The organism is Sphingomonas sp. PvP018, from assembly GCF_017876865.1.
GTDB classification, from domain to species: domain Bacteria; phylum Pseudomonadota; class Alphaproteobacteria; order Sphingomonadales; family Sphingomonadaceae; genus Sphingomonas; species Sphingomonas aerolata.
The window spans coordinates 1,157,844-1,612,192 of record NZ_JAGIOU010000001.1; the positions used below are offsets into that span (position 1 = coordinate 1,157,844).

Here is a 454,349-nt window from a genome sequence, read left to right on the forward strand (position 1 = left end):
CCTGGTGCTGACGCCCCGTTTCCTACCGCGGTTCAGCTTCTCGGTCGACCGGTACAAGATCCGCGTCGACAACGTGATCAGCTATCTGGGTGCGAGCTTTGCAGTCGATGGCTGCGTGATCACCGGCGACCCCTATTATTGCAGCCGGCTGGTGCGCGATCCGACGACCTATCAGCTGAACGGCACGGGCACGACGGCGGGCTATATCCAGGGCGGCAATCTGAATGCGTACCGGCTCTATGCGAGCGGCTATGACTTCCAGGCGCAATATTCGGCGCGGCTCGGCGGGACGGCGGGCAAGCTCGACTTCCTGATGAACGGCACGCTGACCACCGACCAGGGCGGCCAGGCCGCACCCGATCAGCCGCGGACCAATTGCGTCGGCTATTTCGGCGGATCCTGCCCGCAGCCGACACCGCGCTGGATTCACAATGTCCGCACCACCTATTCGAGCGACGACGGAATCTTCAGCGCGTCGGTCGCGTGGCGCTATATCGGTGGCACGACCGCGGGTCAGAATGGCGGCCCGAATTCGACGCCGGCGACCGAGGTCTCCGACTTCACGCGGATCCCCGCCTATCATTATTTCGATCTGTCGCTGGGCGTGAACATCGCCAAGCGCATGACGCTGACCGCGGCGGTCAACAATATCTTCGACCGCCAGCAGCCGATCCTGACGAACACCTATGATTACGCGCTGTCGCGCGGGAACACGATCCCCCAGCGTTACGACACGCTGGGACGCCAGATCTCGATTTCGGCAACGACGCGCTTTTGATGCGCGTGGTTCCAGGGGCGATCCGCCGGCGTCGGATGAGCCTCGTCATCGCACCGTGCGTTACGGCGGCGCTGGTTACTGTTTGCCAGCCCGCGGTCGCCGGCCCCTCCCCGCTGCTGCCGCTGCCCGCGCATGCGACAGCCGGTACGGGTAGCGTCCGCATCGACGATGGTGCGCGGATCGTCGTCCCTGCCGGCGACACGGGCGCTGCCAGTGCGGCGCGGCGCGCGGTCGAGATCGTCGCCCGGACGCGCGGCATCACGCTGAGCGTGGCCGACCGCGGACCGGGGGCGATCAGTTTCATGCGGCTGCCCGCCGCAAATGGGGGGAGCAGCGAGCGATACCGGCTCGACGTGACGCCCGCGGGGATCCGCATCGCCGCGGCCACCGATGCCGGGCTGTTCTATGGCGCGATGACGCTGGCGCAGATGCTGTCCCCCGATGCGCGGTTCGGGACGGGCGTCGCGGTCCCCGTCGTGGCGATCGACGATGCCCCGCGCTTTGCGTGGCGCGGGGTGATGCTGGACGTCGCGCGCCACATGCAGCCGATCGCATCGATCGAGCGCGTCATCGACATGATGGCGCAGCACAAGCTGAATCGCCTGCAACTTCATCTGACCGATGACCAGGGCTGGCGGATCGAGATCAAGCGTCATCCCGAGCTGACGCGGATCGGCGCCTGGCGCGCCTCGTCCACGCCCAATGCGGGCGCGCCGGCGGGCCGCTATGGCGGCTTCTACACGCAGGACCAGCTGCGCGCGCTGGTCGCCTATGCCGCGGCCCGCGCGGTGACGATCGTGCCGGAGATCGACCTGCCCGGCCACGCACAGGCAGCGGTCGCCGCCTATCCGCAGATCGGCGTGACGGGAGACCGGCCGCCGGTGTCGGGCGACTGGGGCATCAACCCCTATCTGTTCAACGTCGACGATCGCAGCATCACGTTCGTCAAGCAGGTGCTCGACGAGGTCATGGCGATCTTCCCGTCGACCTATATCCATATCGGTGGTGACGAGGCGCTGAAGGAGCAGTGGCAGGCATCGGCCGCGGTCCAGGCAAAGATGCGCACGCTCGGCATCGCCGATGAAAGGGGCCTGCAGAGCTGGTTCGTCGGTCAGCTCGGCGCGCACCTCGCCAAGCGCGGGCGCCGCCTGATCGGCTGGGACGAGATCCTCGAGGGTGGGCTGCCACCGACCGCGTCGGTGATGTCATGGCGCGGCGAGGCGGGCGCGATCGAGGCGGCGAACATGGGGCACGACGTCGTGCTGTCGCCGGGCCCGGTCCTGTATCTCGACAATCTGCAAAGCGGGCGCGACGACGAGCCGCCGGGACGCATGGCGGTACAGACGCTCGCTGACGTCTATGCCTATGACCCCCTGCCCGCCGGGATTGCCGCGGCAAAGGCGCATCACGTGCTGGGGCCGCAGGCCAATCTGTGGGCCGAATATATGGTCACCCCCGCGCAGCGCGAACATGCGCTGTTTCCGCGCATCGCGGCGCTGGCGGAGATGGCCTGGTCGCCCCGCGCCGCGCGCGACTGGCCGGGCTTCCTCGTGCGGCTCGATCCCCAGCTCAACCGCTATCAGCGGCAGGGGATCGCCGCCGCGGACGGCGCCTTCGCGGTCGATTACACCGTGGTCGGCGGGGTCGGTCCGGCGGTGCGCGGCAAGACGGTCGCGATCGGCATGGCGAACCAGGCCGGCTATGGCACGATCCGCTACACGACCGATGGCGCGGCGCCGTCATCGACCTCGCGCGCCTATGCCCGACCGCTGAGCGTGGCGCCGGACACGGTGGTCCGCGCGGTGACGTTCGCACCCGACGGCCGTCCGCTCGCCGCCGTGCGCCGCTTCGATACCGCACCCGCCGCGCTGTTGACGCGCGCGAGTGCGAGCCTCGACACCTGTGCCGGCGCAGGGATCCGGCTGCGCCTGCCGCTGACGCCGGATGCGACGGGCGGCGGGCCGGCGTACAGCATGAACATCTATGACGGCTGCTGGCTGTACCGCGCCGCGCCGCTCGGACAGGTCCGGGGCATCACGGTCTCGCTCGGTCGGCTGCCGCGCAACTTCGCGCTGCGCCAGCCGCAGCGACAGATGGTCGCGTGGCGCTACAACCCGACATATTTCGGGACGCTGATGGTGCATGCGCGGACCTGCGACGGGCCCGCGCTGGCGATGGTGCCGCTGCCCGATCCGGCGACCACGCCGAACCGGTTTATACTGACCGCGCCGCTGGCGGGTGGGACGACCGACACGGACCTGTGCCTGATCGTCGCGCCGCCGGTCGGTGGACCGCTCTACGGCGTCGACACGGTACGCTTTACGCTGAAGGACATTCGATGACCGATCCCGTGCGCCCATCGCGGCGCGACGCAATCGCCTTCACGGCCGGAACGCTTGGCGCAGCGATGGCCTTTCCCGGCGGCACGTTCGCGGCCACCATTGGCGCGGCGCCCACCGGTGCGGCGCTCGTGCCCTTCGGTGCCACGCCGTCGAATCGGCAACTGGCGTGGCACCGGCTGGAACAGACCGCGTTCGTCCACTTCACGATCAATACCTTCACCGACCGCGAATGGGGCTATGGCGACGAGGATCCCGCGATCTTCGACCCCAAGCAGTTCGATGCCGACCAGATAGTGGCCGCGGCAAAGGCGGCGAACCTGCGCGGCCTGATCGTCACCGCCAAGCACCACGACGGCTTCTGCCTGTGGCCGAGCAAGTTCACGAAACACAGCATCGCGAGCAGCCCCTACAAGAACGGCAAGGGCGATATCGTCGGCGAACTGGCCGCCGCATGCCGGCGGCAGGGGCTGAAGTTCGGGATCTACCTGTCGCCCTGGGATCGCAACCATCCGGACTATGGCCGGCCCGAATACATCACCTTCTTCCGCAACCAGCTGCGCGAGCTGCTGACGCAATACGGACCGATCTACGAGGTGTTCTTCGACGGCGCGAACGGCGGCGACGGCTATTATGGTGGTGCGCGCGAAGTGCGGAAGATCGACGCGGTCCCCTATTATGACTGGCCGTCGATCATCGCCTTCGTCCACGCGCTGCAACCGATGGCCTGCACCTTCGATCCGGTCGGCGCGGACCTGCGCTGGGTCGGCAACGAGGAGGGCGAGGCCGGCGATCCGTGCTGGGCGACGATGGACGACAAGGGCTTCACCGAGGAAAAGGGCAATGCCGGCGTTCGCGGCGGCGCGATCTGGTGGCCGGCCGAGGCGGATGTCTCGACCCGCTATGGCTGGTTCTGGCACGCCTATGAGGACGGGCAGAGCCGCAGCCCCGCCAATCTGATGAAGATCTATTTCGAGACGGTCGGGCGCAGTGCCGGGCTGTTGCTCAACCTGGCCCCGGATACGCGCGGGCTGGTGACCGACGAGGATGTCGCGAATCTGACCGCGTTCGGCACGGCGATGCGCGCGATGTACGCCACCGACCTGAGCAAGGGTGCGATCGCGTCCGCGAGCAGCGTGCGCGCCGGGCATGACGCGGCGCTGGTGCTCGACGGCAATCCCGAAAGCTTCTGGGTCAGCGCCGATCGGGCGCCGGTCCCGACGCTGACGCTCGACCTGAAACAGCCAAGGCTGTTCGATGTCGTCAGGCTGGCCGAGCATCTGCCGCTCGGGCTGCGCGTCGACCGGTTCGCGATTGACGCGCAGGGCGCGACCGGCTGGACCGAAATCGCCAGCAAGCAGGGCATCGGATCGCAGCGGCTGATCCGGCTCGACGCGCCGATCACCGCGCGGCGGGTCAGGCTGCGGATCACCGCAGCCGCCGCGGCGCCGGCGATCACCGAATTCGGCGTGTATCTCGCGCCCGTGCTGCTCGATCCGCCGCACATCGTCCGCGACCGCGAGGGCGTGGTCACGCTGACCAGCGATTCCCCCGGGCTGGCGATCGCCTACACCACCGACGGCAGCGCGCCGACGATCGCATCGCCGCGCTACACGGCGCCGTTCGCGATGCGCGATGCGGGGATCGTCCAGGCGATCAGCATCCACGCGGCCAAGGGTGCGGTCAGCAGCGTGGGGCGTCGCAACTTCGACATCCGCAAGAGCGACTGGAAGATCCTGCGGGCGAGCGCGCCGCTGGCCGAGCTGCTGATCGACGAGAAGAACCGCACCGACTGGGTCGCGCCGCTGACCGGTGCGGACGGCAAGCCCTGTTCGGTGACGATCGATCTCGGACGCAGCGTCGAGCTGCGCGGGTTCGTGCTGAAGCCCGGCTGGCACGCGCCGCAGGGGGCCGGCGACCCCGCCGCCTGGCGCGTACGCATCGGTGACGACCCGGGGCTGGCCGACGCGCCGCAGGAGCAGGGCGAGTTCTCGAACATCGCCGCCAACCAGGCGCCGCAACGCCTCGCCTTCGCGCGGCCGCACCGTGGCCGCTACATCGAGATCGCCTTCAGCCGGACCGCCAAGGGCGAGACGCGGCTGGCCATCGCGGAGCTCGGGGTGCTGACGCAGTAGACCGGTCGCGGCGCGGCGTGTGATGGCGAGTAACCAAAAGCTAAGTCTTTGTTGTTTAACATAGCGCAATGTTCATATCGCTTACTGCGCGGATCGTCGCGATCGGCCTCATCGTGGTCCTGGCACTGGGGTCGCTGGCCGGGCTGCTCGCCGACGCCTCGTACCAGGCCAGCCAGAGCTTCCAATGGGCCGCCCATTCCGCGCAGGTCATCGAGACGACCGAGGCGGCGCTGAACGATCTGCGCGAGGCCGAATCGGGCCAGCGCGGGTTCGTCATCACGCGGGATCCGGCCTATGCCCGGTCCTTCGCCAAACGCCTGGACAGCGCCGCCCGGACCATCGCGCGGGTTGCGGGCCAGACCCGCGACAACCCGCGCCAGCATGCCCGTGCGCGCGAAATGGCATTGCTGATGAAGGAGCGGTCCGCCTTTCTGCGCCAGCCGCTCGACCTTGCCCGCCGGGGCAATTTTGCGGGAGCGGTCACGATCATCGCCAGCGGCCGTGGTCGCGACCTGATGGATGCGATCAGCGTGCGCGGGGAGGCCTTTCTCGAAGAGGAACGCGCGTTGCAGACCACGCGGCAGGATGCGGCGGCGCAGCGCCTGCGCCGCGGCAAGCGGCTTGCCATCTTCGGCGCGATCGCCGTCGCACTGATCGTCATCGGCGGCTTTACCTTGCTGGTGCAAGGTATCCGCCGCCCGCTGGAAACCATGTTGCGCGCGATGACCGCGCTCGGCAGCGGGGACGAGCAGACACGGATCGATACCGCGATGGGATCGCGCGAATTCAACCGCCTCGCGATCGGCTATAATGCGATGGCCGACCGGCTGGAGGGCGCGGTTTCCGATCGGGGCACGAGCGAGCGCCAGCTGCAGGTCGTCAACGCCGAGCTCGAGCGCAATACCAAGACGCTGCGCGAACGCGGCGACGTGATCGAGCTGCTCGGCGGCATGGCGCATCGCATGCAGGCCGCGCGCACCGACGACGAGCTGGCCCAGATCATCCGGGTGTTCGTACCGCAGGTCCTGCCCGACATTCCCGGCGCGCTGTACGCGCACAACAACTCGCGCAATTGCCTGGTCCCGGTCGCCAGCTGGGGAGACATCGTCGTGCCGGACGACGGCTTCGCGCCGGAGCGGTGCTGGGCACTGCGCCGCGGCCAGAGCCATTCGGTCGTGGATCCGCGCCGCGACATCGTCTGCGCGCATGTCGCCGAGGGCGAGGTCTATCACTGCGAACCGCTGCTCGCGGGCGGCGAGGTCATCGGCGTGCTCTATCTGCGCGGCCGGATCGAGGCCGAGAACCGCTTTCGGATGAACGTGCTGACCGAGAACATTGCCTCGGCGCTGGTCAACCATCGCCTGCAGCGGTCGCTGCGCGAACAGACGATCCGCGATCCGCTGACCAGCCTGTTCAATCGCCGCTACATGGAGGAGGCGCTCAAGCTGGAGATCGCCCGCGCCTCGCGGTCGGGCAATCCGCTCAGCCTGGTCATGTGCGACGTCGATCATTTCAAGCGGTTCAACGACGAGTTCGGTCACGACGCGGGGGACGCGGTGCTCCAGCAGGTCGCCGCCGAGATGCGCAGCCGGTTCCGCGACGGCGATGTCGTCTGTCGCTTCGGCGGCGAGGAGTTCACCATCATCGCGCCGGGCACGACCGCCGAGGCGCTGGCCAAGCGCGTCGATATCGTCCGGCAGGCGATCGCCGAGATCGCCGTCCGCCACGGCAACCGCGCGCTGGGATCGACCAGCATGTCGTTCGGCATCGCGACCTGGACGGACATCATGGACCGGGAGGGCGCGACACTGATCCAGGCGGCGGACATGGCGCTGTATCAATCCAAACGCGACGGCCGCAACCGCGCGACGATCAGCGCGCTCGCGGCCTGATCGGGGCGCTCCGGGGATCGATATCCTCCGCCGTACCGGGCGGTGTCAGAAGAGCTTGCGCAGGCCCAGCCTGACGGACCGGCCGACCGGATCGATATACGCCGCCTGGAACCGGTTCGGCGTCCGCCCGAGCCGATCGCGAACCGCGATACGGTCGTTGAGCAGGTTTTCGACCGTCAGCTGCAGCGTCATGTTGCTCGCCCAGGGACGTTTGACGATCTGGTCGACCTTGAGCGAGCTATAGGGCACCAGCCAGGTACGGCCTGAAAAGCGCAGATCCGACGCCGCCAGGTCGCTGCGGATCCGGGTCGGCCCCTGAAGACGGCCGTACACGCCGATGCTCGCAGCCCCGAGCGATCCGCTGAGGTTCAGCTCGGTTTCCCAGCGCGGTCGTCCGCCGGTGCCGGTCAGCGTGTCGCCATCGAGGAGATCGAGTGCCGGCCCCCCGCTCCGCAACGACAGGCGATCGTCGAGCCGCCACGTCGTAGTCATCGACATGTTGAGGTGCGGCCGGGGCCGGGGTGGCGCCGGCGGTGGCACATCCTTCGCGGCGATGCCGACGGGCGGCGTCAGCGGCGCAGGCGCACGCCCGATCGGCGTCGACAGGCTGATCGTCGCCTGCATCTTCGTTTCGCGTTCGCGGGCGATGTTGACCGGCCGCAGATCGGCGCTGACGAGCTGTCCTGCCGCATCACGCTGGAACGCCCCGGCAAATGCGGTCTGGAAGGCCGGGGTGGCACTTCCCAGCGTCGCGGTCTGATTGTCGATGCGCGTCTGGAGATAATTGAGCGTGAGCCGCAGATCGCGGGCCTTGATCGGCGACACGGCGACACCCAGCGTGACGAGCCGCCGGCGTTCCGGGTCGAGCGCGGGATTCCCGCCGGCGATCGTCGTGACGAGCACGCTGGTGCCGGTGGTGAAATCGAAAAACGGCGTGTTCGGGGTGGTCACCGTCGGGTTGGTCAGCAGCGCGATCGCCGGCGGGGTCTGCGCGGCATTGACCGAGGCGATCAGCTGGACCGGCCGCACTGGCGACCATGTCAGGCCGTAGTTGGAACTGAGCAGCCGGCCGTAATCGGACACGTCCGAGACGCCAATCATGCCGTTGACCGACAGCTGTCCGAGAAACGCGAGAACGTCCTGATTGGCAGAGGCGATCGGCAGATCCGCGTTGACGCTGGCCCCACCCGTGGTGCGCGTCAGATCGAGCGTCGTGTCGCGCAAGCCCGGCAGGCTGCCCGAACTGCTCGACCGGGCATAATCCCCCGAGAGCGTGATCTGCGCGTCGCCGGCCGGCAAGCGGACGAGCGGGCCGTTCGCGACCGCCTTTGTCAGCAATGTGCCGGTAACGGTCCGGCTGCGATCGGCCAGCCGAAGCGCCGCCGCCTCGGGACTCACGCGCGCCAACGGATCGCCCCCCGCATCGATCGCAGCCTGCAGATCGTCGATCGGCACGCCGCGTTCGGACCGCGCCACCCCTTGCACCCGGTCATAGCTGGTCGTGACGTTCCACCCCCAGCGCCGGATACTGCCCTGGACCATGCCCGATCCATGCAGTGTCAGGCTGGTGCTCCGCTGCCGGAGCACCGCATCGGGCAGGTAGCGATAGAGCAGGACATCGTCCGCAAAGGGCAGCGCGCCGCGTCCTCCCGGCACACTCAACAGCGCGGGCGCCAGGCCGTTCACGCCGATGTTACGCTGCGCCTCCATCGACAGGTTGAGCGATCCGCTCATCGTCCGCCCGATCGGCGCCGCGAGCGTTCCGTCGACCGAAATCCTGTCGCTGCGCTGCTGGAGCGAGCGATAACGCCCGATATCGGTGACCGCGGGTGCGCCGGCGCCGGCGGCATAGCCCGCCAGAGTGTCGCGCCCCACCGGGTCGTCCGGCACGGCGGCGATCGTGACCGGGGCCCCGACGAGCGCATCGAGCGCGGGATCGATACTGGCCCCGCCTATTCCCGTGACGGTGCCGCCAAGCGCATAGAGCGTGTCCGGATCGGGCAGGATCGCGCGTTCGCTCTGCAGGATCGGGTTGAGCCGAAGATGCGACAGCGTCAGCGTCGCGCGGCGCGGCCCGTCGATCCGCGCGGCGGTCACCTCGGCATAGCTTGTCTCGCCCCCGCCTTCGGTCGTGACCCCCGTGGCCTGCTGGTAGGTGACCGCGCGAAACCGCTTTTTGGTGATGAAGTTCATCACCCGGACGGTGGCCGGAAACCCGAAGCGTGCGGCCTCGGACTCGGGCAGGACCTCGATCTTCTCCATCGCCTCCTGCGGCAGGCTGTAGAGTTCGTTCATGCTCGACATGCGTCGACCGTTGAGCAGATAGACCGGATCGCCGCCGCTCGCCGACGTTGTCAGTGGTTTCAGGCGTTCGAGCAGCGTCTTGAGATCGGTCGCACCCAGCGACTGGATCCCGGCCTGATCGAGGGTCGCGGTCGGATCGATCGCCCCGACCGCGCTGCCCGCGCTCCGCTGGCCGGTGATGACGATGTCGTCGCCCGACGCCGATGCCGGCACGGGGATCGCCTGAGTCGATCCGGCCGCGGGAGAGACCACGCCGCCCCCGAGGCAGACGAGGATCGACGGGTACAGGCGGACCGGCGCGTGAACCCTCACGAACGGCGGATCGGGATGGCGGGGGGATCGATCATCGTCACACTCTCACGCAGCGGGCGAGATCGAGTGGAGCGGTATTATATGTCGGGAATAGGGCGGCTTGTGAAAGCAGGCAGGGCAGTATGCCTGAAGGCAGCGCGGTCACGCCACGGAGCGGGTCGGCAGGACGCGATCCGGCGCATCGCCGGCATGGGATGCCGCAAGACTATTGCCTATCGTCCGGGCCGGATTACGCTTCGTAACCGTAGCGCGAGATTGCGAGTCGGAGATCGATGGTCGCGCGCTGCTGCAGGTCTATCCGAGGTGATCCGCTATGGCCGTCAGGGACAAGGCTTCGATCGATACCCAGCATGCCGTTATCGTCGTGATCCGGGGCGATCCGGTCCCCGACGCCGCGATCCCGACGATCGAACTGGATCTCGCGAAATTTCAGAGCGGTCGCTGGGCGTTGCAGCTCGATGCGGCATTTGCCCGGCGCGAGGAGCCGGCGGTGATCCTGGCGCAGGGGGTCGCCTGTCTGGCGGTCGCGTGGTGGGCGCAATTGTCGCCGCGCAGCTATCTGCAGGCGATCGAGGGCGCGGTGCTGCTGTCGCCGCTGTCGGTCGGTTTCGGTCAGGAGGCGATCGCGGCGGCGGCGCGGCCAGGGCCGACAACGCGCCTGCCCTTCCCGTCGGTCGTCGCCTGTGCCCCGGGCCCGTTCATCGACCGGGTGCTGGCGCTGGCCGATCGCTGGGGCAGTCATTTCGTCGAGCGCGGATCGATCGCCGCTCCGGCGCCGACGACGCGCACCGCCACCCCGACCGAGGACGAGGCCCGGCTGATCGCGCTGCTCCCGCTGCTCGAGCACCGGGTGCCGGGCGATGCCTTCGCGCCCGGACCCCGCCCCACACGGCGCCTCCGCCGACCCGCCGCGATCGACTGAGTACGCCTGCCGTCAGCGCTGCGCCGCGAGGCCCGCCCCTCCCTACCCCCCGGTCGGCATCGTCGCCACGCTGACGAGCGCGCCGCAAGCGTGCCTCGTCGAGATCGCGCAGGTCGATCCCGCGGATTGATTGGAGCGACCGCTGGCGCCGGCGCCGTCCGCTAAACCCAGGCTTGATCGGGCAAAAGCCGCTATCGATGGCGGTCCGCGCGTCGGCGTGGCAGAGGGCGCGCTCAATTCATCCGAGGCTTCATGACCGATCTCGCTGTCCTTTACGAACATCCCGCCTGGTTCGTGCCGCTGTTCGCAGCGCTCGACGCGCGCGGCGTCGAGTTCTCGCGCGCCACGCCGGACGGGTTCTGGAACCCCGCGGACCAGACTGCGCCGGCGCGCGTCGTGTTCAACCGGATCGCGATGTCGAGCTTCCTGCGCAGTGACGAGCATCCGATCTTCGACACGATGGCGATGCTCGATCACTGGCGCCGCACCGGCGCGCGCGTGATCAACGGCGCCGACGTGCTCGCGATCGACGCCTCCAAGGCGCGGCAATTGTCGCTGATCGCGTCGCTCGGCCTCGCGATTCCCGAGACGCGCGTCGTCCACCGCGCCGCCGACGCGGTCGCCGCGGCGCAGGCGCTCCGCTTCCCGCTGGTCGTGAAGGCCAATATTGGTGGATCGGGCGCGGGGATCATCCGCTTCGACAGCCTCGACGAACTCCGCACTGCGGTTACCGACAATGGCCTGCCGAGCAGCGTCGACGGCGTGTTGCTGGTGCAGGAATATGTCCCCGTCCGGGGTGGCGCGATCACCCGGATCGAGACGCTCGACCGCAAGTTCCTCTATGCGATCGACGTCGCGGGCGGCGGCGCGTTCGATCTCTGCCCCGCGGACGCGTGCGTCGTCCCCGGCTCGGGCATCAAGATGGCCGCGGTCGAGCCGTCGCAGGTGCTGAAAGATGCCGCCGAGGCGATCGCGCGCGCGGTCGATCTCGATGTCGGCGGTGTCGAGGTGATGATCGACGACCGCGACGGCGTCGCGCGCTTCTACGACATCAACGCGCTGTCCAATTTCGTCGCCAAGCCGCTCGACGTCCTCGGCTGGGATCCGCATGACCGGCTCGTCGATTACCTGATCGAACAGATTGGGAAGACTCGTTGATGCGCTATGGCTATTGGACTCCGGTTTTCGGCGGCTGGCTTCGTAACGTCCCTGACGAGGGGATGGAGGCGAGCTGGGCCTATACCAAGGCGCTGACGCAAAATGCGGAGCGCTGGGGCTATGACCTGACGCTGATCGCCGAGCTCAACCTCAACGACATCAAGGGCGTAGAACAGCCCGCGCTCGATGCGTGGTCGACCGCGGCGGCGCTCGCGGCGGTGACCGACAGCATCGAGCTGATGGTCGCGGTGCGCCCCAATTTTCACCACCCGGCGCTGTTCGCCAAGGCGGCGGCCAATATCGACCGGATCTCAGGCGGGCGGCTCGCGCTCAACGTCGTATCGTCCTGGTGGGCGGACGAGGCGAAGCAATATGGCCTGCAGTTCGACCAGCATGACGATCGCTACGCGCGCACCGACGAATGGCTGTCGGTCGTCGACGGGCTGTGGACCGAGGAGCGGTTCAGCTTTGCCGGGCAATTCTACACCACCGAGCAGGCGATCTGTTCGCCCAAGCCCGCCAAGCGCCCGACCGTCTATGCCGGCGGCGAGAGCGAGAAGGCGAAGGCGATGATCGCGGCCAAGTGCGACGCCTATGTCATGCACGGCGACCCGGCCGACGCGATCGCGCCGAAGATCGCCGACATGGCAGCACGACGCGAAGCCGCGGGCGGTGCGCCGATGCAGTATGGTATGGCCGCCTATGCGATCGTCCGTGACAGCGAGGCCGAGGCAAAGCGCGAACTCGAGCGCATCACCAGCGTCACCGAACTGCCCGCGGGCTATGCCAATTTCGACCAGTGGCTGTCGGGCACGCAGCTCGAACGCGAGTTGAAGATCCAGGAATATTCGGTCTCCAACCGCGGGCTGCGCCCCAATCTGGTCGGCACGCCCGAACAGCTGAAGGAGCGGATCGCGGAGTATGAAGCCGCCGGGCTCGACCTGCTGCTGCTCCAGATGAGCCCGCAGGCCGAGGAAATGGAGCGGTTCGCGGTGCAGGTGATGGGGTCCGCATGATCCGCCTGCGCGACGTTTCCAAAACCTATCCGGCGAGCGATGCGGCCGCGCTCGACGGCGTGTCGCTGGAGATCCCGGCGCGCGGTGTGTTCGGGGTGATCGGTCAATCCGGCGCGGGCAAGTCGACGCTGATCCGGCTGATCAATGCGCTCGAACGGCCGACGTCCGGGCGCGTCGAGGTCGACGGCATCGACGTCGCAGGCCTGTCGGCCGCGGATCTGCGCGCGCTCCGGCGGCGGATCGGCATGATCTTCCAGAATTTCGGGCTGCTCTCCTCGCGGACGGTCGCGGCGAACGTCGCCTTCCCGCTGGTGCTCGCCGGCGTCGCAAAGGCGACGCGCGAGAGCAAGGTCGCCGCGTTGCTGGACCGGGTCGGCCTGTCCGATCACGCCGCCAAATACCCCGCCCAGCTGTCGGGCGGGCAGAAGCAGCGCGTCGGTATCGCGCGCGCGCTCGCCACCGACCCCGACATCCTGCTGTGCGACGAGGCGACCAGCGCGCTCGACCCCGAAACCACGCGCTCGGTGCTGACGCTGCTGCGCGACCTCAACCGCGACCTCGGGCTGACGATCGTCCTGATCACGCACGAGATGGACGTCGTCCGCTACGTCTGCGACCGCGTCGCGGTGCTCGAACGCGGCCAGGTCGTCGAGACCGGCACCGTCACCGACATCTTCGCCAACGCCGAGCATCCGGCGACCCGGCGCATGCTCCAATCCCTCTCTCATCGGGAACGGGACGGCGCCGCGTCTTTTGCGGACGAAGAGCGGGTGCGATGATCATAACCAGCCCCGCCCTGAAGGTCCTGAGATCCACTCCAAGCCCGTCATCCCCGCGCAGGCGGGGATCCAGACCCGCAACCTCGGCGATCCGATCGAAGCGTCTTCCAGTCTGGGTTCCCGCCTCCGCGGGAATGACGGCCGGGATGCGTCGTGTCGCGCGCCTGCCGCTTACTGGCCTGCCGATCTCCCCGACAGGTAACGGCTGATGACCTTCTTCGAAAATGTCGACTGGTCCGATATCGGCCAGGCGTGCCTCGACACGCTCATCATGCTCGGCGGGTCGCTGGTGCTGACGATCCTGCTCGGCCTGCCGCTCGGCGTGCTGCTGTATCTGACCGGCAAGGGGCGGCTGATCGAGAACCGGCTCGCCAACGGCGCGCTCGGGATCGCCGTCAACATCCTGCGCTCGGTGCCGTTCATCATCCTGCTGATCGTGATGATCCCGCTGACCGTGCTGCTGGTCGGCACGTCGCTGGGCGTCGCGGGCGCGATCCCGCCGCTGGTGGTGGGGGCCGCGCCCTTCTACGCACGCCTCGTCGAGGGATCGCTGAAGGAGATCGACCGGACGACGATCGAGGCGGTGCAGGCGATGGGCGCGACGACCCGCCAGATCGTCACCCGCGCGCTGATTCCCGAGGCGATGCCGGGGCTGATCTCCGGCGCCACCGTCACCGCGGTCGCGCTCGTCTCGTTCACCGCGATGGCAGGCGTGGTTGGTGCCGGCGGGCTCGGCGATCTCGCGATCCGCTTCGGCTATCAGCGCTTCCAGACCGACGTGATGGTCGTCACCGTCGTCCTGCTGGTCGTCCTCGTCCAGATCATCCAATATGCCGGCGACGCGCTCGCCCGCCACTTTACCCGCCGCTGATCCAACGATTCTAGGAAATGCCATGAACCGCCGCACGCTTCTCGCCTCGCTCTCGCTGCTCGCGCTCGCCGCATGCGGTGGCGCCAAGACGGATGACGGCACGGCGCTGACCGTCGCCGCGACCGCGGTGCCGCATGCCGAGATCCTCGAATCGATCAAGCCCGCGCTCGCCAAGCAGGGCGTCGACCTCAAGATCCGCGTCTTCAACGATTACGTGCAGCCCAACCTCCAGGTCGAGCAGAAGCAGATCGACGTCAGCTATTTCGAGACCAAGCCCTATCTCGACGAGTTCAACGCCTCGCGCGGCACGCATCTGGTTCCCTATGCGGGTGTCCATGTCGAGCCGCTGGGCGCCTATTCGCGCAAGTGGAAGACGATCGCGCAGGTGCCGAACGGCGCGACCGTCGCGATCCCGAACGAGCCGAGCAATGGCGGCCGCGCGCTGTTGCTGTTGCAGAAGGCCGGGCTGATCACGCTGAAAAACCCGACCAACCCGCTGTCGAGCCTCAACGACATTGCGACCAACCCCAAGACCCTCAAGTTCAAGGAGCTGGAGGGCGCCACCCTGCCCCGCACGCTCGGCGAGGTCGATCTGGCGCTGATCAACACCAATTATGCGCTCGACGCGAAGCTCAACCCGGTGCGCGACGCGCTCGCGATCGAGGACAAGAACAGCCCCTATGTCAATTTCGTCGTCGGCCTGCCCGGTGGCGACAAGGATCCGCGCGTCGTCAAGCTGATCGCCGCGCTGCGAAGCCCCGAGACGCGGCGCTTCATCGCGGATCGTTATGCGGGCGCGGTGCTGCCCGCGTTCTGAGCCGCGGTGACGAACGGATCGCTGCACGTCATCCGTCCGGGCGCGTCGACCCGCCCCGAGACGCGGCGCCGATAGGTCGGCGCCGACGCCGCCGTGATCGCGACGTCGTACCAGCCATGGCTGTTGCGGAGCGGCCAGCGGTAGCGCGCGTCGACCAGCCTGGTCGTCAGCGGCGCCGCCCCGATGCGTTCGACCTGCGCGACCAGTCCGTGCGCGCGGTGTCCGGCGGGTAGCACTAACGCCAGCTCGGTCGGTGTCGTGCGCCAGACGAGCTGCGACATCAACGCCGGGTCATTGCGATGCCCCGTGAAATGCCGGTGGAAACCGTTGGGGCCGAGCACCCAGAGGTCATAGCGCCCCTCCGCGTCGTATCCCCATTGCCCGTCGAGCGTGTGCCCGGGCTCGACCGTGAAGCGGCGGGGCGGCTGGTTCAGGCCCCGGCGGTCATAGACATGGAACACCGCGGCCTGCGTGCCGTCGGCCGCGAAGTGCAGCCGGATCGCGTCACCCGTGATCGTCTCGCCGACGCGCAGCGCATAGGGTAGCGGGCGGGACCGGCGGATGCCAGGCTCCTGCCACGGGAGCGACGCGTCGATTGGTGCCTGCGGGCTGACCTGCCGCGGGATCGCCGCGGCGCGCGCGGCATCGGTGCGCGGATCGGGCATCGCGGCGAAGGGCGCGACGTCGGCGGCGGTGAAGTCGAACGCCGAGGTCAGGTCGCCGCAGACCGCGCGGCGCCACGGCGCGATATTGGGCTCGTGGACATCGAACCGTCGTTCGAGGAAGCGGATCACCGAACTGTGGTCGAACACCTGCGAATTGACCCACCCGCCCCGGCTCCACGGCGAGACGACGTACATCGGCACGCGCGGCCCCAGGCCATAGGCGCGGCCGCGATAGGCGGGGAGGTCGAGCGCTGCGTCGCCCTTGCTCGGGTTGAGGTGATAGCTGCCGGTCGGATCGACCGTCGATCCGCCCAGCAGCGTGCCGTCGGCAGCGCGCGACGGCGGCGCGGGCGGCGGCACATGATCGAAAAAGCCGTCATTCTCGTCGAACATGACGAACAAGGCGGTCCGCGCCCAGATTTTCGGGTCCGCGGTGAGCGCGTCGAGCAGCTCGGCGGTATAGGCCGCACCCTGTGCCGGGCTCGACGGACCGGGATGCTCGGATCCCTTCGCGGTGGCGATGACATACGACACCTGTGGCAGTCGCCCGGCCAGCACGTCGGCGCGCAGCGCGTCGAGCCCGCGCGTCGTCAGCGCCCGGTCGCGCAGGTCCGCGTCGCCAGCCGCATGATGCGCCGCGCGGAAGGCGGCGAACCCGACCAGCGGGTTGTCGGTGAAATTGTCCGCCATGTCCTGATAGATGCGCCAGTCGACCCCCTTGGCCTGCAACCGCTCGACCACCGTGGTCCAGCGATAGGGGTCGGGATCGCCGCCATCCGCCGGGAAACTGTCATGCGAATTGCCGATCGCCGGACCGCCCTGCGTGCCGCCGGGATCGTTGGTGCCGCTCCACAGGAACAGCCGGTTCGTGTTGGTCCCCGTCTGCACCGAGCAATGATAGGCGTCGCACAGCGTGAACGCCTCGGCGAGCGCGAACTGGAACGGCAGATCCTCGCGCCGGTAATGGCCCATCGCGCGCTGGCTCTTCGCCTCGGGCCAGTGCGCCATCCGCCCCTCGTCCCAGCCGCGCTGCGCATCGGGCCAGCTGTGCGGCGTCCCCTCCATCCGCATCAGGTCGAAATTGGTGCGGGTGGCGAGATGGAAGGGCAGCACGGTCCGCGCGCCGCCCGGTGCGGTCCGGTCGCGCTGATACCAGACCGGCGCCGCCGCCCCGCCCGCAGACGGTGCGGGCACGGGGATCGGCAACCGGTCGGCAAAGCCGCGGACGCCGCGCAACGTGCCGAAATAATGATCGAACCCGCGATTTTCCTGCATCAGGATGACGACATGCTCGACATCCATGATCGAGCCCGTCTTCACATCGGGCGCAATCGCCGCCGCACGCGCGATCGCCGCAGGAAACGCGGACAGCGCGGCCCCGGTGACGCCTGCACCGAGCAGTGTACGACGCGAAACATCGGTCATCGGGGCAACCCACAGGAGAAGCGCATGGTCCGCAAACGCCCGCGGACCATGCCCGGTTCAGATCGGCAGTCGAGCGATAGCGGCGACGGCGTGTTCATCCAGGATCGCTAAAGCCGACAGGTTGCACGAGCGTGACATGCGATCGTCGACGATGTCCGTAACAGGTTCTCTGCTGGTCAGCGGCCAAAGCCATCGCTGCCCTGTCCGCGCCGACGTCTGCGCGCGGCATGGACGGCGTCGGCCGTGCGGCTGTGCCCGCGGCGTTCCGCCCGGACCATCTGCCCGACGCGTTTGCCGTGGATCATCAGCGGCAACCCGAGCAGCGCGAGCGGGAAGAAGAGGAGCATGAGCGGCGATCCGTCGACCGCCATGCACAGCGCACAGGAGACGGCCATCAGCGCGAAGCCGCCCGCCTTCCATTGCAGGTCGCGCCGCGTCATGCCGCCTGCCTCCGCACGCGCGTCGCGACGGGATCGCCGATCACGAGGGTGCCGGCGGCCGCCAGCAGCCGCGCGATGCCGCCGTCCTGGTCGTGGCACAGCACGATGTCGGCGGGGAAATCGGCTTCGCGGGCGAGCGCCTGCGCCAGACCGCCAACCTCGAAGTCGAGCCCGATCGCGGGATCGTGCAGCCGCGCTGCAGCGGCGCGGGCGCGGCCGATCAGCGCCGGCGCATCGGCGACGCCCTGCCCCTCGATCGCGGTGAAGCCGAGCGCGCGGGCGTAACGCACAGTTTCGATCAGCAGCGTCCCGCATGCACAGTCGGCATCGACGATCCGGACCGCGTGGCGATGCCGTTCGCGCAGATCGGCGAGCGCCGCCGCGATATGCGGCCAGCGCGGATCGCGCGTCGCGCGGCGTGCGCAGGCTCGGGTCATGGTGGCGGGCATGTCCGCCTTCGCTTCAGCCGTGGCGCCGAGTGCCGGGGTCACACGCCCGTGGCCCGCCTTGTTCTGGCCGAGAGGAATGACGCGCCCGCGTGCGCGGGGCTCCGGCGTGGGTTCAGACGACATGTTCGCGCTTTTGCCTGTGTGATCGGGCGTCCAGGCGCCCGCAAACCCGAATTACGAACCGCGGCATAGGGATTCGAGAGCGATTCCCCGAAACCCCATAGTGGCGCCATAGTGGGCGCAACGGCTCGTCGCATTTCAGTGCGTGGTCGCTGGAGTGGCGCGGACGCGGGGCCGCCAGCGCTCGCTGACCGCGATACCGTCGAACAGGTGATGCCCGAGTAGCACCATGACACTGCCCGCGCTCGCCCCCAGAAAGCCGATCGCGGCGAGCGCGAAGGCCAACGCACCCGCGGCGTGAGGGGAAAGCGCGAGGGCGGACAGCCGCCACACGGCGATGTACGCCATTGCGCAGAGGAGAAGTCCCACCGCGCGCAGACCAAGATCCGCGCGCCGCGAACGATGCCACGCTGCCATGCCACTCTCCTTGTCGTGGCCCTCCAGCTATCGGCCGCGGCATAGCAATTCGAGAGCGATCCCGGCCTTTTGCGTAGCGGGGGCATAGGGTTGGGCAGTTTTCTCGCATGCGGCGGCCGCCGCGGGGGCCCCGGAAGGGGGTGTCTGCCCGCGCGGTTTGTGCGTAAACCCCCGGCATGAACCGACCCGAAATCCTGATCCCCGCCCCCATGCTGCCGAGCGTCCTCGACGCGCTGGGCGAGCGGTTCGTCGTGCACCGGCTATGGGAGCAGGAAGACCCCGACGCGTTCCTCGCGACGGTGGCGCCGCGCGTCCGCGGGCTTGCGGCGAGTTCGCTCGCGGGGCGGATCGACGCGTCGTGGTACGACCGGCTGCCCGCGCTCGAAATCGTCGCCAATTTCGGCGTGGGCTATGACGGGATCGACGCGGATGCCGCGGCGGCGCGCGGCATCGTCGTGACCAATACGCCCGGTGTGCTGGACGAGGAGGTCGCCGATCTGACCATCGGGCTGCTGCTGGCGACGCTGCGCGGGATCCCGCAGGCCGATCGCCATGTCCGCGACGGTGCCTGGGCGGAACAGTCGTTTCCGCTGTCGCCGAGCCTGCGCGGACGGCGGATCGGGATTCTGGGGCTCGGCGCGATCGGCAAGGCGGTGGCGCGGCGGCTCGAGGCGTTCGACGTGCCGATCGCCTATCATGGCCGGTCGCGGCAGGCGGATATCGGCTATGACTATCACGACACGCCGGTCGCGCTGGCCGCGGCGTGCGACGTGCTGATCACGATCGTGCCCGGCGGTCAGGGGACGCAGCATCTGGTCGACGCCGCGGTGCTCGAGGCGCTGGGCGCGCAGGGCGTGTTCATCAACGTCGCTCGCGGCAGCGTCGTCGATCAGGACGCGCTGATCGCAGCGTTGCAGCAGGGCACGATCCTCGCCGCCGGGCTCGACGTCTATGAAGACGAGCCCAATGTCCCCGCCAGCCTGCGAGCGCTGCCGAACACGGTGCTGCTGCCGCATATCGGCTCGGCGTCGAAGCGGACGCGCGCGGCGATGGGCGGGCTGGTCGTCGACAATCTGCGCGCGTGGTTCGAGACCGGCCGCGCGCTCACCCCCGTCGCGGAGACGCCCAACCCCGGCTGAGCCCGGTCACCGCCGCACGTCGGCGGGTGCCCCGGTGAAGTCGGCGAGATCGGTGAGCGTCGTCCGGCTGTGATCGCCCGCGGTGCCGTGCTTGAGCGCGGCGAGCGCGAGGCCGCGTCGCGCCGCCGCCTCGCACCCGTCGTCGAGGCAGGAGAGCACGCCCGCGGCGAACGCGTCGCCGGTGCCGATCCGGTCGACGATCTGCGTGACGAGGATCGTCTCGGTCTCGAACGAGTCGTCGCGGCGATCGACGCGCGCGGACAGGGCGTGCGTATCGGCATCGATCACGCGGCGTGCAGTCGAGGCGATGCAGGCGAGCGTCGGAAACCGCGCGAACGCGGCCTCGCACGCGCGACGCCGCGCGTCCGGCGTGTCGCCGGCATGGTCCTCGCCGAGCAGCAGCGAGATGTCGCGGTGACTGCCGAACAGCAGGTCCGCACCGTCGACGTGATCGACCAGCACGCCTTGCGGATCGGCGCACCAGCGCGCCCACATGCTCGCGCGGAAATTGCCGTCGAACGAGACCCTGACCCCCGCCGGCCGCGCCGCCGCGATCGCATCGAGCGACAGTTGCGCGGCACCCGGACCGATTGCGGGAATGATCCCCGACAGATGCAGCCAGTCGACGCCGTCCAGCATCGCGGGCCAGTCATAGGCGCTCGACGGGGTCGCGGCGAAACTGCTGTCGAGGCGGTCGTAGACGATCTGCGCGCCGCGCGACCCGCTCGGCGGCGACAGGAAATACAGGCCCAGCCGACCGTCCGCGCGCACCACTCGCGAGACGTCGACGCCGGCGGCACGGACCGAATCGAGCGCCGCATTGCCGATCAGGCCGTGCGGCAGCGTCGTGACGACCGCGGCGGGCACGTCGATCCGTGCGAGCGCGACCGCGACGTTCGCCTCCGCGCCGCCGAAATGCGCGTCGAGCCGGGCGTCCTGGAACAGATGCCCGCGGTCGGGCGCGGCGAGCCGCAACAGCATCTCGCCGAAACACACTATCGTACCGGTCATGCGACGGGCTCTCCGATGGCGCCGCGCAGCGCGGCCTCTGGCCCCTGCGCCTGCCACGACTGCACCGCATCGCCCAGCGCCGCGCGGTCGAAATCGGCGGGGAATATGCCGAGTTCGCCGACGAACCGCGCGACGACCTGCCGCGCGTCGCCCGCCGTGTCCGCCCAGATCGCGGCGTAGCGATCGCGCAGCGGATCGTCGGCGATCGCCGGCGCGTCGGCGGTATAGGCGATCCACGCGGCGAGGCTGAGCCGATGCTTCGGGCTGTCGAGCCCCTGCGCCTGCCGCTCCGCGACGGTCGCGATCCAGCGTTGCGGAAGCTTCTGCGATCCGTCCATCGCGATCTGATCGAGCCGGTGGTGCAGATCGGCATTGGCGAAGCGGTCGAGGATCGCGTCGATATACGCCGCGGGATCGAGCCCCGCTGCCGCGGTCAGGCTGGGCACCGCCTCCTCCTGCATCTGCGCGATCACGAACGCGCGCAGCGCCGGGTCGGCGATCGCCTCATGGACGAAGGCGTGGCCCCGTTGCAGCCCGACATAGGCGAGCGTCGAATGGCTCGCGTTCAACAGCCGCAGCTTGGCGAGTTCGAACGGCGCGACGTCGTCGACGATCTGCACCCCCGCCGCCTCCCAGCGCGGGCGCGGGCCGGCAAAGCGGTCCTCGATCACCCATTGCCGGAACGGTTCGGTGACCAGCGCGGCGGCGTCGTCGACCCCGATCGCGGTCGCAACGCCCGCGCGGTCGGCCTCGGTCGAGGCGGGCACGATCCGGTCGACCATCGTGTCGGGCGCGGTCACGTGCGCGCGCACCCAGCCGGCCAGATCCGCATCGCGGCGTTCGACGAACGCGAGCAGCAGGCGCATCAGCAGCGCGCCATTGCCCGACAGGTTGTCGCACGACACGAGCGTCAGTCCCCCTGCCCCCGCGCCGCGCCGCCGATCGAGCGCGGCCGCGAGAAAGCCGAAGATCGTCAGCGGCACGCCGCCGCTCAGATCGTGCGCGATCGCCGGATCGTCGACGAGCAGCGCACCGGTCGCCGGATGCCGGTAATAGCCCTTTTCGGTGACGGTCAGCGTCACGACCTGGGTCGCGGGGTCGGCGAGCGCGGCGATCACCGCGTCGGGATCCTCCGCGGCGACCAGCAGCGTGTCGATGACGTCGATCAGCCGGGTCGCGCTGACGCCGTTCGACCGTTCGGTCACGGTGTAGAGCCCGTCCTGCGGCGCGAGCGTATCGCGCACCTGCGCCGAGCGCAGCGACACGCCGGTGATCCGCCAGCCCGCGTCCAGCGTCGACGCATCCTGCGTATAGACCGCCTGATGCGCGCGGTGGAACGCGCCGATCCCGAGATGGACGATCCGCCCGATGGTCGCGGCCGAGGACGCGGGCTGCGTCACGTCGGCGGCGAGCGCGGAGCGCGTGGCCCTGGACAGCCTCACAGCCGGTATGCCTTGCGGACCAGATCGCTCGTCAGTTCGCGCGCGAGCTCTGCTGCCTCCCAATCCTCCAGCCGGTGCTCGGCGACGAGCCGCGCGAGATAGCCGCAGTCGATGCGACGCGCGACGTCGTGCCGCGCCGGGATCGACAGGAAGGCGCGCGTGTCGTCGTTGAAGCCGACGGTGTTGTAGAAGCCCGCGGTCTCGGTGGTCATCTCGCGGAACCGCCACATCCCCTCCGGACTGTCGTGGAACCACCAGGCGGGGCCGAGCTTCAGGCACGGATAATGCCCCGCCAGCGGCGCCAGCTCGCGTGCATAGACCGTCTCGTCGAGCGTGAAGAGGATGATCGACAGCGCGGTCGAGGTCCCGAACCGGTCGAGCAGCGGCTTGAGGGCGTGGACATAGTCGGTGCGCCCGGGAATGTCCGCGCCCTTGTCGCGGCCGTGGCTGGCGAACAGCCCGGCATTGTGGTTGCGCACCGAGCCCGGATGGATCTGCATGACCATGCCGTCCTCGATGCTCATCGCGGCCATCTCGGTCAGCATCTGCGCGCGAAAGAGCTCGGCGTCGGCGGCGGTCCAGTCATCGCCGGTGATGCGCGCGAACAGCGCCTCGCATTCGGGGGTCGACAGGTTCGCGGTCGCGGCGGTCGGATGGCCGTGGTCGGTCGCGGTGGCGCCCGCCGCGCGGAAATCGGCGCGGCGCTTGCGGTGCGCGGCGAGATAGCCCTGCCAGCCATAGACGTCCTCGCCGGTCAGTTCGCCGAAGCGGCGCAGAGCGCCGGCGAATTGCTCGTGCTCGACATCGATCACGCCGTCGGGGCGATAGGTGGTGACGACGCGGCCGTTCCAGCCGCTCTCGCGGATCCGGTGATGCGCGTCGAGGCTGTCGTGCGCGCCTTCGGTGGTGGCGAGGAAATCGATCCGGAACCGGTCGAACAGCGCGCGCGGGCGGAACGCCGCGGTCGCGAGCTTTTCGCCGATCGTGTCGAAATACAGGTCCGCGGTCGCCGGCTCGAACGCGACGTCGAACCCGAACACCTCGGCGAACACATGATCGAGCCACATCCGCGACGGCGTGCCGCGGAACAGCTCATAATGGTCGGCGAGCAGCCGCCACGCCGCGCGCGGATCGGCGCTCCGCGTGCCGTCGCGGCGCGCGATCGTCAGCGCGTCCAGATCGACGCCCTGGCTGTAGAGCATGCGGAACAAATAATGATCGGGCGCGAGCAGCAGCGACGTCGCGTCGGTCCAGTTGGCGTTGTCGGCGAACCAGGTCGGATCAGTATGGCCGTGCGGGCTGACGATCGGCAGGTCGGCGATCTCGGCATAGAGCGTGCGGGCGATCGCGCGGGTCGTCGGATCGGCGGGAAACAGCCGGTCGGGATGAAGCTCGAGAGGACGGGTCATGCAAGCGCTCCTGCCGCAAAGGCGATACCGCGTTCAAGTCCGCGCAGTTCGGCGAGCCCGCGCATCCGGCCGAGCAGCGAATAGCCCGGATTGGTCGTGCGCGTCAGGTCGTCGAGCATCTGATGACCATGGTCGGGGCGCATCGGGATGCTGCGGCCTTCGCGGACCGACAGCCGGTGGACCGCCGCCATGACCGCGGCCATGCCCGCATCGCCCTCGAGATGTTCGGCCTCGTGGAATGCGCCATCGGCCTCGCGCTGGACCGAACGCAGGTGCAGGAAGCCGATCCGCGAGCCGAGCCGGTCGACCATGCCGGGCAGATCGTTGTCGGCGCGCACGCCGAACGACCCGGTACACAGGCACAGACCGTTCGAGACGTTGGGCACGCGGGTGAACAGGTCGGTCACGTCGGCCTCCGTGCTGACGACGCGCGGCAGGCCGAAGATCGGAAAGGGCGGATCGTCGGGATGCACGACCAGCGCGATGCCGAGCTCGTCGGCCAGCGGGCACACCGCCTCGAGAAACGCGACATGGTTGTCGCGCAGCCGCGCCGCGTCGATGGCGTCGTAGCGGCCGATCGCCTCGAGGAACGCGGCCGAGGTGAAGCCCTCCTCGCTGCCCGGCAGGCCCGCGAGGATCGTCCGTTCGAGATCCGTGCGCGCCGCCGTGTCCATGCCGGCAAAGCGCGCCGCCGCCGCGTCGCGGACCGCCGGTGCATAGCTCTGCTCGGCACCCGGCCGCTGCAGCATGAACAGGTCATAGGCGGCGACCACGATCGCCTCGTACCGCAGCGCGCGCGATCCGTCGGGCAGTTCCCAGGCGAGATCGGTCCGCGTCCAGTCGAGCAGAGGCATGAAGTTATAGGTGACGACGCGGATGCCGCACGCCGCGAGATTGCGCAGGCTCTCGCGGTAAGCGTCGATCAGCCGATCCCATTCGCCCGAGCGGGTCTTGATGCCCTCGTCGACCGGCAGGCTTTCGACCACCGTCCAGTCGAGCCCGGCGTCGCGCACCATCTGCTTGCGCGCGGCGATCGCCTCGCGCGTCCAGACCTCGCCGTTCGGGACCTCGTGCAGCGCGGTCACCACCTCGGTCGCGCCGGATTGCCGGATGCTGTCCAGCCGCACCGGATCGTTCGGCCCGAACCAGCGCATCGTCTGCGTCATCAACACACTCGTCATCCTCTTAAACCCTCAACCCCGTGCGCGGCGTTGCGCGCAGCAAACTCCACAAGACGACCGCCGCGAGCAGATCGAGCGCCGCCAACGCCGCGAACAGCGGGTCATATCCCCACGCATCCGCGCTCTGCCCGATCAGCAGCGTGAACAGCATCCCGCCGACCCAGGCCGACGTCCCCGCCATCCCGGTCGCGGTGCCGACCGTCCGGCTGTCGAACATGTCGGAACACAGCGTCACCAGCGCGCCGCTCAGCATCTGGTGCGCGAAGCCGCCGATGCAGAACAGGATGATCGCGACACCGGGCGAGTGCGCAAGACCGATGCACGCCGGCCCGATCATGCACAGCGCGCCGATCGTCATCGTGATCTTGCGCGACGCGACCAGCGGCACGCCGCGCTTCATCAGCCAGCTCGGCAACACGCCCGCGGCCAGGCTGCCGAAATCGGCGGCGAGGAACGGCATCCACGCCCACAAGGCGATACTCTTCAGATCGAGCTTCCATACCGACACCAGATAGAGCGGGATGAAGAAGTTGAACGTCTGCCACGCCGGTTCGGCCAGGAATTTCGGGACCGCGATCCCCCAGAAGCTGCGGCTGCGCAACAGGTCGCCGCGCGTCGCGGGCTTGGCGGTGACGTCCTCGCCGCGGGTCTCGATGATCGCGGCGCGCTCGTCCTCGCTCAGCGCGGGATGGTCGGCGGGGCTGCGATAACCCCAATACCACAGGAACGCCCAGACGAGGCTGAGCCCGCCGGTGACGATGAACGCCGCCTGCCAGTTCCAGGCGAGGATACAGAAGGCAACGAGCGGCGGCGCGATCATGTTGCCGACGCTGGTGCCCATCTGGAACACGCTGGTCGCCAGCGACCGCTCGCGCGGGGGGAACCATTCGGACACCGTCTTGGCGCCTGCGGGGATCGCCGCCGCCTCGCTCGCGCCGAGCAGCGCGCGGAACAGCGCGAGGCTCGGCCAGCCGGTCGCCAGCGCATGCGCCATGTTGGCGAGCGCCCAGCCGACCGCGAACAGGAAGAAGCCGAGCCGTGTGCCGAGCAGGTCGAGCACGCTGCCGGCGACGGTCTGCATCACCGTGTAGCTCGCCTGGAACGCCAGCACGACCCAGCTGTAATCCTCGGTCGACATGCCGAATTCAGTCTTCAGCTGCGGTGCGGCCACCGACAGCGTCGAGCGCGCGAGATAGTTGAGGATCGTCCCCAGCGTCACCAGCGCGATCAGCCGCCAGCGCAGCGGCACGCTGCGCCAGCCGCGCCGCGGGGTGCCCGGCGCGCTCATCGCGTGATCTCGATGCCGGACACGATCGCGTCGCCCTTGATCGGCACGAATTTCAGGTCGAGCATGCCGTCGGTGACGCCCACGACGATCCGCCGCGTGACGCGCGTGAGCGGCGCGCCCGCGACCGCGGCGATGTCCAGCGCGGCGATCGCGCGCTTGCCGTTGGCGACGACGTCGAACTGTCGGGCGCCCGCCGCGAGCGCGGGTTCGACGAAGCTCAGCTCAACCGTGTAGCGCCCGTTGGCGAGCGGTACGCGGTAGCCGAACCGGCCTTCGCGGTAGGTTTCGGCGACCGCGCCTTCGGGCGTCCCTGCAACGACCTTCTTCTCGGGGCGCGGACCATAGCCCGAATAGGCGTTGATATCGCCGAAACTGCCGCCGTCGAAGAACGCGTCCGAGCCATAACGCTTGCCCGCGATCTCCGGTGCGACCAGCGCGCCGCTGTCGATCCGGACCGACCGCGCAGCCTCCGGCGCCACCCGCCATTCGATCCCGTCGTCGACCGCCCCGGTCGGGAAGACGCCGCGCGCGACGACGCGGTTCGCCCCCGCCGCCAGCGCGACGTTCGACCAGGCGCAGATCATCTGCGGACAGGCGCTCAGCGTGCCGACGACGCGGTCGTTGACGAGCAGGTCGGTGCGCGGCGCGTTGCTGTACACGCGGACGTCGGCGACCGGATAGGCGCGGTCGACATAGCGCCGCCCGGCGACGTGCACGGTCGGCGTCGCGGTCCAGTTCGCCTTGTAGAAATAATAGGCGTCCTTGCGGATCTTCCGGTCGTAGGTGACCAGCCCCTTGGTATTGATGTCGATCGCATCGCCCTCGCGCCGGACGGTCGTCGCGAAGTCGAACGAATTCCACAGCCACGTCCCCCACAGATAGGATTTTGCGGACAGCGTCGCCCAGGCGGTTTCGTGGATGTAGCTCTCATACTCCTCGGGCTGGTTGCGCCCGCGCTGGTCGACCTTGCCGCCGAGCGGATTGTCGGTGTGGATCGTCGTCGCGCCGCCCGCGCCATATTCGGTCACCGACACGGGCTGGTTCGGGCGCAGCGCGCGGAGCGAGTCGAGATGCTTGCCGAGATCGCCGGGCTGTCCGTAATACCAGCCGAAATAGCGGTTGGCCCCGCCGAGATCGGCGGCCTCCGCGGTGATCGGAATGTCCGCGGAGCCGAGCAGCCGGCCTTCGCAACAGGTCGCCAGCGCGGTCGCGCGAGACGGATCCTCGCTTTTCGCCAGCGCGTTCAGTTCGCGCAGCAGCGGCAGCGGATCGGGCGCGGGCGTATCCTTGCTGGTGGTGATGAACGCCGGCAGCGACTTGCCGAAATCGACCTCGTTCGCGATGCCCCAGTTGAACACCGACGCGTGGTTGCCATTCTGCCGGATCAGCTCGCGCAGCTGCTGGCGCGCATCGTCGCGCAGCCCGGCAGTCGCGACCGCATCGTCGCCCCAGGTCCAGCGCGACACGAGCGGGATCTCGTCCCACAGCACCATGCCGTACCGGTCCGCGAGGTCGTGGATCACCTGGCCATGCTGATAATGCGTCAGCCGGATGCTGTTCACGCCCATTTCGCGCATGATCGCGAAGTCCTGCTCGATATCCGCAGGCGCGGTCGCCCAGCCCTTGCCCTCGCGATCCTGGTGATAGCCGACGCCCTGGAGCCGCAGCGGCTTGCCGTTGAGCATGAAGCCGCGGGCCGGGTCGGCGCGCATCTCGCGGATGCCGAACGCCTGCTCGACCCGGTCGAGCACCGCGCCCGACGGCGTCGCGATCTCGACCACCAGACGGTGCAGATACGGATCGGCGACCCCGTTCCACAGATGCGGCGTCGCGACCGACAGCGTCTCCACGCTCTCCGACGTGGTGTCGGCGCGCAGGGGGATGCGGCGGGTTCCGGTCGCGACCGTCTTGCCGCCCGCGTCGATCAGCCTGACCACTGCGTTGACCGCCTGAGCCTTGGTGCCGTCGTTCCGGATCCGCACGCGGACGTCGACCTTCGCCATCGCCGCGTCGATCGACCTGGTCGTCGCAAAGATCCCGCTGCCGCCGGCATCAAGCATGTCGACATGGACCGCGTTGGTGACGATCAGGCTGACGGGACGATACAGCCCGCCATGGACGAAGAAATCGCCCGCGAGCGGCAGGATGTCGGCAGTCGAGGAGCCCTGCGCCGGTTGCGTATTGTCGACCTTGACCAGCAGCGTGTTCGCCTGCCCGGCGCGGAGCGCACGCGTGGCATCCAGCCGGAACCGCGAAAACCCGCCCTTGTGCCCGCCGATCCGCTGGCCGTTGAGCCAGACCTCGGCGGTGCGGCTCGCCGCGTCGAACTGGAGCCAGGCGCGCTGGCCCGCGACCATGGCGGGCGGGGTGAAGGTCATGCGGTACCAGCCGACGCCCTGATATTTGTCGACCGACTCGGCATTGTTCAGATGGGTCTGAGGGTCGGGCATGTAATAGCCGACACGGTTCCAGGTATGCGGCACGCTGACCCGCTCCCAGGAGCCGGCGGCCTGCGCGGCCTGCGCCGGATCGACGTCGCCGCCGCGCTGGAACTCCCAGCCCTGCGCCAGGGGGACGACCGATCGCTCGCTCTGTGCGGCAGCGGGCGCGGCCATGACGGCGATGACGGCCGCCGCGACATATCTGGTCTGCATAACCCTCTCCCTGATCTTTTTCTGGCAGCTTAATTCCTGACAATTGGCCTGACCAGTTAATTTTTGAGTTTGGCTTGGATTTTGGACGGTTTTTGGAAGGTCGGGTTGCACGGTGCCACCTCTCCAACGCGCCCGGCCCTCTGCGTGTCAGGACAATAAGGCTGTCGCGGCTTGGCATGTGATCGGGTTTTCGGCCGTCCGGTAAGGCAGGTCGGGTGCCCAACATCAGCCCGCGCGCGGACCTCTTTTTTGATTCAAATCAAGAACAGAGATCAACGTTAAGAGAAAGGTAACAGAATCGGGGTATATTTTAGTTGTATTCGAAGGACTAAGCCACCGCGGCCGTTCGTTTTATACAACGATCGACCTTCTTCTCATCAAGACCTTCGCCACCGACATTGCCGCATTCAGCGGCTCTTCCGACGCCTTGCTACTACGACTCCCGCTGCTGCGGATGGGAGGTTCGTAGCGTCCATCCGCGGTGACTTTCGAGGTATATCCAATGACGTCGATCCTTCGGGCAGCCGCGTGTGCGGCGGTGAGTATGGCTGCGCTCGTGGCAGGCGGCGGGGCCGCGCAGGCACAGGTGCCGGTCGGCGCCGGCGGCCAGCTGCAGCAGATCCCGCCCGTGCCGCTGAGCGATACGCCCGATCCCGAGCTCGGCCTGACGCGCAAGACGCCGGTCGCGATCCCGGCCGCGGGCGGACCCTCGGCCCGCGTGGATGCGATCCGCGTCACCGGCGCGACGTTGTTCCCCGAAGCGACGCTGGTCGCCGCAACGGGGTTCGCGCCGGGTGCGACGCTCGATCTCGCGGGCCTGAAGACGCTCGCGGCGCGGATCACCGACTATTATACAAGCCGCGGCTATTTCGTCGCGCAGGCCTATCTGCCCGCGCAGGACGTGCAGAGCGGGACGGTGACGATCGCGGTCGTCGAGGGTCGCCTCGGCGCGGTCGGGCTGCGCAACGAATCCCGCCTGGCCGACAGCGTCGCGAACGGCATGCTCGACGGGCTCGAGGTCGGTGATCCGGTCGCGGTCGCGCCGATCGAACGCCGGCTGCTGATGCTGTCCGACCTGCCCGGCGTGCGCGTCCGCTCGACGCTGAGCCCCGGCGCCGCAGTCGGCACGTCGGACCTGCTGGTCGACATCACCCCGGGCCGCAGCATCACGGGCAGCGTCGAGGCCGACAATGCGGGCAACCGCTACACCGGCGCCTACCGCGTCGGCGGGTCGGTCAACTGGAACAACCCGACCGGCTCGGGCGACGTGCTCGGCTTTCGCGCGCTGACGTCCTTCTCGGGGCTCGCTTACGGCCGCGCCTCCTATCAGGCGCCGATCGGCAAGGTCACACTCGGCGTCGCCTATGCCCATCTCGACTATGAGCTCGGCAAGGAATTCGACAGCCTCGACGGCAGCGGCAATGCCGAGATCGCCAGCGTCTATGCCAGCTACCCGCTGATCCGGTCGCGCGGCAGCAACCTGTACGTGACAGTGGCGGGCGATGCGAAATGGTTCGACGACCGGTTCGGGATCGTCGACACGGTCACCTATCGCCGTGCGCAGGTCGTCACGGGCGGGCTGAGCGGCGATTCGCACGACACGCTGCTCGGCGGCGGCTGGAACGCCTATTCGCTGAGCGTCTCGGTCGGCACGCTCGATATTCGCGGCGCCTATGAGCGGTCGGTCGACGCGCTGACCGCGCGCACCGATGGTCGCTACGGCAAGATGCAGTTCAGCCTGGCGCGGCTGCAGACGATCAGCGGGCCCGTCTCGGTGTTCGGCTCGGTCCGCGGGCAGGTCGCGTTCAACAATCTCGACATCTCCGAGAAGATGGAGCTGGGCGGCGCCTATGCGGTGCGCGCCTATCCCGAGGGCGAGGCCTATGGCGACCAGGGCTATGTCGCGACCGCCGAGGCGCGGCTCGCGCTGCCGCGGGTCATCCCGGGCGCGCTGCAGCTGTTCGCCTTCGTCGATGTCGGCGAGGTCGATTATGTGAAGCGACGCTATTTCGACGGATCGAACCATGCGGTGCGCAGCGCCTATGGCGCGGGCGCAACCTGGACCGCGCCGTACGACATCGTGCTGCGCGCGACCTATGCGCGCAAGCTGGGCAGCGCCGATGCGACCGCCGCCCCCGACCGGTCCGGCCGCGCCTGGTTCCAGATCGCCAAGAGCTTCTAGGTCCGCGCGCGTCAGCGACCAGCACCGACATTTCGCGGCCATCCGCCGCAACCCGAGGATACCGCCCATGACCCCGATCCCCGCATCGATCCGCCATCGCCCTACTGCCCCCTCCACCGCCCCGACGCGTCAGCGCCGCGGCGGGCTGTTCGGCACGACCGGACTCGCGCGGTTCGCGTGGCTGATCGGCATCAGCCTTGCCGGCACGGTCGCCGCGCGCCCCGCCACGGCGCAGACGCTGCCGACCGGGGGCGAGGTGGCCGCGGGCCAGGCGAGCATCGCGACGCGCGGGCCGTCGATGACGGTCACCCAGACCAGCGACCGCGCGGTGCTGAACTGGCAGTCCTTCTCGATCGGCAAGGACGCGAGCGTGACCTTCGACCAGCCGGGCACAAGCTCGGTCGCGCTCAACCGCGTGGTCGGGTCGGATCCGTCGTCAATCCTCGGCAACCTGTCGTCCAACGGCAAGGTCTTCCTGGTCAACGGCAACGGCATCGTGTTCGGCAAGACCGCCAGCGTGAACGTCGGCGGGCTGGTCGCATCGACGCTGAACATCAGCGATGCGGATTTCATGGCCGGCCAGTCGCGCTTTGCCGGGACCAGCACCGCGGGTGTCCAGAATGACGGCACGATCACCGCCAAGGGCGGCTATGTCGCGCTGCTCGGCGCGCAGGTCGGCAACAGCGGCGTAATCCGCGCCAATTTCGGCACGGTCGTGCTGGCGGCGGGCGAGGCGATCACGCTCGACGTCGCGGGCGACGGGCTGCTCAACGTCGCGGTCGACAAGGGCGCGGTGGGCGCGCTGGTGCGCAATGGCGGGCTGATCCGCGCGGATGGCGGCAAGGTCGTGATGACCGCGCAGGGTGCGGGCGACCTGCTCCACACCGCGGTCAACAATAGCGGCATCATCGAGGCGCGGACGCTGCAGAACCGCAGCGGCACGATCCTGCTGCTCGGCGACATGCAGACCGGCACCACCAATCTCAGCGGCACGCTCGACGCGAGCGCGCCGGTCGGCGGCAATGGCGGCTTCGTCGAGACGTCGGCGGCGACCGTCAACATCGCCGACGGTTCCAGAGCCTCGACGCTGGCGCGGTCGGGCATGACCGGCACCTGGCTGATCGATCCGCAGGATTATGTGATCGGCGCAGGCGGCAACATCTCGGGCTCGACGCTGTCGGCGCAGCTCGTGACGACCAGCATCACGATCAGCACGCTGCCCGCGGCGGGCGACACGACGACGGGCAATGGCGACATCTTCGTCAACGACGCGGTCGCCTGGACCGCGTCGGGCGTGCCGACGACGCTGACGTTGAACGCGTTTCGCGACGTCGTGATCAACGCGCCGATCAGCGCGACCAACGGCAACATCGTCGCGTGCTGCGGCCGCGACGTGAACGTCAACGCCGACCTGACGACGGTCAATGGCAGCATCCTGCTCAACGCCGGGCGCAACGTGAACGTCTATCATGCGATCACGACGACCGACGGCAACATCGCGTTGTGCGCGGGGCATGACGTGATGATCGACGCCGCGGTCACGCTGACGCGCGGCACGACGATCCCGGCGCAGAGCCTGGGCCTGCCGGTCGGCCTGACGCTGATCGCAGGTGCGGACGGCACCGGGCCGGGCGTCAATGGCGGCACGATCGTGTTTTCCGCGCTGTCGCCGCCGACGACGGTGACCGCGGCGCCGGTGTCGATCATCTACAACCCGGTTTCGTATACGACGCCGACAGACTTCTCGAGCGAGTTCGTGCTGACCGAGGGTGCGGCGATTTCGCAGCGGATGCTGGTCTTCCCGTCCGCGCAGAAGGTCGCGGACGGCACCAATGCGGCGGTGCTGAACGGCTTCAACGCGTCGGACACGTCGGGGCTGCCGAGCGGCGTCGCCCTGGTCGCGGGGACGGACGCGACGGCGACGTTCGACAGCGCGGACGCCGGGGCGGGGATCGGCGTCAGCTATAGCGGCTATACGCTGACCGGCGCGAATGCCGACCAATATGCGCTGGCGGGATCGTGCTGCACCGCGGGCTTCCGGACTACGGGGACGATCACGGCGGCGCCTGCGCCGGCGCCTGCGCCAGCGCCAGCACCAGCTCCGGCTCCGGCTCCTGCTCCTTCGCCAGCACCTGCTCCTGCACCCGCTCCCGCGCCTTCGCCAGCACCGGCACCGGCACCGGCTCCTTCCCCAGCTCCAGCTCCAGCTCCAGCCCCAGCCCCGGCCCCAGCGCCGGCGCCGGCGCCTGCACCGGCCCCTGCTCCCGCACCCGCTCCGGCTCCGGCTCCCGCACCAGCACCAGCACCAGCACCGGCTCCAGCGCCAGCACCAGCACCGGCGCCAGCACCAGCACCCGCACCCGCACCCGCGCCGTCGCCTGCACCCTCGCCTTCGCCAACGCCGATATTGACGCCGGCACCGACGCCGACGCCGGTGATCGTCACCGTCCTGCCGACCGCGACGCGGCCGTTCCTCGAGGTGCCACCGGCCCAGGTCCGGCGGCCGAACGTGCCGGTCGGGACGGTGGTCGATGGCGGCGTGAGCGTGCCGCCGGAGGGTCCGGGACCGTTCCCGATCCCCCCGGTCCCCGCGACGCCGGTGCCCGTGACGCCGCCGACGCAATCGTCGCTGGGGGAGCTGACGCAACCCGTGCCGCGGACGCCCGTCGTCCCGGTCTATCCGCGCAAGCAGGCGCGCCACTGATATGGCAGGCTTCGGGTCGCGAGCAGCGCGGCACGGCGTGCTGGTCGCGGTCGCCCTGGCGGCTGGGGTCGCGTCCGCCGCCAGCGCGCGGCCGGTCGCGGCCAGCACACCGGCGACGGCGCGCTTCGGAACTGCCGCGGTCTCCAGCGATGCCCGCGACACGGTCGACTGGGTGATGCAATCGCGCGACAACCAGGCCCTGCCGTTCGTCGTGATCGACAAGGTGAACGCGGTGGTCTTCGCGTTCGATGGCGCGGGTGTGCTGCGCGGCACGGCGCCCGCGCTGCTCGGGCTCGCCCGCGGCGACGACAGCGTGCCGGGTATCGGCCAGCGCAGGCTCGCGACGATCACGCCGGCCGAGCGGACCACGCCCGCCGGACGGTTCCAGGCGTCGATCGGCGCCGATTTCGAACAGGATATCCTGTGGATCGACTATGCCGCCGCGCTGTCGCTCCACCGCGTCATCGCCGGTCGGCGGGTCGACGACCGCGCCGGACGACTGGCCTCGGCGACGCCGGGCGACAACCGGATCTCCTATGGCTGCGTCAACGTGCCCGCGCGCTTCTATGACGGGGTGATCAAGCCGCTGTTCACGGGCACGGTCGGGATCGTCTATATCCTGCCCGAGACACGGCCGCTGCGCAGCGTGTTTGCGATGACGGCGGCATCCTCAGCGCCGGACGCCGTGCCTCACTGACCCCAGGGGCGCTCGCGATACCATTTGGTCAGCACATATTTGACCCCCTGCTCGACCGGCATGCCCTGATGCACCGACCCCGGATTGGGCGCGCCATAGTCGTCCATGTTGTTCCAGATCACCAGATTGCCCGCCTTGGGCGCGATGATCACGTCCGCTGTCGGAAAATTGGTCCGGCCTCCCGCCTCCGGTTCGTTCAGGAACGTCATCGCCGACCAGGTCCGCTGGCCGCCGACCGCGACCTGATCCTGCCAGTAGAGCTGGCTGGTATCGAAGAAGTCGTGATGCGGCTTGAACTCCTGCCCGACCGCATAACGCTGGCCCTGCAACGCCTCGCCGTAGCGCGGTTCCAGCCCACTCAGCGCGTCGAGCCGTGTCTCAACCGCCGCGACCGCGTCGGGCCCCGCATAAAGGTAACAGGTCTCGCTGGTCCGGTAGGCGGGACGCGGATCGTCGGCGACGACCGGCGACGGCACGCGATCGGCGTCGATCAGCGCGATCAGCGCCGCGCATATGTCGAGCGGCAGGAAATCGCGAACGATGTACAGCTCGATCCCGGGTGCCGGGATGCGAACCGCGCCGGGATAGCACAGGATCTGCTCACGGACCTGCGCCGCGGACTCCGCGCGCGCGAGCGCTTCGACCGGGCCGTCGCGTCGGTCGGCGGCGGATAAGGGCGATGCGGCGGACGGAACGGCGACCATGGGCACTCCAGACTGTCGGGCGCGTCGGTGGCGGACCGGCGGTCCGGCCTCGTGGCCAGACCATCACATAGATCAAGCCGTACACGCGCAAAAGCCGTTTCACCGGCAAATTCGGCCGCGATGCTCGATACTTGTCCGCGGGGAAGGCGAAATCCGGGTGCGACTTAATCGCGTGACGATCGTTGAGCCGCCATTCCCAAAGGAGACGAATGATGAGCAACGACACCGACGTGTCCGTCCTGAACGGCCTGATCAAGACGACCCTCGACAGCATGAAGGGCTATGAGGACGCGGCCAAGGACGCCGAGAGCACGCAGTATGCGACGATGTTCGCCGACTTCGCCCGCGATCGCGCCCAGGTCGCGACGAACCTGCAGGCGCAGGTCCGCGCACTCGGCAGCGAGCCCGAGATGGATTCGAGCATGCTCGCCGCAGCGCACCGCACCTTCATGGACCTGAAGCAGGCGCTGACCGGCAAGGACGACAAGGCGATCATCCTCGAGGTCGAGCGTGGCGAGGACCACATCAAGGCCAAGTATGAGGACGCGATGAAGGACGGCCAGCTGTCGCCCGCATCGCTCGACGCGGTCACCAAGGGCTATGCCTCGGTCCGCGAAGGCCATGACAAGATGAGCGCGCTCAAGCACAGCCTCACCTGATCCGAAGGGGCGACCGGTTTCGGCCGGTCGCCCTTTTTCCTGCGCGCTATCCTGCCGCCTTGCGCAGGATCCGCGACAGGTCCTCGACCGAATAGGGTTTGTGCAGCAGCTCGAACCCGTCGGTACCATCCTGCGCCAGCACGTTGCTGTAACCCGACGTCAGCACCACCGGCAGGCCGGGATGCGACGCACGGATCGCCTTGGCCAGATCGATGCCGTTCATGCCCGGCATCACGACATCCGAAAACACGATGTCGAAGCGCGTCGCGTCCTCGCCCAGCACCGCCAGCGCCTCCTGCGCATCCGCCGCCCAGACCGTCACATAGCCGAGCTCGGCAAGCGACTGGGTCGTAAACGTCCCGACGTCCTTGTTGTCCTCGACCACCAGCACACAGGTGCCATGGCCGTCCGCCAGCCCCTCCGGGACCGCCCCCGGCAGGTTCGCGGTGCGCTCCTCCGCGCGCGGCAGATAGAGCGTGAAGACCGTGCCGCAGCCGACTTCGCTCTCGACGATGATGTCGCCATCGGACTGTTTGGCAAAGCCGAACACCTGGCTGAGCCCGAGGCCGGTGCCCTGCCCGACCCCCTTGGTGGTGAAGAACGGCTCGAAGATCCGCTCGAGCTTTTCGGGCGGGATGCCCGACCCGGTGTCGCGCATCGAGATCGCGACGAACTGCCCCTCGACCGCCGGATGCGAGCGCACCGCGGGGATCATCGTGGCGGTCCGCAGCGCGATGTCGATCCGCCCGGCGCCGTCCATCGCATCGCGTGCGTTGACCGCCATGTTGACCAAAGCGGTGTCGAGCTGGCTCGGGTCGACATTGGTGAAGCAGGGCGTGTCGGGCACGTCGATCGCGATCGTGATGCGCGATCCGGTCAGCGTGCCGAGCATGTCGGCGATGCTGCCGAGACTCTGGCCGACATCGATCACCTCGGGCTGGAGCGCCTGCCGCCGCGCGAAGGCGAGCAACTGCCCGGTCAGCTTGGCGGCGCGATCGGCGGTGTCCGAGATCGCGTCGATATAACGCTCGCGCCGTTCGGGCGGGAGGTCGGGGCGCTTGAGCAGGTCGGTCGCGGACCGGATCACGGTGAGCAGATTGTTGAAGTCGTGCGCGACACCACCGGTCAGCTGGCCCACCGCCTCCATCTTCTGCGACTGGCGCAGCGCGTCCTCGGCGGTCTGCAACTCGCTCGTCCGCGCGATGACCTGCTGTTCGAGCGATGCGGCGAGCGCGGCGAGCGCCTGTTCGGTGCGACGGCGCTCGGTGGCGATGCGGGTCCGATCCGCGACCTCGCGCGCGAACGCGACCTCGTCCGCGCGCCAGTGCCGCGCCCAGCCGCTGGCGAGATACAGCATCGCCACGATCCGGCCGTTTTCGGTGATCGGCATGTTGATGATCGCGCGGGCCTGCAACGCCTCGAGCGCGGCGCTCGTCGCGTAGGTCCGCGGATCGGTGCGCGCATCGGTTACGCAGACTTCCTCGCCGCGCTTGAGGTCGTCGATATAGGTGCCGAAGTCGCGGAGCCTGAACGTGCCCGAAAGCTGGTCGACCCCCGGCGCGGTCCAGTCGCTGTGCACCGTCACGGTCTCGGCGTCCGGATCGATCTCGCCATAGCCGGTCCGGCTGAGGTCGATCGTCCGGCCGATGATCTGGACGGCCTGGTAGGAGATGTCGTCGGGACAGTCGGTGTCGCGGAACATGTCACCCAGCTCGACCAGCGCCGCGCGCATCATCTCGCCGCGGCGCTGGTCGGTGATGTCGGTCGACACGCCAGCGATCCGCAGCGCCTCGCCGGTGGCGGAATAGAAAGGCTGTCCGCGCGATCCGATCCACCGCAATTCCCCGTCCTGGCGGTAGATGCGGTAGACGACCTCGTAATCCGTCCCCTCCTCGACGCAGCGCCGGACCTCGGCGACGCTCAGCGCGCGATCGTCGGGATGGATCGCGGCCAGCCGGTCGTCATAGGAAAACGGCGCGTCCGTCGGACGACCGAAAATCTCCTTGCAGGTATCCGATGCGGTCAGCCGCTTCGTCGCGATCTCGAGGCTCCAGGTCCCGAACCGCGCCGCCTTGAGCGTGAAGGCGAGCTCGCGCTCATGCTCCTGCTGCTGTCGCAACCGGTCGGTCAGTTCCGCCATCAGCGAGGCGTTGCTGCTCTCGAGTCCCTTCAGCCGCTCACGCTCGAGCGTCACGTCGACCTGGCTGGCGAAGAAATAGGCGAGCACGCCGTGCGTGTCGAAGACCGGCGCCATCAGCAGCCGGTTCCAGAACGTCTCACCGTCCCTGCGGTGGTTCTGGATCTCGATCTCGATCGATTCGACCCGGCGAACCGCGTCGCGGATCCGGTCGATCGTCGCGGGATCGGTTTCCGGCCCCTGGAGGAACCGGCAGTTGCGCCCGAGTATGTCCTCGCGCGGATAGCCGGTGAGCCGGCAGAACGCGTCGTTGGTGAACACGATCGGATTGTCCGGCAGGCGCGGATCGGTGATGATCATCGGCATCCGCGTCGCCCGCACCGCCGCGACGAACGGGTCGGTGCCGAGGTCCTGCCCGATCAGCTCGGCGGCGATTCGCTCGGCGTCGGCCGTCAACGGACGAGCGCCGGGGTCGGCGCGGTCGGGTGTATCGTTCAAGACCGTCTACTCGCCCTTTGCACTAAGTCGCTGATATCTAGGCTACGCGCAAAGACACCGCAACGCCGGGCTGGCGTGACGAATAATCGAGATCAATATGCGACGAAGGGCGGCCGCGTGGTGCGGCCGCCCCTCCCCTCATCAGCGCACCGAACCGCGGCGCACCATGTTGACGATCGCGAGCAGGATCACCGCACCGACCAGCGAGATCAGGATCGACTGGATGTTCAGCGCGCCGTCCATGATCGAGGCGCCACCGATGAGCGGCGTGATCAGGAAGCCTGCGAGCAACGCGCCGACGATGCCGACGACGATGTTGAGGAAAACGCCCTGCTGTGCGTCGGTCCGCATGATCATGCTGGCGACCCAGCCGATGAGTCCGCCGACGACGAGAAGGATGATGAGGTTCATGATGAGGCTCCTGTTGATACTGGTACAGGCTGCTCAACGGACCGGGTGCGGCTTACGTTCAGTTCGGCCGCGCATAGTGCTTTGCGACATTGGTGCAGGGGCACCAGTCCGGTTGGTAGGTCGGGGTTGGCCGTGACGGAACCGGTCGTGCGCTCCAGCGCTGAGGAGGCATGACCAGCACCCCCGGCAAGCCGCTGCACGCGCCCACCTTGCATCATCTCGAACAGCTCATGGCCGGATTGCTCGAAGGGGTGATCCTGATCGACCCGACCGGCGTGATCCTGAGCGCCAACCCCGCCGCGCTCAAGATGCACGGCGTCCGCGGCGTCGGCGAGCTGGGTGCGACCGCGGACGATTATGCCGCGCGGTTCGCCCTGCGCTACCGCGACGGGCGCAAGGTACCGCGGCGCGAATATCCGCTGCTCCGGCTGCTCGCGGGCGAGAGCTTCCCCGACCTGATCGTCGAAGTCACGCCGCGCGACGCGGACGAACCATGCTGGGTCCATCAGGTCCGTGACATCGTCATGGACGAGGATGGCGGCGAGCCCGACTGCCTCGCGCTGGTGATCAGCGACGTGTCCGAGCGGTTCGACGCGGAGGACCGGTTCGAGGCGATGTTCCATGCCAATCCCGCCCCCGCGCTGATCATCCGCATCGCCGACCAGCGTTTCGTCCTGGTCAATCAGGGGTTTCTCGACCTGTCGGGTTATGACCGCGACGCGATCATCGGCAAGACGCTGTTCGATTTCGACTTTCTCGCCGATGTCGAGCGCAAGGCGTTCGTCAAGGCGTGCGTCGCGCGCGGCGAGGTCGTGCCACAGCTCGAGGCCGAGCTGCCGCTCGCCGGCGGCGACACCACGCTGGTCATCCTGGCGGGGCAGCCGATCGAGGTCGGCAACCGCGACTGCCTGTTGTTCACCTTCGCCGACCTCGAACCGCGTCGGCGCGCGGAACATGCGCTGAAGGCGAGCGAGCGGCATTTCGCCGCGGTCTTCGAGATGGCGCCGGTGGCGATGGTCGTGACCCAGACCGACGACAATCGCATCCTGCAGGTGAACGCGGCGTTCAAGACGCTGACCGGCTATGACGATCGTGCGGTGATCGGCCGGGTCGCCGACGACCTGCAATTGTGGAACGATGCGGGCCAGCGCGAACAGCTGGAAACCGAGATCCGCGCGCAGGGCGGGTTCCGCGGACAGGACGTCCGCCTGCTCCACAAGAATGGCGAGGCGCTCGACTGTCTCGCCTCCGCCGAAAACATGCGGATCGACGGCGATGCCTGCGTACTCTGGCTCTATCAGGATATTACCGCGCGGCGGCGCGGCGAGCTCGAGCTGGTCGAGGCGATCGAGGCGGTGATGAAGGACGCCAACTGGCTCGGCCGGTCGATCATGGACAAGCTGGCGACGCTGCGGAACCCGCGCCCCGGCGCCGCCTCGGACGCGCCGCTGCTCGATCTCAGCAAGCGCGAGCGCGAGGTGCTCGAGCTGATCTGCCAGGATCTCGACGATGCCGCGATCGCCGAGCGGCTCGAACTGTCACGCAACACCGTGCGCAACCATGTCGCGCGGCTTTATGCCAAGATCGGCGTCAACCGGCGCAGTGCCGCAGTGGTCTGGGCGCATGAACGCGGGGTCGGCGCCTGAGACGGCGCGCGCCGCCCCGAAGGGCGGCGCGGCCGGTGGTCAGGCGGACTGCGGAATGATGCTGATCATCGCGTCTTCGCTCAGCTCCTTGGCGGGCTTGAGCTTGAGCGCCTGATCCGCGGTCACGTGCCGCGTGCGCGTCGCGGGCTCGAGCGTCACGGTCTCCCCCGTCTCGAGCGAACGCTCGACCGCCGCCAGCACGCGCATGTCGAACAGGCCCTCCTGCCCGTCGGCTTCGGGATGACGGTCGTTCAGGATGCAGTCGGAGAAATACTGCGTCTCGTTGCCGAACTGCTCGACCGGATCGAAGGCGTGCGTCTTCTCCTTGCCGTCCGCGGTGCGCTCGACATAGGTGATGCTCGTCGTCGGGCCGAACATGAAGGCGGGCGCGGCGTGGATGCTCGCCTTGGTGCCGACCAGCTCGAACCCCTCGGACGAGGCGGTCGCATAGCTGACGGTGAACTGCGCGATGCGGTCGTCGGCGAACTTCAGCGTCACCGCGACGGTGTCGTGGAAGTTGAAGCCGCGACCCGGCGTCTTCGTCCCGACCGCATGGACCGCGATCGGCTCCTGCCCGAACAGGTTGCGCACCGCGTTCAGAGGATAGGTGCCCATGTCGGGGACGGGCCCGCCCCAATAGCCGTTATGCCCGCGCGAATTCTCCTCGCGGACATTCTGCATGAAGGTCGACGAGAAGGCGCGCAGGTCGCCAAATTCGCCCGCCCGCGCACGCGTGATCATCTCGACCGTGCCGGGTTCGTTATGCAGCCGATAGGCGATCATCAGCTTGGCGCCGCCCTTCTTCTCGGCGGCGATGATCTGCTCGGCCTCGGCGACGCTCGACGCCATCGGCTTTTCGAGCAGGACATGGATGCCCGCCTCGAGCGCGGGGACGGCATATTGCATGTGCAGGAAATTGGGCGTCGCGATATAGACCGCGTCGATCTCGCCCGAGGCCAGCAGTTCGCCATATTGCGCATAGGAATAGGCCTTAAGCTTGTAGAGCTTGGCCAGCTTGTCCGCCTTGACCGGGTCGCCGGTGACCAGTGCGGTCATTTCCGAATTATTGGTCCGCGCGATCCCCGGCATGAACGCCTGCTGCGAAATCTGCCCGCCGCCGACGACGGCGTAGCGCACCTTCTTGGTAAGTCCGAACATGACAGTCTCCGTGGTTCAGGAAGGATAGAATGAGGCTGGCAACTCCGCGCGACGGGGTTTTGTTGCACTGCACCCTGCGCGACGGAGCCGGCGCGGAAGGTCGTTACGGACACGCACGGATTATCTGCCGACGGTCTTGGGCGAACCGCCAGCGCGCGCGTTATCCTGTCGGCCATTTGCGGTCAGAGGACTGATAGTGCTGAAGTTTCTAGTGGCCGAAAGCGAAACACCCGAACAGCGCGACGCCCGCCGCGAGCATGCGGGAAAGAGCTCGGGCGAGACCTATGCGGCGACGCTCGAACAGCTCAGGCCCGATGCGCAGATCACGATCGTCGCACCCGCGGACGACGACGCGCGCGTGCTCGCGGTGGCCGAGATCGGCGATTTCGACGCGGTGTTCGTCACCGGCTCGCCGCTCCACGTCTATGACGACTCGCCCGAGGTGCAGCGCCAGCTCGCCTTCATGCGTGCGGTGTTCGCCTCGGGGACGCCGTCGTTCGGCTCGTGCGCGGGGCTGCAGCTCGCGGTTGCCGCAGCAGGGGGCACCGTCCGCAAGATGCCACGGACGATGGAGGCCGGGATCGCGCGCCGGATCACGCGCACGCAGGCGGGTCGCGATCACCCGCTGCTCGCCGGCCGCACCGACAGCTGGGATGCGCCCGCAATCCACGGCGACGAGGTCGAGCGACTGCCCGACGATGCGACATTGCTCGCGAGCAACGCGGTCACCGCGATCCAGGCGGCCGAGATCCGGCATGACGGCGGGATTTTCTGGGGCGTGCAATATCACCCCGAACTGGCCCCGCGCGAGATCGCGATCGCGCTCCGCCGCCAGGCCGGCAGCCTGATCGAGGCGGGGCTCGCCGAGCGCGAGGACGATGTCGAACAGCGCGCGGCGCAGCTCGATGCGCTGCACGACGATCCCGACCGCCGGTCGCTGCTCTGGCTGCTCGGCGTCGGCGAGGATTTCGCGCAGGAGGCGGGTCGGCGGCTCGAACTCACCAATTTCCTGACGCATCTGGTCGAGCGGGGCGACTGACCCCTGCCCTTGCATTCTCACGCCGCGCCCACATCTGCCGTAGCGTAAGCAGCGCGATCTCCGGGGGGATCGTGCGCCGAACGGGGAATGGGGCGGATGTACGATCAACTGGCCGAGAGCGTCATGCTCGAAAGCGACAATGGCGACGTGCGGGCGATCCTCGAAAAGGTCGCGGCGCTGACCGGCATGGGGTTCGTCGCGGTCGCGCGCGTCACCGACACGCGCTGGATCGCCTGCCAGGTGCTCGACCAGATCGATTTCGGCATGTCGCCGGGCGACGAGCTGCGGATCTCGACGACGATCTGCGACGACATCCGCCAGTCGGGCAAGGCCGTCGTCATCGACGACGTCTCGACCAACGACCGCTGGCTGACGCATCCCGCGCCGTCGCTCTATGGGTTCAAAAGCTATGTCTCCTTCCCGATCACGCTCGCCGACGGATCGTTCTACGGCACGCTGTGCGCGATCGATCCGCGCCCGCGCCAGTTGAGCGGGCGCGAGACCGCCGCGGCGCTAGCGGGGTTCGCGGCGGAAGTCGGCGCGGTGCTGTCGCGGAACGTGCCCGCGGGCTGAGCTTGCCGGATCACCGAAGACCGAGCCAGCGTCGCGCCGACGTCCAGTCGCGCAGCACCAGCCGCTCGACGAGCAGCACCAGCAGCATCGACACGCCGAACAGCGGCAGTGCGAGACCCAGCAGGATCAGCAGCGCCACGAACCCCGCCGCGACGCGCGGTCGCGGCCGCGCGGGCGGTGCGCCCAGCGTGTCGGCGGGCCGACGCCGCCACCACAGCACGACGCTGCTGACCGACACCAGCGCCAGCCCGATCGCGGTCAGCAGCCCGAGCAGCTGGTTCGCCCAGCCGAACAGCTGCCCCTCATGCGCGGCGACGCCGTAACCGACGATCCGGTCGATCAGCCGGCGCTGCGCGAAATCCTTGCGCGTCAGGATCGCGCCCGTAGCGCCGTCGAGCGTCAGGTCGGTGCGCAGCGGCCGGTTCGCGGCATCGGACTTGGCGGTCCAGGGCTGGCCCGCGCCCGCCGGCGGCGCGATCAGGACCGGCGGCGCGAGCGCGAGCGGGCGCAGCGTCGCGATCAGCCGGTCGAGCGGCACGTCCGAAACCGCGGGATGCGCCATCGTCATCCCGCCATGTTCGGCATGCGCGCCCACCATCGCGCGGGTGCCGGCATCGGCGGCACCGCGCGCGCGAAGCTCCGCGGCCTGCCCTGCGGACCAGTCCTGCCTGACCACCCGCCCTTCGGTGACCGTCCGGATCGCCTTCAGGTAACTCCCCCAGCTCGCGGCCCAGGGCAGGCCCGAGATGAGCAGCGCGAGCGCGAAGACCGATACCCAGAGCCCGGTGACCCCGTGCAGGTCGCGCCAGAACCGCCGCCCGCCCGCACGCAGCCGCGGATAGACCACCCCCGCCAGCCCGCTGCCGCGCGGCCACCACAGGACCAGCCCCGACAGGATCATGACGATCGCCCAGGAGGCGGCGAGCTCGACCAGATAGGAGCCGGGCGTGCCGATCAGCAATTCGCCGTGAAGCCGGAAGATGATCCGCATCAGCCGGCTGTCCTCGTCGACGCTGTGGAGGATCGCGAGCGTGTTCGGATGGACATAGACGCGCGTCTCGGTGGTGCCGGCGCCGACGATCACCTGCACCGCCTCGTCGGGACGCTCGGGCAGTTGATAGCGGTGGAGCACCGATCCCGGCACCGCGCGCACCGCAGCCTCGGCCTGACGTGCCGCCGAGGCGCGTGCGCCGTCCAGCTGGAGATGCGTATAGGGGCGATCGATCAGCGCCTCGATCTGCGGGCGGAACAGGTAGATCGACCCGGTGACCGACAGCCACAGCACGAACGGAAGGCAGAACAGCCCGGCGTAGAAATGCCAGCGCCAGATCGTCGGATAGCCCGGCCAGCCGCGGCCGGGACCGGGTCCGCCTGAGCGTGCGGCGGCGGCGGCGGGAGCGGTCGCGCGCATCAGAACCGCGCCTTCACGCCGGCATAGACGGTGCGCGGGACACCGGCATAGATCGACCCGGTCGCGCTCCTCAGCACCACTTCCGGATTCTGCTGACCGGTGGCCGCGTTCAGGCTGTTCGCGATCACCGAGGCCGAGCCGACATAGGTCGTGTCGAACAAATTCTGCACCGAGGCGAACAGCCGCAATCGCGACCACACCCCCTCCCCCCTTGGTGGATCATAATGGAGGTTGAGATTGGCGAGCGTATAGCCCGCCACGCTCAGCAGATTGCCGTTGTCGATCGCATAGCGGTCGCGGTGGGTCAGCTCGACGAACCCGCCCAGCCCCGCCACCGCGCCACCCGGCTGGTCATAGCCGAACCGCACGTTGACGAAGGTCGGGATGACGCCGGGGATACGGTTGCCCGCGCGGTCGAACGTCGCCGACACCGCGCCCGAGGTCAGCCGCTCGACGAACTCGGTATAGTGATGGTCGTTATAGCTGTAGCTCGCATCGATCTGCGCGCCCGGCAGAACCGCGGGCAGCGGCGTCCAGCTGAGCCCGAGCTCGACGCCGCGGTGGACCGAGCGCGGCGCGTTGGTCGTATAGGCGAGCAGGTTGACGCCCGCCGACTGGCTGACCTGTTCGTTGCGGAACCATTCGTAATAGCCCGTTACCTCCGCCTTCAGATTGGTCCCGAGCGCGACTTCGGCGCCGAGGTCGATCCCGGTGTTGCGCTGGGTCTTCAGCGTGACGTTGTTGCCCGGCACCCCCGCCGCGGTCACGAACAGCGCGCCGGCCTGCGGGATGCCATAGCCGGTGCCGACCCGCGCGTGCAGGCGGACCGCGTCGATCGCCTGCCAGACGAGCGAGGCCTCGGGCGCGACGTTCCAGAAATGGCGCTCGGCGGGGATCACGCTCAGCACCGGGTTCGCGCCGAGCGGATAGGCATAGCCGGTCTGCGTCACGCCGATGATCGATCGTTCCGCGCCGATGCCCGCGATGAACTGGAGCCGCGACGTCAGGCTCAGCTCCTCGCGGGCGCGGGCGCCCAGGTTGCGGACGTCACCGAACACCGTCTGGGTCGGCGCGCCGATCCCATCGCGGCCTGCGGGCGTCTTGTTGAAGCTGTAGCTCTGGTTATCGAGGTAATTGTAGAACACGCCGACAAAGCTCGTCGCCGCCATTCCGAACAGCGTGCCGCGATGCGTGACGTCGCTGGTGATGTTGTAGCTGTCGAGCGTCCCCTTGAACGGCGTCGCGCTGGTCGGCTGGTTGACGACGCGGCTGTCGAACGTCGCCTGCGTCCGCCACGTCGCGGTCGTGCTCAGATCATGCTCGTAGCGGGTGCCGATGATCGTCCGGCGATCGTTGCGTGCGAGGTCGGCCTCGGCCGCCGTCTGCGCGATCCGCGCGCCGTTGACGCCGTTGGCGAGCACCGAGATCGTCCCGCAGCCCGGCGCCGCGCCGACCCGTGTCGCGCAGCCGCGCTGATAGGGATTGGCGCGATACTGGTCGAGCGAGAGCCGTGTCGAGAGCGCGAATTCGCCCTCATTGTAGATGATCTTCGCGGTCAGCCGGTCGCGGTCCGAAATGGCGTACGTCGCGAGCGCGTTGATCGTCCCGGTCTCATACCCCGTATGCCCGGTCGACCCGTTCGCGCGGACGAAGCTGCCGAACAGCGCATAGTCGAAATCCGCGCCGGCATCGCCGATCGTCGCATAGACATTGGCATAGCCGTCGCTGCCCGTGTCGATGCCGATCTCGGCGCCGTCGATGTCGCGGCCGCGTCGGGTGCGGAAATTGACCGCGCCACCGATCGCGTAATTGCCATAAAGTGCGGACGACGGCCCGCGCACCACGTCGACCGCGCCGTAAGCATGCGGATCGGTCAGATCGAACCGCGCCAGCCCGTCGGGCTGGGTGACGGGGAAGTCATCCTCGAACACCTGGATGTTGCGCGCGCCGAAGCTGTTGCGCGCGTTCGAGCCGCGGATCGACACGCCGACGTCGCGCGGGCCGTTGCCCTGGATGACGACGACGCCGGGCGACAGCTTGACGATGTCGGCGATCGTCGTCGCGGGGGTGTTGCGAAACGCCGCGTCGTCAATCGTCGTGACGGTCTGTCCGGTCACGCGCGTCGTCAGCGACAATGCGTTTCCGGTGACGATGATGTCGTCGCCGTCGATCGCCACGGCGGCGGTACGACGCGGCGCCTCCGCCGGGCGGCTCGGTTCGTCGAGGCGGCGCAGTTCGGCATCGATCGCGGCACGATCGCGGAGCAGCGCCGCGCGCCGGGCTGCCACGTCGGTATCCTGGGCGGAAGGGAGAGGCGCTGCCGCAATCGGCGCGGCACAGGCGATCGCGGAGATCGCCGCCATGAGATGGCATCGGGACATGAAGAGTTCCTGGTCGGACGCAGCCGGATCCCGTCGGGACCGGGTCGTATAGGGGTCGCGGGCAGCCGCCACCGGCCCGCGCTTTGGCGGACAGGGTCGGCATCGCATGGGGTCACCGCGCGGCCCGTTCGGGGCGTCGCGCCGGCAACCGCTCAACCGCGGACCGGGGGACCTCGCAAGGGGGGACGCAGAAACTCGGGGGCGCGCGCGACGACGGGGGTCGCGACCCGGAAGACGGTGGCGATGACGAACGCGACCGCCAGTGCGAGCAGCACCGGATCGGCCGCTGCCAGCCCCGCCGTCGTCAGGCCGGAAAAGGCGCAGGGCATCTCGCGGCCCGCATGCTGAGTCTTCTCCGGGTCATGCGTCATCCCCGGCATCGCCGCGTGCGTCGTCTGCGACGTCGCCGTAGCGAGGGGGGAAGGCCCCGCCCCGGCACATAACTGGATAGTGAGTACGCCGTTCGCCACGACCGGCATGAACCCGCCGGGGACGAGGATCTTCATCGCCAGCGCGACCACGACCAGCCATGCGGCAAGCGCAGGATGATCGCGAAGCAGGCGGCGAAGCGGTGTCACGCACCTGTCCTAGCGAGTCGGCGGGGATCTGTCGCCGGTCGTCGCGGCGGTTAGGCCATCCGCCTGTCCCGCCGCTGGACGTCCTGATCCGCGCAGGCCGGCGATCCGCGCGCAGACGCCTGCGGGCGGCGCATCGCCGGTCCAGCTGAGCCGGTAGCGGACGAGCAGCCCGTCGTGATCGGACAGCTTCGGGCTGCCCGGCGCGCCGTCGAACATCGCGCGGACTTCGATCGGCACGATCCGCACGCGCGTGCCCTGCGCGAAGAACTGCAAATCCTGTGTGTCGAGCCACGGCGCGTCGCCGTCCCAGGACAGCGATACCGCACAGGCCGCGCGCGCCTGGCAATATTCGTGCACCAGACCGAACGGATGATGCAGCCGGAAATCGTCGAACCGCGCGGGCGAGCGGCGCATGTCGAAGTCGCCGCCCAGGATCATCGGCCGCGACGGCGTGCGGCGCGCGGCGAGAAACGCCTCGAGCTCGCGGGTCTGCGCACGGTGCGCGGCGCGGTGCCGCGCGGGCGCGACCTTCGACGCCTTGCGCGCATTCATGTGCGTGTTGGCGAGGTCTATTCCTTCGGGAACGCCGGGCACCGCGAGCGTCGCCAGCACGACGCCCTTGTTCGACAGACAGTCGAACCCCGCACAGGCCCGCCGCGAATAGGGATCGCGCGCGACGCCGGTGATCGCGAAGCGGCTGGCGATGACCAGTCCCGAGCTCATCAGCCGCACGCCGAGCTCCCCCTTGGCCAGCTTAGCACGCCCGGGCAGCCGGTCGTCCTGCGAATAGACGCTGCGCCGCGTCCGCGACGGTCCGCTCGCGAGCGATGGATAGCCCGTGGCGACCACCCCGCGCACCGCCGCGCGCGAGAAGACCTCCTGGAACAGCACCACGTCGGGGGCGGTCCCGGCCGCACGCAGATCGCGCAGGATCCGCCCGATCGCCGCGAGATCGCGCCCGCGCCCCGACCGCGCGGGCCATTGCAGCCCCTCGATATTATAGGTCAGTACGTCGATCGTGGTGCTGCGTTCGCCCGACGCCGAGACCTGGATCGCAGGCGGCCCGTCGCCATCGTCGGCGTCGACGCCGCCACAGGGCAGCGTCCGGAACCGCGGCAAGCTGCCGCACCCTGCGAGGCCGAGCGTGAGCGCGACCCCCAGCAGGATACGGCCTGGAATCACCTACCAGCTCAGCCCGGCGCGGGCGTAGAGATAGCGGCCGTTGAAGCCGAACGGCGAGTAATAGGGGAAGCCGATCACGCCGGTGGAGTTGTTCGCCGTGACGGTCGCATCGGGATAGACGTCGAACAGGTTGCTGACGCCCAGCCCGAGCTGCGCGCCCTTGGTCGCCTGATAGCGCAGTTCGACATCGGTGATGACGTGCTTGCCGCTGTGCACGTCCGCGGCGGGCGTCGTCCCGGGCTGGTTGACGTCGCCATAATAGGTGACGCGGGCGAGCGCGCCGAGCTGGTCGAGCGACCAGTCGATCGAGCCGGTGACCTTCTCGCCCGGCGTGCCGTCCTCCAGCGTCAGGATCCGGCTGCGCGCGAACAGCGTCGGCGCGGGATCGAGCGTCGAGGTCGAGGTCGGGACGCGCGTCACCTTGCCGTCGTTGATGTTGCCCGCCACCGTCAGGTCGAAATTGCCCGCCGCGACCGTCCGCACGCGGTAATGCGCGACCGCGTCGATGCCCTTGGTGGTCGAGGCGAGACCGTTGATGAAGAACCGCGCCGCGGTCGCGCCCGATCCGGCGAGCAGCGTGGCGATCTGCGCGTTGACCGCGGGGGACTGGCTCGCCGCGGTGGTGATGTTCTCCGACAGCCCGATCTGGTTGCGGATGTGGATGCGATAGGCGTCGACGGTCAGGTCGAACCCGCCGAACCGCAGCACCGTGCCGAGCGACAGGTTGGTCGATTTCTCGGGCTCGAGCGGCAACCCGCCGAGCCGCGCCGCGACCGGGCTGACCGAGGGGAAGGTGCCGGTCTGGATCGGCGCGCCGTTCTGGATCACGGTCGAGATCGACGTGAAATATTGCTGCTGCAACGCCGGCGCACGGAAGCCGGTCGAGGCCGTTCCGCGCACCGCGATCCACGGTGCGACGTCATAGCGTGCGGAGATCTTGCCCGTCCCGGTCGAGCCGAAGTCCGAATAATCCTCGCCGCGCCCCGCCAGCCCGATCAGCAGCGCATCGGTCACCTGCGCCTCGAGATCAAGATAGGCGCTGAAGTTGCGGCGATTGCGGTCGACGACATTGTCGGTCGAGAAGCCGCCAAACCCCTGCGCCCCCACCGCCGCGCCCGCGACGGCGCCCGTCACGGGCGTGGTGTAGGAGGCGCGTTCGCCCGCCTGGATCTCGAAGCTCTCGCGCCGCGCCTCGAGCCCGAAGGCGACGTTGAGGCCCTGCAGCACGTCGAGCTTGCGGTTGACGTCGAGCCCGGCGACCAGCTGGCCATAGATCAGCGCGCCGTCGGAAAAGTCCTGCGGCGTCGCGGCGCCATAGGCATAGTTGGCGGAGTTGAGCGTGCGGAAACCGATCTTGTTGCGGCCATAGCTGACGTTCAGGTCGACGCTCCAGTCCGCGACCTCGCCCTTGATCCCGACCGCCGAATTGATGTCGCGCGACTTGGTGTTGATGAGCGGCAGGAAGCCGTCGGGATAGCCGGCCAGCGCGGTCGTCGCGCTCGCCAGCCGCGGGAAGGCCGCGCTGCGCGTGTCGCGGTCCTGATAGCCGAACCAGCCATAGAGGCCCCAGCTGCCCGTCAGCGTCGTGCCGGCATTGGCGAAGACGCTATATTGCTCGACCTGCGGATCGCCGAAGCGTCCGGTGACGCGGGTCGGGGTGACGCGCGGATCGAAATCGGCGCGGTTGGTCGCCTGGCGGTTCAGATATTCGCCCGACAGCGTCAGGAACCCGTCCTCGCCAAAGCCCAGCCCCTGCCAGCCCGAGACGGTCACGGCATGCTCGCCGGTCGTGCTGCGGCTGCCGCGCGCGGTATCGATGTCGGTGTTGTAGAAGCCGTAATTGACCGTCGCGCCGCCGCCCGAACGGGCTTCGCGCAGCCGCAGGTTGACGACGCCCGCGATCGCATCGGACCCATATTGCGCCGATGCACCGTCGCGCAGCACCTCGATCCGGTCGAGCGCGACGGTCGGGATGGTGTTCAGATCAACCGCCGCCGAGCCGCGGCCGACCGAACCGCCGATGTTGAGCAGCGCCGCGGTATGCCCGCGCACACCGTTGATCAGCACCAGCGTCTGATCAGGCGACAGGCCGCGCAGCGTCGCGGGGCGGATCGCATCGGTGCCGTCGACCGCGGAGGCGCGCGGGAAGTCGATCGACGGGGCGATCGCCGACAGCGCGGCGCCGAGCTCGGTCGTGCCCTGGCGCTGGAGCGACGCGCCGCTCAGCACGTCGACCGGCGACACGCTGTCGAGCCGCGACCGGCCGACCGCGCGCGTCCCCGTGACGATGATCTCGTCCTGCGCGACCGGCACTGCGCCGTCAGGCTCCGCGGCGGCGGGTGCATCCTGCACGGTCTCTGCAGGCGCGGGCGCGACCTGCGCGTCGGCCTGCGCCGCGGCGAAGGCGAGGGTAGAGGCGGCCAGCGCCAGCGCGGTACGATAGGCAGTCATGTCGAAGTCCCTGTTGGCGATCGTTCTGTGACGATCTTTCGCGTGCACGAAGATGCACAACGCATTCACCCGGCCCGATAGGTCCCAAGCGACTGTGCGATAAGTGAAAAGAATGCGCGACCGGATGCGCGGGCTGCAACGGGGCATCGCGGCGGCGACATCGAACCGTCACCGTAACGACGCGGCCACGTCACGGATCTGGTTAATGGATCCCCCCGAGGCTGCGCGGTCGCGGCCAAGGGGACGCTTCATGACCTATCTCTCCACCTTGCTCACGGGCGTCGCCACGGTCGCGATCGCAGTCACGGCACCCGCCGCCGCGCAGACCGCAGGCGACCCTGCGACGCTGCCGGTCGCGACGCCCGCCGCCGACGCGCCGCCGGGTGACGAGATCGTCGTGCTCGGCTTTGGCGAGAGCCGCCAGGTGCAGAGCGTGACCGCCGCCGATCTCTCGCGGCTGACGCCGGGGTCGAGCCCCTTGAAGGCAATCGAGAAGCTGCCGGGCGTCAATTTTCAGGCGGCCGATCCGTTCGGCGCCTATGAATGGGCGGTGCGGATCTCGCTGCGCGGGTTCAACCAGAACCAGCTCGGCTTCACGCTCGACGGCGTCCCGCTCGGCGACATGAGCTATGGCAACGTCAACGGCCTGCACATCAGCCGCGCGATCATTTCCGAAAACGTCGCGCGGACCGACGTGGCGCAGGGCGCGGGCGCGCTCGGCACCGCTTCGACCAGCAATCTCGGCGGTACGATCGAGTTCTTCAGCGACAAACCGCGCGACACGCTGAACGTCACCGGCGGCGGCACCTATGGGTCGAACGACACCTATCGCGGCTTCGCACGGATCGACAGCGGCGATCTCGGCGGCGGGCTGAAGGGCTATCTGAGCTACGGGTTCCTCACCACCGACAAGTGGAAGGGCGCGGGCGTCCAGCGCCAGCACCAGGCGAACGGCAAGATCGTCAAGGATCTGGGCAGCCTCGGCAGCCTGTCGGCGTTCCTCAACTTCTCCGACCGGCGCGAGCAGGATTACCAGGATCTGAGCTACGACATCATCCGCCGCCGCGGGCTGGGCAACGACAACATCGCCGACAATTATCCGCTCGCGCTGCAGATCGCGAAGGTCGCGCAGAACCAGGCGGCAGCAGCGGCCGGCGCGGCACAGCCCTGGGCGGGCGTCGGCACCGCGTTTCCGGCCGGGATCGGCACGGTCGACGACGTCTATTTCGACGCTGCGGGCGTCCGTCGCGATTATCTGGGCGGGGTGACGTTCGACGCCAACCTCACCCCCGGCCTGACGCTCAGGACCACCGGCTATTATCACGACAACAAGGGCCAGGGATCGTGGATCACGCCCTATTCGCCGACCCCGGCCGGCGCCGCCAATGCCGATGGCACGCCGATCGCCGCCGCCAGCCCGCTCGGCTTCCGCACCACCGAATATGCGATCAAGCGCGGCGGAGCGCTCAGCAACCTGGCCTATGAAACGGGTGCGAACACGCTCGAACTCGGCGGCTGGTATGAAAGCAACAGCTTCACCCAGGCACGCCGCTTCTACAGCATGACCGATACCGCGACGCCGAACCGCGACGTGCTGAAATTCCAGGACAATCCCTATGCGACGCAGTGGGACGGCAAATACACCACCGACACGATCCAGTATCATGTCGGCGACACGCTCCGCCTCGCCGACGACCGGCTGACGCTCAATGCCGGGTGGAAGGGCTTCACCGTCACCAACCGTGCGATCATGCTGCCCGCGACGACCTCGCCGCTCGCGGTCGGGCGGATCTCCGCCAAGGACTGGTTCCAGCCGCAGGCCGGGCTGCTGTTCAAGCTGGCGCCGGGCACCGAGCTGTTCGCGGACTATAAGGAAAACGTCCGCGCCTATGTCTCGTCGGCGACGACCGGGCCGTTCTCGACCACGCAGGCCGGGTTCAACGCGATCCGCGACCGGCTGAAGCCCGAACGGTCGAAGACCGCGGAAGGCGGGCTGCGCTTCCGCAATGGCCCGGTCCAGGCCTCGGCGGTCGGCTATTATATCGACTTCTCGAACCGGCTGCTCGGCTTTGCCAATGGCGCGGGGATCATCGGCAACCCGGCGACGCTTAACAATGTCGGCAGCGTCCGGACCTATGGCGCGGAGGTCGCGCTGACCTACCGCGTGCTCACGCCGCTGTCGCTGTTCGCGAGCTACTCGTACAACAACTCGCAATATGCCGATGACGTGCTCGACGCGCGCGGCGCCGTGCTGGTCGCGACCGACGGCAAGACCGCGGTCGACAGTCCCGAGCACATGGTCAAGGGCGAGATCGTGTTCGAACAGTCGGGCGTCACCGCACGCGTCGGCGCGGACTATATGAGCAAGCGCTACTTCACCTATCTGAACGACCAGTCGGTGCCGGGCCGCGTGCTCGTCGACGCCAGCATCGGCTACCGCTTCGAGGGGGACGGCCCGCTCCACGGCGTGTCGATCGAGGGCAGCGTCACCAACCTGACCGACAAGAGCTATATCTCGACGATCGGCTCGAACGGCTTCACCGCGAGCGGCGACAACCAGACGCTGCTGGCCGGTGCACCGCGCCAGGTGTTCGTGTCACTGAAGAAAGGGTTCTGACGCACGGGCCGGATCGGGACTCGGGCGCCCCGATCCGGCCTTTGATATCAGAACGCCGCGGACAGCCCCGCGAACGCGGTCACGCTGTCGCGGTCGCCGCGCAGCGCATAGCCCGCGACGCCCGCTCGGAGCGACAGCGCGCCGGCGACCTGTCCGTCGACCCCCATCGCATAGCTCATGTAATTGCGATCGGCGCGTTCGACGCTGCTGGTGAAGCGGATCGGCGCGCCGGTCGGGGTCATCGTCAGGGTGCGAGGATCGTCGTCGAACTCGCGCTCATAGCCTGCCCGCACGAACACGCGGACCGGCTCCCCCGGCAGCGACCGCACGACCGCGCCGAACCGACCGGTCAGGCTCTCGATCTGCTGGCGACCGAACGCCGCCGCGGTCGACAGCCCGCCCGTCTCGGCATAGCCCGCCAGCCGGACGCGGTCATATTGCACCGCCAGATCGGGTCCGAAGGCAAGGCCGCCGGTGCGGACCAGGTCGAGCGCGCCCGTGATCCGGCCCGCGACGTAATTGCCGTCGGTCTCGCCGTCATGTGTGCGGATCGTCGGCCCGAGCTGCACGCTGCGCCGGATCTGACGATAGTCGATCTCGCCATAGCTGCCGTCCGCCAGCAGCCGGACCGGCCCCAGTTCGCCGCGCGCATAGCCGCTCGCGGACCAGGCGCGCGGCTTGTAGCGTCCCGCACCGTTCTGAAAATCGCCCGTCCCGTCCGAATAGGCGCCGGCGATCCCGACGCCCGAGGCTTCGCCGATCGCGAGGTCCGCGCCCAGCGTCCCGCTGAAGCCCCGCTCGGTGATGCCGACGCGCTGCGCCGAGTTGCCGCTGGCGTAATAATGATAGGCCGCACCGCCGAACACCGACAGCGCGCGACCGTCGCGCTGCGACCCGCCGCGTTCGGGCCCCTCGAGCAGGTCGCGTTGCGCGCGGAACATCGCCTGCGCCGCATAGCCGAGCCCGGCGATCTGCTCGGGCGCCTGGACGAGGCTGGCGATCGCCTGCCCCTGGATCCGCTGCGTGATGCCCGCGGGGTGGACGCTGTCGGCGAGGATATAGGTCTCGTTCGCATTGGGCGTGACGAGCGTCGCGCGCGTGCAGGCGAGCGACGAGGGCACGGTGCAGGCGACCCCGGTGATGTTGGTGTAGCCATAGGTCGCCGGGCTCGTCACCAGTTCGTTGAACAGCCGGTCGGTATCGAAATACAGCGCGTTGACGTTCGCCGCCGCGAGCGCCGCGGCATAGGTCCGGTTGAAGAGCGCGAGCCCGGCCGCGCCGCCGGTCTGTACCGCGAGCGTCACGATCCGCTGTGCGCCTGCGCCCTGCAGCCGGCTGACCTGCGTGGCGAGCTGAGTCGCGGCGGTGGTCAGGATCTCCGGGTTCGCGCCGCCCCCGGCCAGGAACGCGAAATAGTCGTTGCCGCCGCCCTGCACATAGACGAGGTCGCGCGGCCCGAACGTGCCGCCCGCGCCGAGGAAGTTGGTGATCTGAGTCGTGATCGGGATCGACAGCGCGTTCGCTGCGGTCACGCGCGCGCCGCCGACCGCATAATTGGTCCCGCCCTGGCCATAGACCGGGGTCAGCGGCAGCCCGAGCCGCGCCGCGACCACTTCGGGTGCCACCGGATCGGGATTTGTCGTGAAGCTGCCCGCGTCGCGCGGCAACCGCGGGTCGAGCGTCAGATAATAGCCCCCATCGGCCAGGCTGTCGCCGAACACGACCATGCGGTTGACCGGCGCGGCGGCGGCGGTCGCGCCACTCGCGGTCTGGGCCACTGCGGGGGATGCGATCGCCAGGGTCGTGCCCAGCAGCGCCGCGACGGCGGACGTCGTTTTCATAGATCCTCTCCTGTGCGGCAAGGGGTCGTTGCCCCCTGCTCTGGCACCGTCGTGGATCTGTCACATTGTGACGTCAAGCGGTCTCGCGCGGGGTATCAGCCGTCGAGCTGCGCGCGGGTCGTCGCACCGACGCGCATCCCGGTGACGCTGACGACCAGCGTCTCCATCTGCGCCTCGACGAAGCCCGCGGCAAGAAACGCGCGGATCTCGGTCATCGGAAGCGCGAAGCCGCGCCGCCACGCATAGACCGCCATCCGCCGCAGCGCCTCGAGCCGCGGATCGGCAAGCTGCGACCGGCTGCCCAGCCCGAACAGGCCGCCCATTGCGCGCGACACCGCGCCGGGGCTGGCGAGACTGCGCAGCGTGTCGCGCTTGGCGAGCGCGATGACGCTCCATTCGAGCGCGGAAAAGCCCGCCGTTTCATCGGCTGCATGACCAGAAAGATCGACCACCAGATCGGCGGCCAGATCCGCAGCGAGGTTCGCCGCCGGATTTACTGGTGCGGCGGCTGCGACCCGCGCGGCTTTGCGCGTGCCACAGGGTGCGGCGAAATGCGTGTCGAGGTCGAGATAGGCCATGAATATCCCCTTTCGGATCGGGCAGCACCGGACCTGCGTCGATGGAGGGTCCATCGGCACGGCATGGGGCAGCGCGGGTGCGGTTGTGGTGACAGTGTCGTTCCGACGTCGGAGCAACCTTCGATACCGAGCGGTATACAAACCGATCGACCCGAACGTCAACAGCCTTCTGTACCGGTCGGTAGTTTTTTATGCGTCGGGGTTCCCCGCCGCCCCGCCGAGAGAAATCTACTGAGCGACATCAATTTCCCGGGTGGCTGACGACGAGCCGTCGCTGTGTTGCGACGAATTGCCCGGCGCCCGCCGGCTCCCCGCCAGACTGACGCGTTGGGACAGCATCTTTGGACAGGAGAACGGACATGTCGCAGTCCCCTACCGACCATACCGACGACGCGCCCCCGACGACCTGGAAGAAGGGCGATCCGATCGCCGCCGAGGGCCTGCCGACCACGACCGGGGACAGCATCGTCGGCCGCACGGTGACGATCAATCGCCCGGCGGCCGAGCTGTTCGCCTATTTCCGCGACTTCACCAACCTGCCGCGGTTCATGGAAAACGTCGTGTCAGTCACCCCGATCGACGCCACGCGGTCACACTGGGTGGTCAAGGCGCCCGCGGGCCGCACGGTCGAATGGGATTCGGTCGTGACCGACGAGACGCCCGACCGGGTGATCGCCTGGACCTCCGAACCCGGCGCCGATGTCGCGAACAGCGGCCGGGTCGAGTTCCGCGACGCCGGCGCGCGCGGCACCGTCGTCACCGCGACGATCGTCTATGATCCGCCCGCCGGCATCGTCGGCAAGATCGTCGCCAAGATGTTCCAGCGCGAACCCGCGATCCAGGCGCGCCGCGACCTGCGCCGGTTCAAGCAACTGATGGAGACCGGCGAGATCGCGACCGGCTCCTTCACCCGCAAACAGCATGACGAGGAGTTCGCCTGATGCGCGCATTGGCATGGCATGGCCGCCACGACGTCCGCGTCGACACGGTCGACGACCCCGAGATCCTCAACCCGCGCGACTGCATCATCAAGGTGACGTCGACCGCGATCTGCGGCTCCGACCTGCATCTCTATGACGGCTATATCCCGACGATGCAGGCGGGCGACATTCTCGGCCACGAATTCATGGGCGAGGTCGTCGAGACCGGCCCCAAATCGACGCTGAAGAAGGGCCAGCGCGTCGTCGTGCCGTTCACGATCGCGTGCGGCAGCTGCTATCACTGCGGCAAGCATCAATATTCCGCCTGCGACAACGGCCTGCCCGCGGACAATCAGGACATCGCGCAGGAGCTGTACGGCCAGCCGATGAGCGGGCTGTTCGGCTATAGCCACATGACCGGCGGCTATGCGGGCGGCCAGGCGGAATATGTCCGCGTGCCGTTCAGCGATGTCGGCCCGATCGTGATCCCCGACGGGATCGAGGACGACAAGGTGCTGTTCCTCTCCGACATCCTGCCGACCGGCTGGCAGGCGGCGGAGAATGCGCAGATCGAGCCCGGCGATACCGTCGCAGTCTGGGGCTGCGGCCCGGTCGGGCTGTTCGCGGTGCAGTCGGCGTTCCTGATGGGCGCCGAGCGCGTCATCGCGATCGACCATTTCCCCAAGCGGCTGGCACTCGCCAAGCGGTTCGGTGCGGAGACGATCAACTTCGAGGAAAGCGCGGTCTATGAGGCGCTGATGGCTATGACCGGCGGGATCGGTCCCGATGCGGTGATCGACAGCGTCGGACTGGAGGCGCACGGCTTCTTCGTCGACAACGTCATCGACCAGATCAAGAAGTCGACCTTCCTCGGCACCGACCGCGCACACGCGATCCGCCAGGCCATCATCGCCTGTCGCAAGGGCGGCCGCGTCTCGATGCCCGCGGTCTATGGCGGGCTCGTCGACAAATTCCCGCTCGGCGCGTTCATGGAGAAGGGGCTGACGCTCAAGACCGGCCAGACGCACGTCCAGCATTACATGCCCGCGCTGCTCAACGCGATCCTCGAAGAGAAGATCGACACGACCTTCCTCATCTCGCACCGCATGGATCTCGAGGAGGCGCCGCAGGGCTACAAGATGTTCCACGACGATCAGAACGAAGTGACCAAGGTCGTGCTCAAGCCCGGCTTCAACTGAGAGGATATCGACCCATGGCTACAGCATCACCACACGGCAAATTCGCCGTCATCACCGGCGCCTCGACGGGCATCGGCTTCGAACTCGCGACGATCGCGGCGCAGGACGGCTACGACATCCTCGTCGTCGCGGACGAGGCGCTGATCGAGGCGGCGGCGGCCGACTTTCGCCAGTTCGGGACCACGGTAACGGCGCTCGAGGCCGACCTGTCGACCACCGACGGCGTCGACGCGCTGCTCGCCGCGACCAACGGGCGCCAGATCGACATATTGTGCGCCAATGCCGGCCGCGGTCTGGGCCACGGTTTCCTCGACCAGAGCGTCGCCGACTGGCGCGCGGTGATCGACACCAACATCATGGGTACGCTGTATCTGGTACAGAAGGTGCTGCCCGCGATGGTCGCGCGCAACGACGGCAAGCTGCTTGTGACCGGGTCGGTCGCGGGCTATATCCCCGGCGCGTTTCAGGCGGTCTATAACGGGTCGAAGGCGTTCATCGACAGCTTCACCGAAGCGCTCCGCAACGAGATCAAGGATGCGGACGGCGTCACGCTGACCACGCTGATGCCGGGGCCGGTCGACACCGAATTCTTCGACCGCGCCGACATGAACGACACCGATGTCGGCACCGATCCCAACAAGCGCTCGCCCGCCGATGTCGCGCGCGATGGCTGGGACGCATTGATGGCGGGCAAGGGCTCGGTGTTCTCGGGCTGGATGACCAAGCTGCAGGGCGTCATCGCCAATGTCGTCCCCGGCTCGGTCCTCGCCGAGCAGCATCGCAAGATGGCCGAACCCGGCAGCGCGAAGGACTGATCGCGGCATGAAGCGACGCGGCGGGCTTCGGTCCGCCGCGTCGTTTGCCACGATAAACATCGGCATGGTAGGTCGGCGGCTCAGCCAGGAGCCCCTATCGTGCCCGATCAGCCGCCATCGTCCGATACCGTCCCCCCGCCGCTACCGCTCGACGGGCAGCTCTGCTTCTCGCTCTACGCCGCGACGATCGCGATCAACCGCGCGTACAAGCCCATGCTCGACCAGCTCGGCATCACCTATCCGCAGTTCCTCGTGCTCCAGACGCTGCACGAGGCGGAGGATGGCCGGACGATCGGCGCGATCGCCGAACGGCTCGCGCTCGAGCCCAGCACGATCACCCCGCTCGCCAAACGGCTGGAGGCGGCGGGGCTGGTCACGCGGCTGCGCAACCCGGCGGACGAGCGGCAGATGCATGTCCGACTCACCCCGGCGGGCCGGACCTGCTGGGCGGGTACGGGGTGCCTCGGGCCGATGATCGTCGACCGCAGCGGGATGACGCCCGACCGGCTGCGCGCACTCAACGCCGAGGTCACCGCGCTGCGCCGCGCGCTCGGCGATCCGGATAGCGCAGGACGCTAGCCCCCCGCCGCCAGACCCGCCGACGTGCAATGCCGACGATGCTTTCCCATATAGGTCAGGCACCTGACACGATCGGGGCACGAACGGAGACGAAGCATGGCAGGCGGCTGGACGCGCGATGGCGCGGTGCAGGATCAGATCGACGATACCGTGATGGATGCGGTGATGGCGGCGCGCGCGCGGATGCCGGTCGGCGAGAGCGAGGAGCAGTGCATCGCCTGCGGCGACGACATTCCGGAAGGCCGGCGCCAGGCCGTGCCGGGCGTACGGACATGCATCGCCTGCCAGAGCGGTCGCGATCGGCCCGCGGCCTCGCTGTTCAACCGCCGTGGCAGCAAGGACAGCCAGCTTCGCTGATGCGGAGGGTGTTGGGGGATCGCGTGCCGCCTGGGTCGGCGCTAGGGGTGACGCCATGCTGACGACGACCGCGCTGCAACCGCTGGCCCATGACCTTGACGAAACCGCGCCCGATTTCGTCGTGATCGACGTCGAGACCGCCTGCGCGCGCGTCAGCAGCATCTGCCAGGTCGGGATCGTCGGCTTCCGGAACGGTGCCGAGGTCTTCGCCTATGAGACGCTGGTCGATCCGCGCGACGAATTCCATGCGTTCAACACCCGGATCCACGGCATCGCCGCGCATCATGTCGTCGGCCAGCCGAGCTTTGCCGACATCCATGCGACGGTGACCGCGCATCTGTCGGGGCGAACGACGGTCGCGCATTCCTATTTCGACAAGGGCGCACTCGCCGCCGCGTGCCGCGTGCACGATCGCCCGGCGATCGAGACGACCTGGCTCGACAGCGTGCGCGTCGCCAAGCGCGCCTGGCCCGATCTGGCGAACCACAAGCTCGGGCAGCTCGCGCGCTATCTCGGGATCGAGCATCGCCACCACGACGCGCTGAGCGATGCGCGCGCCGCGGGCTGGGTGATCGTCAAGGCGATCGACCATACCGGCCTGACTCTCGCCGACTGGCTCGCCCCGCCGCGCGCCGCCGGCCCCGCCCCCGCCGCGGCGCTCGACGGGCCCCTGCGCGGCGAACGGATCGCGCTGCTCGGCCAGCCGCGCGACGGGCCGCTCGCGCACCGCGTCGCCGCGCTCGGCGCGCGGGTGATGACCTCGGTCGGCGCGACCACGACGATCCTGCTCGTCGCCGGCCCCGACCCGCAGGCGCGCGCGCTGCGCACGCATCCCGCCCGGTTGAAGGCGGAGGCCTATCGTCGCGACGGTGGCGCGATCCGCATCCTGGGCGAAGCCGATCTGGACGCGCTGCTCCACCGGGTCTGACGTCGGGACGTGCCGGGGATCGGGTAAAGCTTCCGACATCGCATGCGGCTGTTTGCCCGGCTCGGCCGTTGGGGGCGCGAACATCAGGAGTTTGACGATGAAGGCCATGACGCTGCGATCGCCCGCGGGGCTCGACACGCTGCAGAGCGAAGACCGTGCGGATCCGGGCGTGCCGGGCGCGGGGATGATCCGTGTCGCGCTGCACGGCAGTTCGCTCAACTACCATGATCTGGGCGTCGTCACCGGCCGGATGCCGACCGAGGACGGCCGCATCCCGCTGTCCGACGGCGCAGGCGTGGTCGAGAGCATCGGCGACGGCGTGACCGAATTCGCGGTCGGCGATCAGGTCGTCTCGTGCTTCTTCCCCGACTGGCAGACCGGCACGCCGACGATCGGCGATTTCTCGCGGACGCCCGGCGACGGCATCGACGGCTTTGCTCAGCACCATGTCGTCCTCCCTGCGACCGCGTTCACGCACACGCCCAAGGGCTATGACGCGGTCGAGGCGGCGACGATCACCACCGCCGGGCTGACCGCATGGCGTGCGCTCGTCGTCGACGGCAAGTTGAAGGCGGGCGACACCGTGCTGCTGCTCGGCACCGGCGGCGTCTCGATCTGGGCGTTGCAGATCGCCAAGGCGATGGGCGCGCGGGTCGCGATCACCTCGTCATCGGATGAGAAGCTCGACCGTGCGCGCGCGCTCGGCGCCGACTTCACGCTCAACTACCGCAACGAGGCCGATTGGGGACGCAAGGTCGTCGACTGGACCGGCGGGCGCGGCGTCGACCATGTCGTCGAGGTCGGCGGCCCGGGCACGCTGGCGCAGTCGATCACCGCGGTCCGTGTCGGCGGGCACATCTCGCTGATCGGCGTGCTGACGGGCAACAGCGGCGAGGTCCCGACCGCCGCGCTGATGGGCAAGCAGGCGCGGCTCCAGGGCCTGATCGTCGGCAGTCGTCAGGAACAGCAGGACTTCGTCCGCGCGATCGAGGCGACCGGGATCAAGCCGGTGGTCGACCGCCGCTTCCCGCTCCACCAGCTCGCCGAGGCGTTCGCGCTGCAGCAGAGCGGCGCGCATTTCGGCAAGATCGGCATCGAATGGTAAGCGCAACGATTGGGTAATTACCCCCGGCGCGGCGGGATCGCTGCCGCGCCGGTCAGCCGCGGCGGGCGGTAGTCGAGCGCGGCATGACCCGCGCTCGGATACCGGACCTTGGACGGCCGCCCCTCCCCGCGCATCCGCCGATCCGCCTCGTCCCAGCCGGGCAGGTCGGCGGTCTCGCTGGTCCAGTGGGTGATGCTCGCCTCATCGCACCAGTGCATCAGCTTCGGCATCGCCTTCAGATGCGACCCGTCGACGATATAGCGCTTCATGTCCGCGGCATCGCGCCAGACCGTCATCGTCCAGAAGGTCAGCGCACGGTCGCGCAGGATGGCCCCGGTGAGATACCCGTCGGCACGCCGCACCTGCGCGGTGGTCCTGAGCGCATCGAGCGCGAACAGCGGCACGAACCGCAGCGCGCGCAACCGAAGCCGGGTGATGCTGACAAAGGCCATGCGCGACACCTACGCCTGCCCGCATTGCCCAGCAACTGCGCGATCGGCCTCCCGCGGCGGAGCGATGCGCGTTCTGGTTCGTTCGACCCGCATATCCCCCCTAAACTGTACCCAGGACACGAGATTATGAGCGATCCCCGCAGCAGCGCCCCCACGTCCTTTCCGAACGAACCGCAGCAGCCGAGCCCCGGTCTCGAGGTCGAGATGCGCAACAATCCCGATCATGGCGAGGACAGCTATGTCGGCAAGGGGCTGCTGAAAGACCGCGTTGCGCTGATCACCGGCGGCGATTCGGGGATCGGTCGCGCGGTCGCGATCGCCTATGCGCGCGAAGGCGCCGACGTCGCGATCTCCTATCTCGCCGACGAACAGGCCGATGCGGACGAGACCAAGGCCTGGGTCGAGAAGGCCGGACGCCGCTGCATCCTGCTGCCCGGCGACATTCGCGACCGCGATCACTGCGCGGCTTTGGTCGAGCGCACCGTCGCGGATCTCGGCAAGCTCGACATCCTCGTCAACAACGCCGCCGCGCAGACGATGAACGAAACGCTCGACGATATCGACGACGACGAGATGCAGGATGCGTTCTCCGCCAATGTCTTCGCGATGATCCGCCTCGCCAAGGCCGCGGTGCCGCACATGAAGCCGGGCGCCGCGATCGTGAATTCGACCAGCGTGCAGGCGAAGATCGCGACCGAGAACATGATCGTCTATTCGACCACCAAGGGCGCGATCGCGAGCCTGACGATCGGGCTGTCCAACCTGCTCGCCCCCAAGGGCATCCGCGTGAACTGCGTCGCGCCCGGCCCCGTCTGGACGCCGATCCAGCCGATCGCCAAGGGCGGCGACGAGCTCGAGACGCTCGGCCAGAACACGCCGCTTGGCCGCGCGGGCCAGCCGGGCGAGCTCGCCCCGGCCTATGTCCTGCTCGCCTCCGACGAGGGTAGCTACATGTCGGGCGCGCTGCTGCCGGTGACGGGCGGCATGCCGATGCTGTGAGCGCCCGCCCTGCGCTGCACTTTGTCGGGTTTCGCGGCGACGAATACAGCGCCGCGCTGCGCATCTTCGGCCCGCCGGATTTCATCCATATCGGATGGGACCGGTGGGCCCGGCAGGAAGTGATGCCGGGCGACGTCGCCGTCTTCGCGCGCGGCACCGCCGACGACGAGCCCTCTGTCTACAGCGTCCCCGATCTCCGCGAGCGCTGACGCTGCGCCCTCCGATTTCTCCAGAACAAAGATCCTTCCATGTCAGACCCCAGCGTCACGACCGACTATGCCGCACGCGATTCGCGGATCGCGATCAACACCTTCACGACGGTGCTGCGCCGACCGCAGGTCCCGCATGAGGTCTTCGCAACCTATTGGCGCGACGTTCACGGACCGCTCTGCTCGCGCATTCCCGGGCTCGGCTGGTACGTCCAGATGCATCTCGATCGCGCGCAGGACGCGCATCTCTGGCCGGCGATCGACGGGATCGCGCCGTTCGACGACTATGTGCTCGATGGCGGGGTCGAGATCGGCTTTGCCAGCGCCGCGGATCAGGAGATTTTCAACGCCGCCTGCCCGATCCTGTTCGCCGACGAACAGAACATGTTCGCCGCGACCGTCGCCTATGCGCTGCCGCAGGGGTCGCGGACGCTGGTCGACCGGATCGCCAATCCGGTGCCCAATGGCGGGGAGAGCATCGACCGGCTCCACGTCCATTTCGGGATCGGCGACACCGATGCCGCCGGGTTTGCGGGCTTCATGACGCAGTTCGCCGAGACGCTCGCCGCCGACCCCGCGGTGCTGAAGCTGCGGCTGCATCTGCCCGAGCGCTACGACAATGCGGACCCCGCGCCGCCCGCGCCCGACGTCGCGCACACCGTGCCGCCCGAGCGTGAACAGGTCGCGATCCTCGAATTCGCCTTCGAGACGCCGATGACGCGCCGCCGCTTCTTTGCCTCGGACCGCTTCACGGCCACGATCGACGGGCAGAAGGCCCATATCGGCCATGTCGCGGCGTTCGCGGTCAGCGGGGTCTACACCTATGTCCGCGACGGCGAACTGACCGTCGCGGGCCTGCGCGGCAGCCGTCCCGCGCAGCTGATCGAGCGGCTGGGCGCCGCCAACCAGATGCAGGACGACGTCCGCAAGCTGCTGCTGACCGGGGCGCTCTGACCCCGTTCAATCAATGCGCCAGGAAGACGGGGATCGGGCTGCTGGTCAGCATGGTCCGCGTCACCCCGCCGAACAGCGCCTCGGTAAAGCGCAGATGCCCGAACCCGCCCATCACGACATAGCCGTATTGCCCGCTTGCGGCGGCGGCGAGCAGCTGTTTGGGCGCGCCGCCGGGCTGGACCTCGATCCGACGGATGACGGGGTGGATGTCGTAGCGCGACAGATAGGTGGCGGCGTCCTCGATCGGCGACGCCATCGCCCCGTCGTCGACCGAGAACAGCGTGACCTGGTCGGCGAGCCTGAGCATCGGCACCGCCGCGCGCAGCGCCGCCGCTGCGCAGGGCGACCCGTCCCACGCGACCAGTACGGTCGCCAGGTCGATCCCACGGGACTCGCCCGGCACCGCGAGCACCGGCTTGCCCGACTTGACGATCAGCTCGCTCGCGGTGCGGCGCATGTCGATCACCGACGGGTTGTCGAGCCGGCGGTTGAGGACGATGACGTCGGCGAGTGCCGCGGCACGGACGATGCACGCCGCCGCCTCCCCGGTCGCGTCGACCCAGTTCCACGCGACATCCTCGCGCGCGAACCGTGCCTCGAGCGTCACCTTGTTGGCGCGCTCGCGCGTCGTTTCGTCGGCCAGCACCGCCGCCATCGCATAGCCGGCCTCGCTATAGTCGTTCCCCAGGATCGGCGGGATATAGGTCACGTCGAGACAGGTGATATGCCCCGTGAGCGCACGCCCAAGATCGAGCGCCGCCTGGAGCCGGGCCTCCTGGCCCTCGTCGTCATGCGCCAGCACCAGAATGTTTTTCATCGGACGCCTTTCGGGTTGGATACAATGCCATTGCTAGGCCGTCCGGCGTGCACGCGTTATTGCGGTTTATACGGATCCGCCGCGGGTCGCGGCGTCGCTGGCCGCTCGGTGAATTCGCGCTCGACGATCGTGATGCGCGCGACCATCGCGACGAAGAACGCGGTCGACCAGCCGAGCAGGATCACGCCATTGGCGCCCTCGATCGCGCCGACGATCCGCCACGATTCCCCGAGCAGCACGTCGCCATACCCGATCGTCGTATAGGTCGCGGTCGAGAAATACAGCGCGGTGCCGAAATCGGCGAGCGCGCCGGTCCCGCTGTACAGCAGCGCATAGGCCCAGATCTCGATCCCGTGGACCACGAACAGCGCGGTCGCGGCGCCGACGATCCCGATCACGTCATGCCAGCGCCGCCGCACCCCGGTCCTGCGCCCCTGCCGCCGGATCACCAGCAACAGCCCGGCCAGCCCGGCAAGATGGACCAGGATGGTGGCCAGCACCATGCCCGTCGCAACCGCGAGCTGGACGAAGAGGTTCATCGCTCCAGCCTAGGGCGGCCGCCTGCGCTTTCCCATGCGGGTATCTACCTAGACCGGCCCCGGTGCAGGCGGGATGACCACTGTACGCCGATGGCCGCGCGGCGTAGAACCGGGCGACCGGGGAGACAGCAGATGACGGCACGACGCGATGGCGCACGGCGCTACAATTTGGGCGCGATCGCGTTCCACTGGATCATCGCAGCGCTGGTCTTCATCCAGCTCTATGTCGGCTGGACCTTTGCCGACATGCCGCGCGGCGACCTGCGCACCGGCTGGTTCGACTGGCACAAGACGCTCGGCTTCACGATCCTGCTGCTCAGCATCGCCCGGCTGATCTGGCGGATCGCCAATCCGCCGCCGCCCTTTCCTGCTGCACTCCAGACCTGGGAACGCGTGCTCGCCCGCGCCAACCACGCGCTGTTCTACATCATCCTGATCGGCCTGCCCGCGACCGGGTGGATGTATCTGTCGACGGGCAAGCCCGCGCTGACCAGCAGCACCACCTCGCTCATCGGCGGCTTGAGCTGGCCGTTCATCCCCGGCCTGCCGCGCGGCGCGCATGAGGGGTTCGAAGAGGCGCACGGCCTGCTCGTCTGGCTGACCTGCGCGCTGCTCGTCCTCCATGTCGGCGCCGCGCTGAAGCACCAGTTCGTCGACCGTATCGGCAACCGGATGCTGCCGTCGGGCGCGCGGGGCGACGGCTGACCGCCGCCCCGCCGCCTCAGCGACGCGGCATCCGCGCCGCGGTCGCCTCGATCTCGACGAGGTAATTGGGGCCCGCGAGCGCTGCGACCTGCACCGTCGACCGCGCCACCGTATTGGGGTTGTCCGCGCTTCCGAAGAACTGCTTGAAGCCGTCGTTCATGCCGGCAAAGTCCATCTTGCCGTCGCCGCGCTTCGGGTCGGCGGTGACGAACACCGTCAGCTTGTAGACATCGGCCATCGTATAGCCATGCTCGGCCAGGATCGCCTTGATCTTCGTGAAGATGCTGACCGTCTGCGTCCTGGTGTCGCCGAACGACTCGACGCCGGTGACCGGTTTCGACGGATCGATCGGCGCGGCGAGCTGTCCCGACAGCACCAGCGTTTCCGCACCGGCGGGGATCGTCACGCTCTGCAGGATCAGCGACGGCCCCGGCCCCGGATTGGCGTGGCGGACGATCTGCGCGGTTGCCGGCGTCGCAAGCATCGCCGCCAAGGCGATGCTCGCCCCCAGACCCGCAAGGGTCAGTCTGCGCGAGACGCGGTTCACGATCGGTCGCACTGGCATGGTCGTCTCTCCCAAATATTCGGTGATTGCGCGCGTCAGAACGCGTCGGGCGTGTGAAGCGCCTTGGTCATCGGCACGAACGGAACCGCGATCCCGTCCGCGTCGACGGTGATCCCGGGCTCCGCGACGAAGCCGTGGCTTTCGTAGAAGGGGACCCCCGACAGCGTCGCCATCAGCGCAAGCTTGTCGAACCCCGCCTTCCGCGCGGCCGCCTCGCTCGCCGCCATGATCGCCGATCCCACCCCGCGCCGCGCAAAGCCGGGGGCGGTGAACATCGCGCGGATCCGCGCCGCATCCTGCCCCGGTACCAGCAGCGCGGCGGACCGGTCGGCATAGCGATCGCCGCCGAACAGCGTGGCGAAGCGGCTCCACCCCCCGCACCCCGCCAGCGCGCCGTCGATCTCCGCGACCAGATAGCTGCCGTCGTCGACCAGATCGGTATCGACCCCGAAGATCGTCCGGATCGCACTCGCCAGCGCGTCGGGGGCGTAGAAGCCCTGCCCCAAAGTCGCCGCCGACGTCGCGATCAGCTGCTCCAGCGCGGGGACATCCTCGCGCCGTGCCGCCCGGATCGTCACCCCGCCCGTCGTCGCCGTGCTCATCACCATGCCGATCACGCCGCCACCCGGTCCGGCCGCGCACCCAGATCGGCGCGCTGCAGCCCCGCGATCGCGGCGATCGCGTGATGCGCGGACTGGACCGCGCCTTCCTGCCATCCCGGCGTCTGGCTCAGCGCGGCGCTGGCAAAGACGGTGCGGCCCGCGGGCTGGCACAACAGACGATAGCCTTCGGTATCGATATCACCCTCCTGATGTCCCGCCATCCCGACGAACCAGTTCGGCCATGGCCCCAGGCTGTACGGGATCTTGTTCCAGTTGACCGCGACGCCGTTGATCAGGTCCTTGCCATGCCCCGGGTGCAGCCGCTCGACCGCCGCGCGCGCCCGCTCGACCTGGTCGGCGATCGGCAGCTTCGCAAAGCCTTCCGCCCGCTCGCCCGAGGTATAGCAGGCCAGCAGCATCCCGCGCGGACTGAACAGCCCCGCGCTCGGATACCAGATCAGCGACGTCTCGCCGCCGACGAACGAGATGCCGCCATAGATCTGGTCCTGTTCCCAGAAGCGCGGCGAATCGAACGCGACCTTGTTCGAATGGTCATACACCACGCCCGCAATCGCCTGCGCGACGGGCTTGGCGAAGTCGCAGTCGACCTTGGCGAGCACCGGAAAGGGGATGGTGCAGACCGCGAAATCGGCGCGCGCGATCCGGCCCGCGCCCGTCTTCGTATCGCGCCAGGCGATCTCGACGCCATCGGGACGGTTGCGGATCCGCGTCACGTCTGCGCCGCGCACCACCTTGCGCCTCAGCGCGCGCTCGAACCCCGCCGGGATCCGGTCCATCCCGCCGACCGGCTGGAACATCGTCGCCTGCATGTAGACATTGTCCTCGAACAGCATCGCCGGCAGCTGTTCGTTGGCGAGCAGCCGGTCGAGCGGCATCGGCGCGGGCGGTCGCGCGAAGACGCCGACGCCTGCATCGGGAAACGCCTGGAACCCCGATCGCAACGTCCCTGCGAAATGCCCCGTCGCGTCGAGATCGCCGTACGTCTTGAGGAAGGGCAGCAGCGCCTGCTTGTCCGCCGCGCTCAGGCTCTGGTCGAGCGCGCCCTGATTGACCGCCTTCATCAGCAGTTCGGCGACGTGCCCACGCGTGTCGTTGATCGCAGTGCGCATCCGCACCTTGTCGCCCTTCTGCCCCATCAGGAAGGCGCTGCGGCTCGAATTGATCTCGACCTCGAGCGGGACGCCGAGCTTGCCGCAATAGCCGAGGATACGGTGGTGGAAGCTCGGCAACCGCGCCGGCCCGGCATTGAAATAGGCGCCGTCCGAGAAGCGCGCGACCTGGTCCGCCTCGCCGTCCATCACGATCCGGTCGCCGTCGCGCACCGTCCAGTTGCGCCCGCCGACCCGGTCGCGCGCCTCGAGCACGGTGACGTCGAACCCCGCCTGCTGCAGTTCATAGGCGGCGACCAGCCCGGCGATGCCCGCCCCCAGTACGATCACCGACCGCCCCTTGCCAAAGCCGGCGGGCAGATCGGGCATCGGCGCCGCCGCCGCGACATTGCCCGCGATCCCCAGCGCCTCCATCGCCCCGAAGGTCGCGGCCGCGCCGCCCGCCATGCCGATATGCTGTAGGATCGATCGCCGCGTGATCATCTGTGAGTCCGCCCCGTTTGCGCGGCCTCGGCCGCGCGTCCCCTGGAAAGTCGCTCACCTTCGCGTCGTCCGTCCTGTTGGCTCGGATCCGCGGCACACTCCCCCGGCGACCGGCGCGTTGCCCGCACCAGCTCGTTATCGTTCGTCCCTGCGTTTTGTTATGGCCGCATGACACCCCAATTGAATCGATCGCGCAAGCAGTTTTTGTCCTGTTTCGCGCGCGTCCCGGTGCTATTGTTACGCGTAAGGAGATTGCGGTATTCCAATCCATCGCTCCGCCGCCGCGCGGTGCCGGTCCGTCCATCATGCACGGCGCAGGCCGGGGCAATCGGCAGAGCCCGCGGCAACCCGCACCCGCCATCCCGCGTTAAGCCCGCGCACATGATCAAGGTCGCCAGCTATAATATCCACAAGGGCATCGGTCTCGACCGCCGCCGGAACCCCGAACGCGTGGTCGAGGTGCTGCGCGAGATCGACGCCGACGTCATCGCGCTGCAGGAGGCGGATCGGCGGTTCGGCACGCGCGCCTGCGTGCTGCCCTATCACCTGCTCGAGGAGCATAGCGACTGGAAGCCGATCCCCGTCAGCCTCAACGCGCTCAGCATGGGGTGGCACGGCAATGTCGTGCTGGTGCGCAAGTCCGCGGTGATCGTCGACAGCGAGGCGATCCACCTCCCCTCGCTCGAGCCGCGCGGCGCGGTGATGGCGGACGTGCGGACCGCGGGCGGGATGATCCGTGTCGTCGGCATGCATCTCGACCTGTCGGGGCTGTGGCGACGGCGTCAGGCGGCGGCGGTGCTCGCGCATGTCGACGCCTGTGCGACCCGACACCCTACCGTGCTGATGGGCGACCTCAACGAATGGAGCGCGGGCTCGGGCTGTCTGCGCGACTTCGGACGCGATTTCGCCTTTGCCGACACCGGCGCGAGCTTCCATTCGCGCCGTGCGATTGCCAGGCTCGACCGGATCATGGCGTCGCGCGACCTGCGCATCGCCAGCTGCGGCGTGCACAGCAGCGCCGCCGCGCGCAAGGCGTCGGATCATCTGCCGATCTGGGCGACGCTGGAACCCGCATGATCCGGACCGGCGCCGTCAGCTATCATCATTGCCCTGTCGGGGGCTGAGCGGGTGCGCGAGAAGGAACTCCGCCTCGCTCTGGTCTGCTATGGCGGGATCAGCCTGGCCGTCTACATGCACGGCATCACCAAGGAGATCTGGCATCTCGTCCGCGCCAGCCACGGCCATCATGCCGGTGGCGACCGCGGGACCGGCAGCCCGGCGGTCTACCGCGACCTGCTCGACGAGATCGAGGCGCAGGGCGCGCTCAAGGTCCGCGTGCTCGCCGACATCATCGCCGGCGCCAGCGCGGGCGGGATCAACGGCATCTTCCTTGCCCAGGCGATCGCGACCGGGCAGAGCCTCGATCCGCTCACCGATCTCTGGCTGAGCTCGGCCGATGTCGAGGCGCTGATCGATCCCCATGCCGCGCCGCATTCGCGCTTCTCGAAGGCCTGGGCCCTGCCGCTCGCCTGGATGGCGGCGGGGCGCAGCGCGGACAAGGTCCAGACGCTCGACGACACGACGCGCGAGGAGGTGAAGGCCAAGCTGTCGCATTTCGTTCGCTCGCGCTGGTTCGAGCCCCCGTTCGGCGGTGCGACCTTCACCGGGCTGCTGCTCGACGCGTTCGACGCGATGGCCGCCAGCGAGCGCGGGCCGCGGCTGTTGCCGCCGGGCCAGCCGCTCGACCTGTTCGTGACGGTGACCGATTTCACCGGCCATCCCGAACGGCTCAAACTCAATTCGCCCCCCGAGGTGGTCGAGACCGAGCACCGCGTCGTCGTCGACTTTTCCGATCACGGCACGCCGACCGACAGCCTGGCGGGCATCCCCGAACTCGCCTTTGCCGCACGCGCGACCTCGAGCTTTCCGGGTGCGTTCCCACCGTTCATGGTCGCCGAGCTCGACGGCGTGCTCGCCGATCGCAAGACGTCCTGGGCGTCGCGCGATGCTTTCCTCAAGCGCATCCTGCCCCGCCAGTCGGCGACCAACGGCGCGGATCAGGTCGTGCTGATCGACGGGTCGGTGCTCGCCAATGCGCCGTTCCGCCCCGCGATCGACGCGCTGAAGGAACGCCCGGCGCGCCGCCAGATCGACCGCCGCTTCGTCTATATCGATCCGTCGCCGGGGATGAAGTTCCGCCTCCCGCCACAGAACGGCACGCCGGGCTTCTTCCAGACGATCATCGGCGCGATCAGCGAATTGCCGCGCCAGCAGCCGATCCGCGACAATCTCGACGCGATCGCCGCGCGCTCGGCGCAGATCGACCGGATGCGCGCGATCATCGATGCGATCCGCCCCGATGTCGAGGCGGAGGTCGAGCAGCTGTTCGGGCACACGCTGTTCCTCAACAGCCCGACCGCGGCGCGGCTCGCCAACTGGCGTGCGCGTGCGCAAAAGGCCGCGGCGAGCAGCGCGGGTTATGGCTATGCCGCCTATGGCCATCTGAAGGTCGCAGGCGTGGTCGAGACGCTGACCTCGCTGCTGTTCCACGCCGGCGGCGAACCCGGGCCGCAGCGCTGGGACCGGATCCGCGCGGCGATCGCGACCGCGGTGACGCAGAGCGGCGCCGAGGAGATCGGCGCGGCGCATGGCGGCGGCGCGAGCCCCGCGACGATCGCGTTCCTGCGACGCTTCGATCTCGGCTTCCGGATCCGCCGGCTGCGCCTGATGGCACGCCGTCTGACGGTGCTCGAGGCCGAGGTCGAGGAGGTCGCACTCGCGCCGATCCGCGATGCGATCTACGCGTCGCTGTCGGACTATCTCGAATGCCAGCGGACCGATGCGCATGCCGCGCTGCGCCGCGAGGTCCGCACGCTGCGCGACGACGCGATGCCGCTGCTCGACGCGCTCGCCGCCTCGCTCGACCTCAACCGCCGCGACGCCGAGACCGATGTACGGCTCGCGGAGGCGTTCGTCGCGCTCGACCGGCCGGTGCGCCGCTCGATGCTGCTCGCCTATCTCGGATTCCCCTATTTCGACACCGCGACGCTGCCGCTGCTGCAGGGTGAAGGACTCGACGAATTCGATCCCATCAAGGTCGACCGGATCGCCCCCGACGACGCGGTCGCGATTCGCTCGGGCGGCGCGGAGGCGACGCTTAAAGGGATCCAGTTCAACAGCTTCGGCGCGTTCTTCAGCCGTGCCTACCGTGAGAACGACTATCTCTGGGGCCGGCTGCACGGTGCGGAACGGATGATCGACATCACCGTCTCGACGCTGCCCCCGTCGGTGCGGATGAAGCCCGGCCGTGTCGCCGCGATCAAGCGCGCCGCGTTCCTCGCCATCCTCGACGAGGAGGAGGAACGGCTGACCGCAGTGCCTGGCTTGTTCGCGGATCTGCGCCGCGAGATCGGTTGAAACGCACCGTCCGTGACCACCGGCCCGGTCCGGAACAGGGTTAAGTTGGCGCAAGGCTGGCCAAAAGCGGACGGCGGCTTTACCCCCGGGCGGATGCAAGGGGATAAGTCATGCAGTTCCTGAAGATCCTGTTCTGGTGCCTGCTGGCGTTCATCGCCGCAGTCTTCACCATCGCCAACTGGGCGACCGTGCCGATCCGGCTCTGGGGCGGCCTGATCGCCGACGTGAATCTGCCGATGCTGTTGCTGGTCACGTTCCTGATCGGGTTCCTGCCGACCTTGCTCTACAATCTCGCGATGCGCTGGCGCCTGCGTCAGCGGCTCGCGACTGCGGAGCGGACGATCCTCGACCTCCGCGCCGCGCATGCCGTGCCGCCGGTGGGCTACCCTACCCCGTCCTATCCGACTCCGTCCTACCCTGAGGAACCGGCCGTCGCGTCCGCCATCCCGCCCGCCGCCGCGCCGACCGCGGTCCCGCCGGGAGTCGCATGATGAGCAGCCCGATCTATGTCGCGATCGACACCCCCGATCTGGCCCGCGCCAAGGCGATCGCCGGGCGCGTCCGCCACCATGTCGGCGGGATCAAGCTCGGCCTCGAATTCTTCTGCGCGCACGGCCAGCCCGGCGTGCATGCGATGGCCGAGTTCGACCTGCCGATCTTCCTCGATCTCAAGCTGCACGACATTCCCAATACCGTCGCCAAGGCGGTGCAGGCGCTCGGCGGGCTCGCCCCCGCGATCCTGACCGTTCATGCCAGCGGCGGTCGCGCGATGCTCGAGGATGCAAAGGCCGCCGCGCCGGTCGGGACCAAGGTCGTCGCGGTGACGATGCTCACCAGCCTCGATGCCGCCGATCTTTCCGCCACCGGGATCACCGGCAGCGCGCATGACCATGTTGCACGGCTGACCGAACTCGCGCGCGACTCCGGGGTGGACGGCATCGTCTGCTCGGGCGCCGAAGTCGCCGCGGCCAAAGCGATCTGGCCCAAGGGGTTCTTCGTCGTGCCCGGTGTCCGCCTGCCCGACGGCCATGTCGGCGATCAGAAGCGCGTCGTCACCCCGCGCGCGGCCCTCGACGCCGGCGCCTCGATCCTCGTGGTCGGTCGCCCGATTACCCAGGCCGAAGACCCCGACACCGCCGCCCGCGCGATCGCCGCGACGCTCTGACCCCCACCGTCCACCGTCATCCCGACGTGCTACCCCCGTCATCCTGACGGAGAATGTGGGAATGCACAGGCCGCCGGGATCTAAGGAACACCATGACTACCGCCAAGATCTGCGGCCTTTCGACCCCCGCCACGCTCGACGCCGCGATCCGGCACGGGGCGAGCCATGTCGGCTTCGTCTTCTTCCCCGCCTCGCCGCGCCACGTGACCTTCGACAAGGCCGCCGAACTCGCCGCGCGCGTGCCGGGCCATGTCGCCAAGGTCGGCGTGTTCGTCGATCCCGAGGACGAGATGCTCGAACAGGCGATCGCATCCGCGGCGCTCGACGTGCTGCAGCTCCACAAGGTCACCCCCGCACGCGCCGCCGCGATCCGCGCGCGGTTCGGGATCGAGTTGTGGGTCGCCGTGGCGGTGCGCACGCGCGGCGATCTCGACGGTGCGCATGCGTTCGTCGGTGTCGCCGACCGTATCCTCTACGACGCGAAAACCCCCGATTCGGCCGCGCTGCCCGGCGGGATGGGGCTGCGCTTCGACTGGGACCTGCTAGACGGGTTCCGGCATCCGCTGCGCTGGGCGCTGTCGGGCGGGCTCGACCCGGCGAATGTCGCCGAGGCGATCCGGCGGACCGGCGCCGAGCTGGTCGACGTGTCGTCGGGGGTGGAGAGCGAACCCGGCACGAAGGACGAAGCCAGGATCGCGGCGTTTCTGAAGGCGGTCGCTGCGCTCTAGCACCACCCCGGCGAAGGCCGGGGCCCAGCTGGGGACGGTCCATTGCCAGGTCCTGCCCGTCGCCACGACCTTCCCGACTGGACCCCGGCCTTCGCCGGGGTGGTGCGTATCGGAAACGCTAGGGGTGACAGCGTTTTCCGAAATGCTAAAGCGCTCCGCATGAACGCTCCCAATTCCTACCGCGCCCAGCCCGACGAACGCGGCCATTTCGGCGATTTCGGCGGCCGTTACGTCGCCGAGACGCTGATGCCGCTCGTCCTCGAACTCGACGAGGCGTATCGCGCCGCCAAGGCCGACCCTGCGTTCAAGGCGCAGTTCGACGACCTGCTCGAACATTATGTCGGCCGCCCGAGTCCGCTCTACTACGCCGAGCGCCTGACCGAGGCGCTGCGCGAATCCGCAGAACCCGGCATGGGTGCGCAGATCTGGTTCAAGCGCGACGAGCTGAACCACACCGGCGCGCACAAGATCAACAACTGCATCGGCCAGATCCTGCTCGCGATCCGGATGGGCAAGACGCGGATCATCGCCGAGACCGGCGCGGGCCAGCACGGCGTCGCGACCGCGACCGTCTGCGCGCGCTTCGGCCTCCCTTGCGTGATCTACATGGGCGCTAAGGACGTCGAGCGTCAGGCGCCCAACGTGTTCCGCATGAAGCTGCTCGGCGCCGAGGTCCGCCCCGTCACCAGCGGCGCGCACACGCTGAAGGACGCGATGAACGAGGGGATGCGCGACTGGGTCGCGAACGTCCACGACACCTTCTACATCATCGGCACCGCGGCTGGCCCGCACCCCTATCCCGAGATGGTCCGCGATTTTCAGAGCGTGATCGGCACCGAGGCGCGCGCGCAGATGCTCGACCGCGTCGGCCGCCTGCCCGACCTGCTCGTCGCCGCGATCGGTGGCGGATCGAACGCGATCGGGCTGTTCCACCCGTTCCTCGACGATGCCGATGTCGCGATGCTCGGCGTCGAGGCGGCGGGCCACGGGCTCGACAAGCAGCATGCGGCAAGCCTCGCGGGCGGCTTCCCCGGCGTGCTCCACGGCAACAAGACCTATCTGCTGCAGGACGAGGACGGCCAGATCACCGAGGCGCATTCGATCTCGGCGGGGCTCGACTATCCGGGCATCGGCCCCGAGCATGCCTGGCTGCGCGACATCGGCCGCGTCGACTATGACAGCGCGACCGATCAGGAAGCGCTCGACGCGTTCCAGCTGCTCTGCCGGACCGAGGGCATCATCCCCGCGCTCGAACCATCGCATGCCATCGCCACAGTGACCAAGAAGGCGCGCACGATGCGGCAGGACCAGATCATCCTGGCGAACCTGTGCGGCCGCGGCGACAAGGACATCTTCACCGTGGCCGAAGCACTCGGGGTGGCGATTTGAGCCGCCTCGCCGCCACCTTCGCGCGCACCGCAGCCGAGAACCGCGCCGCGCTCGTCGCGTTCGTCACCGCGGGCGATCCCTCGACCGCCGCGACGCCGGCGATCCTCGACGCGCTCGTCGCGGGCGGCGCGGATGCGGTCGAGCTCGGCATGCCGTTCACCGATCCGATGGCCGACGGTCCCGCGATTCAGGCCGCCAACATCCGCAGCCTCGCACAGGGGACGCGCACCGCGGACATCCTCGCGATCGCCACCGCCTTCCGCGCGCGCCATCCCGAGACGCCGCTGGTGCTGATGGGCTACGGCAACCCGATGCTGCGGCGCGGCGCGGACTGGTTCGCGCAGGCCGCCGCGGCTGCGGGCGTCGACGGCGTGATCTGCGTCGATGTGCCACCCGAGGAGGATGATGCGCTCGGGCCCCAGCTGCGCGCCGCCGGTATCGACCTGATCCGCCTCGCCACCCCGACCACCGACGCGGCCCGGCTGCCGACCGTGCTCGATGGCGCGAGCGGGTTCCTCTATTACGTCTCGGTCGCGGGCATCACCGGGCTGCAACAGGCACAGCAATCCTCGATCGAGGACGCGGTCGCGCGGCTGAAATCGCAGACCGACATCCCGGTCGCGGTCGGCTTCGGCATCCGCACCCCCGAACAGGCGGCGAACGTCGCGCGCGTCGCCGACGGCGTCGTGGTCGGCTCGGCGATCGTCGAGCTGGTCGCGCAGCACGGCACCGCTGCGGCCGAGCCCGTCCGCGCCTATATCAAGTCCCTTGCCGACGCCGTCGCTTCGGCCCGAAAGGAAATTCGCATGGAGATCGGCGCATGAGCTGGCTCAACAGCGTCCGCAACGTCCTGCCGTTCGTCGCCAAGCGCGAGACGCCCGAAAATCTCTGGCACAAGTGCAAGGGCTGCGGGCAGATGGTCTTCACCAAGGAGCTGGAGGAAAATCTCCACGTCTGCCCGAAATGCGACCATCACGACCGCATCGGGCCGAAGATTCGGTTCGCACAGCTATTCGACGAAGGCAGCTGCAGCGAGCTGCCCGCGCCGCCGGTGCCCGAGGATCCGCTCAAGTTCCGCGACCAGAAGCGCTATACCGATCGCCTCAAGGCGGCACGGACCGACAACAGCGAGCGTGACGCGCTCGTCAATGCCCGCGGCGCGATCGACGGCCACCGCGTCGTCGTCGGCGTGCAGGATTTCGGCTTCATGGGCGGATCGATGGGGCTCGCGGTCGGCGAAGCCTTCGTCCGCGGCGTCGAGGCCGCGATCGAGGATCGCGTCCCCTATGTGATCTTCACCGCCAGCGGCGGCGCACGCATGCAGGAGGGTATCCTCAGCCTGATGCAGATGCCGCGCAGCACCGTTGCGATCCAGATGCTCCACGATGCCGGGCTGCCCTATATCGTCGTGCTGACCGATCCGACGTCGGGCGGCGTGATGGCGGCTTATGCGATGCTCGGCGACGTCCAGATCGCCGAGCCCAAGGCGACGCTGGCCTTCACCGGCCGTCGCGTGATCGAGAGCACGATCCGCGAGAAGCTGCCCGAGGATTTCCAGACGTCGGAATATTATCTCGAACACGGGATGATCGACATGGTCGTCCACCGGAAAGACCTGCGCGAACAGCTCGGCACCGTCATCGGCTATCTGAGCGCCCGCGAAGCGGCGTAACCTACCCCCCTCTCCCCTCGGGGGAGAGGGTCGGGGTGAGGGGCAGCCCAGCACTGCTGCGCCCGGAACCGCCCCTCACCCCAAGCCCTCTCCCCGAGGGGAGAGGGAGTTAGAAGAATGCCCGACCACGCCACCTCCTCCTCCCCCGCCGTCCAGGCGCAACTCGACCGGCTGACGGCGCTGTCGCCCGGCGCCGACATCCTCGGCCTCGAGCGCATCACCGCGTTGCTGGCGCGGCTCGGCGATCCGCATCTGGCGCTGCCGCCGGTCTTCCATGTCGCCGGGACCAACGGCAAGGGATCGACCTGCGCGTTCCTGCGCGCCGCGATCGAGGCGGCGGGGCTCGACGTCCATGTCTATTCGAGCCCGCACCTCGTCCGCTTCAACGAACGCATCCGTCTCGCCGGCCGGCTGATCGACGACGATGCGCTCGCCGCGCTGCTGTCCGAGGTGCTCGACCACGCCTCGGACCTGCAGGCGAGCTTCTTCGAGGTCACTACCGCCGCCGCCTTCCTCGCCTTCGCGCGGACGCCCGCCGCGGCGACGATCGTCGAGGTCGGGCTGGGCGGCCGGCTCGATGCGACCAACGTCATCCCGAACCCCGTCGCTACCGGCATCGCCGCGCTCGGGATCGACCATCAGGCGTTTCTCGGCGACACGCTGCTGGCGATCGCGGGCGAGAAGGCGGGCATCGCCAAGCGCGGCGTGCCGCTGGTGACGATGGACTATGCCCGCCCGCTGCGCGCGCGGATCGCCGGAATCGCCGGGGCGGCGGGCGCCCCCGTCCTCGCGCGCGGCACCGCCTGGACGAGCGGGACGACGCGCACGGCGATGCGCTACACCGATGCGGACGGCACGCTCGTCACCAACCGCCCGCGGCTGGTCGGCCTGCACCAGTCGCGCAACCTCGCGCTGGCGATCGCGATGCTGCGGCACCAGTCGGCGCTCGCCATCCCCGACGCGGCGATGCGCGCCGCCGCGGACGCCGCGCACTGGCCCGCGCGGATGCAGCGCCTGTCCGACGGCCCGCTCCACGCACGGTTGCCCGCGGGCAGCGACCTGTGGCTCGACGGCGCGCACAATCCCAATGCCGCACAGCCGGTCGCGCGCGTGCTGCGGACGCTGGCGGCAGGGCGTCCCGCGACGCTCGTGCTCGGCATGCTCGCGAACAAGGATGCCGACGCGGTGCTCGACATTCTCGGCCCGCAGGTCGGCCACGTCGTTGCGCTTCCCGTCCCGGGTCATGCGCACCACGCGCCGGACGCGCTGGCGGCGATCGCTCGCCGCGCCGGGTGCAGCGCAGAGACCGCCGCGACCCCCGCCGAGGCGCTCGACCGCATCGCCGCGCAGGGTGACGCACCGCAGTTCGTGCTGATCGCCGGTTCGCTCTATCTCGCGGGCGAAGTGCTCGCCGGGAACGACGAGCTGCCGCACTGATCCCTTATTGCTATTGACTATCAATAACGAACAGGCGACCTTGGTCTTGTAACCACGGAGTCGCGTATATGACCGATGCCAATCGCTTTGCCGGCACGACGCTTGCCAGCATGACGACGGTGCTGCCGCATCCGCTGCCGCCCTGCGAGAATGCGCGGATCGCGCTGTTCGCGATGCGGCGGATGGGCGCGAACGGGCTTGGCGACGCACGTGCCGCGCACACGCTGTTCACCGCCTTCGGGCAGGGATTTCGCCGGCCGCTGATCCTGATGCGCGCGCTGATGGCCGATCTCGCGGGCAGCGCCGCGGGGACGATCGCGATCGCGCCGTGCTGCTGCGCGCGGATGACGCCCGCGGAGGCGGCGTTGCTGTCGATCCTCGCGCGGGTCGAAACCGCGCCCGACACCGCGCGGCTGCTGATGACCGACCTGCTCGGCGTCCGCCGTGTCGACGGCGTCCTCACCAGCGCCGCCGCAGTCGCCGCCGCCTTCGCGGACGAGGGGCGCCCGGTTACGGGCTGAGCCGGGTCACGCGCCGGGGTCAGTCCGCCCCGGCCGCGATCGCCGGGTCGCGCCGCACGCTTTCGACGACGAACCCCTGACGCCACAGGATCCACAGCAGCACGAGCCCTGGCACCGCGACGACCATCGTCAGCATCCAGAAGCCGGGCCAGCCCAGCGCGTTGGCGGCATAGCCCGCGGGTGCCGCCAGCCACGTCCGCCCGACCGCCGCGAACGACGACAGCAGCGCGAACTGAGTCGCGGTATAGGCAAGGTTGGATAGGCCCGAGAGATAGGTGACGAACACCGTCAGCCCGATCCCGCTCGTCACCTGCTCGGTCGCGACCGCGATCGTCAGCCAGGTGTTCGAATGCCCGTGCCAGGCGAGGATGACGAACATGAAGTTGCTGAGCATCATCAGCATGCCCGACACGAACAGCGCGCGGCCGAGGCCCAGCCACGCCATGAACGGCGCGCCCAGCGCGGTCCCGACGATCAGCCCCCAGAACCCGACCAGCTTGTTGATCGCGATGAATTCGGTGTCGCTGAACCCCAGTTCGACGATCATCGGGTTCAGCATGCCCTGCCCCATCGCATCGCCCAGCTTGTAGATCAGCACGAACAGCAGGATCAGCACCGCGCCGCGACGCTGGAAGAACTCGCGGAACGGCCCGATGATCGTATCCTCGAGCCAGCGCCCGCGCGACGCCTCATCCTGTGATGCCAGCACCCGGTCATGCAGTCCGCGCCCCGCCCAGAGCGCCGCGAGCGCGCCGGGAATGACGCAGAACGCGGTCAGCCCATAGCCCATCGCCCAGCCCAGCCCGAGCCCTTCGGACGAGGCGATCGCGATCGTGCCGACCCCTGCCGCCAGATTGCCGAGCCGGTAGCCGAACTGGTTGTTCGCGGTCCCGTGCGGCAATTCGTCTTCGGGCAGGATCTCGATCCGGTAGGCGTCGATCACGATATCCTGAGTCGCGCCGAGGAACGCGGTCACGATCGCCCAGAAGGCGAACACCCCGAGATGATCCTGCGGCGCGCTGAACCCCAGCATCCAGACCGAGCCGAACAGCAGCGCCTGGACGAAGAACAGCCACGCGCGACGCTGTCCGACCCAGGCCGTCAGCACCGGGATCTGGAACCGGTCGATGAACGGCGCCCAGAGAAATTTCAGCGTGTACGGGGTCGTCAGGCCGATCGCGAAGCCGATCGTCTTCTTGTCGATCCCGACCTTCGACAGCCAATAGCCCATCGTCCCCAGCAACAGCGCGAGCGGAAAGCCGCTCGATATCCCGAGCAGCAGCGCCGCGATCGGCCGGGGCCGCAGATAGGGGGCCATGGTGGCGAGCAGGGATCGACGCGGAACGGCTGTGCTGGACATGGCGCGACCATAGCGGGCTGCCGACGCGAGGGAAGGCGGAAGACGTCGCCGCTTCGCCTTGGTCGCGACGAAGCTAAACGGGCGCCGTCAGACGGGCGCGCTGAACAGTCGCAGGCCCGAGGGCAGCTTCTTCGGTTCGCTCCCCGCCATCCGCGCCTCGATCGCCGCGATCGCGGCGAGCAGGTCGCGCTGCGAATAGGGTTTGGACAGGCAGCCCGCGGCCAGCGTCGTCGCCTCGACCGGGCAATTGCCCGTGACGAACAGCACCGGCACACCGCGCTCCAGCGCAGCCCGCGCCACGTCGAGCCCCGATCCGTCGCTCAAACTGACATCGGCCAGGATGAGGTCAATCGCAGACTCGCTTTCGATCACCGCCAGTGCATCGCTGACCCGGTCGACCGTCGCGACCACGGTGAATTTCGATTCGGTCAGGAAATATTCGGTGTCGAACGCGACCAGCGGTTCGTCCTCAACAACCAGCAAGCGGATGATCAGCCGCTTCTTCTTTGCGAACAGCATCGACATCACGCCCCTTCGCGCAACGAATGGTCGTTACGCCCATGCGACATAACGCACCGCACCACGAAGGGTCGCAAATATTTTCGCGCTGCACCCCGATCCATAGTATCAGCCGCGCCATGACGACTTCAAAAGACGATAACCCGACTGCCAGCCCGTCGAACGACGCGCCTGCAACAGCCCCCGCAGCCCCCATCAAGGGCGACCGCATCGCCAAACTGCTCGCCCGCGCGGGCGTCGCGTCGCGCCGCGACATCGAGCGCATGATCGCCGAGGGGCGCGTCGCGCTTAACGGCACCTCGCTCGACACGCCCGCGACGATCCTGCGCAACCTTTCCGGCGTCACCGTCGACGGCGATCCGGTCGAGGCGCCCAGCGCGGCACGGCTGTTCCTCTACCACAAGCCGACCGGGCTGCTCGTCACCGAGCGTGACCCTGCTGGCCGGACGACGATCTACGACCGCCTGCCGCGCGAACTGCCGCGACTCGTTCCCGTCGGCCGGCTCGATCTCAACACCGAGGGGCTGTTGCTGATGACCACCGACGGTGGTCTCAAGCGCCAGCTCGAACTCCCCGCGACCGGCGTCGAGCGCGCCTATCGCGCGCGCGCCTATGGCAACATCACCCAGCCGCAGCTCGAGGAGCTGATCGAGGGGATCGAGATCGAGGGCGTCCGCTACGGCTCGATCAACGCCAATATCGAACGCCGCACCGGCGCGAACGTCTGGATCGAGATGATCCTGACCGAGGGCAAGAACCGCGAAGTCCGCCGCGTGCTCGAACATCTGGGTCTCCAGGTCTCGCGCCTGATCCGCACCCGCTACGGCCCGTTCGTGCTCGGCGACCTCGCCCCCGGCCAGATCGGCGAAGTGCTCCAGCACGACGTCGTCGCCTTCCAGAAGGAGCTCGCGCGCGGCAAGCCCGAGGGCCCCGGGGCGCGTCCGAACATCGGCATCAGCGCCAGTGCCGGCGCGGGTGCGGGGATCGGCGCCAAGTCGCCCCAGCGCGGCGCCAATGCGCCCCGCCCCGCCCCCTCGGCCCGGCCCGCGACCGCGGCACCGCGCCAGCCCGCGCGCAGCCCCTATGCGGCGCCGGCCAGCTCGGGCTTCTCAAGCGGCGCAGCACCGGTCGATCGTGCCGCCCGGCCCGCCCGCCCGGCCCGGCCCGAGCGCATCCGCCCGACCGCGGCGATGGTCCGCGGCGACGTCACCGACCCCTGGGCCAAGCCCGATGCACGCGGCGGCAATCGTGCGGCCGCGACGCATCACGCCCAGCCGACCGGCGCCGGCACCGGTCGCCCGACCTATCGCCAGGAGCGCGCGGACCGCGGCGAGGAGCTGAGCACCAGCCCCAAGATCAAGCATTTCCGCGCCGCCAAGCCGCCCCGCGACCGCGCCGCGCCGACCCGCGTCGGCGGCGGGGGCAGCGCCGGCACGACAGCCCCGCGCCGTCCCGACTCGCCCCAGCGCCAGGACCAGCAACGCGGCTTCCGCCCCCAGACGGACGACTCCCGCGCGCGGACCGGTCTCGACAAGCGTGCCGCGCGCAGTGCCGCCGGTCGCCCCGGCGCGGATCCCCGCCCGCCACGCGACGCGGCACCGCGCCCCGAACGCGGCAGCCGTCCGCCCGCGCCCGGCAAGGGACCATCAGGGGGGCGCGGTCACCCGCCCCGCGCACCACGCGGAGGTAAACGCTGATGCGGATCATCGCAGGCCAGTATCGCGGTCGCCAGATTGTCGCGCCCAAGGGTGACGCGACCCGCCCGACCGCCGATCGCATGCGCGAGGCGCTGTTCTCGATGCTGACCAGCCGGGTCGGCAGTTTCGAAGGGCTCGCGGTTGCCGATCTCTTCGCGGGCTCGGGTGCGCTCGGGATCGAGGCCTTGTCGCGCGGTGCGGGATCGTGCCTGTTCGTCGAACAGGACAAGCCCGCGCTCGATGCGCTGAAGGCCAATCTCGCCAAGCTCGGCATTCGCGGCGACGTCCGCGCGACCTCGGTGATGGCGATGGGCCCCGCGCCCGCGCCGCTCGACATCATCCTGATGGATCCGCCCTATGACACCGGGGCAGGCCTCGTCGCGCTCGACAAGCTCGCCCGGCTCGGCTGGACCAGCCCGGCGACGTGGATCAGCCTCGAGACCGCGAAGGCGGAGGTCGTCCAACTGCCGGGCTTCGAGGTCGACGCCACGCGCGTCCACGGCAAGGCGCGGCTGACGCTGCTGCGCCCCGCCTGACGTTCCCCGCCTGACGTGACGGTCTCCCGCGCAAGCGGGAGACCCCGTCCTAGGCGGCGGCGCGGCGCCCGACGATCAGCAGCCCGCCAAGGCTCAGCACCCCCGCGGCCATCAGATACACCCCGACCAGCCCCAGCCCGCGCGGCGCCAGCGCCTCCGCCACGATCGGCGCGAGCGCCCCGCCGAGCACGCCGCCAAGGTTGAACGTCATCGACACGCCGGTATAGCGCACGCCCGCCGGAAACAGGCTCGGCAGCCACCCGCCGAGCGGGCCATAGGCGAACCCCATCACGAACAGCGCGCCCGACAGCCAGAGCGACACCGTGACCAGCGATCCCGACCCCAGCATCGGCCCCATCAGCGCCCCGACGACGATGCAGCCCGCAAACCCGATGCCGAGCATCCGCGCCGCCGAATAGCGATCCGCCAGCACGCTCGCGAGGATCACCCCCGCCGCGAGGAACCAGATCGCGACCAGCTCGACGCCGAGGAACGCCTCGCGCGAATAGCCGAGCGTCTTGGTGCCGTAGCCGAGCGCGAACGCGGTCGCGAGATAGAAGAGCGCGAAACACGCGATCACCCCGAACGTCCCCGCCAGCGTCGCGCGCAAATGCCGCGTCAGCAACTCGGCGATCGGCACGCGCGGGATCGCCTCGGTCTTCTCCGCTTCCAGAAACGCGGGCGTCTCGGTCAGCTTCAGCCGCACCCACAGCCCCAGCCCGACCAGCACCGCGCTGACCAGGAACGGGATCCGCCAGCCCCAGGCGAGGAACTGCGCCTCGTCGAGGACCAGACCGATGATCAGGAACAGCCCGTTGGCGGCGAGAAACCCGACCGGCGCGCCGAGCGGCGGGAACATCCCGAACGTGTTGCGGCGGTGCGGCGGCGCATTCTCGACCGCGAGCAGCGCGGCGCCACCCCATTCGCCGCCCAGCCCCAGCCCCTGCCCCAGCCGCATCAGGCAGAGCAGCGCTGGCGCCCACCAGCCGACCTGCGCATAGGTCGGCAGGAACGCGATCGCGACGGTCGATCCGCCCATCAGCAGCAGCGACGCGACCAGGGTCGACTTGCGCCCGACCCGGTCGCCGAAATGCCCGAACAGCACCGCGCCCACCGGTCGTGCGACGAACGCCAGCCCGAACGTCGCATAGCTCAGCAGCAGCTGCGCCGACGCCGACTGGCCCGCGAAGAACAGCGGCCCGAACACGAGCGCCGCCGCGGTCGCGTAGATGTAGAAGTCGTAGAATTCGACCGCGGTGCCGACCAGGCTGGCGGCGAGGATGCGGCGGCTGGACCTAAGCGTGCTCATGCCGCGTGCATCGCCGCCCGCCGCCGCCCCGTCAATCGTGCGCTCGGCTTTAGCGCCCCAAGGCGTGCGCCACCCCGAGCAGCATCCAGTACAGCCCGCCCGACAACAGCATCGCGACCGGCAGCGTCATGATCCACGCCAGCCCCATGTTCACCAGCGTCCGCCGCTGCAGCCCGCCGCCATTGGCGACGCTCGCGCCCGCAACGCCCGACGACAGGATATGCGTCGTCGACACGGGCAGGCCGAACCGGTCCGCCATCAGGATCGTCGCCGCCGCGACCAGCTCCGCCGACGCACCCATGCCATAGGTCAGATGCGACTTGCCGATCCGTTCGCCGACGGTGACGACGATCCGCTTCCACCCGACCATCGTGCCGAGCCCGAGCGCGAGCGCGACCGTGACCTTCACCCAGATCGGGATGTAGCGCGTCCCCTGCTCCAGCCCGCCGCCATAGGTTTTAAGCTCCGTGATCTCCTGCGCGGTAAAGCGCGCCTGCGCGGTCTTGTCCGCCGCGACCAGCTTGGTGGTGTCGAGCACGAGGTACATGTCGTTGCGCAGGTTCGATGTCGCCGCAGCGGGCACCTTGCCGAGCGAGCCATAGCCCTCGATCCGGCGGGTGACGTCGTTCGACAGCGTGGCGAGCGCGCCATAGACGACGGGCTCGGCGACCTGCTTGGATTTCAGCGCGGTGGTGACGCGCGCGCGGGCGGCCTCGACCGTCGAAGGCGTGCCGTCGGCATGTGCGGCATAGGCCGACGACGCCGCGCGGGCGCTCTGGACGAATGCCGGCGTCGCGCTTTCGGGCATCGTCCGGTTCAGCGCATAGGCGGTCGGCGCGCAGCCGATCAGGATGAGCATGATCAGCCCCATCCCCTTCTGGCCGTCATTGCTGCCATGCGCGAAGCTGACCGCGGTGCAGGTGCCGATCAGCAGCGCACGGATCCCGCGCGGCGGCGGCGTATCGCTCTCGGGCGCCTCGTACAGCTTGCGATCGCGCAGGAAGCGCTTCATCACCAGCAGCATCAGCAGCGCACCGACAAAGCCGACCACCGGGCTGAACGCGAGCGCGGAGAGCACCTTGGTCACCTGCGCCATGTCGACGCCCGACGTACCGTCCGCGCCGCCGTTGATCAGCTGGTTGGCGAGCCCGACGCCGAGGATCGAGCCGATCAGCGCATGGCTCGACGAATTGGGCAGCCCGACCGCCCAAGTTGCGAGGTTCCACAGGATCGCCGCGAGCAGCAGTGCGAAGATCATCGCGAAACCGCCCGCGCTGCCGACGTTGAGGATCAGGTCGACCGGCAGCAGCGTGATGATCGAATAGGCCACCGCGCCCGACGACGTCATCACACCGACGAAATTGAAGAATCCCGACCAGACGACCGCGAGCGGCGCGGGCATCGAATGCGTGTAGATGACCGTCGCGACCGCATTGGCGGTGTCGTGGAAGCCGTTGACGAATTCGAACCCGAGCGCGATCAGCAGCGCGAGCCCGAGGAACGCGAACGCACCGACCGCGAGCGTCTCGCCGACCTGCGCGGTATCGGTGGCGATGCTGAACCCCGCATAGGCCAGCCCCCCCAGCAATATTGCCAGAAAGATCCAGCGCCCGGCCGGATGCAGATCATGATCGAGCCGCGGTCCGCTGCGCGGTGCGCGGTCGATCGCGTCGACCGTTAATGGGGAAGTAGCCATGATCGCGCAGTCGGCCCTAACGATTACAACTTTATGACAACGCGATGCATCGCCGCGCGGCGATACCAGAATGACACAGTGACGAACCCCGCGCAGCGCGCGACCGCCCATGATCCTCCCCCGCCGGGGGGCAGGCACAGCCTGACGGCGGGGGAGGACCGCCGCGCCTTTGACAGAGCGGTCCTCCTTCAATCGCGCATCGGATCGAGCGCGAAGACGCTACCCCGTCACCGCCCCGCGAGGCTTGCCAGCTGAGTCCCGTTGCGCGTCAGCAACGCGGCGGTCTGGACCGTGGCGTCCTGCATCATTTCCGCGCGGCACCGGCGCGACTCGGCAAAGGCATTCAGCCCGGCGGTCCGCGGGGCGCAGGTCCGGTTGACCGCCGACTGCACGCGACGCGCAAGCACGCGCCGGCCGGCGTCGCTGGCCAGGTCGAGCCCGGCATGCGAGACACGGATCGTGACGGGGTCGCGCACCGGATCGGCGGCAGCGCCGGTCGCAAAAAGGCACGCGGAAGCGATCGCCGCCGAAGCGACGCTGTGGAGGATCTTCATGATGACGTCCTTTGCTGGTCCTGCGTTCCGCAGGCACGCCGGCCTGCGCGCGACTATGGCTGACCGTCGGGAGGACCGTCTCTGCGCGGCCTCTCCGACGAAGACCCTCGTCGCTGCGCACGCCCTACGCCCCGATCGTTACGCGCCCGCGACGGTTTGGCGACGGTTCGTCGGACGCCCCGCGATTTCGATCACCCCGCACCTGGTTGCAACCGAACGCGCGCTCACATCCCCGGATAGCGCGCGAATTCGGGCAGGCTCGCCAGGTCCGCCATCCACGCCAGCCGCTCCGCGACCTGGATATGCGCGCCCGGTGCGACCGACTCGGGATCGTCGAGCGTGCACGACTGGATGTCGATGATCCCCGGCAGCGCGACCGGGTTGGTGTAGAACAGGCCCGTCCCGCACGTTCCGCAGAACAGCCGCCGCCCGTGCTCGGACGACGCATAGGTCACCGGATCGCCCGAAATCGTCACCTGCTCGGTCCTGAACGCGATCCAGCCGACCATCGGCGCGCCTGCGCTGCGGCGGCAATCCTCACAGTGGCACAGCGCGTGATGCGCCGCCTCGCCCGTCGCGACATAGTGGATCGCTCCGCAGTGGCATCGTCCCGACAACATGCACGCCTCCTGTTGATATTCTCGGTTTGTTCCACACATCGCTGCGTCGTGCAAGCCTTAGCCGCTTGCCCGATCGCGCCCCGTTCCCTACCTGTTCACCGGTGAACCAGATCGCCCATCCGTCCGACGCAAACCGCCAGCCGCCCTATCTCCGCGGCCTCAACGATCCCCAGCGCGAGGCGGTGCTGACCACCGACGGCCCGGTGCTGATCATCGCCGGCGCGGGCACCGGCAAGACCGCGGCGCTGACCGCGCGACTCGCCCACCTGATCTTCACCAAGAAGGCGTGGCCGTCGGAGATCCTCTCGGTCACCTTCACCAACAAGGCCGCGCGCGAGATGCGCGAGCGGGTCGGCCGCCTCGTCGGCGACGCGGTCGAGGGGATGCCGTGGCTCGGCACCTTCCACGCGATCGCCGCCAAGATGCTGCGCCGCCATGCCGAACTCGTCGGGCTGCAGTCCAACTTCACGATTCTCGATACCGACGACCAGCTGCGGTTGCTCAAACAGCTCATCCTCGCCGCCGATATCGACGAGAAGCGTTTCCCGACGCGCAGCCTCGCCGGGCTGATCGACCAGTGGAAGAACAAGGGCCTCGTCCCCGCCGATATCGATGCGGGCGAGAGCGAGCGTTACGCCAATGGCCGCGGCGGCGAACTCTACGAGCAATATCAGACCCGGCTGCGCGCGCTCAACGCCTGCGATTTTGGCGACCTGCTGCTTCACATGCTCGTCATCCTGAAGACGCACCGCGACGTGCTGGCGCAGTATCAGCAGCGCTTCAAATACATCATGGTCGACGAGTATCAGGACACCAACTCGTCGCAATATCTCTGGCTCCGGCTGCTCGCGCAGGAGCGCAAGAACATCGCCTGTGTCGGCGACGACGACCAGTCGATCTATTCGTGGCGCGGCGCGCAGGTCGAGAACATCCTGAAGTTCGAACGCGATTTTCCCGGCGCGAAGGTCATCCGCCTCGAACAGAATTACCGCAGCACGCCGCACATCCTCGGCGCCGCCTCGGGCGTGATCGCCAACAATGGCGGCCGCCTAGGCAAGCAGCTCTGGACCGAGCTCGACGTCGGCGAGAAGGTGAAGGTCATCGGCGTCTGGGACGGCCCCGAGGAAGCGCGCCGCGTCGGCGAGGAAATCGAGAGCGTCCGTCGCACGGGCAAGAGCCTCGACGAAGTCGCGATCCTCGTCCGCGCGCAGCACCAGACGCGCGAGTTCGAGGACCGCTTCATCGCGATCGGCATGCCGTACAAGATCGTCGGCGGCTTCCGCTTCTACGAACGCGCCGAGATCCGCGACGCGCTCGCCTATCTCCGCGTCGTCAACCAGCCCGCGGACGACCTCGCCTTCGAACGCATCGTCAACGTCCCCAAGCGCGGCCTCGGCGACAAGGCGGTCGCGCGCATTCACCAGCTCGCGCGCGCCACCGGCACCCCGCTCACGACGGCCGCCGCCCGCATCCTCGACACCGACGAGCTGACCGGGGCCGCGAAGAAGTCGCTCGGCCGCCTCGTCGGCGACATCGCGCGCTGGCGCGACATGGCGACCAGCCTGCCCCACGCCGAACTCGCACGGCAGCTGCTCGACGAGAGCGGCTACACCGCGATGTACCAGGCCGAGAAATCGGTCGAGGCCACGGGCCGGCTCGAGAATCTGAGCGAACTCGTCCGCGCGATGGAGGAGTATGATTCGCTCGGCGCATTCCTCGAACATGTCTCGCTCGTCATGGACAATGAGGGCGGCGCGCAGGATCCGCAGGTCACGATCATGACGATCCACGCCGCCAAGGGCCTCGAATACGACACCGTCTTCTGCGTCGGCTGGGAGGAAGGGCTGTTCCCCTCGCAGCGCTCGCTCGACGAGGGCGGCGTCAAGAGTCTCGAGGAGGAACGTCGCCTCGCCTATGTCGCGATCACCCGCGCGCGTCGCCTCGCCGTCATTCTCCACGCCGCCAATCGCCGCATCTACGGCCAGTGGAATTCGTCGATCCCCTCCCGCTTCGTCGCCGAACTGCCCGACGAGCATACCGACACCGAGACGACGATGTCGGGCGGCGCGAGCCTGTGGCAGGCGAACTGGTCCGACCGCGCCGATCCGTTCGCCGACGTCGCACGCGGCACCGGCCGCGGCCCCGGCTGGCAGCGCGCCGCTACCCCCGGCGGCGGCTTCTCGACCAAACCCGCCCGCGTCGTCGAAAGCCGGTCCAGCGCGATCAGCCTCGGCAACAAGGGCCGCGACGACCTGTCGCTCGGCCAGCGGGTGTTCCACCAGAAGTTCGGCTATGGCGCGATCGCCGAGATCGAGGGCAACAAGCTGGAGATCGACTTCGAACAGGCCGGCCGCAAGCGCGTCATGGACAGCTTCGTCACGATCGCGCCGTAGGACGACCGGTCGGCGCCAACCTGTACGGGAGCCGACAACCCCGTTCAGGAACGATGCCGAACCAGGATCGTATCGTCCGTCCAGCCCGATCTCGGGCAAGAGGACACGTCATGAAGTTTACGAATCTCATCGCCGCCGGGCTCGCCTTCGCCACGCTCGGCCTCGGCGTGGCCGCGCCCGCCGAAGCCCAGCGCGATCGGGGCCATAGCCAGCAGTATCGCGACAACGACCACCGCGGTGATCACCGCGCCGATCGTCGCGACTATCGCCGCAACGACCATCGCGGCCGCCACGACGGCCGCCGCTTCCGTGGCCGCGACAATGATCGTCGCAACTGGAACAACAATCGCCGCTGCCGCACCGAATGGCGCAACCATCGTCGCGTCCAGATCTGTCGTTGACGAAAGCCGGGTGGCGGCGCGATGTCGCCACCCGTTACCGGACACCCCCCCGGACACCCAACCGTGAAAGGATTTCGATCATGAAGCGTTCTCTCGGCCTCGCGACGATGATCGCCGCGACCTGCCTGTCGGCCGCCGCCCCCGCCGTCGCGCAGACCAGTGCCGACAACGCCCGTTTCGCCGCCGCCCAGGCGCGCCTCGACAGCGAGTTGCAGATCTTCCGCGAGGAATTCGATCGCTACCAGTCGCTGCGCGGCAATCGTGGCGGCAGCTATGTTCCGCCGGCACCGCAGGGCGTCTATCGCCAGGCGCCCGACCGGTATGAGGGCGGCTATCCCGACGAGCGCGACGAGGGCAATTACGACCCGGCCCGCGACTATCGCGTCGGCCCGAATTATCAGGAGCGCACCCTGTCCGCCAACGACCGCGTCTATGCGGGGCAGGACGGCCGCTATTACTGCAAGCGCAACGACGGCACGACCGGGCTGATCATCGGCGCGGCGGGTGGCGGCATCCTCGGCAACGTGATCGACGGCGGCCGCTCGCGGATCGTCGGTTCGCTGCTCGGCGCGGCCGCGGGTGGCCTCGCCGGCCGCGCGGTCGAGCAGAACAACAGCCAGATCCGCTGCCGCTGAGCGCGTGCGGCGAACGGGCGTCCATTACGCCCGCCGCCGTTCACGCCCCCTCCCCCAAACCCCCGTCATCCTGACGAAAGTCAGGATCCAGAGCCACGAGCGCTACCGCCTCCGGCTCTGGATCCTGGATCAAGTCCAGGATGACGGGCTGCTACTTCGCCGGCCCCATCAGCTTCTGCGCGAAATAGGTCATCTGCAGCGCCTGCATCCGCGCCCCCTGCTCGATGTCCGCATCCCCCGAATGCCCGCCCGCGGTATCCTCGTAGAACAGATACGGCAGGCCATATTCCTTCAGCCGCGCGGCGAACTTGCGCGCATGCTGCGGCCCGACGCGGTCGTCCTTGGTCGTCGTCCAGATATAGGGCTCAGGGTACGCCCCGCCGCGCTTGATGTTCTGATAGGGCGAGATCGTCTCGAGAAACGCCTTCTCGGCGGGGATCTTCACCGACCCATATTCGTCGACCCATGACGCGCCCGCGGCGATCTGTTCGTAGCGGATCATGTCGAGCAGCGGCACCTGGATCGTCACCGCCTTCCACAGATCGGGATGCTGGTTGAACTCGACCCCCATCAGCAGCCCGCCATTCGACCCGCCATAGATGCCGAGCGTCGCCGGGCTGGTCAGCTTGCGCGCGATCAGGTCCTGCCCGACCGCGGCGAAATCGTCATAGATGATCTGCCGCTTGGTCTTGCGTCCCGCATCATGCCATTTCGGCCCGAATTCGCCGCCGCCACGGATATTGGCGAGCACGAAGCTGCCCCCGCGCTCGAGCCACAGCTTGCCCATCACCCCCGAATAATAAGGCGTCATCGACGATTCGAACCCGCCATAGGCGGTCATGATCGTCGGCGTCGTGCCGTCGAGCGGCACGTCCTTCCGGTGGACGATGAAATAGGGGATCTTCGTCCCGTCGGTCGACACCGCCTCGAACTGCTCGACGACGTCGCGCGACGCATCGAACTTTGCCGGCAGCGCCTTGATCTGCTTGGGCACGCCGCCAGGCCCCGCATCGAGCGTCCACAAGGTCGTCGGCGCGAGGAACCCCGTCACCTGCACGAACAGCGCGTTGCTGCGATCGGTCGTGCTGGCGACATCGACCGAGGCATTGTCGGGCAGCGCGACCGCGCGCGACGTCCAGCCTCCCTTGCCGTGCGTGAACACCATCGCCCGCCCGCGGACATTGTCATAGACGCTGGCGACCACGTGATCGCGCGTCACCGACACGCCGTCGACCGACTGGCGATCGGTCGGCGCGAAGACCAGAGTCGGCGTGAACCGGCCCTTGCGCACCTCGGCGAGCGGCGCCGAGGCGATCGCGCCGGCGGGGATCTGCCCCCACGCCTCGCTGGTCGAGAAGATCACCTGCCCGTCGACCATGCCTGAGGGAAAGACGCGGTCGGGAACGTCGAGCTTCACCAGCCCGGTCGGCGTGATGACATGCTTCTCGCCGCCGAAAAAGGTCGGGCGCCGCTGGATCATCGTGATCCGGTTGCCCTGCCCGTCGGTCATCACGCTGGCATAGGTGCCGAGCTGGTCCGACGCCTCGCCGCGGAAGATCTCGCGCGCGGCGCTCAGCGGCTGGCCGCGCTTCACCTCCTTGACGACGAACGGATAGCCCGACGCGGTCATCGACCCCGCACCCCAGTCGCGCGCGACCAGCAGCGTGTCCTTGTCGACCCAGCTCGCGCCCTGCTTCGACGTCGACAGCGCAAAGCCGTTCGCGACGAACTGCCCGGTCTGCAGATCGAATTCGCGGTACGACACCGCATCCTCGCCGCCCTCGGACAGCGAGACGAGACACATCCGCTCGTCGGGCTGGAGGCAGGTCGCGCCCTTCCACACCCATTTCTTGCCCTCGGCCTTGCTCAGCGCGTCGAGATCGAGCGCGGTTGTCCAGACTGGGTTGGCCTGCGCGTAGCCCGCCTCGCTCGTCCAGCGCCAGATGCCCTGCGGATGCTCGGCATCGCGCCAGAAATTGTAGATCCGGCCGAAGCGCTGGTCGGGCATCGGGATCCGGTCCTTCGCCGCCGCGATCGCCAGCGCCTCGGCATAGAAGCTCTTGTAGCGCGGATCGTTCTGCAACCGGGGAAGCGTCTTGGCATTCTCTGCCTCGACCCAGGCGAGCGGCTTGGCGCCATCCTTGTCCTCAAGCCAGATATAGGGGTCGGCGGCGGTGTCCGCGGCCGGGGTCGGGGCAGGCTTTGTGTTCGTCATCGGTGCGACTTGGGCGAGCGCACCGCCCGCCGCAAGGCCGGCGCCGCCCGTCAATATTGTCGCCGCAAGCGCAGCTGTAAGAACCCGCATCGTCCATTTCCCCGAATAGCTTGGCGTCATTCATGACGGTGTCTATCGCGGTCCGCAATGCAGTCCGACCAGACAACGGCCCTGGATGGCCTTCCCAAGCCTCGCCGGTTCCTCGCGATCGCCGCCATCTCGGCGGGTACCGCGCTGACCATCATCGACGGCGGCGTCGCCAATGTCGCGCTGCCGACGATCGCACGCGATCTGGGCGTCGACAGCAGTGCGGTGGTGACCGTCGTCACCGTCTATCAGCTGATCCTGGCGATGGCGCTGCTCCCCTTTTCGGGGCTCGGCGACCGGATCGGGCTGAAGCGCATGTATCAATATGGCCAGCTCGTCTTCACCGTCGCGACCCTGCTCTGCTTCTTCGCCAAGAGCCTGCCCTTCCTGCTCGTCGTCCGCGCCGCCCAGGCGCTCGGCGCGGCGGCCGCGCTCAGCGTGTCGTCCGCGCTGATCCGCTCTATCTATCCCGCCAGGCAGCTGGGCCGCGGCCTCGGCATCAATTCGGTCGTGGTATCGAGTTCGGCGGCACTCGCGCCGACGCTGGGCGGGCTGGTCCTTGCGGTTGCGCCCTGGCCCTGGGTCTTTGCCAGCGCAGTGCCGTTCGCGATCCTCAGCCTGATCCTCGGGCGTGCCCTGCCCGATCCCAGCCCGCGGAGCGAACCGTTCGACGTGCTCGGCGCGGTGATGTGCGCGGCGATGATCGGGCTCGTCATCGGCGGGTCGGAGACCGCGGTGCACGGCGACAGCCCCGTCGTCTCGGCGGCGATCGTGCTGACCGGGGTGGCGATCGGCTGGATCTTCGTCCGGCGCGAGCGCGGCGAGACCAAACCGATCCTGCCGATCGACCTGCTCGCGCGCCCCGTCCTCGCGCTGTCCGCGATCGGCGCCTATACCGCCTTCATCGCGCAGATGACGCTGCTCCTGTCGACGCCGTTCCGGCTGACCCAGGCTTACGGCTTTTCCGCGGCCGAGGTCGGTGCCGCGATCGCGCCATGGCCGCTTGCCAACATGGTCGTGGCGCCGCTGTCGGGATGGCTGTCCGATCGCTATCCCGCCGGGCTGCTCGGCGGCATCGGCATGGCCGTCTCGATCGCCGCGCTGTTGCTGCTCGCGTTCATGCCCGCCGATCCGAGCTATTTCGCCATCGCCTGGCGGATGGCGCTGTGCGGCTCGGGGTTCGGGATGTTCATGGCGCCGAATGCGCGGCTGATCATCGGCTCGGCCCCGCGCGAGCGCGCCGCCGCCGCCGGGGGGCTGATCTCGACGGTCCGGCTGGTCGGCCAGACCACCGGCGCGACCGTCGTCGCCGCGCTGCTCGCCATCGGGGTCGGCGCGGGCACGACGCCGCCGCTGGTCGCCGCGGGCATGGCGCTCGTCGCGGGCCTGTGCAGCGTATCGCGCCTGCGACCCTCGATCCGCAACCCGCCGATCGACGAGACCCGCGACGTCCAGCCGGCCGCGCAGGCGCGCTAGCCGCGGGCTCGCTCAGAACGCCGCGATCGGCCTCGGCTCGCCGAGCATCGCCTGCCGGACCAGCGGGATCGGCGGCCCGCCATAGCGCAGCATCCGGTCGTGGAACGCCTTCCACGCACGCCGCCCGCCCCGCCCCGCGGTCCAGTCCTGCCGCAGCCGGCGGATCATCAGCTTGCCCATCGTGTAGTTGAGATAGGCCGGATCATAGGTCCCGCGCAGCGCCTGCTGCCGCGCATTGCCCTCGTCCTGGTAACATTGGTCGACGAACAGCGTGAACGCCTCGGCTTGGCTCATGCCGCGCGCATGCATTCCGATCGCGGCGAGGAACCGGCAGTCGCGCAGCAGCGCGTTCGACAGCTGGCCGATATGGATGTCCGCGCGGCCGCCGCCCAGCCCCGCCTCCCACATCATCTCCTCGGCATAATGCGCCCAGCCCTCGGCATAGCCATAGCCGACGAACACCCGCCCGATCAGCGACGGCACGCGATTGGCGTGGAGGAAATGGACGAAATGCCCGGGCATCGCCTCGTGGATCGAGGTGAAGAGCAGGTCCGCCTTGCCCGGCACGAACGCATCCCGCACCGCTGGCGTCCAGCGCGGATCGGGCGGCGATATGTAATAGACCGACGGCACGCCGCGGTCGAACGGGCCCGGCGGATCGATATAGGCGAGATTCTGCCGGCTATAGGGCGGGCTCTCCTCGACCAGCGCCTGTTCGTTGCCGGCCAGCGTCAGCAGGTCGCGCCGGACGATGAACGCGCGCAGCATCGGGATCTGGCGGCGCGCCTCGGCGACCGGTCCGTCGACCGGCTTGTCCGCATTCACCTGCGCCAGACAGTCGCGGACCGTCAGCCCGAACGCGAACCGGGCACAGGCCGCGGCGAGCGCGCGCTGGTTGCGCGCCAGATCGGCCCGCCCCGCCGCCTCGAGCGTCGCGATCGGCGTGTCGACCCCCTCGGTCTCGCGCAGCATCTGCGAGAACAGCGCGGGTCCCAGCGCGAACGACCGCGTCGCGCCCGGCCGCTGCGCCTCGACCCAGAGCGCCAGGTCGCGCATCGCCTCCGACGCGGTCATCGCCGCATCGGCGAGTTCGCGCTGCAGCCCCTCGTCCGCGACCCCGGCGAACGCCTTGACCGAATCGTCCATGTAATAGGACGCAAAACCGCGGAACGCGTTGGCGGCATAGTCGACATGGCTGATCGGCATCGGCGTCGCGAGGTTCGCGCGGATCTGCAGCGTCGCCGCCGGGATCCGGCGCAGCAGCGCGATCAGCGCGCGCATCCGCCGGACCGGGTCGGCATAGGCACGCACGACATAGACATTGGGGTCGAGCCCGCCCGCGACATACCAGGCCGGGTTGCGATGCGGCGCGTCCGCCGCCTCGAGCCAGAACAGCTTGTCGCGCGCGACCATCACCAGATAATCACGCTCGAACCGCTGCTCGGGGCTGAGCGCCGCCGCCTCGAACCGCGTCGCCGCCGCGATCGACTGGTGCAGGAACGCCGCCTGCCGACCCAGCCCTTCCGCGCTCCAGTCGGGCAGCCCGCCATCATGCTCATGCCGCCCCTGATAGACCGCAAAGGCCGGGTCGAGCGCGAACCACGTCGCGACGAACCGGTCGCGGAACGCGGTCCACGCATCGGGCGCGATCGCAGCGACGGGGGCGGTGACGGGCGTGGCGGCGACGCGGTCCCGCGTCTGCGGATCGTCCGGCGTACAGCTGCCCAGCGCCAGCAGCAGCGCCGCCGTCCTCGCCGGGAACCTCGTCCGCATCAATCTCCCCCCTCACGCCGTAGCGTGCCCGCAATGCTGCCAGCGGAATCGCGCGGACGCCAGAGTTGGAACGGCCAATAGCCCGGACCGTTGACGTGAGGACTTTGGCGACAACCCCGGAGATTGACATGCCCTTCATTAAAACCCGAGACGGCACAGACATTTACGTCAAGGACTGGGGCAGCGGGCGGCCCGTCATCCTCACGCATGGCTGGCCATTAAATGCCGACAGCTGGGATGCGCAGGCGATGGCGCTCGCCGAGGCGGGCTTCCGCGCGATCGCCTATGACCGCCGCGGCTTCGGCCGGTCGGGCCAGCCCTGGTCGGGCTATGACTATGACACGCTGACCGACGATCTCGCCGATGTCATGGCCGCGACCGGCGCGACCGAGGACGCGACGCTGGTCGGCTTCTCGATGGGCGGCGGCGAGGTCGCGCGCTACATGAGCCGCCACGACGGCAAGGGCGTGATCGCCGCCGGACTGATCGCCTCGGTCGTGCCCTATATGCTCAAGACCGACGACAATCCCCACGGCGTCCCCGAAGCGACGCTCGCCAGCATCGGCGCCGGGATCAAGGAGGATCGCCCCGCCTTCTTCCGCACCTTCCTGCAGCAGTTCCTGGGCGTCGGGTTCATCACCTCGCCGGTCAGCGACGAGATGGTCGACTGGGTCTGGGGTCTGGCAATGCAGGCGGGGCTGCGCCCGACGCTCGCCTGCGCCGAGTCGTTCGGCCATACCGACTTCCGCGCCGATCTCGCCGCCTTCCGCGTGCCGACGCTGATCGTCCATGGCACCGCCGACAAGACCGTCCCGATCGACGCCACCGGCCGCGCCGCGGCCAAGGGCATCGCGGGTTCGCAGCTGGTCGAATATGACGGCGCCCCGCACGGGCTGACGCTCACCGAAAGCGACCGCTTCACGCAGGACCTGCTGCGCTTCCTCGGCCGGTAACCCCGCCTGCCAATCCTCCCCCGCAAGGGGAGGATCGTAGGTCAGTTCCCCAGCGGCACGATCACTTCGTCCGGGTGCGCGACGTTCAGCTCCTTGCGGACCATCTCGTCGACCATGTCCGGATTGGCATGATCCGGGTTGAGCAGCGCCACCCGGTTCTTGAGCACCTCGCGCTTGCGGTCGAGCACGGCATAGTCGCGCTCCCGCTTCGCCAGCTGCCGCTTGTAGTCGCCATACGCGAACATCCCGTTCGGCCCGAGCACGGCATAGGCGCCGAAGAACGCCATCAGCGTCAGCCCCAGCGCAGGCCAGGCGGCCTTGCGCATCGTCCGCCGCAGCTTGCTGCTCTTCGTCGTGCTCGTCGTGCGCGCCATGCCGTCCTCCGGTTTCGAGCCTATCAGCCGCCGATCAGGATGTCGCGACCCGCATAGCGCGCCGCGTCGCCCAGCTCTTCCTCGATCCGGATCAGCTGGTTGTACTTGGCGAGCCGGTCCGACCGCGCAAGGCTGCCCGTCTTGATCTGCCCGCAATTGGTCGCGACGGCGAGGTCGGCGATCGTCGAATCTTCGGTCTCCCCCGAGCGATGCGACATGACCGCGGTGTACTTGGCGCGCTGTGCCATCGACACGGCTTCCAGCGTCTCGGTCAGCGTGCCGATCTGGTTGACCTTCACCAGCAGCGAATTGGCATAACCGCCCTCGATCCCGCGCTTCAGCCGCTTCGGGTTGGTGACGAACAGATCGTCGCCGACCAGCTGGACCTTGTCGCCGATCAGGTCGGTCAGCGTCTTCCAGCCCTCCCAGTCGTCCTCACCCATGCCGTCCTCGATCGAGAAGATCGGATAGCGGCGCGTCAGGTCGGCAAGATACTCGGCCATCTCGGCGCTCTCGAGGATCTTCCCCTCGCCCGAAATGTCGTACTTGCCGTTCTTGTAGAACTCGGTCGCGGCGCAATCGAGCGCGAGCATCACGTCCTCGCCGGGCTTGTAGCCGGCCTTCTCGATGCTCGACATGATGAAGTCGAGCGCCTCGGTCGTGCTGCCGATGTTCGGCGCGAAACCGCCCTCGTCGCCGACGCTGGTCGACAGGCCCTTCGCGCTCAAGCCCTTCTTCAGCGTATGGAAGATCTCCGAGCCGCAGCGCACCGCCTCGAGGATGTTCGACGCGCCGACCGGCACGATCATGAATTCCTGGAAATCGATCGGGTTGTCGGCATGCTCGCCGCCGTTGATGATGTTCATCATCGGCACCGGCAACAGATGCGCCTGGACGCCGCCGACATAGCGGTACAGCGGCAGGCCGCGCGCTTCGGCGGCCGCCTTGGCCGCGGCCAGGCTGACGCCCAGGATCGCGTTCGCGCCCAGCCGTGCCTTGTTCTCGGTACCGTCGAGCTCGATCATCGCGCGGTCGAGGTCCGACTGGTCCTCCGCGTCCATGCCCAGCACCGTGTCGGTGATCTCGTCGTTGACCGCATCGACCGCGCTGTCGACGCCCTTGCCGCCCCAGCGCGTGGCGTCGCCGTCGCGCTTCTCGACCGCCTCGTGCGCACCGGTCGAGGCGCCCGACGGCACCGCGGCGCGGCCGAAGCTGCCATCCTCGAGCAGGACGTCGACCTCGATCGTCGGATTGCCCCGGCTATCGAGGATCTGGCGGGCGTGAATGTCGATGATTGCGGTCACGTAACGATGCTCCTACAAATCCCCAAGCTGGTCGATCGCCCGGGACGTTCGCGCTGCCTCTACCGCCTCGCGTCATATCGGGCAATCGGGCCGACTAGGGGAACCGTGCCTGCGCACCGGTGTTGAGGGCGTAGCATTTCGAAAGGGACGACCATGGCCGATACCGACGCACAGCCGATGACCACAGGCGATGTCGCCGCCGCCGGCACTGCCACCACCGCAGAGCCGCTGAAGGGCGGCGTCACGCGGCTCGACGACGCCGCTGACACCACCGGCACCAAGGCGACCGAGGCCAAGCAGGTGATCAAGGACAATGCCAGCAAATATGGCCAGCAGGCCGCCGACAAGGCGCGCCTGTTCGCCGAGGACGGCAAGGCCCGCGCCGGCACCGCGCTCGAGCAGGTCGCACAGCTGCTGACCGACGCCGCCGCGCAGGTCGACGACAAGCTCGGCACGCAATATGGCGGCTATGTCCGCAGCGCCGCCGACAGCGTCTCGGGCTTCGCCGAGCAGGTCCGCACCAAGGACATCGACGCGCTGGTCGACGACGTCACCGCACTGGTCCGCAAGTCGCCCGCCGTCGCGGTCGGTGCGGCCGCAGCCCTCGGCTTCGTCGTGGCCCGACTGGTCCAGTCGGGCATCGATGCAAACCCGAAGGACTGACGTCTTGGCGGATCCCATCCCCTTGGCGCTCGATGGTGACGAAAGCCTGACCGCGGTCGTCGGCCGTCTGGCCGGCGAGACGCGCGCGCTCGCGACCGCGGAAATCGCGGTGTACAAGGCAAAGTTCGGCGAGACGGCGACGGCGTACAAATCGGCGGCGATGTTCTTCGCCATTGCCGGGGTATTGGCGCTGGCCGCGTTGATCGCACTTCTGGTCGGTGCGATCTTGACGCTGGCGACGCTGGTGGGGCCAGGATGGGCGACGGCCATCGTCGTCCTAGTCGTGTTGGCGATTGCCGGCGCGCTTGCGATGGTCGGCAAGTCGAAGCTCAAGCCCGAAAGCGAGCCCGCCACATGACATCCGCCAAAGTCGCCGCCGCAGAGATCGAAGCGGCCCTTGCCCGCCAGCGCGTCATGATGACGATCGGGCAGTTGCAGGACCGTCTCAATCCGCGTCGGCTGGCGCTCAACGCCAGCCGCGACGTTGCCGATGTCGGCACCGCCGCGCTCAATGCTAGTGTCGAGACGGTACGCCGCAACCCCGGTCCCGCCGCGGGTGCCGCGGCAGTGGCGGGACTGTTTCTCGCCCGTCACCGTATCGTCGGACTGTTTCGCCGCGGGCGCTGATCGCGCCCCAACCATATTGTCCCGGCCGCGTCCCGATGGCGCCGCCGGAAATCAGAAGGACCGTCCCATGACCGACGCCCACACCAAGATCGAAAACGCCGAACATCGCCTGCGCGAGGGTCTCGACACCGTCCGCGACACCGCCGCCAAGGTCTATCACGACGCCGGCGACAAGGCCGCCGAGGCGCTCGACGCCTCGAAGGAGACCGCGCGTCGCACCGTCAACAGCCTCGAATCCAACCCGCTCGGCATTCTCGTTGGCGGTCTGGTCGTCGGTGCGCTTGCGGGTGTGCTGATCCCGCGCTCCGCGCGTGAGAAGTCGTTGCTCGCGCCGCTCGGCAAGCGTCTCGGCGAGACCGCGATCGCCGCCACCGCCGCCGCCAAGGCGGCCGGCCAGTCTGAGCTCGGCGAGCTCGGCCTTACCAAGGACAATGCCCGTGGCCAGGCCAAGGGTCTCGTCGAGGGGATCGTCAAGGCGCTGACCACCGCGGGTACCGCAGGTGCGAAGGCCGTTTCGCAAAAGACCCCCGGCTAAAGGACCGGTCCGCAAAGGGTTCAAAGCGCGGGTCGAACACGCTAGGGCGTCTGCAACCCCCATTCCAAGGACAGCAGCGCATGAGCAAGCTTCATCTCGTATTCGGCGGCCGCGTCAGCGACCCGCGCACCCTGGATTTCAACGACCTCAGCAAGATCGAATTCGTCGGTGTGTTCCCCGACTATGCCAGCGCCGAAAAGGCCTGGCGTGCTGCAGCGCAGCGCACGGTCGACGATGCCGAGATGAAGTTCGTCGTCGTGCATCTCCACCGCATGCTCGAACCGAACCTGACCACCACCCCAACGGCGTAACACGCCGCACGGCGACGAGGCGGCCCGGACAGCGGTCGGCACCCGGTGCCCGACCGCCTCTACGCCCTATGGCTGGCTAAGGACGGCAATCCCCAATCCGTCATCCCGACGAAAGTCGGGACCCAGAGCCGCAAACGCCATCCGGCGTCACCTGCCTACCGGCCCGTCCCCACCCCCGTCATCCTGACGAAAGTCAGGATCCAGGGTTACGGGGCGTGTCGCTTGTGGCTCTGGATCCTGACTTTCGTCAGGATGACTGAAGCATTGATCGCACTTAAAACCCGGCAATCAGGCCGTGCGGTACCGCCACAGCAATAACGGCCGCGCGAGCATCAGCCCCGCCAGAAACCCGCCGATATGCGCGCCGACCGCGATCGAGCCATTGGCTCCGACCGACGCGCCGAACCCCGCGACCCCCATCATCAGCTGGATGCCGATCCACGCCGCGGCCAGCCACAGCACGTGTACGACCCCCGCCGGCACCGGCCCGATCGCGCGCGCGCGTCGCTCACCATAAAGCAGCGCATAGGCGCCCACGACCGCCGAGATCGCGCCGCTGGCGCCGACCATCGGTGCGATCGATCGCGGATCGAGCACCCATTGCCCGGCGGCCGCGAAATACGCGCCGACGATGTAGAGGACGACGATCTGTGCGGTACCGATCGCGCGCTCGACGAACTGTCCGCAATAGACCAGCATGACGAGGTTGAGCGCGAGATGCGCCCAGCCGCCATGGAGCAGCGCCGCGGTCAGCGGCGTCGCCCAGGCGGGGATCGCAAAGTCGTGACCGCCCGCCATGCCCAGCTCAGTCAGCCGGAGCGGGATGAAGCCCGCATTCACCACCCAATAGGGCAGCGCGCCGGTCACCAGCAAAAGCCCCGAGATCACGACCGTCACGATCGTGATGATCGCCGTCGCCCGCGTCTCGAAAAATGTCATGATGCCTAGATGAACTCGATCTTGGAGACGACGTAATAGCGCTCGCCCGCGGGCACCGTGACCTCGACCTCTTCGTCGAGCTTGCGGCCGATCAGCCCGCGGCCGAGCGGCGAGTTGTACGAGATCCGGCCGGTCTTGGCGTTCGCCTCGGTCTGGCCGACGATCTGGTACTTCACCGGCTTGTCGTTCTCGTCGAGCAACGTGACGGTCGCGCCGAACACGACCTTGTCGCCCGAAAGCTCCTTGGGGTCGATGATCTGCGCACGGCTCAGCTTGTCCTCGATGTCCGAGATCGAGGCCTCGACCTGACCCTGACGCTCCTTGGCGGCGTGATATTCGGCGTTCTCCGACAGGTCGCCATGCGCCCGCGCTTCCTCGATCGCATCGACGATCGTCGGGCGTTCGGCCTTGAGGCGCTTCAGATCCGCCGACAGCGTCTCATAGCCCTCTTGCAGCATTGGCATCTTTTCGACGGTCGCCATATCTCGTCCCCAATTCATTACCCAACGCAAGCCGTTACGCGGCCCGCTCACACATCACGCTCTCATGTCGGGATCAGTTGTGCGACTGCGAATAATAGGATTGCAAGGGCCGTACTTCAAGGCTGTGCGTCGAAAGCTTCGCGATCGCCTTGGCCGCCTCGAGCGAGGCGGGGGCGGTCGTGAAGTAGGGAATCCGCTGGCCGAGCGCGGACGCACGGATCGGCTGCGAGTCCTTCAGGCTCTGCCACCCCTCGGTCGTGTTGAAGATCAGCGCGATGTCGCCGTCCTTGATCCGGTCGACGATATGCGGCCGTCCCTGCGCGACCTTGTTGACCGTCTCCACCGGCAGGCCGGCGCGGGCGAGATGCTCCGCGGTGCCCCCGGTCGCGACGATCGAGAAGCCGGTGTCGACCAGCGCCTTGACCGCCTCGACGATCATCGCCTTGTCGCTGTCCTTCACGCTGACGAAGACGCTGCCCTTGGTCGGCAGGATCGTCCCCGCCCCCAGCTGTGCCTTGGCGAAGGCAATCGTGAAATCGGGATCGATTCCCATGACTTCGCCGGTCGACTTCATTTCGGGTGACAGCACGGGATCGACGCCCGGGAACTTGTTGAAGGGGAACACTGCCTCCTTCACCGCATAATAGTCGATATGCCGGTCGATCTTGGGCAGGTCCTTCAGCTGCTCGCCCGCCATTACGCGCGCGGCGATCTTGGCGATCGGCGCACCGATCGCCTTGGCGACGAACGGCACGGTCCGCGACGCGCGCGGATTGACCTCGATGAGGTAGACCAGCCCGTCCTTGACCGCGAACTGGATGTTCATGAGGCCCACGACCGACAGCGCATGCGCGAGCGCGACCGTCTGCCGCTCGATCTCGGCGACGATCTCCGCCGACAGCGAATAAGGCGGGATCGAGCAGGCGCTGTCGCCCGAATGGACGCCCGCTTCCTCGATATGCTGCAGCACGCCAGCGACGACGACATCGGTCCCGTCGCAGATCGCGTCGACATCGACCTCGATCGCATCGCGCAGATACTGGTCGATCAGCACCGGCGAGTCGCCCGACACCTGCACCGCGGTCGCGATATAGTGTTCGAGCTGCCCGAGCGTGTCGACGATCTCCATCGCCCGCCCGCCGAGCACATAGCTCGGTCGCATCAGCACCGGATAGCCGATCCGCTCGGCCGCCGCGACCGCCTCGTCGCGGCTGCGCGCCAGCCCATTGGCGGGCTGGCGAAGCCCCAGCTTGGTGATCAGCGCCGCGAACCGCTCACGGTCCTCCGCCAGATCGATCGCGTCGGGCGTCGTCCCCAGGATCGGGATCCCGGCGGCTTCCAGCGCACGCGCGAGGTTCAGCGGGGTCTGCCCGCCAAACTGCACGATCACGCCGACCAGCTCGCCCTTCGACGCCTCGACATGCAGGATCTCGAGCACGTCCTCGGCGGTCAGCGGCTCGAAATACAACCGGTCGCTGGTGTCGTAATCGGTCGACACGGTCTCCGGATTGCAGTTGACCATGATCGTCTCATAGCCCGCATCCGCCAGCGCGAAGCACGCATGGCAGCAGCAATAATCGAACTCGATCCCCTGCCCGATCCGGTTCGGCCCGCCGCCGAGGATGACGATCTTTTTCCGGTCGGTCGGCGCGGACTCGTTCTCGGGCTCGCCGAAGCTCGGCGCCTCATAGGTCGAGTACATATACGGCGTCTTGGCGTCGAATTCCGCCGCGCAGGTGTCGATCCGCTTGAACACCGGCCGCACGCCGAGCTTCAGGCGATGCTGGCGCACCTCCTCCTCGGTCACGCCGCCGGTCATCGCCTTGACGACCTCGTGGATCAGCCCCGACCCGCGCGCGATCCCGCGGTTCATGCCGCGCAGATTGGCGGATTGCAGCGCGAGCCAGGCGAGCCTTTTGTCGCTGAAGCCCATGCTCTTGAGGCGCCGCATGCCCGCTGCGTCGATCGGCAGCCCGTCCTTCATCACCTCGGCCTCGGCCGCGATGATCTCGGCGATCCGCTCGAGGAACCACGGATCATACTTCGCGATCGCGTGCACCTCGGCGACGGTGACGCCCTCGCGCAACGCCTGCGCCGCGACCAGCAGCCGGTCGGGGGTCGCGACGGCCAGCGCCGCCTCGATCTCCGCGCGCGGCGCGCCGACCAGATGGTCGACCTGGTTGAAGCCCGACAGCCCGGTCTCGAGCCCGCGCAACGCCTTCTGCATCGATTCATGGATGTTGCGGCCGATCGCCATCACTTCGCCGACCGACTTCATCGCGGTGCCGAGCGTGCTCGACGCGCCCTTGAACTTCTCGAATGCGAAGCGCGGGATCTTGGTGACGACGTAATCGATCGTCGGCTCGAAGCTCGCGGGCGTCGCGCCGGTGATGTCGTTCTCGATCTCGTCGAGCGTGTAGCCGACCGCGAGCTTGGCCGCGACCTTGGCGATCGGGAAGCCCGTCGCCTTCGACGCGAGCGCCGACGAGCGCGACACGCGCGGGTTCATCTCGATGACGACCAGCCGGCCGTCCTTCGGATTGACCGCGAACTGGACGTTCGAACCGCCTGTTTCGACACCGATTTCCCGCAGCACCGCGATCGATGCGTTGCGCATGATCTGGTATTCCTTGTCGGTCAGCGTCAGCGCCGGCGCGACCGTGATCGAGTCGCCGGTATGGACGCCCATCGGGTCGACATTCTCGATCGAGCAGATGATGATCGCGTTGTCCTTGCGGTCGCGCACCACCTCCATCTCATACTCTTTCCAGCCGAGCAGCGATTCCTCGATCAGCACCTCGGTGGTCGGCGACAGGTCGAGCCCGTTGCGGACGATCGCGATGAACTCCTCGCGATTATACGCGATGCCGCCGCCCGATCCGCCCATCGTGAAGCTCGGCCGGATGATCGACGGAAGCCCCGTCTTTTCAAGCCCTTCCAGCGCTTCTTCGACAGTATGTGCGATCGCCGAGCGCGCGCTCTCCAGCCCGATCCGGTCCATCGCATCGCGGAACTTCAGCCGGTCCTCCGCCATGTCGATCGCATCGGCATCCGCGCCGATCATCGTCACGCCGAATTTCTCGAGCGTACCGTCATGGAACAGCGCGAGCGCGGTGTTCAGCGCGGTCTGCCCGCCCATCGTCGGCAGGATCGCGTCGGGCCGCTCTTTTTCGATGATCTTGGCGACGATCGCGGGCGTGATCGGCTCGACATAGGTCGCGTCGGCCAGCTCGGGATCGGTCATGATCGTCGCGGGGTTCGAATTGACGAGGACGATCCGGTAACCCTCCTCCTTTAACGCCTTGATCGCCTGCGTGCCCGAATAATCGAACTCGCATGCCTGGCCGATAACGATGGGTCCTGCGCCGATGACGAGGATCGAGGTGATGTCGGTGCGTTTTGGCATTACATGTTCGCCGTAGTTAGAATTATTCCGACGATGGCGAGCACGAGACTTGCCACCCCATTTAGATTTGAAAGCACCGGCGACCGAAGGAGCCTCATAATTTCAGGCCACAGTGGATCTGGTGTTTCAACGAGCTTGTCAGCAGCCTCAATCACCGCAACAGCATTTGCGCGCTGCGAATTGGAAAGCCGGGATTTTTGTATAATCGCTGATATCTCTGAAAGCTTTGCGCGGATCTCAGCCTTGCGGGCTTCAGATATATCTAATCGTCCAGTCCAAGCCGCACTTTGAACCGAGACCGTTTTCTGACCATGTTCGACAAAGTCTATACCGGCCGCCGTAATTTGAAACAGTCGCCCTCCAGCAAGCTGATAGGCTTGTCGAGTTATGATATAGCCGCCGGTTTCAAGATCATCAGTCAGAGCTAAAACATATTGATTGGACCCACCAACGCCAGCATGCTTTTTTATAGTAGGAATAGTGCAATATCGAGCATCACCGCCAGCCACACGATCATGAAGATACTTCAAGATTTTCTGCTGATCAGTTAGCGCCGGCATACTCACCGTAGCAAACCCACAAAGCGTTCGAACAGATACAGGCTATCCTGCGGCCCCGGGCTCGCTTCCGGATGATACTGCACCGAAAACGCCGGCTTGTCGGTCAGCTCGAGCCCCGCATTCGACCCGTCGAACAGCGACACATGCGTCTCGCGGACGTTCGCCGGCAGGCTGTCGCGCTCGACGGAGAAGCCATGGTTCATGCTGGTGATCTCGACCGCGCCGTCGGACAGGCGCTTGACCGGATGGTTGGCGCCGCGGTGGCCCTGGAACATCTTGGTCGTGGTCGCGCCGACCGCGAGACCGAGCAGCTGATGGCCGAGGCAAATGCCGAAAAGCGGCTTGCCCGTCTCGAGCAGCTCGCGGATCACCGGCACGGCGTATTCGGCCGTAGCGGCGGGATCGCCGGGGCCGTTCGACAGGAAGATGCCGTCGGGCGCGAGCGCCATCACTTCGTCATAGCTCGCGGTGGCAGGCACGACGGACACCTTCGCGCCGGCGGCGACGAGGTTGCGGAAGATGTTGCGCTTCGACCCGTAATCGATCGCGACGACATGCGGGCGGGCCGCACTCGCGACGGGGGCATCGCCTTCGCCCGGCGCGAACGATTGGGGCGACGCATCCCCTTCCCCGTTCGTGCTGAGCGCAGTCGAAGCACCGCTCTCCCCATAGCCAAACCCAAGCCGCCACGTGCCGCCCGGCGCCTGATCGCCCCAGCCATAATGCATCTCGGTCGACACACCCTTGGCGAGGTCCATACCCTCGAGCCCCGGCCAGCCCCGCGCCATCGCCAGCAGCGCGGCCACGTCGAACTCGCCGCTCGCCGAATGCGCGATCACGCCGTTGGGCGCGCCGCCGACGCGGATCCGCCGCGTCAGCGCGCGCGTGTCGATCCCCGACAGGCCGATCCGCGCATGCCGCTTCATCCAGCCGTCGAGTCCCTCGACCGCGCGAAAACTCGACGGCTGGGTCACATCCTCGCGGACGATGATGCCCAGCGCGTGTGGGTCGTCCGCCTCGATATCGTCGGGGTTCGCGCCGACGTTGCCGATATGCGGGAAGGTGAAGCAGATCATCTGCCCGGCAAAGGACGGATCGGTCAGCACCTCCTGGTACCCGGTCATCGCGGTGTGGAAGCACACCTCGCCGACCGCCTCGCCCTCGGCGCCGAACCCGCGCCCCCAGATCACGTCGCCATTGGCAAGCACGAGCACGCCGGTCGCGCCGGCGGGCTTTGCCGAAGACATGGGTGTAGGCTGGGCGTCGGCCATCAGGCTGGGCACTCTCTTTACGTTGACGATGTCGCTAAGTGGTGTCCGCTAAGGCCGGCGTGCCGCAGCGTCAATCTGTTAAACCTTGGCTCGACGCGCTATCGCGTCCGGCTATCCCGAACCGCCTGAAAGACCCGTATATGATTCGCGACGACATCAAGGCCGCGCAGCTCACCGCGATGAAGGCCGGCGACAAGGAGAGCCGCAACGCCATCTCGTTGATCCAGGCCGCAATCAAGAACCGCGACATCGAGGCGCGGACCGGCAAGGCGCCCGAAAGCGACGACGCGCTGGTGATCGAAGTGCTGCAGAAGATGGTCAAGCAGCGCCGCGAGTCGATCGAAATGTTTTCGAACGGCGGCCGCCAGGAACTCGCCGACGCCGAGGCCGCGGAGGTCGCGGTGATCGAACGCTTCCTGCCCGCGCAGATGGACGAGGCGGAGACGACGGCTGCGATCCTCAAGATCAAGGACGAACTCGGCGCGACCGGCATGAAGGACATGGGCCGCGTCATGGCCGAACTGAAGGCGCGCCACGCGAGCGAGCTGGACATGAGCAAGGCGAGCGGCCTGGTGAAGGCGGCGCTGTCTTAAGAAGATTTTGTTCGCGCGGAGGCGCGGAGGCGCGGAGGGGGTTGCGCCCGGGGCTTCTGCTGCGCGTCAGCGCAAATATTGCTCTTATCTGCCGCTGCGCGGCGATAGTGGTGTGCACCCGCTCCCGGCGGACGCACCCCCTCCGCGCCTCCGCGCCTCCGCGCGAACAAACCCTGCTTCTTCTCCTCTTCGGATTGCAGGTATCACTCCAATAGTGATACCGAGCTATACTCGCGCGCATGGCCCTGACCCCGCAATTTCTGGACGAGCTGCGCGGCCGTACGTCGCTGTCCGCGCTGATCGGCAAGACCACCAAGCTCACCAAGGCTGGGCGCGAGCACAAGGGCTGCTGCCCGTTCCATAACGAGAAGACGCCCAGCTTCTACGTCAACGACGACAAGGGCTTCTACCACTGCTTCGGCTGTTCCGCGCATGGCGACGCGATCAAGTGGATGACCGACCAGCGCGGGCTGCCCTTCATGGACGCGGTCAAGGAGCTCGCCCAGGCCGCCGGGCTCGACATGCCCGCAATGGACCGCCAGTCCGCCGCCAAGGCCGAACGCGCCAAGGGTCTGCACGAGGTCATGTCCGACGCCGCCGACTGGTTCGTCGAGCAGCTGAACGGCCTCGCGGGCAACGACGCCCGCGCGCTGCTCGACCGCCGCGGCATCACGCCGGAGACCGCCCGCGCGTTCGGCATGGGGTTCGCGCCCGACAGCCGCGGCAAGCTCAAGACCGCGCTGAAGACCTACGGCGATCCGATGCTCATCGAATCGGGCATGCTGATCAACGTCGAGGGCAAGGATCCCTATGACCGGTTCCGCGGCCGGCTGATGATCCCGATCCGCGATCCGCGCGGCCGGACGATCGCGTTCGGCGGGCGCGTGCTCGACGGCGGCGAGCCCAAATATCTCAACTCCCCCGACACCCCGCTCTTCGACAAGGGCCGCACGCTCTACAATCTCGACCGCGCCGCCCCCGCGTCGCGCAAGTCGGGCCGCGTCCTCGTCGTCGAGGGCTATATGGACGTCATCGCGCTCGCCCAGGCCGGGTTTGGCGAGGCGGTCGCCCCGCTCGGCACCGCGCTGACCGAGGCACAGCTCGAACGGCTGTGGCGGATGGTCGACGTGCCCCTCCTCTGCTTCGACGGCGACTCTGCCGGCCAGAAGGCAGCCCTGCGCGCCGCACACCGCGCGCTCCCCCTGCTCGCCCCCGGCCGCAGCCTCGCCTTCGTCACGCTCCCGCAGGGCCAGGACCCCGACGATCTCGTGCGCTCGGGCGGCCCCGGCGCGTTCGAGGCGCTGCTGAAGGCCCCCGAACCGCTCGTCGACCGCCTCTGGGCGTCCGAAGTCGCCGCCGAGGCGCTCGACACCCCCGAACAGCGCGCCGGCCTCAAGCGCCGCCTCCACGAGCTTGCGGAGGGCATCGGCGATCCGTCGGTAAAGCAGGAATATCAGTCCGAGTTCAAGGACCGCTTCTACAAGCATTTCAAACCCGTCCGCGCGCCCTTCGTCCCCCGCGGCGAACGCCCCAAGGGCGGGTGGAAGCCGCCTTCCGCGCCCGTCACCGAGGACGCAAAGGCCTTCCTCGCCACCGGAATCGACCGCGTGCTCGCAAAAGCCGTGCTCGCCGGGCTGATCCGCCATCCGGTCGAGATCGCCCGCCACATGGAGGTGCTTGGCCCGCTCCAGCTCATCGACGGCGCGCTCGGCCGGCTGTTCGAGGCGGTCGTCGATGTTGCACTTGAGGACCAGAAGCTTGATAGCGGCCGCTTGCTCACCATATTGGCGAGGTCCGGTTTCAATTCAGTCGCGAGTGACCTGTTGCGAGCCGATACGATGCCCTACTCGTTCACGCAGACCACGGCCGATCCCGCCCGCGTCCGCGCCGACCTAGACGAGGCGATCGCGATCATGGTCGCGCGTCCCGAGGTCGATGCGGCGCTCAAACAGGCGACCGCGGCGATGCAGACGCACTTCACCGAAGATGCGTTCGAACGACAAGTGGCAATGGTAAGAGAGAAACAGGCGTTGGAAGTCCGACTTGCAAATCTTGTACAGTCGAACGAAGACGCCCGAGCGTTGGGTACCGAGGGCGATTGATGGCTAAGGCGAACATGGCGGAACCCGCCGAGACGAACGACACCGGCGATGCGCCACTGATCGACATGAACGATGCGTCGATCAAGAAGGTCATCGCGCGCGCCAAGAAGCGTGGCTACATCACCTATGATCAGCTCAACGAGGCCTTGCCGCAGGGCGAGATGTCGTCCGACCAGATCGAGGACATCAGCGCCGCGCTGAGCGAGATGGGCATCAACATCGTCGACAACGACGAAGCCGGCGAGGAAGGCGAGGCCGAGCCCGCCAAGGACGACGACGACGAGCCCGAGGCCGCCGACGCCGAAGCCGACACAGGCCCCGCGATCGAGAAGAAGAAGGAGACCGTCGATCGCACCGACGATCCGGTCCGCATGTATCTTCGCGAGATGGGCGCGGTCGAGCTGCTCAGCCGCGAGGGCGAGATCGCGATCGCCAAGCGGATCGAGGCGGGTCGCGACACGATGATCCTCGGTCTGTGCGAATCGCCGATCACCTTCAACGCGATCATCGACTGGTCGACCGCGCTCAACGAGGGCACGATGCAGCTGCGCGAGATCATGGATCTCGACGCGATGCTCTCGAAGGACCCCGCGCCGGAGGCGATGGCCGAGGACGGCGAGGCCGACGACGGCGAGATCAGCGAGAAGAATGCCGGCCCCTCGTTCAAGGAAGAGGCCGAGCCCGAAGAGCCGTCCGCCGACGAGGACGAGGACGGCGAGCGTCGCGCCCCGCGCGCGTCGGACGACGAGGAAGAGGACAACACCCTCAGCCTCGCGCAGATGGAGGAACAGCTCAAGCCGATCGCGCTCGAGCGCTTCGCCAACATCACCGCGCTCTACAAGAAGTTCAGCAAGATCCAGCAGAGCCGCGTCGACGCGATGGGCATCGGCGGCGATTTCTCCGCGGCCGACGAGCGCAAGTATCAGAAGCTGCGCGAGGAGCTGACGGCCGAGGTCGAGAGCGTCCAGTTCCACAACGCCAAGATCGAATATCTCGTCGATCAGCTCTATGCCTATAACCGTCGCCTGACCGCGCTGGGCGGCCAGATGCTGCGCCTCGCCGAGCGCCACAAGGTGCCGCGCAAGGACTTCCTCGATCGCTATATCGGTCACGAGATCGACGAGAACTGGCTGGCGACGGTCAACAAGGTCGACAAGAAGTGGACCGCGTTCGTCGCCAACGAGAGCGAGGCGGTCGAGCGCATCCGCGCCGAGATCGCCGACATCACGCAGCAGACCGGCATGGCGCTCACCGAGTTCCGCCGGATCGTCAACATGGTCCAGAAGGGCGAGCGCGAGGCGCGTATCGCCAAGAAGGAAATGGTCGAGGCGAACCTGCGTCTCGTGATCTCGATCGCCAAGAAATACACGAACCGCGGTCTTCAGTTCCTGGATCTCATCCAGGAGGGCAATATCGGCCTGATGAAGGCGGTCGACAAGTTCGAGTATCGCCGCGGCTACAAGTTCAGCACCTATGCGACCTGGTGGATCCGCCAGGCGATCACCCGCAGCATTGCCGATCAGGCAAGAACGATCCGCATCCCGGTCCACATGATCGAGACGATCAACAAGCTGGTCCGCACCAGCCGCCAGTTCCTCCACGAGCAGGGCCGCGAGCCCACGCCCGAGGAAATGGCCGAGCGCCTCTCCATGCCGCTCGAGAAGGTCCGCAAGGTGATGAAGATCGCCAAGGAGCCGATCAGCCTCGAAACGCCGATCGGCGACGAAGAGGATTCGCACCTCGGCGACTTCATCGAGGACAAGAACGCGATCATCCCCGTCGATGCCGCGATCCAGGCGAACCTCAAGGAAACCGTCACGCGCGTGCTGGCGAGCCTCACCCCGCGTGAAGAACGCGTGCTGCGCATGCGCTTCGGCATCGGCATGAACACCGATCACACGCTCGAGGAAGTCGGCCAGCAGTTCAGCGTGACCCGCGAGCGCATCCGCCAGATCGAGGCGAAGGCACTGCGCAAGCTGAAGCATCCAAGCCGCAGCCGGAAAATGCGGAGCTTCCTCGACCAGTAAGGGTTGCGGAATTCTGATCGAACGAACGGGCCGCGGTGGAAACACCGCGGCCTTTTTTTTTCGATGCTGATCGAGGCGACGCGACCTCAAAGTTTGATAATTCAGTTCGCACGTAGATAGCGCCGATCGCCCGACTACTCTAGATTTTGAGCTAAGAGTGTCGCTAGTGCCGAGCGTTTACTTAGCATATTTGACCGGCCTTACCTTAACCCTTCCGTAAACGAACTAAATCGTTCAATGGTGCTGTCTAGTGACGGGGGGGGGTACACGATGGCTGATAATGACCTGGTAACGGGCCCAAATACGAATGCTGCGGTTTCCTTAGACGACTTACCAATGACAGCACTACAGGCGATCTATCACGCCGTAACAGGTAAAACGGAGAACCTAGCAAAACTTCTAAATGGTAGCGTTCTAATCGATCAAGCCGACATAGATCGGCTCTACACTATGCTAATGCAGCAGATTGACGTTATCGATACGGTAACCGCTCCGACCGTGACTATTGTTATCAAAACTGCTGACGCACGTACTATGCGACACAGCTCTTGGGCGCACTTCAAGCGATTCCAAACAAACGAATTCATAATTACGTCTGAGGTTGTTTTACGCATAGAGATGCTGATGAAACTGCCAAATTTGGTAGCACCCCAGAGAATGGTAATTAATATATCATTAGACTCTTCTCTCCCGGTTATCGCCCCCGATGAGAGGATGACACCAGACACCGGCCTTTTAGACTTTCTGATAGCTTTTGGCGGAAATTGGCGAACTTGTCGCGTAAGCGTCGACTTTGTTGACTTCATAACGGCTCAGCGGTTTATATCCTCGGCCGAAGAGTGGTTTAACCAACTCCGCAAGATGCCACAGACTAAGATAAATAGCTGGCTTGTGAGAAATTGGCGCCTATTGAAAGATACAATTGATAATACGCCTACCATAGGCCTTGCAGCATTTGTTGCGTTTTACGGGGCAAGGCACCCTGATTATCCTGACACCCTCTCTGCCCCGCTATCATCTGCGGCGTTAGCGATCGCGATAATGGCTATATTGTCTTCAACCAAGGGTCAAATGGCAGTCTTTTTTATGAGACGACTTACGCATAATATTTTACCGACCATAATTTTGCTAACGACTGGGGATGAAAGGCGCTTTGATGATTACCAAAAGGCAAGAGCCTCTGCATCTACAACTATAGCCGCTTGGCTAATGCTACCTGTAATCAGTATATTGTTAAATATCGCTTCAAATTATATTTATGATTATTTCAGATGAAATGAAGCCATAGAATTATGAATTGACAGCCTCCCCATGAGAAACGGGAGGAATAGCAGTCGAACCGCGTCGACATTCCTTCTAAAGCCCCGCCATGCCCCGCCTGATCCTCTTCAACAAACCCTACGACGTCCTCAGCCAGTTCACCGACGCGAAGTCGCCGACGCCGCGCGCGACGCTGTCGCAGTTCGTTGACGTGCCCGGCGTCTATCCGGCGGGGCGGCTCGATCGCGACAGCGAGGGGCTGTTGCTGCTGACCGACGACGGCCGCCTCCAGGCGCGGATCGCGGATCCGAAGTTCAAGCTGGCCAAGACCTATCTCGTGCAGGTCGAGGGCGAGGCGGGCGAGGCCGCGCTCGATGCCTTGCGCGACGGCGTCGTGTTGAAGGACGGCCCCACCCGCCCCGCCGAGGTCGAACGGATCGACGCGCCCGACCTCTGGCCGCGCGTGCCGCCGATCCGCGTGCGTGCGAGCATCCCCGATTGCTGGCTGAGGATCACGATCCGCGAAGGCCGCAACCGGCAGGTCCGCCGGATGACCGCCGCGATCGGCCACCCGACGCTCCGCCTCGTCCGCTGGAGCATCGGCGACTGGACCCTGGCGGATCTCGCCCCCGGCCGCTGGCGCGACGCCTGACCCGGCCCTGCGCCGCCCGCCTCAACACCACGGCCGACGATCCACACGGGCCACCACCCCACCCACACCGTCATCCTGACGAACGTCAGGACCCAGGGCCACAAGCGCCGCCGCCCCTCCCACGCCGTCATCCTGACGAAAGTCAGGATCCAGGGTCACACGGGCGGCCCTCCATGGCGCTCGTCACCGCCCGGCCCGCTGTAAGGAACGCTGCTGGCGTTATCGCTGCAAAAGGCGCAGCCTGCCCGCATGGCCTGGTCTGATCCAGCCTCGACTCGCACCCCCGCCTCCGCGGCCGTCGGGTCATGCCCGACAGGGGGTCGTCACCCCCGCGCGAAAAAACGCGCTATCGTCTCAACATTCGCAACATTCGCGGTCCCCGCCCCCGCCCCTGCTCTCGCCAGACGCCGGACGACGGGCACGAAAAAGGGCGCGGGGACCATCGCCCCCGCGCCCTCGATCGCGTCTCGCAGGATCCGATTACTCGGCGGCTGCGGTGCCCTTGGCGGGGCGCATGTCGCGACGCTCGGCGATACGCGCTGCCTTGCCGGTGCGGCCACGCAGGTAATACAGCTTGGCGCGACGCACGGCGCCCTTGCGGACGACTTCGATCGAATCGACGTTCGGCGAGTAGAGCGGGAAGACGCGCTCGACGCCCTCGCCGAAGCTCATCTTGCGCACGGTGAAGTTGCTGCCCATACCCTTGTTCGAGCGCGCGATGCACACGCCCTCATAGTTCTGAATACGGGTGCGCTCGCCTTCGACGACCTTCACGCCGACCTTCAGCGTATCGCCGGGGCGGAAATCGGGGATCGTCTTGTTGGCCAGGAACTTCGCGATGTTCTCGGCTTCGATCGTCTGCAACAGGTTCATAGTCAGTCCTCGTGTCGCCGCGCGCCAGAGGGCGACTGGACCCGAGCGCCCTCATGGCGCTCCCAAAGGTCCGGTCGCCGTGACCGTGTATCGATCTCCGCGCGGCGTTTGCGCCATGCGTCGATCTTCGCATGATCCCCCGATCGCAGCACCTGCGGGATCGTGCGCCCTTCCCATATCTGAGGTCGGGTATAATGCGGATATTCGAGAAGCCCCGTTTCGAAGCTCTCGTCATCCCCACTAGAAGCCGCGCCCATTACGCCGGGCAGCAGCCGAATGCAAGCATCGAGCAGCACCAGCGCGCCCATCTCGCCGCCCGACAGGATATAGTCGCCGATCGACACCTCCTCGATGTCGCGCGCCTCGAACAGCCGCTCGTCGAACCCCTCGAACCGCCCGCACAGCACGGTGACGCCGGGGCCTTTGGCCAGCGCCCGGACGCGCTCCTGCGTCAGCGGCCTGCCGCGTGGCGTCATCGCCAGCACCGGCCGCCCGTCCGCGACACTGTCGATCGCCGCGGCGACCACGTCCGCGCGCAACACCATCCCCGCGCCGCCACCCGCCGGCGTGTCGTCGACCGAGCGATGCTTGTCGGTCGCGAAGTCGCGCAGCTGGACGGGCTCGCATGACCACCGCCCCTCCCCCAGCGCCCGCCCGGCCAGCGACGTGCCGAGCGGCCCGGGGAACATCTCGGGGTACAGCGTCACGATCGTCGCCGCCCAGGGCAGCTCGCCCGCCGCCAGCCGCGCCAGCCGCGCCTCCTCCTGCGCCGCGGCGAGGATTTGGGGCACGACGTCGGCGGGGAATTCACACCCCCGCGCCTTCAGCCATTTCAGGCGTGCAAGGAACGCGTCGGCGCTGTCCTCGACATACTCCGCCTCCACCCCGCACCGCTCTATGGCAGGCTCGGCGACCTGCGCGACATACCGGCGCACCCCGTCCGCGGTGTGCGACGCATAGGCGTGGAGATCGCCTTCCAACCAACGACAATAGCTCATGCCGCACGCCGCTATCACTCCCGCGCCCGGCTTGCGATAGCGATCGAGCGTTTCGCCACCGGAACGGATTCGCCGCGCCGCGCTTATAGCGGGATGGACGATTGCATCATCATCGGCGCCGGCCCCGCGGGCCTCACCGCCGCGATCTATCTCGCGCGGTTCCACCTCTCGATCCGGCTGTTCGACTGCGGCAGCAGCCGCGCCGCGCTGATCCCCTGCACGCACAACCACGCCGGCTACCCCGAAGGCATCCGCGGCACCGACCTCCTTGCCCGGATGTTGGCCCAGGCAGAGACCTATGGAGCGGTACGCGAGGCCGCGCGGGTCGATGCAATCGAGGTGGACGACGACGGCTTCACCGTCCGCCTCGGCGACCGCCGCGCCCGCGCGCGGAGCGTCCTGCTGGCAACAGGCGTCGTCAACAACCGCCCCGCCATGCCCGACGCGCTTCATGACGAGGCCCTGGAGGCCGGGCTTCTCCGCTATTGCCCGATCTGCGACGGCTATGAGGTTACCGACAAGCGCGTCGGCGTCATCGGCACTGGCGACCACGGCATGCGCGAAGCGCTGTTCCTGCGCGGCTACACCGCCGACGTCACCCTGATCGCCCCGGACGGCGGCCATGATCTCGACGCGACGTGCGAGGCCGCGCTGGACGACGCCGGCATCGTCCGCGTCGGCGGCCCTTGCGGCAACTACGCGATCGAAGACAACCGGTTCGCGCTCGACACGGTCGACGGGCGATTGTTCTTCGACAGCGTCTACCCGGCGTTAGGCTCGGTGATCCGCTCCGAGCTCGCCGTCGCGGCCGGCGCGCGTGCGACGGACGAAGGCTGCCTAGAGGTCGACGACCACCAGCGCACCTCGATCCCGGGACTGTTCGCAGCGGGCGATGTCGTGAAGGGGCTCGACCAGATCAGCCACGCGATGGGCGAAGCCGGCGTGGCCGCCACGACCATCCGCAACATGCTGTCGGAACAGCGCCCTATCCGGCGCTGACTTCGGATGCCTCACCGCGAAGGCGGGTATCCCGCCTGCGTGAGCGAGCAATAAGTTCGAAGGAACTATTCGGTAGCGAAAGACGCCTCGACTACGAGTCGTTCCGCATCCCACTCTGGAACCGCCTCGACGCGCATCGGCACCATAAACCGCTTTGCAGTCGGCCGTTCGATCTCGATCACGTCGCCCGCACCGAAATTATCGATCGCGACAACGCGCCCGATCGCCTCGCCATCTGTCGAGACGACGGAGAGCCCGATCAGGTCTGTATGATAATATTCGCCATCCTCGAGCGGCGGCAACGACGATCGCGGCACCGTCAATTCGGTCCCGCGCATCGCTTCTGCAGCGTTCCGATCGGCGACCTCGGCAAAGCGGGCGATCGTGCCGTTGTTGCCAGGACGCGCGGACTTAAGCGTCAGCGCGCCGTCGTTGAAACTCTTGTAGCCCGACATGGTCTCGGCAAAGACTTTCAGCCGCACCTCGCCGCCGATGCCGTGCGCGCCGATCACGACGGCGAGCGTGACCTTATCCCTGCGCGGAGCCGGTATCGGGTCCAGGGGTGTCGTCGGCGCCTTCTGCGGGGTCGTCGGCGGAGACGCCTTCATTGCTGGCATCTTCGATGTCCTCGGGTGCGGGGGCTGTTCTGGGATCTGGATCGGGGGTCATCATGCGCTCCTTGTGGGTGATGGACCGACAAAGAACGCTCGAACCGCCATTCGGGTGCGGGCGTGGCCTACACTCGAAACGGCATCCCCGTCAGACCAGGGATGACGCGAACAAGAGCGGCCGGGTATCACACCCGGCCGCTCCCGGTCTTATGCCTCGGTGGTTGCGGGCTCTTCAGCTGCGTCGGCAGCAGGTGCCGCCTTTGCAGCTGCTTCGGCCTCGGCAGCTTCAGCCGCCTTGGTCGCACGCTCTTCAGCGCGCTCGGTGGCCTTCTCGCCGGGCTTGCCCTTGTTCGGGTTGTTGCGTGCCGAACGCTCGAGAACGCCTGCTGCGTCGAGGAAGCGTGCGACGCGGTCGGTCGGCTGCGCGCCGACGCTCAGCCAATGCTTCGCGCGATCGGCGTCGAGCTGCACGCGCTGCTCGTTGTCCTTGGCGAGGAGCGGGTTGTAGTTGCCGATCTTCTCGATGAAGCGGCCATCACGCGGGCTGCGCGCATCGGCAACGACGATCTTATAATAAGGGCGCTTCTTGGAGCCGCCACGTGCGAGACGAATGTTGATTGCCATGATATTTTCCTTCGTTTTCTAATATTTCGCCCGGCAAACGCCGGGGTAATGGGGTTGAGTAAGAGGTTATTTCTTCTTCAGAAAATCGTCGAAGCCCGCAGGCAGCTGCGGCATCTTCCCGCCCAGGCCCGGCAGGCCACCCCCGGAATTGCCCCCAGGGAGCCCACCTGCGCCGGCCTTGTTGAGCATGTCGCCCATCTGCGGCCCGCCGATCGCGTTGCCGATGCCGCCAAGACCACCGCCCATGCCGCCCTTGCCGAGCATCGCCATCATGCCCTTCATGCCGCCCATCTTCTTGATCTTCTTCATGGCGGTCGACATTTCGAGGTGCATCTTGAGCAGCTTGTTGACCTCCTGCACCGTGGTGCCGGAGCCCTTGGCGATGCGGATCTTGCGCTTGGCGTTGATCAGCTCGGGCTTGGCGCGCTCCTTGATGGTCATCGAACCGATCATCGCATCCATGTGGACGAGAACTTTCTCACCGCCGACCGAAGCGACCGCGCCCTGCGCCTTCTTCATGCCGGGGATCATACCCGCCAGCGCACCGAGCCCGCCCATCCGCTGCATCTGCGCCAGCTGAGCACGCAGGTCGTTCATGTCGAACTGACCCTTGGCCATCTTGGCCGCCATCCGCTCGGCGTCTTCGGCCTGGATCGACTCCGCGGCGCGCTCGACGAGGCTGACGACGTCGCCCATGCCAAGGATACGCCCGGCGACCCGCTCGGGATGGAACGCCTCGAGCGCATCGAGCTTCTCGCCGGTACCCGCAAACTTGATCGGCTTGCCGGTGACCGCACGCATCGACAGCGCAGCGCCGCCGCGCGCATCGCCGTCCATCCGGGTCAGCACGATACCCGTCAACGGCACCTGGTCGGAGAAGTTCTGCGCGACGTTGACCGCATCCTGGCCGGTCAGCGAATCGACGACGAGAAGGATCTCGGCCGGGTTCGCGACGTCGGCGACCGCCTTCATCTCGTCCATCAGCGCCTGATCGACATGGAGGCGACCCGCGGTATCGAGCATCAGGACGTCGAAGCCCTGCAGCTTGGCCGCCTGCATCGCGCGCCGTGCGATATCGACCGGCTGCTGGCCGGCGACGATCGGCAAGGTCGCGACCGAAATCTGCGTGCCGAGCGTCGCGAGCTGTTCCTGCGCGTTCGGGCGATTGACGTCGAGCGACGCCATCAGCACCTTCTTGCGATCGCGCCCACCGGGCCCTGCCGACAGCCGCTTGGCGATCTTGGCGGTGGTGGTCGTCTTGCCCGAGCCCTGAAGCCCGACCATCATGATGATCGCAGGCGGCGTGACGCCCAGATCGAGCTCGGACGCGTCCGCGCCCAGCATCTCGACCAGCGCATCGCTGACGATCTTGACGACCTGCTGCCCCGGCGTGACCGAGCGCAGGACGTTCTGGCCGATCGCCTTCTCGGTCGCCTTCTCGACGAAGTCGCGCGCGACGGGCAGCGCGACGTCGGCTTCGAGCAGCGCAACGCGAACCTCGCGCATTGCCGCGCGCACGTCCGCTTCGGTCAGCGCACCCCGGCCGCGCAGGCGGTCGAAGACGCCGCCAAGACGATCGCTCAGGCTTTCGAACATCGAGACACTCCCAATCACCATTACCGGACACATAACGACGCCCAACGCAAAAGCGCCGGCGGGCGAAACCTCGCCGGCCAGCGTGCATCCTTGGATGCTCGTCACATGTGCCCCGTAACGGAACGTGGCGTGCTGCTTACGCGACCCGGGCCGCCGACGCAAGCGACCCGTCCGTCGATGCGCTGCGACGGCGTCCAACGTCAAAGCCCCTCCCCGCCATATTGGACGGATCGACGCTCTTAACCGGTCCTACACTTATGCTATGTCATATGTGTGTCCGCCCCGACCTCACAGGCGATCCAGCCCATGACCGCACCGCCGGCGGCGACCCGTTCGCCCCGCACCATCAACCGGGAATTCGTCACCGGCGCCGTGACCGGGGCTGCAGCGTTGATGCTCGTCGGTACCGGCGGCGCCGTTCTGGTCGGCATCTTTGCCCGTCTGACGGGACGCAGTTCCGGTATCGACCAGGGTCTGGTTGTCGCCGTGCTGCTCAATGTCGCGCTGTTGCTATTTGGCTGCCTGCGCTATCGCGCGCTCACTGCCGAGCTCAACGAGGCGACCGATGCGGGTCATCGCGCCCGCGTTCTGGCACAGCGGGATTCGCTGACCGGATTCCTCAATCGCCGCAGTCTGTCCGAAGACGGCGCGACCCTGTTCGGCAGCGCGAGACGCCGGGGCAAGGTGGTGGCGATGCTCACGATCGACGTCGACTTCTTCAAGAGCGTCAACGACATGCACGGCTATGCCGTCGGCGACCAGGTGCTCGTCCATGTCGCGGAGACGATCGCGGCCATCGCCCCCACATCAAGCCTTCTGGCACGCCTGGGCGCGGACGAGTTCGCCTGCGCCTTCGTCTTCGATCCGGCGCATCAAGGGGTGGCAGATCGGATCGCGGAGCGTCTCGTCACCGGCTTCGCGCGGCCCTTCCGTGCGAACGGCGTCGACATTCACGCCACCGTGTCGATCGGCGTCGCCCGCTCGGACGCGGACTGTGCCTCGATCGACGCGCTGTTGCGGAACGCGGACATCGCCCTCCATGCGGCCAAGACGGCGGGCCGCAATCGCCACGTCTGGTTCAACACCGCGATGGAGCAATCGCTGCAGGTGCGCGGTGAACTCGAATCCGGACTTCGCCTCGCGGTCGCCGCGCAGGACATCATCCCCTATTTCGAGCAGCAGGTGGACCTCGCCACGGGGCTTACCACCGGGTTCGAGGTTCTGGCGCGCTGGGACCATCCAACACGCGGGATGATCCCCCCGGACGTCTTCATCCCGATCGCCGAGGAGATCGGCGTCATCGGCGACCTGTCGCTGTCGCTCATGCGCCAAGCCTGTACTGCGGCACGCGACTGGGATTCGGCGCTGACGCTGTCGATCAACATTTCCCCGGTCCAGCTGCGCGACGCATGGCTGGCGCAAAAGATCATCAAGACGCTGGTCGAGACGGGCTTTCCCGCCAGCCGGCTCGAGATCGAGGTCACCGAAAGCGCGCTGTTCGACAATCTGGCGCTTGCCCAGTCGATCGTCGGCAGCTTGAAGAATCAGGGCATCCGCCTGGCGCTCGACGATTTCGGCACCGGCTTTTCCAGCCTTGCGCATCTGCGCGCGCTGCCGTTCGACCGTATCAAGATCGACCACAGCTTCGTCGCGTCGATCCTCGACAATGCGGAGAGCATGGCGATCGTCAACACGATCGTCCGGCTTGGCGACAGCCTGAACCTGCCGGTCACCGCCGAGGGCATCGAGGACGCCGCGGTCGAGGAGCGGCTGCGCGCGCTCGGCTGCGCCAAGGGACAGGGCTATCTCTACGGCCGCCCCATGAACGCCGCGCAGCTGCGCCGGCTGCTCGCCGAACAGCGCCTGCTCGCACACCAGCCCGATGGCGATTTCCCCCCGGTCCGCGGCATAGCGCCACGACTCGCTGGTTGACGGCGGCCTCGCCGCAGCCTGACCACGGGCGTGCCGACTGCCGAGCCGCCATCCTTACTCCAGCCCGCCGCTGCAAGCCGTGGACTTTGCCCCCCGCCCCTCCTAGATCGCGCATCATGCCGTCTGCCCCGCTGCCAGAGGTCGTCAGCCTCGGCTGCCGTCTCAACATCGCCGAAAGCGAGACCATCCGTGCGCTCGTCGCCGGGCGGGACATGGTCGTGGTCAACAGCTGCGCCGTCACCAACGCGGCAGTGAAGGCGACGCGGGTTGCGATCCGCCGGGCCCGGCGCGATCGCCCGGATGCGCAGATTGTCGTCACCGGATGCGCGGCGCAGATCGACCCGGGTGCCTTCGCGGCGATGCCCGAGGTCGATCGCGTGATCGGCAATGCCGACAAGCTCTCCGCCGCAGCCTGGGACATGCCCGCCCCGGTGGTCGTCAGCGACATCATGCAGGTTCGCGAAACCGCGCCGCATCTGGCCGCGAGCTTTTCGACGCATGCCCGCGCCTTTGTCGAGGTCCAGAATGGCTGCGACCATCGCTGCACCTTCTGCGCGATTCCCTTCGGACGCGGACCAAGCCGCTCCGTCCCCGCGGGCGCGGTCGTCGACCGCGTCGCCGGGCTGGTCGATGCGGGACACCGCGAGATTGTGCTGACGGGCGTTGACCTGACCAGCTATGGCCCCGATCTTCTCGGCGCCCCCACGCTCGGCCAGCTTGTCGAGCGCATTCTGCACGCGGTGCCGCGGCTCGAGCGGCTCCGTCTGTCGTCGCTCGACGGCATCGAGATCGACGACCGGCTCTTCGCGCTTCTGACGACCGAGCCCCGGATCATGCCGCACGTCCACCTCTCGCTCCAGGCGGGCGACGACATGGTGTTGAAGCGGATGAAGCGACGTCATTCGCGCGCCGAGAGCGTGGCGCTCGTCCAGCGGCTCAAGACCGCCCGTCCCGACATCGCGATCGGCGCGGACCTGATCGCCGGGTTCCCGACCGAAGACGAGGCGATGTTCCAGAACACGCATGCGCTGATCGCTGACTGCGACATCGTCCATTCGCACATCTTTCCCTATTCGCCACGCGCCGGTACGCCCGCTGCCCGGATGCCGCAGGTCGAACCCGAGATCCGCCGCCGACGCGCTGCGATCCTCCGCGAAACGGGCCAGGCTGTTCGCGCGGCATGGTTGCAGACGCTGGTCGGGACGACGCAGCACCTGCTGGTCGAACGTCCGGGCGACTCCGGCCATGTCGGAAATTTCGCGGAAGTCCTGCTGGACGCGCCTGCGGCACCGGGCGACATCCTCCGAATCACGATCACCGGCGTTCTGGGCGAGCGCCTGAGCGCAACACGGGAATCCCTATGAGCACCACCCCAAGCTGGCACGACAAACTCATCGGCGGCTTCAAGCGTACCTCTGACCGGCTCGTCGGCAATCTCGCGGGCCTCAGCGGCGCGCGGCTCGACGATGCGACGCTCGACGAGATCGAGGAGGCGCTGATCGCATCGGACCTCGGTCCCGAAACCGCCGGCCGCATCCGCCATCGGCTCGCCGAGGGTAGCTTCGAGCGCAACATGGAAGAGCTCGGCATCCGCGTCATCGTCGCGGAAGAGGTCGAAAAGGTCCTCGCCAAGGTCGCCAAGCCGCTTGAGATCGACGCCTTCCCACGCCCGCAGGTTATCCTGGTGATTGGCGTCAACGGGTCGGGCAAGACCACCACCATCGCCAAGCTCGCGCATCTGCTGATGGAACAGGATTACGGCGTCATGCTGGCGGCGGGCGACACGTTCCGCGCTGCCGCGATCGGCCAGTTGCGCACCTGGGCTGAGCGCGTCGGCGTGCCGATCGTCACCGGACCGGAAGGCGGCGACGCAGCGGGCGTCGTATGGGATGCGGTAAAGAAGGCGACCGAGACGGGGATCGACGTGCTGATCGTCGACACCGCCGGCCGTCTGCAGAACAAGCGCGAACTGATGGACGAGCTCGCCAAAATCCGTCGCGTGCTCGGCCGTATCAATCCCGAGAGCCCGCACGACATCGTCCTCGTCCTCGATGCGACGACGGGGCAGAATGCGCTCCAGCAGATTGAAGTCTTCAAGGAGGTGGCGGGCGTGACCGGCGTCGTGATGACCAAGCTTGACGGCACCGCGCGCGGCGGCGTGCTGGTCGCAGCGGCGGAGAAATACGGCCTGCCGATCCACGCGATCGGTATCGGCGAAGGCATGACGGACCTGCGCCCGTTCGACGCAAACGAGGTCAGCCGGATCATCGCGGGCGTCGAGAGCGTCCGAAAATAACCCACAGCCCCGCTCTCCGGTCTTACCGCAATTCCTGGATACAATAGTGACCAAGCCCCCCCTGTCCCCCGGCCTGCGCATGGCGATCGATTATGGTCCGCTCGCGATCTTCTTCGCGGTGAACTTCCTCACCCCCGGCGCACCGATCGCGCGCGTCGTCACCGCGACGACCGCGTTCATCGTCGCAACGATCGTCGCGATGATCGTCTCGAAGGTAAAGGCGGGACAAATCTCGCCGATGCTGTGGATGTCGGGTGCGCTGATCGTCGTGTTTGGCGGCCTGACGATCTATTTCCATGACCAGCGCTTTATCCAGATGAAGCCCACGATCATCTACGCGATGTTCGCTGCCATCCTGACCTTCGGGCTGGTGACCGAGCGCCCGCTGCTTCAGTCGCTGCTCGGCACCGCCTATCCAGGACTGACGGCCGAGGGATGGCGCAAGCTCACGCGCAACTGGATGGTTTTCTTCGTGTTCATGGCGGTGTTGAACGAAGTCGTCTGGCGGAACACCACGTGGGATTTCTGGGTCGGCTTCAAGCTCTGGGGCGCGATCCCGATGACGTTGATCTTCGCCTTTGCCAACATTCCGATGCTGCTGAAGCATGGATTGCAAACGGGCGACAAGGCCGTCACCGACCTGCCGCCCGAAGGGTAATTATAAACCGTCATCCCGGTAAAGCCGGGATGACGGTAACGGGATCGGCTCAGCCAGCGACCTTCGCGTAACGCTCGCCGACGACGTCCCAGTTCACGATATCCCACCACGCCTTCAGATAGCCCGGACGATCATTCTTGTACGTCAGGTAATAGGCGTGCTCCCAGACGTCGTTGCCGAGCAACGGCGTACCGGGCTCCTTGGCATCGTCCATCAACGGATTGTCCTGATTCGGCGTGCTCGTGACCTTCAGCTTGCCGCTGTCATCGGCGATCAGCCATGCCCAGCCCGATCCGAACTGCCCCGCACCCTTGGTGTTGAACTCGTCCTTGAGCTTGTCGAGGCTGCCGAAATCGCGATCGATCGCCTCGGCGAGCTTGCCCGACGGCGCCTGGCCAGTCTTGGCTGCCATGGTCTTCCAGAAGAAGTCGTGGTTCCAGAAACCGCCGCCATTGTTGCGCACGAGGGGCGGCTGCGACGAGATCATACCGAGAATGTCCTCGATCGACTTGCCCGCAAGCGCGGAGTCCTTCTCGACGCCCTCGTTCAGCTTGGCCGTGTAGGCCGCATGATGCTTGTCGTGATGAAACTTCATCGTTTCCTGATCGATCACGGGCTCGAGCGCGTCATAGGCGTAAGGCAGCGGGGGAAGTTCGAAAGCCATCAGGAGTCTCCTCAAAGACAATGGGTGAATGGGGTCGGACGTCAAACGCCCGCGGCACCCAAATGGTCCCCGGACGGTCGTTACACAAGCGGATCGGACGTCGATCAGCCGCCGGCGTGCAACAGTTCGTGCCGCTTCAGGGCATGTCGCAACTGATCATAGCTGAGCCCCAGCGCCTCGGCGGTGGCGCGCTGGTTGAAGCGATGCTCGGCCAGCGCACGCGACAGCAGGTCGCGCTCGAACCGGGACACGCGCGACTTGAAATCCGACGGCCCGTCCTCGCACGCGACGACCGGATCGTCGGCGTCATCCTCTTCCGCGTTACCAGTTCCGCCGGCAGACGCGGCCACCGCTGCCGGCGGCTGGACCAGCTTGCGGTCCGCAGCGCCCGGCCTGTGCGGCGACTGGAATGGATCGATCTCGATCGCATCGATCGGCCCCTCATGCTCCCAGCGATAGACCGCGCGTTCGACGACGTTGCGCAGCTCACGGACATTGCCCGGCCAGTCATAGTCCGCCAGCGCAGCGCGTGCTGAGGGTCCGAACCCCTCCCACCGCTCGCGCCCGAGCTCGGACGCCATCCGTCGACCGAAATGGTCCGCCAGCACCATCACGTCGCCGGCCCGCGCGCGCAGCGGCGGCAGCGTGACGACCTCGAATGACAACCGATCGAGAAGATCGGCGCGAAATTCATGCCGCATCACCTTGTCGGGCAGATGCTCGTTGGTCGCAGCCACGATCCGGACGTCAACGCGCAGCGGCCGCGATGAGCCGATCCGGGTGATCTCGCCATATTCGACGGCGCGCAGCAATCGGTCCTGCGCCGCCATCGACAGCGTGCCCAGCTCGTCAAGGAACAGGGTTCCACCATCTGCCTCCTCGAACCGCCCGACCCGTGCCTTGGTCGCACCGGTGAACGCGCCTGCCTCATGTCCAAACAATTCTGCCTCGATCAGCGTCTCGGGCAGCGCGGCGCAGTTCATGATCACGAGCGGCTGGTCCCAACGCGGGCTCAGCCGGTGGAGTCGCTCGGCGACCAGTTCCTTGCCCGTGCCGCGTTCCCCAATCACGAGCACCGGTCGGTCGAGCGCCGCCGCGCGCGACGCACGTTCGAGCGCTCCCATGAACGCGCCGGACTGGCCGATGACCTGCGTTGTTCTCTCCATTGCCAAAGTGTGGCGGAAATTCCCAACGCATAGCAAGGAACAATCTGCCCGCTCGACGCTCTGCCGGCACAACCGCATGATTTCCGGGCTTTTCTAAAACTGGCACGACTGATGCAAAGCTTTGGACAACCCGCCCAAAGGCGGAACCAACCATCGCCTCAAAGGGGACACATCATGATCAAGACCGACATCGTCCGCACCGTCGCCACGCTCGCCTGCACCTTCGTCGTCAGCGCCACCTTCATCCTCGCGGCGGTGGCGCCCGCACATCAGGCGCCCGCTACGCGACACACCGCAATCGTGGCATAAGGTTCGTCCGCCGCACGAAGACCCTGGAGTAGAATTTACATGGGCATTTTTTCCCGCACCCGCGACATCGTTGCCGCCAACTTCGCCGACCTCATCGAGAAGGCGGAGGATCCGGCCAAGATGATCCGGATGATCATCCTGGAGATGGAGGAAACGCTGGTCGAGGTTCGCGCTTCCGCCGCGCGCACCATCGCGGACCAGAAGGAGATGCGCCGCCATATCGCCAAGCTGGAACAGCTCCAGGAAAACTGGACCGAGAAGGCCGAGCTCGCGCTGAGCAAGGACCGCGAGGATCTTGCCAAGGCTGCACTGGTCGAACGCCAGAAGGCGTCCGACATGGCCGAGCAGCTCAAGGCGGAAGTCGGCGTCCTCGACGATGCACTCAGTGCGTCCGAGGCGGACATCGCCAAGCTGCAGACCAAGCTGCGCGAGGCGCGGACCAAGCAGAATGCGGTGCAGACGCGGCTGGAAAGCGCGAACAACCGCACCCGGCTTCGCGAGATGTATAACGGTCCAAAGACGCACGAGGCTTTCAGCCGCTTCGACATTCTCGACCGCCGCGTCGACGAGGCCGAGGGTCGCGCCGACGCGATGGGGCTCGGTGTCGTCAAGACGCTCGAGGAAGAGATTGCCGAGCTGCGCAGCAACGACAAGGTCGATGCCCAGCTCGCCGCGCTCAAGGCCCGCCTGAAGAAGGACGACTGAAATGGATTTCGAAGGACTCGTTGCCATTCTCGGCGCGCTCGTCGGGCTGCCCTGGTTGATCCTGCATTATGTCACCAAGTGGAAGACCGCACCCAAGATCACCGATGAGGACGAACGACTGCTCGACGAGATGCAGCTCCTCGCCCGCCGGCTCGAGGACCGGGTGCTGACGGTCGAGCGGATCATCGCCGCCGACAATCCCGACTGGAAGCCGGGGCTTGGCACCAGCCAGTCGTCCTATCTGTCCGATCGTCAGGCTGACCGCCCGATCGACACCCGCTTTGAACGCAACATGGATCGGAGGAACTGAAATGTCCGCCAGCCGCACCCAATTCTACCTCGACAAGCAGAACGCCAAATGGAAGGGCGTCTGCGCGGGGATCGCCGACTATACCGGGATCGATGTACTCATCGTCCGCGTCTCGGTCGTCCTGCTGACGCTCGCGGGGGGCTTTCCCTGGACGGTGATCGCCTATTGGCTAGTCGCGTGGATGGGACAGCCCAAGCCGTTCGGGCTGTACGAAACGCCCGACGACGCGAAGTTCTGGCAGGGCGTCCGCTCGAACCCGAAGCGCTCGACCGCAGAGGTCCGCAGCAAGTTCCGCGACATCGACCGTCGTCTCGCCGACATCGAGACGCACTATACCAGCCGGAGCAGCAGCAGCCTCGCGGCAGAGATCGACAGCCTGCGCTGAGACGCGGCGTAGACGGGGAGAATGACGATGAATTGGGGTGGACCGGGTTTCGTCGTCGCGATCATCGCGATCACGACGATGGGATGGGTAATCAACAACTGGATCCGCGCAAAGCATGGCTATGCGCTGGAGGATGAGTGGAGCGGGAAGACGCACCGGGTCGACCCGAAGGACGCCCGCAAGCTGGAGCTACTGTCCGGCGAAAACGAGCGCCTGACCGGCCAGGTCTCCCGTCTCGAAGAGCGAATCGCTGTTCTTGAGCGCATCGCCACCGATCCCGCGGAGCGGACCGCCCGCGAGATCGAGGCTCTCCGCCTCCAGCCAAGATAGAGGACGCCGCCATGATCAGCCCCCTGCTCATTCCCATTCTCGGCATATCCTGCGGCCTGCTCGCGATCTTCGGCGGCGTCTTCGTCAAGCCCTGGTTCGCCTATCGGCAGCGCCGGATGGAAATCGATGCCCAGCTCGTCGCCGAAAAGTTGGCGCAATATGCGGCACAGAATGAACGTCTCGAACAGCGCGTGAGGGTGCTGGAACGGATCGTCACCGACCGCGGGATCGGCCTGGCGGACGAGATCGACCTGCTCCGCGACGAGCGCCCCCTCAACTAGACCCGTATTCAGGAGCTGACCGATGAATCCCTTCACGATGGTCGTCTGTATCGTTTTGATCGTGGCGGTCTCCCGCGTGCTCCGGGCGCGATACCAGGCGCAAGGATCGCTTTCCGCCCCGGCGGATACCGCCGACACGCTGCGACTGCGCGACGAGGTGCGCCAGATGAAGGAGCGCATCCAGGTGCTCGAACGCGTCATCACCGACAACCACAAGAGCGTCGATCTCGACCGAGAGATCGAGCGGCTCCGCGACCGCTAGGAGGAGGCGGACATGACCGAACCGAACGTCTATATCACGCTCGCGCTGACCGGCCTGGTGGCGCTCGCGATGATCGTCACCGCGGGACTCGCCGGCTGGCGCGGCTGGCTGTCGCTCAGGCGCCTGGAGCTCGACCAGGCGCACGACACCGGCCTGCCCGTGGCGGTGTCGACCGGTGCGCGCATCGAGATCGCAGACCTGAAGGAACGCATCAAGAAGCTGGAGGCGATCGCCGCCGGGGTTGACCTGTAGCGCGGCAATCGTGTCCCGCGACACGCGCAGCGGTTGCGGGCGAGATGACGCGGGAGTACCGCGACGCCATGCCCAAGCTAGCCGATATCCATGAGGAATATGACTTCCTCGAACCCGACGACCGCTACCGCCTGCTGATCGACCTCGGACGCGATCTCGAACCCATGCCCGATGCCCTGAAGACGGATGCGACACTGGTTCGCGGCTGCTCGGCATCAGTATGGGTCTATCCGATGAAGACCGACGACGGCCGGCTTCATTTCCTTGCGGATTCGAACGCCGCGATCACCAAGGGTATCATCGCGCTCGTCCTGCAAGCGGTGCAGGACCAACCGCCGGCGGCGATCGTCGCGACCGACATCGGTGCGGAACTGGCGCCGTTCGATCTCGGCAAGCAACTCAGTTCGAACCGGACGCAGGGAATCCCGAACATGATCGCGTTGATCCGCGAGACCGCCGAACGCTACGCCAGCTAGGCGGCCTTGAGGCCGTCTTCCACCCGGGAAGGGGACGGCGGAGCGGCATCACCCCCGCGCAGCGTCGTTACGATCTCGCCAACGTCGGCGCCGGCGGGGACCAGCATCCACCGATCCGGCCTGGCCGCATCGATCATCACGACCGCATTCTTGGGGCATACCCCGAGACATTTGACTTCGACCACGCCGCGGTCGGCCTTGCGTCCCTTCTTCAGCCCGAACGCGGCGCGCAACAACTTGGCGAGCGGCGTGCGGCGCTTGTCGCCGAACCCGCCTGCAAGCTTCTTCGAACATTTGCCGCAGACCAGCACGCTGCCCTGCCAGCGGCTCGCCAGCACGCGGATCACGCCGGCTTCCACGTCCGTGCATCCTCTGCGGCGCGCAAGACCTCGTAAGCGGCCTGGACACCCTGAAACCGTGTTGCTGCATCCTTGTCGCCCGGACGCACATCGGGGTGATTGGCCTTGGCCATTCGCCGCCACGCGGCACGGACATCCTCGAACGTCGCATCGGGTTCGAGCTGCAGCACTTCAAGCGCACGCATCTCGTCGCGCGACCGACTGCCGTCGCCCGATCCCGCCCAGGCATAATGCTTAGGATCCGCATAGCCATCCGCGGTGCGCGTTTCCGCCGCCTCGCGCTCGGCGGCTTCCTCAGCGCTCAGACCTTCGAAATAATTCCAGCCGCGATTATACTCGCCCGCATGCGTCATGCAGAAATACCAGCGGTCCGGGCTGTTGGGCGATTTCGGCGCCGGGCAATTGCCGGGTTCGTTGCAGCCGTGCCGGTCGCACAATCGAACCGTCACCGCCTCGCTGCTCGAGCCATAGCCGCGCCACCGCGGAAATCCCCAATCGGGTGTACGTGTCGTGCTTCGCGCCATAGCCGTTCGAGATAGGCGTCCCCACCGACAACGCAACCGCGTACCGCACCGCCAAACGATCAAGCCACGCGGCCGTACCTGCGGCCGGGACCGACATTGCGCCTTGAGTCAGGAGGCGTTCATCGCCTAATGAACATGAATAAATTGTCATCTGGCATAGGGTAAAGCGTCTGCTCCGGGCGCATCCCGGCCGACGTCGCGGCGACAGGAGCCTTGGTGCAAACTCTCATTCCGAAGCTAAGCACGTGGCGGGCCGATCTTCCCGCGTCGATCGTGGTCGCCCTTGTTGCCCTGCCCCTGTGTCTGGGCGTTGCGCTAGCGTCAGGTGCGCCACTGTTCGCAGGCGTCATCGCCGGAATCGTCGGCGGCATCGCTGTTGGGCTATTCTCGAAATCGCCGCTGTCGGTCAGCGGACCGGCTGCGGGCCTGACGGTAATCGTCCTTGCGGCGATCGAAAGCATGCCGAGCTACCAGATGTTCCTGATGGCCGTCGTGCTGGCGGGCGTGCTTCAGATCGGGTTTTCGCTGACGCGCGCGGGTATCCTCAGCGAATTCGTGCCCTCCTCGGTGATCACCGGGATGCTGGCCGCGATCGGCCTGATTCTTATCCTCAAGCAAATTCCGCACGCCGTCGGCTTCGACCGCGAGGCCGAGGGGATCTTCGAATTCTCCACCGCCAACGGCGTCAACACCTTCTCGCGAATCATCGAAAGCCTGAGCGCGAGCGTGACCCCCGGTGCAATCCTGATTGCCGGGATCAGCCTGGCATTCCTGTTCTGGTGGGACGGCGCGAAACCAAAAAATGGCCCGCTCCGGTTCGTCCCCGGCCCGCTCGTCGTCGTCCTGATCGGCGTACTCGGCAATGCGTTGCTCGGCGCTGTGAAGCCTGATTGGCAGCTCCAGGCGACACATCTCGTCCAGGTACCCGTCACGCAGAAGCTTTCCGAATTTCCCACGCTGTTCACGCTCCCGGACTTTTCCGGCATCAGCATGGGCATCGTCTGGACAACTGCGGTCACGCTCGCAATCGTCGCGAGCTTGGAGTCGCTGCTCAGCGTGAAAGCGGTCGACGAGATCGATCCGCGCCGTCGCTCCACCGACAAGAACTGGGAGTTGCTCGCGCAGGGCGGGGGTAACATCCTGTCGGGCATGATCGGCGGGCTTCCCGTCACGTCGGTGATCGTCCGATCGTCGGCCAATGTCGACGCCAAGGCGGAGAGCAAGCTTTCGACCATGCTCCACGGCTTCTGGCTGCTGATCAGCGTTGCACTGATCCCGTCGCTGCTGAACCTGATCCCGCTCTCCGCGCTTGCCGCGGTGCTGATCGCGACCGGTTACAAGCTGACCAAGCCGAAGCTGTTTCTGGAACGCTACAAGCAGGGCTGGACGCAGTTCATCCCCTTCGTCGTCACGGTCGGCGCGATCCTGTTCACCGATTTGCTCGAGGGCATCGTGATTGGCATCGTAGTCGGCTTCGTGTTCGTCATTGCACGCAACTTCCGTACCGCGATCACCTTTGCCTGCGATGGCGACGACTGCCTCGTCCGTGCCCGCCGCAACCTGTATTTCATCCACAAATATGAATTGCAGAAGTCGCTGAACCGCGTGCCTGACAATACCCAGGTGCTGATCGATCTGTCGTCGACCAGCTATGTCGACCTCGACAATATCGACATCATCAACGCATTCATCAAAGGCGCGGAATATCGCGGTATCACCGTCAGCCTGCGCGGCGATATCGCCGGCAAGCGTGCTGCGTTGATCAACGCGCCATCGAGCGAGGTTCTGTACACATGAGACGCTACAAACAGCTGCTGCTCGCCAACAAGGCCTGGGTCGCAGAGCATACCGACGAGAATCCCGACTTCTTCAGCCGCCAGACGGTCGGCCAGAAGCCGGAATTCCTGTGGATCGGCTGCTCGGACAGTCGCGTCAGTCCCGAACAGATGACGATGACTCAGCCGGGCGGGATGTTCATCCACCGCAACATCGCCAACCTCGTCAACGATCACGACCTGAACCTCATGTCGGTGCTGCAATATGCGGTCGACGTGCTGAAGGTGAAGCATGTCATCGTATGCGGCCATCACGGTTGCGGCGGCATCATGGGTACGCTGCAAGGTGGCCTGGACGGTCCCGTCGACGAGTGGCTCGACACGGCGCGCGAAGTGCTGCGCGATCACCGCGACGAGATCGATGCGCAGCCTACCGAAGAGGCCAAGGTCAATCGCTTCGTCGAGGTCAACGTCCGCGACCAGCTCGTTCGCCTCGCGCGCACCAAGACGGTGCAGGATGCATTCGCCAAGGGCCAGGAACTGGCGCTCCACGGCTGGGTGTACGACATGCGCGACGGCCACATCAAACCGCTGATGGAGATCGCCGCCGATACTGTTCTCGACGAGATTGGCAGGCCGGACAAGGTGCTGGTCTAGGCTTGAAGCAAAGTCAGCGTCCACCCTGCCGCCTAACGGATTGGCAGCAGGGTGTACACGAACCCCGACGGACGTCACATTGCGGCCCGAACGCCGCAACGTTTAGCCCGGCAAGGTGAACCTGATACGATTCACCGTTGCGCCACAACCCAGCCCGCCGTCCGGACGATAGGTCTTCGCGAATTTCACCTTGGTGAGGAACTTCGTTCCAGCCTCGGAAAAGATGAACGGCGGATAGCTCAGCAACGCGCGCTGATTGATGACATGGCCATCGGCTGCGACGTCGAACTGGAGCTGGGTCCACCCCTCAAATCCCCAGCGCTGTGCCTCCATGGGAAATGCCTCCGAACCCGGCATGGCGATCATCTTGGGCGGGGCATCCATGATCGCGCACTGATTTGCCGTCAGCCCACTTGATGCGAATGTCGCGCGCGCCGCCTCGATCTGCCCATTGCTTTCCTCGATCGCGGCAATCCGGATCAAGGCACCCACCCGCAACGGATCGTTCGCCTGAAGTCCCTTGTCCTCCGCGACCTGCCGCAGGATCGCGAGCGACACGCCGTTCTTGTCCGACTTGCGGGATCGCGACACATTGCCGTCGACCATCATCAGCCGGATCGCGGCCCGAGCCTGCGGATCATTTGCGTAGACGGGGTCTGACAGCAGCGGCGATACCGTTCGATGATAGACGCCTGGCTTCCAGATGTCGGTGACCGCATTGATACGCGCGGGCAGATCGAAAGCCAGGCGTGCGCTTGGTGGCGCATCATTCGCCGTGGCAATAGCCAAACCACGCGCATGCAGAGCGGCGCGCTCTTCCTGTGCTACGGTCGGATTGCCGGTTACCCGGTAAAGCGCCGCCAACGTCTTCAATCCGTTCGGCGACTGGGTCATTGCCAAGGCCAACTCCGCGCGCTGCGCACCCAAGGCCGCCGCCGCCGGCCCTGTCGGCGCGGGCGGAACCGCCACGCCTTTATCCGCCAGCCACTGCTCGAGAGCCCCGCCCAGCCCGTCGCCGATGGACGGACGCTCGAACGCGGTCGAACACCGCATTTCGACCCGCACATTATAGCGGTAGAAGGCTGGGATCGCCTGCACGTCTGCCGCGGGCCATGACCAGCCCTTGACCGCGCGCGCAAATTCCAGCGCTACCTGGCCTCCGCCTGCTGCGTAGATTGGCCGCGCCCGCTCTATAGTGCCGTCGTCTGCAATGTTGAACTCGACCACGGCAACATCATTGGGCTTCAACCCCGCATCCCCGCCGCAATCGGGGGATCGCATCTCTGCTGCAGGGTCGAACGATCCCTTCTTCATCCGCCCGGCGCCGGTATAGGCCATATAGCGCCGCGCTTCGTCGGCATTGCCACCAAGCAGAAAAGCGATCGCGGCATCGGACCGCGCCGCCGCGTCCATCGGGTCGATCTTGGCCGTTTCCATACCACCAAGAAGCTTCACCGCTTGCAACGAACTGGCACGCGCACCGGCGATATCGCCTGTATTCAGCTTCTGGATAGTCCGTTCTCTGACGAACCGGGCGGCGGTTCTATTGTCGAGCTTCGAATTGGCGATCAACGTATCGCTCCGCGCCAGCGTTGCCGCCGCGGCCGCCGGATCGACAAACGTCTGTACCGCAACCAGTGACAGCATCGCCCCCAGCTTGTCGGCGCTACTGATCGCGGCAGCCTCCGCCTGCTGAAGCGCGGTGACCGCGCCGGCATAGTCGAGCGTGTCGGTGGCAACCTGGCCGAGGATGAGAAAGGCGCGCGTGCGATCTTCCGCAAGGCTCGCATCGCCTGCCGGAAGCAACGCCAGGCCAGCCCGCGCGGCCCTTACCGACTCATCGGGGCGTTTCAGTGAGAACAGTACGGGTGCCTTGCGCACCAGGACGACGCCGCGATTGCGCGATCCTGCCTTGGTTCGCGCTTCGAGTTTTTCCCAAGCCGCGAGCGCCGCCGCGCGATCGGGCGTCGCATCGAGCGCGGCCGCCGCTTCGAAATCCTGCTGAACCGTCGTCGATGCTGCCGTTTGTGCAACGCCCGGCACCGATCCGCAGATCATCGCCAGCACGCCCGCATGCAAAGCCGCGGCCCCATTGATACGCATTACGTCCCCCCTGAGAATTCGGGATAGTCTGCAATGCTTCAACAATGGATGCCAGAGGGTCTGTAAGCCGGGTTCTGTCCATTTCCGACCCTTCGGTCGAAAGTTGGGCGACCATTCCTCTAGGACGACGGTTGCCCGCCGCCTCAAGCAATCAACCCGGGTGACGAGCCGGAACGAAGCCCATGTGCCACCCCTATTCGATCTTGCTCCCGGTGGGGTTTGCCGTGCCGCCCCTGTTACCAGGCGCGCGGTGCGCTCTTACCGCACCCTTTCACTCTGACCGCCCCGGCTTGCGCCGAGGGTTGGCCGTCTGCTCTCTGTGGCACTGTCCCTGGGGTCACCCCCGCCGGGCGTTACCCGGCACCGTCGTTCCGCGGAGCCCGGACTTTCCTCGCGGATGCCATTACAACACCCCCGCGGCCGCCCGACCCTCTGGCGCGCCGATCCCTAGTCGTCACCCATCGGTTTGGGAAGCAGCAAAGCGAGCAGGATGCACCGGCATTCCGCATCGATCTCGCCGTCCACCAGCTCGGGGCGAAACCGGCGCTGGAACGCCATGATCGCCGCCATCCGGTTCTCCACGTCATAGCCGAACCGTTCGAGCGCGAGGCAGAACCCGCCCTCCGTCCAGCCGGGATCCATCAGATTCTTGGTCGGCCGCGGCAGCGCAAGCCGGCGTCGCGCCAGTTCGTGCCACGGGAACAACTCGCCGGGATCGCGCTTGCGCGTCGGCGCGATGTCGGAATGACCGACGATGTTACCCCGCGTGATCTCGTGGCGGTCCTTGATCTGCGCCACCAACGGCAGCAGCGCGGCGATCTGTTCGGGCGGGAACGGGCGATAGCCGAACTCATGCCCAGGATTGACGATCTCGATGCCGATGCTTGCCGAATTGACGTCCTCGATCCCGCGCCAGTGTGACCGTCCCGCGTGCCAAGCCCGCTTGTCCTCGGCGACCATCCGCAGGACGGTACCGTCCTCCTCGATCAAATAATGCGCCGACACCTTCGCGTCCGGATCGCGCAGGCGGGCAATCGCGGACGGGCCGTCCTGCATGCCGGTATAGTGCAATACGATCATGCTGACAGGCAGCGTTCGGTCATCGAAATTCGGTGACGGCGTCTCGATGATCGTCAAGCCAGCTTCCCCTCCAGCCGGTCCGCGCGTGCGGTCCGGATCGTGACGATCGCGACGCCAAGCATCGCAACGCCTCCGCCTGCAAGCATCAATAGCGTCAACGGGTTGCCGAAGTAATAGGCCGCGGCGAACACCGAGATAATTGGTGCGGCGAGCGTCATCGGCGTGACCACGCTAACCGAATGACGCTGCAACAGCCACGACATCGAGCCCTGGCCGATCACCGTCGATCCGATCGCGGAAAACGCCACCCAGCCGACCGTGCGAAGCGGCAGGTCGGGGATCGCGCGCATCGCTACGGGCTCGGTGATCATCGCCACAACCGCCATTACCAGGCTCCCCATCAGCCCGACCCAGGCATAGATCGTCAGGACCGGCACGCCGACGAGCCGCCGCTGGATCAGCGACGTGATCGCCCAGATCAGGCTTGCCAACGCCGTCAGCGCCAGACCCGCGCCCTCGCGCGCCGCCGACGGATCGAAGACCAGCAGCACCACTCCCAGGATCGAAAGGCCGATCCCCAGCATCCGGGGCCAGTGGATCCGTTCGCGAAAGACGACGATCGCGAGCAGCAGCGCGAACGGGACGCCAAGCTGGCCCGCGATCGCCAAAGCGCCGATATTCGTCGCGACCGACAGCGACAGATTGATCACCAGATAGAAGATGCCGCCCGACAACAGTCCGAGCAGTGCCAGCGTCGCGGTCCGTCCCGGCACCAGCCGGAACCAGCTCGCGCAGACCGCAAACACGATGACCTGGCGCAGGAACCCGGCCGTCATCGGCGCGATTTCTGTCACCGCCATCTTCACGGCGATGATGTTGAGCCCCCACAGAACGTTCATCACGACGACGATCGCAAAGTCGCGCAGGCCGAACCGATGCGTCGCTGGAGGTGCGGCTTGGATCGTCATTCCCCAACGCTTGCCGGGATCGTGCCGCGATGTAAACTGCCGCAGCACTCTATCGCGGGATCACGGCGCGGACGAGCGAAGCCCCGGATCGGCAGGGTTTGACGACGGCGTTTCGTAGAAGCCGCGATAGCGCTGGCTCGGCTCGAACAACGGGGTCTGCCCGCTCACCGTCTCCCCCGCGCCCATGACGAACAGGCCGCCGGGCCGCAGCGTCCGTGCGATCGTCGAGAACACCCGCAATTTCGTCTCCGCCGTCAGGTACAACAGGACATTGCGGCACAGGACCAGGTCGAAACGTCCTGCCGGCGCCGCATCGGACACCAGATTTACCCGCCGAAACGTGACCAGCTTCACCAGCTCGGGCTTGGCGACCCAGTCCGCGCCGACACCGTCGAACCACCGCATCATCCGACGGATCGGCAACCCGCGCTGAATCTCGAACTGCGTGAAACGGCCCGACCGTGCGCGCGCGATTGCGGCGCCCGAAACGTCGGTCGCGATGATGTCCGGAACCGGCGCACCCGTCATCTCGTGCCGCTCGGCGAACAACATCGCCAGCGACAGCGGCTCCTGCCCGGTCGAACATCCCGCGCACCAGATCCGGATGCGATGACCGGCGGTCTCGGCATCCGCGATCGCCGCGACGAGGTGCTCGAAGACCTGCGCGTCCCGGTAGAAGGACGTTTCCTGGTTCAGCAGCGCGTCGACGATATGCTCGCCGATCTCCCGATCCTTTCCGGCCAGCAACTGCGCAACCAGATCATCCAGGCTGCCGAGCTGGCGTTCACGCAACAGCGGCTTGAGCGCTGTATCGAGGCGCCAGGAGCGATAGGCCGCGATCTGTTGTCCCGTCCGCGCTTCCAGCAGCGCGGTCAGCACGTTGATCGTCGCCTGGGAGGCCGCCGGGGTCGGTGAGGACGACGGAGCCGCGGTTGGCATGCTCCGCCCGCGCAACGCTGACGCGCCCATCATGGACGGCGCTGCGACGCGATGAGCCGCCCGATCGCCTCGGGGGGCAGTATCGCCGCCGCGACACCCGACGACACGACTGCGCCCGGCATGCCCCAGACAACCGACGTCGTCTGATCCTGAGCGACCACGCTGCCGCCGGCGTCGTGGACCTGTCGGGCCCCCTCCGCACCGTCGCGGCCCATGCCGCTCAGCATGATAGCCAGCGCGCGCGCGCCAAAGACTTGGGCGACCGATTCCAGCATCGGATCGACCGAGGGCAGGCAACCGCTGCCGACGACGCCCTGCCTGAGGCGGATCGCGGCACCGCCATCGCTCAGCCGTACGCAGGTCATGTGGGCGTCGCCGGGGGCGATGAACAGGCGGCCGGGGCGGATCCGCAGGCGGTCGGTCGCGACGTCGCACGGCCGGCCGGACAGGACCGTGAGTTGTGCCGCGAAATACGGCATGAACGACGCGGGCAAATGTTGCGTGATCAGGATCGGCAGCTGGAACGTGGAGGGCAACTCACGCAGCAACTGGCTCAGCGCGTGGATCCCGCCGGTCGATGCACCGATCGCGACGATGTCATAGGCGTCGCCGGCCGCGACGGAACGGCCCTGATCCGCAGCACCCCGGCCGCACAGCGGCTCAACCGCGGCCGTGACGTTGCGCGCGCTTCTCAGTCCCGACGCGCGGGTAGGCACGATCGCGGCCGGGGCTTCGCACAGGCGTTCGAGCTTTTCGACAAGTGCGGTTGCAAAGCGGCCAGACATGCCGCTGGCGCCCGGCTTCACCAGCGTTTCCGCCGCCCCCAGCGCGAGCGCCTGGACCGCTGCCGCACCGCCCTCATCGGCGGAGGAGGAGACGATCAGGATCTTGGCACCCTGCCCCGCGGCGATGAGGTCCGGCAGCGCGGTCAGCCCATCGACCCCCGGCATTTCGATATCGAGCAGGATGAAATCGACCTCGGCGGAGCGCAGGAACTCAAGTGCGGCTCCCGCATTGGCGACCGCGCCGACGACGGTGAACTGCGCGCTCGCGTCGATCAGCCGCGCCATCACCGCGCGGGCGACCACCGAATCATCGACGATCAGGACACGCGCGACGGCGGACAATGGCGACCGGGGCAGCGGCGGAAGGGGCAGCGAGGCGGCCACGGCGTCGTAAGACCCGCTCAGGCCATGCCGACGATTTGCAACTTCGATGCGAGGGTTTCGCGATCGAACGGCTTCATGACATATTCGTCGGCGCCAGCCTCGATCGCCGCGCGGATATAGGCCATGCCGTTCTCGGTCGTGCAGAAGACGACCTTGGGACGCTGCGTGATATCGCTGTCGCGCAGCGCTCGCAGGAAATCCATGCCGCTCATGACGGGCATGTTCCAGTCGAGCAGGATCACGTCCGGAACCGACTCCAGACAGCATTGGAGCGCCTCCTGGCCGTCACATGCCTCGCGAACGGTAAAATCAAGCGTTTCGAGGATGTGACGCGCGACCTTGCGGATCACCTTCGAATCATCAACGACAAGACAGGTCTTCATGGAAAGCCTTCCGGGGTGATCATGGCGCCCGCCTTAGCCGGCAAAGCGTAAGCACCGGGTTAAGCGTGCGCGCGTTGGCCGCCGTTTAGGCGACGAGCGCGGGCAAGGACGACGGCACCACCGCGGCCAAGTCGAGCACCAACATCGGCTCGCCATCGCGATCGACCAGTCCCGACGCCGCCGCCGCCCAGCCGTGGTTGAGCGCCAGCCCCGACGACAGCGGCAGCCGCTCGAACGGTGCGACATCCTCGAGCGAGTCGACCAGGATCGCATAGTCATGCCCGTCGACCTGCGTGATGACCGCGCGCCTGGCGGTTTCGGGCGTCGGCGCGAGGCCCAGTGCAGTGCCGGTATCGATCACCGTCACGACCCGACTGCGAAGCGCGGTCAGCCCGCGGATCGCCGCCTCCGCCTGCGGCACAGCGACGACATCACCGATATCGACGACCGAACCGACCTGTTCTGCCGGAATCGCGACGCCGCGTCCGGCAATATGCGCGATCAGAAACAATTCCATCAGCGCGCTCCCCCACTCGTCACGGCGCGAATATATGGAGCTGAATCGTCCTGCGCCGCGCCGGCCTGCGCCGCGACCCGCCGCGCGAGTTCCTCGATCAGCGCCGGACGGTCATAGCGATAGATGCTGTGGTCCTGCGCACCCGCGCCCTCCCGATTGCGGCGCAGCGTGACGATCGGGGCGGCAACCGCCTCGACCGGTCCATCCTCCATCGCCAGCGCGACCGCAGGCGTCTCGCCCGCGGCAAGGCGTGTCACACACCGATAGCCCGACGCCTCGAGCGCGGGTTTGAGGAACGTCTCCATCCACCCGCTGCTGTCGCTCTGCAACAGGCAGACCGGGCGCGAGGCGCGCCGGACCGGCTCGCCCGCGAACAACGCGTGCGGATCGATCAGCTCGACCTGCTCACCGCCGATGATCACGACGCCCGCGATCGGCCCGCCGCCATTAGCCGGCGCCATTTCGGGCGGCAATTCGACGATCTCGATCGCCTCCGCGATCGCATAGGCCATCTCGCTGTCGCCATCGGTCAGACGGAGTACGGCGACCTCTTCCCGGTCGCCGATCGTGCCCACCGAATGCAACGGCACGATCGCCCCGCCGATCGCGAGACGCAGCGCGCCCGCCGTAAAGCTGATCGCCGACGTCGCCACCGGTTCGACCCGGTCGATCACCGCCAGCGCGATCACGCGGCGCTTGCCGTCCAGATCGTCGAACAGCAGCGCCTGTACGCCGGCAACGCTGTCCGCCGCCGCCTCGTCGTGCGCGACCGCGAGGGCGGAAAACCGCAGCCCTGCGACATGCGCGATCCCCGCTCCGTCGAGCAGCAGCATCGGCAGGCCACTGTCGGGCAGCGTCTGGCCGGCATAGACGCCGGTCGCCATCACGTGCGGCGAGGCAGGTTTGACGACCAGTTCCTCCGCGTCGAGCACATCGTCGACGCCGAGCGCATAATCGCCTTCGCGGGTCGACACGATCACGAGCGTGCCCGGGTCATGGTCGCCCAGCCCGAACAGCGCGGCCAGCGAGACCAGCGGCATCCGCCGTCCCCGGACCGCGACGGCAGATGCATCTCCGATCGTGTCGATCCGCACCTGCGTTCCACGTACCCTGACGATCTCCTCGATCGACTGCCGCGCCAGCGCGAAACGCTGCGTCCCCACGCTGACGATGATCGTCGACAGGATCGATAGCGTCAGCGGCACGTGAATGACGATCCGCAACCCGCGGCCGGGCATGTTGCACAGTGCGATGCGTCCGCCGATATGCTCGATATTGGCGCGCACGACATCCATGCCGACGCCGCGTCCCGAGACTGTCGTGACCGTGTCGCGGCTCGACAGTCCCGCTTCGAATACGAGATCGAGCTTTGCGTCCTCATCCATCGCGCCGATCTGCGCTTCGGTACGCACGGCCTGGTCCTTGGCCTTGCTGACGATCCGCGCAACGTCGATGCCACGTCCGTCGTCGCTGATCTCGACGAGGATCTGGTTGCCCGACTGGCGTGCGGACACGACGAGTCGCCCCGCCGCGGGCTTGCCCGCGGCCAGACGGTCGGCCGGCGACTCGATCCCGTGATCGACGGCGTTGCGGATGATATGTGCCAGCGGATCGCGGATCAGCTCGATCAGTTCGCGGTCGAGCTCGACGTCAGAGCCCTCGATCACCAGGTTGACCGCCTTGCCCAGTTCCGCGCTGGTATCGCGGACCATGCGCGGCAGCGCCGAGAACAGCGCATCGATCTTCTGCATCCGGGTCCGCGTCACCGTGTCGCGCATGTCGGCGACGGTCAGCGAGAGCCGTTCGAGCGCAGCATCGACATGCGGATCGCTGACGTTATCTCGCAATCGCCGCGCCAGTTCGTTGCGCGCGAGCACCATGTCGGACATGCCGCTCATCATCCGGTCGAGCAGATCGACGTTCAGACGGACACTGCGGCTGCTGGCCCGCACGGTTGCGACATGTACGGGCACGGCCGCCGGCGTGGCGTCCTCCGCCAGCGCCGTGATCAGCAGTTCCTCGCTTGCATCATCCAGCGCCGCGCCGGCATCGATCGCTTCGACGATCTCGCCGATCCGGTCGACGATTGCGAGCACGGCATTCACCAGCGCGGTGTCGGGCACGCGCTTGTTGTCCCGAACCGCCGCAAGCACGTCTTCAGCGGCGTGGCTCAGCCGGGCCAGCCGGGGGATGTCGAGAAACCCACAGCTGCCCTTCACCGTGTGAACGAAGCGGAAGATTGCGTCGAGCCGCGCGCGATCCGTCGGCGCCGCCTCCCAGGCGACAATCTCGCCCGACAGTGCCTCCAGCGTCTCGCGCGTCTCGGCTATGAATTCCTGTAGAAGATCGTCCATGCGGGCCCCGGAACGCGTGCGTCGGCCCGTCATGACGAACAGGGGTTAAGGCCGCGTTAGGATCGCTCCTCCCTCGCCGCACCACAGTATCCAGCCATGTTATCGCGCGTTGAACACCGCACCGAAGATCATGACGCCATCGGACGGTTCGAAGATCTGCATGCTGCCCCCGCTCTCGGCGACGAGCGTGTGCACCATATAGGCGGCGGCCGCGCGCGGCGTTACCGCCGTATCGCCAGGACCGTCGACCAGCGTCCGACGAATTTCGGGGTCCAGGACGAGCCGCGGCCCCTCGACCTTCACGACCACCTCAAGATGGCCGGCATTGTCCTCGCCGCCAATCTCCATCCGGCCGCCACGCACCAGCGATTCGCTGCCGATCAACACCAAATTGAGCAGGACCTTGATCGCCGCCTTGGGCATCGTTTCCTCGTCCACGAGCCAAGCGAGCTCGATCCGCTTGTTCTCGGCGATCAGCCCTTCGATCGCGGACTTGGCCTCGCGGGTTGCGACCTCCTCGCCAAATCCTCCCGCAGCACCGAAGGCCAAGCGAAAGAATTTCAGCTTGCTCGCCGATGCGCGTGCGCTGTCTGCCAGCAGCTCCATGCACCGCGCACGCATTGCCGGATCGGTTTCGTCTGCCAGCAGTTCGAGCCCGTTGTTGAGCGCGCCGACCGGCGACAGCAGGTCGTGACACAAACGCGAACACAACAGGCTGGCAAAATCGACCGGGCTGACAGTCATGAATATCCTCTCGAAAACATGTGCCGTTCTGACCTCGCCACGATTGGCTGGCAAGCGGCAAGGTGCATCGTTGGCGCTTCGCGCTTTATGCTCCGCGGATCACGTCAAATCAGCACAATGGCAACCTCGGCAAATGCACCGGGGGCGTGAGACCGCCAAGCGCGAGCTTGCCTGCCGCCGATGATCAGCCAGATCGCTCCGTCGCCCATCGCCTGCGCGGCGTCGCGCGGCGACGGCACGGGGTTGCCCGTGGGATGCGAGTGGTAATGACCGATGACCGCTGGGCCGCCGTGGCGCGCGCGACGATGCGCGGCCAGCAGCGCTGCAGGATCGATTTCGAAGCTGTGGGCGGGATGGTCCGCGACATTCTCGCAAGGCTCTGCCGTCGCGATGGCACCCGGCGTACCGAACAGCAGTCCGCAAACCTCCTTCGCCGGCGATGCCGCCGCCCGTGCAAGGATCCGATCGAGGACGCCGCTTGAAATCGTAACGCTCATCGCCACATCGCTACCGCATGGACCGGGGGGTTGCCACGATTGAAGCGAGAATCGCCGCGGCGGCCGATGGATGGCGTCTCGACCGGGCGCTCGCGGATGCCGTCCCGACGATGTCGCGCGAACGTCTGAAGACGTTGATCGCCGCTGGCGCGGTATCGCAGGCAGGTCAGCCCTGGCGTGATTCGTCGAAAAAAGCGTCAGCCGGTCAGACCTTCGCGATCGCCGTCCCCCCGCCGACGCCGCTGCATAACGAGGCGCAGGACATCCCGCTCGTCATCGCCTATGAAGACGAACATCTGATCGTCGTTGACAAGCAGGCGGGTCTGGTCGTGCATCCTGCAGCAGGCAATTTCGACGGCACGCTCGTCAACGCGCTGCTTCACCATTGCGCAGGCAATCTGTCGGGGATCGGTGGGGTCGCGCGTCCGGGCATCGTCCACCGGATCGACAAGGATACCTCCGGGTTGATGATCGCCGCGAAGAGCGACCGCGCGCATGAGGGACTGGCCAAGCAGTTCCACGATCACAGCATCGATCGCCGCTACCGCGCGATCGTCGGCGGGATCCCGCGCCCTTCCTCAGGAACCGTCGATGCCCCGCTGGCGCGCAGTCCGCAAAACCGGAAGAAGATCGCGATCGTTCAGGGCGGCAAACGCGCCGTCACGCACTTCACGACGCTGCAACCGCTTCGCGATGCCGCGCTGGTCGAGTGCCGGCTCGAAACGGGTCGCACGCATCAGGTGCGCGTCCACATGGCCTCGATCGGGCACGCCTTGCTCGGCGACCCGGTCTACGGTAGAAACCGGCCCGGTCAGAAGACGCTGCTCGAAACGCTTGGTTTCCGCCGTCAGGCCTTGCACGCCGCGTATCTCGGGTTCATCCATCCTATAAATAGTAACGCTTTGGCGTTCGAAAGCAGGATGCCTGCGGACATGCAGGAACTGTTCAGCGAGCTTCACGTATAGATATCGAACCCTGCCGCAGTGCGGTATGGTTTCGCAGAAAGGGAAGACTACCATGGCAGCCCGCTCCAACGTTCCAGCGACGATACCTGCGCTCGGCAGCGAGGCGGGTCTCAACCGCTATCTCGCTGAGATCAAGAAATTCCCTATCCTGCAACCTGAGCAGGAATATATGCTCGCCAAGCGGTTCCAGGAGCATGGCGACACCGATGCTGCGGCGCAGCTGGTGACGTCGCATCTCCGTCTCGTGGCCAAGATCGCCATGGGCTATCGTGGTTACGGCCTGCCCACCTCCGAGCTGATTTCGGAAGGCAATATCGGCCTGATGCAGGGCGTGAAGAAATTCGAGCCCGAGCGTGGCTTCCGCCTCGCGACTTATGCGATGTGGTGGATCCGCGCGTCGATCCAGGAATATATCCTGCGCAGCTGGTCGCTCGTGAAGATGGGCACCACTGCAGCGCAGAAAAAGCTGTTCTTCAATCTGCGCCGGATGAAGAGCCGCCTCGACGCGTTCGAGGACGGTGATCTGCGCCCCGAGCACGTGACGAAGATCGCCACCGATCTCGGTGTCGCCGAGACAGACGTCGTCAGCATGAACCGCCGCATGGCGATGGGCGGTGACACCTCGCTCAACGTGCCGATGCGCGAGGACGGCGAAGGCCAGTGGCAGGATTGGCTGCAGGACGACGCACCGCTCCAGGACAAGATCGTCGCCGACGCACAGGAGGCCGATGTCCGTCACTCGATGCTGGTTTCCGCGATGGACGACCTGAATGATCGCGAGCAGCATATCCTCACCGAACGCCGCCTGACCGACGATCCCAAGACGCTCGAGGAATTGTCGCAGGTCTACGGCGTATCGCGCGAGCGGGTCCGCCAGATCGAAGTTCGCGCGTTCGAGAAGCTGCAAAAGGCTATGATGCGCATCGCTGGCGAAAAGCGCCTGCTCGCCGCCTGACGCCGTGCGCACCGTCGTCATTGGCGGCGGTGCGGCCGGTATTGCGGCGGCGAGGACGCTCCGTGACGCCGCGCACGATGTGCTGCTGGTCGAGGCGAGCGACCGCCTTGGTGGTCGGGCGCATAGTCTTTCGATAGACGCGTTATTGAGCCGCGAGGGCGGTAAGGCAGAGGCGAATCCTTTTCCTGCGGGGTCTAATGTCGATGCCGGTTGCGGGTGGCTCCACTCTGCGCAGCGCAACCCATGGACCGCGATTGCGGAGCTTTCGGGTCTCAGCGTCGACCGGTCGGACGCGAACTGGCGCACGCAATGGCGTAACCTCAGTTTTTCACCCGAAGAGCAGGCGTCTTCGTCTACCGCCTTTCAGGAATGGAACGCCCGCGCATTGGCGGCAGTCGACGGTCCCGACCGCCCGCTGTCCGACTTTGTCGACGCTCACGATGAATGGCGGCCGAGGATCGAGGCAATCTCAGGCTATGCGAATGGCGCCAGCCTGTCGCAGGTGTCGCTCCATGACTGGGCCGCGTATGAAAATGCGGCGTCGGACGATAATTGGACCGTGAAGCAAGGCTATGGCACGCTGGTCGCCAGCCACGCTGTCGGTGTGCCGATCCGCCTCACTACGCCGGTCACCCGTATCGACCATGGCGGTCAGCGGATCAGGCTCGACACGCCGTCCGGGACTATCGACGCGGATCATGTCATCGTCTGCGTGCCCACCACCGTGCTTGCCCGATCGCAGATCAGGTTCGACCCGCCCTTGCCTGACAAGCATGCCGCCGCCGCCGACCTCCCGCTCGGATTGGCCGACAAGGTGTTCCTGCATGTCGATCGACCGGAATGGCCAGCGAATGCGCATCTCGTCGGTAACCCCTATGCCGCCTGCACCGCCAGCCACCGCCTGTCGCCGTTCGGCTGGCCGATCATCGAGAGTTTCTTCGGCGGCGACTGCGCGGAGATGCTGGAGGATGGCGACGCCGCGGCGTTCGCGATCGACGAACTCGTCGCCCTGCTCGGCAGCGACTGGCGCCGCCGCTTCACGCCGCTTGTCGCAACCCGCTGGCGCCAAGAACCTTGGATCGGTGGCAGCTATAGCCATGCGCGGATTGGGTGCGCGGGCCAGCGCGCGATACTCGCCGCGCCGGTCGACGGCCGGATCTTCTTCGCCGGCGAAGCCTGCCACCGCGAGGATTTCTCCACCGCCCACGGCGCATATGAAACCGGCGTCGCGGCGGCGCGGGCGATCATTGGCGGGGGCGCGGCGATCGCATAAGGAGCGGCGATGGGCCTTATCCGCATCCTCGCCAAATTCGCGTTCGTCTTCGTCGTCGTGACGGTCGCCTGGGTCGGCCTGTACCGGTTCGTCCCGCCGCCCTTCACGTTCACGATGATGGGCGACCTGCTGTCCGGGCATACGGTGACGAAGGACTGGATGCCGTTGTCGGAGATGGATCCCGACATGGCGCGCGCCGCGATTGCGGGCGAGGATTCGGGGTTCTGTTCGCACAGCGGCTTCGACTTCAAGGCGATCGCCGGGGCTGCGGCGCGCAATGCGCAGGGCGGACGGATCCGTGGCGGGTCGACGATCAGCCAGCAGACGGCGAAGAACGCGTTCCTGTTCCAGGGCGGCGGCTATGTCCGCAAGGCGTTCGAGGCGTATTTCACCGTGCTGATCGAGACGCTGTGGCCGAAGCGGCGGATCATGGAGGTGTATCTCAACATCGCCGAGACCGGGATCGGCACCTATGGCGCCAATGCCGGGGCGATCCGGTATTTCAACCATGATGCGTCGCGGCTGTCGGCGACCGAGGCGGGGCGGATCGCGGCGGTGTTGCCGCTGCCCAAGAAGCGGGCGGCGATCGCGCCGCGCGGTTTCGTCCGCCGCCACGGCAACACGCTGTCGCGCCGCGTCTCGACGGTCCGCACCCAGGGGCTCGACGGCTGCCTCCGCTAGGGGCCGGCAGCCGCCGCACCCGGCAGATCAGAACGGCAGCTTGAAGCCCGGCGGGAGCTGCAGGCCGCTGGTCATCTTGGACATTTCGGTACCCGAGACCGCATCGGCCTTGGCGCGGGCATCGTTGAAGGCGGCGGTCAGCAGATCCTCGAGCATCTGCTTCTCGCCGACCTGCATCAGCGAATCGTCGATCGCGATGCCGATGATCCGGCCCTTGGCGGACGCCTTGACCTTGACCAGCCCGCCGCCCGACGCGCCCTCGACCTCGATCGTGTCGAGATTGGCCTGCGCCTTTTCGAGCTCGGTCTGGACGTTCTGCGCCATGGCGAGGATTTCGTCGATATTCTTCATGCGTTGCTCCTTTGACCCGGCCACGATTCAAGCTTGGCGTCGGGAAACGCTGCCACCGCGGCCTTCATGATGGGGGATTCGAGAATGGCCTGCTTCACCGCCTCGTCGGCGGCGTCCTGCGCCTCGCGCAGCGTCGGTTCGCCCGGCGCGTCGACGATCGACACCTTCCAGGCAGTCCGCGTGACCGACTTCAGCAGCGTGCCGAGTTCGGCCAGGGTGTCGGCCGAGACCGGCCGGCTGCCGCTGAGCGAGAATTCGGGCGGCGCATAGGAGACGATCCGCGCACCGTGTCGCAGCCGCGCGGCGATCGCCAGCCCGCCCGAGTCGTCGAGCAGATCGACCAGAGCCGCGAAGGTCGGCGGCAGGATCGGTCCGGTGTCGACGGGTGCCGGCGCGGCGGGCGCCCCCGCCCCGGCCCAGGGCGGCGCCTCGCCGGAGGATGCGGGAGCAGGAGGAGGCGCCTGTGTCGACGCGGCGGCGGGCGCAGCGGGTGCCGGACTGCCGGCGAGCTGCCGCGCGAGTTCACCGGGATCGGGCAGCGTCGACGCGTAGATCGTCCGCAGCAGCGCCATTTCCGCCGCCTCGATCGGCAGGACTGCCTTGGCGACCTCGTCATGGCCCTTGAGGAACAGCTGCCAGAGGCGGTGCAGCGCGGGGTAGGACAGGTTGGCGGCCCACTCCTCGCGCGCGGCGCGCTCCTCCGCGGGCTGTGCGGCGTCGGCCGGCGTCCCGACCTTGGTCAGCGTGATGCCGTGAACGGTTTCGAGCAGCGACCGGAGCACCGACAGCGGATCGACGCCATAGTCATATTGCCGCCGCAACGAGGCGAGCGCCCCCGCCCCGTCGCCCGCCAGGATCAGGGCGAGCAGGTCGCGCACCGCGCCGCGATCGGACAGGCCGAGCATCTGCCGCACCGCGTCCGCGGTGACGCCGCCGCCTTCGAGCCCGGCATGCGCGATCGCCTGGTCGAGAATCGACAGGCCGTCGCGCGCGGACCCTTCGGCGGCGCGCGCGATCAGCATCAGCGCCTCGGGCTCGGCGACGACGCCTTCCTCGGTCGACACCCAGGCGAAGTGCCTGGCAAGCTGTTCGGCGGAGATGCGGCGCAGGTCGAAGCGCTGGCAGCGCGACAGGACCGTCACCGGCACCTTGTTCACTTCGGTCGTCGCGAACAGGAACTTTACATGCGCGGGCGGTTCCTCCAGCGTCTTCAGCAGCGCGTTGAACGCGTTCTTCGACAGCATGTGGACTTCGTCGATGATGTAGATCTTGAAGCGCGCGGTGACCGCCGAATAGCGCGAGGCGTCGATGATCTCGCGGACGTCGTCGACACCGGTATGGCTCGCGGCGTCCATCTCGATCACGTCGATATGGCGGCCCTCCGCGATCGCGCGGCAGGGTTCGCAGACGCCGCACGGGTCGATCGTCGGACCGCCCTGCCCGTCCGGACCGATGCAGTTGAGTGCCTTGGCGATCAGGCGCGCGGTCGACGTCTTGCCGACCCCGCGCACCCCGGTCATCAGGAACGCATGCGCCAGCCTGTCGCGCTTGATCGCGTTGCCGAGCGTCTGGACCATCGCGTCCTGCCCGATCAGCTCGGAAAAGGTCTGCGGACGATATTTGCGCGCGAGCACGCGGTACGCGACATCCGCCTTAGCAGCCGGCTGCGGCGGTTCGCCCAGGTCGAAGGAATCTGACATTGCGGTCGTCATAGCGGCTGTCGCGTCCGGTGTCGAAGGGCATGGCCGGGACCGCGAATGTTGCGAATGTTGAGACGATAGCGCGATTCAACATTGGGTGTCGGGTCGACACTGAGCCTCGCCGCGGTGCAGCCCGAGGTCGGGGTGCGGCCGTTCGGGACGGCGTGTCGGGGGCCGGAACTGGGAGCGATCTGGGCCATGGTGCGGCGTACCACAAACGCGGGCAGGTTTACAGCGAAATGGAACGTTTCGGGAACGTCTTTGTGGAAGCTGTTTGGAATCAGGGGCTTGGTAGGGAGGTAAGCGCGCCACGGCTGAGCCGTGTCGTCAGACGGCGCTTCGCGCCGCTGGCCGCGCGAACATTTGCCTGCAAATGTTTGCGGTGGGAGCCGGGACGACCCGGGGCGAAATCGTTGTGGCTGCTTCCTTCCGGATCTGACCAAGTTGGCGACGACCCCGTCCGCCCGACTCCCGCTGCGCATATGGCGGGGTCGGACGGGATGATCAAGCCGCTTTACGGCCTGACCCAGGGAAGGCCCGTTCTTAGCGGTTGACGCGGACCGTGCGGCAGACGCGCTGGCGATGATGGTTGCGGACCACGTTGCGGCAGACCTGACGCGTGCGCGTACGATGACGGACGCCGGGGCGGTTGTCGTTGTGACGGACGACGGTCCGCTCATGGACGACGGTGCGCTGCGCGGATGCCTCGGCGGCGAAGCCGACGGGCGCGAGGCCGGTGAGCGCAACGAGACCGGCGGCGGCGAGGGTAAACAACTTCATGGAAAGTCTCCCGAGCGGTCTGGATTCGCGTGAATCCCATAACCTATGTTAGCAAACTCGCGCCACCTCATTACGGTTCCGTATCAACGACGGAAACAGCGGCGAACCGGGCCGTAATAGCCGCGCTGGATGCGGCACACGACGCGCGAGCGGCCATAGCCACGCGGCCCGCCATAGCCGTAATGCGCGCGATAGCCGCCGTGGTGCCCGCGATAGCCGCCGCGATATCCATCCCGGTACCCGCCCCGGTAGCCGCCCCGGTAACCGCCATCCCGATAGCCGTCATAGCGATGGCGGGGGCCATGCCAGCCGCGGTCATGATGCCCGCCGCCGCGCGGCCCGTCCCAGCCGTAACGCTGTGCGTCCGCGGGGGCCGCTGCGACCAGGGTACCGGCGGCCAGGGCGCCGGCGGCGAAGAAAGCGATGATCCTCATGAGAGCTACTCCACTCGAGCCCCGGACAGCGGGGCTGTATCAATGCCCCGTATACTGGGGCGGTGGAGGCTTGATCGCCGAACCGCCGTGGCTCGACGCTGAACCGGCCGTTGTCATTCTGTAAGGTTCGTCCGGACGGTCAGCCGGGGATGCGCACCGTCAGTCCGTTGAGCGCCTCGGTCAGGCGGATCTGGCAGGCGAGCCGGCTCGTCCGGGTCGCGTCGGGGGCGAGATCGAGCATGTCCTCCTCGTCCGCGCTCGCCGGCGGCAACCGGGCGACGTCGGCGGCGTCGACGATGACATGGCAGGTCGCGCAGGCAAGCTGGCCCTCGCACGTGCCCTCGAGCGGCTGGCCGTCCGCCTGGGCGGCGTCGAGCAGCCGGTCGCCGGGGGTGGCGGCGACGCTGCGCATGCTGCCGTCGCGGGCGATGAAGTGGACGATCATGGGAAGCGGACGATCATGGCCATTGCCCTTCCGCCGCGGCCGCGATCGCGTCGATCGCGGCGGCGAGCTCTGTTTCGGTGGTGTAGCGGCCGAAGCCGAGGCGGATGCTCGACCGGGCCTGGGTCTCGCTCAGGCCGATCGCGCGCAGGACGTGGCTCGACCGCCCCGACCCGCTCGCACAGGCGGACCCTGCGGAAAAGGCGATGTCGCGCAGGTCGGACATCAGCCGGTTCACGTCGAGCCCCTCGCGGCGGATGTTGAGATTGCCGTGATAGCGCGGGTCGGTGGCGCCGTTGATCATCCAGCCGGGGCCGAGCCGGTCGCGGGCGAGCGACCAGAGGCGGTCGACATGCGCGGCGTCCTGGTCCTTGCGGTCGGCCATCAGCTGCGCGGCGACGCCGAAGCCGGCGCATAGTGCGGGCGACAGCGTGCCCGAACGGCCGGGTGCCTCCTGCCCGCCGCCGTGCAGCAGCGGGGCGAGCGTGACGCCGTCGCGGATCCACAGCGCACCGATGCCCTTGGGGCCGTGGATCTTGTGCGCGGAGATCGCGATCAGGTCGACGGTGTCGGGGATCGCTACGCGGCCATAGCCTTGCACCGCGTCGCACAGCAGCAGCGCGCCGGCGGCGTGCGCGGCCTCGGCAAGCGCGGCGATCGGCTGGATCACGCCGATCTCGTTGTTGACGAGCATCGTGGCGACGAGGCCGGGGTGAGTTGGGATGCCGTCGACGATGCCGTCCGCGCCGACCGGCAGGATCGTCACGTCGCGCCCCTGCGCTGTTTCCGCCGCCGCGGTGTCGAGCACGGCGGCGTGTTCGGTGGCGAGCGTCGTGATGGGCCCGGATGTGCCCTTGATCGCCCAGTTCAGCGCCTCGGTCGCGCCGCTGGTGAAGGCGACGCGACCGCCGGGGGGAAGCAGCGCCGCGACCTGATCGCGCGCGAATTCGACGGCGGCCTTCGCGCGGCGGCCTTCGCGGTGGGGCGAATGCGGGTTGGCGTGCTGCGATTCGAGCCAGGGGAGCATCGCGGCGAGCGCCTCGGGCGCGAGCGGGGTGGTCGCCTGATAGTCGAGATAGCTCATGCCGCCGCCCTGATGTCGCGGGCGATGCGCGTCCAGGCCTCGGCGAAGCGCGCGACGTCGTCGGCAGTGGTGGTCCAGCCGAAGCTGACGCGAACGACCTGTGCGGCGGCGTCGGCGGGATAGCCCATTGCGGCGAGGACGTGGCTCGGCCGCATGCTGCCCGACGAACAGGCGCTGCCCGCCGAGACCGCGAACCCGGCCATGTCGAGGCGGATCAGCTGCGCCGCCGCGCCGACGCCGGGCATCCGGTAGGAGGCGATGGTCGGGATGCGGGGGCTGGCCTGCGCGACGATCTCGCCGCCGTTTGCGAGGATCGCGGCGTCGAGTTCGGCGCGCAGCTCGGCCAGCGGCGCGAACCAGTCGCGCGGGGCCTCGAGTGCGGCGGCGAAGCCGAGCGCGCCGGGGAGATTCTCGGTCCCGCCGCGATAGCCGCGCTCCTGCCCGCCGGTCGGATCGAGCAGGCCGAGGTCGCGGACGAGCAGCGCGCCGATCCCGGGCGGACCGCCGAGCTTGTGCGCGGAGACGATGATGAGGTCGGCGTCGGGGAGCGGGAGCTTGCCGGCGGTCTGCGCGCAGTCGGCGATGCGCGGGCTGGCGGTTGCGGGCTGGAGGACGCCGGTTTCGCTGTTGGCGGACTGGAGGGCGGTCCAGTCCCGCCCCTCGGTCCTGACGAGACCGCCCGCATCGACATCGAGCATGACCGGGCGGTCCGCCGCGCGCAGGACCGCGTCATGCTCGACCGCGGCGACGCCGATGCCCGGCCGGCCGCGCAGCGCGAGGCTTGCGGATTCGCTCGCGCCGCTGGTCAGGATCACGTGGTGCGGCCAGTCGAGCGCCTGCGCGACCCGCCGCCGCGCATCCTCCAGCGCGGCCCGTGCCGCGCGTCCCTCGGCATGCGGCGAGGACGGGTTTGCCCAGCGCGCCATGCCCTCCATCACCGCCGCGACGGCCTCCGGACGCATCGGCGTGGTGGCGGCGTGATCGAGGTAGATGCGGGGTTCGTTACGGGACAGGGTCGGTTCCAATTGCGAAAAGGGGTGCATTACCTATATAGCGCGCATCGTCCGGCACTCCACCCGAGTGCGTATCCCAGCTCGCGAGTGCCCATGCCAGAAGTCATTTTTCCCGGTCCCGAAGGCCGTCTCGAAGGTCGTTTTGCGCCGGGTCCGCGCCCGCGCGCGCCCGTTGCGATGATCCTCCACCCGCACCCGTCGGCGGGCGGCACGATGAACAACGCGATCGTGCAGCAGCTCTACAAGACCTTCCAGCGGCGCGGCTTTGCGACGCTGCGGTTCAACTTCCGCGGGGTCGGCAAGAGCCAGGGCGTGTTCGACAACGGCGTCGGCGAGCTTTCCGATGCGGCGAGCGCGCTCGACTGGGTGCAGAGCTTCCATCCCGAGGCGCAGACGACGTGGATCGCGGGCGTCAGCTTCGGTGCGTGGATCGGCATGCAGCTGCTGATGCGCCGGCCGGAGATCCGCGGCTTCATCTCGATCGCGCCGCCGGCCAATCTGTACGACTTCACCTTCCTCGCCCCCTGCCCGTCGAGCGGGATCATCATCCAGGGCGAGGGCGACGAGGTCGCGACGCCGGGGGCGACGCAGAAGCTGGTCGACAAGCTGCGCACGCAGAAGCACATCACGATCCATCACGACACGATCCCGAAGGCGAACCACTTCTTCGAGCACGAGATGCCCGAGCTGATGGGGTCGGTGGACAAGTATCTCGACATGCGGCTGGATCCTAACAGCCCCATTCGGTGATCCTCTGCCCTTCTCCCCTCGGGGGAGAAGGTGGCGCGTTAGCGCCGGATGAGGGCACGTTGGGGGAGCGTTGCGCTTCACGACGTGCCCTCACCCTCCCGCCGCTGCGCGGCGGGCCCCTCCCTCTCCCCGGGGGGAGAGGGGTTAGAGGGTCCAGATTGCTACGTTGGCTAGCAGGACTGCGGCCATCACGAGCATGAGTATGCCTTTGCGGCGGTCGTGGTTCTTCACGATCAGCGTGATGCCGCCGATCAGGCAGGCGAACATGCCGAGCATGGCGATGGCGGGCGCGGCGGCGGCGATGCCGGTCAGTGCGGCGGTCATGCTGCGAGCACCGCGGCATAGGCGGCGCGGTCGACATTGCCGCCTGACAGGATGACGAGCAGCCCGGGTTCGGGATGCACCTTGCCCGCCAGCAGCGCCGCGAGCGCGACCGCGCCGCCGGGTTCGATCACCAGCCGCAGCCGCTCCGCCGCCCAGCGCTGCGCCGCCGCGGTCTCCGCTTCGCTGACCGCGACGCCGGTCGCATCGCGGCGCGACAGGACGTCGAAGGTCAGCGGCGACACGCGCTGCGTCTGGAGCGAATCGCACGCGGTCGGCGGCGGGTTCGGCCCGACCGGCTCGATCCACGACGCTTCGAGGGACCGCCGCATGTCGTCCCACCCCTCGGGCTCGACCACCGTGATCGCCGCGTCCTTGACCGCGAGCGCGACCCCCGCCGCAAGCCCGCCGCCGCCGCACGGGACGACGATGCGGCTGGGCGACCCCAGGCCGAGCGCCGCCATCTGGGCATGCGCCTCGATCCCCGCGCTGCCCTGCCCCTCGATGATCCACGGGTCGTCGAAGCTGGGCACCAAAGTCGCGCCGCGCGCCTTGGCCAGCCGTGCGGCGATCGCCTCGCGGCTTTCGGTCGCGCGGTCATAGGCGACGACCTCCGCGCCGAGTGCCAGCGTCGCATCGCGCTTCGTACGCGGGGCGTCCGACGGCATGACGATCGTCGCGGCGATGCCGAGTCGCCGCGCCGCCCACGCCACGCCCTGCGCGTGATTGCCCGACGAGAAGGCGACGACGCCGCGCGAGCGGGTGGCCTCGGGAATCGCGGTCAGCCGGTGCCAGGCGCCGCGAATCTTGAATGCGCCGACCGGCTGCAGCGATTCCGCCTTGAACGCGACCGCTATCCCCCGGATTTCGGCCACGAACAGCGGCGTCGGCGGCAGGATGCGCGCGATCTTCTCTGCCGCGTCACGGACCCCGGCCCGTGTCGGCTGTCGCAAAATCGTCACACGTCGTCTCCTGTGGTGCAGATGCTATTTACATGGGGGGCGTGCGCCCCTAAATCGCGCTTCCGCTGCCCCATGGGACTTCCAACCGCAAGGCAGTGTTTTCGTAATTTGTCTCAGGACATTGGAGGTCCCTTGAATTGGTCAAGCATCATATCGCGCTGGGGTTAGCGAAAGCCCATTCGACCGCCGACACTCCCCTCATCGGGGGCGGCATCGACATCGCTAAGGGGCGCCCGGTCAATCCGGTCACGCTCGTTCGTCCGCACGCTGCTGCGCGCGCCGCTCGGTTCTTCGTCGAGAAGTTCCCGGGTCGCTCGATGTATGCGGTGAAGGCGAATCCATCTCCCGAACTCCTGCAGATCCTGTGGGACAATGGCATCACGCATTACGACGTGGCGTCGATCGCCGAAGTGCGCCTGGTCGCGCGGACGCTGCCTGAGGCGACCCTGTGCTTCATGCACCCGGTCAAGGCCGAGGAAGCGATCGCCGAGGCGTATTTCACGCACGGTGTCCGCACCTTCAGCCTCGACAGCCTGGAAGAGCTGGACAAGGTCGTGCGCGCCACCCGCGAAGCCAGCGACCTGACGCTGTGTGTCCGGCTGCGCGTGTCGTCCGAGCATTCGAAGCTGAGCCTCGCGTCGAAGTTCGGTGCCGCACCGCATGAAGCCAAGGAACTGCTGTTCGCGGCCCGCCAGGCGGCGGACGCACTGGGCATCTGCTTCCATGTCGGCAGCCAGGCGATGACGCCCGAAGCCTATTCGAACGCGATGGAACGTGTCCGTGCGGCGATCGTCGAGGCGGCGGTCACGGTCGACGTGATCGACGTCGGCGGCGGCTTCCCGTCTTCCTATCCGGGGATGGAGCCTCCTCCGCTCGAGCGCTTCTTCGAGACGATCCACCGTGCGTTCGAATCGCTGCCCGTCAGCTATTCGTCCGAGCTGTGGTGCGAGCCCGGGCGGGCGCTGTGCGCGGAATATTCGTCGATCATCGTGCGCGTCGAAAAGCGCCGCGGGACCGAGCTGTACATCAATGACGGCGCGTACGGCGCGCTGTTCGATGCGGCGCATATCGGCTGGCGCTTCCCGGTCGAGCTGCTCCGCGAGCCGGACAGCCGTGCCAAGGACATGGAGTTCAGCTTCTACGGTCCGACGTGCGACGACATGGATCACATGGCCGGGCCGTTCCTGCTGCCCGCCGACGTCCAGGCCGGCGACTATATCGAGATCGGCATGCTCGGCGCATACGGCTCGGCGATGCGGACCGCGTTCAACGGGTTCGGATCGGACGAGACGGTGATCGTCACCGACGAGCCGATGGTCTCGCTGTACGACGAACGGTACCAGGACCTCGCGTCCAACGTCGTCACGCTGTAACCACTAGCTATTATTTCTACCGTCATTCCCGCGCAGGCGGGAATCCATAAACGCTATCGGCGCGGCTCCATCTGCCCCCGAGTTTATGGATCCCCGCCTGCGCGGGGATGACGACGTTTGAGGATGATGACCATGACCGAAGACACCCGCATCGACGCGCAGCGCAAGGCTGAGCTCCTGTCCACTACCGTCGAGCATATCGACATCACCAGCTTCGACGCGCGGCCGATCGTCGACGCGATGAAGAAGATGTCGTTCACCAGCCGCGACCTCGGCCGCGCGACCGACATCTACAACCAGATGCTCGCCGACAAGGACTGCACGATCTTCCTCGTGATCGCGGGCTCGACCTCGGCCGGCGGTTGCATGGACCTGTATGCCGAGCTGCTGCGCAACAACATGATCGACGGCATCGTCGCGACCGGCGCGACGATCGTCGACATGGATTTCTTCGAGGGCCTCGGCCACAAGCATTATCAGGCGCTCGAGGTGCCGCACGACGACGTGCTGCGCTCGCTGATGATCGACCGGATCTACGACACCTATATCGACGAGGAAGAGCTCCAGCACGTCGACCACACGATCTTCGAGATCGCCGAGACGCTGGAACCCCGCCCCTATTCGAGCCGTGAGTTCATCCGCGAGATGGGCAAGTATCTGGTCGAGCACGGCAAGAAGGAGAACAGCCTCGTCAAGCTCGCATACGAGCATGACGTGCCGATCTTCTGCCCGGCGTTCGTCGACAGCTCGGCCGGTTTCGGTCTGGTCAAGCACCAGGTCGATGCCGCGAAGGCGGGCAAGCCCTACATGGTCCTCGATGCGATCGCCGATTTCCGCGAGCTCACCGAGATCAAGATCAAGGCGGGCACCACCGGCCTGCTGATGATCGGCGGCGGCGTGCCGAAGAACTTCATCCAGGACACCGTCGTCTGCGCCGAGATCCTCGGCCATGACGACGTCCAGGTCCACAAGTACGCGGTGCAGATCACGGTCGCCGACGTGCGCGACGGTGCGTGCTCGTCGTCGACGCTGCAGGAGGCGGCGTCGTGGGGCAAGGTCAACACCGGCATCGAGCAGATGGTGTTCGCCGAAGCGGGTTCGGTCATGCCGCTGCTCGCGTCGGACGCGTATCACCGCGGCCTGTGGAAGGACCGTCCGGTCCGCAAGTGGGGCGCGAGCTTCGACAAGGCCTGAGGCGGGCGCGCTGATCCTCCCCTCTGCAAGGGGGAGGATTCTGCGATTGCTCCCGATGCGTGATTGATGCAGCCTCCTCCGGGGAACCGGGGGAGGCTTTTTCATGCATGACGACCTGATCCACAGCGAGATCCTGCGGCCGATGGTCGCGCTGATCGCCTGGACGCTGGTGATGCTGCTCTGGATGCTGGCGACCCGGCTGCCCGCGATGAAGGCGGCGGGGGTCGACCTCAGCCAGCTCGTCGGCACGCGCGCCGCCGACGCGGACCGTTCGCTGCCCGCGAGTGCGCAGTGGAAGGCGCATAACTACAACCATCTGATGGAACAGCCGACGCTGTTCTACGCGGTGTGTGCGGTGCTTGCGCTCAGCCATACCGGCGACGGGGTCAACGCGTGGATCGCCTGGGCCTATGTCGGCTTGCGGGTCGCGCACAGCATCGCGCAGGCGACGACCAACCGGGTGCAGACGCGGTTCATCCTGTTCCTGCTGTCGAGCCTCGCGCTGATCGCGCTCACGCTGCACGCGGCGATGGCGGTATTCTGACGGGACCATTGCCGGCGATGCGTGTCGATCGCCCCTTCCCCTGCGCGATCGGGATCGGCTAGCTACCGCGCCATGACCTTCGACCGCCGCACTTTGCTCGCCCTGCCGCTCGCCGCCGGGATCGCCCCCGCCGCCCTGCTCTCCGACGCCGCCGGCCAGTCCGCGACGAACGGGAGCGCCAGTCGAGGCGCGCGGCTCGCCGGCGATCCGGTCTGGCCGCCCGCCGAGCGGTTTGCGCTGTGGCCCGGCATTCCGGCGGGCGCGCCGACCCCGCTGCCGCGCCCGCGCCCGATGATCACCGGACGCCCGGGCGGCTACCGCGACGTGCAGATGCGCGGTGTCGTCCAGCCCGAGGTTGGCGTGTTCCGCGCCGCCCGCCCCGATGGCCGTGCGGTGCTGGTCTGCCCCGGCGGCGGCTATTCGATCACCTCGCTGCGCAACGAGGGGATCGACGTCGCGCGGGTGCTGAACGGCTTCGGCATCACGGTGTTCGTGCTCAGCTACCGGATGCCGGGCGAGGGCTGGGCGGACCGCGCCAATGTGCCGCTGTCCGATGTGCAGCGCGCGATGCGACTGATCCGCGCCAATGCGAAGCGCTATGCGATCAACCCCGAGACGCTCGGCGTGCTCGGCTTCTCGGCGGGCGGGCATCTCGCCGGGTCGCTCGAGATCCATCATGGCCTCGAAGTGTATCGCCCGGTCGATGCCGCGGACCGGCTGTCGGCGCGGCCGGCCTTTGCGGGGCTGATGTACGCGGTGTCGAACATGGATCCGGGGCGCAGCCATGGCGGGTCGCGCGCGCAGCTGCTCGGCCCCAATCCCGATCCGGCGATGCAGGCGCGCTATGCGATCGACCGCAATCTGCGCAGCGGCGACGCGCCGCTGTTCCTGGTCCATGCCGAGGACGACGACACGGTGCCGGTCGCCAACAGCCTCGACATGCTCGCCGCCGCGCGCCGCGTCGACATTCCGGTCGAGGCGCATATCCTGCGGCGTGGGCGCCACGGCTTCGGTACGCGGCTGCCCGCGAGTTCGCCGGGTTCGCTCTGGCCGCAGCTGTTCGACCGCTGGATGCGCGAGGCGATCGGGCCCGAAGCGCCGCTCTGACGACGGGTGTGCGTGCCCGGGGTTAGCCGAACACCCGCTTCAGCGACCGTTCGAGCATCATCAGCTGCCACAGCGTGCGGCCATGTTCGGCGCGCCCGCCGCGATGCGCCTCGGCGAGCGCGGTGATCGCGGCCATGTCGAACCAGCCCGTCTCGGCGAGCATCCGCGACGATCCGAGCGCGCTCGCCTCGCCCGCCAGCGCGCCGCGGAACCACGCGCTGATCGGCGTCACGAACCCCATTTTCGGGCGGTAGAGGATCTCTTTCGGCAGATAGGGCTCCATCGCCTTCTTCATCAGCCATTTGCCCTCGCCGTGGTGCAGCCGCATGCCGACGGGCAAGGTCGCGCAGAACTCGACCAGCCGGTGGTCGAGCAGCGGCTCGCGCGCCTCGAGCCCGACCGCCATGCTGGTGCGGTCGACCTTGGTCAGGATGTCGCCAGGCAGCCAGTGCTTGAGATCGGCATATTGCGCGCGGTCGATCGGATCGCGCGCGGGGGCGGCGGCCATCGTCGCGACATAGCGTTCCTCCGCGCGGTAGCAGCCCAACGCGGCATTCGCGGCGCCCGAGAACAGCCGCGCGCGGACCTCGGGCGTCGTGACGCCAACCGAGCGGGCATAGGCCTCGCCGCCCCCTGCCGCGAGTGCGAGCAGGGTCGATTTCGCGCGAAACGGTCGCGGTGCCCAGTCGGCCTTTGGGTAATGCCGGCCGAGCGCGCCGAATATCTGCGTCCTGAAATGCGCGGGGAGCATCCCGCGCACGCGTTCCTCCGCGGCCTGGAAGCGGTAGCGCCTGTAGCCCGCGAGCGCCTCGTCCGCGCCGTCGCCCGACAGCGCGACCGTCACCCGCTCGCGGGCCAGTGCGCAGACCTGATAGGTGGCGAGCGCGGATCCGTCGGCGAACGGCTCGTCGAACGCGGCGACCAGCGTGTCGATCAGCGCAAAATCGTCGGGATCGACGACCCGCTCGGCATGATCGGTCGCGAAGCGGCGTGCGATCGTCGTCGCATGACCGCGCTCGTCATGCCCCGCCTCGTCGAAGCCGATCGTGCAGGTGCGGACCGCGCGCGGGCTCGCCTCCGCCATCAGCGCGACCACCGCCGAGCTGTCGACGCCGCCCGACAGGAACGCGCCGAGCGGCACGTCCGCGACCATCCGCGACCGCACGCCCGCGCGCATCCGCTCGACCAGTTCCTCGCCCAGCGCCTTGGTGGAGCCGGTCGCGCGGTTGGAGAAGTCGACGTCCCACCAGCGGCGCGGCGCGGGCATGCCGCGCCCGCGCTCGATCAGCAGAAAATGCCCCGCGGCGAGCTTCTTTACCCCTGCGACCAGGCAGGCGTCGTCGGGGACGTAGCCGAGCGCCATGTAATCCTCGACCGCGGACAGATCGGGCGCGCGCCGCACCAGCGGGTTGGCGAGCAGGCCCTTCAGCTCGGAGGCGAAGGCGACCGACCCGTCCGCCAGCTCGACATAATGAAGCGGCTTCACCCCCAGCCGGTCGCGCGCGAGGAACAGCGCGCGTGCGCCCGCATCGTGGATCGCGAAGGCGAACATGCCGTTCAGCCGGTCGAGCATCGACGGCCCCCAGGCGCGCCAGCCGTGGAGCAGCACCTCGGTATCGCCTTTGGTCCGGAACCGGGCGCCGCCCGCGATCAGGTCGGCGCGCAGCTCGGCGAAATTGTAGATCTCGCCATTGTAGCTGATCGTCAGGTCGCCGTCGGACATCGGCTGCGGCGAGCCTTCGAGGTCGATGATCGACAGCCGGCGATGCCCCAGCCCGACGCCCGGCGCGGTCCAGATGCCGTCGCCATCGGGACCACGATGCGCGAGCGCGGCGATCATCGCCTGGATGCGGTTCGGATCGACCGGCTTTGGCGTGCCCGGGTGGAAGATCCCGGCAATTCCGCACATTCAGCGCAGGCCCGCGGCGTGATCGGCGACCGTGCCGACCGGTCCGAGCGCGGCAAGGAAGCGCGCCATCGGTCGCGGATCGCCGCCCTCGACCGACAGATGCACCGCAACCGCGCGCTGCGGTCCGCCGAGCAGCCGCGCCTTCATCGTCTCGATCTTCACGATCATCCCGTCATCGGTGGTAGCATCGCCGACCCGGTACCACGTCGCGACGATGCGCTCCACGGGTCCCGGCGCGGTAATCCGCATCGCCGAACCGCGCGCGCCCGCGGCGTCCGCGACCGGGGGAAGTTCGGCGACGCGGACCCAGCGATCCTCCTCGCGCAGCACCCCCGTGCCGAACGCGATCAGCTCGTGCCCGTCGCCCTGCCGCCCGAACACCGCGAGCGCCATGTCGACGGTCGCGCCCGAGGCGTCGGCATAGCGGCCGAACAGATAATGGTCGGCCCCCGGATACCAGGGCATCCACGGCGCGCGGACGCTGACATCGACGCGGTGCCAGCCGGGCACGTCGGGTAGCGCAATCTGCGCTGGCAGCATTTGCCGCCGCCCGGCGATGGCCGTGCTCCACGCGGGAAACGCCGATGCCACCGCCAGCACGAGCAGCGTGACGATGGCGAGATCGCCACGATAGCGCGGGACCGCCTGAAGCTCTGCGGGATCGAAGGCGGGATCGTCGGGCGCGCGGTCGAACCAGCGCCAGCCGATCGCGAGCACCGCCGCCATCACGAGCGCGAAGAACAGCCAGCCATAGACGATGTGGTCGATCCCCGTCGCCGCCTCGACCGAGGTCAGCTCGGCCGCCCAGATCGTCCCGAAGGCGCGAAACCCGTTGGCGACCACCGGCACGATGACCGACACGGCGAGGAACACCACGCGCCGCCGCCACGACACGAAACAGACATTGGCGACCAGCACCCCGAACGCGACCATCGCGATCACGAACTTGGCGCCCGAGCACGCCTCCGCCACCTCGAAATAATAGCGGCCGGCATGGATCAGCACGCCGTCGACGACCGCGGGCACGCCGACCAGATGCAGCAGCGGCATGACGATCGCGACGGTCACCGCCTGCAAGGGCGGCTCGATCCCCTCGCCAAAGGGCACGAGGAACAGCGCATAGCCGAGCGGAAACAGCAATCCGCGTGCGGCATTGGGGCCGAGGATCGCGACGACCGCGCCCTGCAGCATCAGCACCAGCCCGAGGTGCCGCGCGAGATTGACCGAGGCGGCATCGCCCGTCAGCCACCCTGCCCCGCCGACTGCGACCAGCGCCAGCCCCGGCCACCAGCCGACCGGCGTCAGCTGCGCGAGCTCGCTACGCCGCTGCCACGCTAGCCAGGCGATCACCGGAGCGATGAACAGGCAGTGCCCGAAGGTCGTGCTGGTCCACCAGATCGTCGTCAGATCGGCGACGTCGCGGCGGAACAGCGCGAGCAGCAGGGTCGCCGCGATGCCGAGCGCGAGCAGATGCCGGGGCCAGGACGTCGCGGGGCGATCGGTCACGATGGGGACCGGCGCCCTTCGACCCCGAACAGCGCATCGAGCGGTGCGAGCCGCGCGTCCCAGCCATAGCGTCGCAGCACCTGCGCGCGCGCCGCCCGCCCGAGGTCGGCCGCGTCGGCGGGTGCGTCGAGCAGCGCGAGGACCTGCGCGGCGAACTCGCTCGCGTCCGCCGCGACGCGGATCGTGCCGGCGTGGTCGATGCCTTCCGCCGCCGCCGCCGAGGCGACGACCGGCCGCGCCATCGCCATCGCCTCCAGCACCTTGTTCTGGATGCCGCGGGCGAGTTTCAGCGGGGCGACGCAGACATCGGCCGCGGCGAGCCAGCCGCGCACGTCGTCGACCGCGCCGGTGACGATCACCGCGTCGCTCGCCAGCGCCTGCACCGCGGGGGTCGGCGCGCGGCCGACGATCGCGAACCGGGCTGTCGGGTGGCGCGTCAGGATCGTGGGGAGGATGTCGCGGGCGAACCACGTCACGGCGTCGATATTCGGGCGGTAGTCCATCTGGCCGGTGAAGACGATCAGCGGCGCATCGCCAGCATCCCCCCGCCCCGCCCCGGCGGAGGCCGGGGTCCAGTTGGGAGACGTGGATGACGACGGACTGTCCGCTATTACTGCGACCTTTCCAACTGGGCCCCGGCCTTCGCCGGGGTGGTGGGATGGGGGTGCGGCGTGCCCGCCATGCGCAGCCGGGTCGGTCGCGCCGCCCTTCACCTCCCCGGCGGAGGCCGGGGTCCAGTTGGGGGACGTTGATGGCGACGGACTATCCGGCGTTACTGCGGCCTTTCCAACTGGGCCCCGGCCTTCGCCGGGGTGGTAGGATGGGGTTGCTGCCTGCCCAGCCTGCGCAGCCGGATCGAACGTCGCCGAGTCGATACCGTCCTCGACCGCCAGGAAGCGTCGCGTCGCGCCACCCGCGCCGCCCGGCACCTCCCCGGCGGAGGCCGGGGTCCAGTTGGGAGACGTGGATGACGACGGACTGTCCGGTGTTACTGCGACCTTTCCAACTGGGCCCCGGCCTTCGCCGGGGTGGTGGGATGGGGTTGCGGCCTGCCCGCCATGCGCAGCCGGGTCGGGCGCGCCGCCCTTCACCTCCCCGGCGAAGGCCGGGGTCCAGTTGGGGGACGTTGATGACGACGGACTGTCCGGTGTTACTGCGGCCTTTCCAACTGGGCCCCGGCCTTCGCCGGGGTGGTAGGGTGGGGTTGCGGCCTGCCCAGACTTGCCAGCCTGCCCAACCTTCCCCGCCGGGTCGAACGTCGTTGAGTCTATGCCGTTCTCGACCGCGAGGATGCGTCCGGTGGCGCCGCCGGTGCGGAACAGGGTGGCTTCGGCTTCGCTGACGAACAGGCTGGCGGAGACCCTCGCCGCAACCCCCCGCTCGAACGCCCCGAGCAGCCGTGCCTCGCGACGCATCATCCAGCGCATCGGGCTGCGAGAGTCGTCCGCGAAGCCTGCGAACTTGGCGGAGTCCATGTCGACGAAGTCCATGACCACGGGTGGCCCGTCATCGGGGAGGTACTGCGCCATCTGACCCGAGAAACAGTAGATGCCGTCGACGCGTGGCAGGATGCGGTCGACCGCGGCCTGCATGGCGGGAGAAGCGAACGCCGTCAGCGATACGGGCTTGCCGGTGGCCAGCGCCTCGAGTCCGGCGCGCGCCTGCGACTTGCCGCGTGGCAGGATCGTGCAGCTCGCCAGCATGTCCGTGAAGGCGGCTGGCGGATCGAGGTCTGCCGCGTCGTCGGCAAACGCGACGAGATGGACGCGCATGCGTGCGCTGAGATAACGGAGCACGTGGAAGCTGCGGATCTTGTCGCCGCGATCGGGCGGAAACGGCACCCGGTGCGCGAGGAACAGCAGATCGCTCACCCCAGACCCCGGGAGATCCACGGCCCGGCGAGATTGGCCGCCCAGAGCGGCATCTTCTTCCAGCTGCGCACCATCAGCGCATATCTGGGGTTGAGCGGATTGACCTCGCGCGCGGGCCCGTCGCTGCGCTTCGCGTAGAGCCGCGGCACGGGCGTAAATCCCCAGTTCTTCTTGAACGCCGCCGCGCCGGTGCCGGTCTTCGACCGTCCGAAATCAAACCGTGTGCAGCCGCGCGCGCGGGCATGCGCCATCAGCGCGAAATACATCCGGTCGTTGGCGCGAAGGCCGCGCGCCGCCTCGGTCCCGCCGCCCCAATAGGGATAGACCGTCCCGCGGTGATAGAGGCTGAGCACGCTCGCGACCGCGCGGCCGCGGTGGCGGACGGTCAGCACGTCGGCGTCCATCGTGTCGACGACCGAGCGGAACAGCCGCGCGGGAAAGACCGGCGTGCCCAGATTGCGCACCGATTCGGCATAAATGCGGTAATGCTCGGCGAGCATCGCCCGGTCGCGGCCGGTCGCGATGTCGAGATCGAACCCGAGCGCGCGCCGCACCTCGGCGCGCTGCTTGCGCGGGATGGCGAGGAGCTCCGCATCGTCATCCGCCGCCAGATCGCGTGCGAACCCCAGATAGCTGTCCGCATCGCTGTCCCACCCCGCGGGCACAGCGCCACCGCGAAGCTCGACCGACGGGCAGCCGAGCCGCTGCGCGAGGTCCCAGGCCGCCGCCGCGAGCGGCTCGACCGCGGCATCGCCGAGCACGCCGCCATCGACCGCGAACCCCGCCGAGACGAGCGCGCGCCCGAACAGCGGCGATCGCATCTCGGTCAGCGGCAGCACGCCGGTGATCGTCCCGCCCCGCTCCGCGACCAGATAGCGTGCGCGCTGGCCACAGCCGCGCGCGACCGCGATGCTCCACGCGGGCAGGTGGAACGGCGTCGCCGCCGCCGTCGCATCAACGAACGCCGCGATCCGCGCGCGCTCGTCCGCGTCGGCGAGATCCGCCTCGCGCACTGCCGCCGTCGTCACCGCAGCCGACCCGCCTCGACCGCGACCGCGGCATCGACGCGGCCCCAGTCATGCCGCCCGATCAGCCCGCGCAGCTTGCCCGCCATCGCCCCCAGCCGCGAATAATGCCGGATCTTCGACCGCAACGGTGCCGCCGCGACGCGCGGCTGGGCGGGATCGATCTCCCAGGGGTGGAAATAGAACATCGCCGGGTGGTCGGCGGCGTTCACCTGGCGGACCGCGAAATCCATCAGCGCGGCGGGCAGCAGCCTGAAGAAGCCGCCGCCCGTGGCGACGCGACGCGTGCCGAACTGCGCGACGGTGACGGGCACTTCGAGCAATGCGCTGTCGGGCAGCGGGCGGAAGGCGAAGCGCGGTGCGTCGCGCCAGCCATAATGGTCGTGCGCGAGCGGTGCGACGCTCGACGAATAGGCATAGTCCTCTTCCGCCAGCATGGCGTGCGCCCAGGGCGTCCGCTGGTCGATCGAGAAGCTCGGCGCGCGGTAGCCCGTGACACGCTGTCCCGCCGCATCCTCGATCGCCGCACGTGCGCGCGCGAGGTCGGCGCGGAACAGGCCTGCATCCATGGTGAAGACGCGCTGGTGATCCCAGCCATGGCTCGCGATCTCGTGCCCGGCATCGACGATCCGGCGGATCAGTGCGGGATAGCGGTGCGCGACCCAGCCGAGCGTGAAGAAGGTCGCGTGCACCCCGCTTTCGGCGAACAGCGCGAGCACCGCATCGGTATTCGCCTCGACGCGCGGCTGGAGGCCGTCCCAGTCCGCCTTGTCGATCACCGTCTCGAACGCGCCGACCTGGAACCAGTCCTCGACATCGACCGACATGCCGTTGCGGATCGGGCCGGCCTTTACCGCCGTCGTCACCGGATCACGCCGCGTCGTGCCAGTGCGACGCGCCGCGGATCGGCTTGTAATCGGGCCTGGGCTCGTCGCCCTCGACCCACTCGACGAGCAGCGTCAGGACGCGGCGCAGTGCCTGGTCCTGCTGCTCGACCCGCGCCTCGAGCATCGCGAGACGGTCGAGGACCGCAGGGTCGGTGGCGGGGTCGGACGTGGCGCGGGGCTTTGCCGTGAGTTCGGGGGCAGGCTCGGGCGTGGGCGTCGTCGCGAGTGTCGGCAGGTCCGCGGTGAGGTCGCTCTGAACGGCGCGGACGACGGCGCCGTCGATGACGCGCAGATCCTCGATCGCGGCATAGAGCATGACGCGGCCCGCCAGCATGTTGAGCCGGCGGGGGATGCCGTCCGACCCGTCGAACAGCGCGGCGACCGCATCGTCGGTGAACGCCGGATTGCCCTCCCACCCGACCACCGACAGGCGGTGCGCGATATAATCGGCGACCTCGTGCGGCTCCATCGGATCGAGATGGTGGATCGCGATCACCCGCTGGCGCAGCTGTTCGAGCCCGTCGGAGCCGTGGAGCCGGTCGCGGAATTCGGGCTGGCCGAGCAGCAGGATCTGCAGCAGCGCATGGCCGGCGGTCTGGAAGTTGGACAGCATCCGCAGTTCCTCAAGCGCGGACACGGGCAGCGCCTGCGCCTCGTCGACGATCAGCAGCGTGCGCTTGCCGGTCCGCGCGACGGCGTGCAGCCCGCGTTCGATCGCGGTGAGCAGCTGCGCCTTTTCGAGCCCCGCCGGGTCGACGCCGAGCGCGGTCGCGACGATCCGCAGCAGGTCGCTCGCCTCGATCGCGGTCGACACCAGCCGGATCGCGTTCAGGCTCTGATGGTCGATCGTGTCCATCAGATGCCCGACCAGCGTGGTCTTGCCCGCGCCGATATCGCCGGTCATGACGATGAAGCCCTCGCCCTGCGCCAGGCCATAGCCGAGATAGGCCATCGCCTTGCGATGCGTCCCCGATTCGAACCAGAATCGGGGGTCCGGGGTGAGCTGGAACGGGCGTCCCGTCAGTCCGTAATGTTCGTCGTACATCTGCCAAATATCCTAGAACTGATACCGTGCACCGAGCAACGCCTGTGCGGACCAGTCGCTGTCGAAGTCGCCGACCTTGAAGCTGTATAACCCGAGCGACGCGGTCGTGCCGAGCCGTCCGAAATTACGGTAATAGGTGCCGGTCGCGCCATAGGACCAGACCCCGCCATCGCCCGCGGTAACGAAACCGCCGCCGAGCTGGCTGTCGAAATAGTTCACGAACGCGGTCGCATTGATCCCCGATACCGAAGACAGCGAGCGCGCGAAATAGAGCTGGCCGTAATAGCTCTCGTCCTCAAGGCCCGTGACGACGAGGCCGGGCGCGCCGCGCGGTGCGAACAGCCGGCGATTGGCATAGCCGATCCCGCCGCCAAAGGTCGTCCGCCCGCGCGTCGCGACGAGCACCGCGTCGATCCCGCGCGCGCGGTAGCTCGAGGTGGAGATCGACTGGAACACGTCGTCGAGGCACCCGCCCGGCGCCGCACCGGTCGCGCCGAACACGCAGCCGTTGAACTGCTGCGCGAAACCCTGGTTGGGCGCGAGGAAGCTCGTCGGCAGGTTGGCGAGGCCGGTGCGCAGCTGGCGGCCGAAGGTCTGCACGCCGTCATAGACGTTGACCGCGACGCCGACGTCCTTCGACGCCTGGTAGGTCGCGGTGCCGGTAAAGCTGAGAGAGCCATAGCGTTCGCCGATCCGCGCCTCGACCGAGGTCCGCCGGTTCGGCCGCCAGATCACGCCCGCGTCGTAATAGAGGCCGTCAGTGCGATAGGCGATGCGGCGCGGCGATCCCGGCGCGGTCCGGAACCGGCCGTCGCGGTCGAGCACGGGGACGCCCGCGGCATCGACCAGCGCATCCTTCTGGCTCGTCTCGATCCGTTCATAGCCGAGGCCCGCGGTCAGCGCGACATAGGGCGAGACCGGCAGCACCGCGTCGCCGCGGCCAAAATAGCCCTGGTAGCGCTGGCTGAGCTGGCCGGCGGTCTCGCGGTCGAACCCCGCGCTTGCGGTCAGCCCGACCGGCAGCAGCGTGCCCGGCCGGAAGCCCGCGCTGGCGGTCGCGGTGTGGCCGATCGAATCGTCGTAATAATCGAGCCGCTGGCCACCGGTCGCGGCGGTGCCGAAGGTGGGGGTCTCGACCTTGGTATAGCCCATCCGGTAGTTGGCGTTGACCGCGACGTCGCCCGCCTGCGCGGCGAAATTCGGGCCGCCATAGACGGCATAGACCTGGGCGATGTTCGACACGTTGCCGACCAGCACGCCGGGTGCGGCGCCGCGGATGTCCGAGCGCGACCGCGTGGCGATCCCGCCCGCTTCCAGCGAGAGGTTGCGCGTCAGCTGCGCCTCGACCCGCGCGAGGCCCGAATGGATGTCGGTGTCGCCGATATCGTCGTCATAGGCGAAGCGGCGTTCGTAGCGATAGCTGACCTGCCCGTTGATCCGCGCGGTCGACACCGCCGCATCGACGCCGGCCGCGAGCGAGGTGTAGGTGAGCACGTCGCCGCCGCCGAGATCCGCGGTGAGGATCTGCGTCGCCTCGATATAGGGCCGGACGACGACGCGCCGTGCGCCCTGCCCGCTTCCGGACGCGGAGTCGGACTGGGCGAGCGCGGGCCCTGCGACGAACAGCGCCGCCGCGCCGCCGAGGATCAGGCGGACATCGCTCACCGCGCGCCGCCTTGCTCGTAATAGCTGCCGAACCGCGCGCCGCCGGGAACGAACGACACCGCGTTGAGCACCAGCTGGATATGCTCGCAGCTGTCGAGCCGGTTGACCGCGGCGCGGACCTCGCTCTCGGGCGTATGATCGGCGCGGACGACGAGCATGACCTGCCCGACCAGCATCGCGAGCACGCCCGCGGGGGACGCGGCAAGCGCGGGCGGCGAATCGAAGATCACGATCCGCCGCGGATCCGCCGCGAGCAGCCGCGCGAGCACCGCGCGGGTCCGCGCGCTCGCGAGCAGTTCGGTATCCATCGTGGTCCGGTCGCCTGCGGGCAGGATCGAGAGGTGCGGCACATCGGTGCGGATCACCAGCGTTTCGACGTCGATGCTCGTATCGGCCAGCGCATCGAGCAGGCCGGGGCCATCGTCCAACCCGAGCTGCCGCAGCACGTCGGGCTTGGCGACATCGGCATCGACCAGCAGCACCTCGGTATCGCGCTCCGCGGCGATCGAGAGCGCGAGGTTGATCGCGCAGAAGGTCTTGCCGTCGTTCGGCCGCGCCGAGCAGACGAGGATCGTACGCGCCTTGTCGGGCACCGCGCTGGCCTCGATCGCGGCGCGCGTGATCAGCAGCTGCCGCTTGATGAGGCGGAACTCCTCCGCCAGTGGGCCGACCGGCGCGCCGGGCACCATCATGCCGTTCGCCGCCAGCATGCCGCGATCGATCATCGCCGTGTCGCTGGCGACGAACGGCATATGAAACTCGTCAGGCAATTCCTGCCCGATCGGCGCGCGAAGTTCGGGCGGGATCGCGAGGAAGGTCGCATCGCCGGAGTCCGGCGCGTCGGCTTCGAACGCCGCAACCGGCTCGGCGGCAGGCTCGGGCGCGCGTGCCGGTTCGACCGGCGGCACCGGCGGCACCGGCGGTCGGGCCCGCACGTGCTGGTTGAAGTCATAGACCGTGGCGGCGCGTTCGAGCAGCGACGGCGCGCGTGGCGGCTCGCCGCTGGCATCGTGCGATTCGGGGATCTTGCTACGCATGGTCACGTCCTCAGGCCGCCAGGCCACGCTGCAGGATCTCGACGCCCAGCAGCAGCACATAGGCGGCGCCGAGTGCTGCCGTGCCGCCGAGGAACATCCGGAACTGCTTGGCGCGCAGCTCGGACTGGGTGCGCGTCACGACTTCGCCGATCGACCCGATCACCGGCATCCCCGCGACGCGTTCGAGCCGGGCGCTGGTCGCGAACGTGCCACGGAGCTGACCGAGCAGGAATGCGCCGCCGATCCCGGCACCGAGGCCGGCGATCAGCACGCCGGTCAGCAGCAGCATCCGGTTCGGTGCGCTCGGCTTTTGCGGCGTGGTCGGCGGGTCGATCACGCTGAACTTGACGCGATCGGTCTGCGACTGCGCCTGGCCGCGGAGCGCGATCTGTTCGCGCTGGGTCAGCAGCTGGTCATACTGGTCCTTCAGCACCTGATAATCGCGGTCGATCGCGCCCTGTTCGGCGGCGACGGTCGGATCCTCGGAGAGCTTCGCGTTGAGCTGGTCGAGATCGCCCTGCAGCTGCGCGCGGCGGATCCTGAGCGACGCGACCGCCGCCTGCTTGTCCGCCATCATGGCCTGCAGCGAGACATAGAGCGGATTTGGCGACGAGCCCGCGCCGCTGCCGCCCGACAGCGGTTCGCCGCGCGCCGCCGCGGTTGCCTGGGCGAGCTGCGCGCGCAGTGCGACGACGTCGGGATGGCTTTCGGTATAGCCGCGCGCACGGGCATCGGCGAGCTGCCCCTGGATCGCCGCCAGCCGGGCGCGTGCGGGTCCGGCCGCACCGGCGACGCCGCCGCTGCCCGCGACCGTCCGCGCCACGCCGGCCATCTGTCCCTGCACCGCGGCGAGCCCCGACTGCGCCGCGGCGAGATCGCCATCGACCTGCGCCATCTGCGACCGCGCGGCGCCGATCCGGTCGGCGACCGACCCGGTGCCGGGCAGCGCGCCGAGATAGCGGTTCTGGAAGTCGGCGCGCTTGGCCTCCGCGTCCTGCAGCTGCTTCTGCCGCTGCGCCAGTTGCTTGTCGAGAAAGCTGAGGCTCTGGCTGGTGCTCGTCCGGTCGCCTGCCAGATTGCCCTCGACGAAGATGTCGATCAGCTTCTGCGTGATCGTCCGCGCCAGCTTCGGACTCGCCGCGGACGTCGCGATCTCGAACAGATTGTCCTGCGCCGACGTCACCTTGATCGACTGGGCGAGGCTGGCGACGCGGTCGGCGACGTCGCGGTCGCTGGCCACCGTGTTGGCGAGGTCGGTGCCGCGCACGACCTTCTCCAGATTGACCGCGGAGGTCAGCGTCTGGCGGATCGTGTCGATGTCGGTGCGGCTCGAGGCCGACGGCTGGTCCATGCTCGCGGGCAGCAGGTTCTGCATCTGGACGAAGACGCGCGCGCGCGATTCGTAGCGGCTCGGGATCTGCGATACGAACAGCCAGCCGAGGACGCACACGCCCCACGCGATCGCGAGCGCGAGCCAGCGCCGCGTCCAGATCGCGTGCAGCGCGACCCGCGCCTCGTCATAGATGCCGTTCATACCGCCACGCCTCAGAACATCGATTCGGGGATGATGATGACGTCACCGGGCTCGAGCCTGACATTGGCGGACGAATCGCCCTTTTTCAACAGGTTCGAGATTTGTAGCGAGAACTCGCTCTGCTTGCCGCTCGCCCGGTCGTAGCGCACCAGCCGCGCCTTGTTGCCCGCCGCATACTGGCTGAGCCCGCCGACCGCGATCATCGCGTCGAGCAGCGTCATGTTGGCACGATAGGGGATCGAGGCGGGCTTTTCGGTCGCGCCGACGATGCGGACCTGCTGGCTGTAGGTGCCGCTGAAATTCTCGACGATGACCGAGACGATCGGGTTTTTGACGTATTCGCCGAGCGCCTTCTTCATGTCGTCGGCGAGCTGTGCGGGCGTCTTCCCCACCGCGGACATGTCGTTGACCAGCGGCGTCGTGATCCGGCCGTCGGGGCGGACCTGGACCTTCGACGACAGTTCGGGATTGCGCCAGACGAAGATGTTGAGCTGATCGAGCGGGCCGATCACATATTCCTCGCCCGGCAGTTCCTTGTTCGCGACATAGGCCGCGGGCGGCAGTTCGGGCGGACCGCCGGTGCTGCTGCAGGCGGCCAGCGACGACGCGGCGAGCCCCAGCGTGAGCAGGGAACGGGAAACGGGTCCGGAACGCATGGGCACTGATCTCCTGGCGCCATCCCGGCAACGGGTGTCCGATGGCCGGTTAAACTCGCACGGGCTATGCAGGGAAACAGGTGAAGATAGCGTTTAGGAGCGCCCCGCAACCCCGCCCGCCGCCACGCTCATGGCTGGGGTTGGACTGAAGTAACGATCTCGAGCGCTGGTGGATGCCCGAGAAACGCCGCCGGGCTCGCGCTGGCGCCGTATGCGCCCGCCATGAAGATCGCGATCAGGTCCCCGGGCACGACCGGCGGCAGCGCGACGCGGTCGCCGAGCCGGTCGAGCGGGGTGCACAGCGGTCCCACGACCGACACCGCTTCCGCGGCGGCCGCCTCCCCCATCCGCGCGGCGACCGCGATCGGATAGTTGCGCCGGACGACGGTGCCGAAATTGCCACTCGCCGCGAGCTGGTGGTTGAGCCCGCCATCGATCACGACGAAGACTTCGCCCTGGCTGCGCTTCACGTCGATGACGCGGGTCAGGTACACGCCGGCCTCGGCGACCAGCCACCGCCCGAGCTCGATGGCGAACCGGGTGTCGCGCAGCACCGCCGCGCGGGTCTCGAGTGCCGCGTGCAGCGCCGCGCCGACCCGCTCGACGTCGAGCGCGATGTCGTTGGCGAAATAGGGGACGCCGAACCCGCCGCCCAGATTGACCAGCGGCGGCGCCTGGCCCGCCGCGTCGGCAAGCCGCGCGGCGAGATCGAGCGTCGCGGCCTGCGTCTCGATGATCGCGCCCGCGTCGAGCGCCTGACTGCCCGCATAGATGTGGAACCCGCGCCAGTCCGCGCCCGCCGCGACGATGTCGCGCACCAGCGCCGCGGCACGCTCCGCATCGACCCCGAAGGGCGAGGCGCGGCCGCCCATCCGCATCCCCGATCCGCGCAGTTCGATATCGGGGTTCACGCGCACTGCCATCCGCGGCGCGATGCCGAGCCGCGCGCCGATCGCGAAGCCGCGCGCGGCCTCGCCTTCCGATTCGACGTTCAAGGTCGCGCCCGCGCGGATCGCCGCGGCGAGTTCGTCGTCGCGCTTGCCGGGACCGGCAAAGCTGATCGCATGCGCCGGCTTGACCGCCAGCGCCATGCCGAGCTCGCCCGCCGACGCGACGTCGAGCCCGTCGACCAGCGGTGCGACCGCCGCGAGCAGGTCCGAATGCGGGTTCGCCTTGATCGCATAATGCAGGTCGATCGCGGGCATCGCCGCGCGGAACCGCGCGATCCGGGCCGCGACGATGGCGCTGTCATAGACGAACAGCGGCGTGTCGCCGGCGTGTGCGACCCAGGCCTCCGCGGACCGCCCGCCGATCGTCAGCGCGTCCAACTGGTGCGCAAATTCGGGCGGCAACGCCCCCATCGGCTTCATCATGCCTGTCCCTGTTCCTGTGCCGACGACCATGCCCGGACCTCGGCTGCGATCGCGGACCGGTCGAGCTTGGCGTTGGCGTTGCGCGTCAGCGCGTCGCGCCACAGATAGCCGGCGGGCTGCATGAAGTTCGGCAGCGCGGTGCGCAACCGGGTCCTGAGCGCGGGCTCGTCCGCCGCGTCGCCCGCGAGCATCACGACGATCGCCTGCCCCAGCCGCGGATCGGCCACGCCGACCGCGACCGCCTCGCGGGCTTCGTTGCCGGCGAGTACCGCCTCCTCGACCTCGAGCGGGCTGATCCGGTTGCCCGCGCTCTTGATCATCTCGTCGTCGCGGCCGACGAAGCGGAGCAGCCCGTCCGCGCCCTCGACCACCGTGTCGCCCGACCAGACCGCCATGCCGTTGCCATCGGGCGCGGGGCGGAAGCGCTGCACGGTCCGCTCGGCATCGCGCCAATAGCCCTGCGCAACCAGCGGGCCGGCATGGACCAGCTCGCCCGGTTCGCCCGGCGCGGCGCGGGTGCCGTCGGGCCGGATCACCGACACCTGCGCGAACGGGATCGCGCGGCCCATCGCATCGGGGTGTGCGTCGATCAGCGACGGGTCGAGATAGGTCGAGCGGAACGCCTCGGTCAGCCCGTACATCGCGTAGATATCCGCGCCGGCGAACCGCGCACGCAGCCCCGCCACGAGCCGCGGGGTCAACGCGCCGCCCGAATTGGTCAGCCGCCGCAGCCGCGCCGCGGTCTCCGCCGGCCAGTCCGCCTCGAGCAGCTGCACCCAGAGCGGCGGCACGCCGGCGAGCGTCGTCGCGCCGACCCGCTCGACCGCCTTCACGACGTCGCGCGCGACCATATAGTCGATCGGCGCGACCGCCGCGCCCGCCGCCCAGGTCGAGAAGAGCTGGTTCTGGCCATAGTCGAACGACAGCGGCAGCACGCCCAGCACCCGGTCGTCGCGCGTGAGCTTCAGATAGTGCGCGACCGACACCGCACCGAGCGACAGATTTGCGTGGCTCAGCATCACCCCCTTGGGCCGCCCGGTCGATCCCGAGGTGTAGAGGATCGCGACGAGCGTCGCCGGATCGGCATCGGACGGGCCCGGGCCGCCCTCGCCTTGCAGATCGAGCGCGGTCTCGTCGACGATTGGGCAGTCCGCGGGCACGTCGCCCGGCTCGAGCGTCGCCGCGCGCGCGCCCTGCGTCACCAGCAGCACAGCACCGCTGTCGGCCAGGATATGCGCCACCTGCGCGCGCCGCAGCAGCGGGTTGACCGGCACATGGACCAGCCCCGCGCGCGCCGCCGCGAGCGGCATCACGCACGCCACCCGCGTCTTGGGCAGCCACGTCGCGACGCGCGCACCCTCTGCAAGACCCTGCCCCGCCAGCCAGCCCGCGAGCGCGGCGACCGCGGTTTCGAGATCGCGGAACGTCATCGTCCCCGCGCGGTCGATCAGCGCGATGTCGTCGGCTGCGCCGCGCAAGGTCAGGTGATCGATCGGAAACGGGACGGGGTCGGGCGAGGTCATGGGTCCTCCATAGCGCCAAGCCGTTGCCGAATTCACCCCCACAGGCTAGCGGGGCCCGGTTCGCAACGGTTCAGGCGATGCTCGTGATCTTCGAAGGTACTTCCCAGGTTGAAACGACGGTCCGCGCCGTCCTTGCCGACATCCTTGGCCTCAGCGCCGAGCGAGTCGCGGCATTCACCGACGACACGCCGTTGTTCGGCGCGCTCCCCGAACTCGATTCGATGGCGGTGGCAAGCGTGCTGACCGAGCTCGAGGACCGGCTCGGCATCCTGATCGAGGATGACGAGATCGACGGCGAGATGCTCGAGACGTTCGGCGCGCTCGTCCAGTTTGCGGCGCGCAAGGCGCTGGTCTAGCCTCGGCCGGGATGACCGGCCCCCGCTTCGATCGCTATGACTGGGCCGGCGGGCGCGAGGCGATGCTGCGCTTCGGCCCCGATGCCGGGCCGCTGGTCGTCGCGGTCCTGCCGCTGTTCGAGGAGGCGAACCGCACGCGCGCGTTCCTCGTCGCGATGCTGCGCGCGCTGGCCAGGCGCGGGATCGGCAGCATCCTGCCCGATCTGCCCGGTACCGGCGAGAGTGTGGTCGAGACGCGCGACCTGCGGTTGCCCGACCTGCGCCAGGCCTTTGCTGCGCTTGTCGGGACGCTCGACGTGCCGGTTTACGCGGTCACGATTCGGAGTAGTGCGCTCGTCGATTGCGACGCCAGTCTTGCCGGGCGATGGCGGCTCGCGCCGCAGGCGGGCGATGACCTGTTGCGCGACCTGAGCCGGATCCGCGCCGCGTCGACAATGCCCGATGCGGAGGGTTACGCGGGCAACAGCCTGTCCGAGGCGCTGCTCACCGACCTGCGCGATGCGGTGCCATATGCGGCGTCGCGAACGGTTCGACTCGAGAGCGATCCGCGTCCGGCGGAGGCGCGCTATGCCGGGGCGCCGCTGTGGCGGCGGTCGGAGCCGGGCAGCGATGCAACGCTCTCCGACACGCTGGCCGCGGACATCGCCGGGTGGATCGCCACATGCGGCGGCTGATCGCGGTCCCCTGCGAGGGCGAGACGCTGGTCGCGACGCTCGACGACGCGGCGGGCGCTACCGGCGTGCTGATCGTGTCGGGCGGCAACGAGATCCGCAGCGGCGCGCACCGCGGCATGGCGATGCTCGCGCGGCGGCTGGCGGCGGGGGGTACGCCGGTGTTCCGCTATGACCGCCGCGGCATCGGCGATTCGAGCGGCGAGAATGGCGGCTTTCTGTCGGCGCAGGCCGATCTGGTCGCCGCCGCCGCCGCGTTCCGCGCCGCCGCGCCGCACGTCACGCGGCTGGTCGGATTCGGCAATTGCGACGCGGCGAGCGCGCTCGCGCTGTTCGGCGCGGCGGCGGGGGTCGACCGGCTGCTCCTGGCCAACCCCTGGGTGATCGCGCCGACCGACGACCTGCCCCCTGCCGCCGCGATCCGTGCGCGCTATGCCGCGCGGTTGCGTGATCCGGCGGCGTGGCTCAGCCTGATCCGCGGCGGGATCGATCTGCGCAAGCTGGTGCGCGGTCTGGTGAGGGTGTCGCGGGCCTCGGGGGAGGTCGAGGGCGACCTTGCGAGCCGGGTCTGCGGCGCGATCGACGGCTGGGCGGATCGCGTCGTCATTCTGCTCGCGACCGGTGACGTGACGGCGCAGGTGTTTGCGGCGCGTTACCGCGGCGCGGCGCGGATCGTGCGGCTGGCTACCGGTTCGCACAGCTTTGCTGGTTCCGCCAATGCCGCCGCGCTGGAGGTGGCGCTCAGGGCCGTGATCGACGGCACGCACGACGCAGGCGCCACCGCCTCCCCCCACTCGTCATCCTGACGAAAGTCAGGACCCAGGGTTACGGGCGATGCCGTTCCTGGCTCTGGATCCTGACTTTCGTCAGGATGACGGAGGGTGTGGGGGGACGCTGGCACTCCCCCGTCCGTCATAATGGCGAAAGGTGTGAGGGGAACACCGGCACCTCTACTCTCGTCATCCTGACGAAAGTCAGGATCCAGGGTTACGGGCGACGCCGTCCTTTGCTCTGGGTCCTGACTTTCGTCAGGATGACGAGAGGGCGTGAGGGGGCGAGAGCACGCTCCCCCATCATGCGAACGAGGGGGCGTGGATCAAACGCACGCCCCCCGCGCTTACTCCGCGGCTTCGGCCAGTTCCGCGAATTCCGCCGCCGCCAGGAACCGCTCCGCGTCCAGCGCGGCCATGCAGCCCGTGCCGGCCGCGGTCACCGCCTGGCGGTAGACCTTGTCCGCCACGTCGCCGCACGCGAAGACGCCCTCGACGCTGGTGCGCGTGGAGCCGGTCTCGACCGAGATATAGCCGTCCGAATCGAGATCGATATGCCCGCGGAACAGCTCGGTCGCGGGGTGGTGGCCGATCGCGACGAAGCCGCCATCGACCGACAGGCGCGAGCGTTCGCCCGTCACCGTGTCCTCGAGCTCGAGCGCGACGAGCCCGGCATTGCCGCCGCCGTCGACGAATTCGCGGACTTCCTTGTTCCACAGCACGGTCACGCCCTTGTGTGCGAACAGCCGCTCCTGGAGGATCTTCTCCGAACGCAGCGAATCGCGGCGGTGGATCAGCGTCACGTCGGGCGAATGGTTGGTGAGGTACAGCGCCTCCTCGACCGCGGTGTTGCCGCCGCCGATCACCGCGACCTTCTTGCCGCGGTAGAAGAAGCCGTCGCAGGTCGCACAGGCGCTGACGCCCTTGCCCTTCATCGGCTCCTCGCTGTCGATGCCGAGCCACTTCGCCTGCGCGCCGGTCGCGATGACGAGCGTCTCGCCCTCATAGACGTCGCCGCTGTCGCCGGTCAGGCGGAACGGGCGGCTGCTGACGTCGACCTTGACGATCGTGTCCCACATCATCCGCGTGCCGACATGCTCGGCCTGCGCCTGCATCTGCTCCATCAGCCACGGGCCCTGGATGACGTCCTTGAAGCCGGGATAATTCTCGACATCGGTGGTGGTGGTCAGCTGGCCGCCGGGCTGGATCCCCTGGACGACGATCGGCGCCATCCCGGCGCGCGCGCCATAGATCGCGGCCGACAGCCCGGCAGGCCCGGAACCGAGAATGAGCATGCGGGTCGTGTGCGTCGTCATCGTGATATCCTTGGAGTTTCGGATCCCATCTAGGCGATGGCGCGTGCGATTTGAACCATCGCCACCGCAATCGGCGTGCATCGTTTGCCGCCCCGCTTCGTTGGAAGGCAAAAGCGGAGAGACGTATGAGCGACGACCGGACCATCGAGATCGAAGACTATACCGCACCCGCCGGCGGCTGGGGGTCGATGAAATCGCTCGTGGAGATATCCGCGCGCGAGAAGATCGGCCCCGAGGCGCTGCGCGAACTCACGCGGCAGAACAAGCCCGAGGGCTTTGCCTGCGTCAGCTGCGCCTGGGGCAAGCCCGCGCATCCGCATACCGCCGAATTCTGCGAGAATGGCGCGAAGGCGACCGCGTGGGAGCTGACCTCCTACCGCGTGACGCCGGCCTTCTTCCAGGAGCATACGGTCACCGAGCTGCTCGGCTGGAAGGATTTCGATCTCGAACAGGCCGGCCGCCTGACGCATCCGCTTAAATATGACGCGACCACCGACAAATATGCCGCGTGCAGCTGGGACGAGGCGTTCGCCGGGATCGGTGCGAAGCTCAAGACCTATGACCCGACCAAGGTCATCTTCTACGCCTCGGGTCGCGCGAGCCTCGAGACCTCGTACATGTACAGCCTCATGGCGCGGATGTACGGCAGCCAGAACCTGCCCGACAGTTCGAACATGTGCCACGAGACGACTTCGGTCGGGCTGAAGTCGGCGATCGGCTCGGCGGTCGGGACGATCCACCTCTCCGATTACGAGAAGTGCGACGCGATCTTCTATTTCGGCCAGAATCCGGGCGTGAACAGCCCGCGGTTCCTTCACCCGTTGCGCGACTGCGCCAAGCGCGGTGTCGAGATCGTCGTCTTCAATCCGCTGAAGGAGCGCGGGCTCGAGAAATTCCAGGATCCGCAAAACCCGCTGGAGATGGTCACCGGCAAGTCGACGCCGATCGCCTCGCAATATCATCAGGTGAAGACCGGCGGCGACGTCGGGGCGCTGATGGGGATGTGCAAATATCTGATCGAGGCGGATGATCGCGCGCGCGAACTCAACACGCTGCGGATCCTCGACCACGCCTTCCTCGCTGAGCATACCACCGGGTTCGAGAAGTTCGCGGACGTCGCGCGCGGCACCGACTGGGCGACGATCGAGCATGAGAGCGGGCTGTCGCGCGTCGAGATCGAATCGGCCGCCAAGGTCTATGCCAAGTCGAAGGCGGTGATCGCTGTCTACGGCATGGGTCTGACCCAGCATGTCGGCGGGATCGACAACGTCCACATGCTCGTCAACCTGATGCTGCTGCGCGGGAATATCGGCAAGCCGGGCGCGGGCATGGGCCCCGTCCGCGGCCATTCGAACGTCCAGGGGCAGCGCACCGTCGGGATCACCGAAAAGCCCGAGCTCGCCCCGCTCGACAAACTCGCCGAGCAATATGGCTTCGAGCCGCCGCGCGAGCTCGGCTGGGACACGGTCGCGTCGTGCGAGGCGGTGCTCGAGGGTGAAGCACAGGCGTTCATCGGGCTGGGCGGTAATTTCGTCCGCGCGATCCCCGACCATGCGCGGATGGAGCCGGCGTGGCGCGGGATCGACCTGACGGTGCACATCGCCACCAAGCTCAACCGTTCGCACCTGCTGCCCGGCAAGACCTGCTATCTGCTCCCCTGTCTCGGCCGGATCGAGACGGACATGCAGGGTACCGGGCCGCAGAGCGTCTCGGTCGAGGATTCGTTCAGCCAGATCTATGGCTCGAAGGGCAAGGCGACGCCGGCCGCGGAGACGTTGCTGTCCGAGCCGGCGATCCTCGCGGGTATCGCCAAGGCGACGCTGGCGCCCAATCCGAAGCTCGACTGGGATGCGTGGGTGCGCGACTATGCACGGATCCGCGATTCGATCGCCGAGACCTATCCGGACATGTTCTCCGACTTCAACGCCAAGATGTTCACCCCCGGCGGCTTCTGGAAGGGCGTGCCGGCGGCGCACCGCGAATGGTTGACCGAAAGCGGCAAGGCGGAGATCAACGTCCCCCACTCGCTCAACGTCACCGGCTTCGAGGAGAGCGAGGGGCGGTTCCGGCTGATGACGCTGCGGTCGAACGATCAGTTCAACACCACCGTCTATGGCTATCACGACCGGTTCCGCGGCGTGAAGGGCACGCGCGACATCGTCTTCATGAACCGCAGCGACATGCTGCGCATGGGGCTGACCGATGGTGACGACGTCGATCTGGTCGGCGATGCCGGCGACAATGCCGACCGCCGCTTCAACAAGCTGCGCGTCGTCGAATATTCGATTCCGGAAGGGTGCGTCGGGGCCTATTACCCCGAGTGCAATCTGCTCATGCCGGTCGCGCACCATGCGCGCGAAAGCCATGTGCCGGCGGCCAAGTCGGTGCCGGTGCGGATCGAGAAGACGCGCTGAGCCCGCCCAGGATCCTCGGCGTCGTCCTGGCGGGCGGGCGATCGTCGCGGTTCGGGTCGGACAAGGCGCAGGCGCTGCTCGCCGGTCGTCGCCTTGCGGATCACGCCCGTGCGCTGCTCCGGCCGCATGTCGATGACGCAGTGGTCGCCGGGCGGGATGGCCTGATCCGCGACCTGCCGGGCCCCGATCTGGGGCCGCTGGGGGGCATAGCGGGCGCGCTGCACCATGCGGCGGGGCTCGGCTACACCTCGGTCCTCACGATCGCCTGCGACGTGCCCGTGCTGCCCGACGGGCTGCTGGCGGCGCTCGCCCGCCGCGCGCCCGCCTTTTGCCCCGACGCGCCCGTGCTGGGGCATTGGGAGACCGCGTCTGCTGCCGCGCTGGTCGCGCATATCGAATCGTCGCCGCGCCGGTCGGTACGCGGCTGGGCGGAGGCGATCGGCGCCTTGCCGATCCCCGCGCATGGGGTCATCCCGAACATCAACACCCCCGAGGACATGGCCGCGCTGTGACGACTGCCCGTACCGAAGCGATTACCATCCTGCGCCCCGACGCCGTCGCAGCGGGTACGCGCGCGATCGCGATCGAGGTGCCCGTCGCGATCGAGATCGACGGGCTTGGCTATGCGGTGATGATGATGACGCCCGCCGACCTGCCCGCCTTCACCACCGGGTTCCTGCTGACCGAGCGGCTCGCCGACAGCGCCGACGACGTGCGCGACATCGACGTGTTCGAGGCGGAGGCGGGCTGGATCGTCCGGGTCGGCCTGTCGGAGCGGTGCAGGGGGCGGATCCACGACCGCGTCCGCCACCGCACCAGCGACACGAGCTGCGGGCTGTGCGGCATCTCCGGGCTCGAACAGCTGCGCAAGCCGGTGGCGGGCACCCCGCCCCGCCCCGACGTGCCCGTCACCGCGATCTTCGCCGCGCTGGCGGGGCTGCGCGCGCACCAGCCGCTCAACGCCGCGACGGGGGCGATCCATGCTGCCGCCGCCTGCGACCGGTCGGGAGCCGTGCTGGCCGCCTATGAGGATGTCGGCCGCCACAATGCGCTCGACAAGCTCGTCGGCGGGCTGGCGATGCGGTCGACCGAGCCCCCCGCCTTCATCCTCGTCACCTCGCGGATCAGCTTCGAGATGGTCGACAAGGCGCTGGTCGCGGGCGTGGCGATGCTGGTCGGGATTTCCGCGCCCACAAGTCTCGCGATCGATCACGCGCGCGCGCACGGCCTGACGCTGCTGGCGCTCGCCCGCAGCGACGCGATCCTGGTCGTCAACGACCCGTTCGGTGTGTTTGAAAATGGTAGCGAAGGAGGGACTTGAACCCCCGACCCCAGGATTATGATTCCCGTGCTCTAACCAACTGAGCTACTTCGCCGTACCGTCTGCGGGGAAGCATTCTTCCCTGCGAGGCGCGGCCTATAGGAAGCGGATTCGAGGCGGTCAAGCAAACATGTGACGCGAAATCGCTTCCCAGGGTCCGCCGCGATACCACCAGGCGCCGAGCCCGGCGATTTCGACGTCCCGCGCCGCGAAGTCGCGCTGCAGATTGCCGAGCAGCAGCTTTGCGACCGACGGGTTGACCTTGTTCTGGATCGTGACGTGCGGACGCCAGCCGCCCGCGTCCTGCGGCGTCAGCATCCCCGTGAACGCATCCGCCAGCCGCGCGCGGATTCCGACCAGCTCTGGCGATTCGATCCGGTAGGCGACCCCGCGCCCCAGCGACATCAGCCCGCCGATCCGCGCCCGCGGCGCCGGCAACCCACGCGTCTCCTGGTTCAGCCGATGCTTCAGCTCGTCGAGGCCCGAGGGCGGCAAATGGTGGAACAACGTCAGGTGCGAATCGAGCTGGTTGCGCTCGGGCGGGAAATGCTCGCGCCGCATCGCGTCGAAGAACGCGGTGTCCTGGCGGCCGAACAGCGCGGTGACGATGATCGGGGCGACTTCGGTCGTGCTTGCCATCATGCAGATACCTCCCCGGCGCAGGCCGGGGTCCAGTTGGAAAGGTTGATGTAACTTCGGGTGACGTCCGCCATCGACGTTTCCCAACTGGGCCCCGGCCTCCGCCGGGGAGGTGCGGGGTGCCGACCGACTGAGATCAAATCTCGATCTGGCTGCCGAGCTCGACGACGCGGTTGGTCGGCAGGCGGAAGAATTCCATCGCGCTTTCGGCGTTGCGCAGCATCCATGCGAACAGCTTTTCGCGCCACAGCATCATCCCGGGCTTGTCCGAGGCGAGCAACGTCTGGCGCGAGAGGAAGAAGCTGGTGTCCATCATCTTGAAGTCCGCGCCGCAGCTGTGCACCTGGCGCAGCGCGGCGGGGACGTCGGCATCCTCCATGAAGCCGTAGCGCAGGATCAGACGGTGGAAGCCGTCGCCGAGCTCGTCGCGCACCGCACGGTCGTGCGCGGGCCAATAGGGCTGGCCGACGATCTTGACGGTCAGCAGGATGACGCGCTCGTGCAGTACCTTGTTGTGCTTGAGGTTGTGGAGCAGCGCATGTGGCACGCCGTCGGAGGTCGAGGTCATGAACACCGCGGTCCCCGGCACGCGCGACGCGGAGTTCGCCGCCGAGCCGATGAACACCTTGATCGGCATCGCCGCCTCGCGCATCCGGTCGATCATCAGCTGCCGCCCCTTCGACCAGGTCGTCAGGAAGGTGAAGATGATGAGGCCGATCAGCAGCGGGAACCAGCCGCCATCGGGCACCTTGGTCAGGTTCGCGGCCAGATAGGCGCCGTCGACCAGGAAGAAGATCGCGAGCAGCGGGATCGCCGCGATCTTCGGCCAGTTCCACAGCCGGAACAGCACGACGCCGAGCAGGCAGGTGTCGATCAGCATCGCTCCCGTCACCGCGATGCCGTAAGCGCTGGTCAGGTTCGACGAGGTGCGGAAGAACAGCACCAGCAGGATCACCATCACCATCAGCGCGCCGTTGACCAGCGGGATGTAGATCTGGCCCGCGGTCGCGGCACTGGTATGTTCGATCCGCAGGCGCGGGATGAAGCCGAGCTGGATCGCCTGCTGCGTGACCGAGAACGCGCCCGAGATCACCGCCTGCGACGCGATCACCGCGGCCATCGTCGCGAGCAGGACGAGCGGCAGCTGGAGGCTTTCGGGGGCGAGATTGTAGAACGGGCTGACGAGCGCGGCCTGCCCGTCGCGGAACAGCAGCGCGCCCTGCCCCATGTAATTGAGGATCAGCGCGGGCAGCACGAAGAACAGCCAGGAGATGCCGATCGGCCGGCGGCCGAAATGCCCCATGTCCGCATAGAGCGCCTCCGCGCCGGTCACCGCGAGCACGACCGAGCCGAGCGCGAGGAACGCGCGGGTCGGATCGATCAGAAAGAACTCGACCGCATAATGCGGGGAAAAGGCCCAGAGCACACCCGGCGTCTGGATGATGCTGAGGATGCCGAGCACCGCGATGACGCTGAAATACACCAGCATGATCGGCCCGAACACCATGCCGATTCGCGCGGTGCCGCTCTTCTGGACCCAGAACAGCGCGATCAGGATCGCGATCACGATCGGCAGGACTAGCCCGGCAAAGCTCGGTGCGGCGACCGCGAGCCCCTCGACCGCGGACAGCACCGAGACCGCGGGGGTGATCATGCTGTCGCCGTAGAACAGCGCGGTCGCGAAGACGCCGAGCAGGATGATCCCCTTGCTCCAGCGCCGCGTCTTGGTCTTGCCCGAGACGAGCGCGAGCAGCGCGAGACTGCCGCCCTCGCCCTTGTTGTCCGCGCGCATGATGATGATGACGTATTTCACCGTCACGACGATCATCATCGACCAGAACATCAGGCTGATGACGCCCATGATGTGCGCCGAATCGAGCGCGAGCTTGTGGTGCCCGGCGAACGTCTCGCGGAATGCGTAGAGCGGGCTCGTGCCGATATCGCCGAAGACGATGCCGATCGCGCCAAAGGCGAGTTTCAGCATGCCGTCCGCATGATGGTGGCCGGTATCCGGATCGAGACCGGCGGGGGGCACGGTCGAGGCCGCGGCTGTGGGATCGACGCTCACTGGACGGTGAATCGACCCGGAAGTGCAGCAATCATCATCGAAATTCCGATTTCACCCTGTGCCCCAAGCTGGCGCATTTAGCATGGGGGTTGGAGAGCGGCAACGGGACCGCCGGCAACGTGGATTAACCGGCGCTGATCATGCCGCTTCGCCCGTTTGAGGCAGGACGCTATCGGTAACGGGTGTTGCCGTGCTTGGTCCTGGATTCCCGCGTGCGCGGGAAAACGTCAGCGCGTGACGACTTCGCGAATCACGAAATGCGAGGCCAGCCGCGTGACGCCGGGCAGTTGCGACAGCGTCTCGCGGTGGATGCGTTCGAACGTCTCGCCGCGGCGGAGCTCGACATGCAGCATGTAATCCGCCTCGCCGCTCATCAGGAAACATTGCACGACCTGCGGGCATCGCACGATCTCCGCCTCGAACGCCGCCATCGTCTCCTTGCGCTGGTCCCGCAGCGTGACGTTGACCAGGACGATGCTCGGATCGCCGCGCGCCGCGCGCGACAGGACCGCGCGATAGCCGGTGATCGCGCCGCTCTCGCGCAGCTGCGCGACGCGGCGATGCGCCGCGCTTGGCGACAGGCCTACCGCCTCGCCCAGCTCGGCGCTGGTCAGGTCGGAATTGGCGGCCAGCAGGTCCAGGATCCTGCGCTCGATCGTGATACTCACAAATTTCCCGCTTCGTCGTTCGTGGATGCAATATTCTCCCAAATCCGATAGGGCAGCGGGACGGCTTTGCGAACCCTTCCCGGTCGATGCGCGCTACACTGCAGTCAAAGATAATGGAGTGGAAATGATGCGCGTCGGTGTTCCCAAGGAAATCAAGAATCACGAATATCGTGTCGGCCTGACCCCGCCGTCGGTCGCCGAACTGGTCGCCGCGGGCCATGAGGTCGTCGTCGAGACCCAGGCGGGCTCGGGCATCGACTTCGAGGACCAGGATTATGTCGACGCGGGCGCGACGATCCTGCCGACCGCCGCCGCGGTGTTCGCCGCCGCCGACATGATCGTGAAGGTCAAGGAGCCGCAGCCGGTCGAGATCGCGATGCTCGAACCGCGCCACCTGCTCTTCACCTATCTCCACCTCGCCGCGGACAAGCCGCAGGCCGAAGGACTGATGAAGTCGGGCGCGACCTGCATCGCGTACGAGACCGTCACCGACCATCGCCGCGGCCTGCCGCTGCTGAAGCCGATGTCCGAGGTCGCGGGCCGCATGTCGGTGCAGGTCGGCGCGCATTATCTCGAAAAGGAACAGGGCGGCCGCGGCGTCCTGCTCGGCGGCGTCCCCGGTGTCGCGCCGGCCAAGGTCGCGATCCTCGGCGGCGGCGTGTCGGGCGTCAACGCCGCGCAGATGGCTGTCGGCATGCGCGCCGACGTGACGATCTACGACATTTCGAACGATCGCCTTGCCGAGCTCGACATGTTCTTCTCGAGCCAGATCAAGACCGCCTATGCGTCGAAGGCCGCGATCGCGGCGGCGGTGAAGAACGCGCATCTCGTGATCGGCGCGGTGCTCGTCCCCGGCGCGGCGGCACCCAAGCTCGTCACGCGCGAGATGCTCAAGACGATGAAGCGCGGCTCGGTGCTGGTCGACATCGCGATCGACCAGGGTGGCTGCTTCGAGACGAGCCATGCGACGACGCACGAGGACCCGGTGTTCGAGGTCGACGGCGTGATCCATTACTGCGTCGCCAACATGCCCGGCGCGGTCGCGCGCACCTCGGCCTTCGCGCTCAACAACGCGACGCTGCCGTTCGCGCTGAAGCTCGCCAATCTGGGTGCGGAGGCCGCGATGAAGGCCGACCCGCACCTCGCCAACGGGCTCAACGTCTACAAGGGCAAGATCGCGTACAAGGCGGTCGCGGATGATCTGGGTTTACCTTACGAAGCTTGGTCGAATTAAGCGGGAACGGATGCGGAACACGGGGGTTGGACAGGCGGAAGGAATTTCACGCATGTCCGACACCCCGAACCCAAAGTCCGAGCCCTTTTCGAACGCCGAGAAGGATCCGCACGACTGGACGACCGGCGACGAGAAGATGACCGGCGCACAGGCCAGCTATCTGAAGACGCTGTCCGAAGAGGCGCATGAGGAATTCGACGAATCGCTGACGAAGGCCGATGCCTCGCTGAAGATCGACGAGCTCCAGGGCAAGACCGGCCGCGGCCAGTAAGCCCTTTTGCGGCACGGAACGGGACCCAGGATCCCCGGCATCGCGCCGGACGATCCGGGTCCCGTTTTGCGTCGGTGATCAGCTCGCCGGTGGGGCGTCCTGTGCGGCCATGACCTGATCGAGCAGCGCGAGGCGGACCGCGATCTCGTCGTGATAGGACACGCTTTTCGGCGTCAGCGCGAGCGCGCGGGCCCAATAGGGTCGCCCCGCCGCGAAATTGCCCGACCGGACATAGGCGAGGCCGAGGAAGAAGGGCGGCGCCGGGTGGCGCGGTGCGATCCGCATCGCCTGCTGAAACGCGAACAGCGCCGGTGGCGAGACCTGATCGCCGTCATGCGCGGCCAGCGCATTGGCGAGCCCGGTCCACAGGACGAGGCTTTTCGGCGCGACGCGGATCCCGCCGAGCAGGACCTTCACCGCGGCGCGGCGCTCGCCGATCCGCGTCATCGCGTCCGCCGCGACCAGATAGGCGGCGGCACCGGTATAGCGTTCGAGCATCTTGTCGCGCAGCTCGATCATCGACCCGTCATCGGGCGTGATCGTCGTGCCCGTCACGACCGGATGCCCGGCGAGCCCGGGCTCGCCCTGCAGCGCATAGCCCGCCGCGCCGAGCATCAGCGCGGCGGCGACCATCGACCATAACAGCCGGTCGACCCTCAGCACCGCCAGCAGCGCGAACGCCCCAACCGCGATGATCCCGAGCCAGAGCCAGCCCATCAGCGCGTCCTCCGGCGGAAACTCGACCGTGCGATCCACGCGCCGATCGCCAGCAGCGCGATCGGCGCCAGCCACAGCGGCCAGGTCAGCCCCGACAGCGGCGGGTCATAAGTGACATAATCGCCATAGCGCGACACCAGCCAGTCGCGGACTGAGGCGGGCGTCTCGCCGCGCGCGATCCGTTCGCGGACCAGCGCGCGCATGTCGGCGGCCATGTCCGCATCGCTGTCGGCGATCGACTGGCCCTGGCAGACGAGACAGCGCAGCGTCTCCATCAGCGCCTTGGCGGAGGCTTCCTTGGCGGGATCGGCGAGCTGGACATTGGCGTAATGCGCGGGCGGCGTGACGGGCTGCGCAGCGGCGGGCGCGGCGGAGAACAGCAGCGCCGCGACCGTCGCGCCTGCCGCCAGCGCAAGGCTTGACCGCCCGCTCATCGGGCTTCCCTGACGGCCTGGACGATCTCGCCGATATTGTCCTCGCGTATGTCGCCGATGATCTGTTTCACGACGATCCCGCGGCCATCGACCACGAAGGTCTCGGGCACGCCCGACGAGCCGAGCGCGAGCTGGACCCGGCTCGCGGTGTCGCTGCCGATCCGTGCATAGGGGTCGCCGTTGCGGCGCAGGAAGCCGGCGATCGCGGGCGTCGTGTCGCGGATTGCGATCGCGTCGATCGGGATGCCCATCGTCTTCAGCCGCATCAGGTGCGGCGCCTCGGCGATGCAGGGCACGCACCAGCTGGCGAACACGTTGAGCAACCGCGGCTGACCGCCCTTGAACGAAGCGCTGGTCAGCCCCGGCTTGCCCGGCACCATCGCGGGCAGCGCGAAGTCGGGCAGCGGCTTGCCGACCATCGCCGAGCGCACGACCTTGTCCGCCGGCCGGAACAGCCCGCTCGCGACCACCGCGAACAGCAAGGCGAAGATCGCCAGCGGCGCCCAGAGCGCGAACCGCTTCATGCCCAGGCCGCCCGGACTGCGCTGCGCCGTTCGCGACGCAGCCGCCCGACCAGCGACAGCGCCCCGCCCAGCGCGATCAGCACGCCGCCGAACCAGATCAGCGTCACGAACGGCTTCCACCACAGCCGCAACTGCCACCGCCCCTGCCCGTCGGGCTGGCCGAGCACGGTATAGAGCTGGCCGTCGAGCGCGGTCAGGATCGCCGATTCATTGGTGCTGGTCGGCGGATTGGCGAAGAAGCGGAGCTGCGGATGGAGCCGCGTGCTGTCATCGCCGCGCGTCGCGGTCAGCTGCGCCTCGAGCGCGGACCAGTTCTCGCCGATCACCGGCGAGATCCCGTCGAGCGTGACGCTATAGGGCCCGACGCGCGCTGCTTCGCCTGCGCGCACCGCGACCAGCGTTTCCTTGGTGAATGCGCTGTCGGACGCCATGCCCGCCAGGCTGACCGCGATGCCGAGATGCGCGAGGACCATGCCATAGGTAAACATCGGCGTGCGCCGGAGATTGCGCTTCCACAGGGGCGCGACGCTCGCCACTGCGAGGCCCGCCGCGAGGCTGAGCCCTGCCCAGGGCAGCACGCCCGGCCAGACGAACAGCAGCGCGACCGCCGCCACCACGGTGGCCGCGATCGGCAGCGCGACCCGGCCGACGACCGCCCTCGCCTCGTCGCGACGCCAGCGCAGCAGCGGCCCGACCGCCATCACCGCGACCAAAGCCAGCGCGATCGGTCCTGCGGCCTTGTTGAAGAAGGGCGGGCCCACCGACAGCTGCACGCCGAAGCTCGCCGCGACGATCGGGTAGAGCGTGCCGATCAGGACGATGCCGAGGATCACCGACAGCAGCAGATTGTTCGCGACCAGCCCGCCCTCGCGGCTGACCGGATCGAAGGTCGTGCCCGCGCGCACGGTGCCGATCCGCGCGGCGAACAGCGCGAGCGCGCCGCCGATATAGATGGCGAGCAGCGCGAGGATGAACGCGCCGCGCTCCGGATCGACCGCAAAGGCGTGGACGCTGGTCAGGATGCCCGAGCGCACCAGGAACGTGCCGATCATCGACATCGAGAAGGCGACCACCGCAAGCATGATCGTCCACGCGCGCAGCCCGTCGCGCGTCGCCAGCACCGTCACCGAATGGAGCAAGGCGGTCGCCGCAAGCCACGGCATCAGCGACGCGTTCTCGACCGGATCCCAGAACCACCAGCCGCCCCAGCCGAGCTCGTAATAGGCCCAGTAGCTGCCCGCGGTGATGCCGAGCGTGAGGAAGATCCACGCGATCAGCACCCAGGGGCGCATCGCCCTGGCGAAGCCCGGCCCGACGTCGCGCGTGACCAGCGCACCGACCGCGAACGAGAAGGCGACCGAAAGCCCGACATAGCCGGTGTAGAGCGTCGGCGGGTGAAACGCCAAGCCGGGGTCCTGGAGCAGCGGGTTGAGCCCCAGCCCGTCGGGCGCCGCCGGGGTCAGCCGTGCGAACGGGTTGGAGGAGAAGAGCAGGAACGCATAGAAGCCGAGCGCGATCGTCGCCTGCGCGCCGAGAGTCGCGACCAGGGTGCGTTCGGGAAGCGCACGTTCAAAGATTGCGACCGCGCCGCCTGCCAGCCCCAGGATCGTCACCCAGAGGAGCATCGACCCCTCGTGATTACCCCATGCGCCCGCGAACTTGTACAGCCACGGCTTGGCCGAATGGCTGTTCTCGACGACCAGCTTCACCGACATGTCGGACTCGAGAAACAGCTTGATCAGCAGCGCCATCGCCAGCGCGGCGAGCACGCCCTGGACGATCGCCACCGGCCGCACCGCCGTGGCAATGTCGTCGCGGTTGCGCGCGATCCCGATCACCGCCATCGCGAGTTGCAGCGCCGCCAGCGCGCCGGCGAGCCAGAGCGCCGCGAGTCCGGCTTCGGCGATCATGAACCGCGGTCCGGTGCGAGCGTCTTGGTCTCGTGCATCTTGCCCGCCATTTCGGGCGGCATGTATTTCTCGTCATGCTTGGCGAGCAGGTTGGACGCGACGAAGCGGCCGTCGACCTGGAACTGCCCCTCGGCGACGACCCCCGATTTCTCGCGGAACAGGTTCGGGACGATCCCGGCGAAGACCACCGGGGTCGTCGCGGCGCCGTCGGTGACGGTGAAGTGGACGGTGACGCCGTCCGCGGCGCGCTTGACCGATCCGTCCGCGACCATGCCACCGAGCCGGACCGCGCGCCCGAGCGGCAGCCCGTCGCGCTTCACGTCGGAGGGCGCGTAGAAGAACGACGCCTGGTCCTTCAGCGCGGACAGAGCGAGCAGCCCCGCGACGACGACCGCGCCGAGCGCGAGCAGCGCGAGGGTGAGCCGCTGATGCTTGGCCTTCATCGCTCCGCCTTCCGCATGGCCAGATAGCTGAGCAGCGCGACGACGGCGCCGCCGCCCAGCGTCACGGCATAGGCGGCAATCACGAACGGCCAGGCGGTCATGCGCGCACCTTCACGCTCTGGCCATCCGACGCATCCGCGCCTCGGCCTTGGCGGTGGCGAGCAGGGTCCGCATCCGCATCAGCACGATGCCGGCAAAGACGAAGGTGAAGCCCGCGAGCATGATCGGCAGCGGCCAGAGGATCGCGCCGTCGATCGTCGACTTGGTCAGCCCGATGCTCGGCCCCTGATGCAGCGTGTTCCACCAGATCACCGAATAGCGGATGATCGGCAGCAGCACCGATCCGGCCAGGCCGTAGAGCGCGGGCACGCGCCCGTCGCCGCCGCGGTCCGCATCCGCCTTCGCCAGCGCCATATAACCGAGATAGACGAAGAACAGCAGCAGCATCGAGGTCAGCCGCCCGTCCCATTGCCACCACGTCCCCCAGGTCGGCCGTCCCCAGATCGAGCCGGTCATCAGGCACAAAGCCGCGAACACCGCGCCGGGCAGCGCGATTGCGCGTGCGGCGATGCCGGCCAGCGGGTGACGCCAGACGAGCAGCATGATGCTGGAGATCGCGATCCCGCTCCAGCCGCCCATGCCGAGCCAGGCGGCGGGAACATGGATGTAGAGAATCCGCACCGTCTCGCCCTGCAGATAGTCGGGCGGGGTCTGCGTCAGTCCCGCCCAGCAGCCCAGCGCGATCAGCGCGACGCCCGCCCAGAACAGCGCAGGCGTCAGCGGCCTGGCGATCTTCAGGAAGCGCGCGGGATTGGCAAGGGCGTGCAGGGTGGCCACTGGGTGTTACCACTATGGCAAGTCGTGACGGACTTAAAGCCCCTCTCCCCACGTGGGGAGAGGGAGCGGCCCGCCGTGTCACCGTCCCCGCGAAAGGGAGACGGACTTAACGGCCGATCAGGCGCTTTGCGATCGAATCGGCGACGTCGGACGACGGTTCGCCGCTGCGGTCGCTCTCGTCCCAGACCTGGATCAGCCGCTCGGGGATGCGTGCGATCCGCGCCTTCACTTCGGCCTCGTCGCCCTGGCCGAGATATTCGAGGCCGACATTGATGATGCCGCCCGCGTTGATCACGTAATCCGGCGCATAGAGGATGCCGCGTGCGTGGAGCCGCGCGCCGTCCTCGCGGACGCTGAGCTGGTTGTTCGCGCCGCCCGCGACGACTTTGGCCTTGAGCGCGGCGATCGACATTTCGGTCAGGATCGCACCCAGCGCGTTCGGGCTGAAGATGTCGGTGTCGGTCGTCAGGATCGCCTCGGCGGGGACTGCTGTCGCGCCGAGCTCACCCGCCAGCGCCTGCGCGCGGCCCTCGTCGACGTCTGCGAGCGTCAGCACCGCGCCGTCCTTGGCGAGCAGCCGGGCGAGCCCGCCGCCGACCGAGCCGACGCCCTGGATCGCAACGCGCACGCCCTTCATGTCGGTCGCGCCGAGCCCGCGCTGCGCCGCCGCCTTGACGCCCAGATAGATGCCGAGCGCCGTGTACGGCCCCGGATCGCCGCCCGCCGCACCGCTCGCGACCGGCAGGCCCGAGACGTAGCGCGTCTGGGTCGCGATCACCTTCATGCGCTCTTCGGACATGCCGACGTCTTCGGCGGTCACATAGCGGCCGCCGAGCGATTCGACCGCGCGGCCGAACGCCTCGAGCTGTTCGGTGGTGATCACGTCGCCGGGCTTGGCCGCGAGGACGACGCCCTTGCCGCCGCCGAGCTCGAGCCCGGCCATCGCGTTCTTGAAGCTCATGCCGCGCGACAGGCGCAGCGCGTCGGTCACCGCGCGGCCATTGTCCGCATAATGCCAGAAGCGCGTGCCGCCGGCCGCGGGCCCGAGCTTGGTCGAATGCAGCGCGATGACGGCGCGGAGACCCGAAACCGGATCGGTGAAGACGTGAACGCCCTCATGGTCGTCGAAATCGGGAAGGTCCCAAACCGCTGTCATCGCCGGCTCCATCAGGAAGAAGAAAATTGCTTAAACCTGAAATATTATTTTCCGGCCGGTTTTACCAGCACAAAGCGGCGCAAGGCCAAGCAGTTGGGAAAATAATGGGGCGACCGACGGGACTTGAACCCGCAACATCCGGCATCACAAGCCGACGCTCTAACCAATTGAACTACGATCGCCGCGAAGGCCCGTGCCCCTAAGCGGGCTGTTCGGGTCCGTCAAGCGCCGCGATCATGCGCCGCGTCGAATGTCGTCAAAAACTGCCTTCGATCGCCTGGCTATAGCCGCCCGCCCCGCGCACGAAGCCGATCGATTCGAGCCGCTGCTGGACGATCGGGTCGGTCGGTTGCAGCGTCAGCACCGCGCGGTAGCGGCCCGTGCCGTCGATCCGCAGCGTGATCCCCTCGGTCCCCGCCTGGCTGGCGAGCGGCACGATGAGCGCGTCGCCCTCGCATTTGGGCGTACCGCTGACCGACTGCGGCAGCGTGATCCCCGCCACCTCGCCGCCCAGCGTCGCACGCACCCGCCCCTCGGCACGCTCGCACTGGCCGTCGGCGAACCGCACGGTCACGCCGTCGAGATCGAGCGTGGTGACCGGCACCGGCGCGAACACCGCGCCGGTCGGGATCGTCGCGGTCAGATCATCGACGCCGAACCCGTGGCGGCTGACGCTCGCCGATCCGCGCAGCGGCCGCGGCTCCGTCTCGGGCCCGGCCAGCACGATCCGCGCGCGACCCGCCAGCAGCGGCAAGGGCGCGAGCCGGGCATGGAGGTCGCCGAGCGACAGCTCGCCGAACCGCGCATCGGTCAGCGTCGCGCCCCAGATCGTGCCCGTCACGCGGCGCGCGACGAGCCCCGCATCCTCGATCCCGACCCAGCCAAGCGCGGCGCGCATCGGCAGGAACACGATCAGTGCGAGCAGCAGCATGCCGCCGAACATGGCGGTCGGGCCGGTCCGCAACCGGATCCGCGTGACGCGGCGTGCGCCGACGCCCACGAAGCGTGCGCTGTCGCTCATGCGGCGCGCGCCTTCAACGTCATCGTCACGCTCACCGTACGGTCACCCTTGTCGGTCATGGTCAGTGCGTCGACCAGGATGCCCGCGCGCTCGAGCCGCGCCAGCCATGCGGTCAGCGCGCCCGGCCGCGCCGACGGCATCACGATCCGCACCCGGTCCGCGCCCTCCTGGTCGAGGCTGGTGATCGCGAACCCCGCGAGGTCCGCCTGGGTCCGCACGATCGCATCGAGCGATCCGGTCAGCGGCGTGGGCCGCGACCGCTGCGCGTCGCGGAGCAGCGCGACCATCGCCTGCGTCTCGCCGAGCCGGGTCACGGCATTGGCATGGCGTTCGCGCGCGCTCGACAGGCCGTCGCCGACCGGGCGGATCACCGCGCCCCAGAGCAGGGTCAGCACCGCGAGCGCCGCCATCACCAGCAACAGCCGCTTCTCGCGCAGCGATCGCCCCTCGAACCAGTGCCGCAACCCGGTCATGCGCCCTCGCTCCCGCCTGCACGGCCCGCCGTGATCGTGAATTCGCCCGACACGCGCCCCGCTGCCGCCTGGAAGACGCCCGCCTGAACCGCAAAGCCGGCACGCTCGAGCGCACTCCTGAGATCGGTCGCCAGCGCCTCGCGCTCGACGGCGACGCCCAGTCGGACGGTCCCGTTCGGCTGGAAGTCGAGCGCGGTGATCTCGCTGCCCGGCGTCGCCTGGACCACGGCGAAGATCGTGGCGGTGGTCGTGCTGAAGCCCAGCCCCGGCCCGCGCACGCGCGACAGCCGTTCGCCAAGCTGGCGCCCGGCATCGTTCACCGTCTCGCCGCGTGGCAGGCCCGAGCGGGCGACCTGTTCGGTCTGCGCCTCGATCATGTCCGCGCCGAAGCTGTATTTCGCGATCCGGACCAGCGTGATCGCCAGCGTCACCGCGAGGATCAGCCCCGACAGCACCGCCAGCCGCCGGATCAGCGCCCAGTCGAGCGCGAATCGCCGGCGCCGCGCGAACATCCCCTGCCGCAGGTCGAGCGGCCATGTCGCGACCGCCGCCGCCAGCGCCGCCTCGAGCGCGGCGGGCTCGACGGCCACGGGCGGCGTGTCGCCCGTCACCAGCGCGGTCAGCCCCGGCTCGTCGGCAAATCCGGTCGACGTTCCGCGCACGACCGTGTCGCCGGCAAGCTCGGCGCGGACATAGCCCTCGTCGGGGCGCGGCAGCAGCATCGGTGCGGGGAGCATCGCCACCGGGTCGACGCCGGCCGCCGCGAGCATCCGCAGCCAGCCCTGCATCGCCTCGATCCCGACCACGCCGATCGGCCGGTCGCCCTGCCCCTCGTCACCGACCGCGACATGGAGTTCGCCGAGCGGCGCCGCGCTCGCCTCTGCCGCGAGCAGCCGGGCGGCGGCGGTCGCCTGTGCGGCGCTGCGCGACGGCAGTTCGGCCCAGTGCAAGGTCACCGCCTCTGCCGGGGCGACCGCGATGACGCGGTGGTCCGCGTTCAGGTCGCCGCGATCTTCGGCGGTCGGGATCCCCTCGCCCTGCGCGACGATGCGCTGGTCGGCGATCCGCATCCAGCGAAAGCCGGTCGCGCCGGAGGGAAGGAACAGGAGCGTGGTCATGATGGCTCGCCCCATTGCCGCGATACGAGCCGCGCGGGAAGCGTCGTCGCGTCCATCAGTGCCTGTTCCTGCAAAACCGTCGTCCCCACCGTCACATCGATATCGAGCGTGAACCATTTCGACACCACTGCCGTCCCCCGTTCGCCATCCGCATTGGCATTGCCCTGCAACGCCGCGCTCTTGAAGAACACGTCGGTGGTCGCGACCCCTTGCGGCGGGCGTTGCAGGATCATCTGGCGCGCACCCGCGATCGACATCGTGTCGGGAAACAGCATCGCCAGGATCGGCGCCTGTTCGGGGAGCAGCGTGTTGACGTTGATCGGCGCGGCCTGCGCGACCGGCAGTGTACAGATCCACGGCCTGAGCGTCGCATAGATTTGCGGCGTCATGCCGACCACCGCGCGGAGTTCGCTCGGGTCGGTCATCAGCGTGCCCGCGGTGCGATAGGGCGTCTCGCGGTTTAGATAGGCGCCGTCCTCCGCGCCCATCGCCTGCTGGTCCTGATCGCTGTCGATCCAATCGGCGGCGCCCGCGGCGATCTGTTCACCGACCTGCGCGGGGATGTCGAGCAGCCGCATCAGCCGGACGAATTGCGGCCGCATCAGCGGGTCGGTGACATAGGCGCCGGCGCGTCCGCTCACCAGGCTGTTGAGATTGAAACAGTTTCCCCCGTCCCGCACGCGCGCGGTCGCAAAGCCGCCGCCGGGCAGCGGCATCCCGAACGGCTTGCCGCTCCAGTCGCCCTGCAACGTCACGCGTTTCACATTGGGCCCCAGCATCGCGTCGATCCGCGTCAGCGCGAGCGTCTCGGCGGCCAGCGCATAGGCGCGCGCCTGCTCCCCCGCCGCGGCATTGCCCGCGAGCCGCGTCGACAGCCGCAGCTTCTCGAGCGCCGCCCCCGCCATCACCGCGACGATCGCGACGAGCATGAGGACGGTCAGCAGCGCGGCGCCGCGTTCGTGCTCAGGGGGCTTCATTCTGGACCTCCCGCGCGGGCGGCGCATAGCCCGATCCGACGAGGAACAGCTGGCGATAGACCAGGCCGTCGGTGCGCTGGACGCTCAGCTCCATCGCCTCGGGCAAGGGCACGCCCTGCACGCCGTCCCAGCGGTCGCTCCACGCGCCACCCAATCGGTAGCGCAGCCGGACCTGGCGGACATTGGGCAGCAGCACGGCGGGCGGCAGCGGCGGCGCGCCGTCGACCATCGGATAGGCGATCCGCTGCAGCGCGCCGTCCGCGACCCGGTACGCAACCTTCTGCGTGCTCGACCGCGCTGCGCCGTCGATATTGGTCCAGCCACCGCGGACGAGGCGGAGCATCGGCGCGACGTCCGACCCGCTCTCGCCGACGAACGCGGGCAAGGGCGCGCCGGATTCGTCGCGCGTGCCCCGCAGCGCCGCCTGGCCGAGATCGGCGGACAGGATCGACATCGTCCGCGTCAGCGCGCCGAGATCGTCGAGCTTCGTCCCCGTCGCACTCTGCGCCTTCACGCTGAACGACAGGATCGCCACCCCCGCCGCCGCGATCATGCCGAAGATCAGCAGCGAGACCATCACCTCGACCAGCGTGAAGCCGTGTTCGGCGGAGCGCCTCACGGGGGTGAAGCCGTGTTCGGCGGAACGCCTCACGGGGGTGAAGCCGTGTTCGGCGGAGCGCACCGTGCACCGCCCGGTCATGACGTCGTCACCGTCGTCGCGCTCTGGCGCGGAGCGGGGCGGATCATCGTGAGGCGACCGAGCACGGCGCCGCCGCGATCCGCGACCGCCACGTCGATCCGCAAGACGGACGAGCCGCCCATCGCGCGCACCGACCGCGTCCAGGCCCAGCGGCGCCCGCCATTGGTCTCGGCGCCGGTGACGGTTCCGGCGGTCGGCGGCTGCGCCTGCGTCACTGCGTCGATCGCGACGTTGCGCGCGACCATCTGCGCGACCAGCGTGTCGTCGAGGATCGACGCGCCGCGGATCGTCGCGCTCTCCAGCCGGACGAGCGCCATCGCCGCCAGGCTGAACACCGCGAGCGCGACCATGATCTCGATGAGCGTGAACCCGCGATCGGTTTCAGCAGGCATCGATGCGCGGGGCAATTCAGCGCGCATCGGCGCGCACGGTGCCATCGGCGTCGATCGTCACGGTCGCGTTCGCCCCGCCGCGGCTGAGCGTCACGACCGCGGGCCGGTCGACCAGCCCGGTCGGGTCGAAGGTCACGCGGACGCGGCCGCTCATGTCGCCGATCACCGCGCGCGTGCCGTCGTTCCAGCGTTCGACGCGCATCGGTTTCTCGCTGATCGGTGTCCAGCCGCCCGCGAGCCGCTGGTCGAAGCCATAGCCGCCGCCGGTGATCCAGACGCTGACCGGGCGTGCCTCGACAATCGCCGAATCATGCGCCGCACGCGTCCGCGCCGCGAACCGCGTCGCCTCGTCGAACACGCGGCCGCGCGGGTCAGGCATCACGAAGACCGCCACCGCCGATGCGAGCCCGATGATCGTCACCACGACCATCAGCTCGACCAGCGTGAAGCCGCGGTCGGCGTGACGCCAGGACCTACTGCCAGCTGCCAATATCGGCATCGATCCCCTCGCCGCCTTCCTTGCCATCGGCGCCGAAGGTCCAGACGTCGGCCTCGCCATGCGTGCCGGGCGAGGCATAGAGATACGGGCGACCCCAGGGATCGTTCGGCAGCTTCTTGAGATAGCCGCCACGCTGGTAGCGCGACGGATCGGTCAGCCCGGCGGGTGCGGTGACCAGCGCGTTCAGCCCCTGCGACGTGTTGGGGAAGGTCATGTTCTGCAGCTTGTAGAGCTCCAGCCCGCCCTCGATCTGCGCGATGTCGGCCTTCGCCTTCTGGATCCGCGCGGTATCGCCCGAGGGCAGCACGTTGAGCGCGACGATCGTCGCCAGCAGGCCGATGATCACGATCACCACCATCAGCTCGACGAGCGTGAAACCCGCTTCACGACGCTTCTTCTTCTCTTCCGGACGCATACAAAACCTCATTGGCCTGCCAGCGTGTTGAGCTGGAGGATCGGGAGCAGGATGGATAGCACGATCGTCGCGACGATGCCGCCCATCACGACGATGATCAGCGGTTCGAGCAGCGACAGGGCGGTAGCGGTGAAGCGGTCGAATTCGCGTTCGAGATAGTCGGCGGCGCGTTCGAGCATCTCGTCGAGCCGCCCTGCCGCCTCGCCCGACGCGGCGAGATAGGTCAGCAGCGGCGGGAACACGCCCGCGCGCCGCATCGCCGCGGACAGGCTGCCGCCGCCGCGGATCGCGTCGACGATCTGGTCCGACGCGAGCCGCAGCCGACGGTTGTGGATCGTGCTCGCGGTCAGGTTGAGCCCGTCGAGCAGCGGCAGGCGGCTCGCGACCATCGTCCCCAGCGTCCGCGCCATCCGCGCCGCATGCAGGTCGCGCAGCAGTCGCCCGAGCATCGGGATCCTGAGCAGCCAGCTGTCGAAGGCGAGCCGGAAGCCCGGATCCTTCAGCGCGCGCCACAGGATCAGCCCCGACAGCAGCAGGACGAGCGCGATCACCCACCAGTATCCAACGAGGAACGCCGAGAACGCCATCACCATCCGCGTCAGCAGCGGCAACTCCTGCCCGACCGTGTCGAACTGTTCGACCACCTGCGGCACGACGAACATCATCAGCGCGGTAACCACCCCCATCGCGACGAGCGCGAGGATCGAGGGGTAGGCGAGCGCGGTGATCAGCTTGCCGCGGATCTCCGCCTGGCGTTCGAGCAAAGCCGCGAGCCGGTCGAGGATCGTCGGCAGCGACCCCGAACTCTCGCCCGCCGCGACCATCGCGCGGTAGAGCGGCGGGAAGCTCTTCGGCTCGCGCGCCATCGCATCCGCCAGCCGCCGGCCCTCGACGACGCCCGCATGAACGTGCTGGACGATCGCGCGGACGCTGTCCTGTTCGGTCTGGCGGGTGATCGTGCGCAGCGACTCCTCGAGCGGCGACACGCGGTTGAGCGTGGCGAGCTGGCGCGTGAACAGCGTCAGATTCTTGCCCGACATCTTGGGCTTGCCGAGCTGCAACCCGAACAGCGGCCGTCCCTTGGTCGCCTGCGGCGGCGTGCCCGGGCTGATCTTGACGACGTAGAATTTGCGCGCGTCGAGCGTCGCGCGCGCGAGGTCGATGTCCGCCGCGGCGATATGGCCGCGGCGCTCGGCGCCCTTGGTGTCGATCGCGACATAGTCGAAATCAGCCATGCGGGTGACCCGATTGCCGCATTATCCCGTTCGTTTCGAGCGAAGTCGAGAAACCACTGTCCGCGCGTGTGGCGCCGATTTCTCGACTGCGCTCGAAACGAACGGAAGGCCAGAGGGGCGTCATGCCGCCGCCACCTCGACGACTTCGGTCGTGTCGCGGCGCGAGACGCGGACCGCTTCCTCCGCCGTGGTCTGTCCCGACAGCACCAGCTCGCGCGCCGACTGCGCCAGGTTCTGCGATTTGGCAAAGGCATGCGCGGTGATGTCGGATTCGGCACCGTCGGTATTGATCAGGCGGCGGATCGTGTCGTCGATGCGGACCGCTTCGAACACGCCGATCCGACCCTTGTAACCCGTCTGGTTGCAGTCGTCGCACCCTTGCGCGACGTACACCACCGCGTCCGGCGCGATGCCGAGCAGCGGTGCGACCGTGTCCGATGCGGGTACCGCATTGCGACAGGTCGGACACAGCCGCCGCACCAGCCGCTGCGCGATCACCGCGCGGAGCGTCGAGGCGAGCAGGAAGCTCTCGACCTTCATGTCGCGCATTCGCGTGATCGCGCCGATCGCGTCGTTGGTGTGGACGGTCGACAGCACCAGATGCCCGGTCAACGACGCCTGCACCGCGATCTCGGCGGTTTCGCGGTCGCGGATTTCGCCGACCATCACCACGTCGGGATCCTGACGCAGGATCGCGCGCAGCCCCGCCGCAAACGTCAGCCCGACCTTCGGATTGACCTGGGTCTGGCCGACCCCGTCGACCGCGTACTCGACCGGATCCTCGACGGTGAGGATGTTGCGGCTGCCGTCGTTGAGCAGGCGCAGCGCGGCGTAGAGCGAGGTGGTCTTGCCCGAACCGGTCGGCCCGGTGACGAGGATGATCCCGTTCGGCTCGCTCAGCGCCTCGTTCAGCAGCGCGAACAAGGCGGGCGGCAGGCCCAGCGCCTCGAGGTCGATCCCCGCATTTTCCTTGTCGAGGATACGCAGCACCACGCGCTCGCCCGCGCGGCTCGGCAGCGTCGAGACGCGGACGTCGAGCAGCTTGCCACCCAAAGTCAGCCCCATGCGGCCGTCCTGCGGCACGCGGCGCTCGGCGATGTCGAGCCGCGCCATCACCTTGATCCGGCTGACAACGACCGGCGCGACGTTGGGCGGCATGCGCAACGTCTCGCGCAGTACGCCGTCGATGCGCATCCGGACGACGAGCCCGGTCTCGTACGGCTCGATATGGATGTCGGACACGCCGTTGCGTGCGGCGTCGGCGATGATCCCGTTGATCAGCCGGATCGCGGGCGCATCGTCGGCGGTGTCGAGCAGATCCTCCGCGGTCGGCATGTCGCCCGCGAGCAGATCGAGCTCGTCACCCATCCCGACCGCGGCGAGCGCATTGGCCTGGCCGTCCATCGCATAGACGTTGGACAGCAGCCGGTCGAACGCGGGCGCCTCGACCGTGCCGATCGCGAACGGCCGGCCGAGATAGCGGCGCAGTTCGAGCAGCACCTTCGGGTCCGCACCCGCACGCATCGCGATCGTGAGCTGTGAATCGGGGTCGGTGTGGTCGACGACGACGCCGAACTTGCGTGCGAAGGCGTAGGGGATGGTGATCTGGGGGAGTGCGACATCAAGCCCCTCCCCTTCAGGGGAGGGGTTGGGGTGGGGCGATGCCACAAGCGCCGCGATTGCTGGGACAGGCCCCACCCCCAACCCCTCCCCTGAAGGGGAGGGGCTTTGATCGCCCAGTTCATGCCCCTCGCGGATGATCATTTCTTCACCGGCCGGAAGACCGTGCTCGTGCTGCGCACCGGCACCGCGATCCGCGGATCCTCGATGCTCCCGGGGATCGGCCCCGACGGGATAGGCGGCGCCGCGCCCATGTAGTCGCGCACCAGCTGGTCGATCGACGGCTCGCGCTCGGGCTCGGCGAGCCCCTGCTGCAGCCGGAGATAGCCGTAACGCTGTTCGGTGATCCGCCGGCTGTCGCCCGCGGTGCGCAGGATCGTCGGCCGGATGAAGATCATCAGGTTGGTCTTCGACCGCTGCTTCGCCTTTGACGTGAACAGGTGCCCGAGCACCGGCAGGTCGCCGAGCAGCGGGATCTTCTCGATCGTCCGGCGCTCGTTATCGTCGAGCAGGCCGCTGATCACCGCGATCTGACCGTCGTCGACGGTCCGCACCGTCTCGACCTCGCGCTTGTTGAGGATCAGGTCGCTATTGTCGCTCGACACCGGCCCGGCGATCGAACTGACCTCGAGCCGCAGGTTGAGCTTGACCGTCCCGCTCGAGTTCACCTGCGGGCGGACGGTCAGCTCGATGCCGACATTCTGGCGTTGCGTGGTGCGGAACGCGTTGTCGAAGTTGTTCGACAGCGCCTGGCCGGTGGTGATCGGGATCTCCTGCCCGACCAGGCTGTGCGCCTCCTGATTGTCGAGCGTGACGAGGTGCGGGACCTGGAGCAGGTTGGACGTCGTGTCGCTCTTCACCGCGTTGATGATCGCGCCGAAAAAGGTGCTGCCGATCTTGCCGCCAAAGCCGCCGAACCCGCCGGTGGCGGCAAGGATCGAGCTGATCGCCGATTGCTGCAGCGTGTCGGCGGCGCTGCTGGTGTTCTTCGTCACCGTCGTGCTGCCGTCGGTGTTCGTCGTCGTCGTGGTCGAGGTGTTGAGCTGCGTCGCGCCGATCGCACCTGCGATCTGCAGGATGTTCGGCGCGGAGTTCGAAAAGGTCGACGCGCCGAACGCGCCGCCGCTGGGATCGCCGACGATGAACTGCGCACCCAGCGTCCGCGCCGTCGTGTCCGAGACCTCGGCGACGATCGCCTCGACGAGCACCTGTTCGCGGCGCGTGTCGAGCTGGCGGACCACCTCGGCGAGCTGACGCTGAATCTCGGCGGGCGCGGCGATGACGATCGCGTTGGCGCCGATGAAGCGCGTGACGACCGCGGCGGTGCGGCCCCCCGCGGCGGTGATCGCGGGCTGGCCAGAGCCCGATCCCGACGATCCGCCGCTCGACTGGACCGGCTGGCTCACCTGCGCCTGCTGGGTACCGCCAAAGCCCGATCCGCCGCCATTGCTGCCACTGCTGCTGTTCGCGCCGAAATTGGAGCGCGACAGCGGCTGGCTACTCGGCTGGGTCGGGGTCTGGCCGACCAGTTCCTGCAGCACCGGCAGCAATTGCTCGGCGTCGGCGTTTTCAAGGAACACGACCTTGATCTCGGTGCCGTTGCGCGCCTTCTGGTCGAGGTCGGCAGCGACCTGCGCCAGCCGCGCGACCGTGGTCGGATCGCCGCGCAGCGCGACCGCGTTCGATCCCTCGACCGCGACCACCGACGCGGTCGGCCCCGATCCCGCGCCGCCGCCCTGCGCGCCGCCCGGGGCCCCGCCGGTGCCGATCAGGCCCTGCAGCGCGGTCGCGATGTCGCGCGCGCTCGCATTCTTGAGCGCGACGACGCGCGTCGACGAGGTGTCGGTGTCGACCCGGCGGATGACTTCGCGGATGCGGCGGATATTGTCGGCGAAATCGACCACCACCAGGCTGTTGCCGCCGCGGTTCGCGGTGACCGACCCCTGCGCGCTGACCAGCGGCCGGACGGTGTCGACCGCACTCGCCGCGTCGGTCGCGCGCAGCCGGATGATCTCGGTGACATAGCTGTTGCGCGCCGCCCCCGCGACGCCGATCCGGCTCGGCTGCGACGCCGCATTGTCGAGCGGCTGCACGCGGAACGCCCCGTTCGAGGTCGGCACCGCGACCAGCCCGTTGGCGCGCAGCGTGGACAGGAACACCTCGAAATATTCGGACCGGCTGAGCGGCCGGTCGGTGACGACGGTCACCTTTCCCGACACCCGGTTGTCGATGATGAAGGTGCGCCCCGTGACCTTGGCGGCATCGGCGATGAACGCGCGGATATCGGCGTCGCGGACGTTGAGCGTCGTCTGCGCATGCACTTCGCCGACGAGCGCCAGCGCGAGGACGGGCGCGAGGACCGAGGCGAGAACTAGTTTCTTCATTGCGGCCTTGGTCTTGGGGTCAGGATGAAAAGCGGTGAACGGCATGATAGGAATCAGGGAGGAGATCATTGCGGGGGCGCGATCGTGATGGCGAGCGGCAGCGTGTCCTTGCCGCGTTCGACGGTGATCGGGACATTGCCGCCCTGCGCGAAGTCGGCAGCGATGCGGTCGAGATCGCCCGGCCCGGTGACGGGACGCCCGCCGATCGAGGTGACGATGTCGCCGTCGCGCAGCCCCGCCTGGCGGAAGGCGTTGCCCGAGCCCTGCGACCGGACCGTCAGCCCGCTGACGCGGCCGCCGTCGATCCGCGGGATGAAGCCGATCTCGCTGCGCAACTGGCCGATCGCGATGCCCGCGCCGCCCGGCGGAGGCGACGCACCCGGCGCTGCGCCGGTCGGGGATACCGGCGCGACCGCGTCGGACTGGTCGAGGAACAGGTCCTCGTCGACGCCGCCGCGATCGATCGTGACATGGTCGAACGCGACCGCCTTCAGCCGGACGCCGGGCTGGATCTCCTCGCCGACGACGATGCTGGTCTGGACATTGTCCGCGCCCGCGATGATCGCCGAGCTCCGACCCGTCGCATCGTCGATCCGCGTCCCGAACAGCGTCAGCTGCAGCGCGGTGACGGTCGCAGGTCCGGCGCCGGCGGGCGCGCCCAGTCGGAAGAACGGGTCGAAGCTGCGCAGGATGTCGCCATTCGCCCCCGCCGGCGCGATCGCCGCCGGGCGCCACGCGCCGAGCGGGGTCACCGGCGCCACCGCGACCCAGATCAGCCGCGCGCATTGCACCGCCAGCCCCGCCATCAGCGCGAGCTCGGCGGCAGAATATACCGTGATCACGGGCAGCCGCCGCAGGATACGGCGCGCACGTGCGTCGATCGTCAATCGCATGAGCGAACCCCCTCCCGACGCGGTGCCGCCGCCATTGGCGCCCCCAATGGCGCTAGGCATGCCATGTTACAGTTACGCGTCAATCTGGCGATAGATTTATGCCGCGCTGGCGCAAGCACGGATTGCCCGGCAAAACAGCATCATGGTCACCCCCTCCACCGACACGCCGCCCGCCCCCTCTCCGGTCTCGCTCGGCAGCGGCCTGCCCGCCGAGCCGGTCGTCGCGCGGCTGACCGCAGCCCCCGGCGTCCAGCGCGTGCCGAGCCCCAAGCTGACGCTGTTCCTCAACCGCGGCTTCCTGCCGCCCGCGCTGTGCGCCGCGCTGCTCGAGCGGATCGACGCCGTCCGCCGCCCGTCGACGATTTCCGATTCGAACGGCGATGCGAGCTACCGGACGAGCGAGACGGGCGACCTCGACCCCGCCGATCCGGTGGTCACCGACGTCGAGGCGCGGATCGCCGCGCTGACCGGGCTCGACGGCCTTTATGGCGAACCGCTCCAGGGGCAGCGTTATGCGGTCGGGCAGGAGTTCAAGGGCCATACCGATTACTTCGAGCCGACCGGTGTCGACTATGACCGCTATTGCAGCGTCGCGGGCAATCGCACCTGGACCGTGATGGTCTATCTCAACCAGCCCGAGGCGGGCGGCGCGACGCGGTTCAAGGCGATCGACAAGATCGTCCAGCCCGAGACCGGCAAGCTGCTCGCCTGGAACAACCGCCGGCCCGACGGAACGCCCAACCCCGCGACGCTCCACCACGGCATGAAGGTCCGCAGCGGCGTCAAATACGTCATCACGAAATGGTACCGCGAGCGCCCCTGGGGGTAGCTGCCCCCTACCGCGGCATGCGGGCGCGACCCGGGATGCAGAGCCACGCAGCGGTCCGCCCGTGACCCTGGGTCCCGGCGTCCGCCGGGATGACGGGCGGGTGGCAGGCGCCCCGTTCACCCCCACCCCGTCATCCTGGGCTCGACCCAGGATCCAGAGCCGAGCAGCGCCGTCCCCGGCAACACTGGATCCCAGCCTTCGCCGGGATGACGGGGCGGTGCTAGCCCCCCCGGGCAGCCCGCCACCGCCCGACCTCAGAACGTCGTGCTCAGCCCCAGCGTGAACACCCGGCCAAGATTGTAGCGGTTGATGAACACCTGCGCGCCATTGTCGAAGGTCTGGCCTTCCTGGAACCGCGTGCCGGTCAGGTTGCGCGCTTCGGCCTTCAGCTCCCATTTGCCGCCGACGAGCTCGAAGCCCTGCCGTGCGACCAGGTCGAGGCGGATGCCGGGCTTTTCGATGATGTCGGGCTGGAAGCCGACGCCGCTGAGGTTCGACGGGCCGCGGTTGGTCACGCGGTTGCTGGCATAGTTGAACAGCAACGTGATCGCCGACAGCGACGCCGTATCCTCGAGCCCGACCTGGACGTTGACCAGATGATCCGACTGGCCGGTCAGCGACGCGCCGTCGCGGAACTGGAGCGAGGCCGGACCGAAGCCCGCCTGGCACCCGCCGAGCGTCTGGTTGAGCACGTTCGGGACGCAGCTGTTGTCCGCGGTGATCGACGACTTCGAATAGGTGTAGTTGGCGATGAACAGCGCGCGGCGCGTCGCGAAGAAGTCCGAGTTGAGGAAATCGAGGTCGAAATATTTCTGGAGCTCGACCTCCGCGCCATACAGCGTCGCCTCGGGCAGGTTGGTGAAGCCGGTCTGCAGCCGGTCGTCCGCGCCGGTGTAGAAGCCGACCTGCTCGACCGGGTTCTTGATCTCCTTGTAGAAGCCGCCGAGCGTGAAGCGCTGGTCGCGCGCGAAGAACCACTCGTAGCGGCCCTCGAGATTGTAGAGCTCCGAGTCCTTCAGCAGCGGGTTACCGAAGAACAGCCGATCCGATTCGGGATCGCGGAACTGCTGCGGCGCGAGCTCGCGGAACTGCGGGCGCGAGATCGTCTTCGACGCGCTCGCACGCAGCTGCATGTTGTTCGCGAAATTATAGGTGAGCGTCGCGGCGGGCAGGAAATAATCGTTCTTCAACCGCGTCGTCGTCGTGCCGATCGGCGTCACCTGCTCCTCGGCGGTCTCGTAGCGGACGCCGATCGTCGCGCGGACGCCGTCGGTCGCCTCGGCCTCGGCCTGGACATAGCCCGCATGGATGCGCAGCGACGCATCATAGGCATAGGCGCCGAGCGGCGTGCTGAACTGCAGCTGGATCTGGTTCGCGTTGAGCGAATCGATCCCGAGCAGATAGTCGGGACGCAGCAGGTTGTAGGGATAGCCCGGCGCGGTGCCGCCGCCCGCGGCGGTCTGATAGTTGAACTGGAGGCGCGTCGAATTGCGCTTCGTGTCCGAGTAGAAATAGCCGGTCGACAGCGTCATCGGCCGCTCGGTGTCGAGCTTGTACGACAGGTCGCCCTGCCCGGTGTACAGATCCTCGTTCAGCTCGCTGAAGATGATCGATGCGAACGGCGTGAAGCGCTGGGTCACCTGATAGGCGCCGTTGCACTGCGCGCCGTCCGAGCCATTGGGTGCCTCGACGCTGATCGGCAGGCCGGTCGTGGTGGTCGCCGAGCACAGATAGTCGAACTGCCGCTCGTACGGCGCGTTGCGCTTCGAATTGGCATAGGCGCCGCGCGCGTCGAATTTCAGCGCGTCGGTCAGCTTGAACTCGCCGACCAGCTGGCTCTCGAACAGCTGGCGTTCGAACCAGTTGGTGTTCTGCTGGAAACGCAGCCCGCTCGAATTGTTGTAGACGGTCGCCGACGAGCCGCGCGCCTGCTTCAGCGTGTCGTGGATATAGACGGTGGTCGAGCGGATCGTGTTCGGGCCGAACTCGTAACCGAGCCCGATCAGCGCGTTGGTGACGATCCGGTTGTCGGTCAGCAGCGTCTGGAAATCGTTGCGCAGCGTGCCGTCGGTCGACACCGAATCCTGCTGCGTCGACGAGCGCGTGCGGAAGGTGTTGCTCGCGCTGAGCGATGCGATGATGCCCAGCCGGTCGGAGCCGAAGTCGAACACCGATCCGCCGCTCAGCTCGCCCGACCAGTTGGCCGGCAGCTGGTTGTTGCGCTGGAGCAGCGTCGTGTTCGCATTGGTGAGCTGCGCGACCTGGTCGGTCGGGATGATCCCGGTGCCGCCAGGCGCGTTCTTGATGAAGGCTGGCACCTTGCGCGCGCCGTCGTCGAAGCCGATCCAGTCCGCATCGCCGCCATAATAGGTATAGCCGAGCTCGCTGGTCGTCACGGTGTCGGCGGAGATCGACCCGCCGATGCTCAGGAAGTTCTTCTCCGGGATCGCCTTGGTCGTGAGGTTGATCACGCCGCCGCCGAATTCGCCGGGATAGTTCACCGAATAGGTCTTCTGGACCAGCGCCGAGCCGACGATCGCGGTCGGGAAGATGTCGAGCGGAACCGAACGGCGAAGCGGCTCGGGGCTCGGCAAGGGCGAACCGTTGAGCAGCGACGACGAATAGCGATCGCCGAGGCCGCGGACATAGACGAAGCCGCCGCCGACGACGCTGAGGCCGGTGACGCGCGTCAGTGCGCCGGCGATGTCGCCCTCGCCCGTCCGCGCGATGTCCGCGCTCGACAGCACCGAGACGATCTGTGCGGTCGCGCGCACGGTGTTCGGGATGTTGCGCCCGACGACGACGATGTCCTCGCCCGCCGCGGCGTCATAGCCCGGGCTCGAGACCTCGACGCCGGCTTCGGGTGCGGCCTGCGGTGTGGCCTGTTGTGTGGTCTGCTCTTGGGCCGTCGTGCCCGGCGTCGCGGCGTTGGCCTGGTCCGCCTCGGCCTGCGGCGTCGCGGCGGGCCGGGGCGGTGCGGCCGGCGCGGGCGCGGTCTGCGCGAGCGCGGCGGGCGCGACCAGCGTCGAGGTGAGGAGGAGCAGTGTTCCGTAGGCGCGGCGCTTGGACATGGCCTGTAATCCCGATTCGTAAAGTCATAGGCGAATGCCGGGACGGTCCCCCAAGGACCGCCCCGGCATCACGGCGCATTCAATTGGCGCCCGCCTCAGCGGCCCTGGCAGGCGAAGTAGACCGAGCTGAACGCGGGCGGTCCGACGTCCTGCAGCGCGGCATCCGCCGGCCGGACCGTCGTGCGGCCGCCCGTCGTCTGCTCGCCCGCGATCATGTTGACGCAGGCGACGTTCGCCGGAGTCTTCACCACGCCGTTGACGAAGGTCATGTCCGCACCACCACGCAAGCGGATCGCGGCCGGGGCCAGCGCCGTCTGAATGAAGGTGAAGTTGGCGTAGCGGCCGAATGTGCGCGGCAGCAGGTCCTCGGCATTGTTCGAATCGATCTCGGTCGAGAAGGAGTCGGCGGTCGCACCGAGTGTGCGCTGGGCGGCGATCATGAACTGGATGAAGCCGCGATAGCCATTGTCGATATCGAAGCCGTCATCGTCCGCGCCGGTGATCGCGATATACTTCAGGTTGCTCGTGCCGCCGAAGATCTCGATGCCGTCATCCGCCGAATTGTGGCTCTGGATGTGGTTGAGCGTGGTGCCCGAGCCGGTCCCGCCGAGCGTCAGGCCCTGCAGCTCGTTGCCGTCGCTGATCGCGATGCCGCTGTAGCGGATCTGGACGTACTGCATCGTGCCGCTGCTGTCGGCGGCCGTCGGGCCGCCATAGAAGCGCCCGGTGACACCCTCGATCGCCTGCTGGCAGGTCGTGCTGCTGCCGGCGGCATTGTTCGGGCCGGTGCCGGTGGCGCAGACCGCGACCGGTGCGCGGCCGAGCATGACGATTCCGCCCCACTGGCCCTGCGTCGCGTCGCTGACGCCGTTCGACGCCAGGTTCTGCTGCGAGGTGAAGACGATCGGGGCGGTGGCGGTGCCGACCGCGTTGATCTTCGACCCGCGGTTGACGATCAGCAGGTCGTTGGTCGTCTCGCTCGAATCCGCGGCGATCACGACGCCGGCCTCGATGTTGAGGATCGCGCCATTGTCCGCACCGGTCGTGCCGACATCGGTGCCGATCTCGGTCTGGCCGCGCAGGCGATAGAAGACGCCGGCGATCTTCGGCAGCGTCAGCGTGCCGCTGATCACGGTCGGCAGACGGCAGGCGCGGAACGTCGCGACCAGGCCGTCATCGGTCGTGCCGGTCGGGCAGACGCTCGTCGCGGTGACCGCGCCGACCGAAGGCACCGCGGTGCAGCGTGCGCCCGAGCCGCCGAATTCGGCCGAGGTCGAGTTGCAGGTCCAGCCCTGGAACGCGGTGTCGGTCGGGCCGTTGAGCGCGCCGACGAAGTTGGTGCTGGTGAAGAAGCTGTTGAGCGTCGACGGATCCATCGGCGTGGTGAGCGACGTCGCCGAGGTCGGATACAGGCCGTTCAGGCCGGTGCTGACGCCGCTGACATTGTTGTTCGTGCCGGCGTTGACGACCGCGAGCTGCTCGTCAGGCGTGATCGTGATGGTGTTGACCGTGGTCGGGGCAGCGAACTGTGCCGCGGTGATCGCGCTGGGCGTCGGCGTCGGCGTGGGGGTCGGCGTCGGGGTCGGCGTTGCCGGCGGGATCACGATGGTACCCGCACCCGGCGACGCGACGCTGTCCGCGCCTCCGCATGCCGACAGCGCCGCACAGGCGGTGCTGGTCAGCAGGATAAGGCCGATGCGCTTGAAGCTGGTCATTCACGGAACTCCCGGTCGATCATTGATTGCGTGGATCGACTCGGGTCCCCCTGCCGATCTCTCAACGGCGGTTAGGCGGCGTAGATGACAGCGAGATGCGGTTTCGATGACGGCTGAGTGACGGCGGTGTTTCAGCAATGTGACACCGGGGCCGCGAGGTACGCGCCGAGCCGAGGCGGGACGACGACGGACGGTATCGCGGGGACCCGGGGTGCATCACCCCGCTTTCGCTGCGCGGCACAATGATTTAAGGGGCACGGACGCTAGCAAGGCCCTTATCCGGGCAATCCCGCGGATTTCACCGCGATTACAGGAATTTTCGACGAGTATGGCCTCTTTCAAGGACCCCGGTTTTCAGGAACGTACCGCCTCTGCGAACGACGCGAAGCTGAAGGCGCTCGAGAAACTGCGCGCCAAGCCTGCGATCGATCCGGCGGTCGCCGCCGAACGCGCCGCCGCCCGCGCCGCCAAGGAGGAGGCCGAGCGCGCCAAGCGCCAGGCCAAGCGCGATGCCGAAGAGGAGGCCAAGGCCGCCAAGAAGGCCGCCGCTGCCGAAGCCGCAGCCCGTGCGCTCGAGGCCGAAGCCAAGTCGCAAATGTCCGACGCCGACAAGAAGGCGCTCCGCGACGCCAAATATGCGGCGCGCAAAGCCAAGAAGAAGTGAGGAAACGGCCGGGGATTTCCCCGGCCTTTTTCTTTTGTGCCGCCGGGATTTTTGGTCGGCGCCTCGCCTTACCGTCATCCGGACGAACGTCAGGACCCAGAGCCATAAGCGCCAACGCCTGCAACTCTGGGTCCCGGATCAAGTCCGGGATGACGAAAGAGGGAAGCGCATCCCACACTCACACCTGTCATCCTGACGAACGTCAGGACCCAGAGCCACGAACGCCAACGCGCGTGACCCTGGGTCCGGGATGACGGACGGGGGAGAAGCCCCCCGCCCTCAGGCTGCGAGTGCGTCCTGCTCTTCGGGTGCGAGCCGGATCATGTAGTCGAATGCCGCCAGCGCTGCCTTCGAGCCTTCGCCCATCGCGATCACGATCTGCTTGAACGGAACCGTCGTCACGTCGCCGCCCGCGAACACGCCGGGGATCGACGTCTCGCCGCGGTGATCGACCTCGATCTCGCCGCGCATCGTCAGCGCGACCGTGTCGGTCAGCCATTCGGTGTTAGGCACCAGGCCGATCTGGACGAAGATCCCCTCGAGCTCGACCTGATGCAGCGTGTCGTGGTTGCGGTCCTTGTAGCTGAGCCCCGTCACCTGCTTGCCGTCGCCGAGCACCTCGGTGGTCATCGCCGAGGTGACGACCTTGACGTTGGGCAGGCTGGCGAGCTTGCGCTGGAGCACCGCATCCGCGCGCAGGTCGCTGTCGAACTCGATCAGCGTGACATGCGCGACGAGGCCCGCCAGGTCGATCGCCGCCTCGACGCCGCTATTGCCGCCGCCGATCACCGCGACACGCTTGCCCTTGAACAGCGGGCCGTCGCAATGCGGGCAATAGGTCACGCCCTTGTTGCGATACGCCTCCTCGCCCGGCACGTTCATCTGGCGCCAGCGCGCACCGGTCGACAGGATCACGGTTCGAGCCTTCAGCGACGCGCCGCTCGCAAGCTGCACCTCGTGCAGGCCGCCGACCTGGGTCGCGGGGATCAGCTTGCTCGCGGTCTGCAGGTTCATCACGTCGACGCCATATTCGGCGACATGCTGCTCCATGTGCGCGACGAGCTTGGGCCCCTCGGTATGCGCGACCGAGATGAAGTTCTCGATCGACATGGTGTCGAGCACCTGACCGCCGAAGCGCTCGGCCGCGATGCCGGTGCGGATGCCCTTGCGCGCGGCATAGATCGCCGCCGCCGCGCCGGCGGGGCCGCCACCGACGACGAGCACGTCGAACGGATCCTTGCCCGCGATCTTCTCCGCCGCGCGCGCGGTGCTGCCCGTGTCGAGCTTAGCGACGACCTGCTCGACGCTCATCCGGCCTTGCGCGAACGGCTCGCCGTTGAGGAAGATCGCCGGCACCGACAGGATGTTACGGTTCGTGACCTCGTCCTGGAACACGCCGCCCTCGATCGCGACATGGCTGATCCGAGGGTTGATCACGCTCATCAGGTTCAGCGCCTGGACCACCTCGGGGCAGTTCTGGCAGCTGAGCGAGAAATAGGTCTCGAACGCGAAATCGCCGTCGAGCCCGCGGACCTGCTCGATCACTTCCTGCGTCAGCTTCGACGGATGCCCGCCGACCTGCAGCAGTGCGAGCACCAGCGAAGTGAACTCATGCCCCATCGGGATGCCCGCGAAGCGCACGCCGATATCGGTCCCGGCGCGGCGGATCATGAAAGACGGGCGGCGCTTGTCGTCGTCCTTGCGTACCATCGTCACCGAATCGGACAGCGCCGCGATCTCGGTCAGCAGGCCCTCAAGCTCTCGCGACTTGGCGCCGTCGTCGAGCGAGGCGACGAGTTCGATCGGCTGGACGATGTTCGCCAGATAGGTCTTTAGCTGCGCGGTAAGGTTCACATCGAGCACGGACGCTCTCCTGTCTGGTGAAAGGGACGCGCGGCGGGCTGCCGTCGCGAAAATCGTCACCCCGGACCGGGTCCGGGGTCCACCGTGCCGCACGACATCGGGGCGTCATGCGGCAGGGTGGCTGCCAGACCGAAGTCCGGCAGGCCGGGGAAGGAGCGAACCCCTCCCCCTTTGGTAACGAAGCCGGGCGACCGGCTCCGTCAGTGGCTCAGATCTTGCCGACGAGATCGAGCGACGGGGCAAGCGTGGTCTCACCCTCTTCCCACTTGGCGGGGCAGACCTCGCCGGGGTGCGCTGCGATATATTGTGCGGCCTTGACCTTGCGCAGCAGCTCCATCGCGTTGCGGCCGACGCCTTCCGAGGTGATCTCCATCAGCTGGATCACACCCTGCGGGTCGACGACGAAGGTGCCACGATCGGCCAGGCCCTGGCCTTCGCGCATCACGTCGAAGTTGCGCGTGATGGTGCCCGACGGATCGCCCAGCATCGTGTAATCGATCTTGCCGATCGCCGGCGACGTGTCGTGCCAGGCCTTGTGCGAGAAATGCGTGTCGGTCGACACGCTGTAGACCTCTACGCCCATCTTCTGGAACGCGGCATAATTGTCGGCCAGGTCCTCGAGTTCGGTCGGGCAGACGAACGTGAAATCGGCCGGGTAGAAGAAGAAGACCGCCCACTTGCCCGTGACGTCGGCGTCCGACACCTCGATGAACTTGCCCTGGCGATAGGCCTGGGTGGTGAACGGCTTCAGCTGGGTGCCGATGATCGACATGGGGTAGCTCCTCAAATTTGTGCGACGCATCATATATGGGATGCTGCGGCGCAGCGTGAAATGCAGAATGCCGATCTAGTACATTCACGCAGTCGATCACAGAGGCGCCAAAGATCGACTAAGACACTGAAAGACTTTCAGAAACAGAAACGCCGGCCCGCTCGCAATGGAGAGGACCGGCGTAAATCTGGTGGGCGCGACAGGGATTGAACCTGTGACCCCACCCGTGTGAAGGGTGTGCTCTACCGCTGAGCTACGCGCCCGAAACTGGTTCGGAAGCGGGCCTTTAAGCGCGGCGTGCCGCGCTGTCCAGCCCTGTCGGTCACGATCGGTCGATCAGTTGACCGAATCCTTCAGCCCCTTGCCCGCCTTGAACTTGGGCTGGGTCGACGCCTTGATCGTCATCGGCTCGCCCGTGCGCGGGTTGCGTCCCGTCGAGGCCTTGCGCTTCGAGACCGAGAAGGTGCCGAACCCGACCAGCCGGACTTCCTCGCCCTTTTTCAGCGCGGCCGAAATCGCGTCGAAAACGGCTTCGACGGCCTTGACCGCATCGCCCTTGACCAGCCCCGACGTGTCCGCGACCGTCGCGATCAGTTCCTGCTTGTTCATACAGTTAATCCCCCAAACAAATACCGAATCGGCAGCGATGGAATCGCGGCGCCAATCTCCAGGCAGTAACGCGGCGGTATCGTCTGCTGTCAAACGAAACCGCCGCGCGACGCTCTAACCGCGCGGTTCGGTAACGGCCATCGTGACGCGGCGAAATACCGCGCCGGATGCGCTCAGTGGTGAAGACCACCCCCGACCGGCGGGATCGGCGCGGGCGGCAATGCCGCCAGCTCGTCCGCGTCGGTCCACTCGATCGCCTCGAGCGGCTCGGTCAGCGCAAGCCGCAACACTTCGTCGACATGGCTGACGGGGATGATCTTCAGCCCCTCCTTGATGTTCGCCGGGATGTCCGCGAGGTCCTTTTCATTCTCCTGCGGGATGAGCACGGTGGTGATCCCGCCGCGCAGCGCCGCGAGCAGCTTCTCCTTCAGCCCGCCGATCGGCAGCACGCGGCCGCGCAGCGTCACCTCGCCGGTCATCGCCACCTCGCGCCGGACCGGCACGCCGGTCATCGTCGAGACGATCGACGTGACGATCCCGACGCCCGCCGACGGCCCGTCCTTGGGCGTCGCGCCTTCGGGCAGATGGATGTGGATGTCCTTGCGGTTGAACAGCGACGGCTTGATGCCATAGCTCGGCGCACGCGCCTTGACGTAGCTGAACGCGGTCTCGATCGACTCCTTCATCACGTCGCCGAGCGTCCCCGTCAGCTTCGCCGCGCCCTTGCCCGACACGGTGACGCTTTCGATCGTCAGCAACTCGCCGCCGACCTCGGTCCAGGCGAGTCCGGTGACCGCGCCGATCTGGTTCTCCGTCTCGGACAGGCCGTGGCGATATTTCTGCACGCCCGCGAACTCGGCGATGTTGTCGGGCGTGATCGTCACGCTCGTCGCCTTGCCCTCGAGTATCCGGCGCAGCGCCTTGCGCGCGAGCTTGGCGATCTCGCGTTCGAGCGTACGCACGCCCGCCTCGCGGGTATATTGCTGGATCAGCGTGCGCAGGCCCTCCTGTGTCAGGATGAACTCGCCGTCCTTCAGGCCATGCGCTTCGATCTGCTTCGCGATCAGATGCCGCTCGGCAATCTCGACCTTCTCGTCCTCGGTATAGCCCTCGAGGCGGATGATCTCCATCCGGTCGAGCAGCGCCTGCGGCAGGTTGAGCGTGTTCGCGGTCGTCACGAACATCACGTCGGACAGATCGAGGTCGATCTCGAGATAATGATCCTGGAACTTGCCGTTCTGCTCGGGGTCGAGCACCTCGAGCAGCGCCGACGCGGGATCACCGCGGAAATCCTGGCCGAGCTTGTCGATCTCGTCGAGCAGGAACAGCGGGTTCGACGCCCCCGCCTTTTTCAGGTTGGTGACGATCTTGCCCGGCAGCGAGCCGATATAGGTGCGGCGATGACCGCGAATCTCGGCCTCGTCGCGCACGCCGCCCAGCGACTGGCGGATGAACTCGCGACCCGTCGCCTTTGCGATCGACTTGCCGAGCGAGGTCTTGCCGACGCCCGGAGGCCCGACGAGACACAGGATCGGCCCCTTCAGCTTGTTGGTGCGCGCCTGGACCGCGAGATATTCGATGATCCGGTCCTTGACCTTCTCGAGCGCATAGTGATCCTCGTCGAGCACCGCCTGGGCCGCCGAGATGTCCTTCTTGATCTTCGACTTCTTGCCCCAGGGCAGCCCCAGCAGCACGTCGAGATAGTTGCGCACGACCGTCGCCTCGGCGCTCATCGGCGCCATCGTCTTCAGTTTCTTGAGCTCGGCGGTCGCCTTGGAGCGCGCTTCCTTGCTCATCTTGAGCGTCGCGATCTTCTGCGTCAGCTCGGCGATCTCGTCGCCTTCGCCCTCGTCACCCTCGTTGCCGAGCTCGCGCTGGATCGCCTTCAACTGCTCGTTGAGATAATATTCGCGCTGCGTCTTCTCCATCTGGCGCTTGACGCGGCTCTTGATCTTCTTCTCGACCTGCAGGACGCCGAGCTCGCCCTCCATCGCCGCAAACGCCATTTCGAGGCGCTTGGCGGGGTCGGTCTGCATCAGCATCGCCTGCTTGTCGGCGACCTTGATCTGGATGTTGGCAACTACGGCATCGGACAGCCGGGCGGCCTCGGTGATCTCGGACAGCTGGGTCGCGGTCTCGGCGGGCAGCTTGCGGTTGAGCTTGGCGTAATTCTCGAACTGGTCGACGACCGAACGCATCAGCGCCGCGATCTCGGGACCCTCGACCTCGGCATCGGCGACCGTCGCGACTTCGGCGGTGAGGAAGTCGCCGCTCTCGTCGAGCGTCTCGAGCGTCGCGCGGACCTTGCCCTCGACCAGCACGCGCACCGTACCATCGGGCAGCTTGAGCAGCTGGAGCACGGTCGCGGTCACGCCCATTGTGTAGAGATCGTCGCGCGCGGGATCGTCCTCCGCCGGGTCGAGCTGCGCGACCAGAAAGATCTCCTTTTCTGCCGCCATCGCCGCCTCGAGCGCCGCGACCGATTTCTCGCGGCCGACGAACAGCGGAACGATCATGTGCGGAAACACGACGATGTCGCGTAGCGGAAGAACGGGATAGTGGGTCATGCAAGCTCCGGTACCGGACCGAACAAGGTCGGCGTCAGCTCATTATATGGTGAGGATGGCGGATCCATCAATCGCCGGGCTACGTAATCGCCGAACCGCCCCCACACACGGTCCGGGACTCCGTCACACCATGCCGTCCTATCACGGGTGCGCCTATCGCTCTTGTATCGATCCGACCACCGCGCGAGAACGCGCCGCATGATCCTGCGCCTCCTCCTCGCCGCCAGCTGCACCGCGCTGCTCGCCATCCCCCCGGCCTCCGCGCAGCTGCCGCGCAAGGGCGAACCCGCGATCACCGCGCAGACGCAGCGTTCGGGGGGCGTGCTCACCCCCGAACAGACCGCGCTGCAGTTCGACCATGCCGATCTCGCCTTCGAGGTGCTGCCCGATGCGCAGCGGCTGAACGGCGTCGCGACGCTGCGCTTCACCGCGCGTGCGCCGATCGCGCGGCTGCCGATCGATCTCGACCGCAACCTGCCGGTGAGCGCCATCGCGATCGACGGCGTCGCGCTGCCCGCCTCCGCCTGGACCAATCCGGAGGGGCGGCTGACGATCACCCTGCCCCGGCCGGTGCCGGCGGGCGGGAAGGTGACCGCGACGATCACTTATGGCGGCACGCCGCATGTCGCGGTGAAGGCGCCGTGGGACGACGGCATGGTCTGGTCGAAGACCCCCGACGGGCGCACCTGGTTCGCGACGACGGCGGAGGGCTATGGCTGCGACCTGTTCTGGCCGTGCCTCGATTTCCCGACCGGCGAACCTGCGTTGGTCGATCTTCACATCACCGTGCCCAAGGGGCTGAAGGCGCCGTCGAACGGCGTGCTGGTCGGCGTCGACACGTTCGCCGACGGCCGCACCACCTGGAACTGGCGCGCCAAGCACCCCAACACCTACGGCATCGCGCTGAATGTCGGGCCGTATGAGGAGGTCCGCGGCACCTATAAGAGCCGCTTCGGCAACAGCATTCCGATGTTCTACTGGTATCTGCCCGGCGAGAAGCCGCAGGCGGAAAAGCTGTTCGCCGAATTCGCACCGACGCTCGACTTTTTCGAGAGCATGATCGGCCCCTACCCGTTCGGCGACGAGAAGCTGGGCGTCGTCGAGACCCCGCACAAGGGCATGGAGCACCAGACGATCAATGCGTACGGCAACGACTATGCCAAGGCGCCCGAGGGGTTCGACTGGCTGTTCCAGCACGAGTTCGCGCATGAATGGTTCGGCAATCAGCTGACCGCCGCCAACTGGGACGATTACTGGCTGCACGAGGGCTATGGCACCTATATGCAGCCGCTCTATGGCCAGTGGCGCGAGGGCCGCGCGCGCTATGCGACGATGCTGCAGGGTGAGCGCGGGGCGATCATGAACCGCATGCCGATGACCCAGCAGCGCATCACCACCGAGGAGGAGGTGTACGAGCTCGACAAGGGCGGTGCCGGGCAGGACATCTACAACAAGGGGTCGTGGATGCTGCACACGCTGCGCAACCTGATCGGCGACACCGCCTTTTTCGACGTGACGCGCCGCGCAGTCTATGGCCGCCCCGATCCGAAGCCCGGCAACTTCACCCCCCGCTTCGGCTCGACCAAGGAGTACGAGGCGATCGTCCGCCGCGTCACCGGCAAGGATTATGGCTGGTTCTTCGACGTGTACCTTCGCCAGGCGGCGCTGCCCGAGCTGATCGAGACACGTACCGGCACCACGCTGACGCTGGCGTGGAAGGTGCCGGGCAATGGCCGCTTCCCGCTGCCGGTCGAGGTGCAGGTCGACGGCAAGACGCGGACGCTGCCGATGACCACGGGTAACGCGACGCTCGCCGTGCCGAAGGGCGCGAATGTCGTGATCGACCCCGATGCGCTGGTCCTGCGCCGGAGCATCGCGCTCGAGGAGGTGGCCACGTGGAAATCCGCACAGGCAGCGAAGGCGAAACCGCAATGACCGATCCGTTCCCCCTTGAAGGCGGCGGCCCAGGAGCCACGAGCGTCGGCGCGCCTGACCCTGGGCTCCTGCGTGCGCAAAAGAACCTGTGGCCCGCCCGCGCCGCGGAGATGGCGGCGATCTTCATGGTCGGCGACGGGCTGCTCGGGCTGCTCCAGCCGCGGCGCCACGTCGATCTGTGGAAGGAGGACGCGCTCGGCACCGAGGCGCTGGTCCAGCCGTTCGTCGACCGCCCGGGCCGCCGCCGCCTCTATGCCGTCGTCCAGATCGCCGCGGGCCTCACACTCGCCGCCCGGCAACGCGCGCGCTGACGCGGCCGGCGACGAAGCCGGCGCGCGGTCTCAGGGGAGCGTGAAGCTGGTCGTCGTGATCCGGTGGAGCGTCGTCACGGGCCCGCGCGGCAGGCGGTGCTCTGTCATATCCTTGGCGGCGGCGGACAGCAGATAGCGGCCCTTCTCGACGAGCGGCGGTGTGATCGCACCCGCGCCATCGGTAACCAGCTCGGTCGAGACGCGCGTCGGCGAGATCAGCGTGACCTTCGCGCCCGCGACCGGCTTCCCCTCGCGCGTCAGGACGAAGCGCGTCCCGTTCGCGGTCGCGGGTGCGATCTCGAACGGCAATTTGGTGCGCGGATCGGCACGACCGGCGCGCGCATAATAGATGATGCCCTCGCGCTTGCCCGGATCACCCCAGGGCGCGAACACGTCGTCGTCCCAGACATGCACGTCACCCGCAGGCAGCTGCGCTTCGAGGAACCCGGCCTTGCGAACCAGCGCAGTCGCGGCGGGCGCGACGATTCGCGGGGCCTTCAGATTGGCAAATTCGGGATCGCCACCCGTGGGCATCGGTTCGGCGGGCTCGCCGAGATAGATCCGCGCGGGTCCTGCCCCGTCGCGCTCGACCCAGACCTCATGCGCATCCGCCGCGCCTGCTGCCATCAGCGCGAGCATCGCTGCGCCCATCCATGCCGTCTTCACATTCGCTCTCCCGCTTATTGGGTCGAAACCCGCTGAGGCGATGCTAATGCAAGTCACTCGCGGATACCACCCCAGCCGTCATCCTCGAAAGTCAGGATCCAGGGCCAACAGCGCTATTGCCTGCGACTCTGGGTCCCGGATCAAGTCCGGGATGACGAAGCCGGTGACGGATACGCCCCCTACGGCACGACCGTCGTGAACAGATAGGCGGCGAAGATCACGAGGTGGAGGACGCCCTGCAGCACGGTCGTGCGTCCGGTGCCGAGCGACAGCGTCGCCACGAACAGCGACAGTGCGAGCAGCGTCATCCCCTTGGCGTCGATCCCCAGCGCAAGCGGCAGGTCGAGCACGAGCGAGACGATCGCGACGCTCGGAATCGTCAGCCCGATCGTCGCCAGCGCGGAGCCCAATGCAAGATTGAGGCTGGTCTGCAACCGGTTGCGCCGCGCCGCCTTGTACGCGGCCAGGCTCTCGGGCGCGAGCACCAGCGCGGCGATCACGACCCCGACGACCGCGAGCGGCAGGCCCGCGCCGAGCACGGCGGCCTCGATCGTCGGTGACAGCGTCTTGGCAAGCAGGACGACCGACACCAGTGCGGCGAGCAGCATGCCGAACGCGATCCCCGTCGCGCGCTGCGATGGCGGGGCGGCGTGCGCGTGCGTCTCCATGTCGTCAGCCGAGGGCAGGAAATAGTCGCGATGCCGGACCGTCTGGACCAGCACGAACGTCCCGTAGAGCACCAGCGAGACGATCGCGACGAACACCAATTGCGACGGCGCATAGGTCGGCCCCGTCGTCGACGAGGTGTAGTTGGGCAGGATCAGCGACAGCACTGACATCGCCGCCAGCACGCCCAGCGCCGCGCTCATCCCCTTCAACGTGAAACGCTGTTCGTGATGCCGCACCGCGCCCGCGAGCAGGCAGAGCCCGATGATGAAGTTGAGGATGATCATGATCGCGGCGAACACCGTGTCGCGCGCGAGCGCCGCAGCGTCGCCGGCATCCGACAGCATCAGCGACACGATCAGCGACACCTCGATCACCGTCACCGCGATCGCCAGCACGAGCGTCCCGAACGGCTCGCCGACCTTGTGCGCGATGACCTCGGCATGGTGAACCGCGGCGAGCACGCTGGCGATCAGCACCACGATCGCCGCCGCCGTGCCGATCGACCCCATCTTGGCGAGGCCGAAGAGCACCGCGACGAGCCCCAGGCCGGGTGCGATCAGCGTCCAGACGGGCAATGCCAGCCGGTCCGGCATCGTCTCCACCACTGTTACCTTCGGTTGTCCGGCCACTTCGATCGTCATGCGGTCTCCCTCGTTGCACTAAGACAACGAATGCCCGACGCCCCGATAAGGGTCCGTCCCGCTGACGATCCACCGCCCGCGCGGCCGCGAACGCACGCCACGTCATCCTGACGAAAGTCAGGATCCAGAGCCCCAAACGTCGTGCCCCGCCACCCTGGATCCTGGGTCGAGCCCAAGATGACGGAGCGGGCCGTACAACCACCGCGCGCCCGAAACAAAAAAAGGGCGCCGATCGCTCGACGCCCCTCCCTCACCAGTGTCGCCGCGGATCAGGCCGCGTCGCCGGCCTTCTTCTTCTCGGCATAAACGCGGATCGGTTCCTTGCGGCCCTCGATCACATCCTTGTCGATCATCACCTCGTCGACGCCATCCATGCCGGGCAGGTCGAACATCGTGTCGAGCAGGATGCTCTCAAGGATCGAGCGAAGCCCGCGTGCACCGGTCTTGCGTTCGATGCCCTTCTTGGCGACCGAGACGAGTGCGTCGTCGGTGAAACCGAGCGCGACGTCCTCCATCTCGAACAGCTTCTGGTACTGCTTGACCAGCGCGTTCTTCGGCTCTTTCAGGATCTTCACCAGCGCGTCGACGTCGAGATCCTCGAGCGTCGCGATCACCGGCAGACGACCGACGAACTCGGGGATGAGCCCGAACTTCAACAGATCCTCAGGCTCGACCGACTTCAGCGTCTCGCCGGTCTTGCGCTCGTCCGGCCCGGCAACATACGCGCCGAAGCCGATCGACTTGCCCTGCAGACGATCGCCGATGATCTTCTCGAGACCCGAAAATGCACCGCCGCAGATGAACAGGATGTTCGTCGTGTCCACCTGCAGGAATTCCTGCTGCGGATGCTTGCGACCACCCTGGGGCGGAACGCTCGCGGTCGTGCCTTCCATCAACTTGAGCAGTGCCTGCTGCACGCCTTCACCCGACACGTCGCGCGTGATCGAGGGATTCTCGGCCTTACGGCTGATCTTGTCGATCTCATCGATATAGACGATCCCGCGCTGTGCCCGCTCGACATTATAGTCGGAAGCCTGGAGCAGCTTTAGGATGATGTTCTCGACATCCTCGCCGACATAGCCGGCTTCGGTCAGCGTCGTCGCATCGGCCATCGTGAACGGCACGTCGAGGATGCGGGCGAGCGTTTGTGCGAGCAGCGTCTTGCCGCAACCGGTCGGCCCGACGAGCAGGATGTTCGACTTGGACAGCTCGACATCGGCACCCTTGGCGCCGTGGTTAAGCCGCTTGTAGTGATTGTGCACCGCCACCGACAGGACGCGCTTGGCGCGCTTCTGACCGATCACATAATCGTCGAGGACGTCGCAAATCTCCTGCGGAGTCGGCACGCCGCCGTCCTTCTTGGACACCAGCGCCGACTTCGTTTCCTCACGGATGATGTCGTTGCATAGCTCGACGCACTCGTCGCAGATGAAGACCGTCGGCCCGGCGATCAGCTTGCGCACCTCGTGCTGCGACTTGCCGCAGAACGAGCAATAGAGGGTGCTCTTCGAGTCGCCACCGCTCAGCTTCGTCATTCAATCACCTCTCGCGCATGTCGGTGCGCGTGCCGTTTCCGGGGCGGTCATCGTAACGCACCCCGGATATCCTACAATCAAATAAACCCGCTAGGCTTACGATTCGCCTTATGCAGGCTTCGCCGCGTCGTCCGCGGGGGCGGGACGCTTGTCGAAAACCTCGTCGACCAGACCGAAATCCTTCGCCTCGTTCGCTTCGAGGAAGGTGTCGCGGTCCATCCGGCGTTCGATTTCCTCGATCGGCTGACCGGTGTATTGCGAATAGAGCTCGTTCATCCGCTTGCGAATGCGCAGGATCTCGCGCGCCTGGATTTCGATGTCGCTCGCCATGCCCTGTGCACCGCCCGATGGCTGATGGATCATGATCCGTGCGTTGGTCATCGCGACGCGCATGCCGGGCTCACCGCTCGCGAGCAGGAAGCTGCCCATCGAGGCGGCCTGGCCGATGCACACCGTGCCGACGCGCGGACGGATATACCGCATCGTGTCATGGATCGCCATGCCCGCCGTGACGACACCGCCCGGCGAGTTGATGTACATGAAGATGTCCTTCTTCGGGTTCTCGGACTCGAGGAAGAGGAGCTGCGCGGTGATCAGCGAGGCCATGCCGTCCTCGACGCCACCGGTCACGAAGATGATGCGCTCGCGGAGCAGGCGCGAGAAGATGTCGAACGAGCGCTCACCGCGGTTCGACTGCTCGATAACGATGGGAACAAGGCCTGCTTGCGTCTGCTGCAGGCCGAGCCCGGCGCTGGCCAACGGGCTCGCGAAATCGCCGGTCTCGAACGGATTGTGCATGGAAATCTCTCTTATGCCCCAGTGAACCGCCAACATCGGCGCTCGCACGGGGGAGTTCAAGCCCTGCTACCCGTCAGGAGAACCACCTACCCCCTGCCCCTTCCGAGAGCGGGAGTCAGACGCCAGGCGCGGGGTAGGCCAGATAGGCCAGCCGCCGTACCTCGCGGCGGCCGCGGACGACGGTGTCGAGGATCAGCCCGGTAAAGACGTTCAGCGCGGCGAAGATGCCGAGCCCGGTGATCAGGATCGCGGTCGGGAAGCGCGGCACCTGGTGGATTTCGAGATAGGTCAGCACCAGCGGAATGCCGAGCAACAGCGCGAGCAGCGCGAACGCTCCGCCGATCGCGCCGAAGAACCACAAGGGCCGCTCGATCCGGTACAGCGTCATGATCGTCCGCAGGATCCGCCAGCCGTCGCCGTACGTGCTCAGCTTCGATTCGGACCCCTCGGGGCGCGCGAAATAGGGCGTCTCGACCTCGCCGATCGGCATCTTGAGTTCGAGCGCGTGGACGCTGATCTCGGTCTCGATTTCGAACCCCGCCGACAGCGACGGAAAGCTCTTCACGAACCGCCGCGAGAAGACGCGGTAGCCCGACAGGATGTCGGTGAAGCTCCGCCCGAACAGCCGCGCGAGCATGCCCGTGAGCAGCGCGTTGCCGAACCGGTGCCCGCGACGATAGCTTTCCTGGACCTGGCTGATCCGCGATCCGACGACCATGTCGAGCTGCTCGTCGAGCACGCGCGCGACCAAAGCCGGCGCGGATGCCGCGTCATAGGTCGCGTCGCCGTCCGCCATGACGTAGATATCGGCATCGATGTCCGCAAACATCCGCCGGACGACCGCGCCCTTGCCCTGGATCCGTTCGGTCCGGACGACGGCACCGGCTGCACGGGCGACCGCGACCGTGCGGTCGGCGCTGTTGTTGTCGTAGACGTAGATCGCGGCGCCGGGCAGCGCGGCGCGGAACCCCGCCACCGTCTGCGCGATCGCGGCCTCTTCGTTGTAGCAGGGCAGCAGGACGGCGATTCTCGGTTCGGTCATGCCCTGCCCTGTACAGTCGAAGACGGCGTAACGATCAACGCGTCTTCCAATCAACGCAAATCCCCGGCGGCGGCAGGGGCCCAGTTGGGGAAGGTCCATAACGAAGCTTTGCGCGCCGTCACAGCAACCTTTCCAACTGGACCCCGGCCTCCGCCGGGGAAGTGGCCCGAAAACGGGGGAGTGCCTCAGCGACGAGGCACTCCGATCGGCTTACGCCTCGGTCTTGGTCGCAGTCTTCTTGGCGCGCGGCTTCTTGGCCGGCGCGTCGGCAGCTTCGGTGCCCTCGGCATTTTCAGCCGCGACCGGCGACGATTCCATTACCGCCGTCTCGGCCTCGACCGGAGCCGCCTTCTTCTTGGCGGGAGCCTTCTTGGCAGGCTTGGCCTCGTCCGCGGCGTCCGAAGCGGGCGCCTCGTCCGTCACCGCTGCGTCATCGGCAGGTGCTGCCTTCTTCTTGGCGGCAGCCTTCTTCTTCGGCTTGTGGTTGTCGTGGTCATGCACGTGCGTGCCGCTGGCGAAACCGTCCTCGCTCTCGATCGCAGCTTCCAGCTCCTCGCGGGTGGCTTCGCGGTCGGTGATCTCGGCCTTCTCGAACAGGAAGTCGACGACCTTGTCCTCGTACAGCGGGGCGCGCAGCTGGGCAGCGGCCATCGGCTCGGACTGGACATACTGCATGAACTGCTGACGCTGCTCGGCGGGATACTGCTGCGCAGCCTGGGCCAGCAGACGCTGCATTTCCTGGTTGGAAACCTCGACGCCGTTCGCCTGGCCGATCTCGGACAGGAGCAGGCCGAGGCGCACGCGACGCTCGGCGATCTTGCGGTAATCGTCGCGCTCGCCTTCCATCTCGGCCATCGCGGCCTCGGGATCGGCTTCGTGCGTGGCTTCGTGCTGGAGCTGCGACCAGATCTGGTTGAACTCGGCTTCCACCATCGACGGCGGAACCTCGAAGTCATGACCCTCGGCGAGCTGGTCGAGCAGCTTGCGCTTCATGTGCGTGCGCGTGAGCCCGTTATGCTCCTGCTCGATCTGACCCTTGAGCAGGCCCGAAAGCTGCTCGAGGCTCTCGAGACCCAGAGACTTGGCCAGATCCTCGTCGATCTTGCTCTCGCCCGCGGTCTTGACCGACTTGACGGTGATGTCGAACGTCGCTGGCTGACCCGCGAGCGACTTCTCCTGATACTCCTCGGGGAAGGTCACGTTCAGCACCTTCTCCTCGCCGGTCTTCACGCCGACGAGCTGATCCTCGAAACCGGGGATCAGACGCCCTGCACCGAGCTCGACGCCCATGTCGGTGCCGGTGCCGCCGTCGAACGCGACGCCATCGGCGGTCTTGCCGACGAAATCGACGGTGACGAGATCGCCCATCGCCGCGACGTAATCGTCAGCGGCGTCGTCCCACTTCTTCTGCTGGTCGGCGAACTTCTGGAGCTGCTCGGTGACCGCCTCGTCGGCGACGGGCACGGTCAGCCGCTCGAGCTTCAGGCCGTCGATCGCGGGTGCGGGGACCTGCGGCAGGACCTCCATCTCGACCTTGACGACCGCGTCCTTGCCGAGGTCATAGCCGTCTTCCAGCTCGACCGAAGGCTGCATCGCGGGACGCAGCTGCTTTTCAGCAACGAGGTTCTGCACGCCTTCCTGGATCGCGGCGTTCAGCGCGTCCTGCGTCAGCGCGGGGCCGTGCATCTTGCGGATGAGGTTTGCCGGCACCTTGCCCGGACGGAAGCCCGGCATCTTCATCTGCGGCGCGAGGCGCTTCAGCTCGACATCGACCTTCGAATCGATATCCTTCGCAGTGATGGTGAGGGTGTAGGCGCGCTTGAGGCCCTCGTTCAACGTCTCGACAGTCTGCATGTCCGGCCTTTGTCTAAAAGAGCATTCGGGAAAAATTCATCTGGCGGTCGCCCCGCCAGTGCGGCGGAGTGGTGCGGGCGAAGGGACTCGAACCCCCACATCTTGCGATGGCAGGACCTAAACCTGCTGCGTCTACCAGTTCCGCCACGCCCGCACAGGACATCGCCGTAGCGGGCGCGTCTATACCAACGTTGTATCCCGGGGCAAGCACGCAAGGTAAAGTCGGTGGGCAACTCGATACGATCGTGCGCGTTGATGCGGAAGAAGGAGAGAGCATCATGGCTACCCAACCCCCAGCAGAGTTCCCGACGCCCTCGTCGCCTGCCGAGCCGACGACGCCGCCGCCGGAGTTCAATCCACCCGCGCCGGACATCGACGTTCCCGATCCGGGCGCGCCCTCGACCGATCCTGCCCCCATCCAGCCAGAGTTCTGATCATGGCCGATCCCCATGCGGGCACCAATCCCGAAACCCGCCCCGAGGACCGTGACGCGGACACGCGCAGCGACATCGAGCAGGCGGTGCAGTCGCGCTCCGACGCGGTCGAACGCGGTGAAGGCGGCGACGAGCCCGAGACGTTCACCAGGACGGGCATGCCCGACGGCGTCGGCGGCACCGGCGGCGTGATCAAGAACCAGGATTCGGACGCGCAATAAGCCGCGCCGGTCAGCAACCATAAATACGGGGGTGGATAGCACAGGCTGTCCACCCCCTTCTTGCAGGAACCGCCCATTTCCACGCCCGCCAGCACCCCGCTTTTCGGGCTGCTCCCCGACTTGGCCCAGCATCAGACGCTGTACGTGGCACTCGGGGTCGCGGTGCTGGTCTTCGTCCTTGCGCAGCGGATCCCGATCCTGCGGACGGTCGTCAATCTCGTCATGACGCTGGCGCTGGTCGGCCTGCTCTTCGTCGCGATCGGCCAGCGCAGCCAGTTCGATCCCTATCTCGGCAAGATCGCCAAACTGCTGCGGATCGAGGACCAGACGGTCGTCGGTGGCGAGGTGCGGATCCGCATGTCGCCCGACGGCCATTTCTGGGCGCGGGCGCGGATCGACGGGGTCGAGCGCCGGTTGCTGATCGACAGCGGTGCGACGATCACCGCGATTTCGACCAAGACGGCCGATGCCGCCGGCATCGATGCGCGGACGAGCGTGGTGCCGATCGTCCTCCAGACCGCCAATGGTGCGATTCCCGCGCAGTCGGGCCGGATCGGCGAACTGAAGCTCGGCGCGATCGTCGCGCGCGACCTTCAGGTGGTGGTGTCGCCGGCGTTCGGCGACACCAATGTGCTGGGGATGAACTTCCTGTCGCGACTCGCATCGTGGCGGGTCGAGGAGAATGTGCTGATCCTGGTGCCGCACCATCCGCAGAAGGTGGCGGCTTAGCGCTTCCGACCTGAGAGCTTCCACCCCGGCGAAGGCCGGGGTCCAGTTGGGAGGCCGGGGTAACGGGACGCAGCGCCTGATCAGCAACGTCCCCTAACTGGACCCCGGCCTTCGCCGGGGTGGTGAGGTTCTGGGCACCAGCCCCCTGATCGTTCCCCCGCAAAGGCGGGGGCCCAGAATTCCAGCAGCGCTGCGCTCCGTCACTCTGGGCTCCCGCCTTCGCGGAGGAACAGGGCTTACGGCGCCACCGACTCCCCGAGCGCGCTCTTCAGCACCTCGTTCACCACCGCAGGGTTCGCCTTGCCCCCCATCGCCTTCATCGTCTGGCCGACGAAGAACCCGAACAGCTTGTCCTTGCCGCCGCGGTAATCCGCGACCTTGTCCGCGTTCGCTGCCATAACCTCGGCGATGACCTTCTCGATCGCGCCGGTGTCGCTGGTCTGCTTCAGCCCGCGATCCTCGACGACCTTGGCCGCGCCGTCGCCGGTCTCGAGCATCACCTCGAACACCTGCTTGGCAAGGCTGCCCGACAGCGTGCCGTCGGCGATCAGCCCGAGCAGTTCGGCTGCCTGCGCCGGCGACACCGGCGAGTTGGAAATATCCTTGCCCGTCCGGTTGAGCGCACCGAACAGCTCCGACGTCGTCCAGTTCGCGGCCGCCGCCGGCTTCACGCCCGCATCGAGCAGCGCATCGAACCAGCGCGCCGCCTCGACCTCGGCGGTAAGCACGGTCGCCTGATAGGCGGTGATGCCGAGCGCCTCATAGCGCGCGCGCTTCGCGTCGGGCAGTTCGGGCAGCGACGCACGGCATTCCTCGAGGAACGCATCGTCGAGCACGAGCGGCAACAGGTCGGGATCGGGGAAGTAGCGGTAATCATGCGCGTCTTCCTTCGACCGCATCGACCGCGTCTCGTTGCGATCGGGGTCGTAGAGCCGCGTTTCCTGGACGATCTTGCCACCGGCCTCGAGCACCTCGACCTGGCGCCTGGCCTCCTGCTCGACCACCGCCATCACGAAGCGCACCGAATTAACGTTCTTCGTCTCGGTCCGCGTGCCGAGCTCGTCGCCGGGCTTGCGCACGCTGACATTGACGTCGGCGCGCATCGAGCCCTCTTCCATGTTGCCGTCGCACGATCCGACATAGCGCAGGATCGACCGTAACTTGCGCAGATACGCGCCCGTCTCCGCCGGCGATGCGAGATCGGGCTTCGACACGATCTCCATCAGCGCGACGCCCGAGCGGTTGAGGTCGACATAGGACTGGGTCGGATGCTGGTCGTGCATCAGCTTGCCCGCATCCTGCTCGACATGGATGCGCTCGACGCCGATCCGCTTGCCCGCGGCATCGGGGTTCTTCTCGTCGAGGCTGATGTCGATCGCGCCTTCGCCGACGATCGGATGATAGAGCTGGCTGATCTGATAGCCCTGCGGCAGATCGGCGTAGAAATAGTTCTTCCGGTCGAACCGCGACCATTTGTTGATCTGCGCCTCGATCGCCATGCCGGTGCGGACCGCCTGGCGGATGCACTCGCGGTTCGGCACCGGCAGCATGCCGGGCATCGCCGCGTCGACGAGGCTGACCTGCGTGTTGGGCTCAGCCCCGAACGCAGTCGCCGCGCCCGAGAACAGCTTGGCGTTCGACGTCACCTGCGCATGGACTTCGAGGCCGATCACGACCTCCCACTCGCCCGTGTCGCCCTGAATGCGATAGTCGCTCATATCCGGTTCCGATGATGAATATAGTTGATCGCGGTCAGTGCCGCGTTGCTGCCAAGCAGGCCGACCACCCAGCACGCCGAAAGAATACGCAGGATCGCGCCCTCGAAACCGAGCACCAGCGCCTCGTGATGCGCGGCCGCGGCGGCACCGCCGGCCAGCACCAGGAACACCGCGCCCAGCCGGTAATCGCCGCGCAAAATCACGCTGTTGCCGACGCACAGGCACAGGATGAACACCGCGAGCCCGAGAAAGAAGCGTGCGAGTACGGCGTGATCGAACGGCCGGTTGTCGATCTCGGTCAGCGACACGCCGACATAGGCGCTGAGGATCGCCCCGAACGCAACGTTGAGCGCGTTCTGCGCCTCGCGCAGCACGGCGACGTTGCGCGTGACGAAGGCGCGATCGGTTACCACCACGCCTCGGGCCGGGCGGTGAACCCCGCCCGCTGTTCGATCGCGAGGCCTGCGTTCAGCACGCCCTGCTCGTCGAGCGGCTTGCCGATGATCTGCAAGCCCAGCGGCAGACCCTGCTTGTCGAGACCGCCCGGCACCGACATCGCGGGCAGACCCGCGAGCGATGACGGCACGGTGAAGACGTCGTTCAGATACATTGCGATCGGATCGGACGACTTTTCACCAAGCGCGAACGCCGCCGATGGGGCGGTCGGGGTGAGCAGGACGTCGCACGTCTCCCACGCCTTTTCGAAATCGCGCGCGATCAGCGTCCGGATCTTCTGCGCCTGCGTATAGTACGCGTCGTAGTAGCCGGCCGACAGCACATAGGTGCCGATCATGATGCGGCGCTTCACCTCGGGACCGAAGCCGTCGGCGCGGGTCGCGGCGTACATGTCCTGCAGCCCCGAGCCCGCGGGCAGGTCGCGGATGCCGTAGCGCACGCCGTCATAGCGCGCGAGGTTCGACGACGCCTCGGCTGGCGCGATGATGTAATAGGCGGGCAACGCATATTTGGTGTGCGGGAGCGAAACCTCGACGATCGTCGCGCCGGCGTCCTTCAGCCAGTCGATGCCCTTCTGCCAGAGCGCTTCGATCTCCTCGGGCATGCCGTCGACGCGGTATTCCTTGGGGATACCGACGCGCAGGCCGGCGAGGCTGGCCGACAGACCCGCTTCCCATTTCGGCACGTCGAGCTGGAGCGAGGTGCCGTCCTTCGCATCGAACCCGGCCATCGCCTCGAGCAGGATCGCGCAGTCGCGGACGTCACGCGCCATCGGCCCCGCCTGGTCAAGCGACGAGGCGAACGCGATCGTCCCCCAGCGCGAGCAGCGGCCATAGGTCGGCTTGATGCCGCTGATGCCGGTGAAGGCGGCGGGCTGGCGGATCGAGCCGCCGGTGTCGGTGCCGGTCGCGCCGGGGCACAGCCGCGCGGCGACCGCCGACGAGGAGCCACCCGACGACCCGCCGGGTGCGAGCGCGGCGTTGCCGCCGTCGTTGCGCTTCCAGGGTGAGATCACGTTACCGAACGCGGAGGTCTCGTTCGACGACCCCATCGCGAACTGGTCCATGTTCAGCTTGCCGAGCATCCCCGCGCCCGCATCCCACAGATTCTGCGAGACGGTCGACTCATAGGTCGGCGTGAAGCCTTCGAGGATATGGCTCGCCGCGGTCGTCGTGACGCCCTTGGTGCAGAACAGGTCCTTCATGCCGATCGGCACGCCGGCCAGCGGCTTGAGCGTCTCGCCGGCGGCGCGTGCGGTATCGGCGGCGGTGGCGGCGGCGATCGCATGGTCGGGCGTCTCGACCAGGAACGCGTTGAGCGCCTTTGCCTGGCTCACCTTGACGATGAACGCATCGGCGACGTCGCGCGCCGAAAAGCTGCCGTCGCGCACGCCGTCGCGGATGCCGGCGATGCCGAGATCGGTAAGGTCGGTCATTATTCGATCACCTTGGGCACGGCGAAGAAGCCGTGTTCAGCTACGGGCGCGTTTGCCAGCACCTGCTCGCGGATATTGCCGCCGGTCAGCGGATCGGCGTTGACGACGTCGTCGCGCAGCCGCAGCGTGTTGGGGATGACGGCGGTCATCGGCTCGACGCCGGTCGTATCGACCTCGCCCAGCATCTCGATCCAGCCAAGGATGTTTCCGAGTTCGGGCGCGATACGCGCGGCGTCCTCGTCGGTGATCGCGATGCGCGCAAGGCTCGCGATCCGCTTCACGGTTGCAGTATCTACGGACATGGCGCTCGGCTAGCACCGCGCGGCGCGAGCGCGCAACACCCTTCGTGTTCCCCCGCGGAAACGCACCCGTTGCAACCGCGCCGCGCATGCGGCACGGGGACGCCACCGCCTGCACGGAAGGTCCCGCTTGGCCCGCAAGTTTCTCTATTTCGTTACCGCGATGATCGTCCTCGCGATCGCCGCGCTGCTCGCCTATCGCCTGTACGGGACCGAGCTGATGCGGATCGCGATGGTCCCGAGCGAGACGTTCCAGGCGCAGCGCAAGGCGCCGGCGAACATCTATGCGCGCAAGATCCTGTGGCTCGCGCGTCCGGATCGTCCCGGTAACCCCGCGCTCTGGACACCGGAAGGCTATGCACCCGGCACCCCGGGAACGGGCGCGGCGATCTTCTTCATCCACCCGACCTCGTACATCAGCCGCGACCACTGGAACGCGCCGATCGACGACCCCGAGACCAATGCCCGTGCCGAACTGTTCCTGCGCGGCCAGGCGAGCGCGTTCAACGGCGCGGGCGACATCTGGGCGCCGCGCTATCGCCAGGCGACCTTCGGCGCGTTCCTGACCAGCGAGGCCGACAGCGAACGCGCGCTCGCGCTCGCCTATGGCGACGTCACGGCCGCGTTCGACCGGTTCCTCAAGGAAGCCGGCCCGACCCGCCCGATCATCCTCGCCGGACACAGCCAGGGCGCGCTCCACCTCACCCGGCTGCTGCGCGACCGGATCGCGACCGACCCGAAGCTGAAGGCGCGGATCGTCGCCGCCTATGTCGTCGGTTGGCCGGTCTCGCGCGTCACCGACCTGCCGCGGATGGGCCTGGCCGAATGCCGCACCGCCGACCAGACCGGCTGCATCCTGTCGTGGGAAAGCTTTTCCGAGCCCGCCGATCCGTCGCTGGTCGTCGAGACCTATGACCGGACCACCGGGTTCGACGGGCAACCGCGCAAGGCCACGCCGATGGTCTGCACCAACCCGCTGACCGGCACCGCCGATGCGAGCGCGCCCGCGACCGCCAATCTCGGCACGCTGGTCCCGTCCGCCGACCTGTCGAGCGCGACGCTGTCGGTCGGCAACGTGCCCGCGCGCTGCGGCGACCGGGGTATCCTGCTGATCGGTGAGGGCCCCGATCTCGGGCCCTACGTGCTCCCCGGGAACAACTACCACGTGTACGACTATCCGCTGTTCTGGGCGAATGTGCGCGCGGACGCCAACCGCCGTCTTGCGGCGTTCACGCGATGATCACGCTTTCCCCCGCGCAGTTTCGCGATGCGCTCCCGAATGGCGGGCGGCTGATCGGTCTCGACGTCGGCACCAAGACGATCGGCACCGCGCTGTGCGATGCCGGCTGGTCGTTCGCGAGCCCAGCTTTGCTGATCCGCCGCACCAAGTTCCAGAAGGACAAGGCCGCGCTCTCCGAGATCATCACCGCGCAGAAGGTCGTCGGGCTCGTCATCGGCCTGCCGATCAACCTCGACGGCAGCGAAAGCCCGCGCTCGCAATCGACGCGGGCGTTCGCGCAGAATCTGAAGGACATGGGGCTGCCGATCCTGCTCCAGGACGAACGCTGGTCGACCGTCGCGGTCACGCGCACGCTGATCGAACAGGACGCCAGCCGCGCCAAGCGCGCCGAGCTGGTCGACAAGATGGCGGCGGCGTACATCCTCCAGGGCGCGATCGACGCGCTGGTGACCGCGCAGATCTAACGGACGACGCGGTAGAGTGTCGACGTGCCGTTCGTCCACACGACGCGCAAGTCCGCGGCCTGCGCAGCCCCCGGTGGATACCCGATCGTCCAGACATGCGTTAACGCCGCGCGCGGGAAGCCGGCGATCGCTGCGCTGAAGTTGGACCCGATATCGGAACATTGGGCAGGAAAAACGCTCTGACTCGGATCGGCGAGATAGGGGGCGGCGGCCTGATGCCGGATGCTCAGCAGTTGCTGGCCCTCGATCACCCACTGAACGTTGGTGAAGACGTCGCGCCGGACGATCGCCAGCCCGGGCAGGTGATCGCGCCGCAGATCGGTCCATGCGCCAAAACAGGGCCGTGCGACCAGCGACAAAACCGCCGCGCCGCGCGGGATTGCAGCAATGGCGGAAAGCTCGCTCTGCTGCTCGGCAGAGCGCTCGACAAAGCTCAATGTCGTGCCGCCCAGTCGGACAACGACAAACAGCACCGCCAGCCACGCGGTCGTTCGTGTCGTCTTCCCGGTCACCGGCGGCGCGATCGCGATCAGCGCGAGCATCGCCATGGCGGGCGCGATCCGCATGTCGACATAGGCGCCCCCCATCAGCAACCTTGGCAACACGACGAACGCCGCCAGACACGCCAGCGCAGGCCAGCCGAGAATTTGCGAAAACCGCCAGTCATGGCTGCGCGCCGCGGCATAAAGGACGAGGACAGGCGGGATCAGCGACAGAAGGTCGAACGCCTGCCACCGGTCCCTGAAGATCGACAGGATCCACCCGACCTTGGCAGGCATGTTGAACCAGTCCGACGCACCGAGCCCGGCTTCCCCGTGCCCGGACCCAAGCCCCGCTTGGAAGGCCATGATACCCAGCGGCCCCGCGAGCGGCAGGCACTGGGTGATGGTCCCGCCGAGCGCTGCGCCCCAGCCCCTTCCCGCCGCCCGCAACCGCGCGAGTTCGGCGGCCGCCGCCATCAACCCGAACATCCCCCAGCCGAAGCTGTGCGCCACCCACAGCACGGGCGCGATCGCGGCGAATGCCACCGCGCGCACCGCAGACCGCCCCTCACGCCCCCAGCGGATCCACACGGCCAGCGCGCAAAAGGCCAGCGCCTGCGACAGCGCGAAATTGACGAACCCGAACTGGAACGGCCAGGCATAAACGAGCGGCACCACAAGGATCGCGGTCGGCGGCACGCGCCCGTGCGCCTCGCGCGCGGTCCATAACAGGCCGATGACCGTCACCACCGGAATCGCGATCACCGCCAGCTTCGTCGCGGGCTCGAATCCGATGATACGGGCGAGCGCGGGCACCAGCAGATCCATCCCCAGATTGGGGATCAGTGCCCAGTGAAACGTATAATAGCGCGTTAAATCGGGCGAATCCCTCAGCGCCATCGCGATGTGCCACCGCCCCATATGCCCCGGCAGATCGCCCAGCGGCGGCAGCGCGGGCCACAACAACGGCACCGCCGCCGCGACGACGAGCGCGACCAGAAACCAGCCCCGCTCCCACCACGGTGCACGCTGCGCGATCACGCTAGTCTTGTCATCCGTGCATACCATCCGCCCCTGATCGCAGGCCGCCCCTAAAACCCGGTTAACCACCCCGCGTCGAGCGACGAACCTTGCCCCCGCCGCCGCAGCCCACTACCCAGCGCGCTTGATGCAACGTTCAGATCACCGCCCCGCCACCCTCATCGAGGGCGGCGCCGTCTTCCCGCACCGGCACCTGACCGGCATCGACGGGCTCCAGCCGCACGAGATCGCGTTCCTGCTCGACGAGGCCGAAACCTGGGTCGAGGCGAACCGCACCCATGCGACGCCCGACAAGCGGCTCGCCGGGCTCACGCAGATCAACGCGTTCTTCGAGAACAGCACGCGCACGCTTCTGTCGTTCGAGATCGCGGGCAAGCGGCTCGGCGCCGACGTCGTCAACATGCACGCCGCGCAGTCGAGCGTGAAGAAGGGCGAGACGCTGATCGACACCGCGATGACGCTGAACGCGATGCGCGCCGACGTCATCGTCATCCGCCACATGGCGAGCGGTGCGGTGCGGCTGATCGCCGACAAGGTCGACTGCCCCGTCCTGAACGCAGGCGACGGCCGCCACGAACATCCGACCCAGGCGCTGCTCGACGCGCTGACGATCCGCCGCCGGCGCGGATCGATCGCGGGGCAGCGCGTCGTGATCTGCGGCGACGTGCTGCACAGCCGCGTCGCACGCTCGAACATCCTCGCACTCACCGCGCTCGCCGCCGAGGTCCGCGTCTGCGCGCCCTCGACGCTGATGCCCGCGGCAATCCACAAGATGGGGGTCACCCCGTTCACCGATTTCGATGCCGCGCTGGAGGGCGCCGACGTGGTCATGATGCTGCGCCTGCAGAACGAGCGGATGGACGGCGCATACGTGCCCTCCACGCGCGAATACCGGATGCGCTACGGCCTGACGCTCGAACGGCTCGCGCGTGCGGCGCCCGATGCGCTGGTGATGCACCCCGGGCCGATGAACCGCGGCGTCGAGATCGATTCGGCGGTCGCCGACCATGCCCGCTCGGCGATCACCGAACAGGTCGAGATGGGCGTGGCGGTCCGCATGGCGTGCCTCGACGTGCTGACCCGCCGCGCGCGCGGCGTGGAGGGCTGGGCATGACCCTCGCGCTCACCAATGCAACACTCGTCTGCCCGGTCGGCGGCGTTACCAAGGGCAATCTCCTGATCCGCGACGGCGTCGTCGTCGCGACCGGGCTGGTCGAGATACCCGCCGATGCGCAGACGATCGACTGCGCGGGCAAGACGCTCGCCCCCGGCATCGTCGATCTGGGCGTGGCGAAGATCGACCGGGCCGCGTTCCGCGCGGGCGGCATCGTCCGCGTCGGGCTGATGCCCGACCAGTCGCCCGTGCTCGACGATCCCGGCATCGTCCAGCGCGCCGCGCTGATCGGCAAGCCCGACCTGTGGATCCACCCGATCGCCGCCGCGACTCAGGCGCTGGCCGGTCATGACCTTGCCGAGATGGCAGTCTGCCTGTCGGCGGGCGCGCGCGCGGTCGGCACCGGCAAGGGCTGGATCGCCGACAGCGGCGTCATGCACCGCGTGCTCGCCTATGCGCGCGACCTCGACATCGCGGTCGTCACGCATGCCGAGGACGGCGGACTGACCGCGGGCGCCGTCGCGACCGCCGGCGAGACCGCGACCCGGCTCGGCCTGCCCGCCGCCCCCGCGATCGCCGAGGCGCTCGCGATCGCCCGCGACCTGATGCTGGCCGAGGACACCGGTGCGCGGCTTCACATCCGCCAGGTGACGACCGCCGCGGGCTTCGACCTGATCCGTGCCGCCAAGCGTCGTGGCGTGGCAGTGACCTGCGGCATCACGCCCGCGCATCTCCATCTGTCCGACATCGCGGTCAGTGATTTCCGCAGCTTCGCGCATCTCTCGCCGCCGCTCAGGAGTGAATCGGATCGCCAGGCGGCGCTGGCGGCGGTCGCCGACGGCACGATCGACGTGATCTGCTCCGCGCATGATCCGCGCGGGCCCGAGGAAAAGCGCCTGCCCTTCGCCGATTCGAGCGCGGGGATGGCGGGAGCCGAGACGCTGCTGCCGCTCGCGCTGATGCTGGTGCGCGACGAACGGGTCGCGCTGTCGCGGCTGTTCGCGCTGCTGAGCCGCAACCCGGCCGCGGTGCTCGGGCTCGACACCGGCACGCTCGAGGTCGGCAAGCCCGCCGATCTGCTGCTGTTCGACGATCAGGCGCCGTGGCAGATCACCGGCGACGCGTTCGCCGCCAGCGCGAACAACACGCCGTTCGACGGCCTGCCGGTGCAGGGCAAGGTACTGCGCGTCTGGAAAGGCGGCCGCGAGATCTGACGGGCATCGTGCGTCGGAGCCCGCCTGTCATTCAGCGGGTCGCGACCTCGACGCCGCCGCCGCGCAGCCACTGCGCCATCTGGTCGCCGGCCCCCTGGCGGACGAAGCATGCGCCGCCGGTCGCGCGGTAGCGCCGGCAGACCTGATTGGCCTCGTCGCGGCCGAACCCGCCAACCGAAAGGCGGTAATAGGCCTCGCCATTCGTCCTGAACGCCATGCCGTTGGGCTGGCGGCCGGAGAAGCCGTCGAAGCGACGCGTCGCCTGGCTCCAGGCGGCCTTGGCGATGCCGGCATTGTCATAGGCGCCGATCTGGACATACCAGTCGCCCGTCCCCGCCGGGATCGCGCGCACGCCGCGTTGCGCACGCGCGGCGAGCACAGCGCCCTCGCTGCGGCTGGCGAGCATCGTCGGCATGCCGCCGGGCAGCGCCTGAACGACCTCGCGCGGCGCGGCGAAGGTGATCCTCGACGGGGCCAGAGCCGATCCCGCTTCGGCCAGTGCGACGGGACGCGCGCTGCGTTCGACCGCGGCCAGCGCCTCGATCGGCGAGACCGTCGGCATGAGCGGTGCGCGGTTGAGCGCGAGTGCGGCGGGCTGGCCGGCATCGGCGATCGCGCGCACGCCGAGCAGGCCGGCGACCTGATCATACGACGTCGTCGGTTGTGCGAAACGGGCCCATTGTTCGAGCCTCGCATCGACCTCGGTCGGCGCGAGGTCGGCGGCGGCGACGACGCGCGCGGCCTGCCACTGGCCCGCCAGCGCGAGCGCGAGCGCCAGGTTCTGCCGGGCCTTCGCATTGCTTTCCGATGACCGCGCGACCTCGGTCAGGAGCCCGATCGCGCCGCCGGCATCGCCCGCCAGCGCCAGCGCGAGGCCACGATCGCTCGGCGGTATGATCGACGCGTTGCGTTCGAGCGTCTGCCGCGCGCCCTGCGTGTCGCCACCAGCAATCTGCGTCAGCGCCAGGTTGAGGGCCGCCTTCCCGTCCGCCGGCGACAGCGCCAGAACGTCGGCAAACCCCTGCCGCGCCGATGTGAACCGCCCCGCCTGGAGATAGCCCTGTGCGAGCAGCAGCCGATAGGCCGCCGATTGCGGCATCATCGCCACCGCCGACTCGGCGAAATAGACCGCGGCGCCGCCATCGTGCCGGGCCAGCGCGACCTCTGCACGGTGCGCGTTCACCGCGCCCGCCTTGGCCTCGAGATCGGCGTTGCGATCGCTCGCCGAGGCGAGGCCGCGGCCGGTCTCGCCCGCACTGCACCCGACCATCGTGCCGCCCAAAACAAGGGCCGACAGCCCCATCGAAAGAAGGATTCGCGTCGTCATCGGCTATGATCCCACCGGTTCATTTCGGGGCCCTGGTCACGGGAAGCTGCGCAACGAGCGCGTCGACCTCGGGCAGATTTTGAAGAAAGGCATCGAGCGCGAGCGTCACGAGGTGCTGCGACGAATGCCGCGTCATCGCGCTCGCGAGTCGCAGCCGGACATGACGATCGCTGTCGAGGCGGAGCGTGAAGGCGGCCTTGCCGGTGCGCGTTCTGGCTGCGCTCTCGCGCGCGATCCGGCGTGCGGTCGCAACCGTCACCGACGCCATAGGAGCGGCATCATCCTCGACGGGTTCGGCCGTGGCGGTACCCAGCGCGAGCGGCCGCATCGCCGGGCGGACGCTGCCCTTGCGCGCCAGCAGCGACGCCGACAGCGAGCCCAGCGGCTTCGGCACGTCGGCCGATTCGGGATGCGGCGGAACGGGCGGGCGGGCGGGTATCGCGCTCATCCGACCACCCGCCGGCCGAAGCCCGGCGCGGGCCCGCGCTGCCCGAACCCCGCGCCTGCGTTCGGCACGCTGAACACCGTGCGCCGGAAATTCTTTTCGAGGCGGTCGGTGACATAGGTCCAGAGCGCTTCGATCTCCGCCGCGGACTTGCCCTTGGGATCGACCTCCATGACCGTGCGGCCGTCGATCATCGAGGCGGCGAAATCGGTGCGCTGGTGGATCGTCATCGGCGCGACGGTGCCGTGCTGAGAGAGCGCGACGATCGCCTCGGCCGTGATCCGCGCCTTGGGGGTCGCGGCATTGACGACGAAGATCAGCGGCTTGCCCGCACGATCGCACAGATCGACGGTCGCGCCGACCGCGCGCAGGTCATGCGGGCTCGGCCGGGTCGGGACGACGATCAGCTCGGCGATCTGGATCACCGTCTGGATCGCGACCGTGATCGACGGCGGCGTGTCGATCACCGCGAGCTTGAACCCCTGCTGGCGAAGGATTTCGAGATCGGCGGCGAGCCGCGCGACCGTGGTCTGCGCCAGCGCCGGAGCCTCCGCCTCGCGCTCGTTCCACCAGTCGGTCAGCGACGCTTGCGGATCGATATCGATCAGCACGACCGGCCCCTGCCCGGCGCGCTCCGCCTGGACCGCGAGATGCCCGGACAGAGTCGTCTTTCCCGACCCGCCTTTCTGCGATGCCATCGCCAGAACGCGCATAAGCCCCCTTACGTCTCGTCAACCAAGGCCCGCGATGCCATGCCAGCGGATAAGAAGCGGTTAACGCGTGGTTCCCACGCCGTTACGTCGACGTGCCGCGCCCCCGCACCCGACCGGCGCACGGCTTAACCCGATCTTTGCCTTCGCCGGGCTATCGCGACATGACGATCATCATTTGGCTTTAACGAGGTATTCGATGCGCAACCTGATTCTGGGCGCGGCGGCGACGGTAGCGGCGCTGGGCGCGGTGCCGGCCGCGGCGGACGTGAAGGCCGGCGTCGATGCCTGGAGCCGCGGCGACTATGCGACCGCGATCGACCAGTGGCGTCCGCTCGCGATCGCGGGCGACGCCGATGCGCAGTTCAATCTCGCCCAGGCCTATAAGCTCGGCCGCGGCGTCACGCTCGACCCCGCGCTCGCCGAAAGCTGGTTCCGCAAGGCGGCGCTGCAGGGTCATGTCCAAGCGCAGGACAATTACGGCCTCGCGCTGTTCCAGGCCAACAAGAAGGCGGACGCGCTGCCCTGGCTCGAAAAGTCGGTGGCGCGCGGCGAACCGCGGACGCAGCTCGTGCTCGGGACGATGTTGTTCAACGGCGACGCGGTCCCCCGCGATTATCCGCGCGCCTATGCGCTGATGTCGCGCGCGAGCACGTCGGGATTGCAGTCGGCCTCGCAGACGCTGGCGCAGATGGACCAGTATATCTCCCCCGAAGACCGCCAGCGCGGCACGGCGCTCGCCGAGCGCTATGCCGCGCAGGAAAAAATTGCGCGGTCGGGCCTGTCGCCCGCGTCGCCGCCGCCGATCTCGGCCACTGGCCCTGCCAGGCCCGCTCCCCAGCCCGCTCCCCGGCCGGTGACGCCGGTCGCGCGCACCACGGTCCCCGCCTCATCCGTGTCCCCCGCGCCGGTGCCCCCGCGCGCTGCGCCGGAGCGTGCTGCCTCGCAAGCCGCGACCAGACCCGCACCGGTCACCCCGCCCCGGCTCGCGTCCGCGCCCAAGCCGGCGCCGAAGCCCGTGCCGAAGCCAGCAGCGAAGCCGGTGGCCGGGTCGGGGAAATGGCGGATCCAGCTTGGAGCGTTCCGCGATCGCGGCAATGCCGAGACGCTGTGGGGCAAGGTCAAGGGCAGGCTGGGCGGCGCGCAGCCCAGCTATGTCGCGGCGGGACCGGTGACGCGGCTGCAGGCGGGCGGATTCGCCAGCCGGGCGGACGCGACGCGCGCCTGCGCCGCGTCAGGCCAGCCCTGCGTCATCGTCGCCCCCTGACGCATCCCGACACGCCCGGCGTTCAGCCGCGCCGGCTCGGGATCCAGCTCGTGTCGCGTTCCGGACTTTGCGGCAGCGCGGCGAGGACCGCGAGCGCGTCGCGGTCGTCGATCGTGATGACCCCGCGGCGCCACGTCGCGATCCCCGAGGTCCGCAGCTGGCGCAGCGTCCGGTTGACATAGACCGGGGTCAGCCCGGTCATGTCGCCGATGTCCTCCTGCGTCAGCGGCACCGGCACGACATTCTCGATCGTCGGGTCGTTGCGCCGCAGCCGGGTGCGCAGTTCGAGGATCAGCGCGGCGATCCGACTCGCCGCGCTGGTCCGCCCGATCGACGCCAGCCGCTCCATCAACACGACACGCTCCTGCTGCGAGACGAGGAACAGCAACGCCGCGAGCCGCGGGTTGCTGCTGAAGACCTGCCCGATCGCTGCGGTCTCGATCACGCCGAGCTTCGCCGCCGAGACCGCTTCGATCGTGTCGCACGCGGTCGGGGCGGCAAGGCTCGGCATCCCGACCAGATCGCCGGGCAGATGAACCTTGACGATCTGCCGCGCGCTCTCGCCGACGATGATGCTGCACGCAACCCAGCCGCTCAGCAGCATATAGACCTGCGGGTCGGGCGAGCCCTGCATCCGCAGGGTATCACCACGCTTCAACCCGATCGTCGGCCCGGCGAGCCGCCGGAAGGTATCAATGTCGTCGTCGTCCGCACAGGTGAACGCCTTGAAGCGCTCATAATCCCAGCCAGCATCCATTCTTCTCAGCCAATCGATCGTAAGTCTTTGGCGCGACCCCTAAATTTTGCGCGTGACTTGGCAAGGTGAGATATGGTGCACGGCCTTAACCTGGATCACCAAAGTGGGACTCGGCGGCCTACGGACGCAATCGACGGGGGTTAATCGATTACCCACGCCGCCCGGGGCAGCCCTTGTGCGTAGAGCAGCGTGGTCAGATCGCCATGGTCGATCCTCGCCGCCGCCGCCGCCGCGACGATCGGCTTGGCGTGATACGCGACGCCCAGGCCGGCCGCTTCGATCATCGCCAGGTCGTTCGCGCCGTCGCCGACCGCCAGCGACTGTCCCTCGACCAGCTGCCCGTCAGCGATTGCCGCGCGCAGCGTCGTCAGCTTGGTCTGCGATCCGACGATCGGCTTTTCGACCGCCCCCGTCAGCACGCCGTGCTCGACCTTCAGGACATTGGCGATCGCGCGGTCGAAACCGATCTCGCGCGCGACCGGCTCAGCAAAACGCGTGAACCCGCCCGAGACGAGCACCGTCGCGGCCCCTTGGGCGCGCATCGTCCGCACCAGCGCCTTGGCGCCCGGCATGATCCGAACCCGTTCGGAAAGGCAGCGTTCGATGTCGCTCTCAGCCAGCCCCTCAAGCAGCGCGACGCGCGCATCGAGTGCCGCCTCGAAGTCCAGTTCGCCGCGCATCGCGCGCTCGGTGATCTCGGCGATCTGCGGCTTGATCCCCGCATAGTCGGCGAGCTCGTCGATGCACTCAACGGTGATCATCGTCGAGTCCATGTCGGCGATCAGCAGCGCCTTGGTACGGGTCAGGCTCGACTGCACGACCACATCGGTCTTGCCGAACGCCCCCTCGAGCGCGGTCCGCGCCGCATCGGGCGCCATGCCGAAGATCAGGTCGGCGGCGTCGCCCTCGTCGATCCAGCCGCTCGCACCCGGCGCGCAGCCCGCATCGCGGAGCCGGTCCATCGCGGTCGAAATATCGCCTGCGGTCAGCGTGCCCGAGGCTATAAGCGTTGCCGTGAACATCAATAATCTCCCGAAGGTCGCGCTCATCGCAGGGCCGACCGCGAGCGGCAAGTCCGCGCTCGCGCTTGCCATTGCCGCGCGCCACGACGGCGTCGTCATCAATGCCGATTCCGCGCAGGTCTATGCCGATCTCCGGATCCTCACCGCGCGTCCTTCGGCCGAAGAGGAAGCGAGCGCCCCGCACCGCCTGTTCGGCCATGTCGACGCCGCCGACGCGACCTACTCCGCCGCGCGCTGGGCCGCCGAGGCGACGCGGGCGATCGACGAGGTGGTGGCGGAGCGCAGACTGCCGATCCTGGTCGGCGGCACCGGGCTCTATATCCGCACGCTGCTCGACGGCATCGCCCCCGTCCCCGCGATCGACCCCGACCTTCGCGAGCAGGTCCGCGCACTTCCAGTCGCCGAGGCGCATGCCGCCCTCGCTTTGCTCGACCCGCCCGCCGCCGCACGGCTCAACGCCGCCGATACCACACGCGTCGCGCGCGCACTGGAGGTGGTCCGCGGGACCGGCCGCACGCTCGCCGACTGGCAGACCGAACGGGTGGGTGGGATCGGCGACCGGCTGGACGTCCGCGCGCTGATCCTGATCCCCGACCGCGACTGGCTGAACGCGCGCATCGACCAGCGCTTCGCCGAGATGGCCGAGACCAGCCAAGCGGAAGTCACCGCACTCCTCGCCCGCACCGACATCCCGCAGGACGCGCCGATCCGCCGCGCGATCGGCGTTCCCGAGATCGCCGCGCTCGTGCGCGGAGAGATGTCGAAAACCGACGCGATCGCGGCGGGATCGCTTGCCACGCGGCGCTATGCCAAGCGGCAATATACCTGGCTTCGCCACCAACCGCCGGCCGCCTGCACGCGCACGGACGCGCTCGATTTTTCGACGCGCTTGCAGCAATTTGAAACTATATTGCTAAAGTGATGTTTGACACGCATCTTTTATATCGGTAGCCGCCCCCTCCACGAGGCGCTAAAGGCGGCGCATTCGAAAGGATTTTGACGTGATGACCGAGAAGAGTGGAGCCGATATCCTGATCGAGGCGCTGTGCGATCTCGGCGTGGAGGTCGTGTTCGGCTATCCGGGTGGTGCCGTGCTGCCGATCTACGACGCGCTGTTTCGCAGCGGCCGGATCAAGCACATCCTGGTGCGCCACGAACAGGCGGCGACGCATGCGGCGGAGGGTTATGCCCGCTCGACCGGCAAGCCCGGCGTGGTGCTCGTCACCTCGGGGCCCGGCGCGACCAATGCGGTCACCGGGATCACCGATGCGCTGATGGATTCGATCCCGATGGTGGTGATCACCGGCCAGGTGCCGACCGCGCTGATCGGCACCGACGCGTTCCAGGAGGCCGATACCGTCGGCATCACGCGCCATTGTTCGAAGCATAATTATCTCGTGAAGGATCCGGCGAAGCTCGGCGGGGTGATCCACGAGGCGTTCCACATCGCCACCTCGGGTCGTCCGGGGCCGGTGGTCGTCGACATCCCCAAGGACGTGCAGGTCGCGACCGCGCGCTATGCGAAGCCCGGCCCGATCCAGCACAAGACCTATCGCCCGCAGGTGAAGGCCGACCAGAGCCAGATCGAGCAGCTGGTGGACATGCTCGCCGCGGCCGAACGTCCGATCCTGTACACCGGCGGCGGCATCATCAATTCGGGCCCGGCCGCGAGCCAGCTGCTGTGCGAGCTCGTTCGCATCACCGGCGCACCGGTAACGTCGACGCTGATGGGCCTCGGCGCCTATCCTGCGAGCGGCGAGCAGTGGCTCGGCATGCTCGGGATGCATGGCACCTACGAGGCCAACATGGCGATGAACCAGGCCGACCTCGTCGTCGCGCTCGGCAGCCGATTCGACGACCGCGTGACCGGACGGCTCGACGCGTTCAGCCCGAATTCGCGCAAGGTGCATATCGACATTGATCGCTCGTCGGTGAACAAGACGGTGCGCGTCGATCTCGGCATCATCGCGGACGTCGGCCATGCGCTCGAGGACATGGTGCGGATCTGGAAGAGCCGTCAGCATCCCAAGCCTGACACCACCGACTGGCAGCGGCGGATCGCCGGCTGGCGTGCGGTCAAGTGCCTCGACTTCCCCGAGAACGACCCGAACGAAATCATGCCGCAGCGCGCGATCCGGGCGCTGTTCGACGCGACCAAGGCACGCAACCCGATCATCACGACCGAGGTCGGCCAGCACCAGATGTGGGCCGCGCAGCATTTCGGCTTCGAAAAGCCGAACAAGTGGCTGACCAGCGGCGGTCTCGGCACGATGGGCTACGGCCTGCCCGCCGCGATCGGCGCGCAGCTCGGCAACCCGAACGCGCTGGTGATCGACATCGCCGGCGAGGCGTCGATCCAGATGAACATCCAGGAGCTGGCGACCGCTACCCAATACCGGCTGCCGGTGAAGATCTTCATCCTCAACAACCAGTATATGGGCATGGTCCGCCAGTGGCAGGAGCTCACCTATGAGAGCCGCTATGCCGAGAGCTATTCGGATTCGCTGCCCGATTTCGTCCGGCTTGGCGAGGCTTATGGCTGGAAGGGCATCCTGATCGAGACGCGCGACCAGCTCGACAGCGGGATCGCCGAGATGCTGGCCCATGACGGCCCGGTGATCGTCGATTGCCGCGTGTCGCAGCTGACCAACTGCTTCCCGATGATCCCGAGCGGTGCTGCGCATACCGACATGATCCTGCAGGCGAACGAAGTGTCGGGCACGATGGACGACGAAGCGAAGGCACTGGTTTGATGCATATTTCCCAGGAAAAGGCCGAGCGGCACACGCTCGCCGTGATCGTCGACAACGAACCGGGCATCCTCGCCCGGATCGCCGGCCTGTTCACCGCGCGCGGCTATAATATCGAGAGCCTGACCGTCTCGGAGATCACCGCCGACAAGGCGGTCAGCCGGATCACGATCGTCACCAGCGCATCGCCCGCGACGATGGAGCAGATCCTCGCGCAACTCGACCGGCTCGTCCCCGTCCACAAGGTCACCGACCTGACCGCGCAGGGCGCGCACGTCGAGCGCGAGCTGGCGCTGGTCAAGGTGCGCGGCACCGGCGACCACCGGATCGAGGCGCTCCGCCTCGCCGACGTCTACCGCGCGCGCGTGGTCGATGCGACGACGTCGAGCTTCGTGTTCGAGGTGACCGGCGGCATCGACAAGATCGACAAATTCGTCGAACTGATGGGCGAAGTCGGCCTGATCGAAGTCGCCCGCACCGGCATCGTCGCAATCGCACGCGGCAAAGAGCCGGCCTGAATTTACCCCGTCATCCCGACGCAAGTCGGGACACAGAACCACGAACGGCGCCGCCTGGAACCCTGGGTTCCGGCGTTCGCCGGAATGACGAAAGAAGGAAGAATATAATGCGTGTCTATTACGATCGCGACGCCGACCTGAACCTGATCACCGACAAGAAGATCGCGATCGTCGGTTACGGCTCGCAGGGCCATGCGCACGCGCAGAACCTGCGCGATTCGGGCGTCAAGGACGTCGCGATCGCGCTGCGCGAGGGCTCGCCAACCGCCAAGAAGGCGATCGAGGCCGGGTTCGCAGTCAAGTCGAACGCCGAGGCGGCCGCCTGGGCCGACATCGTCATGATCCTCGCGCCCGACGAGCATCAGGCCGCGATCTATGCGACCGACCTGCACGACAATCTGAAGCAGGGTGCGACGATCGCGTTCGCGCACGGCCTCAACGTCCATTTCGGCCTGATCGAGCCACGCGCCGATCTCGACGTCATCATGATCGCGCCCAAGGGCCCCGGCCACACCGTGCGCAGCGAATATGTCCGCGGCGGCGGCGTCCCCTGCCTGATCGCGATCGACCAGGACAAGTCGGGCAACGCGCACGACATCGCGCTCGCCTATGCATCGGGCGTCGGCGGCGGCCGCTCGGGCATCATCGAGACCAATTTCCGCGAGGAATGCGAGACCGATCTGTTCGGCGAGCAGGCCGTGCTCTGCGGCGGCATCACCCACCTGATCCAGGCCGGGTTCGAGACGCTGACCGAAGCCGGCTACGCCCCCGAAATGGCCTATTTCGAGTGCCTGCACGAGACCAAGCTGATCGTCGATCTGCTCTATGAGGGCGGCATCGCCAACATGCGCTATTCGATCTCGAACACCGCCGAATATGGCGACATCACCACGGGTCCGCGGATCATCACCGACGAGACGAAGAAGGAAATGAAGCGCGTGCTGGCCGACATCCAGTCGGGCCGGTTCGTGAAGAACTTTATCCTCGACAACCGTGCGGGCCAGCCCGAACTGAAAGCGGCGCGCAAGCAGGCGCTGGCGCATCCGATCGAAAAGATCGGCAGCGAACTGCGCGGCATGATGCCGTGGATCGGGAAGAACGCGCTGGTGGATAAGGCGAAGAACTAAGCGCGAGCGCGGCCGGCACGACGGAGCCCGCCCATAGGGCGCGGCTTCGCCGTGGCCGACGGGCGGGCGTGGGGAGTGCGCTTCGCTCGCCCAGCACTATGCGACGCCACCCCGGCGAAGGCCGGGGCCCAGTTGGGAAGGTCCGAGTAACGAAGCGCCGTCTTCCGTTATCACCGTCCCCCAACTGGGCCCCGGCCTTCGCCGGGGTGGTGGTGTTTTGGGGGAAGCTCTCATCTCCCCCGCCACTCCGGCTCTTACGCCACTCCCGGTCGCCGCTCCCCTCGTTTGCCGGGACCTTCCCGCCCCCCGCCCTCCCCGTTCCCCCGCGAAGGCGGGGGTCCAGGTCTCGGGCGGTGATCGTGGTTTAGCTGGGCCCCCGCGTCCGCGGGGGAACAGGCTCCCCCCCCACCGACCCAAATCCGAAACACAGCGTTGGCATAACGTCATTTGACGCGCTCCCTCCGCTCGGCCAGCATCGCGCGTTCAACAGGAGACCCCGCATGCGCCTAGCCCTAGCCACCATCCTCGCCCTCACCGCCGCCCCCGTCCTGGCCCAGACCGCCGCCGTCCCCGGCGCCCCCGTCAAGGCGCGCGTCGCCGCCGGCACCTATGCCGTCGACGCCAACCACACCCAGGTGACGTGGCAGCTCAACCACATGGGCTTCTCGATGCTCGAGGGGCAGCTCGGCGCATCGGGTGGCAGCATCACGATCGATCCGGCCAAGCCGAACGCGACCAAGGTCGAGGTCAATTTCGCGATCGACCAGCTGTCGGTCACGTCCGCGCCGTTCGCGGGCCATCTGAAGTCGAAGGACTTTTTCGACGCCGCGACCTATCCGACCGCCAAGTTCGTCTCGACCAAGGTCGTCGCGACCGGCGACAAGGCGACCATCACCGGTGATCTCACGCTCAAGGGCGTCACCAAGCCGGTCGTGCTGCAGGCGACGTTCGTCGGCGCGGGCGCGAATCCGATGAACAAGAAGCTGAACTTCGGCTTCCGCGCGACGACCTCGATCAAGCGCAGCGATTTCAACATCGGCGCCTATGCCCCCGTCGTGTCGGACAAGGTCGACCTGACGATCAACGCGGCATTCGCTGCGCAATAATACGTACGCCCACCCTATCGCGCTGGACATTTACCGTGTCCGCGCGATAGGGAAGACGCAATGTCTCACGGTCGCCTCCTGCTGCTTCGACTTACGCGCCCTTAGGCGCGCCGATCGTTTGCGTGGTGGCCAGCCCCCGCGCCTCGCGCCTAAGGGCTGACCCGAACGCTCCCGATCACGAGAGACACGAGCCATGCTGCGCGACCCATCGACCAAATACCGACCCTTCCCGCCAATCGACCTGCCCGACCGCCAATGGCCGTCCAAGACGATCGTCAAGCCGCCGCGCTGGCTGTCGACCGATCTGCGCGACGGCAACCAGGCGCTGATCGACCCGATGGATGCCGAGAAGAAGACGCGCTTCTTCGACCTGCTCTGCAAGGTCGGGCTGAAGGAAATCGAGGTCGGCTTCCCCAGCGCGGGCGCGACCGAATTCGATTTCATATCCGGCCTGGTCAAGACAGGCCGCATCCCCGACGACGTATCGATCCAGGTGCTGACCCAGTCGCGCCGCGACCTGATCGAGACGAGCTTCGCCAGCCTCGTCGGCGCGAAGACTGCGATCGTCCACCTCTACAACGCGGTGTCGCCGGCATGGCGCAAGATCGTGTTCGGGATGGACCGCGCGCAGGTGAAGCAGATCGCGATCGACGGCGCCAAGGTGCTGCGCGACGAGGCCGCGAAACAGCCGGATGTCCGCTGGCAGTTCGAATACAGCCCAGAGACCTTCTCGACCGCCGAACTCGAGTTCAGCCTCGAGGTCTGCGAGGCGGTGATGGACGTCCTGATGCCGACGCCCGACAATCCGATCATCTTCAACCTGCCCGCCACCGTCGAGTGCGCGACGCCGAACATCTATGCCGACCAGATCGAATGGTTCGGCCGCCACATCCGCAACCGCGATTCAGTCGCGATCAGCCTGCACACGCATAACGACCGCGGTACCGGCGTCGCCGCGGCCGAGCTCGGCATGATGGCGGGTGCGGACCGCGTCGAGGGCTGCCTGCTCGGCAATGGCGAGCGCACCGGCAATTGCGATCTCGTGACCGTCGCGCTCAACATGTACACGCAAGGCGTCGATCCGAAGCTCGACCTGTCGGACATCGACGCGGTGGTGAACACGGTCAACTACTGCACCAACATCCCCGTCCATCCGCGCACGCCCTACGCAGGCGACCTCGTCTTCACCGCGTTTTCGGGCAGCCATCAGGATGCGATCAAGAAGGGATTCGCTGCGCAGGAAGCGAAGAACGACACATTGTGGGAGGTCCCCTACCTGCCGATCGACCCCGCCGATCTCGGTCGCAGCTACGAGGCGGTGATCCGCGTCAACTCGCAGTCGGGCAAGGGCGGCGTCGCCTGGGTGATCGAGCAGGACAAGGGGCTGAAGCTGCCCAAGCGGTTGCAGGCCGATTTCAGCCGTCACGTCCAGGCCTATGCCGACGAGACGAGCCGCGAACTGAATGCGGCGGATATCTGGCAGCTGTTCGAGCGGACCTATTTGCCGCACGCCGACGACCGCGTGGAGCTCCGCGACTATGAGGAAAGCGGCACCGCGGGGCAGCGCGTCTTCATTGGCCGCGTCGCGATCGATGGCGAGGAACGGTCGATTTCGGGGCGCGGCAACGGGCTGATCTCGGGCGTGATCGCGGCGATCGCGGAGTCGACCGGGCCGACGCTCGATGTGGTGGATTATAACGAGCATGCGATCGGCCATGGTGCCGATGCGCAGGCGGCCGCCTATGTCGAATGCCGGGCCGCGGCGGGCAAGACGGTATTTGGCGTCGGCATGGACACCGACATCGCCACCGCTTCGGTTCGCGCCGTCCTCAGCGCCGCCAACCGCGCCTGACACCCGGAAGGGCGGCCACCGGTCAAGCCGGTGGCCGTTCTTTCAGGCGAGCTTCGCCATTAGCGTCTGGGCTGCCTTTTCCGACGATGCGGGGTTCTGCCCGGTGATCAGCAGGCCGTCCTCGACGACATGCACGCCCCAGTCGGCGGTCTTCGAATATTTGCCTCCCTGCTGGGCGAGCATGTCCTCGACGAGGAACGGCACGATATCGCTGAGCCCGACCGCGGCCTCTTCGCTGTTGGTGAAGCCGGTGACCGTCTTCCCCTTCACCAGCGGCGAGCCATCGGCCGCCTTCACGTCGCGCAGCACGCCGGGCGCATGACAGACCAGCGCGACGGGCTTGCCCGCGCCGATGGTCGTCTCGATCAGCGCGATAGACGCCGGGTCGTTGGCGAGATCCCAGAGCGGACCGTGACCGCCTGGATAGAACACCGCGTCGAAGTCGGCGATCTTCATTTCGGACAGTTTCCGCGTGTCGGCGAGCGCTGCGCTGGCCTCCGCGTCCCCCTCGAACCGGCGCGTCGCATCGGTCTGCGCGTCGGGCTTCGCGCTGCTCGGATCGAGCGGCGGCTGGCCACCGGCCGGCGAGGCGAGCGTGATGGACGCGCCGGCATCCTTGAACACATAATAGGGTGCGGCAAGCTCTTCGAGCCAGAAGCCGGTCTTGCGGCCGGTATCGCCGAGATCGGCATGCGAGGTAAGGACGACGAGAATGTTCACCATAAGTCTCCGAATGAGGGGGTTATGGGCAGGGAACGAGCCGGCGCCGGGATCGGCGCCGCTCATGGGCACCAAATGCGCCCGGTCGTGGGACTATTGCCTCCACTAGATCGCACGCTCCCGCACGATCCGGCACCCGATCGCGGCATCGGGGTAGATGTCGGTCTTCATCGTCTCGACCTCGACCCGCCTCACCCGCGCGTCACCCAGGCACAGCGCCGCAATCGCCTCGCACAGCGTCTCCTGCAACGCGAACGGACGCTCCGCCGCCATCGCCAGGATCCCGGCGCGGACGAAGTCGTAATCGAGCACCTCGCCGATCGCGTCCTCGCCAAGCGGCCCCGGATACACCACCGTCATCTCGACCGATACGACCACGCGTTGCGGCGCCACCTCATGCGGGTGGATCCCGAGCCGCATCATGACGTCGAGCCCATCGAGGATCGTCGTAAACTCAGCCATGTCGCCCCCCATGGTCCCGATCGAACATCACGTCGCCGTCGCGCGCCAGAAACCGTTGGCCACAATCGACGAACATATTCTGCCCGGTCACGCCCCTAGCCGTCAGCAGCCATGCGACCGCATCCGCGACCGCCTTCGCCCCGACCGGGCGCTGGAGCAGGTTGTCGCTCGCCACTGCCTCGAATTCCGCGGCGGTCTGGTCACCGCTCGGCAGCGTCAGCCCTGGCGAGACCGCGTTGACGCTGATCCGGGGGCCCAGCGCCTGCGCCAGCATCACCGTCGCCCCCTCCAGCGCGATCTTGCCGCAGCTATAGGAGAAGAAATCGGGGTTAAGGTTGACGACCTTCTGGTCGAGCAGATTGACGATCGCGCCGTCACGGACATCCTCCTGCGACGCCAGCGCCGAGGCGAGCAGCACCGGCGCGCCGCAGTTGATCGCAGCGAGCTCGGCGAACAGCGCAGGATCGACCGCGGGCGGTCGATCGAACGCGAACTTCGATGCGCAATTGACCAGCCCGTCGATCGGACCGCCGATCGCGCCCCGCGCCGCCGCGAACAGATCGCCGACCCCGTGCAGATCGCTCAGATCACCCTCGACCGCCGCCGCGCGGCCGCCGGTCGCGACGATCTCGTCGACCAGCGCCGCGGCCTCCTTGGGCGAGTGCCCCTGATGCACGACCACCGCATGCCCGTCCGCCGCCAGCCGCCGGACGATCGCAGCGCCCAAGCGCTTCGCCCCGCCGGTGACCAGGACGGTTCGGATCATGCGCGCGCGCCCATCAGCGACAGCACCTCCTTGCGGCTGCGCTCGTCCTCGCGGAACACGCCCATCATCCGGCTGGTGACCATCGTCACCCCCGGCGTCCGAACGCCGCGCGCCGCCATGCAGGCATGCGTCGCCTCGATCACGACCGCGACGCCCTGCGGCTTTAGCTGCTCCCAGATGCAGTCGGCCACCTCCGCGGTCAGCCGCTCCTGCACCTGCAACCGGCGGGCAAAGCCGTGCAGCACGCGCGCCAGCTTCGAGATGCCGACGACATGGTTGCGCGGCAGATAGGCGATGTGCGCCTTGCCGATGATCGGCGCCATGTGATGCTCGCAATGCGACTGGAACGGGATATCCTTCAGCAGGACGATCTCGTCATAGCCGCCGACCTCCTCGAACACGCGTTCGAGATGCCGCGCCGGATCGTCGCCATAGCCCGCGCAATATTCCTTCCACGCGCGCGCGACCCGGCGCGGGGTGTCGACCAGCCCTTCGCGCGTCGGATCGTCGCCGGTCCAGCGGATCAGCGTCCGGATCGCCGCCTCGACCTCCTGCGGAACGATCAGCTTGCCATCCGGGCCGACGGCCGGCTCGGCATCCGCAAAAGGCGTTTCGGCGATCATCACAGCGCTCCATCATTCCGCCGCAGGCCGGCGTGCAAGGTCCTCGGTACGAAAGCCCGACCGAGGTATCATAATATCGACAATATCGCAGCGGACTCCCGCCCGCCGCGCGCCATGCGGCCGTCCGCGGCCCGAACACAAGGGCCACATCATATCGCTTGCGTTACGGCGTGTCAGGCGCGCCGCAGCCGTTCCGCATGCCAGGCGACATGATCCGGCATGAAGGTCGATATGAAATTATAGCTATGGTCGTACCCCGGCTGCATCCGCAACGTCAGGTCGATCCCCGCCGCCGCGCACGCGTCCGCCAGCAGCGCCGGCTTCAGCTGTTCGTCGAGGAAGCCGTCGGCCTCCCCCTGATCGACGAGGATGTCGGCCACCCGCGCGCCATCGGCGATCAGCGCACACGCGTCGTAAGCACGCCAGTCGGCACGGTCCGGCCCCAGATAGCCCGTGAGCGCCTTTTCACCCCAGGGGCAGTGCAGCGGCGCGACGATCGGCGCGAAGGCCGACACGCTGCGGAACCGGTCGGGATTGCGCAGCGCGATCGTCAGCGCGCCATGCCCGCCCATCGAGTGCCCGGTGATCCCCTGCCGCGTCATGTCCGCCATCGGAAACTCCGCCGCGATCAGCGCGGGGAGTTCGTCCTCGACATAGCGCTTCATGTTGAAGTTCGCGGCCCAGGGCTGCTCGGTCGCATCGACGTAGAAGCCCGCGCCCTGGCCGAAATCATAGGCGTCGTCGTCGGGAACCCCCTCTCCGCGCGGACTCGTGTCGGGCGCGATCAGGATCACGCCGTGCTCTGCGCAGGCGCGGCGATACTCGCCCTTGTCCATGACATTGGCATGCGTGCAGGTCAGCCCCGACAGGAACCACAGAACCGGCAAGCGCGCATCCGGCGCGTGCGGCGGGATATAGACGGCAAAGGTCATGTCGGTGCCGGTCGCGGTCGACGCGTGGCGATAGACGCCCTGCGTGCCGCCGAACGCCGTGCTGGTCGATAGCGTCTCCATCACGCGACCCGGTGAGCGGCGCAGAGCTTGTTGCCCGACGGGTCGCGCAGATACGCCAGATACAGGGTGCGACCTGCGGTGCCGTGCCGGACGCCGGGCGGATCCTCGCAGGCGGTGCCGCCATGCGCGAGCCCCGCGGCATGCCAGGCGTCGGCCGCCTCGGGCGAGGCCGCGACGAACCCCATCGTGCTGCCATTGCCGTGGGTGGCCGGCTGCCCGTCGATCGGCTTGGTCAGCAGGAAGCGGCCGCCAGCGTGCGCATAGACGAGCCGGCCCCACTCATCGACGACGCCCTCGGGCACGCCAAGGGCACCCAGGCTCGCGTCGTAAAACGCTTTCGATGCCGCGATATCGTCGGCGCCGAGCATGACATGGCTAAACATGGCGTATTCCTCAGTAGATCACGACGGAGCGGATGCTCTCGCCGGCGTGCATCAGGTCGAACCCCTTGTTGATCTCGTCGAGCGTCAGGCGGTGCGTGATCATCGGGTCGATCTCGATCTTGCCGTCCATATACCAGTCGACGATCTTGGGCGTGTCAGTACGTCCCCGCGCGCCACCGAACGCGGTCCCGCGCCAGTTGCGTCCGGTGACGAGCTGGAACGGCCGCGTGCTGATCTCCTTGCCCGCCTCGGCCACGCCGATCACGATCGAGGTGCCCCAGCCGCGATGACACGCCTCGAGCGCCTGGCGCATGACGGTCGTGTTGCCCGTCGCGTCGAACGTGTAATCCGCGCCGCCGTCGGTCAAAGCGACGATATGCTGGACGATGTCGCCCACATCCTTCGGGTTGGCGAAATGCGTCATGCCGAAGCGGCGACCCCATTCCTCGCGGTCGGGATTGATGTCGACGCCGACGATCATCCCTGCGCCCGCCAGTCGCGCGCCCTGGATCACGTTCAGCCCGATCCCGCCGAGCCCGAACACCACGACCGTATCGCCGGGCTGGACCTTCGCGGTGTGGACGACCGCGCCGACACCCGTCGTCACGCCGCAACCGACATAGCAGGAGGTGTCGAACGGCGCGTCGGGGCGGATCTTGGCCAGTGCGATCTCGGGCAGCACGGTGAAGTTCGAAAAGGTCGAGCAGCCCATGTAATGGAAGATCGGCTGGCCCTTGTAGCTGAACCGCGTCGTGCCGTCGGGCATCAGCCCTTTCCCCTGCGTCGCGCGGATCGCGGTGCACAGATTGGTCTTCTGGCTCAGGCACGACTTACACTGGCGGCATTCGGGGGTGTAGAGCGGGATGACGTGATCGCCGACCGCGACGCTGGTCACGCCCGCGCCGATCTCGCGGACGATGCCCGCCCCTTCATGCCCCAGCACGCTCGGGAAAAGGCCTTCCGAATCAAGTCCGTCGAGCGTGTAGGCATCGGTGTGACAGATGCCCGTGGCCATGATTTCGACCAGAACTTCGCCGGATTTGGGTCCCTCGAGGTCGAGCTCGACGATCTCGAGCGGTTTTTTCGCCTCGAAGGCTACGGCGGCGCGGGTCTTCATGCATGGGTCTCCTTGGTGGCGCATCAGATGAACCGCAGCCCCTGGGTCTGCAACCGCGGATCATGCAACAAAACCCGCACCTCTGCGCTTGATCGTTGAATATCAAGGAGATGGTGTGATGAAGGATCCGAAAAAGGGCGACGAGGTCACCTGGAAATCCCCCGGCGGCACCGCGCACGGCACGGTCGAAAAGAAGCAGACCAGCGACACGACGATCAAGGGCCACACCGTCCGCGCGTCCAAGGACGAGCCGCAATTCATCGTAAAGAGTGACAATGGCGGCAAGGCAGCGCACAAGGCGGGCGCGCTCAACAAGGCGTGACCACGCGTGCAGTGCCTAACGCACGCATGCGAACAGGAAGGAATGCTTATGGCTACAGCTCCCAAGACCGGCGGCATCCACGCCCCCGTCCAGCCCTCTCCCGAGCTCGGCGAGATCGTCGGTAACGACAAGCTCCCGCGCAGCGAAGTGATCAGCAAGGTCTGGGTCTATATCAAGGCCCACAATCTGCAGAACCCTGAGAACAAGCGCGAGATCCTCGCCGACGAGAAGCTGAAGAAGGTCTTCGGCCGTGACAAGTGCACCATGTTCGAGATGAACAAGTACATCTCGCAGCACGTCAAGGCCTAAGCCTGACCGGGACGCCAGGCGACGTTGCCACCTCCGCGGAGGGGTCAACGTCGCCTGATTGCTCCTGACCCCTCGCGACCCGGCCGCGTCAGACGACAACCCCGGTCGCCGGCCAATCTACATCCCTGACGCGTGTCGCGATGCCCGCAGGCGGCGGATCGCTTGATAATGTCGGTGGTGGTGACCCCGAGTGGATTTGAACCACTGGCCCCCAGATTAGGAATCTGGTGCTCTATCCGGCTGAGCTACGGGGCCACGCACGTGACGTCCATACTAGCCCCATTCCCGTCGGTCCAGACTGCGCGCGTCCGCCGACGCAGGCGATTATGACAGCCAGACCCTAATCTGCGCGGCGGAAAGTCGGGCGAACGCTGGATCGCGAACCTGTGCCCTGCCCAAACAGGCTAGGCCGTCGAAAAGGCGCATCATTCAAACCACCTATGCAACTGTTAACAAACGCATTACAGTTTTGTGACAGGGTAATTGGGGGCCGTGATGAAAAAAATGATCGCCACGGCTGCAAAACCCATGCTGATCGGCCTGGGGGTCATTCTAGCGATCGACCTTGTCATACTCGGGATGTTCCTGCGCTGGGCCTATGTCGAGCACGCGAATGTGACGGAGAGCATGCTCTATGGTCAGCTGCTCTACTCGTCCGTCGACGGATCGTTGATGGAGATCTGGGGATATCTCAAGGAACTGACGATCATCGGCCTCGCGCTCTATGCGTTTCTCCACGCGAAGGAGCTTTTCTACGCGGCCTACGCGCTCCTGTTTCTGGTGGTACTCGCCGACGACTCGCTGCGGCTTCACGAGCATTTCGGCGCGGTACTGTCGCAGTATGCCGTGATCGGACCTCATGGCGAAATTCTCGCACAGGCAATCTTGAGCGGCATTCCCCTGGCGCTAACCCTGTTGGGCATGGTCAGGCTTGCCCGCGATCGCATCGCCCCCGCACTCATGCTGCTCTTCGGTTTCTGCGTCACCGCGTTCTTCGCCGTGGTCGTCGACAAGCTCCATGAGATGCTGATCGGCGCCGCGCATTTCCAGACGATCAGCACGCTCGTAGAAGATGGCGGCGAACTGATAAGTCTGACGCTCATCCTCGCCATATGGGGCATTTTCGGCCGTATGATCGTGCCGCACGTGACAAGGGGCATGATGCCGCACGATGCGCTTGAGGTTGCTTAGCGACAACTGAGCCGCTCCACGTCGCTGACACGGGAGCACGGCGACGTGTTGCCAATCGCGCGATCATCCACGACGCGGCATGGATTTGACCTGTCCCGTCTTGACCTTGGTTAGCTGCCCGCGGTGTCTTGCAATTCGAGCGGACGTCCGCTTAAGGCCCGTAAAGTACGCATTTGGCGGCTCAATCCAGGACTTCGAAGATGCCAAATAGCGTTTCGCCGACGAGCGCAGTTCCGATGAATACGCCCGAGATCTGCGTCGTGATCCCGGCTTATCGTGCGGCCCAGTTCATCGGCAAGGCGATCGACTCTGCCCTGTCCCAGACCGGCGTCGCGCTCGAAGTGATCGTCGTCGACGATCATTGTCCTGATGACACGCACGCAACCGTGACGGCGCGCTATGGTCATGTCGCAAACCTCTCCGTGGTCCGGCTCGACCGGAACGGCGGCCCATCGGCAGCGCGCAATGCGGGATTTGCGGCGGCTCGCGCGCCGTGGATCGCCGTGCTCGATGCTGATGACGCGTTCGAACCCGGCCGGTTGCGGCACCTCCTCGACGTGGCCGGTGCGTTTGCCGCCGATATGGTTGCGGACAATGTGCGATTTCTGGACGAGGCCCAGGCGGCGTTGAGCCCACCGCAAATCCAGGCGATCCGGTCCGCCACCGAGATTGACCGTTATGCCTTCGTTGCGGCGGCCCGGCCGTTCAACCAGGACATGGACTATGGCTTGCTCAAACCGATGTTCCGCCGTCAGTTTCTCGAAGACCACGCTATTCGCTATGATCCGGCCATCCGCCATGGTGAAGACTTCAAGATGTATTTCGATGCCATGCTGTGCGGGGCAAAGTTCGTCATTACCCCGCAACCCGGCTATGTCTGGACGCTGCGCACATCGGGCAAAAGCCAGACGACCGTCGATTATACGGCGCAGATCGCGATGAGCGAATCGCTGGCGAAACGCTCCGACGTCGTCGATGACGGTCGGCTGGTCTCGCTATTGCACGATCGCCAACAGGCGCTTGGCCGGCTCGAGACCTTGAACGGATTCCGCCACGCGGTGCAGTCAGGCAAGCGCGTCCAGGCCATCCGGCTGTTCCTTGGACATCCCTTCATCGTGCGGCAATATGCCGGGCGCGCGATCAGGAAGGTCGCACGACTGATCCGCTAGCGCCGCCGCGCATCGCGTGCGCGCATACCCCAAGCCGTATACTTCGCAACGACAGTGATAGAGTGAGCCCGAGACGATGCGTATGCGCAAGTCAATTGGATGGATGGCCGGTTCGCAGGCAATATATTTCATACTCCAGCTGGTCAGCTCGGTCGTATTGGCGCGCATCCTCACCCCGTACGAGGTCGGCATTTTCGCTGTCGCCTTTGCGGCCAGCGGACTGATCTCCATCATTCAGTCGCTCGGATTGAACAATTATCTCATCCGCGAGAAGAATCTTACGGCAGAATTGTCGTCGACCGTCTTCAGCATCAATCTCGGCGTCGCAATCGTCCTGGCCTTCATCATTGCCGGGTTCGGCCTGGTGAGCGGTGCGGTCTTCAACGAGCCTGCCGTCCGGCCCGTGTTGTTCTGTCTGGCGATAATCCCGATCATCACGGCCGCCGGCTTCATGCCCCTGACGTTGCTCGAGCGTGACGGCGATTTCAAAGCCGTGTCGATCATCAAGATGCTGGCGACGGCGTCGGGCACGATCGCCACCGTGGCCTTCGCGGTCGCGGGCCAGAGCTATATGAGCTTTGCCTATGGGCAGATCATCGCCGCCTTGATCAGCACCGTGATGGCGATCGGCCTCGCGCCGCATCATGCCAGGGTCAGGGTCGGGTTCGACAACTGGCGCGACGTGCATCGGTTCAGCATCAACGTGCTCGCCACGCTGGGCATTTCCCGGGTCTTCTCGCGGTTGCAGGATATGGCGCTCGGCCGCTTGCTGGGGTTGGCCGCGCTCGGCTTATATTCCAGGTCCGGCAACATTTTCAGCATGTTGTGGGACAGCGTGTTCCTGGTGATCTGCCGCATCATGTTCGTCGATTTTGCCGCGGGGATCCGCGCCGGCTTGCCGATCGGGCCGCGCTATCAGAACGCGCTGGCCCTGTTCACCGCGCTGATGTGGCCGACTTTCCTGGGGCTTGGCGTGCTGTCGGGGCCGTTCGTGCTGCTCATCTATGGCGCGAAATGGGTTTCGATCGCGATGTGCCTGTCGATCCTGTGCGTCGTCGGCGTGTTCAACACCGCCATCGCGATGGCGTGGGATCTGTTCATCATCGCCGACGAAACCGGCCGTCAGGCACGCTTCGAGTTCGTGCGCAGCATCGTCGGCTTCGTCGTATTCTCGGCAGCCTGCTTCATCAGCATCGAGGCCGCCGCGATGGCGAAGGTCATCGATGCGATTTTTGCCTGCGTGCTCTACATGCCGCATATTCGCCGGATCACGGACAGCCAGTACCGGGACATGTTCGCCATCTATCTGCGCAGCGGAATGGCCACCAGCGTCGCGATCGCGCCGGCGATCATCGTCATGGCCTGGCATGGCTGGGCCGCGACGACGCCGCTGGTCCCGATCGTCCTGGCCGTCGGCATCGGCATCGCCCTGTGGGGCATCGCGCTGCGGCTGCTGAAGCATCCGTTGTTCTTCGAGATCAAGTCCGCGCTGAAACCAGTGCTCGCGCGCGTTACGGGGTAAGGCCGGGCGACCCCATCTTTAGTTGATCGTATCGGGTGGCGTGACCGGGAGGGGCAGCGGCAGCACGGCGACGCCGTCCTCGACCAGCGCCCTGGCCTCGGCGAGGCTCGCCTGGCCGTGGATCGGTTCGGGGGCCTCGTCGCCCAGGTGCATCGCGCGCGCGCGATCCGCGAAGGCGCCGCCGACCCACCGCGATGACGCGAGCAGTTCGGCCTGTTTCGATGCCAGCATCGTCAACATCGCCTTCATCCGCGCAGGCGTCGGCCCCTCGGGCACGCGGTTGCCCTTGCCCGAGACGGCCGGCGCCATCACCGCCTTGCCCACCTCGGCATCGCCGCAGAGCGGGCATTCGACCTGACGGGCTGCGCGCTGCGCCTCATAGGCCGCGCTCGAGCCGAACCACGCCTCGAACACATGCCCGGTGCCGCATTTCAGGTCGAAGACGATCACCGGATCACAGCCACGGAGGGGATCGGCCGCCGATGTTCGAGCGCCGGGATCCTGGCGCGGACGTCCGTCACGCTGTCGGGGCTGATCTCGGCATAGCCGAGCCCTGCCGCCTCACCCATGTCGAGCACGACCGTGCCCCAGGGATCGATGACCAGCGAATGGCCATAGGTCGCGCGACCATCGGCGTGGACGCCGGTCTGCGCCGCGGCGACGACGTAGGAGGCCGATTCGATCGCCCGGGCGCGGAGCAGGACATGCCAATGCGCGGCCCCCGTCGGCCTGGTGAACGCCGCCGGGACCGAAAGGACCGTCGCGCCGGCATCGCTCATTGCGCGGTACAGGTCGGGAAAGCGCAGGTCATAACAGATCGATGCGCCCAGCATGCCGATCGGCGTCTGCGTGACGATCGCCGCGTCCCCCGCGGCATAGGCCGCGGATTCACGCCAGCTTTCTCCCGTCGGCAGATCGACATCGAAGAGGTGGAGCTTGTCGTAGCGCGCGCGGATACTGCCCGCCGGATCGATCACGAACCCGCGATTGGCAAACCGGCCGTCTGCCCGGCGGACGGCGAGCGAGCCAAGATGCACCCAGATCGCCGCCTCGGCCGCAGCGGCGCAGACGCGAGCGAGCACAGTATCGTCGGCCTCCGCCACGATCGACGCGGCGGCCCGCGCGCGATCGCGGTCGATCAGACCCGACATTTCCGGGGTGAACAGCATCACCGCGCCCTGCCCTGCCGCCGACCGGATCGCAGCGATCAGCGTTGCAGCATTGACCGCGGGATCGATCCCGCTGGTCATCTGCAAAAGCGCGATGCGGGGCATCAGGCCAGGAGCGGGTCGAGCCCACCCCGGGCATCGAGTGCGGCAAGGTCGTCAGACCCGCCGATATGCTTCCCGTCGATGAACACCTGCGGCATGGTCATGCGACCGCCCGAGCGCTCGACCATCTCCTTCTTCTTCGGCCCGCCCATCGTCACGTCGAACGTTTCAGGTTCGACGCCCTTGGCGGCAAGGAGCTTCATCGCCCGCGTGCAATAGGGGCAGAATTGCTTGATGTAGATTTCAACTTTAGCCATTATTTTCAGGTGTGGTCTGACCGCGCGCTTGTCAATAATCGGTGTCGTCCAGAACACGCGCCCAGCACAGGATCGTCACCGATTCAGCCCCCGCCGCGAGCAGCGCGCCCGTGCACGCCGCGCTCGTCGCCCCGCTCGCATAGATGTCGTCGATCAGCACGACCGCCCTGCCGCGCAGCCGGTCGCGCCCGCCCGCCGCGACGGCGAAGGCGCCCGCCACCGCCCTGCCGCGCTGACGCCTGCCGAGCCCGCGCAGCACGGTCGTTTGCCGCGTCCGGACGAGGACATTCAAGTCGGCGGGCACGGTCGACAGGTTCGCGAGCGTCGTCGCGATGAGCGCCGCCTGGTTGAACCCGCGCGACCAGAGCCGCCAGCGGTGCAGCGGCACGGGCACGATCAGCGCCGCCTGCTCGGGCATGAGCCGGTGCATGGCGCGCGCCATCGTCGCGGCGAACGCGGTTCGGCCACCATATTTCAACCGCAGCGCTAGGCCGCGTGCCACCGGTCCATAGGCGACCACGGCGCGGACGCCCGCGTGACGCGGCGGCTGGGTGAGGCACGCGGCGCACAATGCGCCGTCGCCGCGATCATGCGCGAAGGGCCGGTTGCACGCGGCACACCAGGGCGGACCGAGAAAGTGCAGGCCGTTCCAGCAGCTTGCGCAGAACCGATGGTCCGCCGCCACCGGACTGCCGCAGCCGGGGCAGCGCGGCGGCAGCGCCAGCCGGATCACCGCGCCAATCGGATCGAGCAACCGCATCCGCCCTTGTCGTCAAAGCATGCAGACGGCACAAGCGCGGCGTGCAGATCCCAGACCCCAGCCAAGGCAGCGCCCCGGAAATCTTCGACCGGGTCGCCCGCCGCCAGCGCCGCGACCGCGCGCGCGCTGCCTATGCCGACGCGGATTTCGTGCGCGCGACGATGCTCGACGGGATCGCCGAGCGGCTCGATGCGGTGACGCGGGACTTTGCCGACATTCTCGATCTCGGCTGTTTCGACGGCGCGTTCGTCGCGCCCTCGGGAGCACGGGTCGTACGCTGCGATGCGGGCCATGGCTTTGCCGCGCAAGCGGGCGGCGTCCAGGCCGACGAGGACCGGCTGCCCTTTGCTGACGCATCGTTCGACCTCGTCGTCAGCGCGGGCGTGCTCGACCAGGTCAACGACCTGCCCGGCGCGCTGTCGCTGATCCGCCGCGTGCTGCGCCCGGATGGACTGTTCCTCGGCGCGTTCGTCGGGGCCGGGAGCCTGCCGGCACTTCGCCAGGCGTTGCGGGTGGCGGAGGCGGAGCGACCCGCCGCGCGGCTGCATCCGCAGATCGACGTCCGTTCGGCGGGCGATCTGCTGATGCGCGCGGGGTTCGCGTTGCCGGTGGCGGACATCGAGACGCTGAACGTCGGCTACCGCGATGTCGGGCGACTGCTCGGCGATCTTCGCGGGATGGCGGCGACGAACGTGCTCGCGGGGCGCAGCGCACTCGGCCGGCAAGCGCTGGCGGGGCTCGCACAGGCCTTTGCCGATCTCGCCGACGCGGACGGGCGGACTGCCGAACGGTTCGAGATCATCTTCCTCACCGGCTGGTCCCCCGCCCCGTCACAGCCCAAGCCGGCGCGACGCGGCAGCGGTACCGCCTCGCTCAGCGATGCACTGCGGACCCGGCCCCGCGACCCGACCTGAGCCTAACGGGCGGGGTCGGCCGCTCGGCGACCCGGACCGAACGGGATGCGCAGCGTGACCACCGCCCCGGATCCGGTTGCCCCCGGCAGCGTGCTCTGGACTGCGTGGACGTTGCCCGTCCCGCCGCCCGGCAGCCGGAACGTCATCGGTGCATCGGGTGCGTTGACCGGCGGCGTGGGGAGCCGTGCAAGACGCTGGTCGGTCGGCCGGCCACAGACGACGATCTCGCCACCGGGCGGCGTCACGGGACAGGGGGTCGCCGCCCGGGCGACCGGGGGGCGAAGTTCGCGCGGCAGCGGAGGGCCAGCGACGGCCTGCAGTCCGATCAGCACCGCGATCATCTAGAACCTCCGCGCCACCCCCGCATAAAGCCGCGCGTCGGGGGTATCATGGGTCAAGCCCGCCGCCCCGAAAATGTCAAACTGAAGATCGTCGCGGACCATCCAGGCAAGCGAAAGCGCGGCCAGTGCCTGGGTGCTGCGGCCGGACGGGTCATCGTCGCGCAGAGCCTGCAGCTCGGCATTCAGCGTCACCGCCTTGTCGAGCGTGAAGGCGAGGCCGACCGCGCTGCTATAGGCCAGGTGCCGGCCATGGCCGTCATCGTCGACCGCGGCATCGACTTCGGGTGTCAGGTCGAGCGACACCGTGTCGGACATTTCGAATGTCACCGGCAGCAGCAACCCGCTGCCCCAGTCGCCATCACCGACCGGCGACCGGCCGACGGGCAGCGTCACGAACGGCAGGACGGCGATCGACAGGCCCTTGCCGTCGGGATGGCTCAGGCTTGCCTTCATGCTCAGTGAGACGTCGCCGATGCGGTCCGCGACGTCGATCCCCGTTTCGTCGCGCGTCCGGTCATGGCCGAACGGCGTCCATCCCACCCGTGCCTCGACCGTGTCGCTGACCCCGACCCGGACCAGCGTATCGGCGATCAGGACATTGTCCTCGCGCGAGCCCGCCCCGTCGTCGCGCGTCCAGTCGGCGAGCGCGGTTTCAACCGAGACGCGGCCTTTTTCCATGGTGCAGGCGGGCGTATCGATCCCCGGGCGTTCAGGGCAATAGTCCCGCTCCTGCGCACGAACCTGGGTCGAACAGGCCAATAGCAGAGTCGCCAGCACACCCGCAGCAAGCCGCCCCGCCGGTGCGTTCATCGCAGGCGGACCCAGGTCGGGGCATGATCGCTCGCCTTCTCGCGGCCGCGATAGGCCTTGTCGACACCGGCATCGATCATCCGGTCGGCCGCCTGCGGGCTGAGCAGCAGATGATCGATGCGGAAGCCCGCGTCGCGCTGCCACGCGCCCGCCTGATAATCCCAGAAGGTCCACACGCCCCCCTTGGGGAACTGCGTCCGAAGGGCATCGGTCCAGCCCTGCCCGAGCAGCGCGCGATAGGCGCTGCGGCTTTCGGGCTGCATCAGCGCATCGTCCTGCATCCGCGACACCGAAAACGTGTCGTCGTCATTCGCGATCACGTTGTAATCGCCCGCGAGGATGGCGGGTACCTCCTCGGCCAGCAGCACGCGCGCGCGCGCCGCGAGCCGCGTCATCCAGCGCAGTTTATAGTCGAATTTCGGGCCCGGCTGCGGATTGCCATTGGGCAGATACAGCGCGGCGATCGTCAGCCCGTCGACCTCGGCCTCGATATAGCGGCTGTGCTCGTCCTCGGGCTCGCCTTCGAGGCCGCGTTGCCGGAGCCTGGGGGTCTGGCCCTTGGCTAGGATCGCCACGCCGTTCCAGGCCTTTTGCCCATGCCAAACAACACCGTACCCCGCCGCCTCGATCTCCGCGGCCGGAAAGGTTTCGTCGCTGGTCTTGAGTTCCTGCAGACAGACGATTTCGGGCTGCTCTTCGGCAAGATATTCGAGCAGCCGCGGGAGACGGGCCTTGATCCCGTTGATGTTGTACGTGACGATCTTCACCGGGCGTCAGACCGAAAAGCTCGAGCCGCAACCGCAGCCCGAGGCTGCATTGGGATTTTCCACGCGGAACGCCGCGCCGGCGAGCGACTCGACATAGTCGACCGCGCAACCGCGGACGAGATCGATGCTGACGCTGTCGACGACCAGCCGGACGCCGTCGCGTTCGGCGACCACGTCATCCGCCTCGGCCGCATCGGCGAAACCGAACTTGTACTGGAACCCCGAACAGCCACCGCCATCGACCGAAAGGCGCAGGATCGCCGGCTTGCCCTGTCGGGCAGCAATAGCGGCGACGCGCGCCGCGGCGGAGGGGGTCAGGATGATGTCGGGAGCCAGAGTTGCCATGGTCCCGAGATAGGCGGTCCCGCTATCCGCGGCAACCTCGCCCTGCCGCGGAGAACCGCGGACAGGGCTTGATAGAAAACCGTGCGCCTCAGTCCTGCGCCGCCGGACCGTCCGTCGAGACCGGGATGGCACCGACCGAGCGATCCTGCGCGGCGAGAAGGTAGTCGGCGGTCGTGAGGAACGGGATCGGGTTCACGGCATGACCATCGATCCGGACTTCATAATGAAGATGCGGGCCGGTCGAGCGACCGGTCGAGCCCATCAGCGCGATCAGCTGGCCGCGCGTCACCCGGGCATTGTCGCCGACGAGGATCTTCGAGAGATGGCCGTACCGGGTCGCGATGCCCTTGCCATGATTGAGCTCGACGAGATTGCCATAGCCGCCCTGACGACCGGCATGCGAGACGATGCCGTCAGCCGTGGCGTAGATCGGCGTGCCGACCGGACCCGGAATGTCGACGCCGGCATGCATCGCGGCAGTCCCGCGGAACGGATCCGAGCGGATGCCGAAATTGCTGGTGAACGACAGCAGATGGACCGGCTGGACCGAAGGGATCGCGATCACCCCCTGCTGCAGCGTGTCGAGCTTCTTCCAGGTCTGGAACAGCGTGCGGAACTGGGCGTCGGCGCGGACATCGGCCAGCGCCTCGGGGCTGTCGGCGGCGACCAGCGGTCCGCCCATGGCGGCCTGCTTGCTCGCTTGAGTGCGCTTGGCGGCAGCAGCAACGCGTTCGGGACGCAGGCCGAGCTTGCGCACGGTGTCGGTGGTGTCGGCATAGCGCTGATCGAGAACCGACTGCGCCGCGTCGGCGAGAACGCGCTGGCGGCCTTCGACCTTGACCAGCGGCTTGACGACATCGGCTGCCAGCGCGTCGGGCGCGGGGTCGATCGCTAGCGTCGCCAGCGCCATCGCCTTGGTGTCGCCCTTGCCGGTCAGCGCGGCGGTGATCAGCTGCTGGCGCTGTTCGACGCGCGCGGCGTGCGCTGCGGCGGTCTGGCGAATGGTCGCGACGCGTGCCTGCATCTCACCGATGCGGCGCTCCATCTGCGCGACCTGGAGTTCGGAATCGGGTGCGGCAACGACGCCGGTCGCGGCTGCGGCGCCATAGGCTGCCTGCGCGGCACCATAGCCGGAAAAACCGAGCGTCACGGCGCTGAGTGCCGCCATCGCTGCCTGCTTGCGGCTGCCCAGGCGAACCCGGCGGACCGAGTGGCCGTCGTGAACCGTCAGGTCCCGCGCGGCGAAGAGCGTCTTGATACGAAAGGCTGCGCGGTTGGCTAAGGCTGCAGCGGAAACGGTGATATCGACCATTGGTCCCCGACAAAAAACAGGAGCCGGATCGCAAACGGGCCCGGCGCCAAGACTCTGTCCTGAACCGCAGCCCCTCCGCGTCCCAGACAAGTCAGGATGTGTGCCGATTTGACCCACTTCGGCAAGAGCCGCGCCGCTAACTTGGGGTGGACCGGGACGCGCGTGCGTTGAGCCGTTGAAACCAAATGGTACCGGTAAAAAGGAATCACCCCGCCAGGGGACGCCGCGCCCTGCCCCGTGGAACGGTCTTTATTGCGGGGTCAGCGCCTTGGCGGCAGCAAGAACGGCCTCGGCATGGCCGGGGACACGGACCTTGCGCCACGATGTCGCCAGTCGGCCGTCCGCGTCGAACAGGAAGGTCGCGCGCTCGATCCCCATATATTTGCGGCCGTACATCGCCTTCTCGACCCAGACCCCGAAACCCTCGCAGACCGTGCCATCGACGTCGGTCGCCAGCGAAACCGTCAGACCGTGCTTGGCGCTGAACTTGGCATGCGCGGCGGGCGTGTCCTTCGACACGCCGAGCACGCCGACCCCGATCTCTGCGAAGGCCGACTCGAGCGCGGAAAAGTCCTGTGCCTCGCGCGTGCAGCCGGCGGTATCGTCCTTGGGATAGAAATAGACGACCAGCGGCCGCGCCAGCGTCGTCAGCGCAACGGCCGTGCCATCGGGCATCGTCACCGAGACGTCCGGGATCATCGCACCGTCATCCATCCTGCTCTCCTGTCAGTTCGTGCCAGAACGCGGTCACCTGTTGCCGGACCTCGGCGAGGCCCGCAAGAACCGCAGGCCAGTCGTGCAGCCCGAGCGCGCGCGCGATCAACGCCTGGGTCGGCGGGCCGGGCGGCGCCGCGTCGGGCGCGACGAGCCGCAGCGTCACGAGCAGGCGCGTCAGTATATCATGCGCGGCGAGCATCGTCGCGGGCATCCGCCCTTCGGCGACGAGCTGCGCGATCGCACGCCCCAGATTGGCATCGAAGCCGCTGCGCTCAACGAGTTGTACGACATGCGTCGCGAATTCGAGATCGACCAGACCACCCGGCAGAAGCTTCGCGTCGAGCGGCCCCTTGGCGGGCTTGTGCGCGGCCATGTCGGCGCGCATCCGCGTCGCATCGCCGACCACGTCGCGCTCGGCCCGCGCGCCGGTCAGGACATCGGCGATCACCGCGGACAGCGCCGCTCTGGCGGGTGCGGATCCGAAGACCGGCCGCGCCCTGGTCAGCGCCATATGCTCCCACGTCCAGGCTTCCTCATGCTGATAGCGTGCGAAGCTGTCGAGCGTCACGACCAGCGGCCCCTGCGCGCCCGATGGCCGCAACCGCGTATCGATCTGATAGAGCGGCCCGGCCGCGGTCGCGACCGACAACGCCGCGGTCACCCGCTGCGCCAGCCGATTGTAGTAGAGCGTCGCGCCAAGCGGCTTGGCGCCATCCGACTCGGCAGTGAAATCGCCGGTGAAAAGGTAGACGAGGTCGAGATCGGACGCATGCGTCAGCATCGCGCCGCCCATCCGGCCGAGCGCGAGGATCACGAGCTCGCTGCCCGGTACCTGGCCATGGACCTCGGCAAAGCCGCGGATCGTCGCCTCAGCCAGCACCGCGATTGCCGCCTCCGCTACGCGCGCATAGCCGGCCGCGACATCGAGCGGATCCGACGTCCCCGCAACGATCTGCGCGCCCAGGGCAAAACGGAGCTCGCCGACCACGCGCCGGACGTGATCGAGCCGCCCCTGATAATCGAGCCCCGCCTCGCCCGCGCGCATCCGGTCGGTCAGCGCGTCGAGCGCCGCGACCGGGGCGAGCGCCGTTGCATCGATCAGCCCGTCGAGCAGCGCGGGGCGCCGCGCCAGATCCTCCGCCAGCGTCGGCGCATGGCTCAGGATCGCCGCGAGGAGCGTGGCGAGCGCCGGTCGTGCTTCGAGCAGTCGGAACACGTTGATCGCGCTCGGCAGGCGCTCGAGCATCGAATCCAGTCTCAGCATCGCGGCCTGCGGCTCGGGCGCGGCGGCGAGCGCCGGGACCAGCGTCGGCAGGACCGCCTCGAGCGCCGCCTGCGCGGCACTGCTGCGCAGCGCGGGATAGGCCCCTGCCCGCCACGCGGCGATCCGCTGGCGCGCGGGTTCGGGTTCGGCAAACCCCGCCTCTGTCAGTTCGGCGTCGAGCCGCGTCGGATCATGCGAAAGCCCGGATGCCGCGCCATCGTCGAGCGCGTCGTAGATCCGCCCGGTCGCCGCCACATGCGGGGCGAGCAGCGCCAACAACGCCGCGCTGCCGTCGAGCCCGTGCAGCCACGCCACCCGCTCGAGCGCTTCGCCGGTCGGCAAGGCATGCGTCTGCCGGTCGTCGATCATCTGCACCCGGTGCTCGATCGTCCGCAGCAGCGTATAGCTGTCGATCAGCGCGCGCGCCTCGTCACCGCCGATCCACCCCGCCTCCGCCAGCCGCGCAAGCGCGACGCGCGTGGCCGGCGCGCGGAGTACGGGATCGCGACCGCCATGGATCAACTGATGGATCTGCGCGAAGAATTCGGCTTCGCGAATCCCGCCGCGGCCGCGCTTCAGGTCGTAACCCGGCCCGAAGGCCTGACCCTGCGCATGATGATCGCGGATCCGTCGCGAGATGCCGCGAATCTCGCCGATCGCGCCGAAATCGAGCGCGCGCCGCCAGACGAACGGGCGGACCGTGTCGAGGAACTGCCTGCCGAGCGCGGTGTCGCCCGCCGCGGCGCGCGCGCGGATGAAGGCGGCACGCTCCCAGGGGAGCGCCTGCGCCTCGTAATAGCTGATCGCCGCATCGATCGGCAGCGCGATCGGCGTGATCTCGGGAGACGGCCGCAGGCGGAGGTCGACGCGCAGCACATAGCCGTCGCCGTCGCGTGCCTGAAGCAGTTCGACGACGCGCTTGCCGATCCGTACGGCGGCGGCTTCGGGTTCCTCGCGCGGGCGCAGCGGCAGCGTTGCCGGATCGTAGATCAGGATCGGATCGATATCCGACGAATAATTAAGTTCGCCACTGCCCTGTTTACCGAGCGCGATCGCGGCGAACCCGCGCGCCTCGGCGCCGGGCGTGCGTTCTTCGATCGCGGTGCGGATCGCCGTGTCGAGCGCGTGGTCGGCAAACCCGGTAAGCTGCTGCGTCACAGCGGTGAGATCGAACACCCCCGCGAGGTCACCTATCGCGACCCTCAGCGCGAGCGCACGCCGTTCGAGGCGGAGGCGTCGTGCGACCGGCATGTCGAGGTCGAGCGGCACGGGGTCCGGATCCAGTCGCCCCTCCGCCAGCGCAGCGGCAAGGACAGGCTCGCGGTCGAGGAGCATGGCGAGGAAGGGGGACCAGCGTCGCGCGCGCTGCGTTGCGGCGATGATGTCCGACGCCCGATGCGCGTTATCCATGCCACACCCCACAATTCTTTTATAAAGTCAAGCCAGGGTAGCAACAAAAGCTCTTGAGGCTCGTTGACCCGGCATGACCCATCTGCACCCGACCATCCGCCGTGACCAGACCGATCATCTGGTCGTTCGCGCGCCCCGCAAGACGGATGCGATCGGCCAGTCGCTGCGCGGTGCATTCGATCGCGATTCCGGAATGCCTGACGAGTTCATGTCGCTGCTGCGAGAACTCGACACTGTATCCTCGCGACCGCACTGATCCAAACGCAGCCGCGGCGGGCGTCTATTTCAACGCCCGCGGCTCAGTTCCTCGACATCGCCCATGATCGAGTCGAGTGCCGTCTTGGTCGTGTCGGTCTCATGATCGCGGCGCGAGGGCAGCGATCCATCCGTCAGAATGGTTTCGAGCGCAACACGGCCACGTGCGACGCGGCTCTTGATCGTCCCGACCGCCACGTTGCAGATTTCCGCCGCCTCTTCATACGCGAATCCGCCCGCGCCGACGAGGATCAACGCCTCGCGCTGCGGCTGGGGCAAGTGCATCAACGCGCGCTGCATATCGCCCAGCTCGACATGCCGGTCCTGGCTTGCAGGTGCCGCAAGGATGCGATCCGCCACCAGATCGTCCCACTCACCTTTGAAACGAGCACGGCGCATCTGAGACAGATAGAGGTTGCGCAGGATGATGAACGTCCAGGCGCGCATGTTCGTACCGGCCTGGAAGCGCAGCCGTGCGGCCCACGCCTTCAGCAGTGTCTCCTGCACCAAGTCGTCCGCAAGGTCGCGGCTGCCCGACAGCGAACGCCCGAACGCACGAAGGTGCGGAATCACCTGGGCAAGCTGGACCTTGAACTCGGCATCGGAAAGCGAGACGTGCTCAACGGGCGCGACCTGAGGCTCGGCGCCGTCGACTTCGTCGTCACGCTGGGCGGGCTGTACCATGAAATTCCGATCGTTCCCGAATGACGACCGCCGCCCAGAGGACGGCGATCTTGAGCATACGGATCGGCATCAACCGGTCCGCCACGCCACGCATATGCTATCGAATGACGAGAAATGCAAAAATGGCGATAACCAGGACCAGTGATATCACAAGGATATAGCGGGTCATATGCGGTGTTGCGCCGGCGCGGGCGTCTTCGCCGGCGACGTGGATCTGCTCTTTTGGGTCAACCATGAGACTGAAACCCGCGAACGCCGTTTTGGGTCCGTAACTATCAAAAACTTGATGCCGGGGTTGCTGACGATATCGTCGACGACAACCCCGGCCCAAGTCTAGCGGCGCATCAGGCGCCGGGAACGGTCGTCTGATCGAAGAACAGTGCCTGGCTGATTGCCGCCTTCACTGTCGAACGCTGGAACGGCTTGGTGATCAGGAAGGTGGGCTCGGGACGTTCACCGGTCAGCAGACGTTCGGGGAACGCGGTGATGAAGATCACGGGAACCTCGAATTCGGCAAGGATGTCCTTGACCGCGTCGATACCCGAACTGTCGTCTGCCAGCTGAATATCGGCGAGCACGAGACCCGGACGCTCTTCCATCGCAAGGGCCACGGCCTCGTCGCGAGTCACCGCGACACCGGTCACGTCGTGACCCAGGTCGCGCACGATCGTCTCGATATCCATCGCGATGATCGGCTCGTCCTCGATGATCAGGACGCGCGCGCGGGTCTGACCTTCGATTTCCGCGAGTGCTGCGGCGACGAGTTCCTCGACCTCGTTCGCATCGACGTCGATCAGATAGGCCGCGTCCTCGGGCGTGAAACCCTCCATCGCGGTCAGCAGCAGCGCCTGACGCGACAGCGGAGTCATCCGCGACATACGTGCGCGAGCAACTGCGGCGTGGCCGTCAGTGTCGCCGACGCCCTCGTCGCCCATCTCGTCATAATTCGCCGACGACCAGATCGCCTGGAACATCCGATAGAGACCGAGACGCGGATCGACATCCTTCGGGAATTCATCGGGCGCCGCGACGATCGCCTCGAGCGTCGCGCGAACATATTTGTCGCCATGACTCTGGCTGCCGGTCAGGGCCCGGCCGTAGCGCCGCAGAAAGGGAAGATGCGGTGCGAGTTGCTGTCCAAGCGACATGGGTATTGGTAACTCCCTGATCGTTACGCCGGCCCGGTGAGGACGACGATACTAGAATATGACGCGACCGACCGATTGCCAGACCCTCGGAACCTTTTGGCCCGACGCCCACGACAATATCGATTTTTCGCTCCAACAGGGAACTAACGAGAGGCTATTTGGTTTCACGGACAATCACCGCGAGTGTATGACGCAGGTCTAGCTGTGTCATGTGCCGCCCGCGGCCTATGGTAAACATCATCTTACGTGCGTCGTGCAGGGGGAAATTTTGAGTTTGGGCCACGACACGCAGAACGAAACTCCCGCCGGCACTCCCGCCGGCAAGGGCGCCGGCAAGCCGCGCGACACGGCCCGCGATCGGCAGATGGGAACGGCATTGCGGTCGGTCTATCAGCAAACCGTCGAGGAAGCCGTTCCTGACGAGTTTCTGGCGCTGCTCGGCAAGCTGGACTGAGGGCGGGCCGCATGGCCTCGCCAACCGGTTCCGTGAGCAAATCCGGCACCCCGTCACCTGCCGCCCCGGGCTCCACAGAGCCCCCGACCGACACCATTTCGGCTGACGCGAATGCAACGGCGGCTCGTCCACCGTCGCAGATCGCCACCGCAATCGGGCGGCTCCCCACCGGTGCCAAGCTTTTCCTTATCCTCAGTGCAGCGCTTCTGCCGCTCGCGTTGATCGCGATCTTCGCGACCCTGCAAACGACGCGTGTCGCCGATGCGGAAGCCCGTGCACGGTTACGGGTCGCTGCGGCAGAGAGCGCGCGATCGATCGCCATCGAACTGATCGGTGACATGACCGCGTTGCGCGTTGCGGTGAACGCCTTGGGCTTCGACCCGGCCGATGCGCCGAGCTGCGCCCGCGCGCAGGGCGTGTTCGCGCAGCAGGCCTCCTCGGGTACGCGCTTCGTCATCACCGACCGCGCCGGCCGCGTGTTGTGCGGGCGCGCGCTGCCCGAAGCCGTCGCACTGGATTCGACCAGCAACCCCGTTGCCGCCGCGATCGTCCCGAACCGCGGCCTGGTCCTCGCAATCACCGGCCCCGGCGGCGAGACGTCGGCACGCGCCTATTTCCCACAACCCTTCATCGAACGGATCGGCCGGCCGTCCAACCAGACCCTGGAATTCAACAGTGCGCTGATGCTCGGACAGGACGCGCTGCTCCTCGAATCGATCGACGACGAGGCACCGCTCGACCGGCTGGAGACGATGCGTACGGACCTTGGCGTCGCGGGCCTTGCGCTGCGCACCAGCATCCGCAGCGCACCGATTACCTCGTCGCTGATCATCGCGCTGCTGCTGCCGCTGCTGATGTGGGCGGCGGCGGCGGGGATCGGGTGGTTCGTCGTCGATCGCCTGCTGATCCGTCCCTTGCGGCAATTGCGCGCCGCGGTCGCCGCGTTCACGCCGGGTGAGGTCATTGATACCGGCACCGTCCGCACCATGCCCGCGCAGGAGATCCGCGAGCTCGGCGACACGTTCCAGGTCATCAGCCGGACCGTGGCGGCGCACGAAGCGGGCCTGGCGGCCGGACTCGTGCGACAGACCAAGCTGACGCGCGAAGTGCATCACCGGGTGAAGAACAACCTCCAGGTGATCTCCAGCCTGATCAACTTCCACGCCCGCAGTGCACGCAGCGCCGACGCGACCGAGGCCTATTCGTCGATCCAGCGCCGGGTCGATGCGCTGGCGGTCGTGCACCGCAATCACTTTGCCGAGCTCGAGGAAAATCGCGGGCTCAACATGCGCACGATGCTTGGCGAGCTGTCCGCCAACATCCGCGCCACCGCCCCCGATCGCTCGCATGGTCTCGGCATCACGCTCGACGTCGCTCCGTTCCTCGTCAATCAGGACGTCGCCGTCGCGGTCGCGTTCCTTGCGACCGAAACGATCGAGCTGGCGATGACCTGCGATCCATCGGCTCAGATCCGCGTATCGATCCAGCCCGGCGCCACGCCCGACCGCGCAGTGCTCCGTGTCGTCTCGCGGGCGCTGATCGAGAGCGACGCGCTGCGCGAGGCAGCAACACGCTATGGCCGTGTAATGGAAGGCCTTTCACGCCAGTTGCGCTCAGCGCTCCATCATGACCCGCTGGTTGGCGCCTATGAGATCGCATTTGCCGTCATCGGGCGCGATTGAACACGACGAAACACCTCGTCGAAAAAAACTTGTAAATGGCAGGAACTACCCTTCCCGAGCGCCGTTCTATAGTTCGGATAGCGACTTTATGCCCCCCCGCTCTCGCTATCCAAGTGACAGGCCCGGAAGCATCACCCTCCCCCCCCCCCCGGTGACGCTTCCGGGCCTTTATCATTCCAAATCAGATGCGTGCCTGGTTGCACCAACGGAACGAAACCCGCGCCCGTACATTTCTCCCCTCGGTGGCATTCAAGCCCTTCTAGGAGGAAGTATTATGCGTAAGTTGGTTGGATTGGCCGTTGTGGCCAGCGCGCTCATCGTGTCGGCATGCAACACCGTCGAAGGCGCCGGCAAGGACGTGAGCTCGGCCGGCCGCACCGTGGCGAAGACCGCGAGCGACGCCAAGTAAGCCTTTGCGCTTGAGATACGAAAACGGGGCCCGGTGCAGCTGCACCGGGCCCCGTTTTTACGCCTGCCGCCGATCGTTCAGTGCGTTTCGGCGATATCTGTAGAGTCCGACGTCTCATCCTGCGCCTTGGCCTTAGCCCGGCTGCGCTCGGTGAACCAGATGCCGATCAGCGCGAATTCATACAGGATGGTCAGCGGGATCGCGAGCAGCAGCTGCGACCCGATATCCGGGGGCGTCAGGACCGCGGCAATCGCGAACGCCGCAACGATGGCGTAGCGCCGCGCGCCGACGAGCTGCTTGCGCGTGACGATCCCGGCGCGCTCGAGCAGCATCAGCAGCACGGGCAGCAGGAAAGCGATCCCGAAGCCGAACAGGAACTGCATCGTGAACGACAGGTAATTGCCGATCGCCGGCAGCGCCTCACGCTTCACGCCGCCGACCACGCCGTCGAACCCCAGCAGGAAGTGGAGCGCCATCGGGATCGCGACATAATAGGCCATGGCCGCGCCCGTGAGGAACAGCACGGGGGTCGCGAGGATGAACGGCAGGAGCGCGTTCTTCTCCTTCTTGTACAGACCGGGGGCAACGAACTGCCAGAGCTGGTTCGCTATGACCGGGAAGGACAGCATCATCGCTGCGAAGAACGCGACCTTCACCTGGACGAAGAACGCCTCGAACACTTCGGTGTAGATCACTGTATCCTGCCCCGCCGCGAGCAGCGGGTGGACGAGGAAGCCGAAGATATCCTCGGCGAAATACATTGCCACGGCGAACGTCACGACCAGCGCGGCGATGCAATAGAGCAGCCGCCGCCGCAACTCGATCAGATGGTCGAGCAACGGGGCCCGGCTCTCGTCGATCTCACTCATGACGCTATGCTCTCGGCAGTCTGGAAGTCGGTCACGACGACGCTACGTCGGACTTGCCCGTCCGCGCGTCGGACGACGTGGCAGCCGGCACGGCGTGTTCGTGCCGATCCTGCCCGGGTATCGCGTCGACACTGTCCCGGTGATCCGGGGCCGGCGCTTCGATATCGAGGCCGGCCGGCGCCGGCTTATCCGCCGAGGGCCCGGATGCCGGGAGCACGACGGGCTTCTCGACCATCACGGGTTCGGACGACGGCAGATCGTGATGGATGTCGGGTTCGGGCGAATGGACGATCTGCGCGGTGTCGGTCGACGGGTGCTCACGCATGATCCGCTCATTCTCCGACGCCCAGCGCTTTTCCATTTCCTCGAGCTCCGCCTCGCGGACCATCGAGTCGAAGCCCGACCGGAATTGGCGCGCGACGCCGCGCGCCTTGCCGACCCAATAGCCGACGACGCGCATCGCCTTGGGCAGGTCCTTCGGACCGATCACGACAAGCGCGACGAACGCCACGAGCAGGAATTCGGACGGAGCGATATCGAACATTCAGGCGCGCCTATCTGGACCCGTCGAGTCTGGGAACGTCAAGCGCGGCTCAGCGGTCTTCGCGGACGCGATTGCCGTCGCGATCGAAGGCCGGATCTGCGGTCTTCTGAGCTTCGATGCGAGCGGACGGCTTGGCCGGCGTCTCGTCGTCGGGCTCGGCCATGCCCTTCTTGAAGTTCTTAACGCCCTTGGCAACGTCGCCCATCAGGCTGGAAAACCGACCGCCGCCCAGAAGGAGGATCGCGACGACCGCAAGAACGAGCAGATGGATCGGGCTGAATCCGCCCATGACAATTCTCCTGAAAACCTGCCTCTATCTAGGCGTCATCGTCACGCTTTGCCACAGTGCTTTCATGGCTGCCGCGATCTGTACGGTCCTCGACGTCGACATCGACCGGATCCAGCAGCCCCGCAGCGCGCAGATCGTCGATCCCCGGCAGGTCGCGCCGGGTCTTCAGCCCGAAATGCACCAGGAACGCGGCCGTCGTGGCATAGAGCAGCGGCCGCCCCGGAACCTCGCGCCGCCCTGCGGGCCGGACCCAGTCCGCCTCCATCAGCACGTCGAGCACACCCTTGGAGATCTGCACGCCGCGGATCGCCTCGATCTCGGCGCGCGTGACGGGCTCGTGATAGGCGATGATCGCCAGCGTCTCGATCCCCGCCCGGCTCAGTCGCCGCGGCTCTTTGGATTCGCGACGCAGCACATGGGCAAGGTCTGGCGCGGTCTGGAACTGCCAGCGATCCCCGCGCCGGACGATATTGAAGCCGCGCCCGGTATAGTCCTCGACCAGCACCTCGATCGCGGACCGGACGTCCCGCGCCGTCGCGATCGCCCCGACATGCGCGCGGATCGCATCGAGCGTCAGCGGCGTGTCGGCGGCGAACAGCACCGCTTCGACCGCGCGGACGAGCGTATCGGGCCGCGTCATGCCGTCGTCGCGCGCAGATAGAGCGGGGCAAAGGGCGCCGCCTGCCGCAGCTCGACACGCCCCTGCCGCGCCAGTTCGAGCGCCGCGACGAAACTTGACGCCAGGGCCGACCGACGAAACCGCTCCGCGCCGGGCGCGACCGCGGACGCAGGCAGGAACGCCTCAATCCTGCTCCAGTCGAGCCGCTCGCCGACCATTATCGACACGCGCTCGAGCGCCGCCTCCAGCGTCATGACCGCGCGGTCCACCACCACGTGCATCACCGGCCGGGTGCGCCCCGATACCCGCCCGTAGGCCGCAATCAGGTCGAAGATCTCCGCCGTCCAGACCGCCTTGCGGATCGTCCGCAGCCCCTCGGGTGCGCCGCGCACGAAGACGTCGCGCCCCGTCCGGTCGCACGCCATCAACCGCGCCCCCGCCTCGCGCATCGCGTCGAGCCGCTCGAGACGGTGCTGGAGACGCCGTGCGAGGTCGTCCGGATCGGGCTCGACCGACGGGTCTCGGGGCAACAGCAATGCCGACTTCAGATAGGCCAGCCACGCCGCCATCACGAGATAATCCGCGGCGAGTTCGAGTTTGAGCGTGTGCGCATCATCGACATAGGCCAGATATTGCTCGACCAGCGACAGGATCGAGATCGTCCGCAGATCGACCCGCTGCGCCCGCGCAAGCGACAGCAGCAGGTCGAGCGGTCCCTCCCATCCATCCAGATCCAGCGTCAGCTGTGCATCGTCCATCCGCGCTGCGTACAGCATCCGCGCATCGCTCGCAGCCCGCTCGTGAGCCGATTAGACTGCGGCAGGGTCCTGCATGGCCCGGTCCAGCAGCGCATCCCGGGTCGCGATCAGATCGTCGAACCGTCCCTGTGCCGGCCCCACCGACGCCATCGCACGGTCGAGACGGGCCCGCGCCACCGCGGAGATCGGACCCAGCCGGCCGGCAATCTCGACCATCTCGTCCATGCGCGCCCAGCAGTCGAGGACCAGGTCACATCCTGCCGCGATCGCGCCCGCTGCCTTGTCGCCCGCGGTACCCGACAGCGCCTTCATGTCGATGTCGTCGGTCATCAGCAGCCCGTCGAAGCCGATGCGGTCGCGGATGATCCGGTCGATGACGATTGGCGACAGCGTCGCCGGGCGATCCGCGTCCCACGCGTCGAAGACGATGTGCGACGTCATGCCCATCGGCGCCTGGTTGAGCGTGCGGAAGGGCTCGAGATCGACCTCGAGCTCGGCATCGGTGGCGGTGACGGTGGGCAGGTGATGGTGCGTGTCGACGCGCGCGCGGCCATGGCCGGGCATGTGCTTGACGACCCCGACGACACCGCCCGCGGCCAGCCCCTCCAGCGTGGCACGCCCGAGCGCTGCGACGCGCATCGGATCGGACCCGAACGCACGCGAGGCAACCGCCTCGGTCGTGTCGGGTTGCGCGACGTCGAGCAGCGGCAGGCAGTCGACCGTGATCCCCACCTCGCTCAGCATCACCCCGAGCGCCTGGGCGTTCGCGCGCGCCGCCTGGATCGCGGTCATCGGCGCGCGGTCATAGGCAGCGTCGAACACCGGTCCGGCCGGAAAGCTCGGCCATTCGGGCGGCCCCATCCGGGCGACGCGCCCGCCCTCCTGATCGATCAGGATCGCCAGGTCGTCGCGCCCCGCCAGCGCGCGCAGCGACTCCGTCAGCGCGCGCAACTGGGCACGATCGACGACGTTGCGTTTGAACAGGATATATCCGGCCGGTACGCACTCTGCAAAGAATGCGCGTTCCTGCGGGGTGAGCACGGGGCCGGACAGGCCGAAGATGACGGGCTTCATGCGCCTCGCCTAGCGAACCGCCCCTCCGTCGTCACGTTCAACCTGCCGCAGCGTGATGATCAGCTGGCGACGAAGCAGGTTTCGCCGGCGACACGCAACCGTCCACAGATATCGGCAGCCTGGTTCGCGCTGCCCGCATCGACGCGCAACCGGTACAGCGTGTTGCCACCGCGTGCGACCGGCTCGACGAACTTGTTCAGCGGCGCGAGATAGCTGAAGCGCTTGGCGAAGTTGGTCCATGCCGAATTGGCCACCGCAGCACTTGGAAAGGCACCGAGCTGGACGAGCGATCCGCTCGCGACAGGGCCCGCCGCTGCCGGCCGCGCCTGCAGCGGGGGTGCCGCGACCAGCCGGCCGCCCGATGCGGGCACCTGCGCCACCGCGTTGCGGCCGGCAGGATCGTCCGCCCCCGTCGACGTCGCTACTGCACGGCGACCGGCAACCGGCGCCTCGGGCACGCCCGTCAGGTCGATCGCACCATTGCCGGCACCCTTGCCCGCGCTGGTCGCGATCGCGCTGTCCCCCTCGCCATTGACCTTGAGGCCGCCGACCGCATCGGGCTTGACCTTGTACGGCGTCGCGGGTGCGGCGATCAGCTGGCCGTCGCCCGACGGCACGCGGTTCTGCAGCGTGTAAACCCCGAAGATGATAGCCGCGAGCAGGCCCAGCCCCAGCACGACCAGCGCAACAACACGCGCGATCGGCGGGCCGTCACGATCGTCCGACTCGATCGTCTCCAGCCAGGGCAGTCGATCTTCCTCGCGCAGGTTCATCTCGTCGGCCATCAGTTCAACTCCGAAACCGCCTCGACGCCCATGATGGCAAGGCCGTTGCGGATGATCTGCCCGATTGCGTCCGCCAAGAAAAGCCGCGCCGCAGTCGCGCCGGGATCCTCGACCACCAGGAAGCGCCGCTCGGGCCGATCGTTGCCGACATTCCACAGCGCATGGAACGCTGCGGCCAAGTCGTAGAGATAGAACGCGATCCGGTGCGGCTCGCGCGCCGTGGCGGCGGTTTCGACGATTCGCGGGAACTGGCTGGCGAGCTTCATCAGCGCAAGCTCGTCCGTATCAAGCCGGGACAGGTCCGCCTCGATCGCGGCGATTCCCGCCTCGTCCGCGCGCCGGTGCAGCGACGCGATCCGCGCATGCGCATATTGGACGTAGAAGACCGGATTGTCCTTCGACGCCTCGACCACCTTGGCGAAGTCGAAATCCATCTGCGCGTCCGACCGCCGCGTCAGCATCGTGAAGCGCACGACATCCTTGCCGACCTCGTTCACGACATCGGCGAGCGTGACGAAATTGCCCGACCGCTTCGACATCTTCACCGGCTCGCCATTGCGCAGCAGCCGGACCATCTGGACCAGCTTCACGTCGAACCGAGTCTTGCCGCCGGTCAGCGCGGCCACGCCCGCGACGATCCGCTTGACCGTGCCACCATGATCCGCACCCCAGATGTCGATCAGCTGGTCGGCGGTCTGGCTCTTCTGGAAATGATAGGCGAGGTCGGCACCGAAATAGGTCCACGACCCGTTCGACTTCTTGATCGGCCGATCCTGGTCGTCGCCGAACTGCGTCGAGCGGAACAGCGGCAGCTCGACCGGCTCCCAGTCGTCCGCCATCTCGCCCTTGGGCGCCTCGAGCACGCCGTCATAGACCAGATCGCGCGACCGCAGCTCGGCCTCCGCCGCCTCGGGCTTGCCGAGCGCCTGCAGCTCCGCCTCCGAGGAGAATACCTCATGCTCGATCCCGAGCAGCGCGAGATCGGCGCGGATCATCACCATCATCGCCGCGACCGCGCGCGTCCGGAACGTCGCCAGCCACTCGCTTTCGGGCGCATCCACGAACCGATCGCCATATTCGCTCGCCAGCGCCTGCCCGATCGGCACGAGGTAATCGCCGGGATACAGGCCCTCGGGGATCGTCACCGTCTCGCCCAGCGCCTCGCGGTACCGCAGGTGGACCGAGCGCGCGAGCACATCGACCTGCCCACCGGCATCATTGACATAATATTCGCGGATCACCCGGTGCCCGGCAAATTCGAGCAGGCTGGCCAGCGCGTCGCCGACCACTGCGCCCCGGCAATGCCCCATGTGCATCGGTCCGGTCGGGTTCGCCGACACATATTCGATGTTGACGGTGATCCCGTCGCCCAGCGTAGAGCGCCCGTAATCGGCGCCTGCGACCGGCACCGCGGCCAGCTCGCCGCGCCAGGCATCGTCGGTCAGCTTCATGTTGATGAAGCCCGGTCCCGCCACGCTCGCGCTGTCGACGGACTCGATCTTGCCGAGTTCGACGACCAGCGCATCCGCCAGCACGCGCGGGTTGGTCTTGGCGGGCTTGGCCAGCACCATCGCCGCGTTGGTCGCGAGATCGCCGTGGCTTGCATCGCGCGGCGGCTCGACCGTCACGTTCTTGCGGTCGAGCCCGGCCGGCAACAGTCCCGCCTCGGTCAGCGTGTCGAGCGCCGCATCGATATGCGCGGCGAAGCGGGTATAGAGCGTCATGACAATTCCGGTATCGTAAGGAAGCGGGGGCTCTAGCTCAAAGCAGGGCCGGGCTCAATTCATCCCGCACCGGCCCGGTCAGGTGCGGACCAGCCCCTCGATCGCCAGGGTCCGGGCGCTGGCCGGAAACAGCGTCGCCATCGCGCGGCCGGGCTCGACGCCGAAATGCGCCGCGACCGCGCCGCCGATGAACGCGTCGAGCGCCATGGTCGGTCTGAGGTCGCGCCCGTCGTAAAGCGCCCCTGCCCCCAGCCCCGGCCAGTCGGCGATCACGCGCCCGTCCGCGACCCCGCCGCCCAGCACCATCGCCGACGCGCCCGTCCCGTGATCGGTGCCGCCGGTCCCGTTGACCGCGACGGTCCGCCCGAACTCGGTCGCGACAAGGACCATCGTCTCCGCCCAAAGCGGCCCGAGCCCCGTCTGCAACGCGCCGATCATCGCATCAAGGCCCTTGAGCTGCGCGGCGAGGCGCCCGCGCTGGCCGGCATGCGTGTCCCAACCGCCGGTCTCGATCATCGCGATCCGTGCGCCGTTCTCGGGCGCGATCAAGCGCGCGGCGAGCGTGCCCGTCGCCGCCGCATTCTGGCCGTTCGCCGCGGCGAGGTCGCTGGTCAGGCTCCGCGTCGCCATCGCCTCGCTCCACAGGCCATGAAGCTGCGCGTCGCCCTGATACAGCATCGCGACACGCTGGAGCAGGTCGTCGGACGCATCGGGCAGGTTCGACGGCGCATAGGAGGCGACCTCCCGCCGGCCGCGCAGCGCCATCGGCACGGTCGCGGCGACCGCGATGCCGCGCGCCGAATCGGCGGGCAGCAGGTCGAGCAGGCGATTGAGCCAGCCGTCCTTGACCTGATAGGCGGTGGCGCCGCCCGTCTCGAGGACGTTCTGCCCATCGAAATGCGATCGGTCGCGATAGGGGGACGCGATCGCATGCGCGAACACCGCCTCCTTGCGCGCATAGAGGCTAGCGGTCGTCGCGAGCGCGGGATGCAAAGTGAACAAGCCGTCGAGCCTGGTGCCGGACGCGAAGTCCGCGGCGAGATCGCCGCGGGCGCCCGCGAAGGCCGGGTCGCCGACCGCACCGATCGTCCCCAGCCCGTCGGCCGCGCCGCGCTGGATGATGAAGACGAACCGCTTGGCGGTGGCGGCGCGGGCAAAGGCCATGCGCGGTGCAAAGGCGCTGGCGAGGCCGCCGAGCAGGGCGGAGGTGATGACGTGACGACGGTCGAGCATGGCTTATCTCCGCATCGATTCGGGCGCGACGAGCAGCAGCGCGAGCGCCTGCCCGGGGCTTTCGGCGCGCGCCAGCGCCGCGGTCGTGGCGGCGCTCACCGATCCGGGGAACAGCGTCGCCGCCAGTCTGCGGGCATCGATCGCCCCGCCCGCGCGCGAGGCGAACCGCTCCGCCGCCTCGACCCGGCGCATTATCGCATCGGGCCCCGCCCAGCTCGCGGCGATATCGTCATAGCCGGCCGGCTGCCCGGGCTTCCACACCGGCTGGCCAAGCTGCGTCAGCAGGCCGGCGATCGCCCCCGGCTGAACACTGGTCATGCCCAGCGCGCGCATCGCCGCGATCGACCATTCCCAGGGCGTCTTGAATTTCACCGGCGTCTCGATCCAGGCCTCGGGCGATGCGATCAGCGCGCGGTACACGCTCGGCAGGTCGCCGCCGGTTTCGAGGAAGACGGCCCGCAAGCGTGCGACCATCGCCGGCGGCGGCACGTCACCGGCGAAATGCCGGGCAAGCTTGGTCGCGACATGCGTCGCGGTCGCCGGGTTCACTGCGAGGTCGCGCAAGACAGCCCCCGCCTGGTCCTCGCCATCCTCTGCATAATGTTTTCCCAGCACGGTCCGCACGCCAGGTTCGTGGACCGCCGCCGCGAACCGGAACCGCCCCGCCGGGCCCTGGTCCCGCCCGCCGCCACGCCCGAGGCCCGCCACCGTCCACCCCGTCATCGCTCGCGCGAGTTCGGTGACGTCGTCCTGACCATAGCCAGTGCGCACCCCCAGCGTGTGCAGTTCGAGGATCTCACGCGCGAGGTTCTCGTTTAGCCCGACCTTGCGCCCGCCCCGCGCCGCGACCCGCATGCCGAGTGCGCTGTTCGGTCCGACCGACACCGCCTGGTCGAGATAGAGCAGCATCGCCGGGTGCCGTTCGACCGCCGCCAGCATGTCGCCGAAACGCCCCAGCACGTGCGGCCGGATCGCCTCGAACTCGAGCGTCCCCGCCAGCCCGACCACCGTCAGCCGGTCGGCCGACACCGCAAAGTGATTCGCCCAGAAATGCACCAGCCGCTCGACGAACGGAGTCTGCGTGGTGAGCGCGGCGATCGCGCGCGCGGCAACCGCAGCACCGTAATCGTCCCGCGCCTGCTTCCCAATCGCCTGCCGTGCGGCCCGCACCGCGTCGCTGCGCACCGGCGGTGTCGCCGGCGCGGTGCGCATGGCATCCGGCGGCGGTGCGGCCGCGCGAGCCGCACGTTGCGCTTGCTGATAGCTGGCGAGATCGGTTGCAACGCGCGCGCTGTCAGGGGCGGCGGCAATCGCCGGCGGGCGGATCGCAAACGCCGGCATCTGCGCCGATAGCCAGTCCCTGCCGTTACCGACCACGTCGTCGGGTCGCGCACCAATTCCGAACCGGTTCAATGCGATGCTCGCCTGCGTCATCCGTCATCTCCTGCGGTCTGGTCCTAGGCTGGGAGTGTCGCAGGATTATGCCAATCGCGGCGAATGGTTGCCGTGCACGCCGTGCAAGTGCGACGGACTCCTTTGCAATTGCTGCTTATGCTGCACCGCAATATCTTCAGGGCATCAAAGCTGGGTGACCACCCGATTGCGCCCGGTACGATCTTTCACTGCGGAGCACATATCATGCGCAAGACCGTATACGTCCTCGCCGCCGCGGCGGCCGCCCTCACCTCGACGATCGGCATGGCCAAGGAAGCCAAGCAGTCCTTCGAGTATGAAGGCAGCACCTATGTCTACACCAGCAGCGTCGAGAACGGCCGCCAGGTCATCAACGGCCGCCGATTCCCGTCGGGCCAGGCATTTCACCTGATCGTGCGCGGCGACCGCGTGTCGGGTACGGCAGGCGGCGTGCCGGTCGCCTTCGCGACGACCGAAGCATCGGGCGCGGCCGGCGGTATCGCCGCCGTCGCACGCTAAGACGCTGACGGCTCAGCCGATTTCGCGCGGACATTAATCCCGCGAAATCGGCCGGGCTTCAGAACCCCTCGGGCAGATCGATAGGCCCGACCAGCTCGCGGTAGCGCGAGATGGCATAGCGATCGGTCATGCCGGCGATGAAGTCGGCGATGTGCCGGCTGCGATCCGGGTCCGCCTCGGGCAGGCGGTCGCGCCATTCCTCGGGGATCGTGCCGGGGTCGTCGCGATAGATCGCGAACAGCCCGGTCACGATCCCGTGTGCGGCATCCGCCGCAGCGATCTGGCGCGGATGATGATACAGGTTCGCGTACATGAACCGCTTCAGATCGCGTTCTTCCTCGCGCATCGCATCGGAAAAGCCGACAAGGCATTCGCCCGCGTTGCGCACGTCCTCGACGCTGGTGACGCCGCTCGCAGCGATCCGGCGACGCGTTTCGGCGATCAGGTCGTTTGCCATCGTGCCGATCTGCGAGCGCACAAGTTCACCCATCAGTCGCTTCGGCTCGACATCGGGGAAGCGCGCGCAGGTATCGTCCCAGCCGCGCGCGATCAGCGGGACCGCCATAAGCTGATCGAGCGTCAGCAATCCTGCGCGCAAGCCGTCGTCAATGTCATGATTGTCATAGGCGATGTCGTCGGCGATCGCCGCGACCTGCGCCTCGAGCGACGAGAAGCTCGTCAGCGCAAGATCGAAGGCCGAATCCGCCACGCGCAGCGCCCAGCCGGGGTGGCGGACCGGGCCGTTATGCTTGGCCAGCCCTTCGAGCGTTTCCCAGGTTAGGTTTAGCCCGTTCCACCGCGGATAGGGGCGCTCTATCTCGGTCAGCGTGCGCAGGGTGTGGCCATTATGGTCGAACCCGCCCTGCCCGGTCAGCGCGATCTTCAGCGCATCCTCGCCGGCATGACCGAAGGGCGGATGGCCGATGTCATGCGCGAGGCACAGCGCCTCCGTCAGATCCTCGTTGAGCGCGAGCGTGCGGGCGACCGCACGGCCGATCTGCGCGACCTCGAGACTATGGGTCAGCCTGACGCGAAAATGATCGCCATCGGGCGCCATGAAGACCTGCGTCTTGTGGCGCAGCCGGCGGAAGCTGATCGAGTGAATAATCCGGTCGCGATCACGCTGGAACGCGTCGCGCGGGCCACGGACGGTCCCGTTCTGTTCCTCGTGAAGCCGACCTTTGCTCCGAGCCGGGTCCGAGGCCCAGGGCGCACGTGCGCTCACTTGGCGGGCAACTTCGTGACGACCTGACCGGCATCGCTGGTGAAGGAGAAGGTCGAGACGCCCTCCTTGGCGAGTGCATTGACGAAGGTCCGCGCCTCCGCGGCGGTCTTGAACGGCCCTGCCAGCACGCGGTTCGTCGCGCCCCACGGCGCCGTCCAGCCGCCACGCGTTCCGACAACGGTCGGCGCCTTCGCCTTCACGCCCTTCCACGCCTTGGGCAGGTCACCCTCGGTCGCGCCGGTCGACACCTGGACCCAGATGCGCTCGGGGTTGGCGCGCGCGATCCGCTTCTCCTCTGCCGCTGCCTTGTCGGCGATCGCCTTCTTCTCGGCGGCGGCCTTCTTCTCGGCGGCGAGCTTCTTGTCGGCAATCGCCTTGCGGTCGGCGATCTTCTTGTCCGCCGCCAGCTTCGCGCGTGCCGCCTTCGCATCCGCGAGCCGGGTCGCAGCCAGCGCCGCCTCCTGGGCGGCGGTATCGCGCTCCGCCTTGGCCTTGGCGTCTGCAAGCGCACGTGCGCCGGCGTCGTCGCCCGCGCCGGCCCCGGAGGCCGTTGCCGGCACCACGGGTGCAGCCCGAGCGATCGGCGCGACGCCGAGTTCGGATGCCGGGATCGACAGCCCGGCAATGATCCGTGCGAGGATCGAATCCTCGCTGACGGGGATGGTCCGCCCGGTCACAGCAGGCGTAGCGGCGACCACGACCTGCGTCGGGGTCGACCCGATGCCGGGCGCGACGGCAGCGGGCGTCGCCGGGAGCGTTGTAGCGGCGACACCCGCTGCCGCTGGCGTGGTCGGGACCGCCGTCGATACCGGGGCCGTCGTGGCGCGCGGGATTACCGGCGGCGTCGTTCCAGCCGTCGTCGCCGGAGCGGTCGGCAGCGCCGCCATCTGCGCGACGATCGCAGAGGGCAGCGCACCGGGCGTATCGGGCGCGCGCGTCGGCGTAGACGCCGCCACGCTTGCCTGCGACGCACGGTTCGCGTCCGCCGCCGCGACCGACGTCGTCCGGGCCGGCAGGGGCTGGACGAAGGTCGATGTCGGCGCGGATGGGGCGAGCGTCGTGGCCGCTGCAGGATCGGTCGGCCGCTGGACCGCCTGCGTCGATGCCAGCACCACCGGCGGCTTGGGCAGCGGCTGGACCATGACCATCGGTGCGGACGCCTGCACGGTTGCCGCCGGGCGGACGGGCGAAGGCGTTGGGGCCGGAGTCGGCGCAGGGGTCGGCGTCGGCGTCACAGCAGCGACTTCGACGCGACCCGACCGTGCGGTCTTGTCGCGGCGTGCGGCCGATCGATCAGCGGCGACCTTGGCACGGCCCGTCGGCTGGGGTGCGGGCTGCGGCTCGGCCGCCGCGAGCATCACCGGCGCGGTCGGATCTGCACCCAGTTGCGGCAGGACGGGCGTCATCCGCGCATCGGCGATCCGCTGCGGAGTCGCATGCACTTCGCCGAAATGCACTGCAAAGGCGCGGTCTGCGGGCGCAAGCAATGGCAGACGCTGAAAAAAGGGCTGCAGACCGCGCGCCGCAGCCCCGGGCATCATCGTCGTGACGATCGTCTCTGCGCCGCGCACGTCGTTGTTCATCGCCAGGATGAACGCACGCGCGCGCCACGCCCCGCGGTCCTTCTTGAGGACCAGCGGATCGAGCTGCTGCAGTGCCAGATCACGCTTGCCGGATATGCCGAGTGACAGGGCGTAACGCCGGACAGTCTCGTCATCGGGGGCATCGCGCAACGCGACACGATAGTCGCGCTGCGCCCGGTCCTGTTCGCCGATCAGGTCATAGGCCAGCGCGCGATCCGCGGCATAATAGCGCGGCTGGAGCCCGAACGCCTCGGCCTGCGCGAAATAGCGGAGCGCCTCGCCCGGTCGCTCGGAGCGGACCAGGATAGAGGCCATGCCGGCCTTCACCCGGCCGTTGCGCGGATCAACCTTCTCGGCGCGCGCGAACAGCGCCGCGGCACCGCTCAGATCACCGAGCCCGATGGACAGATCCCCCGCGCGTACCAGTGCATCGACATTGCGGGGGTTTGACGCAAGCTGCCGCATCGTGTCGCCGAGGCGATCCGCGTCGGTCGTTCCGGGCAGGGGCTGGACGACTTCCTGCGCGCGCGCGCCGCTCGGGGCGGTGACCAGGACCAGCGCGAGCGCGGCAGTCAGGAGATGATGGGTCGGGAAGATCATGGGTGCCCGTAGCTAGACCCGAGCGCGCGGGAACGGGCAACATGTCGCGGCGCGCTACGCGCCAGGACGGGGCGCGCCGGCGACGAACCGGCGCGCCCCTTTGTGCAGGCCGTTACTGGTTGTTCTGACGGTGCAGAAAGCGCGGAATGTCGAGCGGATCGGTCGGGGCCGCCTCGCCGTCTTCCTTGGCCGCGCCGCGCGCCGCATTCGACATGCGCTCGAACAGCGTACCACCGAGCTTGACGCGCGGCGTCGCCGGCGTGGCGGCCTCGGGCGCAGCTTCCGCGCCCGGGGCGAGCCAGCGACGGCGTGCACCACCCTCGTCCGCAGCCGGCATCGGCGCCGGGGCCGCGGGCGTGGGAGCGGCATAACGATCGTCCGCGTAGGAGCGCGGCGGAGCCTGATAGGCAGGCGCCTGGGGCGTGCGCGCGGTCGGCTGCGGCGCAGGCTGAGCCTGGACCGGCGGCTGCACCGGGGCGGGTGCAGGTGCCGCCTGTGTCGGCGCGGGGGCATAGGACTGCGGTGCGGCCGGTGCGGCGGGGACCATCTTGTCCTGACCCAGGACGAGTTCCTCGTCGGCGGTGCCGGACTGTACCGCGTCCGCGCTCGACAGGTCGAGCGGCTCGTCGCCCGTGCCAGTCGTGCCGGTCGGCGCTGCGGGCTCGCTCGGACGGAACGACGTCGATTCGTCGTTCTTGCGGCCCATGCCGAAGCTGAACGAGCGCGTCGGCTCGGGCGCGACGGCGGGCTTGGCGTCCGCATCGATCCCGGTCGCGACGACCGAGACGCGGATCTTGCCCTCGAGCTCCTGGTTGAACGCCGAACCCCAGATGATGTTGGCATCGGGATCGACCAGGTCGCGAATGTGATTCGCGGCTTCGTCGACTTCGAGCAGGCGCATGTCGTCGCCGCCGGTGATCGAGATGATCACGCCCTTGGCACCCTGCATGCTGACGCCGTCGAGCAGCGGGTTCGAGATCGCCTTCTGCGCAGCCTCGAGCGCGCGGTTGTCGCCGCTCGCCTCGCCGGTGCCCATCATCGCCTTGCCCATTTCCTGCATCACCGAACGGACGTCGGCAAAGTCGAGGTTGATGAGGCCGGGCATGACCATCAGGTCGGTGATGCTGCGGACGCCCTGCTGCAGCACCTCATCCGCCATCGAGAACGCTTCCTTGAAGGTCGTGTTCGCGTTGGCGATGAGGAACAGGTTCTGGTTCGGAATGACGATCAGCGTATCGACGTACTTCTGCAGTTCCTCGATGCCGCCATCGGCCGACTTGGCGCGACGATTGCCCTCGAACGCGAACGGCTTGGTGACCACGCCGACGGTCAGGATGCCCATGTCGCGCGCCGCCTTGGCGATGACCGGGGCGGCACCCGTGCCGGTGCCGCCGCCCATGCCGGCGGTGATGAAGCACATGTGCGCGCCTTCGAGCATCTTGGCGAGCTGGTCGATCGTCTCCTCGGCGGCCGCGCGGCCGATCTCGGGACGCGAGCCAGCACCGAGGCCCTGCGTGATCTTGGTGCCCAGCTGGATCCGCTGCGGCGCGGTCGACTGCTTGAGCGCCTGCGCGTCGGTATTGGCGACGAGGAAGTCGACGCCCTGGACGTCGGCCCTCATCATGTTCGCGATCGCGTTACCGCCCGCGCCACCGACCCCGATCACCGCGATGCGGGGGGCCAGCTCGTCCACTTCGGGACTCAGAAATTCGATGCTCATCGCCTGCTTCTCCGCCCATCCCGGTGATACGCTACGGCCGGGCCCCTGATTAACCTGTGTGCACCAACGCTACCGGCTGTTCCAGCCGAAATAGCGTCAGCCGTTTCGAAACTCTCAATAATTCGCGCGTGCCGCCTGAATCAACTTGCGGACCATGCCGATTCCCTTCGGCCGGTGAACGATCGTCCGCTGCGGTGCAATACCGCGCAGGTCGATCGGATCGGTCGCCGCATAGAAGGCCAACCCCGCTAGCGTCGCAAATGCCGGTCCGCCATGCGCCTCGGGCAGAGCGGTCAATCCGCGCGGTCGGCCGATCCGGACCGACCGCCCCAGCGCCTGTTGCGCATAATCGGCAATGCCCTTCAGCTCCGCGCCGCCGCCGGTCAGCACGACCTGGCGCCCCACCGGCCCCTCGAACTTGAGCGTGCTCAGCGCATTGCGCACCTCGCCCATCTGATGTTCGAGCCGCTGGCGGATCACGCTGATCAGCTGCGCCTTGGTGATCTGCGCGCCCTCGCCCGCGCCGTCCTCGGCCGAAATCGGCATGACCGGGATCATGTCGTGATTGTCGCGCGGGGAGGCATTGGCCGAACCATGGAAGCACTTCATCCGCTCGGCATTCTGCCGCCGCGTGCCGAACGCGCTGGCGATGTCGTCGGTGATGTCCTGCGCACCGATCGGGATCGAGGTCAGCCCGACGAGCATGCCGCCCGCGAACAGCGACACGTTGGTGATCCCCGCCCCCATCTCGACCAGCGCGACGCCCAGCTCGCGCTCCTCGTCGCTGAGGCACGCAAGCCCGGTCGCGACCGGCGAGGCGATGATCGACTTCACCTCGAGATGCGCCGAACGCACGCACAGATCGAGATTGCGCACCGGCGAACCGTCCGCGGCGACGACATGGATATGCACGCCAAGCCGGTCGGCATGCAGCCCGAGCGGCGTCTTCACGCCCGTCAGTCCGTCGAGCGTGTAGAGCGCGGGCTGCGCGTGCAGCACCATCCGCCCCTGCGGATCGATCGAGTTTCGCCCCGCCGCGAGCAACGCATCGATATCCTGCTGCTCGACGCGGTGGCCGCCCAGTTCGAACTCGACCTCGGCGACGTCGGACACGAGCCCGCCGGCCGAGAAACCGACCCAGACATTCTCGATGTTGATGCCCGCAATCCGCTCGGCCTGCTCGACCGCTTCGCGTACCGCGGCCTCGGTCGTCGCCATGTCGGCGATATAGCCGCGCTTCACGCCGCGGCTCTCGCGCTGGCCGGTGCCGAGTACGATCAGCTCGCCGCCATCCCCCTTTTGCGCGATCATCGCCGAAACCTTCGACGACCCGATATCGAGCGCCGTGATCAGCCCTTCCGGTGCCACCTTCGCCATGTCATCCCTCCCCGCCCGTTACGTTCGCGTCCGCCGTCTGCGACGGTATAGTCGTCTGTGGCTCGCTGGATACCGGCGCGGGCACGTCGACGCTGTGCGCCAGGCTCGCACCCGGCTTGCGCGCGACCAGCTTGGTCGGATCGCGCATGTCGAAGCGGATCCAGCCACGCCCGAGCAGCGGCCTTGCGCCGTCGAGCTCGGCAAACTTAACCAGCGCACGCGGCGCCCCGTCCTCGGGCAATGCCAGCGTCTCGCCGCTTTCGAAGGTCAGGTCCCAGCGCCGGTTGCCGACCCAGGTCGCCGCCTTCACGCGCGGCTTGAGCGCGGGGGCGGCGGCGAGCAGCGCCTGGTAGGACGCCTCCTGCCGGTCCGCGCCGGGTCCGATCACCAGCGGCAGGTTCGGGATCGCATCGGGCTGCACCGGTTCGAGCAGCACACCCGACGCATCGATCAGCGTCAGATTGCCATTGTCCTGCCACACCGCCGCGGGGGTCCGCTCGACGATGTCGACCAGCAAAGTATCGGGCAGCCGCCGCGAGACATGCGCGTCCGCGATCCAGCCATAGCGCAGCAATTTCTGGCGCACCGCCTCGAGATCGACGAGCGGCATCGCGCGGCTCTGCTGATCGAGCGCGACCGCATAGACCGACATCCGGTCCATCCGCTTCAGCCCGGTGACCTCGATCTGGTCGACCTTGAACCCGGCGCGCCCGGCGCCTTCGGCCATCGCGCCGCCGATCATGCCGGGAATGCCGATCCAGGTCGCCGCCGCGATCACGACCGCGCCGCCCGCGCCCAAGATCGACCAGGTCGCGATCTTTTTCAGCGTTTCCTCGCTGACCGGGAGCATCCCGACCAGCCGATCGAGCACCGACACCTTCTTGACCGCGACCTTGCGCCGCGGGGCGGGCCGCTTGGGTGGCGGGCCGCGCTTGATCGTCCGGCTCATGGCGCCCCGCCCGGCGCCAGCGGATGATCCGACAGCGCCTCGTCGACGATCGCCTGGACGAGCTCGGCATAGCTCATGCCGATGTGCCGCGCCTGTTCGGGAACGAGGCTGAGCGGGGTCATGCCCGGCTGCGTGTTGACCTCGAGCAGGAACAGCCCGTCGACCCCGCGCTCGTCGTCCCAGCGGAAGTCGGAGCGCGATGCGCCGTTGCAGCCGAGCAGCCGGTGCGCCTCGAGCGCGAGGCTCTTGCAGGCGTCGGCGATCTCGTCTGGAATGTCCGCCGGGCAGACATGCTCGGTCATCCCGTCGGTATATTTCGCGTCGTAATCATACCAGCCGCTCTTGGGCTTGAGTTCGGTGACGCCGAGCGCGCGACCGCCCAGCACCGCGGTCGTCAGCTCGCGCCCGCGGATATACGGCTCGGCGAGCAGTTCGTCGAAGTCGATCCACGGCCCGACCGCGTCGCGCGCGATCGGATTGCCGTAATTGCCGCTGTCGGTGACGATCGCCACGCCGACCGACGACCCCTCGTTGACGGGCTTGAGCACATAGGGGCGTGCCATCGGATCCCCCTCGAACAGGTCGACCGAGCGGACGATCCGTCCGCCCGGCATCGGTACACCGGCCGGGACGAGCAGCAGCTTGGTCAGCACCTTGTCGATCGCGATCACCGAGGTCGCAAGCCCCGAATGCGTATAGCGCAGCCCCATCAGGTCGAGCAGCCCCTGCACCGAGCCATCCTCGCCGGGCGTCCCGTGCAGCGCGTTGAACACGAGATCAGGCCTGGCTTCCGCGAGCCGGGCGGCGACGTCGCGTCCCATGTCGATCCGCGTGACGCGGTGACCGAGCGATTCGAGCGCATCGGCGCAGCCATTGCCCGACATCAGCGAAACCTCACGCTCCGCCGACCAGCCGCCCATGAGGACGGCGATGTGAAGCGGACCGCTCATTTCGCCACCCCGACCCGCTGGATTTCCCATTCCAACGTCACTCCAGAATGCGCCTTCACCTTGGTCCGTACCTCTTCACCCAGCGCCTCGATCTCCGCGCTCGACGCGGACCCGAGGTTCAGCAGGAAATTGCAATGCTTCTCGCTGACCTGTGCGTCGCCGCGAGTCAGCCCGCGGCACCCGGCGGCGTCGATCAGCGCCCAGGCCTTGTGCCCCTCGGGATTCTTGAAGGTCGATCCGCCGGTGCGCGACCGGAGCGGCTGCGACGCCTCGCGCTCCGCGGCGATCCGGTCCATCTCGGCCCCGATGACCGCCGGCTCGCCGGGCGTGCCCGAAAACACCGCCTCGACCACGACCGCCCCCGCCGGCAGGTCCGAATGCCGGTATACATAGCCGAACCGCGCCGCGGGCCATGTCTCGACCAACCCGTCACGCGTGACGACGGTCGCGTCGATCAGGATATCGCTGACGTCGCGTCCATAGGCGCCAGCGTTCATCCGCACCGCGCCGCCGACCGTCCCCGGGATCCCGCGCAGGAACTCCAGCCCGGCGATCCCCGCATCGCGCGCGGCGCTGGCGACGGTAATCCCCATAGCCCCCGCCCCTGCGCGAACGCGACCGTCCTCAACCGACACCTTCGCCATTGCCTTGGGCAGCCGCACCACGACCCCCGGCACACCCCCGTCGCGGACGATCAGGTTGGAGCCGACGCCGACCGGCAGGACCGGCGTCGAAGGATTGAGGGTCTTCAACAACCCGGCCAGATCCTCGACATCCGCCGGCCGCACAAGCCACTCGGCAGGCCCGCCGGTCCGAAACCAGATGAAGTCCGCAAGCGACCCACCGGCCTCGACGCTCCCCCTGATGGTCTCCCGCGAAGGCGGGAGCCCAGTCCGGGTCGCCGCATTCGCGGGGACGCAAGGTGTCGCAGCGTTCACGCCGGCACCTTCGAACGCTCGACCGCGATCGCATCGGCCAGCCCGGCCGCCCATTTCGTGATGTCGCCCGCGCCGAGGCAGACGACCATGTCATCCGCCTCGATCGTCGCCGCCAGCTCGGCCGCCAGTGCATCCGCATCCGCGACCACGCCCGCAAACCGGTGGCCGCGCCGCTTCAGCCCCTCGACCAGAGCCGCCGCATCGACGCCCTCGACCGGCGCCTCGCCCGCCGCATAAACTGGCGTCACCAGCACCCGGTCCGCGTCGTTGAACGCAGTCTGGAAATCCTCCATCAGATTGCCGAGCCGGGAATAGCGATGCGGCTGCACGACCGCGATCACGCGCCCCTTCGCGCCCTCGCGCGCGGCGGCCAGCACCGCACGGATCTCGACCGGGTGATGCCCGTAATCGTCGATGATCGCGACACCGCCACCCTCGACCGGAACCTCGCCCACCTTGGTGAAGCGCCGCTTCACGCCGCCGAACTTGGCAAAGCCCTGCTGGATCGTTGCATCCTCGATCCCCAGCTCGAGCGCGACGCCGATCGCGGCCAGCGCGTTCTGGACGTTGTGGCGGCCGGGCATCGGCATCTCGATCCCCGCAATAGTCCGCGTCGCGCCATCGCGCGTCCGCACCACGCAATCGAAGCGGTTGCCGCCCGGGATCGGCGTCACGTCGACGCCGCGCACGTCCGCCTGCGCCGAGAAACCGTAGGTCACGATCCGCCGATCGCGCACGCGCGGCAGGATCCCCTGCACCTCGGGATGATCGAGGCACAACAAGGCCGCGCCATAGAAGGGCACGTTCTCGACGAACTCGACGAACGCATCCTTCACCGCGTCGAACGATCCGTAATGATCGAGATGCTCGGGATCGATGTTGGTGACGACCGCGATCGTCCCGTCGAGCCGCAGGAAGCTGCCGTCGCTCTCGTCCGCCTCGACCACCATCCAGTCGCTCGCGCCCAGTCGCGCATTCGATCCGTAGCTGTTGATGATCCCGCCATTGATGACGGTCGGGTCGACCCCGCCCGCATCGAGCAGCGCGGCGACCATCGACGTCGTCGTGGTCTTCCCGTGCGTGCCTGCAACCGCGACGGTCGACTTCAGCCGCATCAGTTCGGCGAGCATCTCCGCGCGCCGCACCACGGGCACGCGCGCGTTGAGCGCCGCCTCGACCTCGGGGTTCGAGCGCACGATCGCAGTCGAGACGACCACGACCGCCGCGTCACCGATATTCTCCGCGGCATGGCCGATCGCGACCGGAATGCCCTTGTCGCGCAGGCCCTGCACGACATAGCCCTCGGCCACGTCGGACCCCTGCACGCGGTAACCGAGATTCTTCATCACCTCGGCGATGCCCGACATGCCGATCCCGCCGATCCCGACGAAATGGATCGTGCCGATATCGGTCGCTACACCCTTCATGCAAATTGTACCTTTGGCTTGGATGGGCGCCCGACCGGCAGTCGCGACACCGGCGCATCGAGGCTTTCGACCAGATCGGCCAGATCGCTTGCCGCATTGGGCCTGCCGCAGCTGCGCGCGCGTCCCGCCGCGTTCTGCAGCGCGGCGGGATCGAGCCCGAGCTTCTGCATCTGCTTGGCGAGTTCGACCGCGGTGAAATCGCCCTGCCGGATCGTCCGTGCGCCGCCGGCGCGGGTGATCTCGCGGGCGTTGACGGTCTGGTGATCGTCGGTCGCGCCCGGCAGCGGCACCAGGATCGCCGGCCGCCCCGCCGCGGTCAGCTCCGCGATCGTCGAGGCGCCCGCGCGCGCGATCACCAGATGCGCCCAGGCGAGCTGTTCGGGCATGTCAGGCAGATAGGTGGCGAGCTCGGCCGGGATGTGATGCTCGGCATATTGCGCGCGTACCGCATCGATATCCTCGATCCGCGCCTGATGCGTGACCTGCAGGCGGCGCCGGAACGTCACGGGCAGCATCGCCAGACCATCGGGGACGACCTGAGACAGGATGCTCGCGCCCTGGCTGCCACCGGTCACCAGCACGCGGAAGATGCCATCCTCCTCGAGCAGCGGATAGGGCCTGGCGCGTAGCGCGAGTACCGCCTCGCGCACCGGATTGCCGACGAGATGCGTCTTGGCGAGAAGCCCGGAGGCGAGCCGTTCGGTCGGTTCGGACGAGGTCGCGATCGCGTCGACGCGGCGCGCCACGAGCCGGTTCACCCGGCCCAGTACCGCATTCTGCTCGTGCACCGCGGTCGGGATCCGATTCGCGAACGCCGCCAGCAGCGCGGGCAGCGCGGGATAGCCGCCAAAGCCGATCACCGCCGCCGGCTTGAACGTGCGATAGAGTTCGCGTGCCATCATCCGCCCGCGCCACATCGATCGCGTCGCCTTGGCCCAACCCAGCGGTCCGCCGGTAAAGCGCCCGGCGGGAAGGACATGCGTCTGGATTCCCTCGAACAATCCGGGGAAGCGCACGCCGCGCTCGTCACTGACCAGCGCGACGCGGTGGCCACGCCTCGTCAGCTCAGCGGCCAGCGCCGCCGCCGGCACCATGTGACCGCCGGTCCCGCCTGCCGCGAGCACGAAATGCCGGGGACGTTGATTCACAGTCATTCACCACTCCAGCGGACGACATAGGGGCTCCGCGTGAGAAACGGATTGCGCCGGGTAAACGCCAGCAGCAACCCCATGCCGACCGACAAGGCGATCATCGACGAGCCGCCATAGCTGATGAACGGCAGCGTCATGCCCTTGGACGGTGCGAGCCCGGTGTTCACCGCCATGCTGACCAGCGCCTGTGCACCGAACTGCGTCGCCAGCCCGGCCGAGGCCAGAAGCTTGAATTCATCCTGTTCGTCCAGCAGCTTGACGAACACGCGCACGACGATCGCAAGGAAGATCACCGCGATCACCGAACAGGCGATCAGCCCGAATTCCTCGCCGATCACCGAGAAGATGTAATCGGTATGCGCCTCGGGCAGCCCGAACTTGGCGATGCCGCCGCCGGGCCCCGTACCGGTCCAGCCGCCTGCGGTCAGCGTGTTGTGCGCGGCGTTGGTCTGGAAATGATCAGACGCGCCCTCGCCCTCGATTCCCGGGAACAGGAACGCGTCGATCCGCGACCGCGCCGTGCCGTAGAACATATAGGCCGCCACCAGCCCGACCGGCACGCAGCCGACCAGTCCCGCCATCACGCGCATCGGCGTTCCCGCGATCATCAACAACGCCATCCACACGGTGCAGTAGATGATCGTCTGGCCGAAATCGGGCTGCAGCATCAGCATGACCGCGATCGTGCCGGTCAGCCCGCCCGTGATCAGCACGGTCGGCAGTTCGGGATCCTTCGCGCGCAGCGACAGGAGCCAGGCGACGGTGACGATGAAGACCGGCTTCAGGAACTCGGAGGGCTGGAACTGCGCGAAGCCATAGCCGATCCAGCGGCGCGCACCGTTGACCTCGGATCCGACGAACGGCGTCACCGCGAGGATCAGCAGCAGCACCGCCGCCGCGGTCAGCGCCATGCGCCGCGCCATTGCGACGGGCATCATCGACACCCCGAACAGCACCGGCATCGAGACGCCGACCCACATCAGCTGACGCCAGAAATAATAGAGCGGCGTCAGTTTGTGATGCTCGCCCGAATAGCGCACCGCGGTCGCTGGCGACGCCGCGGCCACCGCGATCAGCCCGATCGCGATCAGGAACAGCGTCAGCAGCAGCAGCATCCGGTCGATATCCCAGAACCACGTGCCGAGCGGCGACTGATCGCCACGCCCGCCGCGCCGCTTCATCTTCGCGACGATCCCGGTCTTCTGCCCTGCGCTCATCATCGGTGTCCGCATATCGCTCATGCCAACGACTCGACCGCCGCGCGGAAGGCCGCGCCGCGCGCTTCGTAATCGGCGAACTGGTCGAAGCTCGCACAGGCTGGGGACAACAGGATCGTGTCGCCGGGCCGGGCATTGGCCGCCGCGCTGCGGACGGCCGCGTCGAGCGTGCCGACATGGTCGACCGGCATTGACCCGGCCAGGATCTCGGCGAACCGCGGCCCGGCCTCGCCGATCGTATAGGCGTGAACGACATGGCCGAAGCCGGGCCTGCACGCATCGAGGTCATCCCCCTTGGCGCGCCCGCCGACGATCCAGTGGACCCGCTCGAACGCCGCCAGCGCGGGCGCCGCGCTCTCCGGATTGGTCGCCTTGCTGTCGTCGACATAGGCGACGCCGTCATAGGAGGCGATCTGCTGCATGCGGTGCGGCAGGCCGGTAAAGCTGACCAGCCCGCGATCGATATCGACCTCGCTCACGCCCAGCGCGCGCGCGATCCCCACGGCGGCACGCGCGTTCAGCGCATTGTGCGGCCCCTGGAGCGATGGCCAGCCGGCCTGGTCGCCGATGTCGATACGGTCGATGAACTGGATCGGAAGGTCAGCGGGCGCATCACCCAGAAGACGATGGTCGGCCTCTGCGCCGTGATCGACGATCGCGAGATGCGGCGTCGTCTGCATCGCGAACAGCCGCGCCTTCGACGCCGCATAGCCGGCAAATCCGTCATAGCGATCGAGATGGTCGGGGGTGATGTTGAGCAAGACCGCGACGTCGCAGTCGAGCGTCTGCGTCAGGTCGATCTGATAGCTCGACAGCTCGAGCACATAGACGCCGCCCTCGGGCAACGGATCCTGCCCCAGGATCGGCAGCCCGATATTGCCCCCCATCAGCGTCGGCACGCCCGCGGTCCGCAGGATATGATGCACGAGCGCCGTGGTGGTCGACTTGCCGTTCGTGCCCGTGATCCCGACGACCTTGTGGCGCGGCAGGTCGGCGCGGGCTTGCGCAAAGAGCTCGATGTCGCCGATGACGGGAACGCCCGCCGCACGCGCGTCCGCGGCGAGCGGATGCGTGTTGAGCGGCACCCCTGGCGACACGATCAGTGCGTCGAACCCCGCCAGATCGTCCAGCGGATCAAACCGAAGATCGACGTCATCGAGGGTGACCGACAGGTCTTGAATGCTGTCCGCCAGAGCCTCGCGCTTCGTTTCGTCGGAGTCCCACGCGACAACGCTCGCGCCGCCGGCCACCAGCGCTTGCACCGTCGCCGCACCCGACCGCGCCAGCCCCAGCACCGCAAAGCGTTTTCCGCGCCAGGCCTCAGCGACGATCACCGCAGCTTCAACGTCGACAGGCCGACCAGCGCCAGGACCAGTGCGATGATCCAGAAGCGGATCACGACGGTCGGCTCGCTCCAGCCGAGCTGTTCGAAATGATGGTGGATCGGCGCCATCCGGAACACCCGCTTGCCGGTCCGCTTGTAGAAGAACACCTGGATGATCACGCTCATCGCCTCGGCGACGAACAGCCCGCCGATGATCCCGAGCACGATCTCGTGATGCGCGACGACGGCGATGGTGCCGAGCGCGCCACCGAGCGCGAGGCTGCCGGTGTCGCCCATGAACACCGCGGCGGGCGGCGCATTGAACCACAGGAACGCCAGACCGCCGCCGACAACCGCGCCGCAGAAGATCGCGAGCTCGCCCGCGCCAGGAACGTGCGGGATGCCGAGATAGTCGGCGAACTTCACATTGCCCGCGAGATAGACGATCACCATGAACGCGACGCTCGCGATGATCACCGGCATCGTCGCCAGCCCGTCGAGCCCGTCGGTCAGGTTCACGGCATTGCCGAACGACACGATCGTGAAGGCGGCGAAGACGGGGAAGAACCAGCCGAGATCGATATACATGCGCGACGTGAACGGCAGGTACAGATGCGGGCCGTTCTGCGACATGATGATCGTCGCGGCGATCCCGGCGATCGCGAATTCGAGCAGCAGTCGCGTGCGACCCGAAATGCCCGCGGTGCTCGCCTTCCGCACCTTGTCGTAATCATCCATGAACCCGATCGTGCCAAAGCCCAGCGTCACGAACAGGCACGACCAGACATAGGGATTGCTCAGGTCCATCCAGAGCAGGATCGCCAGCGTCATGCTGGTGAGGATCATCAGCCCGCCCATCGTCGGCGTGCCGCGCTTGGCGAGATGCGTCTGCGGGCCGTCGGCGCGGATCGGCTGGCCCTTGCCCTGACGCACGCGCAGCCAGCCGATGAAGCGTGGCCCGATGATCAGGCCGATGATCAGCGCAGTCGCGACCGCCCCGCCCGTCCGCGTCGACTGATAGCGGAGCAGGTTCAATATTCCCGGGAAACCCAGATGTGCGGCGATCCAGTACAGCATTTACGTCTTCCCGCCCCCGAGACTCGTCACGACCCGCGCGAGCCCTACACCGTTCGATCCCTTGATGAGAACCGCATCGCCCGGCGCCAGGATCGTCCGTAACGACGTCAGCGCGGCCGCAGCGTCGCCCACATGGACGGTTTCGACTTTACCCTCAAGCGCTTGCGCAAGCGGCGCCATCGCTTCACCGACCAGCAGCGCCATTTCGACGTTTGCCGCGAGGATCGGCTCGGCAAGCCCGGCATGATAGTCGGCCGACGCCTCGCCCAGCTCGCGCATCTCGCCGAGCAGCGCGACATGCCGCCCCGGCTCCTTGGCCAGCACGGCCAGCGTCGCACGCATCGACGCAGGGTTCGCATTGTAGCTTTCGTCGATCACGAGCGCCTGCCCGTCCGCCAGCGTCGTCATGAACCGCGCACCGCGTCCCTGCAGCCCGCCGAGTTCGGCGAGCGCCAGTCCCGCCAGCCCGAGATCCGCGCCCGCTGCCTCGACGCACGCGATCACCGCCAGCGCGTTCGAAACCCAGTGCATCCCCGGCTGCGCCATCGTGAAGCTCAGTTCACGGCCGTCCTGCTGGACCGTCACGAACGTCGCGCCGGTCGCCAGCCGAACCGTCTCGATCGCGCGGACATCGGCACCCTTCGCGATGCCGAAGGTCACGATCCGCGACGCATGCGGCGCCGCCGCCGCGGTCAGCCTTTCGCGATGCGGGCTGTCGAAGGGGACAATTGCGACGCCGTCCGGCTCGAGCCCGGCAAAGATCTCGCCCTTGGCGTCGGCGATCGCGCTTTCGTCGCGGAAGAATTCGGTATGCGCCGGCGCGATCGCGGTGACGACCGCGATATGCGGACGGACGATCTGCGTCAGCTCGGCCAGCTCACCCGCATGGTTCATCCCCATCTCGAACACGCCGAAACGCGCGTCGCGCGGCATCCGCGCGAGGCTCAGCGGGACGCCGGTATGGTTGTTGTAGCTCTTGACCGAACGATGCACCGCCCCCGGCGCGCCGCGATCGAGCGCCGCGAACAGCGCCTCCTTCGCGCTCGTCTTGCCGACCGATCCGGTAACGCCGATGATCGTCGCGCCGCTGCGCGCCCGGCTCGCGCGCCCGAGCATCTGCAACGCGGTGAAGCTGTCGGCGACCAGCACATGCGGATGCGCGCAGGGTTCGGAGACGATCGCCCCCGCGGCGCCCTGCGCGAACGCCTGGTCGAGATACAGATGGCCGTCGCTCGCCTCGCCCTTCATCGCGACGAACAGGTCGCCCGGACCGACCTCGCGCGAATCGAATGCCACGCCCGTCACGGCAAACTCGGCCGATGCCACCCCGCCGGTCGCGGCGGCGATCTCGGCAGACGTCCACAGGGGCACCGCATTGTTCATGCCGCACACTCGCGTGCGACGCCGACATCGTCGAACGGCAACACCATGTCGCCGACGATCTGGCCCTGTTCGTGGCCCTTGCCCGCGATCAGCACGATGTCGTCGCTGCCCGCCTCGTCGATCGCCGCCTGGATCGCCGCGCGCCGGTCGCCGATCTCGATCGCGCCGGGCGCGCCCTTCAGCACGTCGCGGCGGATCGCGGCGGGATCCTCGGTACGCGGATTGTCGTCGGTGACGATCACGCGGTCGGCATAATGCATCGCGACCTGCCCCATCGTCTCGCGCTTGCCGGTATCGCGGTCGCCGCCCGCGCCGAACACGACGATCAGCCGGCCGCCCGCATGCGACTTGAGCGCGGCGATCGCCGCCTCCAGTGCGTCCGGGGTATGCGCATAATCGACATAGACCGGCGCACCCGAGCGCGCGATGACCGCACGCTCGAGCCGCCCGCGCACGGGCTGCAACCGCGCGAGATTGGCGATGGTCGTCGCGATATCGCCCCCGGTTGCGATCACCAGCCCCGCAGAGACCAGCGCATTGGCGGCCTGATATCCGCCGATCAGCGGCAGCGTCACGCGGTAGGTCTGGCCCGCCGCCTCGATCGTCAGCCCCTGCCCCAGCAATGTCGGATCGCGATCAACCAGCCGCAGCGTATCCCCGCGCGTACCGACGGTCACGAGCCGATTGCCCCGCTCCCGCGCGAGGTCGATGACGCGCGCCGCCTGCGGATCATCGGCCCACACCACCGCCGCCCCATCCGGGCGCAGTACTTCCGAAAAAAGCCGGATCTTGGCGGTGAAATAGGCCGCCATGTCGCCGTGATAATCGAGATGGTCGCGGCTGAGATTGGTGAAGGCGGCCGCCGATACGGGCAGTCCCTCGGTGCGATACTGGGTCAATCCGTGGCTCGACGCCTCGAAGGCGAGATGCGTCACGCCTTCGCGCTCGAGCCCGGCGACATTCGACAGGAAGGTGACGACGTCGGGCGTCGTGAGGCCGGTGGTGACGCGTTCGTCGGCGGTCGTGACGCCCAGCGTCCCGATCGATGCGGCGTGATGGCCGGCCATCCGCCACAATTGGCGGGTCATCTCGACACAGCTTGTCTTGCCGTTGGTGCCCGTGATCGCGACCGTCGTCGCGGGAAAGGGTGCAAAGAATGCTGCCGCCAGCTGGGCGAACCGTTCTCGGGGGGTCTCGTCGGCGATGTACGCTGCACCCTCGACGGCGAGGCCCGGCCGCGCGACGATGCCGATCGCGCCCGCGCGGATCGCGTCGGCGATATAATCCTCGCCATTGACGCGCGCGCCCTCGAATGCCCCGAAGATCGTCCCCGGTGCGACCTTGCGATGGTCGATCGCGAAGCCCGTGACGTTGCCGTCATACGCGTCGCGCGGTGCAGATCCGTGCACTGATGCCCCGCCATCGCTGACGGGGCCCTTACCGATCAGCGTTGCCAGTTTCATGCACCGATCCTCATGTATCGCCCCTCATTCCGCACCGGACGTCGGCTTTGCGCCAAAGGCCGGCGTGCCCGGCGCATGCCACAACAGCGGCAACAAGTCGCTTTCGTCAATGTCGCGGTTCGCGTCAGGAATGACGCCGAGCATCGATCCGGTCCGGCTGATCACGCGCGATACCACCGGCGCCGCGGTCCAAGCTGCGGTGGTGAAGCCATAGGATTCCTTATTACCCTTTGCGGAATCAAGGGTAACCACAACGACGTAGCGCGGCGCGTCCATCGGAAACGCGGCGGCAAAGGTCGAGACGTTGGTGTGCTTGTTATAGCCCCCCGCCTGCGCGATCTCGGCCGTACCGGTCTTGCCGCCGACGCGGTAGCCGGGCGCCTCGCCCTTGCGGCCCGTGCCATATTGCACAACCAGCCGGAGCAGCTGCCGCATCCGCGCACTCGTCGTCGTGCTGATCACGCGTCGCCCGGCGGGAATATGCGCCGGATCGATCTTCAGCAGCGTCGTCGGGCGCCAGATCCCGCCATTGACCAGTGTCGCATAGGCGTTGGCGAGGTGCAGCGGCGTGACTGCGATTCCGTGCCCATAGGCCGACGTCATCAATGTGGTGCGGGCCCAGAAGGTCGGCCAGATCGGCCGGCCCTTCTCGCGCAGTTCGATATCGGGCTTGGTGTCGAAGCCGAGCTTGCGGAACATGTTCTGCATCCCGGCGGCACCGATCTGATCGGCGATCCGCGCGGTCGCAATGTTCGACGAATAGATCAGCGTCTCGGGGATGTTCAGCCAGCGCTTTTCTTCATCGCCCGGATCGTCGTGGATTGTGTAGCCGCCAACGCGCAGCGGGACGGTCGCGTCGAAGCGCCGCGCCATCGAGGTGACGGTGCCCGAATCGATCGCCGCCGCCATCGCGATCGGCTTGAACACCGACCCCAGCTCGTACACGCTCTGCGTACCCATGTTGCGCAGTTGCTCGGTGCCCGCCATGCCGACCCGGTTGGGGTTGAAGACCGGCATCGACGTCATCGCGATCACTTCGCCGGTGTCGACGTCGAGAACGATTCCCGCCGCGCTCTTGGCCTGGAACGACGCGACCGCACGCGCGAGCTCGCTTTCCATCGCCGCCTGGACGCGCGTGTCGATCGACAGCGCGACCGGCGCGCCGTTCAGCGCAGGGTTGGTCAGCCGCTCGTCGAGGACGCGCTCCATCCCCGACATGCCGTGGCCGTCGGTCGACAGGAATCCCAGCGCATGCGCCGCCATGGTCGACTGCGGATACAGGCGCTGCGTCTCGCGCGCGAACACGATCGCGGGTTCGCCGATCGCGTTGACCTGCTCGACCAGCGCAGGCGACGCGCGGCGTTGCAGGTAGCTGAAATTCACATCCTTGGTCAGCAGACCGTAGAAGAAGGCCTGGTTGCCGCGATCGGGCATCAGCGCCGCCAGCCGCGCGGCGATCTCGGTCGGATCGCCGATCATCTTCTTGGGATGAACCGCGATCGTCCATGCGTCGATCGTCCTGGCCAGCGGCGCGCCGTTGCGATCGACGATATCGCCGCGCGCGGCGATCGCCGCGGCGCGGGCACCGGGATCGCTCAGCGACGACTGGATCGCGAGCACGCCGAGCCGGCCGATCACGACCAGCACCGCGGCCCCGAACAGGAACATCAACATCATCAGGCGCGTGTGCGCGGTCGCGACCAGCGCGTGGCGCTGCGTTGCGGTACGCCGCTCGGAAACCGGCCGGGCGACGAGGGTGGTCAACGCAGACGCCCTGCCTCGGCCCGGGCGCCGCTCAGGATCGAACCCAGCGTGTTGTCGGACAGCAGCTTGCGGTCGAGCATCGCGACTGCCTGCGGACGGACCTTGGCGACCGCGGCGAGGCGCTCGGGGGCGGCCGCGCGGACGATCGCCGTGTCGGTGGCACGGGCGGTCTGGACGGTGGCGCGGACAGTGACGGGCTTGAGCGGCGCTGCGGCAGCGACTGCCTGCACGGCGACGTCGACCGCCTGCGGTGCCGCGGCGGCGGCGGCAACCGGCAGCGACGGCACGAGCAGCTGCGCGGTCTGGACGGTGGCGCCTGCGGGCCCGCCGATCTGATTCACGTCGAGGCTGGCGAGGGCCGATTCGCTGGCGACGAACTGCCCCGCGGTCGGCGCGGACAGCGCCAGCGTATCGCCGTTCCAGCGCTCGAGCTGCGCGAGGTTCGCGCGCGTGTCGAACTCGGTCTCGAGCGCGCGGATATCGCGCTCGGCCGAGCGGATCTGGCCGTTGACGGTCTCAAGCTTCTTGCGCTCGGCGGCCACCTGCAGCGAAACGAGGTAAAAGCCGAGCACGACGGCAACGCAGCCGCCGAACCAGCCCACACCCTTCAACCGATACGCCGCCGTCATGTCGTCACCTCTTCCGTCCAAGGTTGCGCGGAGGTCCGCCGCGCCGTTCGTAAAGTCGCAGAGCGTGCGCGCGGATTGCGCGCCAGCTCGTCCTCGCCGGCGCGCACGGGGCGGCCGACATCGGTAAAACTCGGTTCTACCACGGTTTTTGCCTGTGGAAGATGACGGGAACCTGAAGGCGCACTGCCCGACCGCGTGCGCAGGAAGCGCTTCACCATGCGATCCTCCAGGCTGTGGAAGGTCACGATGGCGAGCCGTCCGCCGGGCTTGAGCGCGCGCTCCGCCGCCAGCAGGCCATCGGCGAGCTCGCCGAGTTCGCGGTTGATATGGATCCGGATCGCCTGGAACGCGCGCGTCGCGGGGTCCTTCTTGTCGTGCGCCTTGTACCCCAGCGCGCGACGGACGACATGCGCGAGCTCCCCGGTGCGCGTCATCGGTCGTGCGGCCACGATCGCCCGCGCGACGCGACGCGACTTGGGCTCGTCGCCAAAATGATAGAGGACGTCGGCGATCTCGTCCTCGTCGGCCTCGTTGACGAAATCGGCGGCGGTCATGCCAGCCTGCGCCATTCGCATGTCGAGCGGTCCGTCCGACTGGAACGAAAAGCCGCGCTCGGCCTGGTCGAGCTGCATCGACGAGACGCCGATATCGAGCGTGACCCCGTCGACAGGCAGCGCGTCGCGCGCCTCGAGTTCGGCGACCATCGCGGAAAAGTCGGTGGCGACCAGCGTCAGCCGCTCCTCGCCATCGGCCCAGTCCTGTCCGGCCGCGATCGCGTCGGGGTCACGGTCGAACGCGATGACGCAGGCGCCGCGCGACAGCAGCGCACGCGTATAGCCGCCGGCACCGAACGTCCCGTCGACGATCGTCTCGCCGGGCGCCGGGGCCAGTGCAGCGATCACCTCGTCGAGCAGGACCGGAATGTGCGGGGCGGCGGGGATCGTCTCGCTCACAGCGAAATCCCTTTTTCGGCCATGTAGAAGCGCGCCATTTCCTTGACGACGGGGGGCATGTCGTCGGTGGCGACCAGCGCGGCGGGGTCCCAGATCTCGATATAGTCTAGGACGCCGTAGAAGAACGCGTGGCCCTTGATCCCGGCATAGAAGCGCGGGAAGGCGGGCATGATGAAGCGCCCCGAGCCATCGAACGGCACGGCCTCGCCCGACGCCGCGCGACGCTTGATATTATAGTCATATTCGCCGTCTTCACGGGTATTCTCGGCCTCGCGGCGGTCGAGCTTTTCGGCGAGCAGCGCGACATAACCCGGATCATAGGCGACCAGGCAGCGGTTCTTCTGGTGTGCGCCGATGATGATGGTTCCGCCGTCCTTGCCGTTCGCCTTGGGGGCATTTGCCGACAAGATCGTCCGAAGGGCGGAAGGGATGGCTACCCGGCCCTTGTCGTCGACAAGGCCGATGCCGTCTCCTTGATATCGCCCTCGATCCGACACGCCAATATCCCGCGAATGGCGCGCACGTCTTCCCGCCTCGAACCGCAGCCTTCGCCGCGGCCCGGCCGCGCAATCGCGAACGGTGAACGTGCCCCTGTGTTAATCTCCGTCTATCACAGCGGAACGGGGACGCAACGGGATATTTGGGGATTTCCGGGAATCAAGCGCTGTATTGCCCCTGATCCGGGACCATGTGCCCTGCCGGGACGGCTCCGCGCGCACATTGATCCACAGCAAGATCGAGTCGACCCTGGCATGCGGACGCGCTGCACGTCAGCGTGATCCCGTGATTTCCCCGGCGCGGCAGCGGCGGGAAGCCCGGATCAGTTCGGAGTAGCGGGTGCCTGTGCATTGACGCTGGGTGCGAGGCCCATTTCCGCCAGTGGCTCGTCGGCACCGTCGGCGGCAGCGGTCGTGTTCGACACGGCCATGTTCGCGACGACATCGGCCTGTGCCGAGCCGGCGGCGACCACGGGTCGTTCGCGCGTCGCCGACCCGATGATCGCGCTGGCGAGCCCGATGAAGATCACCACTGCGGCGAGCCCGATCATGCCGACCTTGATCCGCTGCATGGTTTGCGATGGTGCGCGTTGCGTCTGCATCTTGTCGCGCGCATCTACCCGATCATCGCGCACTTGTCGAATTTCACCATCCCGCGGCGCGGCGCCGCCCTCGCTCACACCAGGCCCTTCGCCGCACGCCATTCGGGATTGTACAGCGTCGAGAGGTAGCGGAACCCCGTATCGCACAGGATCGTCGCGATCCGCTTGCCCGGTCCGAGCTGCCGCGCCAGCGCGACCGCGCCAGCTACGTTGATCCCCGACGACAGGCCGAGGCACAGCCCCTCCTCGTCGAGCAACTGCCGGGTCCAGGCATAGCCTTCCGCGTCCGAGATCCGGAACTGCGTGTCGATCGGCGCGCCATCGAGATTGGCGGTGATCCGCCCCTGCCCGATGCCTTCCGCAACCGAGGACCCTTCGGACTTCAGCTCGCCATGCGCGTAATAGTTATACAGCGCAGCGCCGTGCGGATCGGTCAGCGCGATGCAGATCGCCTCGTCCTTGGCCTTCAGACCCAAGCCGACGCCGGCGATCGTCCCGCCCGTCCCCGCCGCGCAGGTGAAGCCGTCGATCCGCTCGTCCATCTGCCGCCACAGCTCTTCAGCGGTACCGATGATGTGCGCGTGGCGATTGGCGGTGTTGTCGAACTGGTTCGCCCAGATCGCGCCCGGCGTCTCTTCGGCGATGCGTCGCGACGTGTGCACGAAATGGCACGGGTTGGAAAAGGCGGCGGCGGGCACCAGCACGAGTTCGGCACCCAGCGCGCGCAACGTGTCCATCTTCTCGCGGCTCTGCGTCTCGGGCATCACGATGATCGTCTTGTAGCCCTTGGCATTGGCGACCAGCGCCAGGCCGATCCCGGTATTGCCCGCGGTCCCCTCGACGATCGTCCCGCCCGGCTGGAGCAGGCCACGCGCCTCGGCATCCTCGACGATGAACAGCGCAGCGCGATCCTTGATCGACGCGCCCGGATTGGTGAACTCGCATTTGCCGAAGATATCGCACCCCGTCGCGTCGCTCGGCCCCTTCAGTCGCACCAGCGGCGTATTCCCGATCAGGGCAAGCGTATCGGGGGCGGTCAGCGTATCGGATCTCATCTGCATCGCCTGTAGATGGCGCCACTGCCGGTCCGCCACAAGCGCGCTAAAACTATCCACCGGACAAGCCGGCGCACCAAGCCCCGTCAGGCCGCCCCTTTCACGCCGCGTCGCTCCTCACCGTTTCGATGCGGGCCTGAACGCAATCCAGCGCGTCGGACAATTTGGCGCCGAGCAGCAATTCGCCCCCCTCGTCGGCCAGGCAGAGCGCCTGGGTGATGAGCGTCGATATCGCCGACAGGCGCTCGGCGGCAGGAATTTGGCCCGGCATGCAACGTCCTCTTACAACGGTTCCGTGAAATATAGTGGCAGATGCGCGACATCGGACGACCCCGGTGCCTTTATTCCCCCGCCGCTACCGGTCGAATGTGGTGGCGCAACACTGCCGGACGCCATCGCCAATGCGACGAACCGGCGCATCCCGGGGATGACCCGTCCCGCCGCGCGCGCATCGCGGCCGCTACGGCTTGACGCGATTTGCTGCATGCGCGAAGCCCCGAAGATATGAAGAAGACGCTCCCCCTCACCGCCGTCGCCGCGCTGCTTGCGCTGGCTGCTTGCAACTCCAAACCGGCTGCACCCGAGGTGGTCGACAGCAATCCTGATCCGATGGCGAACCAGCTCGCCAATGCGGCGCCGGTCGAGCTGCCGCCGTCGATCAAGTCGGAGCAGACGATGCGCTGCAAGGACAACAGCCTGGCCTATGTGATCTTCTTCCAGGGGGGCAAGCAGGCCGTGGTTCGTCTCAAGGAAGGCGGTCCGGCCACGACGCTCAAGGCGCCTGCCGAGGGTGAGCCACTGGTCGCCGACGGCGGCTGGTCGATGACGGGCACCGAGAAGTCGATCGAGCTGACCCAGCCGGGAAAGCCCGGCCAGACCTGCCACACCTGATCCTTCAGCCGGCCACGGCCGGATGATCCCGCGCCCCGGATGACCACCAGCGTCGCCCGGGGCGTTGTTATGCCGCGATGCCTTGCCATCGGCGTCGCGCACCGGCACGCTGGCCGGCATGGCAACCATCGCGATCTACAGCCTGAAGGGCGGCGTCGGTAAGACGACGCTGGCGGTCAATCTCGCCTGGTGTTCGGCAACCCGGTCGGCCCGCCGCACGATTCTCTGGGACCTCGACCCGCAGGCCGCGAGCAGTTTCCTGCTGCACGGTACCGCAGGGCGGGATCAGGCCCAGGCGATGTTCTCCCGCGATATCAGCGTCGCCAAACGGGCCCAGCCGACGCCGGTCGCGAAGCTCGACCTGATCACCGCCGACGCCTCGCTCCGCGGTCTCGACCAGCTGTTTCACACGCTCGACAAGAAAAAGCGGCTCGGCAAGCTGATCGGCGCGCTGACCGATTATGATCGTGTCCTGCTCGACTGCCCGCCGGGACTTACCGAAACCGCCGACCAGGTGATGCGCGCCGCCGATCTGATCGTCGTCCCCGTCATCCCCTCGCCGCTGTCGCAACGCGCCTATGAGGAGGTGATCCGCCATCTCGGCGGCAAGGTGCCCGTGCTGCCCGTCCATGCGATGGTCGATCGCCGGCGGCGCCTGCATGCCGACGCGCTGGCCGCCAACCCCGACTGGCCGGTCATTCCGATGAGCAGCGTGATCGAGGCGATGACCGTACAACGCGCGGCGGTCGGGGCCTTCGCACCGCGCTCGACCGCCGCGGCGGCGTTCGATCAGCTGTGGCGGACGATCGAACATCGGCTGGCGGCGGGGTCGGCAGCGGGCTAAGGCGCGACCGATGGACATTCTCGATCCGCGCCTCGTGCTTGGCGGCTATGCGGCCGGCGTCTTCCCGATGGCCGACAGCCGCGACGCGATCGACGTCTACTGGGTCGAGCCGCGCCAGCGCGCGGTCCTGCCGCTCGACGGGTTCCGGCTCTCACGCTCGCTACGCAAGACCATCGTCGCAGACCGTTTCCGCGTCACCGTCGACACGGCGTTCGGCCAGATCCTCGCGCTCTGCGCCGAAAGCGTCGAGGGCCGGCCAGAGACGTGGATCAATGCGGGGATCGAGCGGGTCTTCCACACGCTGCATCTGATGGGCTTTGCGCATTCGGTCGAATGCTGGGACGGCGACCGGTTGGTCGGCGGGCTATACGGTCTGGCGCTCGGGCGGGCCTTTTTCGGCGAAAGCATGGTCAGCCGCGCGACCGACGCGTCGAAGGTCGCGCTGGCGCATCTCGTCGCGCGGCTGAAGGCCGGCGGCTTCGACCTACTCGACTGCCAGTTCCAGACCTCGCATCTCGAATCGCTCGGCGCGATCGAGATCGAGCGCGCCGATTATATCGCGTTGCTCGCCGCAGCGCTCGATGGGGTGGTCGGCTCGACCGGCTCGTTCGGCACGGCTGCATCGTTGGCCGCCACCGGCGATTTCTTCGCGCTCGACCGCGCCGCCGCAGGTGCGCCCGACGATGCCGTATCCGGCCCGGTCGCGGGGAAGGTCATCGCGCAGCTTTTGGTCCAGACGTCGTAGATCGGATGCTGCACCGCGTTCAGCGCGGGGCGCTCCTTGTACAGCCAGCCCGAAAATGTCCGCCGCCATTTCTTGTCGACGCCGCGGACGATCACCTGGACAAAAGCCCCCGTCAGCTGTTCGGGCTCCCAGGGTGCGGTCTGTTCGCAGGCCCGCAGGCGCAGGACGACGTCGCCCATCCGGGTCGCCTGTCCTGGCTTCAGCGTGACGTCGCGCGTCACGCCGTTCCGCTTGTTGAGCAGGCCGATCACCGCGACGCGCTCTGCCATCGGCGTCCCGCCATTGGCGAGCGCCGCGCCGCCCGTGTCGATCGTCTCGACCGACCCGTCACCAGCCTGATCGCCGCCCGGCAGATCCTGCTGGACCACGACGGTCGTATCGACCTTGCGGTTCGTCCAGGCGCGATAGCCGAACCAGCCACCGACCGCGAGAACCACGACCAGGATCGCCGCAGCGATCCGGCGCTGCATCACTCAGGCACCCACGCTTCGTAATCGCCGGTCGCCGCGGCGCGCTGGCCACCCTTTTCCATCGCGCCCGTCGGGCGATAGGCGAGTGCGGTACCCGTCAGATTCGGCAGGGCGGGCTTCTGCCAGGGGCGGACCAGCGGCAGGGCACGATCGGGCACGTCGGCGACCTGATGGTGCAGCCAGCTGAACCAGGCGGGTGGAACCCGGCTGGCGTCGGTCGCACCCTGATAGATCACCCAGCGGCGCGGATTGCCCGCGGTGTCCTTGCCGCCTTCATAATAGACGTTGCCGAGCGCGTCCTCGCCCATCCGCGTCTTGCCGCGAAGCCCGAATTTGGTGCCGAGCGTGGCGCCGTTCCACCAGGTGAAGGTCGATGCGAGAAATCCCATAGCCGCCGCTTAGCGGGTGCACGCCGCGCCATCAACCTCGAACGCAGTGTCGGCGCCATGGCAAGACGGCGCTGTGTCGTGGATATGGCGGTTCAGCCCGGCGCGCCCGGCCATTCGACGCGGTCGCCCTCGGCGATGCCGAGTTCCCCGGCACGCCCGCCCATGATCTCGAGCACCGCGCCGACGGGTTCGCCCGACGGGATCGGCGTTTCGGAGAAGGGGATCGTGTTCTCGGCGATCCGCGCGATCGTCCGGTCGGCGCGGATATAGATGATGTCGAGCGGGCTCGGCGTGTTCTTCATCCAGAAACTCGCCTCGCGCGGCCCGCTGCCGTCGGTCGGATAGGGCCAGAACAGCATGCCCCGATTCGGCTTGAGATCGGTCCGGTACATCAGCCCGCGGGCCTGCTCCGCCTCGGTCTTGGCGCTCTCGACCGTGAACACATGCGCGCCGTTCGCACTGTGGATCGTCACGGCTAGCGTCGCAGCAGCCTGACCCGGTCCAGCACCGGTGCCCGTGCCGGTCGCAGGGCCCGCGACGGTAGCGTCTGGGGCGGCGGAGTCGCCGGCCCGAGCGTCGCCGTTCGAACACGCGCACAGGCCGAGCGCCAGAAGCGCGGCGAAGACGGTTTTACTCATTACATATATCCCCGGTTGCGGCGGGCCGGTTACCACGCCGGCGCGGATCGCTCCACCGTGACGGCCAGCGGCCCCTTGCGACCGGTCACGATTCGCGCCTGCAACGGCTGATCGGGCTCAACGACGTCGATCCCCGCCCGCCGCAGCGTTTCCATATGGATGAACACGTCACTGTCGTCGCTTGCCCGTACCAGGAAGCCATAGCCCTTGAGCCGGTTGAACCACTTGACGACGACGGGTTCGAACGGGCCTGCGGCATCGATCAGCGCGACCGGATCGATCCGGTCGACCGGCGCCGCCGTGCCCGGTCGTGCCGCCGTTTCCTCGACCGCGCCGCTCAGATCGATCGACAGGACCTCGCGTGCCTGGAAGCCCCGCCCGCGCTGCACCGCGACCACGTCGACCCGCGCGCCCTCTGGCAGGCTGCGCCGGCCATGCGGCTGGAGTACCGAGAAATGGATCAGGATATCGCCGATCGCCGTATCGTCAGCGACCGCGAAGCCGAAACCGCGCGTCACATCGAACCATTTGATGACCCCGCCGAGCACGGACGGCTCCGCAACAGCCTGTGCAGTCGCTTGTACAGCGGGCTGATCGACGCCTTGTTCTATGTCCGGCACTGCGCGCGGTCCCGCGGCCGCCACCGCGTCCGGTACCGTGGCCGGCCTGTCCCCGTCATATTGCGCTTCACTACGCATCGTTACGCACCCCTGCACCTTGCTAGCACGCTTCGTCGCAGCCGCAACAACCTGCAATGCGTCTTCACTCAAAATCTGTCGTATCGATCGTTTCAGACGGGGACGCAGCAAGAATTTTGCGTGCCAGATCGAAACCGTGGCCGGCGCGCACCATCGCGCTGAGCTGCTTTTGCCGCAGCGCACGATTCTCGGCCCCGCCCCCGTCGCTATCGTCCGACCGGGCATAAGGACCCAGCCGCTTGCGCTTCGCATAGGCCAGCGCCGCATCGACGTCGCGCGCCGCGATTTCGGGGGCAAGCGCATCGGCATCGGCCTCGTCGATCCCCGCCTCGCGAAACGCCCCCGCGACGCGCCGCGCGCCCAGGCCGCGGCGCTGCATCGCTGCCGCCCGCGCCTCGGCGAAGCCGCGATCGTCGATATAGCCGAGATCTGCCAGTCTTTGCGCCAGCCCTTCGGGATCGGCGGGCGGCACCGCCGGGCCGGTTTCGGGCGCCTCGACCCAGCCGCGCTCGCGTATTTTGCGCCGCAGATAATCGCTCAGGCGGCCGCGCGTGGTCGCGAATCGCTCGACATAGCGCAGCGCCAACCCCTCCAGTCCCGCGGCATCCAGCGGTTTTGGCGGGCGTTTCTCCTGTCTTTCTCGGCGGCGATCCTGGGTCACGCCATCATTGTGCCACACTGGGATAGGATTTTGAACGCCACGACCGTGCATGGCTGGCCTTTGCACGGTCTCAAGCGGCGAATGTCCCAGGACAGGCCGCGACGTGGAAGACAGGACGCACATGACGATCGACACCTTTCAGACGACGGCGACGAACGGGCTGGTAAAGCCTGCGGTCGCACCGTCGGCCGATCCGATGCCGGCGCAGCGCACGGCGACGCCCACCGCGGACACGCTGCCGCGCCGCTTTGCCGACTTCGCGACACTTGGCGAGGCGCTCGACTATGCGGCGACGGGGCAGCGCGGCCTCAACTTCCATGACGCGCGCGGTACGCTCAGCCAGCCCTATCCCTATGCGACGCTGCGTCGTGACGCGCTGGCGATGGCCGACCGCCTGATCGCCGCCGGCGTCGCGCCTGCCGACCGCATCGCGCTGGTCGCCGAGACCGGCCCAGAATTCGCCGCGTTGTTCTTCGGTGTCGTCTATGCGGGCGCCTGGCCGGTGCCGCTGCCCCTGCCGACGTCGTTCGGCGGCCGCGATTCCTACATCGAACAGCTCCGCGTCCAGCTTTCGAGCTGCGATCCCAAGATGCTGATCTTCCCGCCCGAGCTCGCGCAGATGGCGAGCGAGGCGGCGCGTCTGGCGGGCACGCACGGGATCGACTGGTCCGAATTCGCGACCCGCGAAGCCCCCGCCGCCACGCTGCCCGAGGCCCGTCCGGACGACATCGCCTATCTGCAATATTCGAGCGGCTCGACGCGGTTCCCCCACGGCGTCGTCATCACGCACGAGGCGTTGCTGAACAATCTCGCCGCGCACAGCCACGGCATGGAAGTCTGCGACACCGATCGCTGCGTGTCATGGCTGCCCTGGTATCACGACATGGGGCTGGTCGGCTGCTTCCTGTCGCCGATCGCCAACCAGGTCTCGACCGATTACCTCAAGACCGAGGATTTCGCGCGCCGTCCGCTCGCCTGGCTCGATCTCATCAGCCGCAACACCGGCACGACGCTCAGCTATTCGCCGACCTTCGGCTATGACATCTGCGCGCGCCGCATGTCGTCGCAGACCAAGGCGAGCGACCGCTTCGACCTGTCGCGCTGGCGCGTCGCGGGCAATGGCGCCGACATGATCCGTCCCGACGTGATGCAGTCGTTCGTCGACGCCTTTGCCGATGCCGGGTTCCAGGCGTCTGCCTTCCTGCCCAGCTACGGCCTTGCCGAGGCGACGCTGGCGGTATCGCTGATGCCGCCGGGCGAAGGGATCCGCGTCGAGCTGGTCGAGGAAACCCAGCTGTCGGGCGGCGCGCGCGGCGAGGACCGCCCGCAGCGCTACCGGGCGATCGTCAATTGCGGCAAGCCGGTGCGCGACATGACGATCGAGATCCGCGAAGAGGACGGCACGCCCCTCCCCGAGCGCGCGATCGGCAAGGTCTGGTGCAGGGGCAAGTCGGTGATGGTCGGCTATTTCCGCGACGATGCCGCCACCGCGGCGTGCATGTCCGACGGCTGGCTCGATACCGGCGACATGGGCTATATGTCCGACGGCTATATCTACATCGTCGGCCGGGCGAAGGACATGATCATCGTCAACGGCAAGAACCACTGGCCGCAGGACATCGAATGGGCGGTCGAGCAGCTGCCCGGGTTCAAGGCGGGCGACATCGCCGCATTCGCGATCACGACCCCGGGAGGCGAGGAAACCCCCGCCGTCCTCGTCCAGTGCCGCAGCTCCGACGAGGGTGAACGCCTGCGCCTGCGCGACGAGATCCGCGAACGCGTCCGCTCGGTGACGGGCATGAATTGCGTGATCGAGCTGATCCCTCCCCGCACGCTGCCGCGCACCTCGTCGGGCAAGCTCAGCCGCGCCAAGGCGCGCAACCTGTACCTGAGCGGCGACATCAAGCCCTATGACATCGCTGCCTGACGTTGCCTGCCCCGCCGCACCGTCCCGCCAGTGCGGCGGGACGGTCGCGGCCCCTGCCCCCGACCCGGTTATTTTTCACAACGCGGGGGATGGGAACGTTGCGATAACCAACGTGCATTAAGCCCGGCGGTGTGAACAGCCAGTCGCCTTCCGGATCCGATACGCCCTCGCCGACCATGCCGGCGCGTACACGAATGTCGACGCATCACATGCCCATCGACATGCGTGCGCTGCTCGCGCTGTCGGAAGGGTGCGATCCCAGGGAATGGGGCCGGCTTCGCGCGGCGCAGCTCGACGCCGGCCGGCAACTCGCCTGGTTCGCCCTCGCCGCCAACCTGCTCGCGACCGCCGTCTGTGCCGCATTGCTCTATCCCCGGATGCCGTTCTGGCAGGTCACGTCATGGTCGACGCTCCTGATCGCCGGCACCGTGTGGGTGACCGTCCGCCGCCGCCTCGCTCCCTCGCGCGCTGCCGGGCATGGCGGCAGGACGGATATCCGCGCAACCTTGTGGGAGGGGGGTAGCCTTGCTCTGGCCTGGTCGGTCATCCCGGTGTTCTTCTGCCCGCAGGTCCCGGTCGCGACGAGCATCGGGCTCGGGCTCACGCTGATGATCGTGATGACGGGGGCAGCCTTCGCGATGGCACCGCTGCCGCTCGCCACGCTCATGTTTATCGGCACGCTCGGGTTCGTATCGTTCGTCCAGCTCATGCTGATGCACGCGGGTGCGATCGCCGGGGGGGTGCTCGCCTTCACGCTGTTGCTGATGACCGCCTGCCTCAGCCGGACGCGCGCGCTGGTCACGATCCACAATGCGCAGGCGGTGCTCGACGAACGCGACGAGACGATCAGCGTGCTCCTGCTCGAATTCGAGGAGAGCGCTGCCGAATGGCTGTGGGAGACCGACGCGACACGACGCGTCATCCGGCCCAGCGCCCGCTTCGCGCGGGCTTGCGGTCGCGCGCCGGCGGATATCGACGGCATGCCGATCCTCCAACTGCTGGCCGGACCATCCTGGGACAGCGGCACGTTCGCGGCCGGCCTGCGCGCGCTTGCCGAAAAGCTGCGCAACCGGGACAGCTTCGTCAACCTGAGACTGCCGATCCGCTTCACCGAACAGGAGCGCTGGTGGCAGCTGGCCGCCGCCCCGCGATACGACGACCGCGGAATATTCTGCGGTTTCCGCGGCGTCGGCGCGGATGTCACGGACCAGCGCGCCTCCGCGGACAAGATCAACCGCATGGCGCGGTTCGACACGTTGACCGGGCTGCCCAACCGCCGGCTGATCACCGAGACGCTGTCCGACGCGATGATCGCGGCGGAGGCCTGTGGCGGACGCTGCGCGTTCATGATGCTCGATCTCGACCGGTTCAAGGCGGTCAACGACACGCTCGGCCACCCGGTCGGCGACCGGCTGCTGTGCCAGGTCGCGGAACGGCTCGGCCATATGATGAGCGCGAACGAATCCTGCGGGCGGCTTGGCGGCGACGAGTTCGCGCTCGTCGTCCGCGACGCCAGCGATACGGGCGCGGTCGAGGAGCTCGCCGGACGCATCATCACCGCATTGTCGCGGCCCTACGACGTCGATCACTATACGCTGCATATCGGCGCCAGCATCGGGCTTGCCTTCGGGCCGCGCGACGGGCGCACGTCGGAGATGCTGATCCGGTCCGCCGATCTGGCGCTCTATCGCGCCAAGGATGCCGGTCGCGGTGTGTATCGCGTCTACGAACCCGCGCTTTACGTCCAGGCGGAGGAGCGGCGGGTGCTTGAGATCGCGCTGCGCGGCGCACTCGATCGGGGTGAGATGTCCCTCGCCTATCAGCCGATCATCGACACGCAGGGCGGCATGCTGCGCGGCTTCGAGGCGCTGCTGCGCTGGGAAAGCCCGGAGTTCGGCATGGTCCCGCCGTCCCGCTTCATCCCGCTCGCCGAAGACGCACGGATCATCGCGCAGATCGGCGCCTGGGTCCTGCGCACCGCCTGCGCCGAAGCCGCGAGCTGGCCGGAGGGTCTGCGCATCGCCGTCAACGTGTCGCCGGTCCAGCTGCAGAATGACGGTTTCGTCACGACCGTCGCGACCGTGCTTGCCGACAGCGGGCTGTCGGCCGACCGGCTCGAGCTCGAGGTTACCGAGGGTGTCTTCCTGCGCGAGGATCGTGGAGCGACGACGACCCTCGCGCGTATCCTCGACCTTGGCGTACGCCTGAGCCTCGACGATTTCGGCATTGGCCACTCGTCGCTGGGCTATCTCAGCCGCACTCGTTTTTCCTCGATCAAGATCGACGGCAGCTTCGTCCGCGCCGCAGCACGCGGCGGCCGCGAGGCGCTGGCGATCATCCGCGCGGTGGTCGCGCTGGCGCAAAGCCTCGACATTGCGACCACCGCGGAAGGGGTGGAGACGCAGGACGAGCGTCAGCTCGTCGCGGCACTCGGCTGCACGCACGCGCAAGGCGATCTGTTCGGTCGCGCCCTCCCCGTCACCGAAACCCGCACGCTGGCAGAGCGCGACTGGACTGATTCGGCCGCGGCCTGACGTCGCGAAGGCGCGCCAGCCGAGCATCCCGGCATAGCTTTGCAGCGGCGGCGGCAGGATCAGCCGGGCCAGGCCACCCCCGACAACGACGACCATCGCGCACAGGCTGATCTGCGTCGACCTGCGCCGGTCGTACACCCGATCAGCGCCAGAAGGCTTTCCGGTCGAGCAGCGCCGAGTGCGCCGCGGCAGCGCGGTCGAGGCGCTTGGCGTGTTTGCGATCGTCGACCAGCGCCGCTTCATTGTCTTCCATACCCAGCCGGGCGAGGATCGCGGGCACCGTTGCCGCGTCGTTCAGCGTGCCGAGTCGGTCCTGCAGCGTTTCGAGCGTCGAGACGAACTTGGTCTGCCGCTTTTGCTGCACCGCATCGGCGAACAGGTCCGCGAAGAATTCCGTCGCATAGCGCAGCGTCTTGGCGTCCTTACGGATCGCATGGCGTTCGTCGTCCGTCAGCAGCGCGAGCGATGGCGCGTCGATCTTGAGCGCCTTGCGTCGCTTGCGGAGCGCCGCCGCTGCAAATTCGCGGGCGGGCGCCTCGCGCACCTCCCGCGTCGCGTCCGCCGTCGACCAGTCGCCGACCGCGAGCCACTGCGTCAGATCGAGCACCACCGCCCGCACGCGCGACGACTCCAGCGCCACATCGACCTCGTCATAGGCCAGACCGCGCGCCGCCTCGATCCGGTCAAAGACGTCCCCCGCGCCCAGCTTCGCCGCCGCCATGTCCGCCAGCACGTCGAGATCGCGCGCCTGCCCCAGCGTCTGGGCCAGCCAGCGCAGCTCGGACCGGAAATGCGCCGTCTGCTCGCGTCCCAGCACGCGCTTGAAGAGCCCAATCGCGGCGCGCGTCCGCCGCAACGCGACACGCGCCTGGTGCAGCGCTTCCGGCGCGCGCGTTTCCAGCAGGATCGTCTCGTTCAGCCGATAATGCCGCAGGCAGGCGCCAATAACCGTCCGGAGCGCCTCGATCGTCGTCGCGTCGTCATCGAGCGACACCGGCTCGGCCTTGAAGGCGCGACGCACTGGCCCGGTCAGGCCGTAACCGCGCTCGGACTTCGTCACGACGCCCAGCCGCAGCGGCACCATTTCCGCGATCCGGCGGGCCAGCGTGAACAGCGCGGTCGGATCGCCGCGCTTCAGTTCGATCTCGACTTCGCAGACCGGCGACTGCCGCTCGCCAACCCGGACCATCCCGCGGTCCAGCACGAGTTCGATCTCCGCCCCGTTCTCGCTGATCTCCCAGCTGCGTCGTTCGACCGACACGGTGAAGGCCGGCGCGAGCCGTTCGGTCGTCCCGTCGAGCAGCGCGAAGACCGGCGTGGTGTCGTCGAGACGCGGACGATCGTCCGTGACCGGCCGTTCCCATTCGGGGCGCGAGAACAACCCCGCACCCTTTGCCGGGTCGATCTTGATCGTCTGGATCCGCGTATCGCCCGCGCGCCGGATCCGCAGCGACGCGCCGTGCCCCCGCAACGTTTGCTCGGGCGTGTCGAAATAGATCGCCTCGAGCATCGTGGTACGGGTCGCGTCATCCGACGGCAGTTCGCGCGCGACCTGGTCCGCGGCGTCCGCCGTCAGCACGAGCTTCAATTCGACTTCCTGCATCATCCGCGTGTCCGATCTGCGTCCTCCTCGACATAACGCATATCGGCGATCGAAGGGCCAAGCGGATGTGCCCGCTGCGGCTAGCTTGTCAGCTCATCGCGGCGGCCACGGCCGTCATGGACGGTGCGGATGATGCTGCTGACACTGACCGGGGGTGTCGGGATGTGCAGCGCCTGGGTCGGCGTGCCAATGACCGCCGCGCGGGCGCGCAGGCTGGATTTCAGGAATAGCGTCTCCGATGCGAGAAAACGGCGCGGCGTCGTGCCGAGGAACGTCGTCGCATCGCGCAGGAAATGCGACGCATCGAAATAGCTGCTGTCGATCGCCGAATAATCGACATGGCCATCGGGCCGGATCAGCCGGATGAACGACCGCAGGAAGCGCGCACGCCGCAGCAGCATCTTGGGCAGCATGCCGAAATGGCGGGTGGCGAGCCGCCTGAGCGCGTGCGTCTCGATCCCCAGCCGGTCGGCGACATCCTGCATCTCGATCACCCCGTCGGTCACCGTCAGCGCGGCGAACGCACGGATCAGTTCCTCCTGCGGGTGCCGGCGCTGAAACAGCGGTTCCAGCACGTCGTCGAGGAACGGCTTGATCATCGCATCGTCGGACAGCGCGTCGAGCCCCGTCGTCAGCCGGCGCGACACCTCCGGACCTAGCAGCGTCTCGAGCGGCACGATGCGGTTGCGGAAATCGCCTGCCAGCCGCGACGTCATCCGGGACCAGCCGATCGCGCTGATTCCGATCCCGACCGCGACGCCGCCATGTGTGACGGTGCGAAACGCGCGGCTGGTCGGGCCGTAGAGACTGGCACGCTCGAGCGGCCCGAACCGGTGGTTGCCGATCGCCACGGTGATCGGCCCCGCATCCGCGAGGATAGAAATCATAACCGGTGCAGGTAGATACCAGTTGACGAGCGGATTGCGATCACTGGCCGAATAGATCGCATATCCGGTCAGGCATTCGGCAAGGCTTGCCTGGGGCAAGTCATAGCGCATCCGCATTCCCGGTGGCATCGCAAATTTTTCCGGCGATACACCCGGAGAGTGTGTTCCACCAAAAACTTGATCTACGTTCATACCATCCACTCGTTTCTGTACGGAAGTATCCGCGCGCTTGCGGTCTATGGCTATACTGCTTTGCAGCGAAACGCTAGTTGTCCTATAATCTGGCTTAGTATTGATTGGCTTCAATACTTTGCCCGTTCTTCGCCGGGCCTCGACATTGAAGACCGGCTATCGCCGCCGCCGTCCCGATGATGGACGTCGCGCCCACGCCGCCTCGCACGGCACAGCAGGGATGCGGGATTGTTGGGGTTGACACTGGTATCGGCATCGCTTCTCGGTGCCGCCGAACCCATCAGGAAAGAACAGCGATGACAGTGATCGTAACCGGCGCCGCCGGCTTCATCGGCATGCATGCCGCGGACGCGTTGCTGGCACGTGGCGAAACGGTGTTCGGCATCGACGAGTGCAACGCCTATTACGACCCCGCGCTCAAGGCGGCGCGGCTCGCCTATCTGCGCGACCGGCACGGCGCGGCCTTCACCTTCGCCAAGCTCGATTTCGCGGACACGCCTGCACTCGACGCGGCGGTGGCAGGCCTCGACATCGACCGGATCGTCCATCTCGGCGCGCAGGCCGGCGTCCGCTATTCGATCGAGAATCCGATGGCCTATGCCCGGGCCAATCTGGTCGGGCATCTCAACATCCTCGAACTCGCGCGCGCGCGGCAGGTCCGGCACCTGGTCTACGCCTCGTCCTCGTCGGTCTATGGCGGCAATGACAGCGTGCCCTTCCGCGTCGAGGATCGCACCGACCGCCCGCTGTCGCTCTATGCCGCGACGAAGAAGTCGAACGAACTGATGAGCGAAAGCTACGCGCATCTCTATCGCCTGCCGCAGACCGGGCTGCGCTTCTTCACCGTCTACGGCCCCTGGGGTCGTCCCGACATGATGATGTGGATCTTCACCAAGGCGATCCTCGCCGGCGAACCCATTCCGGTGTTCAACGCAGGCCGGATGGAGCGCGACTTCACCTATATCGACGACATCGTCGCCGGCATCGTCGCCGCGCTCGATGCGCCGCCCGCGGATGACGGCCAGCCGAAGCCCGGCGGCAGCATGGGGCCGCACCGCGTCTACAATATCGGCAACAGTCGCGCCGAACAGCTGGGCGAGGTCATCGACGTGCTCGAACAGGCGATCGGTCGCAAGGCGATCCGCCAGGACCTGCCGATGCAGGCGGGCGATGTCGTGCGCACCTGCGCCGATGTCAGCGCGATCGGCAACGATCTCGGCTTCGCCCCCACCACCAGCATCACCGAGGGCGTGCCACGCTTCATCCGATGGTATCGCGACTATCACGGCGTCTAGGCGTTAGGATCGTCGAGACCGAACCCGAGCCCACCCTTTCGATGCACGGAGCAGCCCGATGACCGACGCCCCGACCTATACCCCCCCGGCAATCTGGACCTGGAACCGCGACAATGGCGGCCGGTTCGCCGCGATCAACCGGCCGGTCGCCGGATCGACGCATGACAAGGAGCTGCCGGTCGGGCGCCACCCGCTGCAGCTCTATTCGCTCGGCACGCCGAACGGGGTGAAGGTCACGATCATGCTGGAGGAGCTGCTCGCGCTCGGCCATGCCGGTGCCGAATATGACGCCTGGCTGATCCGGATCAACGAAGGCGACCAGTTCGGCAGCGGCTTTGTCGAGATCAATCCCAATTCCAAGATCCCGGCGCTCATGGATCGCAGCGGCACGACGCCGCTGCCGATCTTCGAATCCGGCGCGATCCTGATGCATCTCGCGGAGAAATTCGGCGCGTTCCTGCCGACCGAACCCGCGGCGCGCGCGACCTGCCTGTCCTGGCTGTTCTGGCAGGTCGGCAGCGGCCCGTTCGTCGGCGGCGGCTTTGGCCATTTCTACGCTTATGCGCCGGTCAAGATCGAGTATGCGATCGACCGGTTCGCGATGGAGGCCAAGCGCCAGCTCGACGTACTCGACCGCCGTCTCGCCGACAGCGCGTATCTGGCCGGTGCCGCCTATACGATCGCCGACATGGCCGCCTGGCCCTGGTACGGGGCGCTGGTCCAGGGCCAGCTCTACGACGCCGGTGAGTTCCTTCAGGTCCAGGACTATCCGAACGTGAAGCGCTGGGCGGATGCGATCGGCGCACGCCCCGCGGTCCAGCGTGGCCGCATGGTCAACCGCGTCATGGGCGATCCCGCGAGCCAACTCCACGAACGCCATGACGCCACGGATTTTGCGACCCGTACACAGGACAAGTAGCCCGCCATCATGAATGGCGCTATAAATGCTGTGGTGCAGCATTACTGAAAACATTGCGCGCGATTAGTGTAATTGGAGAAGTTTGCCTAAGTATTCCATTTATTTGCAACTTTATCTCCCAGCTCCCGTTCCTTGAACCGTTGTGCACACAGGATCGCCCGCCAGAGGCGATCGAGGCCGACCGTGTGCCGACGTGCCTGGTTCAGGGAGATGAAGCCAATGACCCAATCAACCCATCTGATCGATGCCCTCGATGCCCGTGTCGAACGGCGCAACGACCGGCGCGAGTTCTTCAAAAACGCACTTGGTGCGGCTGCGATGACGGCAGCCGGAGCGACCGCTCTGTCCCTCTCGAGCGCCGCCGCGGCACAGTCGGTAACCGACGCCGACGTCCTGAACTTCGCGCTCAACCTCGAATATCTCGAGGCGCAATTCTACTCCTATGCAGCCTATGGCACCGGACTCGACAACGCTCTGCTGACCGGCAGCGGTACGCAGGGTGCCGTTCGTGGCGGCCGCAAGGTCGCGTTCACCGATCCCATCGTCGAGCAATATGCACGCGAGATCGCACAGGACGAAATCGCGCATGTCAGGTTCCTGCGCACTGCGCTTGGCAGCTCGACGGTGTCGCAGCCGGTGATCGACGTCAGCGTCTCGCCGACCAGCGCCTTCTCGGTCGCCGCGCAGGCCGCCGGGCTCGTGCCTGCCGGCACCGCGTTCGATCCCTATGCCTCTGACGAGGCGTTCCTGCTCGGCGCGTTCATCTTCGAGGACGTCGGCGTCACCGCCTACAAGGGTGCCGCCCCCTTGCTCACGAACAAGACGTTTCTCGATGCCGCGGCCGGCCTGCTCGCGGTCGAGGCCTATCATGCCGCGATCGTCCGCACGACGCTGTACGGCAAGGGTATCGACGTGCCGTCGCTGCGGACCTCCGCCGATGCCATTTCGCGCGCGCGCGACAGCCTCGACGGCGGTGGCGCCAACACGACGATCTTCGGCGCGAACGATATCGACCAGGGCATCTCGTCCTACAGCGCGACGCCGATCAACCTGTCCGCCACCCAGGCGGCGGTGACCGTGTCGAACATCGTGCCGCTCGACGCCGACGGTGTCGCCTATAGCCGCTCGGTGAGCCAGGTGCTTAACATCGTGTACCTGAACAGTGGTGCAGTGGCCGCGGGCGGGTTCTTCCCGGCAGGCATGAACGGCAACATCAAGACGAGCACCGCAGCAGCCTGAACCGCTTCAGCTCTGCCGTAAGCTTTCTTTGCTATTCAGGGGATTAACCCAATGACCGACCTCAATACCAAGCTCGAAATATTCGACGCCATCGCCGCCCGGCGCAACGAACGCCGCGGCTTCCTGCGCTTTGCCGGTGGCAGTGCGCTCGCCGTCGGCGGTGCCTCGCTGCTCGCGGCCTGCGGCAACGACGATGCCGATCTGGCGCCGTCGCCGACGCCCACGCCGACACCCGCAACGGGATCCGCCATCACCGATGCCGACGTGCTGAACTTCGCGCTCAACCTCGAATATCTCGAGGCGCAGTTCTACGCATTCGCGACGTTCGGCGTTGGCCTCAACGCCAGCCTGCTGACCGGTACCGGGACTCAGGGCGCCGTGACGGGTGGCCGACAGGTGCCGTTCCAGGACGCGATCGTCCGTGAATATGCGCGCGAAATCGCCATCGACGAAGTCGCGCACGTCGCCTTCCTGCGCAGGGCACTCGGCACTGCCGCAGTCGCACAGCCTGCATTGGACATCTCTGCCGGCACCGCGGCTGCGCCGGGCGCCTTCACCTTGGCCGCACGTGCGGCACGTGTCGTTCCGGATACGGGCGTGTTCGATCCGTATGCCGACGACAACAGCTTCCTGCTCGGCGCGTTCATCTTCGAGGATGTCGGCGTCTCGGCGTATAAGGGCGGTGCAACGCTGATCGGCAACAAAACCTATCTCGAGGCGGCCGCCGGCATCCTCGCGGCAGAGGCGTATCACGCCGGCCTGATCCGCACGATCCTGTATCGCAAGGGACTGCAGACGCCGTCGCTGCGTACCGCCGCCAACCAGATCAGCGACGCGCGCGACAGCCTGGACGGCACCGTCACCAACGCCACGACGGGCATCATCGGCGACATCGATCAGGGCATCACCGGCATGGATCCAACCGTGTCGAACATCGTCCCGACCGACGCCAACGGCCTGGCGTTCAGCCGGTCGGTCGCACAGGTGCACAACATCGCCTATCTGACCAACACCGCAAAGATCGGCGGGGGCTTCTTCCCCAACGGCACCAACAACCGCACCGATGCATTGCGCACCAGCGGCGCCAACGCGTGATCGTCGTCACGAACTGAAACAGGACAACCTGGGCCGCGGCGCACATCGGGCGCGTCGCGGCCCCTCGTTTGGGGAACGACCATGAAGCATTCCATGAAACTGACCACGCTCGCCGGCCTCGCCGTCGCGGGTGTTTTTGCCGTTCCGGCCGCCGCGCAGGAAACCACCGCGGATCGTCCGTTCTCGGGCGTCTATATCGGTGCGGCCGGTGGGTATGACGTGCAGGGCAATGACGTCGGCTCGTCGATCCTGTTCGACCGCAACGGCGACGGCGCTTTCAACGACAGCGTCAACACCATCACCGGCGCCAACGCCTTCTCGCCAGGCTTCTGCAACGGCTCGGCGCGTACCGGTGCCGCGGCTTCCGGTTGCCGTAACGACGACGATGGTTGGGCCTATTATGGTCGTGCGGGCCTCGACGTTCAGCGCGGCAACATCGTCGTCGGCGTCGTCGGCGAATTCGGCACGAGCGACATCACCGACAGCACCTCGGGCTTCTCGACGACGCCTGCGAGCTACACGATGGCGCGCAAGCTGAAGTGGGAAGCGTCTGCCCGCGGCCGTCTGGGCTATGCTGCCAACACCACGCTGTTCTACGGCACGTTCGGTGCCGGCTATGCCAAGATCGACAATCTGTTCTTCACGACGAACACGGCGAACGCGTTTTCGGCGACTGGCTCGAAGAACCAGTGGGGCATTCTCGGCGGCGGCGGCATCGAGCAGAAGCTGACCAAGAACATCTCGATCGGCATGGAATATATGTTCCACCAGTATCAGGATGACGATGCGCGCGTTCGCGTGACGGCGGGCACGGCGCTGGCCGGCAGCCCGGTTCTGCTGGCGAACAACCCGTTCCTGATCGCGCCAAACACCAGCGGCACCGATTTCCGCCGCAGCGACGACAAGTTCCGCTGGCACAGCCTGCGCGCCACGGCGGCGTTCCGGTTCTGAGCCCATGCGCTGCCAGCATCGCGTGATGCTGGCAGCGTAGAGCGTCCGGCGAGCCTAGAGCCCCTCGCCGCCTACCCATTGCGCGTTCGACAAGCGCCTCGCCAGATCCCAGCTCTGCTGACGGATATCGGGGACCGCGACGACCTCCCACAACCCCCCGCGGGTCATCGGCCCGATACAGTGAAGCCGCTGTTCGGCATGCCCGTCGCGGCCGATCGCCTGTGACTGGGCATCGACGTCGACCCCGAGACGAAGCGGATCGGGCCGGATCGCCCCGTCCGCGATCAAATGCCGGATCAGCGGCTCGCTCGATCGCATCAGATCACCCTGCGGCCCGGTACAGTTCACGATCCGCGCCGCCCGCGTGACGACCGCCTGGTCCGAACCGCGGGGCCGCCAGCTGAGGTCGGCGGCATCACCGGCTGCCGCGGCGGACACGATCTTTCCCGCTGTGAACCGGAGCCGCCCGGTCGAGACCAACGCATCGACCCGGTCCGCGACCTCCGGCGCCAGCCGATGCCGGTGGACGTCCCAATAGGGTCGCGCGTGCCGCAGGAACCGTGCGCGCTGCGATGTCGGGGCGGCGGCCCAGAGCATCTGGGTCACGGGGCGAAGCTCGTCGACCGCCGCACGCCAGCCATCGGCACCCGCGCGGTCACGGATATGCCGGACGATCGCCGACAAATCCCCCTGCGGCTTGTCGAGCACGCGTTCGGGCGGCGCACCATCGACATGCCGCCGCGGCGACAGGCCGCGCCGCGACACCGCCAAGATCTGCCCCGAAAATCCGCCGGCATCGAGCAGCAGCGCGGCGTCGATCGCGGTCAACCCGGTCCCGACCAGCACGACCGTATCGTCCGGCCCGAGCCCCTCGCCAATGTCCGAGGCCCAGGGATCCGCGCTATAGCGTCCGGGCGGAAGGTCGTCGGGGTTGAGCCCCGGCGGCGTGTGCGGCGGCAGGTTGCCGAGCGCGAGCACCGCACTGTCCGCGGCGATCGCGCTGCCGTCCGCCATCGTCACCGCAAGCCTGTCGGTCCCGGCGAAGTCGATCGCGCAGACCTCCCCTTGCGCAAGCACCAGCCGTCCCGCCGCCTGCGCGATCGTCGCGTCGAGCATCTCACGCAGATACAGGCCGTAGGTCGTGCGCGGCACGAACGTCTTGCGGTCGCCGTCGCCGCGCGCCTCGAGCCAGCGGACGAAATGGTCGGGATCGTCGGGGAGCGCGCTCATGTTGCCCGCACGCACGTTGAGCAGGTGGCTCGGATGCGCCGCGCTATACGCAACGCCGCGTGCGAGCTGGCGCTGACGCCGCTCCACCAGCGTCGCGCGCGGCCCGCCGTGCCGCATCAGGTTGATCGCCAGTAACGTGCCCGAAAATCCGCCCCCGACGATGACGACATGATCATCCGGTCCCGCGATACGTGTCATCCTGCCCCCATGTGCCGCAAAATCATCGTGCCCGCTCGATAGGCGCAAAGCGGCCCGGCGCACAGCCGGCACGCGCAACGCACGGGGAACATAGAAGCATTGCACAAACGACAGCGCTGTTGCACTTTCTCGTCCATGGCCTGCCGGTCCCGGTCTGGCCCTCCCCCGGAGATCGCCCTGTGAAATCGAAGTTCGCCGTTCTTGTCTCGCTGATCGCCATCGCCGCCGCCACGCCCGCCACCGCGCAGGACCTTCACGCCTGTATCAACGAAGCGTGCACGCTCGAATCGATCCTGCCGCAGGACGCGGCATCGGGCACGCCCGCAGCCGATGCGGCCGCCGCGACGCGCTATGGCCGCTGGGGCTTCGACCTTGCCGGCATGGACAAGAGCGTAAAGCCCGGCAACGACTGGTTCGACTATGTGAACGGCAGCTGGGTCAAGACAACGCAGATCCCCGCGGACCGCTCGTCCTATGGCGCGTTCGCGGTGCTGCGCGACCTGTCCGAGGCACGCATGCGCACGCTGGTCGAGGGCTATAAGCCCGGCGACGCCGCCAACCCCGATCGCGCCAAGGTCGCGACGCTCTACCAGGGCTTCATGGACGAGGCCGCGATCGAGCGCGCTGACGCTGCACCGCTGTTGCAGCGGCTTGCCCCGGTCAAGGCCGCGACGACGAAGGACGATGTCGCGGTGCTGATGGGCAAGTCGATGGGCGGGTTCGGCGCCAGCTTCTTCGGGCCTGGCGTCAATGACGACGCAAAGCAGCCCGATATCTACGCGCTGTATCTGCGCCAGTCGGGCCTCGGGCTCGGCGACCGCGACCTCTATCTCGATCCGAAATTCGCTCCGCAGGTCGTGCACTACCAGGCCTATGTCGCGCAGATGCTCGGCATGGCGAACTGGCCGAATGCGCAGGCCGCCGCGGCAAAGATCGTCGCGATGGAGACGCGGATCGCGCAGGCGCACTGGACCCGAGCGCAGAGCCGCGACCGCGACAAGACCTACAACCCGATGACGCTCGCGCAGCTTCAGGCGCAGGCGCCGGGCTTCCCCTGGGCCAAATTCTGGACCGCCGCGGGCATCGACAAGGCCAACCGCGCGATCGTCGCGCAGAACACGGCTTTCCCGAAGATCGCCGAGGTCTTCGCCACCACCGATCTCGACACGCTGAAGGCGTGGCAGGCGTTCCGCACCGCCGACGACATCGCACCGATGCTGTCGAAGCGGTTCGTCGACGCCAATTTCGACTTCCGCTCGAGATTCCTCAACGGCCAGCCGCAGCAGCGCGATCGCTGGAAGCGCGGGATCGGCGTCACCGAACGCGCGCTGGGCGAGGCGATCGGCCGCGATTACGTCGCGCTCTATTTCCCGCCGGCATCGAAGACCAAGATGGACGAGCTCGTAGGAAACCTGCGGATCGCGCTGCGCGGGCGGATCGACGGTCTGCCCTGGATGGGTGCCGCGACCAAGCAGGAAGCGCAGGCCAAGCTCGCCAATTTCAGCGTGAAGGTCGGCTATCCGGACAAATGGCGTGACTATAGCGCGCTACAGATCACCCCGGGCGACCTGATCGGCAATGTCGAACGCGCCGGGCGGTTCGAATGGGACTATCGCCGCAATCGCATGGGCGGCCCGGTCGACAAGGCCGAATGGGGCATGACCCCGCAGACCGTGAACGCCTATTACAACTCGGTGAAGAACGAGATCGTCTTCCCCGCCGCGATCCTTCAGCCGCCGTTCTTCGATCCAGATGCAGATCCCGCGGTCAATTATGGCGGCATCGGCGGCGTGATCGGGCACGAGATCAGCCACGGCTTCGACGACCAGGGTCGCAAGTCCGACGGCAAGGGCGTGCTGCGCGACTGGTGGACCGCGCAGGATGCCGCCAAGTTCGAGGCGCAGGCGGTCAAGCTCGGCGCGCAGTACGAGGCCTATACGTTCGAGGGTCTGCCCGGCGTGAAGATCAACGGCCGCGCCTCGATGGGCGAGAATATCGGCGATCTCGGTGGCGTGCTGATCTCGCTCGACGCCTATCACACGTCGCTCGGCGGCAAGCCCGCACCGGTGCTCGACGGCTATAGCGGCGACCAGCGCTTCTTCCTCGGCTGGGGTCAGGTCTGGCGTACGCTGTTCCGCACCGAGGCGCTGCGCCAGCAGCTCGTCAGCGATCCGCATTCGCCGGGGCAGATCCGTGCGATCAACCCGCTGCGCAACGTCGACGCCTGGTACAAGGCGTTCGACGTGAAGCCCGGCGACGCGCAGTATCTGGCGCCCGCGGACCGCGTCCGGATCTGGTAAGGCCGCAAGCCCGCCGCCGGGCACGAAAAAATCCGGCGGCGGGCCAAGGTCGGGGCGGCAGGGCTCCGTCCTGTCAACGAGGGTGGCGGTGTTCCTGCTCGTCCGTCGTCATCCTCGCCCCCCGACCCTCGAACGGCCGGGACGCGGTCAGCGCATCGTCCGGTTCAGGAATGCCACGCTGTCCGCCAGCACCGGCGCCTTGCTGCGGAACGGCTTGGACAGCGCCATCGCAACGTCCTCATGGCTGAGCCCCGGATAGTCGACATGCCGCACCGGTGCACCGAGCGCGGTCAGCTTCGCGGCCAGATTGTCGGCATTGTGCGCCTTCACCTGCGTGTCGTTGCCCGCCGACACGAGCAGCATTGGCGGCGCATCGCGTCGCGCGAAGTGGATCGGCTGGGTCATCACCGGATCCGCCGCCCCCTGCATCGCATCGATCGCGCGCCTGGCGGTGAACGGGTAGAAGTCATAGGGCCCGCACAACCCGACCGCGGCCTTTATGATCCGCGGGTCGACACCTTCCGCACGCAACCAGCGTGGGTCGAGCGTCAGCATCGCGACCGTATACGCCCCCGCGGAATGCCCCGCGACCGCGATCCGGTTTGGGTCGCCGCCCGACGCCTCGATATGATCGCGCGTCCACTTCACCGCCTCGGCGCCATCCTGAAGGAAGGCGGGGAAGCGGACGTCGGGAACCTTGCGGTAGTCGGGCATGACGACGACGTAGCCCGCCTTCGCATAGGCGCGCGCGGCAAACGCATAGGCGCTGCGCGACCCGTGCACCCAGCCGCCGCCATACCAGAAGATCAACACCGGCAGCCCCGTCTTCGCGCCGCCCGATGGCCGCCACACGTCGAGTTTCTGGCCATGCGTGCCGAACGGAACGCCCTCCCGCACCCGCGCGGTGCCGCGCCCCCCGCCCATTATGCCGTCGAGCACGCTGAGCGTCCCCGGCCCCGCGGTGAACGCCGTGCCCGCGATCAGGATCACGACCAGCGCGATGACAATGGCAACGCGGCGCATCAGCGGCGGAAATCTGCGGTAATCGATCCGCTGGCCGCCAGTTCGGCCTCGTGCCCTGCCTCGCGCCACGTCTCGCCGAGCGCGGCGTCTTCCCATTCGCGCATCGCCGGATGCGCGATGATCCGCTCGACCCACGCAAGGCCCTGCGGACCGACATCGATCCCGTAGGTGCGGACGCGAAACGCGACAGGCGCAAAGAAGGCGTCGACGGCGGTGAAGTCGGCGCCTGCGAGCCAGGGCCCGCCGAACCGATCGAGACCTTCCGCCCAGAGTTCGGTGATGCGCGCGACGTTGCGGTCGAGCGCGTCACTGCCGCGGACCGGATCGACGCGGACGCCGACGTTCATCGTCCGCTCGTTGCGCAACGCCGCGAACCCGCCATGCATCTCTGCTGCCGCGCAGACCGCCCATGCGCGCGCGTCGTGATCGGACGGCCAGACGCCATCGTGCCGCTCGGCGAGGTAGAGTGCGATCCCCAACGAATCCCACACCGTCCGCTCGCCATCGATCAGCACCGGCACCTGTCCTGTCGGCGAGAACAGCCGGAACGCATCGTAATTTTCGGGCGCGAGAAAGGGTTCGATCCGATCCTCGAACGCGATCCCCAGCGCCCGCATCAACACCCACGGACGGAGCGACCAGCTGGAATAATTCCGGTTCGCGGTGACGAGCGTATAGCCCATCAGGCGGTATAGCGCGCGGTGGTCTTCGCCGCGACCTCGTCCGCGGTCACGCCGGGCGCGAGTTCGACCAGCCTGAACGGCGCATCATGGTCGCTACGCTGGAACACCGCCAGGTCGGTGACGATCATGTCCACCACGTTCTTGCCGGTCAGCGGCAGCGAGCAGGACGGGATGAACTTTGGCGTCCCGTCCTTGGCGGTGTGATCCATGACGACGATGATCTGCTTGACGCCCGCGACTAGATCCATCGCGCCGCCCATGCCCTTGATCATCTTGCCCGGGATCATCCAGTTGGCGATGTCGCCGTCTTCGCTGACCTCCATCGCGCCGAGTACCGTCAGGTCGATATGCCCGCCGCGGATCATCGCGAAGCTGTCGGACGAGCTGAAATAGACCGACGAGGGCAGTTCGCTGATCGTCTGCTTGCCCGCGTTGATCAGGTCGGCATCCTCCTCGCCCGCATAGGGGAACGGCCCGATCCCGAGCATCCCGTTCTCCGACTGGAGCGTGACCGTCATGCCGTCGGGAATGTTGTTCGCGACGAGCGTCGGGATGCCGATGCCGAGATTGACGTAATAGCCGTCCTTCAGTTCCTGTGCGGCCCGCGCCGCCATCTGGTTGCGATCCCACGGCATCAGTTGAGCGTTCCTTCCTGGATGGTGGTGATGGTCGTGACCTGGTCGCGCAGTTCGGCGCTGACGCCGTCGACGATCGCCTGCAGCGCGGCATCCTCGGCGATGCCCCAGGTGCCCGCATAGGCGCGGGCGGCGTGACGGATCGTGTCGGCGAGGAGGTAGCCGAACACGGTCGGATCCTCGAGGATGCCCGCGTCGATCAGCACGTTGCTGCCTGCATTGTTGGTGATCCAGATCCGCGCGACCTCGACCGATTCGTCCGTCAGCGCGGCGCCGGGATCGAGCTTGATCGCGTTGGGGTGGTCGGTCATCAGTGGATTCCCTGTGTCGGCGCCCAGTGGATCGCGGGCGGAAAGACCTCGTCACGGCTACCTTTCAGCGCGGTGCCGTAGACGGGGTTGGGCAGCACGAACCACCCTGCCCCCCATTTCGCCGTGATCGCCGGCGACTGCACCACCGCACGCCGCTCGGCAGGGGTTTGCCCTGCGTTGAACAGGTCGCTGAAATCGCCGAGCTGGTCGCCGCCCATCGCGACGACGCAATATCGGGCGGCGATCGTCGCACGGCGGCCGTCCTTCTTTGATCCGGTCGCGTCGTCGCCGGCTAGGAACAAGGTCTCGCCGTGGCGGGCGGGGCCAAGCCCCGCGGCTTCGATCGCTGCCTGCGTCTGTGTGGCATTGGCGGCGGCGCGGTTGGAGTTGAAGACCACCGTCACGCCCATCGCGCGCAACTGCGTCAGTGCGGCGAGCGCGCCGGGAACGGGCGCGACCTGCTTGAGGCCGGTGCGCTCCCACTCCTGCCAGCGCGGTTCGGACCAGGGCCGCCCCGTCGATGCGTCATATTCGAAGCCGAGGTTGAGCAGCACGGTCTCGTCGACGTCGAACACCGCGGCCTTTGGCTTGGTGCCGCATGCGGTCCAGCGCGGCGCGGCGAGCGTCGCGCCTGGCGCAAGCACGACCGATGTCGGCGTACGCTGCGCACGGACATAGCCGACGAGCGCGTTCCATGCCTGGATGCTGGCAGCGGCGGCCTCGCCCGAGGCGTAGAGATACTGCATGCCCGCGGGGACGCCGTCGACGGTCACCGGTGCGGAGACGATCGCGGTCGGCGAGGTCACGCTGACGCACCCTTGCAGAACCAGTGCCCCTGCGAGCGCAGGGATCCAGGAAAAATGGCTGCGTTTGCGGCACATTATCGGGCTTGGTTTCACGCGGAGACCCGCTCGCGAACGGTGCAGAATTCGATCTTCTTGTCGTAGGGCGCACCGACGATCATCCGCTTCACATAGATCCCCGGCAGGTGGATCGCATCGGGATCCAGGCTGCCGACGGGAACGATGTCCTCGACCTCGGCGACGCAGATCTTGCCCGCGGTCGCCATTGGCTGGTTGAAGTTGCGAGCGGTCTTGCGGAAGATCAGGTTGCCGCTCTCGTCCGCCTTCCAGCCCTTGATGATGCTCAGGTCCGCACGGATGCCGCGTTCGAGGATATAGTCCTGCCCGTCGAAGCTTTTCACCTCCTTGCCCTCGGCGACCAAAGTGCCGACGCCGGTCTTGGTGTAGAAGCCGGGGATGCCCGCGCCGCCCGCGCGGCAACGCTCGGCAAGCGTCCCCTGCGGGCAAAACTCGACCTGGAGCTCGCCGCTCAGATATTGCCGCTCGAATTCCTTGTTCTCGCCGACATAGGACGAGATCATCTTCTTCACCTGGCGCGAACGGAGCAGCTTGCCGAGACCCTGCCCGTCGATCCCGGCATTGTTGCTCGCGATCGTGAGGTCCTTGACGCCCGACGCCTCGATCGCGTCGATCAGCCGCTCGGGGATGCCGCACAGCCCGAACCCGCCCGCGCAGATCGTCATCCCGTCGAACAGCACACCCTCGAGTGCCGCCGCCGCGTCGGTGTAGCGCTTGTTCGCCATGCATCCTCCTATCGTCTTTACCGCGGCATAATGCGCCGGGCAGTGGACGGCAATGTCGGGCGGGCGTTCTCGACTTGGTGACGATTGCCGGGCTACGGTGGCGGCAGGAGATTGTCATGACCCAGCGTACCGGCGGCCAAATTCTCGTTGATCAACTCGTCGCACAAGGCTGCGACCGTATTTTCACCGTACCCGGCGAAAGCTTCCTCGCGGTTCTCGACGCGCTGCACGACACGGCCGCAATCGAGACGGTGGTGTGCCGGCAGGAAGGCGGCGTGGCGTTCATGGCGTGCGCGGACGGCACGCTGACGCACCGCCCCGGCATCGCCTTCGTCACGCGCGGGCCCGGCGCGACCAACGCGTCGATCGGCGTGCATGTCGCAATGCAGGACTCCCAGCCGATGATCCTGTTCGTCGGCGATATCGACCGCGGCACGCGTGACCGCGAGGCGTTCCAGGAGATTGATTTTCAGGCAATGTTCGCGCCCATCGCCAAATGGGCGGCGCGGATCGACGATGCCCGGCGGATCCCGGAGTATGTCGCGCGCGCCTATGCGACCGCGATGTCGGGACGACCGGGGCCGGTGGTGCTCGCACTACCCGAAGACATGCTGCTGGACGTGGTCGAGGCGGTCGACCGCCCGCGGGTCGAGCGCGTCGCACAGGCGTGCGACGCGGACATGATGGACCTGCTCGCGGATCTGCTGACGACCGCCGAACGGCCGGTGGCGATCGTCGGCGGCGCGGGCTGGGATGCGGCTGCGTCGGGGGCGTTCTCGACCTGGGCGGATCGCAACGGCATTCCCGTCGCCGCGGCGTTCCGGCGGCAGGATGCGATTCCGAACGCCTGCCCGGTCTGGGCGGGCAATCTGGGCTATGGCCCCAATCCGAAGCTCGTTGAGCGGGTGAAGGCAGCCGACCTGCTGCTCGTCGTCGGACCCCGGCTGGGCGAGGCGACGACCGATGGCTATGCGCTGGTGACGCCCGATCATCCGGGGCAGCGCATCGTCCACGTCCACCCCAATCCCAATGAGTTGAACCGCACCTATCACGCCGACGTCGCGGTGTGCGCGGGAATGGCCGAATTCGCAGAGGCGCTGCTCGCGGTCGACCTACCGCCGCGGACCGCGGGTCAGGAGGCGCATGCTGAGTGGCGCGCCTGGTCGACGCCCGCGCCGCGCGATCTGGTCATGGACCTGGGGCCGTGCGTCGCGGCGATGCGCGAGCGGCTGCCCGCGGATGCGATCCTCTGCAACGGCGCGGGGAATTATTCGGGCTGGTGGCATCGCTACTGGGCCTATGCCGGGCCGGGCACGCAGCTTGCTCCGACCGCCGGAGCGATGGGTTACGGCGTACCCGCCGCGGTCGCCGCGTCGCTGCGGCATCCCGAGCGGACGGTGGTCGCGCTGGCGGGTGACGGCTGCTTCCTGATGAACGGGCAGGAGCTGGCGACCGCGGTCGCGCAGCGGGCGGACATGCTGGTGCTGGTCGTCGACAATGGCGGCTACGGCACGATCCGGATGCATCAGGAGCGCGAATATCCGGGGCGGGTGTCGGGAACCGCGCTGCGCAATCCTGACTTCGCCGCGCTGGGCCGGGCCTATGGGTGCTGGGCGGAAACGGTCACCAAGACCGAGGATTTCGCCGCGGCGCTCGACCGGGCGATGTCACGCGGCGGCGTGCGGCTGCTACATCTGGTCACGGATATCGAGGCGATTACCGCCGGGACGACGCTGGCGGCGGTGCGCGGGGCGGCGTGATCCTTATTGGGTGACGACGCCACCGGCACACCTCATCCCCCACCCCGGCGAAGGCCGGGGCTCAGTTGGGGGACAGCAGTAACTACGGACGGTCCTCTGTTACCTCGGCCTTCCCACCTGGGCCCCCGCCTTCGCCGGGGTGGTGGTTATCGGGGCCGACCCTTCTCATAGTTCCCCCGCGAAGGCGGGGGCCCAGAGTAGCGGGCGCTACCGGAACTTAGCTGGGCCCCCGCGTCCGCGGGGGAACGACACGGAGCAGCAGCCCCTCAGCCCGCCAGCTTCGCCCGCACCGCCGCCACAGCATCCGCCGCCTTGTCGCCATCAGGCCCACCACCCTGAGCCATGTCGGGACGGCCACCGCCACCCTGCCCGCCAAGCGCGGTGACCGCGATCTTCAGCAGGTCGACCGCATTGTGGCTCGCGACCAGATCCGCGGTCACGCCGACTGCGACCGAGGCGCGGCCGTCGTTGATCGCGACGAGCATCGCGATCCCCGACCCCAGCCGCTGCTTGGCCTCGTCGACCGCGCCGCGCAGGCCCTTCGCCTCGAAGTCGCTAAGCACCTGCCCGATGAACGCCACGCCGCCGACCTCTTCGGGGCCCGCAGCCTCACCGCCGCTGCCGCCGCCGAGCGCCAGCGCCTTCTTCGTATCGGCGAGTTCGCGCTCGAGACGGCGGCGATCCTCGATCAGCGCCGCGACGCGCGCGGGCACCTCGTCGGGAGTCGATTTCAGCGCCGCCGCCGCCTCGCGCAGGCGATCGTCGCGCCCGGTCAGATAGGCGCGCGCCGCCTCGCCGGTCAGCGCCTCGACGCGCCGCACGCCGCTCGACACCGCGCCTTCGCCGACGACCTTGAACAACCCGATATCGCCGAGCGCGGTTACGTGCGTGCCGCCACACAGTTCGATCGAATAGGTGCCCTCGTCGGTCGAGCCCATCGACACGACGCGGACCTCGTCGCCATATTTCTCGCCGAACAGCGCCATTGCGCCCATCGCGATCGCGTCGTCGGGGGTCATTAGCAGCGTCGTCACCGCGCCATTGCCGCGGACCTGTGCGTTCACATCGGCCTCGACCTGCGCGATGTCGGCGGGCGTCATAGCGACCGGCTGCGAGAAGTCGAAGCGAAGGCGATCGGGCGCGACTAGGCTCCCCTTCTGCGCGACATGCTTGCCGAGGCGCTCCCGCAAGGCCTCATGCAACAGATGCGTAGCGGAGTGGTTGGCACGGATCTGTGCGCGGCGCGCGACGTCGATCTGCAGCTTGACGGTATCGCCGACCTTGATCCCGCCCGACTCGACCATCGCATGATGGACGAACACGCGGCCGAGCTGCTTCGACGTCTCGGTGACGGTCGCGCGCAGCCCGGTGTCGGTCGAGATGTGCCCGGCATCACCGACCTGGCCGCCGCTCTCGCCGTAGAAGGGCGTCTGGTTGACGACGATCGACACCGTATCACCCGTCGTCGCATGGTCGACGCGCGCGCCGTCCTTGACCAAAGCGACGACCTCACCTTCGCCGGTGTCCGAGGCGTAGCCAAGGAACTCGGTGCCGCCGCTCTGCTCGACGATGTCGAACCAGATATCGTCCGAGGCCTTTGCGCCCGAGCCCTTCCACGCGGCCCGCGCCGCGCGCTTCTGCTCGGCCATCGCGGTGTCGAAGCCTTCGCGGTCGACCGCGAGCCCGCGTTCGCGCAGCGCGTCCTCGGTCAGGTCGTAGGGGAAGCCATAGGTGTCGTAGAGCTTGAACGCGACGTCACCCGCGAGCGTCCCCTCGGTCATGTCCGCGGTCGCCTCGTCGAGCAGCTTCAGCCCCTTGTCGAGCGTCTGGCGGAACCGCGTCTCCTCCTGCTGCAGCGTCGCCTCGATCAGCGGCTGCGCACGGAACAGCTCGGGATAGGCCGCGCCCATCTCGGTGACGAGCGACGGCACCAGCCGGTGCATCAACGGCTCCTTCGCGCCCAGGATATGCGCGTGGCGCATCGCGCGGCGCATGATCCGGCGCAGGACATAGCCACGGCCTTCGTTCGCGGGCAGCACGCCGTCCGCGACCAGGAAGCCCGCGGTACGCAGGTGATCGGCGATCACGCGGTGGCTGGCTGTGTTCGCGCCGTCGGTCACGGTATGCGTCAGCGCGCCGGAGGCTGCGATCAGCGCCTTGAACGTGTCGGTGTCGTAATTGTCGGTGACGCCCTGCATGACCGCGGCGATCCGCTCGAGCCCCATGCCTGTGTCGATCGAGGGCTTGGGCAGATTGCCGACGATCTCGGCATTTTCCTGCTCATATTGCATGAACACGAGGTTCCAGATCTCGACGAAGCGATCGCCGTCCTCGTCGGGGCTGCCGGGAGGGCCACCGGGGATGTGATCGCCGTGATCGTAGAAGATCTCCGAGCATGGCCCGCACGGCCCGTTGTCGCCCATCGACCAGAAATTGTCCTTGGTCGGGATACGGATGATGCGGTGCTCAGGGAGGCCCGCGATCTTCTTCCAGAGGTCGAACGCCTCGTCGTCGGTGTGATAGACGGTCGCGGTCAGCTTGTCCGGCGACAGCCCCCAGTCCTTCGTCAGCAGCGTCCACGCATGCGTGATCGCCTGTTCCTTGAAATAATCGCCGAACGAGAAATTGCCGAGCATTTCGAAGAAGGTGTGATGCCGCGCGGTATAGCCGACATTGTCGAGATCATTGTGCTTGCCGCCCGCGCGGACGCACTTCTGCGACGAGGTGGCGGTCGTGTAGGGGCGCGATTCGAGGCCGGTGAAGACGTTCTTGAACGGCACCATTCCGGCATTGACGAACATCAGCGTCGGGTCGTTCTGCGGGACGAGCGGCGCAGAGGGCACGATCTGGTGCCCCTGCGAACCGAAATAGTCGAGGAAGCCGCGGCGGATGTCGTTCGTCGATGTCATGCCGCCGACTTAGGCGAGCAACCGGGTTCGCTCAAGTGACCGCGTTACGCGGATTGTGGCAGGGCCGCCGCCAGCCAGTCATCGCCGTGAAGCCCGTAGATCAGGCTGTCGCGCAGCCCCATATGCGTCTCCCATTCGCCGCGCAGCAGCCGTTCGCGCCGGAACCCCAGCCGTTCGAGCAGCAGGATCGACGCGCGGTTCTCGCTGTCGGCATCGGCAAACACGCGGTGCTGCCCCTCAGCGAACAGCTGGTCCAGCACCGCCGACACCGCCTCGCTCGCCAGACCGCGGCCCCAATGCGCGCGCGCGAGGATGAAGCCGATCTCGGTCACCCCCTGCCCGCGCATCCGCCCGCCCGACACCCAGCCGATCGCCCGGTCGTCGCCATGCCGCGTGATCGCCCAGGCGCGCCAGTTCACGTCGGCGGCATCCTCGACCAGATAGAGCCGCGTCGCCTCGATCGACGTCAGCGGACCATCCGCGGAATAGGTCATCAGGTCCGCGTCGGCGAGCGTGGGGTGCAACGCGACCGCGTCCGCCTGGACGAGCCGACGCAGCCGGAGCCGCGGCGTCACCAGCACCGGATGGGGCAGCGCGCGACGCCTCAAGCGATCAGCGCATCGACGAGCGCGCGCACTTTCTTCTGACGCCACTGCGGCAGCGGCGCGACGAGCCAATAGCCGCCGCGCGACGGCTGCGCGTCGCCGATGATCCGGACCAGCCCCGCATCGAGCACTCGTCGTGCCAGCAGTTCGGGCACGGTCGCCCGCCCGAGTCCGGCCGCCGCCGCATCGATCGCAAGCCCTGCATCACCGACGCGGACCAGTGCCGTGGCATCTCCCGCCGCCGGGTCCAGCGCGGGTGCGCCCGGCCAAGCGATGATCGCCTCGGACGCGCTGCCGGTCGCCGCGATCGTGACGAGCCCTTCGGATTCGAGTGCCTCGCCCTCATTCTCGCCCGGGCCATCGCCCCAGCGGATCGCGAGGTCGAGATTGGCCTCGGTGAAGTCGACCGTCTCGTCCGCGGTGATCAGGACGAAGCGCAGGTCCGGATCCGCCGCAGCAATCTCGGCGAGCCGTGGCATCAGCCATTTCTCGGTCAGATCGCGCGGTGCGGCGATCGTCAGCGACTTGGACGTCTGCCCCGCCTGCATCGCACGGACCGCCTCCTCGAACTGGAGGAAGCCGTTGCGCAAGGGCCCGAGCCCCGCCTCGGCCTCGGGCGTCAGCTCGAGCCCGCGCGTGGTGCGCCGGAACAGCACGACACCCAGCGTATCCTCGAGCGCGCGGATCTGCTGCCCGACCGCGGCGGGGGTGACCGCGAGCTCGTCGGCGGCGCGCGTGAACGACAGATGCCGCGCCGCCGCGTCGAGCACGCGCAGCCCGTTCAGCGGCAGGTGCGTGCGCTTCACGAAATCACCGCCGGGGCGCTGAGCGAGAAATGCGGGATCGCCACCTCGAACACCGCACCGGTATCGTCGACCATCCGGTAGGATCCGCGCATCGCCCCCGTCGGCGTCGCGAGCGGACAGCCCGAGACATAGTCGAAGCTCGCACCCTGCTCGATCAGCGGCTGTTCGCCGACGACGCCCTCGCCCTCGACGGTGTGGCGCGCGCCATGCCCGTCGGTGATGATCCAGTGTCGCGTCAGCAGCTGGACCGCGCCGGGCCCGTCATTTTCCAGCCGGATATGATAGGCCCAGAACCAGCGCCCGCGCTGCGGTTCGGACTGTTCGGGCAGATAGCTGACCGAGACGCGTACCGTCACCCCGCGCGTCGTCGCCGCACTGGGGAACAGCGCCTTCACAGCCCGACCTTGCCCAATGCCCGGTCGAGATCGTCGATCACGTCGCGCACGTCTTCGAGCCCGACGTTGAGCCGCAACAGCCCCTCGGTCACGCCCATCTCAGCCTGCTTGTCGGGCGAGACGCTGGCATGCGTGGTCGAGGCAGGATGCGTCATCAGCGACCGCGAGTCGCCGATATTGTTCGAGATATCGACCAGCTCCAGCGCGTCGAGCAGGCCATGTGCCTGTTCGCGCCCTTCGACCTCGAACGCGAAGATCGGGCCACACGCGTCCATCTGACGCATCGCGAGTTCGTGCTGCGGATGGCTGGCGAGGCCCGGATGCAGGATGCGCGGCACGCGCGCTTCCAGAAACGCGCCGACCTTCTGCGCATTTTCCGACTGGCGACGGATACGCAGATCGAGCGTCTCGAGCCCCTTGAGCACGACCCACGCATTGAACGGCGACAGCGTCGGCCCGGTGTTGCGCGTGAAGGGCAGCAGCGTGTTGGTGATGAAGTCCTCGGTCCCGCACACCGCGCCGGCGAGCACGCGGCCCTGCCCGTCCATCATCTTGGTCGCGCTGTACGCGATGACGTCCGCACCGAACTCCATCGGCCGCTGCAACGCCGGCGTCGCGAACGCATTGTCGACGACGGTCGTGATGCCGCGCTCACGCGCGATGCCGCACACCGCCTTCAGGTCGACAATGTCCATCGTCGGATTGGCGGGCGTCTCGAAGAAGAACACCTTGGTCTCGGGCCGGACCGCGTCGAGAAACGCCTGCGGGTCTCGCGCGTCGACGATCGTCGTGGCGATCCCGAACTTGGGCAGCAGCGTATCGGTCAGCCAGCGGCACGATCCGAACGCCGCGCGGCCGCCGACCAGGTGATCGCCGCTCTGCAACTGGCACAGCAGCGCCGCGGTCATCGCCGCCATGCCCGTCGCCATCGACCGGCACGCCTCAGCCCCCTCGAGCAGCGCGATCCGCTCCTCGAGCATCTGCACCGTCGGGTTCTGGAGCCGGGAATAGGTCATCCCGTCCTGCTCGCCGGCAAAGCGCGCCGCGGCGTCACCGGCCTTGTCGTAGCAATAGCCCGAGGTGAGGAAGAGGGCCTCCGACGTTTCGCCATATTCGCTGCGGGCGGTGCCGCCGCGGATGGCCTGCGTCTGCGGACGCCAGTTCTGGGTGATCGAACGATCTTGGCCGGTCTTGCGCTTCATGGCGACGCTTTGCCGGGGGCGGGCGGTGATGACAACCCCCGCGGAGGGTCGCGTGCGCTAGTAGCGCCCCCAGGTAAACCTGGATGACAGCGCATAATTCCACACGGCGCCGACCAGCACGCCGATCATCGCCGACACCGCCCAGGCGTCGTTGCGCACGTCGTGCATGAACGCCGCGATCCCGACATTGGCGATCGCGCCGACCGAACAGATCAGCGCGAACGATACCCAGCCATCGGCGAGCTGCCGCCACCCCTTCAGCCGCCGGTCGCGATAGGTCAGCGCATTGTTGAGGAAGAAGTTCATCGTCAACGCGGCGAGCGTCGCGCCGATCTGCCCGATCAGGAACGACGTCCCGATCCCGAGGAACAGAGCGCTGAGCACCGCCATGTGCACGCCGATGCCGAGCACGCCGATCGCCGAGAACATCGCGAACCGCACGGGCACGAACCGCCCGAACATCCGGTCGTACAGCGCGATCAGATATTCCAGCGCGACGACGTGATCGAGCTTGCTCTCCCCCTCGGTCCGGCAGCGGAAGGTATAGGGCAGCTCGGCGAACCGCAGCGGCTCGGGCGCGGCGGTCAGCAGGTCGAGCAGGATCTTGAACCCGATCGCCGAGAGTCTGGGCGCGAGCGCGCGCGCGACGTCGGTACGGATCGCGAAGAAGCCGCTCATCGGATCGCTAAGATCCGCCTTGAGCACGCGCCGCGACAGCCGCGTGGCGAGCGCGGACTTGGCGACGCGGTCGCGATCCCAGTCGCCGGTCCCGCCGCCGCTGACGAAGCGCGATCCGATCACGACGTCGTGATCGCCCGCCTGAAGGAGGTCGAGCATTTTCGGCAACAGCGTCTCGTCATGCTGCAGATCGCCGTCGATCACCGCGACGACGGGCGCGGCGGTCGCGCACAGCCCCTCGATACAGGCCGAGGACAGCCCGCGCCGGCCGATCCGCTGGATCACGCGGACGCGCATGTCACTGCGCCCGAGCACGCGCGCCGCCTCCGCAGTGCCGTCCGGGCTGTCGTCGTCGACGAAGATCGCTTCCCAGCGCCGCCCCGCCAGTGCCTGGTCGAGCTTGGCGATCAACGCGGCGACGTTCGCCTTCTCGTTGAACGTCGGGATGACGACTGCGATCTCGAGCGTGGCCTGCCCCGCGCCCTGCACTGGGTCCAGCTCGACCGGACTCACCCGAGCGCTGCGATCACCGCGTCGCCCATCGCGCGCGTCGTCAGCGTGCCGCCGAGGTCAGGGGTCCGCGCGCCGCCCAAGATCGCCGCCGCCACCGCCGCCTCGATCCGGTCGGCCGCCTCGGCCTTGTCGAGCGAATGCCGCAGCATCATCGCTGCGGACAGGATCGCGGCACAGGGGTTCGCCTTGCCCTGCCCGGCAATGTCGGGCGCGCTGCCATGGATCGGCTCGTACAGGCCATGGCCCTGGCCATCGAGCGCGGCGGAGGGCAGCATGCCGATCGATCCCGCGCACATCGATGCCTGGTCGGACAGGATGTCGCCGAACAGATTGCCGGTGACGACCACGTCGAACTGGCCGGGATCGCGCACCAGCTGCATCGCCGCGTTGTCGACATACATGTGGCTGAGCGCGACGTCGGGATAGTCCGCCGACACCTCGATCACGACGTCGCGCCACAGCTGCGACGTCTCCAAGACATTGGCCTTGTCGACCGACAGCAGCTTGCTCTTGCGGGTACGGGCGGTCTCGAACCCGACGCGCGCGATCCGGGCAATCTCCGCCTCGTCATAACGCATCTCGTCATGGCCTTCTCGCAGACCTTCCGCCGTCGTCCGGATGCCCTTGGCACCGAAATACACGTCGCCGGTCAGCTCGCGGACGATCACCATATCGATCGTGCGTGCGATTTCCGGGCGCAGCGACGACGCATCCTCCAGCCCCGCGAACAGCTTGGCCGGACGCAGGTTGGCGAACAGCCCCAGTTCCTTGCGCAGGCCCAGAATTGCCTGCTCTGGTCGCAGATGCCGTTCGAGCCGATCGCAATCGGGGTCGCCGACCGCACCGAACAGCACGGCGTCCGCGCGCCGCGCGAGCGCCAACGTCTCAGGCGGCAGCGGATGCCCCGCCGCCTTGTACGCCGCACCACCGACCAGCGCCTCGTCGAAGCTCAGATCGAGGTCGAGCCGGTCGAGCACGCGACGTGCCTCGGCAGTCACTTCGGGTCCGATGCCGTCGCCGGCAAGTATCGCGATCAAGGGCATGTGCGTTCCTCCGCCGCCGCCCTTGCCGGGCAAGCCGCGCTCACGCAACCGCCCTTTTGAGCCGATCGACGAGGCGAGCCCGCGCTGCGAGCGGTTCGGCGCGGCGTTCGACCAGAACATCGCGCGTCAAAAAATGCTCGGTCAGCCGCAGCCCGTCGAAGATGTCCGGCCACCCCGCCTCGCCACCAGCGGTGAGAAACGCGGGCAGCGGCAACAGCTTGGCCTCATAGCCCTGCGCCGCACCGCGCGACACCGCCGCCCCGCTTCGCGGGCTGACGAATGCGAGGTCGTCGACCGCACCACTCGCGACGCACTGGTCGAGATCGAGACCGAATCCCAGTTCCGCGAGCAGCAGCAATTCGTACCGCACCAACGCCGCCGCCCAGCCGCGCGCCGAAGGCGCCGCCTCGATCGCGCCGAGGACGCCGTCGAGCGCATCGTGGATATGCGGATAGGGCTGCGCCTCCGGCAGCGCGACGGCGGCGAGCGCCGTCGCCCATTCGAGCGCGCCTGCCGCGAGCGGCTCGCCGTGCAACGTCGCGCGGCTGTGGATCAGCTCGGCGGTCAGCGCGGCGAGCTGGTCACCGGTCCGCGCGCGCCATTCGCCCTGGATCACGTTCGCCGCGAGCAGCACCGGCCGCATCGCCCGCGACCGCCCGCCGCGCACATAGCCCGGCTGCACGCCGTCCTCCCGCGTCAACGCCCGCACGATCGCGCCATGCTCGCCATGCTGGCGAACGGCGACGACGATGGCGGATGCGCGAAGGTGCATCGCCCGTTCTTACGCGTGCGTCGTGACGAACGGGAGCCTCGAAAATTCCGCTTGTTCCAGATCCGCCGGCCAGGCGCGCTCAGCGCCGGATCCCGCGCATCACGCGCGCGAGTCGCGGATGCGACAGCGCCCGCTTCGCCCAGCCCGCCGCGCCATCGAACGCCCCCAGCGCGGCCACCGTCGCGCGGTTTGCCAGCGTCGGCCGCAACAACAGCAGATCGACGCAGGGCGTCCCCGCCGTCGCGAACTGCCGCTTGTGCTGCCCCTCCCCCTCGGTGAAATCGAACCAGGCGAAGCGGTCGTCGAACAGCTGCCGCATCGCCTCGACCTGCAGTACCGCGCCCGGCGACAGCGCGTTATCGGCGGGGTCATGCCCGACATGGTCATAGCGCAGCGTCCCGCCCTGCGCGGTACAGCAGAGATAGGCGATCGGCCGGCCCTCGACGAACAGCAGCCAGGCCCGCACCCGGTCCGCTGCGGCGAGCGCCTCGAAACCCTGCAGCGCCGCTTCACCGTCGGGGAGCCCCGATCCCAGCAGCCGCTCCTGATAGGTCGTCGCCGACACCGCCCGCGCCAGCGGGTAAAACACCGCGATCTCGGCGGGGGTTCGATAGCCGCGGATGTCGAGCGTGCCGCCCGACAACGCCGCCAGCCGCTTCGTCTTGCGCTTCAGCCCCGACCGCGCGCTTCCCGACAGCGTCGCAAGCCATGCCGCCTCACCGATCCGCAGGTCGGCGTGATACCGGACATAACGCTGGCGGACGGCGGTCAGCAGGCCATGCGTGTTCAGCGAGTCCACCCGGTCCGCGGGCAACGAGGTGACCACATAGCCGTCGGCCTGAGCCGGCAGCGCGGGCAGCATCGGCGTTTCGCCCGCCAGCACGTCATCCAGCGACAGCGCGACGCGCACCAGCCGGCGCGGGATCGTCGCGAGCGTGCGCGCGCCGAGCTGGAACTTCAGGCGGACGCTGACCGCGGTCATCAGGCGCGTTCTTCGACCCAGTTCGACCAGAGCTGCTCGGCTTGGCGCAGGCCCCGCCGGATCGGATCGCGCGCCAGCGGCCGGTCGTGCCGGCCAAGGGCCAGTGGCGGGCGATCGCGGAAATGCCGGGTCGGCAAATCCGTGCGCAGCTCCGCCAGCGTCGCGCACAGCGCCTCGAACCGGCGGACATGGACGGCGTTCGCCCGCGTGCCCTGCCGATTCGCCAGCTCGAAACCATGGCTGACGATCGTCGCGGCGACATGCCCCCGGGCCGCGGCGTGCTCGAGCGCATCGCGGCTTTCGTTCGCGGACAGGGCGCAGAGCTGCAGCGTCCGCAACTGACCCGGCCGATCCTCGATGACGGTAACCGGGATCTCGATCAGGCCCTGCACGGCGACCGGCGCGATCTGACGCGGCGACAGCGAGATCCTGCTCGCATCGCACGCAGCCGCACCGTTATGGCTGCTGTCATAGGCGAAACCGAGCGCAGCGAGCGCGGCCAGCGTATCGTCGTTCGCGGCATAGCTGCCGGCGCGAAACGCGATCGGGTCGGGCGCACCCGCGTCGATCAGCAGTTCGGTGGCTTGCAGGATCAGCGCGTATTGTTCGACCAGCGGATAGTCGGACAGGTCGAACTTCGCGTGATTCGCGCCACAATCCCGGGCGATCGCGGCGGTCCAGGCGGGATGGAGATGCAGCTGAACCTCCTGCCCGGCATCGAGGATCGTCGAGACCATCCGCCGTACCGGCTCGATTCCGAAGGTCAGCGCGGGCATCGGGTCGACGAAGAAACAGGCCTTCAGCCCGTACCGCGCAAGCTTGCCGAGCTGATAGCTGACACCGACGCCCGCAGGCTCGACTGACCGGTGATAGATCGCATCACTGCCAAGACCCGCGCGGTGGTGCCGCCACGCGAATTCGGTGTCGATCGTCAGGAAGACTGCCGTGGTCACGTCACTGGCCTAGTGTCCCGTGGTGAAGATAAGGTTTCCGCCTACGAGACAGGCGTGACCCGACCTCCGCAATCTATCGGCCTCAGCCGAAGATTGATCAACATTATTAAACTGAATTATCTTGAATGGTAAAAGTCGTACACCTGCTGTGCGACCGCTGCGGACACGCCCGGCGCCTGCTGCAGATCCTGCAGGCTGGCATTTCGAACCGCGCGGCCGGTGCCGAAATGCATCAGCAACGCCTTTTTGCGCGCGGGGCCGATGCCGGGGACCTCGTCGAGCGGACTCGCGCCGATCGCCTTGCTGCGCTTGTCGCGGTGGACGCCGATCGCGAACCGGTGAACCTCGTCGCGTAAGCGCTGGAGGTAGAACAGCACCGGCGCGTTGACGGGCAGCTGGAATTCGCGGCCGTCGAGCATGTGGAATACCTCGCGCCCGTCGCGGCCATGCTGCGGCCCCTTGGCGATCCCGACGAGGCACACGTCCTCGACGCCGAGCTCCTCGAGCGCGGCCTTCACCGTGTTCAGCTGCCCCTTGCCGCCGTCGATCAACACCAGGTCGGGCCATTCGCCCGAGTCGCGGTCGGGATCCTCGGCCTGCGCGCGCGCGAAGCGCCGGGTGAAGACCTCACGCATCATCCCGAAATCGTCGCCCGGGATGGTCTCCTTGTTCTTGATGTTGAACTTGCGATACTGGCCCTTGCGGAAGCCCTCGGGGCCGGCGACCACCATCGCGCCGGTCGCGGCAGTGCCCTGGATATGGCTGTTGTCGTAGATCTCGATCCGCTGCGGCGGCTCGGCCAGGTCGAACAGGTCGGCAACCTCACGCAGCAGCTTGGCCTGAGTCGTCGACTCGGCCTGACGTCGCTCGATCGCCTCGATCGCGTTGCGCTTGGCCTGATCCATCAGGCGACGGCGATCGCCGCGCTGCGGCACCTGCACCGCAACCTTGTAGCCCGCGCGCTCGCCCAGCGCCTCGACCAGCAGCGCGCCTTCGGGCAGCTCGCGGTCGAGCAGGATCTGCCGCGCGGGCGGCACGTCCTCGTAGAACTGGCCGAGGAAGCTGGTCAGCACCTCGTCTTCGGGCACGTCGTTGGTGTGCTGCGGGAAGAAGCTGCGATGCCCCCAATTCTGGCCGCCGCGGATGAAGAAGGCCTGGATGCCGATCAGCCCGTCCTTGCACGCCATCGCGAAGATGTCGGCGTCGCCCACCCCTTCCGCGTTGATCGCCTGCGTGCCCTGGATGAAGGTCAGCGCCTTCAACCGGTCGCGAAGCAGCGCGGCGAGTTCGAAGTCCATGTTTTCGGCCGCAGCCTGCATCTGCGCGCCGAGCTTGGCCTGCACGCCGGTCGACTTGCCCGCGAGGAAGCTCTTCGCGTCCTCGACCAGCTCCTTGTACGCACCCTCGTCGATCCGGCCGACGCACGGCGCGGAGCAGCGCTTGATCTGGTAGAGCAGGCACGGCCGGTCGCGCGTCTTGAAGAAGCTGTCGGTGCAGCTGCGCAACAGGAACAGCTTCTGGAGCGCGTTGAGCGTGTTGTTGACCGATCCGGCGCTGGCAAACGGGCCGTAGTAATTGCCCTTCGCGCGCCGGGCGCCGCGGTGTTTCTGGACGCGCGGGAACTCATGGTCGTCGCGCAGCAGGATGAAAGGGAAGCTCTTATCGTCGCGCAGCAGCACGTTGTACGCGGGCCGGTACCGCTTGATGAGCTGCGATTCGAGCAGCAGCGCCTCGGCCTCGTTGTTGGTCGTGACGATCGTCATCGACCGGGTCTGCGACACCATCCGCTGGAGGCGTTTCGTCAGCCGTTCGACCTGGACATAGTTGGCGACACGGTTCCTGAGTGCCCGCGCCTTGCCGACATAGAGCACGTCGCCGCGCGCATCCTGCATCCGGTAGACGCCGGGGCGGATCGGCAGCGTGTCGAGCACGTTACGGATCGCCGCGACGCCCGCCGCAAGATCGGGCGCCTCGCCGCCGCCGCGGACGGCGAAGGTGGATTTGTCTTCGTTGAAACGGTCGGGGGAATTGGGGGAGGACATCGCTGGGGAATCTAGGGAGTCGGAGGGGGTTATGCCAGCCGAGGACATTGATCTTCACGCGAAGGCGCGACGGCGCGAAGAGTAGAGAATTTTCGCGCAGAGGCGCAGAGGACGCAGAGAGAAGAAGCGATTAGGGTTGGCATCTGTCCTCGAACCGCCGGAGGCTCATGGCCCGTGTGGCAGTCGGACGATCCATCCCAACCGCCACGCCTCCGCGCTCTCTGCGCCTCTGCGCGAACCAATCTTCATTCTCTTCGCGCCTTCCCGCCTTCGCGCCTTCGCGTGAACAATCTTCTTCATGCCGTACGAGCTAAGGCAAACGATCAGGCCTGCGCAAACACCTTGGTGCCGACGATGCCAACAACGGTCAGCGCCATGAAGCATGCCTGCACGCCGCTGACCTTGTCGCCGAACAGGATCACGCCACCGATGATCACGCCGATCGCCCCAGCGCCGGTCCAGATTGCATAGGCAGTGCCAGCAGGCAGGCCGCGCATCGCGAGCGCGAGCAGGCCCATGTTGACGAAGCTCAGCACGATCGGAACCGAAGACGCCTGCCACGTGGCAACGGTCGCCGCCCATTTGAGGCTGAGCGCCCAGGTGATTTCGGTGATCACGGCAACGCCGAGGATGAGCCAGGACATAAGAGTATCTCCAACGGGCTCAGATTGGAGACGCAGCCGCCGGAAACCCGGGAAGAGACGGCCGCCTGTAAAAAACGAAAAAGGCGCCGAGCGAACGACCGTTCCCCGCGGAAGCGGGGGTCCAGGGTTGCCGGCGCTGTGTCGTGAGAACCTGCCCCCCGCTTTCGCGGGGGAGCAGACGATTAGTTCAGGCGGCCAAGCCCCGAGATCGACCGATCGACCATCGCGCGGTCGGCGGCGGCATCGTGATGCTCGGCGATCAAAATACCGGCTGCCTTGGCAGCGGCGTCGGCGGCCCGCGCACGGACCTCGGCGATCGCGGCGCGCTCGGCGGCGGCAATCTTGTCCTCCGCCATTTTGGCGCGACGCGTCATCAAATCCTCGGCACCCGCCTTGGCCTTGGCGATGATCGCCGCGGCTTCGGTATGCGCATGCGCCTTCATCGCTTCGGCTTCGAGATGCGCGGTCTTGGCCTTGGCCTCATACTCCGCACGGATCGCCTCGGCTTCGGCGCGCAGCGCCTTGGCCTCGTCGAGCTGCGTGCGGATCCCGGCGATCTTGGCGTCGAGCGACCGCCCGATCATGCCGGGGACCTTCTTCCACACCATCAGCGCCAGGACGATGATCATCGCGATCGCGACCCAGCCGGTCGAGTTGACGCCGAGCGCGGTCGGGTCGACGACATGCTCGACGGTACCGGGCGCGACGGTGTGACCCTGCAACCCCTGATTGTCGATCGAGCCTTCGGGCGCCATGCCCTCGGCCGAGATCACCTTGGCCGGTGCGTCCGGGTTGGCGGCGGGGGTATTAGCCATGAGCCATCGTCCTGCGTACCGCATCGCTCGCCGAGTCCAGGCTCACCTGAAGTCCGGCAACCTTGTCGGCCAGTTGCTGTGCCGCTTCGGCTGCGACATTCTGAAGATTGGCGAGGGCCTGCGCCTTCGCATTCGCCACGGCGAGATCGTGATGACCCAGACGCTCGGCGATTTCGGCATCGGCCGCATGAACCTGCTGCTCGAAAGCCATTGCCGCCCGCTTGGCCGCGGCCGCGGTCTCGGCCTGTGCCGCGACGCGGGCCGCATCCATTTCGGCCTGCCAGGTCGCCTGGACCGTATCGGCCTGCGCCCGTGCAGCGACTGCCGCTGCCAGATCGCCCGCGATTCGGCCTTCACGCGCGTCCACGGTCGACACGATCTTAGGCACCATCCCCTTGCCGATCCCGAAATACAGGATCCCGAAGGTGAGGAGCAGCCAGAAGATCTGTGAAGCGTAGGTGGCGGCTATCTGGGCAATCTGGGGCATGGCAGTCCTTCGTGATACGGCCGGACGGGATATCGCCCGGCCAGATCAGCGCATGTTAGGCGACGAACACCAGGATGATCATCGTGACGAATGCGAGCAGACCGAGAAGCTCGGCAGCTGCGAAGCCGATGAACAGACGGCCCTGCTGGCTGTCTGCAGCGCCCGGGTTGCGCAGCGCGCCAGCGAGGAACTGAGCGAAGACGTTACCCACGCCGAGTGCGGCGAGGCCCATGCCGATCGCTGCGAGGCCGGCACCGATCATCTTTGCTGCGTTGACGTCCATGTTAAAACTCCCTTGGAAAATCAGTAGTGGTTCGAAAGAAAACTTAGTGAAGGTTGACCGCGTCGTTCAGATAAACCGACGTCAGCAGCGCGAACACATAGGCCTGGATCGCGGCGACCAGCAGCTCGAGCAGCGTGATGCCGATCATCAGCAGCATGCTCGGCGCGGTCACCAGACCGATATAGACGCCGCCCAGGTTGATGCCGTTGATCACGAACGCCGCGAGCACCTTGAGCAGGATATGCCCCGCGGTCATCGCCACGAACAGTCGCAGACCCAGCGAGAACGGACGCACCAGGAACGACATCAGCTCGACGACGAAGATCAGCGGGATCATCAGCGCCGGCGTGCCGCTCGGCACGAACAGCGAGAAGAAGTGGAAGCCGTGCTTGCCGAAGCCGACGATCAGGACGATCGCAAAGCTGATCAGCGCCAGCACGCCGGTGACGGTCATGTGGCTGGTCACGGTGAACGGATGAACACCCGGCACGATACCGAACGGCATCAGGCCGATGATGTTCGCGAACAGGATGAACATGAACAGCGAGAAGACGTAAGGGATGAAGCGCTTGCCGCCCGGCCCGACATTCTGCTCGAGCATGCCCGAGATGAAGCCCGTAAAGCCCTCGACCGCGGCCTGCCAGCGACCGGGGACGAGCTCGCGCTTCATCCCGCCGATCATGAAGGCCCAAAGTGCGACCAGCGTCACCACCATCCACATCGCGGAATTGGTGAAGGACAGGTCGTAACCACCTACGATCCAGTGCGAGCCGAACGCCGGCTCGATCAGGAACTGGTGCATCGGATCGATCTTGCCGCCCTGTTCTGCCGCCACGTGGAATCCCTGCCGTCTTGAAACGACAAACGCCCGGCTACTCCGGGCGTTCGCCTGAAATTCGAATGATTTGCCTGAACGCGACCGCGATTCCGAGGAACAGCAACACGATCAGACCCCAAGGCCCAGTGCCGACCCAATGGTCAATCAACCATCCGATCAGCGCACTGCCGACGAGACTCCCGATCAGGGCGGAGATGACCCGATTGCCCTGCGAGTAACCCCGCTCGGCATCCGGCCCTCCCTGCCCCTTTTTCAGCGTCTCCCGAGCCTTGACCTCCCTCAATCGCTCATCGAGCGCGGAAAGTCGCGGATCTTCAACACCGTAGGGGTCCTGTCCGGGTTCGATCTCCGCCACGACATGCTCTCCACCTGATACGACACCGGGGAGATATACGCAGCGACGAGCGATCCCGCCAAGGCGCGGTCCGTTTAGAAAAGGGGGGGGGCCAAGTCAACCGGTGTGACAGTATCGTCATCAATGTGGTGACTGCGCGGCGCGTTACGCCCTCTCCCATCCGTCATCCTGACAAAAGCCAGGATCCAGGCCGCCGACGGATTATGCGTGGCTCTGGATCCTGGGCCGAGCCCAGGATGACGGAGGGCCTTAGGACAGCATGATCAGACGCAACGCGAATCACGCTCCGGTGCGGCGGCGGTGCGCGTCTTCCACACACCACCCGGCGTCTTGTACTTTTCGCCCGGATTGGTCCCCGCGATCAGGTTGCAACCGCTGGTGAACGCCAGCTGCTCGACCGTCGCGCCGCTCGCCTGCGCCTTGGCGGTATAGGCCGACTTGCGCTGGATGTTGATGCTGTTGACCAGCGCACGCAGGTCGCCGCTCGCCGCGCCGACCAGCCCGAGATAGCCGTCGGGCTGCTCGCCGACCTCGCCGCCCGCGCGCGCCGCGGCATAGGCCGGGTCACGCTGCGCCGACGCGGCGACCGACAGGCCGCCAAGCACCGCCACCGCTGCGATCATCGTCAAAGCCTTGATCTTCATCTCAGAATATCCCCGGATTCTGCTGGATCAGCGATTTCGCCTCGCCATCGAGACGATAGACCACTTCCTGCGTCACATTGATGTTGAGGTTGATCTCGATCGGCTTGTCCGGCGCCGACACGTTGATGCAGCCCGGCAGGGCGGCGGCGGTCGTGACCAGAAAGACGATCGTCCTCATCCTGTGCAAGATCGGTCTTTGCTCCAGCTTGTTCAATCCTGTTTCGGTCATGGCACGATCCTGCTTTCGGCGGGCTGAATGGATGGGGCTGCGGGGACGGCAGGCCCGGGGGATGGCGGCGCGGACTGCTGCTGGATCAGCGCGGGCAGGTTGCGTTCGATCAGCCGCTTCGGATCATAGAAGCTCTGCGCCGAATCGAGCAGTCCGCGAAACGGCGCCTTGATCCGGATGTTGAACACGAAGGGCAGCTTCTGCAGGCGGCGGACGATGAAGTTCGACTTCGCCCCCTCGCCCTGGCTGATCCCGGCAAAGCGCACGTCGGTCACCATCTCGCCCGCGAGCGGCCCGTTCATGCCCACGCGGAGCGACTGATAGCGCAGCGACTTGAGCGCCTGGAAGGCGATGTTCGCCCAGATGCCGAGATCCTTCTGGCTGAGATCGCCGACATAGGCGAGCGTCCCGCCCCCCGGCCGGACGCGCAGGTCGCCGCCCTCGATCCGGCCGCCCGTCTCGTCGAAGATCATCGGCAGCACGCCGTCGAAGATCCCCGTCGCGTCGAGATTCTTGAAATCGAACTGCTGCAGGAACTGGTCCGCGGCCATGTTGGCGATGTGGAACGTCATCCGCCGCTCGCTCTGCGCGGAGAAATCGAGCAGCGTCGGGTCGAGCGTCAGCGATCCGCCCGCAAACGGCCATGCCCCGCCCTCGACCTGCACGCGCGCACCCGGCAGGGTCTGATAGCGGATCGTCCCGTCGCTGACCGGAATGCCGGGGTTGAGCGTGCGGATCGTCGCGACCTGCCCCGGCGCGCTTTGCAGATTGAGCAGGTCGGTGAAGCGGATCTCGGTCGCGATCCCGGTCACCGGGCCGAACGCGGCGGCAAGGTCGGTGCCGGCGGTCCGAAACACCCCCGTGCTCGTCACGCCGTCGGGGGTCCACGCGATGTGCCCGTCGCCGCTGACCGATCCATTGACGTCGGCGATCACGCCGAACGTCAATGGCGTCAGCGCCTCGGGTTGCAGCGCGTCCTTGGCGAACACGATCCCCGGCACGAGCAGGTCGGCGCGGCCGATGCCCGTGCCGAGAGCATGGACCAGCGTGACGTCGGCGACCTTGGTGCTGCTGACCGGTTCGAACAACGTTCCGGCCGCGGTGATCGTGCCGCCGATCAGCGACAGCGTCACGCCGCGCGCCGCGACCGGCTTGAACCGCGCGGTGGCGGCGGCGTCGCTGACACCCATCGTGCCGTCGAGCGCCAGCGCACCGCCGATCAGCGTCCAGTCGCCCGCCGCCTCGTTCAGCAGCAGCGGCACATTGCCGATCTGCCCTGCCCCACCGGTGAATGCGCCGGCGATTCCCTGCGTCGTCATCCGCCCGGTGATCGTCGCGAAGTCCAGCCGCGTGACGCGCTCGGGCGCGCCGATCCGGGTCTGCACGCCGTCGATCGCAAAGCCCCGGTCGGCCAGCCGCAGCGTCGCGCCGCTCGCGTTCAGCGTCAGCGGCGTCCGCCCCAGCCGCCCCGACAGCGCGGCCGCAGCGATCCGCGCACCGCCGCGCAGACGTCCGCGATCGGTCTGCACCAGCGCTCCGTCGATCGGGCATAGCGACAGCCGCGCAGGGTCGAGCACCAGCCCCGACACCGCCAACCGCTGCACCGCTAGCGGCGTGCAGCCAGTGTTGACGACGAGCCGCGTCTTCCCGTCCCAGCTGGCAGCGATCGGCATTGACAGGCCTTCGACCCGGTCCTTGCCGCCGCTGCCGATCGGACCGTCGAGTGTCACCCGCGTCGTGATCGCGGTCGCCCCGCCGGGCGTCGCGCTGAACCGCACCGGGGTCACCGCCAGCCGCGCGCCGTCCACGACATAAGGCGCGACCGTCGCGACGCCGCGGACCGGCGCACCCGGTCGGGCCTGGGCGAGCGCGATGCGCGCCTCGGGCAACCCGCCACCCCGCGTCGCAAGAGTCGTATCAAGCGTGACGCCTCCGCCAGACGCACCGCGTCCAGGCCATGCGAACCGGAGCCCCTCCCCGCCATCAAGCAAAATCCTCGCGCCGCTCGCCGATGCGAGCGCGAGGCGTGACAGCACGGCCTCGCCGCGCCCGCCGCGCTGCTGAACGGCGATCACCGCATCCGCAGCAAAGCCCTTTGCGGCCCGCGTCACGGCCTGCACCGCGGCGTCCATGAGGGGCGCGACCGGCGACCCGGCTGCCGATCCTTGCAACGCCTCCACCCCGGCAAGCCGGCGCGGGGCGATTGCGGCACCCGCCGCGCGAACGCGGCCCTCGAACGCGATAACCTCACCAAGACGGTAGGATCCTGCGATCGCCACGCGGCGTGCGCGGCCCTCGGCCGTCCGCACGGTCTGCGCGGCGATATCCGCCTTGCCCGAGGTTCCCGCAGCAGTGCCCGCGAAGGCGACGACACCCTTGGCCGCGGCGAACGTCGCTCCGGGCAGGACGGCCGACCCGGTCGCCAACGCGGCCCGCCCCTGCCAGCGATCGAGCGCCGCACCGAGCGTCAGGTCGAGCGTCGCGACCACGCTGTCCGCCCGCGAATCGCCGCACGCCAGCCGCCCCAGCCGCACGGGGCCCTGCAGGATCGGTTTCGCCGCATCGATCCGCACGCGCACCGTCGCGGCAAGGCGGTCGCCCGTACAGCCGCCGACGCTCAGCCGGTCGCTGACCGCAGCAAGCGAGCCCCTGAAACCGTTATCGAGCTTCCCCGTCCCGGAAAGTTTCAGCCCGACCAGCCCGTAAGGCGTCTCCAGCCGCATCCGCGCATCGTCGACGGTCGCGTCGAGCGCGGGCAGCGCGAACGGCTTGCCCGAGGGTGCAGGCAGGAGGCGGTCGATCGCCCCCAGCGACAACCGTCCACCGACCAGCCGCCCGCGCAGCCGCACCCGCCCCGCGCGCACCGCCTCCAGATACGGTCCCGACAGCCCGATCCCGGTCCGCGTCTCGACCCAGTCTGCGACCAGATCGGGATCGGCCGGATCGCCGAGCACGACATTGGTCAGCCTTTGCCCGCCAAGCGCCAGATCGGCGATCTCGTAGCGCGCAGGCACCTCGGCACGCGCGAGTTCGCGATCGATGAAGCCCGTAGCGATCTGCTTCCGGAGTACCCAGACTCCGATGAGCAGGGCGAGCAGGAGGAGCGCTACGACCAGCACGATTCGCTGAATCCGCGAGAGCCCGCCGCGACGGCGACCCGGCGCGTGACGGCGAGGGTCGGGCCCTGTCTCGCTCGTCTCCGTCAACCGCTTACTCCGTCACGCTTTCCCGGCCTGCATAGGCGGTAGCGGGGGCGTCATGCAATTGCGGCTGGTTGTGCTAGCATCCGGCCATGGCGGGGGCAGACGATATAGTCGACGAGCGCAAGGGGCACCGGGCGCGGCTGCGCAAGCGGCTGTTCGAGGGTGGCGGAGAGGCGCTGCTCGATCACGAGCTGATCGAATATCTCCTCGCCGTCGCGATTCCCCGTGCCGACACCAAGGCGCTCGCCAAGGCGCTGATGCGCGAATTTGGCGGGATCGGCGGCGTGCTGACCGCCGATCCGGCGGCGCTCGCGCGTGTCGATGGCATGGGCGAGATTTCGACCGCCGCGGTCAAGATCGCGCACGCCGCCGCGCTTCGCCTGTTGCAGGCACGCGTCGGCGAGCGGCCGGTGCTCGCCAACTGGCAGGCGCTGCTCGACTATCTGCGCGCGGACATGGCGCATCACGTCATCGAGCGGTTCCGCGTCCTGCATCTCAACACGCGCAACATGCTGATCCGCGACGAGGTGATGAGCGAGGGCTCGATCGACCAGGCCGCGGTTTATGTCCGCGAGGTGATCCGCCGCGCGATCGATCTCGGCTCGGCCTCGATCATCCTCGTCCACAACCATCCCAGCGGCGACCCCTCCCCCAGTCGCGCGGACATCGAGATCACCCGCACGATCGCGGAGGCGGGCAAGCGGCTGGGGGTCGCGGTGCACGACCACATCGTCATCGGCACTGCCGGCCATGTAAGCCTTCGCGCGCAAGGGCTGATTTAAGGAGCGCGTGACGCAAAAAAGCCGCCGGGGTCAGCCGGCGGCCTTGATGTCGCGAGGGTCCTCCCGCGCGTTTGGTTCAGCCGGCCTGGGTCAGGAACCTGGTCAGCTCGGTCTTGGTCAGCATCTTGTTCTTGTCGGCATCCGCCTGCGCGAATGCGCCGTCGACCCATTTGCGCGTCTCGGGCGCGGCCGTGACCGTGGTCGGGTCCGACTGTGTCTTCAGCGCGACCATCCAGGCGCCAAATTCGGACGTGCTCAGCAGATTGTCGCCATTCTTGTCATATCCCGGAAATTCCGCATCGACGACCTGCGCCACCTGCGCCCCCGTCACCGGCTGCTGCGCAGTCGCCGGCGCAGGATCGCCTTGCATCGTCGAAGATGACGGCGACTGCGGCGAAGATTCTGTCTGCGCCGTGGGCTGCGGTGGTGAGTTGGGCGCGCCGCCGGGCATGGTCTGCGCGGATGTCGGCGTCGCGAGCGCGATCGCACCGACAAATAGAGTGAATTTCAGCATGTCTTCTCTCCTGCTGCGACCTAGGTGGCGACTTTCCAGTCGCGAAGGTCGTTCGTTCGGATAGTAGGCGCAACCAATGCATGACTGCCGTTGATGGTTCCGCCGGCATCGCCCGATCGCCCCGGGGTTGGGTTTGAACCTTGCCGTCCGGCCTGCTACCGCGCGACCGATCGCCGCCGTGGGTCCCGCCGGGGCGCGCGTCGCGCCTCCTCTCCCCAGCCACAGGAAATCCCGATGGTCCCCCGCTATTCCCGCCCCGACATGGTCGCGATCTGGACGCCCGAAGCGCGCTTCAAGATCTGGTTCGAAATCGAGGCGCACGCCACCGACGCGCTCGCCGAACTCGGCGTCGTGCCGAAAGAGGCCGCGGCCGCGATCTGGGAAAAGGGCGCGTTCGAAGTCGACCGGATCGACGAGATCGAGCGCGAGACCAAGCATGACGTCATCGCTTTCCTGACCAACGTCGCCGAGCATGTCGGTCCCGAGGCGCGCTTCATGCATCAGGGCATGACCTCGTCCGACGTCCTCGACACCTGCCTCGCGGTCCAGCTGGCCAAGGCGAGCGATATCCTGATCGCCGACCTCGACGCGCTGCTGGTCGTGCTCGAACGCCGCGCGCGCGAGCACAAGATGACGCCGACGATCGGCCGCAGCCACGGCATCCATGCCGAGCCCGTCACGTTCGGCCTCAAGATGGCGCAGGCGCATGCCGAGTTCGCGCGCAACCGTGCACGACTGGTGGCGGCGCGCGCCGACGTCGCGACCTGCGCGATCTCGGGCGCGGTGGGCACGTTCGCCAACATCGACCCGTTCGTCGAGGACTATGTCGCAGGCAAACTCGGCCTGTCGGTCGAGCCCGTCTCGACCCAGGTGATCCCGCGCGATCGCCACGCGATGTTCTTCGCGACATTGGGCGTGATCGCCAGCTCGATCGAGCGGCTCGCGACCGAGATCCGCCATCTCCAGCGCACCGAAGTGCTCGAGGCGGAGGAATATTTCTCGCCTGGCCAGAAGGGCTCGTCGGCGATGCCGCACAAGCGCAACCCGGTGCTGACCGAGAACCTGACCGGCCTCGCGCGCATGGTCCGTGGCTATGTCACCCCCGCGCTCGAGAATGTCGCGCTGTGGCACGAGCGCGACATCTCGCACTCGTCGGTCGAGCGCTATATCGGGCCCGACGCGACGATCACGCTCGACTTCGCGCTCGCGCGGCTGACCGGGGTGATGGACAAGCTCGTCGTCTACCCGGCGCGGATGGAGAAGAACCTCAACAAGATGGGCGGGCTCGTCCATTCGCAACGCGTCCTCCTCGCGCTGACCCAGGCCGGGGTGAGCCGCGAGGACGCCTATCGCCTCGTCCAGCGCAACGCGATGAAGGTGTGGGATTCGGACGGCGCACTCTCGCTGCTCGACCTGCTCAAGGCCGATCCGGAAGTGACGCTGAGCGATGCCGAGCTCGAGGACAAATTCGACCTCGGATATCACCTCAAGCACGTCGACACGATCTTCGCCCGGGTGTTCGGCGCGGCCTAACGGCGGAAGTTCGACTACCCCCTCGTCATCCTGACGAAAGTCAGGATCCAGAGCCAAGCAGCGCCGCACCGCGTTACTCTGGATCCTGACTTTCGTCAGGATGACGGGTGGGAGAGGCTAAGCCCACCAAAGTGCACGCAACGCAATTACGATTTCATGTTACAAAATTGCGACATCCCGCAACTATCGCCATATCACCGATGCCGGATATTACTCCGGCATTGGAGACCTACCCATGCGCATGTTCGAAACCGTGACCAGCTCTATGCTGGCGATCGCGGCTCAAGCGCTGGTGGTCGGGGTGGTCATTTCCACCCTCTGATCCATCGGCCCGCCCGCCCCTCCAAGGAGGGGCGCGGCTAGGGTCGCAGGCTCCACCCTTCAGGCTGCTAGCGCTACACCCCGTCGATGATCGTCATCGTTGGCGCCACTAAGTGCGTCGGGTTTGCGCACGCGTATCGCACGGCGGTTTGCACCCACCGGCCGCCCACGTCGTAGAACCGCCGCCAGCCGCGCCGGCAAACCCCGGATCCGCAGGCTCGACGCAGCGCCGATCACACCGATCGCCACGTCCAGATACGCCGACACTTCGAACGACGTCAGCCAGATCGCGATGTCAGGCGCGCCCATCATGGCAACCCGGAACCTGTCGCCGTCATCGGCGAACATCATGACGCACGCTGCCGCAATCAGCACCAGGCCGACCGCGACGTCCGCGCGCGTCAGCCGCGCCAGCCGCGTGACCGGCGCCTCGACCAGAAGCACGCGGAGGGACCGAGACAGGGGGATCGTGGGCGCCGCGAGCATCAGCAGCCAGCAAGCGAGAAACGTCAGACCGATTGCCGCCACACCATCCCCCTGTCACTCACGCCAAGCAGCGCAGCCTATTCCGCGGCGAAGACGCCCTTCAGCTTGGCGAAGAATCCCTGGCTGTCGGGGCATTCGTCGCCGGTCTCGGTCTCGCGGAACATCTCGAGTAGTTCCTTCTGCCGGTTCGACAGACGGGTCGGAGTCTCGACGTCGATCTGCACGACCAGATCGCCATGACCGCGCCCCTGCAACACCGGCATGCCGGCACCGCGCTGACGGAGCTGCTTGCCCGACTGGATACCCGCCGGGATCTTCACCTCATGCGTGCGCCCGTCGAGGCCGGGGATCGACAGCGATCCGCCGAGCGCCGCGACCGTGAAGCTGATCGGTGCGCGCGCGAACAGCGTCGTACCTTCGCGCTCGAACAGATTATGCTTGGTGACGTGGAGGAAGATATAGAGGTCGCCCGCCGGTGCACCGCGCGCGCCGGCCTCGCCCTCGCCCGTCATCCGGATCCGCGTACCTTCATCGACACCGGGCGGCACGTTGATGCTGAGCGTCTTGGTTTTCTCGACCCGGCCCTCGCCACGACAATCGGGGCATGGATCGGCGATCACCTGACCCGCGCCGTTGCAGACCGGGCAGGCGCGTTCGACCACGAAGAAACCCTGCTGTGCACGGACCTTGCCGTGACCGCCGCAATGCTGGCAGGTCTTGGCCCGCGTACCGGCCTTCGCGCCCGACCCGTCGCAGGTGTCGCACACGGCCGAGACATCGACGGTGATTTCGGTCGCCTTGCCGTGGAACGCCTCTTCCAGGCTGACTTCCATGTCGTAGCGCAGGTCGGCACCGCGACGTGCCGATGACCGGCCACCGCCGCCGCGCTGCGCGCCACCCATGAATTCGCCGAAGACGCTTTCGAAAATGTCGCTGAAGCCGCCGAAATCCTGCGCGCCGCCGCCATGACCGCCGCCGCCGCCATTCTGGAACGCGGCATGGCCGAAGCGATCGTAGGCCGCACGCTTCTGGGGATCCTTGAGGCAGTCATACGCCTCGCTGACCGCCTTGAACTGGGCCTCAGAATCCTTGCAACCGGCATTCTTGTCCGGGTGATATTTCATCGCGAGCTTGCGGTAGGACGACTTGATCGTCCCCGCATCCGCGGTCCGCTCGATCTCGAGCAGTTCGTAATAGTCTGTCTGGGTACTCATAGCGGCCCTCTTAGCCCTCTCCCCTCCGGGGAGAGGGTTGGGTGAGGGGTCGTTCCGGACGACAGCGCGCGGAACTGCCCCTCACCCCGGCCCTCTCCCCGGCCGGGCACCCATGAAAATATTACTTTCATGGGACCCTGGGGAGAGGGAGTTTCAGTTACGCCTTCGGGTTCTCGTCGACTTCCGAGAATTCGGCGTCGACGACGTCGTCGTCCTTCTTCGCCGCATCGCCATCAGCCGACGGCGAGGCATCCGCCTGAGCCTGCTTCTCGTAGATCGCCTGGCCGAGCTTCATCGCGACCTGGGCGAGCGCGGTGCTCTTCTCGGTCATCGCGTCCGCATCGCCGCCCTCGACCGCGGCCTTGGTCGCGTCGATCGCGGCCTGGATCTCGGTCTTGAGCGCGTCGTCGACCTTGTCGCCATTATCGGCAAGCTGACGCTCGGTCGTGTGGATCAGGCTCTCGGCGTTGTTCTTCGCCTCTGCGCCCGCACGACGCTTTTTGTCTTCCTCAGCGAAGGTCTCGGCATCGCGGACCATCTGGTCGATGTCGCTGTCCGACAGGCCACCCGATGCCTGGATGCGGATCTGCTGCTCCTTGCCGGTGCCCTTGTCCTTGGCCGAGACGCTGACGAGGCCGTTGGCGTCGATGTCGAACGTGACTTCGATCTGCGGCACGCCGCGCGGTGCCGGCGGGATGCCGACGAGATCGAAATTGCCGAGCATCTTGTTGTCGGCCGCCATCTCGCGCTCGCCCTGGAACACGCGGATCGTCACCGCGCCCTGGTTGTCGTCCGCGGTCGAATAGGTCTGCGACTTCTTGGTCGGGATCGTCGTGTTGCGATCGATCATCCGGGTGAACACGCCACCCAGCGTCTCGATGCCCAGCGACAGCGGCGTCACGTCGAGTAGCAGCACGTCCTTGACGTCGCCCTGCAGCACGCCGGCCTGGATCGCGGCGCCCATCGCGACGACCTCGTCCGGGTTGACGCCGGTGTGCGGCTCCTTGCCGAAGAACTGCTTCACGACTTCACGGACGCGCGGCATGCGCGTCATGCCGCCGACCAGCACGACCTCGGAGATGTCGTCGGCCTTCAGACCGGCGTCAGCGAGGGCCTTCTTGCAGGGGTCGAGCGTCCGCTTGACCAGGTCCTCGACCATCCGCTCCAGATCGGCGCGGGTGATCGACTTCACCAGATGCTTCGGGCCGTTCTGGTCCGCGGTGATGAAGGGCAGGTTGACCTCGGTCGACTGTGCCGAGCTGAGCTCGATCTTCGCCTTCTCGGCCGCTTCCTTCAGACGCTGCAGCGCCAGCTTGTCCTTGGCGAGGTCGATGCCCTCCGCCTTCTTGAACTCGTCGGCAAGGAACTGAACGATCTTGTTGTCGAAATCCTCACCGCCGAGGAAGGTGTCGCCGTTGGTCGCCTTCACCTCGAACACGCCGTCGCCGATCTCGAGAATCGAGATGTCGAACGTGCCGCCGCCAAGATCATAGACCGCGATCGTCTTGCCGTCCTGCTTGTCGAGGCCGTAGGCCAGCGCCGCCGCGGTCGGCTCGTTGATGATGCGCAGCACTTCGAGGCCGGCGATCTGGCCTGCGTCCTTGGTCGCCTGGCGCTGTGCGTCGTTGAAGTATGCGGGAACGGTGATGACTGCCTGCGTGACCGTCTCGCCGAGATACGACTCCGCGGTTTCCTTCATCTTCTGCAGCGTGAACGCCGAGATCTGCGAGGGCGAGTAATCCTTGCCGCCGGCCGAGACCCATGCGTCGCCGTTGGGCCCGCGCGAGATCTTGTACGGGACCAGCTCGGTGTCCTTCTTGGTGATCGGATCGTCGAAACGACGGCCGATAAGACGCTTCACCGCGAAGATGGTGTTGTCGCCGTTCGTCACTGCCTGGCGCTTGGCCGGCTGGCCGACCAGTCGCTCGCCGTCCTTGGCGAATGCGACGATCGACGGCGTGGTGCGCGCGCCTTCGGAATTCTCGATGACCTTGGGCTTGCCGCCTTCCATGACGGAAACGCAGCTGTTGGTCGTGCCGAGATCGATACCGATTACTTTAGCCATGAGTTTAAATAGCCCCTCACACATCGTAAAAAAGTCTCGGGCTCCACCCCGTTACGGCAGTGGAACCTTTCGATTGATGGGCGCGATATAGGTTGGCTCGCGCTTGCCGCAAGATTGTACGGCCCGTAGAGATCGCAAGAGGGGTATGAAGTGGCGATGATGACGATGCGTGGTATTTTTGCCGTGACGGCCCTGGTCGGGGTGGCGGCCTGTGCACAACCGCAACAGCTGTCCGTCGAGAAGGCGTGGGTCCGGCTCGCGGCGGTCAAGGGCGGACCGGCGGCAGGCTATTTCACGATCCATGGCGGGCCGACCGATGCGACGCTGATCAACGTCACCACCGACGTCGCGATCCGGAGCGAGATGCACGAGAGCATGTCGGCCGGCGGCGTGTCGTCGATGAAACCGATCGCGCGCGTCGAGATCCCGGCCAAGACCGATGTCGTGTTCGCGCCGGGTGGCCGTCACGTGATGCTGTTCGACGTAAATCCCGGCATCAAGCCCGGTGAGCGCACCATCACCTTCACCCTCACCTTCGCCGACGGCACCAGAATTCTGCAGAACGCAGCCGTCGTCGGCGCCGGCGACACCGGAACCAAGTGAGCGTTCGCGACCGGTCGACGCGAGCGCTGACCCCGGCCGAGACGAGGCTCGCCGCGTCGGTCTTCGGCGACGCGATCGACTATGCGCCGGTGCGGCTGGCACGCCGCAAATGGGCCTTCTTCCAGCCGCGCGACACGGTGATGGCGCCGCGCGGGTGCATCCATTTTCACCCCAAGGGCGATCTGTGGTGCGACGATTTCGCGCACGCCCATCTGACGTTGCAAGGGCTGTTCATCCACGAGATGACGCATATCTGGCAGCACCAGCGCGGTATCTTTCTCCCGCTCGTACGGCATCCGTGGTGCCGCTACGACTATGCGCTGCGTCCCGGCGTCGCGCTGCACCGCTACGGTATAGAGCAGCAGGGCGAGATCGTCCGCCACGCCTTCCTGCTGCGTGCCGGCGCGACGGTCGCAGGCGCCCCGCCGCTCGCGCAGTACGAGACGCTGCTTCCGTTCAAGCCGCGGGTGTCGGCCTAGTCCGCCACTCCCCAAACCGTCACCCCAGCGAACGCTGGGATGACGTGGGTTAGTGCACTGTCAGAGCCAGCTGCGCCCATCCGGCCCAGCACAACCATAGGGCGGCAACTGCCCGAAGAACCGCTCCTGCATCTTGTGACAGCCCCAGGCGCGCAGCGGCGCGGGCGCATAGCCGTTCAGCGCGATGCCGACCTCGTCATACGGGGTCTCGCCGCGCGCGACATACATGTACCATCGCACGCCGAACATGACCGCCGCCGCGACCAGCACGACACACACGACCTGAAGAATCTTCTGCATTTCCGCCCTTTTCGTGATGAAGGGCGCCCCGTTGCAGATAACATGGATTAATATCAACCACCGGAAGGCGGGCCCCGCCGGTGGCGATTCCCATCCTACAATGCGTCGAAATCGATAGCTTGTGTTCTATCAAGCGCTTGCGGCGCTTCGGGCATCGGATATTTCAGTCCGGTCGCACAATTAAAAAGTACGACGTGGTCGTCTTCGTCGACCAGACCGGTGTTCAGCGCCTGTCGATAGGCCGCGAGCGTCGCGCCGCCCTCGGGACACAGCAACAGCCCGTCCTGCTTCGCGGCGGCCTCGACCGCCTTCAAGATCGCCGGATCGCCGACCGCCAGCGCCTGGCCACCGCTCTCGCGGACCGCGCGCAGAATCAGGAAGTCGCCGACCGCCTTAGGCACGCGAATGCCCGCTGCGACGGTGCTCGCATCCTCCCAGCGCTCGGCATGCTCCTCGCCCGCCTCGAACGCGCGGACGATCGGCGCGCAGCCGCTGGCCTGCACGGCAAACATCTTGGGTCGTTCGGAGCCGATCCAGCCGAGCTGTTCGAGCTCGTCGAACGCCTTCCACATGCCGATCAGGCCGGTGCCGCCGCCGGTCGGGTAGAAGATCGCATCGGGCAGTTTCCAGCCAAACTGCGCGGCCAGTTCCAGCCCCATCGTCTTCTTGCCCTCGATTCGATAGGGCTCCTTCAGCGTCGAGAAGTCGAACCAGCGCCCCTCGGCGGCGCCCTTGCCGACGATCGCACCGCAATCGTCGATCAGCCCGTTGACGCGCCAGACGCGTGCGCCCTGCATCGCAATCTCGCGGACGTTGATCTCGGGCGTGTCGTCGGGACAGAGCACGATCGTCTCGATCCCGCAACGCGTGGCGTAGGCCGCCAGCGCCGCGCCCGCATTGCCGTTGGTCGGCATCGCGATTCTGGTGACGCCGAGCTCCTTCGCCATCGCCACCGCCATGACCAACCCGCGGGCCTTGAAGCTGCCGGTCGGGAGCCGCCCTTCGTCCTTCACGAGGACGTTGGGGCCACCGGACTTCGGGATCGGCACCAGCGGCGTCTCGATCTCGCCGAGGCTGACGATATTGGACGTCTGCCGCACGGGCAGCAGTTCGCGCCACCGCCACAGATCGGTTGGCCGCGCCTCGATCGTGTCGCGCGAAATCGCCGAGCGCACCGCGTCGAGATCGTAGCGCACGAGCAGCGGCCTGCCCGCACGCGAAAGGCCATGAAGCTGGTCCGCCTCATAGCGTTCGCCGGTGATCGAACATTCGAGATGCGTGACGAACGTCTCGCGATCGGTGGTCAGATTCTCGTTCATGGCGTCATCCCGGCGAGGCAGAAAGTTGAGCGCCGCCTCCTGCCGTTCCCCCGCGAAGGCGGGGGCCCAGGGTCACAGGCGACAGCGTTTGAAACCCTGGGCTCCCGCCCTCGCGGGAGAACACCAGCCCGACAGGCTCACCCCGCCTTGGCGACGCCCACCATCGCAGGCCGCAGCAGGCGATCCTTGATCATGTAGCCCGCCTGCATTTCCTGGACGATCGTGCCGGCCGGCTGGTCGCTCGGGATCTCCAGCATCGCCTGATGCTTGTTCGGGTCGAGCATCTGGCCCTCAGCCGCGATCTTCGTGATGCCGTGACGCTGGAACACGCTCTCCAGCTCGCGACCGGTGGCTTCGAGCCCGGTGACGAGGCCCTTCATCTTGTCGTCCGCACGCAGGTCCGCCGGGATCGCCGACAGGCCGCGGGCGAGGTTGTCGGCAACCGACAGCACGTCGCGCGCGAACGCGGTGGCGGCATAGGCGCGCGCGTCCTGCGCTTCCTTCTCGGCGCGGCGGCGGACGTTCTGCACCTCGGCCTGCGCATAGAGGACATTCTGCTTGGCCTCGGCGAGCTGGTTCTCCAGCTCGGCGACGCGATCGTTCGAGGCCACTTCGGGTGCGGCTTCGGCGGTCTCTTCGCGCAGGTCGGCAGGCGTGTTCTGATCGATATCGGACATTGTTTTCCCTATAAGTTGGGCCGGCTCAACCCATCAACCGGGCGAGCGTTGCAGCCGTGAAATCCACCATGGGCACGACGCGCGCATAGTTCAACCGCGTGGGGCCGATCACGCCCACCACGCCGACCACCCGCCCGTCCAATCCGCGGAACGGTCGCGCGATCACCGACGAGCCGGACAGGGCGAACAATTTGGTCTCCGCACCGATGAAGATCCGCGTCGAATCCCCCGCCCGCGCGCTGTCGAGCAGCGATGCGACCTCCTGCTTTCCCTCGAGGTCGTCGAGCAGGTCGCGGACCCGATCGAGATCGGCGGCGGCCGCGGCATCGATCAGGCGCCCCTGCCCGCGCACGATCAGCACCGGGCGGCGATCCGCATCCTCGCTCCACACCGCGATCCCGCCCTCGACCAGCATCCGCGCCGCACCGTCGAGCGCCGCCTGCCCGTCCGCCAGCTCGCGCTCGATCCGCAGCCGCGCCTCGGCCAGCGTCAGCCCGCCGAGCGTCGCCGACATGTAATTGCCCGCCTCGACCAGGGTCGACGGCGACATGCCCTTGGGCAGCGCGATCACGCGGTTCTCGACCGAGCCATCCTCGCTGACCAGCACCGCGAGCGCCTGATCGGGCGACAGCGCGACAAACGCGATCTGGCGCAGCGTCATCTCGCGCTTCGGCACCATCACCAGCCCCGCGCACGCCGACAGCCCCGACAGCGCGAGCGTGGTGGCGGCGAGCGCCTCCTCGACCGGACCACCGACGCCGGCGCGCGCCTCGATCGTCTGGCGCTCCTCGAACGACGGCTCCATCGCCTGCATCATCCCGTCGACGAACAGCCGCAGGCCGCGATCGGTCGGCATCCGCCCCGCGCTCGTATGCGGACTGGCGAGCAACCCCAGCCCCTCCAGCTCCCCCATCACCCCGCGAATCGAGGCGGGCGACAGGCTGAGCCCGGCCAGCTGCGCGATCGTCTTCGACCCCACCGGCGTGCCGCTAGCGAGATAGCTGTCGACGACCGCACGAAAAATATCGCGCGCGCGGTCGGTCAGTTCGGTGACGGGGGGCGTGGCCATGCGGCTGATCTAGGCTGGCGAGCCGGAATGCGAAAGGCTAGGCAGCGCTTATTGCCCACCACCCGTTCGTCCTGAGTAGGGACTGAGCGAAGTCGAAGGCCCGTATCGAAGGATGTGCCTCAAGCGGGCCGATCCTTCGATACGCCGCTTTGACGAGCTCAGCAGCTACTCAGGACGAACGGAAGAAGTTTAGGATTACATCATGCGCCCATCCGGCCGTGCCCCAGACCAGATGCGCAGCATCACGATCGAACCCCGCTTCACCAAGCATGCCGAAGGCTCCGTCCTGATCGGTTTCGGCGACACCAAGGTGCTCGTCACCGCCAGCATCGAGGAAAAGGTCCCGCCGTTCCTGCGCGGCAAGGGCGAAGGCTGGGTGACCGCCGAATACGGCATGCTCCCGCGCTCGACCAACACGCGCAACAACCGTGAGGCGGCCAAGGGCAAGCAGTCGGGCCGCACGCAGGAAATCCAGCGCCTGATCGGCCGTTCGCTCCGCGCCGTCACCGACCTTAAGCTGCTCGGCGAGCGCCAGATCGTCCTCGACTGCGACGTGCTTCAGGCCGACGGCGGCACGCGCACAGCGTCGATCTCGGGCGCCTGGGTCGCGCTGCGGCTCGCGATCGACGGGCTGCTGGACAGTGGCAAACTGACCGCCGATCCGCTGACGCAGAAGGTCGCCGCGATCAGCTGCGGCATCTATCAGGGCAATCCGGTGCTTGACCTCGACTATATCGAGGATTCGGGTGCGGACGCGGATGCGAATTTCGTCCTGCTCGAAAACGGCAACATCGCCGAGGCGCAGGCGACGGCCGAGGGCGCGACCTATGACGAGGAGGCGCTGCTCCGCCTGTTGCGGCTCGCCCGGATCGGCTGCGCGGACATCTTCGCGGCACAGGCCAAGGCTGTCGCCAAGTGAGCGGCGAAGGCAGCACCCCCCAGGCGATCCGCAAGCTCCAGCCCGGCAAGCTCGTCATCGCGAGCCACAACAAGGGCAAGGTGCGCGAGATCGCCGACCTGCTCGCAGGGCGCGGGTTCGACGTCGTGTCGGCGGCGGATCTCGATCTGCCCGAGCCGGTCGAGACCGGGACGACCTTCTTCGCCAATGCCGAGCTGAAGGCACGCTCCGCCGCCGATCTGTCGGGCTATCCCGCGCTCGCCGACGACAGCGGGCTGTGCGTCGATGCGCTGGGTGGCGATCCGGGCGTGTACACCGCCGACTGGGCGGAGACCCCGAACGGTCGCGACTGGTCGATGGCGATGCAGAAGGTCGAGGATGCGCTCGCCGCCAAGGGCCCTGACGCGACCCGCGGCGCGCATTTCGTCAGCGTGCTCGCGCTCGCCTGGCCCGACGGCCATGTCGAATGGTTCGAAGGCCGCGCCGAGGGTACGCTCATCTGGCCGCCACGCGGCAAGGTCGGCTTCGGCTATGACCCGATGTTCGTGCCGCTGGGCCATGACCAGACCTATGCGGAGCTGCCGCACGAGACGAAGAACGCGATCAGCCACCGCAATGTCGCGTTCGAACTGCTGAAGGCCGCCGTGTTCTGAAACGCCGCCGGACCGTCACCTGCGGGTGACGGTCCGGCGATCTCGGGTGCCTAGTAGCTACGCTCGCCCACGACATTGCCCGGCGGCGAATAGCGGCACACCAGATAATCGTCGCGTTCGTTGCTCGCCATCGCGCATCCCACCGCGGTCGAATTGCGCCAGACGATCTGCGTATAGTGCGCGACATCCTCATATTTGCCGGTCCGGCTGAACGCGGGCGTCACCCCGTTGATGAAATCCTTCCGTTCGGCAACCCAGTGGCCGATCATCTCGGGATAGGCATAGGCATAGCGCGTGCCGGTCCACAGATTCTCGCCCTCGTGGCCGGGCCCCTGAACCTGATGCGCATGCGCAAATTTGCGCGTGTTGGCCATTTCCTCGGCATAGGCGCGCGCGGTGGTCGCCAGCGTATCGCTCCACACCAGCGGCGGGACACCCACGGCCGCCCGCGCGGTATTGTGCCCGTCCATCATCGCCGCCTTGAGGAGCGCGGGCCCGCGCGGTGCCGGCGCCTGTGTCTCGCGCCGCTCCACGACGCGTTCCGGCCCCTGCGCGCAAGCGCCGGCGAACAACGCCGCCGCAACTGCCAGACCCAACCGAACCGTCATTGCGCTTCCTTCTGTCGCTCCGTGCGACCATATGCGCGAGATAATGCCCCCGATCGAAACGCCAAGCCCCGCCCCGCCGCCCTCGGGGGACCTCGCGCTCTACGTCCATTGGCCGTTCTGCGTGTCGAAATGCCCCTATTGCGACTTCAACAGCCATGTCCGCGAGGGCGTCGACCAGGCGGCGTGGCGCGCGGCTCTGCTCACTGACCTCGCGCACGAAGCGTCGGTCCTGCCGGGACGCAAGCTCCAGTCGATCTTCTTCGGCGGCGGCACGCCCTCGCTGATGCCGCCCGCAACGGTCGCCGCGATTCTCGACGCCGCCGAACGCGCCTGGGGGTTTGCCGAGGGGATCGAGATCACGCTCGAGGCCAATCCCTCGTCGGTCGAGGCCGCGCGCTTCGCCGACCTCGCCAGTGCGGGCGTCAACCGCGTGTCGCTGGGATTGCAGTCGCTCGACGATCAGGCGCTGAAATTTCTCGGCCGCGCGCATGACGTGAACGAGGGGCAGGCCGCGCTGGCAACCGCGCAGAGCGTCTTTCCGCGCGTGAGTTTCGACCTGATCTATGCGCTCCCCGGCCAGCGGCTTGCCGACTGGCGCGCCGAACTCGCGCGCGCGCTGAGCTTCGGGACCGAGCATCTGTCGCTCTATCAGCTTACCATCGAACCCGGCACGCGGTTCGCGACCGAGGCGCTCGCGGGGCGCATCGTCATCCCCGACGGTGACAGTGCCGCGGACCTGTTCGAGGCGACGCGCGCCGACACCGAAGCCGCCGGGCTCCCCGCCTATGAAACCTCGAACCACGCGCGACCGGGGTCGGAGAGCCGCCACAATCTCGCCTATTGGCGCTATCAGGATTATGCCGGGATCGGCCCCGGCGCGCATGGCCGCCGCGGTGGCCTGGCGACGGTGCGTCGCAAGAAGCCAGAAAACTGGCTCGCCGCGATCGAGCGCAACGGCCACGGCATGGAGGTCGAGGACCCGCTCACCCCCTCGACGCGCGCGACCGAGGCGCTGCTGATGGGGCTGCGCCTGGCCGAGGGAGTCGATCTCGACCGGATTACGCGGCTTAACGCCGGCGTGGTGCCGGTGGATCTTGCCGCGGTCGCACGGCTCGAGGATCTCGGCCTCGTCGCCCGCTCACCGGGCCGGCTGCGCGTCACCGAAGCGGGGGCGCTGCTGCTCGACGCGATCCTGCCGGAGATCGTGACGGCGTAACGCCCCCACCCATGTCATTCCCGCGGAGGCGGGAAGCCAGACTCGCTAGCCGCGCGACTCGAATCGCAACCGATCATCCGTATGGATCCCCGCCTCCGCGGGGATGACGAACGGAGTCGGCGTCAGCCGCCGAAGCCGCTCGGCGCGGGCGAGACAACAGTGGTGGTCCCCCCGCGGATTTCCTTCACCTCCAGCGCGCGCTCGGCGACATTGTCGCGGCCGAAGCGGAACGCACCGTCGATGCCCGAAAAGCCGTCGCCATCGCGCAGCCGCGACACGGGGAACGCCGTCCCCGGCTTCCAGTCGCGCGCGATCCGCACCGTCAGCAGCACCGAATCATAGCCGAGGCTCGACAGGCGGTACGGTCCGCTGCCGAAGCGTGCGCGGTATTTGGCGGCATATTGCCGGTACAGCGTATCCGACACACTCGCATACCAGGCGCCGTTCAGCGCCGGCTTGGCGGCGACGCTCGATTCGGAATTCCACAGCTCGGTGCCGAGGATCCGGGTCGATGCGCCCGCGCCGCGCTTCACCAGCGCCGCCGCCGACGCCGCGGTCGAACCGCTGTCGGCGATCAGCACGGCATCATAGGGTGCCTTCGCCGCGAGCCGCGTGACCGCGCCCGACACACCACCGGCGGTCCGGCCATAGGTCTGCAGCGACACGACCTGGCCGCCCGCCCCCTCGACCGCACGGAGGAATGCGGTCGAGGCGCGCTCCCCGTAGAGTCCGTTCGGGACAAGCCCGGCAAAGTTCGACACGCCGCGCTCGCGCGCGAAATCGACGACGCGCGAAATCGACTGGGTCGGCACATAGCCCATCAGATAGGCGCCGTTGCCGGCCACCCCGAGATCGTTCGAGAAGCTCAGCACCGGCACGCCCGCCGCGCGCGCGATCGGCGCGACCGTCCGCACGTCGTCGGACAGCAGCGGCCCCAGGATCAGCTGCGCGCCTTCTGCGATCGCGCGCTGGGCCGCGGCCGCGGCACCCGTCGCGGTATCGTAATTGGTGATCCGCACGCGCTGGTTCTGCGTGTCGAGCAGCGCCATCATCGTCGCATTGGCGATCGACGTGCCGACCCCCGCATTGCTTCCCGACAGCGGCACGAGCAGCGCGACGCGGTTGCGCTCGGCATCGCGCGGGATGCCGGTTTCGACCCCGATCGTCGGCGTGTCGGTAGGACGGGTGGTCGGGCGCTGCTGCGACGGCTCGACGGGACCGCGCGGGACGATCGTCTGGCACGCGCCCAGCAGGCAGGCCAGCGTGAGTGCCGCCGAGCGCCCAAACGCGCGCATCCGGTGCCGGGCCGATTGCCCTATCGTCGCTGCGTCTGCCATGACAATCCCCATGAACCCTGAAACTCCACTGAACCCCGGCCTTTACATCGTCGCGACGCCGATCGGCAATCTCGGTGATCTGTCGCCGCGTGCCGCCGACATCCTCGCGCGTGCCGACGTCGTCGCGGTCGAGGACAGCCGTGTCACCGCCGGTCTGCTCCGCCATGTCGGGACCAAGACGCCGATGGTCCCCTATCATGATCACAGCGCCGAGGGCGTCCGCCCCGCGCTGATCGCGCGGATGGCGACCGAGGCGGTGGCGCTGGTGTCCGACGCGGGCACCCCGCTGATTTCCGATCCCGGATTCAAGCTGGTGCGCGACGCGCGCGCGGCGGGACATCTCGTGGTGACGATCCCCGGCCCCTGCGCCGCGGTCGCCGCGCTCACGCTGGCGGGCCTGCCGACCGATCGCTTCCTGTTCGTCGGCTTCCTGCCGTCCAAGGCGCATGCCCGGTCGGAGGCGATCGCCGAGATCGCGACGATCCGCGCGACGCTGGTGCTCTACGAATCGGGTCCGCGTCTCGGTGCCAGCCTTGCCGCGCTCGCCGAAGGACTCGGCGACCGTGAGGCAGCGGTCACACGTGAAATCACCAAACGGTTCGAGGAGGCGGTGACCGGCACGCTGACGACCCTCGCCAGCCGCTACGCCGACGCGCCGCCGCGCGGCGAGATCGTCATCGTCATCGCGCCCCCCGGCGACGCCCCCCCGGCCAGCGCGGAGGACGCCGACACGGCGCTTGCCGACGCGCTGACGCGCCTCTCCACGGGCCAGGCCGCGAGCGAGGTCGCCAAGGCGCTCGGCCTAGACCGCAAGACGCTCTACGCCCGCGCGCTCGAATTGAAGGCGACGGGGTGACCCTCCCCGCCCCGCGCCCCTCCCGCAGACGGACGGCGAGCACCGCCGATAGACAAGTCGCGGAAGCTGCGGGGCGGCGCGGGGAACGGCTGGCCGGCTGGTGGCTGCGACTGAAGGGCTGGAGCATCCTCGACCGTCGCGTGCGGACGCCGGCGGGCGAGGTGGACATCGTCGCGCGCAAGGGGACGCTGGTCGCGTTCGTCGAGGTGAAGACGCGCGCGACCGCCGCCGAACTCGACTTCGCGATCGACGAGCGGCGGCTCGCGCGGGTCGCCGCGGCGGCAGAGTTTTTGATGCCGCGCTATGCCGGGCCCGGCGACGATATTCGCGTCGACGTCATCCTGCTCGCCCCCGGCACACGCCCCCGCCATATCGAGAATGCCTGGATCGGATAGGAGGTGACTCGGCTCGCCCTTTTTCCGTCATCCTGACGAAAGTCAGGACCCAGGGTTACTATGGGCGTCCCTGTTTGGCTCTGGGTCCTGACTTTCGTCAGGATGACGGAGGGGGAGTGACGGATGGATGGTGACTGGGTGACTGGGTGACTTGCGGCCCGCGCGCACCTACATGCGCTCGACCGCATAGAAGGAAGACGCATGAGCCTCACCGTCGCCGTCCAGATGGACCCGCTCGACAGCATCAATATCGCGGGCGATTCGACCTTCGCGCTGATGCTCTCCGCACAGGAGCGCGGACACCGGCTGTTCCATTATGCCGCGGAGGATCTCAACTACCGCGACGGCCGGGTCTGGGCGAAGGCGCACCCCGTCACCGTGCAGCGCGTTACCGGCGATCATTTCAGCGTCGGCGAGCCCGTGAACCTCGATCTCGGCGACGAGGCCGACGTCGTGCTCATGCGGCAGGACCCGCCCTTCGATCTCGGCTACATCACCGCGACGCATCTGCTCGAGCGGATCGGCGGCAAGACGCTGGTCGTCAACGACCCCGCACAGGTCCGCAACGCACCCGAAAAGGTGTTCGTGCTCGACTATCCGCAGTTCATGCCGCCGACGCTCGTCACGCGCAGTCTCGACGAGGCGCGCGCCTTCCTGGCCGAGCACGGCGCGATCGTGATCAAGCCGCTCCACGGCAATGGCGGCAAAGCGATCTTCAAGGTCGAATTGGACGGTGCCAACCTGTCCGCGCTGATCGAGGTGTTCAACATGACGTGGCGCGAGCCGCACATGGTCCAGGCGTTCCTTCCCGACGTGGCCAAGGGCGACAAGCGCATCGTGCTGGTCGACGGCGAAGTCGCCGGCGCGATCAACCGCCTGCCGGGTGAGGGCGAGATCCGCTCCAACCTCGCGGTCGGCGGCTCGGCGGAAAAGACCGAGCTGACCCCGACCGAGCGCGAGATCTGCGCGGTCCTCGGGCCTGAACTCAAGAAGCGCGGGCTGCTGTTCGTCGGCATCGACGTGATCGGCGGCAAGTGGCTGACCGAGATCAACGTGACCTCGCCCACCGGCATCGTCGCGATCGAGCGGTTCGACGGCACCGACGTCTCCGCGATGATCTGGGACGCGATCGAGGCGAAGGTCGCGGCGCGGTAGGAAAACCACCATCCTGGCTCAGGCCGGGATGGTGCGACCATACTGTCGAGGGAACACATGCGGCCCCCCGGAAGTATCGGTTAGCCATGACCGAATTCATCATCAACCTGATCGCCTGGGGCGGCTATTTCGGCATCTTCCTGCTGATGGCGCTCGAGAATATTGTGCCCCCCGTGCCGTCCGAGGTGATCATGGGGCTCGGCGGCATTGCCGTCGCGCGCGGCCATATGGCGGTCGTGCCGCTGATCGTCGCGGGCACGGTCGGATCGGTCGCGGGCAATTACTTCTGGTATTATATCGGCCGGAACATCGGCTACGAGCGCTTCCGCCCGTTCGTCGAGCGGCATGGCCGCTGGCTGACGATCGAATGGTCGGATATCGAGAAGGTCCACCGCTTCTTCGTGAAGCGCGGCGGCTGGGTGATCTTCGTCTTCCGCTTCATGCCGACCTTCCGGACGATCATCTCGCTCCCGGCCGGCATGACGTACATGCCGTTGTGGAAGTTCGTGATCTGGACCGCTGCGGGCAGCGCGATCTGGAACACCGTGCTCGCCTATGCCGGCATCCTGCTCGGCTCGCGGTTCCAGCAGCTCGACCGCTATGTCGGCCCTGTCTCGGTCGCGACGTTCGTCATCATCGCGCTGGCCTATGGCTGGCGCGTGCTGACATGGAAGCCGAAAGGCTGACCCTGCGCTACGCCCGCGGATGCGCGTTGCGGTACACGTCCATCAGATGCGCGGCGTCGACCTGCGTATAGATCTGCGTCGAACTGAGGCTCGCATGGCCGAGCAGCTCCTGCAGCGCGCGCAGGTCCGCCCCGCGTCCCAGCAGATGCGTCGCAAAACTGTGGCGCAGTGCGTGCGGCGTCGTCCGCTCGCCAAGCCCGAGCCGCCCGCGTGCCCCGCGGACCGCGCGGCGCACGATCGCGGGGGCGAGCGGGCCACCCTTCGCGCCCCGGAACAGCGGCTCCCCCGGCACCAGCGCCCAGGGGCACGTTGCGACATAGGCCTCGACCGCGGTCCGGACCTGCGGCAACAGCGGCACGATCCGCGTCTTGGCGCGCTTGCCGGTTACCGACAGCGTCTCGCCGAGCGGCAGGATCGCCGGCGTCAGCAGCAGCGCCTCACCGATTCGCAGCCCCGCGCCGTACAGCAGCATCAGCACCGCCCAGTCGCGCGCGCCGATCCACGGCTCGGCAGCGTCGTCGGCGACCTCCCCGGCCAGCGCCACCGCTTCGGCCGGCGAGATCGGGCGCGGCACGCCGCGCTGGACCCGCGGCCCCTTCAGCCGCGGCGGTTCGGCATCCGCATTCGCCCAAGCGAGGAAACCGCGCACCGCGGACAGCTCGCGCGCCGCCGATGCATTCCCCAGCCCCTGCCCGCGCCGATAGGCCAGATAGGCGCGAAGATCCGCCGTGCTCGTCCGACCCAGCGCCGCGCGGTCGACCGCCCCCGCCCAGTGCCCGACGAGGAACGCCGTCAACCGCTCGGCGACTGCGCGATAGGCGCGCACCGTGTGCACCGACCGCATCCGGTCCCGCGCCAGATGCGTCGCCCAAAGCATCGACGGGGGAAGCGTGTCGGGTGAGGTCATTCCTGCATGCTAGAGCGTTTGAACGACAAAGAAAATTAACTAACGCAGGCCTATTCGAAGACATGTCGCTCCCCGAGTCCGCCCCTCGCGAAATGCCCGGATCACCATCGCGTTTTGCCTCGGCCGACGAGGAACGCCGGGTGGCGACGCTCAACGCGCTCGCGCTGCTCGATACCGAACCGGAACGCGAATTCGACGCGCTCGTCGCGCTGGCAGCCGAAATGCTCGACTGCCCCAGCGCGATGATGACGCTGATCGATCGCGACCGGTTGTGGATCAAGGCCGCCAATGACGGCGAACGCGGCGAGATCGCGCGCGACGTGACCATGTGCAACGTCACCATCCAGGGATCGGCGCCGCTGGTTGTGGAGGACCTGTCGGGCGATTCGCGGTTCGCCGCCAATCCGCTGGTTGCCGCCTCCGACGGGGTGCGATTCTATGCCGGTGCCCCGATCCATGCGATCGACGACGACGGACGACGTCATCCGATCGGCGCGCTGTGCGTGCTCGACACCCATCCGCGCAGCCTGAACGCGGCAGGGCGGAAAGCACTCGTGCATCTCGCCACGCTTGCCGAGGCGGCGATCGCCGCGCGGACCGCAGCGCTCCAGGCGCTCGCGATCGCGGTGACCGCGGATCGCCAGTCGTCCGTTCTCGCTCGCCAGGACCGCATCTTCCGCCAAGCCGAGCGGATGGCGGCGATCGGATCGTGGCGGGTGCTGTGGCCCGACGGTCCGCTCGAATGGTCCGACGGCGTTTTCCGGATCCACGAGCTGCCGCTGGGCGCGCAACCCGACCCGTCCAAGGCGATCGATCACTATCCCCCCCATGCCCGCGAACAGATTGCGCAGGCGCTCACCGACGTCATCCGGACCGGTGTCCCGATCGATCTCGAACTCGACTTCACCACGGCACTGGGCAATCCACGACGTGTGCGCGTGCAGGGCGAGCTCGAACATGCGGCCCAGCGCAATGTGGACGGTCCCGTCGCGATCGTCGGCATCTTCCAGGACGTGACCGATCGTCACGCGCTCGAACTCACGCTGCGACGCACGGCCGAAACCGATGCGCTCACCAGCCTCGCCAACCGGGCCGCGTTTGACCGGGCGCTCGACGCGGCCATCACGCGCGCGCGTACAGCGGCATCGCCGTTGCTGCTCGCGCTGGTCGATCTCGACGGGTTCAAGGCGATCAACGACACGCTTGGCCATAACGCGGGCGACGACGTGCTACGCGGCGTTGGCCAGATCCTGCAGGCGCCATGGCTCCGCGGCAGCTTGGCCGCGCGGCTTGGCGGGGATGAATTCGCGGTAATCGTCGACGACCCCGCGCTGGTCGGTGCACCCGACGAGATCGTCAGCCGGCTGCAGGAGGCGTTGCAGGTGCCGGTCTCGGTCGACGGCCTGGCGATGATCAGCGCGGGCACCGTCGGCATCGCCGCGCTCGAACCCGATTGCCAGACGGTCCGCGATTTCGTCCACCGCGTCGACATCGTCCTCTACCGCGCCAAGCGCGAACGGATAGGCGAACGGCGCCGCGCCGCCTGATCGGGTTCACCCCGATGGGCGCCGCGACGACGACCACACGCCGCTAAAAGGTTTCCGTCGAGTCGATCTGCCCCCATATGCGTCGGCCATGTCGTCGCGCGCCCGTGTCCTGATCCTCAACGCCGCCCTCGGGCCGCTCGACTATCGCGTGCCCGCGGGTATGGACGTCGCGCCCGGCTCGATCGTCGTCGCGCCGCTCGGCCCGCGCCAGCTGCTCGGCGTGGTGTGGGAGGCGGAGCGGATGCCGTCGGATGCGGAGGTCGGCGACAACCGCCTGCGCAATCTGCTCGCGGTCGCGGACGTGCCGCCGCTCGGCGCGCCGCTGCGCCGGCTGATCGAATGGACCGCCGATTATTATCTGGCCCCCCCCGCCTCGGTGCTGCGGATGTCGCTCGCCTCGACTTCCGCGCTCGAGGGCGCGCGCACAGCGACCGAATATCGCGCGACCGGCACGATCCCCCCGCGCCTGACGCCGCAACGCGAACAGGCGCTCGAACGGATCGGCGATCGCCAGGGCCTGATCCGCGAACTGGCGCAGCTCGCCGAGGTGAGCGACGCGGTTATTCGCGGTCTCGTCAAGGTCGGCGGGATCGAGGCGGTCGAGGTGGATATCGACAGCCCCTACCCTGTCCCCGACCCGCTGCATCACGTCCCCTTGCTGTCGCCCGATCAGCGCGCAGCGGCGGACTCGCTCGTCAAAGGCGTCGCCGACCACATCTTCACGCCGACATTGCTCGACGGCGTGACCGGTTCAGGCAAGACCGAGGTCTATTTCGAGGCGGTCGCGCAGGCGATCCGCGACGGCCGCCAGACGCTGGTGCTGCTGCCCGAGATCGCATTGACCGAGCCCTTCCTCAAGCGTTTCCACGACCGGTTCGGCTGCGAGCCGATCGCGTGGCATTCGGGGCTGCGGTCCACGCAGCGACGCCGCGCCTGGCGTGCGATCGCGAGCGGCGAGGCGCTGGTGACGGTCGGTGCACGCTCCGCGCTGTTCCTGCCCTATCGCGATCTCGGCCTGATCGTCGTCGACGAGGCGCACGAGACCAGCTTCAAGCAGGAGGAAGGCGTGCATTATCATGCGCGCGACGTCGCGGTGATGCGCGGCAAGTTCGAGGGATGCCCGGTCATCCTCGCCTCCGCCACGCCCGCGATTGAGACCCGCCAGCAGGTCGCGACCGGCCGTTATGCCGAACTGAAGCTGCCCGGCCGGTTCGGCGTGGCGGAGATGCCGACGATCGAACCGATCGACCTGATCAAGGAGCCGCCCGAGCGCGGTCGCTGGCTCGCCCCGCGACTGGTCCAGGCGATGCAGGCGACGCTGGAGAAGCGCGAACAGGCGCTGCTGTTCCTCAACCGCCGCGGCTATGCGCCGCTGACGCTGTGCCGCACCTGCGGGCACCGGTTCCAGTGCCCGAACTGCACCGCATGGATGGTCGAGCACCGGCTGACGCGGCGGCTCGCCTGCCATCATTGCGGCCATGCCGAGCCGACCCCGCGCGTCTGTCCCGAATGCCAGGGCGAGGATACGCTCGTCGCCTGCGGTCCCGGCGTCGAGCGGATCGCGGACGAGGTCGCCGCGCTGTTTCCCGAGGCGAAGACCGCCGTCGTCACCTCCGACACGATCTGGTCCCCCGCCAAGGCAGCCGAATTCGTCGACCGGATGGAGGCGGGCGATATCGACATCGTCGTCGGCACGCAGCTGGTGACCAAGGGCTATCACTTCCCCAATCTGACGCTGGTCGGCGTGGTCGATGCGGATCTGGGGCTCGACGGCGGCGACCTGCGCGCGGCTGAGCGCACCTTCCAGCAGATCCGCCAGGTGTCGGGGCGTGCCGGTCGTGGCGAAAAGCCCGGCCATGTCTTCATCCAGACGCACAGCCCCGCCGCGCAGGTGATGCAGGCGCTGATCACCGGCGACGCCGACGCCTTTTATGCGGCCGAGACCGAGGCGCGCAAGGATGCGGGCGCCCCGCCCTTCGGTCGTTATGCCGCGATCGTCGTCTCGTCCGAGGATCAGCGGTGCGCGCACGACACCGCCAATCTCGTCGGGCGAAGCGCGCCGCAGGTCGAGGGGATGCATGTCTACGGCCCCGCGCCCGCGCCGCTCGCGATGCTGCGCGGCCGGCACCGCTACCGCCTGCTCGTCCATGCGAAGCGCGCGCTCGACGTGCAGGACGTCATCCGTGCATGGCTCGGCACGCTCGACTGGCCGTCCAAGGTGCGCGTCACCGTCGACGTCGATCCCTATAATTTTCTCTGATACGACAGCAACCGACGCTTAACCGCTAGCACGCTATCCAGGCTCAATGTCGGCGCAGCGTGTCACCCCGATCCAATGGTTGCGCGCGCTCGCCGCGACGATGGTCGTTGCCGCGCATGCAGCGAACCTGGTCAATGCGGGTCCGGTCCGGATCACCGGCGCGTTCATCCCGTCGGTGCCCAATCTCGCCGTGGTCGGCATCAGCGGCGTCGATCTCTTCTTCGTTATCAGCGGCTTCGTCATGGCGCAGTCGCTCGCGACCGCACCACGCGATCCCTGGGGTTTTCTCGTCCAGCGCTGGCGCCGCATCGTCCCGCTCTTCGCGCTCGCCAGCATCGCCTATATCCTCGTCGCGACCGAGCCGCAGCCGGTCGAGGCGATGCTGATGTCGATCACCGTCCTCCCGCTGCTTGATGGCGCTAGTTATCATCAGCCTTCGCTCTATGTCGGCTGGACGCTGGGCTTCGAATTTGCCTTCTACGCGCTCGTCGCACTCGCGATGACCGCCCGCCACCACAGGACCCGGTGGCTGCTGGTCGCGACGCTCACCGTTGCGCTGCTCGGCTGCATCGTCCAGCCCGGCTGGGCGCCGGCGCGGCTCCTCTTCAATCCGATGCAGCTGGAATTCGCCTTTGGCCTGCTCGTCTGGATCGCCTGGCGACGCGGGATCGCCACACCGGTCGCGGCCATCGCCATGGTCTCGGGGATCGCGCTGCTCGCCATCGGCATCGCCTTCGGGCTAGGTCCTGCGGTCTCGGGCGATGTCCAGGCGGCGGTCGCCGGCACCTCCGGTCTCGCACGCAGCTGGACCTGGGGGCTGCCCTGGGCGCTCGTCCTGCTCGGGGTGATCGACACGCCGGGTGGCGGCCGGTTCGACCGGATCGTCGCGCGGATCGGCGACGCCTCCTATTCGACCTACCTCGTCCACCCCTGCCTGATCGCGCTGCTGTGGCGCATCGGCGGGGTGTTGCCGAACTGTCCGGCGAGTGTCTTCGTCGCGCTCTTCGTGATGCTGTCGACGGTCGCGGGGCTCATCGTCCACCGCTGGATCGAACGGCCGCTGCTGCGGATCCTTGCCCGGCAGCGCAAGGCCCCAGCGGCGGCGCCGGTCGCTACCGACGCGGCGCTCGCCTGAGGCGGTTTACTCGCCCGCCTGCTCGGCGAGGATGGTCAGGCCCTTGGCGTTGACCTCGGCGAAACCACCGCGGATCGCGATCGTCTCGGGCGTGCCGTTCTGCGTCCGATGCACCTGTACGCTCCCGTCACGGACGGTCGACATGAACGGCGCATGGCCTTCCAGCACGCCGAAGTCGCCTTCGGTGCCGGGGACGACGACCATATAGACCTCCTCCGACCGGACGAGCTTTTCTGGCGTGACGAGTTCGAAATGCAGCATGTCTATCTTCTCACTCCCCTCCCGCATGCGGGAGGGGCCGGGGGTGGGCTCGCGCTATCGGCCTCGCGCGACGTGGAGAGCGGGTGCCCACCCCCCAGCCCCCTCCCGCAAGCGGGAGGGGGAGTCAGGTTGGCTTACGCCTCCGCAGCCATCTTCTCGGCCTTGGCGACCGCTTCGTCGATGCCGCCGACCATGTAGAAGGCGCTCTCGGGCAGGTGATCATATTCGCCCTCGACGACCGCCTTGAACGAGCGGACGGTGTCCTCGAGCTGAACGAACTTGCCGCTGATGCCGGTGAAGACCTCGGCGACGTGGAACGGCTGGCTCAGGAACTTCTGGATCTTGCGCGCACGCTGCACGGTGAGCTTATCCTCTTCGCTCAGCTCGTCCATGCCGAGAATCGCGATGATGTCCTGCAGCGACTTGTACTTCTGCAGCGTCGACTGGACCGCACGCGCGGTGTCGTAATGCTCCTGGCCGACAACGCGCGGCTCGAGCAGACGCGAAGTCGAATCGAGCGGATCGACTGCCGGGTAGATGCCCAGCTCCGAGATCGCACGGTTGAGGTTGGTCGTCGCATCGAGATGCGCGAACGACGTCGCTGGTGCCGGATCGGTAAGATCGTCCGCGGGAACGTACACGGCCTGCACCGAGGTGATCGACCCCTTGTTGGTCGAGGTGATGCGCTCCTGCAGCGCGCCCATGTCGGTCGACAGCGTCGGCTGATAGCCCACGGCCGACGGAATGCGGCCGAGCAGTGCCGAAACCTCTGCGCCCGCCTGCGTGAAGCGGAAGATGTTGTCGACGAAGAACAGCACGTCCTGGCCTTCGACGTCGCGGAAATATTCGGCGATCGTCAGACCCGAGAGAGCGACGCGTGCGCGTGCGCCCGGCGGCTCGTTCATCTGGCCGAATACCAGCGCGACCTTCGAGCCTTCCGACTGCGGATTGCCGTCGGCATCCTTGGCGATGACGCCTGCGTCGAGGAACTCGTGGTACAGATCGTTACCCTCGCGGGTACGCTCGCCGACGCCAGCGAACACCGAGGTGCCGCCATGGCCCTTGGCGATGTTGTTGATCAGTTCCTGGATCAGCACGGTCTTGCCGACGCCGGCGCCGCCGAACAGGCCGATCTTGCCGCCCTTTGCATAGGGTGCGAGCAGATCGATGACCTTGATGCCGGTGACCAGGATCGCGCTCTCGGTCGACTGGTCGACGAACAAAGGCGCCGATGCGTGGATCGGGGCGGTCTGCTCTGCGCCGACGGGGCCACGCTCGTCGATCGGCTCGCCGATGACGTTGAGGATGCGTCCGAGCGTCTTCGGGCCGACGGGCACGCGGATCTGCGAGCCGGTGTCGGTGACGGTCTGGCCGCGGGTCAGACCCTCGGTCGCGTCCATCGCGATCGTGCGGACGGTGTTCTCGCCGAGATGCTGCGCGACTTCGAGGACGAGCCGGTTGCCGTTGTTATCGGTTTCGAGCGCCGACAGAATCGCGGGCAGGTTGTCGGGAAAATGCACGTCGACGACCGCGCCGATCACCTGCGAGATGCGACCCGTGTTGTTCGTTGCCGCCACTGGGGCGATGGTCTCTGGGGCGGTTGCCATTATCTGCTTCCTTGGGCTTACTTGAGCGCTTCGGCGCCCGAGATGATTTCGACCAGCTCGGTCGTGATCGCGGCTTGGCGTGTACGGTTATACTGGATCGAGAGGCGTGTGATCATGTCGCCCGCGTTGCGCGTGGCGTTGTCCATCGCGTTCATGCGGCTGCCCTGCTCCGACGCCGCGTTTTCGAGCAGCGCGCGGAAGATCTGGATCGCGACGTTGCGCGGCAGCAGATCGGCGAGGATCGCTTCCTCGTCGGGCTCATACTCGACCACAGCTTCCGCAGGTGCGTTCGGCTTGGCCTCGGCACCGGGGATGGTCGAAAGCGGCACGGGGACGATCTGGATGCCGGTCGGCACCTGCACCAGCGCCGAGACGAACTTGGCGTAGAACAGATGCGCGACGTCGAACTGACCCTCGCCGAAGCGCTTGATCAGGTCTTCGGAGATCGCCTGCGCGTCGCTGAACGCGAGCTTCTTGATCCCGCCCATCTCGTGATCGGCGAGAATGTCGTTCGGGAAGAAACGCTTGATCACGCGCCCCTTCTTGCCGGCGACATAGAATTTCACGGTCTTGCCGGCCGCGATCAGCTCCTCGGCCTTGCGGCGTGCCGCGCGGACGATGTTGGTGTTGAACGCACCGGCCAGACCACGCTCCGACGTCGCGATGACGATCAGATGGACCTGGTCCTTGCCGGTCCCGGCCAGCAGCGGCGATGCGCCCGGCGCGATACCGACGCGCCCGGCAAGGCTCGCCATCACCGCTTCGAGCCGCTCGGCATAGGGCCGGCCGGCAACCGCCGCGTCCTGCGCACGGCGCAGTTTCGCAGCGGCGACCATCTTCATCGCCTTGGTGATCTTCTGCGTCGACTTCACCGAGCCGATACGGATCTTGAGTGCCTTGAGGCTCGCCATCTACGTCCCTTTGTTCCCCCGCGACGGCGGAGGCCCAGCCTGCCCCCGCGTCAGCGGGGGCATGTTCTACTTATGCAAACGTCTTGGCGAACGCCTCGAGCGCTGCCTTCAGCTTGTCCTTCGCCTCGTTACCCAGATCGCGGGTATCGCGGATCAGCTTCAGCACATCGGCGTGGTTCGCGCGCATGTCGGCCAGCAGTGCCTGTTCGTAACGGGTCACGTCGGCGACGGGCACCTTGTCGAGGAAACCGCTGGTGCCGGCGAAGATCGACACGGTCTGCTCTTCGAACGGCAGCGGCGAGAACTGCGCCTGCTTGAGCAGCTCGGTCAGACGCGCACCGCGGTTGAGCAGCTTCTGCGTCGACGCATCGAGATCCGACCCGAACTGCGCGAACGCCGCCATCTCGCGGTACTGTGCGAGCTCGAGCTTGATCGAGCCCGACACCTTCTTCATCGCCTTGGTCTGTGCGGCCGAGCCGACGCGGCTGACCGAGAGACCGACGTTGATCGCCGGGCGCACGCCCGAGAAGAACAGGTCGGTTTCGAGGAAGATCTGGCCGTCGGTGATCGAGATCACGTTGGTCGGGATGTACGCCGAAACGTCGCCCGCCTGGGTCTCGATGATCGGCAGCGCGGTCAGCGAGCCGCCGCCATTCGCGTCCGACATCTTGGCCGCACGCTCGAGCAGACGGCTGTGGAGATAGAACACGTCGCCGGGATAGGCTTCACGGCCCGGCGGACGACGCAGAAGCAGCGACATCTGGCGGTAGGCGACCGCCTGCTTCGACAGATCGTCGTAGCAGATGAGTGCGTGCATGCCACGATCGCGGAAATACTCGCCCATCGCGACGCCGGTATAGGGCGCGAGATACTGGAGCGGTGCGGGGTCCGACGCGGTGGCTGCGACGACGATGGAATATTCCATCGCGCCATTCTCTTCGAGCGTCTTGACGAGCTGCGCGACCGTCGAGCGCTTCTGGCCGATCGCGACATAGACGCAATACAGCTTCTTCGACTCGTCGTCGCCCGCGTTCGCGGTCTTCTGGTTGATGAACGCGTCGATCGCGACGGCCGACTTGCCGGTCTGGCGATCGCCGATGATCAGCTCGCGCTGGCCCCGGCCGACGGGAACGAGTGCGTCGATCGCCTTGAGACCGGTCTGGACCGGCTCGCTGACCGACTGGCGCGGAATGATGCCCGGTGCCTTGACCTCGACGCGGCTGCGCTCGGTCGTGTGGATCGGGCCCTTGCCGTCGATCGGGTTGCCGAGACCATCGACCACGCGGCCGAGCAGCTCCTTGCCGATCGGCACGTCGACGATCGTGCCGGTGCGCTTGACGATGTCGCCTTCCTTGATCTCCGAGTCAGACCCGAAGATCACGACGCCGACATTGTCGGCCTCGAGGTTGAGCGCCATGCCCTGCACGCCGTTCGAGAATTCGACCATCTCGCCGGCCTGGACGTTGTCGAGGCCGAAGATGCGCGCGATGCCGTCGCCGACGCTCAGCACCTGGCCGGTCTCGCTGACCTGGGCCTCGGTGCCAAAATTGGCGATCTGATCCTTGATGATCTTCGAGATTTCTGCGGCGCGGATATCCATGGTCAGCCTTTCATCGCCTGCGCGAGCGTGTTCAAACGGGTGCGGATCGACGAATCGATCATCTGGCTGCCGACGCGGACGACGAGTCCGCCCAGCAGCGATGGGTCGACGTTGAGGTCGACGGAAACTTCACGGCCGACCCGCTGGCGGAGCTGATGCTTCAGCTCGATCACCTGCTCTTCGGACAGCGGATGCGCAGAGGTCACTTCGGCTGCGATCTCGCCGCGATGCTGCGCAGCAAGCGTGCGATAGGCCTTGATGATCTTGGCCAACGCGCCGAGCCGGTGGTTCTCGGCCAGTACGCCCAGGAAGTTCTTCGTGGTCGCATCGACGCCAAGCTCGTCGGCGACGGCGGAGATCGCCTTCACCGCCGCGCCGCGCGATACCATCGGGCTCGTCGTGAGGTCGCGGAGCGTGTCGGACTGCGCAAGCGCGTCGCGCACGGTCGACAGGCTCTGCTCGACCGCGTCGATCGTCTTGGCGTCACGCGCCAGTTCGAACAGGGCGAGCGCATAACGCCCACCTAAGCTCGCCTGGATAGCGCCGCCGCCGTTACCGGGAAGTGTCTCCACGGACCTGTCAATCCTCGTCTGAAACCGAATGTCGCCGTCCCACAAGGGAAGAGGGCGCGAAAGCACCTCTACCGGGACGCGGCGCGGGTAGCATCGGGTTCCACCATTGGCAAGCCGGGCGGGCGGAGGAGACGACTGGTTTGTGACTGTTTTGTCATCGGTAGATGGTTGGAGGGCCCCACCTCTCCCTCATCGTCATACCCGCGCAGGCAGGGATCCATATCCTCCGGACCCAGCGCATTCATCGCAGGGCCTGCCGCTATGGGTTCCCGCCTCCGCGGGAATGACGATAATGGTCGGAACAGGATCACATGACAAGGAATCGGAATGACCGGCACGATGGAAACGATGACCATGTCCGACGGCGCGACGATCGCGGTCTATCATGCGCAGCCGACGGGAGACCGTCGCGGCGGCCTCGTCCTCGTGCAGGAGATCTTCGGCGTCACCGACCATATCCGCGATCTGTGCGACGAATATGCCGCCGATGGCTATGAAGTGCTGGCCCCCGCCTTGTTCGACCGCGAGCATCCGGGCTTCGAGGCGGACTATTCGGGCGATGGCCTCGCCCGCGGGATCGAGCTTGCGCGGCAGCTCCATCCCTTCGAACTGTCGCTGACCGACGTCCAGACCTGCATCGACTCGCTCGCCCCCGCCGGGCCCGTGTTCGTCGTCGGCTATTGCTATGGGGGATCGGTCGCGTGGTTCGCCGCGACCCGCCTCACCGGCGTGGCCGCCGCGAGCGGCTATTATGGCAGCATGATCCCGGCGGCGGCGGACGAAGAGCCCAAGGTTCCCGTCATCCTCCATTTCGGTCGCCACGATCACGGCATCCCGATGGCGGGCGTCGAGCAGGTGATCGCCAGGGACTGGCCGAACGCGACGGTCCATGTCTACGAGGCGGGCCACGGCTTCAACTCGGATCGCCGCAAGGATTATCACGAGCCGAGCGCCGATCTTGCAAAGGCACGCACGCTTGCGCTGTTCCACGCGAACGGCGGCTGAGAAGCGCGGGCGTCTGCTCCCCGGTTTGACCGCAAGCCGCGGGATGCAGCGCCCCAGTCGACGCGCTACACCCTGCCCATGACGCACACCGCCCCAGATCCGGACACCGCCTGGACCGCCTTTGCCACCCGGGACCGGGCGTGGGACGGTCGGTTCATCGTCGCGGTGAGGACCACCGGCATCTATTGCAAGCCAAGCTGTCCGGCCCGTCATCCCAGACGCGAGAATGTCGTCTTCCTTGATGACCCGGCCAGCGCCCGGGCGGCCGGGTTCCGGGCCTGCCTTCGCTGCACCCCGGACTCCGTGGGCCGCGACCGGATAGCGGTCGCCGCCGCCGTCGCCCTGCTCGAGGCTACGGACCACCGCCTTTCGCTCGACCAGCTCGCGGCGCAGGCGGGCTATGCGCCGCATCATTTCCACCGGCTGTTCAAGCGCGCGACCGGGGTCACGCCGGCCGCCTATGCCCGCGGCCTGCGCAGCGCACGCGCCGCCGACGCGCTGACCCGGGAGGCGCACGTCGCCGCCGCGATCTACGATGCGGGCTATGCCGCGCCGAGTCGCTTCTACGCCGGCGCCGCGTCGCGCATGGGGATGCCGCCAAGCGTCTGGGCGCGCGGCGGCGACGGGGTCCGGATCCGCTGGACGGTCGTCGCGACCAGCCTCGGGCCGCTACTGATCGCCGCGACCGATACGGGGCTGTGCCGCGTGGCGTTCGACGAGGACGCGGCCGCCCTCGTCGAACGCTTCCCCCGGGCGATCGTCACGCCCGGCGATACGGCACTCGCCGAGCTCGCCGCGCGCGTTGTCGCCAGCGTCGAATCACCCGACCGCCAGCACGATCTGCCGCTCGACATCCGCGGCACCGCGTTCCAGGAGGCGGTCTGGCAGGCACTTGCCCGCATCCCCCCGGGCGAGACGCGCACCTATACGCAACTCGCCGCTGCCGCCGGCACCCCGGCCGCGGTCCGTGCGGTGGGCAGTGCCTGTGGCGCCAATCCGATCGCCATCCTCATCCCCTGCCACCGCGCGCTTCGCACCGACGGGACACTTGGCGGCTATGCCTATGGCCTCGATCGCAAACGTGCGCTGCTGGCGAAAGAGGCGCCGCGCCAATCCATCCTGTCGCCAGCACATTCAGGCGATCCCCAAACGTCGAGAACGTGACGATGGTCGGGGTGCAGGGCCAATCGCACCGCCTACCCCGCTAATTCGCCGGTGTCGGCCCAGACGGCGTCGCCGCCACCGTCTCCCCCCGTGCTTTCGCAAGCGCGAGCATCGCCGCGGGCCCCGTCACGCCGGTATCGAGGATCGCGATCAGCCGCGCCGCCGGGTTGTCTGCCGACTGGTGCGGGTCATAGGCGAGCGGGCGCAGCGCGCGTCGGGCGGCATCGGTCTGACCATCGAGGATCGCCTGCGCCGCGACCTTGAAGCGCAGCGCCGGGTCCTGCGGCACCAGCTCGAGCGCGCGACCGATCCCCAGGATCGCGGCCGCGCTGGGAGTCTCGCCCGCCGCGGCGAAGCTGTCATAATAGAGCGACAGCGCCTCGGCATCGTCGGGCGCCTGGCGATTGGCTGTGACGATCCAGCGCCGCGCCGCACCCCATGCTGCGGCATCGCGCGGTGTCGCCGCAGCGGCGCGCCGCATCAGCACCTGCGCCTTGTACAGCATCGCCTGCCGCGACGTCGGATCGGCGGCGAGCGCGCGGTCGGCAGCAGCCAGTGCCGCATCGTCCTGCCCCGCATCATACGCCATCTCGGCCAGCCAGCCCTGCGCCAGCGCATCGTCGGGATAGGCCGCCGCGATCCGGGCGGCGCGCGCGAAGATCGGTGCGGCGGTGGCACGGTTGACGCCGCGCTCCGACTGCATCCGCAGCTCGACCATCGCCGCGGCGCCCGGCGACAACGGCGTCACGGCCACAGGCGCGACGGGCAGCTTATCATATGCGATCCGCAGCCCCGGGATGCGCGACTGGCGCAGATACGCATCGAGCGCCTTGTCGAGCGCGCGCAAGTCGCCGAATGCCGCGGTGGCCGCGGTTACGCTCGGCGTTCCCGCGTTCAGCGCGGTCAGATACTGCTGGAGCTGCCGGCCGCGCGTCGCGTCGAACATCAGATAGTGCGTCAGCAACCAGCCGCGCCCGTACATCACCCCGCGCTGCTCGTCGGTCAGCTTCTGCCCGGTCGCGAACAGGGTCGCCGCGGGCACCGGCTTGGCCGCGAGCAGGCTGTACGCCCGGTGCTGCGCCGCGCCGCCGAGCTGGACATACTCCTTCTCGAACGCGGCGGTCGAGACGAACTCGGCATAGCCCTCGGAAAACCACGCCGGATAGGCGGCGGCGTAATTGCCCAGCAGGAAGTGATGCGCATATTCGTGAAACAGGACGATCTGCGGGATCCCGCCGCCGCGCGTCGAACGGCTGCCGTCCCCGCCCTCGTCGATCCGCGGGGTGAAGGCGACCGACCCGCTTGCGCGCGGCAGGTAGAATCCAGCGATGCCGCGATCGCCCGACAATCGGCGGATCGCCGCGACGTCGTTCGCGACATAGACGGTGACGCGGTTCGCGCCCTTCGCGCCGGTGCCCTCCGGCGTGCGGTGGAGATGCCGGATCGCCCCGTCGAACTGCTCGAGCCGGGTCGCCATCGTCGTGAGCGCGGCGGGCGGCATGTCGGCATAGATCTCGAAATGATCGGAGGTCGCGCGCGCCCATTTCGCCGCTGCCGGCGTCCAGGCACCGACCAGTCCCGCCATGATGGTGACGCTCCACGCCACCCCATGCCTAACTCTGTGCATTACCCGCATCGCCATCCCCCTCAACACCGCCATCCTGCCATGCGGATCGACGCGTGCCGAGGGGGTAAACGAGGTCTCGATCAGTCTGCCGACGTGCAGGAATAGACGAGCTTCTCATTGGGCAGCGGCGGCAACGTGGCCCGGACTGCAGACTGCTGGCCGACCAGCCGCGTGATCGCCGCCGGATCGGTCGTGCACTGCCCCGGCGTCTCACCACGCGCCGCCCGCGCCGCGGTCATCCCCGCCGCCGACATCAGATAGCGCGTATTGGCATAGGTCCGCGTCGCCGGGTCGAACGACAGCAGCGACACCGTCTGTTCGGCCTCGGGCACCAGCACGCGCTCCCACCGGCCATTGCCCGCGACATATTGGGTCTTGCCGTTGACGCAGCCGCCCGCACCCCAGCCGAGCGGCACGTCTTCGCTCGACGAGATCGTGATCCGGCTCCGCTCGGGGATCAGCCGGCACATGAGCCGGCCGAGCGCCTTGTCCTCGACCACCGGCCCCGATCGCGCGACCGACGCCGCGGGAAGGTCGACCGCGCCCGACGGCCTGGCCACGAACACGACGACCGCCGCGACCACCGCGACGCCACCGCCCGCGACCGTCCAGATCGCCGCACGCCGCCGGCCGCGCGATTCGAGCAGCCCCGCCGCACCGATCCCGAGCGCGCCTGCGACCAGCAGCAGCCCCGCGATCGCCATGACGTTCTCGCGCCGGCGCTCCGCCTCGATCCGCGCCTGTTCCAGCGCGCGTTCACGCGACAGCGCCGCCTGCGTCGCCACATCACGCCGCGCGGCCGCCGCATCGGCCGCCGCGCGCACGTCTGCGTCGCTGTCCTGCCGCAACCGCTCCTCGATCGAGGTGCACGGCGTTCCGACCGCGCTATAGGGCTGCTTCGCCTCGCGCAGGAACGCGGCGAGTTCGGTATCCGCAATCGCGAAACCGAACGTCGAATCGCCCTCCTCGCCGCGGGTGATCGCGGAATTGACGCCGATCACCCGCCCGCACCGGTCGAGCAGCGGGCCACCCGAATTCCCGCGTGCGATATTGGCGGTGTGCAACAGCACCTCGACATCGCTCAGACTGCGCCGGCCCGAGAACACGCCCTCCGACCGCACCGGGCTGGTCGGGCGGATATAGTCCGCGGCCGAGCGCGCGGTGGCAAGGTCGACATTGCCGGGAAAGCCCAGCGACACCACCGCCCCGCCCTCATCGATCGGTCCCGTATACAGCGCGGTCTGCGGCAGGCGCGCGCCGGTGAACTCGATCAGCGCCAGATCGCGCTGCACGTCATAGGCGATCACCTTGCCCTGATAGGATTTGTCGCCCTCGGTCGGCACGACGCCGACCACGACATTGTCGGGATAGCGTTCCGCCAGCTCGACGACATGCGCGTTGGTGACGATCCGGTTGGGTGCGACTGCGAAGCCGCTGCCATGACCGAAGCCGACGACCTGATCGTCGACCACCGCGATCGTCACGACACGCACGACCCCTCGCCCGGTCGCGCTGATGTCGTCGGCGCTGGCGGGGGCGGCGATGCCGATGAGCGCGGCGAGCGGAAGGACGAGCAGGGATAGCAGGCGGATCAGCATGCGCCCCCCTTATCCGCCCGCGCGCCGCGGCAGAACCCGTTTCCGGACGCCGCGCGGTCGCCGACCGATTGGTTAGCGAATTGGCAAGGCTTCGCCGGTAACCCCGGCATTAACGATCGAGGGACTGGTGCATGAGCGCGTTCGGACGACGCAGTGGGATGAGTGGCGGAACGGCAGCGCGGCCCGCGTTCGGAGTCGCGCGACCGATGCAGGGCGGTGGCCCCGCCCCGCGACCCGATCCCGAGGGCGGCGCGCAATTCCCTGCGCTCGACACCCTCCTGCCGATGCCCGGCGAGACCGAGGGCGGCGTGCCGATCGGCCAGGTCGACGCGATGCAGCGACTCGCCGATCGTCAGGCCGCGTCGGGCGATGCGGGCGCGAGCAAGGTCGAGGGCTTCGAACAGTCGATCCACAAGATTAAGGAACAGGTACTCCCCCGCCTGCTCGAACGCGTCGATCCCGAGGCTGCGGCGACGCTCGGCAAGGACGAGCTGGCAGAGGAATTCCGCCCGATCATCGGCGAGGTGCTCGCCGAGCTGAAGCTGACGCTCAACCGCCGCGAACAGTTCGCGCTCGAGAAGGTACTGGTCGACGAGCTGCTCGGGCTCGGGCCCTTGGAGGAACTGCTCGCGGATCCGAACATCACCGACATCATGGTGAACGGCCCCGAACAGACCTATGTCGAGCGCAAGGGCAAGCTCGAACTCGCCCCCATCCAGTTCCGCGACGAGGAGCATCTGTTCCAGATCGCGCAGCGGATCGTGAACTCGGTCGGCCGCCGCGTCGACCAGACCACGCCGCTCGCCGACGCCCGTCTCAAGGACGGCAGCCGCGTCAACGTGATCGTGCCGCCGCTGAGCTTGCGCGGCACCGCGATCTCAATTCGTAAATTCTCGGCCAAGCCGATCACGCTCGACATGATGGCCGGGTTCGGCAGCATGAGCCCCAAGATGGCGACCGCGCTCAAGATCGCCGGTGCATCGCGCTTCAACGTCGTCATCTCGGGCGGTACCGGCTCGGGCAAGACGACGATGCTCAATGCGCTGTCGAAAATGATCGACCCGGGCGAGCGCGTGCTCACGATCGAGGACGCCGCCGAGCTTCGCCTGCAGCAGCCGCACTGGCTGCCGCTCGAAACCCGCCCCGCCAATCTGGAGGGCCAGGGCGAGATCAGCATCCGCGATCTCGTCAAGAACGCGCTGCGTATGCGCCCCGACCGAATCATCCTGGGCGAAATTCGTGGCTCCGAGTGTTTCGACATGCTCGCGGCGATGAACACCGGTCACGACGGCTCGATGTGCACGCTCCACGCCAACTCCCCGCGCGAGGCGCTCGCGCGCATGGAGAACATGGTGATGATGTCAGACATCAAGGTACCCAAGGAGGCGATCTCGCGTCAGATCGCCGATTCGGTCGAGCTGATCATCCAGGTAAAGCGCCTGCGCGACGGCTCGCGCCGCGTCACCAACATCACCGAAGTGATCGGCATGGAGGGCCCCGTGATCGTCACGCAGGAGCTGTTCAAGTTCGAATATCTCGACGAGAGCGCGGACGGCAAGATCCTCGGCGAATACCGCTCGATGGGCCTGCGCCCCTACACGCTCGACAAGGCCAAGCAGTTCGGATTCGACCAGGCCTATCTGGAGGCGTGCCTCTGACCCCCGTCGACTGCACTAACGGCAGGTGGTCGAGACCGTGCTAAAACTTCCCATTCTGCTCACGCCTATTTGCGGACATTCGGATCAAATCTATCATCTCTGGTATGGTACGAACCAAAAGATGCGTTGCCGCGATCGCCACGGCTTGGTTGTTCCTATCAAGCGTGCCCTCGGACGCCCGACTTCCAAATTTTGACCAAAGATCGGTGCCGCCTGCGCCCCCGGCTGAATACGACCCTATATCCGGTCCGTTTTTGGCTCGAATACGCCGGAAAGGCGAGCTCGATGATCCGGGGGTGATTGCCAATGCTACAGCGTCTTGGGACGGACCGAATTTATCTGCCTTTGTATTATGCTTTCAACCGGGAGCCGATCGTGACGGCTGGCAGGTTGCGTTTGAGGCCCTTCACAACGTTTCGGTTGAGCTCAAAATGCAGGGCGCGGTGACAGTCGTTATAGACGGGAAGCGCATATGTGATGCGGCTCCTTCGCCCTCAATGGGAAGCAAGCCACACGTTGAAATCAAAGGCGTAATTCGCAGTTAGTGTCGTAGGTTTCATGTCCAAGCTTCTCTCCGTCCGGACATTCCTGATGCTAAAAACAATGAAAAGTTCTGCATTCAAACAGCAATGGTGAGCATGCGAGTGACACCCTCTAGCGCACGAGCCTGCACGTGTTAGGTTACTGCCATGCTTGTTTGCCCTATACTGATAATCGTTGCCGGGCTGATCGCGGCCTCTGCGACCGCACAAACCTCCGATTCCACCGCCGCGATCATGCCAAAGCCGGTGTGCTCGGGTCACCTTGGGGAACCTGTTGCGATCAACGCCGCTCCCCTAACAGTCGAGATGCTGGGGGGCAGCTATCGGGCACATCCCGGCTGGCCACATCCCGGTGAGGCACGCGTGGATCAGCTTCGCTATAGCTCGGCGGTGATGCTGCGCTCGGATGACCCACGCTTCACCGACTTTGACCTCTCTCCTGGCCCAGTGCACTCGCGAACATCGGGATGCTGGTTTTCATGGACCAGCATCCAAGGGAAGAGCGGTATTGCAGGCATTTCCAACGCTGGCATCGGAAGGAGCGGTTATGTGGATGGTTTTGTCCCGGCGCGGCCTGCCGTGACCCCCGATATCGTTGAATACAGTTTCGTCGCAGCCGATGACAACGTTCATAGGGACAGCTACACTTGGATTGGGGTATGGAACGCCAAAGGCTTGGCAGAGCGGTCGCGGGTCGTCGCCTTCGACGGCAAACGGTTCCTTATCCTTGCAACATTGCCCGTCCGGTTAGGAGCTATTTCAAAACTGTCCGACCTTCATTCTCAAGCCTATTTTCTAACGCTGATCGGTGAAGGCAAGCTTGGTCAAAAAGTAGCTTGGATAAGACTAGTCTGGCCCTAAGCCGTCGATATACGGGTGCCGCTAACGATCCTAAGCCTACCCCCCCACGTAAATGATCAAAGATTTCGCATCAGCCAAGGAATGGCAGAAAACGTAGGCGCTCACCGATGCAAAAAGTTGATGCATTGGCGGGCTCGTTCGGCGGTGGGTCTCCCACAACGCAGCCGCGAAAGCCGTGAGTCCGCTTTCCTTCCCTTCAAATCCATCTGCCCCACCGTCCGCGTGCCTAGCTTGTAAGGCCCCGCCAACGCGCTAGGGACGGTTGCACATGCGTATGCTTACCCTCGCCATCGTCCCGCTGTTGGCGGCCCTAAGCATCGCGACGCGGCAGCCGGCATCGCAGGCCGCGGCCGCGCCCATCCAGGCGAGCTCTACCCCAAGCACCTCGCCCGCCGACCGCGACCAGGGCGTCGCCCGGCTCGCCGCCGATACCGAGACGCGCTGGGTGTCCTTCGACCTGACGCCGGGCAACCAGATCCGGTTCGCGATGCAGATCGACGGGCGCACCATCACCGCGATCCTCGACACCGGCGTCAGTTATACGTTGCTCGCGGACACCTCCCCCGCGGTGGTCCGGCGCGCGCTGAAGCCCGGCGGGCGGGCGAGCGCGATCGGCGGGTCGGTCGCGCTGCGCTGGATGCCGACGCGGTCGATCGTGCTCGGCGGCCTGACGCGCAGCGGCGGCGGCGTCAGTGTTGCCGCCCTCCCCGCGCTCGCGACCGGCAGCGCGACCGCGGTCGACCTGCTGGTCGGGCGCGACCTGCTCGCCGCGCACGCGCTCGACATCGATTATGCCGCGCGCCGCTTCCGGCTGATCCCGACCGGGCGGCTGCCCTTTGCGGGCGAGACCGCGCCGCTGACAATCTCGTCCGATCGACGCGTCTATGAAAGCGCGATCCGGATCGGCACGCACGCGCTGGCGCCGATCGTCGTCGATACCGGCGATGGATCGGCGATCACCGTGACCGCCGCGGGCTGGCGCCGTGCCGCGCCGCCGGGGCTGCCGACCACCACCGCTATCGCCTATGGGCTCGGCGGCTCGGTCATCAGTGGCCTCGCGATCGTTCCTGAGATCCGCGTCGGCACGCTCGTCGCGCGCGACACCGAGGTGCGGATCGAACCCGAGGCGGGCTTTTCGCAGTCGATCGGCGCCGCCGGGCGGCTCGGCTCGGGGTTTCTCCAGCATTATCGCGTGCTGCTCGACCCGAGCGCGGCGCGGATGGTCCTGCGCCGCGGCGACGTCGCCGATCCCCGCCCGATCCGATCGACCAGCGGTCTGCTCATGGGGGTCGAAAGCAACCGGCTGAAGGTCCTGCACGTGATGCGCGGCGGCCCGGCCGAGGCGACCGGGTGGCAGGTCGGCGACCTGATCTGTTCGATCGACGGCCAGCCCATCCCCCGCGACTATCCAACCAGCCCGCTGGCGAACTGGACCATCCGCTCACCCGGCAGCGTCGTCCGGCTCGGGCTGTGCGACGGTACGACGCGCACACTGACGCTCAGGACTTTCTACTGATGACATCGGCCACGACTGCACCGTCCGGATCCCGCTGGACGCCCGCGCTGATCCTGCTTCTTATCGCGCTGGCGATCCGCGCCTGGGATTTCGGCAATCCGGTGATTGCCGTCGACGAGCAATATTATCTGCTGGTCGGCGACCGGATGCTGCACGGCGCGATCCCCTTTGTCGACATCTGGGATCGCAAGCCGATCGGGCTGTTCCTGCTGTTCGCGGCGATCCGGCTGCTCCCCGGCGACGGGATTCTCGCCTATCAGCTGGTCGCGACCGGCTGCGCCTGGCTGACTGCGGTCCTCGTTCATCACGGCGCGATGCGGATCGGCGCGACGCGGCGTGGTGCGCTGGCGGCAGGAGCGACCTATCTGGCCGGGTTGTCGCTGCTCAGCGGCGGCGGCGGGCAGGCGCCGGTCTTCTACAATCTGCCGATCGCCATCGCCGCGCTGCTGACCTTCCGCCTGCCCGCACTCGCGGCGGCGAACGACCGCCGCGCGATCGTGCGTGGCGGCGCGCTGGCCTGCCTGCTCGCAGGGATCGCGATCCAGATGAAATACACGCCCGCCTTCGAAGGCGCGTTCTTCGGGCTGGCGCATCTCTGGTTCCACCGCCGCACCGGCGCGCCGGTCTCAGCGACGCTGGGCGCGGCGCTGCTTTGGATCGCCGTCGGGCTCGCGCCGTCGCTCGCCGCGCTCGGCTGGTACACCGCGCACGACCTGTTCGCGACCTTCTGGTTCGCCAACGTCACCTCGATCTTCCTGCGCCCCGGCTATCCGCTCGAGCAGGTGGTGATGCGGCTGCTCGGCATCCTCGTCCAGCTGCTGCCGCTGATCGCCGCCGCCGCGATCACCTGGCATCGCCGCGCGCATCTCGGGATCGACCGTGCGGTCGCGCGGCTCGCCTTTGGCTGGCTGATCGCGGCGTCGCTCGGCTTCCTCGCGATTGGTACCTTCTTCGATCATTACGGCCTGCCGCTGGTCGCCCCGCTGGCGATCGCCGCCGCGCCCGCGCTGTCACGCCATGCCAAGCTGCTCGCGATCGCGCTGATCGTCCCCTTCACGATCCTCGCGGTCGAACGCATCGTCCGGCGCGACGACGCCGCCGGCGCCTATGCACTCGCTCGTATCGTCCAGGCGAACAGCGGCGACGAATGCCCCTATGTGTTCCGCGGCGACACCGTCACCTATCTGCTCGCGCGGACCTGCGTGCCGACGCCCTACGCCTTTCCCAACCTGCTCAGCCTGTCGACCGAACAGGGCGCGACCGGGATCGACGAGGCGGCCGAGGTTCGCCGCATCCTCGCCAACCGTCCGCCGGTGATCGTCACCTCGACGCGCCGCCTGTCGATCTGGAACGTCGGCAGCCTGCGCGCGCTGAAGGCGGCGCTCGCGAGCAACTATCGCCTCGTCTTCACCACGCGCCGTCTGAAGGATCGCAGCGCCGTCTATCTGCGCAACGACCGCGTGTTCGTCGCCCCCGATCAGCGGGCCCCGTCGAGTCCGGTGCCCACCGCCGCCGACGGCAGGTAACGCGGCGCGGTTCGCGCATTGGCCCGCTGTTCATAGGCATAGCCCGCGTTCAGCACGGTGCCGTCGCCGTAGCGTGTCGCGATGAACGACAGCCCGACCGGCAGCCCGCGGACCAGCCCCATCGGCACGGTCAGGTTGGGATAGCCGGCAACCGCAGGCAGTTCGCTCGCGCTCGGCCCGCCATATTGGTCGCCATAGACTGGTTCGCTGAGCCAGGCGGGACCATAGGTCGGCTCGACCAGCACCGTCGCCCGTGCGGTCTTCAGCATCGCGTCGATCCCCTCCGCGCCTGCGAGCCGCAGCGATTTCGCACGTGCCGCCTTATAGGCCGGGTCGTCGAGCCCCTTGGTCTTGGCCGCCGCCTCGAACGTCTCCTGCGCGAAGAACGGCATCTCCGTCGCTTCATTAGCGCGGTTAAACGCGATCACCTGGTCGAGCGTCCGGGTCCGCACCGCCGCCGGGGTGGTCGCCAGATAAGTGTCGAGATCGGCCTTCAGCTCGGTCTGGAGTACCAGCAGCTCCGCCTCGCCGATCCCGTCGAGCTTCGGCTGCTTGACCTCGACCAGCACCGCGCCCGCGGCCTTGAGCACGCCCAGCGCCACCTCGTAGCGCGCCGCAACGTCCGCGGTCATTCCGGGCCGGACGACCCCGATCCGCAACCCCGACAGCGCGCTCGTCGACAGGGCGGCGGCATAGTCGCGCTTGTACGCGCCCGCCCCTGCGGTCGCGGCATCCTCCGGATCCGCCGCGATCATCGCCGAGAACATCGTCGCCACGTCGCGCACGCTGCGCGCCATTGGCCCTGGCGTGTCCTGGCTATGGCTGATCGGCACGACATGCGTGCGGCTGACCAGCCCGATCGTCGGCTTCAGCCCGACCAGCCCGTTGATCGACGACGGGCACACGACCGAGCCATCGGTTTCGGTGCCGATCGCGGCTGCTGCAAAACTCGCCGCGATCGCCGCGCCCGACCCGCTCGACGATCCGCACGCGGTCCGATCGAGCGCATAGGGATTGCGGACCAGCCCGCCGACCGCGCTCCACCCACTCATCGACCGGGTCGAGCGGATGTTCGCCCATTCGCTGAGGTTGGTCTTGCCGAGGATCACCGCGCCTGCCGCGCGCAGCTGCGCGACCACCGGCGCGTCGCGGCGCGTCATATTGTCCTTGAGCGCCAGGCTGCCAGCGGTGGTCGGCATCGCGTCGGCGGTCTCGACATTGTCCTTGATCAGCACCGGAACGCCGTGCAGCGGTCCGCGCACCCGCCCCGCCCGACGCTCGGCGTCGAGCGCCTTGGCCTGGGCCAGCGCGTCGGGATTGAGCGCGATTACACTGCGCAGCGTCGGCCCCTTGCGGTCCATCGCCGCGATCCGCGCGAGATACGCCCGGACCAGATCGACACTGCTCGCCGTCCCCGCCGTCATGCTTGCCTGAAGCTGATCGATCGAGCGTTCCTCGACCGCGACGGTCCTGGCCACCGCCGCCACTGGCATGGCGGCGGTGGCGAGCAGGATTCCGGTGATAATCTGGCGCATTTTCAGTCCCCCTTTGCCTGACGCTATCGGGGATCGGACGGCGCGCCAAGCGCCCTGGCGGGTCAGCCGACGAAGGCGCGCTCGATCACGAACGTACCGGGCTTGGAATTCGCGCCCTCCTCGAAGCCCTGCGCCTCGAGCATCACCGCGAACTCCTTGATCATCTCGGTCGATCCGCACAGCATCGCGCGGTCGGTCTCGGGGTTCAGCTTCTGGTCGCCGCGCACCGGATGGCCGAACAGCGACGCGTCCTCGATCAGCGCACCGATCCGCCGCGTGGTGCGGAACGGCTCGCGCGTCACGGTCGGGATGTAATGGAACTGCGTGGCCGCCTCCTCAGCGATCAGCGGATCCTCGGCGAGCAAGGCGACCATCTCGTCGTGATAGGCAAGGTCGCTGACGCGGCGCACGCTGTGCACGACGATGACCTGCTCATACGCCGAATAGACATCGGGATCGCGCATCAGGCTGAGGAAGGGGGCAAGGCCGGTGCCGGTCGAGAACATGAACAGCCGCTTGCCCGGGAGCAGCGCGTCGAGCACCAAAGTGCCGGTTGGCTTCTTGCCCAGATACACCTCGTCACCCGGCTGGATCAGCTGGAGCTTCGACGTCAGCGGACCGTCCTCGACCTTGATCGACAGGAATTCGAGCTCTTCCGAATAATGCGGGCTCGCGATCGAATAGGCGCGCATGATCGGCTTGCCGCCCTCTTGCGGAAGGCCGATCATCACAAATTCGCCCGAGCGGAAGCGGAAGGTCGACGGGCGCTCGATCGCGAAACTGAACAGATGCTCGTTCCAGTGGCGGACCCAGAGGACCTTGGCGTTGAGAAACGCGGGCGTTTCGGGGATCAGCGCGGGCGCGCGCGTTTCGGCGACGATAGGGGCGGTCATGCGTTTTCCTTGGCCTGCGCGGGGGGGCGTTGGCGGATCGATGGCTTGCGAAACGGTCGCATTATTGGCGCGCGGGGTATGGGTCAACAACAGCAAAGCTTGGGGGGGCACAAAGCACGCCGCAACAAAACGCTCGTCATTCCCGCGCAGGCGGGAATCCAGACTGGCAACGCTCTCCCTTAAATTGCTGACAGCGTAGGTTATGGATCCCCGCCTGCGCGGGGATGACGAGTGGTTAGTGGAATGATGGAGCATCTAACGACGTTGCCGTCGCCGCGTCTGTTCCCCATATTCCCCCTCGATGGCCATCCAGATCCGCACCAGCCTCGCCGAACCCGAAACCGGCGACACCTTCGTCCCGCACCGCCCGACCGCGCGCCCCGCAAAGGTCGAGGGTGGCAAGCGGTTCAAGCTCGTCAGCGACTATGCGCCTGCGGGCGACCAGCCGACCGCGATCGCCGAACTCGTCTCGGCGATCGGCGAGGGCGAGAAGGATCAGGTGCTGCTGGGCGTCACCGGATCGGGCAAGACCTTCACGATGGCGAGTGTGATCGAACGCGTGCAGCGGCCTGCGCTGATCCTCGCGCCGAACAAGATCCTCGCGGCGCAGCTCTACGGCGAGATGAAGTCGTTCTTTCCCGACAACGCGGTCGAATATTTCGTCAGCTATTACGATTATTACCAGCCCGAAGCGTATGTCGCGCGCTCGGACACGTATATCGAGAAGGAGTCCTCGACCAACGAGTCGATCGACCGGATGCGGCATTCGGCGACGCGCGCGCTGCTCGAACGCGACGACGTGATCATCGTCGCGTCGGTATCGTGCTTGTACGGCATCGGCTCCGTCGAGACCTATTCGGCGATGATCTTCGACCTGAAAAAGGGCACGACCGTCGACCAGCGCGAGATCGTGCGCAAGCTCGTCGCGCTCCAGTACAAGCGCAACGACGCGGCGTTCCAGCGCGGCAATTTCCGCGTGAAGGGCGACACGCTCGAGATCTTCCCGTCGCATTACGAAGACAGCGCGTGGCGCATCTCGTTCTTCGGCGACGATATTGAGGAGATCACCGAGTTCGACCCGCTGACCGGCAAGAAGGTTGCGTCGCTCAACTCGGTGCGCGTCTATGCGAACTCGCATTACGTGACGCCCGGCCCGACGCTGAAACAGGCGGGCGAGGCGATCAAGCACGAGCTGGCCGAGCGGCTGAAGGAGCTGGTGCTCGAGGGCAAGCTGCTCGAGGCGCAGCGGCTCGAGCAGCGCACGAACTTCGATCTCGAGATGATCGCGGCGACCGGCAGCTGTGCGGGGATCGAGAATTACTCACGCTTCCTCACCGGTCGCATGCCGGGCGAGCCGCCGCCCACCTTGTTCGAATATCTGCCCGACAACGCGCTGCTGTTCGTCGATGAGAGCCATGTCACGATCGGCCAGATCAACGGCATGTCGCGCGGCGATCACCGCCGCAAGCTGACACTTGCCGAATATGGCTTCCGCCTTCCCTCGGCGATCGACAACCGGCCGCTACGGTTCAACGAATGGGACGCGATGCGCCCGCCGACGACCTATGTCTCGGCGACGCCGGGCAGCTGGGAGATGGAGCAGACCGGTGGCGTGTTCGCCGAACAGGTCATCCGCCCGACCGGGCTGATCGATCCGCCTGTCGAGATCAAGCCGGTCGAGGAGCAGGTGCAGGACCTGATCGTCGAGGTCGGGAAGACCACCGCGCTCGGATACCGTACGCTCGTCACGACGCTGACCAAGCGGATGGCGGAGGATCTGACCGAGTATATGCACGAGGCGGGGATCAAGGTCCGCTACATGCACAGCGACGTCGAGACGTTGGAGCGTATCGAGCTGATCCGCGACCTGCGGCTCGGCGTGTACGACGTGCTGATCGGCATCAACCTGTTGCGCGAGGGATTGGACATCCCCGAGTGCGGGCTGGTCGCGATCCTCGATGCGGACAAGGAAGGCTTTTTGCGCTCCGAGACCTCGCTGATCCAGACGATCGGTCGCGCTGCGCGTAACGTCGACGGCCGCGTGATCCTGTACGCCGACCGCGTCACGGGCTCTATGGAGCGCGCGATGAACGAAACCGCGCGGCGCCGCGAGAAACAGGTCGCGTACAACACCGAGCACGGCATCACGCCGACGACGATCCGCCGCAACATCGGCGACATCATCGCGCATGTCGCCAGCCAGGACCAGGTCACCGTCCCGATCGACGAGGACCGCCCGCACATGGTCGGTCACAACCTGCGTGCTTACATCGAGGATCTCGAGAAGCAGATGCGCAAGGCCGCGTCGGATCTGGAGTTCGAGACCGCCGGGCGGCTGCGCGACGAGATCCGGCAGTTGGAGAACGAGGAGCTGGGTCTGCCGGTGGATCAGCAGAAGGCGCCGGTCATGGGCCGCTCGAACGAGGGCAAGCCAGGCACGCGGAAAACGCGCTACGGGAAGAGCCAGAAAATGCGGATGGGTGGCTCGCGGTCTCGTTGAGGCCGCTCATTCCCCTTTTCGTCACCCTGACGAAAGTCAGGGCCCAGAGCCGCGGACGCCGCGGTCAATGACACTGGGTGCTGCCTTTCGTCAGGGTGACGGGCGGGTTGAACCGCGCTCGCGTTAGCCGACGACGAGATCCTCGCTGCTCGACCCGTAATAGCTCGCCACCCGGTCGGCATAGGCCTGATCGAAGACCGGCGCGTTGTTCGACCAGCTCGGGCCTCCCTCGAGCACGCGCTTGTCGATCGTCACCACATACAGATCACGCACCGCGTCGAACTGGAGCAACGCGAACGGCAGCGGGTAGAAGCTCTTGCCCATGCCCAGGAACCCGCCAAGGCTCAGCACGGCGTGCGTCGCGCGCCCGGTACCCTTGTGCACCATGAAGGCATAGACCGTCCCGACCGCGTCGCCGTCACGGCTCTCGACCTTCATCGTCCCCGAAATATTAGCCTGCACGAGCAGCTGGGTTGGGGTCTGGGCAACGGTATCGGACATGGATCGTCTCCTGATTTACAGTGTTCCGTCGCTGAACCGGTAGCAGCGTGCGCCGGTTCCCGCGCGATCACCGTCGTCGCGCCTTGAGCGGTCGCCGGGCGTGCCGCATAGCGGGTCATGCGCGCCCACACCCCTATCGCCGCCGGCTGGCCTATCGCCGCCGGCTTCGCCACGCTGACGCTGATCGCCGGTTGCGTCGCGCCACCGCGTGCCGAACCGCCGCCGCCGCCACCACGCGTAGAGGCGCCCGCCCCCGCCCCACGCCCCGCCCCGCTCGCGGCCGACTGGCGCGACTGGCCCTATACGCCGGGAAGCTGGACCTATCGCCGCGATCCGCGCGGATCGGTAGCAAGCTTCGGAACGCAGGCGGCGCAGCCCGCGCTGACACTCCAGTGCGATACCGGCACGCGGCAAATCCATCTGTCGCGCACCGCCGCGGCCGCCACGCCGATGACGATCCGCACGTCGAGCGTCACCCGCGCGCTCTCGGTCCAGCCCGGCAATACCCCCGGCACCGTGACGGCGACGCTGCCGGCCAGCGATCCGTTGCTCGAAGCGATGGGGTTCAGCCGCGGTCGGTTCGTGATCGACCAGCAGGGCCAGCCCGCTCTCGTCATCCCCTCATGGGCGGAGATCGAACGCGTGACCGAGGATTGTCGCGGGTAAGGGCGGGCATTTGCCCAGCGTACCGCACAGCCTTTGAGGATTGCGCGAAATCTTCTGCAAAACAAGACTTGTATCAACAGAGCACCCGGCACACATTGCGGTTGCGGTCAGGCTTGGCCGCGTTTTTTCAACAAGCGAAAGGAGGTGATCCGATGTCTCATGGTTCAGCAGTGAGTTCGGTTCGGTTCGTTCGGGGGACGCGCTACTGATATCCGACGGCATGTGCGGGAGGTATCGCCCTCCAATCAGCACACATGGCACAGGATGAGGTGGTACGCATGGTCCTCCGGGCTGGAGCTCTCCGGCCGCTGACCATGTCAGGAGGTTGTCGGGTCGTCGTGAGACGCCCCGGCAACCTCTTTTCATTTCTGGGTGCTTTTGGTTTGGGAATGCGGGCGTCGCCCCGCATCGGCGAGATGAACCGCCCTAGCTCCACCCACGCCGTCATCCTGACGAAAGTCAGGATCCAGAGCCACGCAGGTTGCCCCTAATTACCCTGGATCCTGACTTTCGTCAGGATGACGGGACGGGCGACGGCTAGCCGCCCTAGCGCACGCGCCGGTTACAGAAACGCCTTGGCCCGGTTGAGCACGAGGCTGCACATCTTCGTCTTCACCTGTCCGCCGAGATTGTCGAGCGACAGCCCCTGACCGTTCGGCGCCTGAAGCTCCCCCGCCTGTCCCGCTGCAAAGCCAGGCGACGTCCGCACGCCCTGCCGCCCGGTCAACCGCTGCAGGATCGACTGCGCGCCCGCTGCCTGGCCCGTCGCAGGAGCCTGGGGCGCCGTTTGCCGCCCGGTCAACGCGCCAAGTGCCCCGCCCTGACCGAGCAGGTTGTTCTTGAGGCAATAGCCGAGCAGACCTGCCGCATTGCCCGCACCGATCGAACCGATGCCCGACGCGCCACCGCCAAGCAGGCCGCCCAATCCGCCACCCAGTCCGCCGCCGAGCCCGCCAAGACTGTCACCCAAGCTGCCGAGGCCCCCGCTGGACGTACGCGGCGCGGGCGCGGGTGCCCCGCTCTGGGCTACGGCGCTCGTCGTCATCAATGTTGCGACCGCGATCGCGACGACGGGGTTGGCGGGCTTGAACATACGAAACTCCTCTGGTTCGCAAGCTCAACGGAAGGGCCGCCCTCCCCGTTCCACGTCATCAGGACGAGCGGTCACGCCGGCGCGAGCAACCGCTCCCGTGCGATCTTCTCGCGCCAGACGAGCGGCGCCAGCTGGTGGACGTTCTCGCCCGCCGAATCGACCGCGACGGTCACCGGGAAATCGGCGACCTCGAATTCGTAGATCGCTTCCATACCCAGATCCTCGAAGCCGACGACCTTCGATCCCTTGATCGCGCGCGCGACCAGATAGGCCGCACCGCCGACCGCCATCAGATAGGCCGACTTCGCCTCGGCGATCGCCTTGGTCGCATCGCCGCCGCGCTCGGCCTTGCCGACCATCGCGAGCAGGCCCTGATCAAGCATCATGCGCGTGAACTTGTCCATCCGCGTCGCGGTGGTGGGACCGGCGGGCCCGACCACCTCGTCGCCGACCGGATCGACCGGACCGACATAATAGATCACGCGGCCACGGAAATCGACGGGCAGCTCCTCGCCCCTGGCCAGCATGTCGGCGATCCGCTTGTGCGCGGCATCACGCCCGGTGAGCATCTTGCCGTTCAGCAGCAGGCGGTCGCCATGCTTCCACGTCTGCACCACCTCGGGCGTCAGCGTGTCGAGATCGACGCGGATCGCGGCCTTGTCGGGCGTCCAGTTGACGTCCGGCCACTCCTCGAGCTTCGGCGCCTCCAGATAGACCGGCCCCGAGCCGTCGAGCACGAAATGCGCGTGGCGCGTGGCGGCGCAGTTCGGAATCATCGCGACCGGCTTCGACGCGGCATGCGTCGGCCAGTCGAAGATCTTGACGTCGAGGATGGTGGAGAGCCCGCCCAGCCCCTGCGCACCGATGCCGAGCGCGTTGACCTTGTCGTAGATCTCGATCCGCAGCGCCTCGATGTCGTTCCTGGGGCCGCGTTCCTTCAGCTGCGCCATGTCGATCGCGCCCATCAGCGACTGCTTGGCGAGGATCATCGACTTTTCCGCGGTGCCGCCGATGCCGATGCCGAGCATCCCCGGCGGGCACCAGCCCGCGCCCATCTGCGGGATCATCTCAAGCACCCAGTCGACGATCGAATCGCTCGGGTTCATCATCTTGAACTTCGACTTGTTCTCACTGCCGCCGCCCTTGGCAGCGACGTCGATCGAGACGGTGTTGCCGGGCACCATCTCGACATGCATCACGCTGGGCGTGTTGTCCTTGGTGTTGCGGCGCGTGAAGGCGGGATCGGCGAGGATCGAGGCGCGCAGCTTGTTCTCGGGGTTGAGATACGCCTTGCGCACGCCTTCATCGACGACCTCCTGCAAGGAGCGGGTCGAATCGAGACGGCAGTCCTGGCCCCATTTGACGAAGATCGTGACGATGCCGGTATCTTGGCAGATCGGGCGATGGCCCTCCGCGCACATCCGGCTGTTCGTCAGGATCTGCGCGATCGCATCCTTGGCGGCGGGGCTCTTCTCCGCCTCGTACGCGACGCCCAGCGCGCGGATGTAATCCATCGGGTGATAGTAGCTGATGAACTGGAGCGCGTCGGCGACGCTTTCGATCAGGTCGGCTTCGGTGATGACGGTCATGCAGCGCCTTTACGGATACGGGTTTGCAGGCGTCTTAGCGGCGATCGGGTGATTTATGAAGATAGGGTTGGTCGGGGGATCGCCGCGCGACCCGCCACGACGTCCGCGCCTGCACGAGATCCGACGTGTAAGGTTCTCCAAACAAAAGGGGCTGGAGTGGACACATCACCACTCCAGCCCCTCAGGCTGTGATTACGTGCAGCAGTCTTACATCGGCGGCGTCAGGCCATCCTTGCCGACCGCGACGGACCTCGCCCCCGACGCGCCGGCCAAGGTGATCGCGAACAGCTTCTGGCCCTTTGCAAGGACCGATCGCTCGGCCGGCTCGAACCGGACGATCGGCGTGCCGACGGGCACGACGACCTGCGCCTTGCCGCCCTTGTACGAGATGCTGAGCTTGGTTTCGCCGGGCTTGCCCGCCCCGCCGGTCACCGTGCCGTTGGTCATCCCGCTCTGCTGGTCGACCGTGCCGTTGGTCATCGCGCTCTGCCCGTCGACGGTGCCGTTGGTCATTGCACTCTGCCCATCGGCCGCGCCGCCGCCAGCGGCCGCGACCACGCCGGGAACGTCCCAGGGATAATGGCCCTCGCCGGTCCCGCGCATCGCCTCGGGGAAGATGACGAGCTCGACCGCGCGCAGTGCGTCGTCGGGACCGGTCGTCGCGGTGCCGATGAAGTCGCCGTCCTTCAGCGTCGACAGGTCCGACTTCACCACCCAGGCGACCTTGGTCTTGGCGTCGAGCGGAACGCTGACCGATTTGCCGTCATAGGTCTGGACGGTCACCGCGTCGGCGCCGACCGCGGTGATCACGCCGCGAACGCGGGTAACGTCGGACGCTGCGCTTGCCGCCGCGCTGGTATTGACGGTGGCAGTGTTGGTGCCGGTCGATGTCGTGTCGCCACAGCCGCCGAGGACCGCGATCACGCCGCTCAACAGCATCAGTTTTTTGGTCACCATCGCATTGGATCCTTCGAATATCATGGCGCGCGGTGCCATGACGGCATCGGCGAACGGTGTGCGGCCGGCCACAAAGACATGGTCGGTTCGGTTCAACGCCGTAAACGAGCAACCGGGCGCATCCCGCCGACCCGATGCTCGGAGGCGCGAGATATCGGCGTGACTGCGGCTATCCTGGCGACAGCGCCATACGTAGAGGGTGACGATGCAGGATCTACGAAACATCGTCATTCTGACGGGCGCGGGCATCTCCGCCGAAAGCGGCATCGCGACGTTCCGCGGCCCGGGCGGCCTATGGGAAGGTCACCGGGTCGAGGATGTCTGTACCCCCGAGGCGCTCGCCGCGGATCCGGAGCTGGTGCACCGCTTCTACGATCTCCGTCGGGCGGCGCTGGCGACGGTCGAGCCCAATGCCGCGCACCGTGCGCTTGCGCGGCTGGACGAAGCGTGGGGCGGCGGATTGTTGATCGTCACGCAGAATGTCGACGACCTGCATGAGCGGGCGGGCGCGACGCGGATGCTGCACATGCATGGCGAACTGCTGTCCGCGCTATGTGCCGTCTGCGGTGCGCGCGAGCCCTGGACCGGCAGCTTGCCGGAGGGGGCGATATGCGGCGCCTGCGGGTCGGCGGCGCTGCGGCCCGACATCGTGTTCTTCGGCGAGATGCCGTACCAGATGGAGCGGATCGAGGCGGCGCTGGCGCAGGCCGATCTGTTCGTGTCGATCGGGACGTCGGGGGCGGTCTATCCGGCGGCCGGCTTCGTGCAGACCGCGGCCTATCACGGCGCCGCTACCTTGGAGCTGAACCTAGACCCCTCGATGGGGAGCGTGTTCTTCGAGGAGACGCGGATCGGCGCGGCCGGAATGCTGGTGCCGGCCTGGGTCGATGAGGTCCTGGGGCGATAGTCACGGGGTAGGGACGGCCGCGACGCGCGCGCGCTTGAACGACCGGACGTAGAACCAGATGCCGGCGCCGATCATCGGCACGCTCAGCGTCTGCCCCATCGTCAGCCCCCACCACAGATGGTCGAGCCCGGCATCGGGCTGGCGGACGAATTCGAGCAGGAAGCGCGCGGTGCCGTACAGGATCAGCCCCGCCCCGAGCAGATGGCCGGGTCGAAGCCGCGCGTCGGTGCGCCAGAACAGATAGGCCAGCACGATCATGCTGAGCCCGCCCTCGAGTGCGGCTTCGTAGAGCTGGCTCGGGTGTCTGGGAATGCCGTCATACGTGCCCGGAAAGATCACCGCCCAGGGAAGCGAGCTTGGCCGACCCCACAACTCCCCGTTCACGAAATTGGCGATCCGCACCAGCACGAGGCCGAACGGCGTCGCGCAGGCGACGTAATCGCAGACCCGAAGCAGCGGGAGCCGGTGACGCCGCGCGAACAGGATCAGGCTGACGATCACCCCGAGGAACCCGCCATGCAGCGACATGCCGCCCTGCCAGAGCTTCAGCACGTCGAGCGGCGCGCGCCAGATATCGGGCCGGTAGAACACGCAATAGCCGAGCCGACCACCGATGATGATGCCCAGCGTCAGGTAGAAGACGAGATCGTCGACATGCCCCGCCGCCATCGGCGCACCGGACCGGCGGAGCATCCTCCGCAGATACCACCAGCCCAGCGCGATCATCGCGATATAGCTGAGCGCGTACCATCGGATCTGGAACAGGCCGAAATCCAGCGCCACCGGGGACAGATGCAACTGGTCGTAGCGGATCGCGGACGTCGCATCGATCAGGGTCGGCATCGCGTGGTCCTCGTCCGGATTCTCGGGCGAGGTCTAAGGTAGCATCAATAGATTTCGGGAGGTCGCGGGTTTGGTACAATAGGCGTGGGCGTGACGGAGTGCCGAGCCGAACTCTGTCATCCGCCCGAACACTACCACCCCGGCGAAGGCCGGGGTCCAGTTGGGAAGGCCTGAGTAACGGCGCGCTGTCCGTCGTGACGACCGTCTCCCAACTGGGCCCCGGCCTTCGCCGGGGTGGAGTGTAGAAATTGTGGTTGTTGTCGCGGGTCAGTCGACCCAGTCTAGCCCGATATCGCGGTACACTTCCCGGTCCTCGTCCCAGCCCGGCTTCACCTTGACGTGCAGGTACAGATGCACCGGCTTGCCCGTGATCGAGGCGAGTTCGATCCGTGAGCGCGCACCGATTTCCTTGATCCGCACGCCGCCCTTGCCGAGCACGATCGCGCGCTGCGTCGGGCGTTCGACGAGGATCTGCTGGTGGATTTCCAACGACCCGTCCTGGCGCTCGATATACTGCTCGGTCTCGATCGTGCTCGCATAGGGGAGCTCGGCGTGGAGCTGGAGATAGAGCTGCTCGCGCGTGACCTCGGACGCGAGCGCGCGCTCGGTCGAGTCGGATACCTGGTCTTCGGGATAATGCCACGGACCTTCGGGCATCGCCTTGGCAAGCTGCGTCTTGAAGTGCGCGAGGCCGTCGCCGGTGCCTGCGCTGATGAAGAACGTCTCGGCGAAGGGAAGCAGCGCGTTCAGCTTTTCCGCGTGGATCAGCAGCTTGGTCTTGTCGGCGAGATCGACCTTGTTGAGGATCAGCCAGATCGGCTCAGGTCGGCCGACCAGCGACTCGACGATCGTCGTGACCTTGCCGCCGATCCCGCCCTTGGCGTCGACGACCAGAGCGATGATGTCCGACCCTTCCGCGCCACCCCAGGCGGCGGCGACCATCGCGCGGTCGAACCGGCGCTTGGGCTCGAAGATGCCGGGCGTGTCGACCAGCAGGATCTGCGTGTCGCCTTCGATCGCGACGCCCATCAGCTTGGCGCGGGTGGTCTGCGCCTTGGGGCTGACGATCGCGACCTTCTGGCCGACGAGCGCGTTGACGAGCGTCGACTTGCCCGCGTTCGGGGCGCCGACAATGGCGACTAGGCCGCAATGCTTCGGGTCGGGCGTGGTATTCGTTTCAGTCACATATGCTCTTTTCGAACTGGTGTTGCGGGCACCTGTACAGCGAAAACGGCTGTTCGTCATCGCGTCGCGAGAAGGCAGGTTTGTTCACGCGGAGACGCGGAGACGCGGAGATGGTGTGGATGGGGCTCGCGCCGTCTGCGATTATGCGCCGCCGATTATCTCGGAGTCGTTCGGGCAAGACCGGATTTCCACTCGCAGCCGCCTCCGCGGCTCCGCGTCTCCGCGTGAATCATTCTTCTTAGCTGAGCTTCTCCAGCAACGCCTTTGCCGCTGCGGTTTCGGCTTCCTGTTTGCTCGATCCCATCGCGGTCGCTTCGGCGAGCTTGCCGATCGAGACGAGGATCGTGAATTTGGGGGCGTGGCCGGGGCCGGAGCGTTCGACGACTGTGTATTCGGGGGGCTTGCGGTTATGCGCGGCTGCCCATTCCTGAAGCGCGGACTTGGGGTGCTGCGGCGCCTTAGCACCGGCCTGAACGCGGTCCCCCCATGCGCCGCGGACGAACGCACGTGCGGCGTCGAGCCCGGCCTCCTGGTACCAGGCGCCGATCAGTGCCTCCATCACGTCGCCCAGCACATTGTCGCTGTCGCTGGCGCCATCGTCGCGCGCCTGCTTGCCGAGTTTCAGATGCGCGCGCACCCCCAGTTCGCGCGCCACCTCGGCACAGACCGGCCCGGTGACGAGCGCGTTCAGCCGTTTCGACAGCGACCCTTCGGGATCGGTCGCGAACAGTTCGTACAACCATTCCGCGACGATCAGCCCCAGGACGCGGTCGCCGAGAAATTCCAGCCGCTCGTAATTCGCCTTCGCCTGGCTGCCATGCGTCAGTGCGCGCTCATAGGGTGCCAGATCGCGCGGCCGGCGACCGAATACGCCCGCCAGCCAGTCGCCAAGGTCGCTCAAAAGCCTTCCCCGATCCGCTCCCAGCGCGCGGCGCTGACCCAGGTCCAGGGTTTCAGCCATTCGGCATTGCCGTCGGTCGAGAAGAAGCTGACGACTGCCTTGCCCTCGACATTCTCGAGCGGGACATAGCCCATCCCGCTTGGTGCGGGGAACCGGCTGTCACCACTGTCGTCGCGGTTGTCGCCCATCACGAAGATATGGCCTGCAGGCACCGTATAGACACCCGTGTCGTCGCGATCGGGCAGCTGCGCCTGGTCGAGCACGGAATAGCTGCGGCCGCCGGGCAACGTCTCGCGGTAGCGCGGATAGCGACAGATCTGGACGCCCTCGGCGACGTCGACGAACGGCGCGCCGCATTTCTCCGCATCGAAATTGGCGGTCAGCGGGATCGTGAAGTCGGCGATCCGCGCCTTGGGGATCGCGGTGCCGTTCAGGTACAGCGTCCCCTGCCGCATCTGGACGGTCTCGCCGGGCAGGCCGATCACGCGCTTGATGACGTCGTGATCGAGCACTTCGGGGGCGCGGAAGACGACGACGTCGCCGCGCGTCGGCGTGCTGCCGAATATCCGTCCGGGGATCAACGGCACGCCACCCGGCAGCGACCAGCGCGAATAGCCATAGCTCCACTTCGACACGAACAGATAATCGCCGATCAGCAGCCGGGGCAGCATCGATTCGGACGGAATGCTGAACGGCGCGAAGATGAAGCTGCGCAGGATCAATACGACCACCGCCAGCTTCAGCAGGAAGCGGAACGTCTCTGCGGTTTCGGATCGGGCCGGTTTGGTCTTCGCGTCTTTTGCCATGGCCGCGGGTTTGCTCAACCGGCGCGCGCCGTCAAGCATATGCAGCATCCGCCATGTCCGGAGACGATCCGGACACCCCCGGAGACCCAATCGCCTCCCGGGACGTTATGGTGTTCTTGCTCGCGTCGCCGTATCGGTGCGCACGAATTCCAAATCGGAGACTTTGCATGACCGCCGACTGGTCCAAACTCGAAGCCCTGCCCGCCGCCAAACTCACCGACCTGTTCGCCGCCGACTCTGAGCGGTTGTCCAAGCTGAGCCTCGACGTCGCAGGCATCCACTTCGACTGGTCGAAGACGCACCTGACCACGGACATGGTCAGCGCGTTTGAGGAGATGGCCAAGGCGCAGGACCTGTCGGGCAAGCGCCAGGCGATGTTCGCGGGCGAGATCGTCAACGTCACCGAAGGCCGCGCGGTCGAGCACACCGCCGAGCGCGGTGAGGGCAAGCCCGAGAGCGTCGCGATCGCACAGGCCAGCCATTCACGGATGCGCACGCTGATCGACGCGATCGAGGCGGATGCGCTCGGTCCCGTGCGGCATATCCTGCATGTCGGCATCGGCGGGTCCGCGCTGGGGCCGCAATTGCTGGTCGACTCGCTCGGGCGTGACGACAAGCGATATGATGTCGGGATCGTCGCCAATGTCGACGGCGTCGCGCTGGAGGACGTGTTCGAACGCTTCGATCCGGCCGCCACGTTGCTGGTGGTCGCGTCGAAGACCTTCACCACGACCGAAACGCTGATGAACGCTGAAGCCGTGCTTCAGTGGATGAACGAGCATAATGTCGAGGATCCTTACGGCCGTGTGATCGCGCTGACCGCGGCGCCCGAGAAGGCGATGGAATGGGGCGTCGACGAGACGCGGATCCTGCCGTTCGCCGAGAGCGTCGGCGGACGCTACTCGCTCTGGTCGACGATCGGGTTCCCGGCCGCGATCGCGCTCGGCTGGGACCGGTTCGAGGAGCTGCTCGAGGGGGCGGCCGAGATGGATCGCCATTTCCGCCTCGCCGCGCTGCACGAGAATGCGCCGGCGCTCGCGGCGTTTGCCGACCTTTATTACACGCAGATCCGCCATGCCGAGACGCGTGCGACCTTTGCCTATGACGAGCGGTTGCGGTTGCTGCCAAGCTATCTCCAGCAGCTGGAGATGGAGTCGAACGGCAAGTCGGTGACCGCGGATGGCCAGCCGCTCGGGCGGCCTTCGGCGGCGATCACCTGGGGTGGGGTCGGCACCGAGGCGCAGCATGCGGTGTTCCAGCTGCTCCACCAGGGCACGCATCTGGTGCCGGTCGAGTTCGTCGCGTCGATCGAGGCGGGCGATACGCTGCCCGAGGAGCATCACAAGGCGCTGTTACTTAACGCGTTTGCACAGGGTGCGGCGCTGATGGCGGGCAAGCAGGTCGAGGATCCCGCGCGCAGCTATTCGGGTGACCGGCCGTCCTCGACGTTGCTGCTCGACGATCTCGACGCGCGCACGCTCGGGGCGCTGATCGCGTTCTACGAGCACCGCGTGTTCGTGAACGGCGTGCTGCTGGGGATCAACTCGTTCGACCAGTTCGGGGTCGAGCTGGGCAAGGAAATGGCGAAGGCAGCGGAGAAGGGCGGACAGACGTTCGATCCTTCGACCGACGACCTAATCAAGCGCGCGTTCGGGTGATTTTCGGGGTGGGCGTGCGCTGAGTGCGCCCCACCTCACTCCGCCACCCCGGCGAAGGCCGGGGTCCAGTTTGGCGAACCCCAGTTTATCACAGTGAGGCCTTCCCAACTGGGGCCCGGCCTTCGCCGGGGTGGTATTTGGGAGGACCGTGCGCGCCCCTCGAGCGTTACCGCGCTATGCCCATCCTCCTCGCCGTAGCGCTCGCCGCCTCTCCCACCCTCGCGCAGATGCGATGGGATCGTCGTGTGTTGATCGTCGCGGCCCCCTCCCCGCAGGACCCGGAACTCGCCGAGCAGCGCCGCATCCTTAATTCCTGGACTACCAAACGCGACGAGCGCGACCTCACCGTCGTCGAAATCGTCGGCGATCAGGTCCGCGGCGCCGGAGACAGCGCCCCCGCGCTGCACCGCAAGTTCCGCCTTCCCGCCACCTTCACCGCGATCCTCATCGGCAAGGATGGCGGCGAGAAACTGCGCAGCGCGCACCCCTTCCCCGCCGCCGTCCTGGAGCGGACGATCGACGCGATGCCGATGCGCAGGGCGGGTCGGCGATAGAGCCAGCCGATCACCCTGATCGCCGCACCGGTCTTGTCCGCGCATCCCCCCTGCCCCAGATGGCATCCAAAGCCGCAGCGCGACGTACAAGGATAGCCCGTGACCGATACCCAATTCGACTATGACCTCTTCGTCATCGGCGCCGGCTCGGGCGGCACGCGTGCATCGCGCGTTGCCGCCGCGCATGGCGCGCGCGTCGCGGTCGCCGAGGAATATCGCGTCGGCGGCACCTGCGTCATCCGCGGCTGCGTGCCGAAGAAGCTGCTGATCTACGGCGCTCATTTCGCCGAGGATCTGAAGGACGCCAAGCGCTTCGGCTGGCAGGTGCCCGACGATTGCGCGTTCAGCTGGCCGACGCTGCGCGACAACGTGATGGAGGAGGTCGACCGGATCAACGGCGCCTACACCCAGACGCTCGAGAACAACCATGTCGACATCATCCACCAGCGCGCGGTCGTCTCGGGGCCGAACGAGGTGACGCTCGCCGACGGCAGCAAGAAGACCGCGGCGAAAATCCTGATCGCGGTCGGCGCGCACCCGCTGGTGCCCGACTGCCCCGGTGCCGAGCACGGCATCACCTCGAACGAGGTGTTCCATCTCGACGACGTGCCGAAGCGCGTGCTGATCGCGGGCGCGGGCTATATCGCCAATGAATTCGCCGGCATTTTCCATCAGTTCGGCGCGCACGTCACGCTGATCAACCGCACCGACGTGATCCTGCGCGGCTATGACGAATCGATCCGCGACCGGCTGCTCCAGATCTCGATGAGCAAGGGCATCGACTTCCGCTTCAACGCGGCGTTCCAGGGGATCGACAAGGGCGAGGACGGTTGCCTGACCGTGCATACCAGCGGGCACGAGCCGATCGTCGTCGATCTCGTCCTGTTCGCGACCGGCCGCCTGCCGAACACGAAAGGCCTCGGGCTCGAGACGGCCGGGGTCGAACTCGACGCGGCGGGCGCGGTGGTGGTCGACGACGACAATCGCTCGAGCTGCGACAGCATCTTCGCGGTCGGCGACGTCACCAACCGCATCCAGCTGACCCCGGTCGCGATCCGCGAGGGGCAGGCGTTCGCCGACACGTTCTTTGGCAACAAGCCGACCCGCGTCGATTACGCGAACGTCCCCGCCGCGGTGTTCAGCCACCCGCCAATGGCCGGCGTCGGCATGACCGAATCGCAGGCCAAGCAGGCACTGGGCTCGGTGAAGGTCTACACCTCGGACTTCCGGCCGATGAAGAACGTACTGGCGGGGCGCAACGAGCGCTCGCTCTACAAGATGATCTGCGACGGCGAGACCGACCGCGTCGTCGGCATTCACATGATCGGCCCCGACTGCCCCGAGATCCTGCAATCCGCCGCGGTGGCGGTGAAGGCGGGGCTCAGCAAGGCCGATTTCGACGCGACTGTCGCGCTCCACCCGACGATGGCGGAGGAGCTCGTCCTGATGAAGTAGCGCCTAGTCGACGAACACCGCCGCGCGCTTTTCGAGATTGGCGCGGACCTGTTCGATCTGATTGGGCTTGCGCATCACCTGCCCCTGCGCGTCGCTTTCGGCGCGCAGGATCGCCGCCGAGTCCGCATCGGCGGCGAGCGTGTAGAGCGCCTTCGCCCCCCGGATCGCCTGCGGATTCTTCGCGGTGATCGCACGTGCCATCGTCATCGCGGCGGCATGGGGATCGTCGTCGAGCCGCGTAACAAAGCCGTGATGCAGCGCCTCCGCCCCGTCGAACTCGCGCGCGGTGTACGTCAGCTCGCGCAGCACGTCGTCGCGCGCCAGCGTCCGCCACAGCGCGATCCCCGCCATGTCGGGTACCAGCCCCCAATGCGTCTCGCGGATCGCGAACCGCGCCTGTGGGTGGGCGATACGGATGTCGGCGCCCGACATGATCTGGAACCCGCCACCGAACACGACGCCGTGGACCGCGGCGATCACCGGCATCGGCAACGTCCGCCAGCCCCAGGCGACCTGCTGCACCAGATTGGCATCGCCATACGTCCGGTCGTCGAGCGAAAGCCCCGACCCGCCGCCCGCCATCGACGCCATGTCGAGCCCCGCGCAGAACGCCCGGCCCTCGCCCGACAGCACGACGACGCGCGCCTCGGCCATCCCCGCCAGCCGGTCGATCGCGGCGGCAATCCCCTCGAACATCGCCGGGTCGATCGCGTTCATCTTGTCCGCGCGGTTGAGGCGGACATCGGCGATCCCGTCCGCGACGGCGATGGTGACCCGGTCGTTCATGGCGATCCTCTCTCCTGATCTCGTTGCGCCCGATGCTAGCCCCGCCCCGCATGTGCGGCAATGTTGCGTGGCGGTCGCTGGCGTGTAGAGGTCGGGGCATGGATGGCTTCGACGCAGAGCGGTTTACACGACACGGGTTCGGCGGGCACGGCGCCGCGCTCGGGATGCGCTATCATGCGCATGGCGCGGACTGGGCGGAGCTTGCGCTGCCCTATGACGAAAAGCTGATCGGCGATCCAGCCAGCGGCGTGATCGCGTCGGGGCCGATCATCACGATGATGGACATGGCCGCCAGCATCGCGATCTGGATCCGCCGCGCGGCGTTCGTGCCGCATGCGACGCTCGACCTGCGCGTCGATTATCTGCGCCCGGCGACGCCCGGGAAGACGGTGATCGGACGCGGCGAATGCTACCGGATCACCCGGTCGATCGCGTTCGTCCGCGGCCAGGCGCATGACGGCGATCCCGCCGATCCGCTTGCGCATGTCGCGGGAACGTTCATGGTGCTCGGGTCATGGTGAGCACGCTGCCACCCTATGCCGCAACGCTGGGCGTCGAGATCGAACGCGACGCGGAGGGTCGGCCGGTGCTGCTGATGCCGTTCGGCGACGACGTGATCGGCCGCCCCGGGTTCCTCCACGGCGGCGCGATATCGGGGCTGCTCGAGGTCGCGGCGATCGCCGCGCTCTACCATGCGATCGAGACCGAGGGGCCCGAGGACGCCAGCGTACGGATCAAGCCGGTGACCGTCACCGTCGATTTCATGCGGGGCGGCCGCGACAAGCCGACGCGCGCGGCGGGCGTGGTCACCCGGCTCGGCACGCGCGTTGCCAATGTCGAGGCGACCGCGTGGCAGGACGACCGCGACAAGCCGATCGCGGCCGCGAGGATGAATTACCTGATCGTTCGCGACTGACCCCGCCCCCCGCCCGCAGGCGGGAGGCGGCACAGCCTTACCGCGCCGTCAGCTTGATCAGCCGTCCCTGCGATTCGCCACCGTCCTCCAGCACCCAGATCGCGCCGTCGGGCCCCTGCTCCACCTCGCGGATACGCGCGCCCATGTCCCACTGGTCGCCCTTGGCGGCATTGGTGCCGTTCAGGTCGACGCGGACGAGTGATTTCGACGACAGCCCGCCGATGAACGCATCACCCTTCCACTGCGGGAACATGCTGCCCGAATAGATCATCAGCCCGCCCGGCGAGATCACCGGATTCCACGACACCTTGGGCGCCGCATAGCCGTCGCCGGGCTTGTGGTCGGGAATGTCGCGCCCGTCATAATGGCTGCCGTTCGACGCGTTGGGCCAGCCGTAATTCTGCCCGGGCGTGATCAGATTGACCTCGTCGCCGCCCTTCGGCCCCATCTCCTGTTCCCAGAGATTGCCCTGCCCGTCGAATGCGATGCCGAGCAGGTTGCGGTGGCCATAGCTCCAAATCTCGGGTGCGAAGCCCTTGGCCGCGAGCGGATTGCCGCGCGCGGGCTTGCCGTCGAGCGTCAGGCGCAACACCTTCCCGAGCGTGACCTTGGGATTCTGCGCCGGGGTAAATTTCTGGCGGTCGCCATTGGTGAAGAACAGATATTTGCCGTCGGGCGAAAACGCGATGCGACCTGAATAATGGCCATTACCTTCAACGAACGGCCGCGCGCGGAAGAGTTCCTCCACCCCCTCGAGCCGCGGCCCGGGCGCATCCAGATGGAGCGTTCCACGCCAGAGCGCGACGCCCTTGCCTCCCTCGCCCGCAACCGATCCCGAAAAATAGACATGGTGATTGCGCGCAAAGCCGGGGGCCAGCGCCACATCCATCAATGCACCCTGGCCCGCGGAGTCGGTCTTGGGGACGCCTTCGACAGGCATCGTGGCAGTGACGCTGTTCTTGGCATTACCCGAGACGATAATCAGCAGGCGCATGCGCCCATCCTTTTCGGTAACCAGCGCATTGCCATCCGGCAGCACGGCCATGGCCCAGGGCGAATCGAAGTCCGCAACGACAGTCCGCTTAAATGGCATATTCCCCGGCGCGGGCTGGGCGGAACAGGCGGCCGCGGCGAACACGGTGGCGGATATCAGGCCGGTGGCGGCCAATGTGCGACGGATCATGATCTTCTCCCGGAAATCCCTGCGCCAACGCGGCGTGACGAACGAAGGTTGCTCCCGCTTGCGAAGCGTTGCCATCGCGGGTATGGAGATCCTACTTTCTCTACATCGCCAGATGAAGAGGCTGCGGGGTTCGCCCCGCGGCGCTGATCACCTGTGCTTTGGCCCTGTTTGGAATTGCGATGGCGAATATCGCCCTGTTGACCGAATTGATCGAACCCGAAGCCAAGGCGCTCGGGCTCAGCCTCGTGCGCGTGCGCATGCAGGGCGGCAAGTCCGATCCGACGCTGCAGGTGATGGCCGAGCGGCCCGACACCCGCCAGCTCGTGATCGAGGATTGCGCGGAACTGTCGCGCCGCATCTCGGACAAGTTCGACGCGCTCGAGGCCGAGGGCAAGGACCCGGTCGGCGAGGACGCATATCGTCTCGAAGTGTCGAGCCCCGGTATCGACCGCCCGCTGACCCGGCTCCAGGACTTTGCCGACTGGGAAGGCCAGGAGGCGCGCATCCGCCTCGTCGAGCCGTTCGAGGATCGCAAGCAGATCTCGGGCAACCTGATGGGCGTCGAGGGGACCAAGATCACCGTCGACGTGAACAAGCACAAGATCATGACGATCGACTTCGCCCAGGTGGCCGATGCCAAGCTCGTCATGACCGACCGACTCATCGCCGCGACCGCGCCGCTTTCGACCGAAGGCGCGGACGAGGTTTTCTATCAAGATACGTCCGATGAGCCTGATGCTCGCGGCGTCGAGACCGAAGAAGGACAGCATTGATGGCCACGGCAGTCACCGCAAACCGCGCGGAACTGATCGCGATCGCGAATTCGGTCGCGTCGGAGAAGATGATCGACAAGGCGATCGTGATCGAGGCGATGGAGGACGCGATTCAGCGCGCCGCCCGCTCGCGCTACGGCGCCGAAAACGACATCCGCGCCAAGCTCGACCCGAACACCGGCGATCTGCGCCTGTGGCGCGTCGTCGAAGTGGTCGAGGCGGTTGACGACTATTTCAAGCAGGTCGACGTCAAGGGCGCGCAGAAGCTCCAGAAGGACGCCGCACTCGGTGACTTCATCGTCGATCCGCTGCCCCCGATCGAATTCGGCCGCATCGCCGCACAGGCTGCCAAGCAGGTCATCTTCCAGAAGGTCCGCGACGCCGAGCGCGAGCGCCAGTTCGAAGAATATAAGGACCGCGCAGGCGAGATCATCACCGGCGTCGTCAAGCGCGTCGAGTTCGGCCATGTCGTCGTCGACCTGGGCCGCGCGGAAGGCGTCATCCGCCGCGACGCGCAGATCCCGCGCGAAGTCGTGCGCGTCAACGACCGCATCCGCTCGCTGATCCTCAACGTCCGCCGCGAGAACCGCGGGCCGCAGATCTTCCTCAGCCGCGCGCACCCCGACTTCATGAAGAAGCTGTTCGCCCAGGAAGTCCCCGAAATCTACGACGGCATCATCGAGATCAAGGCCGCGGCCCGCGATCCCGGTTCGCGCGCGAAGATTGGCGTCATCAGCCATGATTCGTCGATTGATCCGGTCGGCGCCTGCGTCGGCATGAAGGGGTCGCGAGTTCAGGCCGTCGTGCAGGAAATGCAGGGCGAGAAGATCGACATCATCCCCTGGTCGCCCGACATCGCGACTTTCGTCGTCAACGCACTGCAGCCGGCTTCGGTCAGCCGCGTCGTGATCGACGAAGAGGAAGAGCGCATCGAGGTCGTCGTTCCCGATGACCAGCTTTCGCTGGCGATCGGCCGTCGTGGCCAGAACGTCCGCCTCGCGTCGCAGCTGACCGGCAAGGCGATCGACATCCTCACCGAGGCCGATGCCTCCGAGAAGCGCCAGAAGGACTTCGTCGAGCGCTCGGCAATGTTCGAGAAGGAGCTCGACGTCGACGAGACGCTCGCGCAGCTGCTGGTCGCCGAAGGGTTCACCAGCCTTGAGGAGGTCGCCTATGTCGAGGTCGAGGAGATCGCCGGCATCGAGGGCTTCGACGAGGATCTGGCGGGCGAGTTGCAGAACCGCGCTACCGAGGCGCTCGAGCGTCGCGATGCGGCCAGCCGCGAAGAGCGTACCGCGCTCGGCGTGGAGGACGCGCTGATCGACATGCCGTATCTGAACGAGGCGATGCTCGTCACGCTCGGCAAGGCGGGCATCAAGACGCTCGACGATCTTGCGGATCTCGCGACCGACGAGCTGGTCGAGAAGAAGCGCGCCGAACCGCGCCGCCGCAACGACGACGCGCCCAAGCGTCCCGAGCCGAAGGGCGGGATCCTCGCCGAATATGGTCTCAGTGACGAACAGGGCAACGAGATCATCATGGCCGCGCGTGCGCACTGGTTCGAGGACGAGGCCCCCGAGGCTGACGCCGTCGAGGCGGACGAGGCTCCGGTGGAAGCGGCTTCGGCCGAGGACACTGCGGCTGAGGACGTCGGCGCGGATGACACTGCGGCTGAGGACACTGCGGCGGATGACGTCGTGGCGGATGACGCTGCGGGCACGACCGACGCGAAGAGCGAGGACGACAAGGCCTGATGCCGTTCGTCAGCATCCGCATTTCGGGGTCCGCCACCAAGGACCAGAAGGCCGGCATCGTCGCCGACGTCACCCAGTCGCTCGTCGAGCGGCTGGGCAAGAACCCGGCTGCGGTGCAGATCGTGATCGAAGAGGTTTCGACCGAGAATTACGGCGCGGGCGGCCAGCTGCTGGTCGACCGCGACGCCACGAAGACGACTCCGGCGCAGGAGGACGCACATGCGGAACCCTCCCGATGAGGCGCTAGGCGCTACCGACGGCCTTCCTTCCTCCCCTCCCGCAAGCGGGAGAGGACCGAAGGGTGGGCGCCCGGCCTCGGCTAAGAACAAGGGTGCAGGTGGGCGCGAGCCGAACCCATCCCGCATGCGCGAGGGGGATGAAGACGCCCCCATTCGCAAGTGCATCCTGTCGGGCGAGCGCGATGTTCGGCCACATATGGTGCGACTCGCGCTGGCCCCCGATGGCCAGATTCATCCCGACGTGCGTGCCAAGGCTCCTGGCCGTGGCGCGTGGATCGGGGTGACACGAATCGAACTCGAAGCGGCGATCAAGAAGGGCAAGCTGAAGGGCGCGCTCGCGCGTGCGTTCAAGACCGGCGAGTTCGCGATTCCCCCCGAACTGCCTGCGCAGATCGAAGCCGCGCTTGAGCGCAACGCACTTGACCGGCTCGGGCTCGAATCGCGCTCGGGCACCGTGCTGATCGGCTCCGACCGGATCGAGCAGAATGCGCGCCAGGGCAAGCTGAAGGCGCTGTATCATGCGTCCGACGCGGCCGAGGACGGCAACCGCAAGCTCGACCAAGCGTGGCGCATCGGCAACGATGTCGAAGGCTCGGGTCTGCGGGGGTTGGCACTGCCCGCGTCACGTACCATATTGGCGTTGGCGCTGGGGCGGGAGAATGTGGTACACATTGGCCTGACTGACCGCGCTGCAGCAAAGCGGGTGAGCGAAGCGCTCGACCGTTGGCTGCATTTTATCGGCCCCGAACCTTCTCCCGTGTCTTGCGAAACGGCCTCGCAGGGCGCATCGGCGTCTCAACAAAACGGGACGTCACCCATAACAGGGGCGTCCGGATCGACCGGACACAGCCCGGCCGTGGACATGACTGAGGAATTTGAGTGAGCGACACGGACAACGAGAAGCCGAAACTTGGCATGCGCGCACCTTTGGGTGTGAAGCGCACGGTCGAGACCGGCCAGGTGAAGCAGAGCTTCAGCCACGGCCGATCGAATACGGTGATCGTGGAAACCAAGCGTGCGCGCGTCCTGCGCCGTCCGGGCGAGCCCGACGGTCCGGTCGCCGATGCGCCGGTTGCCGCGCCCGCGCCGGTTGCGGCCCCCGCACCGGCTCCGCAGGCGCGTGCGCCGCAGCCCGCCCCCGCACCGGTACGCCAGCAGGCACCGAGCAACCTGTCGCCGCAGGAGCGGCAGGCCAAGCTTCTCCGCGAGGCGGAAGAGCAGCGGATGAACACGCTCGAAGAAGGGCGTCGTCGCCAGGAAGCCGAGCGCGCCAAGGCCGCCGAGGACGAGCGCAACCGCATCGCCGAACGCGCGCGTGCCGAGGCGGAAGCCAAGGCTGCACCTGCGCCGAAGCCCGTTGAGGCGCCTGCACCTGCAGCTGCACCGGCACCCGTCGTCGAAGCAGCGCCGATCGTAGCGCCGACGCCTGCTGCCGCGCCGGTTGAAGCCCCCGTTGCGGTGGCCCCTGCCCCCGCTGCGGCCCCGGCACCCGCGCCGACTCCGACGCCAGCTCCGGTAGCGGCGCCAGCACCGGCTCCCAAGCCGGCGCCCGCGCCTGTCGCACCGCCGGCCCCGCCGCCGATTCTCGAATTGTCGCGCGATCCGTCGATGCCGGCACCCCGCCGGTTCTCGCCAGTCGCCCGTCCCGAGCGTCCTCCGCCGCCGCCGAAGCCCGTCCCGGCACCTGCGCCTGCAGCGCCGGCGACGACGGCCAATGCCGGCACGACCGCAGCGCGCCCTGGTGCAACCGGTGCCAACGCGCCGGCTGGTGGCGTCCGTCGCGACGCACCCCCGGCACGGCCGCAGCAGCGTGACCGCAAGGGCGACGATCGTCGCACCTCGGGCAAGCTGACCGTCAACCGCGCCCTCGGCGATGGGGATGGCGCCCGCGCCCGCTCGCTCGCCGCACTCAAGCGTGCGCGTGAGAAGGAGCGTCGTGGCACCGGTGGTCCGCGCGAGCCGCAGGCCAAGCAGGTCCGCGACGTGGTCGTCCCCGAGGCGATCACCGTGCAGGAACTCGCCATCCGTATGGCCGAGAAGGGTGCAGACCTCGTCAAGGCGCTGTTCAAGATGGGCATGCCCGTCACGATGACGCAGACGATCGACCAGGATACGGCCGAACTGCTCGTCACCGAATTCGGTCACAACCTGACGCGCGTCAGCGATGTCGACCAGGATCTGGCGAACGACACGATCGACGATGCCGAGGAGACTCTGCGTCCGCGTGCCCCGGTCGTCACGATCATGGGTCACGTCGATCACGGCAAGACGTCGCTGCTCGATGCCCTGCGCGGCACCGACGTGGTGCGCGGCGAAGCGGGGGGCATCACCCAGCATATCGGCGCGTATCAGGTCACGCTGAAGGACAAGTCGAAGATCACCTTCCTCGACACGCCGGGCCATGAGGCGTTCACGCAGATGCGTGCGCGCGGTGCGGATGTCACCGACATCGTCATCCTGGTGGTGGCGGCGGACGACGGCCTGATGCCGCAGACGGTGGAGGCGATCGCCCACACCAAGGCAGCAGGCGTGCCGATGATCGTCGCGATCAACAAGATCGACAAGGAAGGCGCCAATGCCCAGAAGGTGCGCGAGCGCCTGCTGAGCGAGGAGATCGTGGTCGAGGACATGGGCGGCGACGTCCAGGACGTCGAAGTCTCCGCGACCAAGAAGATCGGTCTCGACACGTTGATCGAGAAGATCCAGCTCCAGGCCGAACTGCTCGAACTGCGCGCCAATCCGGATCGCGCGGCCGAAGGTACGGTGATCGAGGCCAAGCTCGACAAGGGTCGTGGCCCGGTCGCGACGATCCTCGTCAATCGTGGTACGCTCAAGGTTGGCGACATCTTCGTGGTCGGCGGCGAGAGCGGCAAGGTTCGTGCGCTGGTCGACGACAAGGGCAAGCAGATCAAGGAAGCCGGTCCGGCGATGCCGGTCGAGGTCCTCGGTCTGTCGGGCGTGCCGTCAGCAGGCGATCCGTTCCAGGTTGTCGAGAACGAAGCACGGGCCCGCGAAGTCGCGGAATATCGTCGCAGCGTGAAGACCGACAAGCGGACCGCATCGGTTCCTGCCAGCCTCGAGAGCATGTTCTCGGCGCTGAAGGAAAAGCAGGCTATCGAATATCCGCTGGTCGTGAAGGCGGATACGCAGGGTACCGTCGAGGCGATCGTCGGGGCGATCAACAAGATCTCCACCGACCTGATCAAGGCGCGCGTGCTGAGCTCGGGCGTCGGTGGCATCACCGAATCGGACGTCACGTTGGCGGCGGCATCGGGTGCACCGATTATCGGCTTCAACGTTCGTCCGAACGCCAAGGCACGCGAGATCGCCGAGCGTCAAAAGGTCGCGTTCAAATATTATGACGTGATCTACGACCTGATCGACGAGATCCGGGCGGGGATGGCCGGCGAGCTCGGGCCGGAAGCGTTCGAGACGGTCGTCGGTCGTGCCGATATCCGCGAGGTCTTCTCGGCGGGCAAGCATGGCAAGGCGGCGGGTCTGCTCGTTACCGAGGGCAATATCCGCAAGGCGCTCAAGGCACGTATCACGCGCAACGACGTCATCATCTACCAGGGCGAAATCGCATCGCTGCGTCGCTTCAAGGATGATGTCGCCGAAGTCCGCGCCGGGCTGGAGTGTGGCGTGACGTTCACGTCGAACTTCGTCGACATCAAGGCCGGCGACGTCCTCGAGACGTTCGAAGTCGAGATGCGCGACCGCACGCTGTAATACTGAAGCCCTCTCCCCCTCGGGGAGAGGGTCGGGTGAGGGGCAGTACCGGGCGGTAACGCTTGCGGCCGCCCCGCACCCCCACCCTCTCCCCGGAGGGGCGAGGGAGTTAGAAGAATGAAGACCGATACCCCAGAGATCAAAACCGTCCGCGCGCTGCGCGTGGGCGAGCAGGCGCGTCACGCGCTCAGCGACATCCTTGCGCGCGGCGACGTGCATGATCCGGTGCTCGAAAAGCACCTCGTCACGATCACCGAGGTGCGCATGTCCCCCGACCTGCGTCACGCCACCGTCTTCGTGAAGCCGCTGCTCGGCAAGGACGAGGAAAAGGTGCTGAAGGCGCTGCGGACGAACACCGCCTATCTCCAGCGCGAAGTCGCGACCCGCGTGCAGACGCGCTATGCCGCCAAGCTGAAATTCGTCGCCGACGAAAGCTTCGACGAGGGCACGCATATCGACACGCTGTTGCGCGATCCGCATATCGCGCGTGACCTGTCCGAGGATTGACGCCGCCGCGCGACGCGTCTTTGGGTTGAGCCGATGGCCAAGCTGTATTTCTATTATGCGTCGATGAACGCAGGCAAGTCGACCAACCTGCTTCAGGCGGACTTCAACTACCGCGAGCGCGGGATGCGGACGATGCTGTTCACCGCCGCGATCGACGACCGCTTTGCGGCGGGCACGATCACGTCGCGGATCGGGCTTGAGGCACCGGCGATCGCGTTCGATGCGGATACCGATATCGGCGCCTGCATCGCCCGGCAGCATGGCGAGGACGCGATCTCCTGCGTGCTGGTGGACGAGGCACAGTTCCTGACCGCGCCTCAGGTCGACCAGCTGGCGGAGATCTGCGACGTGGTCGGCATCCCGGTGCTCGCCTACGGCTTGCGCACCGATTTCCAGGGTGCGCTGTTCCCCGGCTCCGCGCGGCTGCTGGCGCTGGCGGACTCGCTGGTCGAGATAAAGTCGGTGTGCATGTGCGGGCGCAAGGCGACGATGAACCTGCGCGTCGACGCGAACGGCCGCGCGATTGCCGAGGGGCAGCAGACAGAGATCGGCGGCAATGACCGCTATGTCGCGCTATGCCGACGGCATTTCACCGAGGCTTTGGGGTAGCTCCCTGCCCTTCGCCCCTTCCCGTCATCCTGACGAAAGTCAGGACCCAGGGTACCAAACACCGTCTCTCGTGGCTCTGGGTCCTGACTTTCGTCAGGATGACGGAGTGGGTGGGGCTCGCCCTGCCCCGATATTCAAGGATCCTACGACATGCATGGCTGGATCATTCTCGACAAACCGCTGGGGCTGGGCTCGACGCAGGGCGTATCCGCGGTGAAGCGCGTGTTGCGCAACGGCGGCTATGGCAAGTTCAAGGTCGGCCACGGCGGCACGCTTGATCCGCTCGCGACCGGCGTGCTGCCGATCGCGGTCGGCGAGGCGACCAAGCTTGCCGGCCGGATGCTCGACAGCGACAAGATCTATGATTTCACCATCATGTTCGGGGTGCAGACCGACACGCTCGACGCCGAGGGGGTGAGCATCGCCACCTCCGACGTGCGCCCGACGATGGCAGCGGTCGAGGCGGTTCTCGCGCACTTCACCGGCCCCATCGCGCAAGTGCCGCCCGCCTATTCCGCGCTCAAGGTCGACGGCGAGCGCGCCTACGACCTCGCCCGCGCCGGGCAGGAGGTCGTGCTCGCCAGCCGGAACGTGACGATCCACGCACTCACCTCCCACCCCACCCGTCTTTTGGATGACGAGGTCGCGGAGGAACTGGAGGCGGTCACCCTCACCGCGCATGTCTCCAAGGGCACCTATATCCGCTCCCTCGCGCGCGACATCGCCTTGGCGCTCGGAACCGTCGGTCACGTCACCATGCTGCGGCGCGTCAAGGCCGGCCCGTTCGACCTCTTATCGGCGATATCGCTGGACAAACTGGACGAACTCGCTAAGGCCTCCGCGCTTGAAGATGTACTACTGCCCTTGAGGGTGGCGCTGGACGACATCCCGGCTCTCTCCCTCACCCCCGACCAGGCAGGGGCGCTCCGACAGGGGCGTATCTTGGCCGGGATCGCCGCAGACGATGGCCAATACTTCGCCGAGCTGGACGCTGTCCCGGTCGCGCTGGTCGAGGTCGAGGACGGAGACGTCCGGGTCGTTCGCGGTTTCAATCTGTGATGTCGAAGGACTGAGAATTTCATGACGATTACCGCTGAACGCAAGACCGAGCTGGTCAAGATCCACGCACGCCAGGACGGCGACACGGGTTCGCCCGAAGTCCAGGTCGCGATCCTGACCGAGCGGATCAAGAACCTGACCGAGCACTTCAAGGGCCACAAGAAGGACAACCACTCGCGTCGTGGTCTCCTGATGATGGTCAATAAGCGCCGGTCGCTGCTGGATTATCTCCGTCACAAGGACGGCCAGCGCTATCTGGATCTGATCGCGAAGCTCGGTCTCCGCAAGTAAAACGAACGGCTCCCTTCGGGGGGCCGTTTTTGTATATACGACTTTGATTCCGCGCCATCGCGCGCGGAGGCAAACGCCAGGACGCAATTCGGTGGACTGGCAAGGAGCGACAACTCGCTCCACACCGCCGCGAGCCGGCTTAGCTCGCACATAGGCCCCGGTCGGCATCTGGCCGCCGGAGTGAAGGAAAAAGAATGTTCGATACCAAAACCGTAAGCGCCCAGTGGGGCGGCAAGACGCTGACGCTCGAGACCGGCCGCGTGGCTCGTCAGGCAAATGGCGCCGTGCTCGCCACCCTCGGCGAGACCGTCGTTTTGTGCGCCGTCACGGCTGCACGGACCGTCAAGGAAGGGCAGGATTTCTTCCCGCTCACCGTCCATTACCAGGAGAAGTTCTCCGCAAGCGGCCGCATCCCTGGTGGCTTCTTCAAGCGTGAGCGCGGCGCGACCGAAAAGGAGACGCTGACCAGCCGTCTCATCGATCGCCCGATCCGTCCCCTCTTCCCAGAGGGTTTCTACAACGAGATCAACGTGATCTGCCAGGTTCTGTCGTATGACGGCGAGAACGAGCCGGACATCCTCGCGATGGTCGCGGCATCGGCTGCGCTGACCATCTCGGGCGTGCCGTTCATGGGCCCGATCGGCGCAGCCCGCGTCGGCTATGTCGATGGCGCCTACATCCTCAACCCGACGCTCGACGAAGCCAAGGCGGGTGATCTCGACCTCGTTGTCGCCGCCACCGGCCAGGCCGTGATGATGGTCGAATCGGAAGCCAAGGAGCTCTCGGAAGAGACCATGCTCGGCGCGGTCCAGTTCGCGCACAAGGCATGCCGCGAAGCCGCCAACCTGATCATCGATCTGGCCGAGCAGGCTGCCAAGGATCCTTGGGAAATGGCCGAGCAGGCCGACCTGTCGACCGCCAAGGACAAGCTGAAGAAGCTGATCGGCAAGGACATTGCGGCCGCCTACAAGGTGACCGACAAGTCCAAGCGTTCGGACCTGCTGAACGCCGCACGCGCCAAGGGCAAGACCGCCTTTGCCGATGCGACCCCGCAGGACCAGATGGCGGCCGGCAAGCTGATGAAGAAGCTGGAGGCGGAGATCGTCCGCGGCGCCATCCTCAAGGACGGCACCCGGATCGACGGCCGCACCACCACGCAGATCCGTCCGATCGAGGCGATGGTGCACTTCCTCCCGCGCACGCACGGCTCGGCCCTGTTCACGCGCGGCGAGACTCAGTCGATCTGTACCACCACGCTCGGCACGCGCGACGCAGAGCAGATGATCGACGGCCTCAACGGCCTGTCGTACGAAAACTTCATGCTCCACTACAACTTCCCGCCCTACTCGGTCGGTGAAGTCGGTCGCTTCGGTGCGCCGGGTCGTCGCGAAGTCGGCCACGGCAAGCTTGCCTGGCGCGCGCTGCACCCGGTGCTGCCGTCGAAGGAAGAGTTCCCGTACACGATCCGCGTTCTGTCCGACATCACCGAGTCGAACGGCTCGTCGTCGATGGCGACGGTCTGCGGCGGTTCGCTGTCGATGATGGATGCGGGCGTTCCGCTCAAGCGTCCGGTGTCGGGCATCGCGATGGGCCTGATCCTCGAGGGCAAGAACTTCGCGGTTCTGTCGGACATCCTGGGCGACGAGGATCATCTCGGCGACATGGACTTCAAGGTCGCCGGCACGTCCGAGGGCATCACCACGATGCAGATGGACATCAAGATCGCCGGCATCACCGAAGAGATCATGGGCAAGGCGCTGGCACAGGCCAAGGAAGGCCGTGCGCACATCCTGGGCGAAATGGCCAAGGCGCTCGACCACACGCGTGAGGAGCTGTCGGCACACGCACCGCGTATCGAGACCTTCACGATCGAGAAGTCGAAGATCCGTGAAGTCATCGGCACCGGCGGCAAGGTGATCCGCGAGATCGTCGCGCAGACCGGCGCCAAGGTCGACATCGACGACGAGGGCGTGATCAAGGTGTCGTCGTCCGACCCCGCGCAGATCGAAGCCGCGATCAAGTGGATCAAGGGCCTCGTCGAGGAAGCCGAAGTCGGCAAGGTCTATGACGGCAAGGTCGTCAACCTCGTGGACTTCGGTGCGTTCGTGAACTTCATGGGTGGCAAGGACGGTCTCGTCCACGTGTCCGAAATCAAGAACGAGCGCGTCGAGAAGGTCTCGGACGCGCTGAGCGAAGGCCAGGAAGTCAAGGTCAAGGTCCTCGAGATCGATCCGCGCGGCAAGGTTCGCCTGTCGATGCGCGTCGTTGACCAGACGACCGGCGAAGAGCTGGAGGACACGCGTCCTGCCCGTGAGCCGCGCGAAGGCGGTGACCGTGGTCCGCGCGGTCCGCGTCGCGACGGCGATGGTGGTCGTGATGCCGGTAACGGCGGTGGCGGTCGTGGCCCGCGCGGCGAAGGCGGCGGCGGTGATCGTGGTCCCCGTGGCCCGCGTCGTGATGGTGATGGCGGTCGTGATGGCGGCAACGGCGGGGGCCGTGGCCCGCGTCGCGACGGCGGTGGCCAGGGCGGCGAGCGCGCTCCCCGCGCCGAGCGTTCGGACGGCGACAAGGCCCCCGAGTTCGCCCCGGCGTTCCTGACGGGCGATCGCGACTAAGCGATCTTGCCGACTGGCAACTAGCGAAAGGGGATCCGGGCAATCGGGTCCCCTTTTTCGTGGCGATCACGACTGCGGAAGCCGGCGGCGCGATGCCGCGGGATCCGCGCTCGGCAATTTGTACGAGAATGACGGCCGGACACGCTGCTATCGGCTTGCAGGGTCCAGCCTGCATGCGCATTCTCGGCCAAGGCAGCAGAGATGCGGGGGCATCATGGCAACCTTGGCGACCAGCGTGTCGGCGATCACCGCCGAGCGGCGTTTCTATCTCATGCTGGCTGCGATCATCGCGGTCACCGTCTTCGCAGGGTTCGGGCTGGACCTGCAGCGGACGGACTGGAACATCGTCGGGCTTCCCGCCCAGGTCCATCTGCACGCTGCCGTCTTCTTCGGCTGGATCATCCTCTACGTCGCGCAGAACTGGCTGGTCGACCGGGGGTCGATCGCAACGCACCGGCGACTGGGCGTCGCAACCGCGTGTCTGGTCCCGGTCATGGTCGTGGTGGGCGTCGCGACGACGGTCATGGCCGTCCGGCTCAACCGCGTCCCGCCCTTCTTCACGCCGGGCCTTTTCCTCGCGCTCGACCTTCAGATCATCGGCTTTGCGATCCTGGCGGGCTGGGCGATCCAGCTGAGACACCGGTCCGACTGGCACAAGCGCCTGATGCTGTGCGCGACGATCCTGATCATGTCGCCGGCGCTGGGGCGCATCCTGCCGATGCCGCTCATGGGTCCGTCCGGGACCTGGGCGATATTCATCGCGACCATGGCCTATCTGGGGGCTGCGATGCTGTTCGATGCGCAACTGCGCGGGCGGGTGCACCTGGCCTATTGGTGGGGCGCGGGAATGCTGACCCTCGTCCAGCTGCTGATCGGCATCGTCGGGTTCAGCCCGCGGCTCGACAAGCTGGTCGCGCAACTTGCCGCCTGACGGCGGGCATGCGCTTGAGTCGGATTTGAGTGGGGAGCTTCTGTTGCTCGGTGCCCCCCGTACCGCCGGTTTCCACTTCTGTTGCCCGGTGTGGCCCGAACCGCGCTTTCGTCCGTATAACTTAGGTCGTTAGACCGTCAGTTATGCGGCAATTGCGAGTGCTTCGTTATCGTTGGCACTTGTGTATGGGCCGTTGCGGTGGTCCCATTCCGAGCGAAACATAGCGTCGTTGAACACACGTCGATCCTAGTTCGACCCCGTCATCGTCCCCCTCTCGCGAAGAGGGCGGTGGTGGAGTCGCCGGGTACTGCCCCCGGGTCCGCTGTGTCTATGACACGCCACGGTTTATCGCCATAGTCACCAAGGGAGAATTCCCCCGATGACGCTTGTGATATAGAGCGGCGGTCGGCCGATTAAAAGCCCGTGATTTTGCCCTTTGCGGCCTTTCGCTCGCCACAAACCGCGTGCATAGAAATCTGTATTATGTTGACGCAGCGCTCTCGCTACGCGCTTCGCGCGATGATCTTCCTTGGCGGCGCCCCGGTCGGGGGTCCACCGATCCCGATGACCCGCATCGCGGCGGAGGCCAATGTACCGCGCAAGTTTCTCGAGCTGATCCTTGCGGACCTGCGCGAGTCCGGCTTGCTGCACAGCCATCGCGGCAAGATGGGCGGCTATCGCCTGTCGCGCCCCAGCCACCTGATCTCGCTCGGCGAGATCATCCGGATCATCGAGGGCCCGCTCGCGCTGGTGCCCTGCGTCAGCCGCACGGCCTATCGGCCCTGCCTCGACTGCAAGAGCGAGGCAGACTGCGCGATCCGCTTTGCGATGATGCGCGTCCGCGACGAGACTGCGCGGATCCTCGACGGCACGAGCCTGGCGGATGCCAACGCCGAGGATCTGGCCGCAGCCTGATCTGCCCCTCCCCGCGCGGGGAGAGGGACAGGTCGATCAGCCGCGTGCCTTGAGCTCGTCGCGGATCTCCCGCAGCAGCGCGATCTCGACCGGCTCGGGCGCCGGCGCGACCGGAGTCGCCTCTTCCTCACGCTTGAGCCGCGCGGTTTCACGCTCGATCAGCGCCGCCGCGCGGTTCACGACGCGCAGGATCATGAAGATGATGAAGGCGACGATCACGAAGTTGACGAGCTGCGTCGCGAACGCGCCATAGCCGAGCAACGGCACCCCCGCCTTCTTCAACGCCGCATAGTCGCTGAGCGAACCGGCATAATTTGCGGGGACAGGACCCATCCGCCAGAAATAGCTCGAAAAGTCGAGCCCGCCGAAAATCTTGCCGATCACCGGCATGAGCACGTCGTCGGTCAGCGAGGTGACGATCTTGCTGAACGCCGCCCCGATGATCACCGCAATAGCCAGATCAAGCACGTTGCCGCGCATGATGAACGCTTTGAATTCCTTGAGCATTTGCGCCCCCTTTTCCAGTCCACTGCACGCTAGCCATCGATTTCGGTTTCGCCAAGCCGGTCCGCTGTCCTATGGGGGTGATACAGACCAGCAGGAGAGCCCCGATGTCGTCCTATGCCCAGATTCTTCGCGGATCCGCCGTCGTTGCGCTCGCGGCGACGCTTGGCGGCTGCGGGATCAACAGCATCCCGACCGCCGAGGAAAATGTGAAGGCGCGCTGGGCCGATGTCCAGAACGACTATCAGCGTCGCGCCGACCTGATCCCCAACCTCGTCGCGACGGTCAAGGCGGCCGGCGCGCAGGAAAAGAGCATTCTGGTCGAGGTGACGCAGGCGCGCGCCGCGGCGAGCACGGTGCAGGTCTCGGGCGACGACCTGACCGACCCTGCGAAGATCGAGCAGTTCTCGCGCGTGCAGGGTGCCGTCGGGCTGTCGCTGCAGCGACTGCAGGAGGCTTATCCCGAGCTCAAGAGCCAGGCCAATTACACCACGCTGATGAGCCAGCTCGAAGGCACCGAGAACCGTATCACGATCGCACGGCGCGACTATAACGGCGCGGTCCAGGCCTATAACACCAAGATCCGCACCTTCCCCGACGCGGTCGGCGCGAAGATCTTCTATGGCGCAAAGCCGATGGTGCCGTTTGCCGCGACCACGCCGGGGGCCGAGACGGCGCCGACGGTGAACTTCGGCAACGCGAGCTGATCGCGGGGCCGGCGGCATGATCCGCGTCCTCGCGGCGCTCCTCTTCGCGGTGCTGCTCGGCAGCGGCACCGCAGGCGCCCAGACCTTCCCGAAATTTACCGGCTTCGTCGTGGATTCGGCAAACGTGATCCCGCCCGAGCAGGAAGCGGCGCTCACCAAACGACTCGACGATCTGCAAAAGGCGACGGGCAACCAGCTGGTCGTCGCGACCGTCGCCGATCTGCAGGGCTATCCGATCGAGGATTATGGCTATCGCCTGCTGCGGAACTGGGGGGTCGGGCTGAAGGACGCCAATAACGGTGCGATCCTGCTCGTCGCGCCGAACGATCGCAAGGTGCGGATCGAGGTCGGCTACGGGCTGGAACCGGTCCTGACCGACGCGTTTTCGAGCGTCGTAATCAACCAGCAGATCCTGCCGCGCTTCAAGGCCGGGGACATGACCGGCGGTATCGTCGCGGGCACGAATGCGGTCGCGGACCAGCTTGCTTTGCCCGACGCCGAGGCCCGCGCGAAGGTCGGCGCGGCGGCGGCGGAATATGACAAGACGCATCGCCGCGCGCCGTCCGGCAGCGGTGGCGGCGTGCCGATCGGGCTGATCATCTTCGGGATCGTGGCCGCCGCGATCGTCATTCCGATGATCTCGCGACGTGCCGGTGGCACCCGCTATTCAAGCGGTGGCGGCGGCAACGGGACGCTGCCGATCGTGCTGTGGAGCATCGCCAACGAGATGTCACGGCGCGGCGGCGGTGGCGGTGGTAGCAGCTGGGGCGGCGGCGGTGGTGACAGCGGCGGCGGTGGCTGGATGGGCGGCGGTTTTGGCGGCGGCGGCGGCGGCTCTGCCGGCGGCGGCGGCGCATCGGGGAGTTGGTGACATGCGATTGAGCGAAGCCGATCACGGCCGCGTCACCGCCGCGGTGACGCAGGCCGAAACCACGACGACGGGCGAGATCGTCACGATCGTCGCGCGCCAGTCCGACGCCTATCACGACGTCTCGCTGCAATGGTCCGTGCTTGCCATGCTGCTGAGCCTTGCGGTGCTCGCGCTGCACCCGGTGGCGGCCGACCAGATCTATGCGCGGCTCGTCGATCCGTGGGCGCAGTCGGCACCACAGGGCGCGTTGTTCGCGATCGCGCTCGTCCTGATGACGCTGGTGTTCCTGGGCATGCGCCTGCTGCTCACTATCCCCGCGTTGCGACTCGCGCTGACGCCGGGCGCGACGAAATCGCGGCGGGTGCGCAGGCGTGCGGTGATGCTGTTCCGGGCGGGCGCGGAAAAGCGCACGCGGGGCGCGACGGGCGTGTTGCTGTACCTGTCGCTTGCCGAGCACCGCGCGGAGATCGTCGCGGACTCGGGCATCCATTCGCGCGTGCCGAACGAGATCTGGGGTGCGGCAATGGCGGCCGTGCTCACCGCGGTGCGCGACGACCGGCCGGCGGACGGCATGGCCGATGCCGTCGCGCAGATCGGCACGGTGCTCGCCGAGCATTTCCCGCGAACCGGTGCGGCGAACAACGAACTTCCCGACAGGCTGATCGAATTATGAGCACGACCGTATGGGCGGGCAAGTTCCTGACCGTGCAGACCGAAGGCACCTGGGAATATGTGGAACGTCGCGGGCAGATCGCGGCAGCCGTGATCGTCGCGATCGACGCGGGCGACGTCATCCTGGTCGAACAGTTTCGCGTACCGCTGGGCCGCGCCTGCCTCGAACTGCCTGCCGGGCTGGTGGGTGACGAGACCGAAGGCGAGAGCGTCGCGGTCGCCGCCGGGCGCGAGCTCGAGGAGGAAACCGGCTACCGCGCGGCCGCGATCGAGGATCTGGGGCTCTTCTATTCGTCGCCGGGGATGACGTCGGAATGCTTCACCCTGGTTCGTGCGACCGGGCTGACCAGGGTCGGCGACGGCGGCGGCGATGGTGACGAGAACATCACCGTCTACCGCGTACCGCTCGCCGACATTCCCGCCTTCATCGCGGCAAAGCGCGAGGCGGGCGTTGCGATCGACGCAAAGATGCTGTTGATCCTCGCGGGATCGATCCTCTAGCGACGAGCGCGCTAAGCCGTTTTCAGCCCCGTCGCCGGAACGGCGGCGGGTTGCCGCTTACTTAAAGTTGTCCGCGTAGCTCTGCAGCTTCAGCGTCTTCTGCGGCGCCGGTACGACCGTGTAGCCGAACCCTTCACGCTCGCAATGCGCGATCGCGGCCTCGGCGGTCGGGAAGAACAGGCGGAGCTGGTCGCGCGTGTCGCCGCTGCCGGCCCAGCCGGTCAGCGGGTCGGGGCGCTTGGGCTCCGAGGGTTCGAATTCGAGCTGCCAGCTGTCGGTCCGGTGCTTACCGGACTGCATGGCGTTCTTGGGGCGCTGGAAGATACGGGCGGTTGGCATGGGCCCCCCTTATCGCGAAGTTGCGCCCCTTGCATCCGCCTTTTTCGTGCGCAGCGTCGCCGATGCCGCGGCGGGATCGTCGGGCCAGGGATGCTTGGGGTAGCGACCGCGCATTTCCTTGGCGACCGCGACCCAGCTCCCCGCCCAGAACCCGGGCAGATCGCGCGTCGTCTGGATCGGGCGTCCCGCCGGTGACGTGAGGCTCAGCACCAGTGGGACGCGCGCTTCGCCGATGGTCGGGTGCACGCCGAGCCCGAACAGCGCCTGGACGCGCAGCTCGACACGCGGCCCTCCCTCGGCGGCATAGTCGATCGCGTGCGTGCTGCCCGCGGGACTCGTGAAATCGGGCGGCGCGAGGCGGTTGATCGTCTGCATCGCATCCCAGCCGAGCAGGTTGCGCAACGCCTCGACGAGTGCCCCCGGGGCGATCGCATCGAGTCGGCGCTTTCCGACGAGCAGCGGCGCGAGCCATTCGTCCAGACGGTCGAGCAACGCCGCATCGTCGAGCGGCACGCCTGCATAGGCGGCGCGGTCGCGCAACGCCTGCCCGCCGTCGCTCCACGGCAGCAGCGAAAGACCGTGCTCGCGAACCGCCTCCAGCAGCGCAGCGAGGATCGCGTCGGGATCAGCGCCGCTGTCCGGACCGCTCGACAGCCGGATCGCCCCGAGCCGCCGGTCTCGCAGCGCCTGAATGCCGCCGGTCGCTGGGTCGAAGCTGACCGTGCGGCGCGATTCGATCCGATCGGCGAACAGCGCCTCGACCGTCGCCTGATCGATCACCGCCGCAGACAAAATCCGCGCGCCCGCCGCGGCCCCCTGCGTGTCGGCCACTGCAAGCCACTCCGCACGCGCCAGCGGCGACGTCGGATCGAGCCGGAACCCGCGCCCGCCAACCGATGCCCAGGTTTCGCCGGACGGATCACGCCGCCGGGCGACGCGGTCGGGATAGCCAAGCGCGATGCAAGTGGCGACGCCCCCGTCTGGCTGTGAGAGGACTCCGGGCGACGGCGCGAGGCGGGCCCACCGCTCGGCCATCCCGCGCGCGGCCTGCGCCTTCACGCCACGTTCGGTCTTCCAGCGGCGCAGACGGGTTTCGACATCGACATCCTGGCCGCCGATCCCACGCTCGCCGAGCAGCACCGCGACCTGCGCGGCGACCTCGGCCAGCCCCCGCTCCCCGGCGCGCAACAGCATATGGGCAAGGCGCGGCGGCATCGGCAGCTTCGCGATCGCGCGGCCATGCGGCGTCGGGCGACCGTCCGCGTCGATCGCCTCAAGCGTCGCCAGCCGGCGCAGCGCCTCGTCGATCGCCGCAGCGGGCGGCGCATCGATCCAGCGCAGGTCGCGGGGGTCGGCGACACCCCACAAGGCACAGGCGAGCACCAGCGCGGACAGATCAGCCTCGAGGATTTCGGGGGGATCATAGCGCGGCAGCCCCGCGGTCGCGGCCTCTTCCCACAACCGGTAGGCGGTGCCGGGGCCCAGACGCGCGGCCCGGCCGGCGCGCTGCGTGACCGCGGCCTGGCTTGCGCGTTCGGTGACGAGGCGGGTCATGCCCGCCGCGCGGTCGTATCGCGGGCGCCGCGCGAGACCCGAATCGACGACGATCCGGATCCCGTCGAGCGTCAGGCTGGTCTCGGCGATGCTGGTCGCCAGCACGACCTTGCGCCGGCTATCGGGTTCGGGAAGGATCGCCGCACGCTGCGCGGCCGGATCGAGGCTGCCATGGAGTTCGTGCACGACGATGTCGTCGGGCAGGTTCGCGAGCCGGTCCGCGGTCCGTTCGATCTCCGCGACGCCGGGCAGAAAGGCGAGCACGCCCCCCTGCTCCTCGACGAGTGCCCGGCGGATCGCCGCCGCCATGCCATCCTCGATCCGCGCCTCTGCCGCGCGACCGATATGCCGCAGCGTCAGCGGATAGCTCCGCCCCTCGCTCTCGATCACCGGCGCGTCGTCCATCACCGCGGCGAACCGCGCCCCGTCGAGCGTCGCCGACATCGCGACCAGTCGCAGGTCGGGGCGGAAGCCCGCCTGCACGTCGAGGGCGAGCGCGAGCCCGAAATCGCCGTCGAGGCTACGTTCGTGCACCTCGTCGAACAGCACCGCGGACACCCCCGCCAGTTCCGGGTCGGACTGGATCCGCGCGACGAAGATGCCCTCGGTGACGACCGTGACGCGCGTCGCCGCGGATCGCTTGCTGTCCATCCGCGTCGCATAGCCATAGGTGCGCCCGACGGGCTCGCCCGCCGTCGCCGCCATGCGCTCCGCCGCGGCGCGCGCGGCGAGGCGCCGGGGTGACAGCAGCAGGATCTCGCCGGTGCACCAGGCTTGCTCGAGCAGCGCAGGCGCGACCGCGGTCGTCTTGCCCGCGCCCGGCGGCGCGACGAGCACGGCGGAGGACCGCGCACGCAACGCAGCGAGCAGGTCGGGCAGGACGGCAAGGATCGGAAGCGGCGGCGGGGTCATCGCCGCCTGCTGCCACAGATCGGTCATGGCGCAACCGCTTTTCAGGGGTCCGCGCACCACCGCGACCGTCGTGTCCAGCCCCCACCCCGCCGAACGCGGCTGGCAAGGACGCGCGAACCTGCTAGACGCGGGGCACGAATATGGCGTCCGATCCTTCCCCAAACTCTTCGACGGCGACCCGCCGGACCACCGACAGGCTGCGCGGCAGTGTCGCGCGCGTCTGGGCGAGCCGCTGGACCAAAGCGGCGCTCGCGTTGTTCGGCCTCGGGCTGATCACGCTGTTCGGCTTCTGGCTGATCGTCGTCCGCGACCTTCCCTCGGTCGATACGCTGCGCACCTACGAACCGCCCTTGCCGACCAATGTGCGCGGGATCGATGGGGCCCCGATCCACAGCTATGCGCGCGAACGTCGCGTCGAGCTCAGCTTCGCCGAATATCCGCCGATGCTGATCAATGCGTTCCTGGCGGCGGAGGACAAGTCGTTCTTCGAGCATCACGGCGTCGACTTTCCGGGACTTGCCGGCGCGGTCTTCGACTATGTCTCGAAGATCGGCAGCGGCCGACGCGCCCGCGGCGGATCGACGATCACGCAACAGGTCGCCAAGAATCTGCTGATCGGCAACGAATATTCGCCGACGCGCAAGCTTCGCGAAGCGGTGCTGGCGTATAAGATCGAGGATACGCTGACCAAGCCGCAGATCCTCGAACTCTATCTGAACCAGATCGCGCTTGGCCGGAACGCGTTCGGCGTCGAAGCCGCCAGCCACGCCTATTTCGACAAGGACCTCGACCAGCTCGATCTCGCACAGATCGCCTATCTCGCGATCCTGCCCAAGGGTCCGTCGAATTACGATCCGGTGCGCTATCACGACCGCGCAATGACGCGGCGTAACTATGTGCTCGACCGGATGCTCGAGAACGGGTTCATCACCCGCGCGCAATTCGACGGGGCGAACGCCGAACCGTTGGGGGTCGTGCTGCGACGCACGCCGCGGTTTGAAAGCGTCGGCGGCTATTTCGTCGAGGAAGTCCGCCGCCAGCTGATGGCCAAGTTCGGCGAAAGCGCGAAGGACGGCCCTTACAGCGTCTACTCGGGCGGCCTCTGGGTGCGGACCTCGTTCGACACGCGGTTGCAGGATCTGGCGCAGCAAGCCTTGCGTGATGGCCTGGTCCGCTTTGACAGCGGGCGCGGCTGGAACGGGCCGATCCGCCATGTCGAGATCGAGGACGACAACTGGCTCCAGCCGTTGCTCAACAGCAACATCGCGCTCGATTACCGCAACTGGGTGGCGGCGATCGTGACCGGCAAGGACGGCAATAGCTGGAGCCTGGGCTTCCGCACCGGCAAGACCGGCGCGCTGCCGCGCTATGCCGCGCAGATGGCGGTGCGCGGCAAGGGCGGCAATGCGTTCGGGGCGATCAAGACCGGCGACATCATCGCGGTCGCGCCTGAAGGCGGCGAGTTCGCGCTCCGGGCGATCCCCAAGGTTTCGGGTGCGTTCGTCGTCGAGGAGCCTGCCAGCGGCCGCGTGCTGGCGATGCAGGGCGGCTTCGACGACCGGTTGCAGGCGTTCAACCGCGCGACCCAGGCGATGCGCCAGCCCGGATCGACGATCAAGCCGATCGTCTATTCCGCCGCGCTCGACAACGGCATGACGCCCGCCTCGATCATCGTCGACGGGCCGTTCTGTGTCTATCAGGGTGCGCGGCTGGGACAGAAATGCTTCCGCAACTTCGGCAATTCGCGCGGCGCCGGGCCGCACACGATGCGTTGGGGCATCGAACAGTCGCGCAACCTGATGACGGTCCGCGCCGCCGCGCAGACCGGCATGCCCAAGGTCGTTGCCACCATCAAGAAGATGGGCGTCGGCGATTACGCGCCCTATCTCTCCTTCGCGCTGGGCGCCGGCGAGACGACCGTGGGGCGGATGGTCAACGCCTATTCCATCCTCGCGAACAACGGCAAGGGCGGGCCGCCGTCGCTGATCGACTTCGTCCAGGATCGGCACGGCAAGGTGATCTGGCCCGAGAACTGGCGCGCCTGCGATCGCTGCAACGCCCCCGATTGGGACGGCAAGCCGATGCCGCGTCCGGTCGCGCGCCAGCGCCAGGTGCTCGACGCGATGACCGCCTATCAGATGGTCCACATCACCGAAGGGGTCGTCCAGCGCGGCACCGCGGTGACGCTGCGCGATCTCGATCGGCCGATGTTCGGCAAGACGGGCACGAACAATGGCCCGACCGACGTCTGGTTCATCGGCGGAACCCCGCAATATGTCGGCGGCCTGTATATCGGCTTCGATACGCCGCGGAACCTTGGCAGCGCAGCGCAGGGCGGCACGCTGGCCGCGCCGATCTTCAAGCAGTTCGCGGTCAAGGCCTATGCCGATCTGCCCAAGCTGCCATTCCGCGCACCCGCGGGCATCCGGATGGTCCGGATTGACCGGGGGAGCGGCCGCCCGGTCTATGGGACATGGCCGAACACCGATGATCCCAAGCCGGGCGTCATCTGGGAAGCGTTCAAGCCCGAAAGCGAACCGCGGCGTGCCGCGCGCCGTGCCGGCCCCGCCCCCACCACCACCACCGCACCGACCGCCGCCCCCAAGGCAGAGGCTCCGCGCGACAGCGATTTCTTGCAAAGACAGGGCGGAATCTACTAGCCGTCCCCATATTCCGGGGCTGGCTGTTCATGCCGACCCCAACACTGGAGAATACCCATGCGCGCCGAAGCGCAGGCTCACGTTGACACCATCAAGGACGCGCTGGCGCTGTTGCGCCGTTTTCTCGACTGGGACCGCGCACTGCGTCGTCTCGACGAGCTGAACGCGCGCGTCGAGGATCAGGCGCTCTGGTCGGACCCCAAGGCTGCGCAGGAGGTGATGCGCGAGCGTCGTCGTCTCGACGAGGCGATCAGTGCAACGCGCGCGATCGAAAGCGAGCTCAGCGACACGTCCGAGCTGATCGAAATGGCCGAGGCCGAGGGCGACACCGCGATGGAAGCGGACGGCGTCGCCGCGCTCGCCGAACTCGCCGCCCGCGCGGACAAGGACAAGATCAAGGCGCTGCTCGCGGGCGAGGCTGATGCCAACGACACCTATATCGAGGTCAATGCCGGTGCCGGCGGGACCGAGAGCCAGGACTGGGCGGGCATGCTCAGCCGGATGTATTCGCGCTGGGGCGAACGCCACGGGCTGAAGGTCGAGCTGGTCGACCAGCATTCGGGCGAGCAGGCGGGGATCAAGTCCGCGACGCTGCTGCTGAAGGGCGAGAACGCCTATGGCTATGCCAAGACCGAGAGCGGCGTCCACCGGCTGGTGCGCATCAGCCCCTACGATTCGGCAGCACGCCGGCATACGTCGTTCGCCAGCGTCTGGGTCTATCCGGTCGTCGATGACAATATCGAGGTCGAGTATAACGAGAGCGACCTGCGTATCGATACGTATCGCGCATCGGGCGCAGGCGGCCAGCACATCAACACGACCGACTCGGCCGTGCGCATCACGCACGTCCCGACTGGCATCGTCGTGCAGTGTCAGAACCAGCGATCGCAGCACAAGAACAAGGCCGAGGCCTATAACCAGCTCCGCGCGCGGCTCTATGAACGCGAGCTCGCGATCCGCGAGCAGGCGGCCAATGCCGAGAATGCGTCGAAGACCGATATCGGCTGGGGCCACCAGATCCGGTCCTATGTGCTGCAGCCCTACCAGATGGTGAAGGACCTGCGGACCGGCGTGGTCTCGACCAGTCCGTCGGACGTGCTCGACGGCGATCTCGAGGCGTTCATGGCCGCGGCGCTGTCGCAGCGTGTGACCGGCGAGGCGGTTGAGGTGGAGGACGTCGATTGAAGATGACGCGCGTCCTGGCCCTGCTGCTGTCCCCGATCTGGCTGCTGGCGGCATGCGATGGCAGCAAACCGCTGATCCAGCATGAACCCAAGGATGCGGGCCCCTTCCCCGCCGCCGACCGGCCGGTCGCGTCGATCGTCTCCGCGCGCTGGTCGAACGAGGAGGCGCGCGACCGGTTGAACGAAGCGGGCGAGGTCATGACCAAGGCGGATATCCGCAAGGGCATGACGGTCGCCGATATCGGCGCAGGCGAGGGCTATTACACGATCCGCGCCGCCGCGCGGGTCGGCAAGGATGGTCGCGTTCTCGCAGAGGACATCGTCGCGAGCGTGCGCGACCAGCTGGCGGAGCGCGTCGCGCGCGAAGATCTCGCCAATGTCAGCGTGCGACTCGGCGAAGCCAATGATCCGAAGCTGCCCCCGGCGAGTTTCGACCGCGTGCTGATGGTGCACATGTATCATGAGATCGAGCAGCCCTATGAATTCCTGTGGCGGCTTCGCCCTTCGCTGAAACCCGACGGACTCGTCGTCGTCGTCGATGCCGATCGCGAGACGCGCAACCACGGCACGCCGCCCGCACTGCTCAAATGCGAGTTCGCGGCGGTCGGCTATACGCAGGTCGACAGGGACGAGATGCCGTCGGCGGGCGGCTATATGGCCATGTTCCGCGCGACCGGCCCGCGCCCCGCGCCCGAGGCGATCCGCGCCTGCCGGACCAAATAACGCCACCGGAGCAAGTGTTGCTCCGGACCGTCAGACCACCCCCATCGCGGGCAGGCTCGCCACCCGCTCGCCAGCGATCACCACGTGATCGAACAGCACGACCTCCACGGTCCGCAACCCGGCCGCCAGCGTACGGGTAAACGCCACGTCGCGCATACTCGGGGTCACGTCCCCGCTCGGATGATTGTGCGCGATCACCACCCCCTGCGCCGCGAACGCCAGCGCATCGGCCACGATGATGCGCACTGCGATCCGCACCTGATCGCGCCCGCCCGCCACATGCCGCATGCCCAAAAGCCTCCGATTCGGATCAAGATAGGCGACCGCCACAGCCTCGGTCGCGGCATGCCCAAGTCTTGCGAACAGCGCGCACGCCGCTGCAAGGTCGGCAATGATCGGAGTGGAGGCGGGCGACGCGGGCACCACCTCGACTGCCGCATCGTCGCCCCTGTCGCATCCACAACTGCATCCGCTTGAGCGATCCGCCCCGCACCGCTAGGCCGTCGCGATGCGCCAATATCTAGACCTCATGGACCGCGTGCTCTCGACCGGAGTCGAGACGATGGACCGCACCGGCACGGGCACGCTCAGCGTCTTCGGCGCGCAGATGCGCTTCGATCTCGCACAGGGCTTTCCCGTGCTGACAACGAAGAAGCTTCACCTTCGCTCGATCATCGTCGAACTCCTGTGGTTCCTGCGCGGCGACACCAATGTCCGCTGGCTGCAGGATCGCAAGGTCGCGATCTGGGACGAATGGGCGGACGAGAGCGGCGATCTCGGCCCCGTCTATGGCAAGCAATGGCGCGACTGGGTGGCCGGCGACGGTCGCCATATCGACCAGATCGCCGAGCTGGTCGACCAGATCAAGACCAACCCTGCCTCGCGCCGCCAGATCGTCTGCGCGTGGAACCCGGGCGATCTGCACGCCATGGCGCTGGCCCCCTGCCACTGCCTGTTCCAGACGCATGTCGCGAACGGCAAGCTCTCGCTCCAGCTCTACCAGCGCTCGGGCGACATCTTCCTTGGAGTCCCGTTCAACATCGCCAGCTACGCGCTGCTGACGCATATGCTCGCGCAGCAATGCGGACTCGAGGTCGGCGAGTTCATCTGGACCGGCGGCGACTGCCACCTCTACTCGAACCATCTCGAGCAGGCGCGACTGCAACTCGGCCGCACCCCCGGCCCGCTCCCGCGGCTCGAGATCGCGCGCAAGCCGGACTCGATCGACGCATATGAGTATGAGGATTTCGTTCTACACGATTACGTCGCGCAGCCGCACATCAAGGCACCCGTCGCGGTCTGAACAGAGAGCGAATCGCAATAGGAACTGGGTGCCGTCCGCGCGGTTGACCGTCCGAACCCATTCGGAAGGCCTATCATGGACATCACCCAGCTCATCCTCGACGAACACGCGCAGCAGCGTGCGCTGTTCGCACAGATCGACAGCATCGACGCCAAGGACACCGAGGCGCTGTCAGCACTGTGGACCCGCCTCAAGAACCTGCTCGACGCGCATGCCGAGGCGGAGGAGCGCTTCTTCTACCCGCGGCTGATGAAGATCGGCACCGGCGGCAACGACGCCGACTCGGCCGCCGAGGAGACCGAGGATGCGATCGAGGATCACAACGACATCCGCGAAACCGGCGAAGCGGTCGACAAGCACCCGGTCGGCTCGGACGCGTGGTTCGAGGCGGTCGGCGAATGCAACAAGGCGAACAGCGATCACCTTGCCGAGGAAGAGCGCCAGGGCCTGACCGACTTCCGCAAGCATGCGACGCTGGAAGAGCGGCACGAGCTGGGCGTCCGGTTCGCGGCGTTCGAGGCGAACCACCTGAACGGCGTGAAGGTCGTCGAGAAGGATCCCGAGGCGTACGTCAAGGAACACGCTCCGAACTGATCCACCTGCTTCTTACCACCCCGGCGAAGGCCGGGGTCCAGGTGGAAAGGTGGTCGTAACGGAGCGCCGTCTTTCACCACCGACGTCCCCCAACTGGGCCCCGGCCTTCGCCGGGGTGGTGATACAAGCATAGCCCCCCGCCCCCATATCCGGCATGATGCGCCGCATGATCACCTTCTACCTCGCCCGCGCCAGCAACGGCGTCATCGGCTGCGACGGCCAGCTCCCCTGGCGCCTCCCTGCCGATCTCAAGCGCTTCAAGGCGCTGACGATGGGCAAGCCGATGGTGATGGGCCGGAAAACGTTCGAGAGCTTCCCGAGCCCCCTCCCCGGCCGCCGCCACATCGTCCTCACTCGCGGCCACTGGCACGCCGACGGCGCGGAAGTGGCGCATTCGATCGACGAGGCGCTCGCGATGGCCGGCGACGAGGTCGCGGTAATCGGCGGCGCGCAGATCTATGCGCAGCTGCTCCCCCATGCGGACCGGATCGAGCTCACCGAAGTCCATGACGAACCCGAAGGCGACGCCATCGTCCCCGCGTTTGACGGCTGGCACGAGATTGCCCGCGAAGACCACCCGGGCGAAAAGCAGCGTCCACCCTACAGCTTCGTCACGCTCACCCGCCGGTAAAGACCGTTCCCCCCGCGAAGGCGGGAGCTCGGACTCGACTCCCACCTTCGCGGGAGAACAAGGAGGCGCGGGAGACAACGACACGGAAGGACTATCGTCATCCGCGGCGTCTGGGTACTGACCCGTGCATGCAACGGCTCGACGGTGGCGCATCCATCCCTTCGCATCTGGCGGACGGGATCGTGGCGCTGGGTAATTTCGACGGATTCCATCTCGGTCACCAGGCGGTGGTCGCGCGCGCGATCGCGTGGGCCAAGGCGGAGGGTCGCCCCGCGCTGGTGGCGACGTTCGATCCGCATCCGGTCCGCCATTTCCGCCCCGATACGCCCCCCTTCCGCCTCACGACGCTCGACCAGCGCGAGCGGCTGTTCGCAGACGCTGGCGCCGATGCGATGGTGGTATTCCATTTCGATGGCGATCTCGCCGCGCTGACCGCCGAGCAGTTCGTCGCCGACCGGCTCGAACGCAATCTGCGGATCGGCGGCGTGGTGACGGGCGAGGATTTCACCTTCGGCCATGCCAAGAGCGGCACGGTCCACACGCTCGCCGCGCGCGGCCCGGTCCACGGCTTCCGGGCGGAAACCGTCGGCGCGGTTGCGCTGGATGGCGAGACGGTGTCCTCGACCCGGATCCGCGAGGCGCTGCGTGCCGGCGACATGGCGACCGCGACCCGGCTGCTGACGCGCCCGTTCGCGATCGAGGGCGTGGTGCAGCATGGCGACAAGCTCGGCCGCACGATCGGCTATCCGACCGCCAATCTCGACATGGGCAACTATCTGCGTCCCGCCTACGGGATCTACGCGGTGACCGGCCGGCTGGAGGACGGCCGCGTGCTGAAGGGCGCGGCGAACCTCGGCATCCGCCCAAGCTTCGATCCGCCGAAGGAACTGCTCGAGCCGCATTTCTTCGATTTTGCCGAGAACCTGTACGGGCAGACGATCGAGGTCGCGCTGATCGACTATCTGCGCCCCGAGGCGAAGTTCGACAGCCTCGACGCGCTGATCGCGCAGATGGACATCGACTGCGACCGCGCACGCACCATTCTAGGCTGATTGCCGCGGCGCCGTTGCGTATGGGAGGGGGGATGGCAACGGGCTCCCGGCTCGGCTACAGCCCGGCCCACTTATGACCGATACTCCTGCGCCCGCCCGCGATTACCGCGACACCGTCTTCCTGCCGAAGACCGACTTCCCGATGAAGGCCGGTCTCGCCGCCAAGGAGCCGGCGATCCTCGAGCGCTGGGCCAAGCTCGGCATCTACGACCGGCTGCGCGAACAGCGGCTCGGGCGCGAGCGGTTCATCCTGCACGACGGCCCCCCGTACGCGAACGGCGACATCCACATGGGCCATGCGATGAACAAGGTCCTGAAGGATATCATCGTCCGCTCGCAATCGCTGATGGGCAAGGACGCGCCCTACGTCCCCGGCTGGGACTGTCACGGCCTGCCGATCGAGTGGAAGGTCGAGGAAGCGTATCGCGCGAAGAAGCTGAACAAGGACGACGTCCCCGTCGACCAGTTCCGCGCCGAATGCCGCGCCTATGCCGAAAAATGGGTCGCCGTGCAGAAGGGCGAGTTCGAGCGGCTCGGCGTGATGGGCGACTGGGCCGATCCGTACCTCACGATGAAGTACGACGCCGAGGCGACGATCGTCGGCGAGCTGCTCAAGTTCGCCGAGAGCGGCCAGCTGTACCGCGGCGCGAAGCCCGTGATGTGGTCGCCGGTCGAAAAGACCGCGCTCGCAGAGGCGGAGGTCGAGTATGAGGACATCGTCTCGACGCAGATCGACGTCGCGTTCGAGATCGTCGACGCGCCGAACGCGCCCGAACTGGTCGGCGCGCATGCGGTGATCTGGACGACGACGCCGTGGACGATCCCGGTGAACCAGGCGCTGAGCTATGGGCCTGGCATGCACTATCAGGCCTTTCGCGCAGCTGATGGTCGCCGGTTCCTCATCGCCTTCGACCTTAAGAACGAGTTTGAGCGTCGCACCGGCATCCTGTTAGACTCAGGAGATTTGCAAGAGATCACAGATCGACAGATCCTCGGTTCGCAACTCGAAGGCGCCACCGCACGCCACCCGATGCACGCACTCGGCGGGTTCTTCGCCAAGCCCCGCCCGTTCCTCCCCGGCGACTTCGTCACGACCGACGCGGGCACCGGGCTCGTCCACATGTCGCCGGATCACGGCGAGGACGATTTCGAGCTCTGCAAGCAGTACGGCATCGACCCGGTCTTCGCGGTCGACGGTGCGGGCATGTACCGCACCGACTGGGCCTGGCTCGGCGGGCAAGGGTCCGTCATCAACAAGAAGTTCGTGGCCGCCGACGGCCCGATCTGCACCGACCTGCGCGCGACCGGCGCGCTGCTCGCGGCGAGCGACGACTTCAAGCACAGCTACCCGCATTCGTGGCGCTCCAAGGCAAAGGTGATCTTCCGCGCGACGCCGCAATGGTTCATCCCAATGGATGCGGCCACGTCGGTCGGCACCCAAGGTGCTTCGACTTCGCTCAGCACGAATGGGGTTGGGGATTCGGCCGCACCCCCGTTCGCCCTGAGCGAAGTCGAAGGGCCTGGGTCGAGCAACGGCGCAACCCTCCGCGAAATCGCGCTCGACGCGATCGCCGCGACCACCTGGATCCCCGCGCGCTCGGAAAACCGGATCACGTCGATGGTGCAGGGCCGCCCCGACTGGGTCATCTCGCGCCAGCGCGCCTGGGGCGTGCCGATCGCGCTGTTCGTCAACCGCGCCACCGGCCAGTATCTGAACGACTCCGCCGTCAACGCGCGCATCGTCGAAGCCTTCCGCCAGAACGGTGCGGATGCGTGGTACGCCGACGGCCACCAGGCGCTGCTCGGCTCCGACTACGACCTCGCCGACTATGAGGTCGTGAAGGACATCCTCGACGTCTGGTTCGATTCGGGCTGCACCCACGTCTTCACCGTCGAGGCGCGCTATGGCGAGGGCACCCGCGCCAACCTGTACCTCGAAGGGTCGGACCAGCATCGCGGCTGGTTCCAGTCGAGCTTGCTCGAAAGCTGCGGCACGCGCGGTCGCGCACCCTATGACGCGGTCCTCACCCACGGCTTCGCGCTCGACGGCCAGGGCCGGAAGATGTCGAAGAGCCTCGGCAACGTCGTCGATCCGCTGAAGATCATCGGCGAGAGCGGCGCAGACATCCTGCGCATGTGGGTCGCCTCGACCGATTATTTCGACGACGTGAAGATCGGCAAGGAGGTGCTCGCCACCGCCTCGGACGCATACCGAAAACTGCGCAACACGTTCCGCTACATGCTCGGCGCGCTCGAGGCCTTCGACGGGTCCGAGCGCGTCGCGGTGTCCGACATGCCCGAGCTCGAGCGCTATGTGCTCCACCGTCTCGGCATGATCGACACCGAACTGCGCCAGGCCGCGGAAGGCTATGAGTTCAACCGCTATACGCGCCTGCTGACGGACTTCGCGAACGAGGACCTGTCTGCGTTCTTCTTCGATATCCGCAAGGACTCGCTCTACTGCGACGCGCCCGGCGACGTGAAGCGCCGCGCGTACCGCACCGTCCTCGACGTGCTGTTCCACGCGCTGGTCCGCTACGCCGCGCCGGTGCTGTGCTTCACCGCGGAGGAAGTCTGGCAGTCGCGCTTCCCGAGCGACGACAGCTCGGTCCACTATCTCGAATGGCCGTCGCTCCCGTCGCTCGACGCGGACGACGTTGTCGGCGCCAAGTGGCAGGAAATTCGTGCCCTGCGCGTCGCCGTCACCGAGGCGATCGAGCCGTTGCGCCGCGAGAAGACCGTGCGGTCCAGCCTCGAGGCCGAGATCACCGTCCCGACGATGCTGCTCGACGCCGATGCGCTGGCCGAGGCGTTCATCGTCGCCAAGGTCACACCGGGCGATGCGGTCACCGTGACGCGCACCGACTTCCACAAATGCGGCCGCTGCTGGCGCCACCTCCCCGAGGTGACGACCGACGGCGAGCTCTGCGACCGGTGCGAAGAGGTGGTGGCGCATGCGTAACCTGCCAAAGGCCGGCTTCGGGGCGGCGATCGCGCTGTTCCTCGCCGACCAGCTCAGCAAATGGGCCGTAACGCGCCCGCTCGGGATCGATTCGCTCGGCGATGCGCACACGATCACGTCGTTCTTCGACCTGCGCTTCGTGCCCAATATCGGCATTTCTCTCGGGTTGTTGCCCGCCGATGGTCATCTGACGCGCTGGGCGCTGGTGCTGCTGACGGGGGCGATCTCGGTCGGGGTCGCAATCTGGATGACGCGCGAAAAGAACCGGGCGGATCAGATCGCGCTGGGCTTCGTGCTCGGCGGTGCGGTCGGCAATATCCTCGACCGGATCCGGCTCGGCTATGTCGTCGATTTCGCCGACCTGCATATCGGCGAGTGGCGCCCGTTTTTGGTCTTCAATGTCGCGGATGCAGCGATTACTGTCGGCGTGCTCGTCCTGCTTGTCCGGGCGCTGCTCGTGCGCGAGAAGCCCCCTGTGGAGAATTCCCATGCGTAAGTTTGTGCCCCTGGCTGCCGGTCTGGCGAGCGTCGCGTTGCTGTCCGGCTGTGGCGCCGGCAAGAGCCTCGATCGTGCGCGACCGGACGAGTTCGCCGTCGCCCGCCAAGCTCCGCTGGTGATCCCCCCCGATTTCGCGCTGGTCCCGCCGCAGCCGGGTGCCGCACGGCCGCAGGATACCGCCGCGAACGCACAGACGCTCGACGCGCTGTTCGGCGGCACCGCCGCGCGCAGCCCTGCCGAAGCGGGCGTGCTGAGCGAAGCAGGCCCCAGCGCCGCCGATCCCGGCATCCGGTCGAGCGCGGGCGATCCCGGCACGACCGTGATCGACAAGGGCTCGACCACGCGCGACATCGTCGCCGCCCCCGAAGGCGATGGCCAGGATGCGCGCGCAACCGCCAACTGATCGGTTGGTCCAAGACCTGAAAAAGGGCGGCTCCCGCAGGGGGCCGCCCTTTTTCGTGTTCGGTCGATGGCCACCCCGCCCGCCCCTGTCCCGTGGATACCCCAGCTTCCGCTGGGGTGACGAGAGGCAGGCATGAAGCGACGGTGCAAAATGCCGCAACCGCGTGCTCCCGCCATCCCAGCCAAGCGCCAGGACGACGACAGCACCCGCGCTACGTCAGAATGCGGCGGTCAGCGACGCCAGCACCTTCCCGTTGGCGATCGAACCGACGCCGTCCTGCCCACGGCTGAAGCTCGGCTGGAGATACGCCGACTCCGCCTTGCTGATGTCGGTATCGACATAGGCGACGCCCAAGGTCAGCGGCGTGCCTGGAATCACGTAATCGGCACCCACCAGCCAGTCGAAATATTCCCCCGTCGGCGACACGCTGGTGGCGAATGGCCCGAGCCCCTTGTTGCCATTCGAATAGCCGACATGCGCCTTTACGGTCAGGCCGGTATCGGGAATGCCGCTGCTGACATCGCCCCACAGGTACAGGTTCGAATCCTTGGCGTTGACGCGGTCATAGACCCCGTTGGCGGCCGAGGTGCCGTTCGAATACCAGGGGCCCAGTGCCTGCTGCTTGGGCGCATAGGCGACGCCCGCGGTCAGCGCGACCGGGCCGGCGGTGCCCGAGAGCTTGGCATAGGGCTCGATGAAGTCGGTATTGTCGAAGCCCGACGGGTACATGTACCAGGTCGCGCCGACGTCGAGCGTGCCGCCGCCGACGGGAAGCTTGTACCCGGCGATCAGGTCGAGCTCCATGTTGGCGCCGCCGAACGTGCCCCAGCCGGCGAGGTTCGACCCCCAGGTGCCGATATAGACGCCGCTCTTGTGCGCGATCGTGATGCCGCCCTGGACCGCGAGATTTTCGTCCGACTGCGACACGCCGCGAAAGCGATAGTCGCTGACAAGTCCGACCGATCCGCTGACCGTGACGTCCTTGGGTGGCGCCGTATCCTGCGCGAACGCAGGGGGTGCGGCAGCCAGCGCGAGGCCGCCGAAGAGGATAGTGGAGAAGCGCATCGTTTCCCTTTCGACACTGGAAATTCGATGTCCCCGCCTGCACCCGCGGACGCCGCATCTATCGAGGCGTGGCCTCCGAGCACGGTCTTTCCTGCGGTTTCAGATGAATGACAGTCGTTGATGCACTGCACAAGCGATTATTGCGCCAGGCGCGGTGTTGACACCATGGATGTTGCGCACCGGCCACACCGTCTCGGTCACAACGCTCGGGTGCGCGCCGGCCTATCGACGCAGGATCGGCGTGCGCCGCGGCGCTTCCCACCCCTCGCGCGCCAATTCGGGCATGTCCGCCTCGCGTTCGGGATAGCCGAGGCAGAGATAGCCGACGAACCGCCATCGCTCCGGCACGCCCACGATGTGCGCGATCCGCGCGGGGTCTAGGATCGAGACCCAGCCGAGCCCGATCCCCTGGGCGCGCGCGGCCAGCCACAATGTGTGGATCGCGATCACGGCGGAATAGGCGACGCTTTCCGGCATGGTCTGACGCCCCAGACCATGCCCCTGGCTTGGATCGGGTTCGACGAACACCGCGATGTGAACGGGCGCCTGCTCGAGCCCGGCGAGCTTCAACCGGGCGTAGAGCGCGGCACGCGTCTCGTCTTGCCGGGCCAGCGCGGCGGCGTTGCAGGCGGCAAAGTCCGCGCGGATCGCGTCGCGTCGCGAGGAGTCGTCGATCGTGACGAACCGCCAGGGCTGGCTGAGCCCAACCGACGGCGCGGCGTCGGCGACCGCGAGCAGCGCGTCGACTGCGCCCGCGGGCAGCGGATCGCGCCGGAACCGGCGGACGTCACGGCGCCAGCGGAACAGCAGGTCGAGCCTGGCCTGAAACGCCGTATCGAAGACCGGGCCTCCAGCGTCGGGCGGTTCTGTGTGCATGGCTGGCACGCTGTACCCGATCAAGTCCGGCGAGCAAGGTCGCTAGCCGCGCACCGCCCGAAATGCGGCGAGCCCCGCGTCGAGATCGGCGATCAGGTCCGCCGGGTCCTCGAGCCCGATCTGAAGGCGGATCATCGGCCCGGCGACCTCGCGGCGGGTGACGCTGCGATAGCGGTGCGGATCGACCGGCAGCGCCAGGCTTTCGAACCCGCCCCAGCTATAGCCGATCCCGAACAGCTCGAGCGTGTCGATCAGCGCGGCCCGCGACGCCTCGTCACCGCCGTCCAGCACGAACGAGAACAGCCCGCTCGATCCCTTGAAATCGCGCACGAACAGGTCGTGCCCCGGGCATCCGGGCAGGGCCGG

The 454,349-nt window shown here is 67.5% G+C and carries 433 protein-coding genes, 5 tRNA genes, 3 other RNA genes and 2 pseudogenes (2 of these 443 cut by a window edge); 185 read left to right on the top strand and 258 right to left on the bottom strand.

Annotated features, from left to right (window positions below):
* From J3A66_RS04780 to J3A66_RS04795, 4 genes are all read left to right on the top strand, one after another.
* Window positions 1–778, top strand: partial view of a TonB-dependent receptor gene (locus tag J3A66_RS04780; RefSeq protein ID WP_209567522.1) — the final stretch only. Its footprint begins 2,462 nt before the window's first position; the window shows 778 of its 3,240 coding nt (coding positions 2,463–3,240); its start codon lies beyond the left edge, outside the window; its stop codon occupies window positions 776–778.
* Entirely contained in the window at window positions 778–3,120 is a 2,343-nt protein-coding gene (locus J3A66_RS04785; RefSeq protein ID WP_209567524.1) for a family 20 glycosylhydrolase, read from the top strand. The genes J3A66_RS04780 and J3A66_RS04785 overlap by 1 nt, the downstream gene beginning before the upstream one ends.
* Entirely contained in the window at window positions 3,117–5,252 is a 2,136-nt protein-coding gene (locus J3A66_RS04790) for an alpha-L-fucosidase (RefSeq protein WP_209567526.1), read from the top strand. Before J3A66_RS04785 ends, J3A66_RS04790 begins: the two co-directional genes overlap by 4 nt.
* A 68-nt stretch (window positions 5,253–5,320) precedes the next feature.
* Window positions 5,321–7,144: a diguanylate cyclase gene (locus J3A66_RS04795; RefSeq protein ID WP_192098381.1), complete on the top strand. Its 1,824-nt coding sequence runs from the start codon at window positions 5,321–5,323 to the stop codon at window positions 7,142–7,144.
* Between the two features lie 45 nt (window positions 7,145–7,189).
* Here J3A66_RS04795 and J3A66_RS04800 read toward each other — a convergent pair whose 3' ends face one another.
* Window positions 7,190–9,760 (bottom strand): TonB-dependent receptor, encoded by a 2,571-nt coding sequence (locus J3A66_RS04800; protein WP_348633990.1) that lies wholly within the window; start codon window positions 9,758–9,760, stop codon window positions 7,190–7,192.
* 313 nt (window positions 9,761–10,073) lie between these two features.
* On the opposite strand from J3A66_RS04800, the gene J3A66_RS04805 reads away from it, so the two are divergent.
* From J3A66_RS04805 to J3A66_RS04830, 6 genes are all read left to right on the top strand, one after another.
* Window positions 10,074–10,682: an alpha/beta hydrolase gene (locus J3A66_RS04805; RefSeq protein ID WP_166747731.1), complete on the top strand. Its 609-nt coding sequence runs from the start codon at window positions 10,074–10,076 to the stop codon at window positions 10,680–10,682.
* Window positions 10,683–10,934: 252 nt separating this feature from the next.
* Window positions 10,935–11,840 (top strand): alpha-L-glutamate ligase, encoded by a 906-nt coding sequence (locus J3A66_RS04810; protein WP_209567529.1) that lies wholly within the window; start codon window positions 10,935–10,937, stop codon window positions 11,838–11,840.
* Window positions 11,840–12,856, top strand: a complete 1,017-nt coding sequence (locus J3A66_RS04815) for an LLM class flavin-dependent oxidoreductase (RefSeq protein WP_209567531.1) — start codon at window positions 11,840–11,842, stop codon at window positions 12,854–12,856. The genes J3A66_RS04810 and J3A66_RS04815 overlap by 1 nt, the downstream gene beginning before the upstream one ends.
* Complete coding sequence (locus tag J3A66_RS04820) at window positions 12,853–13,635, top strand: ATP-binding cassette domain-containing protein (RefSeq protein WP_209567532.1); 783 nt, start codon at window positions 12,853–12,855, stop codon at window positions 13,633–13,635. Before J3A66_RS04815 ends, J3A66_RS04820 begins: the two co-directional genes overlap by 4 nt.
* Window positions 13,636–13,843: 208 nt before the next feature.
* Window positions 13,844–14,506, top strand: a complete 663-nt coding sequence (locus tag J3A66_RS04825; protein ID WP_107932587.1) for a methionine ABC transporter permease — start codon at window positions 13,844–13,846, stop codon at window positions 14,504–14,506.
* A 22-nt stretch (window positions 14,507–14,528) separates the two neighbouring features.
* A complete protein-coding gene (locus J3A66_RS04830; RefSeq protein ID WP_159511013.1) occupies window positions 14,529–15,323 on the top strand; it encodes a MetQ/NlpA family ABC transporter substrate-binding protein in 795 nt (264 codons plus the stop codon).
* Here J3A66_RS04830 and J3A66_RS04835 read toward each other — a convergent pair.
* The 4 genes from J3A66_RS04835 to J3A66_RS04850 all read right to left on the bottom strand — a co-directional run bounded on the left by J3A66_RS04835 (window position 15,293) and on the right by J3A66_RS04850 (window position 18,839).
* Window positions 15,293–17,413 carry a phospholipase C, phosphocholine-specific gene (locus tag J3A66_RS04835; protein WP_209567535.1) on the bottom strand — a complete coding sequence of 707 codons (2,121 nt, stop codon included), beginning with the start codon at window positions 17,411–17,413 and terminating at the stop codon, window positions 15,293–15,295. The genes J3A66_RS04830 and J3A66_RS04835 overlap by 31 nt on opposite strands.
* Before the next feature lie 176 nt (window positions 17,414–17,589).
* Window positions 17,590–17,853, bottom strand: a complete 264-nt coding sequence (locus tag J3A66_RS04840) for a hypothetical protein (RefSeq protein WP_209567537.1) — start codon at window positions 17,851–17,853, stop codon at window positions 17,590–17,592.
* A complete protein-coding gene (locus J3A66_RS04845) occupies window positions 17,850–18,425 on the bottom strand; it encodes an SAM-dependent methyltransferase (RefSeq protein WP_245336700.1) in 576 nt (191 codons plus the stop codon). The genes J3A66_RS04840 and J3A66_RS04845 overlap by 4 nt, the downstream gene beginning before the upstream one ends.
* Window positions 18,426–18,560: 135 nt before the next feature.
* Complete coding sequence (locus J3A66_RS04850) at window positions 18,561–18,839, bottom strand: hypothetical protein (protein ID WP_128082125.1); 279 nt, start codon at window positions 18,837–18,839, stop codon at window positions 18,561–18,563.
* Window positions 18,840–19,015: 176 nt separating this feature from the next.
* On the opposite strand from J3A66_RS04850, the gene J3A66_RS04855 reads away from it, so the two are divergent.
* A complete protein-coding gene (locus tag J3A66_RS04855) occupies window positions 19,016–19,978 on the top strand; it encodes a 2-hydroxyacid dehydrogenase (RefSeq protein WP_209567539.1) in 963 nt (320 codons plus the stop codon).
* Window positions 19,979–19,984: 6 nt separating this feature from the next.
* Here the strand turns inward: J3A66_RS04855 and J3A66_RS04860 are convergent, their stop codons facing one another.
* The 6 genes from J3A66_RS04860 to J3A66_RS04885 are packed head-to-tail and all read right to left on the bottom strand — an operon-like array spanning window position 19,985 to window position 28,963.
* Complete coding sequence (locus J3A66_RS04860; protein WP_209567548.1) at window positions 19,985–20,989, bottom strand: sugar kinase; 1,005 nt, start codon at window positions 20,987–20,989, stop codon at window positions 19,985–19,987.
* Complete coding sequence (locus J3A66_RS04865) at window positions 20,986–22,431, bottom strand: mannitol dehydrogenase family protein (protein WP_348633991.1); 1,446 nt, start codon at window positions 22,429–22,431, stop codon at window positions 20,986–20,988. Before J3A66_RS04865 ends, J3A66_RS04860 begins: the two co-directional genes overlap by 4 nt.
* The gene (uxaC, locus tag J3A66_RS04870; RefSeq protein ID WP_209567550.1) at window positions 22,428–23,840 is read right to left on the bottom strand and encodes a glucuronate isomerase; all 1,413 of its coding nucleotides are present in this window, start codon (window positions 23,838–23,840) and stop codon (window positions 22,428–22,430) included. The genes J3A66_RS04865 and uxaC overlap by 4 nt, the downstream gene beginning before the upstream one ends.
* Entirely contained in the window at window positions 23,837–25,006 is a 1,170-nt protein-coding gene (gene uxuA / locus J3A66_RS04875; RefSeq protein ID WP_245336701.1) for a mannonate dehydratase, read from the bottom strand. Before uxuA ends, uxaC begins: the two co-directional genes overlap by 4 nt.
* Window positions 25,007–25,025: 19 nt before the next feature.
* On the bottom strand, window positions 25,026–26,309 hold the full coding sequence (locus J3A66_RS04880; RefSeq protein WP_192070080.1) for an MFS transporter: 1,284 nt from the start codon (window positions 26,307–26,309) through the stop codon (window positions 25,026–25,028).
* Window positions 26,306–28,963 carry a glycoside hydrolase family 2 TIM barrel-domain containing protein gene (locus J3A66_RS04885; protein WP_209567552.1) on the bottom strand — a complete coding sequence of 886 codons (2,658 nt, stop codon included), beginning with the start codon at window positions 28,961–28,963 and terminating at the stop codon, window positions 26,306–26,308. The genes J3A66_RS04880 and J3A66_RS04885 overlap by 4 nt, the downstream gene beginning before the upstream one ends.
* Before the next feature lie 544 nt (window positions 28,964–29,507).
* On the opposite strand from J3A66_RS04885, the gene J3A66_RS04890 reads away from it, so the two are divergent.
* The 3 genes from J3A66_RS04890 (at window position 29,508) to J3A66_RS04900 (ending at window position 34,546) form a co-directional block, all read left to right on the top strand.
* Window positions 29,508–31,145, top strand: coding sequence for a ShlB/FhaC/HecB family hemolysin secretion/activation protein (locus J3A66_RS04890; protein ID WP_245336702.1), 1,638 nt, complete (start codon window positions 29,508–29,510; stop codon window positions 31,143–31,145).
* 67 nt (window positions 31,146–31,212) lie between these two features.
* A complete protein-coding gene (locus J3A66_RS04895; protein ID WP_209567555.1) occupies window positions 31,213–33,849 on the top strand; it encodes a filamentous hemagglutinin N-terminal domain-containing protein in 2,637 nt (878 codons plus the stop codon).
* Between the two features lies 1 nt (window position 33,850).
* Window positions 33,851–34,546: a L,D-transpeptidase gene (locus J3A66_RS04900; RefSeq protein ID WP_209567557.1), complete on the top strand. Its 696-nt coding sequence runs from the start codon at window positions 33,851–33,853 to the stop codon at window positions 34,544–34,546.
* On the opposite strand, the gene J3A66_RS04905 is transcribed toward J3A66_RS04900, so the two are convergent.
* Window positions 34,540–35,250: a 2OG-Fe(II) oxygenase gene (locus J3A66_RS04905; RefSeq protein WP_209567559.1), complete on the bottom strand. Its 711-nt coding sequence runs from the start codon at window positions 35,248–35,250 to the stop codon at window positions 34,540–34,542. The genes J3A66_RS04900 and J3A66_RS04905 overlap by 7 nt on opposite strands.
* A gap of 212 nt (window positions 35,251–35,462) precedes the next feature.
* Here J3A66_RS04905 and J3A66_RS04910 point away from each other — a divergent pair, with 212 nt between their 5' ends.
* Window positions 35,463–35,909, top strand: coding sequence for a PA2169 family four-helix-bundle protein (locus tag J3A66_RS04910; protein ID WP_234387285.1), 447 nt, complete (start codon window positions 35,463–35,465; stop codon window positions 35,907–35,909).
* A 46-nt stretch (window positions 35,910–35,955) separates the two neighbouring features.
* On the opposite strand, the gene J3A66_RS04915 is transcribed toward J3A66_RS04910, so the two are convergent.
* Both J3A66_RS04915 and J3A66_RS04920 read right to left on the bottom strand, forming a co-directional pair.
* On the bottom strand, window positions 35,956–38,544 hold the full coding sequence (locus J3A66_RS04915) for a PAS domain-containing protein (RefSeq protein ID WP_245336703.1): 2,589 nt from the start codon (window positions 38,542–38,544) through the stop codon (window positions 35,956–35,958).
* Between the two features lie 141 nt (window positions 38,545–38,685).
* The gene (locus J3A66_RS04920; RefSeq protein ID WP_031393553.1) at window positions 38,686–38,955 is read right to left on the bottom strand and encodes a GlsB/YeaQ/YmgE family stress response membrane protein; all 270 of its coding nucleotides are present in this window, start codon (window positions 38,953–38,955) and stop codon (window positions 38,686–38,688) included.
* A gap of 170 nt (window positions 38,956–39,125) precedes the next feature.
* Here J3A66_RS04920 and J3A66_RS04925 point away from each other — a divergent pair, with 170 nt between their 5' ends.
* Window positions 39,126–40,601 (top strand): helix-turn-helix transcriptional regulator, encoded by a 1,476-nt coding sequence (locus J3A66_RS04925; protein ID WP_056680612.1) that lies wholly within the window; start codon window positions 39,126–39,128, stop codon window positions 40,599–40,601.
* Window positions 40,602–40,640: 39 nt separating this feature from the next.
* On the opposite strand, the gene J3A66_RS04930 is transcribed toward J3A66_RS04925, so the two are convergent.
* Window positions 40,641–41,759 carry a Gfo/Idh/MocA family oxidoreductase gene (locus tag J3A66_RS04930; protein WP_209567560.1) on the bottom strand — a complete coding sequence of 373 codons (1,119 nt, stop codon included), beginning with the start codon at window positions 41,757–41,759 and terminating at the stop codon, window positions 40,641–40,643.
* Between the two features lie 196 nt (window positions 41,760–41,955).
* On the opposite strand from J3A66_RS04930, the gene J3A66_RS04935 reads away from it, so the two are divergent.
* The gene (locus J3A66_RS04935) at window positions 41,956–42,798 is read left to right on the top strand and encodes a type 1 glutamine amidotransferase (protein ID WP_209567562.1); all 843 of its coding nucleotides are present in this window, start codon (window positions 41,956–41,958) and stop codon (window positions 42,796–42,798) included.
* Window positions 42,799–42,894: 96 nt separating this feature from the next.
* Window positions 42,895–43,371 (top strand): GAF domain-containing protein, encoded by a 477-nt coding sequence (locus J3A66_RS04940; protein ID WP_107045184.1) that lies wholly within the window; start codon window positions 42,895–42,897, stop codon window positions 43,369–43,371.
* Window positions 43,372–43,381: 10 nt separating this feature from the next.
* Here the strand turns inward: J3A66_RS04940 and J3A66_RS04945 are convergent, their stop codons facing one another.
* The 5 genes from J3A66_RS04945 to J3A66_RS04965 form a co-directional block, all read right to left on the bottom strand.
* The gene (locus tag J3A66_RS04945) at window positions 43,382–44,782 is read right to left on the bottom strand and encodes a PepSY domain-containing protein (protein ID WP_209567564.1); all 1,401 of its coding nucleotides are present in this window, start codon (window positions 44,780–44,782) and stop codon (window positions 43,382–43,384) included.
* Window positions 44,782–47,070, bottom strand: coding sequence for a TonB-dependent receptor (locus tag J3A66_RS04950; RefSeq protein WP_348633992.1), 2,289 nt, complete (start codon window positions 47,068–47,070; stop codon window positions 44,782–44,784). The genes J3A66_RS04945 and J3A66_RS04950 overlap by 1 nt, the downstream gene beginning before the upstream one ends.
* 245 nt (window positions 47,071–47,315) lie before the next feature.
* Window positions 47,316–47,741: a DUF2946 family protein gene (locus J3A66_RS04955; protein ID WP_209567568.1), complete on the bottom strand. Its 426-nt coding sequence runs from the start codon at window positions 47,739–47,741 to the stop codon at window positions 47,316–47,318.
* A gap of 9 nt (window positions 47,742–47,750) precedes the next feature.
* Window positions 47,751–48,923: an endonuclease/exonuclease/phosphatase family protein gene (locus tag J3A66_RS04960; RefSeq protein ID WP_209567570.1), complete on the bottom strand. Its 1,173-nt coding sequence runs from the start codon at window positions 48,921–48,923 to the stop codon at window positions 47,751–47,753.
* Entirely contained in the window at window positions 48,924–51,374 is a 2,451-nt protein-coding gene (locus tag J3A66_RS04965) for a TonB-dependent receptor (protein WP_209567572.1), read from the bottom strand.
* Window positions 51,375–51,624: 250 nt separating this feature from the next.
* Between J3A66_RS04965 and J3A66_RS04970 the strand changes: the two genes are divergently transcribed.
* Window positions 51,625–53,991, top strand: a complete 2,367-nt coding sequence (locus tag J3A66_RS04970) for a TonB-dependent receptor (RefSeq protein ID WP_209567574.1) — start codon at window positions 51,625–51,627, stop codon at window positions 53,989–53,991.
* A 47-nt stretch (window positions 53,992–54,038) separates the two neighbouring features.
* Here J3A66_RS04970 and J3A66_RS04975 read toward each other — a convergent pair whose 3' ends face one another.
* Together J3A66_RS04975 and J3A66_RS04980 are read right to left on the bottom strand one after the other, a co-directional pair.
* Window positions 54,039–55,832, bottom strand: a complete 1,794-nt coding sequence (locus J3A66_RS04975) for an autotransporter domain-containing protein (RefSeq protein ID WP_209567576.1) — start codon at window positions 55,830–55,832, stop codon at window positions 54,039–54,041.
* 95 nt (window positions 55,833–55,927) lie between these two features.
* Window positions 55,928–56,410 (bottom strand): hypothetical protein, encoded by a 483-nt coding sequence (locus J3A66_RS04980; RefSeq protein ID WP_245336704.1) that lies wholly within the window; start codon window positions 56,408–56,410, stop codon window positions 55,928–55,930.
* 359 nt (window positions 56,411–56,769) lie between these two features.
* Between J3A66_RS04980 and J3A66_RS04985 the strand changes: the two genes are divergently transcribed.
* The 7 genes from J3A66_RS04985 (at window position 56,770) to J3A66_RS05015 (ending at window position 62,313) form a co-directional block, all read left to right on the top strand.
* Window positions 56,770–57,351, top strand: a complete 582-nt coding sequence (locus J3A66_RS04985; RefSeq protein WP_209567578.1) for an SRPBCC family protein — start codon at window positions 56,770–56,772, stop codon at window positions 57,349–57,351.
* Window positions 57,351–58,529, top strand: a complete 1,179-nt coding sequence (locus J3A66_RS04990) for a zinc-dependent alcohol dehydrogenase (protein WP_037530290.1) — start codon at window positions 57,351–57,353, stop codon at window positions 58,527–58,529. The genes J3A66_RS04985 and J3A66_RS04990 overlap by 1 nt, the downstream gene beginning before the upstream one ends.
* 14 nt (window positions 58,530–58,543) lie before the next feature.
* Window positions 58,544–59,344, top strand: coding sequence for an SDR family NAD(P)-dependent oxidoreductase (locus J3A66_RS04995; RefSeq protein WP_037530287.1), 801 nt, complete (start codon window positions 58,544–58,546; stop codon window positions 59,342–59,344).
* A gap of 99 nt (window positions 59,345–59,443) precedes the next feature.
* Window positions 59,444–59,923: a MarR family transcriptional regulator gene (locus J3A66_RS05000; protein WP_348633993.1), complete on the top strand. Its 480-nt coding sequence runs from the start codon at window positions 59,444–59,446 to the stop codon at window positions 59,921–59,923.
* A 96-nt stretch (window positions 59,924–60,019) separates the two neighbouring features.
* Window positions 60,020–60,280, top strand: a complete 261-nt coding sequence (locus tag J3A66_RS05005) for a DksA/TraR family C4-type zinc finger protein (protein WP_031439716.1) — start codon at window positions 60,020–60,022, stop codon at window positions 60,278–60,280.
* A gap of 55 nt (window positions 60,281–60,335) precedes the next feature.
* Entirely contained in the window at window positions 60,336–61,208 is an 873-nt protein-coding gene (locus J3A66_RS05010; protein ID WP_209567580.1) for an exonuclease domain-containing protein, read from the top strand.
* A gap of 97 nt (window positions 61,209–61,305) precedes the next feature.
* The gene (locus J3A66_RS05015; RefSeq protein ID WP_209567582.1) at window positions 61,306–62,313 is read left to right on the top strand and encodes an NAD(P)-dependent alcohol dehydrogenase; all 1,008 of its coding nucleotides are present in this window, start codon (window positions 61,306–61,308) and stop codon (window positions 62,311–62,313) included.
* Window positions 62,314–62,330: 17 nt separating this feature from the next.
* Here the strand turns inward: J3A66_RS05015 and J3A66_RS05020 are convergent, their stop codons facing one another.
* Entirely contained in the window at window positions 62,331–62,765 is a 435-nt protein-coding gene (locus J3A66_RS05020) for a DUF3291 domain-containing protein (protein WP_209567584.1), read from the bottom strand.
* Between the two features lie 126 nt (window positions 62,766–62,891).
* Here J3A66_RS05020 and J3A66_RS05025 point away from each other — a divergent pair, with 126 nt between their 5' ends.
* From J3A66_RS05025 to J3A66_RS05035, 3 genes are read left to right on the top strand one after another with little or no spacing between them, the layout of a single operon-like run.
* Entirely contained in the window at window positions 62,892–63,764 is an 873-nt protein-coding gene (locus tag J3A66_RS05025; protein ID WP_245336705.1) for an SDR family oxidoreductase, read from the top strand.
* Window positions 63,761–63,973 (top strand): hypothetical protein, encoded by a 213-nt coding sequence (locus J3A66_RS05030; protein ID WP_209567586.1) that lies wholly within the window; start codon window positions 63,761–63,763, stop codon window positions 63,971–63,973. Before J3A66_RS05025 ends, J3A66_RS05030 begins: the two co-directional genes overlap by 4 nt.
* A gap of 39 nt (window positions 63,974–64,012) precedes the next feature.
* Window positions 64,013–64,927 (top strand): hypothetical protein, encoded by a 915-nt coding sequence (locus tag J3A66_RS05035; protein ID WP_209567587.1) that lies wholly within the window; start codon window positions 64,013–64,015, stop codon window positions 64,925–64,927.
* 10 nt (window positions 64,928–64,937) lie between these two features.
* On the opposite strand, the gene J3A66_RS05040 is transcribed toward J3A66_RS05035, so the two are convergent.
* On the bottom strand, window positions 64,938–65,744 hold the full coding sequence (locus J3A66_RS05040) for a universal stress protein (protein ID WP_209567589.1): 807 nt from the start codon (window positions 65,742–65,744) through the stop codon (window positions 64,938–64,940).
* A 56-nt stretch (window positions 65,745–65,800) separates the two neighbouring features.
* The gene (locus J3A66_RS05045; RefSeq protein ID WP_159511038.1) at window positions 65,801–66,283 is read right to left on the bottom strand and encodes a potassium channel family protein; all 483 of its coding nucleotides are present in this window, start codon (window positions 66,281–66,283) and stop codon (window positions 65,801–65,803) included.
* 132 nt (window positions 66,284–66,415) lie between these two features.
* Between J3A66_RS05045 and J3A66_RS05050 the strand changes: the two genes are divergently transcribed.
* Window positions 66,416–66,988: a cytochrome b/b6 domain-containing protein gene (locus J3A66_RS05050; RefSeq protein ID WP_209567591.1), complete on the top strand. Its 573-nt coding sequence runs from the start codon at window positions 66,416–66,418 to the stop codon at window positions 66,986–66,988.
* Window positions 66,989–67,004: 16 nt separating this feature from the next.
* On the opposite strand, the gene J3A66_RS05055 is transcribed toward J3A66_RS05050, so the two are convergent.
* The 3 genes from J3A66_RS05055 to J3A66_RS05065 are packed head-to-tail and all read right to left on the bottom strand — an operon-like array spanning window position 67,005 to window position 69,768.
* On the bottom strand, window positions 67,005–67,553 hold the full coding sequence (locus J3A66_RS05055) for a RidA family protein (RefSeq protein ID WP_209567593.1): 549 nt from the start codon (window positions 67,551–67,553) through the stop codon (window positions 67,005–67,007).
* Window positions 67,554–67,588: 35 nt separating this feature from the next.
* Window positions 67,589–68,161: a GNAT family N-acetyltransferase gene (locus J3A66_RS05060; protein ID WP_245336706.1), complete on the bottom strand. Its 573-nt coding sequence runs from the start codon at window positions 68,159–68,161 to the stop codon at window positions 67,589–67,591.
* 5 nt (window positions 68,162–68,166) lie between these two features.
* Window positions 68,167–69,768 (bottom strand): FAD-dependent oxidoreductase, encoded by a 1,602-nt coding sequence (locus J3A66_RS05065; protein ID WP_281064161.1) that lies wholly within the window; start codon window positions 69,766–69,768, stop codon window positions 68,167–68,169.
* A 381-nt stretch (window positions 69,769–70,149) separates the two neighbouring features.
* On the opposite strand from J3A66_RS05065, the gene J3A66_RS05070 reads away from it, so the two are divergent.
* The 10 genes from J3A66_RS05070 to J3A66_RS05115 all read left to right on the top strand — a co-directional run bounded on the left by J3A66_RS05070 (window position 70,150) and on the right by J3A66_RS05115 (window position 80,097).
* Window positions 70,150–70,845: an endonuclease/exonuclease/phosphatase family protein gene (locus J3A66_RS05070; protein ID WP_056680547.1), complete on the top strand. Its 696-nt coding sequence runs from the start codon at window positions 70,150–70,152 to the stop codon at window positions 70,843–70,845.
* A gap of 51 nt (window positions 70,846–70,896) precedes the next feature.
* Window positions 70,897–73,185: a patatin-like protein gene (locus J3A66_RS05075; RefSeq protein WP_209567596.1), complete on the top strand. Its 2,289-nt coding sequence runs from the start codon at window positions 70,897–70,899 to the stop codon at window positions 73,183–73,185.
* 110 nt (window positions 73,186–73,295) lie between these two features.
* A complete protein-coding gene (locus tag J3A66_RS05080; protein WP_042467388.1) occupies window positions 73,296–73,676 on the top strand; it encodes a LapA family protein in 381 nt (126 codons plus the stop codon).
* Window positions 73,676–74,350, top strand: a complete 675-nt coding sequence (gene pyrF / locus J3A66_RS05085) for an orotidine-5'-phosphate decarboxylase (RefSeq protein ID WP_209567597.1) — start codon at window positions 73,676–73,678, stop codon at window positions 74,348–74,350. Before J3A66_RS05080 ends, pyrF begins: the two co-directional genes overlap by 1 nt.
* Window positions 74,351–74,442: 92 nt before the next feature.
* Window positions 74,443–75,078: a phosphoribosylanthranilate isomerase gene (locus J3A66_RS05090; protein ID WP_159511045.1), complete on the top strand. Its 636-nt coding sequence runs from the start codon at window positions 74,443–74,445 to the stop codon at window positions 75,076–75,078.
* 159 nt (window positions 75,079–75,237) lie between these two features.
* On the top strand, window positions 75,238–76,467 hold the full coding sequence (trpB, locus tag J3A66_RS05095) for a tryptophan synthase subunit beta (RefSeq protein ID WP_031441224.1): 1,230 nt from the start codon (window positions 75,238–75,240) through the stop codon (window positions 76,465–76,467).
* Window positions 76,464–77,291 (top strand): tryptophan synthase subunit alpha, encoded by an 828-nt coding sequence (trpA, locus tag J3A66_RS05100; protein WP_209567600.1) that lies wholly within the window; start codon window positions 76,464–76,466, stop codon window positions 77,289–77,291. The genes trpB and trpA overlap by 4 nt, the downstream gene beginning before the upstream one ends.
* Window positions 77,288–78,139 (top strand): acetyl-CoA carboxylase, carboxyltransferase subunit beta, encoded by an 852-nt coding sequence (accD, locus tag J3A66_RS05105; RefSeq protein WP_031395022.1) that lies wholly within the window; start codon window positions 77,288–77,290, stop codon window positions 78,137–78,139. Before trpA ends, accD begins: the two co-directional genes overlap by 4 nt.
* Window positions 78,140–78,256: 117 nt before the next feature.
* Window positions 78,257–79,576: a bifunctional folylpolyglutamate synthase/dihydrofolate synthase gene (locus tag J3A66_RS05110; protein ID WP_209567602.1), complete on the top strand. Its 1,320-nt coding sequence runs from the start codon at window positions 78,257–78,259 to the stop codon at window positions 79,574–79,576.
* 68 nt (window positions 79,577–79,644) lie between these two features.
* Window positions 79,645–80,097, top strand: coding sequence for a DUF6628 family protein (locus J3A66_RS05115; RefSeq protein WP_056680526.1), 453 nt, complete (start codon window positions 79,645–79,647; stop codon window positions 80,095–80,097).
* A 19-nt stretch (window positions 80,098–80,116) separates the two neighbouring features.
* Here J3A66_RS05115 and J3A66_RS05120 read toward each other — a convergent pair whose 3' ends face one another.
* Window positions 80,117–81,457: an MFS transporter gene (locus J3A66_RS05120; protein WP_209567604.1), complete on the bottom strand. Its 1,341-nt coding sequence runs from the start codon at window positions 81,455–81,457 to the stop codon at window positions 80,117–80,119.
* Between the two features lie 87 nt (window positions 81,458–81,544).
* The gene (locus J3A66_RS05125; RefSeq protein ID WP_031395459.1) at window positions 81,545–81,976 is read right to left on the bottom strand and encodes a response regulator; all 432 of its coding nucleotides are present in this window, start codon (window positions 81,974–81,976) and stop codon (window positions 81,545–81,547) included.
* Between the two features lie 119 nt (window positions 81,977–82,095).
* Between J3A66_RS05125 and J3A66_RS05130 the strand changes: the two genes are divergently transcribed.
* Both J3A66_RS05130 and rsmD read left to right on the top strand, forming a co-directional pair.
* Window positions 82,096–83,673: a pseudouridine synthase gene (locus J3A66_RS05130; protein ID WP_209567605.1), complete on the top strand. Its 1,578-nt coding sequence runs from the start codon at window positions 82,096–82,098 to the stop codon at window positions 83,671–83,673.
* Entirely contained in the window at window positions 83,673–84,209 is a 537-nt protein-coding gene (gene rsmD / locus J3A66_RS05135) for a 16S rRNA (guanine(966)-N(2))-methyltransferase RsmD (RefSeq protein ID WP_037530705.1), read from the top strand. Before J3A66_RS05130 ends, rsmD begins: the two co-directional genes overlap by 1 nt.
* A gap of 49 nt (window positions 84,210–84,258) precedes the next feature.
* Here the strand turns inward: rsmD and J3A66_RS05140 are convergent, their stop codons facing one another.
* The 4 genes from J3A66_RS05140 to J3A66_RS05155 form a co-directional block, all read right to left on the bottom strand.
* On the bottom strand, window positions 84,259–85,518 hold the full coding sequence (locus J3A66_RS05140) for an MFS transporter (protein WP_107045145.1): 1,260 nt from the start codon (window positions 85,516–85,518) through the stop codon (window positions 84,259–84,261).
* A 49-nt stretch (window positions 85,519–85,567) separates the two neighbouring features.
* The gene (locus J3A66_RS05145; protein ID WP_107932497.1) at window positions 85,568–87,214 is read right to left on the bottom strand and encodes an inorganic phosphate transporter; all 1,647 of its coding nucleotides are present in this window, start codon (window positions 87,212–87,214) and stop codon (window positions 85,568–85,570) included.
* Between the two features lie 227 nt (window positions 87,215–87,441).
* Window positions 87,442–87,768 carry a UrcA family protein gene (locus J3A66_RS05150; RefSeq protein WP_107932495.1) on the bottom strand — a complete coding sequence of 109 codons (327 nt, stop codon included), beginning with the start codon at window positions 87,766–87,768 and terminating at the stop codon, window positions 87,442–87,444.
* A 224-nt stretch (window positions 87,769–87,992) separates the two neighbouring features.
* Window positions 87,993–88,388: a GFA family protein gene (locus J3A66_RS05155; RefSeq protein ID WP_209567607.1), complete on the bottom strand. Its 396-nt coding sequence runs from the start codon at window positions 88,386–88,388 to the stop codon at window positions 87,993–87,995.
* 110 nt (window positions 88,389–88,498) lie between these two features.
* Between J3A66_RS05155 and J3A66_RS05160 the strand changes: the two genes are divergently transcribed.
* From J3A66_RS05160 to J3A66_RS05170, 3 genes are all read left to right on the top strand, one after another.
* Window positions 88,499–90,781 carry a UvrD-helicase domain-containing protein gene (locus J3A66_RS05160; RefSeq protein WP_056680943.1) on the top strand — a complete coding sequence of 761 codons (2,283 nt, stop codon included), beginning with the start codon at window positions 88,499–88,501 and terminating at the stop codon, window positions 90,779–90,781.
* Window positions 90,782–90,891: 110 nt separating this feature from the next.
* On the top strand, window positions 90,892–91,182 hold the full coding sequence (locus tag J3A66_RS05165; RefSeq protein WP_107045143.1) for a hypothetical protein: 291 nt from the start codon (window positions 90,892–90,894) through the stop codon (window positions 91,180–91,182).
* An 80-nt stretch (window positions 91,183–91,262) separates the two neighbouring features.
* Window positions 91,263–91,817, top strand: coding sequence for a glycine zipper 2TM domain-containing protein (locus tag J3A66_RS05170; RefSeq protein WP_192070048.1), 555 nt, complete (start codon window positions 91,263–91,265; stop codon window positions 91,815–91,817).
* 151 nt (window positions 91,818–91,968) lie between these two features.
* On the opposite strand, the gene J3A66_RS05175 is transcribed toward J3A66_RS05170, so the two are convergent.
* Window positions 91,969–94,032, bottom strand: coding sequence for a prolyl oligopeptidase family serine peptidase (locus J3A66_RS05175; RefSeq protein ID WP_209570401.1), 2,064 nt, complete (start codon window positions 94,030–94,032; stop codon window positions 91,969–91,971).
* A gap of 147 nt (window positions 94,033–94,179) precedes the next feature.
* On the opposite strand from J3A66_RS05175, the gene J3A66_RS05180 reads away from it, so the two are divergent.
* Window positions 94,180–95,595: an MFS transporter gene (locus tag J3A66_RS05180; RefSeq protein WP_209567609.1), complete on the top strand. Its 1,416-nt coding sequence runs from the start codon at window positions 94,180–94,182 to the stop codon at window positions 95,593–95,595.
* Between the two features lie 12 nt (window positions 95,596–95,607).
* Here J3A66_RS05180 and J3A66_RS05185 read toward each other — a convergent pair whose 3' ends face one another.
* Window positions 95,608–97,368: a DUF885 domain-containing protein gene (locus tag J3A66_RS05185; RefSeq protein WP_209567611.1), complete on the bottom strand. Its 1,761-nt coding sequence runs from the start codon at window positions 97,366–97,368 to the stop codon at window positions 95,608–95,610.
* A 128-nt stretch (window positions 97,369–97,496) separates the two neighbouring features.
* Here J3A66_RS05185 and J3A66_RS05190 point away from each other — a divergent pair, with 128 nt between their 5' ends.
* Window positions 97,497–98,321 (top strand): alpha/beta hydrolase, encoded by an 825-nt coding sequence (locus tag J3A66_RS05190; protein WP_056405548.1) that lies wholly within the window; start codon window positions 97,497–97,499, stop codon window positions 98,319–98,321.
* A gap of 41 nt (window positions 98,322–98,362) precedes the next feature.
* Here J3A66_RS05190 and J3A66_RS05195 read toward each other — a convergent pair whose 3' ends face one another.
* Together J3A66_RS05195 and eno are read right to left on the bottom strand one after the other, a co-directional pair.
* Entirely contained in the window at window positions 98,363–98,695 is a 333-nt protein-coding gene (locus J3A66_RS05195; RefSeq protein ID WP_245336707.1) for a septum formation initiator family protein, read from the bottom strand.
* Window positions 98,696–98,718: 23 nt separating this feature from the next.
* Window positions 98,719–99,999: a phosphopyruvate hydratase gene (gene eno, locus J3A66_RS05200; protein ID WP_031393148.1), complete on the bottom strand. Its 1,281-nt coding sequence runs from the start codon at window positions 99,997–99,999 to the stop codon at window positions 98,719–98,721.
* A 153-nt stretch (window positions 100,000–100,152) separates the two neighbouring features.
* On the opposite strand from eno, the gene J3A66_RS05205 reads away from it, so the two are divergent.
* The 5 genes from J3A66_RS05205 to J3A66_RS05225 all read left to right on the top strand — a co-directional run bounded on the left by J3A66_RS05205 (window position 100,153) and on the right by J3A66_RS05225 (window position 102,135).
* Window positions 100,153–100,662, top strand: a complete 510-nt coding sequence (locus tag J3A66_RS05205; RefSeq protein WP_209567613.1) for a hypothetical protein — start codon at window positions 100,153–100,155, stop codon at window positions 100,660–100,662.
* Window positions 100,663–100,666: 4 nt separating this feature from the next.
* The gene (locus J3A66_RS05210; protein ID WP_244654797.1) at window positions 100,667–101,020 is read left to right on the top strand and encodes a phage holin family protein; all 354 of its coding nucleotides are present in this window, start codon (window positions 100,667–100,669) and stop codon (window positions 101,018–101,020) included.
* Entirely contained in the window at window positions 101,017–101,289 is a 273-nt protein-coding gene (locus J3A66_RS05215) for a hypothetical protein (protein ID WP_052149343.1), read from the top strand. The genes J3A66_RS05210 and J3A66_RS05215 overlap by 4 nt, the downstream gene beginning before the upstream one ends.
* A 67-nt stretch (window positions 101,290–101,356) precedes the next feature.
* Window positions 101,357–101,824, top strand: a complete 468-nt coding sequence (locus tag J3A66_RS05220) for a hypothetical protein (RefSeq protein WP_042466851.1) — start codon at window positions 101,357–101,359, stop codon at window positions 101,822–101,824.
* 80 nt (window positions 101,825–101,904) lie between these two features.
* Window positions 101,905–102,135, top strand: a complete 231-nt coding sequence (locus tag J3A66_RS05225) for a DUF4170 domain-containing protein (protein ID WP_031395167.1) — start codon at window positions 101,905–101,907, stop codon at window positions 102,133–102,135.
* Window positions 102,136–102,423: 288 nt separating this feature from the next.
* Here J3A66_RS05225 and J3A66_RS05230 read toward each other — a convergent pair whose 3' ends face one another.
* From J3A66_RS05230 to carA, 5 genes are all read right to left on the bottom strand, one after another.
* The gene (locus J3A66_RS05230) at window positions 102,424–103,074 is read right to left on the bottom strand and encodes a rhomboid family intramembrane serine protease (RefSeq protein WP_209567615.1); all 651 of its coding nucleotides are present in this window, start codon (window positions 103,072–103,074) and stop codon (window positions 102,424–102,426) included.
* Window positions 103,075–103,079: 5 nt separating this feature from the next.
* Window positions 103,080–103,556 (bottom strand): transcription elongation factor GreA, encoded by a 477-nt coding sequence (greA, locus tag J3A66_RS05235; protein WP_031394601.1) that lies wholly within the window; start codon window positions 103,554–103,556, stop codon window positions 103,080–103,082.
* A 73-nt stretch (window positions 103,557–103,629) separates the two neighbouring features.
* A complete protein-coding gene (gene carB, locus J3A66_RS05240; RefSeq protein ID WP_209567625.1) occupies window positions 103,630–106,962 on the bottom strand; it encodes a carbamoyl-phosphate synthase large subunit in 3,333 nt (1,110 codons plus the stop codon).
* Window positions 106,962–107,492 carry a hypothetical protein gene (locus J3A66_RS05245; RefSeq protein WP_209567628.1) on the bottom strand — a complete coding sequence of 177 codons (531 nt, stop codon included), beginning with the start codon at window positions 107,490–107,492 and terminating at the stop codon, window positions 106,962–106,964. Before J3A66_RS05245 ends, carB begins: the two co-directional genes overlap by 1 nt.
* 32 nt (window positions 107,493–107,524) lie before the next feature.
* Window positions 107,525–108,793, bottom strand: coding sequence for a glutamine-hydrolyzing carbamoyl-phosphate synthase small subunit (carA, locus tag J3A66_RS05250; protein WP_209567630.1), 1,269 nt, complete (start codon window positions 108,791–108,793; stop codon window positions 107,525–107,527).
* 140 nt (window positions 108,794–108,933) lie between these two features.
* Between carA and J3A66_RS05255 the strand changes: the two genes are divergently transcribed.
* From J3A66_RS05255 to J3A66_RS05275, 5 genes are all read left to right on the top strand, one after another.
* Complete coding sequence (locus tag J3A66_RS05255; protein WP_056405543.1) at window positions 108,934–109,386, top strand: GatB/YqeY domain-containing protein; 453 nt, start codon at window positions 108,934–108,936, stop codon at window positions 109,384–109,386.
* Window positions 109,387–109,625: 239 nt separating this feature from the next.
* Window positions 109,626–111,488: a DNA primase gene (dnaG, locus tag J3A66_RS05260; protein WP_209567632.1), complete on the top strand. Its 1,863-nt coding sequence runs from the start codon at window positions 109,626–109,628 to the stop codon at window positions 111,486–111,488.
* Window positions 111,488–113,515: an RNA polymerase sigma factor RpoD gene (gene rpoD, locus J3A66_RS05265; protein WP_031440180.1), complete on the top strand. Its 2,028-nt coding sequence runs from the start codon at window positions 111,488–111,490 to the stop codon at window positions 113,513–113,515. The genes dnaG and rpoD overlap by 1 nt, the downstream gene beginning before the upstream one ends.
* Window positions 113,516–113,785: 270 nt before the next feature.
* Window positions 113,786–114,790, top strand: a complete 1,005-nt coding sequence (locus tag J3A66_RS05270) for a hypothetical protein (RefSeq protein ID WP_159043489.1) — start codon at window positions 113,786–113,788, stop codon at window positions 114,788–114,790.
* A 94-nt stretch (window positions 114,791–114,884) separates the two neighbouring features.
* A complete protein-coding gene (locus J3A66_RS05275; RefSeq protein ID WP_209567634.1) occupies window positions 114,885–115,427 on the top strand; it encodes a pseudouridine synthase in 543 nt (180 codons plus the stop codon).
* 480 nt (window positions 115,428–115,907) lie between these two features.
* Here J3A66_RS05275 and rplS read toward each other — a convergent pair whose 3' ends face one another.
* Together rplS and trmD are read right to left on the bottom strand one after the other, a co-directional pair.
* The gene (gene rplS / locus J3A66_RS05280; protein WP_031395442.1) at window positions 115,908–116,300 is read right to left on the bottom strand and encodes a 50S ribosomal protein L19; all 393 of its coding nucleotides are present in this window, start codon (window positions 116,298–116,300) and stop codon (window positions 115,908–115,910) included.
* 2 nt (window positions 116,301–116,302) lie between these two features.
* A complete protein-coding gene (gene trmD / locus J3A66_RS05285) occupies window positions 116,303–117,028 on the bottom strand; it encodes a tRNA (guanosine(37)-N1)-methyltransferase TrmD (protein ID WP_209570402.1) in 726 nt (241 codons plus the stop codon).
* A 363-nt stretch (window positions 117,029–117,391) separates the two neighbouring features.
* On the opposite strand from trmD, the gene J3A66_RS05290 reads away from it, so the two are divergent.
* Window positions 117,392–118,297 (top strand): NAD(P)/FAD-dependent oxidoreductase, encoded by a 906-nt coding sequence (locus tag J3A66_RS05290; protein ID WP_209570403.1) that lies wholly within the window; start codon window positions 117,392–117,394, stop codon window positions 118,295–118,297.
* A gap of 65 nt (window positions 118,298–118,362) precedes the next feature.
* Here J3A66_RS05290 and rimM read toward each other — a convergent pair whose 3' ends face one another.
* The 3 genes from rimM to ffh all read right to left on the bottom strand — a co-directional run bounded on the left by rimM (window position 118,363) and on the right by ffh (window position 121,128).
* The gene (gene rimM, locus J3A66_RS05295; protein WP_209567635.1) at window positions 118,363–118,905 is read right to left on the bottom strand and encodes a ribosome maturation factor RimM; all 543 of its coding nucleotides are present in this window, start codon (window positions 118,903–118,905) and stop codon (window positions 118,363–118,365) included.
* Between the two features lie 210 nt (window positions 118,906–119,115).
* Window positions 119,116–119,532, bottom strand: a complete 417-nt coding sequence (gene rpsP, locus J3A66_RS05300) for a 30S ribosomal protein S16 (protein ID WP_192098320.1) — start codon at window positions 119,530–119,532, stop codon at window positions 119,116–119,118.
* Between the two features lie 66 nt (window positions 119,533–119,598).
* On the bottom strand, window positions 119,599–121,128 hold the full coding sequence (gene ffh, locus J3A66_RS05305; RefSeq protein WP_209567637.1) for a signal recognition particle protein: 1,530 nt from the start codon (window positions 121,126–121,128) through the stop codon (window positions 119,599–119,601).
* Window positions 121,129–121,434: 306 nt separating this feature from the next.
* On the opposite strand from ffh, the gene J3A66_RS05310 reads away from it, so the two are divergent.
* From J3A66_RS05310 to J3A66_RS05325, 4 genes are all read left to right on the top strand, one after another.
* Entirely contained in the window at window positions 121,435–123,060 is a 1,626-nt protein-coding gene (locus J3A66_RS05310; protein ID WP_183935325.1) for an EAL domain-containing protein, read from the top strand.
* Between the two features lie 116 nt (window positions 123,061–123,176).
* Complete coding sequence (mtaB, locus tag J3A66_RS05315) at window positions 123,177–124,424, top strand: tRNA (N(6)-L-threonylcarbamoyladenosine(37)-C(2))-methylthiotransferase MtaB (protein WP_209567639.1); 1,248 nt, start codon at window positions 123,177–123,179, stop codon at window positions 124,422–124,424.
* On the top strand, window positions 124,421–125,356 hold the full coding sequence (gene ftsY, locus J3A66_RS05320) for a signal recognition particle-docking protein FtsY (RefSeq protein WP_031396330.1): 936 nt from the start codon (window positions 124,421–124,423) through the stop codon (window positions 125,354–125,356). Before mtaB ends, ftsY begins: the two co-directional genes overlap by 4 nt.
* A gap of 46 nt (window positions 125,357–125,402) precedes the next feature.
* Window positions 125,403–126,014, top strand: coding sequence for a septation protein A (locus J3A66_RS05325; RefSeq protein ID WP_348633994.1), 612 nt, complete (start codon window positions 125,403–125,405; stop codon window positions 126,012–126,014).
* Window positions 126,015–126,063: 49 nt separating this feature from the next.
* On the opposite strand, the gene J3A66_RS05330 is transcribed toward J3A66_RS05325, so the two are convergent.
* Both J3A66_RS05330 and pspF read right to left on the bottom strand, forming a co-directional pair.
* Entirely contained in the window at window positions 126,064–126,678 is a 615-nt protein-coding gene (locus J3A66_RS05330) for a superoxide dismutase (protein ID WP_031396332.1), read from the bottom strand.
* Window positions 126,679–126,782: 104 nt separating this feature from the next.
* Window positions 126,783–127,844 carry a phage shock protein operon transcriptional activator gene (gene pspF, locus J3A66_RS05335; protein ID WP_209567642.1) on the bottom strand — a complete coding sequence of 354 codons (1,062 nt, stop codon included), beginning with the start codon at window positions 127,842–127,844 and terminating at the stop codon, window positions 126,783–126,785.
* Between the two features lie 174 nt (window positions 127,845–128,018).
* Between pspF and J3A66_RS19415 the strand changes: the two genes are divergently transcribed.
* From J3A66_RS19415 to J3A66_RS05375, 9 genes are all read left to right on the top strand, one after another.
* A complete protein-coding gene (locus tag J3A66_RS19415; RefSeq protein ID WP_260171278.1) occupies window positions 128,019–128,153 on the top strand; it encodes a hypothetical protein in 135 nt (44 codons plus the stop codon).
* A gap of 39 nt (window positions 128,154–128,192) precedes the next feature.
* The gene (gene pspA, locus J3A66_RS05340) at window positions 128,193–128,858 is read left to right on the top strand and encodes a phage shock protein PspA (protein ID WP_031396334.1); all 666 of its coding nucleotides are present in this window, start codon (window positions 128,193–128,195) and stop codon (window positions 128,856–128,858) included.
* Between the two features lies 1 nt (window position 128,859).
* Window positions 128,860–129,168, top strand: a complete 309-nt coding sequence (gene pspB, locus J3A66_RS05345) for an envelope stress response membrane protein PspB (RefSeq protein WP_037528521.1) — start codon at window positions 128,860–128,862, stop codon at window positions 129,166–129,168.
* A 1-nt stretch (window position 129,169) separates the two neighbouring features.
* Window positions 129,170–129,553, top strand: a complete 384-nt coding sequence (gene pspC / locus J3A66_RS05350; protein WP_209567644.1) for an envelope stress response membrane protein PspC — start codon at window positions 129,170–129,172, stop codon at window positions 129,551–129,553.
* A 27-nt stretch (window positions 129,554–129,580) separates the two neighbouring features.
* Window positions 129,581–129,883, top strand: coding sequence for a hypothetical protein (locus J3A66_RS05355; protein ID WP_031396337.1), 303 nt, complete (start codon window positions 129,581–129,583; stop codon window positions 129,881–129,883).
* 11 nt (window positions 129,884–129,894) lie between these two features.
* A complete protein-coding gene (locus J3A66_RS05360; RefSeq protein WP_209567646.1) occupies window positions 129,895–130,164 on the top strand; it encodes a hypothetical protein in 270 nt (89 codons plus the stop codon).
* 22 nt (window positions 130,165–130,186) lie between these two features.
* Window positions 130,187–130,426 (top strand): hypothetical protein, encoded by a 240-nt coding sequence (locus J3A66_RS05365; RefSeq protein ID WP_031439668.1) that lies wholly within the window; start codon window positions 130,187–130,189, stop codon window positions 130,424–130,426.
* 12 nt (window positions 130,427–130,438) lie between these two features.
* Complete coding sequence (locus J3A66_RS05370) at window positions 130,439–130,678, top strand: hypothetical protein (RefSeq protein WP_056680440.1); 240 nt, start codon at window positions 130,439–130,441, stop codon at window positions 130,676–130,678.
* Window positions 130,679–130,746: 68 nt separating this feature from the next.
* Window positions 130,747–131,154: a SufE family protein gene (locus J3A66_RS05375; RefSeq protein ID WP_081874150.1), complete on the top strand. Its 408-nt coding sequence runs from the start codon at window positions 130,747–130,749 to the stop codon at window positions 131,152–131,154.
* Here J3A66_RS05375 and J3A66_RS05380 read toward each other — a convergent pair.
* On the bottom strand, window positions 131,151–131,513 hold the full coding sequence (locus J3A66_RS05380) for a (2Fe-2S) ferredoxin domain-containing protein (protein WP_348633995.1): 363 nt from the start codon (window positions 131,511–131,513) through the stop codon (window positions 131,151–131,153). The two genes, J3A66_RS05375 and J3A66_RS05380, sit on opposite strands and share 4 nt — an antisense overlap.
* The gene (locus tag J3A66_RS05385) at window positions 131,498–132,037 is read right to left on the bottom strand and encodes a J domain-containing protein (protein WP_031439670.1); all 540 of its coding nucleotides are present in this window, start codon (window positions 132,035–132,037) and stop codon (window positions 131,498–131,500) included. The genes J3A66_RS05380 and J3A66_RS05385 overlap by 16 nt, the downstream gene beginning before the upstream one ends.
* A gap of 216 nt (window positions 132,038–132,253) precedes the next feature.
* Here J3A66_RS05385 and J3A66_RS05390 point away from each other — a divergent pair, with 216 nt between their 5' ends.
* Window positions 132,254–133,834, top strand: a complete 1,581-nt coding sequence (locus J3A66_RS05390) for a SulP family inorganic anion transporter (RefSeq protein ID WP_081874151.1) — start codon at window positions 132,254–132,256, stop codon at window positions 133,832–133,834.
* On the top strand, window positions 133,831–134,469 hold the full coding sequence (locus J3A66_RS05395; RefSeq protein WP_209567648.1) for a carbonic anhydrase: 639 nt from the start codon (window positions 133,831–133,833) through the stop codon (window positions 134,467–134,469). The genes J3A66_RS05390 and J3A66_RS05395 overlap by 4 nt, the downstream gene beginning before the upstream one ends.
* Before the next feature lie 102 nt (window positions 134,470–134,571).
* Here J3A66_RS05395 and J3A66_RS05400 read toward each other — a convergent pair whose 3' ends face one another.
* From J3A66_RS05400 to J3A66_RS05450, 11 genes are all read right to left on the bottom strand, one after another.
* Window positions 134,572–136,617, bottom strand: coding sequence for a hypothetical protein (locus J3A66_RS05400; protein WP_209567650.1), 2,046 nt, complete (start codon window positions 136,615–136,617; stop codon window positions 134,572–134,574).
* Window positions 136,618–136,619: 2 nt separating this feature from the next.
* Window positions 136,620–137,008, bottom strand: an RNA gene (rnpB, locus tag J3A66_RS05405) — RNase P RNA component class A.
* 11 nt (window positions 137,009–137,019) lie between these two features.
* Window positions 137,020–137,709, bottom strand: coding sequence for an N-acetylmuramoyl-L-alanine amidase (locus tag J3A66_RS05410; protein WP_031396348.1), 690 nt, complete (start codon window positions 137,707–137,709; stop codon window positions 137,020–137,022).
* Window positions 137,706–138,620 (bottom strand): DMT family transporter, encoded by a 915-nt coding sequence (locus J3A66_RS05415; protein ID WP_031439674.1) that lies wholly within the window; start codon window positions 138,618–138,620, stop codon window positions 137,706–137,708. The genes J3A66_RS05410 and J3A66_RS05415 overlap by 4 nt, the downstream gene beginning before the upstream one ends.
* Before the next feature lie 60 nt (window positions 138,621–138,680).
* Entirely contained in the window at window positions 138,681–139,559 is an 879-nt protein-coding gene (locus J3A66_RS05420) for a protein-glutamate O-methyltransferase CheR (RefSeq protein ID WP_244654796.1), read from the bottom strand.
* Between the two features lie 29 nt (window positions 139,560–139,588).
* Window positions 139,589–140,728 carry a chemotaxis-specific protein-glutamate methyltransferase CheB gene (gene cheB / locus J3A66_RS05425; RefSeq protein ID WP_348633996.1) on the bottom strand — a complete coding sequence of 380 codons (1,140 nt, stop codon included), beginning with the start codon at window positions 140,726–140,728 and terminating at the stop codon, window positions 139,589–139,591.
* Window positions 140,729–140,745: 17 nt separating this feature from the next.
* Window positions 140,746–141,111 (bottom strand): response regulator, encoded by a 366-nt coding sequence (locus J3A66_RS05430; protein WP_031396352.1) that lies wholly within the window; start codon window positions 141,109–141,111, stop codon window positions 140,746–140,748.
* An 85-nt stretch (window positions 141,112–141,196) separates the two neighbouring features.
* Complete coding sequence (locus tag J3A66_RS05435) at window positions 141,197–141,628, bottom strand: chemotaxis protein CheW (RefSeq protein ID WP_031396353.1); 432 nt, start codon at window positions 141,626–141,628, stop codon at window positions 141,197–141,199.
* On the bottom strand, window positions 141,628–143,982 hold the full coding sequence (locus tag J3A66_RS05440; protein ID WP_209567652.1) for a chemotaxis protein CheW: 2,355 nt from the start codon (window positions 143,980–143,982) through the stop codon (window positions 141,628–141,630). Before J3A66_RS05440 ends, J3A66_RS05435 begins: the two co-directional genes overlap by 1 nt.
* Window positions 143,983–144,081: 99 nt before the next feature.
* The gene (locus tag J3A66_RS05445) at window positions 144,082–144,726 is read right to left on the bottom strand and encodes a histidine phosphotransferase family protein (RefSeq protein WP_037528527.1); all 645 of its coding nucleotides are present in this window, start codon (window positions 144,724–144,726) and stop codon (window positions 144,082–144,084) included.
* Between the two features lie 104 nt (window positions 144,727–144,830).
* Entirely contained in the window at window positions 144,831–145,223 is a 393-nt protein-coding gene (locus J3A66_RS05450) for a M67 family metallopeptidase (RefSeq protein ID WP_209567654.1), read from the bottom strand.
* 17 nt (window positions 145,224–145,240) lie between these two features.
* Here J3A66_RS05450 and J3A66_RS05455 point away from each other — a divergent pair, with 17 nt between their 5' ends.
* Genes J3A66_RS05455 through mtgA form a run of 4 tightly spaced genes read left to right on the top strand, consistent with a single transcriptional unit; the run spans window position 145,241 to window position 149,097 of the window.
* Window positions 145,241–146,188 carry an RluA family pseudouridine synthase gene (locus J3A66_RS05455; RefSeq protein ID WP_031396357.1) on the top strand — a complete coding sequence of 316 codons (948 nt, stop codon included), beginning with the start codon at window positions 145,241–145,243 and terminating at the stop codon, window positions 146,186–146,188.
* Window positions 146,189–146,240: 52 nt separating this feature from the next.
* On the top strand, window positions 146,241–147,143 hold the full coding sequence (rpoH, locus tag J3A66_RS05460; protein ID WP_031396358.1) for an RNA polymerase sigma factor RpoH: 903 nt from the start codon (window positions 146,241–146,243) through the stop codon (window positions 147,141–147,143).
* A gap of 4 nt (window positions 147,144–147,147) precedes the next feature.
* On the top strand, window positions 147,148–148,416 hold the full coding sequence (locus J3A66_RS05465; RefSeq protein WP_209567656.1) for an NAD(P)/FAD-dependent oxidoreductase: 1,269 nt from the start codon (window positions 147,148–147,150) through the stop codon (window positions 148,414–148,416).
* A 9-nt stretch (window positions 148,417–148,425) separates the two neighbouring features.
* On the top strand, window positions 148,426–149,097 hold the full coding sequence (mtgA, locus tag J3A66_RS05470; RefSeq protein WP_107045134.1) for a monofunctional biosynthetic peptidoglycan transglycosylase: 672 nt from the start codon (window positions 148,426–148,428) through the stop codon (window positions 149,095–149,097).
* Window positions 149,098–149,124: 27 nt separating this feature from the next.
* Here the strand turns inward: mtgA and J3A66_RS05475 are convergent, their stop codons facing one another.
* The 8 genes from J3A66_RS05475 to J3A66_RS05510 all read right to left on the bottom strand — a co-directional run bounded on the left by J3A66_RS05475 (window position 149,125) and on the right by J3A66_RS05510 (window position 154,931).
* Entirely contained in the window at window positions 149,125–149,448 is a 324-nt protein-coding gene (locus J3A66_RS05475; protein ID WP_031395321.1) for a YbaB/EbfC family nucleoid-associated protein, read from the bottom strand.
* Window positions 149,445–151,148 carry a DNA polymerase III subunit gamma/tau gene (locus tag J3A66_RS05480; protein ID WP_209567659.1) on the bottom strand — a complete coding sequence of 568 codons (1,704 nt, stop codon included), beginning with the start codon at window positions 151,146–151,148 and terminating at the stop codon, window positions 149,445–149,447. The genes J3A66_RS05475 and J3A66_RS05480 overlap by 4 nt, the downstream gene beginning before the upstream one ends.
* Window positions 151,149–151,527: 379 nt before the next feature.
* An RNA gene (ffs, locus tag J3A66_RS05485) (signal recognition particle sRNA small type) lies at window positions 151,528–151,623 on the bottom strand.
* Between the two features lie 68 nt (window positions 151,624–151,691).
* Window positions 151,692–151,928, bottom strand: a complete 237-nt coding sequence (locus J3A66_RS05490; RefSeq protein WP_031441523.1) for a hypothetical protein — start codon at window positions 151,926–151,928, stop codon at window positions 151,692–151,694.
* An 83-nt stretch (window positions 151,929–152,011) separates the two neighbouring features.
* Complete coding sequence (locus J3A66_RS05495; protein ID WP_052380984.1) at window positions 152,012–152,362, bottom strand: hypothetical protein; 351 nt, start codon at window positions 152,360–152,362, stop codon at window positions 152,012–152,014.
* 139 nt (window positions 152,363–152,501) lie between these two features.
* Window positions 152,502–152,807 carry a 2Fe-2S iron-sulfur cluster-binding protein gene (locus J3A66_RS05500; RefSeq protein WP_209567661.1) on the bottom strand — a complete coding sequence of 102 codons (306 nt, stop codon included), beginning with the start codon at window positions 152,805–152,807 and terminating at the stop codon, window positions 152,502–152,504.
* Window positions 152,808–152,820: 13 nt separating this feature from the next.
* Complete coding sequence (locus J3A66_RS05505; RefSeq protein ID WP_209567663.1) at window positions 152,821–153,888, bottom strand: cysteine desulfurase family protein; 1,068 nt, start codon at window positions 153,886–153,888, stop codon at window positions 152,821–152,823.
* Window positions 153,885–154,931, bottom strand: coding sequence for an aminotransferase class V-fold PLP-dependent enzyme (locus tag J3A66_RS05510; protein ID WP_209567664.1), 1,047 nt, complete (start codon window positions 154,929–154,931; stop codon window positions 153,885–153,887). The genes J3A66_RS05505 and J3A66_RS05510 overlap by 4 nt, the downstream gene beginning before the upstream one ends.
* A gap of 63 nt (window positions 154,932–154,994) precedes the next feature.
* On the opposite strand from J3A66_RS05510, the gene J3A66_RS05515 reads away from it, so the two are divergent.
* Window positions 154,995–155,651, top strand: coding sequence for an alpha/beta hydrolase (locus J3A66_RS05515; RefSeq protein WP_031395613.1), 657 nt, complete (start codon window positions 154,995–154,997; stop codon window positions 155,649–155,651).
* A gap of 144 nt (window positions 155,652–155,795) precedes the next feature.
* Here J3A66_RS05515 and J3A66_RS05520 read toward each other — a convergent pair whose 3' ends face one another.
* Window positions 155,796–155,975 carry a hypothetical protein gene (locus tag J3A66_RS05520; RefSeq protein WP_183935309.1) on the bottom strand — a complete coding sequence of 60 codons (180 nt, stop codon included), beginning with the start codon at window positions 155,973–155,975 and terminating at the stop codon, window positions 155,796–155,798.
* Window positions 155,972–156,934, bottom strand: coding sequence for a threonine/serine dehydratase (locus tag J3A66_RS05525; RefSeq protein ID WP_209567666.1), 963 nt, complete (start codon window positions 156,932–156,934; stop codon window positions 155,972–155,974). The genes J3A66_RS05520 and J3A66_RS05525 overlap by 4 nt, the downstream gene beginning before the upstream one ends.
* A gap of 137 nt (window positions 156,935–157,071) precedes the next feature.
* Here J3A66_RS05525 and J3A66_RS05530 point away from each other — a divergent pair, with 137 nt between their 5' ends.
* The 4 genes from J3A66_RS05530 (at window position 157,072) to J3A66_RS05545 (ending at window position 161,152) form a co-directional block, all read left to right on the top strand.
* Window positions 157,072–158,307: a type III PLP-dependent enzyme gene (locus tag J3A66_RS05530; protein WP_107045131.1), complete on the top strand. Its 1,236-nt coding sequence runs from the start codon at window positions 157,072–157,074 to the stop codon at window positions 158,305–158,307.
* A 132-nt stretch (window positions 158,308–158,439) separates the two neighbouring features.
* Entirely contained in the window at window positions 158,440–159,501 is a 1,062-nt protein-coding gene (locus J3A66_RS05535) for a deoxyhypusine synthase (protein WP_031396469.1), read from the top strand.
* Window positions 159,502–159,619: 118 nt separating this feature from the next.
* Window positions 159,620–160,045, top strand: a complete 426-nt coding sequence (locus tag J3A66_RS05540; protein ID WP_031396468.1) for an MAPEG family protein — start codon at window positions 159,620–159,622, stop codon at window positions 160,043–160,045.
* Between the two features lie 72 nt (window positions 160,046–160,117).
* Complete coding sequence (locus tag J3A66_RS05545; protein ID WP_056680382.1) at window positions 160,118–161,152, top strand: alpha/beta hydrolase; 1,035 nt, start codon at window positions 160,118–160,120, stop codon at window positions 161,150–161,152.
* Between the two features lie 22 nt (window positions 161,153–161,174).
* On the opposite strand, the gene J3A66_RS05550 is transcribed toward J3A66_RS05545, so the two are convergent.
* From J3A66_RS05550 to J3A66_RS05605, 12 genes and pseudogenes are all read right to left on the bottom strand, one after another.
* Entirely contained in the window at window positions 161,175–163,061 is a 1,887-nt protein-coding gene (locus J3A66_RS05550) for an XrtA/PEP-CTERM system amidotransferase (protein ID WP_209567668.1), read from the bottom strand.
* A complete protein-coding gene (xrtA, locus tag J3A66_RS05555; protein WP_348633997.1) occupies window positions 163,062–164,567 on the bottom strand; it encodes an exosortase A in 1,506 nt (501 codons plus the stop codon).
* Window positions 164,564–165,094, bottom strand: a pseudogene (locus tag J3A66_RS05560) (glycosyltransferase); the annotation flags it as partial. The pseudogene J3A66_RS05560 and the gene xrtA, both read right to left, overlap by 4 nt.
* 1,340 nt (window positions 165,095–166,434) lie before the next feature.
* Window positions 166,435–167,466, bottom strand: coding sequence for a FemAB family XrtA/PEP-CTERM system-associated protein (locus J3A66_RS05565; protein ID WP_209567671.1), 1,032 nt, complete (start codon window positions 167,464–167,466; stop codon window positions 166,435–166,437).
* On the bottom strand, window positions 167,463–168,290 hold the full coding sequence (locus tag J3A66_RS05570; RefSeq protein ID WP_209570409.1) for an XrtA system polysaccharide deacetylase: 828 nt from the start codon (window positions 168,288–168,290) through the stop codon (window positions 167,463–167,465). Before J3A66_RS05570 ends, J3A66_RS05565 begins: the two co-directional genes overlap by 4 nt.
* A gap of 43 nt (window positions 168,291–168,333) precedes the next feature.
* Entirely contained in the window at window positions 168,334–169,395 is a 1,062-nt protein-coding gene (locus tag J3A66_RS05575) for an AAA family ATPase (RefSeq protein WP_209567673.1), read from the bottom strand.
* 12 nt (window positions 169,396–169,407) lie between these two features.
* A complete protein-coding gene (locus tag J3A66_RS05580; RefSeq protein ID WP_209567675.1) occupies window positions 169,408–171,060 on the bottom strand; it encodes a hypothetical protein in 1,653 nt (550 codons plus the stop codon).
* Window positions 171,057–172,097 carry an AAA family ATPase gene (locus J3A66_RS05585; protein WP_209567676.1) on the bottom strand — a complete coding sequence of 347 codons (1,041 nt, stop codon included), beginning with the start codon at window positions 172,095–172,097 and terminating at the stop codon, window positions 171,057–171,059. The genes J3A66_RS05580 and J3A66_RS05585 overlap by 4 nt, the downstream gene beginning before the upstream one ends.
* A 10-nt stretch (window positions 172,098–172,107) precedes the next feature.
* Window positions 172,108–173,631 (bottom strand): XrtA system polysaccharide chain length determinant, encoded by a 1,524-nt coding sequence (locus tag J3A66_RS05590; protein WP_209567678.1) that lies wholly within the window; start codon window positions 173,629–173,631, stop codon window positions 172,108–172,110.
* Between the two features lie 11 nt (window positions 173,632–173,642).
* Window positions 173,643–174,287: an XrtA/PEP-CTERM system exopolysaccharide export protein gene (locus tag J3A66_RS05595; protein ID WP_209567680.1), complete on the bottom strand. Its 645-nt coding sequence runs from the start codon at window positions 174,285–174,287 to the stop codon at window positions 173,643–173,645.
* 128 nt (window positions 174,288–174,415) lie between these two features.
* Window positions 174,416–175,657 (bottom strand): pyridoxal-dependent decarboxylase, exosortase A system-associated, encoded by a 1,242-nt coding sequence (locus J3A66_RS05600; protein WP_209570410.1) that lies wholly within the window; start codon window positions 175,655–175,657, stop codon window positions 174,416–174,418.
* Window positions 175,657–177,183, bottom strand: coding sequence for an AMP-binding protein (locus J3A66_RS05605; protein ID WP_209567682.1), 1,527 nt, complete (start codon window positions 177,181–177,183; stop codon window positions 175,657–175,659). The genes J3A66_RS05600 and J3A66_RS05605 overlap by 1 nt, the downstream gene beginning before the upstream one ends.
* A 77-nt stretch (window positions 177,184–177,260) precedes the next feature.
* On the opposite strand from J3A66_RS05605, the gene J3A66_RS05610 reads away from it, so the two are divergent.
* The 3 genes from J3A66_RS05610 to J3A66_RS05620 are packed head-to-tail and all read left to right on the top strand — an operon-like array spanning window position 177,261 to window position 179,016.
* Window positions 177,261–177,539, top strand: a complete 279-nt coding sequence (locus tag J3A66_RS05610) for an acyl carrier protein (protein WP_031441379.1) — start codon at window positions 177,261–177,263, stop codon at window positions 177,537–177,539.
* Window positions 177,540–177,550: 11 nt separating this feature from the next.
* Window positions 177,551–178,213, top strand: coding sequence for a hypothetical protein (locus tag J3A66_RS05615; RefSeq protein ID WP_245336709.1), 663 nt, complete (start codon window positions 177,551–177,553; stop codon window positions 178,211–178,213).
* Window positions 178,201–179,016 (top strand): hydrolase 1, exosortase A system-associated, encoded by an 816-nt coding sequence (locus J3A66_RS05620; RefSeq protein WP_209567684.1) that lies wholly within the window; start codon window positions 178,201–178,203, stop codon window positions 179,014–179,016. Before J3A66_RS05615 ends, J3A66_RS05620 begins: the two co-directional genes overlap by 13 nt.
* A gap of 311 nt (window positions 179,017–179,327) precedes the next feature.
* Here J3A66_RS05620 and trxB read toward each other — a convergent pair whose 3' ends face one another.
* Complete coding sequence (trxB, locus tag J3A66_RS05625; RefSeq protein WP_056405510.1) at window positions 179,328–180,296, bottom strand: thioredoxin-disulfide reductase; 969 nt, start codon at window positions 180,294–180,296, stop codon at window positions 179,328–179,330.
* Between the two features lie 125 nt (window positions 180,297–180,421).
* Between trxB and J3A66_RS05630 the strand changes: the two genes are divergently transcribed.
* The 3 genes from J3A66_RS05630 to fdhD are packed head-to-tail and all read left to right on the top strand — an operon-like array spanning window position 180,422 to window position 184,031.
* A complete protein-coding gene (locus tag J3A66_RS05630; RefSeq protein ID WP_209567686.1) occupies window positions 180,422–182,710 on the top strand; it encodes an FdhF/YdeP family oxidoreductase in 2,289 nt (762 codons plus the stop codon).
* On the top strand, window positions 182,617–183,222 hold the full coding sequence (locus J3A66_RS05635) for a molybdenum cofactor guanylyltransferase (RefSeq protein WP_348633998.1): 606 nt from the start codon (window positions 182,617–182,619) through the stop codon (window positions 183,220–183,222). The genes J3A66_RS05630 and J3A66_RS05635 overlap by 94 nt, the downstream gene beginning before the upstream one ends.
* A complete protein-coding gene (gene fdhD / locus J3A66_RS05640) occupies window positions 183,219–184,031 on the top strand; it encodes a formate dehydrogenase accessory sulfurtransferase FdhD (protein ID WP_209567689.1) in 813 nt (270 codons plus the stop codon). The genes J3A66_RS05635 and fdhD overlap by 4 nt, the downstream gene beginning before the upstream one ends.
* Here fdhD and J3A66_RS05645 read toward each other — a convergent pair.
* The 4 genes from J3A66_RS05645 to J3A66_RS05660 all read right to left on the bottom strand — a co-directional run bounded on the left by J3A66_RS05645 (window position 184,010) and on the right by J3A66_RS05660 (window position 187,406).
* Window positions 184,010–184,086: transfer RNA gene (locus J3A66_RS05645), tRNA-Met, on the bottom strand. The genes fdhD and J3A66_RS05645 overlap by 22 nt on opposite strands.
* 65 nt (window positions 184,087–184,151) lie before the next feature.
* Window positions 184,152–184,673, bottom strand: a complete 522-nt coding sequence (locus J3A66_RS05650) for a 2'-5' RNA ligase family protein (protein ID WP_236559049.1) — start codon at window positions 184,671–184,673, stop codon at window positions 184,152–184,154.
* 133 nt (window positions 184,674–184,806) lie between these two features.
* On the bottom strand, window positions 184,807–186,654 hold the full coding sequence (locus tag J3A66_RS05655; RefSeq protein ID WP_107932838.1) for a potassium transporter Kup: 1,848 nt from the start codon (window positions 186,652–186,654) through the stop codon (window positions 184,807–184,809).
* Between the two features lie 311 nt (window positions 186,655–186,965).
* Window positions 186,966–187,406: an Lrp/AsnC family transcriptional regulator gene (locus tag J3A66_RS05660; protein WP_166747635.1), complete on the bottom strand. Its 441-nt coding sequence runs from the start codon at window positions 187,404–187,406 to the stop codon at window positions 186,966–186,968.
* A gap of 127 nt (window positions 187,407–187,533) precedes the next feature.
* Here J3A66_RS05660 and ald point away from each other — a divergent pair, with 127 nt between their 5' ends.
* Both ald and J3A66_RS05670 read left to right on the top strand, forming a co-directional pair.
* Window positions 187,534–188,640: an alanine dehydrogenase gene (gene ald, locus J3A66_RS05665; RefSeq protein ID WP_037532307.1), complete on the top strand. Its 1,107-nt coding sequence runs from the start codon at window positions 187,534–187,536 to the stop codon at window positions 188,638–188,640.
* Window positions 188,641–188,692: 52 nt separating this feature from the next.
* On the top strand, window positions 188,693–188,911 hold the full coding sequence (locus tag J3A66_RS05670; RefSeq protein WP_056405507.1) for a DUF3072 domain-containing protein: 219 nt from the start codon (window positions 188,693–188,695) through the stop codon (window positions 188,909–188,911).
* A gap of 78 nt (window positions 188,912–188,989) precedes the next feature.
* On the opposite strand, the gene J3A66_RS05675 is transcribed toward J3A66_RS05670, so the two are convergent.
* The 20 genes from J3A66_RS05675 to J3A66_RS05770 all read right to left on the bottom strand — a co-directional run bounded on the left by J3A66_RS05675 (window position 188,990) and on the right by J3A66_RS05770 (window position 206,659).
* Window positions 188,990–189,667: a hypothetical protein gene (locus J3A66_RS05675; protein ID WP_348633999.1), complete on the bottom strand. Its 678-nt coding sequence runs from the start codon at window positions 189,665–189,667 to the stop codon at window positions 188,990–188,992.
* Window positions 189,628–190,062, bottom strand: coding sequence for a cytochrome c-type biogenesis protein (locus tag J3A66_RS05680; protein ID WP_107046015.1), 435 nt, complete (start codon window positions 190,060–190,062; stop codon window positions 189,628–189,630). Before J3A66_RS05680 ends, J3A66_RS05675 begins: the two co-directional genes overlap by 40 nt.
* A complete protein-coding gene (locus J3A66_RS05685; RefSeq protein ID WP_031440727.1) occupies window positions 190,059–190,586 on the bottom strand; it encodes a redoxin family protein in 528 nt (175 codons plus the stop codon). Before J3A66_RS05685 ends, J3A66_RS05680 begins: the two co-directional genes overlap by 4 nt.
* Entirely contained in the window at window positions 190,583–192,496 is a 1,914-nt protein-coding gene (locus J3A66_RS05690; RefSeq protein WP_209567691.1) for a heme lyase CcmF/NrfE family subunit, read from the bottom strand. Before J3A66_RS05690 ends, J3A66_RS05685 begins: the two co-directional genes overlap by 4 nt.
* On the bottom strand, window positions 192,493–192,939 hold the full coding sequence (ccmE, locus tag J3A66_RS05695; RefSeq protein ID WP_209567693.1) for a cytochrome c maturation protein CcmE: 447 nt from the start codon (window positions 192,937–192,939) through the stop codon (window positions 192,493–192,495). The genes J3A66_RS05690 and ccmE overlap by 4 nt, the downstream gene beginning before the upstream one ends.
* A 111-nt stretch (window positions 192,940–193,050) precedes the next feature.
* Window positions 193,051–193,776, bottom strand: coding sequence for a heme ABC transporter permease CcmC (gene ccmC, locus J3A66_RS05700; protein ID WP_107932387.1), 726 nt, complete (start codon window positions 193,774–193,776; stop codon window positions 193,051–193,053).
* Window positions 193,777–193,882: 106 nt separating this feature from the next.
* Window positions 193,883–194,932 (bottom strand): Glu/Leu/Phe/Val dehydrogenase, encoded by a 1,050-nt coding sequence (locus J3A66_RS05705; protein ID WP_192007233.1) that lies wholly within the window; start codon window positions 194,930–194,932, stop codon window positions 193,883–193,885.
* Window positions 194,933–195,037: 105 nt separating this feature from the next.
* Window positions 195,038–195,114 (bottom strand) — tRNA-His (locus J3A66_RS05710).
* Between the two features lie 74 nt (window positions 195,115–195,188).
* The gene (gene gspN, locus J3A66_RS05715; RefSeq protein WP_209567694.1) at window positions 195,189–195,953 is read right to left on the bottom strand and encodes a type II secretion system protein N; all 765 of its coding nucleotides are present in this window, start codon (window positions 195,951–195,953) and stop codon (window positions 195,189–195,191) included.
* Entirely contained in the window at window positions 195,950–196,426 is a 477-nt protein-coding gene (gene gspM, locus J3A66_RS05720) for a type II secretion system protein GspM (protein ID WP_037532937.1), read from the bottom strand. Before gspM ends, gspN begins: the two co-directional genes overlap by 4 nt.
* The gene (gspL, locus tag J3A66_RS05725; protein WP_209567696.1) at window positions 196,423–197,544 is read right to left on the bottom strand and encodes a type II secretion system protein GspL; all 1,122 of its coding nucleotides are present in this window, start codon (window positions 197,542–197,544) and stop codon (window positions 196,423–196,425) included. Before gspL ends, gspM begins: the two co-directional genes overlap by 4 nt.
* Complete coding sequence (gene gspK, locus J3A66_RS05730) at window positions 197,541–198,521, bottom strand: type II secretion system minor pseudopilin GspK (protein ID WP_031440013.1); 981 nt, start codon at window positions 198,519–198,521, stop codon at window positions 197,541–197,543. The genes gspL and gspK overlap by 4 nt, the downstream gene beginning before the upstream one ends.
* Window positions 198,508–199,221: a type II secretion system minor pseudopilin GspJ gene (gspJ, locus tag J3A66_RS05735; RefSeq protein ID WP_084215297.1), complete on the bottom strand. Its 714-nt coding sequence runs from the start codon at window positions 199,219–199,221 to the stop codon at window positions 198,508–198,510. Before gspJ ends, gspK begins: the two co-directional genes overlap by 14 nt.
* Window positions 199,218–199,613 carry a type II secretion system minor pseudopilin GspI gene (gene gspI / locus J3A66_RS05740; RefSeq protein ID WP_031440015.1) on the bottom strand — a complete coding sequence of 132 codons (396 nt, stop codon included), beginning with the start codon at window positions 199,611–199,613 and terminating at the stop codon, window positions 199,218–199,220. The genes gspJ and gspI overlap by 4 nt, the downstream gene beginning before the upstream one ends.
* Window positions 199,614–199,629: 16 nt before the next feature.
* Complete coding sequence (locus J3A66_RS05745) at window positions 199,630–200,112, bottom strand: GspH/FimT family pseudopilin (protein WP_209567698.1); 483 nt, start codon at window positions 200,110–200,112, stop codon at window positions 199,630–199,632.
* Window positions 200,087–200,527, bottom strand: a complete 441-nt coding sequence (gene gspG, locus J3A66_RS05750) for a type II secretion system major pseudopilin GspG (RefSeq protein ID WP_031395041.1) — start codon at window positions 200,525–200,527, stop codon at window positions 200,087–200,089. Before gspG ends, J3A66_RS05745 begins: the two co-directional genes overlap by 26 nt.
* 8 nt (window positions 200,528–200,535) lie before the next feature.
* Window positions 200,536–201,762 carry a type II secretion system inner membrane protein GspF gene (gspF, locus tag J3A66_RS05755; RefSeq protein ID WP_209567700.1) on the bottom strand — a complete coding sequence of 409 codons (1,227 nt, stop codon included), beginning with the start codon at window positions 201,760–201,762 and terminating at the stop codon, window positions 200,536–200,538.
* A gap of 120 nt (window positions 201,763–201,882) precedes the next feature.
* The gene (locus J3A66_RS05760) at window positions 201,883–203,526 is read right to left on the bottom strand and encodes an ATPase, T2SS/T4P/T4SS family (RefSeq protein WP_209567702.1); all 1,644 of its coding nucleotides are present in this window, start codon (window positions 203,524–203,526) and stop codon (window positions 201,883–201,885) included.
* On the bottom strand, window positions 203,523–205,766 hold the full coding sequence (gene gspD, locus J3A66_RS05765; protein ID WP_209567704.1) for a type II secretion system secretin GspD: 2,244 nt from the start codon (window positions 205,764–205,766) through the stop codon (window positions 203,523–203,525). The genes J3A66_RS05760 and gspD overlap by 4 nt, the downstream gene beginning before the upstream one ends.
* 65 nt (window positions 205,767–205,831) lie before the next feature.
* Complete coding sequence (locus tag J3A66_RS05770) at window positions 205,832–206,659, bottom strand: type II secretion system protein N (protein ID WP_209567706.1); 828 nt, start codon at window positions 206,657–206,659, stop codon at window positions 205,832–205,834.
* Between the two features lie 142 nt (window positions 206,660–206,801).
* On the opposite strand from J3A66_RS05770, the gene J3A66_RS05775 reads away from it, so the two are divergent.
* Window positions 206,802–207,488, top strand: a complete 687-nt coding sequence (locus J3A66_RS05775) for a 2OG-Fe(II) oxygenase (RefSeq protein ID WP_209567708.1) — start codon at window positions 206,802–206,804, stop codon at window positions 207,486–207,488.
* A gap of 254 nt (window positions 207,489–207,742) precedes the next feature.
* Here J3A66_RS05775 and J3A66_RS05780 read toward each other — a convergent pair whose 3' ends face one another.
* Both J3A66_RS05780 and J3A66_RS05785 read right to left on the bottom strand, forming a co-directional pair.
* Complete coding sequence (locus J3A66_RS05780; RefSeq protein ID WP_209567710.1) at window positions 207,743–210,559, bottom strand: TonB-dependent receptor; 2,817 nt, start codon at window positions 210,557–210,559, stop codon at window positions 207,743–207,745.
* Between the two features lie 95 nt (window positions 210,560–210,654).
* Window positions 210,655–212,274, bottom strand: a complete 1,620-nt coding sequence (locus J3A66_RS05785; protein ID WP_031438961.1) for a hypothetical protein — start codon at window positions 212,272–212,274, stop codon at window positions 210,655–210,657.
* A 328-nt stretch (window positions 212,275–212,602) separates the two neighbouring features.
* Here J3A66_RS05785 and J3A66_RS05790 point away from each other — a divergent pair, with 328 nt between their 5' ends.
* Window positions 212,603–212,938, top strand: coding sequence for a DUF6481 family protein (locus J3A66_RS05790; protein ID WP_031396424.1), 336 nt, complete (start codon window positions 212,603–212,605; stop codon window positions 212,936–212,938).
* Window positions 212,939–213,217: 279 nt separating this feature from the next.
* On the opposite strand, the gene ahpF is transcribed toward J3A66_RS05790, so the two are convergent.
* From ahpF to lon, 5 genes are all read right to left on the bottom strand, one after another.
* A complete protein-coding gene (gene ahpF, locus J3A66_RS05795) occupies window positions 213,218–214,801 on the bottom strand; it encodes an alkyl hydroperoxide reductase subunit F (RefSeq protein WP_107932362.1) in 1,584 nt (527 codons plus the stop codon).
* Between the two features lie 208 nt (window positions 214,802–215,009).
* Window positions 215,010–215,573 (bottom strand): alkyl hydroperoxide reductase subunit C, encoded by a 564-nt coding sequence (gene ahpC, locus J3A66_RS05800; RefSeq protein ID WP_031396422.1) that lies wholly within the window; start codon window positions 215,571–215,573, stop codon window positions 215,010–215,012.
* A gap of 188 nt (window positions 215,574–215,761) precedes the next feature.
* A tRNA-Val gene (locus J3A66_RS05805) sits at window positions 215,762–215,836 on the bottom strand.
* Window positions 215,837–215,909: 73 nt separating this feature from the next.
* Entirely contained in the window at window positions 215,910–216,182 is a 273-nt protein-coding gene (locus tag J3A66_RS05810) for an HU family DNA-binding protein (RefSeq protein ID WP_031438963.1), read from the bottom strand.
* A 173-nt stretch (window positions 216,183–216,355) separates the two neighbouring features.
* Window positions 216,356–218,749, bottom strand: coding sequence for an endopeptidase La (lon, locus tag J3A66_RS05815; RefSeq protein WP_056680308.1), 2,394 nt, complete (start codon window positions 218,747–218,749; stop codon window positions 216,356–216,358).
* Window positions 218,750–218,947: 198 nt separating this feature from the next.
* Between lon and J3A66_RS05820 the strand changes: the two genes are divergently transcribed.
* Both J3A66_RS05820 and J3A66_RS19215 read left to right on the top strand, forming a co-directional pair.
* Entirely contained in the window at window positions 218,948–220,684 is a 1,737-nt protein-coding gene (locus J3A66_RS05820; protein WP_209567712.1) for a M1 family metallopeptidase, read from the top strand.
* Window positions 220,681–220,995, top strand: coding sequence for a hypothetical protein (locus J3A66_RS19215; protein ID WP_245336710.1), 315 nt, complete (start codon window positions 220,681–220,683; stop codon window positions 220,993–220,995). The genes J3A66_RS05820 and J3A66_RS19215 overlap by 4 nt, the downstream gene beginning before the upstream one ends.
* Before the next feature lie 30 nt (window positions 220,996–221,025).
* Here the strand turns inward: J3A66_RS19215 and J3A66_RS05830 are convergent, their stop codons facing one another.
* From J3A66_RS05830 to J3A66_RS05860, 7 genes are all read right to left on the bottom strand, one after another.
* The gene (locus J3A66_RS05830) at window positions 221,026–221,661 is read right to left on the bottom strand and encodes a DUF4198 domain-containing protein (protein ID WP_348634000.1); all 636 of its coding nucleotides are present in this window, start codon (window positions 221,659–221,661) and stop codon (window positions 221,026–221,028) included.
* A gap of 179 nt (window positions 221,662–221,840) precedes the next feature.
* A complete protein-coding gene (locus tag J3A66_RS05835; RefSeq protein ID WP_209567714.1) occupies window positions 221,841–222,971 on the bottom strand; it encodes an ionic transporter y4hA in 1,131 nt (376 codons plus the stop codon).
* 269 nt (window positions 222,972–223,240) lie between these two features.
* Window positions 223,241–224,506 carry an ATP-dependent Clp protease ATP-binding subunit ClpX gene (gene clpX / locus J3A66_RS05840; protein WP_031396414.1) on the bottom strand — a complete coding sequence of 422 codons (1,266 nt, stop codon included), beginning with the start codon at window positions 224,504–224,506 and terminating at the stop codon, window positions 223,241–223,243.
* 108 nt (window positions 224,507–224,614) lie between these two features.
* The gene (locus J3A66_RS05845; RefSeq protein WP_031396413.1) at window positions 224,615–225,304 is read right to left on the bottom strand and encodes an ATP-dependent Clp protease proteolytic subunit; all 690 of its coding nucleotides are present in this window, start codon (window positions 225,302–225,304) and stop codon (window positions 224,615–224,617) included.
* A gap of 115 nt (window positions 225,305–225,419) precedes the next feature.
* Window positions 225,420–226,346 (bottom strand): glycosyltransferase family 2 protein, encoded by a 927-nt coding sequence (locus J3A66_RS05850; RefSeq protein WP_209567716.1) that lies wholly within the window; start codon window positions 226,344–226,346, stop codon window positions 225,420–225,422.
* 210 nt (window positions 226,347–226,556) lie between these two features.
* Window positions 226,557–228,200, bottom strand: a complete 1,644-nt coding sequence (tig, locus tag J3A66_RS05855; RefSeq protein ID WP_209567718.1) for a trigger factor — start codon at window positions 228,198–228,200, stop codon at window positions 226,557–226,559.
* Window positions 228,201–228,269: 69 nt separating this feature from the next.
* Window positions 228,270–228,354: transfer RNA gene (locus J3A66_RS05860), tRNA-Leu, on the bottom strand.
* Between the two features lie 124 nt (window positions 228,355–228,478).
* Between J3A66_RS05860 and J3A66_RS05865 the strand changes: the two genes are divergently transcribed.
* The 3 genes from J3A66_RS05865 (at window position 228,479) to J3A66_RS05875 (ending at window position 229,584) form a co-directional block, all read left to right on the top strand.
* Entirely contained in the window at window positions 228,479–228,634 is a 156-nt protein-coding gene (locus tag J3A66_RS05865; RefSeq protein WP_166747620.1) for a hypothetical protein, read from the top strand.
* A 2-nt stretch (window positions 228,635–228,636) separates the two neighbouring features.
* Window positions 228,637–228,855 carry a hypothetical protein gene (locus J3A66_RS05870; protein WP_209567720.1) on the top strand — a complete coding sequence of 73 codons (219 nt, stop codon included), beginning with the start codon at window positions 228,637–228,639 and terminating at the stop codon, window positions 228,853–228,855.
* Window positions 228,856–228,975: 120 nt separating this feature from the next.
* Complete coding sequence (locus tag J3A66_RS05875; RefSeq protein ID WP_031396409.1) at window positions 228,976–229,584, top strand: TIGR02281 family clan AA aspartic protease; 609 nt, start codon at window positions 228,976–228,978, stop codon at window positions 229,582–229,584.
* A gap of 236 nt (window positions 229,585–229,820) precedes the next feature.
* Here the strand turns inward: J3A66_RS05875 and gatB are convergent, their stop codons facing one another.
* The 4 genes from gatB to gatC are packed head-to-tail and all read right to left on the bottom strand — an operon-like array spanning window position 229,821 to window position 233,495.
* Window positions 229,821–231,302: an Asp-tRNA(Asn)/Glu-tRNA(Gln) amidotransferase subunit GatB gene (gene gatB / locus J3A66_RS05880; protein ID WP_209567721.1), complete on the bottom strand. Its 1,482-nt coding sequence runs from the start codon at window positions 231,300–231,302 to the stop codon at window positions 229,821–229,823.
* Window positions 231,299–231,715: a hypothetical protein gene (locus J3A66_RS05885; protein ID WP_235188237.1), complete on the bottom strand. Its 417-nt coding sequence runs from the start codon at window positions 231,713–231,715 to the stop codon at window positions 231,299–231,301. The genes gatB and J3A66_RS05885 overlap by 4 nt, the downstream gene beginning before the upstream one ends.
* Window positions 231,709–233,193, bottom strand: a complete 1,485-nt coding sequence (gene gatA / locus J3A66_RS05890) for an Asp-tRNA(Asn)/Glu-tRNA(Gln) amidotransferase subunit GatA (protein ID WP_159511168.1) — start codon at window positions 233,191–233,193, stop codon at window positions 231,709–231,711. Before gatA ends, J3A66_RS05885 begins: the two co-directional genes overlap by 7 nt.
* Window positions 233,193–233,495, bottom strand: a complete 303-nt coding sequence (gatC, locus tag J3A66_RS05895; RefSeq protein WP_031438976.1) for an Asp-tRNA(Asn)/Glu-tRNA(Gln) amidotransferase subunit GatC — start codon at window positions 233,493–233,495, stop codon at window positions 233,193–233,195. The genes gatA and gatC overlap by 1 nt, the downstream gene beginning before the upstream one ends.
* A gap of 127 nt (window positions 233,496–233,622) precedes the next feature.
* On the opposite strand from gatC, the gene J3A66_RS05900 reads away from it, so the two are divergent.
* On the top strand, window positions 233,623–234,732 hold the full coding sequence (locus J3A66_RS05900; protein WP_209567722.1) for a DUF3089 domain-containing protein: 1,110 nt from the start codon (window positions 233,623–233,625) through the stop codon (window positions 234,730–234,732).
* On the top strand, window positions 234,729–235,196 hold the full coding sequence (ruvX, locus tag J3A66_RS05905) for a Holliday junction resolvase RuvX (protein WP_159511170.1): 468 nt from the start codon (window positions 234,729–234,731) through the stop codon (window positions 235,194–235,196). Before J3A66_RS05900 ends, ruvX begins: the two co-directional genes overlap by 4 nt.
* On the opposite strand, the gene J3A66_RS05910 is transcribed toward ruvX, so the two are convergent.
* Window positions 235,193–236,719 (bottom strand): hypothetical protein, encoded by a 1,527-nt coding sequence (locus J3A66_RS05910; RefSeq protein ID WP_209567723.1) that lies wholly within the window; start codon window positions 236,717–236,719, stop codon window positions 235,193–235,195. The genes ruvX and J3A66_RS05910 overlap by 4 nt on opposite strands.
* A 127-nt stretch (window positions 236,720–236,846) precedes the next feature.
* Between J3A66_RS05910 and J3A66_RS05915 the strand changes: the two genes are divergently transcribed.
* The gene (locus J3A66_RS05915; RefSeq protein ID WP_056680280.1) at window positions 236,847–237,833 is read left to right on the top strand and encodes an aspartate carbamoyltransferase catalytic subunit; all 987 of its coding nucleotides are present in this window, start codon (window positions 236,847–236,849) and stop codon (window positions 237,831–237,833) included.
* Window positions 237,830–239,047, top strand: coding sequence for an amidohydrolase family protein (locus J3A66_RS05920; protein WP_209567724.1), 1,218 nt, complete (start codon window positions 237,830–237,832; stop codon window positions 239,045–239,047). The genes J3A66_RS05915 and J3A66_RS05920 overlap by 4 nt, the downstream gene beginning before the upstream one ends.
* Before the next feature lie 31 nt (window positions 239,048–239,078).
* Here the strand turns inward: J3A66_RS05920 and J3A66_RS05925 are convergent, their stop codons facing one another.
* Genes J3A66_RS05925 through J3A66_RS05935 form a run of 3 tightly spaced genes read right to left on the bottom strand, consistent with a single transcriptional unit; the run spans window position 239,079 to window position 241,532 of the window.
* Window positions 239,079–240,374, bottom strand: coding sequence for an SPOR domain-containing protein (locus tag J3A66_RS05925; RefSeq protein WP_209567725.1), 1,296 nt, complete (start codon window positions 240,372–240,374; stop codon window positions 239,079–239,081).
* A 19-nt stretch (window positions 240,375–240,393) separates the two neighbouring features.
* The gene (locus J3A66_RS05930) at window positions 240,394–240,822 is read right to left on the bottom strand and encodes a hypothetical protein (RefSeq protein ID WP_209567726.1); all 429 of its coding nucleotides are present in this window, start codon (window positions 240,820–240,822) and stop codon (window positions 240,394–240,396) included.
* Window positions 240,819–241,532, bottom strand: coding sequence for a ParA family protein (locus J3A66_RS05935; RefSeq protein WP_031441008.1), 714 nt, complete (start codon window positions 241,530–241,532; stop codon window positions 240,819–240,821). Before J3A66_RS05935 ends, J3A66_RS05930 begins: the two co-directional genes overlap by 4 nt.
* A 196-nt stretch (window positions 241,533–241,728) precedes the next feature.
* Here J3A66_RS05935 and J3A66_RS05940 point away from each other — a divergent pair, with 196 nt between their 5' ends.
* Window positions 241,729–242,796 (top strand): SPOR domain-containing protein, encoded by a 1,068-nt coding sequence (locus J3A66_RS05940; RefSeq protein WP_056405462.1) that lies wholly within the window; start codon window positions 241,729–241,731, stop codon window positions 242,794–242,796.
* A gap of 22 nt (window positions 242,797–242,818) precedes the next feature.
* On the opposite strand, the gene J3A66_RS05945 is transcribed toward J3A66_RS05940, so the two are convergent.
* Together J3A66_RS05945 and serB are read right to left on the bottom strand one after the other, a co-directional pair.
* Complete coding sequence (locus J3A66_RS05945; protein WP_056405459.1) at window positions 242,819–243,553, bottom strand: Crp/Fnr family transcriptional regulator; 735 nt, start codon at window positions 243,551–243,553, stop codon at window positions 242,819–242,821.
* Window positions 243,554–243,693: 140 nt separating this feature from the next.
* Entirely contained in the window at window positions 243,694–244,575 is an 882-nt protein-coding gene (gene serB / locus J3A66_RS05950; RefSeq protein ID WP_209567728.1) for a phosphoserine phosphatase SerB, read from the bottom strand.
* Here serB and miaA point away from each other — a divergent pair.
* From miaA to leuA, 6 genes are all read left to right on the top strand, one after another.
* Window positions 244,568–245,497 (top strand): tRNA (adenosine(37)-N6)-dimethylallyltransferase MiaA, encoded by a 930-nt coding sequence (miaA, locus tag J3A66_RS05955; RefSeq protein ID WP_209567730.1) that lies wholly within the window; start codon window positions 244,568–244,570, stop codon window positions 245,495–245,497. The genes serB and miaA overlap by 8 nt on opposite strands.
* Window positions 245,498–245,579: 82 nt before the next feature.
* On the top strand, window positions 245,580–247,328 hold the full coding sequence (locus J3A66_RS05960) for an acetolactate synthase 3 large subunit (RefSeq protein ID WP_037530175.1): 1,749 nt from the start codon (window positions 245,580–245,582) through the stop codon (window positions 247,326–247,328).
* Window positions 247,328–247,843, top strand: a complete 516-nt coding sequence (gene ilvN, locus J3A66_RS05965; protein ID WP_031395186.1) for an acetolactate synthase small subunit — start codon at window positions 247,328–247,330, stop codon at window positions 247,841–247,843. The genes J3A66_RS05960 and ilvN overlap by 1 nt, the downstream gene beginning before the upstream one ends.
* Before the next feature lie 107 nt (window positions 247,844–247,950).
* Window positions 247,951–248,970, top strand: a complete 1,020-nt coding sequence (gene ilvC, locus J3A66_RS05970; RefSeq protein WP_209567732.1) for a ketol-acid reductoisomerase — start codon at window positions 247,951–247,953, stop codon at window positions 248,968–248,970.
* A 500-nt stretch (window positions 248,971–249,470) separates the two neighbouring features.
* Complete coding sequence (locus tag J3A66_RS05975; protein WP_056405452.1) at window positions 249,471–250,076, top strand: YceI family protein; 606 nt, start codon at window positions 249,471–249,473, stop codon at window positions 250,074–250,076.
* A 193-nt stretch (window positions 250,077–250,269) separates the two neighbouring features.
* Window positions 250,270–251,928, top strand: coding sequence for a 2-isopropylmalate synthase (leuA, locus tag J3A66_RS05980; protein ID WP_209567734.1), 1,659 nt, complete (start codon window positions 250,270–250,272; stop codon window positions 251,926–251,928).
* Between the two features lie 42 nt (window positions 251,929–251,970).
* Here leuA and J3A66_RS05985 read toward each other — a convergent pair whose 3' ends face one another.
* The 7 genes from J3A66_RS05985 to J3A66_RS06015 form a co-directional block, all read right to left on the bottom strand.
* Window positions 251,971–252,648 (bottom strand): type 1 glutamine amidotransferase domain-containing protein, encoded by a 678-nt coding sequence (locus J3A66_RS05985; RefSeq protein WP_209567736.1) that lies wholly within the window; start codon window positions 252,646–252,648, stop codon window positions 251,971–251,973.
* Window positions 252,649–252,753: 105 nt separating this feature from the next.
* Window positions 252,754–253,110 (bottom strand): dihydroneopterin aldolase, encoded by a 357-nt coding sequence (locus tag J3A66_RS05990; RefSeq protein WP_209567737.1) that lies wholly within the window; start codon window positions 253,108–253,110, stop codon window positions 252,754–252,756.
* Complete coding sequence (locus J3A66_RS05995; protein WP_209567740.1) at window positions 253,103–253,876, bottom strand: SDR family NAD(P)-dependent oxidoreductase; 774 nt, start codon at window positions 253,874–253,876, stop codon at window positions 253,103–253,105. Before J3A66_RS05995 ends, J3A66_RS05990 begins: the two co-directional genes overlap by 8 nt.
* Complete coding sequence (gene folE / locus J3A66_RS06000; protein WP_081874053.1) at window positions 253,873–254,499, bottom strand: GTP cyclohydrolase I FolE; 627 nt, start codon at window positions 254,497–254,499, stop codon at window positions 253,873–253,875. The genes J3A66_RS05995 and folE overlap by 4 nt, the downstream gene beginning before the upstream one ends.
* Window positions 254,500–254,672: 173 nt before the next feature.
* On the bottom strand, window positions 254,673–255,512 hold the full coding sequence (fghA, locus tag J3A66_RS06005; protein ID WP_209567742.1) for an S-formylglutathione hydrolase: 840 nt from the start codon (window positions 255,510–255,512) through the stop codon (window positions 254,673–254,675).
* The gene (locus J3A66_RS06010) at window positions 255,512–255,895 is read right to left on the bottom strand and encodes a VOC family protein (RefSeq protein ID WP_056680240.1); all 384 of its coding nucleotides are present in this window, start codon (window positions 255,893–255,895) and stop codon (window positions 255,512–255,514) included. The genes fghA and J3A66_RS06010 overlap by 1 nt, the downstream gene beginning before the upstream one ends.
* A 10-nt stretch (window positions 255,896–255,905) precedes the next feature.
* The gene (locus tag J3A66_RS06015; RefSeq protein ID WP_031439099.1) at window positions 255,906–257,012 is read right to left on the bottom strand and encodes an S-(hydroxymethyl)glutathione dehydrogenase/class III alcohol dehydrogenase; all 1,107 of its coding nucleotides are present in this window, start codon (window positions 257,010–257,012) and stop codon (window positions 255,906–255,908) included.
* A 118-nt stretch (window positions 257,013–257,130) separates the two neighbouring features.
* Here J3A66_RS06015 and J3A66_RS06020 point away from each other — a divergent pair, with 118 nt between their 5' ends.
* On the top strand, window positions 257,131–257,334 hold the full coding sequence (locus J3A66_RS06020; RefSeq protein ID WP_031394798.1) for a DUF2945 domain-containing protein: 204 nt from the start codon (window positions 257,131–257,133) through the stop codon (window positions 257,332–257,334).
* Window positions 257,335–257,382: 48 nt separating this feature from the next.
* The gene (locus tag J3A66_RS06025; protein WP_031394799.1) at window positions 257,383–257,643 is read left to right on the top strand and encodes an SWIB/MDM2 domain-containing protein; all 261 of its coding nucleotides are present in this window, start codon (window positions 257,383–257,385) and stop codon (window positions 257,641–257,643) included.
* 178 nt (window positions 257,644–257,821) lie between these two features.
* On the opposite strand, the gene J3A66_RS06030 is transcribed toward J3A66_RS06025, so the two are convergent.
* Window positions 257,822–257,898: transfer RNA gene (locus J3A66_RS06030), tRNA-Arg, on the bottom strand.
* A gap of 240 nt (window positions 257,899–258,138) precedes the next feature.
* Between J3A66_RS06030 and J3A66_RS06035 the strand changes: the two genes are divergently transcribed.
* From J3A66_RS06035 to J3A66_RS06045, 3 genes are all read left to right on the top strand, one after another.
* Window positions 258,139–258,834: a hypothetical protein gene (locus J3A66_RS06035; protein ID WP_209567744.1), complete on the top strand. Its 696-nt coding sequence runs from the start codon at window positions 258,139–258,141 to the stop codon at window positions 258,832–258,834.
* 200 nt (window positions 258,835–259,034) lie between these two features.
* Complete coding sequence (locus J3A66_RS06040; RefSeq protein WP_209567746.1) at window positions 259,035–260,003, top strand: glycosyltransferase family 2 protein; 969 nt, start codon at window positions 259,035–259,037, stop codon at window positions 260,001–260,003.
* Window positions 260,004–260,085: 82 nt separating this feature from the next.
* Window positions 260,086–261,525 (top strand): oligosaccharide flippase family protein, encoded by a 1,440-nt coding sequence (locus tag J3A66_RS06045; protein WP_209567748.1) that lies wholly within the window; start codon window positions 260,086–260,088, stop codon window positions 261,523–261,525.
* A gap of 18 nt (window positions 261,526–261,543) precedes the next feature.
* Here the strand turns inward: J3A66_RS06045 and J3A66_RS06050 are convergent, their stop codons facing one another.
* From J3A66_RS06050 to J3A66_RS06065, 4 genes are read right to left on the bottom strand one after another with little or no spacing between them, the layout of a single operon-like run.
* On the bottom strand, window positions 261,544–261,975 hold the full coding sequence (locus tag J3A66_RS06050; RefSeq protein WP_192139844.1) for a DUF1178 family protein: 432 nt from the start codon (window positions 261,973–261,975) through the stop codon (window positions 261,544–261,546).
* A complete protein-coding gene (locus J3A66_RS06055) occupies window positions 261,972–262,799 on the bottom strand; it encodes a carbon-nitrogen hydrolase family protein (RefSeq protein ID WP_209567750.1) in 828 nt (275 codons plus the stop codon). The genes J3A66_RS06050 and J3A66_RS06055 overlap by 4 nt, the downstream gene beginning before the upstream one ends.
* A complete protein-coding gene (grxC, locus tag J3A66_RS06060) occupies window positions 262,799–263,053 on the bottom strand; it encodes a glutaredoxin 3 (protein WP_031396302.1) in 255 nt (84 codons plus the stop codon). Before grxC ends, J3A66_RS06055 begins: the two co-directional genes overlap by 1 nt.
* A gap of 31 nt (window positions 263,054–263,084) precedes the next feature.
* Window positions 263,085–263,813, bottom strand: a complete 729-nt coding sequence (locus J3A66_RS06065; RefSeq protein ID WP_245336712.1) for a ComF family protein — start codon at window positions 263,811–263,813, stop codon at window positions 263,085–263,087.
* Window positions 263,814–263,854: 41 nt separating this feature from the next.
* Here J3A66_RS06065 and J3A66_RS06070 point away from each other — a divergent pair, with 41 nt between their 5' ends.
* A complete protein-coding gene (locus J3A66_RS06070) occupies window positions 263,855–264,727 on the top strand; it encodes a methyltransferase domain-containing protein (RefSeq protein WP_348634001.1) in 873 nt (290 codons plus the stop codon).
* 2 nt (window positions 264,728–264,729) lie between these two features.
* On the opposite strand, the gene J3A66_RS06075 is transcribed toward J3A66_RS06070, so the two are convergent.
* From J3A66_RS06075 to J3A66_RS06105, 7 genes are all read right to left on the bottom strand, one after another.
* Entirely contained in the window at window positions 264,730–265,068 is a 339-nt protein-coding gene (locus J3A66_RS06075; RefSeq protein ID WP_209567757.1) for a hypothetical protein, read from the bottom strand.
* On the bottom strand, window positions 265,069–265,878 hold the full coding sequence (locus tag J3A66_RS06080) for a transporter (protein WP_209567759.1): 810 nt from the start codon (window positions 265,876–265,878) through the stop codon (window positions 265,069–265,071). It abuts the gene before it with no gap.
* Window positions 265,875–266,645 (bottom strand): exodeoxyribonuclease III, encoded by a 771-nt coding sequence (xth, locus tag J3A66_RS06085; protein ID WP_166747595.1) that lies wholly within the window; start codon window positions 266,643–266,645, stop codon window positions 265,875–265,877. The genes J3A66_RS06080 and xth overlap by 4 nt, the downstream gene beginning before the upstream one ends.
* Window positions 266,646–266,651: 6 nt before the next feature.
* A complete protein-coding gene (gene erpA / locus J3A66_RS06090; RefSeq protein WP_031394554.1) occupies window positions 266,652–266,990 on the bottom strand; it encodes an iron-sulfur cluster insertion protein ErpA in 339 nt (112 codons plus the stop codon).
* Window positions 266,991–267,078: 88 nt separating this feature from the next.
* Window positions 267,079–268,302 carry a M23 family metallopeptidase gene (locus J3A66_RS06095; RefSeq protein ID WP_209567761.1) on the bottom strand — a complete coding sequence of 408 codons (1,224 nt, stop codon included), beginning with the start codon at window positions 268,300–268,302 and terminating at the stop codon, window positions 267,079–267,081.
* Window positions 268,303–268,551: 249 nt separating this feature from the next.
* Window positions 268,552–269,016 carry a peroxiredoxin gene (locus J3A66_RS06100; RefSeq protein ID WP_209567763.1) on the bottom strand — a complete coding sequence of 155 codons (465 nt, stop codon included), beginning with the start codon at window positions 269,014–269,016 and terminating at the stop codon, window positions 268,552–268,554.
* Window positions 269,009–271,693, bottom strand: a complete 2,685-nt coding sequence (locus J3A66_RS06105) for a bifunctional [glutamine synthetase] adenylyltransferase/[glutamine synthetase]-adenylyl-L-tyrosine phosphorylase (RefSeq protein ID WP_209567765.1) — start codon at window positions 271,691–271,693, stop codon at window positions 269,009–269,011. Before J3A66_RS06105 ends, J3A66_RS06100 begins: the two co-directional genes overlap by 8 nt.
* 73 nt (window positions 271,694–271,766) lie before the next feature.
* Between J3A66_RS06105 and J3A66_RS06110 the strand changes: the two genes are divergently transcribed.
* Window positions 271,767–271,949, top strand: coding sequence for a hypothetical protein (locus J3A66_RS06110; protein ID WP_031394879.1), 183 nt, complete (start codon window positions 271,767–271,769; stop codon window positions 271,947–271,949).
* 29 nt (window positions 271,950–271,978) lie between these two features.
* Here J3A66_RS06110 and J3A66_RS06115 read toward each other — a convergent pair whose 3' ends face one another.
* Window positions 271,979–272,632 carry a sigma-70 family RNA polymerase sigma factor gene (locus tag J3A66_RS06115; protein ID WP_031439350.1) on the bottom strand — a complete coding sequence of 218 codons (654 nt, stop codon included), beginning with the start codon at window positions 272,630–272,632 and terminating at the stop codon, window positions 271,979–271,981.
* Window positions 272,633–272,976: 344 nt separating this feature from the next.
* Window positions 272,977–273,780, bottom strand: coding sequence for a response regulator (locus J3A66_RS06120; RefSeq protein WP_031394883.1), 804 nt, complete (start codon window positions 273,778–273,780; stop codon window positions 272,977–272,979).
* Window positions 273,781–274,054: 274 nt separating this feature from the next.
* Between J3A66_RS06120 and J3A66_RS19220 the strand changes: the two genes are divergently transcribed.
* The 3 genes from J3A66_RS19220 (at window position 274,055) to J3A66_RS06135 (ending at window position 276,325) form a co-directional block, all read left to right on the top strand.
* Window positions 274,055–274,234 (top strand): NepR family anti-sigma factor, encoded by a 180-nt coding sequence (locus J3A66_RS19220; protein WP_245336713.1) that lies wholly within the window; start codon window positions 274,055–274,057, stop codon window positions 274,232–274,234.
* Window positions 274,235–274,374: 140 nt separating this feature from the next.
* On the top strand, window positions 274,375–275,916 hold the full coding sequence (locus J3A66_RS06130; protein WP_348634083.1) for a histidine kinase dimerization/phosphoacceptor domain -containing protein: 1,542 nt from the start codon (window positions 274,375–274,377) through the stop codon (window positions 275,914–275,916).
* Window positions 275,917–276,190: 274 nt separating this feature from the next.
* Complete coding sequence (locus J3A66_RS06135; protein WP_031394885.1) at window positions 276,191–276,325, top strand: entericidin A/B family lipoprotein; 135 nt, start codon at window positions 276,191–276,193, stop codon at window positions 276,323–276,325.
* A 77-nt stretch (window positions 276,326–276,402) separates the two neighbouring features.
* Here the strand turns inward: J3A66_RS06135 and tatC are convergent, their stop codons facing one another.
* The 10 genes from tatC to J3A66_RS06185 all read right to left on the bottom strand — a co-directional run bounded on the left by tatC (window position 276,403) and on the right by J3A66_RS06185 (window position 285,654).
* Window positions 276,403–277,194, bottom strand: coding sequence for a twin-arginine translocase subunit TatC (gene tatC / locus J3A66_RS06140; protein WP_031394886.1), 792 nt, complete (start codon window positions 277,192–277,194; stop codon window positions 276,403–276,405).
* A gap of 31 nt (window positions 277,195–277,225) precedes the next feature.
* Window positions 277,226–277,738, bottom strand: a complete 513-nt coding sequence (tatB, locus tag J3A66_RS06145) for a Sec-independent protein translocase protein TatB (protein WP_209567769.1) — start codon at window positions 277,736–277,738, stop codon at window positions 277,226–277,228.
* A 49-nt stretch (window positions 277,739–277,787) separates the two neighbouring features.
* Window positions 277,788–278,027: a twin-arginine translocase TatA/TatE family subunit gene (locus J3A66_RS06150; RefSeq protein WP_031394888.1), complete on the bottom strand. Its 240-nt coding sequence runs from the start codon at window positions 278,025–278,027 to the stop codon at window positions 277,788–277,790.
* Window positions 278,028–278,055: 28 nt separating this feature from the next.
* Complete coding sequence (gene scpB, locus J3A66_RS06155; RefSeq protein WP_209567771.1) at window positions 278,056–278,667, bottom strand: SMC-Scp complex subunit ScpB; 612 nt, start codon at window positions 278,665–278,667, stop codon at window positions 278,056–278,058.
* Window positions 278,664–279,422 carry a ScpA family protein gene (locus tag J3A66_RS06160; RefSeq protein WP_245336714.1) on the bottom strand — a complete coding sequence of 253 codons (759 nt, stop codon included), beginning with the start codon at window positions 279,420–279,422 and terminating at the stop codon, window positions 278,664–278,666. Before J3A66_RS06160 ends, scpB begins: the two co-directional genes overlap by 4 nt.
* 33 nt (window positions 279,423–279,455) lie before the next feature.
* Complete coding sequence (locus tag J3A66_RS06165; RefSeq protein WP_209567772.1) at window positions 279,456–280,478, bottom strand: glycoside hydrolase family 3 protein; 1,023 nt, start codon at window positions 280,476–280,478, stop codon at window positions 279,456–279,458.
* Between the two features lie 59 nt (window positions 280,479–280,537).
* Window positions 280,538–281,263, bottom strand: coding sequence for an SPOR domain-containing protein (locus J3A66_RS06170; RefSeq protein WP_107045989.1), 726 nt, complete (start codon window positions 281,261–281,263; stop codon window positions 280,538–280,540).
* The gene (gene argS / locus J3A66_RS06175) at window positions 281,263–282,987 is read right to left on the bottom strand and encodes an arginine--tRNA ligase (RefSeq protein WP_159511647.1); all 1,725 of its coding nucleotides are present in this window, start codon (window positions 282,985–282,987) and stop codon (window positions 281,263–281,265) included. The genes J3A66_RS06170 and argS overlap by 1 nt, the downstream gene beginning before the upstream one ends.
* 78 nt (window positions 282,988–283,065) lie before the next feature.
* Entirely contained in the window at window positions 283,066–284,220 is a 1,155-nt protein-coding gene (locus J3A66_RS06180) for a DUF1501 domain-containing protein (RefSeq protein WP_209567774.1), read from the bottom strand.
* Window positions 284,221–284,223: 3 nt separating this feature from the next.
* Entirely contained in the window at window positions 284,224–285,654 is a 1,431-nt protein-coding gene (locus J3A66_RS06185; RefSeq protein WP_209567776.1) for a DUF1800 domain-containing protein, read from the bottom strand.
* A gap of 204 nt (window positions 285,655–285,858) precedes the next feature.
* Between J3A66_RS06185 and J3A66_RS06190 the strand changes: the two genes are divergently transcribed.
* Window positions 285,859–286,152, top strand: a complete 294-nt coding sequence (locus J3A66_RS06190; protein ID WP_037531548.1) for a hypothetical protein — start codon at window positions 285,859–285,861, stop codon at window positions 286,150–286,152.
* Window positions 286,153–286,210: 58 nt separating this feature from the next.
* Here J3A66_RS06190 and J3A66_RS06195 read toward each other — a convergent pair whose 3' ends face one another.
* The 21 genes from J3A66_RS06195 to J3A66_RS06295 form a co-directional block, all read right to left on the bottom strand.
* Window positions 286,211–287,377 (bottom strand): deoxyguanosinetriphosphate triphosphohydrolase, encoded by a 1,167-nt coding sequence (locus tag J3A66_RS06195; protein ID WP_209567778.1) that lies wholly within the window; start codon window positions 287,375–287,377, stop codon window positions 286,211–286,213.
* On the bottom strand, window positions 287,374–289,560 hold the full coding sequence (locus tag J3A66_RS06200) for an SPOR domain-containing protein (protein ID WP_209567780.1): 2,187 nt from the start codon (window positions 289,558–289,560) through the stop codon (window positions 287,374–287,376). The genes J3A66_RS06195 and J3A66_RS06200 overlap by 4 nt, the downstream gene beginning before the upstream one ends.
* A gap of 112 nt (window positions 289,561–289,672) precedes the next feature.
* On the bottom strand, window positions 289,673–291,280 hold the full coding sequence (gene ftsZ, locus J3A66_RS06205) for a cell division protein FtsZ (protein WP_209567783.1): 1,608 nt from the start codon (window positions 291,278–291,280) through the stop codon (window positions 289,673–289,675).
* A gap of 114 nt (window positions 291,281–291,394) precedes the next feature.
* Window positions 291,395–292,657: a cell division protein FtsA gene (gene ftsA, locus J3A66_RS06210; RefSeq protein WP_031393123.1), complete on the bottom strand. Its 1,263-nt coding sequence runs from the start codon at window positions 292,655–292,657 to the stop codon at window positions 291,395–291,397.
* Window position 292,658: 1 nt separating this feature from the next.
* Entirely contained in the window at window positions 292,659–293,606 is a 948-nt protein-coding gene (locus J3A66_RS06215; protein WP_056405396.1) for a cell division protein FtsQ/DivIB, read from the bottom strand.
* Entirely contained in the window at window positions 293,603–294,556 is a 954-nt protein-coding gene (locus J3A66_RS06220) for a D-alanine--D-alanine ligase (protein ID WP_209567784.1), read from the bottom strand. Before J3A66_RS06220 ends, J3A66_RS06215 begins: the two co-directional genes overlap by 4 nt.
* Window positions 294,553–295,422 carry a UDP-N-acetylmuramate dehydrogenase gene (gene murB, locus J3A66_RS06225; RefSeq protein WP_348634084.1) on the bottom strand — a complete coding sequence of 290 codons (870 nt, stop codon included), beginning with the start codon at window positions 295,420–295,422 and terminating at the stop codon, window positions 294,553–294,555. Before murB ends, J3A66_RS06220 begins: the two co-directional genes overlap by 4 nt.
* Window positions 295,423–295,490: 68 nt before the next feature.
* The gene (gene murC / locus J3A66_RS06230) at window positions 295,491–296,921 is read right to left on the bottom strand and encodes a UDP-N-acetylmuramate--L-alanine ligase (protein WP_209567788.1); all 1,431 of its coding nucleotides are present in this window, start codon (window positions 296,919–296,921) and stop codon (window positions 295,491–295,493) included.
* Window positions 296,918–298,075, bottom strand: a complete 1,158-nt coding sequence (gene murG / locus J3A66_RS06235) for an undecaprenyldiphospho-muramoylpentapeptide beta-N-acetylglucosaminyltransferase (RefSeq protein ID WP_031395403.1) — start codon at window positions 298,073–298,075, stop codon at window positions 296,918–296,920. The genes murC and murG overlap by 4 nt, the downstream gene beginning before the upstream one ends.
* Window positions 298,072–299,304, bottom strand: coding sequence for an FtsW/RodA/SpoVE family cell cycle protein (locus J3A66_RS06240; RefSeq protein ID WP_234387761.1), 1,233 nt, complete (start codon window positions 299,302–299,304; stop codon window positions 298,072–298,074). The genes murG and J3A66_RS06240 overlap by 4 nt, the downstream gene beginning before the upstream one ends.
* A gap of 5 nt (window positions 299,305–299,309) precedes the next feature.
* The gene (gene murD, locus J3A66_RS06245) at window positions 299,310–300,623 is read right to left on the bottom strand and encodes a UDP-N-acetylmuramoyl-L-alanine--D-glutamate ligase (protein ID WP_209567790.1); all 1,314 of its coding nucleotides are present in this window, start codon (window positions 300,621–300,623) and stop codon (window positions 299,310–299,312) included.
* On the bottom strand, window positions 300,620–301,690 hold the full coding sequence (gene mraY, locus J3A66_RS06250; RefSeq protein WP_031395401.1) for a phospho-N-acetylmuramoyl-pentapeptide-transferase: 1,071 nt from the start codon (window positions 301,688–301,690) through the stop codon (window positions 300,620–300,622). Before mraY ends, murD begins: the two co-directional genes overlap by 4 nt.
* Window positions 301,691–303,073, bottom strand: coding sequence for a UDP-N-acetylmuramoyl-tripeptide--D-alanyl-D-alanine ligase (gene murF / locus J3A66_RS06255; RefSeq protein ID WP_192098239.1), 1,383 nt, complete (start codon window positions 303,071–303,073; stop codon window positions 301,691–301,693).
* Window positions 303,070–304,536, bottom strand: coding sequence for a UDP-N-acetylmuramoyl-L-alanyl-D-glutamate--2,6-diaminopimelate ligase (locus tag J3A66_RS06260; RefSeq protein ID WP_209567792.1), 1,467 nt, complete (start codon window positions 304,534–304,536; stop codon window positions 303,070–303,072). The genes murF and J3A66_RS06260 overlap by 4 nt, the downstream gene beginning before the upstream one ends.
* Window positions 304,537–304,560: 24 nt before the next feature.
* Window positions 304,561–306,300: a penicillin-binding protein 2 gene (locus J3A66_RS06265; protein ID WP_037528403.1), complete on the bottom strand. Its 1,740-nt coding sequence runs from the start codon at window positions 306,298–306,300 to the stop codon at window positions 304,561–304,563.
* On the bottom strand, window positions 306,297–306,929 hold the full coding sequence (locus tag J3A66_RS06270; protein ID WP_031440797.1) for a hypothetical protein: 633 nt from the start codon (window positions 306,927–306,929) through the stop codon (window positions 306,297–306,299). The genes J3A66_RS06265 and J3A66_RS06270 overlap by 4 nt, the downstream gene beginning before the upstream one ends.
* Complete coding sequence (rsmH, locus tag J3A66_RS06275) at window positions 306,926–307,882, bottom strand: 16S rRNA (cytosine(1402)-N(4))-methyltransferase RsmH (RefSeq protein WP_348634002.1); 957 nt, start codon at window positions 307,880–307,882, stop codon at window positions 306,926–306,928. Before rsmH ends, J3A66_RS06270 begins: the two co-directional genes overlap by 4 nt.
* The gene (locus J3A66_RS06280) at window positions 307,879–308,289 is read right to left on the bottom strand and encodes a division/cell wall cluster transcriptional repressor MraZ (protein ID WP_320481608.1); all 411 of its coding nucleotides are present in this window, start codon (window positions 308,287–308,289) and stop codon (window positions 307,879–307,881) included. Before J3A66_RS06280 ends, rsmH begins: the two co-directional genes overlap by 4 nt.
* Before the next feature lie 413 nt (window positions 308,290–308,702).
* Complete coding sequence (locus J3A66_RS06285; protein WP_348634003.1) at window positions 308,703–309,014, bottom strand: hypothetical protein; 312 nt, start codon at window positions 309,012–309,014, stop codon at window positions 308,703–308,705.
* Window positions 309,015–309,055: 41 nt separating this feature from the next.
* A complete protein-coding gene (locus tag J3A66_RS06290; protein ID WP_107932811.1) occupies window positions 309,056–310,036 on the bottom strand; it encodes a cysteine synthase A in 981 nt (326 codons plus the stop codon).
* 100 nt (window positions 310,037–310,136) lie between these two features.
* Window positions 310,137–310,307 (bottom strand): hypothetical protein, encoded by a 171-nt coding sequence (locus tag J3A66_RS06295; protein ID WP_156363533.1) that lies wholly within the window; start codon window positions 310,305–310,307, stop codon window positions 310,137–310,139.
* A gap of 233 nt (window positions 310,308–310,540) precedes the next feature.
* Here J3A66_RS06295 and J3A66_RS06300 point away from each other — a divergent pair, with 233 nt between their 5' ends.
* From J3A66_RS06300 to aat, 3 genes are all read left to right on the top strand, one after another.
* A complete protein-coding gene (locus J3A66_RS06300; protein WP_209567794.1) occupies window positions 310,541–310,927 on the top strand; it encodes a hypothetical protein in 387 nt (128 codons plus the stop codon).
* Between the two features lie 118 nt (window positions 310,928–311,045).
* On the top strand, window positions 311,046–311,771 hold the full coding sequence (locus J3A66_RS06305; protein ID WP_031440793.1) for a ParA family protein: 726 nt from the start codon (window positions 311,046–311,048) through the stop codon (window positions 311,769–311,771).
* 10 nt (window positions 311,772–311,781) lie between these two features.
* Window positions 311,782–312,516, top strand: a complete 735-nt coding sequence (gene aat / locus J3A66_RS06310) for a leucyl/phenylalanyl-tRNA--protein transferase (RefSeq protein ID WP_209567796.1) — start codon at window positions 311,782–311,784, stop codon at window positions 312,514–312,516.
* A gap of 35 nt (window positions 312,517–312,551) precedes the next feature.
* Here the strand turns inward: aat and J3A66_RS19515 are convergent.
* The 5 genes and pseudogenes from J3A66_RS19515 to J3A66_RS06335 all read right to left on the bottom strand — a co-directional run.
* Window positions 312,552–312,986: pseudogene (locus J3A66_RS19515) on the bottom strand (DUF2155 domain-containing protein); the annotation flags it as partial.
* The gene (locus J3A66_RS06320) at window positions 312,986–313,375 is read right to left on the bottom strand and encodes an NADH:ubiquinone oxidoreductase subunit NDUFA12 (RefSeq protein WP_209567798.1); all 390 of its coding nucleotides are present in this window, start codon (window positions 313,373–313,375) and stop codon (window positions 312,986–312,988) included. The gene J3A66_RS06320 and the pseudogene J3A66_RS19515, both read right to left, overlap by 1 nt.
* Before the next feature lie 92 nt (window positions 313,376–313,467).
* On the bottom strand, window positions 313,468–314,013 hold the full coding sequence (locus tag J3A66_RS06325; RefSeq protein WP_209567801.1) for a DUF192 domain-containing protein: 546 nt from the start codon (window positions 314,011–314,013) through the stop codon (window positions 313,468–313,470).
* A 29-nt stretch (window positions 314,014–314,042) separates the two neighbouring features.
* Window positions 314,043–314,711, bottom strand: coding sequence for a cold shock domain-containing protein (locus J3A66_RS06330; protein ID WP_209567802.1), 669 nt, complete (start codon window positions 314,709–314,711; stop codon window positions 314,043–314,045).
* Between the two features lie 64 nt (window positions 314,712–314,775).
* Window positions 314,776–315,297, bottom strand: a complete 522-nt coding sequence (locus J3A66_RS06335; RefSeq protein ID WP_245336715.1) for a RecX family transcriptional regulator — start codon at window positions 315,295–315,297, stop codon at window positions 314,776–314,778.
* 271 nt (window positions 315,298–315,568) lie between these two features.
* Between J3A66_RS06335 and J3A66_RS06340 the strand changes: the two genes are divergently transcribed.
* A complete protein-coding gene (locus tag J3A66_RS06340) occupies window positions 315,569–317,299 on the top strand; it encodes a fatty acyl-AMP ligase (RefSeq protein WP_209570417.1) in 1,731 nt (576 codons plus the stop codon).
* A gap of 209 nt (window positions 317,300–317,508) precedes the next feature.
* Complete coding sequence (locus J3A66_RS06345) at window positions 317,509–319,833, top strand: EAL domain-containing protein (protein WP_245336716.1); 2,325 nt, start codon at window positions 317,509–317,511, stop codon at window positions 319,831–319,833.
* A 142-nt stretch (window positions 319,834–319,975) separates the two neighbouring features.
* Here the strand turns inward: J3A66_RS06345 and J3A66_RS06350 are convergent, their stop codons facing one another.
* Together J3A66_RS06350 and J3A66_RS06355 are read right to left on the bottom strand one after the other, a co-directional pair.
* Window positions 319,976–321,439 (bottom strand): CHAD domain-containing protein, encoded by a 1,464-nt coding sequence (locus J3A66_RS06350; RefSeq protein ID WP_209567808.1) that lies wholly within the window; start codon window positions 321,437–321,439, stop codon window positions 319,976–319,978.
* Between the two features lie 77 nt (window positions 321,440–321,516).
* A complete protein-coding gene (locus J3A66_RS06355; protein ID WP_159043707.1) occupies window positions 321,517–322,434 on the bottom strand; it encodes a helix-turn-helix domain-containing protein in 918 nt (305 codons plus the stop codon).
* A gap of 377 nt (window positions 322,435–322,811) precedes the next feature.
* Here J3A66_RS06355 and J3A66_RS06360 point away from each other — a divergent pair, with 377 nt between their 5' ends.
* The 5 genes from J3A66_RS06360 to J3A66_RS06380 all read left to right on the top strand — a co-directional run bounded on the left by J3A66_RS06360 (window position 322,812) and on the right by J3A66_RS06380 (window position 328,014).
* Window positions 322,812–323,810: an NAD-dependent epimerase/dehydratase family protein gene (locus tag J3A66_RS06360; RefSeq protein WP_209567810.1), complete on the top strand. Its 999-nt coding sequence runs from the start codon at window positions 322,812–322,814 to the stop codon at window positions 323,808–323,810.
* Between the two features lie 58 nt (window positions 323,811–323,868).
* A complete protein-coding gene (gene yghU, locus J3A66_RS06365; protein WP_209567813.1) occupies window positions 323,869–324,729 on the top strand; it encodes a glutathione-dependent disulfide-bond oxidoreductase in 861 nt (286 codons plus the stop codon).
* Between the two features lie 219 nt (window positions 324,730–324,948).
* Window positions 324,949–325,968: a ferritin-like domain-containing protein gene (locus tag J3A66_RS06370; protein WP_031440782.1), complete on the top strand. Its 1,020-nt coding sequence runs from the start codon at window positions 324,949–324,951 to the stop codon at window positions 325,966–325,968.
* 51 nt (window positions 325,969–326,019) lie between these two features.
* Complete coding sequence (locus tag J3A66_RS06375) at window positions 326,020–327,063, top strand: ferritin-like domain-containing protein (RefSeq protein WP_031395471.1); 1,044 nt, start codon at window positions 326,020–326,022, stop codon at window positions 327,061–327,063.
* A gap of 81 nt (window positions 327,064–327,144) precedes the next feature.
* The gene (locus J3A66_RS06380; protein ID WP_245336717.1) at window positions 327,145–328,014 is read left to right on the top strand and encodes an outer membrane beta-barrel protein; all 870 of its coding nucleotides are present in this window, start codon (window positions 327,145–327,147) and stop codon (window positions 328,012–328,014) included.
* A 54-nt stretch (window positions 328,015–328,068) separates the two neighbouring features.
* On the opposite strand, the gene J3A66_RS06385 is transcribed toward J3A66_RS06380, so the two are convergent.
* Window positions 328,069–329,442 (bottom strand): FAD/NAD(P)-binding protein, encoded by a 1,374-nt coding sequence (locus tag J3A66_RS06385; RefSeq protein WP_209567815.1) that lies wholly within the window; start codon window positions 329,440–329,442, stop codon window positions 328,069–328,071.
* Between the two features lie 179 nt (window positions 329,443–329,621).
* Here J3A66_RS06385 and J3A66_RS06390 point away from each other — a divergent pair, with 179 nt between their 5' ends.
* On the top strand, window positions 329,622–331,742 hold the full coding sequence (locus J3A66_RS06390) for a M13-type metalloendopeptidase (RefSeq protein ID WP_348634004.1): 2,121 nt from the start codon (window positions 329,622–329,624) through the stop codon (window positions 331,740–331,742).
* 147 nt (window positions 331,743–331,889) lie between these two features.
* Here J3A66_RS06390 and J3A66_RS06395 read toward each other — a convergent pair whose 3' ends face one another.
* The 6 genes from J3A66_RS06395 to J3A66_RS06420 all read right to left on the bottom strand — a co-directional run bounded on the left by J3A66_RS06395 (window position 331,890) and on the right by J3A66_RS06420 (window position 336,000).
* Window positions 331,890–332,765 (bottom strand): alpha/beta hydrolase, encoded by an 876-nt coding sequence (locus tag J3A66_RS06395; protein ID WP_209567816.1) that lies wholly within the window; start codon window positions 332,763–332,765, stop codon window positions 331,890–331,892.
* Window positions 332,765–333,448 (bottom strand): glutathione S-transferase family protein, encoded by a 684-nt coding sequence (locus J3A66_RS06400; protein ID WP_209567818.1) that lies wholly within the window; start codon window positions 333,446–333,448, stop codon window positions 332,765–332,767. The genes J3A66_RS06395 and J3A66_RS06400 overlap by 1 nt, the downstream gene beginning before the upstream one ends.
* Complete coding sequence (locus J3A66_RS06405) at window positions 333,448–334,083, bottom strand: 3-oxoacid CoA-transferase subunit B (protein WP_031440775.1); 636 nt, start codon at window positions 334,081–334,083, stop codon at window positions 333,448–333,450. The genes J3A66_RS06400 and J3A66_RS06405 overlap by 1 nt, the downstream gene beginning before the upstream one ends.
* Window positions 334,083–334,394: a DUF5076 domain-containing protein gene (locus J3A66_RS06410; protein ID WP_042467134.1), complete on the bottom strand. Its 312-nt coding sequence runs from the start codon at window positions 334,392–334,394 to the stop codon at window positions 334,083–334,085. The genes J3A66_RS06405 and J3A66_RS06410 overlap by 1 nt, the downstream gene beginning before the upstream one ends.
* Window positions 334,394–335,140 (bottom strand): HAD family acid phosphatase, encoded by a 747-nt coding sequence (locus J3A66_RS06415; protein WP_245336975.1) that lies wholly within the window; start codon window positions 335,138–335,140, stop codon window positions 334,394–334,396. The genes J3A66_RS06410 and J3A66_RS06415 overlap by 1 nt, the downstream gene beginning before the upstream one ends.
* A gap of 149 nt (window positions 335,141–335,289) precedes the next feature.
* On the bottom strand, window positions 335,290–336,000 hold the full coding sequence (locus J3A66_RS06420) for a CoA transferase subunit A (protein WP_209567822.1): 711 nt from the start codon (window positions 335,998–336,000) through the stop codon (window positions 335,290–335,292).
* A gap of 116 nt (window positions 336,001–336,116) precedes the next feature.
* Here J3A66_RS06420 and J3A66_RS06425 point away from each other — a divergent pair, with 116 nt between their 5' ends.
* Window positions 336,117–337,760, top strand: a complete 1,644-nt coding sequence (locus J3A66_RS06425) for a thiamine pyrophosphate-binding protein (protein ID WP_209567824.1) — start codon at window positions 336,117–336,119, stop codon at window positions 337,758–337,760.
* A gap of 266 nt (window positions 337,761–338,026) precedes the next feature.
* Here J3A66_RS06425 and alaS read toward each other — a convergent pair whose 3' ends face one another.
* The 20 genes from alaS to J3A66_RS06525 form a co-directional block, all read right to left on the bottom strand.
* Window positions 338,027–340,669 carry an alanine--tRNA ligase gene (gene alaS, locus J3A66_RS06430; RefSeq protein ID WP_209567826.1) on the bottom strand — a complete coding sequence of 881 codons (2,643 nt, stop codon included), beginning with the start codon at window positions 340,667–340,669 and terminating at the stop codon, window positions 338,027–338,029.
* Window positions 340,670–340,713: 44 nt separating this feature from the next.
* Window positions 340,714–341,277: a GNAT family protein gene (locus tag J3A66_RS06435; RefSeq protein ID WP_245336718.1), complete on the bottom strand. Its 564-nt coding sequence runs from the start codon at window positions 341,275–341,277 to the stop codon at window positions 340,714–340,716.
* On the bottom strand, window positions 341,274–342,080 hold the full coding sequence (locus J3A66_RS06440; RefSeq protein ID WP_056405355.1) for a LysR family transcriptional regulator: 807 nt from the start codon (window positions 342,078–342,080) through the stop codon (window positions 341,274–341,276). The genes J3A66_RS06435 and J3A66_RS06440 overlap by 4 nt, the downstream gene beginning before the upstream one ends.
* Window positions 342,077–342,475: a Co2+/Mg2+ efflux protein ApaG gene (apaG, locus tag J3A66_RS06445; RefSeq protein ID WP_031393907.1), complete on the bottom strand. Its 399-nt coding sequence runs from the start codon at window positions 342,473–342,475 to the stop codon at window positions 342,077–342,079. The genes J3A66_RS06440 and apaG overlap by 4 nt, the downstream gene beginning before the upstream one ends.
* On the bottom strand, window positions 342,472–343,677 hold the full coding sequence (locus J3A66_RS06450) for an aminotransferase class I/II-fold pyridoxal phosphate-dependent enzyme (protein ID WP_107932226.1): 1,206 nt from the start codon (window positions 343,675–343,677) through the stop codon (window positions 342,472–342,474). The genes apaG and J3A66_RS06450 overlap by 4 nt, the downstream gene beginning before the upstream one ends.
* Window positions 343,678–343,734: 57 nt before the next feature.
* Complete coding sequence (locus tag J3A66_RS06455; RefSeq protein WP_348634005.1) at window positions 343,735–344,868, bottom strand: glycosyltransferase family 2 protein; 1,134 nt, start codon at window positions 344,866–344,868, stop codon at window positions 343,735–343,737.
* Complete coding sequence (gene leuB / locus J3A66_RS06460) at window positions 344,865–345,911, bottom strand: 3-isopropylmalate dehydrogenase (protein WP_209567828.1); 1,047 nt, start codon at window positions 345,909–345,911, stop codon at window positions 344,865–344,867. The genes J3A66_RS06455 and leuB overlap by 4 nt, the downstream gene beginning before the upstream one ends.
* 40 nt (window positions 345,912–345,951) lie before the next feature.
* The gene (gene recO / locus J3A66_RS06465) at window positions 345,952–346,683 is read right to left on the bottom strand and encodes a DNA repair protein RecO (RefSeq protein WP_107932224.1); all 732 of its coding nucleotides are present in this window, start codon (window positions 346,681–346,683) and stop codon (window positions 345,952–345,954) included.
* Window positions 346,684–346,762: 79 nt separating this feature from the next.
* The gene (locus tag J3A66_RS06470; protein WP_209567830.1) at window positions 346,763–347,665 is read right to left on the bottom strand and encodes a GNAT family N-acetyltransferase; all 903 of its coding nucleotides are present in this window, start codon (window positions 347,663–347,665) and stop codon (window positions 346,763–346,765) included.
* Entirely contained in the window at window positions 347,665–348,618 is a 954-nt protein-coding gene (locus tag J3A66_RS06475) for a polysaccharide deacetylase (protein ID WP_209567832.1), read from the bottom strand. Before J3A66_RS06475 ends, J3A66_RS06470 begins: the two co-directional genes overlap by 1 nt.
* A 116-nt stretch (window positions 348,619–348,734) precedes the next feature.
* Window positions 348,735–350,660, bottom strand: coding sequence for an excinuclease ABC subunit UvrC (gene uvrC, locus J3A66_RS06480; protein ID WP_209567834.1), 1,926 nt, complete (start codon window positions 350,658–350,660; stop codon window positions 348,735–348,737).
* Between the two features lie 323 nt (window positions 350,661–350,983).
* Window positions 350,984–351,304 carry an SMR family transporter gene (locus tag J3A66_RS06485; protein WP_056405346.1) on the bottom strand — a complete coding sequence of 107 codons (321 nt, stop codon included), beginning with the start codon at window positions 351,302–351,304 and terminating at the stop codon, window positions 350,984–350,986.
* Window positions 351,305–351,486: 182 nt separating this feature from the next.
* Window positions 351,487–352,059: a hypothetical protein gene (locus tag J3A66_RS06490; RefSeq protein ID WP_192003123.1), complete on the bottom strand. Its 573-nt coding sequence runs from the start codon at window positions 352,057–352,059 to the stop codon at window positions 351,487–351,489.
* 52 nt (window positions 352,060–352,111) lie between these two features.
* On the bottom strand, window positions 352,112–352,606 hold the full coding sequence (locus J3A66_RS06495) for an ATPase (protein WP_037529994.1): 495 nt from the start codon (window positions 352,604–352,606) through the stop codon (window positions 352,112–352,114).
* Between the two features lie 55 nt (window positions 352,607–352,661).
* A complete protein-coding gene (locus J3A66_RS06500) occupies window positions 352,662–352,889 on the bottom strand; it encodes a F0F1 ATP synthase subunit C (protein WP_031394300.1) in 228 nt (75 codons plus the stop codon).
* Between the two features lie 43 nt (window positions 352,890–352,932).
* Window positions 352,933–353,691 carry a F0F1 ATP synthase subunit A gene (locus tag J3A66_RS06505; RefSeq protein ID WP_031394299.1) on the bottom strand — a complete coding sequence of 253 codons (759 nt, stop codon included), beginning with the start codon at window positions 353,689–353,691 and terminating at the stop codon, window positions 352,933–352,935.
* 70 nt (window positions 353,692–353,761) lie between these two features.
* Window positions 353,762–354,082, bottom strand: a complete 321-nt coding sequence (locus tag J3A66_RS06510) for an AtpZ/AtpI family protein (protein WP_031394298.1) — start codon at window positions 354,080–354,082, stop codon at window positions 353,762–353,764.
* A 263-nt stretch (window positions 354,083–354,345) separates the two neighbouring features.
* Window positions 354,346–354,726, bottom strand: coding sequence for a YdbL family protein (locus J3A66_RS06515; protein WP_031439562.1), 381 nt, complete (start codon window positions 354,724–354,726; stop codon window positions 354,346–354,348).
* 1 nt (window position 354,727) lies between these two features.
* Window positions 354,728–354,904, bottom strand: a complete 177-nt coding sequence (locus tag J3A66_RS06520) for a YnbE family lipoprotein (protein WP_081874129.1) — start codon at window positions 354,902–354,904, stop codon at window positions 354,728–354,730.
* Window positions 354,905–354,951: 47 nt separating this feature from the next.
* Window positions 354,952–358,074: a YdbH domain-containing protein gene (locus tag J3A66_RS06525; RefSeq protein WP_348634006.1), complete on the bottom strand. Its 3,123-nt coding sequence runs from the start codon at window positions 358,072–358,074 to the stop codon at window positions 354,952–354,954.
* 173 nt (window positions 358,075–358,247) lie between these two features.
* Between J3A66_RS06525 and radC the strand changes: the two genes are divergently transcribed.
* A complete protein-coding gene (gene radC / locus J3A66_RS06530) occupies window positions 358,248–358,940 on the top strand; it encodes a DNA repair protein RadC (protein ID WP_031441495.1) in 693 nt (230 codons plus the stop codon).
* 76 nt (window positions 358,941–359,016) lie between these two features.
* Here radC and J3A66_RS06535 read toward each other — a convergent pair whose 3' ends face one another.
* Complete coding sequence (locus J3A66_RS06535; protein ID WP_209567838.1) at window positions 359,017–359,454, bottom strand: EF-hand domain-containing protein; 438 nt, start codon at window positions 359,452–359,454, stop codon at window positions 359,017–359,019.
* A 234-nt stretch (window positions 359,455–359,688) separates the two neighbouring features.
* On the opposite strand from J3A66_RS06535, the gene purB reads away from it, so the two are divergent.
* Window positions 359,689–360,987 carry an adenylosuccinate lyase gene (gene purB, locus J3A66_RS06540; RefSeq protein WP_031441496.1) on the top strand — a complete coding sequence of 433 codons (1,299 nt, stop codon included), beginning with the start codon at window positions 359,689–359,691 and terminating at the stop codon, window positions 360,985–360,987.
* A 381-nt stretch (window positions 360,988–361,368) separates the two neighbouring features.
* Here purB and J3A66_RS06545 read toward each other — a convergent pair whose 3' ends face one another.
* The 3 genes from J3A66_RS06545 to dnaK all read right to left on the bottom strand — a co-directional run bounded on the left by J3A66_RS06545 (window position 361,369) and on the right by dnaK (window position 365,073).
* A complete protein-coding gene (locus J3A66_RS06545) occupies window positions 361,369–361,836 on the bottom strand; it encodes a hypothetical protein (RefSeq protein ID WP_209567840.1) in 468 nt (155 codons plus the stop codon).
* A gap of 35 nt (window positions 361,837–361,871) precedes the next feature.
* Window positions 361,872–363,008, bottom strand: a complete 1,137-nt coding sequence (gene dnaJ / locus J3A66_RS06550) for a molecular chaperone DnaJ (protein WP_031394651.1) — start codon at window positions 363,006–363,008, stop codon at window positions 361,872–361,874.
* Window positions 363,009–363,165: 157 nt separating this feature from the next.
* The gene (gene dnaK, locus J3A66_RS06555) at window positions 363,166–365,073 is read right to left on the bottom strand and encodes a molecular chaperone DnaK (protein WP_031441499.1); all 1,908 of its coding nucleotides are present in this window, start codon (window positions 365,071–365,073) and stop codon (window positions 363,166–363,168) included.
* Between the two features lie 156 nt (window positions 365,074–365,229).
* Here dnaK and J3A66_RS06560 point away from each other — a divergent pair, with 156 nt between their 5' ends.
* Both J3A66_RS06560 and J3A66_RS06565 read left to right on the top strand, forming a co-directional pair.
* Window positions 365,230–365,676, top strand: coding sequence for a copper chaperone PCu(A)C (locus J3A66_RS06560; RefSeq protein WP_235516273.1), 447 nt, complete (start codon window positions 365,230–365,232; stop codon window positions 365,674–365,676).
* Window positions 365,673–366,155 carry a vgr related protein gene (locus J3A66_RS06565; RefSeq protein ID WP_159511693.1) on the top strand — a complete coding sequence of 161 codons (483 nt, stop codon included), beginning with the start codon at window positions 365,673–365,675 and terminating at the stop codon, window positions 366,153–366,155. Before J3A66_RS06560 ends, J3A66_RS06565 begins: the two co-directional genes overlap by 4 nt.
* Before the next feature lie 60 nt (window positions 366,156–366,215).
* Here J3A66_RS06565 and J3A66_RS06570 read toward each other — a convergent pair whose 3' ends face one another.
* The 4 genes from J3A66_RS06570 to hrcA all read right to left on the bottom strand — a co-directional run bounded on the left by J3A66_RS06570 (window position 366,216) and on the right by hrcA (window position 369,520).
* Window positions 366,216–366,455: a hypothetical protein gene (locus J3A66_RS06570; protein ID WP_209567841.1), complete on the bottom strand. Its 240-nt coding sequence runs from the start codon at window positions 366,453–366,455 to the stop codon at window positions 366,216–366,218.
* Between the two features lie 95 nt (window positions 366,456–366,550).
* Window positions 366,551–367,774: a threonine synthase gene (locus J3A66_RS06575; protein WP_209567844.1), complete on the bottom strand. Its 1,224-nt coding sequence runs from the start codon at window positions 367,772–367,774 to the stop codon at window positions 366,551–366,553.
* A gap of 137 nt (window positions 367,775–367,911) precedes the next feature.
* Complete coding sequence (gene grpE / locus J3A66_RS06580; RefSeq protein WP_031394645.1) at window positions 367,912–368,451, bottom strand: nucleotide exchange factor GrpE; 540 nt, start codon at window positions 368,449–368,451, stop codon at window positions 367,912–367,914.
* Window positions 368,452–368,476: 25 nt separating this feature from the next.
* Window positions 368,477–369,520 carry a heat-inducible transcriptional repressor HrcA gene (gene hrcA, locus J3A66_RS06585; RefSeq protein ID WP_031441504.1) on the bottom strand — a complete coding sequence of 348 codons (1,044 nt, stop codon included), beginning with the start codon at window positions 369,518–369,520 and terminating at the stop codon, window positions 368,477–368,479.
* A gap of 202 nt (window positions 369,521–369,722) precedes the next feature.
* Between hrcA and rph the strand changes: the two genes are divergently transcribed.
* Together rph and rdgB are read left to right on the top strand one after the other, a co-directional pair.
* The gene (gene rph, locus J3A66_RS06590) at window positions 369,723–370,439 is read left to right on the top strand and encodes a ribonuclease PH (RefSeq protein ID WP_031441505.1); all 717 of its coding nucleotides are present in this window, start codon (window positions 369,723–369,725) and stop codon (window positions 370,437–370,439) included.
* Entirely contained in the window at window positions 370,436–371,071 is a 636-nt protein-coding gene (rdgB, locus tag J3A66_RS06595; RefSeq protein ID WP_209567845.1) for an RdgB/HAM1 family non-canonical purine NTP pyrophosphatase, read from the top strand. The genes rph and rdgB overlap by 4 nt, the downstream gene beginning before the upstream one ends.
* A gap of 50 nt (window positions 371,072–371,121) precedes the next feature.
* Here the strand turns inward: rdgB and J3A66_RS06600 are convergent, their stop codons facing one another.
* Window positions 371,122–371,679: a CAP domain-containing protein gene (locus J3A66_RS06600; protein ID WP_209567847.1), complete on the bottom strand. Its 558-nt coding sequence runs from the start codon at window positions 371,677–371,679 to the stop codon at window positions 371,122–371,124.
* Window positions 371,680–371,722: 43 nt separating this feature from the next.
* Here J3A66_RS06600 and hemW point away from each other — a divergent pair, with 43 nt between their 5' ends.
* A complete protein-coding gene (hemW, locus tag J3A66_RS06605) occupies window positions 371,723–372,895 on the top strand; it encodes a radical SAM family heme chaperone HemW (protein ID WP_209567849.1) in 1,173 nt (390 codons plus the stop codon).
* 122 nt (window positions 372,896–373,017) lie between these two features.
* Here hemW and J3A66_RS06610 read toward each other — a convergent pair whose 3' ends face one another.
* Window positions 373,018–374,232, bottom strand: a complete 1,215-nt coding sequence (locus J3A66_RS06610) for a penicillin-binding protein activator (RefSeq protein ID WP_209567851.1) — start codon at window positions 374,230–374,232, stop codon at window positions 373,018–373,020.
* Between the two features lie 10 nt (window positions 374,233–374,242).
* Between J3A66_RS06610 and rsmI the strand changes: the two genes are divergently transcribed.
* The 4 genes from rsmI to J3A66_RS06630 all read left to right on the top strand — a co-directional run bounded on the left by rsmI (window position 374,243) and on the right by J3A66_RS06630 (window position 377,324).
* Window positions 374,243–375,088 (top strand): 16S rRNA (cytidine(1402)-2'-O)-methyltransferase, encoded by an 846-nt coding sequence (gene rsmI / locus J3A66_RS06615; RefSeq protein WP_245336719.1) that lies wholly within the window; start codon window positions 374,243–374,245, stop codon window positions 375,086–375,088.
* The gene (locus J3A66_RS06620; protein WP_052149316.1) at window positions 375,085–375,483 is read left to right on the top strand and encodes a YraN family protein; all 399 of its coding nucleotides are present in this window, start codon (window positions 375,085–375,087) and stop codon (window positions 375,481–375,483) included. Before rsmI ends, J3A66_RS06620 begins: the two co-directional genes overlap by 4 nt.
* Window positions 375,484–375,684: 201 nt before the next feature.
* A complete protein-coding gene (gene gshB, locus J3A66_RS06625; protein WP_209567855.1) occupies window positions 375,685–376,638 on the top strand; it encodes a glutathione synthase in 954 nt (317 codons plus the stop codon).
* Between the two features lie 86 nt (window positions 376,639–376,724).
* Window positions 376,725–377,324, top strand: a complete 600-nt coding sequence (locus J3A66_RS06630) for a DedA family protein (RefSeq protein ID WP_031441513.1) — start codon at window positions 376,725–376,727, stop codon at window positions 377,322–377,324.
* Between the two features lie 7 nt (window positions 377,325–377,331).
* Here the strand turns inward: J3A66_RS06630 and J3A66_RS06635 are convergent, their stop codons facing one another.
* The gene (locus J3A66_RS06635; protein ID WP_244654786.1) at window positions 377,332–378,231 is read right to left on the bottom strand and encodes a tyrosine recombinase XerC; all 900 of its coding nucleotides are present in this window, start codon (window positions 378,229–378,231) and stop codon (window positions 377,332–377,334) included.
* 140 nt (window positions 378,232–378,371) lie between these two features.
* Here J3A66_RS06635 and J3A66_RS06640 point away from each other — a divergent pair, with 140 nt between their 5' ends.
* The 3 genes from J3A66_RS06640 to J3A66_RS06650 all read left to right on the top strand — a co-directional run bounded on the left by J3A66_RS06640 (window position 378,372) and on the right by J3A66_RS06650 (window position 383,173).
* Entirely contained in the window at window positions 378,372–379,778 is a 1,407-nt protein-coding gene (locus J3A66_RS06640; protein ID WP_348634007.1) for a sensor domain-containing diguanylate cyclase, read from the top strand.
* An 88-nt stretch (window positions 379,779–379,866) separates the two neighbouring features.
* Entirely contained in the window at window positions 379,867–382,038 is a 2,172-nt protein-coding gene (locus J3A66_RS06645; RefSeq protein WP_209567859.1) for a primosomal protein N', read from the top strand.
* Between the two features lie 46 nt (window positions 382,039–382,084).
* The gene (locus J3A66_RS06650) at window positions 382,085–383,173 is read left to right on the top strand and encodes an acyltransferase (RefSeq protein ID WP_209567861.1); all 1,089 of its coding nucleotides are present in this window, start codon (window positions 382,085–382,087) and stop codon (window positions 383,171–383,173) included.
* Window positions 383,174–383,179: 6 nt separating this feature from the next.
* Here J3A66_RS06650 and J3A66_RS06655 read toward each other — a convergent pair whose 3' ends face one another.
* The 5 genes from J3A66_RS06655 to J3A66_RS06675 all read right to left on the bottom strand — a co-directional run bounded on the left by J3A66_RS06655 (window position 383,180) and on the right by J3A66_RS06675 (window position 388,124).
* Window positions 383,180–383,434: an ATP synthase F1 subunit epsilon gene (locus J3A66_RS06655; protein ID WP_037530474.1), complete on the bottom strand. Its 255-nt coding sequence runs from the start codon at window positions 383,432–383,434 to the stop codon at window positions 383,180–383,182.
* Window positions 383,435–383,568: 134 nt separating this feature from the next.
* A complete protein-coding gene (gene atpD, locus J3A66_RS06660) occupies window positions 383,569–385,041 on the bottom strand; it encodes a F0F1 ATP synthase subunit beta (protein ID WP_037530472.1) in 1,473 nt (490 codons plus the stop codon).
* Between the two features lie 17 nt (window positions 385,042–385,058).
* Window positions 385,059–385,952: a F0F1 ATP synthase subunit gamma gene (locus J3A66_RS06665; RefSeq protein WP_056405313.1), complete on the bottom strand. Its 894-nt coding sequence runs from the start codon at window positions 385,950–385,952 to the stop codon at window positions 385,059–385,061.
* Window positions 385,953–386,022: 70 nt separating this feature from the next.
* Entirely contained in the window at window positions 386,023–387,552 is a 1,530-nt protein-coding gene (gene atpA / locus J3A66_RS06670) for a F0F1 ATP synthase subunit alpha (protein ID WP_031394432.1), read from the bottom strand.
* Between the two features lie 2 nt (window positions 387,553–387,554).
* Window positions 387,555–388,124 carry a F0F1 ATP synthase subunit delta gene (locus J3A66_RS06675; protein ID WP_031394433.1) on the bottom strand — a complete coding sequence of 190 codons (570 nt, stop codon included), beginning with the start codon at window positions 388,122–388,124 and terminating at the stop codon, window positions 387,555–387,557.
* Window positions 388,125–388,451: 327 nt separating this feature from the next.
* Here J3A66_RS06675 and J3A66_RS06680 point away from each other — a divergent pair, with 327 nt between their 5' ends.
* Entirely contained in the window at window positions 388,452–389,129 is a 678-nt protein-coding gene (locus J3A66_RS06680) for a dienelactone hydrolase family protein (protein WP_209567864.1), read from the top strand.
* A 78-nt stretch (window positions 389,130–389,207) separates the two neighbouring features.
* Entirely contained in the window at window positions 389,208–390,293 is a 1,086-nt protein-coding gene (ada, locus tag J3A66_RS06685) for a bifunctional DNA-binding transcriptional regulator/O6-methylguanine-DNA methyltransferase Ada (RefSeq protein WP_209567866.1), read from the top strand.
* A gap of 40 nt (window positions 390,294–390,333) precedes the next feature.
* Here the strand turns inward: ada and J3A66_RS06690 are convergent, their stop codons facing one another.
* Both J3A66_RS06690 and J3A66_RS06695 read right to left on the bottom strand, forming a co-directional pair.
* Window positions 390,334–391,920: a hypothetical protein gene (locus tag J3A66_RS06690; RefSeq protein ID WP_245336720.1), complete on the bottom strand. Its 1,587-nt coding sequence runs from the start codon at window positions 391,918–391,920 to the stop codon at window positions 390,334–390,336.
* Between the two features lie 80 nt (window positions 391,921–392,000).
* Entirely contained in the window at window positions 392,001–393,518 is a 1,518-nt protein-coding gene (locus J3A66_RS06695) for a trypsin-like peptidase domain-containing protein (protein WP_209567868.1), read from the bottom strand.
* Window positions 393,519–393,649: 131 nt separating this feature from the next.
* On the opposite strand from J3A66_RS06695, the gene J3A66_RS06700 reads away from it, so the two are divergent.
* The 4 genes from J3A66_RS06700 (at window position 393,650) to J3A66_RS06715 (ending at window position 399,621) form a co-directional block, all read left to right on the top strand.
* Complete coding sequence (locus J3A66_RS06700; protein ID WP_166746812.1) at window positions 393,650–395,176, top strand: CpaF family protein; 1,527 nt, start codon at window positions 393,650–393,652, stop codon at window positions 395,174–395,176.
* A gap of 905 nt (window positions 395,177–396,081) precedes the next feature.
* On the top strand, window positions 396,082–396,579 hold the full coding sequence (locus J3A66_RS06705; RefSeq protein WP_209567870.1) for a hypothetical protein: 498 nt from the start codon (window positions 396,082–396,084) through the stop codon (window positions 396,577–396,579).
* Between the two features lie 268 nt (window positions 396,580–396,847).
* Entirely contained in the window at window positions 396,848–398,095 is a 1,248-nt protein-coding gene (locus tag J3A66_RS06710) for a PDZ domain-containing protein (RefSeq protein WP_245336721.1), read from the top strand.
* Entirely contained in the window at window positions 398,095–399,621 is a 1,527-nt protein-coding gene (locus tag J3A66_RS06715) for a hypothetical protein (RefSeq protein WP_209567872.1), read from the top strand. The genes J3A66_RS06710 and J3A66_RS06715 overlap by 1 nt, the downstream gene beginning before the upstream one ends.
* On the opposite strand, the gene J3A66_RS06720 is transcribed toward J3A66_RS06715, so the two are convergent.
* Window positions 399,573–401,156: an amidase gene (locus J3A66_RS06720; protein ID WP_209567874.1), complete on the bottom strand. Its 1,584-nt coding sequence runs from the start codon at window positions 401,154–401,156 to the stop codon at window positions 399,573–399,575. The two genes, J3A66_RS06715 and J3A66_RS06720, sit on opposite strands and share 49 nt — an antisense overlap.
* A 62-nt stretch (window positions 401,157–401,218) precedes the next feature.
* Entirely contained in the window at window positions 401,219–402,049 is an 831-nt protein-coding gene (locus J3A66_RS06725; protein WP_166746817.1) for a ferredoxin--NADP reductase, read from the bottom strand.
* Between the two features lie 301 nt (window positions 402,050–402,350).
* Between J3A66_RS06725 and uvrB the strand changes: the two genes are divergently transcribed.
* Window positions 402,351–404,549 carry an excinuclease ABC subunit UvrB gene (gene uvrB / locus J3A66_RS06730; RefSeq protein WP_031395810.1) on the top strand — a complete coding sequence of 733 codons (2,199 nt, stop codon included), beginning with the start codon at window positions 402,351–402,353 and terminating at the stop codon, window positions 404,547–404,549.
* A 123-nt stretch (window positions 404,550–404,672) separates the two neighbouring features.
* On the opposite strand, the gene J3A66_RS06735 is transcribed toward uvrB, so the two are convergent.
* Entirely contained in the window at window positions 404,673–405,050 is a 378-nt protein-coding gene (locus J3A66_RS06735; RefSeq protein ID WP_031395809.1) for a PRC-barrel domain-containing protein, read from the bottom strand.
* A 117-nt stretch (window positions 405,051–405,167) separates the two neighbouring features.
* Here J3A66_RS06735 and J3A66_RS06740 point away from each other — a divergent pair, with 117 nt between their 5' ends.
* Window positions 405,168–405,716 carry a hypothetical protein gene (locus J3A66_RS06740; RefSeq protein WP_209567876.1) on the top strand — a complete coding sequence of 183 codons (549 nt, stop codon included), beginning with the start codon at window positions 405,168–405,170 and terminating at the stop codon, window positions 405,714–405,716.
* A 562-nt stretch (window positions 405,717–406,278) separates the two neighbouring features.
* Here J3A66_RS06740 and J3A66_RS06745 read toward each other — a convergent pair.
* From J3A66_RS06745 to J3A66_RS06755, 3 genes are all read right to left on the bottom strand, one after another.
* Window positions 406,279–406,809, bottom strand: coding sequence for a DUF2501 domain-containing protein (locus tag J3A66_RS06745; RefSeq protein WP_183935181.1), 531 nt, complete (start codon window positions 406,807–406,809; stop codon window positions 406,279–406,281).
* Window positions 406,810–406,880: 71 nt separating this feature from the next.
* The gene (locus J3A66_RS06750; protein ID WP_192139715.1) at window positions 406,881–408,398 is read right to left on the bottom strand and encodes a fumarate hydratase; all 1,518 of its coding nucleotides are present in this window, start codon (window positions 408,396–408,398) and stop codon (window positions 406,881–406,883) included.
* A 207-nt stretch (window positions 408,399–408,605) separates the two neighbouring features.
* Window positions 408,606–409,355 carry a hypothetical protein gene (locus J3A66_RS06755; protein WP_209567878.1) on the bottom strand — a complete coding sequence of 250 codons (750 nt, stop codon included), beginning with the start codon at window positions 409,353–409,355 and terminating at the stop codon, window positions 408,606–408,608.
* A 205-nt stretch (window positions 409,356–409,560) separates the two neighbouring features.
* On the opposite strand from J3A66_RS06755, the gene J3A66_RS06760 reads away from it, so the two are divergent.
* Window positions 409,561–410,262, top strand: coding sequence for an NAD-dependent deacylase (locus J3A66_RS06760; protein ID WP_209567881.1), 702 nt, complete (start codon window positions 409,561–409,563; stop codon window positions 410,260–410,262).
* On the opposite strand, the gene lgt is transcribed toward J3A66_RS06760, so the two are convergent.
* From lgt to lepB, 4 genes are all read right to left on the bottom strand, one after another.
* Window positions 410,263–411,105: a prolipoprotein diacylglyceryl transferase gene (gene lgt / locus J3A66_RS06765; protein WP_209567883.1), complete on the bottom strand. Its 843-nt coding sequence runs from the start codon at window positions 411,103–411,105 to the stop codon at window positions 410,263–410,265. It abuts the gene before it with no gap.
* A 267-nt stretch (window positions 411,106–411,372) separates the two neighbouring features.
* Complete coding sequence (era, locus tag J3A66_RS06770; RefSeq protein WP_333950987.1) at window positions 411,373–412,290, bottom strand: GTPase Era; 918 nt, start codon at window positions 412,288–412,290, stop codon at window positions 411,373–411,375.
* Between the two features lie 238 nt (window positions 412,291–412,528).
* Window positions 412,529–413,251: a ribonuclease III gene (rnc, locus tag J3A66_RS06775; RefSeq protein ID WP_209567886.1), complete on the bottom strand. Its 723-nt coding sequence runs from the start codon at window positions 413,249–413,251 to the stop codon at window positions 412,529–412,531.
* Window positions 413,188–413,997, bottom strand: a complete 810-nt coding sequence (gene lepB, locus J3A66_RS06780; protein ID WP_209570424.1) for a signal peptidase I — start codon at window positions 413,995–413,997, stop codon at window positions 413,188–413,190. Before lepB ends, rnc begins: the two co-directional genes overlap by 64 nt.
* Window positions 413,998–414,164: 167 nt before the next feature.
* Between lepB and pgi the strand changes: the two genes are divergently transcribed.
* The 3 genes from pgi (at window position 414,165) to gorA (ending at window position 417,664) form a co-directional block, all read left to right on the top strand.
* On the top strand, window positions 414,165–415,655 hold the full coding sequence (gene pgi, locus J3A66_RS06785; protein ID WP_031395170.1) for a glucose-6-phosphate isomerase: 1,491 nt from the start codon (window positions 414,165–414,167) through the stop codon (window positions 415,653–415,655).
* A gap of 176 nt (window positions 415,656–415,831) precedes the next feature.
* The gene (locus J3A66_RS06790) at window positions 415,832–416,209 is read left to right on the top strand and encodes a DUF4174 domain-containing protein (RefSeq protein WP_209567887.1); all 378 of its coding nucleotides are present in this window, start codon (window positions 415,832–415,834) and stop codon (window positions 416,207–416,209) included.
* A gap of 99 nt (window positions 416,210–416,308) precedes the next feature.
* Window positions 416,309–417,664: a glutathione-disulfide reductase gene (gorA, locus tag J3A66_RS06795; RefSeq protein ID WP_166746829.1), complete on the top strand. Its 1,356-nt coding sequence runs from the start codon at window positions 416,309–416,311 to the stop codon at window positions 417,662–417,664.
* Window positions 417,665–417,667: 3 nt separating this feature from the next.
* Here the strand turns inward: gorA and J3A66_RS06800 are convergent, their stop codons facing one another.
* Entirely contained in the window at window positions 417,668–418,450 is a 783-nt protein-coding gene (locus J3A66_RS06800; protein WP_209567890.1) for a crotonase/enoyl-CoA hydratase family protein, read from the bottom strand.
* Window positions 418,451–418,548: 98 nt separating this feature from the next.
* Between J3A66_RS06800 and J3A66_RS06805 the strand changes: the two genes are divergently transcribed.
* Both J3A66_RS06805 and J3A66_RS06810 read left to right on the top strand, forming a co-directional pair.
* Window positions 418,549–418,971 (top strand): PaaI family thioesterase, encoded by a 423-nt coding sequence (locus tag J3A66_RS06805; RefSeq protein ID WP_031440034.1) that lies wholly within the window; start codon window positions 418,549–418,551, stop codon window positions 418,969–418,971.
* Entirely contained in the window at window positions 418,965–419,366 is a 402-nt protein-coding gene (locus J3A66_RS06810; protein ID WP_031440033.1) for a PaaI family thioesterase, read from the top strand. Before J3A66_RS06805 ends, J3A66_RS06810 begins: the two co-directional genes overlap by 7 nt.
* Window positions 419,367–419,403: 37 nt before the next feature.
* Here the strand turns inward: J3A66_RS06810 and J3A66_RS06815 are convergent, their stop codons facing one another.
* Window positions 419,404–420,549, bottom strand: a complete 1,146-nt coding sequence (locus tag J3A66_RS06815) for a PQQ-dependent sugar dehydrogenase (protein WP_209567892.1) — start codon at window positions 420,547–420,549, stop codon at window positions 419,404–419,406.
* A 179-nt stretch (window positions 420,550–420,728) separates the two neighbouring features.
* Here J3A66_RS06815 and rimP point away from each other — a divergent pair, with 179 nt between their 5' ends.
* The 11 genes from rimP (at window position 420,729) to J3A66_RS06870 (ending at window position 433,056) form a co-directional block, all read left to right on the top strand.
* Window positions 420,729–421,322, top strand: a complete 594-nt coding sequence (gene rimP, locus J3A66_RS06820; protein ID WP_037529486.1) for a ribosome maturation protein RimP — start codon at window positions 420,729–420,731, stop codon at window positions 421,320–421,322.
* Entirely contained in the window at window positions 421,322–423,076 is a 1,755-nt protein-coding gene (gene nusA, locus J3A66_RS06825) for a transcription termination factor NusA (protein WP_245336722.1), read from the top strand. Before rimP ends, nusA begins: the two co-directional genes overlap by 1 nt.
* Entirely contained in the window at window positions 423,076–423,315 is a 240-nt protein-coding gene (locus J3A66_RS06830; protein WP_209567894.1) for a 4-oxalocrotonate tautomerase family protein, read from the top strand. The genes nusA and J3A66_RS06830 overlap by 1 nt, the downstream gene beginning before the upstream one ends.
* A gap of 124 nt (window positions 423,316–423,439) precedes the next feature.
* Window positions 423,440–424,198 carry a DUF448 domain-containing protein gene (locus J3A66_RS06835; RefSeq protein ID WP_031440029.1) on the top strand — a complete coding sequence of 253 codons (759 nt, stop codon included), beginning with the start codon at window positions 423,440–423,442 and terminating at the stop codon, window positions 424,196–424,198.
* On the top strand, window positions 424,195–427,044 hold the full coding sequence (infB, locus tag J3A66_RS06840; RefSeq protein ID WP_209567896.1) for a translation initiation factor IF-2: 2,850 nt from the start codon (window positions 424,195–424,197) through the stop codon (window positions 427,042–427,044). The genes J3A66_RS06835 and infB overlap by 4 nt, the downstream gene beginning before the upstream one ends.
* Window positions 427,045–427,161: 117 nt before the next feature.
* Entirely contained in the window at window positions 427,162–427,551 is a 390-nt protein-coding gene (gene rbfA / locus J3A66_RS06845) for a 30S ribosome-binding factor RbfA (protein WP_031396110.1), read from the top strand.
* A 33-nt stretch (window positions 427,552–427,584) separates the two neighbouring features.
* A complete protein-coding gene (locus J3A66_RS06850) occupies window positions 427,585–428,160 on the top strand; it encodes a thymidine kinase (RefSeq protein WP_209567898.1) in 576 nt (191 codons plus the stop codon).
* Window positions 428,161–428,310: 150 nt separating this feature from the next.
* Entirely contained in the window at window positions 428,311–429,219 is a 909-nt protein-coding gene (gene truB, locus J3A66_RS06855; protein ID WP_209567900.1) for a tRNA pseudouridine(55) synthase TruB, read from the top strand.
* A 21-nt stretch (window positions 429,220–429,240) separates the two neighbouring features.
* Window positions 429,241–429,510, top strand: coding sequence for a 30S ribosomal protein S15 (gene rpsO / locus J3A66_RS06860; protein ID WP_031394369.1), 270 nt, complete (start codon window positions 429,241–429,243; stop codon window positions 429,508–429,510).
* 194 nt (window positions 429,511–429,704) lie between these two features.
* Window positions 429,705–432,125, top strand: coding sequence for a polyribonucleotide nucleotidyltransferase (pnp, locus tag J3A66_RS06865; RefSeq protein WP_209567902.1), 2,421 nt, complete (start codon window positions 429,705–429,707; stop codon window positions 432,123–432,125).
* Window positions 432,126–432,339: 214 nt separating this feature from the next.
* Complete coding sequence (locus J3A66_RS06870; protein ID WP_209567904.1) at window positions 432,340–433,056, top strand: hypothetical protein; 717 nt, start codon at window positions 432,340–432,342, stop codon at window positions 433,054–433,056.
* 67 nt (window positions 433,057–433,123) lie between these two features.
* Here J3A66_RS06870 and ssrA read toward each other — a convergent pair.
* Window positions 433,124–433,479, bottom strand: a transfer-messenger RNA (tmRNA) gene (ssrA, locus tag J3A66_RS06875).
* 60 nt (window positions 433,480–433,539) lie between these two features.
* Here ssrA and J3A66_RS06880 point away from each other — a divergent pair.
* Entirely contained in the window at window positions 433,540–433,971 is a 432-nt protein-coding gene (locus J3A66_RS06880; protein WP_031394858.1) for an Rrf2 family transcriptional regulator, read from the top strand.
* Between the two features lie 36 nt (window positions 433,972–434,007).
* On the opposite strand, the gene mscL is transcribed toward J3A66_RS06880, so the two are convergent.
* Window positions 434,008–434,478: a large conductance mechanosensitive channel protein MscL gene (gene mscL / locus J3A66_RS06885; protein WP_031394859.1), complete on the bottom strand. Its 471-nt coding sequence runs from the start codon at window positions 434,476–434,478 to the stop codon at window positions 434,008–434,010.
* Window positions 434,479–434,582: 104 nt separating this feature from the next.
* On the opposite strand from mscL, the gene J3A66_RS06890 reads away from it, so the two are divergent.
* The 4 genes from J3A66_RS06890 to J3A66_RS06905 are packed head-to-tail and all read left to right on the top strand — an operon-like array spanning window position 434,583 to window position 437,226.
* The gene (locus J3A66_RS06890; RefSeq protein WP_031394860.1) at window positions 434,583–435,182 is read left to right on the top strand and encodes a LemA family protein; all 600 of its coding nucleotides are present in this window, start codon (window positions 434,583–434,585) and stop codon (window positions 435,180–435,182) included.
* Window positions 435,183–435,198: 16 nt separating this feature from the next.
* Window positions 435,199–436,053, top strand: coding sequence for a TPM domain-containing protein (locus tag J3A66_RS06895; RefSeq protein WP_192139682.1), 855 nt, complete (start codon window positions 435,199–435,201; stop codon window positions 436,051–436,053).
* A 1-nt stretch (window position 436,054) separates the two neighbouring features.
* Window positions 436,055–436,726 carry a TPM domain-containing protein gene (locus J3A66_RS06900; RefSeq protein WP_031394831.1) on the top strand — a complete coding sequence of 224 codons (672 nt, stop codon included), beginning with the start codon at window positions 436,055–436,057 and terminating at the stop codon, window positions 436,724–436,726.
* A complete protein-coding gene (locus J3A66_RS06905; RefSeq protein WP_192140220.1) occupies window positions 436,720–437,226 on the top strand; it encodes an NUDIX hydrolase in 507 nt (168 codons plus the stop codon). Before J3A66_RS06900 ends, J3A66_RS06905 begins: the two co-directional genes overlap by 7 nt.
* Before the next feature lie 57 nt (window positions 437,227–437,283).
* On the opposite strand, the gene J3A66_RS06910 is transcribed toward J3A66_RS06905, so the two are convergent.
* Together J3A66_RS06910 and hrpB are read right to left on the bottom strand one after the other, a co-directional pair.
* Window positions 437,284–437,565: an ETC complex I subunit gene (locus J3A66_RS06910; protein WP_031440756.1), complete on the bottom strand. Its 282-nt coding sequence runs from the start codon at window positions 437,563–437,565 to the stop codon at window positions 437,284–437,286.
* A 9-nt stretch (window positions 437,566–437,574) separates the two neighbouring features.
* Complete coding sequence (gene hrpB / locus J3A66_RS06915) at window positions 437,575–440,058, bottom strand: ATP-dependent helicase HrpB (RefSeq protein ID WP_245336723.1); 2,484 nt, start codon at window positions 440,056–440,058, stop codon at window positions 437,575–437,577.
* A gap of 113 nt (window positions 440,059–440,171) precedes the next feature.
* On the opposite strand from hrpB, the gene J3A66_RS06920 reads away from it, so the two are divergent.
* From J3A66_RS06920 to J3A66_RS06930, 3 genes are read left to right on the top strand one after another with little or no spacing between them, the layout of a single operon-like run.
* Window positions 440,172–442,691: a transglycosylase domain-containing protein gene (locus J3A66_RS06920; protein ID WP_209567906.1), complete on the top strand. Its 2,520-nt coding sequence runs from the start codon at window positions 440,172–440,174 to the stop codon at window positions 442,689–442,691.
* Window positions 442,692–442,748: 57 nt separating this feature from the next.
* Complete coding sequence (prfB, locus tag J3A66_RS06925; protein ID WP_031394840.1) at window positions 442,749–443,876, top strand: peptide chain release factor 2; 1,128 nt, start codon at window positions 442,749–442,751, stop codon at window positions 443,874–443,876.
* A gap of 2 nt (window positions 443,877–443,878) precedes the next feature.
* A complete protein-coding gene (locus tag J3A66_RS06930; RefSeq protein WP_209567908.1) occupies window positions 443,879–444,598 on the top strand; it encodes a methyltransferase domain-containing protein in 720 nt (239 codons plus the stop codon).
* 30 nt (window positions 444,599–444,628) lie between these two features.
* On the opposite strand, the gene J3A66_RS06935 is transcribed toward J3A66_RS06930, so the two are convergent.
* Complete coding sequence (locus tag J3A66_RS06935; protein WP_348634008.1) at window positions 444,629–445,024, bottom strand: JAB domain-containing protein; 396 nt, start codon at window positions 445,022–445,024, stop codon at window positions 444,629–444,631.
* An 82-nt stretch (window positions 445,025–445,106) separates the two neighbouring features.
* Here J3A66_RS06935 and J3A66_RS06940 point away from each other — a divergent pair, with 82 nt between their 5' ends.
* The 7 genes from J3A66_RS06940 to J3A66_RS06970 all read left to right on the top strand — a co-directional run bounded on the left by J3A66_RS06940 (window position 445,107) and on the right by J3A66_RS06970 (window position 452,042).
* Window positions 445,107–445,901, top strand: a complete 795-nt coding sequence (locus tag J3A66_RS06940) for a thymidylate synthase (RefSeq protein WP_209567912.1) — start codon at window positions 445,107–445,109, stop codon at window positions 445,899–445,901.
* Window positions 445,902–445,976: 75 nt separating this feature from the next.
* Entirely contained in the window at window positions 445,977–446,495 is a 519-nt protein-coding gene (locus J3A66_RS06945; RefSeq protein WP_031395906.1) for a hemerythrin domain-containing protein, read from the top strand.
* Between the two features lie 166 nt (window positions 446,496–446,661).
* Window positions 446,662–447,126 carry a dihydrofolate reductase gene (locus J3A66_RS06950; protein ID WP_209567914.1) on the top strand — a complete coding sequence of 155 codons (465 nt, stop codon included), beginning with the start codon at window positions 446,662–446,664 and terminating at the stop codon, window positions 447,124–447,126.
* 128 nt (window positions 447,127–447,254) lie between these two features.
* Window positions 447,255–448,178, top strand: a complete 924-nt coding sequence (locus tag J3A66_RS06955; protein WP_031395904.1) for a bifunctional riboflavin kinase/FAD synthetase — start codon at window positions 447,255–447,257, stop codon at window positions 448,176–448,178.
* 73 nt (window positions 448,179–448,251) lie between these two features.
* The gene (gene ileS / locus J3A66_RS06960) at window positions 448,252–451,140 is read left to right on the top strand and encodes an isoleucine--tRNA ligase (protein ID WP_209567916.1); all 2,889 of its coding nucleotides are present in this window, start codon (window positions 448,252–448,254) and stop codon (window positions 451,138–451,140) included.
* A complete protein-coding gene (lspA, locus tag J3A66_RS06965) occupies window positions 451,133–451,636 on the top strand; it encodes a signal peptidase II (protein ID WP_209567918.1) in 504 nt (167 codons plus the stop codon). Before ileS ends, lspA begins: the two co-directional genes overlap by 8 nt.
* The gene (locus tag J3A66_RS06970; protein WP_031440002.1) at window positions 451,629–452,042 is read left to right on the top strand and encodes a DUF3035 domain-containing protein; all 414 of its coding nucleotides are present in this window, start codon (window positions 451,629–451,631) and stop codon (window positions 452,040–452,042) included. Before lspA ends, J3A66_RS06970 begins: the two co-directional genes overlap by 8 nt.
* Window positions 452,043–452,258: 216 nt before the next feature.
* On the opposite strand, the gene J3A66_RS06975 is transcribed toward J3A66_RS06970, so the two are convergent.
* The 3 genes from J3A66_RS06975 to metC all read right to left on the bottom strand — a co-directional run.
* Window positions 452,259–453,107: a TorF family putative porin gene (locus tag J3A66_RS06975; RefSeq protein WP_031395899.1), complete on the bottom strand. Its 849-nt coding sequence runs from the start codon at window positions 453,105–453,107 to the stop codon at window positions 452,259–452,261.
* Between the two features lie 222 nt (window positions 453,108–453,329).
* A complete protein-coding gene (gene bluB / locus J3A66_RS06980) occupies window positions 453,330–453,983 on the bottom strand; it encodes a 5,6-dimethylbenzimidazole synthase (RefSeq protein WP_209567920.1) in 654 nt (217 codons plus the stop codon).
* Window positions 453,984–454,025: 42 nt separating this feature from the next.
* Window positions 454,026–454,349, bottom strand: the end of a protein-coding gene (metC, locus tag J3A66_RS06985; protein WP_183935156.1) for a cystathionine beta-lyase. It continues 888 nt past the right edge of the window; 324 of the gene's 1,212 nt are visible here — the last part of the coding sequence; the start codon falls outside the window, past its right edge — the gene reads right to left on this strand; its stop codon occupies window positions 454,026–454,028.

Coding starts and splice junctions, on each gene's coding strand:
- J3A66_RS05990 (WP_209567737.1), bottom strand. CDS start 253,110: ATGGCTGAGTTTACGACGATCCTCGATGGGCTCGACGTCATGATGCGG.
- J3A66_RS05090 (WP_159511045.1), top strand. CDS start 74,443: ATGACTACCGCCAAGATCTGCGGCCTTTCGACCCCCGCCACGCTCGAC.
- J3A66_RS06200 (WP_209567780.1), bottom strand. CDS start 289,560: ATGATCTTCCCGACCCATCATCTCCTGACTGCCGCGCTCGCGCTGGTC.
- J3A66_RS05630 (WP_209567686.1), top strand. CDS start 180,422: ATGAGCGACGACCGGACCATCGAGATCGAAGACTATACCGCACCCGCC.
- J3A66_RS06505 (WP_031394299.1), bottom strand. CDS start 353,691: ATGCACCAGTTCCTGATCGAGCCGGCGTTCGGCTCGCACTGGATCGTA.
- lon (WP_056680308.1), bottom strand. CDS start 218,749: ATGACCCACTATCCCGTTCTTCCGCTACGCGACATCGTCGTGTTTCCG.
- J3A66_RS06895 (WP_192139682.1), top strand. CDS start 435,199: ATGATCCGCGTCCTCGCGGCGCTCCTCTTCGCGGTGCTGCTCGGCAGC.
- J3A66_RS06940 (WP_209567912.1), top strand. CDS start 445,107: ATGCGCCAATATCTAGACCTCATGGACCGCGTGCTCTCGACCGGAGTC.
- J3A66_RS06490 (WP_192003123.1), bottom strand. CDS start 352,059: ATGGCGCCCGAAGGCTCGATCGACAATCAGGGGTTGCAGGGTCACACC.
- gatB (WP_209567721.1), bottom strand. CDS start 231,302: ATGAGCGACTATCGCATTCAGGGCGACACGGGCGAGTGGGAGGTCGTG.
- J3A66_RS05040 (WP_209567589.1), bottom strand. CDS start 65,744: ATGAAAAACATTCTGGTGCTGGCGCATGACGACGAGGGCCAGGAGGCC.
- J3A66_RS05475 (WP_031395321.1), bottom strand. CDS start 149,448: ATGAAGAATATCGACGAAATCCTCGCCATGGCGCAGAACGTCCAGACC.
- J3A66_RS05925 (WP_209567725.1), bottom strand. CDS start 240,374: ATGACGACGCGAATCCTTCTTTCGATGGGGCTGTCGGCCCTTGTTTTG.
- J3A66_RS05790 (WP_031396424.1), top strand. CDS start 212,603: ATGGCCTCTTTCAAGGACCCCGGTTTTCAGGAACGTACCGCCTCTGCG.
- hrpB (WP_245336723.1), bottom strand. CDS start 440,058: ATGACCGATCTGTGGCAGCAGGCGGCGATGACCCCGCCGCCGCTTCCG.
- J3A66_RS06105 (WP_209567765.1), bottom strand. CDS start 271,693: ATGGATAACGCGCATCGGGCGTCGGACATCATCGCCGCAACGCAGCGC.
- gspL (WP_209567696.1), bottom strand. CDS start 197,544: ATGACCACGCTCCTGTTCCTTCCCTCCGGCGCGACCGGCTTTCGCTGG.
- leuA (WP_209567734.1), top strand. CDS start 250,270: ATGCTGCGCGACCCATCGACCAAATACCGACCCTTCCCGCCAATCGAC.
- J3A66_RS06720 (WP_209567874.1), bottom strand. CDS start 401,156: ATGCGCCAGATTATCACCGGAATCCTGCTCGCCACCGCCGCCATGCCA.
- radC (WP_031441495.1), top strand. CDS start 358,248: ATGGCGGGGGCAGACGATATAGTCGACGAGCGCAAGGGGCACCGGGCG.
- J3A66_RS05310 (WP_183935325.1), top strand. CDS start 121,435: ATGACCGCACCGCCGGCGGCGACCCGTTCGCCCCGCACCATCAACCGG.
- J3A66_RS04995 (WP_037530287.1), top strand. CDS start 58,544: ATGGCTACAGCATCACCACACGGCAAATTCGCCGTCATCACCGGCGCC.
- J3A66_RS05650 (WP_236559049.1), bottom strand. CDS start 184,673: ATGATGGCAAGCACGACCGAAGTCGCCCCGATCATCGTCACCGCGCTG.
- J3A66_RS05065 (WP_281064161.1), bottom strand. CDS start 69,768: ATGATCACGCGGCGATCGATCCTACAGCATATCGGCATGGCGGGCGGC.
- J3A66_RS04810 (WP_209567529.1), top strand. CDS start 10,935: ATGACCGATCTCGCTGTCCTTTACGAACATCCCGCCTGGTTCGTGCCG.
- J3A66_RS06850 (WP_209567898.1), top strand. CDS start 427,585: ATGGCCAAGCTGTATTTCTATTATGCGTCGATGAACGCAGGCAAGTCG.
- J3A66_RS05395 (WP_209567648.1), top strand. CDS start 133,831: ATGAGACGCTACAAACAGCTGCTGCTCGCCAACAAGGCCTGGGTCGCA.
- J3A66_RS06240 (WP_234387761.1), bottom strand. CDS start 299,304: ATGCGGACACCGATGATGAGCGCAGGGCAGAAGACCGGGATCGTCGCG.
- ileS (WP_209567916.1), top strand. CDS start 448,252: ATGACCGATACTCCTGCGCCCGCCCGCGATTACCGCGACACCGTCTTC.
- J3A66_RS04845 (WP_245336700.1), bottom strand. CDS start 18,425: ATGTCGTCTGAACCCACGCCGGAGCCCCGCGCACGCGGGCGCGTCATT.
- J3A66_RS06470 (WP_209567830.1), bottom strand. CDS start 347,665: ATGACCGCGGTCAGCGTCCGCCTGAAGTTCCAGCTCGGCGCGCGCACG.
- J3A66_RS06495 (WP_037529994.1), bottom strand. CDS start 352,606: ATGCCCCAGATTGCCCAGATAGCCGCCACCTACGCTTCACAGATCTTC.
- J3A66_RS04980 (WP_245336704.1), bottom strand. CDS start 56,410: ATGGCCTATCTCGACCTCGACACGCATTTCGCCGCACCCTGTGGCACG.
- J3A66_RS06600 (WP_209567847.1), bottom strand. CDS start 371,679: ATGACGGTTCGGTTGGGTCTGGCAGTTGCGGCGGCGTTGTTCGCCGGC.
- pnp (WP_209567902.1), top strand. CDS start 429,705: ATGTTCGATACCAAAACCGTAAGCGCCCAGTGGGGCGGCAAGACGCTG.
- J3A66_RS05535 (WP_031396469.1), top strand. CDS start 158,440: ATGACCGAAGACACCCGCATCGACGCGCAGCGCAAGGCTGAGCTCCTG.
- J3A66_RS06735 (WP_031395809.1), bottom strand. CDS start 405,050: ATGTCCGATACCGTTGCCCAGACCCCAACCCAGCTGCTCGTGCAGGCT.
- J3A66_RS06360 (WP_209567810.1), top strand. CDS start 322,812: ATGACAGTGATCGTAACCGGCGCCGCCGGCTTCATCGGCATGCATGCC.
- J3A66_RS05035 (WP_209567587.1), top strand. CDS start 64,013: ATGTCAGACCCCAGCGTCACGACCGACTATGCCGCACGCGATTCGCGG.
- J3A66_RS06690 (WP_245336720.1), bottom strand. CDS start 391,920: ATGCACAGAGTTAGGCATGGGGTGGCGTGGAGCGTCACCATCATGGCG.
- J3A66_RS06295 (WP_156363533.1), bottom strand. CDS start 310,307: ATGCCGGGCCAAATTCCTGCCGCCGAGCGCCTGTCGGCGATATCGACG.
- J3A66_RS05010 (WP_209567580.1), top strand. CDS start 60,336: ATGCTGACGACGACCGCGCTGCAACCGCTGGCCCATGACCTTGACGAA.
- J3A66_RS06305 (WP_031440793.1), top strand. CDS start 311,046: ATGGCAACCATCGCGATCTACAGCCTGAAGGGCGGCGTCGGTAAGACG.
- gspM (WP_037532937.1), bottom strand. CDS start 196,426: ATGACCGGGTTGCGGCACTGGTTCGAGGGGCGATCGCTGCGCGAGAAG.
- J3A66_RS06170 (WP_107045989.1), bottom strand. CDS start 281,263: ATGGCCGACGAGATGAACCTGCGCGAGGAAGATCGACTGCCCTGGCTG.
- J3A66_RS06815 (WP_209567892.1), bottom strand. CDS start 420,549: ATGATCCGTCGCACATTGGCCGCCACCGGCCTGATATCCGCCACCGTG.
- J3A66_RS05690 (WP_209567691.1), bottom strand. CDS start 192,496: ATGATCGCCGAAGCCGGACTCGCGGCGCTCTGGCTCGCCGGCGCGCTG.
- J3A66_RS05780 (WP_209567710.1), bottom strand. CDS start 210,559: ATGTCCAAGCGCCGCGCCTACGGAACACTGCTCCTCCTCACCTCGACG.
- atpD (WP_037530472.1), bottom strand. CDS start 385,041: ATGGCAACCGCCCCAGAGACCATCGCCCCAGTGGCGGCAACGAACAAC.
- grpE (WP_031394645.1), bottom strand. CDS start 368,451: ATGTCCGATATCGATCAGAACACGCCTGCCGACCTGCGCGAAGAGACC.
- greA (WP_031394601.1), bottom strand. CDS start 103,556: ATGGCGACCGTCGAAAAGATGCCAATGCTGCAAGAGGGCTATGAGACG.
- J3A66_RS04975 (WP_209567576.1), bottom strand. CDS start 55,832: ATGAAAACGACGTCCGCCGTCGCGGCGCTGCTGGGCACGACCCTGGCG.
- J3A66_RS06520 (WP_081874129.1), bottom strand. CDS start 354,904: ATGAGGACGATCGTCTTTCTGGTCACGACCGCCGCCGCCCTGCCGGGC.
- J3A66_RS05165 (WP_107045143.1), top strand. CDS start 90,892: ATGAAGTTTACGAATCTCATCGCCGCCGGGCTCGCCTTCGCCACGCTC.
- J3A66_RS05230 (WP_209567615.1), bottom strand. CDS start 103,074: ATGACATTTTTCGAGACGCGGGCGACGGCGATCATCACGATCGTGACG.
- J3A66_RS06160 (WP_245336714.1), bottom strand. CDS start 279,422: ATGCTGTACGCAGCGCGGATGGACGATGCACAGCTGACGCTGGATCTG.
- J3A66_RS05595 (WP_209567680.1), bottom strand. CDS start 174,287: ATGCGTTCCGGACCCGTTTCCCGTTCCCTGCTCACGCTGGGGCTCGCC.
- J3A66_RS05620 (WP_209567684.1), top strand. CDS start 178,201: ATGCGGCGGCTGATCGCGGTCCCCTGCGAGGGCGAGACGCTGGTCGCG.
- J3A66_RS04790 (WP_209567526.1), top strand. CDS start 3,117: ATGACCGATCCCGTGCGCCCATCGCGGCGCGACGCAATCGCCTTCACG.
- J3A66_RS05175 (WP_209570401.1), bottom strand. CDS start 94,032: ATGACGAACACAAAGCCTGCCCCGACCCCGGCCGCGGACACCGCCGCC.
- J3A66_RS06945 (WP_031395906.1), top strand. CDS start 445,977: ATGGACATCACCCAGCTCATCCTCGACGAACACGCGCAGCAGCGTGCG.
- rph (WP_031441505.1), top strand. CDS start 369,723: ATGCGCCCATCCGGCCGTGCCCCAGACCAGATGCGCAGCATCACGATC.
- J3A66_RS05520 (WP_183935309.1), bottom strand. CDS start 155,975: ATGACCGCCGCACTGACCGGCATCGCCGCCGCCGCGCCCGCCATCGCC.
- J3A66_RS04825 (WP_107932587.1), top strand. CDS start 13,844: ATGACCTTCTTCGAAAATGTCGACTGGTCCGATATCGGCCAGGCGTGC.
- J3A66_RS05935 (WP_031441008.1), bottom strand. CDS start 241,532: ATGCGCGTTCTGGCGATGGCATCGCAGAAAGGCGGGTCGGGAAAGACG.
- J3A66_RS05415 (WP_031439674.1), bottom strand. CDS start 138,620: ATGACGATCCAAGCCGCACCTCCAGCGACGCATCGGTTCGGCCTGCGC.
- carB (WP_209567625.1), bottom strand. CDS start 106,962: ATGCCAAAACGCACCGACATCACCTCGATCCTCGTCATCGGCGCAGGA.
- rpsP (WP_192098320.1), bottom strand. CDS start 119,532: ATGGCAATCAACATTCGTCTCGCACGTGGCGGCTCCAAGAAGCGCCCT.
- J3A66_RS06425 (WP_209567824.1), top strand. CDS start 336,117: ATGACCCAGCGTACCGGCGGCCAAATTCTCGTTGATCAACTCGTCGCA.
- atpA (WP_031394432.1), bottom strand. CDS start 387,552: ATGGATATCCGCGCCGCAGAAATCTCGAAGATCATCAAGGATCAGATC.
- pspC (WP_209567644.1), top strand. CDS start 129,170: ATGTCCGCCAGCCGCACCCAATTCTACCTCGACAAGCAGAACGCCAAA.
- J3A66_RS04805 (WP_166747731.1), top strand. CDS start 10,074: ATGGCCGTCAGGGACAAGGCTTCGATCGATACCCAGCATGCCGTTATC.
- mscL (WP_031394859.1), bottom strand. CDS start 434,478: ATGCTCAAGGAATTCAAAGCGTTCATCATGCGCGGCAACGTGCTTGAT.
- J3A66_RS05495 (WP_052380984.1), bottom strand. CDS start 152,362: ATGAGGATCATCGCTTTCTTCGCCGCCGGCGCCCTGGCCGCCGGTACC.
- J3A66_RS06570 (WP_209567841.1), bottom strand. CDS start 366,455: ATGCAGAAGATTCTTCAGGTCGTGTGTGTCGTGCTGGTCGCGGCGGCG.
- J3A66_RS19215 (WP_245336710.1), top strand. CDS start 220,681: ATGACCGATCCGTTCCCCCTTGAAGGCGGCGGCCCAGGAGCCACGAGC.
- J3A66_RS05375 (WP_081874150.1), top strand. CDS start 130,747: ATGCCCAAGCTAGCCGATATCCATGAGGAATATGACTTCCTCGAACCC.
- J3A66_RS04830 (WP_159511013.1), top strand. CDS start 14,529: ATGAACCGCCGCACGCTTCTCGCCTCGCTCTCGCTGCTCGCGCTCGCC.
- J3A66_RS05455 (WP_031396357.1), top strand. CDS start 145,241: ATGGACCGGGGGGTTGCCACGATTGAAGCGAGAATCGCCGCGGCGGCC.
- J3A66_RS05845 (WP_031396413.1), bottom strand. CDS start 225,304: ATGCACAATCCGTTCGAGACCGGCGATTTCGCGAGCCCGTTGGCCAGC.
- J3A66_RS05355 (WP_031396337.1), top strand. CDS start 129,581: ATGAATTGGGGTGGACCGGGTTTCGTCGTCGCGATCATCGCGATCACG.
- gspI (WP_031440015.1), bottom strand. CDS start 199,613: ATGCCTGCTGAAACCGATCGCGGGTTCACGCTCATCGAGATCATGGTC.
- J3A66_RS06400 (WP_209567818.1), bottom strand. CDS start 333,448: ATGGGCTATACGCTCGTCACCGCGAACCGGAATTATTCCAGCTGGTCG.
- J3A66_RS05850 (WP_209567716.1), bottom strand. CDS start 226,346: ATGACCGAACCGAGAATCGCCGTCCTGCTGCCCTGCTACAACGAAGAG.
- J3A66_RS05055 (WP_209567593.1), bottom strand. CDS start 67,553: ATGCCAGTGCGACCGATCGTGAACCGCGTCTCGCGCAGACTGACCCTT.
- J3A66_RS05170 (WP_192070048.1), top strand. CDS start 91,263: ATGAAGCGTTCTCTCGGCCTCGCGACGATGATCGCCGCGACCTGCCTG.
- J3A66_RS05745 (WP_209567698.1), bottom strand. CDS start 200,112: ATGCCGATATTGGCAGCTGGCAGTAGGTCCTGGCGTCACGCCGACCGC.
- rimP (WP_037529486.1), top strand. CDS start 420,729: ATGGCGAATATCGCCCTGTTGACCGAATTGATCGAACCCGAAGCCAAG.
- J3A66_RS06080 (WP_209567759.1), bottom strand. CDS start 265,878: ATGAACGCACCGGCGGGGCGGCTTGCTGCGGGTGTGCTGGCGACTCTG.
- J3A66_RS06610 (WP_209567851.1), bottom strand. CDS start 374,232: ATGGCAGACGCAGCGACGATAGGGCAATCGGCCCGGCACCGGATGCGC.
- rpoH (WP_031396358.1), top strand. CDS start 146,241: ATGGCAGCCCGCTCCAACGTTCCAGCGACGATACCTGCGCTCGGCAGC.
- J3A66_RS06370 (WP_031440782.1), top strand. CDS start 324,949: ATGACCCAATCAACCCATCTGATCGATGCCCTCGATGCCCGTGTCGAA.
- J3A66_RS06665 (WP_056405313.1), bottom strand. CDS start 385,952: ATGGCGAGCCTCAAGGCACTCAAGATCCGTATCGGCTCGGTGAAGTCG.
- J3A66_RS06870 (WP_209567904.1), top strand. CDS start 432,340: ATGGCAACCTTGGCGACCAGCGTGTCGGCGATCACCGCCGAGCGGCGT.
- pspB (WP_037528521.1), top strand. CDS start 128,860: ATGGATTTCGAAGGACTCGTTGCCATTCTCGGCGCGCTCGTCGGGCTG.
- aat (WP_209567796.1), top strand. CDS start 311,782: ATGGACATTCTCGATCCGCGCCTCGTGCTTGGCGGCTATGCGGCCGGC.
- J3A66_RS06835 (WP_031440029.1), top strand. CDS start 423,440: ATGCGCGAGGGGGATGAAGACGCCCCCATTCGCAAGTGCATCCTGTCG.
- J3A66_RS06420 (WP_209567822.1), bottom strand. CDS start 336,000: ATGGCGAACAAGCGCTACACCGACGCGGCGGCGGCACTCGAGGGTGTG.
- J3A66_RS05025 (WP_245336705.1), top strand. CDS start 62,892: ATGAGCGATCCCCGCAGCAGCGCCCCCACGTCCTTTCCGAACGAACCG.
- J3A66_RS06950 (WP_209567914.1), top strand. CDS start 446,662: ATGATCACCTTCTACCTCGCCCGCGCCAGCAACGGCGTCATCGGCTGC.
- J3A66_RS05140 (WP_107045145.1), bottom strand. CDS start 85,518: ATGAGCACGCTTAGGTCCAGCCGCCGCATCCTCGCCGCCAGCCTGGTC.
- J3A66_RS05120 (WP_209567604.1), bottom strand. CDS start 81,457: ATGTCCAGCACAGCCGTTCCGCGTCGATCCCTGCTCGCCACCATGGCC.
- J3A66_RS06450 (WP_107932226.1), bottom strand. CDS start 343,677: ATGAAGCGCAAGACCGGCCAAGATCGTTCGATCACCCAGAACTGGCGT.
- pspF (WP_209567642.1), bottom strand. CDS start 127,844: ATGGAGAGAACAACGCAGGTCATCGGCCAGTCCGGCGCGTTCATGGGA.
- leuB (WP_209567828.1), bottom strand. CDS start 345,911: ATGCCCTTGATCGCGATACTTGCCGGCGACGGCATCGGACCCGAAGTG.
- J3A66_RS05420 (WP_244654796.1), bottom strand. CDS start 139,559: ATGCCAACCGCGGCTCCGTCGTCCTCACCGACCCCGGCGGCCTCCCAG.
- J3A66_RS05205 (WP_209567613.1), top strand. CDS start 100,153: ATGGCCGATACCGACGCACAGCCGATGACCACAGGCGATGTCGCCGCC.
- trxB (WP_056405510.1), bottom strand. CDS start 180,296: ATGACGACGCACACGACCCGCATGCTCATTCTCGGTTCCGGGCCTGCC.
- J3A66_RS04930 (WP_209567560.1), bottom strand. CDS start 41,759: ATGTTCGGACTTACCAAGAAGGTGCGCTACGCCGTCGTCGGCGGCGGG.
- J3A66_RS06300 (WP_209567794.1), top strand. CDS start 310,541: ATGAAGAAGACGCTCCCCCTCACCGCCGTCGCCGCGCTGCTTGCGCTG.
- rsmD (WP_037530705.1), top strand. CDS start 83,673: ATGCGGATCATCGCAGGCCAGTATCGCGGTCGCCAGATTGTCGCGCCC.
- J3A66_RS06700 (WP_166746812.1), top strand. CDS start 393,650: ATGAGCGCGTTCGGACGACGCAGTGGGATGAGTGGCGGAACGGCAGCG.
- J3A66_RS04895 (WP_209567555.1), top strand. CDS start 31,213: ATGACCCCGATCCCCGCATCGATCCGCCATCGCCCTACTGCCCCCTCC.
- J3A66_RS04835 (WP_209567535.1), bottom strand. CDS start 17,413: ATGACCGATGTTTCGCGTCGTACACTGCTCGGTGCAGGCGTCACCGGG.
- J3A66_RS06800 (WP_209567890.1), bottom strand. CDS start 418,450: ATGAACGACCGGGTCACCATCGCCGTCGCGGACGGGATCGCCGATGTC.
- J3A66_RS06810 (WP_031440033.1), top strand. CDS start 418,965: ATGGTGAGCACGCTGCCACCCTATGCCGCAACGCTGGGCGTCGAGATC.
- J3A66_RS06380 (WP_245336717.1), top strand. CDS start 327,145: ATGAAGCATTCCATGAAACTGACCACGCTCGCCGGCCTCGCCGTCGCG.
- J3A66_RS05770 (WP_209567706.1), bottom strand. CDS start 206,659: ATGCGATTGACGATCGACGCACGTGCGCGCCGTATCCTGCGGCGGCTG.
- J3A66_RS06135 (WP_031394885.1), top strand. CDS start 276,191: ATGCGTAAGTTGGTTGGATTGGCCGTTGTGGCCAGCGCGCTCATCGTG.
- ruvX (WP_159511170.1), top strand. CDS start 234,729: ATGATCACGCTTTCCCCCGCGCAGTTTCGCGATGCGCTCCCGAATGGC.
- J3A66_RS06560 (WP_235516273.1), top strand. CDS start 365,230: ATGATGACGATGCGTGGTATTTTTGCCGTGACGGCCCTGGTCGGGGTG.
- J3A66_RS05515 (WP_031395613.1), top strand. CDS start 154,995: ATGCCAGAAGTCATTTTTCCCGGTCCCGAAGGCCGTCTCGAAGGTCGT.
- erpA (WP_031394554.1), bottom strand. CDS start 266,990: ATGGCAACTCTGGCTCCCGACATCATCCTGACCCCCTCCGCCGCGGCG.
- J3A66_RS05225 (WP_031395167.1), top strand. CDS start 101,905: ATGAGCAAGCTTCATCTCGTATTCGGCGGCCGCGTCAGCGACCCGCGC.
- rimM (WP_209567635.1), bottom strand. CDS start 118,905: ATGAAGGCGTCTCCGCCGACGACCCCGCAGAAGGCGCCGACGACACCC.
- ahpC (WP_031396422.1), bottom strand. CDS start 215,573: ATGTCGATCATCGGCACCCAGCTGAAGCCGTTCACCACCCAGGCCTAT.
- gspK (WP_031440013.1), bottom strand. CDS start 198,521: ATGAAGCCCCCTGAGCACGAACGCGGCGCCGCGCTGCTGACCGTCCTC.
- ilvC (WP_209567732.1), top strand. CDS start 247,951: ATGCGTGTCTATTACGATCGCGACGCCGACCTGAACCTGATCACCGAC.
- J3A66_RS05940 (WP_056405462.1), top strand. CDS start 241,729: ATGCGCAACCTGATTCTGGGCGCGGCGGCGACGGTAGCGGCGCTGGGC.
- J3A66_RS05070 (WP_056680547.1), top strand. CDS start 70,150: ATGATCAAGGTCGCCAGCTATAATATCCACAAGGGCATCGGTCTCGAC.
- J3A66_RS05575 (WP_209567673.1), bottom strand. CDS start 169,395: ATGTACGACGAACATTACGGACTGACGGGACGCCCGTTCCAGCTCACC.
- J3A66_RS05590 (WP_209567678.1), bottom strand. CDS start 173,631: ATGAACGGCATCTATGACGAGGCGCGGGTCGCGCTGCACGCGATCTGG.
- J3A66_RS05365 (WP_031439668.1), top strand. CDS start 130,187: ATGAATCCCTTCACGATGGTCGTCTGTATCGTTTTGATCGTGGCGGTC.
- J3A66_RS06405 (WP_031440775.1), bottom strand. CDS start 334,083: ATGCCGTGGGATCGCAACCAGATGGCGGCGCGGGCCGCACAGGAACTG.
- pgi (WP_031395170.1), top strand. CDS start 414,165: ATGACCGCCGACTGGTCCAAACTCGAAGCCCTGCCCGCCGCCAAACTC.
- J3A66_RS05150 (WP_107932495.1), bottom strand. CDS start 87,768: ATGAAGATCCTCCACAGCGTCGCTTCGGCGGCGATCGCTTCCGCGTGC.
- J3A66_RS06035 (WP_209567744.1), top strand. CDS start 258,139: ATGAAAAAAATGATCGCCACGGCTGCAAAACCCATGCTGATCGGCCTG.
- J3A66_RS04815 (WP_209567531.1), top strand. CDS start 11,840: ATGCGCTATGGCTATTGGACTCCGGTTTTCGGCGGCTGGCTTCGTAAC.
- J3A66_RS06630 (WP_031441513.1), top strand. CDS start 376,725: ATGACCGAATTCATCATCAACCTGATCGCCTGGGGCGGCTATTTCGGC.
- J3A66_RS06535 (WP_209567838.1), bottom strand. CDS start 359,454: ATGCTGAAATTCACTCTATTTGTCGGTGCGATCGCGCTCGCGACGCCG.
- J3A66_RS06320 (WP_209567798.1), bottom strand. CDS start 313,375: ATGGGATTTCTCGCATCGACCTTCACCTGGTGGAACGGCGCCACGCTC.
- J3A66_RS05130 (WP_209567605.1), top strand. CDS start 82,096: ATGACGACTTCAAAAGACGATAACCCGACTGCCAGCCCGTCGAACGAC.
- J3A66_RS06755 (WP_209567878.1), bottom strand. CDS start 409,355: ATGGTGACCAAAAAACTGATGCTGTTGAGCGGCGTGATCGCGGTCCTC.
- J3A66_RS05020 (WP_209567584.1), bottom strand. CDS start 62,765: ATGGCCTTTGTCAGCATCACCCGGCTTCGGTTGCGCGCGCTGCGGTTC.
- J3A66_RS04860 (WP_209567548.1), bottom strand. CDS start 20,989: ATGACCGGTACGATAGTGTGTTTCGGCGAGATGCTGTTGCGGCTCGCC.
- murF (WP_192098239.1), bottom strand. CDS start 303,073: ATGAACAATGCGGTGCCCCTGTGGACGTCTGCCGAGATCGCCGCCGCG.
- J3A66_RS06350 (WP_209567808.1), bottom strand. CDS start 321,439: ATGATGCAGGAAGTCGAATTGAAGCTCGTGCTGACGGCGGACGCCGCG.
- rpsO (WP_031394369.1), top strand. CDS start 429,241: ATGACGATTACCGCTGAACGCAAGACCGAGCTGGTCAAGATCCACGCA.
- J3A66_RS05080 (WP_042467388.1), top strand. CDS start 73,296: ATGCAGTTCCTGAAGATCCTGTTCTGGTGCCTGCTGGCGTTCATCGCC.
- J3A66_RS05490 (WP_031441523.1), bottom strand. CDS start 151,928: ATGAAGTTGTTTACCCTCGCCGCCGCCGGTCTCGTTGCGCTCACCGGC.
- ftsZ (WP_209567783.1), bottom strand. CDS start 291,280: ATGAGCATCGAATTTCTGAGTCCCGAAGTGGACGAGCTGGCCCCCCGC.
- J3A66_RS05060 (WP_245336706.1), bottom strand. CDS start 68,161: ATGGTGATGAGCACGGCGACGACGGGCGGGGTGACGATCCGGGCGGCA.
- J3A66_RS05385 (WP_031439670.1), bottom strand. CDS start 132,037: ATGGCGCGAAGCACGACACGTACACCCGATTGGGGATTTCCGCGGTGG.
- J3A66_RS05585 (WP_209567676.1), bottom strand. CDS start 172,097: ATGCGTAGCAAGATCCCCGAATCGCACGATGCCAGCGGCGAGCCGCCA.
- J3A66_RS04850 (WP_128082125.1), bottom strand. CDS start 18,839: ATGGCAGCGTGGCATCGTTCGCGGCGCGCGGATCTTGGTCTGCGCGCG.
- J3A66_RS06500 (WP_031394300.1), bottom strand. CDS start 352,889: ATGGACGTCAACGCAGCAAAGATGATCGGTGCCGGCCTCGCAGCGATC.
- J3A66_RS05975 (WP_056405452.1), top strand. CDS start 249,471: ATGCGCCTAGCCCTAGCCACCATCCTCGCCCTCACCGCCGCCCCCGTC.
- J3A66_RS06805 (WP_031440034.1), top strand. CDS start 418,549: ATGGATGGCTTCGACGCAGAGCGGTTTACACGACACGGGTTCGGCGGG.
- J3A66_RS06340 (WP_209570417.1), top strand. CDS start 315,569: ATGCCGGCGCAGCGCACGGCGACGCCCACCGCGGACACGCTGCCGCGC.
- J3A66_RS05945 (WP_056405459.1), bottom strand. CDS start 243,553: ATGGATGCTGGCTGGGATTATGAGCGCTTCAAGGCGTTCACCTGTGCG.
- J3A66_RS06025 (WP_031394799.1), top strand. CDS start 257,383: ATGGCTACAGCTCCCAAGACCGGCGGCATCCACGCCCCCGTCCAGCCC.
- J3A66_RS05705 (WP_192007233.1), bottom strand. CDS start 194,932: ATGACAGCGGTTTGGGACCTTCCCGATTTCGACGACCATGAGGGCGTT.
- J3A66_RS05360 (WP_209567646.1), top strand. CDS start 129,895: ATGATCAGCCCCCTGCTCATTCCCATTCTCGGCATATCCTGCGGCCTG.
- J3A66_RS05600 (WP_209570410.1), bottom strand. CDS start 175,657: ATGAAGCCGATGGGGGCGTTGCCGCCCGAATTTGCGCACCAGTTGGAC.
- J3A66_RS06215 (WP_056405396.1), bottom strand. CDS start 293,606: ATGAGCCGGACGATCAAGCGCGGCCCGCCACCCAAGCGGCCCGCCCCG.
- J3A66_RS05290 (WP_209570403.1), top strand. CDS start 117,392: ATGGACGATTGCATCATCATCGGCGCCGGCCCCGCGGGCCTCACCGCC.
- J3A66_RS06910 (WP_031440756.1), bottom strand. CDS start 437,565: ATGCCAACCGCCCGTATCTTCCAGCGCCCCAAGAACGCCATGCAGTCC.
- prfB (WP_031394840.1), top strand. CDS start 442,749: ATGCGCGCCGAAGCGCAGGCTCACGTTGACACCATCAAGGACGCGCTG.
- J3A66_RS05995 (WP_209567740.1), bottom strand. CDS start 253,876: ATGATCCGAACCGTCCTGGTCACCGGCGGGGCGAAGCGCTTGGGCGCT.
- J3A66_RS06760 (WP_209567881.1), top strand. CDS start 409,561: ATGCAGGATCTACGAAACATCGTCATTCTGACGGGCGCGGGCATCTCC.
- J3A66_RS05550 (WP_209567668.1), bottom strand. CDS start 163,061: ATGTGCGGAATTGCCGGGATCTTCCACCCGGGCACGCCAAAGCCGGTC.
- pyrF (WP_209567597.1), top strand. CDS start 73,676: ATGAGCAGCCCGATCTATGTCGCGATCGACACCCCCGATCTGGCCCGC.
- ftsY (WP_031396330.1), top strand. CDS start 124,421: ATGAGCACCACCCCAAGCTGGCACGACAAACTCATCGGCGGCTTCAAG.
- fghA (WP_209567742.1), bottom strand. CDS start 255,512: ATGGAGACGCTATCGACCAGCACGGCGTTCGGCGGCACGCAGGGCGTC.
- gspD (WP_209567704.1), bottom strand. CDS start 205,766: ATGAAGAAACTAGTTCTCGCCTCGGTCCTCGCGCCCGTCCTCGCGCTG.
- ald (WP_037532307.1), top strand. CDS start 187,534: ATGCGCGTCGGTGTTCCCAAGGAAATCAAGAATCACGAATATCGTGTC.
- J3A66_RS06330 (WP_209567802.1), bottom strand. CDS start 314,711: ATGCGTAGTGAAGCGCAATATGACGGGGACAGGCCGGCCACGGTACCG.
- dnaJ (WP_031394651.1), bottom strand. CDS start 363,008: ATGAGTACCCAGACAGACTATTACGAACTGCTCGAGATCGAGCGGACC.
- J3A66_RS06355 (WP_159043707.1), bottom strand. CDS start 322,434: ATGCGCTATGACTTGCCCCAGGCAAGCCTTGCCGAATGCCTGACCGGA.
- J3A66_RS05180 (WP_209567609.1), top strand. CDS start 94,180: ATGCAGTCCGACCAGACAACGGCCCTGGATGGCCTTCCCAAGCCTCGC.
- J3A66_RS06410 (WP_042467134.1), bottom strand. CDS start 334,394: ATGACCGACCACCCCAACGCGATCAAGCTCGATCCCGGCGCCGCGCTG.
- J3A66_RS05865 (WP_166747620.1), top strand. CDS start 228,479: ATGGCTACCCAACCCCCAGCAGAGTTCCCGACGCCCTCGTCGCCTGCC.
- J3A66_RS04965 (WP_209567572.1), bottom strand. CDS start 51,374: ATGACTGCCTATCGTACCGCGCTGGCGCTGGCCGCCTCTACCCTCGCC.
- tatC (WP_031394886.1), bottom strand. CDS start 277,194: ATGAGTGAGATCGACGAGAGCCGGGCCCCGTTGCTCGACCATCTGATC.
- J3A66_RS05185 (WP_209567611.1), bottom strand. CDS start 97,368: ATGCGGACGAGGTTCCCGGCGAGGACGGCGGCGCTGCTGCTGGCGCTG.
- J3A66_RS06110 (WP_031394879.1), top strand. CDS start 271,767: ATGACCCATCTGCACCCGACCATCCGCCGTGACCAGACCGATCATCTG.
- J3A66_RS06260 (WP_209567792.1), bottom strand. CDS start 304,536: ATGAAACTGGCAACGCTGATCGGTAAGGGCCCCGTCAGCGATGGCGGG.
- J3A66_RS05275 (WP_209567634.1), top strand. CDS start 114,885: ATGCCCCGCCTGATCCTCTTCAACAAACCCTACGACGTCCTCAGCCAG.
- J3A66_RS06010 (WP_056680240.1), bottom strand. CDS start 255,895: ATGTTTAGCCATGTCATGCTCGGCGCCGACGATATCGCGGCATCGAAA.
- J3A66_RS04910 (WP_234387285.1), top strand. CDS start 35,463: ATGAGCAACGACACCGACGTGTCCGTCCTGAACGGCCTGATCAAGACG.
- J3A66_RS05115 (WP_056680526.1), top strand. CDS start 79,645: ATGACCGATGCCAATCGCTTTGCCGGCACGACGCTTGCCAGCATGACG.
- J3A66_RS05500 (WP_209567661.1), bottom strand. CDS start 152,807: ATGATCGTCCACTTCATCGCCCGCGACGGCAGCATGCGCAGCGTCGCC.
- J3A66_RS06045 (WP_209567748.1), top strand. CDS start 260,086: ATGCGCAAGTCAATTGGATGGATGGCCGGTTCGCAGGCAATATATTTC.
- tig (WP_209567718.1), bottom strand. CDS start 228,200: ATGCAGACTGTCGAGACGTTGAACGAGGGCCTCAAGCGCGCCTACACC.
- J3A66_RS06695 (WP_209567868.1), bottom strand. CDS start 393,518: ATGCTGATCCGCCTGCTATCCCTGCTCGTCCTTCCGCTCGCCGCGCTC.
- J3A66_RS05810 (WP_031438963.1), bottom strand. CDS start 216,182: ATGAACAAGCAGGAACTGATCGCGACGGTCGCGGACACGTCGGGGCTG.
- J3A66_RS06385 (WP_209567815.1), bottom strand. CDS start 329,442: ATGACACGTATCGCGGGACCGGATGATCATGTCGTCATCGTCGGGGGC.
- argS (WP_159511647.1), bottom strand. CDS start 282,987: ATGACGCTCTATACCCGCTTCGCCGCGCATATCGATGCGGCGCTCGAC.
- J3A66_RS05045 (WP_159511038.1), bottom strand. CDS start 66,283: ATGAACCTCTTCGTCCAGCTCGCGGTTGCGACGGGCATGGTGCTGGCC.
- J3A66_RS05820 (WP_209567712.1), top strand. CDS start 218,948: ATGATCCTGCGCCTCCTCCTCGCCGCCAGCTGCACCGCGCTGCTCGCC.
- J3A66_RS06485 (WP_056405346.1), bottom strand. CDS start 351,304: ATGTCCTGGCTCATCCTCGGCGTTGCCGTGATCACCGAAATCACCTGG.
- J3A66_RS05430 (WP_031396352.1), bottom strand. CDS start 141,111: ATGAAGACCTGTCTTGTCGTTGATGATTCGAAGGTGATCCGCAAGGTC.
- J3A66_RS06020 (WP_031394798.1), top strand. CDS start 257,131: ATGAAGGATCCGAAAAAGGGCGACGAGGTCACCTGGAAATCCCCCGGC.
- J3A66_RS06095 (WP_209567761.1), bottom strand. CDS start 268,302: ATGGTCGATATCACCGTTTCCGCTGCAGCCTTAGCCAACCGCGCAGCC.
- J3A66_RS05445 (WP_037528527.1), bottom strand. CDS start 144,726: ATGACTGTCAGCCCGGTCGATTTTGCCAGCCTGTTGTGTTCGCGTTTG.
- folE (WP_081874053.1), bottom strand. CDS start 254,499: ATGATCGCCGAAACGCCTTTTGCGGATGCCGAGCCGGCCGTCGGCCCG.
- J3A66_RS06710 (WP_245336721.1), top strand. CDS start 396,848: ATGCGTATGCTTACCCTCGCCATCGTCCCGCTGTTGGCGGCCCTAAGC.
- J3A66_RS05610 (WP_031441379.1), top strand. CDS start 177,261: ATGCTCGTGATCTTCGAAGGTACTTCCCAGGTTGAAACGACGGTCCGC.
- lspA (WP_209567918.1), top strand. CDS start 451,133: ATGCGTAACCTGCCAAAGGCCGGCTTCGGGGCGGCGATCGCGCTGTTC.
- J3A66_RS06345 (WP_245336716.1), top strand. CDS start 317,509: ATGCCCATCGACATGCGTGCGCTGCTCGCGCTGTCGGAAGGGTGCGAT.
- J3A66_RS05785 (WP_031438961.1), bottom strand. CDS start 212,274: ATGACCAGCTTCAAGCGCATCGGCCTTATCCTGCTGACCAGCACCGCC.
- J3A66_RS04785 (WP_209567524.1), top strand. CDS start 778: ATGCGCGTGGTTCCAGGGGCGATCCGCCGGCGTCGGATGAGCCTCGTC.
- J3A66_RS04890 (WP_245336702.1), top strand. CDS start 29,508: ATGGCTGCGCTCGTGGCAGGCGGCGGGGCCGCGCAGGCACAGGTGCCG.
- J3A66_RS06270 (WP_031440797.1), bottom strand. CDS start 306,929: ATGACGGCGGCGTATCGGTTGAAGGGTGTGGGCTGGTTCGGCGGCTGC.
- mtgA (WP_107045134.1), top strand. CDS start 148,426: ATGGGCCTTATCCGCATCCTCGCCAAATTCGCGTTCGTCTTCGTCGTC.
- J3A66_RS05215 (WP_052149343.1), top strand. CDS start 101,017: ATGACATCCGCCAAAGTCGCCGCCGCAGAGATCGAAGCGGCCCTTGCC.
- scpB (WP_209567771.1), bottom strand. CDS start 278,667: ATGACGCGGCCCGATACGCTCGTCCGCGCGGTCGAAGCGGTGCTGTTC.
- uxuA (WP_245336701.1), bottom strand. CDS start 25,006: ATGACGCAGACGATGCGCTGGTTCGGGCCGAACGATCCGGTGCGGCTG.
- J3A66_RS06955 (WP_031395904.1), top strand. CDS start 447,255: ATGCAACGGCTCGACGGTGGCGCATCCATCCCTTCGCATCTGGCGGAC.
- rplS (WP_031395442.1), bottom strand. CDS start 116,300: ATGAACCTGTTGCAGACGATCGAAGCCGAGAACATCGCGAAGTTCCTG.
- clpX (WP_031396414.1), bottom strand. CDS start 224,506: ATGACGAAGCTGAGCGGTGGCGACTCGAAGAGCACCCTCTATTGCTCG.
- mraY (WP_031395401.1), bottom strand. CDS start 301,690: ATGCTGTACTGGATCGCCGCACATCTGGGTTTCCCGGGAATATTGAAC.
- J3A66_RS06150 (WP_031394888.1), bottom strand. CDS start 278,027: ATGGGCGGATTCAGCCCGATCCATCTGCTCGTTCTTGCGGTCGTCGCG.
- J3A66_RS06975 (WP_031395899.1), bottom strand. CDS start 453,107: ATGCGCTTCTCCACTATCCTCTTCGGCGGCCTCGCGCTGGCTGCCGCA.
- serB (WP_209567728.1), bottom strand. CDS start 244,575: ATGTTCACGGCAACGCTTATAGCCTCGGGCACGCTGACCGCAGGCGAT.
- pspA (WP_031396334.1), top strand. CDS start 128,193: ATGGGCATTTTTTCCCGCACCCGCGACATCGTTGCCGCCAACTTCGCC.
- J3A66_RS05760 (WP_209567702.1), bottom strand. CDS start 203,526: ATGATCATCCGCGAGGGGCATGAACTGGGCGATCAAAGCCCCTCCCCT.
- J3A66_RS06055 (WP_209567750.1), bottom strand. CDS start 262,799: ATGCCCCGCATCGCGCTTTTGCAGATGACCAGCGGGATCGATCCCGCG.
- J3A66_RS06100 (WP_209567763.1), bottom strand. CDS start 269,016: ATGGATGACGGTGCGATGATCCCGGACGTCTCGGTGACGATGCCCGAT.
- J3A66_RS05255 (WP_056405543.1), top strand. CDS start 108,934: ATGATTCGCGACGACATCAAGGCCGCGCAGCTCACCGCGATGAAGGCC.
- J3A66_RS06190 (WP_037531548.1), top strand. CDS start 285,859: ATGCGCAAGACCGTATACGTCCTCGCCGCCGCGGCGGCCGCCCTCACC.
- J3A66_RS05330 (WP_031396332.1), bottom strand. CDS start 126,678: ATGGCTTTCGAACTTCCCCCGCTGCCTTACGCCTATGACGCGCTCGAG.
- J3A66_RS05435 (WP_031396353.1), bottom strand. CDS start 141,628: ATGGAATTGTTTCTGATCGCGCATATTGCCGGACGCGGCGTCGCGATT.
- J3A66_RS06655 (WP_037530474.1), bottom strand. CDS start 383,434: ATGCTGCATTTCGAACTCGTCACGCCAGAAAAGCTCGTCCGGTCGGAG.
- ada (WP_209567866.1), top strand. CDS start 389,208: ATGACGCACACCGCCCCAGATCCGGACACCGCCTGGACCGCCTTTGCC.
- ftsA (WP_031393123.1), bottom strand. CDS start 292,657: ATGGCGAAGGTGGCACCGGAAGGGCTGATCACGGCGCTCGATATCGGG.
- J3A66_RS06750 (WP_192139715.1), bottom strand. CDS start 408,398: ATGACCGTCATCACCGAAGCCGACCTGATCGAAAGCGTCGCCGACGCG.
- J3A66_RS05655 (WP_107932838.1), bottom strand. CDS start 186,654: ATGCTGAAACTCGCCTTTGGCGCGATCGGCATCGTCTTCGGCGATATC.
- J3A66_RS06635 (WP_244654786.1), bottom strand. CDS start 378,231: ATGACCTCACCCGACACGCTTCCCCCGTCGATGCTTTGGGCGACGCAT.
- J3A66_RS05960 (WP_037530175.1), top strand. CDS start 245,580: ATGACCGAGAAGAGTGGAGCCGATATCCTGATCGAGGCGCTGTGCGAT.
- J3A66_RS06890 (WP_031394860.1), top strand. CDS start 434,583: ATGTCGTCCTATGCCCAGATTCTTCGCGGATCCGCCGTCGTTGCGCTC.
- J3A66_RS06930 (WP_209567908.1), top strand. CDS start 443,879: ATGACGCGCGTCCTGGCCCTGCTGCTGTCCCCGATCTGGCTGCTGGCG.
- ccmE (WP_209567693.1), bottom strand. CDS start 192,939: ATGAAGGCCAAGCATCAGCGGCTCACCCTCGCGCTGCTCGCGCTCGGC.
- accD (WP_031395022.1), top strand. CDS start 77,288: ATGAGCTGGCTCAACAGCGTCCGCAACGTCCTGCCGTTCGTCGCCAAG.
- J3A66_RS06375 (WP_031395471.1), top strand. CDS start 326,020: ATGACCGACCTCAATACCAAGCTCGAAATATTCGACGCCATCGCCGCC.
- trpB (WP_031441224.1), top strand. CDS start 75,238: ATGAACGCTCCCAATTCCTACCGCGCCCAGCCCGACGAACGCGGCCAT.
- lepB (WP_209570424.1), bottom strand. CDS start 413,997: ATGGCAAAAGACGCGAAGACCAAACCGGCCCGATCCGAAACCGCAGAG.
- J3A66_RS06180 (WP_209567774.1), bottom strand. CDS start 284,220: ATGCTCGACCGTCGTCACGTCATCACCTCCGCCCTGCTCGGCGGCCTC.
- J3A66_RS06650 (WP_209567861.1), top strand. CDS start 382,085: ATGTCGGCGCAGCGTGTCACCCCGATCCAATGGTTGCGCGCGCTCGCC.
- J3A66_RS06415 (WP_245336975.1), bottom strand. CDS start 335,140: ATGCAGTATCTCTACGCCTCGGGCGAGGCCGCCGCTGCCAGCATCCAG.
- J3A66_RS06290 (WP_107932811.1), bottom strand. CDS start 310,036: ATGAGATCCGATACGCTGACCGCCCCCGATACGCTTGCCCTGATCGGG.
- J3A66_RS06165 (WP_209567772.1), bottom strand. CDS start 280,478: ATGAAGCCCGTCATCTTCGGCCTGTCCGGCCCCGTGCTCACCCCGCAG.
- J3A66_RS05615 (WP_245336709.1), top strand. CDS start 177,551: ATGACCGGCCCCCGCTTCGATCGCTATGACTGGGCCGGCGGGCGCGAG.
- J3A66_RS05775 (WP_209567708.1), top strand. CDS start 206,802: ATGGTCACCCCCTCCACCGACACGCCGCCCGCCCCCTCTCCGGTCTCG.
- J3A66_RS05440 (WP_209567652.1), bottom strand. CDS start 143,982: ATGGACGATCTTCTACAGGAATTCATAGCCGAGACGCGCGAGACGCTG.
- J3A66_RS06040 (WP_209567746.1), top strand. CDS start 259,035: ATGCCAAATAGCGTTTCGCCGACGAGCGCAGTTCCGATGAATACGCCC.
- J3A66_RS06115 (WP_031439350.1), bottom strand. CDS start 272,632: ATGGTACAGCCCGCCCAGCGTGACGACGAAGTCGACGGCGCCGAGCCT.
- J3A66_RS05450 (WP_209567654.1), bottom strand. CDS start 145,223: ATGAGCGTTACGATTTCAAGCGGCGTCCTCGATCGGATCCTTGCACGG.
- rpoD (WP_031440180.1), top strand. CDS start 111,488: ATGGCTAAGGCGAACATGGCGGAACCCGCCGAGACGAACGACACCGGC.
- J3A66_RS04905 (WP_209567559.1), bottom strand. CDS start 35,250: ATGGTCGCCGTTCCGTCCGCCGCATCGCCCTTATCCGCCGCCGACCGA.
- rsmI (WP_245336719.1), top strand. CDS start 374,243: ATGAACCCTGAAACTCCACTGAACCCCGGCCTTTACATCGTCGCGACG.
- J3A66_RS06120 (WP_031394883.1), bottom strand. CDS start 273,780: ATGTCGCTTGGACAGCAACTCGCACCGCATCTTCCCTTTCTGCGGCGC.
- J3A66_RS04920 (WP_031393553.1), bottom strand. CDS start 38,955: ATGAACCTCATCATCCTTCTCGTCGTCGGCGGACTCATCGGCTGGGTC.
- J3A66_RS19415 (WP_260171278.1), top strand. CDS start 128,019: ATGATCAAGACCGACATCGTCCGCACCGTCGCCACGCTCGCCTGCACC.
- gspG (WP_031395041.1), bottom strand. CDS start 200,527: ATGCGTCCGGAAGAGAAGAAGAAGCGTCGTGAAGCGGGTTTCACGCTC.
- J3A66_RS05480 (WP_209567659.1), bottom strand. CDS start 151,148: ATGTCAGATTCCTTCGACCTGGGCGAACCGCCGCAGCCGGCTGCTAAG.
- murC (WP_209567788.1), bottom strand. CDS start 296,921: ATGAAGGGTGTAGCGACCGATATCGGCACGATCCATTTCGTCGGGATC.
- J3A66_RS05505 (WP_209567663.1), bottom strand. CDS start 153,888: ATGAGCTATCTCGACTATCAGGCGACCACCCCGCTCGCGCCCGAGGCG.
- J3A66_RS06725 (WP_166746817.1), bottom strand. CDS start 402,049: ATGACCGCCCCTATCGTCGCCGAAACGCGCGCGCCCGCGCTGATCCCC.
- J3A66_RS05835 (WP_209567714.1), bottom strand. CDS start 222,971: ATGACGATCGAAGTGGCCGGACAACCGAAGGTAACAGTGGTGGAGACG.
- ilvN (WP_031395186.1), top strand. CDS start 247,328: ATGCATATTTCCCAGGAAAAGGCCGAGCGGCACACGCTCGCCGTGATC.
- J3A66_RS06830 (WP_209567894.1), top strand. CDS start 423,076: ATGCCGTTCGTCAGCATCCGCATTTCGGGGTCCGCCACCAAGGACCAG.
- dnaG (WP_209567632.1), top strand. CDS start 109,626: ATGGCCCTGACCCCGCAATTTCTGGACGAGCTGCGCGGCCGTACGTCG.
- lgt (WP_209567883.1), bottom strand. CDS start 411,105: ATGCCGACCCTGATCGATGCGACGTCCGCGATCCGCTACGACCAGTTG.
- recO (WP_107932224.1), bottom strand. CDS start 346,683: ATGCACCTTCGCGCATCCGCCATCGTCGTCGCCGTTCGCCAGCATGGC.
- J3A66_RS05220 (WP_042466851.1), top strand. CDS start 101,357: ATGACCGACGCCCACACCAAGATCGAAAACGCCGAACATCGCCTGCGC.
- ffh (WP_209567637.1), bottom strand. CDS start 121,128: ATGTTCGAAAGCCTGAGCGATCGTCTTGGCGGCGTCTTCGACCGCCTG.
- J3A66_RS05685 (WP_031440727.1), bottom strand. CDS start 190,586: ATGAAGCGGTTCGCGCTCTGGGCGCCGCTGGCGATCTTCGCCTTGCTG.
- grxC (WP_031396302.1), bottom strand. CDS start 263,053: ATGGCTAAAGTTGAAATCTACATCAAGCAATTCTGCCCCTATTGCACG.
- J3A66_RS04940 (WP_107045184.1), top strand. CDS start 42,895: ATGTACGATCAACTGGCCGAGAGCGTCATGCTCGAAAGCGACAATGGC.
- J3A66_RS05015 (WP_209567582.1), top strand. CDS start 61,306: ATGAAGGCCATGACGCTGCGATCGCCCGCGGGGCTCGACACGCTGCAG.
- J3A66_RS06185 (WP_209567776.1), bottom strand. CDS start 285,654: ATGACGCAGGCGAGCATCGCATTGAACCGGTTCGGAATTGGTGCGCGA.
- J3A66_RS06015 (WP_031439099.1), bottom strand. CDS start 257,012: ATGAAGACCCGCGCCGCCGTAGCCTTCGAGGCGAAAAAACCGCTCGAG.
- hrcA (WP_031441504.1), bottom strand. CDS start 369,520: ATGGCCACGCCCCCCGTCACCGAACTGACCGACCGCGCGCGCGATATT.
- J3A66_RS06075 (WP_209567757.1), bottom strand. CDS start 265,068: ATGATCGCGGTGCTGATCGGACTGCAGGCCGTCGCTGGCCCTCCGCTG.
- J3A66_RS05050 (WP_209567591.1), top strand. CDS start 66,416: ATGACGGCACGACGCGATGGCGCACGGCGCTACAATTTGGGCGCGATC.
- J3A66_RS06680 (WP_209567864.1), top strand. CDS start 388,452: ATGACCGGCACGATGGAAACGATGACCATGTCCGACGGCGCGACGATC.
- J3A66_RS05930 (WP_209567726.1), bottom strand. CDS start 240,822: ATGAGCGCGATACCCGCCCGCCCGCCCGTTCCGCCGCATCCCGAATCG.
- J3A66_RS04970 (WP_209567574.1), top strand. CDS start 51,625: ATGACCTATCTCTCCACCTTGCTCACGGGCGTCGCCACGGTCGCGATC.
- J3A66_RS04925 (WP_056680612.1), top strand. CDS start 39,126: ATGACCAGCACCCCCGGCAAGCCGCTGCACGCGCCCACCTTGCATCAT.
- J3A66_RS04900 (WP_209567557.1), top strand. CDS start 33,851: ATGGCAGGCTTCGGGTCGCGAGCAGCGCGGCACGGCGTGCTGGTCGCG.
- J3A66_RS06900 (WP_031394831.1), top strand. CDS start 436,055: ATGCGATTGAGCGAAGCCGATCACGGCCGCGTCACCGCCGCGGTGACG.
- J3A66_RS04840 (WP_209567537.1), bottom strand. CDS start 17,853: ATGACGCGGCGCGACCTGCAATGGAAGGCGGGCGGCTTCGCGCTGATG.
- J3A66_RS06220 (WP_209567784.1), bottom strand. CDS start 294,556: ATGAGCGGTCCGCTTCACATCGCCGTCCTCATGGGCGGCTGGTCGGCG.
- J3A66_RS04880 (WP_192070080.1), bottom strand. CDS start 26,309: ATGAGCGCGCCGGGCACCCCGCGGCGCGGCTGGCGCAGCGTGCCGCTG.
- gatC (WP_031438976.1), bottom strand. CDS start 233,495: ATGTCCGTAGATACTGCAACCGTGAAGCGGATCGCGAGCCTTGCGCGC.
- J3A66_RS04985 (WP_209567578.1), top strand. CDS start 56,770: ATGTCGCAGTCCCCTACCGACCATACCGACGACGCGCCCCCGACGACC.
- J3A66_RS05870 (WP_209567720.1), top strand. CDS start 228,637: ATGGCCGATCCCCATGCGGGCACCAATCCCGAAACCCGCCCCGAGGAC.
- J3A66_RS06395 (WP_209567816.1), bottom strand. CDS start 332,765: ATGCGCCGCGTTGCCATTGTCATCGCGCTGGTCGTGATCCTGATCGCG.
- nusA (WP_245336722.1), top strand. CDS start 421,322: ATGGCCACGGCAGTCACCGCAAACCGCGCGGAACTGATCGCGATCGCG.
- truB (WP_209567900.1), top strand. CDS start 428,311: ATGCATGGCTGGATCATTCTCGACAAACCGCTGGGGCTGGGCTCGACG.
- J3A66_RS06740 (WP_209567876.1), top strand. CDS start 405,168: ATGCGCGCCCACACCCCTATCGCCGCCGGCTGGCCTATCGCCGCCGGC.
- J3A66_RS05680 (WP_107046015.1), bottom strand. CDS start 190,062: ATGAGCGGGCGGTCAAGCCTTGCGCTGGCGGCAGGCGCGACGGTCGCG.
- gspF (WP_209567700.1), bottom strand. CDS start 201,762: ATGGCTGATTTCGACTATGTCGCGATCGACACCAAGGGCGCCGAGCGC.
- dnaK (WP_031441499.1), bottom strand. CDS start 365,073: ATGGCTAAAGTAATCGGTATCGATCTCGGCACGACCAACAGCTGCGTT.
- J3A66_RS05005 (WP_031439716.1), top strand. CDS start 60,020: ATGGCAGGCGGCTGGACGCGCGATGGCGCGGTGCAGGATCAGATCGAC.
- J3A66_RS04820 (WP_209567532.1), top strand. CDS start 12,853: ATGATCCGCCTGCGCGACGTTTCCAAAACCTATCCGGCGAGCGATGCG.
- J3A66_RS06880 (WP_031394858.1), top strand. CDS start 433,540: ATGTTGACGCAGCGCTCTCGCTACGCGCTTCGCGCGATGATCTTCCTT.
- J3A66_RS06745 (WP_183935181.1), bottom strand. CDS start 406,809: ATGTTCAAGCCCGCCAACCCCGTCGTCGCGATCGCGGTCGCAACATTG.
- J3A66_RS04795 (WP_192098381.1), top strand. CDS start 5,321: ATGTTCATATCGCTTACTGCGCGGATCGTCGCGATCGGCCTCATCGTG.
- J3A66_RS06325 (WP_209567801.1), bottom strand. CDS start 314,013: ATGAGTAAAACCGTCTTCGCCGCGCTTCTGGCGCTCGGCCTGTGCGCG.
- uxaC (WP_209567550.1), bottom strand. CDS start 23,840: ATGACCCGTCCTCTCGAGCTTCATCCCGACCGGCTGTTTCCCGCCGAT.
- J3A66_RS06970 (WP_031440002.1), top strand. CDS start 451,629: ATGCGTAAGTTTGTGCCCCTGGCTGCCGGTCTGGCGAGCGTCGCGTTG.
- J3A66_RS06790 (WP_209567887.1), top strand. CDS start 415,832: ATGCCCATCCTCCTCGCCGTAGCGCTCGCCGCCTCTCCCACCCTCGCG.
- J3A66_RS04855 (WP_209567539.1), top strand. CDS start 19,016: ATGAACCGACCCGAAATCCTGATCCCCGCCCCCATGCTGCCGAGCGTC.
- hemW (WP_209567849.1), top strand. CDS start 371,723: ATGCCCCCGATCGAAACGCCAAGCCCCGCCCCGCCGCCCTCGGGGGAC.
- J3A66_RS05155 (WP_209567607.1), bottom strand. CDS start 88,388: ATGTTGTCGGGACGATGCCACTGCGGAGCGATCCACTATGTCGCGACG.
- J3A66_RS05145 (WP_107932497.1), bottom strand. CDS start 87,214: ATGGCTACTTCCCCATTAACGGTCGACGCGATCGACCGCGCACCGCGC.
- yghU (WP_209567813.1), top strand. CDS start 323,869: ATGACCGACGCCCCGACCTATACCCCCCCGGCAATCTGGACCTGGAAC.
- uvrB (WP_031395810.1), top strand. CDS start 402,351: ATGGCCATCCAGATCCGCACCAGCCTCGCCGAACCCGAAACCGGCGAC.
- carA (WP_209567630.1), bottom strand. CDS start 108,793: ATGGCCGACGCCCAGCCTACACCCATGTCTTCGGCAAAGCCCGCCGGC.
- J3A66_RS04990 (WP_037530290.1), top strand. CDS start 57,351: ATGCGCGCATTGGCATGGCATGGCCGCCACGACGTCCGCGTCGACACG.
- rbfA (WP_031396110.1), top strand. CDS start 427,162: ATGAAGACCGATACCCCAGAGATCAAAACCGTCCGCGCGCTGCGCGTG.
- J3A66_RS05545 (WP_056680382.1), top strand. CDS start 160,118: ATGACCTTCGACCGCCGCACTTTGCTCGCCCTGCCGCTCGCCGCCGGG.
- rnc (WP_209567886.1), bottom strand. CDS start 413,251: ATGGCTGAAACCCTGGACCTGGGTCAGCGCCGCGCGCTGGGAGCGGAT.
- J3A66_RS05915 (WP_056680280.1), top strand. CDS start 236,847: ATGCAACGTTCAGATCACCGCCCCGCCACCCTCATCGAGGGCGGCGCC.
- J3A66_RS06920 (WP_209567906.1), top strand. CDS start 440,172: ATGGCGTCCGATCCTTCCCCAAACTCTTCGACGGCGACCCGCCGGACC.
- mtaB (WP_209567639.1), top strand. CDS start 123,177: ATGCCGTCTGCCCCGCTGCCAGAGGTCGTCAGCCTCGGCTGCCGTCTC.
- J3A66_RS06515 (WP_031439562.1), bottom strand. CDS start 354,726: ATGAAGATCAAGGCTTTGACGATGATCGCAGCGGTGGCGGTGCTTGGC.
- J3A66_RS05510 (WP_209567664.1), bottom strand. CDS start 154,931: ATGCACCCCTTTTCGCAATTGGAACCGACCCTGTCCCGTAACGAACCC.
- J3A66_RS04945 (WP_209567564.1), bottom strand. CDS start 44,782: ATGCGCGCGACCGCTCCCGCCGCCGCCGCCGCACGCTCAGGCGGACCC.
- gspN (WP_209567694.1), bottom strand. CDS start 195,953: ATGAGCGACAGCGCACGCTTCGTGGGCGTCGGCGCACGCCGCGTCACG.
- J3A66_RS05190 (WP_056405548.1), top strand. CDS start 97,497: ATGCCCTTCATTAAAACCCGAGACGGCACAGACATTTACGTCAAGGAC.
- murG (WP_031395403.1), bottom strand. CDS start 298,075: ATGACTGTGAATCAACGTCCCCGGCATTTCGTGCTCGCGGCAGGCGGG.
- uvrC (WP_209567834.1), bottom strand. CDS start 350,660: ATGTCCTCCCCCAATTCCCCCGACCGTTTCAACGAAGACAAATCCACC.
- J3A66_RS05605 (WP_209567682.1), bottom strand. CDS start 177,183: ATGACCTCGCCCGACCCCGTCCCGTTTCCGATCGATCACCTGACCTTG.
- J3A66_RS05270 (WP_159043489.1), top strand. CDS start 113,786: ATGGCTGATAATGACCTGGTAACGGGCCCAAATACGAATGCTGCGGTT.
- alaS (WP_209567826.1), bottom strand. CDS start 340,669: ATGACATCGACGAACGACATCCGCCGCGGCTTCCTCGACTATTTCGGT.
- J3A66_RS06715 (WP_209567872.1), top strand. CDS start 398,095: ATGACATCGGCCACGACTGCACCGTCCGGATCCCGCTGGACGCCCGCG.
- J3A66_RS05195 (WP_245336707.1), bottom strand. CDS start 98,695: ATGGCGCGCACGACGAGCACGACGAAGAGCAGCAAGCTGCGGCGGACG.
- J3A66_RS06645 (WP_209567859.1), top strand. CDS start 379,867: ATGTCGTCGCGCGCCCGTGTCCTGATCCTCAACGCCGCCCTCGGGCCG.
- J3A66_RS06575 (WP_209567844.1), bottom strand. CDS start 367,774: ATGAACGAGAATCTGACCACCGATCGCGAGACGTTCGTCACGCATCTC.
- gshB (WP_209567855.1), top strand. CDS start 375,685: ATGAGCCTCACCGTCGCCGTCCAGATGGACCCGCTCGACAGCATCAAT.
- J3A66_RS05370 (WP_056680440.1), top strand. CDS start 130,439: ATGACCGAACCGAACGTCTATATCACGCTCGCGCTGACCGGCCTGGTG.
- J3A66_RS05920 (WP_209567724.1), top strand. CDS start 237,830: ATGACCCTCGCGCTCACCAATGCAACACTCGTCTGCCCGGTCGGCGGC.
- tatB (WP_209567769.1), bottom strand. CDS start 277,738: ATGTTCGATATCGCTCCGTCCGAATTCCTGCTCGTGGCGTTCGTCGCG.
- gatA (WP_159511168.1), bottom strand. CDS start 233,193: ATGACCGACCTTACCGATCTCGGCATCGCCGGCATCCGCGACGGCGTG.
- J3A66_RS05670 (WP_056405507.1), top strand. CDS start 188,693: ATGTCCGACACCCCGAACCCAAAGTCCGAGCCCTTTTCGAACGCCGAG.
- J3A66_RS05110 (WP_209567602.1), top strand. CDS start 78,257: ATGCCCGACCACGCCACCTCCTCCTCCCCCGCCGTCCAGGCGCAACTC.
- J3A66_RS06065 (WP_245336712.1), bottom strand. CDS start 263,813: ATGCGGTTGCTCGATCCGATTGGCGCGGTGATCCGGCTGGCGCTGCCG.
- bluB (WP_209567920.1), bottom strand. CDS start 453,983: ATGCACACAGAACCGCCCGACGCTGGAGGCCCGGTCTTCGATACGGCG.
- J3A66_RS05570 (WP_209570409.1), bottom strand. CDS start 168,290: ATGTCGGTCGATGTCGAGGACTGGTTCCAGGTCGGCGCGTTCGAGACG.
- J3A66_RS04885 (WP_209567552.1), bottom strand. CDS start 28,963: ATGCAGACCAGATATGTCGCGGCGGCCGTCATCGCCGTCATGGCCGCG.
- purB (WP_031441496.1), top strand. CDS start 359,689: ATGGTCCCCCGCTATTCCCGCCCCGACATGGTCGCGATCTGGACGCCC.
- J3A66_RS05125 (WP_031395459.1), bottom strand. CDS start 81,976: ATGCTGTTCGCAAAGAAGAAGCGGCTGATCATCCGCTTGCTGGTTGTT.
- gspJ (WP_084215297.1), bottom strand. CDS start 199,221: ATGACCGGGCGGTGCACGGTGCGCTCCGCCGAACACGGCTTCACCCCC.